Source organism: Amycolatopsis albispora (assembly GCF_003312875.1).
GTDB lineage: Bacteria > Actinomycetota > Actinomycetes > Mycobacteriales > Pseudonocardiaceae > Amycolatopsis > Amycolatopsis albispora.
In genome coordinates this window covers 7,845,917-8,307,289 of record NZ_CP015163.1, presented here as the reverse complement: position 1 = coordinate 8,307,289, position 461,373 = coordinate 7,845,917, and the positions used below count along the sequence as shown (strand labels likewise).

The 461,373-nt window shown below is 70.9% G+C and carries 325 protein-coding genes and 3 pseudogenes (2 of these 328 only partly in view); 136 read left to right on the top strand and 192 right to left on the bottom strand.

Annotated features, from left to right (window positions below; genetic code table 11):
• From A4R43_RS44320 to A4R43_RS38970, 3 genes are all read right to left on the bottom strand, one after another.
• Positions 1-8,151: the beginning of a type I polyketide synthase gene (locus tag A4R43_RS44320; RefSeq protein ID WP_113696677.1), read on the bottom strand. Its footprint begins 13,623 nt before the window's first position; the window shows 8,151 of its 21,774 coding nt (coding positions 1-8,151); it begins with the start codon at positions 8,149-8,151; the stop codon falls past the left edge of the window.
• An 8-nt stretch (positions 8,152-8,159) separates the two neighbouring features.
• The gene (locus tag A4R43_RS38975) at positions 8,160-35,654 is read right to left on the bottom strand and encodes a type I polyketide synthase (protein WP_113696676.1); all 27,495 of its coding nucleotides are present in this window, start codon (positions 35,652-35,654) and stop codon (positions 8,160-8,162) included.
• 164 nt (positions 35,655-35,818) lie between these two features.
• The gene (locus tag A4R43_RS38970) at positions 35,819-36,853 is read right to left on the bottom strand and encodes a GDP-mannose 4,6-dehydratase (protein ID WP_113696675.1); all 1,035 of its coding nucleotides are present in this window, start codon (positions 36,851-36,853) and stop codon (positions 35,819-35,821) included.
• A gap of 277 nt (positions 36,854-37,130) precedes the next feature.
• Between A4R43_RS38970 and A4R43_RS44315 the strand changes: the two genes are divergently transcribed.
• Positions 37,131-38,774, top strand: coding sequence for an ABC transporter ATP-binding protein (locus A4R43_RS44315; RefSeq protein WP_113696674.1), 1,644 nt, complete (start codon positions 37,131-37,133; stop codon positions 38,772-38,774).
• Complete coding sequence (locus A4R43_RS38960) at positions 38,771-40,630, top strand: ABC transporter ATP-binding protein (protein WP_236808526.1); 1,860 nt, start codon at positions 38,771-38,773, stop codon at positions 40,628-40,630. The genes A4R43_RS44315 and A4R43_RS38960 overlap by 4 nt, the downstream gene beginning before the upstream one ends.
• 19 nt (positions 40,631-40,649) lie before the next feature.
• Here A4R43_RS38960 and A4R43_RS43060 read toward each other — a convergent pair whose 3' ends face one another.
• Complete coding sequence (locus A4R43_RS43060; protein WP_162788751.1) at positions 40,650-42,161, bottom strand: hypothetical protein; 1,512 nt, start codon at positions 42,159-42,161, stop codon at positions 40,650-40,652.
• Between the two features lie 892 nt (positions 42,162-43,053).
• Between A4R43_RS43060 and A4R43_RS38950 the strand changes: the two genes are divergently transcribed.
• Together A4R43_RS38950 and A4R43_RS38945 are read left to right on the top strand one after the other, a co-directional pair.
• Positions 43,054-44,268 carry a cytochrome P450 gene (locus tag A4R43_RS38950; protein WP_113696672.1) on the top strand — a complete coding sequence of 405 codons (1,215 nt, stop codon included), beginning with the start codon at positions 43,054-43,056 and terminating at the stop codon, positions 44,266-44,268.
• A 233-nt stretch (positions 44,269-44,501) separates the two neighbouring features.
• Positions 44,502-46,109 carry a DHA2 family efflux MFS transporter permease subunit gene (locus A4R43_RS38945; RefSeq protein ID WP_113696671.1) on the top strand — a complete coding sequence of 536 codons (1,608 nt, stop codon included), beginning with the start codon at positions 44,502-44,504 and terminating at the stop codon, positions 46,107-46,109.
• Between the two features lie 1,293 nt (positions 46,110-47,402).
• On the opposite strand, the gene A4R43_RS38940 is transcribed toward A4R43_RS38945, so the two are convergent.
• Positions 47,403-47,978, bottom strand: a complete 576-nt coding sequence (locus tag A4R43_RS38940; RefSeq protein WP_113696670.1) for a CGNR zinc finger domain-containing protein — start codon at positions 47,976-47,978, stop codon at positions 47,403-47,405.
• 82 nt (positions 47,979-48,060) lie between these two features.
• On the opposite strand from A4R43_RS38940, the gene A4R43_RS38935 reads away from it, so the two are divergent.
• A complete protein-coding gene (locus A4R43_RS38935; RefSeq protein ID WP_113696669.1) occupies positions 48,061-49,206 on the top strand; it encodes an epoxide hydrolase family protein in 1,146 nt (381 codons plus the stop codon).
• 114 nt (positions 49,207-49,320) lie between these two features.
• Complete coding sequence (locus A4R43_RS38930; protein ID WP_113696668.1) at positions 49,321-51,498, top strand: terpene synthase family protein; 2,178 nt, start codon at positions 49,321-49,323, stop codon at positions 51,496-51,498.
• A gap of 19 nt (positions 51,499-51,517) precedes the next feature.
• Here A4R43_RS38930 and ligD read toward each other — a convergent pair whose 3' ends face one another.
• From ligD to A4R43_RS38915, 3 genes are read right to left on the bottom strand one after another with little or no spacing between them, the layout of a single operon-like run.
• Positions 51,518-52,522 carry a non-homologous end-joining DNA ligase gene (gene ligD / locus A4R43_RS38925; protein WP_113696667.1) on the bottom strand — a complete coding sequence of 335 codons (1,005 nt, stop codon included), beginning with the start codon at positions 52,520-52,522 and terminating at the stop codon, positions 51,518-51,520.
• Positions 52,519-53,592, bottom strand: a complete 1,074-nt coding sequence (locus A4R43_RS38920; protein WP_205215158.1) for an ATP-dependent DNA ligase — start codon at positions 53,590-53,592, stop codon at positions 52,519-52,521. The genes ligD and A4R43_RS38920 overlap by 4 nt, the downstream gene beginning before the upstream one ends.
• Before the next feature lie 34 nt (positions 53,593-53,626).
• Entirely contained in the window at positions 53,627-54,076 is a 450-nt protein-coding gene (locus A4R43_RS38915; RefSeq protein ID WP_113696666.1) for a MarR family winged helix-turn-helix transcriptional regulator, read from the bottom strand.
• Between the two features lie 142 nt (positions 54,077-54,218).
• Between A4R43_RS38915 and A4R43_RS38910 the strand changes: the two genes are divergently transcribed.
• Genes A4R43_RS38910 through A4R43_RS38900 form a run of 3 tightly spaced genes read left to right on the top strand, consistent with a single transcriptional unit; the run spans position 54,219 to position 57,049 of the window.
• Positions 54,219-55,388 carry an MFS transporter gene (locus A4R43_RS38910; RefSeq protein ID WP_113696665.1) on the top strand — a complete coding sequence of 390 codons (1,170 nt, stop codon included), beginning with the start codon at positions 54,219-54,221 and terminating at the stop codon, positions 55,386-55,388.
• Positions 55,389-55,416: 28 nt separating this feature from the next.
• Complete coding sequence (locus A4R43_RS38905) at positions 55,417-56,250, top strand: aldo/keto reductase (protein WP_113696664.1); 834 nt, start codon at positions 55,417-55,419, stop codon at positions 56,248-56,250.
• 10 nt (positions 56,251-56,260) lie between these two features.
• Entirely contained in the window at positions 56,261-57,049 is a 789-nt protein-coding gene (locus tag A4R43_RS38900) for an SDR family NAD(P)-dependent oxidoreductase (protein ID WP_113696663.1), read from the top strand.
• A gap of 78 nt (positions 57,050-57,127) precedes the next feature.
• Here A4R43_RS38900 and A4R43_RS38895 read toward each other — a convergent pair whose 3' ends face one another.
• Together A4R43_RS38895 and A4R43_RS38890 are read right to left on the bottom strand one after the other, a co-directional pair.
• Positions 57,128-57,874 (bottom strand): SDR family oxidoreductase, encoded by a 747-nt coding sequence (locus tag A4R43_RS38895; protein WP_236808524.1) that lies wholly within the window; start codon positions 57,872-57,874, stop codon positions 57,128-57,130.
• A gap of 47 nt (positions 57,875-57,921) precedes the next feature.
• Positions 57,922-58,803, bottom strand: coding sequence for an NAD(P)-dependent oxidoreductase (locus A4R43_RS38890; protein ID WP_113696662.1), 882 nt, complete (start codon positions 58,801-58,803; stop codon positions 57,922-57,924).
• Between the two features lie 114 nt (positions 58,804-58,917).
• Between A4R43_RS38890 and A4R43_RS38885 the strand changes: the two genes are divergently transcribed.
• Together A4R43_RS38885 and A4R43_RS38880 are read left to right on the top strand one after the other, a co-directional pair.
• Positions 58,918-62,097, top strand: coding sequence for an AfsR/SARP family transcriptional regulator (locus A4R43_RS38885; protein ID WP_113696661.1), 3,180 nt, complete (start codon positions 58,918-58,920; stop codon positions 62,095-62,097).
• Between the two features lie 78 nt (positions 62,098-62,175).
• A complete protein-coding gene (locus A4R43_RS38880) occupies positions 62,176-62,574 on the top strand; it encodes an STAS domain-containing protein (RefSeq protein WP_162788750.1) in 399 nt (132 codons plus the stop codon).
• A 380-nt stretch (positions 62,575-62,954) separates the two neighbouring features.
• Here A4R43_RS38880 and A4R43_RS38875 read toward each other — a convergent pair whose 3' ends face one another.
• Positions 62,955-63,869: a LysR family transcriptional regulator gene (locus A4R43_RS38875; RefSeq protein ID WP_113696659.1), complete on the bottom strand. Its 915-nt coding sequence runs from the start codon at positions 63,867-63,869 to the stop codon at positions 62,955-62,957.
• Positions 63,870-63,942: 73 nt separating this feature from the next.
• On the opposite strand from A4R43_RS38875, the gene A4R43_RS38870 reads away from it, so the two are divergent.
• Positions 63,943-64,785 (top strand): aldo/keto reductase, encoded by an 843-nt coding sequence (locus A4R43_RS38870; RefSeq protein ID WP_113696658.1) that lies wholly within the window; start codon positions 63,943-63,945, stop codon positions 64,783-64,785.
• Positions 64,786-64,879: 94 nt separating this feature from the next.
• Positions 64,880-65,236, top strand: a complete 357-nt coding sequence (locus tag A4R43_RS38865; RefSeq protein ID WP_113696657.1) for a histone-like nucleoid-structuring protein Lsr2 — start codon at positions 64,880-64,882, stop codon at positions 65,234-65,236.
• A gap of 44 nt (positions 65,237-65,280) precedes the next feature.
• Here A4R43_RS38865 and A4R43_RS38860 read toward each other — a convergent pair whose 3' ends face one another.
• Positions 65,281-68,142 carry an ATP-binding protein gene (locus A4R43_RS38860; protein ID WP_236808522.1) on the bottom strand — a complete coding sequence of 954 codons (2,862 nt, stop codon included), beginning with the start codon at positions 68,140-68,142 and terminating at the stop codon, positions 65,281-65,283.
• A 337-nt stretch (positions 68,143-68,479) separates the two neighbouring features.
• Here A4R43_RS38860 and A4R43_RS38855 point away from each other — a divergent pair, with 337 nt between their 5' ends.
• On the top strand, positions 68,480-70,012 hold the full coding sequence (locus A4R43_RS38855) for a S8 family peptidase (RefSeq protein ID WP_113696656.1): 1,533 nt from the start codon (positions 68,480-68,482) through the stop codon (positions 70,010-70,012).
• The gene (locus A4R43_RS38850) at positions 70,012-71,802 is read left to right on the top strand and encodes a S8 family serine peptidase (protein ID WP_113696655.1); all 1,791 of its coding nucleotides are present in this window, start codon (positions 70,012-70,014) and stop codon (positions 71,800-71,802) included. Before A4R43_RS38855 ends, A4R43_RS38850 begins: the two co-directional genes overlap by 1 nt.
• Before the next feature lie 46 nt (positions 71,803-71,848).
• On the opposite strand, the gene A4R43_RS38845 is transcribed toward A4R43_RS38850, so the two are convergent.
• On the bottom strand, positions 71,849-72,268 hold the full coding sequence (locus tag A4R43_RS38845) for a YciI family protein (RefSeq protein WP_113696654.1): 420 nt from the start codon (positions 72,266-72,268) through the stop codon (positions 71,849-71,851).
• Between the two features lie 110 nt (positions 72,269-72,378).
• Here A4R43_RS38845 and A4R43_RS38840 point away from each other — a divergent pair, with 110 nt between their 5' ends.
• Complete coding sequence (locus tag A4R43_RS38840) at positions 72,379-73,086, top strand: SRPBCC family protein (RefSeq protein WP_113696653.1); 708 nt, start codon at positions 72,379-72,381, stop codon at positions 73,084-73,086.
• 86 nt (positions 73,087-73,172) lie between these two features.
• A complete protein-coding gene (locus tag A4R43_RS38835) occupies positions 73,173-73,544 on the top strand; it encodes a hypothetical protein (protein ID WP_113696652.1) in 372 nt (123 codons plus the stop codon).
• Here A4R43_RS38835 and A4R43_RS38830 read toward each other — a convergent pair.
• The gene (locus A4R43_RS38830) at positions 73,483-74,025 is read right to left on the bottom strand and encodes a GNAT family N-acetyltransferase (RefSeq protein WP_113698170.1); all 543 of its coding nucleotides are present in this window, start codon (positions 74,023-74,025) and stop codon (positions 73,483-73,485) included. The two genes, A4R43_RS38835 and A4R43_RS38830, sit on opposite strands and share 62 nt — an antisense overlap.
• 193 nt (positions 74,026-74,218) lie before the next feature.
• Here A4R43_RS38830 and A4R43_RS38825 point away from each other — a divergent pair, with 193 nt between their 5' ends.
• The 4 genes from A4R43_RS38825 to A4R43_RS38810 are packed head-to-tail and all read left to right on the top strand — an operon-like array spanning position 74,219 to position 78,776.
• Positions 74,219-75,652, top strand: a complete 1,434-nt coding sequence (locus A4R43_RS38825) for an amino acid permease (protein WP_113696651.1) — start codon at positions 74,219-74,221, stop codon at positions 75,650-75,652.
• Positions 75,649-76,422: a carbon-nitrogen hydrolase family protein gene (locus A4R43_RS38820; protein ID WP_113696650.1), complete on the top strand. Its 774-nt coding sequence runs from the start codon at positions 75,649-75,651 to the stop codon at positions 76,420-76,422. Before A4R43_RS38825 ends, A4R43_RS38820 begins: the two co-directional genes overlap by 4 nt.
• 2 nt (positions 76,423-76,424) lie before the next feature.
• Positions 76,425-78,116, top strand: coding sequence for a flavin monoamine oxidase family protein (locus A4R43_RS38815; RefSeq protein WP_113696649.1), 1,692 nt, complete (start codon positions 76,425-76,427; stop codon positions 78,114-78,116).
• Positions 78,117-78,155: 39 nt separating this feature from the next.
• Complete coding sequence (locus A4R43_RS38810; RefSeq protein WP_113698169.1) at positions 78,156-78,776, top strand: TetR/AcrR family transcriptional regulator; 621 nt, start codon at positions 78,156-78,158, stop codon at positions 78,774-78,776.
• 486 nt (positions 78,777-79,262) lie between these two features.
• Here A4R43_RS38810 and A4R43_RS38805 read toward each other — a convergent pair whose 3' ends face one another.
• The gene (locus tag A4R43_RS38805) at positions 79,263-80,591 is read right to left on the bottom strand and encodes a PucR family transcriptional regulator (protein ID WP_113696648.1); all 1,329 of its coding nucleotides are present in this window, start codon (positions 80,589-80,591) and stop codon (positions 79,263-79,265) included.
• A gap of 337 nt (positions 80,592-80,928) precedes the next feature.
• On the opposite strand from A4R43_RS38805, the gene A4R43_RS38800 reads away from it, so the two are divergent.
• A complete protein-coding gene (locus tag A4R43_RS38800; RefSeq protein ID WP_113696647.1) occupies positions 80,929-81,639 on the top strand; it encodes a SagB/ThcOx family dehydrogenase in 711 nt (236 codons plus the stop codon).
• Here the strand turns inward: A4R43_RS38800 and A4R43_RS38795 are convergent.
• The 15 genes from A4R43_RS38795 to A4R43_RS38725 all read right to left on the bottom strand — a co-directional run bounded on the left by A4R43_RS38795 (position 81,617) and on the right by A4R43_RS38725 (position 97,760).
• Positions 81,617-82,435, bottom strand: coding sequence for an arginase family protein (locus A4R43_RS38795; RefSeq protein ID WP_113696646.1), 819 nt, complete (start codon positions 82,433-82,435; stop codon positions 81,617-81,619). The two genes, A4R43_RS38800 and A4R43_RS38795, sit on opposite strands and share 23 nt — an antisense overlap.
• A gap of 24 nt (positions 82,436-82,459) precedes the next feature.
• The gene (locus tag A4R43_RS38790) at positions 82,460-83,998 is read right to left on the bottom strand and encodes an adenylate/guanylate cyclase domain-containing protein (protein ID WP_113696645.1); all 1,539 of its coding nucleotides are present in this window, start codon (positions 83,996-83,998) and stop codon (positions 82,460-82,462) included.
• A 4-nt stretch (positions 83,999-84,002) separates the two neighbouring features.
• Positions 84,003-87,374: a pyruvate carboxylase gene (locus A4R43_RS38785; protein ID WP_113696644.1), complete on the bottom strand. Its 3,372-nt coding sequence runs from the start codon at positions 87,372-87,374 to the stop codon at positions 84,003-84,005.
• A 99-nt stretch (positions 87,375-87,473) separates the two neighbouring features.
• On the bottom strand, positions 87,474-88,421 hold the full coding sequence (locus A4R43_RS38780) for a S8 family peptidase (RefSeq protein WP_113696643.1): 948 nt from the start codon (positions 88,419-88,421) through the stop codon (positions 87,474-87,476).
• A gap of 50 nt (positions 88,422-88,471) precedes the next feature.
• On the bottom strand, positions 88,472-89,236 hold the full coding sequence (locus tag A4R43_RS38775) for an SDR family NAD(P)-dependent oxidoreductase (protein WP_113696642.1): 765 nt from the start codon (positions 89,234-89,236) through the stop codon (positions 88,472-88,474).
• 3 nt (positions 89,237-89,239) lie between these two features.
• A complete protein-coding gene (locus tag A4R43_RS38770; RefSeq protein ID WP_113696641.1) occupies positions 89,240-90,667 on the bottom strand; it encodes a mannitol dehydrogenase family protein in 1,428 nt (475 codons plus the stop codon).
• Between the two features lie 8 nt (positions 90,668-90,675).
• Entirely contained in the window at positions 90,676-91,473 is a 798-nt protein-coding gene (locus A4R43_RS38765) for an Ldh family oxidoreductase (protein ID WP_113696640.1), read from the bottom strand.
• Positions 91,474-91,587: 114 nt separating this feature from the next.
• On the bottom strand, positions 91,588-92,355 hold the full coding sequence (locus A4R43_RS38760; protein WP_113696639.1) for an ESX secretion-associated protein EspG: 768 nt from the start codon (positions 92,353-92,355) through the stop codon (positions 91,588-91,590).
• Between the two features lie 29 nt (positions 92,356-92,384).
• A complete protein-coding gene (locus tag A4R43_RS38755) occupies positions 92,385-93,818 on the bottom strand; it encodes a hypothetical protein (RefSeq protein WP_162788748.1) in 1,434 nt (477 codons plus the stop codon).
• A 3-nt stretch (positions 93,819-93,821) separates the two neighbouring features.
• Complete coding sequence (locus A4R43_RS38750; protein WP_113696637.1) at positions 93,822-94,376, bottom strand: DUF3558 family protein; 555 nt, start codon at positions 94,374-94,376, stop codon at positions 93,822-93,824.
• Positions 94,373-94,903, bottom strand: a complete 531-nt coding sequence (locus tag A4R43_RS38745) for a hypothetical protein (RefSeq protein ID WP_113696636.1) — start codon at positions 94,901-94,903, stop codon at positions 94,373-94,375. The genes A4R43_RS38750 and A4R43_RS38745 overlap by 4 nt, the downstream gene beginning before the upstream one ends.
• Before the next feature lie 447 nt (positions 94,904-95,350).
• On the bottom strand, positions 95,351-95,719 hold the full coding sequence (locus tag A4R43_RS38740) for a hypothetical protein (RefSeq protein ID WP_162788747.1): 369 nt from the start codon (positions 95,717-95,719) through the stop codon (positions 95,351-95,353).
• Positions 95,720-95,921: 202 nt separating this feature from the next.
• The gene (locus A4R43_RS38735) at positions 95,922-96,458 is read right to left on the bottom strand and encodes a DUF3558 family protein (protein WP_113696634.1); all 537 of its coding nucleotides are present in this window, start codon (positions 96,456-96,458) and stop codon (positions 95,922-95,924) included.
• The gene (locus tag A4R43_RS38730; RefSeq protein ID WP_113696633.1) at positions 96,455-96,988 is read right to left on the bottom strand and encodes a DUF3558 family protein; all 534 of its coding nucleotides are present in this window, start codon (positions 96,986-96,988) and stop codon (positions 96,455-96,457) included. Before A4R43_RS38730 ends, A4R43_RS38735 begins: the two co-directional genes overlap by 4 nt.
• A gap of 91 nt (positions 96,989-97,079) precedes the next feature.
• A complete protein-coding gene (locus tag A4R43_RS38725) occupies positions 97,080-97,760 on the bottom strand; it encodes a LuxR C-terminal-related transcriptional regulator (protein WP_236808520.1) in 681 nt (226 codons plus the stop codon).
• A 348-nt stretch (positions 97,761-98,108) separates the two neighbouring features.
• Between A4R43_RS38725 and A4R43_RS38720 the strand changes: the two genes are divergently transcribed.
• Entirely contained in the window at positions 98,109-98,534 is a 426-nt protein-coding gene (locus A4R43_RS38720; RefSeq protein WP_113696632.1) for an ANTAR domain-containing protein, read from the top strand.
• 18 nt (positions 98,535-98,552) lie between these two features.
• Here the strand turns inward: A4R43_RS38720 and A4R43_RS38715 are convergent, their stop codons facing one another.
• Together A4R43_RS38715 and A4R43_RS38710 are read right to left on the bottom strand one after the other, a co-directional pair.
• Positions 98,553-98,846, bottom strand: coding sequence for a WhiB family transcriptional regulator (locus A4R43_RS38715; RefSeq protein WP_113698167.1), 294 nt, complete (start codon positions 98,844-98,846; stop codon positions 98,553-98,555).
• Positions 98,847-98,907: 61 nt separating this feature from the next.
• The gene (locus A4R43_RS38710) at positions 98,908-99,867 is read right to left on the bottom strand and encodes an aldo/keto reductase (RefSeq protein WP_113696631.1); all 960 of its coding nucleotides are present in this window, start codon (positions 99,865-99,867) and stop codon (positions 98,908-98,910) included.
• A 179-nt stretch (positions 99,868-100,046) separates the two neighbouring features.
• On the opposite strand from A4R43_RS38710, the gene A4R43_RS38705 reads away from it, so the two are divergent.
• Entirely contained in the window at positions 100,047-100,739 is a 693-nt protein-coding gene (locus A4R43_RS38705; RefSeq protein WP_113696630.1) for a FadR/GntR family transcriptional regulator, read from the top strand.
• Between the two features lie 7 nt (positions 100,740-100,746).
• On the opposite strand, the gene A4R43_RS38700 is transcribed toward A4R43_RS38705, so the two are convergent.
• Genes A4R43_RS38700 through A4R43_RS38675 form a run of 6 tightly spaced genes read right to left on the bottom strand, consistent with a single transcriptional unit; the run spans position 100,747 to position 107,224 of the window.
• Positions 100,747-101,760 (bottom strand): ABC transporter permease, encoded by a 1,014-nt coding sequence (locus A4R43_RS38700; RefSeq protein WP_113696629.1) that lies wholly within the window; start codon positions 101,758-101,760, stop codon positions 100,747-100,749.
• Positions 101,753-103,255 (bottom strand): sugar ABC transporter ATP-binding protein, encoded by a 1,503-nt coding sequence (locus A4R43_RS38695; RefSeq protein ID WP_113696628.1) that lies wholly within the window; start codon positions 103,253-103,255, stop codon positions 101,753-101,755. Before A4R43_RS38695 ends, A4R43_RS38700 begins: the two co-directional genes overlap by 8 nt.
• Positions 103,252-104,286: a sugar ABC transporter substrate-binding protein gene (locus A4R43_RS38690; RefSeq protein WP_113696627.1), complete on the bottom strand. Its 1,035-nt coding sequence runs from the start codon at positions 104,284-104,286 to the stop codon at positions 103,252-103,254. The genes A4R43_RS38695 and A4R43_RS38690 overlap by 4 nt, the downstream gene beginning before the upstream one ends.
• Before the next feature lie 30 nt (positions 104,287-104,316).
• The gene (locus A4R43_RS38685; protein WP_113696626.1) at positions 104,317-105,057 is read right to left on the bottom strand and encodes an SDR family NAD(P)-dependent oxidoreductase; all 741 of its coding nucleotides are present in this window, start codon (positions 105,055-105,057) and stop codon (positions 104,317-104,319) included.
• The gene (locus tag A4R43_RS38680; protein ID WP_113696625.1) at positions 105,054-106,352 is read right to left on the bottom strand and encodes an enolase C-terminal domain-like protein; all 1,299 of its coding nucleotides are present in this window, start codon (positions 106,350-106,352) and stop codon (positions 105,054-105,056) included. The genes A4R43_RS38685 and A4R43_RS38680 overlap by 4 nt, the downstream gene beginning before the upstream one ends.
• A complete protein-coding gene (locus tag A4R43_RS38675) occupies positions 106,352-107,224 on the bottom strand; it encodes a fumarylacetoacetate hydrolase family protein (protein ID WP_113696624.1) in 873 nt (290 codons plus the stop codon). The genes A4R43_RS38680 and A4R43_RS38675 overlap by 1 nt, the downstream gene beginning before the upstream one ends.
• A 256-nt stretch (positions 107,225-107,480) precedes the next feature.
• Between A4R43_RS38675 and A4R43_RS38670 the strand changes: the two genes are divergently transcribed.
• The gene (locus A4R43_RS38670) at positions 107,481-107,723 is read left to right on the top strand and encodes a hypothetical protein (RefSeq protein ID WP_113696623.1); all 243 of its coding nucleotides are present in this window, start codon (positions 107,481-107,483) and stop codon (positions 107,721-107,723) included.
• A gap of 4 nt (positions 107,724-107,727) precedes the next feature.
• On the opposite strand, the gene A4R43_RS38665 is transcribed toward A4R43_RS38670, so the two are convergent.
• A complete protein-coding gene (locus tag A4R43_RS38665; RefSeq protein WP_113696622.1) occupies positions 107,728-108,543 on the bottom strand; it encodes an SDR family NAD(P)-dependent oxidoreductase in 816 nt (271 codons plus the stop codon).
• Between the two features lie 72 nt (positions 108,544-108,615).
• Here A4R43_RS38665 and A4R43_RS38660 point away from each other — a divergent pair, with 72 nt between their 5' ends.
• The 3 genes from A4R43_RS38660 (at position 108,616) to A4R43_RS38650 (ending at position 111,159) form a co-directional block, all read left to right on the top strand.
• Complete coding sequence (locus A4R43_RS38660) at positions 108,616-109,320, top strand: TetR/AcrR family transcriptional regulator (protein ID WP_113696621.1); 705 nt, start codon at positions 108,616-108,618, stop codon at positions 109,318-109,320.
• A gap of 10 nt (positions 109,321-109,330) precedes the next feature.
• Positions 109,331-110,500 carry a saccharopine dehydrogenase family protein gene (locus tag A4R43_RS38655; protein WP_113696620.1) on the top strand — a complete coding sequence of 390 codons (1,170 nt, stop codon included), beginning with the start codon at positions 109,331-109,333 and terminating at the stop codon, positions 110,498-110,500.
• Positions 110,501-110,568: 68 nt separating this feature from the next.
• A complete protein-coding gene (locus A4R43_RS38650; RefSeq protein WP_113696619.1) occupies positions 110,569-111,159 on the top strand; it encodes a TetR/AcrR family transcriptional regulator in 591 nt (196 codons plus the stop codon).
• Positions 111,160-111,362: 203 nt separating this feature from the next.
• Here the strand turns inward: A4R43_RS38650 and A4R43_RS38645 are convergent, their stop codons facing one another.
• Complete coding sequence (locus A4R43_RS38645) at positions 111,363-112,367, bottom strand: PHP domain-containing protein (RefSeq protein WP_113698166.1); 1,005 nt, start codon at positions 112,365-112,367, stop codon at positions 111,363-111,365.
• Between the two features lie 120 nt (positions 112,368-112,487).
• Here A4R43_RS38645 and A4R43_RS38640 point away from each other — a divergent pair, with 120 nt between their 5' ends.
• Entirely contained in the window at positions 112,488-114,338 is a 1,851-nt protein-coding gene (locus tag A4R43_RS38640; RefSeq protein WP_113696618.1) for a VanW family protein, read from the top strand.
• Between the two features lie 87 nt (positions 114,339-114,425).
• Here A4R43_RS38640 and A4R43_RS38635 read toward each other — a convergent pair whose 3' ends face one another.
• The 5 genes and pseudogenes from A4R43_RS38635 to A4R43_RS38615 form a co-directional block, all read right to left on the bottom strand.
• Complete coding sequence (locus tag A4R43_RS38635; protein ID WP_113696617.1) at positions 114,426-116,045, bottom strand: glycoside hydrolase family 13 protein; 1,620 nt, start codon at positions 116,043-116,045, stop codon at positions 114,426-114,428.
• 65 nt (positions 116,046-116,110) lie between these two features.
• Positions 116,111-116,998, bottom strand: coding sequence for a carbohydrate ABC transporter permease (locus A4R43_RS38630; protein ID WP_113696616.1), 888 nt, complete (start codon positions 116,996-116,998; stop codon positions 116,111-116,113).
• Positions 116,995-117,882, bottom strand: a complete 888-nt coding sequence (locus A4R43_RS38625) for a carbohydrate ABC transporter permease (protein WP_113696615.1) — start codon at positions 117,880-117,882, stop codon at positions 116,995-116,997. The genes A4R43_RS38630 and A4R43_RS38625 overlap by 4 nt, the downstream gene beginning before the upstream one ends.
• Positions 117,879-119,246, bottom strand: coding sequence for an ABC transporter substrate-binding protein (locus A4R43_RS38620; protein WP_113696614.1), 1,368 nt, complete (start codon positions 119,244-119,246; stop codon positions 117,879-117,881). The genes A4R43_RS38625 and A4R43_RS38620 overlap by 4 nt, the downstream gene beginning before the upstream one ends.
• 113 nt (positions 119,247-119,359) lie before the next feature.
• Positions 119,360-120,367 (bottom strand): annotated as a pseudogene (locus A4R43_RS38615) (LacI family DNA-binding transcriptional regulator).
• A gap of 135 nt (positions 120,368-120,502) precedes the next feature.
• Between A4R43_RS38615 and A4R43_RS44310 the strand changes: the two are divergent.
• Positions 120,503-121,174 carry a hypothetical protein gene (locus A4R43_RS44310; RefSeq protein ID WP_236808518.1) on the top strand — a complete coding sequence of 224 codons (672 nt, stop codon included), beginning with the start codon at positions 120,503-120,505 and terminating at the stop codon, positions 121,172-121,174.
• An 18-nt stretch (positions 121,175-121,192) separates the two neighbouring features.
• On the opposite strand, the gene A4R43_RS38605 is transcribed toward A4R43_RS44310, so the two are convergent.
• From A4R43_RS38605 to A4R43_RS38595, 3 genes and pseudogenes are all read right to left on the bottom strand, one after another.
• Entirely contained in the window at positions 121,193-121,924 is a 732-nt protein-coding gene (locus A4R43_RS38605; RefSeq protein WP_113696613.1) for a TetR/AcrR family transcriptional regulator, read from the bottom strand.
• Between the two features lie 354 nt (positions 121,925-122,278).
• Positions 122,279-123,734, bottom strand: a pseudogene (locus tag A4R43_RS38600) (carotenoid oxygenase family protein).
• Between the two features lie 65 nt (positions 123,735-123,799).
• On the bottom strand, positions 123,800-124,846 hold the full coding sequence (locus tag A4R43_RS38595; protein WP_113696612.1) for an AraC family transcriptional regulator: 1,047 nt from the start codon (positions 124,844-124,846) through the stop codon (positions 123,800-123,802).
• Between the two features lie 118 nt (positions 124,847-124,964).
• On the opposite strand from A4R43_RS38595, the gene A4R43_RS38590 reads away from it, so the two are divergent.
• Positions 124,965-126,422 (top strand): flavin-containing monooxygenase, encoded by a 1,458-nt coding sequence (locus tag A4R43_RS38590; protein ID WP_113696611.1) that lies wholly within the window; start codon positions 124,965-124,967, stop codon positions 126,420-126,422.
• Positions 126,419-128,128: an FAD-dependent oxidoreductase gene (locus A4R43_RS38585; RefSeq protein WP_113696610.1), complete on the top strand. Its 1,710-nt coding sequence runs from the start codon at positions 126,419-126,421 to the stop codon at positions 128,126-128,128. Before A4R43_RS38590 ends, A4R43_RS38585 begins: the two co-directional genes overlap by 4 nt.
• Here A4R43_RS38585 and A4R43_RS38580 read toward each other — a convergent pair.
• Entirely contained in the window at positions 128,110-128,595 is a 486-nt protein-coding gene (locus A4R43_RS38580; protein ID WP_113696609.1) for an SgcJ/EcaC family oxidoreductase, read from the bottom strand. The genes A4R43_RS38585 and A4R43_RS38580 overlap by 19 nt on opposite strands.
• Before the next feature lie 152 nt (positions 128,596-128,747).
• On the opposite strand from A4R43_RS38580, the gene A4R43_RS38575 reads away from it, so the two are divergent.
• A complete protein-coding gene (locus A4R43_RS38575; protein ID WP_113696608.1) occupies positions 128,748-128,936 on the top strand; it encodes a DUF5302 domain-containing protein in 189 nt (62 codons plus the stop codon).
• Positions 128,937-129,250: 314 nt separating this feature from the next.
• On the opposite strand, the gene A4R43_RS38570 is transcribed toward A4R43_RS38575, so the two are convergent.
• Positions 129,251-130,204, bottom strand: a complete 954-nt coding sequence (locus A4R43_RS38570) for an MBL fold metallo-hydrolase (RefSeq protein ID WP_113696607.1) — start codon at positions 130,202-130,204, stop codon at positions 129,251-129,253.
• Between the two features lie 84 nt (positions 130,205-130,288).
• Here A4R43_RS38570 and A4R43_RS38565 point away from each other — a divergent pair, with 84 nt between their 5' ends.
• A complete protein-coding gene (locus A4R43_RS38565) occupies positions 130,289-131,161 on the top strand; it encodes a LysR substrate-binding domain-containing protein (protein WP_113696606.1) in 873 nt (290 codons plus the stop codon).
• Between the two features lie 64 nt (positions 131,162-131,225).
• On the opposite strand, the gene A4R43_RS38560 is transcribed toward A4R43_RS38565, so the two are convergent.
• The 3 genes from A4R43_RS38560 to A4R43_RS38550 all read right to left on the bottom strand — a co-directional run bounded on the left by A4R43_RS38560 (position 131,226) and on the right by A4R43_RS38550 (position 133,906).
• Positions 131,226-132,107, bottom strand: coding sequence for a serine hydrolase (locus A4R43_RS38560; protein WP_236808517.1), 882 nt, complete (start codon positions 132,105-132,107; stop codon positions 131,226-131,228).
• Positions 132,104-133,177, bottom strand: coding sequence for a Glu/Leu/Phe/Val dehydrogenase dimerization domain-containing protein (locus tag A4R43_RS38555; protein ID WP_113696605.1), 1,074 nt, complete (start codon positions 133,175-133,177; stop codon positions 132,104-132,106). The genes A4R43_RS38560 and A4R43_RS38555 overlap by 4 nt, the downstream gene beginning before the upstream one ends.
• 168 nt (positions 133,178-133,345) lie before the next feature.
• The gene (locus A4R43_RS38550; protein WP_113696604.1) at positions 133,346-133,906 is read right to left on the bottom strand and encodes a TetR/AcrR family transcriptional regulator; all 561 of its coding nucleotides are present in this window, start codon (positions 133,904-133,906) and stop codon (positions 133,346-133,348) included.
• Positions 133,907-134,010: 104 nt separating this feature from the next.
• Between A4R43_RS38550 and A4R43_RS38545 the strand changes: the two genes are divergently transcribed.
• Positions 134,011-135,162, top strand: coding sequence for an FAD-dependent oxidoreductase (locus tag A4R43_RS38545; protein WP_113696603.1), 1,152 nt, complete (start codon positions 134,011-134,013; stop codon positions 135,160-135,162).
• A 26-nt stretch (positions 135,163-135,188) separates the two neighbouring features.
• Positions 135,189-135,956: an alpha/beta fold hydrolase gene (locus A4R43_RS38540; protein ID WP_113696602.1), complete on the top strand. Its 768-nt coding sequence runs from the start codon at positions 135,189-135,191 to the stop codon at positions 135,954-135,956.
• Between the two features lie 130 nt (positions 135,957-136,086).
• On the opposite strand, the gene A4R43_RS38535 is transcribed toward A4R43_RS38540, so the two are convergent.
• The 4 genes from A4R43_RS38535 to A4R43_RS38520 are packed head-to-tail and all read right to left on the bottom strand — an operon-like array spanning position 136,087 to position 139,418.
• Entirely contained in the window at positions 136,087-137,292 is a 1,206-nt protein-coding gene (locus A4R43_RS38535) for an FAD-dependent oxidoreductase (RefSeq protein WP_113696601.1), read from the bottom strand.
• Positions 137,289-138,419: an MAB_1171c family putative transporter gene (locus A4R43_RS38530; RefSeq protein WP_113696600.1), complete on the bottom strand. Its 1,131-nt coding sequence runs from the start codon at positions 138,417-138,419 to the stop codon at positions 137,289-137,291. Before A4R43_RS38530 ends, A4R43_RS38535 begins: the two co-directional genes overlap by 4 nt.
• Positions 138,416-138,964, bottom strand: coding sequence for a zinc metalloprotease (locus A4R43_RS38525; protein WP_113696599.1), 549 nt, complete (start codon positions 138,962-138,964; stop codon positions 138,416-138,418). Before A4R43_RS38525 ends, A4R43_RS38530 begins: the two co-directional genes overlap by 4 nt.
• 4 nt (positions 138,965-138,968) lie before the next feature.
• Positions 138,969-139,418, bottom strand: coding sequence for a helix-turn-helix domain-containing protein (locus tag A4R43_RS38520; RefSeq protein ID WP_113696598.1), 450 nt, complete (start codon positions 139,416-139,418; stop codon positions 138,969-138,971).
• Between the two features lie 184 nt (positions 139,419-139,602).
• Here A4R43_RS38520 and A4R43_RS38515 point away from each other — a divergent pair, with 184 nt between their 5' ends.
• Positions 139,603-140,193, top strand: coding sequence for a GGDEF domain-containing protein (locus A4R43_RS38515; protein WP_113696597.1), 591 nt, complete (start codon positions 139,603-139,605; stop codon positions 140,191-140,193).
• Between the two features lies 1 nt (position 140,194).
• On the opposite strand, the gene A4R43_RS38510 is transcribed toward A4R43_RS38515, so the two are convergent.
• From A4R43_RS38510 to A4R43_RS38500, 3 genes are read right to left on the bottom strand one after another with little or no spacing between them, the layout of a single operon-like run.
• Positions 140,195-141,346: an aminotransferase class V-fold PLP-dependent enzyme gene (locus tag A4R43_RS38510; RefSeq protein WP_113696596.1), complete on the bottom strand. Its 1,152-nt coding sequence runs from the start codon at positions 141,344-141,346 to the stop codon at positions 140,195-140,197.
• A complete protein-coding gene (locus A4R43_RS38505; protein ID WP_113696595.1) occupies positions 141,343-142,176 on the bottom strand; it encodes a tryptophan 2,3-dioxygenase in 834 nt (277 codons plus the stop codon). Before A4R43_RS38505 ends, A4R43_RS38510 begins: the two co-directional genes overlap by 4 nt.
• Entirely contained in the window at positions 142,173-142,958 is a 786-nt protein-coding gene (locus A4R43_RS38500; protein ID WP_113696594.1) for a PaaX family transcriptional regulator, read from the bottom strand. Before A4R43_RS38500 ends, A4R43_RS38505 begins: the two co-directional genes overlap by 4 nt.
• Positions 142,959-143,048: 90 nt before the next feature.
• Here A4R43_RS38500 and A4R43_RS38495 point away from each other — a divergent pair, with 90 nt between their 5' ends.
• From A4R43_RS38495 to A4R43_RS38460, 8 genes are read left to right on the top strand one after another with little or no spacing between them, the layout of a single operon-like run.
• Positions 143,049-143,849, top strand: a complete 801-nt coding sequence (locus A4R43_RS38495) for an LLM class flavin-dependent oxidoreductase (protein WP_113696593.1) — start codon at positions 143,049-143,051, stop codon at positions 143,847-143,849.
• Positions 143,846-145,873: an FAD-dependent monooxygenase gene (locus tag A4R43_RS38490; RefSeq protein WP_113696592.1), complete on the top strand. Its 2,028-nt coding sequence runs from the start codon at positions 143,846-143,848 to the stop codon at positions 145,871-145,873. The genes A4R43_RS38495 and A4R43_RS38490 overlap by 4 nt, the downstream gene beginning before the upstream one ends.
• A gap of 1 nt (position 145,874) precedes the next feature.
• A complete protein-coding gene (locus A4R43_RS38485; protein WP_113696591.1) occupies positions 145,875-146,615 on the top strand; it encodes a creatininase family protein in 741 nt (246 codons plus the stop codon).
• A 2-nt stretch (positions 146,616-146,617) separates the two neighbouring features.
• A complete protein-coding gene (locus tag A4R43_RS38480; RefSeq protein ID WP_113696590.1) occupies positions 146,618-148,117 on the top strand; it encodes a benzoate-CoA ligase family protein in 1,500 nt (499 codons plus the stop codon).
• Positions 148,114-148,806, top strand: coding sequence for an SDR family NAD(P)-dependent oxidoreductase (locus A4R43_RS38475; protein WP_113696589.1), 693 nt, complete (start codon positions 148,114-148,116; stop codon positions 148,804-148,806). The genes A4R43_RS38480 and A4R43_RS38475 overlap by 4 nt, the downstream gene beginning before the upstream one ends.
• On the top strand, positions 148,803-149,630 hold the full coding sequence (locus A4R43_RS38470) for an enoyl-CoA hydratase family protein (protein ID WP_113696588.1): 828 nt from the start codon (positions 148,803-148,805) through the stop codon (positions 149,628-149,630). The genes A4R43_RS38475 and A4R43_RS38470 overlap by 4 nt, the downstream gene beginning before the upstream one ends.
• Positions 149,615-150,034, top strand: coding sequence for a RidA family protein (locus A4R43_RS38465; protein ID WP_113696587.1), 420 nt, complete (start codon positions 149,615-149,617; stop codon positions 150,032-150,034). The genes A4R43_RS38470 and A4R43_RS38465 overlap by 16 nt, the downstream gene beginning before the upstream one ends.
• Positions 150,027-151,130 carry an acyl-CoA dehydrogenase family protein gene (locus tag A4R43_RS38460; protein ID WP_113696586.1) on the top strand — a complete coding sequence of 368 codons (1,104 nt, stop codon included), beginning with the start codon at positions 150,027-150,029 and terminating at the stop codon, positions 151,128-151,130. The genes A4R43_RS38465 and A4R43_RS38460 overlap by 8 nt, the downstream gene beginning before the upstream one ends.
• Here the strand turns inward: A4R43_RS38460 and A4R43_RS38455 are convergent.
• From A4R43_RS38455 to A4R43_RS38445, 3 genes are all read right to left on the bottom strand, one after another.
• Positions 151,096-151,509 (bottom strand): RidA family protein, encoded by a 414-nt coding sequence (locus A4R43_RS38455; protein ID WP_113696585.1) that lies wholly within the window; start codon positions 151,507-151,509, stop codon positions 151,096-151,098. The genes A4R43_RS38460 and A4R43_RS38455 overlap by 35 nt on opposite strands.
• 10 nt (positions 151,510-151,519) lie before the next feature.
• Entirely contained in the window at positions 151,520-152,593 is a 1,074-nt protein-coding gene (locus A4R43_RS38450; protein WP_205215157.1) for a tartrate dehydrogenase, read from the bottom strand.
• A gap of 61 nt (positions 152,594-152,654) precedes the next feature.
• Positions 152,655-153,563, bottom strand: coding sequence for a LysR family transcriptional regulator (locus A4R43_RS38445; protein ID WP_113696583.1), 909 nt, complete (start codon positions 153,561-153,563; stop codon positions 152,655-152,657).
• Between the two features lie 93 nt (positions 153,564-153,656).
• Between A4R43_RS38445 and A4R43_RS38440 the strand changes: the two genes are divergently transcribed.
• Positions 153,657-155,249: an SLC13 family permease gene (locus tag A4R43_RS38440; protein ID WP_113696582.1), complete on the top strand. Its 1,593-nt coding sequence runs from the start codon at positions 153,657-153,659 to the stop codon at positions 155,247-155,249.
• 14 nt (positions 155,250-155,263) lie between these two features.
• Entirely contained in the window at positions 155,264-156,244 is a 981-nt protein-coding gene (gene mtnA / locus A4R43_RS38435) for an S-methyl-5-thioribose-1-phosphate isomerase (RefSeq protein WP_113696581.1), read from the top strand.
• On the opposite strand, the gene A4R43_RS38430 is transcribed toward mtnA, so the two are convergent.
• On the bottom strand, positions 156,222-157,430 hold the full coding sequence (locus A4R43_RS38430) for a kynureninase (RefSeq protein WP_113696580.1): 1,209 nt from the start codon (positions 157,428-157,430) through the stop codon (positions 156,222-156,224). The genes mtnA and A4R43_RS38430 overlap by 23 nt on opposite strands.
• 53 nt (positions 157,431-157,483) lie before the next feature.
• On the opposite strand from A4R43_RS38430, the gene A4R43_RS38425 reads away from it, so the two are divergent.
• Positions 157,484-158,410, top strand: a complete 927-nt coding sequence (locus A4R43_RS38425; RefSeq protein WP_113696579.1) for an aminoglycoside phosphotransferase family protein — start codon at positions 157,484-157,486, stop codon at positions 158,408-158,410.
• A gap of 96 nt (positions 158,411-158,506) precedes the next feature.
• On the opposite strand, the gene A4R43_RS38420 is transcribed toward A4R43_RS38425, so the two are convergent.
• Entirely contained in the window at positions 158,507-161,287 is a 2,781-nt protein-coding gene (locus tag A4R43_RS38420; protein WP_113696578.1) for an FAD-binding and (Fe-S)-binding domain-containing protein, read from the bottom strand.
• Between the two features lie 816 nt (positions 161,288-162,103).
• Here A4R43_RS38420 and gltB point away from each other — a divergent pair.
• Positions 162,104-166,639, top strand: coding sequence for a glutamate synthase large subunit (gene gltB, locus A4R43_RS38410; protein ID WP_113696577.1), 4,536 nt, complete (start codon positions 162,104-162,106; stop codon positions 166,637-166,639).
• On the top strand, positions 166,632-168,083 hold the full coding sequence (locus A4R43_RS38405; RefSeq protein ID WP_113696576.1) for a glutamate synthase subunit beta: 1,452 nt from the start codon (positions 166,632-166,634) through the stop codon (positions 168,081-168,083). The genes gltB and A4R43_RS38405 overlap by 8 nt, the downstream gene beginning before the upstream one ends.
• A 98-nt stretch (positions 168,084-168,181) precedes the next feature.
• On the opposite strand, the gene A4R43_RS38400 is transcribed toward A4R43_RS38405, so the two are convergent.
• Both A4R43_RS38400 and A4R43_RS38395 read right to left on the bottom strand, forming a co-directional pair.
• On the bottom strand, positions 168,182-168,928 hold the full coding sequence (locus A4R43_RS38400) for an SDR family oxidoreductase (RefSeq protein ID WP_113696575.1): 747 nt from the start codon (positions 168,926-168,928) through the stop codon (positions 168,182-168,184).
• Between the two features lie 44 nt (positions 168,929-168,972).
• Positions 168,973-170,208, bottom strand: coding sequence for an HNH endonuclease signature motif containing protein (locus A4R43_RS38395; RefSeq protein ID WP_162788744.1), 1,236 nt, complete (start codon positions 170,206-170,208; stop codon positions 168,973-168,975).
• 375 nt (positions 170,209-170,583) lie between these two features.
• Between A4R43_RS38395 and A4R43_RS38390 the strand changes: the two genes are divergently transcribed.
• Positions 170,584-171,444, top strand: coding sequence for a DUF11 domain-containing protein (locus tag A4R43_RS38390; RefSeq protein WP_113696573.1), 861 nt, complete (start codon positions 170,584-170,586; stop codon positions 171,442-171,444).
• Positions 171,445-171,452: 8 nt separating this feature from the next.
• Here the strand turns inward: A4R43_RS38390 and A4R43_RS38385 are convergent, their stop codons facing one another.
• Positions 171,453-172,508, bottom strand: coding sequence for a FecCD family ABC transporter permease (locus A4R43_RS38385; RefSeq protein WP_236808516.1), 1,056 nt, complete (start codon positions 172,506-172,508; stop codon positions 171,453-171,455).
• Positions 172,505-173,557, bottom strand: a complete 1,053-nt coding sequence (locus tag A4R43_RS38380; RefSeq protein ID WP_113696572.1) for a FecCD family ABC transporter permease — start codon at positions 173,555-173,557, stop codon at positions 172,505-172,507. The genes A4R43_RS38385 and A4R43_RS38380 overlap by 4 nt, the downstream gene beginning before the upstream one ends.
• Before the next feature lie 89 nt (positions 173,558-173,646).
• Here A4R43_RS38380 and A4R43_RS38375 point away from each other — a divergent pair, with 89 nt between their 5' ends.
• The 3 genes from A4R43_RS38375 (at position 173,647) to A4R43_RS38365 (ending at position 178,223) form a co-directional block, all read left to right on the top strand.
• On the top strand, positions 173,647-175,302 hold the full coding sequence (locus A4R43_RS38375; protein ID WP_205215156.1) for an ABC transporter ATP-binding protein: 1,656 nt from the start codon (positions 173,647-173,649) through the stop codon (positions 175,300-175,302).
• A complete protein-coding gene (locus A4R43_RS38370; RefSeq protein ID WP_113696571.1) occupies positions 175,299-177,056 on the top strand; it encodes an ABC transporter ATP-binding protein in 1,758 nt (585 codons plus the stop codon). The genes A4R43_RS38375 and A4R43_RS38370 overlap by 4 nt, the downstream gene beginning before the upstream one ends.
• Before the next feature lie 99 nt (positions 177,057-177,155).
• Positions 177,156-178,223, top strand: a complete 1,068-nt coding sequence (locus tag A4R43_RS38365) for an iron-siderophore ABC transporter substrate-binding protein (protein ID WP_113696570.1) — start codon at positions 177,156-177,158, stop codon at positions 178,221-178,223.
• Between the two features lie 85 nt (positions 178,224-178,308).
• Here A4R43_RS38365 and A4R43_RS38360 read toward each other — a convergent pair whose 3' ends face one another.
• From A4R43_RS38360 to A4R43_RS38350, 3 genes are read right to left on the bottom strand one after another with little or no spacing between them, the layout of a single operon-like run.
• The gene (locus A4R43_RS38360) at positions 178,309-178,503 is read right to left on the bottom strand and encodes an MbtH family protein (RefSeq protein WP_113696569.1); all 195 of its coding nucleotides are present in this window, start codon (positions 178,501-178,503) and stop codon (positions 178,309-178,311) included.
• A complete protein-coding gene (locus A4R43_RS38355; RefSeq protein ID WP_162788743.1) occupies positions 178,500-193,181 on the bottom strand; it encodes a non-ribosomal peptide synthetase in 14,682 nt (4,893 codons plus the stop codon). Before A4R43_RS38355 ends, A4R43_RS38360 begins: the two co-directional genes overlap by 4 nt.
• A 38-nt stretch (positions 193,182-193,219) precedes the next feature.
• Positions 193,220-194,569, bottom strand: coding sequence for a lysine N(6)-hydroxylase/L-ornithine N(5)-oxygenase family protein (locus tag A4R43_RS38350; protein ID WP_113696567.1), 1,350 nt, complete (start codon positions 194,567-194,569; stop codon positions 193,220-193,222).
• A 199-nt stretch (positions 194,570-194,768) separates the two neighbouring features.
• On the opposite strand from A4R43_RS38350, the gene A4R43_RS38345 reads away from it, so the two are divergent.
• Positions 194,769-195,713, top strand: a complete 945-nt coding sequence (locus A4R43_RS38345; RefSeq protein ID WP_113696566.1) for a methionyl-tRNA formyltransferase — start codon at positions 194,769-194,771, stop codon at positions 195,711-195,713.
• Positions 195,714-196,324: 611 nt separating this feature from the next.
• On the opposite strand, the gene A4R43_RS38340 is transcribed toward A4R43_RS38345, so the two are convergent.
• Positions 196,325-197,221 carry an NADP-dependent oxidoreductase gene (locus tag A4R43_RS38340; protein ID WP_113696565.1) on the bottom strand — a complete coding sequence of 299 codons (897 nt, stop codon included), beginning with the start codon at positions 197,219-197,221 and terminating at the stop codon, positions 196,325-196,327.
• Positions 197,222-197,293: 72 nt separating this feature from the next.
• Between A4R43_RS38340 and A4R43_RS38335 the strand changes: the two genes are divergently transcribed.
• On the top strand, positions 197,294-197,884 hold the full coding sequence (locus tag A4R43_RS38335) for a TetR/AcrR family transcriptional regulator (RefSeq protein ID WP_113696564.1): 591 nt from the start codon (positions 197,294-197,296) through the stop codon (positions 197,882-197,884).
• A 175-nt stretch (positions 197,885-198,059) separates the two neighbouring features.
• A complete protein-coding gene (locus tag A4R43_RS38330) occupies positions 198,060-198,482 on the top strand; it encodes a cold-shock protein (RefSeq protein WP_113698162.1) in 423 nt (140 codons plus the stop codon).
• Positions 198,483-198,498: 16 nt separating this feature from the next.
• Here the strand turns inward: A4R43_RS38330 and A4R43_RS38325 are convergent, their stop codons facing one another.
• Together A4R43_RS38325 and A4R43_RS38320 are read right to left on the bottom strand one after the other, a co-directional pair.
• A complete protein-coding gene (locus tag A4R43_RS38325; protein WP_113696563.1) occupies positions 198,499-200,052 on the bottom strand; it encodes an alkaline phosphatase D family protein in 1,554 nt (517 codons plus the stop codon).
• A gap of 37 nt (positions 200,053-200,089) precedes the next feature.
• Positions 200,090-200,752 (bottom strand): hypothetical protein, encoded by a 663-nt coding sequence (locus tag A4R43_RS38320; protein ID WP_236808515.1) that lies wholly within the window; start codon positions 200,750-200,752, stop codon positions 200,090-200,092.
• A gap of 151 nt (positions 200,753-200,903) precedes the next feature.
• Between A4R43_RS38320 and A4R43_RS38315 the strand changes: the two genes are divergently transcribed.
• Positions 200,904-203,864, top strand: a complete 2,961-nt coding sequence (locus A4R43_RS38315) for an AfsR/SARP family transcriptional regulator (protein ID WP_236808514.1) — start codon at positions 200,904-200,906, stop codon at positions 203,862-203,864.
• 81 nt (positions 203,865-203,945) lie between these two features.
• A complete protein-coding gene (locus A4R43_RS38310; RefSeq protein WP_113696561.1) occupies positions 203,946-205,190 on the top strand; it encodes a hypothetical protein in 1,245 nt (414 codons plus the stop codon).
• 50 nt (positions 205,191-205,240) lie between these two features.
• Here the strand turns inward: A4R43_RS38310 and A4R43_RS38305 are convergent, their stop codons facing one another.
• From A4R43_RS38305 to A4R43_RS38295, 3 genes are all read right to left on the bottom strand, one after another.
• A complete protein-coding gene (locus A4R43_RS38305; protein ID WP_162788742.1) occupies positions 205,241-206,713 on the bottom strand; it encodes an alpha/beta hydrolase in 1,473 nt (490 codons plus the stop codon).
• 67 nt (positions 206,714-206,780) lie between these two features.
• Positions 206,781-208,649 (bottom strand): sialidase family protein, encoded by a 1,869-nt coding sequence (locus tag A4R43_RS38300; protein ID WP_113696559.1) that lies wholly within the window; start codon positions 208,647-208,649, stop codon positions 206,781-206,783.
• Between the two features lie 7 nt (positions 208,650-208,656).
• On the bottom strand, positions 208,657-209,559 hold the full coding sequence (locus A4R43_RS38295) for a M23 family metallopeptidase (RefSeq protein WP_113696558.1): 903 nt from the start codon (positions 209,557-209,559) through the stop codon (positions 208,657-208,659).
• Positions 209,560-209,725: 166 nt separating this feature from the next.
• On the opposite strand from A4R43_RS38295, the gene A4R43_RS38290 reads away from it, so the two are divergent.
• Positions 209,726-210,472, top strand: a complete 747-nt coding sequence (locus A4R43_RS38290) for a FadR/GntR family transcriptional regulator (protein ID WP_205215155.1) — start codon at positions 209,726-209,728, stop codon at positions 210,470-210,472.
• Between the two features lie 10 nt (positions 210,473-210,482).
• Here the strand turns inward: A4R43_RS38290 and A4R43_RS38285 are convergent, their stop codons facing one another.
• Positions 210,483-211,226 carry an SDR family NAD(P)-dependent oxidoreductase gene (locus tag A4R43_RS38285; protein ID WP_113696556.1) on the bottom strand — a complete coding sequence of 248 codons (744 nt, stop codon included), beginning with the start codon at positions 211,224-211,226 and terminating at the stop codon, positions 210,483-210,485.
• A gap of 31 nt (positions 211,227-211,257) precedes the next feature.
• Entirely contained in the window at positions 211,258-212,172 is a 915-nt protein-coding gene (locus A4R43_RS38280) for a proteasome assembly chaperone family protein (protein WP_113696555.1), read from the bottom strand.
• Between the two features lie 268 nt (positions 212,173-212,440).
• Here A4R43_RS38280 and A4R43_RS38275 point away from each other — a divergent pair, with 268 nt between their 5' ends.
• The 6 genes and pseudogenes from A4R43_RS38275 to A4R43_RS38200 form a co-directional block, all read left to right on the top strand.
• Complete coding sequence (locus tag A4R43_RS38275; protein ID WP_113696554.1) at positions 212,441-213,856, top strand: acyl-CoA carboxylase subunit beta; 1,416 nt, start codon at positions 212,441-212,443, stop codon at positions 213,854-213,856.
• A gap of 21 nt (positions 213,857-213,877) precedes the next feature.
• Positions 213,878-214,633, top strand: coding sequence for a thioesterase II family protein (locus A4R43_RS38270; RefSeq protein ID WP_113696553.1), 756 nt, complete (start codon positions 213,878-213,880; stop codon positions 214,631-214,633).
• 126 nt (positions 214,634-214,759) lie between these two features.
• Entirely contained in the window at positions 214,760-215,728 is a 969-nt protein-coding gene (locus A4R43_RS38265) for an alpha/beta fold hydrolase (RefSeq protein WP_113696552.1), read from the top strand.
• Positions 215,729-215,742: 14 nt separating this feature from the next.
• Complete coding sequence (locus A4R43_RS44305) at positions 215,743-234,009, top strand: type I polyketide synthase (protein ID WP_236808513.1); 18,267 nt, start codon at positions 215,743-215,745, stop codon at positions 234,007-234,009.
• The gene (locus A4R43_RS38205) at positions 233,892-239,309 is read left to right on the top strand and encodes an SDR family NAD(P)-dependent oxidoreductase (protein ID WP_418190780.1); all 5,418 of its coding nucleotides are present in this window, start codon (positions 233,892-233,894) and stop codon (positions 239,307-239,309) included. Before A4R43_RS44305 ends, A4R43_RS38205 begins: the two co-directional genes overlap by 118 nt.
• A gap of 11 nt (positions 239,310-239,320) precedes the next feature.
• Positions 239,321-243,163, top strand: a pseudogene (locus A4R43_RS38200) (type I polyketide synthase); the annotation flags it as partial.
• Here the strand turns inward: A4R43_RS38200 and A4R43_RS38195 are convergent.
• Positions 243,128-243,580 (bottom strand): hypothetical protein, encoded by a 453-nt coding sequence (locus A4R43_RS38195; protein WP_162788741.1) that lies wholly within the window; start codon positions 243,578-243,580, stop codon positions 243,128-243,130. The pseudogene A4R43_RS38200 and the gene A4R43_RS38195 sit on opposite strands and share 36 nt — an antisense overlap.
• Positions 243,581-243,685: 105 nt before the next feature.
• On the opposite strand from A4R43_RS38195, the gene A4R43_RS38190 reads away from it, so the two are divergent.
• Entirely contained in the window at positions 243,686-244,837 is a 1,152-nt protein-coding gene (locus A4R43_RS38190; RefSeq protein WP_113696548.1) for a serine hydrolase domain-containing protein, read from the top strand.
• The gene (locus A4R43_RS38185) at positions 244,834-246,024 is read left to right on the top strand and encodes a cysteine desulfurase-like protein (protein WP_113696547.1); all 1,191 of its coding nucleotides are present in this window, start codon (positions 244,834-244,836) and stop codon (positions 246,022-246,024) included. The genes A4R43_RS38190 and A4R43_RS38185 overlap by 4 nt, the downstream gene beginning before the upstream one ends.
• A gap of 3 nt (positions 246,025-246,027) precedes the next feature.
• Here the strand turns inward: A4R43_RS38185 and A4R43_RS38180 are convergent, their stop codons facing one another.
• Positions 246,028-246,795 (bottom strand): AfsR/SARP family transcriptional regulator, encoded by a 768-nt coding sequence (locus tag A4R43_RS38180; protein ID WP_113696546.1) that lies wholly within the window; start codon positions 246,793-246,795, stop codon positions 246,028-246,030.
• Positions 246,796-247,043: 248 nt separating this feature from the next.
• On the opposite strand from A4R43_RS38180, the gene A4R43_RS38175 reads away from it, so the two are divergent.
• On the top strand, positions 247,044-247,262 hold the full coding sequence (locus tag A4R43_RS38175; RefSeq protein ID WP_113696545.1) for a DUF5988 family protein: 219 nt from the start codon (positions 247,044-247,046) through the stop codon (positions 247,260-247,262).
• A 42-nt stretch (positions 247,263-247,304) separates the two neighbouring features.
• On the opposite strand, the gene A4R43_RS38170 is transcribed toward A4R43_RS38175, so the two are convergent.
• The gene (locus A4R43_RS38170; RefSeq protein WP_113696544.1) at positions 247,305-248,906 is read right to left on the bottom strand and encodes an outer membrane protein assembly factor BamB family protein; all 1,602 of its coding nucleotides are present in this window, start codon (positions 248,904-248,906) and stop codon (positions 247,305-247,307) included.
• A 172-nt stretch (positions 248,907-249,078) separates the two neighbouring features.
• Here A4R43_RS38170 and A4R43_RS38165 point away from each other — a divergent pair, with 172 nt between their 5' ends.
• Positions 249,079-250,209: an allene oxide cyclase barrel-like domain-containing protein gene (locus A4R43_RS38165; protein ID WP_113696543.1), complete on the top strand. Its 1,131-nt coding sequence runs from the start codon at positions 249,079-249,081 to the stop codon at positions 250,207-250,209.
• A 31-nt stretch (positions 250,210-250,240) separates the two neighbouring features.
• On the opposite strand, the gene A4R43_RS38160 is transcribed toward A4R43_RS38165, so the two are convergent.
• From A4R43_RS38160 to A4R43_RS38125, 8 genes are all read right to left on the bottom strand, one after another.
• Positions 250,241-251,287, bottom strand: coding sequence for an efflux RND transporter periplasmic adaptor subunit (locus A4R43_RS38160; RefSeq protein WP_113696542.1), 1,047 nt, complete (start codon positions 251,285-251,287; stop codon positions 250,241-250,243).
• Positions 251,288-251,291: 4 nt separating this feature from the next.
• Positions 251,292-251,774: a hypothetical protein gene (locus A4R43_RS38155; RefSeq protein WP_113696541.1), complete on the bottom strand. Its 483-nt coding sequence runs from the start codon at positions 251,772-251,774 to the stop codon at positions 251,292-251,294.
• A 95-nt stretch (positions 251,775-251,869) separates the two neighbouring features.
• Complete coding sequence (locus tag A4R43_RS38150) at positions 251,870-253,090, bottom strand: ABC transporter permease (RefSeq protein ID WP_113696540.1); 1,221 nt, start codon at positions 253,088-253,090, stop codon at positions 251,870-251,872.
• A complete protein-coding gene (locus tag A4R43_RS38145) occupies positions 253,087-253,770 on the bottom strand; it encodes an ABC transporter ATP-binding protein (RefSeq protein WP_113696539.1) in 684 nt (227 codons plus the stop codon). The genes A4R43_RS38150 and A4R43_RS38145 overlap by 4 nt, the downstream gene beginning before the upstream one ends.
• Positions 253,767-254,825, bottom strand: a complete 1,059-nt coding sequence (locus tag A4R43_RS38140) for a peptidoglycan-binding protein (RefSeq protein ID WP_113696538.1) — start codon at positions 254,823-254,825, stop codon at positions 253,767-253,769. The genes A4R43_RS38145 and A4R43_RS38140 overlap by 4 nt, the downstream gene beginning before the upstream one ends.
• A 12-nt stretch (positions 254,826-254,837) precedes the next feature.
• Positions 254,838-255,290 carry a hypothetical protein gene (locus A4R43_RS38135; protein ID WP_113696537.1) on the bottom strand — a complete coding sequence of 151 codons (453 nt, stop codon included), beginning with the start codon at positions 255,288-255,290 and terminating at the stop codon, positions 254,838-254,840.
• 485 nt (positions 255,291-255,775) lie between these two features.
• Positions 255,776-257,125, bottom strand: coding sequence for a sensor histidine kinase (locus A4R43_RS38130; RefSeq protein WP_205215154.1), 1,350 nt, complete (start codon positions 257,123-257,125; stop codon positions 255,776-255,778).
• Positions 257,118-257,783, bottom strand: coding sequence for a response regulator transcription factor (locus tag A4R43_RS38125; protein WP_113698159.1), 666 nt, complete (start codon positions 257,781-257,783; stop codon positions 257,118-257,120). Before A4R43_RS38125 ends, A4R43_RS38130 begins: the two co-directional genes overlap by 8 nt.
• A gap of 156 nt (positions 257,784-257,939) precedes the next feature.
• Between A4R43_RS38125 and A4R43_RS38120 the strand changes: the two genes are divergently transcribed.
• From A4R43_RS38120 to A4R43_RS38100, 5 genes are read left to right on the top strand one after another with little or no spacing between them, the layout of a single operon-like run.
• Complete coding sequence (locus A4R43_RS38120) at positions 257,940-258,971, top strand: 3-oxoacyl-ACP synthase III family protein (protein ID WP_113696535.1); 1,032 nt, start codon at positions 257,940-257,942, stop codon at positions 258,969-258,971.
• Positions 258,971-260,800: an HAD-IIIC family phosphatase gene (locus A4R43_RS38115; RefSeq protein WP_113696534.1), complete on the top strand. Its 1,830-nt coding sequence runs from the start codon at positions 258,971-258,973 to the stop codon at positions 260,798-260,800. The genes A4R43_RS38120 and A4R43_RS38115 overlap by 1 nt, the downstream gene beginning before the upstream one ends.
• Entirely contained in the window at positions 260,797-261,021 is a 225-nt protein-coding gene (locus tag A4R43_RS38110) for an acyl carrier protein (RefSeq protein ID WP_113696533.1), read from the top strand. Before A4R43_RS38115 ends, A4R43_RS38110 begins: the two co-directional genes overlap by 4 nt.
• The gene (locus A4R43_RS38105; RefSeq protein WP_113696532.1) at positions 261,018-261,821 is read left to right on the top strand and encodes a 2-oxo acid dehydrogenase subunit E2; all 804 of its coding nucleotides are present in this window, start codon (positions 261,018-261,020) and stop codon (positions 261,819-261,821) included. The genes A4R43_RS38110 and A4R43_RS38105 overlap by 4 nt, the downstream gene beginning before the upstream one ends.
• Entirely contained in the window at positions 261,818-263,017 is a 1,200-nt protein-coding gene (locus tag A4R43_RS38100; protein ID WP_113696531.1) for a cytochrome P450, read from the top strand. Before A4R43_RS38105 ends, A4R43_RS38100 begins: the two co-directional genes overlap by 4 nt.
• A gap of 215 nt (positions 263,018-263,232) precedes the next feature.
• Here the strand turns inward: A4R43_RS38100 and A4R43_RS38095 are convergent, their stop codons facing one another.
• Positions 263,233-266,004, bottom strand: coding sequence for a helix-turn-helix transcriptional regulator (locus A4R43_RS38095; RefSeq protein WP_113698158.1), 2,772 nt, complete (start codon positions 266,002-266,004; stop codon positions 263,233-263,235).
• 514 nt (positions 266,005-266,518) lie between these two features.
• Here A4R43_RS38095 and A4R43_RS38090 point away from each other — a divergent pair.
• Complete coding sequence (locus A4R43_RS38090) at positions 266,519-268,975, top strand: BTAD domain-containing putative transcriptional regulator (RefSeq protein WP_162788740.1); 2,457 nt, start codon at positions 266,519-266,521, stop codon at positions 268,973-268,975.
• 225 nt (positions 268,976-269,200) lie between these two features.
• On the opposite strand, the gene recD2 is transcribed toward A4R43_RS38090, so the two are convergent.
• The gene (recD2, locus tag A4R43_RS38085; RefSeq protein ID WP_113696529.1) at positions 269,201-271,405 is read right to left on the bottom strand and encodes an SF1B family DNA helicase RecD2; all 2,205 of its coding nucleotides are present in this window, start codon (positions 271,403-271,405) and stop codon (positions 269,201-269,203) included.
• Positions 271,406-271,436: 31 nt separating this feature from the next.
• On the opposite strand from recD2, the gene cobF reads away from it, so the two are divergent.
• Positions 271,437-272,174 carry a precorrin-6A synthase (deacetylating) gene (gene cobF, locus A4R43_RS38080; protein ID WP_113696528.1) on the top strand — a complete coding sequence of 246 codons (738 nt, stop codon included), beginning with the start codon at positions 271,437-271,439 and terminating at the stop codon, positions 272,172-272,174.
• Positions 272,175-272,237: 63 nt separating this feature from the next.
• Positions 272,238-273,545 (top strand): NAD(P)/FAD-dependent oxidoreductase, encoded by a 1,308-nt coding sequence (locus A4R43_RS38075; RefSeq protein WP_113696527.1) that lies wholly within the window; start codon positions 272,238-272,240, stop codon positions 273,543-273,545.
• A gap of 8 nt (positions 273,546-273,553) precedes the next feature.
• Here the strand turns inward: A4R43_RS38075 and A4R43_RS38070 are convergent, their stop codons facing one another.
• The gene (locus A4R43_RS38070; RefSeq protein ID WP_113698157.1) at positions 273,554-274,015 is read right to left on the bottom strand and encodes an Lrp/AsnC family transcriptional regulator; all 462 of its coding nucleotides are present in this window, start codon (positions 274,013-274,015) and stop codon (positions 273,554-273,556) included.
• Between the two features lie 112 nt (positions 274,016-274,127).
• Between A4R43_RS38070 and A4R43_RS38065 the strand changes: the two genes are divergently transcribed.
• Entirely contained in the window at positions 274,128-275,162 is a 1,035-nt protein-coding gene (locus tag A4R43_RS38065) for a Glu/Leu/Phe/Val dehydrogenase dimerization domain-containing protein (RefSeq protein ID WP_236808511.1), read from the top strand.
• A 3-nt stretch (positions 275,163-275,165) separates the two neighbouring features.
• On the opposite strand, the gene A4R43_RS38060 is transcribed toward A4R43_RS38065, so the two are convergent.
• The 8 genes from A4R43_RS38060 to A4R43_RS38025 form a co-directional block, all read right to left on the bottom strand.
• On the bottom strand, positions 275,166-276,011 hold the full coding sequence (locus A4R43_RS38060; protein ID WP_113696525.1) for a DUF4097 family beta strand repeat-containing protein: 846 nt from the start codon (positions 276,009-276,011) through the stop codon (positions 275,166-275,168).
• Between the two features lie 51 nt (positions 276,012-276,062).
• Positions 276,063-276,575: a toxin-antitoxin system HicB family antitoxin gene (locus A4R43_RS38055; protein WP_113696524.1), complete on the bottom strand. Its 513-nt coding sequence runs from the start codon at positions 276,573-276,575 to the stop codon at positions 276,063-276,065.
• Between the two features lie 95 nt (positions 276,576-276,670).
• Positions 276,671-278,920, bottom strand: a complete 2,250-nt coding sequence (locus A4R43_RS38050) for a molybdopterin-dependent oxidoreductase (protein ID WP_113696523.1) — start codon at positions 278,918-278,920, stop codon at positions 276,671-276,673.
• A gap of 701 nt (positions 278,921-279,621) precedes the next feature.
• A complete protein-coding gene (locus tag A4R43_RS38045) occupies positions 279,622-281,529 on the bottom strand; it encodes a hypothetical protein (RefSeq protein ID WP_113696522.1) in 1,908 nt (635 codons plus the stop codon).
• The gene (locus tag A4R43_RS38040) at positions 281,526-282,635 is read right to left on the bottom strand and encodes a VWA domain-containing protein (RefSeq protein WP_236808509.1); all 1,110 of its coding nucleotides are present in this window, start codon (positions 282,633-282,635) and stop codon (positions 281,526-281,528) included. Before A4R43_RS38040 ends, A4R43_RS38045 begins: the two co-directional genes overlap by 4 nt.
• Positions 282,629-284,827 (bottom strand): DUF5682 family protein, encoded by a 2,199-nt coding sequence (locus tag A4R43_RS38035; protein WP_113696521.1) that lies wholly within the window; start codon positions 284,825-284,827, stop codon positions 282,629-282,631. The genes A4R43_RS38040 and A4R43_RS38035 overlap by 7 nt, the downstream gene beginning before the upstream one ends.
• Positions 284,827-285,894 (bottom strand): ATP-binding protein, encoded by a 1,068-nt coding sequence (locus A4R43_RS38030; RefSeq protein ID WP_113696520.1) that lies wholly within the window; start codon positions 285,892-285,894, stop codon positions 284,827-284,829. Before A4R43_RS38030 ends, A4R43_RS38035 begins: the two co-directional genes overlap by 1 nt.
• Positions 285,891-289,199 (bottom strand): DUF4132 domain-containing protein, encoded by a 3,309-nt coding sequence (locus A4R43_RS38025; protein WP_113696519.1) that lies wholly within the window; start codon positions 289,197-289,199, stop codon positions 285,891-285,893. Before A4R43_RS38025 ends, A4R43_RS38030 begins: the two co-directional genes overlap by 4 nt.
• Before the next feature lie 102 nt (positions 289,200-289,301).
• On the opposite strand from A4R43_RS38025, the gene A4R43_RS38020 reads away from it, so the two are divergent.
• On the top strand, positions 289,302-290,030 hold the full coding sequence (locus A4R43_RS38020) for an LmeA family phospholipid-binding protein (protein ID WP_113696518.1): 729 nt from the start codon (positions 289,302-289,304) through the stop codon (positions 290,028-290,030).
• On the opposite strand, the gene A4R43_RS38015 is transcribed toward A4R43_RS38020, so the two are convergent.
• Both A4R43_RS38015 and A4R43_RS38010 read right to left on the bottom strand, forming a co-directional pair.
• The gene (locus A4R43_RS38015; RefSeq protein ID WP_113696517.1) at positions 290,020-290,829 is read right to left on the bottom strand and encodes an ABC transporter permease; all 810 of its coding nucleotides are present in this window, start codon (positions 290,827-290,829) and stop codon (positions 290,020-290,022) included. The genes A4R43_RS38020 and A4R43_RS38015 overlap by 11 nt on opposite strands.
• Entirely contained in the window at positions 290,826-291,788 is a 963-nt protein-coding gene (locus tag A4R43_RS38010) for an ATP-binding cassette domain-containing protein (RefSeq protein WP_113696516.1), read from the bottom strand. Before A4R43_RS38010 ends, A4R43_RS38015 begins: the two co-directional genes overlap by 4 nt.
• Before the next feature lie 294 nt (positions 291,789-292,082).
• Here A4R43_RS38010 and A4R43_RS44525 point away from each other — a divergent pair, with 294 nt between their 5' ends.
• Together A4R43_RS44525 and A4R43_RS38000 are read left to right on the top strand one after the other, a co-directional pair.
• Positions 292,083-292,697: a TetR/AcrR family transcriptional regulator gene (locus tag A4R43_RS44525; protein ID WP_113696515.1), complete on the top strand. Its 615-nt coding sequence runs from the start codon at positions 292,083-292,085 to the stop codon at positions 292,695-292,697.
• Between the two features lie 7 nt (positions 292,698-292,704).
• Positions 292,705-293,928, top strand: coding sequence for a serine/threonine-protein kinase (locus A4R43_RS38000; protein ID WP_113696514.1), 1,224 nt, complete (start codon positions 292,705-292,707; stop codon positions 293,926-293,928).
• Positions 293,929-293,934: 6 nt separating this feature from the next.
• Here A4R43_RS38000 and A4R43_RS37995 read toward each other — a convergent pair whose 3' ends face one another.
• From A4R43_RS37995 to A4R43_RS37970, 6 genes are all read right to left on the bottom strand, one after another.
• Positions 293,935-296,031, bottom strand: coding sequence for a transglutaminase TgpA family protein (locus tag A4R43_RS37995; RefSeq protein WP_113696513.1), 2,097 nt, complete (start codon positions 296,029-296,031; stop codon positions 293,935-293,937).
• Complete coding sequence (locus A4R43_RS37990) at positions 296,028-297,146, bottom strand: DUF58 domain-containing protein (protein ID WP_113696512.1); 1,119 nt, start codon at positions 297,144-297,146, stop codon at positions 296,028-296,030. Before A4R43_RS37990 ends, A4R43_RS37995 begins: the two co-directional genes overlap by 4 nt.
• 4 nt (positions 297,147-297,150) lie before the next feature.
• The gene (locus A4R43_RS37985) at positions 297,151-298,110 is read right to left on the bottom strand and encodes an AAA family ATPase (RefSeq protein ID WP_113696511.1); all 960 of its coding nucleotides are present in this window, start codon (positions 298,108-298,110) and stop codon (positions 297,151-297,153) included.
• Positions 298,107-299,879 carry a fibronectin type III domain-containing protein gene (locus A4R43_RS37980; RefSeq protein WP_113696510.1) on the bottom strand — a complete coding sequence of 591 codons (1,773 nt, stop codon included), beginning with the start codon at positions 299,877-299,879 and terminating at the stop codon, positions 298,107-298,109. The genes A4R43_RS37985 and A4R43_RS37980 overlap by 4 nt, the downstream gene beginning before the upstream one ends.
• 103 nt (positions 299,880-299,982) lie before the next feature.
• Positions 299,983-301,215, bottom strand: a complete 1,233-nt coding sequence (locus A4R43_RS37975; protein WP_335645136.1) for a sensor histidine kinase — start codon at positions 301,213-301,215, stop codon at positions 299,983-299,985.
• 5 nt (positions 301,216-301,220) lie between these two features.
• A complete protein-coding gene (locus tag A4R43_RS37970) occupies positions 301,221-301,895 on the bottom strand; it encodes a response regulator transcription factor (protein WP_236808508.1) in 675 nt (224 codons plus the stop codon).
• Between the two features lie 60 nt (positions 301,896-301,955).
• Between A4R43_RS37970 and A4R43_RS37965 the strand changes: the two genes are divergently transcribed.
• From A4R43_RS37965 to A4R43_RS37935, 7 genes are all read left to right on the top strand, one after another.
• On the top strand, positions 301,956-303,641 hold the full coding sequence (locus A4R43_RS37965; RefSeq protein WP_162788739.1) for an AfsR/SARP family transcriptional regulator: 1,686 nt from the start codon (positions 301,956-301,958) through the stop codon (positions 303,639-303,641).
• Positions 303,641-304,264: a helix-turn-helix transcriptional regulator gene (locus A4R43_RS37960; RefSeq protein ID WP_113696506.1), complete on the top strand. Its 624-nt coding sequence runs from the start codon at positions 303,641-303,643 to the stop codon at positions 304,262-304,264. The genes A4R43_RS37965 and A4R43_RS37960 overlap by 1 nt, the downstream gene beginning before the upstream one ends.
• A complete protein-coding gene (locus A4R43_RS37955) occupies positions 304,236-304,895 on the top strand; it encodes a response regulator transcription factor (protein ID WP_113696505.1) in 660 nt (219 codons plus the stop codon). The genes A4R43_RS37960 and A4R43_RS37955 overlap by 29 nt, the downstream gene beginning before the upstream one ends.
• Positions 304,896-304,929: 34 nt before the next feature.
• Complete coding sequence (locus A4R43_RS37950; RefSeq protein WP_113696504.1) at positions 304,930-305,556, top strand: alpha-ketoglutarate-dependent dioxygenase AlkB; 627 nt, start codon at positions 304,930-304,932, stop codon at positions 305,554-305,556.
• 747 nt (positions 305,557-306,303) lie between these two features.
• Complete coding sequence (gene cysD, locus A4R43_RS37945) at positions 306,304-307,206, top strand: sulfate adenylyltransferase subunit CysD (RefSeq protein WP_113696503.1); 903 nt, start codon at positions 306,304-306,306, stop codon at positions 307,204-307,206.
• Positions 307,206-309,041, top strand: coding sequence for an adenylyl-sulfate kinase (gene cysC / locus A4R43_RS37940; protein ID WP_113696502.1), 1,836 nt, complete (start codon positions 307,206-307,208; stop codon positions 309,039-309,041). Before cysD ends, cysC begins: the two co-directional genes overlap by 1 nt.
• A gap of 40 nt (positions 309,042-309,081) precedes the next feature.
• Positions 309,082-310,263, top strand: a complete 1,182-nt coding sequence (locus A4R43_RS37935; RefSeq protein WP_205215153.1) for an alpha/beta hydrolase — start codon at positions 309,082-309,084, stop codon at positions 310,261-310,263.
• Here the strand turns inward: A4R43_RS37935 and A4R43_RS37930 are convergent.
• Entirely contained in the window at positions 310,255-310,731 is a 477-nt protein-coding gene (locus A4R43_RS37930) for a cupin domain-containing protein (RefSeq protein WP_113696500.1), read from the bottom strand. The genes A4R43_RS37935 and A4R43_RS37930 overlap by 9 nt on opposite strands.
• A gap of 99 nt (positions 310,732-310,830) precedes the next feature.
• On the opposite strand from A4R43_RS37930, the gene A4R43_RS37925 reads away from it, so the two are divergent.
• From A4R43_RS37925 to A4R43_RS37915, 3 genes are all read left to right on the top strand, one after another.
• Positions 310,831-311,697, top strand: a complete 867-nt coding sequence (locus A4R43_RS37925; protein WP_113696499.1) for a LysR family transcriptional regulator — start codon at positions 310,831-310,833, stop codon at positions 311,695-311,697.
• A gap of 296 nt (positions 311,698-311,993) precedes the next feature.
• Positions 311,994-312,812: a S1 family peptidase gene (locus A4R43_RS37920; protein WP_113696498.1), complete on the top strand. Its 819-nt coding sequence runs from the start codon at positions 311,994-311,996 to the stop codon at positions 312,810-312,812.
• 299 nt (positions 312,813-313,111) lie between these two features.
• Positions 313,112-314,134 carry an IS110 family RNA-guided transposase gene (locus tag A4R43_RS37915; RefSeq protein WP_113693096.1) on the top strand — a complete coding sequence of 341 codons (1,023 nt, stop codon included), beginning with the start codon at positions 313,112-313,114 and terminating at the stop codon, positions 314,132-314,134.
• 30 nt (positions 314,135-314,164) lie between these two features.
• Here the strand turns inward: A4R43_RS37915 and A4R43_RS37910 are convergent, their stop codons facing one another.
• From A4R43_RS37910 to A4R43_RS37880, 7 genes are all read right to left on the bottom strand, one after another.
• Positions 314,165-316,651, bottom strand: a complete 2,487-nt coding sequence (locus tag A4R43_RS37910; RefSeq protein ID WP_113696497.1) for a DNA gyrase/topoisomerase IV subunit A — start codon at positions 316,649-316,651, stop codon at positions 314,165-314,167.
• Positions 316,652-316,675: 24 nt separating this feature from the next.
• Positions 316,676-318,733 (bottom strand): DNA gyrase/topoisomerase IV subunit B, encoded by a 2,058-nt coding sequence (locus tag A4R43_RS37905; RefSeq protein WP_113696496.1) that lies wholly within the window; start codon positions 318,731-318,733, stop codon positions 316,676-316,678.
• A gap of 154 nt (positions 318,734-318,887) precedes the next feature.
• Positions 318,888-319,820, bottom strand: coding sequence for a hypothetical protein (locus A4R43_RS37900; protein ID WP_113696495.1), 933 nt, complete (start codon positions 319,818-319,820; stop codon positions 318,888-318,890).
• Complete coding sequence (locus tag A4R43_RS37895) at positions 319,813-321,270, bottom strand: PQQ-dependent sugar dehydrogenase (protein WP_113696494.1); 1,458 nt, start codon at positions 321,268-321,270, stop codon at positions 319,813-319,815. The genes A4R43_RS37900 and A4R43_RS37895 overlap by 8 nt, the downstream gene beginning before the upstream one ends.
• 119 nt (positions 321,271-321,389) lie before the next feature.
• A complete protein-coding gene (locus tag A4R43_RS37890; protein ID WP_113696493.1) occupies positions 321,390-322,580 on the bottom strand; it encodes an NAD(P)/FAD-dependent oxidoreductase in 1,191 nt (396 codons plus the stop codon).
• A complete protein-coding gene (locus A4R43_RS37885; protein WP_113696492.1) occupies positions 322,577-322,771 on the bottom strand; it encodes a ferredoxin in 195 nt (64 codons plus the stop codon). The genes A4R43_RS37890 and A4R43_RS37885 overlap by 4 nt, the downstream gene beginning before the upstream one ends.
• Before the next feature lie 74 nt (positions 322,772-322,845).
• Complete coding sequence (locus tag A4R43_RS37880) at positions 322,846-325,173, bottom strand: class III lanthionine synthetase LanKC N-terminal domain-containing protein (protein ID WP_113696491.1); 2,328 nt, start codon at positions 325,171-325,173, stop codon at positions 322,846-322,848.
• A 174-nt stretch (positions 325,174-325,347) separates the two neighbouring features.
• Between A4R43_RS37880 and A4R43_RS37875 the strand changes: the two genes are divergently transcribed.
• The 8 genes from A4R43_RS37875 to A4R43_RS37840 all read left to right on the top strand — a co-directional run bounded on the left by A4R43_RS37875 (position 325,348) and on the right by A4R43_RS37840 (position 331,154).
• The gene (locus A4R43_RS37875) at positions 325,348-326,631 is read left to right on the top strand and encodes a hypothetical protein (RefSeq protein ID WP_113696490.1); all 1,284 of its coding nucleotides are present in this window, start codon (positions 325,348-325,350) and stop codon (positions 326,629-326,631) included.
• Between the two features lie 25 nt (positions 326,632-326,656).
• The gene (locus tag A4R43_RS37870; protein WP_113696489.1) at positions 326,657-327,049 is read left to right on the top strand and encodes a YchJ family protein; all 393 of its coding nucleotides are present in this window, start codon (positions 326,657-326,659) and stop codon (positions 327,047-327,049) included.
• 115 nt (positions 327,050-327,164) lie between these two features.
• Positions 327,165-327,635, top strand: a complete 471-nt coding sequence (locus A4R43_RS37865) for a hypothetical protein (protein ID WP_335645135.1) — start codon at positions 327,165-327,167, stop codon at positions 327,633-327,635.
• Positions 327,636-327,797: 162 nt separating this feature from the next.
• Positions 327,798-328,112 (top strand): DUF6235 family protein, encoded by a 315-nt coding sequence (locus A4R43_RS37860; RefSeq protein ID WP_162788738.1) that lies wholly within the window; start codon positions 327,798-327,800, stop codon positions 328,110-328,112.
• Positions 328,113-328,375: 263 nt separating this feature from the next.
• Positions 328,376-328,861: a DUF6423 family protein gene (locus tag A4R43_RS37855; protein ID WP_113696487.1), complete on the top strand. Its 486-nt coding sequence runs from the start codon at positions 328,376-328,378 to the stop codon at positions 328,859-328,861.
• A 3-nt stretch (positions 328,862-328,864) separates the two neighbouring features.
• Positions 328,865-330,184 carry an FAD-dependent oxidoreductase gene (locus A4R43_RS37850; protein WP_113696486.1) on the top strand — a complete coding sequence of 440 codons (1,320 nt, stop codon included), beginning with the start codon at positions 328,865-328,867 and terminating at the stop codon, positions 330,182-330,184.
• The gene (locus A4R43_RS37845; protein WP_113696485.1) at positions 330,177-330,599 is read left to right on the top strand and encodes a DUF6187 family protein; all 423 of its coding nucleotides are present in this window, start codon (positions 330,177-330,179) and stop codon (positions 330,597-330,599) included. Before A4R43_RS37850 ends, A4R43_RS37845 begins: the two co-directional genes overlap by 8 nt.
• Before the next feature lie 12 nt (positions 330,600-330,611).
• Positions 330,612-331,154 carry a carboxymuconolactone decarboxylase family protein gene (locus tag A4R43_RS37840; RefSeq protein WP_113696484.1) on the top strand — a complete coding sequence of 181 codons (543 nt, stop codon included), beginning with the start codon at positions 330,612-330,614 and terminating at the stop codon, positions 331,152-331,154.
• Positions 331,155-331,721: 567 nt separating this feature from the next.
• Here the strand turns inward: A4R43_RS37840 and A4R43_RS37835 are convergent.
• Both A4R43_RS37835 and A4R43_RS37830 read right to left on the bottom strand, forming a co-directional pair.
• Positions 331,722-333,116 (bottom strand): alpha/beta hydrolase family protein, encoded by a 1,395-nt coding sequence (locus A4R43_RS37835; protein WP_113696483.1) that lies wholly within the window; start codon positions 333,114-333,116, stop codon positions 331,722-331,724.
• Between the two features lie 60 nt (positions 333,117-333,176).
• Complete coding sequence (locus A4R43_RS37830) at positions 333,177-333,680, bottom strand: SRPBCC domain-containing protein (RefSeq protein WP_113696482.1); 504 nt, start codon at positions 333,678-333,680, stop codon at positions 333,177-333,179.
• 84 nt (positions 333,681-333,764) lie between these two features.
• On the opposite strand from A4R43_RS37830, the gene A4R43_RS37825 reads away from it, so the two are divergent.
• Positions 333,765-334,802, top strand: coding sequence for a DNA polymerase IV (locus A4R43_RS37825; protein WP_113696481.1), 1,038 nt, complete (start codon positions 333,765-333,767; stop codon positions 334,800-334,802).
• Positions 334,803-334,915: 113 nt separating this feature from the next.
• Here the strand turns inward: A4R43_RS37825 and A4R43_RS37820 are convergent, their stop codons facing one another.
• From A4R43_RS37820 to A4R43_RS37775, 10 genes are all read right to left on the bottom strand, one after another.
• Entirely contained in the window at positions 334,916-335,836 is a 921-nt protein-coding gene (locus tag A4R43_RS37820; RefSeq protein ID WP_113696480.1) for an LLM class flavin-dependent oxidoreductase, read from the bottom strand.
• 38 nt (positions 335,837-335,874) lie between these two features.
• The gene (locus tag A4R43_RS37815; RefSeq protein ID WP_205215152.1) at positions 335,875-336,348 is read right to left on the bottom strand and encodes a MarR family winged helix-turn-helix transcriptional regulator; all 474 of its coding nucleotides are present in this window, start codon (positions 336,346-336,348) and stop codon (positions 335,875-335,877) included.
• Positions 336,349-336,369: 21 nt separating this feature from the next.
• Positions 336,370-336,558: a hypothetical protein gene (locus A4R43_RS37810; RefSeq protein ID WP_113696479.1), complete on the bottom strand. Its 189-nt coding sequence runs from the start codon at positions 336,556-336,558 to the stop codon at positions 336,370-336,372.
• Positions 336,559-336,650: 92 nt separating this feature from the next.
• Positions 336,651-336,854, bottom strand: a complete 204-nt coding sequence (locus tag A4R43_RS37805) for an acyl-CoA carboxylase epsilon subunit (RefSeq protein WP_113696478.1) — start codon at positions 336,852-336,854, stop codon at positions 336,651-336,653.
• On the bottom strand, positions 336,851-338,383 hold the full coding sequence (locus tag A4R43_RS37800; RefSeq protein WP_113698153.1) for an acyl-CoA carboxylase subunit beta: 1,533 nt from the start codon (positions 338,381-338,383) through the stop codon (positions 336,851-336,853). Before A4R43_RS37800 ends, A4R43_RS37805 begins: the two co-directional genes overlap by 4 nt.
• A gap of 212 nt (positions 338,384-338,595) precedes the next feature.
• Positions 338,596-338,829, bottom strand: coding sequence for a DUF6222 family protein (locus tag A4R43_RS37795; protein WP_113696477.1), 234 nt, complete (start codon positions 338,827-338,829; stop codon positions 338,596-338,598).
• Positions 338,826-339,914 (bottom strand): NAD-dependent epimerase/dehydratase family protein, encoded by a 1,089-nt coding sequence (locus A4R43_RS37790; RefSeq protein ID WP_335645134.1) that lies wholly within the window; start codon positions 339,912-339,914, stop codon positions 338,826-338,828. The genes A4R43_RS37795 and A4R43_RS37790 overlap by 4 nt, the downstream gene beginning before the upstream one ends.
• A gap of 105 nt (positions 339,915-340,019) precedes the next feature.
• The gene (locus A4R43_RS37785; RefSeq protein ID WP_113698151.1) at positions 340,020-340,493 is read right to left on the bottom strand and encodes a flavin reductase family protein; all 474 of its coding nucleotides are present in this window, start codon (positions 340,491-340,493) and stop codon (positions 340,020-340,022) included.
• Positions 340,494-340,636: 143 nt separating this feature from the next.
• Positions 340,637-341,137 (bottom strand): acyl-CoA thioesterase, encoded by a 501-nt coding sequence (locus A4R43_RS37780; protein ID WP_113696476.1) that lies wholly within the window; start codon positions 341,135-341,137, stop codon positions 340,637-340,639.
• A gap of 2 nt (positions 341,138-341,139) precedes the next feature.
• Entirely contained in the window at positions 341,140-346,989 is a 5,850-nt protein-coding gene (locus A4R43_RS37775; RefSeq protein WP_113696475.1) for a type I polyketide synthase, read from the bottom strand.
• A gap of 409 nt (positions 346,990-347,398) precedes the next feature.
• On the opposite strand from A4R43_RS37775, the gene A4R43_RS37770 reads away from it, so the two are divergent.
• The gene (locus A4R43_RS37770; protein WP_113696474.1) at positions 347,399-348,628 is read left to right on the top strand and encodes a cytochrome P450 family protein; all 1,230 of its coding nucleotides are present in this window, start codon (positions 347,399-347,401) and stop codon (positions 348,626-348,628) included.
• Between the two features lie 247 nt (positions 348,629-348,875).
• Here A4R43_RS37770 and A4R43_RS37765 read toward each other — a convergent pair whose 3' ends face one another.
• The 3 genes from A4R43_RS37765 to A4R43_RS37755 are packed head-to-tail and all read right to left on the bottom strand — an operon-like array spanning position 348,876 to position 351,324.
• Complete coding sequence (locus tag A4R43_RS37765; RefSeq protein ID WP_113696473.1) at positions 348,876-349,712, bottom strand: phytanoyl-CoA dioxygenase family protein; 837 nt, start codon at positions 349,710-349,712, stop codon at positions 348,876-348,878.
• Complete coding sequence (locus tag A4R43_RS37760; RefSeq protein WP_205215151.1) at positions 349,709-349,954, bottom strand: phosphopantetheine-binding protein; 246 nt, start codon at positions 349,952-349,954, stop codon at positions 349,709-349,711. The genes A4R43_RS37765 and A4R43_RS37760 overlap by 4 nt, the downstream gene beginning before the upstream one ends.
• Before the next feature lie 26 nt (positions 349,955-349,980).
• Positions 349,981-351,324 carry a condensation domain-containing protein gene (locus A4R43_RS37755; protein ID WP_113696471.1) on the bottom strand — a complete coding sequence of 448 codons (1,344 nt, stop codon included), beginning with the start codon at positions 351,322-351,324 and terminating at the stop codon, positions 349,981-349,983.
• 193 nt (positions 351,325-351,517) lie between these two features.
• On the opposite strand from A4R43_RS37755, the gene A4R43_RS37750 reads away from it, so the two are divergent.
• Both A4R43_RS37750 and A4R43_RS37745 read left to right on the top strand, forming a co-directional pair.
• On the top strand, positions 351,518-352,699 hold the full coding sequence (locus tag A4R43_RS37750) for an acyl-CoA dehydrogenase family protein (RefSeq protein ID WP_113696470.1): 1,182 nt from the start codon (positions 351,518-351,520) through the stop codon (positions 352,697-352,699).
• Positions 352,700-352,718: 19 nt separating this feature from the next.
• Entirely contained in the window at positions 352,719-353,135 is a 417-nt protein-coding gene (locus A4R43_RS37745; protein ID WP_113696469.1) for an SgcJ/EcaC family oxidoreductase, read from the top strand.
• Positions 353,136-353,540: 405 nt separating this feature from the next.
• Here A4R43_RS37745 and A4R43_RS37740 read toward each other — a convergent pair whose 3' ends face one another.
• The 4 genes from A4R43_RS37740 to A4R43_RS37725 are packed head-to-tail and all read right to left on the bottom strand — an operon-like array spanning position 353,541 to position 361,421.
• Positions 353,541-355,103, bottom strand: a complete 1,563-nt coding sequence (locus tag A4R43_RS37740; RefSeq protein ID WP_113696468.1) for a 4-hydroxyphenylacetate 3-hydroxylase N-terminal domain-containing protein — start codon at positions 355,101-355,103, stop codon at positions 353,541-353,543.
• 21 nt (positions 355,104-355,124) lie between these two features.
• Positions 355,125-356,735 carry a tyrosine 2,3-aminomutase gene (cmdF, locus tag A4R43_RS37735; protein WP_236808507.1) on the bottom strand — a complete coding sequence of 537 codons (1,611 nt, stop codon included), beginning with the start codon at positions 356,733-356,735 and terminating at the stop codon, positions 355,125-355,127.
• 5 nt (positions 356,736-356,740) lie between these two features.
• Positions 356,741-359,929, bottom strand: a complete 3,189-nt coding sequence (locus A4R43_RS37730) for a non-ribosomal peptide synthetase (RefSeq protein ID WP_113696467.1) — start codon at positions 359,927-359,929, stop codon at positions 356,741-356,743.
• Between the two features lie 34 nt (positions 359,930-359,963).
• The gene (locus A4R43_RS37725; RefSeq protein ID WP_205215150.1) at positions 359,964-361,421 is read right to left on the bottom strand and encodes an FAD-dependent oxidoreductase; all 1,458 of its coding nucleotides are present in this window, start codon (positions 361,419-361,421) and stop codon (positions 359,964-359,966) included.
• Positions 361,422-361,668: 247 nt separating this feature from the next.
• On the opposite strand from A4R43_RS37725, the gene asnB (A4R43_RS37720) reads away from it, so the two are divergent.
• The 7 genes from asnB (A4R43_RS37720) to A4R43_RS37690 are packed head-to-tail and all read left to right on the top strand — an operon-like array spanning position 361,669 to position 371,102.
• Positions 361,669-363,519 (top strand): asparagine synthase (glutamine-hydrolyzing), encoded by a 1,851-nt coding sequence (asnB, locus tag A4R43_RS37720; RefSeq protein ID WP_113696466.1) that lies wholly within the window; start codon positions 361,669-361,671, stop codon positions 363,517-363,519.
• 10 nt (positions 363,520-363,529) lie between these two features.
• Positions 363,530-365,374, top strand: coding sequence for a non-ribosomal peptide synthetase (locus tag A4R43_RS37715; RefSeq protein WP_113696465.1), 1,845 nt, complete (start codon positions 363,530-363,532; stop codon positions 365,372-365,374).
• A gap of 19 nt (positions 365,375-365,393) precedes the next feature.
• Positions 365,394-367,667 carry a condensation domain-containing protein gene (locus tag A4R43_RS37710; RefSeq protein WP_113696464.1) on the top strand — a complete coding sequence of 758 codons (2,274 nt, stop codon included), beginning with the start codon at positions 365,394-365,396 and terminating at the stop codon, positions 367,665-367,667.
• Between the two features lies 1 nt (position 367,668).
• On the top strand, positions 367,669-368,382 hold the full coding sequence (locus A4R43_RS37705) for an aspartate/glutamate racemase family protein (RefSeq protein WP_205215149.1): 714 nt from the start codon (positions 367,669-367,671) through the stop codon (positions 368,380-368,382).
• 17 nt (positions 368,383-368,399) lie between these two features.
• Positions 368,400-369,182, top strand: a complete 783-nt coding sequence (locus tag A4R43_RS37700) for a thioesterase II family protein (RefSeq protein WP_113696463.1) — start codon at positions 368,400-368,402, stop codon at positions 369,180-369,182.
• A 1-nt stretch (position 369,183) separates the two neighbouring features.
• Positions 369,184-369,936 (top strand): SDR family NAD(P)-dependent oxidoreductase, encoded by a 753-nt coding sequence (locus tag A4R43_RS37695; protein WP_113696462.1) that lies wholly within the window; start codon positions 369,184-369,186, stop codon positions 369,934-369,936.
• 11 nt (positions 369,937-369,947) lie between these two features.
• Positions 369,948-371,102, top strand: a complete 1,155-nt coding sequence (locus tag A4R43_RS37690) for an acyl-CoA dehydrogenase family protein (protein WP_113696461.1) — start codon at positions 369,948-369,950, stop codon at positions 371,100-371,102.
• Between the two features lie 947 nt (positions 371,103-372,049).
• Here the strand turns inward: A4R43_RS37690 and A4R43_RS37685 are convergent.
• Both A4R43_RS37685 and A4R43_RS37680 read right to left on the bottom strand, forming a co-directional pair.
• Positions 372,050-373,693, bottom strand: coding sequence for an AMP-binding protein (locus A4R43_RS37685; protein WP_113696460.1), 1,644 nt, complete (start codon positions 373,691-373,693; stop codon positions 372,050-372,052).
• The gene (locus A4R43_RS37680; protein ID WP_113696459.1) at positions 373,690-374,901 is read right to left on the bottom strand and encodes an acyl-CoA dehydrogenase family protein; all 1,212 of its coding nucleotides are present in this window, start codon (positions 374,899-374,901) and stop codon (positions 373,690-373,692) included. Before A4R43_RS37680 ends, A4R43_RS37685 begins: the two co-directional genes overlap by 4 nt.
• 309 nt (positions 374,902-375,210) lie before the next feature.
• On the opposite strand from A4R43_RS37680, the gene A4R43_RS37675 reads away from it, so the two are divergent.
• From A4R43_RS37675 to A4R43_RS37665, 3 genes are all read left to right on the top strand, one after another.
• The gene (locus tag A4R43_RS37675) at positions 375,211-375,672 is read left to right on the top strand and encodes an SRPBCC family protein (RefSeq protein ID WP_162788736.1); all 462 of its coding nucleotides are present in this window, start codon (positions 375,211-375,213) and stop codon (positions 375,670-375,672) included.
• 223 nt (positions 375,673-375,895) lie between these two features.
• Positions 375,896-377,338 (top strand): extracellular solute-binding protein, encoded by a 1,443-nt coding sequence (locus tag A4R43_RS37670; RefSeq protein WP_113696457.1) that lies wholly within the window; start codon positions 375,896-375,898, stop codon positions 377,336-377,338.
• Positions 377,339-377,587: 249 nt separating this feature from the next.
• Positions 377,588-378,787, top strand: a complete 1,200-nt coding sequence (locus A4R43_RS37665) for an acyltransferase family protein (RefSeq protein WP_162788735.1) — start codon at positions 377,588-377,590, stop codon at positions 378,785-378,787.
• Between the two features lie 474 nt (positions 378,788-379,261).
• On the opposite strand, the gene A4R43_RS37660 is transcribed toward A4R43_RS37665, so the two are convergent.
• From A4R43_RS37660 to A4R43_RS37615, 10 genes are read right to left on the bottom strand one after another with little or no spacing between them, the layout of a single operon-like run.
• Positions 379,262-379,984, bottom strand: a complete 723-nt coding sequence (locus A4R43_RS37660) for a class I SAM-dependent methyltransferase (RefSeq protein ID WP_113696455.1) — start codon at positions 379,982-379,984, stop codon at positions 379,262-379,264.
• Between the two features lie 15 nt (positions 379,985-379,999).
• Positions 380,000-380,974 carry a PLP-dependent cysteine synthase family protein gene (locus tag A4R43_RS37655; protein ID WP_113696454.1) on the bottom strand — a complete coding sequence of 325 codons (975 nt, stop codon included), beginning with the start codon at positions 380,972-380,974 and terminating at the stop codon, positions 380,000-380,002.
• Positions 380,974-382,104 carry an FAD-dependent oxidoreductase gene (locus tag A4R43_RS37650; RefSeq protein ID WP_113696453.1) on the bottom strand — a complete coding sequence of 377 codons (1,131 nt, stop codon included), beginning with the start codon at positions 382,102-382,104 and terminating at the stop codon, positions 380,974-380,976. Before A4R43_RS37650 ends, A4R43_RS37655 begins: the two co-directional genes overlap by 1 nt.
• Complete coding sequence (locus A4R43_RS37645; RefSeq protein WP_113696452.1) at positions 382,097-383,353, bottom strand: ATP-grasp domain-containing protein; 1,257 nt, start codon at positions 383,351-383,353, stop codon at positions 382,097-382,099. The genes A4R43_RS37650 and A4R43_RS37645 overlap by 8 nt, the downstream gene beginning before the upstream one ends.
• Positions 383,350-384,171 carry an ATP-grasp domain-containing protein gene (locus A4R43_RS37640; RefSeq protein ID WP_113696451.1) on the bottom strand — a complete coding sequence of 274 codons (822 nt, stop codon included), beginning with the start codon at positions 384,169-384,171 and terminating at the stop codon, positions 383,350-383,352. Before A4R43_RS37640 ends, A4R43_RS37645 begins: the two co-directional genes overlap by 4 nt.
• Positions 384,168-385,412, bottom strand: coding sequence for an ATP-grasp domain-containing protein (locus A4R43_RS37635; protein ID WP_113696450.1), 1,245 nt, complete (start codon positions 385,410-385,412; stop codon positions 384,168-384,170). The genes A4R43_RS37640 and A4R43_RS37635 overlap by 4 nt, the downstream gene beginning before the upstream one ends.
• Positions 385,409-386,686 (bottom strand): MFS transporter, encoded by a 1,278-nt coding sequence (locus tag A4R43_RS37630; RefSeq protein WP_205215148.1) that lies wholly within the window; start codon positions 386,684-386,686, stop codon positions 385,409-385,411. Before A4R43_RS37630 ends, A4R43_RS37635 begins: the two co-directional genes overlap by 4 nt.
• 11 nt (positions 386,687-386,697) lie before the next feature.
• Positions 386,698-388,059: a dihydroorotase gene (locus A4R43_RS37625; protein ID WP_113696448.1), complete on the bottom strand. Its 1,362-nt coding sequence runs from the start codon at positions 388,057-388,059 to the stop codon at positions 386,698-386,700.
• Positions 388,047-389,153, bottom strand: a complete 1,107-nt coding sequence (locus tag A4R43_RS37620) for an acyl-CoA dehydrogenase family protein (RefSeq protein ID WP_113696447.1) — start codon at positions 389,151-389,153, stop codon at positions 388,047-388,049. Before A4R43_RS37620 ends, A4R43_RS37625 begins: the two co-directional genes overlap by 13 nt.
• A complete protein-coding gene (locus A4R43_RS37615) occupies positions 389,150-390,199 on the bottom strand; it encodes a PrpF domain-containing protein (RefSeq protein ID WP_113696446.1) in 1,050 nt (349 codons plus the stop codon). Before A4R43_RS37615 ends, A4R43_RS37620 begins: the two co-directional genes overlap by 4 nt.
• A 276-nt stretch (positions 390,200-390,475) precedes the next feature.
• Here A4R43_RS37615 and A4R43_RS37610 point away from each other — a divergent pair, with 276 nt between their 5' ends.
• Positions 390,476-392,083, top strand: coding sequence for an MFS transporter (locus A4R43_RS37610; protein ID WP_113696445.1), 1,608 nt, complete (start codon positions 390,476-390,478; stop codon positions 392,081-392,083).
• A 376-nt stretch (positions 392,084-392,459) separates the two neighbouring features.
• Positions 392,460-392,891, top strand: a complete 432-nt coding sequence (locus A4R43_RS37605) for an enediyne antibiotic chromoprotein (RefSeq protein ID WP_113696444.1) — start codon at positions 392,460-392,462, stop codon at positions 392,889-392,891.
• Between the two features lie 135 nt (positions 392,892-393,026).
• Here A4R43_RS37605 and A4R43_RS37600 read toward each other — a convergent pair whose 3' ends face one another.
• The 16 genes from A4R43_RS37600 to A4R43_RS37525 form a co-directional block, all read right to left on the bottom strand.
• Complete coding sequence (locus A4R43_RS37600; RefSeq protein WP_113696443.1) at positions 393,027-394,385, bottom strand: FAD-binding oxidoreductase; 1,359 nt, start codon at positions 394,383-394,385, stop codon at positions 393,027-393,029.
• Positions 394,385-395,935, bottom strand: coding sequence for a class I SAM-dependent methyltransferase (locus A4R43_RS37595; RefSeq protein WP_113696442.1), 1,551 nt, complete (start codon positions 395,933-395,935; stop codon positions 394,385-394,387). The genes A4R43_RS37600 and A4R43_RS37595 overlap by 1 nt, the downstream gene beginning before the upstream one ends.
• Positions 395,936-395,966: 31 nt before the next feature.
• The gene (locus tag A4R43_RS37590) at positions 395,967-396,782 is read right to left on the bottom strand and encodes a methyltransferase domain-containing protein (protein WP_113696441.1); all 816 of its coding nucleotides are present in this window, start codon (positions 396,780-396,782) and stop codon (positions 395,967-395,969) included.
• The gene (locus A4R43_RS37585; RefSeq protein ID WP_113696440.1) at positions 396,779-397,573 is read right to left on the bottom strand and encodes a TIGR03084 family metal-binding protein; all 795 of its coding nucleotides are present in this window, start codon (positions 397,571-397,573) and stop codon (positions 396,779-396,781) included. Before A4R43_RS37585 ends, A4R43_RS37590 begins: the two co-directional genes overlap by 4 nt.
• Before the next feature lie 188 nt (positions 397,574-397,761).
• Positions 397,762-398,799: a carboxymuconolactone decarboxylase family protein gene (locus A4R43_RS37580; RefSeq protein ID WP_113696439.1), complete on the bottom strand. Its 1,038-nt coding sequence runs from the start codon at positions 398,797-398,799 to the stop codon at positions 397,762-397,764.
• A gap of 37 nt (positions 398,800-398,836) precedes the next feature.
• Positions 398,837-399,424: a DUF6239 family natural product biosynthesis protein gene (locus tag A4R43_RS37575; protein ID WP_162788734.1), complete on the bottom strand. Its 588-nt coding sequence runs from the start codon at positions 399,422-399,424 to the stop codon at positions 398,837-398,839.
• Between the two features lie 11 nt (positions 399,425-399,435).
• A complete protein-coding gene (locus tag A4R43_RS37570) occupies positions 399,436-400,026 on the bottom strand; it encodes a hypothetical protein (RefSeq protein ID WP_113696437.1) in 591 nt (196 codons plus the stop codon).
• A gap of 3 nt (positions 400,027-400,029) precedes the next feature.
• Complete coding sequence (locus A4R43_RS37565; RefSeq protein ID WP_113696436.1) at positions 400,030-401,682, bottom strand: FAD-dependent oxidoreductase; 1,653 nt, start codon at positions 401,680-401,682, stop codon at positions 400,030-400,032.
• Complete coding sequence (locus A4R43_RS37560) at positions 401,679-402,209, bottom strand: DUF5987 family protein (RefSeq protein WP_113698148.1); 531 nt, start codon at positions 402,207-402,209, stop codon at positions 401,679-401,681. Before A4R43_RS37560 ends, A4R43_RS37565 begins: the two co-directional genes overlap by 4 nt.
• Positions 402,210-402,779: 570 nt before the next feature.
• Positions 402,780-404,162 (bottom strand): cytochrome P450, encoded by a 1,383-nt coding sequence (locus A4R43_RS37555; RefSeq protein WP_236808506.1) that lies wholly within the window; start codon positions 404,160-404,162, stop codon positions 402,780-402,782.
• On the bottom strand, positions 404,159-405,211 hold the full coding sequence (locus A4R43_RS37550; RefSeq protein ID WP_236808505.1) for an RnfABCDGE type electron transport complex subunit D: 1,053 nt from the start codon (positions 405,209-405,211) through the stop codon (positions 404,159-404,161). Before A4R43_RS37550 ends, A4R43_RS37555 begins: the two co-directional genes overlap by 4 nt.
• A gap of 3 nt (positions 405,212-405,214) precedes the next feature.
• On the bottom strand, positions 405,215-407,140 hold the full coding sequence (locus A4R43_RS37545; RefSeq protein ID WP_113696435.1) for an ASPIC/UnbV domain-containing protein: 1,926 nt from the start codon (positions 407,138-407,140) through the stop codon (positions 405,215-405,217).
• A complete protein-coding gene (locus tag A4R43_RS37540) occupies positions 407,137-408,078 on the bottom strand; it encodes a DUF1702 family protein (RefSeq protein ID WP_236809320.1) in 942 nt (313 codons plus the stop codon). The genes A4R43_RS37545 and A4R43_RS37540 overlap by 4 nt, the downstream gene beginning before the upstream one ends.
• A 220-nt stretch (positions 408,079-408,298) precedes the next feature.
• Complete coding sequence (locus A4R43_RS37535; RefSeq protein WP_113696433.1) at positions 408,299-409,297, bottom strand: DUF1702 family protein; 999 nt, start codon at positions 409,295-409,297, stop codon at positions 408,299-408,301.
• A gap of 223 nt (positions 409,298-409,520) precedes the next feature.
• Complete coding sequence (locus tag A4R43_RS37530; RefSeq protein ID WP_236808504.1) at positions 409,521-410,342, bottom strand: helix-turn-helix transcriptional regulator; 822 nt, start codon at positions 410,340-410,342, stop codon at positions 409,521-409,523.
• Between the two features lie 47 nt (positions 410,343-410,389).
• Positions 410,390-410,926 (bottom strand): hypothetical protein, encoded by a 537-nt coding sequence (locus A4R43_RS37525; protein WP_113696431.1) that lies wholly within the window; start codon positions 410,924-410,926, stop codon positions 410,390-410,392.
• 273 nt (positions 410,927-411,199) lie between these two features.
• Between A4R43_RS37525 and A4R43_RS37520 the strand changes: the two genes are divergently transcribed.
• On the top strand, positions 411,200-411,853 hold the full coding sequence (locus A4R43_RS37520) for a response regulator transcription factor (protein WP_194239913.1): 654 nt from the start codon (positions 411,200-411,202) through the stop codon (positions 411,851-411,853).
• A 131-nt stretch (positions 411,854-411,984) separates the two neighbouring features.
• On the opposite strand, the gene A4R43_RS37515 is transcribed toward A4R43_RS37520, so the two are convergent.
• The 5 genes from A4R43_RS37515 to A4R43_RS43045 all read right to left on the bottom strand — a co-directional run bounded on the left by A4R43_RS37515 (position 411,985) and on the right by A4R43_RS43045 (position 417,978).
• The gene (locus tag A4R43_RS37515) at positions 411,985-412,743 is read right to left on the bottom strand and encodes a histidine kinase (RefSeq protein WP_113696429.1); all 759 of its coding nucleotides are present in this window, start codon (positions 412,741-412,743) and stop codon (positions 411,985-411,987) included.
• A 15-nt stretch (positions 412,744-412,758) separates the two neighbouring features.
• Positions 412,759-413,991 (bottom strand): sensor histidine kinase, encoded by a 1,233-nt coding sequence (locus tag A4R43_RS37510; protein WP_113696428.1) that lies wholly within the window; start codon positions 413,989-413,991, stop codon positions 412,759-412,761.
• A gap of 103 nt (positions 413,992-414,094) precedes the next feature.
• Positions 414,095-415,534 (bottom strand): SagB/ThcOx family dehydrogenase, encoded by a 1,440-nt coding sequence (locus tag A4R43_RS37505; protein WP_236808503.1) that lies wholly within the window; start codon positions 415,532-415,534, stop codon positions 414,095-414,097.
• 30 nt (positions 415,535-415,564) lie between these two features.
• Positions 415,565-417,820: a TOMM precursor leader peptide-binding protein gene (locus A4R43_RS37500; protein ID WP_113696426.1), complete on the bottom strand. Its 2,256-nt coding sequence runs from the start codon at positions 417,818-417,820 to the stop codon at positions 415,565-415,567.
• The gene (locus tag A4R43_RS43045) at positions 417,820-417,978 is read right to left on the bottom strand and encodes a hypothetical protein (protein ID WP_162788733.1); all 159 of its coding nucleotides are present in this window, start codon (positions 417,976-417,978) and stop codon (positions 417,820-417,822) included. The genes A4R43_RS37500 and A4R43_RS43045 overlap by 1 nt, the downstream gene beginning before the upstream one ends.
• Positions 417,979-418,249: 271 nt before the next feature.
• Here A4R43_RS43045 and A4R43_RS37495 point away from each other — a divergent pair, with 271 nt between their 5' ends.
• Together A4R43_RS37495 and A4R43_RS37490 are read left to right on the top strand one after the other, a co-directional pair.
• A complete protein-coding gene (locus A4R43_RS37495) occupies positions 418,250-419,071 on the top strand; it encodes an AfsR/SARP family transcriptional regulator (protein WP_418190779.1) in 822 nt (273 codons plus the stop codon).
• 213 nt (positions 419,072-419,284) lie between these two features.
• Positions 419,285-419,965: a winged helix-turn-helix transcriptional regulator gene (locus A4R43_RS37490; protein WP_113696425.1), complete on the top strand. Its 681-nt coding sequence runs from the start codon at positions 419,285-419,287 to the stop codon at positions 419,963-419,965.
• Between the two features lie 137 nt (positions 419,966-420,102).
• On the opposite strand, the gene epsC is transcribed toward A4R43_RS37490, so the two are convergent.
• The 3 genes from epsC to A4R43_RS37475 form a co-directional block, all read right to left on the bottom strand.
• A complete protein-coding gene (gene epsC / locus A4R43_RS37485) occupies positions 420,103-420,702 on the bottom strand; it encodes a serine O-acetyltransferase EpsC (RefSeq protein ID WP_113696424.1) in 600 nt (199 codons plus the stop codon).
• Positions 420,702-422,498 carry an asparagine synthase (glutamine-hydrolyzing) gene (gene asnB / locus A4R43_RS37480; protein WP_113696423.1) on the bottom strand — a complete coding sequence of 599 codons (1,797 nt, stop codon included), beginning with the start codon at positions 422,496-422,498 and terminating at the stop codon, positions 420,702-420,704. The genes epsC and asnB (A4R43_RS37480) overlap by 1 nt, the downstream gene beginning before the upstream one ends.
• Before the next feature lie 109 nt (positions 422,499-422,607).
• Positions 422,608-423,621 carry a CobW family GTP-binding protein gene (locus A4R43_RS37475; protein ID WP_418190778.1) on the bottom strand — a complete coding sequence of 338 codons (1,014 nt, stop codon included), beginning with the start codon at positions 423,619-423,621 and terminating at the stop codon, positions 422,608-422,610.
• A 166-nt stretch (positions 423,622-423,787) separates the two neighbouring features.
• On the opposite strand from A4R43_RS37475, the gene ahcY reads away from it, so the two are divergent.
• On the top strand, positions 423,788-425,248 hold the full coding sequence (gene ahcY, locus A4R43_RS37470; protein WP_113696421.1) for an adenosylhomocysteinase: 1,461 nt from the start codon (positions 423,788-423,790) through the stop codon (positions 425,246-425,248).
• Between the two features lie 2 nt (positions 425,249-425,250).
• On the opposite strand, the gene A4R43_RS37465 is transcribed toward ahcY, so the two are convergent.
• Positions 425,251-427,386: a molybdopterin oxidoreductase family protein gene (locus tag A4R43_RS37465; RefSeq protein WP_113696420.1), complete on the bottom strand. Its 2,136-nt coding sequence runs from the start codon at positions 427,384-427,386 to the stop codon at positions 425,251-425,253.
• A gap of 155 nt (positions 427,387-427,541) precedes the next feature.
• On the opposite strand from A4R43_RS37465, the gene A4R43_RS37460 reads away from it, so the two are divergent.
• The 3 genes from A4R43_RS37460 to A4R43_RS37450 are packed head-to-tail and all read left to right on the top strand — an operon-like array spanning position 427,542 to position 429,884.
• Complete coding sequence (locus A4R43_RS37460; RefSeq protein ID WP_113696419.1) at positions 427,542-427,826, top strand: hypothetical protein; 285 nt, start codon at positions 427,542-427,544, stop codon at positions 427,824-427,826.
• On the top strand, positions 427,813-429,228 hold the full coding sequence (locus A4R43_RS37455) for a sensor histidine kinase (RefSeq protein ID WP_113696418.1): 1,416 nt from the start codon (positions 427,813-427,815) through the stop codon (positions 429,226-429,228). Before A4R43_RS37460 ends, A4R43_RS37455 begins: the two co-directional genes overlap by 14 nt.
• The gene (locus A4R43_RS37450; RefSeq protein WP_113696417.1) at positions 429,225-429,884 is read left to right on the top strand and encodes a response regulator transcription factor; all 660 of its coding nucleotides are present in this window, start codon (positions 429,225-429,227) and stop codon (positions 429,882-429,884) included. Before A4R43_RS37455 ends, A4R43_RS37450 begins: the two co-directional genes overlap by 4 nt.
• A 448-nt stretch (positions 429,885-430,332) precedes the next feature.
• On the opposite strand, the gene A4R43_RS37445 is transcribed toward A4R43_RS37450, so the two are convergent.
• The 4 genes from A4R43_RS37445 to A4R43_RS37430 form a co-directional block, all read right to left on the bottom strand.
• On the bottom strand, positions 430,333-431,562 hold the full coding sequence (locus tag A4R43_RS37445) for a GGDEF domain-containing protein (RefSeq protein ID WP_113696416.1): 1,230 nt from the start codon (positions 431,560-431,562) through the stop codon (positions 430,333-430,335).
• A 268-nt stretch (positions 431,563-431,830) separates the two neighbouring features.
• Positions 431,831-433,045, bottom strand: coding sequence for an MFS transporter (locus tag A4R43_RS37440; protein WP_113696415.1), 1,215 nt, complete (start codon positions 433,043-433,045; stop codon positions 431,831-431,833).
• A gap of 7 nt (positions 433,046-433,052) precedes the next feature.
• Positions 433,053-433,916 (bottom strand): spermidine synthase, encoded by an 864-nt coding sequence (locus A4R43_RS37435; protein WP_113696414.1) that lies wholly within the window; start codon positions 433,914-433,916, stop codon positions 433,053-433,055.
• A gap of 37 nt (positions 433,917-433,953) precedes the next feature.
• On the bottom strand, positions 433,954-434,583 hold the full coding sequence (locus A4R43_RS37430) for a MerR family transcriptional regulator (protein WP_113696413.1): 630 nt from the start codon (positions 434,581-434,583) through the stop codon (positions 433,954-433,956).
• Between the two features lie 134 nt (positions 434,584-434,717).
• Here A4R43_RS37430 and A4R43_RS37425 point away from each other — a divergent pair, with 134 nt between their 5' ends.
• Both A4R43_RS37425 and A4R43_RS37420 read left to right on the top strand, forming a co-directional pair.
• Positions 434,718-435,653, top strand: a complete 936-nt coding sequence (locus A4R43_RS37425) for a hypothetical protein (RefSeq protein ID WP_113696412.1) — start codon at positions 434,718-434,720, stop codon at positions 435,651-435,653.
• A complete protein-coding gene (locus A4R43_RS37420) occupies positions 435,650-436,117 on the top strand; it encodes an ABA4-like family protein (protein ID WP_113696411.1) in 468 nt (155 codons plus the stop codon). The genes A4R43_RS37425 and A4R43_RS37420 overlap by 4 nt, the downstream gene beginning before the upstream one ends.
• Here A4R43_RS37420 and A4R43_RS37415 read toward each other — a convergent pair.
• Positions 436,041-436,955, bottom strand: coding sequence for a LysR family transcriptional regulator (locus A4R43_RS37415; RefSeq protein ID WP_113696410.1), 915 nt, complete (start codon positions 436,953-436,955; stop codon positions 436,041-436,043). The two genes, A4R43_RS37420 and A4R43_RS37415, sit on opposite strands and share 77 nt — an antisense overlap.
• A 70-nt stretch (positions 436,956-437,025) precedes the next feature.
• Between A4R43_RS37415 and A4R43_RS37410 the strand changes: the two genes are divergently transcribed.
• On the top strand, positions 437,026-438,078 hold the full coding sequence (locus A4R43_RS37410) for a TDT family transporter (protein WP_236808502.1): 1,053 nt from the start codon (positions 437,026-437,028) through the stop codon (positions 438,076-438,078).
• Here A4R43_RS37410 and A4R43_RS37405 read toward each other — a convergent pair.
• A complete protein-coding gene (locus tag A4R43_RS37405) occupies positions 438,063-438,452 on the bottom strand; it encodes a cupin domain-containing protein (RefSeq protein WP_113696409.1) in 390 nt (129 codons plus the stop codon). The two genes, A4R43_RS37410 and A4R43_RS37405, sit on opposite strands and share 16 nt — an antisense overlap.
• A gap of 52 nt (positions 438,453-438,504) precedes the next feature.
• On the opposite strand from A4R43_RS37405, the gene A4R43_RS37400 reads away from it, so the two are divergent.
• The gene (locus tag A4R43_RS37400; protein ID WP_113696408.1) at positions 438,505-439,473 is read left to right on the top strand and encodes a helix-turn-helix domain-containing protein; all 969 of its coding nucleotides are present in this window, start codon (positions 438,505-438,507) and stop codon (positions 439,471-439,473) included.
• Positions 439,474-439,476: 3 nt separating this feature from the next.
• Here A4R43_RS37400 and A4R43_RS37395 read toward each other — a convergent pair whose 3' ends face one another.
• Complete coding sequence (locus tag A4R43_RS37395) at positions 439,477-439,839, bottom strand: ArsR/SmtB family transcription factor (RefSeq protein ID WP_236808501.1); 363 nt, start codon at positions 439,837-439,839, stop codon at positions 439,477-439,479.
• 92 nt (positions 439,840-439,931) lie between these two features.
• Here A4R43_RS37395 and A4R43_RS37390 point away from each other — a divergent pair, with 92 nt between their 5' ends.
• The gene (locus tag A4R43_RS37390; protein WP_113698143.1) at positions 439,932-440,663 is read left to right on the top strand and encodes an SDR family NAD(P)-dependent oxidoreductase; all 732 of its coding nucleotides are present in this window, start codon (positions 439,932-439,934) and stop codon (positions 440,661-440,663) included.
• A 6-nt stretch (positions 440,664-440,669) separates the two neighbouring features.
• On the opposite strand, the gene A4R43_RS37385 is transcribed toward A4R43_RS37390, so the two are convergent.
• From A4R43_RS37385 to A4R43_RS37360, 6 genes are all read right to left on the bottom strand, one after another.
• Positions 440,670-441,320 (bottom strand): class II aldolase/adducin family protein, encoded by a 651-nt coding sequence (locus tag A4R43_RS37385; protein WP_113696406.1) that lies wholly within the window; start codon positions 441,318-441,320, stop codon positions 440,670-440,672.
• On the bottom strand, positions 441,321-442,778 hold the full coding sequence (locus tag A4R43_RS37380) for an FGGY-family carbohydrate kinase (protein WP_113696405.1): 1,458 nt from the start codon (positions 442,776-442,778) through the stop codon (positions 441,321-441,323).
• A gap of 4 nt (positions 442,779-442,782) precedes the next feature.
• Positions 442,783-443,814, bottom strand: a complete 1,032-nt coding sequence (locus A4R43_RS37375; RefSeq protein WP_113696404.1) for a 2-hydroxyacid dehydrogenase — start codon at positions 443,812-443,814, stop codon at positions 442,783-442,785.
• 42 nt (positions 443,815-443,856) lie between these two features.
• Positions 443,857-444,318, bottom strand: a complete 462-nt coding sequence (locus A4R43_RS37370; protein ID WP_113696403.1) for a ribose-5-phosphate isomerase — start codon at positions 444,316-444,318, stop codon at positions 443,857-443,859.
• Between the two features lie 994 nt (positions 444,319-445,312).
• Positions 445,313-447,004, bottom strand: coding sequence for a dihydroxyacetone kinase family protein (locus A4R43_RS37365; protein ID WP_113696402.1), 1,692 nt, complete (start codon positions 447,002-447,004; stop codon positions 445,313-445,315).
• Positions 447,001-447,684: an HAD family hydrolase gene (locus A4R43_RS37360; RefSeq protein ID WP_113696401.1), complete on the bottom strand. Its 684-nt coding sequence runs from the start codon at positions 447,682-447,684 to the stop codon at positions 447,001-447,003. Before A4R43_RS37360 ends, A4R43_RS37365 begins: the two co-directional genes overlap by 4 nt.
• 77 nt (positions 447,685-447,761) lie before the next feature.
• Between A4R43_RS37360 and A4R43_RS37355 the strand changes: the two genes are divergently transcribed.
• The 4 genes from A4R43_RS37355 to A4R43_RS37340 all read left to right on the top strand — a co-directional run bounded on the left by A4R43_RS37355 (position 447,762) and on the right by A4R43_RS37340 (position 452,021).
• Positions 447,762-448,391 (top strand): histidine phosphatase family protein, encoded by a 630-nt coding sequence (locus A4R43_RS37355; RefSeq protein WP_113696400.1) that lies wholly within the window; start codon positions 447,762-447,764, stop codon positions 448,389-448,391.
• Positions 448,388-449,176, top strand: coding sequence for a DeoR/GlpR family DNA-binding transcription regulator (locus tag A4R43_RS37350; protein WP_113696399.1), 789 nt, complete (start codon positions 448,388-448,390; stop codon positions 449,174-449,176). The genes A4R43_RS37355 and A4R43_RS37350 overlap by 4 nt, the downstream gene beginning before the upstream one ends.
• A gap of 89 nt (positions 449,177-449,265) precedes the next feature.
• Positions 449,266-450,606: an MFS transporter gene (locus A4R43_RS37345; protein WP_113698142.1), complete on the top strand. Its 1,341-nt coding sequence runs from the start codon at positions 449,266-449,268 to the stop codon at positions 450,604-450,606.
• Positions 450,603-452,021 (top strand): FGGY-family carbohydrate kinase, encoded by a 1,419-nt coding sequence (locus tag A4R43_RS37340; RefSeq protein ID WP_418190777.1) that lies wholly within the window; start codon positions 450,603-450,605, stop codon positions 452,019-452,021. The genes A4R43_RS37345 and A4R43_RS37340 overlap by 4 nt, the downstream gene beginning before the upstream one ends.
• A 126-nt stretch (positions 452,022-452,147) precedes the next feature.
• Here the strand turns inward: A4R43_RS37340 and A4R43_RS37335 are convergent, their stop codons facing one another.
• Positions 452,148-452,492 carry a winged helix-turn-helix transcriptional regulator gene (locus A4R43_RS37335; RefSeq protein WP_113696397.1) on the bottom strand — a complete coding sequence of 115 codons (345 nt, stop codon included), beginning with the start codon at positions 452,490-452,492 and terminating at the stop codon, positions 452,148-452,150.
• A 54-nt stretch (positions 452,493-452,546) separates the two neighbouring features.
• Between A4R43_RS37335 and A4R43_RS37330 the strand changes: the two genes are divergently transcribed.
• Complete coding sequence (locus tag A4R43_RS37330) at positions 452,547-453,302, top strand: group II truncated hemoglobin (protein WP_113696396.1); 756 nt, start codon at positions 452,547-452,549, stop codon at positions 453,300-453,302.
• On the opposite strand, the gene A4R43_RS37325 is transcribed toward A4R43_RS37330, so the two are convergent.
• A complete protein-coding gene (locus A4R43_RS37325) occupies positions 453,299-454,285 on the bottom strand; it encodes an MsnO8 family LLM class oxidoreductase (RefSeq protein ID WP_236808500.1) in 987 nt (328 codons plus the stop codon). The genes A4R43_RS37330 and A4R43_RS37325 overlap by 4 nt on opposite strands.
• 100 nt (positions 454,286-454,385) lie before the next feature.
• On the opposite strand from A4R43_RS37325, the gene A4R43_RS37320 reads away from it, so the two are divergent.
• Together A4R43_RS37320 and A4R43_RS37315 are read left to right on the top strand one after the other, a co-directional pair.
• Positions 454,386-455,822 (top strand): glycoside hydrolase family 76 protein, encoded by a 1,437-nt coding sequence (locus A4R43_RS37320; protein ID WP_113696395.1) that lies wholly within the window; start codon positions 454,386-454,388, stop codon positions 455,820-455,822.
• Between the two features lie 115 nt (positions 455,823-455,937).
• A complete protein-coding gene (locus tag A4R43_RS37315; protein WP_113696394.1) occupies positions 455,938-456,336 on the top strand; it encodes an ATP-binding protein in 399 nt (132 codons plus the stop codon).
• 3 nt (positions 456,337-456,339) lie between these two features.
• On the opposite strand, the gene A4R43_RS37310 is transcribed toward A4R43_RS37315, so the two are convergent.
• Both A4R43_RS37310 and A4R43_RS37305 read right to left on the bottom strand, forming a co-directional pair.
• Positions 456,340-457,047, bottom strand: coding sequence for an ANTAR domain-containing protein (locus A4R43_RS37310; RefSeq protein WP_418190776.1), 708 nt, complete (start codon positions 457,045-457,047; stop codon positions 456,340-456,342).
• A gap of 123 nt (positions 457,048-457,170) precedes the next feature.
• Positions 457,171-458,181 carry a YhjD/YihY/BrkB family envelope integrity protein gene (locus A4R43_RS37305; protein ID WP_113696392.1) on the bottom strand — a complete coding sequence of 337 codons (1,011 nt, stop codon included), beginning with the start codon at positions 458,179-458,181 and terminating at the stop codon, positions 457,171-457,173.
• A 113-nt stretch (positions 458,182-458,294) separates the two neighbouring features.
• On the opposite strand from A4R43_RS37305, the gene A4R43_RS37300 reads away from it, so the two are divergent.
• Complete coding sequence (locus A4R43_RS37300) at positions 458,295-460,430, top strand: TerD family protein (RefSeq protein ID WP_113696391.1); 2,136 nt, start codon at positions 458,295-458,297, stop codon at positions 460,428-460,430.
• Between the two features lie 88 nt (positions 460,431-460,518).
• Here A4R43_RS37300 and A4R43_RS37295 read toward each other — a convergent pair whose 3' ends face one another.
• Positions 460,519-461,373, bottom strand: partial view of a carboxylesterase/lipase family protein gene (locus A4R43_RS37295; RefSeq protein ID WP_113696390.1) — the 3' portion only. It continues 684 nt past the right edge of the window; the window shows 855 of its 1,539 coding nt (coding positions 685-1,539); its start codon lies off the right edge, out of view; its stop codon occupies positions 460,519-460,521.

Genomic DNA, 461,373 nt, shown 5'->3' with positions numbered 1-461,373 from the left:
GCGAATCGCCACCATCGCGCCACCGGCCGGGAGCGCCTGCATCAGCCGGGCACGGGCGCCGACCAGCCGGCACGCGTCCTCCAGGCTGAGCACCCCGGCGACGTGCGCGGCCGCGATCTCACCGATCGAATGGCCCGCCAGGAATCGCGGCTTCACACCCCACGACTCGACGAGCCGGTAGAGCGCCACCTCGATGGCGAACAGGGCGGGCTGCGTGGCGCCGGTCTCGTTCAGCGCGTCGGCGTCCTCCCCCCACATCACCTCGCGAAGCCCCTCCACCGATGTCACGAATGTGGCTTTCGAGACATCTGGCGTCTCGAAAGCCACATTCGTGACACTCGCCAAGCCAGCCAGCACCTCATCCAGCGCCGCCGCGAAGACCGGGAACCGGGCGTACAGCTCCCGGCCCATGCCCAGCCGCTGCGAACCCTGGCCGGAGAACAACACGGCGAGCGGACGGTCCACCGCGGTTCCCCGCGCGACCTCCACCACACCATCCTTTGTGGACAGCAGTACCGCGCGGTGCTCGAACTCCGTGCGCGTTGTCACCAGCGAATACGCCGTGTCCAGCGCGGAGTGCGAGCCGAGGAACGAGCGGATGCGCTCCAGCTGGCCATCGACCGCTTCCGGGGTCTTCGCCGACACCGGCACCGGCACGATCTCCGGCTCGTCCCGCTCGGCCGGTTCGGCCTCGGCCACCGGCGTGTGCTCGAAGATCACGTGCGCGTTGGTGCCGCTCAGGCTGAACGAGGACACCCCGGCCCGTCGGGCGCGATCGACCTCCGGCCACGGCGTGGCCTCGGTGACCAGTTCCACCGCACCGGCCGACCAGTCCACATGGGACGTCGGCTCGGCCACGTGCAGTGTCTTGGGCACCACCCCGTGCCGCAGCGCCAGCACCGTCTTGATCACCCCGGCCACACCGGCCGCGGCCTGCGTGTGGCCCAGGTTCGACTTCACCGAACCGAGCAGCAACGGCCGTTCGCGGTCCTGGCCGTAGGTGGCCAGCAGGGCCTGCGCCTCGATCGGGTCACCCAGCTTGGTCCCGGTGCCGTGTGCCTCCACAACGTCCACATCGGACGCGGCGAGCCCGGCACCGGCCAGCGCGGCGCGGATCACCCGGCGCTGCGACGGCCCGTTCGGCGCGGTCAGCCCGTTCGACGCGCCGTCCTGGTTGACCGCGCTGCCGCGCAGCGTGGCGAGCACCTGGTGCCCGTTGCGGCGGGCGTCGGACAGCCGCTCCATCACCAGCACCCCGACGCCCTCGGACCAGCTGGTCCCGCTGGCGTCGTCGGAGAAGGCGCGGCACCGGCCGTCCGGTGCGAGCCCGCCCTGCGCGGTGAACCCGGCGAAGCTCATCGGGGTGCTCATCACCGCGACGCCGCCGACCAGCGCCAGCGAGCTTTCCCCGGTGCGCAGCGACTGCGCGGCCAGGTGCAGCGCGGTCAGCGACGACGAGCACGCGGTGTCGATGGTCAGCGACGGGCCGACAAAGCCGAAGCTGTAGGAGACGCGGCCGGAAATGACGGCCGCGGCCAGGCCGGTGCTGGCGTGGCCTTCGAGATCTTCGTTGGCCCGCAGCACCACGTTGGTGTAGTCCTGCCCGCCGGTGCCCATGAACACGCCGGTCGGCGTGCCGCGCAGGGCCGCGGCGTCGATCCCGGCGCGCTCGATGGCCTCCCACGAGACCTCCAGCACCAGGCGCTGCTGCGGGTCCATCGCCTTGGCCTCGCGGGGCGAGATGCCGAAGAAGCCGGTGTCGAACCCGGCCATGTCGGCCAGGAAGCCGCCCTTCGCGCCTTCGGTGCCGCCGGTCGGGTCGGACTCCCAGCCGCGGTCCGGCGGGAAGTCGGTGATCGCGTCACCGCCGTCGAGCAGGAACTGCCAGAGGTCCTCCGGCGAGTCGATGCCACCGGGGAACCGGCAGCTCATCCCGACGATCACCACCGGGTCGTCGGCGGTGCCCGCGGCCTGCGGCGCGATCTCGGTCAGCTCCTCCGCGGCGCCCAGCAGTTCGTCAAGCAGGTACTCGGCCAGCACCCGCGGGGTCGGGTAGTCGAAGACCAGCGTCGCGGGCAGGGTCATGCCGGTCGCCGAGCCGAGGCGGTTGCGCAGTTCGACGGCGGTCAGCGAGTCGAAGCCCAGCTGCCGGAACTCACGATCGACCCCGATCGCGTCCGGTGAGCTGTGCCCGAGCACGGCGGCCGCCTCGGTGCGCATCATCTCCACGAGGTGCCGGATGCGCTCGTCCTCCGGCATGCCGAGCAGCTGCTGCGCCAGGCCCTCACCACCGCTGGTGCCGCTGGCCGCGGTGCGGCGGCCGGCACGCATCAGGCCACGCAGCAACGCGGGCACGTGCCCCTGCGCCGATCCGGCCTGCCCCGCGCCGCCGTTGAGCGCCACCAGCAACGGCTCGTCGCAGCCGATCGCCGTGTCGAACAACGCCAGGCCCTGCTCGACCGACAGCGGATTGGTCGATTCGCTCATCCGCCGCAGGTCGGTGTCGCTGACCGTGGCGGTCATGCCGATTTCCGGCGTCCACGCGCCCCAGGCCACCGAAGTCGCCGCGAGCCCTTCACTGCGGCGGCGGTGGGCCAGCGCGTCGAGCCACACGTTCGCGGCCGAGTAGTTCGCTTGCCCGGCGCTGCCCATCACGCCGGAAACCGAGGAATAGAGCACAAACCCGGCCAGGTCGCGGTCGCGGGTGAGTTCGTGCAGGTGCCAGGCGGCGTCCACCTTCGGCCGCAGCACGGTGTCGAGCCGCTCGGGGGCCATCGAGCCGACGATGCCGTCATCGAGCACACCGGCGGTGTGCACCACGGCGGTCAGGTTCGGAATGGTGGCGAGCAGTGCTTCCAGTGCGTCACGATCGGCGACGTCGCAGGCGGCGACGGTCACGTTCGCGCCCGCTTCGGTCAGCTCGTCCCGGAGTTCCACCGCGCCCGGCGCGTTCTCGCCGCTGCGGCTGACCAGCACCAGGTTCCGCATGCCGCGCGCGGTGACCAGGTGACGCGCGAGCACCCCGCCGAGGCCACCGGTGCCGCCGGTGATCAGGACCGTGCCGTCGGGGTCCCAGCCGGGCGGCACGGTGAGCACGATCTTGCCGATGTGCTGGGCGCGGCTCATGAACCGGAACGCGTCCCGCGAGCGGCGCACGTCCCAGCTGACGATCGGCAGCGGCCGGATCGCGCCCGCCGCGAACAGCTCCTTCAGCTCGGCCAGCATGGCGCCGATCCGGTCCGGGTCCACCCAGCCGAGGTCGAAGGCCTGGTAGCGGATCTCGGGCAGGCTCTCCGGGGCACGGAGGTCGGTCTTGCCCATTTCGAGGAAGCGCCCGCCGGGCACGAGCAGGCGCAGCGACGCGTCGATGAACTCGCCGGCCAGCGCGTTGAGCACCACGTCGACCTGCGGGAACTTCGCTTCGAAGTCAAGCGAGCGCGAGGACGCGATGTGGTCGTCATCGAGGCCGAGCCCGCGCAGGGTGTCCCACTTGCCCTCGCTCGCGGTGGCAAACACCTCCGCGCCGAAGTGCTGGGCGAGCTGGACCGCGGCCATGCCGACCCCACCGGCACCCGCGTGCACCAGCACCTTCTCCCCCGGCCGCAGCGCGGCCAGGTCCACCAGCGCGTAGTAGGCGGTGAGGAACACCAGCGGGATCGAGGCGCCGGTTTCGAACGAGTAGTCGTCCGGCAGCTTGGTCAGCAGGCGCTCATCCACCACGCCCAGCGGGCCCATGCCGCCAAAGAGCATGCCCATCACGCGATCGCCCGGCGCCAGCCCGGTCACTTCGGGCCCGGTTTCGACCACCACACCGGCGGCCTCGGACCCGAACAGGCCCGCGTCACCGGGGTACATGCCCAGCGCGTTCAGCACGTCGCGGAAGTTCAGCCCGGCCGCGCGGACGGCCACCCGGACCTGACGGCCTTCCACCGGGTCCAGCAGCTGCGGGGCGGGCGCGAGGGTGAGGCCGTCGAGGCTGCCCTTGCGGCCGCTGTCCAGCCGCCACGGCACGCCGACCGGCGGCACCAGCGCGGTACCGGCGGCCAGCCGCGCGAGCCGTCCGACGCGCAGTTCACCCTCACGCGCGGCGATCTGCGTTTCGCCATTGGCACGCAGGGCGGGCAGGCCGCCGAGCACGTCGGTGTCCGCCTGGTCGAGGTCGAGCAGCAGCAGGCGGCCCGGGTTCTCCGACTGGGCGGTGCGCACCAGGCCCCACACCGCGGCGGCGGGCAGGTCGTGCACGTTCTCGTCACCGGCGGCGACCGCGCCACGGGTGACCACCACCAGGCACGAGTCGCCGAACCGCTGGTCCGCCAACCAGTCCTGCACGGTGCCGAGCACCCGCGCGGTCAGCTCGTGCACGTCCGCCGGGCTTTCGCCGTCGCTGCCGACCGGCCAGAGCACCATGTCCGGCACGCCGCCGGCCAGCTCGGCCAATTCGTCGAGTGAGTCCACACGGGACCCACCGGTCGCGGCGACCGCCGCCCCCAGCGCGGCTTCCCCGGTGCCGAGCACCGCCCAACGCGTGTCCTCAGTGGACTTCGCGCCGGGCTGGGTGACCCAGTCGAGCCGGAACAGCGAGTCCTGCTCGCTCTGCGCGCGGGCGGTCGATTCCGCGGTCGCCGAGCGCAGGGCCAGCGACTCCACCGACAGCACCGGTTCGCCCTGGACGTCGACCGCGGTCACCGAGATCGCGTCGTCGGCCGTGGCGGCCAGGCGGACCCGCAGCGTCGAAGCCCCGGAGGCGTGCAGCGAAACCCCGCTCCACGAGAACGGCAGCAGGCCGCTGTCCTCGCGGTCGGGGTGCACAAAAAGGCTGGCGTGCAAGGCCGAATCGAGCAGCGCCGGGTGCACCCCGAACTCACCGGCGTCCTCGACACCGTCCGGCAGCGCGACTTCGGCGAAGATTTCGCCCTCTCCCTGCCAGGCGGCCCGCACGCCCTGGAACACCGGACCGTAGGTGAGCCCGGTTTCCGCGAACCGCTCGTAGAACCCGTCCAGATCAAGCGCTTCCGCCCCGGCGGGCGGCCATTCGGCGGCGGCGAACGGCGCGACGGCGGCACCGTCGCCGAGCGAGCCGCTGGCGTGCTGCACCCACGATTCGGCGTTGCCCTGCTGCGAGTGCACGCTGACCGGGCGGCGCCCGGACGCGTCCGGCGCACCGACCCACACCTGCACGGTCACCGAGGACTTCTCGGCGAGCACCAGCGGCACCACCAGGGTCAGCTCGTGCACCCGGTCGCAGCCGACCTGATCGGCGGCACGCAGGGCGAGTTCGAGGAAACCGGTGCCGGGGAACAGGACCGCGCCCCCGACCGCGTGGTCGGCCAGCCACGGATGGCTTTCCAGCGACAGCCTGCCGGTCATCACCAGCTCACCGGACCCGGCCACCGTGGTGGCCGCGCCGAGCAGCGGGTGGTCCGCGGAATCCAGGCCCAGCCCCGAAATGTCACCCGAGCGCACCGACACCGACGGCCAGTACTTCTCGTGCTGGAAGGCGTAGGTCGGCAGCGGGACCCGGCGGGCGCCGGTGCCGTCGAGCACCGCCGCCCAGTCCACCGCCACCCCGCTGACGTGCAGCTTGCCCAGCGCGCCGAGGATCGCGGCTTCCTCACCGCGGTCCTTGCGCAGCGCCGGGGCAACCGGCAGGTCGGCGCTCTGCTGCGCCAGCCCGGACAACGCGCCGTCCGGGCCCAGTTCGAGCAGCACCCCGGCCCCGGCGCCGGCCAGCGCCCGCACGCCGTCGGCGAACCGGACCGCCTCGCGGACGTGCCGCACCCAGTAGTCCGCGGAGCGCAGTTCGTTCGCGGTGGCCAGTTCGCCGGTCAGGTTGGAGACCACCGGGATCGACGGCTCGGCGTAGGCGATGCCCTCGGCGAACCGGCGGAACTCGTCCAGCATCGGGTCCATCAGCGGCGAGTGGAAGGCGTGCGACACCTTCAGCCGCGTGGTCTTCTCGAAGCCCTCCGCGATGGCCAGCACCGCGGCTTCCTCACCGGCGATCACCACGGAACCGGGTGCGTTGATCGCGGCGATCGACACGCCTTCGGTCAGGGTGATCTCGTCCTCGGTGGCCTTGATCGCCACCATCGCCCCGCCCGGGGGCAGCGCCTGCATCAGGCGCGCCCGCGCGGCGACCAGCCCGGCGGCGTCCTCCAGCGAGAACACCCCGGCGACGTGGGCGGCGGCGATCTCGCCGATGGAGTGCCCGGCCACGAAGTCCGGGGCTAGGCCCCAGGATTCGGCCAGCCGGAACAACGCCACCTCGATGGCGAAGAGCGCGGGCTGCGTCCAGCCGGTCTGGTTCAGCAGTTCAGCGTCGTCGCCCCAGACCACGTCCCGCAGCGAGCCATCCAGGTGCCGGTCGAGTTCGGCCACCACCTCGTCGAAGGCATCCGCGAAAACCGGGAAACGGCCGTACAGCTCGCGGCCCATGCCGATCCGCTGCGCACCCTGACCGGAGAACAACACCCCCAGCTTGGCGCGGCCGTTGACCTCACCGGTCACCACACCCGCCGCGGTCCCGTTCTCCACCCACGCGGACAGCGACTCGCACAGTTCCTCGCGGCTGCCGCCGACCACGGCGAGCCGGTGCTCGAAGCTGGTCCGGGTGGTGGCCAGCGAAAGCGCCAGGTCCACCGGGCGCTCGTTGTCCACAAAGGACAGCATCGAGCGCACCTGGGCACGCAGGGCCGCCGGGGTCCGCCCGGACAGCACCCACGGCACCACCGCGGGTTCAGGCACGTCCGGCACCGCCTCGACCGCCATCGGCGGAGCCTGCTCGATGATGGCGTGCGCGTTGGTGCCGCTGACCCCGAACGACGAAACCGCCGCCCGGTGGGCCCGGCCGGTCTCCGGCCACGGCGTGGCCTCGGTGAGCAGCCGGACCGCACCGGTGGTCCAGTCCACGTGGGTGGACGGTTTGGCCACGTGCAGGGTCTTCGGCACCAGGTCGTGCCGCATGGCCATGACCATCTTGATCACCCCGGCGACCCCCGCCGCCGCCTGCGTGTGCCCGAGGTTCGACTTGATCGAGCCCAGCAGCAGCGGGTGCTCGCGGTCCTGGCCGTAGGTGGCCAGCAGGCTGCGTGCCTCGATCGGGTCGCCCAGCGGGGTCCCCGTGCCGTGTGCCTCCACCACGTCCACATCGGACGGTGCCAGCCCGCAGCGGTCCAGCGCCTGCCGGATCACCCGCTGCTGCGCCCGGCCGTTGGGCGCGGTGAAGCCGTTGGACTCGCCGTCGGAGTTGACCGCCGAACCGCGCACCACGGCGAGCACCTCGTGCCCGTTGCGCTGCGCGTCCGACAGCCGCTCCAGGAGCAGCAGGCCGACGCCCTCGGACCAGCCGGTGCCGTCGGCGTCGTCGGAGAACGCCTTGCACCGGCCGTCGCGCGCGAGCCCGCCCTGGCGGCTGAACTCCACCAGCGAACCGGGCGTTGCCATGATGTTCACGCCACCGGCCAGCGCCAGCGAGCATTCGCCGGTGCGCAGCGCGTGCGCGGCCAGGTGCAGCGCGACCAGCGAAGACGAGCACGCGGTGTCCACCGTGACGGTCGGGCCTTCCAGCCCCAGTTCGTAGGAAACCCGCCCGGAGATGGCGCTGGCGGCGATGCCGGTGCCGATGTCGCCGGTGGCGTCGGCCACCGAGCGGACCATCAGGTGCGAGTAGTCCTGCCCGTTGGTGCCGACAAAAACACCGGTCCGGCTGCCGCGCAGCTTCGACGGGTCGATGCCGGCGCGTTCGATCGCCTCCCAGGTGGTCTCCAGCAGGAGCCGCTGCTGCGGATCCATGGTGACCGCCTCGCGTGGCGAGATGCCGAAGAAGCCGGGGTCGAAGTCGGCCACGCCGGGCAGGAACCCGCCCTGCAGGCTCATGCTGGTACCGCGGTCGTCGGTCTCGGCGGACTGCAGCGACTCGGTGTCCCAGCCACGCCCCGCCGGGAAGCCGGAGATGGCGTCACCCCCCGAGGCGACCAGCTCCCACAACGCCTCCGGTGAATCGACACCACCGGGGAAGCGGCAGCTCATCGCCACGATCGCGATCGGCTCCGAAGCGGCGGCCACCAGCTCGCGGTTCTGCCGGCGCAGCCGCTCGGCGTCCTTCATCGCGACCCGGAGCGCTTCGACAACCTTCTCGTTGGGCGCGTTCATGCTCTGACTCACTTCCAGGAAAGGTCGGACTGGTCGTCATGGCCGCTGTCATGGCTGTCCTGGCCGCTGAGCGCGGCCTGCACCAGGTCGTCCACGGTCATCGTGTCGATGGAGGCGCTTTCGCCGTTTTCCGACGGCTCGTCGCCGGGCCGGGCCAGCCGCAGCAGCTGGTCGAGCACCCCGTGCTCACGCAGCTTCGCCAGCGGCACCGAGGCGAGCAGCTCGCGGACCTCGGCCTCTTCGCTGTCCGCCGCGGCGCCATCGGGCACCAGCTGTTCGAGCAGGTGCTCGGCCAGTGCCTTCGGGTTCGGGTGGTCGAACACCAGCGTGGAGGCCAGGCTCAGCCCGGTCGCGGCGTTGAGCTGATTGCGCAGCTCCACCACCGCGAGCGAGTCGAAGCCGAGGTCGCGGAACGGGCGGTCCTCGCGCACCGCGTCGAGATCGGCCTGCCCGAGCACCTCGGCGGCCCGCGTCCGCACCAGCTCCAGCACCACCTCGTAGCGGCGAGCCGGGGCCAGCTTGAGCACCTGCTCGGCGAGTGCCGGTTCGGCGGGCGCGGCCTCCACCTGCTCCCGCGCGGGCGCCAGCTCACGCATCAGCGGGCTGGGCCGGAAACCGGAACCGAACCGGCTCTGGTCGACCGCGGCCACCACCGCGGTCGGCTCGCTCTCCGCGGCCAGCTGCCGCAGCACCTGGCAGGCCAGCGCGGGATCCATCATCGCCACCCCGGCCCGGCGCGCGGTGTCCATGGCCTGGTCGCTGCCCGCCATGCCGCCGCCACCCCAGGCACCCCAGGCGATCGAGGTCGCCGCGTGCCCGCCGGCCCGGCGGCGCTCGGCGAGCGCGTCGAGCACCGCGTTCGCCGCGGCGTAGTTGGCCTGACCGGGATTGCCGATGGCCGAAGACGCCGAGGAGAACAACACGAACGCGCCGAGATCGATGTCCCTGGTCAGCTCGTCCAGCAGGAGCGCGGAATCCACCTTGGTGCGGAACACCTCCTGGAACCGGTCGGGCGTGAGCCGGTCGAGCACCCCGTCGTCGAGCACACCCGCCGCGTGCACCACACCGGTCAGGTCCGGGATCGTGCCGAGCAGGTTCTCCATCGCCTCCCGGTCGGTGACGTCACACGCGGCCACGGTCACCGCCGCGCCGAGCCCGGCCAGCTCGGTCCGCAGTTCCTCGGCACCAGGTGCGTCCGGACCGCGGCGGCTGACCAGCACGAGGTGCCGCGTCCCGGCCTCGGCGAGGGTGCGGGCCACGTGCCCGCCCAGCGCGCCGGTGCCGCCGGTGATCAGCACCGTGCCCTCCGGCGTCCACTCCCGCGCCGGAACCGGTGCCGGGGCGGGCAGCAGCCGCCGCCCGAAGATGCCGCTGGTCCGCACGGCCACCTGGTCCTCACCGTCCAGTCCGGAAAGGACGGACGTGATGCCCCGGACCACCCGGTCGTCGAGCGGCGCGGGCACGTCGAGCAGCCCGCCCCAGCGCTCCGGGTACTCCATCGCGGCCACCCGGCCGAGACCCCAGACACCCGCCTGCTCCGGGTGCGCCGGCGCCTCCGAGCGACCCACCGAGATGGCCCCGCTGGTCAGGCACCACAGCGGCGCGGTGATGCCCGCGTCACCGAGCGCCTGGACCAGGGTCGCGGTCAGCAGCACCCCGGCCGGTGCCCCGCCGCCGGCCGAATCGGCCAGCGCCAGCAGGGAAACCACCCCGGTGAACCGCGTACCACCGTGTGCCTTGAGCGCTTCGGCGAGCTGCTCGCGGTCGGGTGCACCGACCTCGACCGGGACGAACTCGCCGTCGATCGCGTCGAGCAGTTCCCCGCGCCCGGCCGGGACCACCGCGAGCCAGGTGCCGTCGAGCCGATCGGTCTTCTTCCCGCCCAGCGGCTTCCAGGCGATGCGGTGCCGCCAGCTGTCCACAACGGACTGGTCCTCGCGCTGGCGCCGCCAGTCGAGCAGCGCCGGGAGCACCTTGGACAGCGACTCGGTGTCCACGTCGAGCACCGACTGCAGCGAAGCGAAGTCCTGCTTCGCCACCGCGTCCCAAAGCCCCTGGTCGGACACACCATCGGTCTCCGCCTTGGGTGCGGCGGGCACCGCGTCCGGCCAGTACCGCTGCCGCTGGAAGGCGTAGGTCGGCAGGTCCACCCTGCTCGCGCCGACACCGTCGAAGAACTCGCGCCAGCCGATCCGGACACCGCGGGTGTGCACCCTGGCGAGCGCGGAGACCAGGCTGTTCTCCTCACCGCGGTCCTTGCGCAGCACCGGAACCACCACGGCCTGCGCCGAGATCGACTCGCGGGCCATCGCCGACAGCGCCGCGTCCGGGCCCAGTTCCACGTAGGTGGCCACACCCCGGCTGTCCAGCGACCGCATCGCGTCCCCGAACCGCACGGCGTCCCGCACGTGCCGCACCCAGTACTCGGGTGAGGTCACGTCGCCTTCGGTGGCGATCGGGATGCGCGGCGCTTCGAAGGTCAGGGTGTTCGCGACCGCGCGGAACTCGTCCAGCATCGGGTCCATGTGCGCCGAGTGGAAGGCGTGGGAGACCTTGAGCCACTTGGCCTTCCACGGTTCGGCCACCTTCTCGACCAGTTCCGCGTCCCCGGCGACGACCACCGAGTTCGGCCCGTTCACCGCGGCGATCGACACACCTTCGACCAGGTACGGCCGCACGTCCTCCTCGCTCGCCTGCAGCGCCGCCATCGCACCACCGGCCGGGAGCGCCTGCATCAGGCGAGCGCGGGCGGAGACCAGCGTGCAGGCGTCGTCAAGGGAAAGCACCCCAGCCACGTGGGCGGCGGACAGCTCACCTATCGAATGCCCGGCGAGGAAGTCCGGCTTGATGCCCCACGACTCCAGCAGCCGGTACAGCGCGACCTCGACGGCGAACAACGCGGGCTGGGCATTGCCGGTCTGGTCGAGCGCCGCCCGATCATCCCCCCACATCACGTCGCGCAGCGATGTCACGAATGTGGCTTTCGAGACATCTGGCGTCTCGAAAGCCACATTCGTGACACTCGCCAGCGCCTCGAGCACCTCGTCAAGCGCCGAAGCGAACGCCGGGAAGCGGTTGTACAGCTCACGGCCCATGCCGATCCGCTGCGCGCCCTGCCCGGTGAACAGGCAGGCGAGCTTGCCGGAGCGGGCCGCCTCGTCGCGCACCACGTGCGGGGCCGTGGCGTCCTCCGCCAGCGCGACCAGGCCGTCGACCAGTTCGCTCTGCTGACCGGCGAGCACCACCGCGCGGTGTTCGAAGGCGGCGCGGGTGGTCGCCGCCGACAACGCGATCCCGGCCAGGTCGTCGTTCTCACGGGCCAGTTCGAGCAGCCGGTTCGCCTGCGCCCGCAGCGCCGCCGGGGTGCGGCCGGAGACCAGCACCGGCATCACCTCGGGCTTGCGCTCGGGAGCGACCGCCTCCGTCGGCGGCACGGTCTCCGCCTGCTCCAGGATCAGGTGCGCGTTGGTGCCGCTGGCACCGAACGAGGACACCCCGGCCCGGCGCGGGCGGCCCACTTCCGGCCACGGCGTGGTCTCGGTGAGCAGCCGGACCGCGCCCGCGCTCCAGTCCACCTGAGTGGTCGGGCGGTCCACGTGCAGCGTGCGCGGCAGCTGGCCGTTGCGCATGGCCAGCACCATCTTGATCACGCCGGCCACACCCGCCGCCGACTGCGTGTGCCCGATGTTGGACTTGATCGTGCCCAGCAGCAGCGGTTCTTCGCGGTCCCGGCCGTAGGTCGCCAGCAGTGCCTGCGCCTCGATCGGGTCACCGAGCTTGGTGCCGGTGCCGTGCGCCTCCACCGCGTCCACGTCCGAAGTGGACAGACCGGCGTTCGCCAGCGCCGCCCGGATCACCCGCTGCTGCGACGGGCCGCTCGGCGCGGTCAGCCCGTTGGACGCCCCGTCGGAGTTGATCGCCGAGCCGCGGACCACGGCGAGCACCTCGTGCCCGTTGCGGCGGGCGTCGGACAGCCGCTCCACCACCAGCATGCCCACGCCCTCGGACCAGCCGGTGCCGTCGGCGGTGTCGGCGAACGCCTTGCAGCGGCCGTCCTCCGACAACGCGCCCTGGGCGCTGAACTCGACAAAGCCCACCGGCGTGGCCATCACGGTGACCCCACCGGCCAGCGCGATCGAGCATTCGCCGTTGCGCAGGGCCTGCGCGGCCAGGTGCAGCGAGACCAGCGACGACGAGCACGCCGTGTCGACCGAAACCGTCGGGCCCTGGAAGCCGAAGGTGTAGGCGAGGCGGCCGGAGAGCAGGCTCGCCGACTGCGCGGTCTGCCATTCGTGCCCGGCGGTCTCGGCGGGCAGGCGGTACTCGCCGCTGCCGCCGCCGATGAACACCCCGGCGTCGGTGCCGCGCAGCGTGCCGGGATCGATCCCGGCACGCTCCATCGCCTCCCACGCCGACTCCAGCAGCACACGCTGCTGCGGGTCCATCACCAGCGCCTCACGCGGTGAGATGGCGAAGAAGTCCGGGTCGAAGTCGGCCACGTCGTAGAGGAAGCCGCCCTGGCGGGTGATGCTCTGCTTATCACCGAACAACTTCTCGAAGTCCCAGCCGCGATCGGCCGGCATCTCACCGACGGCGTCCACCCCGCCGGTGACCAGTTCCCACAGGTCCTCCGGCGACCGCACGCCGCCGGGGAACCGGCAGGCCATGCCGACAATGGCGATCGGGTCGTCGGCGCTATGAATGTGGCTTTCATTGCGTGACGCGCTATGAATGTGGCTTTCATTGCGCGCGCCCAGCAGCTCTTCGAGCAGGTAGGCGGTCAGCTCGCTGGGCGTCGGGTAGTCGAAGACCAGCGTGGCGGGCAGGCTCAGCCCGGTTTCGTTGTTGAGCTGGTTGCGCAGGTCGACCGAGGTCAGCGAGTCGAAGCCCAGGTCGCGGAACGGCGACCCGTCCTCGATCGCCTCGGTGGTCGTGTGCCCGAGCACCACGGCGATCTTCTCGCGGACCACCGCCAGCAGTGCGTCGGCGCGGTCCTCCGGCGGCATGGACAGCAGGCGCTGCCGCAGTTCCGAGGCACCGGCGTCCACATCGGACTCAACAGCGGCCGCCTCCGGCAGCTCGGCGAGCAGCGCGCCCGGCAGCGACGGCGCGAAGGTCTCCCACCGCACGTCCGCCACGGTCACCGAGGTGTCCCCGGCGGCGACCGCGCGGCCCAGTGCGGCGAGCGCCAGGTCCGCGTTGATGCCCGGCAGCCCGCTCAGGCGCAGGTGCCGCGCCAGCTGGCTTTCCGGCGTCTCCGCCCACGGACCCCACGCCAGGTGCAGCGCGGTCGCCCCGCGGGCACGCCGGGCGCGGACCACGGCTTCGGCGTAGGCGTCCACCGCGGCCTGCGGGCCACGGCCGCGCACCCCCCACACCCCGGCGATCGAGCCGAGCACCACAAAGGCGTCCAGCGGCCGGTCACCGAGCAGTTCGTCCAGGTGGCGCACGCCCGCGACCGCGCTCTCGAAGTCCTCGGCCGCTTCACCGGCGTGCACCACGGCGGTGAACTCGTGCTCGGCCAGCAACGCGGCCAGCGCGTCCCGGTCGGCGGCGGTGCCGGTGACCACGGTCGCGCCTTCGCGGCCGAGCCAGCTCGCCAGCTCCTCGTTGCCGCCGACCAGCAGGATCGTGCCCTCCGGCGTCCACGAGCCCGACGAGCCGGGCGCCCGGACCAGCCGCCTGCCGAAGATCCCGTGCTCTCGCACCGCGACCTGGTTCTCCGTCCCGGCGAGCACGGCGGCGAGGCCGTTCGCGGTGGTCAGGTCCACCAGGCCGCCCCAGCGGTCCGGCTGTTCCAGCGCGGAAACGCGGCCCTGGCCCCAGACCGCGGCCTGGCCGTAGTTCGCCGCGATCTCGTCACCGACCGCGACCGCGCCCCGGGTGACGCACCACAGCGGCGCGGTGATCCCGGCTTCGCCGAGCACCTGCAGCTGCTCGGCGGGCCACGCGTAGTCGGGCACCTCGGCACCCCGCGTCGCCAGCAGCGACACCACCCCGTCGAAGGTTTCGTCCAGCTCCGTCAGGAGCCCGGCGAGTTCGGCGCGGCTACTCACATCCAGGCAGACCGTGTTGTCCCCCAGCGCCTCCACCACGTCGGAGGTCCACTCGTCCTCCGACGTCTCGGCGGGGAGCAGCACCAGCCAGCGGCCGGCGAGCGTGCCGTCGGCGCTGATCGGCCGCCACACCGTGCGGTACCGCCAGCCGTCCACAACGGACTGCTCACGACGGCGGCGGCGCCAGGACGACAGCGCCGGGACCACCTCGGTCACCGCTTCGCCGTCGAGTTCCAAAGTGGACGCCACCGAGTCGAAGTCCGCCCGGTCCACCGCGGCCCAGAACTCCGCGTCGGCCGGATCGACGGCCGCTTCCGGCGGCCCCATCGCGAGGGTGCCCTCCGGCCAGTACCGCTCACGCTGGAACGCGTAGGTCGGCAGGTCGACACGGGCGGCGCCGGTGCCGGTGAAGTAGCTGGCCCAGTCGATGTCCACCCCGTTCGCGTGCAGCGTGCCCAGCGCGGCGGTGAGGGCCAGTTCCTCGTCGCGGTCCTTGCGCAGCAGCGGGACCACCAGCGCGTCTTCCTCGACCATCGCCGAGAGCACGCCGTCGGGGCCCAGCTCGATCATCGTGGTGACGCCGGATTCGGCCAGCGAGCGCACGTTGTCCGCGAACCGGACGGTGTCGCGCACGTGGTTCACCCAGTAGTCCACTGTGGTCACGTCGCCGGTGGTGACCACCGGGATCCGCGGTTCGTGGAAGGTCAGCCCGTCAATGGCGGCGCGGAAGTCCTCCAGCATCGGGTCCATCAGCGGTGAATGGAAGGCGTGGCTCACCTTGAGGCGCGAGGTCTTCTCGAAACCCTCCGAGATGGCCAGCACCGCGGCCTCGTCACCCGCGATGACCACCGACGACGGCCCGTTCACCGCGGCGATCGAGACACCCTCAGTCAGGGCGATCTCGTCTTCGGTGGCCTTGATCGCCACCATCGCCCCACCGGTGGGCAATGCCTGCATCAGGCGGGCCCGGGCGGCAACCAGCGTGCACGCGTCCTCCAGCGACAACACCCCGGCCACGTGCGCGGCCGCGATCTCACCGATGGAGTGCCCGGCGAGCCGGTCGGCCCGCAGGCCCAGCGATTCGGCCAGCCGGTACAGCGCCACCTCGATGGCGAACAACGCGGGCTGCGCCCAACCGGTCTGCCGCAGCAGTTCCGGGTCCGTGCCCCAGACGACCTCGCGCAGCGGGCGGTCCAGCTCCACGTCGAGGTGCGCGGCCACCGCGTCGAAGGCGTCGGCAAAGACCTGGAACCGGTCGTACAGCTCCCGGCCCATGCCGATCCGCTGCGAACCCTGGCCGGTGAACAGGAACGCGGTCTGCCCGTCGCCCCGGCGCACCGACGCCCGCGCCCCCTCGGTGACTTCACCACCGGAGACCAGCAGCACCGCGCGGTGCGCGAACGCCGTCCGGGTGGTGGCCAGCGAGTACGCGATGTCCACAGTGGACAACTCGGGCCGCTGACCGGCGAAGGCACGCAGCCGCTCGGTCTGCGCGGCCAATGCTTCCTTCGTGCGGCCGGAGACCAGCCACGGCACCACGGACGGCGTCACCACGGCAGTCGTGGCTTCCGCTTCGACCACCGGCGCCTGCTCCAGCACCACGTGCGCGTTCGTGCCGCTGACCCCGAAGGCCGACACCCCCGCACGGCGCGGGTGGTCCGTCTCCGGCCACGGCCGCGCTTCGTCGAGCAGCGACACCGCTCCCGCGCTCCAGTCCACATGGGACGAGGGCGCGTCCACGTGCAGCGTCTTCGGCAGCACGCCGTTGCGCATGGCCAGCACCATCTTGATCACCCCGGCCACGCCGGCGGCGGCCTGCGCGTGCCCGATGTTCGACTTGATCGAGCCGAGCCACAGCGGCTCGGACCGGTCCTTGCCGAAGGTGCCGAGCAGCGCCTGCGCCTCGATCGGGTCGCCCAGCGTGGTGCCGGTGCCGTGGGCCTCCACCGCGTCCACGTCCGCTGTGGACAGTCCGGCGTCGGCCAGCGCCTGCCGGATCACCCGCTGCTGCGACGGGCCGTTGGGCGCGGTCAGCCCGTTGGAGGCACCGTCGGAGTTGACCGCGGAACCCTTGAGCACACCCCAGACCTCGTGGCCGTTGGCGATGGCGTCGGACAGCCGCTCCAGCACCAGCATGCCCGCGCCCTCGGCCCAGGCCGTGCCGTCGGCGGCCTCGGCGAAGGCCTTGCAGCGGCCGTCCGCGGCGAGCCCGCCCTGCGTGGTGAACTCGATGAACGAATCCGGGCTGGCCATCACGCTGACGCCGCCCGCCAGCGCCAGCCCGCATTCCCCGGCACGCAGCGCGCGGGTGGCCCAGTGCATCGCGACCAGCGAGGACGAGCACGCCGTGTCCACGGTGACCGCCGGGCCCTCCAGCCCGAGGTTGTAGGCCAAGCGGCCGGACATCACGCTCGCGGTGTTGCCGGTGGCGACGTAGCCCTGCACGTCGGCCGACGCCCGGCGCAGCACGCTCGGGTAGTCCTGGCCGTTGGTGCCGACAAAAACGCCGGTCTGGCTGCCGCGCAGCTTCGACGGGTCGATCCCGGCGCGCTCCAGCGCCTCCCACGCGGTCTCCAGCACGAGCCGCTGCTGCGGGTCCATCGCCAGCGCCTCACGCGGGCTGATGCCGAAGAAGGTGGCGTCGAAGTCGGCGACCCCGCTGAGGAACCCGGCTTCACGGGTGGCGGAAGCGCCCTGGGCGAGCATGCCCAGGTCCCAGCCGCGGTCGTCGGGGAAGGTCGTGACACCGTCGCGGCCCTCGGCGAGCAGCTCCCACAACTCCTCGGGTGAGGTGACCCCGCCGGGGAAGCGACAGCCGATTCCGACAATGGCGATCGGATCGTCCGCGGCGGCCATGCTCGCCATCGCGGCCACAACCGGCTCGTCAGCGGCACCGAGCAGCTCGCCGAGCAGGTGCTCGGCCAGTGCCCGCGGGGTCGGGTAGTCGTAGATGAGCGACGCGGGCAGGGTCAGCCCGGTCGCGGCGGCCAGCCCGTTGCGCAGCTCCAGCGTGGTCAGCGAATCGAAGCCCAGGTCGCTGAACGCCCGGTCCGGCTCGACCTCGCTCGCGTCGGTGTGCCCGAGCACCGCGGCCACCTGCGTGCGCAGCATCTCCAGTACCTTGCGGGACCGCTCGGCCGGGGCCAGTTCCGCCAGCTCGTGCCCGGCGGGCTGCTCCACCGGCGCGGCACCGACCTCACGCAGCCGCCGCACTTCCGGCAGGTCCGCGGCGAACGGTGCCGGGCGCAACGCGGTCAGCGCCGGGTAGTACCGCGTCCAGTCGATGTCGGCGACCACCAGCGTGGTCTGGTCGTGCTCGATGGCCTGCTTGAGCGCGGAGATCGCCAGGCCGGGCGCCATCGGGCTGAGCCCGCCGCGCCGCAGCCGGTTCGCCACCGCGTCGGCCGAGTCCGCGACCATGCCGCCCTCGGCCCACGGGCCCCAGGCGATCGAAGTCGCCGGAAGGCCCAGGCCGCGGCGGTGCTCGGCGAGCGCGTCGAGATAGGCGTTCGCGGCGGCGTAGTTGCCCTGGCCGGCCGCGCCGATCACGCCCGCGGTCGAGGAGTACAGCACGAACGCCGACAGCTCGCCGGTCAGCTCGTGCAGGTTCTTCGCGGCGACCGCCTTGGACCGCATGACCGCGTCGAACGACTCGGGGGTGAGCGTGTCGACGAGCCCGTCTTCGACCACCCCGGCGGTGTGGATCACCGCGGTCACCGGGTGCTCGGCGAGCACCGCGGCCAGCGCGTCGCGGTCGGCGACATCGCAGGCCTTGATGGTGATGCGCTCGTCCACGAGGTCGGCCGCACCGGGTGCGTCCGGACCGCGACGGCTCAGCAGGAGCAGGTGTTCGGCGCCGTTGTCCAGCAGCCACCGCGCGATGTGCCTGCCGAGACCGCCGGTGCCGCCGGTGACCAGCACCGTGCCGCTCGGCTCGAAGCTGGTGCGCGGCTCGGGACCGGCGGGCCGGTGCACCAGGCGGCGGGCGTAGGTGCCGGACGGCCGCACGGCGACCTGGTCCTCTTCACCGGCGAGCACTCCGGGCAGCCGCCGCAGGGTGGCGCGGTCGAGTTGCGCGGGCAGGTCGAGCAGGCCGCCCCAGCGGCCGGGGTGCTCCAGCGCTACCACCCGGCCGAGACCCCAGATCGCCGCCTGTTCCGGCTCGGTCAGCGCCTCCGACCGGCCCACCGACACCGCACCCGTGGTGACGCACCACAGCGGCGCGTCGATCCCGGTGTCACCCAGTGCCTGTACCGCGGCGGCGGTGCCGTTCAGGTCCAAAGTGGACAGCACGCCGCCGAGGCGTGTTCCGGCGACGCCGAGGTCGGTAAGGCGCTCGGCCAGAGTGGTCCGGTCCTCGCCGGTCACCTCGACCAGCGTGGTCTCCACACCGAGGCTGTCGGCGATCGCCGTCGACCAGTCGTCACCGCGGTGGAGCACGAGCCACGGCCCGGTCAGCGGCTTGGTCCCGGCCTCGACCGGCTTCCAGGTCACCGCGTAGCACCAGCCATCCACAGTGGACAGCTCCTGCCGCTTGCGGCGCCAGGTGGACAACGCGGGCACCATCGCGGTGACCGTCTCGCCGTCGAGGTCCAGCGTCTCGGCGAGCGTGGCCACGTCGGCGCGTTCGACGGCCTGCCAGAACTCGGCGTCGACCGGGTCGCCCTGGTCCGCGGCGGGTGCCGCCTCGCTGGTCTCCGGCCAGAACCGCTGGTGCTGGAACGGGTAGGTGGGCAGCTCGACCGGACGCCAGCCGGTCTTGGCGAAGAACGCGGCCCAGTCGATCCGCACGCCCTGGACGTGCAGGCCGGTCAGGGTGCCGAGCAGCGCGGTCACCTCGGGCCGGTCGCGGCGCAGTGCGGGCAGCAGCACAGCCTCGTCATCGAGGCTGTCGCGCGCCATACCGGAAAGCACGCCGTCGGGACCGAGTTCGAGGAAGTTGCGCACCCCCTCACCCGCCAGCCACGAGACGCTGTCGGCGAACCGCACGGCATCGCGCACGTGGTTGACCCAGTAGTCTACCGAGGTCACATCGCCACGCATCGGAATGCGGGCTTCGTTGAAGGTCAGGCCCTCGATGGCGGCACGGAAGTCATCGAGCATGGCGTCCATGCGCGGCGAGTGGAAGGCGTGGGACACGGTGAGCTGCTTGGTCTTGCGCCCGTCGAACCGCGCGACCACCGACTCGACGGCATCCTCGTCACCGGACACGACCACCGAGCGCGGGCCATTGATCGCGGCGATCGAAACGGCCTCGGTGAGCAGCGGGGTGACCTCGTCCTCGGTGGCTTCGATCGCCACCATCGCGCCACCGGCCGGAAGTGCCTGCATCAACCGGCCGCGCGCGGCGACCAGCTTCGTGGCGTCCTCAAGGGACAGCACCCCGGCGACGTGCGCGGCGGCGATCTCGCCGATCGAGTGCCCGGCCAGGTAGTCGGGCTTCAGGCCCCACGACTCGACCAGTCGGAACAACGCCACTTCCAGCGCGAACAACGCGGGCTGGGTGTACCCGGTCTCGTCGAGGGCTTCGGCGTCCTCCCACATCACCTCGCGCAGCGGCCGGTCCAGCTCGGTGTCGAAGTGCGCGAACACCTCGTCCAGCGCGTCGGCGAACACCTCGAACCGGTCGTACAGCTCGCGGCCCATGCCGGCCCGCTGGCTGCCCTGGCCGGTGAACAGGAAGGCGAGCCTGCCGCGGGCGGCGGTCCCGCGCACCAGCCCGGCACCCGGCTGCCCGTCACGCAGGGCGGTCAGGCCGCGCACCAGTTCCCCGGTGTCGGCGGCGACCACGGCCGCGCGGTGCTCGAAGGTGGAGCGGGTGGTCGCCAGCGAGGCGGCCACATCGGTCAGGTGCTTGTCCTCCACAGTGGACAGCAGCCGGCCGGCCAGCGCGCGCAGGGCGCCCTCGCCGCGGGCCGACACCAGCACCGGCATCGGCCCGGATTCGGTGGCCACGGCCGGTGCCTCGACCGGTTCCGCCTGCTCCAGGATGGTGTGCACGTTCGTGCCGCTGAGCCCGAACGACGACACCCCGGCGCGACGCGGGCGGCCGGTCTCCGGCCACGGCGTGGTGTCGGTGAGCAGCTGGATCGCGCCGGCACTCCAGTCCACATGGGACGACGGCTGGTCCACGTGCAGCGTTTTCGGCAGCACGCCGTGCCGCAGCGCGAGCACCATCTTGATCACGCTGGCCACGCCCGAGGCCATCTGCGTGTGGCCGATGTTCGACTTGACCGAGCCCAGCAGCAGCTGCCGGTCGGTGGCCTGCCCGTAGGTGGCCAGCAGCGCCTGCGCCTCGATCGGGTCCCCGAGCGCGGTGCCGGTGCCGTGCCCGTCCACGGCGTCCACTTCGGACGGATCCAGCTTGGCGTTGGCCAGCGCCTGCAGGATCACCCGCTGCTGCGAGGGACCGTTGGGCGCGGTGAGGCCGTTGGAGGCGCCGTCCTGGTTCATCGCGCTGCCGCGCACCACGGCCAGCACCTCGTGCCCGTTGCGGCGTGCGTCGGACAGCCGTTCCAGCAGCACCAGGCCGACACCCTCGGCCAGGGTCATGCCGTCGGCCGCGTCGGAGTACGCCTTGCAGCGGCCGTCCTGCGCGAGCGCCCGCTGACGGCTGAAGCCGACGAACGCGCCCGGCGTGGACATCACGCTGACCCCACCGGCGAGCGCGAGGGAGCTTTCCCCGCCCCGCAGCGACTGGCACGCCAGGTGCATCGCGACCAGCGAAGATGAGCACGCGGTGTCGATGGTGACCGCGGGACCCTCCAGCCCGAACAGGTAGGACACCCGGCCGGACAGCACGCTGGACAGCGTGCCGGTGATCATGTGCCCCTCGGAGGCACCGGCCGCGTCCGTGCCGCCGGTGGAGTAGTCCTGGTAGCTGGCCCCGATGAACGCGCCGGTCAGGCTGCCGCGCAGGGACGCCGGGGCGATGCCGGCGCGTTCGATGGCCTCCCACGCGGTCTCCAGCAGCAGGCGCTGCTGCGGGTCCATCGCCAGCGCCTCACGCGGGCTGATGCCGAAGAAGCCGGGGTCGAAGTTGGCCACGTCGTGCAGGAACCCGCCCTGCACGGAGTAGGTGCCGCCGGGGCGGTCGGGGTCCGGGTCGAACAACGCGTCGGCGTCCCAGCCGCGGTCGGCCGGGAAACCGGAGATCGCGTCCACCCCGCCGAGCACCAGCTCCCACAGGTCCTCCGGCGAGTTGACGCCACCCGGGTAGCGGCAGGCCATGCCGACGATGGCGATCGGCTCGTCGTCCACCGCCGAGGTCACCACCGGCGCGATGGACCGGCCTTCGCCGCCCTCGATCTCACCGAGCAGGAACTCCACCAGCGCGACCGGGTTCGGGTGGTCGAAGACCATCGTGGTCGGCAGGGTCAGCCCGGTCGCCGCGGCGAGCCGGTTGCGCAGGTCGACCGCGGTGATCGAGTCGAAGCCGATCTCGCGGAAGGCGCGGTGCTCGGACAGCTCGGCGGGTGACGAGTGGCCGAGCACGGTGGCCACCTGCGTGCGCACCAGGTCGAGCAGCACGCGCTCCCGCTCGGCGGCGGGCAGCGAGCGCAGCCGGTCGGCGAACCCGCCGTCGGCGGCGGGTGCCGCGTTCGCCGCCTGCTCGGCCAGCTGCCGGACCTCGGGGATCTCGTCGAACAGCGTGGTCGGCCGGGTCGCGGTGAACACCGGGTGGTAGCGGGTCCAGTCGACGTCGGCGATGGCCACGTCGGTGTCGTTCTCGTCGAGCGCCCGGCCCAGCGCGGACAGCGCCAGCCGCGCCTTCATGAACACCAGGCCGCTGCGGCGGATCTGCTCCGGGTCCACCCGGCCGAGGCCGAGGTCGTCGGCCCAGATGCCCCAGGACACCGCGGTCGCGGGCAGGCCGCGGCCACGCCGGTTCTCCGCCAGCGCGTTCAGGTAGGCGTTGGCCGCGACGTACGCGCCGTGCTGGCCACTGCCCCACATGCCCGAGATGGACGAGAACAGCACGAACGAGTCGAGTTCTTCGCTGATCAGCGCGTCGAGGTGCTCGGCACCACGCACCTTGGCGTTGACCACCTGGCCGAAGGCGTCCGATGTGGACTCCGCCAGGCTGTGCAGGCCGATCACCGCGGCGGTGTGGATGACGTTGCGGATCTCGTGCCCGTCGGCACGCAGGCCGTCGAGCATCGCCGCCACCGCGTCGCGGTCGGTGATGTCGCAGGAGACCGCCGAGGCGTCGGAACCCAGTTCTCCCAGTGCGGCAACGAGTTCCGGGGCGCCGGGGGCGTCGATGCCGCTGCGGCTGATCAGCACGATCCGCTCGGCACCCTGGTGGGCCAGCCAGTGCGCCACGTGCGGGCCGAGCGTGCCGGTGCCGCCGGTGATCAGCGTGGTGCCGCGGGGCTGCCACTCGCGGGCGCGGTGCGGCCGTGCCGGGGCGCGGACGATGCGGCGGGCCAGCGTGCCGGAGGCGCGAATGGCGAACTGGTCCTCACCGGCCGGGTCGGCCAGCACCGCGGCCAGGCGCTGCCCGGCCCGCGAGTCGAGCCGCTCGGGCAGGTCGATCACCCCGCCCCAGCGCTGCGGGTGCTCCAGCGCGACCGTCCAGCCGACGCCCATCACCTGCGCCTGCACCGGATTGGCCAGCCGGTCCGACCGGCCGGTGGACACCGCACCACGAGTCAAGAACCACAGCGGCGCTGTGCTGTTCTCGGTGGTCTGCACCAGTTTCACGCTCAGGTCGAGACCACGCGCCAGCGCGGGTTCGGTCTCGCTCGGCTCCTCGGCCATCGCCAGCACCGACACCACGCCGGTGACGCCCTCGGTGTCCAAAGGGGACCCGTCGAAGACCACGCGGCGTACTTCGGTGTGCGCGGACAGGGCGTCGTAGACGTCCTGGTCGTCGATGCCGTCCGCGGTGACCAGCAGCCAGGTGCCGGAAAGCGAAGCCTGGTGACCGCTCAGCGGCTTCCAGCTGACCCGGTACCGCCAGGAGTCCGCTGTGGACTGCTCGCGGTGCTGCTGGCGCCACGAGTTCAGCGCGGGCAGCACGGCGGCGAGCGATTCCTCGTCCACGTGCAGGCTGGAGGTGAGCGTCGCGAGATCGGCACGCTCGACGGCGGCCCAGAACTCGGCGTCCACCGGGTCCGCGCTCTGCTCGGGCTGCGCCATCCCCGGACCGCCAACCCAGTAGCGCTCGTGCTGGAAGGCGTAGGTCGGCAGGCTCACCCGGCGCGCACCGGTGCCTTCGAAGGCGGCGGCCCAATCGACCGCGACCCCGCGCACGAAAACCTCGGCGAGCGAGGTCCACACCCGGTCGATGCCACCGAGATCGCGACGCAGCGTGCCCGCCACCACGCCCCGCTGCCCCGCGTCGGCGATGGTGTCCTCGACGCCGACCGTGAGCACGGGATGCGAGCTGACCTCGATGAACGCGCGGTGCCCGTCGTCCACCAGATCCCGGATCGCGCCCGCCAGGTGCACGGTCTGCCGCAGGTTCCGGTACCAGTAGTCGGCGGTCAGCTCGGGGCCGTCGACCCAGTCGCCGGTCACCGTGGAGCGGAACGGGATGCGCGGCCGCTGCGGGTCGAGCCCGTGCAGGTCACGCAGGATCTCGTCGCGGATGTCCTCCACGTGCGCGGAGTGCGAGGCGTAGTCCACCACGATCCGGCGCACGCGCACGCCTTCCGCGGCGAGCGTTTCGAGCAGTTCGTCCAGCGCCTCGGGATCCCCGGAGACGGCTACCGTGCGCGGGCCGTTCTCGGCGGCCAGCGAAAGCCTGCCGTCCCAGGCGGCCAGCCGCTCGGTGACCTCCTCGGCGGGCAGCGCGATCGACGCGATGCCCCCGCGTCCGGCCAGTTCCCGGCCGATCGCCTGGCTGCGCAGGGCCACCACCTTCGCGGCGTCCTCCAGCGACAGCGCGCCGGAAACGCAGGCCGCGGCGATCTCACCCTGCGAGTGCCCGACCACCGCGTCCGGGACGACCCCGTACGAACGCCACACCTCGGCGAGCGAAACCATCACCGCGAACGAGGCGGGCTGCACCACGTCGACGCGGTCCAGCGAGGGCGCGCCATCGACGCCGCGGAGCACGTCGAGCAGCGACCAGTCCAGGTACGGCGCGAGCGCGGCGGCGCATTCGGCGATCCGCGCGGCGAACACCGGCGACTCGTCGATCAGCCGCGCGCCCATCCCGGCCCACTGCGCGCCCTGGCCGGGGAAGACAAAGGTGGTGCGACCGTCCAAATCGGCCAGTCCGCGCACCTCGGCGGCCCCGAGCAGGACCGCGCGGTACTCGAACTTCGAGCGGGTGGTGGCCAGCGAGAACCCGACATCAACCGGGCTTTCGCCCTCGACGGCGGGCAGCAGGTTGGCGATCTGCGCCTCCAGCGCGGCTTCGCTGCGGGCCGACAGCACCCACGGCACCACCTCCGGCTGCTCGATCACCACCGGGGCGGGCTCCGCCGGAACCGGCGGGGCCTCCTCGATCACCGCGTGCGCGTTGGTCCCGCTGACGCCGAACGAGGACACCGCACACCGGCGCGGACGCCCGTGCGGCACCCAGTCGACCGGCTCGTTGAGCAGCGACAGCGCCCCGGAACCCCAGTCCACATGCGACGACGGCGTGTCCGCGTGCAGTGTCGGCGGCAGCAGGCCGTTGCGCAGCGCCAGCACCATCTTGATCACGCTGGCCACCCCGGCCGCGGACTGCGAGTGCCCGATGTTCGACTTGACCGAGCCGAGCAGCAGCGGCCGCTGCGGGTCGCGGTCCACGCCGTAGGTGGCCAGCAGGGCCTGCGCCTCGATCGGGTCGCCCAGCGTGGTGCCGGTGCCGTGCGCGTCCACCGCGTCCACATCGGACGGTTGCAGGCCGGCGTTGGCCAGCGCCTGCATGATCACCCGCTGCTGCGAGGGACCGTTCGGCGCGGACAGCCCGTTGGAGGCACCGTCCTGGTTGACCGCGGAACCCCGCACCACGGCGAGGATCGGGTGCCCGTTGCGCTGCGCGTCGGACAGCTTCTCCACCAGCAGCATGCCGATGCCCTCGGACAGGGTCATGCCGTCGGCGGAGTCGGAGAACGCCTTGCACCGGCCGTCCCGCGCGAGCGCGCGCTGGCGGCTGAACGCGATGAGCGGCTTGGGGTTCGGCATCACCGTGGCGCCGGCGGCCAGCGCCAGCGTGCTCTCCCCGCTGCGCAGCGACTGGCACGCCAGGTGCAGCGCGACCAGCGAAGACGAGCAAGCGGTGTCCACGGTGACCGCCGGGCCTTCGAGGCCGAAGACGTAGGACACCCGGCCCGACAGCACGCTCGGGCTGCTGCCGGTCACCGCGTACCCCTCGGAACCGCCGCCGTCGGCGGTGCCGTACTCGGAGTAGCTGGACCCGATGAACGCGCCGGTCCGGGTGCCGCGCAGCGAGGCGGGGTCGATCCCGGCGCGCTCGATGGCCTCCCAGGTGGTCTCCAGCAGCAGGCGCTGCTGCGGGTCCATGCCGACCGCCTCACGCGGTGAGATGCCGAAGAACGCCGGGTCGAAGTCACCCGCGGTGTGCAGGTAACCGCCCGCGGTGGTGTACGTGGTGCCCGGGTGGTCGGGGTCCGGGTCGTACAGCACGGCCATGTCGAACCCGCGGTCGGCGGGGAACTCGGTGATCGCGTCGGTGCCGTCGGCGATCAGCTGCCAGAACTCCTCCGGCGTGTTCGCGCCACCGGGGAACCGGCAGGCCATGCCGATGATGGCGATCGGCTCGTCCGTGGTGCCGCCGTGGTTTGCCTGGTACACGGCGGCTTCCGCGGCCGAGCCGAGCAGTTCGCCGTGCAGGTGGTCGGCCAGCACCTTGGGCGTCGGGTAGTCGAAGATCAGCGTCGCCGGCAGGGTCAGCCCGGTCGCGCCACCGAGCCGCTGGCGCAGCTCGACCGCGGTCATCGAGTCGAAGCCGATCTCCTGGAACGCCCGCTGCTCGCCGACTTCTTCGGCCGAGTTGTGCCCGAGCACGGCGGCCGCCTCGGCACGCACCAGCGCGACCAGGCGGCGGCGCTGCTCGGCTTCGGGCAGCTCACGCAGTTCGTTCGCGAAGGTGGAGGACTCGCCCGCCTGCTTCTCCTCGGCTTCGGCGAGCGCTTTGACCTCGGGCAGTTCGCTGAGCAGCGCGCTCGGGCGGCGCGAGGTGAACAGCGGGTGGTAGCGGTCCCAGCTGACGTCGGCGACGGTGACCGTCACGTCCTGCTGGACCACCGCGCGGTGCAGTTCGGTGATCGCCGGTCCGGCGTCGAGGAAGGCGAGGCCCTGGCGCAGCAGGCTGCCCGACATCTCCTCGTGCGTGGCCATGCCGACCTCGGCCCACGGCCCCCAGGCGATCGAGGTCGCGGTGAGCCCGTTCGCGCGGCGGCGTTCGGCCAGCGCGTCCAGGTAGGCGTTCGCGGCGGCGTAGGCGCTCTGGCCACCGCTGCCCCACACCCCGGCGATGGACCCGAACAACACGAAGAGGTCCAGCTCGCGGTCGCCGAGCAGGTCGTCGAGGTTCCGCGCGCCGAGCACCTTCGCCGACATCACGTCGGCGAACTCCGGCAGCCCGGTCAGCTCCAGCGGCGATGACTGCCCGACACCAGCGGTGTGCACCACACCGGTCAGCGGCAGGGCGGGCGGAATGCTGTCGAGCACGGCGGCGAGGGCGTCGCGGTCGGCGACGTCGCAGGCGACGATCTCCACCCGGGCACCGAGTTCGGTCAGCTCGGCCCGCAGTTCGGCCGCGCCGGGCGCGTCCAGGCCACGGCGGTTGGTCAGGATCAGGTTCTCCGCGCCACGACCGGCCAGCCAGCGCGCGACGGCGGCACCGAGGCCACCGGTACCGCCGGTGACCAGCACCGTTCCGCCCGCGGTGAACTCGTCGGCGCCGGGCAGTGCGTCCACCGGCCGGTGCGCCAGGCGGCGGCCGAGCACACCGGTGGCGCGGATCGCCGTCTGGTCCTCTTCGCCGGTGAGCACACCGAGCAGGTGGCGGAGCGCGTTCGTGTCGAGCTCGCCGGGCAGGTCGACGAGGCCGCCCCAGCGCTGCGGGTACTCCAGCGCGGCCACCCGGCCGAAGCCCCAGACCGCGGCCTGCGCCAGCGACCCGGCCTGGTCACCCTGGCCGGTGCTCACCGCACCGCGGGTCAGCGTCCACAGTGGAGCGTCCACGGTGCGCAGCGCGGAGATGGTCAGCGCCAGGCCGGTGGACAGCACCGGATGCGGTTCGTACGGCCGGTCGTCCAGCGCCAGCAGCGAAACCACACCCGCGACCTCGCCGATCCCGGTCAGCCGTTCGGTGATCGGCCCCTGCTCGGCGCAGCTCGCGTCCAGTTCGACCTGCCGCGCCTCGGCACCGTGCGCGGCCAGCAGCTCGCGGAGCCGACCGGCCAGTTCGGTGTCCTGCTCGCCGGTGAGCACCAGCCACTGACCGCTGAGCACGGGCGTGACGCCGGTGCGCACCGGAGTCCACTTGACCCGGTAGCGCCAGGAGTCCAAAAGGGACTTCTGCTGGTTGCTCCGCCGCCACGAAGACAACGCGGGCAGCAGCGCGTCGAGCGAGGACTGCTGCTGCTCACCGAGGTGGAGCAGGGCGGCCAGTTCGTTCGCGTCACCGCGCTCGATCGCCGCCCACAGGCGTTCGTCGCTCGGGTCGGCGGAGAGGCCGGCGGGCAGTTCCGGCGCCTGCGGCCAGTAGTACGAATGCTGGAAGGCGTAGGTCGGCAGGTCGACCCGGCGCACGCCGCGCCCCTCGAAGAAGCTGCGCCAGCCGACCTTCACGCCGTGCAGGTGCATCCGCGTCAGCGCGGAGACCATCGACGACTCCTCGCCGCGGCCCGCCCGCTGGACCGCGACCACGTTCGCCTCGTCCTCGGCCAGCACCTCCTGGACCATCGGCGACAGCACCCCGTCCGGGCCCAGCTCGATGAACGTCCGCACGCCCGAGTCGTGCAGCGTGCGCACCCCGTCGGCGAACCGGACCGCCTCGCGGACGTGACGCACCCAGTAGTCGGGCGAGGACAGCGCGTCGGTGTCGAAGTGCCCGGTCAGGTTCGACACCACCGGGATCTTGGGCGCGGCGAAGGCCAGTTCCGCGACGACCTGCCCGAACTCGGCGAGCATGGCGTCCATGCGCGGCGAGTGGAAGGCATGCGACACGGTGAGCCGCTTGGTCTTGCGGCCTTCGAACCGCGCGACCACCGCCTTGACGGCGTCCTCGTCACCGGAGACGACCACGGAGCCCGGGCCGTTGATCGCCGCGATCGAAACGCCCTCGGTGAGCAGCGGGGTGACCTCGTCCTCGGCCGCCTGGATCGCGACCATCGCCCCGCCGGTAGGCAGGGCCTGCATGAGCTTGCCGCGCGCGGCGACCAGCTTCGCGGCGTCGTCCAGGGTGAGCACCTCGGACACGTGCGCGGCGGTGATCTCGCCGATGGAGTGCCCGCCCAGGAAGTGGACCTTCACGCCCCACGAGCGGACCAGGCGGAACAACGCCACCTCGACGGCGAAGATCGCGGGCTGGGCCCAGCCGGTCTGGTCGAGCAAACCGGTCTCGTCATCCCACATGACTTCGCGCAGCGGGCGGTCCAGGTGCGCGTCGAGCGCGTCGGCCACCTCGTCCAAGGCCTCGGCGAACACCGGGAACCGCTGGTACAGCTCACGCCCCATCCCGGCGCGCTGGCTGCCCTGCCCGGTGAAGATCATCGCGATCTTGCCCGAACCGGCCTCGCCGGTGAGCACGCCGGCCTCGGGCGTGTCGGCGGCCAGCGCGGCGAGCGAACGCAGCAGGGCGTCGCGGCCTTCGCCGACCACGGCCGCGCGGTGCTCGAACGCGGACCGTGCGGTGGCCAGCGAATACGCCACGTCCGCCGGTTCCAGCTCCGGCCGTTCGTCCACATAGGACAGCAGGCGCGCGGCCTGCGCGCGGACCGCGTCCCGGGTCTTGCCGGAGAGCACCCACGGCACCACCCCGTCCAGCGACGGCCGCTCCTCGACCACCACCGGCGCGGGCTGCTCCAGGATCACGTGCGCGTTGGTGCCGCTGATGCCGAACGAGGAAATGCCAGCGCGCCACGGGCGGCCGACCTCGGGCAGCTCCGTCGGCTCGGTGAGCAGCTCGACGTCACCGGCCGTCCAGTCCACATGGGACGACGGCTCGTCGATGTGCAGCGTCTTCGGGAGGACGCCGTACTTCAGCGCCATCACCATCTTGATCACACCAGCCGCACCGGCCGCGGCCTGCGTGTGCCCCAGGTTCGACTTGACCGAGCCGAGCAGCAGCGGGCGGTGCTTGCGGTGTTGTCCATAGGTGGCCAGCAGCGCCTGCGCCTCGATCGGGTCGCCGAGCGAAGTGCCGGTGCCGTGTGCCTCCACGGCGTCCACATCGGACGTGGTCAGCCCGGCGCTGGCCAGCGCCTGCTGGATGACCCGCTGCTGCGACGGGCCGTTCGGCGCCATCAGCCCGTTCGACGCGCCGTCCTGGTTGACCGCCGAGCCCTTGACCACGGCGAGCACCTCGTGCCCGTTGCGGCGCGCGTCGGACAACCGCTCCAGCACCAGCACGCCGACACCCTCGGACCAGCCGACACCGTCGGCCGAGTCGGAGAACGCCTTGCACCGGCCGTCCGGGGAAAGGCCGCGCTGGCGGGAGAACTCGATCAGCGCGACCGGGGTGGACATCACCGTGACGCCACCGGCGAGCGCGAGCGAGCATTCGCCGTTGCGCAGCGCCTGCGCCGCCAGGTGCAGCGTGACCAGCGACGACGAGCACGCGGTGTCCACGGTGACCGCCGGGCCTTCCAGCCCGAGCGTGTAGGAAACGCGGCCGGAGACGATGCTCGGTGAGGTGCCGCTGCCCTGGTAGCCCTCGGCGGAACCACCGCTCATCGCGCCGCCGTAGTCGCTGTACATCACCCCGGCGAACACGCCGGTCTGGCTGCCGCGCAGGGAAACCGGGTCGATCCCGGCGCGCTCGATGGCCTCCCACGAAACCTCGAGCAGCAGCCGCTGCTGCGAGTCGGTGGCGACCGCCTCACGCGGGCTCATGCCGAAGAACCCGGCGTCGAACTCACCGGCGTCGTGCAGGAAGCCGCCGGAGCGGGTGTAGGAGGTGCCCGGGTGGTCGGGGTCCGGGTGGTACAGCTTCTCCAGGTCCCAGCCGCGGTCGGTGGGGAAGCCGGAGATGGCGTCCTGGCCGTCGAGCACCAGCCGCCACAGGTCCTCCGGCGAGCCGACGCCGCCCGGGTAGCGGCAGCCCATGCCGACGATGACGATCGGGTCGTCGCCGGTCTGGCGCACCGGGCGGGCCTGCTCCGGGATCACCGCGTCGGCCTCGAACAGCTCACCGGCCAGGTACCCGGCCAGCACGTTCGGCGTGGGGTGGTCGAACACCATGGTGGCCGGCAGGCGCAGCCCGGTGACCGCGGTCAGGCGGTTGCGCAGTTCGACCGAGGTCAGCGAGTCGAAGCCGAGGTCCTTGAACTGGCGGTCTGGCTCGATCTCGGCGCCGTCGGCGTGCCCGAGCACCGCGGCCACCTGGTCGCGGATGATCTCCAGCAGCACGTCACGGCGTTCTTCCTCGGCCAGCCCGGACAGGCGGCGCACCAGCGTGTCGGCGGCCTCGGAGCTGGCCACCGCGGACCGGCGCGAGCGCGTGCGGATCAGGCCGCGGAACAGCGGCGGGATCTCCGGCTGCGCGCGCAGCACGGACAGGTCGAGGCGCAGCGCCAGCACGGCGGCGTCGTCGGTGGTCAGTGCGGCGTCGAACAGGGCGACACCCTGGTCGGCGGTCAGCGCGGGCATGCCGGACCGCGCCATGCGCTCGGCGTCGGCACCCGAGAGCATGCCGGTCTGGTCCCACGCGCCCCAGCCGATCGAGGCCCCGGGCAGGCCCTCGGCCCGGCGGCGCGCGGCGAGCGCGTCCAGGAAGGCGTTGGCGGCGGCGTAGTTGCCCTGGCCCGGGTTGCCGAAGGTCCCGGCGGCCGAGGAGAACACCACGAACGCCGATAGGTCCGAGGTCAGTTCGTGCAGGTACCAGGTGGCGTCGGCCTTGGGCCCGAGCACGGTGTCGAGCCGCTCGGGGGTCAGCGAGCCGATGGTGGCGTCGTCGAGCACCCCGGCGGTGTGCACCACGGCCTTGATGTTGTGCTGTGCCACCAGTTCGGCGACCTGGGCGCGGTCGGTCACGTCGCACGCGGCGACCACGGCTTCGGCACCCAGCTCGGCGAGTTCGGCGACCAGTTCGGGCACGCCGTCGGCGGCCGGGCCGCGGCGGCTGACCAGCAGCAGGTCGCGCACGCCGTGCTCGGCGGCCAGGTGCTTGGCGATGACACTGCCCAGGCCACCGGTGCCACCGGTGATCAGGACCTGCCCGCCCCACTCGAGTTCACGCGGCTGCGGCAGGGCACGCGCGAGCCGGGCGGCATAAACCTTGTTGTGGCGAATGGCCAGCTGCGGTTCGTCAACCCCGATCGCCTTCTTCAACGGCGAATCGGCATCCGTGTCAATCAACCCGAACCGGCCAGGATTCTCCGACTGCGCGGAGCGCACGAGGCCCCAGACGGTCGCGGCGGCCACGTCCGGCAGGTCACCCTCGGCCGCGGCCACCGCGTTGCGGGTGACAAAAACCAGGCGCGATTCGGCGAACCGCTCATCGGCCAGCCACTCCTGGACCACGCCGAGCACGTGCGCGCTGACCGCGTGTGCCGCTTCGACGGTGTCCGCGCCGGTCTCGACGTGGTACAGCACCCAGTCCGGCACATCCACAATGGACTCAAGATCGGTGGTCTCGACCACGGTCGGCTCCGTGGTGGCGTGCTGCGCGGCCACCCAGTCCACGCGGAACAGCGAGTCGCGGCCGACCGCCCCGGCCAGCTGCTCGGTGGCGACCGCGCGCAAGACCAGCGTTTCCACCGACGCGACCGGCTCACCGGCGGCGTCGGCCACGGCGATCGACATCGCGTCGTCGCCCACCGGCGAAAGCTTGACGCGGACCGTGGAGGCGCCGGTCGCGTGCAGCGAGACGCCCTCCCACGAGAACGGCAGCCCGCCCTGGCTCTCCGGTCCGAACTCGACGAACCGCGACGCGTGCAGCACCGCGTCCAGCAGCGCCGGGTGCAGCTCGAACGACTCGTTGTCGACGTCCTCGGGCAGCGCGACCTCGGCGTAGACGTCCTCGCCCAGCTGCCACGCGGCCCGCAGGCCCTGGAACGACGGGCCGTAGGCGAACCCGTCGGCCGCCAGGCGGTCGTACAGCCCGGTCAGGTCGATCGGCTGCGCGTACTTTGGCGGGAATTCCGTGGCGTCGAACGGAACCTGCTTGGCGTCCGCGCCCGAGGTGGTGAGCACGCCGGTGGCGTTCGGGGTCCACGGCTGCTCGTCGTCGGTGTCCAGGCGCGAGTAGATGTCGACCGTCCGGCGGCCGGCCTGGTCGGCGCGGCCGACCCAGAGCTGCACCTGCACCCCGCCGGTTTCGGGCAGCACCAGCGGACCGGTCAGGGTCAGCTCCTCGACGCGGTCGCAGCCGACCTCGTCCCCGGCGCGGATGGCCAGTTCCAGGAACGCCGTGCCGGGCAGCAGCACCCGGCCGGAGACCGCGTGGTCGGCCAGCCAGGCGTGGGTGTGCAGGGAAAGGCGCCCGGTCAGCAGCGCGCCGTCGGAGTCCGCGAGCGAGACCGCCGCGGCCAGCAGCGGGTGCCGCGCGGCACCGAGACCGGACGAGCGCGGGTCGCCGCCGAAGCCGAAGCCACCGCCCTTCGGCCAGAACCGCCTGGTCTGGAAGGCGTACGTCGGCAGGTCGATGCGCACCGCGCCGGTGCGGTCGAAGTATTCGGCCCACCGCACGGGAATCCCGTTGACGTGCAGGGTGGCGAGCGCGGTGGTGGCGGTCCGCGCCTCTTCGCGCCCGGTTCGCAGCACCGGCACCGCGACCACGTCGTCCACGATGCCCTGGACCATCGCCGACAGCACGCCGTCCGGGCCCAGCTCCAGGAAGGTGCCGACGCCGTGGCCGCGCAGCCACGACACACCGTCGGCGAACCGCACGGCCTGGCGGACGTGGTCCACCCAGTAGTCCGCGGAGGTCACCTGCTCGACGCGCGCCAGCTCGCCGGTCAGGTTCGAGACGAACGGGATCAGCGGGGCCTGCAGGTCGAGATCTGCAACAACCGCGCGGAAATCATCGAGCATGGCGTCCATGCGCGGCGAGTGGAAGGCGTGGGAAACGGTGAGGCGCTTGGTCTTGCGACCTTCGAACTGGGCGACCACCGCCTCGACGGCATCCTCGTCACCGGAAACCACCACGGAATCGGGTCCGTTGATCGCCGCGATGGAAACGCCCTCGGTGAGCAGGGGCGTGACCTCGTCCTCGGTCGCCTGGATCGCCACCATGGCGCCGCCCGCAGGCAGCGCCTGCATGAGCTTTCCACGCGCGGTCACCAGTTTCGCGGCGTCCTCAAGGGACATCACCCCGGCGACATGGGCGGCCGCGATCTCGCCGATCGAATGCCCGGCCAGGAAGTCGGGCTTGATGCCCCACGACTCCACCAGCCGGTACAACGCCACCTCGATGGCGAACAACGCGGGCTGCGCGTTCCCGGTCTGGTCCAGCGCATCGGCATCCTCGCCCCACATGACCTCGCGGAGCCCCTCCGCCGATGTCACGAATGTGGCTTTCGAGACATCTGGCGTCTCGAAAGCCACATTCGTGACACTCGCCAAGCCAGCCAGCACCTCATCCAGCGCCGCCGCGAAGACCGGGAACCGGGCGTACAGCTCCCGGCCCATGCCCAGCCGTTGCGCGCCCTGCCCGGTGAACAGGAACGCCGTCTTGGACCGGCTGTGCATGGTGCCGGTGAGCGTGCCCGGCGCCACCTCCCCGGCGGCCAGCGCGGTCAGCCCGGCACGCAGGTCGTCCGACGGCACGACCGCGCGGTGCTCGAAGCTCGCCCTGGTGGTCGCCAGCGAGAAAGCCAGGTCCAGCAACGGCGGTTCATCGTCCAAAACGGACAGCAGGCGCTCGGCCTGCGCTCGCAGCGCCTCACGGCTGCGACCGGAGACGAGCACCGGCACCATGCCGGCCTCGACCAGCGCGGGAGCCTCGCCCGTCTCGCCCTCGACCACCAGTTCCGGCGCCTGCTCGATGATGGTGTGCGCGTTGGTCCCGCTGATGCCGAACGAGGACACCGCCGCGCGCTTCGGCTCGCCGGTCTCCGGCCACGGCGTGTTCTCGGTGATCAGCTCGACCGCACCCGCGGTCCAGTCCACGTGCGAGGTCGGCTGGTCGATGCCCAGCGACTTCGGCAGCACGCCGTGCCGCATCGACATGATCATCTTGATCACGCCGGCCACGCCCGCCGCGGCCTGGGTGTGGCTGATGTTCGACTTGATCGACCCGAGCAGCAGCGGCCGGCTGCGGTTCCGGCCGTACGTGGCCAGCAGCGCCTGCGCCTCCACCGGGTCGCCGAGCGTGGTGGCCGTGCCGTGTGCCTCGACCACGTCGATCTGGTCCTCGGACAACCGCGAGTTGATCAGCGCCTGCTGGATCACCCGCTGCTGCGACGGCCCGTTCGGCGCGGTCAGCCCGTTCGACGCGCCGTCCTGGTTGACCGCGGAACCCCTGATCACGGCGAGGATCTCGTGCCCGTTGCGCTGCGCGTCCGACAGCCGCTCCAGCACCAGCACACCGGCACCCTCGGCCCAGCCGGTGCCGTCGGCCGACTCGGCGAACGAGCGGCACAGCCCGTCCGGCGAGAGCCCACCTTGCCTGCTGAACTCCACGATGGTGGTCGGGCTGGACATGATCGTGGCGCCACCGGCCAGCGCCAGCTCGCATTCGCCGTTGCGCAGCGACTGCGTGGCCAGGTGCATGGCGACCAGCGAGGACGAGCACGCGGTGTCGATGGTGACGGCCGGGCCGACAAAGCCGTAGGTGTAGGAGATCCGGCCGGACAGCACGCTGTTGGAGTTGCCGAGCAGCTGGAAGCCCTCGCCGCCCTCACCCGGGCCGACCTGGTAGTCCTGCGCCATCGCGCCGACAAAAACCGCGGTCTGCGTGCCCTTGATCGAAGTCGGGTCGATGCCGGCGCGCTCCAGCGCCTCCCAGGTGACCTCCAGCAGCACGCGCTGCTGCGGGTCCATCGACAGCGCCTCGCGCGGCGAGATCCGGAAGAAGTCCGCGTCGAACTCCGGGGCGTCGTGCAGGAAGCCGCCGGAGCGGGTGTTCGACATGGCCAGCATCTCGGGATTCCAGCCGCGGTCGGCCGGGAACTCGGTGATGCCGTGCTCCCCGGCGATCACCATGTCCCACAGCTGCTCCGGGGTGCGCACCCCGCCCGGGTACCGGCAGCCGATGCCGACGATGGCGATCGGCTCCTGCGAGGCGGCCTCGATCTCGTTCAGCCGCTGCCGCGTGCGGCGGAGATCCGCGCTCGCGCGCCTGAGGTAGTCCCGGAGCTTCTGTTCGTTGTCCATCTCAACTCAACCCATCTCGACAACCGGACGGCCGGGTAAGAACGGCATGACAACCGGCCCGGTCCGCGGACTCCGGGCGACGGCTTCGATCCTGGTCGCGCGCTGAGACCACCATGTACGCAGTCTCGCGGCGGAACGGCTGGGAATTCCCTATAAACCGGGGCTCACCAGTTGGCGGCGTGCAGCAGGTCGGCGTACTGGTGCTCCCGCGAGGCCTGCGCGAGGTCGGCGTCGACCATCATCTGCATCAGCTCGGTGAAGTTCACCGACGGCTCCCAGCCGAGCGCGGCCTTGACCCTGGTGGTGTCGGCGCACAGGATCTCCACCTCGGCCGGGCGCACCAGCGCCGGGTTGATCACCACGTGGTCGCGCCAGTCCAGGCCGACGTGGTCGAAGGCGATCCGCACCGCGTCGCGCACCGAGTGCATCTCGCCGGTGCCGACCACGTAGTCGCCCGGCTCGTCCTGCTGCAGCATCAGGTGCATGGCGCGCACGTAGTCACCGGCGAAGCCCCAGTCGCGCACCGCGTCCAGGTTGCCCAGCTCCAGCTTCTCCTGCAGGCCCAGCTTGATCTTCGCGACGGCGAGGGTGATCTTGCGCGTGACGAACTCCGCGCCGCGGCGGGGTGACTCGTGGTTGAACAGCATGCCCGACACCGCGTACATGCCGAAGGACTCGCGGTAGTTCTTCGTGATGAAGTGCCCGTAGGCCTTCGCCACCCCGTACGGGCTGCGCGGGTGGAAGCTGGTGGTCTCCTTCTGCGGGGTCTCGGCCACCTTGCCGAACATCTCCGAGGACGACGCCTGGTAGAAGCGGATCTGCTTGCCCACGTCCACCCGCTGCGAGCTGTTCAGCCCGCTGACCATCCGGATGGCCTCCAGCACGCGCAGCACGCCCATGCCGTTGACCTCGGTGACCAGTTCCGCCTGCTGCCAGGACATCGGCACGAACGAGATGGCGCCGAGGTTGTACACCTCGTCCGGCTGCACCTTGTCCACCGCGGCCACCAGGCTGCCCTGGTCCATCAGGTCACCGTCGACAAAGGACAGATCGGCCACCAGGCGGCTGACCCGCGACTTGCGCGGGTTGGCCTGGCCCCTGATCAGGCCCCACACCTGGTAACCCTGGCTCAGCAGGTACTCGGCAAGGTAGGAACCGTCCTGCCCGGTGATCCCGGTGATCAAAGCTCGCCTGGACATCGTCTCCCTCTCCACTACGCTCAGCACTTCGGGTCGACTCCGCCCACCGCCGCTTCGACTCCGGCCGCGGTTGCACGGTAGGCGCGCGGGCACTAGGGAATGTTCGAGTCTTGCCTCCCCAGCCGCCGCTACCCTGCCCCGCGGACCGCCGCGCGCGGACCGGCAACCGGCGAACACTAGTGATTTCCCAGCGCGCCCGGACGCCACCGAAGACTAGGGATTTCGCGGGTTTGCGTGGGTTCGACTGTGGTTCCGCCCGGCCGACCCGGAGAGTGCTGTGCTGTCCAGTGTGCTGCCCCGCCTGCGGCCCTACCGCCGCCGGATCGCGGCCTTGCTCGTGCTGCAGTTGTGCCAGACCGTGGCCACCCTGCTGCTGCCCACCTTCAACGCCGAGATCATCGACAACGGCGTGGTCAAGGGCGACGTCGCCTACATCTGGCGCACCGGCGTGGTGATGGTGGCCGTCGCCGTGGTGCAGATCGCCACCGCGATCGCCGCGGCGCTGCTGGGCGCCCGGATCGCCGCCGGCGTCGGCCGTGACCTGCGGTCCGCGGTGTTCCGGCGGGTGCTCGACTTCTCCGCCCGCGAGGTCGGCGGCTTCGGCACGCCCTCGCTGATCACCCGCACGGTCAACGACGTGCAGCAGGTGCAGAACCTGGTGCAGACCACCTTCGACGTGGCGGTGATCGCGCCGATCATGTGCGTCGGCGGGCTGGTGCTGGCGTTCAACCAGGACCTGCCGCTGGGGTTCGTGATGATCGGGCTGATCCTCGCGGTGGCCGTGGCGATCGTGCTGATGCTGGCCAGGATGGGCCCGGTCTACACCGCCATGCAGCGCTGCATCGACCTGATCAACCGGCTGCTGCGCGAGCGCATCACCGGGGTGCGCGTGGTCCGCGCGTTCGTCCGCGACCGCCGCGAGCACGAGCGCTTCGGCAGCGCCAACGAGGAGATGTACCGGCATTCGCTGCGCGTGGGCAGGCTGATGGCGGCGATTCCGGCGGTGGTGATCATCGTGCTGAACGTGTTCACCGTCGGCCTGGTCTGGCTGGCGGGCTGGCGCATCGACGGCGGCACGCTCCAGCTCGGCGAGATGACCGCGCTGCTCGGGTACCTCGGGCTGATCGTGATGTCGGTGGTGATGGTGACGATGGTGTTCACCAGCGCACCACGCGCGATGGTGTCCGCCGGGCGCATCCAGGAGGTCATCGACACCGAGGTGAGCGTGACGCAGCCCGCGCACCCGGTGCCCGCGGCCGGCCGGGGCAGGCTCGAGCTGCGTGACGCCGAATTCGGTTATCCCGGCGCGGAACAGCCGGTGCTGCGCGGGATCAACCTGGTCGCCGAACCCGGCGAGAAGCTGGCCATCGTCGGCGGCACCGGCAGCGGCAAGACCACCCTGCTGAACCTCGCGCTGCGCTTGTTCGACGTCACGCGCGGCGCGGTGCTGGTCAACGGGGTCGATGTGCGTGAGCAGGACGCCGAAGCGCTCACCAGGACCGTCGGTTTTGTGCCGCAGCGGGCGTTCCTGTTCTCCGGCACGGTGGCGAGCAACCTGCGCTACGGGAAACCGGACGCCACCGACGAAGAGCTGTGGCACGCGCTGGATGTGGTGCAGGCGAGGGATTTTGTGGCGAACATGGACGGCGGGCTGGACGCGGTGATCTCCCAGGGCGGCACGAACGTCTCCGGCGGGCAGCGGCAACGGCTCGCCATCGCGCGAACCCTGTTGCGCCGCCCCGAAATCTACCTGCTCGACGACTGCTTCTCCGCGCTCGACCACCGGACGGAAGCGGCGTTGCGGGAGCGCCTGGAACCCGAACTCGACGGCGCGACCGTGTTGCTGGTGACGCAGCGCGCCAGCAGCGTGGCGCGGACCGACCGGGTGGTCGTGCTCGACAAGGGCCTGGTTTCCGCGTGACCGCCCGCCGCCTCGCCGGTCTGCTGCGGCCGCACCGGGTGCTCATCGCCGCCGTGGTGGTGCTCGGCCTGGCCTGGATCGGGCTGAACCTGCTCGGCCCGAAACTGCTCGGGTACGCCACCGACCTCATCTTCGCCGGCCTGGTCAGCAGCGGCTACCCGGCCGGATCGTCCAAAGAGGACGTAATCGGGCAGCTGCGCGCGGACGGCCGGGACACCCTGGCCAACGTGTTCAGCACCACCGACCTGGTGCCCGGCGAGGGCGTCGACTTCGCCGCGCTCGGGGTGGTGCTGCTGGTCCTGCTGGGTGTCTACCTGGTGGCCGCCGGGTTCATGCTGTGGCGCGGGCGGCTGGTGGCGGCCATCGTGCAGCGGGTGGTCCGCGGGCTACGCAAGCAGGTCGACGCGAAGCTGAGCCGGTTGCCGATGAGCCACTTCGACCGCAACTCCGGCGGTGACGTGCTCAGCCGCGCCACCAACGACATCGACAACCTCCAGCAGAGCTTCCAGCTCACCCTCGGCCAGCTGATCAACTCGGTGTTCACCATTCTCGGCGTGCTCGCGGTGATGCTGGTGATCTCGCCGGCGCTGGCGCTGATCCTGCTGCTCAGCGTGCCGGTGGCGGCGGTGATCGCGTGGGTGATCAGCAAGCGCGCGCAGCCGCGGTTCGCCGAGCAGTGGGGCACCACCGGTTCGCTCAACGCGCACATCGAGCAGATCTACACCGGGCACTCGCTGGTCAAGGGCTTCGGCAGGCGTGAGCTGGCCGAGCGGGAGTTCGACGAGCACAACGAGGCGCTCTACCGCGCCGGTTCCCGCGCGCAGTTCATCACCGGCATGATCGAACCGGCCGCGCGGTTCGTCACCGACCTGAACTACGTGCTGGTCGCCGTGGTCGGCGCGCTGCGGGTGGCGAGCGGTTCGCTGTCCATCGGTGACGTGCAGGCGTTCATCCAGTACTCGCAGATGTTCAGCAGGCCGATCGTGGACCTGGCGAACTTCTCCGGTCAGCTGCAGTCGGGGCTCGCCTCGGCCAAGCGGATCTTCGAACTGCTCGACGCCGAGGAGCAGTCCGCCGAGGTCTCGCAGCCGGTGCGCCCCGGCCCCACTCGCGGTCACGTGGTCTTCGACCGGGTCAGTTTCCGTTACCTACCGGGGAAACCGCTGATCGAGGAGCTGTCACTGACCGCGGCGCCGGGCCAGGTGGTGGCGATCGTCGGGCCGACCGGCGCGGGCAAGACCACGCTCGGCAACCTGCTGATGAGGTTCTACGAACTCGACGGCGGCCGCATCCTGCTCGACGGCGAGGACATCGCGCGCATGGACCGCGAGGACCTGCGGTCCCGCATCGGCCTGGTTTCGCAGGACGCCTGGCTTTTTCACGGCACGATCGCGGAGAACATCGCCTACGGCCGCCCGGACGCGACCCGCGCCGAGGTGGTCGCGGCGGCGAAGGCCACCTGCGTGGACCGGTTCGTGCACACCCTGCCCGACGGGTACGACACCGTGCTCGACGACGAGACCTCGACCGTCAGCGCCGGTGAGAAGCAGCTGATCACGCTGGCCAGGGCGTTCCTGATCCGGCCGTCGCTGCTGGTGCTCGACGAGGCGACCAGTTCCATCGACACCAAAACCGAGGCGCTCGTGCAGCACGCGATGCGCTCCCTGCGCGAAGGCCGGACGTGCTTTGTCATCGCGCACCGGCTGTCCACCGTGCGTGACGCGGACCTGATCGTGGTGATGGAAAACGGCCACCTCATCGAGCGCGGCACCCACGCTGAGCTACTGGCCGCCGACGGTACCTACGCCCGCCTGCACGCGGCTTCGTCCGCGACGCCGGTCGACCTGATTTCGTAGCTTCCGGTGTGTGTAGCTCCTACCATGCGTGGGGTTTCCCTTCAGGCCCTGGAGCCATGACCCGTTCGACCGGCTGGGGGAACAGGTCCTCCCAGTTGAAGAGCCGGTGCACTTCGGTCTTTTCGATGTTCACGCCGCCGGACGCTTCCGCGCCCCAGGCCGGGCCGCCGCTGACCGTCCAGTTGTTGTTGCCGTCCAAGCTCACCCCGGCCGAGCCCTCGACGCCGGGGCCCATCGACCCGGAGGCGGTGCCGTTGGCGGAGTAACCGGCCAGGCCCTCGAGGTCGGCTGACGAGGCCTGGACACCGACGCTGGCGTCCGCACCCCCACCGACTGCGGCGCCGCCGCGCATGCTCCGGGTGATGCCGCCGCCTTTGCCGTCGAGCACCGCGCACGTGCCCCCGCCAACGGACGCGCCACCGGACGCACCGACGTTGGCGCACACACCGACCGACCTGGGCCATTTCCCCTGCGAGGGGGGCTCAGCCTGGCGTCGTGCGTCCTCCGCCTTTCGCCGTTCTTCCGAGCCGCGTCCGATCTCGCGAAGCTTGTGGAGGTCGACGGGTGCTCCCGAGCCACCCTTGCCGGCTACGGCCGGACTGCGCCGAGGAGCCGCGGTCGGCTGCTGCTGGGCTTGCTCAGCCTGGCGTCGCGCTTGCTCAGCCTGGCGCTGTGCTTGCTCGGCCTGACGCTGCTCCTGCTCCGCCTCGCGCCGCTGCTCCGAACCACGCCCGATCTCACGAAGCTTGCGCAGGTCGACAGGCGCCCCCGAACCACCCTTCCCGGCCACGGCCGGAGCACGCCCTCGCTCGGCTTTCCGTGCGTCAGCCTCGCGCTCCTCGGCTTTCCGTGCCTCCTCAGCCTTCCGTGTCTCCTCGGCCTTCCGTGTCTCCTCGGCCTTCCGGTCTTCGGCCCTACGCCGCTCCTCGGAACCTTTTCCGAGCTCACGCACCTTCCGAATATCAACGGGTTCCCCAGAACCACCCTTACCACCCACCGCAGGAGCCCGACGCGACTCACCCTGACGCGACCGCTCCCCCGCCTCGCGCTCCTCGGCCTTGCGCGCCTTCTCCTCCTCAGCCTTCCGATCCTCGGCCTTGCGCCGCTCCTCCGACCCCTTCCCCAACTCACGCACCTTGCGAATATCAACGGGTTCCCCAGAACCGCCCTTACTTCCCGCAGCAGGAGCCCGACGCGACTCACCCTGACGCGACCGCTCGCCAGCCTTGCGCTCCTCGGCCTTGCGCTCCTCGGCCTTGCGGGCCTTCTCTTCCTCAGCCTTCCGGTCCTCGGCCTTGCGCCGCTCCTCGGAACCTTTCCCGAGCTCACGCACCTTGCGAATATCAACAGGTTCCCCAGAACCACCCTTACTCCCCGCAGCCGGAGCCCGACGCGATTCACCCTGACGCGACCGCTCGCCAGCCTTGCGCTCCTCGGCCTTGCGCTCCTCGGCCTTGCGGGCCTTCTCTTCCTCAGCCTTCCGGTCCTCGGCCTTGCGCCGCTCCTCGGAACCTTTCCCGAGCTCACGCACCTTGCGAATATCAACAGGTTCCCCAGAACCACCCTTACCCCCCACCGCAGGAGCCCGACGCGACTCACCCTGCCGCGACCGCTCGCCAGCCTTCCGCTCCTCCGCCTTCCTCTCCTCGGCCTTGCGCGCCTTCTCCTCCCCAGCCTTCCGATCCTCAGCCCTACGCCGCTCCTCCGACCCCTTCCCCAACTCACGCACCTTGCGAATATCAACAGGCGCCCCCGAACCACCCTTGCCACCCACAGCAGGAGCCCGACGCGCCCGATCGTCAGACTTGTCCGGGGCCGCCTGCCTCACCTGCCCCTTGTCGTTCTGCTTCGCGGGGGCAGCCTCCGCTTGCTGAGCGGCTGCGAGCACAAAAAACACCGACAAAGCCCCACCCGACAGGCAGTACAACATCGACCTGGCCAGTGGCCGTCCCGCGGTCTCCATCGGACCTCCTTTCCCGACGCCGATGCACCCGGTCGCGCATCCGGCAAACTTCGAGGCTGTTCGAGCCGGGTACAACGGCGATACATTCCGGGTACAGCGCCGGGACCCCGCGCCTTAGCAAATCCCCTAGCGCGATCCGCGCGAAGATGGCGGAGCCTGGGGAACGATCGTGTCGCGACGGCGAGTGGAGGGTTCCAGGGGATGACGGCACTAGGCAGTCCACGTCGTCCCGAACCGCTCCCGCCTTCCCCGGGCCTTCCCCTCTCTCGGACGTCCACTGAGGACAGTGTCGGCCGCCTTCGCAGACCCGCCGTTCCAACGCGCTGACCAGGCAACGGAGCGAACAGGGGAGCCGTAGGGGTTATGCGCAGCGTATCGGTTTCATTACAGTCACTCACGTGGCGAAGTTGGTTAATCACGCCCCACATCCGGTTCGAGTGGAAGAAGTAGGGCCAGCCGCATGAACGAAGCACTCGCAGCGAAGCAGACCTGCCCGTTCCCGATGGCGCGCGACGCCGACCACGTGCTGGACCTGCCGCTGGACTACCGGCGGCTGCGCCGGGAAGAACCGATCGTGCGCGTCACCCTGCCGTCGGGCGAGGTCGCCTGGCTGGTCAGCCGCTACGCCGACGTCAAGCTGGTGCTCTCCGACGAGCGGTTCAGCTCCAAGGTGGCCGCACCGGGCTTCCCCAAGGGCTTCTACTTCCCGGTCGACCCGCAGCCGGGCGCCTTCGTCGCGGTCGACCCGCCGGAGCACACCCGGTACCGCCGGATGATCATGGGGCAGTTCACCAAGAAGCGCGCCGAATCGCTGCGCCCGGAGATCCAGCAGATCGTCGACGAGCACATCGACAAGCTGCTCGCCGGGCCGAAGCCGGTCAACCTGGTCACCACCTTCGCCAGGCCCATTCCCCTGATGGTGGTCTGCGACCTGCTCGGCGTGCCTTACAGTGACCGGCTCGCCTTCGGCCGCTGGATCAACACCCTGGTCGAGGCCAATCCCAGCCCGGCGGCGCGCAACGCGTCGGCCGCGGCGCTGTTCGGTTACATGAACAAGCTGGTCGCGGACAAGGAACGCAAGCCGACCGACGACGTGCTCGGCAGGCTGGCGAGCGAGCAGATCCGCAAAGGCGAGCTGAGCCGCAACGAGGCCGTGGTCATCGGCATGATGCTGCTGTCGGCCGGATACGACACCACGGCGAGTTCGCTGTCACTGAGCGTGCTTTCGCTGCTGCAGAACCCGGACCAGATGAAGCTGCTGCGCGAGGACCCGGACGTCACCGTCAGTGCCGTCGAAGAACTGCTGCGCCACCAGAACGTCATGCAGCACGGGGTGGCGCGCGTGGCGGTCGAGGACGTGGAGCTGGCCGGGCAGACCGTGCGCGCCGGCGAGGGCGTGATCGCGCTGACGTCGTCGGCGGACCGCGACGACGAGATGTACCCCGACGCGGACCGGCTCGACCTGACCCGCGGCGGCAGCAACCCGCTCGCCTTCGGTTACGGCATCCACAGCTGCATCGCGAAATTCCTGGCCAGGGTGGAAATGCAGATCGCGCTGGGCACGCTGGTGCGGCGGATCCCGACCCTCGAGCTGGCGGCGAAGCCGGAGGAACTCGAATTCCGGAACCCGTCGGCAATGGTTTACAGCGTGAACGAGCTGCCCGTCACCTGGTGACCGGCCACGGGCGTTTCGCGCGTTTTCCACGTGTGAAAACGTGACGGCGCGCACAAGCGACTCAAATCCGATCGCATTCTGTCGGTGCCCGCCCATAGCATCGCGACCGTAATCACCGACCGTGAGCTGCCCCGGGGTCCTCCCGGGGCGTCGTGGGGGCCAGCGGGCGGCGATTCCCGGCTTCCGGCCGCGCGCAGGCGCGCGGCCATTCGATCACGCCCGAACGGACCCTGATGACTACCACCCACCCGGGGCACAACGCCGCCCCGGTACCGGAAAACGACAAACTCGACAGCGCGGTGCTCAAGGTCGCCGCGGTCGTGGTGCTCGGCTCGATCATGGCGATCCTCGACACCACGGTGGTCAACGTCGCGCTGCAGGCGCTGACCCTGGAGTTCAAGACCTCGCTGGACACCATCCAGTGGATCGCCACCGGGTACATGCTGGCGCTGGCCACGGTCATCCCGGTCACCGGCTGGGCCTCCGACCGGTTCGGCACCAAGCGGCTCTACCTGCTGGCGATCACCCTGTTCCTGATCGGCTCGATGCTGGCCGGGCTGGCCTGGAACATCGAGTCGCTGATCGCCTTCCGCGTGGTGCAGGGCCTCGGCGGCGGCATGCTGATGCCGGCGGGCATGACGATCCTGACCAAAACCGCCGGCCCGCACCGGGTCGGGCGGGTGATGGCGGTGCTCGGCGTGCCGATGCTGCTCGGCCCGATCGGCGGCCCGATCCTGGGCGGCTGGCTGGTCGATTCGGTGAGCTGGCGGTGGATCTTCTACATCAACGTGCCGATCGGGGTGCTCGCGCTGCTGCTGGCGTGGCGGCTGCTGCCGTCGGACAAGCCGGAGCCCGCCGAGAAGTTCGACTTCCCCGGCATGCTGATGCTTTCGCCGGGGCTGGCCGCGCTGATCTACGGCGTGTCGGACATCCCGGCGGCGGGCGGGGTCACCGCGGTCAGCGTGTGGCTGCCGGGCCTCGGCGGGATCGCGCTGATCGCCGGGTTCGTCGTGCGCGCGCTGCGCGTGCCGAACCCGCTGGTCGACCTGACGTTGTTCCGGAACCGCACGTTCACCGTGGCGATGGTGACGAACACGTTCTTCTGCATCGCCTTCTTCGGCAGCATGCTGCTGCTGCCGACGTACTTCCTGCTGGTGCGCGGGGAATCGGCGCTGGAGGCCGGGCTGCTGCTGGCGCCGCAGGGCATCGGCGCGATGCTGACCATGCCGGTCGCGGGCAGGCTGGCGGACAAGATCGGGCCGGGCAAGGTGGTGCTGCCGGGCATGGTGCTGATCGTGGGCAGCATGGTCATGTTCACCATCGTCGGCGCGACCACGCCTTATTGGCAGCTGCTGTCGGCGTTGTTCGTGATGGGCATGGGCATGGGGTGCACGATGATGCCGATCATGACCGCCGCGCTGCAGACGCTGACGCGGAAGAAGGTCGCGCGAGCCTCGTCGGCGGCGAACATCGTGCAGCAGACCGCCGGCGCCATCGGCTCGGCGGTGATGTCGATCATCCTGGCCGGGCTGCTGGCGGGGAAGTTCGGCGTGCCGACGAACGAGGGTCAGCTGGCCGCCACCGCCGCCCTGATGAACCCGGCTACGCACGACCAGGCCGCCGTACTGGCCGCGGACTCGTTCGGCTCCACGTTCACCTGGGCGCTGGTGCTGATCGCCGTGTGCTTCGTCCCAGCCCTCTTCCTCCCGCGCACACCCCCGGCGCCACCGGCCGCAGACCCCGACTCCCCCGCCGATTCGGACTCGGGTTCGGGCCCAGGCTCAGGCGCAGGTCCGGGTTCGGGGTCGGGTTCGCACCCGCCCGTCATCCTCACCCACTAACCCCCGCGGCCTCACCCAACCAACCCCGCTGCGGCGCCCTTCGGCGCCGAGCCACCTCCTCCGAGACTGGGCGCCATCCCTTTTGGCGCCCAGTCCCGACCACCCAGCTGGCACGCTCATTCGTCGCCAGCCCCCGAATGCGCTGCGCCCGCTGGCACCCAGCCTCCCTCAACCCGCGGACCGCACCCACTTTTTGGCGCCCAGTCCCGGCCATCCCGGCGGGCCCGTTCGCCGCGCCCAGCTCCAGCACCCGCGAACGGACCGCGCCCACTAGTGCCCGGCCGCACCCACCGAAACCGGGCGCCACTCCCTTGGCGCCCAGCCACAGCCACCCCGGCGAGGCCCCTTCACCGCGCCCAGCTCCACCACCCCGAACGAACCGCGCCCACTAGTACCCGGCCGCACCCACCGAAACCGGGCGCCACTCCCTTGGCGCCCAGCCACAGCCACCCCGGCGAGGCCCCTTCACCGCGCCCAGCTCCACCACCCCGAACGAACCGCGCCCACTAGTACCCGGCCGCACCCTCCAAAACCGGGCGCCACTCCCTTGGCGCCCAGCCACAGCCACCCCGGCGAGGCCCGTTCACCGCGCCCAGCTCCAGCACCCCGAACGAACCGCGCCCACTAGTGCCCGGCCGCACCCACCGAAACCGGGCGCCACTCCCTTGGCGCCCAGCCACAGCCACCCCAGCTGCCTGAGCGACACCCTTGGTGCTCCACCTGGACCACCCCGGCCGAGCCGCACGACGTCCCTCGGCATGTAACCAAAGTCCCGCCCGACAAGGCTCGGACGAAGCCCCTTGGCACCCCCACCTCGACCACCCCAGCCGACCCGCACGACATCCCTCAGCATGTAACCAAAGTCCCGCCCGGCAAGGCTCGGACGCGGCCCCCTGGAGCCCCACCTCGGCCACCCACTCGCCGCTGCCGGCGCAGAGGCCTGCGGATGTCCACAATGGATGCTCCGGGCGCAGTGACCCGACACCAAGCTGCCGCGGGTGTCCCTGACCGACCCGTGCAATGAATGTGGCTTTCATAGCGTCTGGCGCAATGAAAGCCACATTCATTGCATCGGGGGTCGGGTGGGCGCCACCGTGCGACGCCCTTCCGCAGGGGAGTCCGAACGTCACGAATGTGGCTTTCGAGACGTTTCGCGTCTCGAATGTGGCTTTCGTGACACGACCCGGGCGAACTCGGGACACGAATGTGGCTTTGGGGGCGGAAAACACCCCGAAAGCCACATTCGTGTCCATCGGTGAGGCGTTCAGGTGCTCGAAGCGCCGCCCGTCACCCTCACTCGGCCGCTGTGCGGGCCTTGCGCTGGTTGGCCTTGAAGCGCGCCTTCTTCTGGCGGTTGCCGCAGGTGTTCATGTCGCACCATCTGCGGGTTCGGCTTTGGCTGGTGTCGAAGAAAGCAGCCTGACAGGTGGGCGAAGCGCACAAGGCCAAGCGTCCGTCTCGCTCCCCGGCGAGGATGCTCACTGCGTCGGCGGCGATTACGCCGAGGGCATCTTCCACGCGCGAGGGCGAGCTCAGTTGCCATCTGAGCGCACCGCCGGGCGTCAGGACGGCGGCGGCCCGGCCGTGCACGCTGCGCTCGTTGATGACCTCGACGGCAGACGCCGGAAGAGCCTCCTGCTGGGCGGCCGCGGTCGCGGCGGCGTGGATCGACTCTCGCAGTTCTCGGGCGAGTTCCCACTGAGTAGCAGTGCACGAGTCCACGGCGAGGCCGTTCACCGCCAGCCAATCGACCAGCCGCTGCGGCGTCGGGATGCGTTCCACGGCGTTGCCACAACGCTCGGTCAACGTCGCCGTGAAGCTGGTGGCCAGCACGCTGCCGAGACGAAACTCCGGGAACTCGGCAGGCATGGAACCACCTTAGCAGGTTGCCCCCAAGCGCAGGCGCTTGATAGAACCGTCTTAGCCGGTTCACCCTACGCCAGGAGGTCCCATGTCCGACGTGCAAGCGTTCCAAGCTCACGCACCCGAAGCCGACCTCGACGACCTCCGCGCTCGACTGGCCGCCGCGCGGCTTCCGGAGGCCGAGACCGAGCCCGGCCGCTGGGACCAGGGCGTCCCGCTCGCCGACCTCACCGAGGTCATCGACTACTGGCGCACCGAATACGACTGGCGGTCCTTCGAAGAGCGCATCAACCGGATCGGCCAGTTCCGCACCACCATCGACGGCCTGTGCATCCACTTCCTGCACCGCCGATCCACCCGCGCGGACGCCACTCCCCTGCTCCTCACGCACGGCTGGCCAGGCAGCATCGCCGAATTCACCGGTCTGGTGGACGAACTGGCCAACCCGGAAGACGCCGACGCGCCGGCGTTCCACGTCGTGGTGCCGTCGCTACCCGGCTTCGGTTACAGCGACAAGCCCGCCACCACCGGATGGGGGACCGAAAAAATCGCCACCGCCTGGGTGGAACTGATGGGCAGGCTCGGTTACCACCGCTTCGCCGCCCACGGCGGTGACTGGGGCGGCAACATCACCACGGTGCTCGGCGGCCGGTTCCCGGCGCACGTCATCGGCATCCACACCCTGTTCGCGGAGGCGCCGCCCGGGTTGCCGACCGACGGGCTGACCACGACCGAGCGCAGGTGGACCGAGGAAACCCGCCACTTCTGGCGCCACCGCGCGGCCTACGCCAAGCAGCAGGCGACCCGGCCGCAGACCATCGGCTACTCGCTCGTCGACTCACCGGTCGGGCTCCTCGCCTGGATCCTCGACAAATTCGCCGAATGGTCGGACACCGAGGACAGCCCGTTCGAGCGGATTTCCCGGGACAGCATTCTTGACGACGTCACCCTGTACTGGCTGACGCGCACCGGCGCGTCGGCCGCCCGCATTTACTACGAAAGCCACAACTCGCTCGACCCCGAACTCCGGGTCGACGTCCCGGCCGCGATCACCATGTATCCCCGCGACATCGAGAAGACCCCGCGGCCGTGGGCCCAGGAACGCTACCGGCAGATCGTCCGGTGGAATTCGCCCGAGGCCGGGGGACATTTCCCGTCGCTGGAGGTGCCCGAGTATTTTGTCGACGACCTGCGGCAAGGACTCGCCGCGGTACTGGCAACCGCGACCCGGTAGCCGGAGGTTCACTCGTTGGGGCACCGCCTATCGCTCACCTGGCCGTTGCCCCGCTCTCCCGCCGGATGCCAGCGTCGGTAGGCGCCCCCGAGCGAGAGAGAGCAGGTGCACCGCATGCAGGCCTTCACCCTGCCCGAGTTCTACATGCCGTACCCGGCCAGGCTGAACCCCCACCTCGAGCGCACCCGCGCGCACAGCATGCAGTGGGCCAAGGACATGGGCATGCTCGACGCCCCCACCCCCGACGGCGGCCTGGTCTGGGACGAGCCCGCGCTCGCGAAGATGGACTACGCGCTCATGTGCGCCTACACCCATCCCGACTGCGACGGCCCCGCCCTCGACCTCATCACCGACTGGTACGTCTGGGTTTTCTTCTTCGACGACCACTTCCTCGAAGAGTTCAAGTACTCGCGCGACCTCACCGGCGCCAAGGCCCACCTCGACCACCTCGAACTGTTCATGACCGACGACCCACCCGAACCGGTGAACCCCGCCGAGACCGGCCTCAAGGACCTCTGGGCCCGCACCATTCCCGCCATGTCCGCGGACTGGCGCCGCCGGTTCACCACCAGCACGCACAACCTGATGGTCGAGTCGATGTGGGAACTCGACAACATCAACCGCGGGCGCATCGCCAACCCGATCGAGTACGTGCAGATGCGCCGGCGGGTCGGCGGGGCGCCGTGGTCGGCGAACCTGGTCGAGTACGTCGCGGCCGAGGTGCCGGGCCCGCTCGCCGCCACCCGGCCGCTGGAGGTGCTGCGCGACACCTTCTCCGACGCCGTCCACCTCCGCAACGACCTGTTCTCCTACCAGCGCGAGGTCCAGGAAGAGGGCGAGAACTCCAACGCCGTCCTGGTCTTCGAAAAGTTCTTCGACTGCTCCACCCAGGACGCGGCGAACCTGGTCAACGAACTGCTCACCTCACGCCTGCAGCAGTTCGAGAACACCGCGCTCACCGAGGTCCCCGACCTCCTCGCCGCCACCGGCGCGCCACCGCACGAAGCGGCCGCCGTCGCCGCGTACGTCAAGGCGTTGCAGGACTGGCAGTCCGGCGGCCACGAGTGGCACGCGCGCTCCAGCCGCTACATGAACGAGGGCGCCGCGCTCAGCAGGCCGACCGGGCTGGGCACCTCGCTCGCCTTCGCCCCCGGCGCCCGGACCTGGACGCGCCAGCACGCCCACCAGCCGGTGCGCCAGGTCGGCCCGCTGCCGGTGCCCGAGCTGCACATGCCCTTCCCCGTGCACACCAGCCCGCACCTGCCCGGCGCCCGCGAGCACACCGTCGAGTGGGCGCGGGAGATGGGCATGCTCGACGGCGAAGGCGTCTGGGACGAGCGCCGCCTGCGCGGCATCGACCTGGCCCACTGCGCCGCGATGATCCACGCCGACGCCACCCCCGAGCAGCTCGACCTCTCCGCCGACTGGCTCACCTGGGGCACCTACGGCGACGACTACTTCCCGCTCGTCTTCGGCACCCGCCGCGACCCGGCCGCCGCGCGTGCCTGCCACGCACGCCTCGCGTTGTTCACGCCCGAGCCCGGAAATCCCATGCCCGCCCCGGAAAACGCCGTCGAACGCGGGCTCGCCGACCTCTGGCGGCGGACCACCGCCACCATGCCCGAAGCACGACGGCGGCAGTTCCGCGAGGCCATCGAGGAGATGACCGCGAGCTGGGTGTGGGAAGTGGACAACCAGGCGCGGAACCGGATCCCGGACCCGATCGACTACGTGGAGATGCGGCGGAAGACCTTCGGCTCGGACATGACCGTGAGCCTGGCGAAACTGGCGCGGCCCGTGGACATCCCCGCCGCGGTCCACCACCACCGCACGCTGCACGAACTGGAAACCGCCGCGCAGGACTACGCCGCCTTCGCGAACGACCTGTTCTCCTACCAGAAGGAGATCGAGTTCGAGGGCGAGGTGCACAACCTCGTGCTGGTGGTGGAGAACTTCCTCGGCGTGGACCGGTTCCAGGCCGCCGAGGTGGTGGCGAAGCTGATGAAGGCACGCATGGAGGAGTTCGAGCACATCGCCGGCAGCGAGCTGGCGGTGATGTTCGACGAGCTGGAGCTGTCCGACGAGGTGCGCCGCGCGTTGCTCTCGCACGCCGAGCACCTCAAGGACTGGATGTCCGGCATTCTCGAATGGCACCGCCGGTGCGTGCGCTACACCGAACCGGAACTGGAGCGCGTGCGGCAGAGCCTGGCACCGCCGGTCGACTTCTCGTTCCCGCCCACCGGTCTTGGCACCTCCGCGGCCAGGATCCGGGACGCGGTGGCGAGCAGGTGAGCCGGGTCGCGCCAGGCGATCAGGGGCGTTTGGCGCGACTCGGGGCAACGCGCGGTGGCTCGTTCGGCTGCTTCGGGTAGACCGGCGGCCACGGCGCGTCCATCAGCCCGTCGGCCAGGTCCTGCCGCGACCGCTCCAGCAACGGCTCCAGCGACTGCGGCCGCTCGTTCATGCCCGCCCACGGATCGCCGCGCTCGGCCACCCGCGCGGGCACGGTGGCGATGGTCAGGTCGTCCGGTTCGACCGTGCCGAGTTCGTCCCAGCGGATCGGCGTGGACACCTGCGCACCGGCCCGCGGGCGCACGCACCACGCCCCGAAAACCGTCTTGTGCGGCGCGTTCTGGTTGAAGTCGACAAAAACGCGGGCGCCGCGTTCCTCCTTCCACCACTTCGCGGTGATCAGCGCGGGGTGCCGCCGCTCCAGTTCCCGCGCGAGCGCGACCGCGCTCGCCCGCACCTGGTAGCCGTCCCATCGCGGCTCGAGCCGGACGTAGACGTGCAGCCCGCGTGAACCCGAGGTCTTCAGGTGCGCCTCGATGCCGAGTTCGGCGAGCAGTTCCCTGGTCAGCGCGGCCGCCTCCCGCAGCTGCTCGAAGCTGACACCGGGCGACGGGTCGAGGTCGATGCGGAGTTCGTCGGTCACTTCGGGCGTTTCGGCGTGGTACGGCCAGACGTGGAAACCGAGGCAGCCGAGATTGACCGCCCACAGGATGTGCGCGAGGTCGGCGGCGACCAGCGCGTCGCTGGTGGTGCCGTTCGGCGTGGACACCACGGTGGTCCGCAGCCACGGCGGCACCGACTTCGGCACGCGTTTCTGGAACCACGACTTGCCGCCCGCCCCGCTCGGGTACCGCTCCAGCAGCAGCGGGCGGCCCTGGATGGTGCCCAGCAGCGGACCGGCCACGGCCTGGTAGTACCGCACCAGGTCGAGCTTGGTTTCCGCGCGCTCGGTGAAGAAAACCTTGTCCGGGGAGGTGATCGGCACCTCGACGCCGTCGGTCTCGACCACCACCGCCTCGCTCATCCGGCGCTCCCGAACAACGCGGTCAGCTCCGCGGGCGCGACCTCTTCGAGCTGGGCGTAGGTGCAGGACTTCGGATCGCGGTCGGGCCGGAAGCGGACCAGCCTGCCGCCGTGCCGGAACCGCCCGGCCAGCACGTGCTCGTACCGGACCTCGGCCACCCATTCGGCACGCAGCGGTTCCCACGACAGGTCCTTCTTGCCGGTCCACCGGCTCACCCCGCCCGGCATCCGGCCGCCCACCTGCGCGTGCTCCTCGGCCCACGCGCGCCACGGGTGCTCGGCCATCGCGTTCTCCCGCAACGGCGCCAGCTCGTCGACCAGTTCCCGGCGCCGCGCGGCGGTGAAGCTGCTGGCCACGCCGACGTGGTGGAGCCTCCCGTTGTCGTCGTAGAGGCCGAGCAGCAGCGAGCCGACGCCCTCACCGTCCTTGTGCCAGCGGAACCCGGCCACCACGCAGTCGGCCGTGCGCTCGTGCTTGACCTTCCACATCACGCGCTTGTCCTGCTCGTACGGCTGGTCGCCCGGCTTGGCCATCACGCCGTCGAACCCGGCGCCCTCGAACCGGGTGAACCAGTCTTCGGCGACCGCGGGATCGTCGGTGACCGGGGTGAGCACGATCTGCGACAACGCGTCGGACAGCAGGCTCGCCAGCAGGCGGCGGCGTTCGGCGAAGGGCTCCTCGGTCAGGTCGCGGTCGCCGAGCGCGAGCAGGTCGAAGGCGACGAAGCTGGCGGGCGTCTCCACGGCCAGCTTCTGCACGCGGGAAGCGGCCGGGTGCAGCCGGTTCTGCAGCGTGTCGAAGTCCAGCCCGGCGCCGGTGACCACCACGATCTCGCCGTCCACCACGCACCGCGGCGGCAGCGCGGCCCGCAGCAGCTCGACCAGCTCGGGGAAGTAGCGGGTGAGCGGGCGGTCGTTGCGGGACCCCAGCTCGACCTCGTCGCCGTCGCGGAAGACGATGCAGCGGAAGCCGTCCCACTTCGGCTCGTACAGCACACCGGGTCCGCGCGGCACGTCACGGACGGACTTGGCCAGCATCGGTTTCACCGGCGGCATCACGGGCAGATCCACGCTCGGATCGTAGGCCGTGATCAGCCGAAACGCCTCAGGAAACTTCGGTGAGCCGGGCCAGCGCGCCGACCAGCGGGGCCAGCTCGGGCAGTTCCTCCGCGTCGGCCAGCGCCCGCGAAAGCGTGCGGTCGTGGGTCGGGCGGGCCTCGGCGAGCAGCGCCTGCCCGGCGGCGGTCACCTCGGTGTAGATGCCGCGGCGGTCGGTCGGGCACAGGTAGCGCTGGAGCAGGCCGCGGTCCTCGAGCCTGCTCACCAGCCGCGTGGTCGCCGACTGGCTGAGCACCACGGCGTTGGCGAGCTGGGTCATCCGCAGGTGGAAGCCGTCCTGGCGGGCCAGTACGTCGAGCACGGTGTACTCGCTGACCGACAGCTCGTGCTCGCGCTGGAGCGCGCGTTCGAGCTGGTCCTCGATCCGGGCGTGCAGTGCCGCCAGGGTGCGCCACCCCTGGGCGCGTGCCTCCACGGCGTCATCGGGCAGTGACACGGTTCACCACTCCTCCAGGGGACAGCCCTGATCGTTGCCTGCTAGCGTATCGCTCGTCAGCAATTACCCGCGTCTGCAACTATTGCTCACGCCGGTATCTGCTCTCCACAGGATACCCACCGTTGTGAAGGATCGAAGCGTCATGCCCGTCGCCTTGTTCGCGCTGGCGATCAGCGCCTTCGGCATCGGCACCACCGAGTTCGTGATCATGGGCCTGCTGCCGGAGGTGGCCGCGGACTTCGGCGTCTCCATCCCGGCCGCCGGCCTGCTCATCTCCGGGTACGCGCTGGGGGTGGTGGTCGGCGCGCCGCTGCTCACCGCGCTCGGCTCACGCATTCCGCGCAAGACCGTGCTGGTCGCGCTGATGGTGCTGTTCATCGCCGGGAACCTGCTCTCGGCCGTGGCCACCGGCTACGGCCTGCTGATGACCGGCCGGATCGTGGCTGCGCTGTCCCACGGTGCCTTCTTCGGCGTCGGCTCGGTGGTGGCGGCCTCGCTGGTCGCGCCGTCGCGGCGGGCCAGCGCGATCGCGATGATGTTCACCGGGCTGACCGTGGCGAACGTGCTCGGCGTGCCCGCCGGGACCGCGCTCGGCCAGCAGCTCGGCTGGCGGTCCACGTTCTGGGCGGTCAGCGCGCTCGGGGTGGTCGGCCTGGTCGGCATTCTCGCGCTGGTGCCCCGGCAGGAGCGCGTCGAAGGCGGTGGCCTGCGCAGCGAACTGGCCGTGTTCCGCAAGCCGCAGGTGTGGCTGGCGCTGGCGATGACCGCGCTCGGGTTTGCCGGGGTGTTCGCCTCGTTCACCTACATCGCGCCGATGATGACCGAGGTGGCCGGCTTCTCCAGCGGCGCGGTCACCTGGCTGCTGGTGTTGTTCGGCGCCGGGCTGGTCGCGGGCAACCTGCTCGGCGGGCGGGCCGCGGACCGGGCGCTGATGCCCAGCCTGTACGCCATTCTCGCGGCGCTTTCGCTGGTGCTGCTGGCGTTCGTGGTCACCGCGCACGCCCAGCTGCCCGCGGCGATCACCATCGCCCTGTTCGGCGCCGCCGGGTTCGCCACCGTGCCCCCGCTGCAGGCCAGGGTGATGGCGCAGGCGAAGGAGGCGCCCGCGCTGGCGTCGGCGGCGAACATCGCCGCGTTCAACCTGGGCAACGCCGGCGGGGCCTGGCTCGGCGGCCTGGCCATCGACGGCGGCCTCGGCTACACCGCGCCCAACTGGATCGGCGCCCTGCTCGCCGCCTCCGGGCTGCTGGTCGCGCTGTTGTCGGGGATGCTGGACCGGAAGCGGTCCCCCGGGCTCGTCACCGTCCACTGAGGAAAACCACGAAAGGAAGGCAAGTTCCATGACCGGCATTCCCACCGTCACCCTGAACAACGGCGTGACCATGCCGCAGCTGGGGTACGGGGTGTTCCAGGTTCCCGACGCGGAGACCGCGACCGCGGTGACCTCAGCGCTCGAAGCCGGGTACCGCAGCATCGACACGGCCACCGTGTACGGCAACGAACGCGGCGTCGGCCAGGCGCTGGCCGACTCGGGCATCAAGCGCGAGGACCTTTTTGTCACCACCAAGCTGTGGAACTCCGACCAGGGCTACGACGCCGCGCTGCGCGCGTTCGACGCCAGCGCGGAGCGGCTCGGGCTCGACTACCTGGACCTGTACCTGATCCACTGGCCGACCCCGGAGCGCGGGCTGTACGCCGAGAGCTGGCGGGCGCTGGAGAAGCTGCACGCCGACGGCCGGATCCGCGCCATCGGCGTGTCGAACTTCCAGCCGTCCCACCTGGACGAGCTGGCGCGCACCGGCTCGGTGGTGCCCGCGGTGAACCAGGTCGAGGTGCACCCGTACCTCCAGCAGGCCGAGGTCCGCGAGTACAACGAGAAGCACGGCATCGTCACCGAGGCGTGGAGCCCGCTGGCCAAGGGCGGCGACCTGCTCGCCGACCCGGTGGTGCGCGAGCTGGCCGCCAAGCACGACCGCACCCCGGCGCAGGTGGTGCTGCGCTGGCACCTGCAGCTGGGCAACGTGGTCATCCCCAAGTCGGTGACGCCGTCGCGCATCCGGGAGAACCTGGCGGTGTTCGACTTCACGCTGGCCGACGAGGATCTCGCCGCACTGGCGTCCCTTGACCGCGGTGAGCGCACCGGGCCGGACCCCGACACCTTCAACGTGGCCTGAGGGGATCGGCATGCGCTTGGACCTGAGCGGGAAGACCGCGCTGGTCACCGGCTCCAGCCAGGGCATCGGGCTGGCCATCGCGACCGGGCTGGCGCAGGCGGGCGCGCGAGTGGCGGTGAACGGCCGCAAGCAGTCCACTGTGGACGAAGCCGTGGCGCGCGTGCGCGAGGCGGGCGGGGACGCGGTGGCCGCCGTCGCGGACGTGGCCTCCGCGGAAGGGGCCGGGGAACTGGTCGCGCGACTGCCCGAAGTGGACGTGCTGGTCAACAACCTCGGCATCTTCGGCGCCGAGCCGCCGCTGGAGATCAGCGACGACGAATGGCGGCGGTACTTCGAGGTGAACGTGCTGTCCGCGGTCCGGCTGACCCGCGTCTACCTGCCCGGCATGACCGCGCGCGGCTGGGGGCGGGTGCTGAACATCGCCAGTGACTCCGCACTGGTCACCCCGGCCGAGATGATCCACTACGGCGTCTCGAAGACCGCGCTGCTCGGCGTGTCGCGCGGGTTCGCGAAAGAGGCGGCGGGCACCGGGGTCACGGTGAACTCGGTGATCGCCGGGCCCACGCACACCGGCGGGGTCGAGGACTTCGTGTACCAGCTGGTGGACCGCTCGCTGCCGTGGGAGGAGGCGCAGCGCGAGTTCATGCGGCTGCACCGGCCGCAGTCACTGCTGCGGCGGCTGATCGAGCCGGAGGAGATCGCGAACATGGTGGTCTACCTGAGCTCACCACTGGCCTCGGCGACCACGGGCGCCGCCGTCCGCGTGGACGGCGGCTACGTCGACTCGATCGTCCCCTGAGCCCCCGAACGCAATGAATGTGGCTTTCATAGCGTCTGGCGCAATGAAAGCCACATTCATTGCACGGCGGCCCCGGGCCTAGCCGGTGAGCCGCCTGCCGAGGCCGCCGTCCACGGGCAGCTTCACGGCCGTGGTGAACGTGGCGTCGAAGGCGAGGAACAACGCGGCCGCCGCCACCTCCTCCGGCGTGCCGTGCCGCTTCATCGGGGTGACGGCGTCGCCCGCCTTCGAGAAGGCCGCGCGTTCCTCCGCGCTCGCCCCGGTCAGCCCCATGCTCGGCGTGTCGATGAACCCGGGCGCCACCGCGTTCACCCGGATTCCCCTCGGCAGCAGTTCCGCCGCCAGCACCTGCGCGAACGACCACACCGCCGCCTTCGAACCGGCGTAGGGCCCCAGGCCGGCCGCCCCGCCCTCGTCGGCCACCGACGTGGTGAACACGATCGCGCCGCCGTCCTTCAGCCGTGGCAGCAGCCGCCGCACGGTGAAGAACGCGCCCTTGGTGTTGACGTCGAAGGTCCGGTCATACAGCTCTTCGGTGGTCTCGGCGACCGGGGTGCCGTAGGCCACCCCGGCGTTGACGAACAACGCGTCCACCCCGCCGAGCCGGTCGTCGACGATGCCGCCGAGCGCGTCGATGTCGGCCATGCTCGCCGCGTCGGAGCGCACCACGAACGCTCGCGGGCCCAGTTCGTCGCGCGCCGACTCGACCCGGCGCTCGTCGAGGCCGGTGACCAGGACCTGCCCCTCCCGCGCGAGCACCGCCTTCGCGATGGCCAGCCCGATGCCGTGCGTCCCGCCGGTGACCACCGCCCTCGGTGCGATCACGCCCACCCGTCGCCCGCCACCACCCTCAATGGAGCGCTCCGCGCCGATCACGATTCTCCCCGCAGAAGCTTGATCACACCGACCGCGTCCTCGTCGCCGTGGCCCTGCGCGACCCGCTCGCGGAACAACCGCAGCACCGGCTCCATCAGGTCCGGCCGCACGCCCTGCTCCACGCTGGCCTCGATCAGGTTCGGGAACGCCTTCGCCTGCATGGCCAGGTTCGACACCACGTCCTTGGTGTAGTCGTCGCGGTCGACCCGGTCGGCCGCCTCCTTGACGAACCCGGACATCGCCTCGATCCACGGCACCAGCAACGCGGAGAACTCGGTCGCCGGCACGCCCGCCGAGCCGATCAGCGCGTAGGCGTGCACCACACCCGCGTGCATGCCGTACATCCCGCTCAGCAGCGCGAGGTCGTACAGCGCCGCCAGCCCGGTGTCCTCGCCGACGTACCGCACCGCGCCGAAGGCTTCGAACAGCTCGCGCTGCGCCTCGACCGCGTGCTCCGGTCCGGAGTAGAGCACAAACGACGCCTCGGTCCCGATGCCCGGCGGCACCGCCATGATGCCGCCGTCGACGTACTCCGCGCCCAGCGCCGTGACGCGTTCGGCCAGCTCACGGGCCTGCCGCGGGGTGCCGTTGGTCAGGTTGACCACGGTCCGGCCGCGCAGCCGGTCGCCCGCCGCGTCGAGCAGTTCGCCGACGGCTTCGTTGTCGACCACGCACAGGATCACCACCGGACTCGCCTCGAAGGCTTCGGCCAGCCCGGCGGCCTCGCGAGCCCCGGCGGCGGTCAGCTCACCGGCTTTGCCCGGCGTGCGGTTCCACACCGTGACCGGGAAGCCGTTCCGCCGCAACGCCGCGGCCAGCGCCCGGCCCATGTCCCCCAGCCCGGCGACGGTGGCGCGGGTGGTGAAGTTCTCGGTCATCGTTCCTCTTCTCGTTCGCTCCCTTGACCGTCTTCACCGTGCGTGCCGGGGCTTTCGGTCCGGTTCGGATCCGCTCACGGGGAACTGTCGGTGGGCCCGGCTAGGCTGGCTCCCGTGCGTTTCGGTGTGCTTGGTCCGCTCGAGGTGTGGACGGCGGATCAGCGGCCGGTGCGGGTGCCGGAGGCGAAGGTCCGCGCCCTGCTCGCCGACCTGCTCGCGCACCGAGGGCGCCCGGTTTCGGTGGACCGCCTGGTCGACGACCTGTGGGGCACGCGCCCGCCGGCGAACCCGACCGGCGCGCTGCAGACCAAGGTGTCCCAGCTGCGGCGGGCGCTGGAGGACGGCGAGGCGGGCGGCCGCGAGCTGGTGGTGTCCGGCCCGTCGGGGTACACGCTGCTGGCCGAGCCCGCCGACGTCGACCACAGCCGGTTCGAGCAGCTGCTGGAGCAGGCCCGCCAGGCCGCGGACCCGCGTGCCAAGGCGGCCCAGCTGGCCGAGGCGCTGGCGTTGTGGCGTGGTGCCGCGTTCGCCGACTTCGCCGACGCGGACTTCCTCGCGCCGGTGATCCAGCGGCTCGACGAGCAGCGGCTGGTGGCGCTGGAGGAACAGGCCGAAGCCCGGCTGGAGCTGGGCGAGCACAGCGAGCTGGCCGGGGAGCTGACCGACCTGGTCGCGCGGCATCCGCTGCGGGAGCGCCTGCGCCGCGCGCACCTGCTCGCGCTGTACCGCGCGGGCCGTCAGAGCGAAGCGCTCGCCGGGTACACCGAGCTGCGCCAGCGCCTCGCCGACGAGCTGGGCCTCGACCCGAGTCCCGAGCTGGCCGAGCTGTACCAGTCGATGCTGCGGCAGGATCCGGCGCTCACGCCGTCGGCCCGCCGCACCACGAACCTGCCCGCGCAGCTGACCGGGCTGATCGGGCGGGACGCCGAGGTCGACGAGGTCGGGCGGCTGCTCGCGGCGCACCGGCTGGTCACGCTGACCGGGCCGGGCGGGGTGGGCAAAACCCGGCTGGCCATCGAGGCGGCGTCCCGGCTGGTCGGTGGTTTTCCCGACGGGGTGTGGCTGGTCGAGCTGGCCGGGCACTGGACACACGGCGCGCCGGAGGCCGCGTGCTCGGTCGCCGAGGTCACCGCGAGCATGCTGAACCTGCGCGAGGACACCAAGTCCGGCACGCTGCCGCCGCCGTCGGACCAGCTCGCCGAAGCCCTGCGTGACCAGCGCCTGCTGCTCGTGCTGGACAACTGCGAGCACCTGGTCGAGCCGGTCGCCGACCTGGTGCGGCTGCTGCTGCGGACCGCGCCGGGCCTGCGCGTGCTGATCACCAGCCAGGAGCCGCTCGGCCTGGCGGGTGAGTTCGTGCACACCGTGCGCCCGCTCGAACTGAGCAGTGCGATCGAGCTGTTCCGCACGCGGGCGACCGCGGCGGCGCCGGATTTCGCGTTGTCCGAGGAGAACAGCGAGGCGGTCGCGGAAATCTGCCGCCGCCTCGACGGCATCCCGCTCGCGCTCGAACTGGCCGCCAGCCGCATCCGCGTGCTCGGCGCGCAGGAACTGCTGTCCCGCTTGGACGACCGCTTCCGCCTGCTCGTCACCGGCGAGCGTGGTGCGCCCGCCCGGCAGCAGACGCTGCGCGCGATGATCGGCTGGAGCTGGGAGCTGCTCACCGAGGCCGAGCGGATCGTGCTGCGACGGCAGGCCGTGCACACCGAGGGCTGCGAGCTGGAGGCCGCCGAAGCGGTGTGCGCGGGCGACGGGGTGAAGCCCGGCGAGGTGCTGGACCTGCTGGCGCGGCTGGTCGACCGGTCGCTGGTGGCGGTGACCAGGCAGGGCGGCCGCACGCGGTACCGCCTGCTGGAGTCGGTGGCCGCGTACTGCGTCGAACGGCTGCACGAAGCGGGCGAGTACGACGAGGTCCGGCGGCGGCACCACCGGTACTACCTCGACCTGGCCGAACGCGCCGAAGAGCGGCTGTGCCGGTCCGATCAGCGGAGCTGGCTCGACCGGCTGGACGCCGAGAGCGCCAACTTCCGGGGCGCGCTCGAGGGCGCGGAGATCGACGGCAACGCCGAGTTGGCGATCCGGCTGGTCAACGCGCTGGGCTGGTACTGGTTCCTGCGCGGCAGGCTGCGGGAGGGCCACCGGTCGGTCACGCTCGCGCTCGGCATCGACGGCCACGCGCCGGAGGTCCCGCGGACCAGGGCGATGGCCTGGCGCGCCGCGCTCACCATTCTCATCGGTGAGGGCTCCGGCCTGCACGAAACCGCCGAGCGGGTGCTGGCGCGGTACGAGGAGGTCGACGATCCGCTGGGCCGTGCGCGGGCCGAGTGGTTCCTGAGCTTCGCGTTGATCGGCGCGGGTGACCTCGACCTCGGGGCCGCCAGGGTCGAGCGCGCGCTGGCCGGGTTCCGCGCGCTCGGCGACCGCTGGGGCGAGGCGGCCGCGCTCAGCCTGCAGGCCATGCAGGCGCGCCCGCGGGGCGGGCTGGCGCGGGCGCGGCGTGACTCCGAACGCGCCCTCGAGCTGTTCCGCGAGGTCGGTGACCGGTGGGGCGAGGTGAAGTCGACCGACACGCTCAGCTCGCTGGCCGAGATCGCCGGTGACTACGAGCGCGCGGAAAGCCTGCACCGCAACGCTTTGCGGCTCGCCGAGGAGCTGGGCCTGTGGAACGAGGTGTCCTACTCGCTGTCCGGCATCGGCCGGATCGCGTTGCTGAAGGGCGAGTTCGCCAAGGCCGACGAGTACCACGAGCGCGCGCGGAAGCTGGCCGCGCAGCATTCGCACAAGCGCGGTGAGCAGTTCGCCGAAATCGGGCTGGGCTTGTCCGCGCGGCGGCAGGGCCGGCCCGAGCGCGCCGAGGCGCACCTGGAGCGGTGGCTCGAGTGGTGCCGCCAGGTCGACGGTGATCTGGGCACCGCGCTGATCCTGGCCGAGCTGGGGTTCGCCGCGGAGCAACGCGGCGAGATCGCGCTCGCGCTGGACCGGCAGCGGGAGGGCCTGGACGCCGCGCTCGCCACCGGTGATCCGCGCTCGGTCGCACTGGGACTGGAGGGTCTGGCGAGCGCGAGCGCGGCGGCCGGGGAGCACGCCGCCGCCGCACGCCTGCTCGGCGCGGCGGCCGCGACCAGGGCGTCGGTGGGCACGCCGCTGCCCGCCGCCGAACGCGGTGACGTGGACCGGACCACCGCCGCGGCCCGCGCCGCACTGGGCGAATCCGGCTTCACCGAACAATTCCGGCATGGTGAGCAGCTGTCCCCCGAGGTGGCCGCGGGGTCCTTTGTGGACATTCAAGGGTGACAACGCTGGTGCCGGGCCGCGGCCGGGTGTCAGGATGGCTGGATGATGCCGTCCGGGGTGTGCACAGCGGAAGAGGGCTTGACCGTCGCCGTCGCCTGGCACGGTGACGCGGTCGAACTCGCGGTGACCGGCGAGCTGGACACCACGACCGCGCCACTACTGTCGGACGCACTCGCGCGGGCCGCCGAGGACCGGCCGTCGGCCGTGGTATTGAACCTGGGCGGCGTGGATTTCCTGGCCAGCGCGGGACTTTCGGCGCTGATCGAAGCGAACTCCGGGCTCGGCCTGCCGTTCGCGCTGGTGGTCACCACCGATCAGGTGCGCAGGCCGCTGGCCATCACCGGACTGGACCAATTCCTCCCGCTCTACCCGAGCGCGACCGCCGCTCTCGCCGCCGCCTCCCCCGGCCAGGGCACACGACGCAGGCACCACACCCCCGAGACGCCACCGCTTCCGCGACGCCACCCGCAGCCCTAGCCGCCGCCTGTCGCCTGCGCACGCAACGCGGGAGGCCGGACGCCGCCGCCTGATCGGCCGAGTGCGCAACACCCGGTGCTACCTGAGCGGCGAAGTACGCAACGCGAACACCACGCCTGCCGCTCCCTGATCGGCCGAGTGCACAACGCCCGCCGCCGCCCGAGTGGCGAAGTACGCAACGCGAGCACCACCCGCCGCTCCCTGATCGGCCGAAGCGCGCAAGGCAGACGGCCACGCCCGCCGCTGCCCGAGCAGCGAAGTGCGCAACGCAGGAGCCACGCCCGCCGCCACCTGAGCGGCCTACACACCCAACTCCGCCACCGCGCCGAGGGACGCCGCCGTCCCCGGGGCGCCCGCCGCCCTCGCCGCCATCGGTTGGGTTAGGTATCCAGCGTGGGCGGCACACTCGCCACCTGGTCGGCCGACTCGCGCAATGCCGTTACCACGGCCCGGATCGCTGGTCGCCGGGCCGCGCTGGTGCGCCACAGCACGTGGACCTGCCGCGCGGGCCCCGGGTGAATCGGCACCACGCGCACCCCCTCCGGCACGTGGCCCCGGCCCAGCCGTGGCAGGACCGCGACCCCCAAACCGGCGGCGACCAGGGCCAGCTGTGTGGAGTGCTCCGACGCGGTGTGCACTATCCGTGGTGCCTCGAGCGTGCGCGTCAGCCAGTCGTGGCAGAGTTGGCCGTCGGTCCAGGTGATCCATTCCTCCGCGCCCAGCTCCGGCAGGGGCACCTCGGCGCGGCCGGCCAGCGGGTGCCCGGCGGGCACCGCCAGGTCGAGGGGGTCGTCGAGCAGGTAGTCCCGGGACAACCCCTCCGGCAGCACCAGCGGCGCCTCCGGCCAGTCCTGCACCACAGCCACATCGACGTCACCCCGGCACAACCCGGCGACGGCCTCCGGCGGCTCCTGCTCGTCCATCCGCGGCTCCAGCGCCGGATACTCAGCCCGCAGCGCACGCAGCGCCCCGGGCAGCAAACCCCGCGCGGCGGTGGCAAAAGCCGCGACGGACAGCGCACCGGCGACCGCGCCGCGGTGCCGTGCCAGCTCCGCCTCCACCTCCTCGACCTGCGCCAGCAGGCGATCACCGTGTGCGGCCAGCAGCGTCGCCGCGTCGGTCAGGCGGATGCCGCGGCCGTTGCGCTCCAGCAGCCGCTGCCCGACCTCGCGTTCCAGCCTGGCCAGCTGCTGCGACACCGCCGACGTGGTCACGTGCAGCTGCGCCGCGGCACCGCTCACCGAGCCGGTGGCCGAGACCGCCCGCAGGACCCGCAGCCGTTCGAGGTTCAACACTTAAGCGATGCTACGCGATCACCAGCACAAAGACTCGCTTGTCTAAACCCATGGCCGACTCCAGGCTGAAGCCATGACCTTGAGCAAGCAAGCGGGCCTGGCCATCGGCGGCGACCTGCCGGTGAACCGGCTCGGTTTCGGCGCCATGCGGCTGCGGGGCCGGACCGCCGGAGAACGGGCCGAATCGATTCGGATCGCCCGGCGGGCGGTCGAACTCGGCGTCGACTTCGTCGACACCGCGGATGCCTACGACCTCGGCGGGAACGAGGAACTGCTGGCCGAAGCACTGCACCCCTATCCACCCGGACTGGTGATCGCCACCAAGGGCGGCCAATGCCATCCCGGCGACGACTGGATTCCACTCGGACGGCCCGAATACCTCCGGCAACAGGCGGAACTGAGCCTGCGCAGGCTGCGAATTCCGCAAATTGAACTTTACCAGTTGCACCGGGTGGATCCGGCGGTTCCGCTGGCTGACCAGATCGGCGCATTGACCCGCCTGCGCGAAGAGGGGAAAATCCGGCACATCGGCCTGTCCGAGGTCACCGTCGAGCAACTCGCCGAAGCCGAGTCGATCACGCCGATCGCCAGCGTGCAGAACCTCTACAACCTCGAGCAGCGAAGGTCTGAACCAGTGCTCGAGTACTGCGAGCGCCGTGGTATCGCGTTCATCCCGTGGCTGCCGATCAAGCCGAGCACCAGCGCGAACGGCACCACCGCACAAGTCGCCGCCCGGCTCGGCGCGACGCCGGCGCAGGTGGCACTGGCCTGGCTGCTCCGGCGCTCCCCGGTTGTCTTGCCCATTCCGGGCACTTCGTCACGCCGCCATCTGGAGGAAAATCTGGCCGCGCTCACCCTTTCACTGTCCGATCAGGACTACGCGGAGCTGGATTCCGGCGCCGGTAAACACGACTGAGGAAGCCGAATACCGCAGTTGTGCGCCGATCGTCTATCGTGCCAAGAGGATGGCGGACCAGGGGGTGCGCCGAATCGTCCTGGGAGCGGAAGACATGGCACAAAAAGTTTCCGTGGTGATGTCCGACGACATCGACGGGTCGCCGGCCGACGAAACCGTTCATTTCGGCCTCGACGGGGTCGATTACGTGATCGACCTGTCCGCCGAGAACGCCGACGAACTGCGGGACGCGCTGTTCCGGTTCGTCGAGGTCGCGCGCCGGGTGAGCGGCCGGAAGAAGCGCGGGTCACCGCCGATGCCGAATGCCGGTCCGGCGGTCGGCACCTCGCAGCGCCGGGCCCGCGCGCAGGCCATCCGCGCCTGGGCCCGGGAGAACGGTTTCGAGGTCTCCGACCGCGGCCGGGTTTCACTCGAGGTCGAATCCGCCTTCGCCAAAGCCACCGGGAAGTAGCCATCCCGCGAATGGCCGCCCGCGCCGGGGCGGCCATTCGTTTTTCAGCCGACGAACTCCGAGTTCCGCAGCTCGGCCCGGGAATGCAGATCCAGTTTCCGCAGCACGTTCGCCACGTGCTGTTCCACCGTCCGCCGGGACAGGAACAGCACTTCGGCGATCTCGCGGTTCGTCGAACCACCCGCCACCAGCCGCGCCACGTCCCGCTCCCGTGGTGACAGCTCGTTCCCGTACCCCCGCCTGCCACGCCGGGACGGCGCCACCACCCCGCTCGCACGCAGCAGGTGACGGCAGCGCGCGGCATCCCTGGTCGCACCGAGCGCGGTGAACTCCTCGGCCAGCGCGGCCAGTTCGCCGTCGGGCGCGGCCGACAGCTCCAGCAGGCGCACCCCGACCAGCGCCGCGTAGTACGGCGCGGGCAGCGCGGCGTAACCGGCCCGTGCTTCGGTGAGGAATTCGGCGGCCTTGGCCGGATTCCCCCGCTGTGCTTCGACCACCCCGCGTGCTTCGGCGAGCGCCGCGTCGGCCATCGGGGTGTCCCGGCCGTCGATGGCCTCGGCGAATTCCGCGAGCAGCGCGGCCGCCGCGTCGGCCCGGCCCACCGCGCAGTAGGCGATCACGGCCGGTGGCACCAGCTCGCCCGCCCAGGACCAGACTCCCTTGCGCCGCAACAACCGCAGCCCGTCGTCGGCGGCGGAGGCGGCGCCCGCCAGGTCCTCTTTGGCCAGCAGCGTGCGGATCAGCCCGCCGTGGGCGGCCAGCGCCACCGGCGTCACCGCGTTCTCCGCGCGCCCGATCCCGGAATCGGCGAAACAGCGGGCCGCGCGGTCCCATTCGCCCTTGGCCACCGCCAGCGAGCCGAGCACCAGCGACAGCTCGTCGGCCACCGGCCGCAGCTCGCGGTACTCCTCGGCCAGCCGCCGGGCCCGGTCGGACACCGAGTCCCAGTCGCCGGTCAGCCAGTTCAGGTGCATCTGGGTGGCGCTGGCGATGCTCACCAGGTACGAGGCACCGCATTCGTGGGCGAGGCGGATCCCGGTGCGCAGGTGGTTTTCCGCGCGGCGGAGGTGCCCGGTCCAGGCGCAGGCGTCCCCGATGTTGCAGTGCGCCCTGGCCAGCTGCTGCTGCTCGGCGCGGTCTTCGGTGCGCACCGGCAGCCTGGCCAGCAGCTCCCAGGCACCGGGGTCACCGATGTGCAGCCGTGACGGGCCGTTGCTGGCGATCAGCGTGAGCAGCACCGCCGGATCGGTCACGTCCGCGATCAGGTTGTCCACTTTGGACATCCAGCGCAGGTGCTCGGCCAGCGGCGTGGTGCCGATGAACGGCTGCGCGAGCGCCGACATGCCGCGCAGCGCCAGCGGATCGCGCTGCCCCAGCTCGTGGATGGCCGTCTCGATCTCGGACCGCCCCGACTCCTGGCCGCCCTCCTGGCGGATCAGCAGCAGCCCCAGGTTGAGCCGGACCTGACCGCGGCTGCCCGGCGCCAGCCGGTGGTCGGTGAGCAGGCCGGCCAGTACCTCGATCACCTCGTGCTGCTGGGCCACGCCGAGCACGGCGACCCGGCTGAGCTTGACCGCCAGCCGGTCCACGTCGGCGTCGGCCAGCACGGCGTCGGTGAGCAGTTCCTTGAGCAGGCCGGTGGCCGTGGACGGGTCGCCGACCTCGGCGGCCCGGTCGGCGGCGGCTTCGCCGTACCGCAGCCAGGCCGCCTGGTCACCCCCGCGGCGGCTGTGCTCGGCGAGCCGGACCAGCGGTGGCGGCTCGGCGGTGGCCAGCGCCGCGGCCGCGCGCTGGTGCAGCAGCTGTCGGTCCGGCCCGGCGAGCGTGCGGTAGACGGCCTGCTGCGCGAGCGTGTGCCGGAAGCCGTACCGGCAGTTCCCGCTTTCCCGCAGCACCTGCGTGTCGAGCAGCCGGAGCAGCGCCTCGTCGGCACGGCCGGGCAGCAGCCCGGCGACCTCGGCGAGCATTTCCCGGGGCGCGGGCATGCCGAGCACCGCGGCCGCGTGCGCCAGCCGCCGCGCGGGGATCGGCAGGCCGGACAGCCGTTCCAGCATCGCCTCGCGCAGCAGCGCGGGCACTTCGGCGTTGTCCAGCAAGCGTTTCGCGGTGGCGCCGTCGGAGTGCACCGCGCCTTCGGCACCTCGCAGCGTGCGCAGTGTTTCCTCGACGACAAACGGGATCCCGGCGGTCCGCTCGTGCAGCAGGGCGGCGAAGTCCGGGGACACCTCGCTCTCGCCGAGGATCGCGGTGGTCAGCCGCCGCACGCCCTCGGCGTCGAACGGGGTCAGCTCGATCACCTCGCTCGCGGTGCCCGGTGCCGGGCGGAAGGCGCGGCCGAGCGTGATGCCGCCGGGCAGTTCCTCACGCCGGTAGGTGAGCAGCAGGCTCAGCCCGGGCGGCAGGTCGGCGGTGAGGAAGCGCAGGAGCTGACGCGAGCCGTCGTCGGACCAGTGCAGGTCCTCGACCACCAGCAGCGCGGGCCCGAGCACCTCCAGCAGCTCACGCACCGCGCGGAACATCCGGTGCCGCTCCGACCGCGAGTCGGCGGCCTCCGGCGGGTCCGGCAGGAACGCGGCCAGCTCGGGCAGGTACGGCCGCAGCACCCCGGTGACCGGGCTCAGTTCCGCGGTGGCCAGCTGGTCGCCCGCCTCACGCAGGGCTTCGAGCACCACGCCGTACGGGAACGGCTCGCGCATCGGCTGGCAGTACCCGACCAGCGGGCGGCGCGCGGCCACCTCCGGCAGCCGGAGCAGCTCGGTGAGCAGGCGCGTTTTGCCGATGCCCGCCTCCCCTTCGAGCAGCACGACCGCGGGCGGCCGCGTCACCGCGGCGGCCAGCGCGCGCAGTTCGGCCGCCCGCCCGACCAGCACGGGCGAGCTGGATTCCGGCACCGCGTTCGGCGACATCACCACTCCCGGAAATCTCCGGACCACTCCGTCCGGATCTCAGGAAGCTTAGGCGCTGTCCGGCGAGTTTGGTCGATGGGCTTCGTGATCCAGGTGGTTCCTGGCGGTGCGGGCGGGTCGGCCTCGTACTGGGCGTACTCGGCCGATCCGCCCGTGCCGCCAGGGGCCGCCTGGGCGCGAAGAGCGCGACCTTGGCTCGCCGGACAGCGCCTGGCTCGCGTCGCATTAGTTACGTACCTGTACGGAACACCGCCTCGCTTGTTCGCACTGTTCAACCGCCTGACGCTGATCAACGCGCCACCGCCACCGGGGTGGCCGAGCGGATTGGAGTGGGTGAATGCGTGCACAACACCGGGCCTGGGCACAGGCCCTGGTCGCCGGGGCGGCCGCGGTGCTGGTCGCGGGCCTGCCGGGCACCACGGCACAGGCCGCGCAGGAGGGCTCGGTCCGGGGTGCCGGGCAGCCTGGGTCGATCGCGGACAGCTACATCGTCGTGCTGAAGGACGGCACCGCCGGCTCGCTGGCGCACCGGTACGGCGCCGAGGTGAAGCAGACCTACCAGCACGTGCTCAACGGGTTCGCCGCCCGGATGGACGAGCGGCAGGCACGGCGGCTCGCGGCCGACCCCGCGGTGGCCTACGTGCAGCAGGACGGCGTCGCCACGGCGATCGGCACGCAGGACAACCCGGCCTGGGACCTGGACCGGATCGATCAAGCCGCGTTGCCGCTGGACAAGAAGTACACCTACCCGGACCACGGCGGCGCGGGCGTGACGGCCTACGTGCTCGACACCGGCGCGCGCCTGAGCCACCAGGAATTCGAAGGCCGCGCGAAGAACGGGTACGACTTCATCGACGGGGACGCGGTCGCCAACGACTGCAACGGGCACGGCACGCACGTCGCGGGCACCCTCGGCGGCCGGACCTACGGCGTGGCCAAGAAGGTGGACCTGGTCGCGGTGCGGGTGCTGGACTGCCAGGGCAACGGCGCGTGGTCGGCGATCATCGGCGGCATCGACTGGGTGGCCAAGAACGCGGTGAAGCCCGCGGTGGCGAACATGAGCCTCGGCGGCGGCGCGAACAGCGCGGTCGACGACGCGGTGAAGAAGGCCATCGGCGCCGGGATCACCTTCGCCGTGGCGTCGGGCAACTCGAACACCAACGCGTGCGGCACCAGCCCCGCGCGCACGCCGGAGGCGATCACGGTCAACGCCACCGACAGCTCCGACAACCGGTCGTCGTTCTCGAACTACGGCACCTGCACCGATCTGTTCGCCCCCGGCACCTCGGTCACTTCCTCCTGGTACACCGGGGACACCGCGACGAACACGATCAGCGGCACCTCGATGGCGACCCCGCACGTGGCCGGCGCGGCGGCGCTGCACCTGGCGGCGAACACCTCGGCGACCCCGGCGCAGGTGCGCGACGCGCTTGTGCGGGGTGCCACGCACAACGTGGTGAAGAACCCGGGTTCCGGCTCGCCGAACGAACTGCTGCGCATCGGCGCCACCAGCCAGCCACCGACCTGCGCGGGCGCGACGAACCCCGACGACGTGGCCATTCCGGACGCGGGCGCGGCGGTGACCAGCTCGGTGGTCGTCGAAGGCTGCGAGGGCAACGCGACGGCCGCCACCAAGGTCGCCGTGGCCTTCCAGCACCCGTACACCGGTGACCTGGTGATCGACCTGGTCGGCCCAAGCGGCACGGCCTACCACCTCAAGCAGGCGGGCGGTGGCAGCACGATCAACCTGAACACCACCTACGCGGTGAACGCCGCGGCCGAGCCGAAGTCGGGCACCTGGACGCTGCGGGTGCGGGACGTCTACGCCTACGACACCGGTCACATCGACTCTTTCGGGGTGAGCTTCTGATGCGCGCACTGCTCGGGATCCTGGGTTCGGCGGCACTCTTGGCCGTGCTGCCGGGAGCGGCGGCTGCTTCGTCTCCACAGGGGACAGTGGTCCAGGCCGGTGATCCGGTCGCCGGTGGTTACGTGGTCTCGCTGAAGGACACCGTGGCAGCGTCCACTGTGGACTCGGCGGCGGCCTCGCTGACCGACCGCTACGGCGGTGACCTCAAGTCCACCCTCAACGTCGCGATGCGGGGCTTCGCGGTGCGTGGCCTGAGCGAGGCTCAGGCCAGGCGGCTGGCGGCGGACCCGGCGGTGAAGGCCGTCTACCAGGACGGCACCGCCCGCGTGGCGGACACCCAGCCGAACGCCACCTACGGCATCGACCGGATCGACCAGCGGAACCTGCCGCTGGACAAGAACTACACCTACAACAACACCGCCGCGGACGTCACGGCATATGTGCTCGACACCGGAATCCGGTACAGCCACACGGAATTCGAAGGCCGCGCGAGTTCCGGTTACGACTTCGTGGACAGCGACCCGGACGCCAACGACTGCCACGGGCACGGCACGCACGTCTCCGGCACGGTCGGCGGCAAAACCTGGGGTGTGGCCAAGAAGGTCAAGCTGGTCGGGGTGAAGGTGCTCGGCTGCGGTGGCTCGGCGCCGGATTCCGACGCGCTGGAAGGCATCGAGTGGGTGGCCGAGAACGCGGCCAAGCCCGCGGTCGCCAACATGAGCATGACCTTCGACACCGCGGGCATCGGTGACGACGCCATGCGCGGGCTGCTCCAGGCCGGGGTGACCACGGTGGTGGCGGCGGGCAACGACAACGGCGGCAACGCGTGCAGCCGTGGCCCGGCGAAGATTCCCGAGGTGCTCACGGTGGCGTCGACCGACGCGAGCGACAACCGCTCGTCGTTCTCCAACATCGGCACCTGCGTGGACCTGTTCGCGCCGGGCAGCAACATCACCTCGGCGAGCCACCTCAACGACACCGCCAGCACCGGCATGTCGGGCACCTCGATGGCCAGCCCGCACGGCGCCGGGGCGGCCGCGATGTACCTGCAGGCCAACCCGTCGGCGACGCCGGACCAGGTCAACTCGGCGCTCACCTCGAACGCGACCGAGGGCGTGGTGAAGAACGCCGGTTCCGGCTCGCCGAACCGGTTGCTCTACACCGGGTTCATCGGCGGTGGCCAGCAGCCCGCGAACGACTTCTCGCTCTCGGTGAGCCCCGGTTCGATCACCGTCGGCGAGCCGGGCGGGTCGGCCTCGACGGGCGTGGGCACGAAGGTGGTCAAGGGCACCGCCGAGACGGTCTCGCTTTCGGCCACCGGACTGCCTTCGGGCGCCGCGGCCGTGTTCGCGCCGACCTCGGTCACCGCCGGGGAAACCGCGAAGCTGACCATCACCACCGGATCGTCCACTCCGGACGGTACGTACCGGATCACCGTCACCGGCAAGGCCGCGTCGGTGAGCCGGACCGCCGAACTCACGCTCGTGGTCGGCGCGCCCGCCGGTGACATCAGCGTCGCGGCGTCGCCGTCCTCGGGCACCGGCGGCTTCGGCACCCAGGTGAGCACCACCGTCACCGCTTCGGGCGGCAGCGGGAACCTGACGCTCTCGGCGGCGGTGCCACAGGGGGTGTTCGCCTTCTTCAACCCGGCCACGATCCCGAACGGGGGCAGTTCCACGCTGACCTTCTTCGTGCTCGACGCCCCCGCCAGGACCCATCCGATCACCATCACCGCCACCGGCGCGGACGGGACGACCGGCACCACGGTCTACACCCTGACCACCCGCTGACGGCTCCACAACGGACGGTGGCTCGCCGCGGCGAGCCACCGTCCATTCAGGACACGGTCAGTTCCCGCAGCCGGTCGTTGGCCTCCCGCAGTTCCGGGGTGAGCGCGTCACCGAAGTCCTCGGCCTCGACCACCTGCCGCAGCTCCAGCACCGTCTCGCCGTCGGCGGGCGCCGGGCACCGCCGCGCCCAGGCGATCGCCTCCTCCCTGGACTTCACCTGGATCAGCCAGAACCCGGCGACCAGCTCACGCGGCCGCGGGAACGGCCCGTGCGCCACCACGGTTTCCTCCGCGGTGAGCGTGACCCGGGTGCCGCGTGCGCTCGCGTGCAGCCCCTCCCCGCCGAGCAGCACGCCCGCCTTCACCAGTTCCTCGTTGTAGCGGTACATCGCGGCCAGGTCGGCTTCGGTGGCTGCCTCACCGGCCTCGGCGCGCTCGTCCGACTTCATCAGGATCATGAACCGCATCGCTTCGACCTCCGTATCGGCGAGTGTTCGCTGACCAGGCGTCGAACCGGGGCGGCCGGGATCGACCGGGCCGTGTTGACAGTTTTTTCTTTCGGTGGGACGGTGGCCCGATGCCGCGCGAGTTCGAGATCAATCGCCAGGTCACGCTCCCGGCCACGCCCGAGCAGGTGTGGGCCGCGATCACCGCGGGCACCGCCGGCTGGATGTTCCCCACCGAGTCCGATCCCGAGGCAGGCGGCTACCGGCTGCTCGACGACCACCAGGTGCTCGACTGGACCCCGCCGGAGCGGTACGCGCTGCGCGCGGAGCAGCCCGACGGTTCGTTCAACGCGCTGGAATGGGTGCTCGAAGGCCGCCAAGGCACCACGGTGCTGCGGTTCGTGCACAGCGGCATGCTCGCCGACGAGGACTGGGACAACGAGTACGACGGCGCCGCCAAGCACACCGACTTCTACCTGCACACGCTCGGGCAGTACGTCGGCCACTTCCCGGGGCGCGCGGCCACCTACGTCGCCGCCGACGCGCCCGAGTCGTCCATGGCACCGGACGGGTTCGCCCGGCTGCTGGCCGCGCTGGGCGTGCGCGAAGCCGGTGACCGCGTTGAAGTCGCGCTGGCCGGGCAGCCGCGGACCGCGGTGGTCGACCACCTGAACCAGTGGTTTCTCGGGCTGCGCACGGAAGACGCGCTGTACCGGGTGTTCGGCCGCAACACCTGGGGCGGTCCGGTCGGTGTGAGCCTGCACCTGTTCGCGCGCGACGCGAACGCCGAGACCAGCGGCAAGGCGCTGCGGGCCTGGCTGGACACCGTCTACCGGTAGGCGTGGCGGGCACCACAGCCCGGCTGCCGTCACACGTTCGTGGTTTCCGCGTCCCACCCCCGACGACCGAGTCGGAAAGGGGACCGATGACCACCGCGCACGCCACCCCTGAGGACTACGCGCGCTCGCGCGCGCTCCCCGAGCCGCCCGAGGGCATTGAGCCCACGCTGAGCAAGGCGTCGGCGCTGGTGGACGGGCTGCTGCTGACCGCGACCTATCCGCCGCCGCGCCCAGGTGGCCCAGTCGTCCGGCACGCGCTGCGGGAAGCCACCTGTGCCACCGTCGCCTGGTGGTCGCACACCGCGGGCCCGGCGCCGCGGCGCTACGACACCATGGCGCAGGTGCGGTCCAGCGGAGCGCAGGTGACCAGGGTCGGCCCGGAAGCCGTGCGCATCCTCACCGCGGCGGGCTTGCTGGGGGATCCGCCGGTTCGGCACTGGGGCGCTGAGTGGCGGTGAAGTCGCAGTACATGATGTGCAGCCCGACGCGGCCCAGTTCGGGGTGCTCGAAGGCCCCGGGCACGGTGCCGACGATCTCGAAGCCGAGCCGCTGGTAGATCTTCACCGCGGAGGTGTTCGACGCGGCCACGGCGTTGAACTGCATCCCGGCGAACCCGCGATCCCTCGCCCAGTCCAGCACGTACCGGCACAGTTCGGTGCCGACGCCCTTGCCGCGCACCCCGGCGTCGACCATCAGGCTCGCCGTGGCGACGTGCGCTCCCGGGCCCGCCCGGTTGGCGCCCATCTTCGCGGTGCCGAGCACGCGGCCGTCTTCGACAGCGACGACCGTCTGGCGCGGCGGGCGCTCGATCCAGGTGCCGCGGGCCTCGTCCTCGGTCATGGCCGGGTCGTAGGCATAGGTGTCGCCCTTCCGCACCACCTCACGCACGATCGGCCACACCTGGGCCCAGTCGGCATCGGTGAACTCACGGATGTGCAAGGTGTTCCCCTCGGTCGGCGGTGTGGCTGTCCAGGTAGTTTCGAGCCCGGTCCCCGGCCCGATCAACTGGGTTTGCGTGGTAACGAAGTGGGGCACCTCGTGTCCAACACCGCAATGAATCGCCGGTTGAGACGGGCAACACACAATGAACACCTGTTTTCGGCGGCAGAAAGCGAACGATAGCGTGTGCGGGATGAGCCAGCGATCCGATCGGTCCAGCGCGGGGTTGCGTGCCGCACTGGTGCGCCGCAAACCCGTGGACGTCCTGCTCGCCGAAGGCGGCCACGGCGAGGGCGGCACCCTCCGGCGCACGCTCGGGCTGAGCCAGCTCACCATGCTCAGCATCGGCGCGACGCTCGGCAGCGGCATCTTCGTTGTCCTCGGCGAGGCCGTGCCGGTGGCGGGCCCGGCCGTGGTGCTCTCGTTCGTGCTGGCCGGGATCACCGCGTTGTTCTCCGCGCTGTCCTACGCCGAGCTGGCGGGCATGATCCCGCTGTCCGGTTCGTCCTACACCTACGCCTACGCCACCCTCGGCGAGCTGGTCGCCTGGGTCTGCGGCTGGTGCCTGGTGCTCGAATACGGGGTTTCGGTGGCCTCGGTGGCCGTCGGCTGGGGCCAGTACATCAACGAGCTGCTCGACCTCACTCTCGGCGTGACCATTCCCGCCGCGCTGAGCAGCCCGCCCGGCGACGGCGGCATCGTCAACCTGCCCGCGATCGTGATCGTGCTGCTGGCCATGGTGCTGCTGCTGGCCGGGGCCAGGGAAAGCGCGCGGGCGAACGCGATCATGGTGGTGGTCAAGGTGGCCACCCTGCTGCTGTTCTGCTTCATCGCCTTCAGCGCGGTCGAGGCCGGGAACTTCAGCCCGTTCCTGCCGCTCGGCCTGGCCGGGATGAGCGCGGGCGCGGCGAAGTTGTTCTTCTCCTACATCGGCTTCGACGCCGCGTCGACCGCCGGTGAGGAGGCGAAGAACCCGCAGCGCGACCTGCCGCGTGCCATCCTGCTCTCGCTCGGCATCGTCACCCTGCTCTACTGCCTGGTCGCGCTGGCCGCGGTCGGCGCGCTGAACTGGACCGGGTTCGAGGGCTCCGAGGCGGCGCTGTCCCACGTGATCACCACCGTGCTGGGCAACAAGCTCTGGGCCGCGCTGCTGGCCGCCGGGGCGCTGGTGGCCATCTCCAGCGTGGTGCTCACCGTCCTGTATGGACAGACGCGCATCCTTTTTGCCATGTCGCGCGACGGGCTGGTCCCGAAAGCACTGTCCAAGGTGGATGCCAGGACCGGCAGCCCGCGGATCAACACGCTGGTGGTGTCCGGTTTTGTCGCCGTGCTGGCCGCGTTCGTGCCGCTGGGCAACCTGGCCGACGCGACCAGCATCGGCACGCTGTTCGCGTTCGGCCTGGTCAACGTGGCGGTGCTGGTGCTGCGCCGCAGCCGCCCGGAGATGCCGCGCACCTTCCGCGTGCCGCTCGCCCCGGTCACGCCGGTGCTGGGCGTGCTCTGCTGCGCGTACATGATGTTCAGCCTGGACGTCGCCACCTGGCTGACCTTCGCCGGCTGGATGCTGTTCGGCCTGGTGCTGTACTTCGCGTACGGCATGCGGCGCTCGAAGCTGGCACGGTCATGAAGGTCGCAGTGTTCCAGGGTCCCGCCGACGGCGCGGACTTCCTGCCCCGGCTGGCCGGCGCGGCCGCCCGCGCGTCGGGCGCCGACCTGCTGGTCTGCCCGGAAATGGCGGCCACCGGGTACAACATCGGTGAGGCCGCCGAGGACCTGGCCGAGCAGGCCGACGGCCCGACCGCACGCCGGGTCGCCGAGATCTGCCGTGCACACGGGCTGGCGATCGCCTACGGCTACCCGGAACGCGCACTCGGCACCGTCCACAACAGCGTCCAGCTGATCGACGCGACCGGGCGGGCGCTGGCCAACTACCGGAAGACGCACCTGTTCGGCGAGCTGGACAAGGCGCACTTCTCCCCCGGCGACCGGGCGGTGGTGCAGGCCAGGCTCGGCGAACTGACCGTCGGCCTGCTCATCTGCTACGACGTCGAATTCCCCGAACTGGTGCGGGCCCACGCGTTGTCGGGCACCGAACTGCTGGTGGTGCCGACGGCGTTGATGCGGCCGTACGAGATCGTCGCCGACATCGTGGTGCCCGCGCGCGCCTACGAAAGCCAGGTGTTCCTGGCCTACGCCAACCGATGCGACGTCGAAGGCGAGCTGGACTACTGCGGCCGCAGCGTGGTGATGGCGCCCGACGGCACCGAACTCGCCCGCGCCGGTGCCGGGGAGGAACTGCTGCTCGCCACGGTCGATCCGGCGCGGCTGGCCGCCTCCCGCCGCGAGAACACGCACTTGGCCGACCGGCGGCCGGAGCTGTACGAGAGAAAGGCCTGAGCATGACCTCCGCCGTGCCCACCGCGATCCACACGCCCGAACCGCCGGGCGGGCCGATCACGATGTTCGGCCCGGACTTTCCGTTCGCCTACGACGACTACCTGGCCCACCCCGCCGGGCTCGGCTCTGTTCCGCCCGAGCACCACGGCCGCGAGGTGGCGGTGATCGGCGGCGGGCTGTCCGGGCTGGTCACCGCCTACGAGCTGATGAAGCTGGGGCTGCGCCCGGTGGTCTACGAAGCCGACCAGCTCGGCGGGCGGCTGCGCACGGTCAGTTTCGACGGCTTTCCGTCCGATGTGGTCGCCGAGATGGGCGCGATGCGCTTCCCGCCGTCGTCGACCTCGCTGTTCCACTACATCGACAAGGTGGGCCTGAGCACCAAGGAGTTCCCGAACCCGCTGGCACCGGCCACGCCGAGCACGGTGGTCGATCTCAAGGGCGAAACGCACTACGCCACCTCGCCCGCCGACCTGCCCGCGGTGTTCGGGGAGGTCTCCGCCGCCTGGCACGCCACGCTCGACCGCCACGCCGCCTTCGGGGAGATGCAGGACGCGATCCGCCGCCGGGACGTCAAGCGCATCAAGGACATCTGGAACGAGCTGGTGGAGAAGCTGGACAACCAGACCTTCTACGGCTTCCTCTGCGACTCGCCCGCCTTCGCCTCCTTCCGCCACCGCGAGATCTTCGGCCAGGTCGGCTTCGGCACCGGCGGCTGGGACACCGACTTCCCCAACTCCATCCTGGAGATCCTCCGGGTGGTCTACACCGGTGCCGACGACGAGCACCGCAGCATCGTCGGCGGCAGCCAGCAGCTGCCGCTCCGGCTGTGGGACCGGGTGCCGTCGCGGATGACGCACTGGCCGGCCGGGACCAGCCTGCGCTCACTGCACGGCGGCGCCCCGCGGCCCGGCGTCGCGCGCCTGCACCGCACCGCGCCGAACAACATCACGGTGACCGACACCCGCGGCGGCATCCGCACCTATCCGGCGGCGGTGTTCACCGCGCAGAGCTGGATGCTGCTGGCGAAGATCTCGTGTGACGAATCGCTGTTCCCGATCGACCACTGGACCGCGATCGAGCGCACGCACTACATGGAGTCCTCGAAGGTCTTCGTGCCGGTGGACCGGCCGTTCTGGCTCGACCCCGATCCGGTCACCGGGCGCGACACGATGAGCATGACGCTCACCGACCGGATGACCCGCGGCACCTACCTGCTCGACTCCGGGCCGGATTCGCCCGCGGTGATCTGCCTTTCCTACACCTGGGCCGACGACTCGCTGAAATGGCTGCCGCTTTCGGCCACCGAACGGGTGGAGGTGATGCTGCAGTCGCTGCGGGAGATCTATCCCGGCGTGGACGTGCGGCGGCACATCACCGGTGATCCGGTCACCGTGTCGTGGGAGGCCGAACCGCATTTCATGGGCGCGTTCAAGGCGAACCTGCCCGGGCACTACCGGTACCAGGAACGGTTGTTCACCCACTTCATGCAGGACCGGCTGCCCGAGCGCTACCGCGGGCTGTTCCTGGCCGGTGACGACGTTTCGTGGACCGCGGGCTGGGCGGAGGGCGCGGTGCAGACCGCGTTGAACGCCGTCTGGGGCGTGCTGCACCACTTCGGCGGGCGGACGCATCCGGACAACCCCGGACCGGGTGATCTCTTCGACGAAATCGCCCCGCTCGTGCTGCCCGACTGAATGACGCGTTACCGGAGGGTTCGTGCGAAAATGCCGGACATGAGCACCGAGCCCGCACCCAAGTGGCGAAGACTGGAACCGGACGCCAGGAAGGAACAGATCTTCGACTGCGCGGCGGAGCTGTTCGGCCAGCGGCCGTACGCCGAAGTGTCCACTTCGGACATCGCAGCCGAGGCGGGCGTGGCGCGGGGGTTGATCAACCACTACTTCGGCACCAAGCGGGAGCTGTACCTGGCGGTGATCCGGCGGGCGCTGACGGTGCCGCACTTCGCCGTGGAGATCCTGCCGGAAGGCACGCTGGAGCAGCGGGTGGACGCGGCGGTGTCGTGGTTCCTCGACATGGTCGGGCGGCAGGAGAACCTGTGGCTGGCGGCGATCGCGCCGGAAGGCATCGGGCGCGACCTCGCGGTGGAGCAGATCCTCGAGGAGGCCGACCGCGAATCGGCCGACCGGGTGCTCGAAGCCGTCGGCATCACCGCGGACGACCCGCACCACGGTGAGCTGAACGCGCTGGTCCGCGCCTACGGCGGCATGGTCAAGGCGGCGGGCCGGGAATGGCTGGTGCGGGGCGCGCTGACCAGGGAACAGGTACACGCCCTGCTCACCGGCACCCTGCTCACCCTGGTGAACGAGATCTTCGACAAAATCCGCGCGACGTAGGGTGCCGGGTTGGTGTCACGAATGTGGCTTTCGAGACGTTGGGCGTCTCGAAAGCCACATTCGTGACATCTGAGGGGTGAGCGGCGCGGCCAGCCGGGGCGGTGGCGCTAGCCAGGCAGGCGGCGCGAGTGGCCGGAGGCGGCACAGCCGAGGCAACCCGCGGCGCCGCCCTGCCTGGCGCGGCCTCGGTGGCGCGCCGCGCCGGACGACACCCTCGGTGGCGCGCCGCGCCGGACGACACGAATGTGGCTTTCGGGGCACCTGGCGGACACGAATGTGGCTTTCGGGGCGGATTCGGCCCCCAAAGCCACATTCGTGTCGCGCGCGCCCGGGGATGCTCCCGAGGGGGCGCGAATCAGGGCGGTCAGGCGAGGCGGCGCCGGTCGTGCAATGAATGTGGCTTTCATTGCGCCTGACGCTATGAAAGCCACATTCATTGCATCAGGCGGGGCGGTCAAGCGGGCCGGGGAGGCCAGGCGCGGCCCGTCAGGCGGGTGAGCGGCGCGGTCTCGGTGAGCCCGGCGGAGGGGTGACCGGCCCCCGCGGTACCGGCATCACCTCCGCCAGCCGGTACCGCGCCCACGACCCGTTCGGCGTCTCGTCGCGCGTGTCCTTCGGCTGCCCCGGTCGTGGCTCGCTCCGCAGGATGAGTTCCATTTCGAACCGCGAATCCGGATCATCCAGGCTCGCCCCGAAAGTGGCCTGCAGCTGCCGCATCCGGTAGCGCACCGTCTGCGGGTGCACCTTCAGCCGCTCGGCTATCTCCAGCACGTTGCCCTGCGCATCCAGCCAGGCCCGCAGCGTTTCGGTGAGCCTGCCGCGCTGCTTGTCCGTCATTCCCCGCAGCGGCGCGAAATGCCGCTCCCGCAGCTGCGCGATCAGGTTCTCGTCAGAATGCAACAACACCGCGGCCAGGTGCTCCTCCGCGCGGATCAACCGCCGAGCCGGGAGCAGGCCCTCGCCGGTCAGGGTGAGCGCGCGCCGGGCCCAGCGCAGCGAGTCCGCGGCCGCCTCCAGCGGGACGGACGGCCCCGCCGACAGGCGATATCCCGGCAGCGCGTTCTGGATCGCCGACAGCCTGGCGTCCACCGGCTCCCCCGGCACCAGCAGCAGCGGCTCCGGCGCGTCCAGCTCGGCGAGCACGTCCTCGTCCAGCGACGGCAGCCGGCGCGACACCCCGCCCGGCGTGCGGACCGCCACCGCGAACAGTTTCGCCGGCATCGCCCAGCCGGTCAGCTGGGCCAGCTCGGCGATGGCTTCCCGCGGCGGCTGCGGGCGCTCCAGGATCAGCTGCAGCAACCGGCGCCGCCAGGTTTCCAGCGCGCCCGCCGAGCACGCCTTCGCCTCCAGATACCCGTCGAGCGCGATCGAGGCCAGCTCGTCCATGAACGCGAACATCGCGTCGGCCAGTTCCGACATCACCGCCGACGACAGGCCCGCGCGCCGCCCCACCTGCATGATCCGCCGCCACGCCACCCTGGCACCGACGCGGTAGGCGGCCTGCAGCGTGTCCAGGCTGCGCCCCTCGCGCATCTCCAGCTGCCCCAGCTTGCGGTGGACGTCGAGCAGATCCTCCTTGATCGAGCCGGGGTCGGCGATCTGGTCGACGAACAACGACATCGCGCAGTCCACCCCGGCGCGGATGGACCGGCCGTACGGACCGTCGAGCGGACGCCCGTACTCGGGAATGACGGTCCGGATCTCCTCGACGATCTGGCCCCCGAGCGTCGGCAGCTCCGGGCGCAGGATCTCGGCCAGGCGCCGGGGCAGTGCCGGGCGGGTTTCCACCGAGTTCAGCCCGCGCTCGACCGTCATCGCAGCTCCTTTGCTCCGCTCTGGCCCCGCCGGACGACCCCTGCCCGGGCAGCTGACGCACTGCGGGGTGACGTCGAGCACATCGGAATAGTCACCCCAAACGTGTCACCTCCCGCAGAAGAAACCGATTTCTTGTCATCGGGGTGACAAAATCACCGCGACCCGCTGTGGCCGACTGACAATTACCGCCAGGTCAGCGGCGCCGCGGGCCGCTTTCACACCGCCACCCGGCCCAACCCGTCGCCGGCGCCCCGGCAGAGCCGTCACCGCCGGTGAAACTTCGGCCAAAGATCGTCTGGCGTACGGCCGAACGGGTGCAATCGACTATGTTGGGCGAATGGCGGACGCGCTCTCTTCGGCGAAGGCCGTGCACGCGATGCTGAACGGGCAGTCCGAGGACACCCGTGACCGGCCCGTACAGCCAAACGGGCCGCGGATCCCGTTGCCGGACCTCGAACCGCCACGCGCGGACCTGGTCGCCACGCTGGTGCAGCGCCGGTCCGCGGCCAAGTTCGCCGACCGGCCGCTCGACATGGCCGCGCTCAGCGCGCTGCTGCGCTTCGCGCTCGGCGTGCAGCGGTTTGTGCAGGCCCAAGGCGTGGACAAGCACCCGCTGGGCATGGCGCCCAGCGCCGGGGGGCTGCTCTGCCTGCGTGCCTACCTGCTGGTCCGCCAGGCCGACGGGGTGCCGCCCGGCATCTACCGGTACGAGTCGGTCTCGCACCAGCTGATCGAGATCGGCCCCGGCGACCCGACGGCCGGGCTGACCGAGGTTTTCCTGCAGCCGGAGTTCGCCACGAACGCCCCGGTGACCATCGCGCTGACCGCGCGCCTGGACGTGGCCTTCACGCAGTACCCGCTGCGGCACTACCGCACGCTGCACGTGGACGCCGGGGTGGCGGTGCAGAACCTCTACACCGTGGGCACCGCGCTGGGCCTGGCCTGCTGCGCGATCGCCGCCTTCGACGACCGCGCCCTCGGCTCGCTGCTGTGCCTGCCGGATTCCGAGATCGCCACCATGCTGTTCAGCGTGGGCCAGAAGCCATGACGCGCCCGACCGCCTCCAGCACCGGGACGAGCTTGCGCAGTTCCTCGCGGTCGGCGGTGACGCATTCGGTGACCGCCGCGCCGACCACCTCGAACTCGGCCAGCGAGTCGATGGCGGAAACCAGCTCGGGCACGCTCAGCCCGTCCGGCTCCGGGTAGTTGATCCCGGTGAACTCGGCCGGGTCGAGCACGTCGAGATCGAGGTGCAGGTAGACGGACTCGGCGCCGCTCTCGCGCAGGCGTTTGGGCAACTCGGCGGCCGGTGCCACGGTGGCCAGGCCCCGGTCGATGGCCTCCTGCTCCGCCGGGTCGATCGAGCGGGTGCCGACCAGCACCGCGCGGCCCGGTTCCAGCGCGGGCGAAGCCGCGAACTCCGGATCGCCCTCGCCGAACAGCGACCGCAGCACCATGCCGTGGTACGCGCCCGACGGGGAACTCGCCGCGGTGTTGAGGTCGGGGTGAGCGTCGAAGTAGGCGACACCCAGCCCGGCGCCGTGGCGGAAGCGGGCCACACCGATCGGCGCGAGTTCGACGGCGCAGTCGCCGCCGATGGTGAGCACCTTCGCCTCGGGCGCCTCCAGCGCGGCCAGCTGGCCCGCCCGGTTGCGCACCAGCGCGGCGCGGTTGGCGATGCCGTCCACTTTGGACGGATCGCCGGCCGGATCGATGGTCACCTCGGTGGCGAGCACCCCGAGCACCTCGGCGGCGAGTGCGCCGAGCGCGCGGGCGCCGTCGGCGAGCTCGGCGGCACGCGGGGTCAGCGCGCCCTGGGTCTGCGGAACAACGTGAATACGCACGCGGTCAAGGTAACCGGCACCGGCTCAGCGAGGCGCGGCAATTCTGGTCGGCTCGGTCCGGCCACGCAGCACGGTCTCGTCGATCTGGTGCCAGCACGCGGTTTCGGCCTCGTCGGCGGCGTCCACCGCGGCCATCGACGCGACCACGCGTCCCGGCACCGACTTCGCCAGTTCGGTCAGCCGCGCCGCCTCGTTCACCGGATCACCGATAACGGTGTACTCGAACCGGCTCTCGTGGCCGATGTTGCCCGCCACCGCCTGCCCCGCGGCGACCCCGATGCCCGCCTGGCACTCGGGCACCTCGGCCACCAGCCGCTCACCCATCTCACGCGCGGCGGCGAGCGCCTGCCCCGGCGCGTCCGGCTGGTCCACCGGCGCGCCGAACACCGCCAGCGCCGCGTCGCCTTCGAACTTGTTCACGAACCCGTCGTGCGCGTGCACCGCCGAGACCACCACCGCGAAGAACCGGTTGAGCAGGTCGACCACCTCACCGGGCGGCCGGGTGGCGGCGAGCGTGGTCGAGCCGATCACGTCGACGAACAACACGGCCACCTCGCGCACCTCACCGCCCAGCCCGGCCTGGCGGTCCAGCGCCTCGGCGGCGACCTCGTGCCCGACGTGCCTGCCGAACAGGTCGCGGATGCGCTCGCGCTCACGCAGTCCGCCCACCATGCGGTTGAACCCCGACTGCAGCTGCCCCAGTTCGGTGCCGTCGAACACGGCGACCTCGGTGTCCAGCTCGCCCTTCTCCACCCTGGCCAGCGCGGCGCGCACGGTCCGCACCGGCGCCGCGGTGGCCCGCGCGGTCAGCGTGACCAGCAGGAAGCCGAACACGCCGATCACCGCGCCCAGCACCAGGATCGCCACCGCGAGCTGCCGGGTGGTGACGTCCTCGCGGATCAGCGCGAACATCGCCACCAGCATCAGCCCGGACACCGGCAGCCCGGTCCCGAGCACCCAGGCCAGCAGCAGGCGCACGGTGATCCCGGCGCTGACCCGCCGGCGCATCGGCGGCCCGGTGGACAGCACCCGCGCGGCCACCGGGCGCAACGCGAACTCGCTGAGCAGGTAGGAGTTCGCGCAGACGACGATGCCGCCGAACGCCACGGTGAAGCCGACCTTGAACGCCGCGCCGGGCAGTTCGAGCGCGGTCACCGTGGTGAACAGCAGCAGCGCGCCGAACCAGAACACCGCCTGCACCCGCGCCAGCCGCATCGGCACGCGCAGCGCGGCGCGCCGCTCCCGCTGGCTGGGCGTCCGCCCGTCGAACACCCAGCTCAGCGTGCGCACGGCGCGCCTGCGGCCCCAGACCACGCCGGCCAGCAGCGAGAAGCCGACGTAGACCGGCAGCACCACGGCCTGCCAGAACACCAGGTCCGGGGCGAACACGCTGGGGCCGGGAATGACCAGCACCACCAGCGCGACCACCACCAGCGCGCCGATCACGTTCGCCAGCACGATCGAGGTGATCAGCAGCAGGTTCAGGCGCACCCGCAGCACCGCGTCGCGCTGGTCGGCCGAACCGAGGAGCCAGGACCCGAGCGGCCGGGCGGTGGTGGTCACCCGGTCATTCCAGCACGACGAGCAGGTCGCCGCCTTCCACCTGCTGCACCGAGGTGATCGCCAGCCTGCCGACCCGGCCCGAACTGGGCGCGGTGATCGCGGCCTCCATCTTCATCGCCTCGATGGTGGCCACGGTGTCGCCCGCGGCGACCTGGTCGCCCTCGCGCACCGACAGCGTGACCACGCCGGCGAACGGCGCGGCGACGTGCTTGCTGTTGCCCTTCTCCGCCTTCTCGGTGGCCGGGATGTCCGAGGCGATCGAGGCGTCGCGGACCTGGATCGGCCGGATCTGCCCGTTCAGGCTGGACATCACCGTGCGCATGCCGCGCTCGTCGGCCTCGCCGATGGCCTCCAGCTCGATCAGCAGCCGCACGCCCGGTTCCAGGTCGACCTGGTACTCCTCGCCCGGCCGCAGCCCGTAGAAGAAGTCCTTGCTGGGCAGCACGCTGGTGTCGCCGTAGGCCGCGCGGTGGTTCTCGAACTCCTTGGTGGGCCCGGGGAACAGCAGCCGGTTGAGCGTGCGGCGCGGGTCCTTGACCAGTTCCTCACGGTCCTCTTCGGACAGTTCGGCCACCGGCTTGGCCGCGGCGCGGCCCTCCAGCGCCTTGGTGCGGAAGGGTTCCGGCCAGCCACCCGGCGGATCGCCCAGCTCACCGCGCAGGAAGCCGATCACCGAGTCCGGGATGTCGAACCGGCTCGGGTCCGCCTCGAAGTCCGCCGGCGAGACCCCGGCGCCGACCAGGTGCAGCGCCAGGTCACCGACCACCTTCGAGGACGGGGTCACCTTGACCAGGTGGCCGAGGATCTTGTCCGCCGCGGCGTACATCACCTCGATCTCCTCGAACCGGTCGCCCAGCCCCAGCGCGACCGCCTGGGTGCGCAGGTTGGACAGCTGACCGCCGGGGATCTCGTGGTGGTACACGCGCCCGGTCGGCGAGGCCAGGCCCGCTTCGAACGGCGCGTAGACCTTGCGCACGGCCTCCCAGTACGGCTCCAGCTCACCGATCGCGCCCAGGTCGAGCCCGGTCGGGCGGGCCGAGTAGTCGGTCGCCGCGACCAGCGCGGACAGCGACGGCTGCGAAGTGGTGCCCGCCATCGACGCGACCGCGCCGTCGACGGCGTCGGCGCCCGCGTTGATCGCCGCCAGGTAGGTGGCCAGCTGACCGCCGGGCGTGTCGTGCGTGTGGATGTGCACCGGCAGGTCGAACTCCTTGCGCAGCGCGGTGACCAGCTTGACCGCGGCCGGTGCCCGCAGCAGGCCCGCCATGTCCTTGATGGCCAGGATGTGCGCCCCCGCGCCGACGATCTGCTCCGCCAGCTTGAGGTAGTAGTCCAGGGTGTAGATCTTCTCCGACGGGTCGGACAGGTCGGAGGTGTAGCAGAGCGCGACCTCCGCCACCGACGGGGTTTCCCGCACCGCCTCGATCGCCGGCCGCATCTGCTCGACGTCGTTGAGCGCGTCGAAGATGCGGAAGATGTCGATGCCGGTGGCCGCGGCCTCGTGCACGAAGGCGCTGGTCACCTCGGTCGGGTAAGGCGTGTAGCCGACGGTGTTCCGGCCGCGCAGCAGCATCTGCAGGCAGATGTTCGGCACCGCGTCACGCAGTGCGGCGAGCCGCTCCCACGGGTCCTCGGCGAGGAACCGCAGCGCCACGTCGTAGGTGGCGCCGCCCCAGCACTCCAGGGAGAGCAGTTCGGGCAGCGTGCGCGCGACCACCGGGGCCACCGCGAGCAGGTCCTTCGTCCGGACGCGGGTGGCCAGCAGCGACTGGTGCGCGTCGCGGAAGGTGGTGTCGGTGACCCCGATGTTCGGCGATTCCCGCAGCCAGCGGGCGAACCCGGCCGGGCCCAGCTCGACCAGCTTCTGCTTCGAGCCGGGTGCCGGGTCGTGCTCGGGGACCGCGGGCAGCTTCTGCACCGGGTTGATCGACCGCGGCCGTTCGCCGTTCGGCTTGTTCACCGTGACGTCGGCCAGGTAGGTGAGCAGGCGCGTGCCGCGGTCGGCCGAGTGGCGCGCGGTCAGCAGGTGCGGGCGCTGGTCGATGAAGCTGGTGGTCACGCGGCCCTGCTGGAAGTCCTCGTCGTCCAGCACGGCCTGGAGGAACGGGATGTTCGTGGCGACGCCGCGGATGCGGAACTCGGCCACCGCGCGGCGGGCGCGGCCGACGGCGGTCTTGAAGTCGCGGCCGCGGCAGCTCAGCTTCACCAGCAGCGAGTCGAAGTGCGCGCTGATCTCGGTGCCGGCGAAGGCGGTGCCGCCGTCGAGCCGGATGCCCGAACCGCCCGGCGAGCGGTAGGCGCTGATCATGCCGGTGTCCGGGCGGAAGCCGTTCGCCGGGTCCTCGGTGGTGATCCGGCACTGCAGCGCGGCCCCGCGCAGGTAGATCTTGTCCTGGGACAGGCCGAGGTCGGCCAGCGTCTCCCCGGCCGCGATGCGCAGCTGCGACTGCACCAGGTCGACGTCGGTGACCTCCTCGGTCACCGTGTGCTCGACCTGGATGCGCGGGTTCATCTCGATGAACACGTGCTTGCCGTCGCGGTCGAGCAGGAATTCGACGGTGCCCGCGTTGCGGTAGCCGATCTTCCTCGCGAAGTTGACCGCGTCCGCGCAGATCCGGTCCCGCAGTTCGGACGGCAGGTTCGGCGCCGGGGCCAGCTCGACCACCTTCTGGTGCCGCCGCTGCACCGAGCAGTCGCGCTCGAACAGGTGCACCACGTTGCCCTCGCCGTCGGCGAGGATCTGCACCTCGATGTGCCGCGGCTCGACGACCGCCTTCTCCAGGAACACGGTCGGGTCGCCGAAGGCCGACTCGGCCTCCCTGGCCGCCGCCTCGATCGACTCGCGCAGCGTGGCCGGGTCCTCGACCCGGCGCATGCCGCGGCCACCACCACCGGCGACGGCCTTCACGAACACCGGGAAGCCCAGTTCCTCGGCCGCCGCGACCAGCGTGTCGATGTCCGAGGACGGCTCGGACGAGCCCAGCACGGGCACGCCGGCCTCGCGCGCCGCGGCGACCGCGCGGGCCTTGTTGCCGGTCAGCTCGAGGATGTCCGCGCTGGGCCCGACGAAGGTGATGCCCGCTTCCTCGCAGGCACGCGCCAGGTCCGGGTTCTCCGACAGGAAGCCGTACCCGGGGTAGACCGCGTCGGCACCGGCCTTCTTCGCGGCGCGGACGATCTCCTCGACCGAGAGATAGGCGCGGACGGGGTGTCCCGGTTCGCCGATCTCGTGGGCCTCGTCGGCCTTGAGCCGGTGCAGCGAGTTGCGGTCCTCGTGCGGGAAGACGGCGACGGTGCCGGCACCGAGTTCGTAGCCGGCCCGGAACGCCCGGATCGCGATCTCACCGCGGTTGGCGACGAGCACCTTGCGGAACATGCCCCGGTCCTTCCTGTTGACGGATCGGTAGGTCGGTCCAGGCACGTTACCGTGTTAGTCCCGTACAGCGGGAGTTGAAGTCCAGGTGATGGACATCATTCACCGTTCGGGTTGCGCGCTTGTCTCCGGCGTGAGCGTGTAGAGGAGCCGATTCGGCGTCCCCGTTGGCACCCCACTCAGCTTGTCCTTCGTGGCCGCGTCCACCACCGCCCGCGCTGCCTGCGGCGCACTCGCGTCCGGGTGCAGCGCCCGGTACAAAGCGGCCGCCCCGGTCACGTGCGCGGCCGCCGTGGACGTGCCCGACAACACCCGCACCCCGCCGTTCGCCGTCGGCGACGGAATCGATACACCGGGTGCGTACAGGTCCACCGAAGGGCCGTGGTTCGACGAGCTGGCGGCCCGGTCCTGCTGGTCCGACGACGCCACGGTGAGCGCCTCCGGCACGCGCGCGGGTGAGAAGTTGCCCGCGTCGCTGGCCGAACCACCGGCGGGCACGGCCACCGGCACCACCGCGGCCAGCGCCCGCACCGCGTTGTCGATGGTGGTGTTCGGCGAGCCGCCGACACCGAGCACGGCCACCGCGGGCTGCGCCGCGTTCTTGGTCACCCAGTCGATGCCCGCCACCACGTTCGCCACCGTGCCGCTGCCGTTGTTGTCCAGCACCCGCACCGGCACGATCTTCACGTCCTTGGCCACGCCGTACTTCTCGCCGCCGATGATCGCGGCGAGGTGCGTGCCGTGGCCGTTGCCGTCGGCGGCGTTGTTGTCGCCGTCCACGAAGTCCTTGCCCGCCAGCACCTGCCCGGCCAGATCGGGCAGCGAGTTCACGCCGGTGTCGATCACGTACGCGGTCACCGTCTCGGCACGCGTTTCGTAGCGGTAGAGCTGGTCGAACCCGGCGCGCTGGTCGATGCGGTCGAGGCCCCAGCTGGGCGGGTTCGGCTGCTCGCCGGGACCGGCGTGTGCCGGTGTGGCGATGGCGAGCACAACGGCGGCGACGGTCGCGGACACGGCGGTGACACGGGCTCGGGCTCTCGGAAGGCTCATGAAATCCTTTTACGCCCAGCTCACACCGAAAGCCACCTACCAACGGCTGGTCAGTACAGCACGTGCTTGCCGCCGTCCACGATGACCACCTCACCGGTCACCAGGTCCATCATCAGCACCCCCAGCACCGCCTGCGCCACGTGCTCCGGCCCGGAGATCTCCCGCAGCGGCACGGTTTCCCGCTCGGCCTTCGCCCGTTCCTTGAAGGCTTCGGCGCCGTGCAGCCCGGTCTGCCAGCGGGTGGCGACCGTGCCGGGCGCGATCGCGTTCACCCGGACGTGGGGCGCCAGGCTCACCGCGAGGTTCCTGGTCAGCTGGAGCAGCGCCGCCTTGCTGACGCCGTAGGCCACCGACGAACCACCCGCCCGGTACCCGGCGATCGAGGCGACGTTGACCACCGCGCCCCGCGCCTCGGTCAGCGCCGGGGCGAACGCGCGCACGCAGTGGAACGGGCCGAGCAGGTTCACGTCGAGCACCTGGTGCCACACCTGGTCGGTGAGCGATTCGAGGTCGGCGTGCGGCACGCGGAAGGTGGTGCCCGCGTTGTTGACCAGCACGTCGACGCGGCCGAACCGGTCGAGCACGCGTCCGGCGAGCGCGCGCACCTGCTCGTCGTCGGCCACGTCCGCCTGCTCGGCCACCGCGTCGCAGCCGAGCGCGGTCAGCTCCGCGACGGTCCGCTCGGCCTCCTCCGCGGACCGCGAGTAGTTGACCACCACCCCGGCCGCCCCGGCCCCGGCCAGCGCCAGCGCGGTCGCGCGACCGATCCCGGTGCCACCGCCGGTCACCACGGCTACCGTTCCGTCCAGGCGCACGCTTCAGCTCCTTTCGCCCACCACGCGGCGCACGGTGGCCCGCACGCCGTCCGACCGCAACCCGTCCAGCGCGTCCGCGATCAGCTCGCGGAAGATCCTCGACTCCGCCAGTTCCTCCGGGCAACCCCGCCACGCCGCGAGCAACCTGCCGAGATCCGGCGCGGTGGCGAGTTCGCGGCTGTCCTCGTCGAGCTCCCCGGACTGCTTGGCACCGCGGAGAAAGCTGATCCAGCCCGCGATGCCGAGGCAGATGAGCCGCGGTTCACGACCGGCCGCGAGCAGGTCACGCGCCGGTTCGAGCAGGCGCTGCGGCAGCTTGCGCGCGCCCTGCCCGGCGATCTGCGCCAGGCGGTGGCCGATGCGCGGGGTGGCCAGCCGCCGGACGATCCGCTCGGCTTCCTCGCCAGCGCCGTTTCCCAGGCTGGGCCCGGTTTCCGCGCGCACGAGCTGCTGCACGTAACCGGCGAACTCCTCCTCGCGCACCAGATCCGCGGTGGTTTCCAGGTCGGCGAGCAGGCCGAGGTAGGCCACCGCGGAATGGGTTCCGTTGACCAGCCTCAGTTTCCGCGCCTGCGCCGCGGAGATGTCGCTGACGAACCGGACACCGACCCGGTCCCAGGCCGGGCGCGGGCCGTCGAAGTCCTCGATCACCCACTGCCGGTAGGCCTCACCGGCCACCGCGGCGTGGTCGGCCAGTCCCAGCCGCGCTTCCACCTCGCGCAGGCAGTCCTCGGTGGGCGCCGGCACGATCTGGTCGACCACTGTGGACGGAAAGCTGACGTGTCCGCGAATCCACTCGGCGAGCGCGGGATCCCCGGCCAGGCCGCAGAAATCCTGGATCAGCCCGGCCAGGAGGCGGCCGTTGAAGAGCAGGTTGTCGCAGGAGAGCACGGTGATCGGCGCGTCGTCACCGCGGGCCCGCCGCGCCCGCAGCCCGTCCACTAGCTGCCCGACCACCGTGCGCGGGGAGCCCCCGGCCAGGTCGGCGGCCAGCTCGGGATCGTCCCGCCGGAGCCGGTTCGTCGCCGGGTCGTGGTGGTAACCGGCCTCGGTCACGGTGATCGTGACGATCCGGCACTCGCTCGACGCCAGCGTGGCGCGCACGTCGTCCGGCCGCTGGTAGAGCACCTCGCGCACGGCGCCGACCATGCGGAAGCGCTCGTTGGCCCCGCGCTCGACCACGGTGTACAGGCCGTCCTGCGGGTTGAGCGCGTCGGCCGCGCCGGGACCGCGGTAGCTGACCCCGCGGATGGCCCAGTCGCCCGGCTCGACCAGCAGCGCCTGCTCGGTCAGCACCGCCTGGTGCGCGCGGTGGAAGGCACCGATGCCCAGGTGCAGGATGCCTGCGCCGATGTCGTCGCCCTGCACGCTGTCGAGCAGTTCCGGCCGGCGTTCGCCCAGTGTCCGCCGGCTCAGCCGCGGCACGGCCATCGCTTCCCCTATCCGTTCGACGAAAGTGCCCGCAGCCTGGCCAGGTCCTGGCCGGTGATCGGCACCCCTTCCGCGGCCCGGCGGCGGCGGATGCTCTCCTCCGGCTCGCCGGGCGCTGCGGAAAGGCTCTCACAGAACGATTCGGCCTGTTCCTGGAAAGTTCCCGGGCTGAGGAACGCGGCGATGTCCACGGCCATCAGCACGGTGCCGGAATCGCTGTCGTAGCCGGGAAAACCCCGCATGCCCTGGCCGGAGAGCAAACCACCCACCAGGGTGGCGAACACCGCGGCGCCGGGCAGCGCGCCACCGTCGAGCACCAGCGGCGGGCGGCCGGAGGCACGCGGCAGCGCCCACGCCAGCGGGGTGCGCTCGTTGTTGGCGAAGGCGAAGGCGACCAGCCCGGTGCCGGCCAGTGCTCCGACGTATTCGCCGAGCCTGCCCACGTCGTTGCCGTCCCGGATGACCGCCACGCCGCTGCCGTGGTCGACGGTGAGCACGCTCAGTTCCCGCACCGCGTGCCCGGCGGAGAGCTGCCCGAAGGCGCGCCGCCCGTGCACCACCACCGCGCCGGGGCGCACCACTTCGGCTTTCGGCCGTGCCTGCGGATCGATCTCGCCCTCGTGCACCTTCGGCACGTAGCTCAGCAGCCGCCGCACGCCCAGCGCGTCGTGACCGAGCAGATTGGACCGGACCAATGACCCCGCGACCACGGCGGCCTGCGCCGGCGGGGTGCCCACCGCGGCCAGGATGTCCACGGCCAGCGCGTGCAGGACGCCGGCCGGGAGCAGGTGCTCCGGGTTGTCCATACCACCCCGTTCTTCGGCGGTGAACAGCGGGGATGGGCATTTTGCCAGGTCGGACGCGGGTTGGGAAGCGGACCATTCCACCCGCTGGTCCGTCCGTTGTGGACGGAGAAGGGGTCAGCGGGCGCCGGCGATCCGGTCGTGGATCCAGCGCCGGAGGTGGCTGCCGTCCGACGGCACGAAGTGGCGGCGCTTCGAACCGTCGGACAGCTTTTCCCCGATGATCACGAACCGGCCGCCCTCGGTGTCGAACAGCTGCACCCCGCCCAGCGCCTCGAGCCTGCCGTCGCGGCCGCGCAGCCACAGGTCGAACACGCCGAACCGGCCGAGCGGCCAGCTGAAGAACTGCCGCACCGCGCGGTGTTCGGCTGGCTCGGCTTCGCCGTAGGCGTCGATGAGGTCGTGGGGGTTGATTTCGTCCTCTTCGACCGGTTTCGGCCGCCTGGCCTGCTCGGTGACCGCGATCGGGCGCAGCGGCACCGGGCCGAGGCGCGGCAGGTAGCGCAGCAGGCCGGAGACCAGGTCGTCGGCGTGGCAGGCCTCGAAGGAGATCTGGTCGCCGACCTGGCCGCTGAGCACGCCGGCCAGCCGCTCGGAGACCGCGCGGTAGCGGATGTCGCGCTGGCCTTCCTCCTGGTTGAGGCGGCCGGTGATGAGCACCTCGGGCCGGTACCAGACGCGGAGCAGGTTCTCCACGTCCGGGTCCAGCTTGTCGCCCTTGGCCAGCCGGGCTTCACGCAGCTGCTGCCAGGCGCGTTCGCGCACGCGCTGCCGCTCGCCGGTGGTCGACCCGGCGTGCGGCACCTCGAACGGCGGCGGCACCAGCGCGGTGCCGAACCGTTCCCCGAGCACGTCGATCACCGTTGTGGGCAGCCAGAATTCCATCGGCACGGCGGTTATTTCGGCCTCTCCGCTCAGGAGCCGATGGTCGGCGGCACCGGCTTGGCGCCGTCGAGGCCTTCGGCGGGCTTGGCGTCGAACAACTCGTCGGGGTCTTCGCCCTGGAGGTAGTCGGGGCGCTTTTTGTCCTTGTCCTCTTCCTTGCCCCGGCCCGCACCGGCGCCCATGCCACCCATGCCGGCGCCCGGCTTGCCGGCGCCCGCGTTGGACGCGGCCGCGGCCCCGCCGCGCATGGTGCCGTCCTTGGGCGGCACGCCACCGGAGCCGGTGGACTTGCCCGCACCGGCTGCCTGCTCACCGCCTGCCTTCGGAACACCACCGGCGGGCGTGCCGCCGAGGCGTCCGGCCGCACCGGCGGGCCCCTTCGGCGGGTTGTAGGTGCCGCCGCCGGAGACCCGCGCGCCCGCGCCGGGGTTGCCGAACTTCATGCCGCCGGTGCCCTTGGCGGGCGTCCGTGATTTTTCCGAGCCGAGGGCCCCGAGGTTCCCCCCGCCCAGCTGCCCCGCGAACGCGGGCGGCGTGCCCTTGACCCCACCGGCCGGCGGCGCGCCACCGCTGGTGACGGGCGCGGGGCCGCCGGGGTTGTACCCGGGCCCGACGCCGCCGGGCCCGGAGCCGACGTAGCCGCCGCCGGGCAGGCCCCCGGTCGGGCCGGGCGTGCCGCCACCCACCACGGAGGGCCCGGCCACCGGCGTGCTCGGCTGGCCACCCCCCAACGTCGGCGGCGCGGCGAACGACGGTTGCGTGGAGCCGGTCTCGTAGAGGGTGTTGTCCATGGTGTGCATGACCTGGGCGGCCTGCTGGTGGGCGGCTTGGGAGGCCTCCTGCTTGGCGCTCATTTCCTCGAGGGCCTTGACCCCCTGCATGCTGGCGTCGAACCCGCCACTTTGGAAGGCGGCCTTGGCCTTGGCCATTTCCTCGGCCTGATTGAAGGGCACCGGCTCGGGCATCGAGTTCTGCGCATTCACCACCGCCGCCGACTGCTGCGAATACCGATTCGAGGCAAGATCGACGCCGTGGGAGGCACCGTCCACCCAGGTCGCGCTCTGCTTCACAAAACTGTGCACCTGAGCGGCGCCCTCGCCCTGCCACACCGCCTGCTCATTGTTGACGGCGGCATGCAGATCGTCACTCAAAGTCTTGAGCGTGTCCCGCGTCTTCGCGAGGATGCGCCCCTTCTGATCGACCTTTTCCCCGTTTCCCGTGTGCGCCATCGTGTAAAGCTGGGCGTGCGAGATGCCGAGGTAGTCCTGATCGGAGGCGTCCAGGCCTTCCCGGAAGGTCTGCCCGTGCATGAGCGCCTGGCCACGGGCTGTCGAGTACGCCTGCGCCGTGGCCGCCGCGTCGGCCATTGCCGTCGGGTCGGCGAAGATGTTCCCCTGCCCGCCACCGGCGTCCGTGTAGGCCTTGCTGTACACATCGGCTTCGTACATCGGCTGGTCAACCATCACTTACCCTTTCGGCAGTTCCGGCTCGACTGCTTGAGCAACCTTGGTCGCTTCCGCGCAGGCTTCGTCCGTAGGCCTGTTCGATCCCAGTGCCACCGTGATAATGAACCGGGCCTTGGCCCCCATGTCCACGGCGACCTCGCAAGTCCCACCATCCCCGACGGAATCCTTGACCTGAAATGCCCGTCGGCCATTCACTTTGCCAGAGAACTTCTTCGCCGGATCGACCTGGAGGTCGTCGATGCTCTGCTCATCGTCAAGGCTCATGTCCAAGGCAATACCAGTCTTTTCCACCCGGCAACCGTTGTCGCTGCCGATGTCGGAGAACTTACCCGGAGGAAATCCTTCCCCGGCAACAGCGCCATCAAGCACCTCGCACGCCTTTACCTCATTGAACAGGGTGCGCGGCGACTGGCCAGTCCCAGTTGATTCCACCCCCGAAGGCTGCGGCGAGACCGTGACAGAATTTCCTGGCTCCTCCACCGTGCAGGCCGCAAGGAAGCCAAGAGTTAAAGCCAGCATCACCGGAACACGCGGAAACAACGAGTACTCACTCATTCCTTATCAATCGCCTTGAAAGTCATGCTTATTTCTTCGTCGCCTTCACGATAAGAGCCGATGGCCAGCTGAATCGCTTCCCGCAGGGTAATCAAGCCCTTTTCGAGCAACTCCAGGTTGGGAATGAGCGACGCATCGTCCCCGTCCATCACCGACCCGTCATGTTCGGCGACGCGTGTGGCGTAAGGACCAGAGCCCAACTCCGGACGTTGCCGCAGCGCTACAACGTCAGCCCTGAGACTGGGCCAGGCCTCGTCGATGTAGCGGCTCACCGCGCCAATGAACTTCTGGCCCGCCTCCGGCTCCAGGGCGAAACCACCGCTCGTCGGACCGGCGCTGGCCAGGTCCTTGATCCGCTGCACGTCGGCGCTGAACTGCTTGACCGACTCGTCGTCCAAGGGGTCGACGGCGAACAGGCTGTCGAGGAAGTTGCTGCCGGCATCACCCGCGGCAGGCGGGGGTGAAGGCGGGGCGCCACCCGGCGCACCCGCCTCTGCCTGCGTATTGAAGCCCGTCTCTCCGGCCATGACCGCGCCTGCCCCTCCCTGGAAGACCCCGCCCCCTGGCGACCGCTTGTGTTCAGCCCAACACGCTAGCAGTCATACCGCGGTGAAGGGAGCGTTCCGCCAAAGTCCCGTGCCCGGCACAGAAAGGAAAAGCCCAGTTCAGTGGGCGTTCACCCGGTCGGGGGTCGGGCACATCACTGTGCCGCCGCTTGCGGAGCCGGGTGGATACACAGTCGTGGCCCCGCCAGGCTCGCTGCCTCTGCACCGCTCCACCACGCAAGCCTTGTTGACCGCTCTCAGAAATGCGCACCCAGAGTAACTGCGGCATGGAGAGCGTCACACAGGGTCTTGACCGCCACAGACCACCGCCGAGGCCCCGCGCATATCCCGTCGCGCTCGGCTTACTCCGTCCTCAACCCGCGGCCACGTAGGCCGTTGCGCTTGTCCGGCCTGAGAGCCGTCTGCCGTTCAGTTGCCCACAGCCGACGGAAGGTGCGGCTCGATCGCTTGCGCCACAGAACCGGCTTCGTCGCAGGCTTGGTCAGTGGTTCCCTTCGTGCCGAGGGTCACGGAGACGATGGCGCGGGACTTCGCGGCGACCTCGAGAAATATCTTGCACATACCCGAACTACCGTCATTTTCGCGAACCTGGAGGATAGGGCGCCCGTTGATGTCCCCCTCGTATGTTTTGGTGGGGTCCGGCCTGGCGTCGGCCAGGCCTTGCCGATCGTCCAGGTCGAGCGCCGCGGCCATACCGTACTTGTTGGTGATGCATCCGTTTTCACTACCGATGTCGGAGTCTTCCCCGGCGGGGAAGTTCTTACCGGCCAGCGCCATGTCCAGGAGTTCACACGCGCTTATGTCCCTCAACCCCGAAGGCGCGGGTGCCACGCCGGATTCCGGCACGACGACACTTTGCTCCGCCAGCGGTCGCCCTTGTTGCGGTGAAGAGCAAGCCGTCGAAGGAACAAGGAGCAACAGGGCGAACACGGCCACCGAACTGCGCTTTCTCATACTTCCCCCAGTGTCTGGTCAGCCATCATTCGCCCATCGGCAGCACGGGTTCGATCGCAGTCGCGATTTCCTTCGCCTTCGAACATGCTTCGTCGGTCGGCCTGTTGGAACCCAGAACCACCATCACGACGGCCCGCGCCTGGGGAGCCACCTCGATACCGATCTCGCAGGCTCCGCCATCACCGACGGAATCCTTGACCTGGACGGCACGCCGCTCACCTACGTGCCCGCTGAAGGACTTGCCCGGGTCGGCAGCAGCCAGGGCGTCGATACCCTGCCGATCATCCAGGGTCAGTCCCAGAGCCGTACCGGTCACCTGGGTGCGGCACCCGTTGTCGCTGCCGATGCCGGAGAACGTGCCCGGCGGGAAGCCCTGGCCGACAACAGCGCGGTCGAGAACCTCGCATGCCTCAACGTCGTCGAACAGTTCACGCGGCGACGGGCTCGCCTGGGTTGCTGCCGCCGACTGCGCCGGGCCTGCCACCGACTTGCCCGGCTCCTCCACCGTGCAAGCCGCCAGAAAGCCGAGGGCCAGCATCATCGATGCGCGCATGACGCTCATGCGGCGGGCAGTTCGGGTTCGACGGCCGTCGCCAGCTTGTTCGCCTCGGCGCAGGCGTCCTCAACGGACGGGTTGGTACCGAAACCGGCCAGCACCAGCGCCCGTGCGCAAGCACCGACTTCGATCGCCACGTAGCAACCGGCGCCGGGACTCGACGGGCGCTTCAATTGCTTGGCAGGCCGGCCGTTCACCTCGCCCGTGTGCATTTGCGCCGGGTCACCGCGAAGCTCGTCGATACCCTGCTGATCATCGAGGTCCAGTCGAACCGTCAACCCCGGCTTCAACGCCTGGCATCCGTTGTGGCTTGCCGTATTCGACACTTCCCCAGGCCCATATCCTTGTCCCTGGATTGCGCGATCGAGCAGATCACAGGCCTTCAAGGTACCGAAAACCGCCCCCGCCTCAGCTGATTCGGTCGGCGGTGCGGCCGAAGAAGGCGGACGCGGAATCCCCACCTGTCCGTCGGAACAGCCTGCCAAGGCCAACAACGCAAGACCGAGCAAAGCGGAAAAAGCACCAGGAGACCTCATCCGGCATGAACCGCCTTCCCCCACGACCGTTGCCTTCGACTACCAATGGTATTCGCGTCGACACGCTAGCAGCCGTGTGTGCGGGGACGGCTCACTGTGGTCCCTTTCGGAGGCCGGAGTGGATGCGGGGTTGCATGCCTGCCGCCCGGGCCAGGGAGGCGGCTTCCAGCCGGCTGTGCACCTTCAGCTTGCTGAAGATGTTGTGCGTGTGCGTCCGGACCGTGTTCACCGAGAGGAACAGCTCAGCCGCGATCTGGCTGCCTCGCTTCCCCTCGACGATGCCCAGCAGGACATCCCGCTCCCGCGCCGAGAGCACGTCGAGCGGCCCGTTCGAATCGCGGACCCGCTGCACGTCGGCGCGTAGCTCGGCCAGGACGAAGCCCAGGAGATCCGGGGAAAAGTACGCCTTCCCGCCGCAGACCCCGTGCAACACCGCGACCAGGTGCTCCGTCGAGCTGTCCTTCCCCACCCAGGCCGTCGCGCCCCAGCGGGCCGCCACCACCGCCTGGACCGGGTCGTGCGAACCGGTCAGCACCACGATCCTGGCGTCGGGGGCCGCGGCGCCGAGGCGGCCCAGCAGATTGGCCGTGGCCGGGCCGACCGGCTGGATGTCGACGGTGATCACGTGCGGGCGCGCCCTGGCCACCGCGTCGACCAGGCCCGGGTCCGTGGTCGAGCTGCGGCCCACCACCAGCAGGCCGCCCACGGCGGACAACTTGGCCGCCAGCGCCTCCGCCAGCAGCTCCTGATCATCGACGAGGAATGCACGCACCGGATTCACCCGAACACCCTGCGACACCGCCGCGTCCTTGTCCTCATCCAGTTGCACGAGAATCACGGACTAGTCCGCCTGGCCGGACCCCCATTCCGGGCCGGACGCGGGGATCTTTAAAGTGGACCGGTAAGCGGTTGAGCAAGCAGCCGCAGCGAGACGCTGCGTGCCGTGCTCCCGCTGGACCCCCAGCCCGCACGGTCACCTTCGTCAGCCCGCACGCCTGCCGACCGAGGGGAGACACTCCATGCCCAGCACACCGCACCGCCGACGTTTCCCCGCGCGCTGAGCCGGCACCACGAGGTGGTGGCTACCGGGGACCCAGGCGCGGAAGAACTCCAGCGCCGGGTGAAGGAACTGCAGGCCGAACTGGACGGGCTTCGCCGCGCGCTGCGCAGCCGCGCCACCATCGAGCAGGCGATGGGGGTGCTCGTCGTCGCGCACCGCTGCACCCCGCAGCAGGCGTTCCGGCTGCTGATCCGGTTGTCGCAACAGCACAACGTGAAACTGCACCGGGTGGCGAGCCTGCTCGTCCAGCTCGCCGCGAAGGCCGAAACCCACCAGCTCGAGAAAATGCTCAAGCGCTCGCCGGACGGAAGCACGGAAGAGGCGGGACCCGAAGCCGGCGAAGTCGACAAGATCGACGCAGCTCTCGTGGACGTGGCACGGAAGCTGGCCGGCGGTGCCCCGGGGGCGGCGGCGGAGCTGCACAAGCTCCTCCTGGACCGGGGCTGGATCCCGCCCTACACCGTGTTGGCGGCGGCGCTGGAGTGACTCCCCCGCGTGGCGGGCTCAGGCCACCGGGAGCTGCCGCCGCCGCGCGATCGCCTCCCGCCGTTCGCTCTCGTCGAGCCCGCCCCACACACCGAACGGCTCCTCCACGGTCAACGCGTGGTGACGGCACTCGACGATCACCGGGCAGCTCTGGCAGATCTGCTTCGCCCGCGCCACCCGGTCGGCGCGGGCGAACCCGCGCTCCCCGTCCGGGTGGAAGAACATCGAACTGTCGAAGTTCCGGCAATTCCCCTTGCGCTGCCACTCCCAAGTCTCCGCGACGGGCTCGGGGAGCCGAGACGTGTCCGCCATGAAGATCACCTCCGCCATCAAGCTGGGTCGCTGACGCGGTGTTACCCACTTCCCCCGATTGCTACACCTCCGCCCGCGAACCCGCGTCCGGACGGAGCAATCCGGCCTCGATCAGCTCAACCCACAGGCCCGGCGGCACCGGCCGCCGTGCCCTGGCCAGATTGGCGCTGACCTGCGCGGAAGACTGCGCGCCCAGCAATACTGTGGCCACCGCGGGGTGGGTGGCGGGCAGCGCGACAGCGGCCTGGGGCAGTTCCACCCCGTGACGGGCGCAGACCTCGGCAACCCGCTCGGCGGTGGCGACGAGCCCCGGTGGCGCCTCCGCGTAGTCGTACATCGTGCCGGGTGCCGGGGTCGCCAGGATGCCGCCGTTGAACACCCCGGCCGCGACCACCGGCACGCCCCGGTCGAGGCACAGCGGCAGCAGCTCGTCCAGCGCCCGCTGGTCGAGCAGGGTGTACCGGCCGGCCACCAGCACCACGTCCAGATCGGCCCGGCGGACGAACTCGGCGGGCATCGCGGCCTGGTTCATGCCGACCCCGACCGCGCCGATCACACCCTGGTCCCGCAGCTCGCACAGGGCGGGCAGCGCCTCGTCCAGCGCCGCGGTGAAATGCGCGTCCGGGTCGTGCACGTAGACCACGTCCACCCGGTCGAGGCCGAGCCGGGACAGGCTGGCCTCGAGCGACCGCCGCACCCCGTCGCGGCTGAAGTCCCAGACCCGGCGGTACGCGGCGGGCACGTCGAAGCCCTGGTCGTCGCGGCGGCCCGCGCCCGCGGGATCGGGCTCGAGCAGGCGGCCGACCTTGGTGGACACCACGAATTCGTGGCGCGGACGGCCGGCCAGCGCGGCGCCGAGCCGCCGTTCCGAGAGTCCGAGCCCGTAGTGCGGTGCGGTGTCGAAGTAGCGGACGCCCTCGGCCCACGCGCGGTCCACGGTCGCGGCGGCCTCGTCGTCGGTGATCGCGGTGTAGAGATTGCCGAGCTGGGCGCAGCCGAGCCCCCACCTGCCGAGCTTCACGGCAGCTCCCACACCAGGCCCAGCCCCGAGTCGCGGCTGGAGTACTCGTCCTCTTCGCCCGCCTTCAGCCTGGTGTGCGGCGCGGCGCGCTGGGGGTGGGGTACCGCCATCGGCGGCCTCCTTCCGTGGTTATCTGGGCAGCGAAACATCCGAGGTTTGCACGGATCGAGGGGCGCGCCATGCCGGTCACCGACGAAGCCATCGACAAGATCAAGGGCATGATCATCTCCGGCGAGCTGGCGCCCGGCGACCGGCTGCCGAAGGAGGCCGAACTCGCCCAGCGCCTCGGCCTGTCGCGGAGTTCGCTGCGCGAGGCGGTCAAGGCGCTGTGCCTGATCCGCGTGCTCGACGTGCGCCAGGGCGACGGCACGTACGTGACCAGCCTCGAGCCGAACCTGCTGCTGGACGCGATGACCTTCGTGGTCGACTTCCACCGCGACGACACCGTGCTCGACTTCCTCGCCGTGCGCCGGATCCTGGAGCCCGCCGCGACCGCGCTGGCCGCGCAGCACATGAGCGACGCCGACCTCGCCGAACTGCGCAGGCTGCTCGACGAGCTGGACGACGCGCCGACGGTGGAAGCGCTGGTGGCCAACGACCTCGCCTTCCACCGCAAGATCGCCGACGGCTCCGGCAACCCGGTGCTGTGCTCCCTGCTGGACAGCCTGTCCGGGCCGACCACGCGCGCCCGCATCTGGCGCGGCCTCACCCAGGAGGGCGCGGTCGCGAAGACCAGGGAGCAGCACACCGCCATCTACGAGGCCATCGCCGCCCGCGAGCCGGAACTGGCGCGCTCGTGGGCCACCGTGCACGTGGCCGGGGTCGAGCAGTGGCTGCGCAACGCGCTGGGCACCGCCGAGCACCCCGCCTGAGGCCCGGTCACGTCTGGGGTTTCCCTCCGGTGAACCGGGCGATCATCAGCGCGACGAGAATGATGCCGCCGTAGAGCGCCTGGATCCAGAACGAGGGCACCTGCGCCAGCGTCAGCAGGTTCTCCACCACCGCGAGCAGCAGCACCCCGGTGAGCGCGCCGAACATGGTGCCGCGCCCGCCGTCGAGCGAGATGCCGCCGATCACCGCGGCGGCGAACACGGTGAAGATCATGCCGTCGCCCTGGTTGGCGTTGATGGCGCCGACGTAACCGGTCATCACCAGGCCGCCGAGCGAGGCGAGCACCCCGGCCACCACGAAGACCAGCCAGGAGATCCGGTCCACCCGGATGCCCGCGGCCCGCGCGGCCTCGCGGTTGCCGCCGATGGCGTACAGCGCGCGCCCGATCCGGTGGTACCGCAGCACAAACCCGGTGATCGCGTAGGCAGCGGCGGCCAGCCACACCGACGCGGGCAGCCCGAGAAAGGTCTCGGTGGCGAGCGCGAAGAACGCGTCCGGCATCTCGAACAGGGTCTTGCCCTCGGTCAGCCCGACCAGCACGCCACGCAGCACGATGAGCATGGCCAGCGTCACGATGAACGCGTTGAGCTGCAGTTTCACGATCAGGAACCCGTTGAAGGTGCCGATCGCCGCCCCCACCAGCACGATCACCAGCAGCCCCGCCGGGGTGGGCAGCTCGGTGCCGAACCCGGCGGCCAGCGCCGGGACGACCAGCATCGCGCCGAGCACCGGCGCGATGCCCACAGTGGACTCCAGCGACAGGTCGAACTTGCCGGAGATCAGCACCAGCGACTCGCCGAGCACCACCAGCGCCAGCGCGGCCGACGCGCCGAGAATGCTGATCAGGTTGTCCGCGGTGAGGAAACGGTCGTTGACCAGCCCGCCGACCACCAGCAGCACGGCGAGCGCGGGCAGCAGCGCCAGTTCGCGCAGCCGGGGCAGGTGCCGCCGCCGCGTGACGGCCGCGGGCGCGGCCTGCTGCCTGGTCGCGGTGTCAGTCATCGCGTTGCACCCCTTCGATGTCGGCGACCAGCTCACCGTCGGACCAGCCCGCCTGGTGCTCGGCGACCAGCCGCCCGGCCCGCAGCACCAGCACCCGGTCGGCGGGCCGCAGGTCGTCCAGTTCGTCGCTGACCACCAGCACGGCCTTGCCGTCGGCCCGGACCCGGTCGACCACCGCGAGCAGCGCTTCCTTCGACTTCACGTCCACCCCGGCGGTCGGGTTGATCAGCACCAGCAACGCCGGGTCGGTGGCCATCGCCCTGGCCAGCACCACCTTCTGCTGGTTGCCGCCGGACAGGTCGGACACCGGCTGGTCCGGCCCGGCGGCCACCACGCCGTAGTCCGAAATGGACTGCTCGGTGGCGGCGCGGCGCGCGGCCGGTGGCGCGGTGCCCGCGCGGCCGAGGCGATCCAGCACGGTCATCGTCGCGTTGTCCGCGATGGACAGTCCGAGCACCAGGCCCTGGTGGTGCCGATCCCTTGGCACGCAGCCGATCCCGGCGGCCAGCGCGGCGCCGACGTCCCCGGCGGGCAGCGGCCGCCCGGCCACGCGCACCGAACCGGCGGCCGGCGCGCGCAGGCCGTAGATGGTCTCCGCGACCTGGTGCTTGCCGCTGGCGTTGCTGCCCGCCAGGCCGAGCACTTCGCCGCGCCGCAGGCCGAACGACACGTCCTGGAACGATTCCCCGGACAGGCCATCGACTTCCAGCGCCAGCTCGGTGTCTTCGGGCAGCGGCTCGCGCGCGGCACCGTCGGCCACCGACAGCCCGCCTTCCTCCCCGGTCATCGCGTCCACCAGCTCGGCGCGGCTCAGCTTCTCGACCGGCGCGGTCAGCACGTGGCGCGCGTCGCGCAGCACGGTCACCGCCTGGCAGACCTCGTGCACCTCCTGCAGGTGGTGCGAGATGAACAGGAAGGTCACCCCGTTCGCTTGCAGCTCGCGCATGCGCCCGAAGAGCCGGTCGATGGCCTGGCTGTCCAGTTGCGCGGTCGGCTCGTCGAGCACGATGAACCGGGCGCCGTAGGACAACGCGCGCGCGATCTCGACCAGCTGGCGGTCCTCCACCGACAGCTCGCCCGCGGTCAGCTCCGGATCGACCGACACCCGCCACGACTCCAGCAGTTCCGCCGCCTGCCGCCGCAGCTTCGACCAGCTGATCACGAACCGGCCCTTCGGCTGGCGGTTCAGGAACAGGTTCTCGGCCACGGTCAGGTGCGGGATGACCGTGGAGTGCTGGTACACGCAGGCGACCCTGGCGCGCCAGGCCTCGCGGTCGGCCATCGGCGGGGCCGGGCGGCCGCCGAACTCCACCACGCCGGTGTCCGGTTTGGACAGTCCGGTGAGGATGGAGACCAGGGTGGACTTGCCCGCGCCGTTGCGCCCGACGAGCGCGTGGGACTCGCCGGGCCGGACGGTCAGGCTGACGTCGTGCAGCGCGGTGGTCGGCCCGTACCGCTTGCCGACCCCGAGCGCGCTCGCCACCGGGGCGTTCACAGCTGGTTGCCCCACAGGCCCTGGTCGTCGACGTTGTCCCTGGTCACCACGGGCGCGGGCAACTGGTCTTCGAGAATGCCGGGCCGGGTTTCCACGATCGTGCTGCCGTGCTCGGTCGGCCCCGGCTTGAACACCTCACCCGCCATCGCGCGCTTGACGTAGTGCAGCCCGTACTTGGCGTAGGCGTCGGCGGGCTGGGAGACGGTGGCGTCCAGCTCGCCCTTGCGGATCGCCTCCAGCTCCTGCGGAATGCCGTCGTTGCTGACCAGCACCACGTGCTTGGGATCGCCGACCGGGAAGAAGAGGTTCTTGCGCTGCAACGCCTGCACGGTCGGCGCCAGGTAGACCCCGCCAGCCTGCATGTACACCGCCTTGACGTCCGGGTTCGACGTCAGCAGGCCCTCCAGGCCGGAGGCGGCCTTGTCCGCCTTCCACTCCGCCGGGACCTCCAGCACCTGCAGCGCCGGGAACTTCGTCTTCACGCAGTCGCGGAAGGCTTCCGAGCGCTCGCGCCCGTTCACCGAGGCCAGATCACCCATGATCTGGACGACCTTGCCCTCCTTGACCTTGCCGCCGATGTGCTCACACGCCTTGACGCCGTAGGCCTTGTTGTCCGCGCGGACCACGATGGCCACCTTGCCGCCCTCTGGCGCCACGTCCACCGCGACCACCGGCACGCCCTTGCGCTCGGCCTGCTCCAGCCCGGCGACCACGGCCGCCGAATCCAGCGGCGTCACCACCAGGCCCTTGACGCCCTGGTTGAGCAGGTTGTTCATATCGGTGATGAGCTTGGTCGGATCGCTGTTCGCGTTGACCGTCGGCAGCGCCTGCACGCCCTCGGCGGCGGCCATCTGCGGCACGTAGTTGTTGTAGGCCTGCCAGAACGGCGAAGTCAGCAGCGGCACCGTGGCACCGACCGGGCCACCGTCCCCGCCACCGCCCTCGGCCGGCGCGTTGTCCTTTGTGGACCCGCAGCCCGCCACGGCGAGCAAGAGCACCGCGGCAGCCGTGGCGATCAGGTTCTTCCGCACCGCATCCTCCTTGATGCCAGCCGAGCTGAGTCAGTTGACCGGGCCCCTCGGCCGCAGTCCGTACATCCCGCCGTCGACGGCCAGTGCCGTGCCCGTGGTCGAGGCCGCCGCCGGGCTCGCCAGGTAGGCGACGGCGTGCGCGACCTCGTCGGCGGTGACCAGCCTGCCCATCGGCTGGCGGGCGGCGAGCGCGGCGCGCTCGGCGGCCGGGTCCGCCGCCGCGTCGAGCAGCCTGCCCACCCACGGGGTGTCGGCGGTGCCGGGGCAGACGCAGTTGACCCGGATGCGGTCGGGCAGGTGATCGGTGGCCATCGCCAGGGTCAGCGCCAGCACCGCGCCCTTGCTCGCCGAGTACAGCGCGCGGCTGGGCAGGCCCTGCCAGGCCGCGATGGAGCAGGTGTTGACGATGGCCGCGGCGGACGACCGGCGCAGGTGCGGCAGCGCGGCCCGGCTCACCCTGGCCATGCCGACCACGTTGACGTCGAGCACCCGGTGCCATTCCTCGTCGTCGTTCGCGGTGACGTCGCCCTGCGCGCCGATGCCGGCGTTGTTGACCACCACGTCGATGCCGCCGTACCGCTCGGCCACCGCGTCGATGGCGGCCCGCACCTGGGCGTCATCGCTGACGTCACAACGGAAACCGTCGTCGCCGGGGTTCAGGTCGAGCACCGCGACCTTCGCCCCGCGTGCGGTCAGCGTGGCCGCGACCGCCGCGCCGATGCCCGAAGCACCACCGGTCACCACCGCGACCAGTCCGTCGAAGTCCGTCATCCGCCCTCCGTCCACTCAGGACCGTCCGGGAAGCGGAACCGCCGGAGCGTGGCGTCGTGCATCCGGGCGGAGAAGCCCGGTTCCAGCGGCGCCAGGTAGCGTCCCGCGCGCACCTTCGCCGGATCGGTGAAGTGCTCGTGCAGGTGGTCCACCCATTCGATGGACCGGTCCGCCTCGGTGCCGGAGACCGCGACGAAGTCGAACATGGCCAGGTGCCGGACCAGCTCGCACAGCCCGACCCCGCCGGCGTGCGGGCAGACCGGCACGCCGAACTTGGCCGCCAGCAACAGGATCGCCACGTTCTCGTTGACCCCGCCGACCCGGCTCGCGTCCAGTTGCAGCACCGAGATCGCCCTGGCCTGCAGCAGTTGCTTGAACACCACGCGGTTCGGCACGTGCTCGCCGGTGGCCACCCGGATCGGCGCGATGCGCTCGGCGATGGCCTGGTGCCCGAGCACGTCGTCCGGCGAGGTGGGTTCCTCGATCCAGTACGGGTCGAACGGGGCCAGCGCGGCCATCCACTGCACCGCGGCGTCGACGTCCCAGCGCTGGTTGGCGTCCACCGCGATGCGGATGTCGTCGCCGACGGCGGCCCTGGCCAGCTTCATCCGGCGGATGTCGTCCTCGAGGTTCCCGCCGACCTTGAGCTTGATCATGTCGAAGCCGTCGGCCACCGCCTGCTTGGCCAGCCGGACCAGCTTCGCGTCGGAGTAGCCGAGCCAGCCCGGCGACGTGGTGTAGGCGCGGTATCCGTTGGCCAGCAACTGTTCCGTGCGCCGCGCCCGCCCGGGTTCGGCGTCGGCCAGCAGGTCCAGCGCCTCCTGCTCGGTGAGCGCGTCGGTGAGGTAGCGGTAGTCGACCAGCCCGGCGATCTCCTCCGGCGACAGCTCCGCCAGCATCCTCCACAGTGGACGCCCGGCGCGCCGGGCCGCCAGGTCCCAGGCGGCGTTGACCACCGCGCCGACGGCCATGTGCGCCACGCCCTTCTCCGGGCCGAGCCAGCGCAGCTGCGAATCCCCGACCAGCGCGGCCGACAGCGCGGCCAGCTCGCTCGCGGTCTCCGGCACCGCCTTGCCGACGACCTGGCCTTCGAGCGACTGGATGGCCGCGGCCTGCACGTCGTTGCCGCGGCCGATGGTGAAGGTCAGGCCGTAGCCGTCGGGGCCGCCGTCGGTGTGCAGCACCACGTAGGCCGCCGAATAGTCCGGATCCGGGTTCATCGCGTCCGAGCCGTCCAGCTCCCGCGAGGTGGGGAACCGCACGTCCAGCACTTCCATCCCGGTGATCCGCGCCATCAGGCGGGCTCCACGGCCTGGCGCTGGGTGCCGAGCCCGTCGATGCCCAGCTCGACCACGTCACCCGTCCGCAGGTACGGCTTCGGCTCCGGCTGCCCGAGCGCGACGCCCTCCGGCGTGCCGGTGTTGATCAGGTCGCCGGGGCGCAGCACCATGAACTGGCTGATGTAGTGCACCACCTCGGCGACGGTGAAGATCATGTCCTTGGTGGTGGACCGCTGCCGCACCACCCCGTTGACCGACAGCGAAAGCGCCAGGTCCTGCGGGTCGGGCACCTCGTCGGCGGGCACCAGCCACGGCCCGAGCGGGTTGAAGTTCTCGCACGACTTGCCCTTGTCCCAGGTGCCGCCGCGCTCGAACTGGTAGGCGCGTTCGGTGACGTCGTGCGAAACCGCGTACCCGGCCACGTGCGCGAGCGCGTCCGCCGGGCTGTCCAGGTAACGCGCGGTGCGGCCGATCACCACGCCGAGTTCGACCTCCCAGTCGGTGGCCGTGGAGCCGCGCGGGATGAGCACCGGGTCGTTCGGGCCGACCACCACGTCCGGCGCCTTCATGAACAGCACCGGTTCCGCCGGGATCGGCGCGCCGGTCTCCTCGGCGTGACGGCGGTAGTTCAGCCCGACGCAGACCACCTTGCCGGGCCGCGCGATCGGCGGGCCGATCCGCTGCCCGGAGACCGCGGCCGTGGGCAGTTCGCCGGCTTCGACCGCGGCGCGGGCCCTGGCCAGGCCATCGGACGCCAGGAAGGCGCCGTCGATGTCGGCGGTGAGCGGGCTCAGGTCGTGCAGAACACCCTCCGCCGAATTCGCGGAATTCGCCGTACGGGCGAAGGGCCGTTCGGCTCCGGGCTCACCGAGGCGCAGCAGCTGCACAGGCATTTCCTTCCTCGAGCAGACATCCGATGTATACCGCACGACGACGGGTCAGATCTAGAGGAAGACCGCACAAACCCGGATATTGATCGGATCAGTCGGCGAGTGACGCTGAGGGCACCTCAACTCCAGCACGCGGCGAGGAGCGCGGACAAGCCCGCATTCCGGCAAACCGGTGGCCCGAACGGGACAAACGGGCTAGTTTCGGCCGTCCAACCGACTGGGGGTAAGCCGGATGAAGAACACCTTGTGGAGATTGAGCGCCACCGCACTGGTGGTGGCCGGACTGTTCGCGACCGCGCCGGCGGCCGGTGCCGGGCAGGCACCACCGGTGCACGCACCGATGAGCCCATCGAACTGGGATTCCACCCATCCCAACGAGTTGTCCTGCCAGCAGGCCGGGCGGCACCTGCAGTTCAGCAAGCCGGGGCTGACCTTCCGCTGTTTCTGGATGGGCAACCCGCCGCGCTGGGAACTGTGGGTCAACCACCCGCGCTGAGGGCTCAGAGCGCGCGCTTGGCCACCGCGCTGACGAGGCGCTGGTAGGCCGAGCCCAGCACGCGGGGCAGGGCGTCGAGCAGGTAGGCGTCCGGGCCGACCAGGATTTTCGCCTGGTCGCGCTGCACCCCGCGGACGATGGTGCGCGCGGCCGACTCCGGGGTGGTGCCCGCGATGCGGTCGAACCGCTTCGCGGCCCCCTCGGGGTCGTCGTCGGGCACCCCACGGGCGTCACGGGCGATGTTGGTCTTGATGCCGCCAGGGTGCACGCAGCTCACGCCGACCGGGTGCCCGGCGAGGCGCATTTCCTGGCGCAGCGCCTCGGTCACCCCGCGCACGGCGAACTTCGTGGCGTTGTACGCCGACTGCGTCGGCACCGCGATCAGGCCGAACACGCTGGAGATGTTGACCAGGTGACCGTCGCCGGATTCGATCAGGTGCGGCAGGAACGCCTTGCTGCCGTGGACCACGCCCCAGAAGTTGACCCCGACGATCCAGTCGAGGTCCTCCCAGCTCATCGTGGCGAAGTCGGACATCAGCGCCACGCCCGCGTTGTTCACCACCAGGTTGACCCGGCCGAAGTCGCCGCGCACCGCGTCGGCGTGCTCGAGCACGGCCTGGCGGTCGGCCACGTCGAGCACGTAGGACCGCGCCTCGGCACCGGCCTTTTCGCACAGCGCCGCCGTTTCCGCCGCGCGTGCCGTGTCCACATCGGACACCGCGAGGCGGGCCCCGCGGGCGGCCAGGTTCAGCGCGAGGGCGCGGCCGATGCCCGAGCCCGCACCGGTGATCACCGCGACCTTGCCCGCGAACTGGCGCATGACGTGCTCCTTCTCGCCGGAGGCGGTTATCGGATACTGCCGGTACCTGTTACCTGAAGTACTATCCAAGGCATGCCGGAGGGTGTCAACCGGGTCGACGGCCGGTCGGAGCGCTGGCGCGCGCACCGCGTGGCCCGGCGCGCGGAGTTCGTCGACGCCGCCTTCGCCGCGCTGGCCGAGCACGGGCCGCGGGTGGGCATGGCCGAGATCGCCGCGGCGGCCGGTGTGTCGAAACCCCGGCTGTACCGGCACTTCGCGGACAAGGCCGAGCTGTTCAACGCGATCGTGGACCGCACCTCGCGCATGCTGTGGGAGCGGCTCGAACCCGCGCTGACCGAGCCCGCGCCGATCCACCGGCGGGTGCGGCAGGCGCTGGAGGCCTATCTGGGGCTGGTCGACGAGCACCCGCAGGTGTTCCGCTTCCTCGGCTCACGGCGGCGGCTCGAACTCGGCGACGGCGCCGACCCGGTGGCCGAGGACAAGAAGGTGCTCGCCGCGGTGATCGCCACCATCTTCACCGACGAACTGCGCGCACGGAAGGCGGACAGCGGTGGCGCCGAGGTGTGGGCGCACGGCATCGTCGGTGCGGTCGAAGCCGCCACCGAGTGGTGGCTGGAACGCCGCACGATGAGCCGCGAGAGCCTGACCGAGTACCTCACCGTGCTGCTGTGGAGCGCGATCGACGGCGCGCTGCGCACCGAGGGCATCGTGCTCGACCCCGACCGGCCGGTCGTGGTCAGCGAGCGGACCCTGCGACTGCTGTCCGAACACGACTGAAAGGGTTCCGATGGACCGCCGGCACGACGTGACCCTGTTCGGCGCCACCGGCTTCACCGGGGCGCTGACCGCCGAGTACCTGGCGCGCCACGCGCCGCCGGGCTTCCGCCTCGCGCTGGCCGGGCGCAACCGCGCGAAGCTGGAGTCGGTGCGCGGCAAGCTCGCCGCGATCGATCCGCGCTGGGCGGACACGCCGTTGCTGCACGCCGACATCGGTGACGCGGAGTCGCTGGCCGCGGTGGCCGCCGCCAGCCGCGTGGTCGCCACCACGGTCGGGCCCTACCTGGAGTACGGCGAGCCGCTGGTCGCCGCGTGTGCCGAGCACGGCACCGCCTACGCCGACCTGACCGGGGAGCCGGAGTTCGTCGACCGCATGTACCTGCGGTACGACCGGCGAGCCAGGGAAACCGGCGCGCGGCTGGTGCACGCGTGCGGGTTCGACTCGATCCCCTACGACCTCGGCGCGCTGTACACCGTGCAGAAGCTGCCGCGTGACTCGAAGATCGAGCTGAGCGGGTACGTCCGGGCCGGGGCGATGTTCTCCGGCGGCACCTTCGCCTCCGCGATCACGGTGTTCTCCCGGTTGTTCGAAATGACGCAGATCGCCAAGCAGCGCGCCAAAACCGAGGGCGGGCCGACCAGCAGGCGCGCTCGCACCGTGCTCGGCGTCCCGCACCGCGACGCGGAAACCGGCCGGTGGGCGGTGCCGATGCCGACCATCGACCCGCGGATCGTCGCCCGGTCGGCGGCCGAGCTGGACGAGTACGGGCCGGACTTCACCTACCGCCAGTTCATGTCGGTGAAGCGGCTGCCGACGGTGGCCGCCGGGGCGGCCGGGCTGGGCGCGGTGTTCGCGCTCGCGCAGGTGCCGCCGACGCGCCGGGCGCTGATCAAGCTGGTCAACCCGGGCAGCGGGCCCGACGAGGAGAAGCGGGCGCGGTCGTGGTTCAAGGTCCGCTTCCACGGCTCCGGCGGTGGCCGCCGGGTGGTCACCGAGGTGGCGGGCGGCGACCCCGGTTACGACGAGACCGCGAAGATGCTCGGCGAATCGGCGATGTGCCTGGCACTGGACGACCTGCCCGCGGTGTCCGGCCAGCTCACGACGGCCGTGGCGATGGGCGACGCGCTGGTGAAGCGGCTGGTCGACGCGGGGATCGTGTTCCGGGTGGTGCGCAACTGATCCGGTAGCCGGCCGGGTCGAATTCCGAAATCCCGGTCCGCGCCACGGCGAACACCTAGGCTGAGGCCATGCCCCGACTCACCCGCGCGGAAAGCCAGGCCCGCACCCGCGAGCAGCTGATCGCCGGCGCGAAAGACCTGTTCCTGCGCGAGGGGTACACGGCGACCTCCTTGGAGAAGGTGGCCGACGAAGCCGGGTACTCCAAGGGCGCGGTCTATTCGAACTTCCGCAACAAGGACGAGCTGTGCCTGGCCGTGCTCGACGCGATCCACGCCGAGCAGGCCGAGCAGCTGGCCGCCTCGCTCGACGGCGTGACCGAGCTGGACGCGTTGTTCGACGCCTTCCAGCGCTGGGCCGAGCGCAGCATCGGCGACCAGGCGTGGACCGCGCTGGAGGTGGAGTTCGCCACCAACGTGCGCCGCGACCCGCGCCTGCGTGACGAGCTGGCGATCCGCGACAAGGCCATCCGCGACACCATCACCGGCGTGCTGACCACGCACACCGAGCAGTACGGCATCAAGCTGCCCATGCCGGCCGAGGACTGCGCGACCGCGCTGCTCAGCCTGGGCATCGGGCTCGGCGTGCAGCGCGCCATCGATCCGAGCATCCCGGTCGGCGTGCTGACCGAGGTGATGCGAATGTTCGCCGGGCGACGGTAGCCCCCTTCGCGCCCACCATCCCAGAGGTCGCGCCGGTCGTTGGAGGGCGGAATTCGAGACCGCCCCAGCGGGCTCGGATTCTGTCCTCCAACGACCGGCTCAAAAGCGACCTCTGCGCCGCGCCGAAGGCGCGGCAATTCAATACCGCCGCTAGGCCCCCTTCGCCCTCACCATCCCAGAGGTCGCGCCGAAGGCGTGGCAGTTCAATACCCCCGCCAGGCCAGCAGGTCGTCGGCGGTGCGCGTGTTGATCACCTGCTCGATGCCGACCCCGCACTCCAGTGCCCGCGCGCAGCCGTACGCCTTCCACGCCAGCTGCCCCGGCGCGTGGGCGTCGCTGTCGATCGCGAACTCGCAGCCGACCTCGACAGCCTGCTTGAGCAGGCGTTTCGGCGGATCCAGCCGGTCCACGCGCGAGTTGATCTCGATCGCGACACCGTTGTCACGGCAGGCCTCGAACACCTTCTCCGCGTCGAACTCCGACTCGGGCCGGTTGCGGCCGGCCACCTTGCGCCCGGTGCAGTGCCCGAGCACGTTGACCCGCGGGTTCGCCACCGCCGCGAGCATGCGGGCGGTCATCTCCTGGCGCGGCATGCGCAGCTCCGAGTGCACGCTGGCGACCACGAAGTCCAGCTCCCACAGCAGGTCCTCGTCCTGGTCGAGCGCGCCGTCGAGCAGGATGTCCACCTCGATGCCGGTGAGCACGCGGAACGGCGCCAGTTCCCGGTTCAGCTCGGCCACCACCACCAGCTGCTGGCTCAGCCGTTCCGCGGACAGCCCGTTCGCCACCCGCAGCCGCGGTGAGTGGTCGGTGAGCACCATCCATTCGTGGCCGAGCGCCCTGGCCGCCTCGGCCATCTCGGCGATCGGGCTGCCGCCGTCCGACCAGTCCGAATGCGTGTGGCAGTCCCCGCGCAGCGCGGGCAGCAGCGCACCACCGTCCGGCAGCTCGGGCGCCTCCTCCGCCTCGACCTTGCGCAGGTACTCGGGCACGTTCCCGGCCAGGACGTCCTCGATCACCGACGCGGTCGCGGTGCCGATGCCCTTGAGCGCGGTCAGCCTGCCGGTGCGCGCCAGCTCGGCGAGCCGTTCCGGGGTGAGCTTGGCCACCACCGAGGCCGCGTTGCGGAAGGCGCGGACCCGGTAGGTGGGCTCCCCGCGCTTCTCCAGTTCGTAGGCGATGTCACGCAGTGCCCTGGCAGGTTCCATGCGCTGATTCTGCCGGATCACCTCCCACACCAGGGTGAGGCGAAGTCACCACGGTGCAGCCACGTATCTTGTGGTGGACGCCCAGTTTCCGACGGCGCCATCGCGAACAGGAGCGAAGTCTTGCCGCAAGACAGTCAGTGGCCCGGTTCCCGGACCGAGGAGACCGACGTGTTCCCCGCGGTCTCCGGCCAGCTCACCGATCCCGAGCAGACCGACGCCTTCGGCACGCAGACCGCGTTCGTGCACCCCATCCCCCCGGAGGAGCCGGACGCCGGTGACGACCGCAAGCGCAAGCTCAAGCGCGGCGGGCTGATCGCCGGGGCCGTGCTCGGCGCGTTCGTGGTGCTCTACGGTGCCGACCTGCTGATCAACTCCGGTGACGTGCCGCGTGGCGTGACCGTGGCCGGGGTCGACGTCGGCGGCATGAGCCGGGAGAACGCCGAGCAGGAGCTGCGCCAGCAGCTCGAACCGCGGCTGAACCAGCCGGTGCGGGTCCGGGCCGGCGACGTCGAGCACACGCTCGACCCGCGCGAGACCGGGCTGATCCTGGACTGGCCCGCCACCCTGGACCGCGCCGGTGAGCAGCCGCTGAACCCGTTCGCGCGGATCGCCTCCTTCTTCACCACCCGTGAGACCGGGCTGGCCACCAACGCCGACCAGGCCACCCTGGCCACCGCGATGGACGGGCTGCGGGCCCAGGTCGACCGCGGGCCCGCCGAGGGCACGATCACCTTCGACGGCGCGACGCCGGTGCCGGTGGACCCGAAGCCGGGCCAGGCGCTCGACGTGCCGGCCGCGTCGCAGCTGCTGCTGTCGCAGTGGGCGTCGGGCCAGGTGCTGGAGCTGCCGGTGGGGCTGACCCCGGTGAAGTCCACGCCGGAGAGCGTGCGCGCGGCGCTGGAGCAGTTCGCCAAGCCCGCGGTGTCCGGGCCGGTGACGGTCAAGGGCGAGGGCAAGGACGCGAAGGTCCCGCCGGAGGACATCGGCAAGGTGATCACCTTCGAGGTGGCCGAGGACGGCGCGCTGGTACCGAAGATCGACAACGGCAAGTTCGCCGAGGCCGCCGGTCCGCAGCTCGCCTCCACCGAGAAGGAGGGGCGCGACGCGGAGATCGTCTTCGAGGGCGGCAAGCCGACCGTGCACCCGTCCGAGGACGGCAAGAAGATCAACTGGGAGCCGACGCTGGTGCCGCTGCCCGAGGTGCTCAAGCAGCCCCAGGTGCGCGAGGTGAAGGCGGTCTACGAGAACAAGCCGGCCAAGGTCACCACCGAAGAGGCGAACAAGCTCGGCATCAAAGAGGTGATCGGCGAGTTCACCACCAAGGGCTTCGCGGCGGATTCCGGCGTGAACATCCGGGTGGTGGCCGACAAGGTCAACGGCGCCATCGTCAAGCCGGGCGACACGTTCAGCCTCAACGGGTTCACCGGCCCGCGCACGAAGGCGCAGGGTTACGTCGAGGCGGGCGTGATCTCCGACGGCGCGCCGGGCCGCGAGGTCGGCGGCGGCATTTCGCAGTTCGCCACCACGCTGTACAACGCGTACTACTTCGCGGGCATGAAGGACGCGGGGCACAAGGAGCACAGCTACTACATCAGCCGCTACCCGCCGGCCCGCGAGGCGACGGTGTTCCAGAACCACAGCGGCGGCAGCGTGATCGACCTGAAGTTCACCAACGACAGCGAGACCGGTGTGGCCATCCAGACCGTGTGGACCCCGTCGTCGATCACGGTGAAGCTGTGGGGCACCAAGCGGTACAACGTGGAGTCGGTGCCGGGTGAGCGGCACAGCTTCACCGAGCCGCAGGAGAAGCAGGGCCCGGCGGAGAACTGCCAGCCGAGCGCGGGTGCGCAGGGCTTCACGGTCAGCGACACGCGGGTCCTGCGTGACGCGGCCACCGGGCGCGAGGTGAAGCGGGAGCCGCGGAACGTCCGGTACAACCCGCAGCCCAAGATCGTCTGCCCCGGCACCTGACCCCGGGTGTCACGAATGTGGCCTTCGGGACGAATAACGTCTCGAAAGCCACATTCGTGACGTTGGCACCCCCTCGACCGGGTGAATTCAGGCGGGCAGGCGCAGCCAGGCGGCGGTGTCCGTGGGCAGCTGCCCGTCCGCGAGCGGCGCGCTGGTCAGCAGCACCTCCCGGTGCTCCGGCAGCGCGACCGGCTCCGCCGAGAAGTTGAGCAGGCAGGCGAACGTGCCACGCCGGAACGCGAGCACGCCCGGCGGCTGGTCCAGCCACCGCAACTCGCCCTGTGCCTGTTTCCGCAGCCGCAGCCCCGACCGGTACAGCGACAACACCGAGCCCGGATCCGCCGCCTGCGCGGACGCCGTGTGCGAAGCCCATTCCGCCGGCTGCGGCAGCCACGGTTCTTTCTCCGCGTTGTCCGGGCTGAACCCGAACGGCGGCGCGGCCCCGGACCACGGCATCGGCACGCGGCAGCCGTCGCGGCCGGGGTCGGCGTGGTCGCTGCGCTCCCACACCGGGTCCTGCCGCAGCTCACCGGGGATGTCCTCGATCTCCCACAACCCCAGTTCCTCGCCCTGGTACAGGTAGACCCCGCCGGGCAGGGCCATCGCCAGCAACGCGGCCGCACGCGCGCGCCGGGTGCCGAGTTCGCGGTCCACCGGGGTGCCGTGCAGGCGGTCGGCGAAGCTGAACCCGGTGTCGCCCGATCGGCCGTACCGGGTCACCGGACGGGTGACGTCGTGATTGGACAGCACCCAGGACGGCGGCGCGCCGACCTCGTCGTGTGACTCCAGCGTCCGGTCGATCACCTCGCGGAAGCGGGCCACGTCCCACGGGCAGACCAGGAAGTCGAAGTTGAACGCGGCGTGCATCTCGTCTTCCCGCAGGTAGCGCGCCGACCGCCGCAGGTCCGGCAGCCACATCTCCCCCACCAGCAGCCGCTCGGCCGGGTAGCTCCGCGCGATCCGCCGCCAGGCGCGGTAGATCTCGTGCACGCCCTCCTGGTCGGAGAACGGGGTCTCGTCGCCGGGTTCGACGTCCGGCAGCGCGGGGTCCTTGACCAGGCCGTCGGCCACGTCGATGCGGAAACCGTCGACCCCGCGGTCGAACCAGAACCGCAGGATGTCCTCGAACTCGGCACGCACCTCCTGGCTCTCCCAGTTCAGGTCCGGCTGCCGCGAGCTGTACAGGTGCAGGTACCACTGACCGGGTGAACCATCAGGTTCGACCACCCGGGTCCACGCCGAACCGCCGAAGCGCGAACGCCAGTTGTTCGGCGGTTCGGCGCCGTCGGGACCGCGGCCGTCGCGAAACCAGAACCGTTCGCGTTCCGGCGAGCCCGGCCCGGCCTCGAGCGCGGCGCTGAACCACCGGTGCGTGTCCGAGCAGTGGTTCGGCACGATGTCGATGATCACCTTGAGCCCGAGCGCGCGGGCTTCGGCGAGCACCTGCTCGGCGTCGGCCAGCGTGCCGAAGGTCGGCTCGATGTCGCGGAAGTCGGCGACGTCGTACCCGCCGTCGTCCATCGGGGACGGGTACCACGGGGTGAACCAGATGGCGTCCACGCCGAGGTCGGCGAGATAGCTCAGCCGGGACCGCACCCCGGCGAGGTCGCCGATGCCGTCACCGTCACCGTCGGCGAAGCTCCGCAGGTAGACCTGGTAGATCGCGGCCTGACGCCACCACTGCGGACTCCGGGGGGATTCGCTCACTGCAGCACCTTTCCGATGTGGTTCGGGGGTCGTCCCCCGTGCAGACAACACGGTGTCGGTGCGGGTCAGCCCTTGAGGCTGCCCGCGGTCAGTCCGGCGAGGATCTGCTTCTGGAACACCAGGAACAGCCCCACCATCGGCAGGCTGGCCAGCACCAGCCCGGCGACCAGCAGGTCCAGCCGGAGGTCCGGCGCGACCCGCTGCAGCAGCACGGACAACGTCTGCGTGCCGGGGTCCTGCAGCACCAGCAGCGGCCAGATGAAGTCCTTCCAGGCGGCGACCACGGCAAAGATCGACACCACCGCGAGCACCGGGCGCGAGATCGGCAGCACGATGCGGAGCAGGATGCGCACCGGGCCGGCGCCGTCGATGGTGGCCGCCTCGATCAGCTCGTCCGGGATCTGGTCGAAGAACCGCTTGAGCAGGTAGATGTTGAACGCGCTGGCCGCCGCGGGCAGCCAGATCGCGGCCGGCGTGCTGAGCAGGTTGACCCCGAGCAGCGGCACGTCGGACACGGTCAGGTAGGTCGGCACCAGCAGCGCCGACGCCGGGAGCATCAGCGTGGCCAGCATCAGCCCGAGCACCGCCCCACCCAGCACGGGACGCAGTTTCGACAACGCGAACGCGGCGGGCACGGCCACCGCGAGCTGCAGGAGCCACGCCCCGCCCGCGACCACGATCGTGTTCAGGAAGTACTTACCCAGGTCCAGTTCGTTCCATGCCTGCGCGAAGGTTTCCGGCTGCCACTGCTCGGGCACCAGCGTCGGCGGGATGCGGGCCAGTTCGTCGGGTGACTTCATCGCCCCGGTCACCGCCCAGTACAGCGGGAACAGGAACGCCAGCGTGAACGCGAGAAGCACCAGCGAGAAGACCACCCAGTAGACGATCCGGCCGCGCGTGCTGCGCAGCTGCGAAGGCGAGACCAGCGTGCGCGGTCCGGGTGCGCCCTTCATTCCGCACTCCTCTTCGTGAGCCGGACGTACGCGGCCGAGAACACCCCGAGCGCGACGAACAGCAGCAGGCTCAGCGCGCTGGCCGAACCGAAGTCGTTGTAGACGAACGCGTACCGGTAGAGCAGCAGGAGCACGGTGACCGTGGAGTCGTCGGGCCCGCCGCCGGTCATCACGAACGGCTCGGTGAACACCTGCATGGTCGCCACCACCTGGAGCAGGAGCAGCACCAGCAGCACGAACCGGGTCTGCGGCACGGTGACGTGCCACAGCCGCCGCCAGATCCCGGCGCCGTCCAGCTCGGCGGCCTCGTACAGGTCACCGGGAATGGTCTGCAGCGCGGCCAGGTAGATCAGCGTGGTGCTGCCCATGTTCGCCCAGGTCGAGACCAGGACCAGCGAGAGCATCGCGGTGTCGCTGGAGTCGAGCCAGGCCAGGTCGGGCAGCCCGGCCGCGCGCAGGCCCTCGTTGAACAGGCCGGGCCCCGGGTCGTAGAACCACTTCCACAGCAGCGCGGTGACCACCGGCGGCAGCATCACCGGCAGGTACACCACCAGCCGGAAGTAGGCCCGCGCGTGCCGCAGCTCGTTGAGCAGGACCGCGGTGACGAACGGGATGGCGAAGCCGAAGACCAGCGCCAGCCCGGTGAACAGCAGGGTGTTGCGCCACGCCACGCCGAACAGCGGATCGGCGAAGAGCAGCTCGAAGTTGTCGAACCCGACCCACTCCGGGTCGGAGACGAAGTTCACCTGCTGGAAGCTGAGCACCACGCCGCGCACGATCGGGTACCACGAGAACAACGCGAAGACGACCAGGGCGGCGCTGAGCAGGCCGTAGGCCGTGACGTTCTCGGCGAGCCTGCGGCGCCGCCTGGCCGAGACGCTCACCTGACCTGGGCAAGGGTGGCGTTGACCTTCGCCTCCGCGGCGCTGAGCAGGGCCCCGGGATCGGCGGCCGGATCGGTCAGCACCGCCTGCATCACCGTGTCGAGCGTGGCGTAGACCTGCTGCGCGCTCGGCGGTTCGAGGTGGCCCTTGATCGTGGTGCTGGCATTGAGGTAGGTGGCGTAGTTCTGGGCGGGCACGTTGGCGTACTTCGCCTTCACCGCTTCCTGCTGATCACGCAGGGCGCCGGTCCAGATGTCCGGGTTCGGCACCGCGGGCAGGCCAACCGGCTGGTTCGCGTCGGCGTAGCGCTTGGTGAACGAGTCGAACCGGTCGGGGTTGAGGTACTTCCACTGGATCCAGGTCAGCCCGGCCTTGATCTTCTCCGGCGACGCCTTCGGATTGACCATGTAGCCCTCGCCGCCGATCAGCGTGCCCTTGCCCTCGGGCACCGGCGCCAGTCCGTAGTCGGAGTACTTGCCGTTGAACTGCTTGACCAGCGTCGGGATGTTGTCCGGCGCGGCCAGGTACATGCCGAGCTGGCCGGAGCCCATCATGCGCTGCACGTCGGCGTCCTGGAGCAGCTGCTTGCTGCCCATCGAGTCGTCGGTCCAGCGCATCTGCTTGAGGTGGTCGAGCGCGGTGCGGCCGAGGTCGTTGTTGAAGTCGGCCTTCCAGCCGTCACCCTCCTTGCGGGCGATCTGGCCGCCGAGCGAGTTGAGCCAGGCGGTCAGGTGCCAGCCGCCCTGGTTGCCCTTGCTGAAGTCGGCGTACCCGACCACGCCGTTGCCGAGCGCGGCGATCTTGTCCGCGGCGGCGCGCACCTCGGCCCAGGTCCGCGGCGGGTTGTCCGGGTCGAGCCCGGCCTTGGCGAACAGCGGGCGGCTGTAGACCAGGCCCATCGAGTAGTTGGCGGTCGGCAGGCCGTAGAGCTTGCCGCTGCCGTCGCGGAACACGTCCAGCAGCTGCGGCTGCAGCTTGTCGACATGCGGCAGTTCCTTGACCGCCTCGGTGATGTCGGCGGCCTGGCGGCGGGCGATGATCTGCGCCGGGTCGGTGAAGTAGACGTAGTAGACGTCCTCGAGCTGCCCGCCCGCCAGCTTCGCGGAGAACGACTCGACCTCCATGAAGCCCTCGTGCGGTTCGAGGTCGATGTCGGGGTGCGCGGCCTCGAACTCGGCGACGTCCTGGTCGAAGATCATCCGCTCGAAGGCCTGCGTCTGCGGTGGCTGGCCGTTGACCGTGACCTTGATCTTGCCGTCGGCCGAGCGCTCCTCCCCCGATCCACCCGAGCAGGCCGGCACGGCGGCCAGCAGCCCGATCGCGGCAAGGGAAACCAGGACTCTGCGGGAGCGCGGACTCTTCATGGACGCCTCTTCTCGGCCAGCTCTTGTGACGGCAGTCACTCTAAAGTGTGAGGCCCCGTTGTGCAAGAAGCTGACAGAGATTTGGAATTATGAGACAGGCTTACGTCGAGTGATCAGCCCGGCACCCTCCCGGTCGAGCTGCGCACGACGAGCTCGGGGGCGAACAGCAGTTCTTCGGCGGGCACCTCGCCCCCGTTGATCTGCTTGACCAGCAGTTCCACCACCGCGCGGCCCATCGCCTCGATCGGCTGGCGGATGGTGGTCAGCGGCGGGTCCACGCACTGCATCAGGGCGGAGTCGTCGTAGCCGACGATCGAGATGTCGCGCGGCACCACCAGCCCGTGCCGCCGCGCGGCCCGGATGGCGCCGAGCGCGAGCGGGTCGCTCGCGCACAGGATCGCGGTGACCCCGCGGTCGAGCAGCCTGACCGCGCCGGCGTGCCCGCCCTCCAGCGAGAACATGCCGTGCGCGACGGCCTCCGGTTCGGTGTCCAGCTCGGCGGCGAGCAGGCAGTTGCGGAACGCCTCGAGCTTGCGGCGTGAAGGTACGTGGTCGGCCGGGCCGAGCAGCAGGCCGATGCGCTCGTGGCCGAGGGAGAGCAGGTGACCCATCGCCTGCTCGACGGCCATCGCGTCGTCGCAGGAGACCTACGGCATGCCGAGCTCACCGATGGCGGCGTTGAGCAGGATGGTGGGCAGGCCGCGCTCGACGAGGCGGTGGTAGTGGGTGTGCACGGCGTCGGCCTGGGCGTACTGCCCGCCCGCGAAGGCGACGCCGGAGACCTGCTGCTGGAGCAGGAGGTCGACGTAGTCCGCTTCGGAGACGCCGCCCGCGGTGCGCGTGCAGAGGACCGGGGTGAAGCCCTGCTGGGCGAGCGCGTTGCCCATCACCTCGGCCAGTGCCGGGAAGATCGGGTTCTGCAGCTCGGGCAGGACCAGGCCGACCAGGCGGGCCCGTTCGCCGCGCAGCTGGGTCGGCCGTTCGTACCCGAGCACGTCGAGCGCGGTGAGCACGGCGGTCCTCGTGCTCTCGGCGACCCCCGGCCTGCCGTTGAGGACCCGGCTCACCGTGGCCTCGCTGACCCCCACCTGCTTCGCGACTTCCGCGATCCGACGTTTCATGACCGCAATTATGGGACAGGCGGATGCAAGTACCCGCACACAGCTGATGAACAGCTTCACATCAGGGCCGCCACAGGAACCGCGTCCATGCTCGACGGCAGCGGGAGGACCCGCTGTCCACCAGGGGAGCCCACGATGACCGAGAAACACAACCAGCCACCGGAGCCGGGCGGGGAGCAGCCCACGGTCGAGCAGCCTGGCGCGCAGGCCGGTGCTGAGCACGCAAGCGGGGCGCGACCGGACGCCGCGGAGCCCGCGCAGCCAGGCACCGCACAGGCGGGTGCCGCCGCGCAGGCAGGTACGACGCGGCCGGGCGCCACGGAGCCAGCTGCCGCCGCGCAGGCAGGCGCAGCTCAGCCGGGCCCGGAGCAGGCAGGCGCCACACACGCGGGCACCTCGCAGCCGGGCGCCGCGCAGGCGGGTGCGGACCAGACCGCCGCGTTCCAGTCCGAGGCGCCGCAAGCCGCCGCCGTACCTGGCGCGGCAGTCCCACCGGCAGCAGCCCACCAGGCACCGCCGCCCGGCCATGGGCCCCCGCCGCAACCGGCGCCCGGGCGCTTCCGGCGCTTCGTCCGACATCGGGCCACCGGGCTGGTCGCGGTCGGCCTGGCCGGGGTGCTGGTCGGCGGCGGCGTGGCCGGGCTGATCGCGGCCTTCGACCACGACGGCCCCCGCGACGGCAGGCCCGGCATGGCCCGCGAGTTCGGCGACGGCCCCCGCCGCCACCACGCGGGCCCGCCCGACGGCTACTTCCCCCGCGAAGACCGCCGCGAGGAGCCCCGCGAACGCCCTGGGCCGAACGGCTGAACCTCTACCACCACACCGTTACGGGTGAATCCGGGTCAGCCGCCGCTCCAAGCCGTCGATGGCGACTTGCACCGAGTACTCGTAGAACTCGGTGAAGTGCGCGGCCAGCCGCTCCGGGTCCTTCACCCGTTCGTAGACGTTCCGCCCCAGCGCCGCCAGCCCCGGCTGGTCCTCGGTGTCGCGTGCCTCGGCGTAGACCTCGGGGCTGTCCGGCTTGATCAGCGGCTGCGCGAAGTGATCGTCCTCCTTGGACACCAGCGCGGCCGCCGTGCCGAGCAGCAGGTTGTACGCGGTGACGCTCTCCTCACCGAAACCGTCGCGCTGCAGCACCCGCACCCCGCGATCGATCAGCGGCTTGATCGACGGGATCAGCGGACCGTACAGCGAGAACCGCCTGGCCACGCCCGGGTACCGGCGCAGCACCACGCGCAGGTCGGCCAGCAACTGCCAGTAGAAGTCACGCCAGTGCAGCCCGGCGTCGGGCAGCGGGATCTCCGCCCCCACCCGCTCGATCACCGCGCGCACCACGGACTCCCGGTCACCGACGTGGTGGTAGATCACCGCCGGGTACGCCTCCACCGCCGAAGCCAGCTGCCGCAGGGTCCAGCTGTCGAGACCGCGCTCCACGGTCAGCCGCAGCGCCGCGTCGACGATCCGCTCCGCGGTCACCGCGGGCAGGCCGGCCGCGAACCGGGACCGTGGCCGCTGCTGCCCCGGCAGCGGCGAGGGACTCTCTGGGGCTCCAGCCATTCCAGGAAGCTTAATGCTCATCGGATGACCATGCTTGGCAGAGTGTCAAATGTTGTTGTTTTGCCTGCTCAGCGAGACATTCGGTGATCATCTTCCGATGCCCGTCCAATCACGATCGCCCGGTAATCGTCGAGTGGATCATGCCGGATTGGGCGAGTATCAACAACCTGTTTCGTTGTGCAGTTGGCCGCTCACGGAACGCTCACCGCCGGCAACGGCGCGACGCCCTCCACTACGCTCTCCCCCCGGGTAAGAGCGTCGCGGATCGCGGACGCCGCGTCGTCGACCGGTCGCACACCGGCTTCCGCGCGATGTGCACCAGTATCGACGCCGCGTCCGCCATCCCGGTTCCCCTCAGTTGAAACCCAGTTGATCAGCGCGCACCCAGGTGGCGTGGAAGCCCAGCGGAACCCGTTGCGGCAGCAGGACTCTGGCCACCGGACCGGCGGCGAGATCACCCGCGTCGAAGATGTCCAATTCGGACAGTCCCTCGCGTTCGTCCTGCAACGAACGTGACCAGGTAGCCGTCGCCCTCCACGGTGGCGCCGTCACGCGGGGCGAACGGCGCCTCGCTGCCCCAGCGGCCGGGGCCGAAGCGGTGCTCGGCCTTGATCCCGGTCGCGTTGTCGTAGCGGACCAGGCCGTCGAACAGCAGCGTGGACTCCGGCGAGATGCTCACGTGGTAGGCGTAGCGGCTGAGCCTGCCGACCTTGCGCGCGTCCACGCTGGGGAACTCGGTGTTCGCGTCGTCCATCGGCGACTCGGCGACCGCGCCGGTGCGCAGGTTAAACCGGTAGCGGTACAGCTGCGCGTCGAGCCGCAGGTAGGACAGCATCTTCGCCAGCGGTGTGCGCGCGTCGGCGCGCGGCTGCGGACGGCTCACCCGGCAGACGTCGAGCACGATCTCCTCGCCCGCCTCCCACGAGTTGACCACGTGGTAGATGTAGCAGGGCGACGCCTCGAACCAGCGCACCTGATCGCCGGTGCCGTAGCGCGGCAGCACCCCGAACCGCGCGGGCAGCGAGCGATCGAAAACCAGCTTGTGACGGCCGTGCCGGGCGGCTTCGGCGTCCTGCAGCAGCGGCAGGTCCATCAGCACCGCGTGGTTGGCGGTGATCGCCATGTCGTGCGGCAGCCGCGGCCCCGGCAGCGTGACCTCGGTGGTGTGCGCCACCCGCCCGTCCGCGCCGACCACGCCGTAGCGCAGGTACGGCGGCGTCGGCCCGTAGTCGAACCAGAACAGCTCGCCGGTGTGCTCGTCCACTTTGGGATGGGCCATCATGTCGCCCACCAGCGTGCCCAGGAAGTCTTCCGCGCCAAGGGTTTCCAGCGAGAGCGGGTCCATCCCGTACGGGCTGCCGCACAGGTACCAGGTGGCCAGCACCTTGCCGCGGTGGAAGATCACGTCGGTGTTGGCCGCGTCCTTGAGGCCGAGCCCGTGGTGGTTGCCGAACGGGTTGCCCTCCGGGCTCTCCATCACCCCGGTCCACAACGCACGCCCCGCCTCGGATTCGGCGGCGAAGGCCTTGGTTCGCACCCAGCGGTTGCGGTAGCGGGCGCGGCCGTTCTCCAGGTGCACCGCGTGCACCATGCCGTCGCCGTCGAACCAGTGGTAGCGGCCTTCCGGGCGGTACCGCGGGTTCGGGCCGTTGCGCAGGTAGACCCCGTTGAGGTCGGGCGGGATGCGGCCGATGACCTGCAGGTCACCGCTGTCGATTTCGGTGGTCACCGGCGCGTAGACGCCGAGCAGGTAGGGATTGGGCTCGTCGGTACCGGCCACGATCACCGGCTGGTCCTGGCTGCTGGTCAAGGCGGCCTCCCAGGCTGGACGGCGAACCCCAACCCTACGTTTTCCGAGGCTGGCCGACCACCCGCTCAACCGGTACGGCCGAGTGAACGCGCGTAGGCCGCGGGGGTGACGCCCTTCCAGCGCTTGAAGGCGTAGATGAAACTGGACGCCTCGGCGTAGCCCAGCCGGACGGCCACCGCTTCGACCGAAAGGGCGCCGGTGGCCAGCAGTTCCTCGGCGAGCGCTTCGCGGACTTCGTCGACCAGCGCGCGATAGCTGGTGCCCGCCTCGGTGAGCCGCCGCCGCAGCGTGCGCGGGCTCATCGCCAGGTCGCGGGCGATGGCGTCCATGCCGGTGTCGGCGCCGCCGAGCCGGACCAGCCGTTCCCTGACCTGGTGCGAGATCCCGGTGCGCGCGCGGCGCCGGGTGACCAGTTCGCGGCACTGCGCCTCGCAGATGGCCACCGTGTGCGCGTTCGCCTGCGGCAGCGGCTGGTCCAAGTAGGCGGCGTCGAGCGCGACCAGGTTGACCGGGCAGCCGAACGCGGGCCGCACCCCGAACACCTCGCGGTACACGTCCACAGTAGACGGTTCAGCAAAGCGGAACTGGAGTCGCCGCAAGGTGATCGGCGGCAGCAGCTCGCCCAGCACGGTGTAGATCGCGGACAGGTCGCGCAGCACCAGGAAGCGCGCGACGTCGGCCGGGATCAGTTCGTCGTGCAGCACCAGGCGGATCTCCCCGCCGTCGACGGCCACGTGCGGGATGGAGAAGGTGAAGCTCAGGTCCAGGTAACGCAGCGCGAAGGCCATCGTGTCGGCCAGGGTCGGGCTGCTGATGCAGGCGAAGCCGAAGATGCCGAAGGTGGTCACGTGGTACCGGCCGCCGAGCGCGATCGCCGCGGCGTCCGGGTCGTGCCCGGGGGCGAGCCCGGCCAGCAGGTTGCGCACCACGGTCAGCTCCTGGCGCGCGTCGATCTGCAGTTCGGGATCGCGGATCTGGGCCGGGGTGAGCGACGTGCCCGCCAGCACGCCGGGGTTCCCGTGCTCGGCGGCGAAGGCGGACATCAGCAGCACGCTCGCGGTGCTCCGCGGAAAGTCCCAGTCGCGCACCGCGGGCGCGGCGAACTCCACCATGGCCGGAATTATCGATCGGGCGCGTGGCCGGGCGCCACCCCGCCGTGGCCGGAAATCTCGATCGACTGGCCGTTCGTGCACTTCACCGTGGCGCCACCGGGCCGTAACTTCGTCAGGCATGAGCACAGCGTCCGTTCTCATCGCCGGCAGCGGGTTCGGCGGCATCGCACTGGCCATCGAGCTGAAACGGGCCGGGCTGCACGAGTTCACCGTGCTGGAGCGCGCGGAAGAGCTCGGCGGCGTGTGGCGCGAGAACACCTACCCCGGCGCGGCCTGCGACATCCCGTCCCCGCTCTACTCGTTCTCCTACGCGCCCAATCCCGACTGGCCACGGCGGTATTCGGGACAGGCCGAGATCCACGCCTACCTCAAGCGGGTCGCCGCGGAGTTCGGCGTCGACCGCCACATCCGCTTCGGCACCGAGGTGACCAGCGCGTCCTTCGACGAAGAACGCGGCATGTGGACCGTGGAGACGAGCACCGGCGAGACCTTCGAGGCGAACGTCTTCGTGCCCGCGACCGGCCAGCTTTCCCAGCCCGCCATGCCGGACATCCCTGGCCAGGACAGCTTCGCCGGGCCCTCCTTCCACTCCGCGCGCTGGGACCACGACGCCGACCTGACCGGCAAGCGCGTCGCGGTGATCGGCACCGGCGCCAGCGCGATCCAGTTCGTGCCGGAGATCCGGAAGGTCGCCGGGAAGGTCACCGTGTTCCAGCGGACGCCGCCGTACATCATGGCCAAGAACGACACCGTCTACCGGCGCTGGCACCGCTTCCTGTTCCGGCACCTGCCGGTCACCCAGCTGCTCGGCAGGCTGCGGATCTGGCTGCTCGCCGAGTACGCCACCTTCGCGATGACCGGGCACGGCGCGCTGACCAAGCCGTTCGAACTGCGGACCGAGCAGCTGCGGCGGCGGCACATCAAGGATCCCGAGCTGCGGGAGCGGATCACGCCGCGTTACCCGATGGGCTGCAAGCGGATCCTGTTCACCAACGACTACCTGCCCGCGCTGGCGTCGCCGAACGTCGAGGTCGAGACCACGCCGATCACCGAGATCACCCCGGGCGGCGTGCTCACCCAGGACAGCGTGGAGCACCGGGCCGACGTGCTGATCTACGGCACCGGGTTCGCCGCGCTGGACTTCCTCGGCCCGCTCAAGGTGCGCGGGCTCGGCGGGCGGGACCTGGCCGAGGTCTGGGCCAAGGGCGCCCGCGCGCACCTGGGCATGACCGTGCCGGGCTTCCCGAACCTGTTCTGGATGTACGGCCCGAACACCAATCTCGGCGCCGGTTCGATCATCTACATGCTGGAGCGGCAGGCGCGGTACATCCGCCAGGCCGTCGAGCACCTGTCGCGGCCTTCGGTGTCCTATCTGGACGTCCTGCCGGAGGTGGAGCGCAAGTACGACGAGGAGATCCAGGCGCGGCTGGCGGACAGCGTGTGGACCGGCTGCACGAGCTGGTACCGGCAGGCCGACGGCCGGGTCTCCACCAACTGGCCCGGCCTGGTCTCGGAGTACCACCTCCGGACGCGGCGGCTGCGGCTTTCCGAGTTCAGGACGGTGGGTGCGCGATGACCGACCACTACGACGTGCTGGTGATCGGCTCCGGCTTCGGCGGGAGCGTGTCCGCGCTGCGGCTGACCGAGAAGGGCTACCGCGTCGGCGTGCTCGAGGCAGGGCGCCGGTTCGCCGACGACGAGTTCGCGAAGACCTCGTGGCGGCTGCGGAAGTACCTGTGGGCACCGCGGCTCGGCTGCTTCGGCATCCAGCGGCTCACCCTGCTGAAGAACACCTTCGTGATGAGCGGCACCGGGGTCGGCGGCGGCTCGCTGGTCTACGCGAACACCCTCTACGAACCGCCGGACAAGTTCTTCGCCGATCCGCAGTGGGCGCACATCACCGACTGGAAGGCCGAGCTGGCGCCGCACTACGACCAGGCCAAGCGCATGCTCGGGGTGACCGAGAACCCGGCGACCACCCCGGCGGATCGTGTGCTGCGCGAGGTCGCCGCGGACCTGGGCATCGAGCACACCTACCGGCGCACCCCGGTCGGCGTGTTCTTCGGCGAACGCGCCGGCGAGGAGGTGCCCGACCCGTTCTTCGGCGGCGCGGGCCCGGCGCGGCGCGGGTGCAGCCACTGCGGCGAATGCATGACCGGTTGCCGTCACGGCGCGAAGAACACCCTGGTCAAGAACTACTTGTACCTCGCGGAAAAGGCTGGCGCGCAGGTGCACGAGCGCAGCACGGTGGTGGACGTGCGCCCGCGGCCCGGTGGCGGGTACGCGGTGAAGACCGTGCGAACCGGCGGTTTCCGGCGGCGCACCTTCTACGCCGATCAGGTGATCTTCGCCGCGGCCGCGCTGGGCACGCAGCGTCTCCTGCACCGGCTGCGGGACCGGGGTTCGCTGCCGGGGATCTCGGCTCGGCTCGGCTACCTGGCGCGCACGAACTCCGAAGCCGTGCTCGCCGCGCGCTCGCTGCGCGACGACACCGACTTCACCCGCGGGGTGGCGATCACCTCGTCGATTCACCCGGACGAGGACACGCACGTCGAACCGGTGCGCTACGGCAAGGGCAGCAACTTCATGGGCCTGCTCACCACCGTGCTGGTCGACGCCGAGCCCGGGAAGCGGCGCTGGGTGCTCGGCCTGCGCGAGCTGGTCCGGCAGCGGCGGCACCTGCACAAGCTGCACAACCCGCGCCGGTGGTCGGAGCGGATGATCGGCCTGCTGGTGATGCAGAACCTGGACAACTCGGTGACCACGTACACGAAGCGTGGCCTGTTCGGGCGGCGGATGACCACCCGGCAGGGTGACGGGCAGCCCAGTCCGGAGTGGATCCCGGTCGGCAACGAGGTCACGCGCCGGGTCGCCGAGAAGATCGGCGGGCTGCCGCAGGGGTCGATCACCGAGCTGGCGAACATCCCGATCACCGGGCACTTCATCGGCGGCTGCGCGATCGGCGATTCGAGCGCGAGCGGGGTGGTCGACCCGTACCAGCGGCTCTACGGCTATCCCGGCCTGCACGTGGTGGACGGCTCGACGATCACGGCGAACCTCGGGGTGAACCCGTCGCTGACCATCACCGCGCAGTCCGAGCGCGCGCTGTCGTTCTGGCCGAACAAGGGCGAGGAGGACCCGCGGCCGCCGCTCGGCTCGGCCTACCGGCGGCTGGCGCCGGTGCCGCCGGCGCACCCGGTCGTGCCGCCGAGTGCGCCCGCGGCGCTGCGCCTGCCCATCCGGCCCGTCTGGTCGTCAGCTGATCAGGGGATCTCGAAGTAGCGGGTGTTCTGGAAGGACTCCTGCAGCCACTGGCCGTGCCGCCGGACGAGCAGGTTGGTGTTGGTAGACCGCGAGTCCGGGCGGCAGTCGGACACGTCGCCCTGGGTCAGGCAGGACGTGCGGATGATCAGCGCGGTGTTCCGGTCGAGGTAGCGGACCTGCTCGGTCAGCCGCTTGAGCCGGCTGCCGTCGATGTAGTTGTCGAAGTAGTGCTGCATGCCGCGCGCGATGCCCTCGCGACCGTGCAGGTGGTCGCCGTTGAAGGTGACGACGTCGCCGTTCTCGGTGTACGTGGCCGCGAAGGCGGCGCCGTCCTCTTCGGCCCAGGCCTTGGCCTGCGCGTCGTGCAGCCGGTCGAAGGCCGCCTGGTCGCCGGGCCGGTGGTCCTCGACCGCGGTGGCGGGCACGGCCGTGATCAGCAGCACGCCCACCGCGGCCGCCACCCAGCCGAATCGTCGCTTCCCCATGATTCCTCCTGCGGATTTGATAAGTAGCGTCGCTACATGTACCAACGCTACCTATGAGCCCGACGGGGTGCAAACCGGCAAAATCCGCTCGCCAACCGGGTGGGCGGCTGACAGGCTGGCCGGTGACACACGACGTTGTTCGGAGGTTTCGGATGTCTGACACGCAACCCGCGCCGGAAGCCGGCGCGGAGGACGACGTCAAGCGCAAGTTCCGCGAGGCGCTCGAGCGCAAGCAGGCCCAGTCGAAGGCCCGCGCCGCACACGAGGACCGCGGTTCGAAGGTGCACAACGCGCACGGCCCAGCGGGCGGCAAGCGCGAGTTCCGCCGCAAGAGCGGCTAAGGGCCAGCGGCGGTTAGCCACTAAGGGCAACCAAGGCGACCAACGCCAGCCAAGGCAGCCGGGGCGACCAGGGCGACACAAGCAGCCAGAAGCAGCTAGAAGCGACCAAAGGCGGCTGCCAAGGCGCCCTGGCAGCCGCGGAAAACCGCAGCGGCTCAGTTCGGCCAGGGCATCCCAGGCAACTTCGGGCAGCCATCGATCGCTAAGGCAGCTCATCGCTCAGAGCACCGCCCACAGCCGAGAGCGCCGCTCTCGGTTCAGAGCAATGCTCTCAAAACGGAGCGACGCTCGCGAATCAGCGCATCGCTCACCCCTCAGGGCGCGAACACCTCGCGGTGGTCGACCACCCGGAACGCACTGCCCGGGCTGGCCCCGGCCACCGCGTCGCGCAGCTTGGCGAGCCCGCCCCAGTCCTTGGCGGGCTCGTCCAGCGGGAAGTCGAAGTCGTCCCAGTGGGTCGGCACCACGTACGGCGGGAACCCCAGCGTGCGCAGCAGCCTCGGCACGTACTCCTCCACCCGGTCACCACCGGCGGGCAGCAGGAGCACGTCCGGCCGCAGCCCGGCCAGCTCGCCCTCCACATAGTTGGACCCGCCGAAATTCAGCACAGCGAACCCCGACTCGCTCTCCACCTGGTAGGCCAGCGTCCCGCCTTCCAGCAGGTCGCTGATCACACGCGGCCGGTCGCGCCGCGAAAGCGGACGCGTGCCGGGAAACGCGATCTTCGCGCGGTCACCGCTGGCCGAATGCAGTGAGCGCAGCACGCGGATCGAATAACCGTCGAAGGTGTGGAACTCGCCGCCGGTCGCGAGCGCGAGTTGGTCCTCGGGGGCGCCGAGGGCGGCCAGCAAGCTCAGGTGCGTCTCGGTGCCGATCACCGTCGCGCCGGTTCTGGCCGCGAGGTGCGGCACGTCGCTGATGTGGTCGTAGTGCCCGTGGGTCACCAGGATGTGATCGGCGCGGAGTTCGCCGGAGTCCACCAGGCCGTCGAGCAGCTTGCGGTTCACTTCGATGCGCGTGTTCGGGTCGGCGCCCTCCTTGGTGTACGTGCCGGTTTTGAACCGGGTCAGCCACGGGTCGATCAGCACCACCTTGCCGCCGGGCAGGCGAAGTTCCCAGCTGTTGTTGCCCCACCAGCGCAGGGCCACGTCGCCGCGGGGCCGCGGGTTACTGGCCGCCGCGGCCGGGATGCCGGGCAGGTTCGCGGCCATCGCCGCCGTGACCCCGAGGAAACCGCGCCTGCCGAAGCTGTTCTTTGCGTCGCTCATGATCGACAGCCGAGCACGCCCGGCGGGGTGCTGTCCAAGATCACGACACGCGGATCGCGATATGCGAACCGATATCGTCGCAGCGTGGACCCCCTGCGCGCGTTGCGCTACTTCATCGCGGTCGCCGAAGAACTCCACTTCGGCCGCGCCGCCGACCGCCTCGGCATCGCGCAGCCACCGCTGAGCCAGCGCATCCAGCGGCTCGAACGCGACCTCGGCGCGAAGCTGTTCGACCGCGACAGCAGGCACGTCGAGCTGACCGAGGCCGGGCAGGTGCTGTTCGCCGAAGCCCGCGACCTGATCGCGCGCTGGGACCGGGCGGTCGCGCTGGTCGGCAAGGCCGGGCGCGGCGAGCGCGACGCGTTGCGGGCCGGGGTGCCGCCGGAGATGCCGGGGCGGGTGCTCGCCGGGATCCTGACCGCGTTCGCGCGTGAGCGTCCCGGCGTGCGCGTCGAACTGCAGGAGCTGACCACCACCGAGCAGCTGAACCTGCTCGCCGATGGCGAGCTGGACACTGGACTGCTGCACCTGCCCGTGGACGTGACCGGGCTGGAGCTGGGCCCCGCGCTCGAGACCCCGCTCGGGGTGGTGCTGCCGCGGGACTCGCCGCTGGCCGCCCGTGCGGAACTCGATCCGTCCGCGCTGGCCGGACAGGGGCTCGTGCTGTTCCCGCGCGCGTCGGCGCCCGGGTACTACGACGCGCTGCTGCGCACGTGCTGGGAACAGGGCTTCCGGCCGTCGGCGGTCCACCACGCGCGGAACCCGGAGTTCGTGCTCGGCATGGTGCTGGCCGGGCACGGGGTCGCGCTGGCCGAGGGCACGGTGGCGCAGAAGGAGCCGCGGGTGGTGTGGCGTCCGCTCTCACCTGCGCCTCGGCGCCGGCTGTGCTTCGCTTGGCCCTCCGGCAATCCTCACCCGGAAGCAAAAGTTTCGCGTCCGTGGCCGCGACGACGCTGACCGACGAGGCCCCGGACCCCGGGTCGCCTGACGAGCCCGCCACCCCGCGCCCGTGGAACGTGGTCTACGGCGCCGACTGATCACTCTCACCGCGCAGCCGCCCGACCGCGGCGGCCGCGGCGGCGCCGATCGCCTGCTCGATCGCGGGCTGCCGCTGCACCAGCGACGCCGACCGGGTGAACACGGCGACCGCGAAGCGCGTGCCGTCCGGGTACTCGACCACGCCGATCTCGTTGCGGATGCACGGCAGCGTGCCCGTTTTGCCCGACACCCGGACCTCCGGGCCGAAGGCGCCGCCGAGTCGCGACCAGAACACCTGCTGACCCATCCACTGCCGCACCCGCGCGGCGGCCTCCCCCGGCTCGGACCACAGGTGTTCCAGCAGCGCGGTCATTTCGCGAGGCGTGCTCGCATTTGTCCAGCCGGGGTCGAGGGCGCGCATCGCCAGCACGCGGTCCGCCGAGAACTTGCGGAACAGCTCGGCGAACCGCTCGGCACCACCGGCGTCCTCGATCATCGACGCGACGATGTCGCGCGGCGCCCCGGCGATCCGCGTGCGCACCAGCCCGAGTTCACGCACCAGCGAGCGCACGTTGTCCAGGCCGACGCGGTCGCACAGCACGTCGGCCGCGGTGTTGTCGCTGACCGTCATCGCGAAGTAGGCCGCGTCCCGCAGGCTCAGCTCGACGTCGTCCGCGCAGCCCGCGGTGCCCGTCCCGCCGAGCCGGTCACGCGCGCCGATGCGCACGCGGTCACGCGGGTCGAGCTGCCCGGCCGCCACCTGGCGGGCGAACTCCAGCACCAGCGGCACCTTCACCACCGAGGCCAGCACCACCGGCTCGTCGGCGTCCCAGCCGCATTCGGCTTCGGCACCAAGGCGGCGGGCGTGCAGCCATCCACGCACGCCCGCCGCCTCGAAGTGGTGCCCGATGAGGTCTTCGCTCACCCCAGATGTATAGCCCGCAGCGCGCCGATCTCGGTCATGCGGCGCTCGGCCAGGCGGTCCGCCGCGGTCGCCGCGGGCACGCCCTCGGCTTCCGCCAGCTGGAAGACCGACTTCGTGGTGTCGAAGATCCGCGCGGTCTTGCGCTTGGCCCTGGCGAAGTCGAACCCGTGCAGCTCGTCGCTGACCTGGATCACGCCGCCGGCGTTGACCAGGTAGTCCGGGGCGAACAGGATGCCGCGGTCGTCGAGCAGCTTGTCGATGCCGGGGTGCGCGAGCTGGTTGTTCGCCGCGCCGCAGACGATCTTGGCCCGCAGCTCGGGCACCGTCTCGTCGTTGAGCGCGCCGCCGAGCGCGCACGGCGCGAACACGTCCAGCTCGGCGCGGATCAGCTCGTCACCGCTGCCGACCACCTCGACCTCGGGGTGCTTGGCCACGGTGCGCTCGATCGCGGCGGCCGAGACGTCGCTGATCACCACGCGCGCGCCCGCCTCGACCAGGTGCCCGACCAGCAGGTGGCCCACCTTGCCGACGCCGGCCACGCCGACCCGGCGCCCGGCCAGGTCGGGGCTGCCCCACAGGTGGTCGGCGGAGGCGCGCATGCCCTGGAAGACACCGAACGCGGTGAGCACCGAGGAATCGCCGGCCCCGCCGTCCTCGGGCGAGCGGCCGGTGACGAACCGGGTCTCGCGGGCGACGACGTCCATGTCCTGCACGTAGGTGCCCACGTCGCAGGCGGTGATGTAGCGGCCGTTGAGCGATTCGACGAACCGCCCGTAGGCCCGCAGCAGCGCCTCGGACTTCAGGGTGGCCGGGTCGCCGATGATCACCGCCTTGCCGCCGCCGAGGTCGAGCCCGGCGAGCGCGTTCTTGTAGGCCATGCCCTTCGACAACGCGAGCACGTCGTCGAGCGCGTCGGCTTCGGAGCGGTAGGGGTAGAACCGGGTTCCGCCGAGGCCGGGGCCCAGTGCGGTGGAGTAGAGCCCGATGATGGCCTTGAGCCCGCTGGCCTTGTCGTGGCAGAAAACGACCTGTTCATGACCGGTATCCCGGCCGAATACACCGTCCGTCACGGTGGTGACTCCTTCGTTGGCACCGGCACGTGGCTTGTGGCACGCGCGTGGGTGGGGTTGCAACCGGGATCGCGTCCACCGGGAAGGTCGTTCCCCGCGGGCGGAGGGTCCCAACGAGAACCGTAGAGGGGTGAAGATCCCCTCGCCAAGAGGGTGTTTCCCCAGAGTTCAGGCGCGCTCGACCAGGTACCGGCGCAGCACCGGCCCGACCCAGGCGATCACCGCCGCGCGGTCCATGTTCACCACGGGCGGCAGCGCGAGCACGTACCGGCACAGCGCGAGGCCGAGCACCTGGCTGGCGACCAGGCCCGCCCGGTCGGCGAACTTGTTGTCCGGCGGGTCCAGCTCGATGACCACGGGCAGCAGCTGGCTGGCGAAGATCTGCTGCATGCGCTCGGCGGCGGCCGGGTTGGTGGCGCCGGTGCGCAGCAGCAGCTGCAGCGTGTCGTCGGTTTCCCAGCGGTCGAGGAAGTGCGCCACCAGCGCCTCGCCGACCTTGGCGCGCGGCACCTCGGTCAGGTCCGGGAGCTGGAGGTCGAACTCGGCGGCCGCGGCGAACAGGCCCTCCTTGTTGCCGTAGTAGCGCATCACCATCGACGGATCGATGTTCGCGTCCGCGGCGATCGCGCGGATGGTGGCGCGGTCGTAGCCGTCCTTGGCGAAGCGCTCCCGCGCCGCCACCAGGATCGCCTGCCGCGTCCGGTCCGAGCGGCGTGCCGTTGGGGTCATGCCAACAACTGTAGGCCAACACCTGTTGACATGCCAGCACGGCTGCGGCTAGCTTTGCCAACAGGCGTTGGCCAACAGGCGTTGACTTCAGAGAGGCGGCCGAAATGATCCCCGAGGAAACGCAGGTACTGGTGGTCGGCGCGGGCCCGGTCGGCCTGGCCGCGGCGGTGAGCCTGGCGCAGCAGGGCGTCGAGGTGACCGTGGTGGACCAGCAGGCGGAGGGCGCGAACACCTCGCGTGCCGCCGTGGTGCACCCCCGCACGATGGAGGCGCTGGACCGGCTCGGCGTCGCGGACCGGCTCGCCGGGCTGTCGCTGCGGGCGGGCCGGTTCACCATCCGCGATCGCGACCGCGTGCTGGTGCCGCTGGTGTTCGACCAGGTCCCGAGCCCGTACCGGACGCTGTTCATGGTTCCGCAGCCGACCACCGAGCGCGTGCTGCTCGACCGGTTCACCGAACTCGGCGGCAAGGTGCTGCGCCCGCACCGGCTGACCGCGCTCGACCAGGACGCCGACGGCGTGGTCGCCACCGTGGACGGGCAGCACCGGATCCGCGCGCGGTACGTGGTCGGCGCCGACGGCATGCGGAGCGCGGTGCGGACGTTCAGCGCTATCGGTTTCGGTGACGACCACGCCGACGGCGAGACCTTCACGCTCGCCGACGTCCGGCTGCGCGATGGTGGTCTGCCCCGCGACGAGGTCGTGCTGTTCTTCTCGGGCGCGGGCATGGTGGTCTCGGCCCCGCTGCCCGACGGTTCGTTCCGCATCGTGGCCGAGGTCGAGAACCCGCCGGAGCAGCCGGACCTCGCCTTTGTGCAGGACCTGCTCGACCGGCGCGGCCCCGCGGCCGGGACCGCGCGGATCGCCGAGGTGGTCTGGGGCTCGCGGTTCCGGGTGCACCACCGGGTCGCCGACCGCTACCGCGCGGGTCGCGTCCTGCTCGCGGGCGACGCCGCGCACGTGCACAGCCCCGCGGGCGGGCAGGGCATGAACCTCGGCCTGCGGGACGCGGTCGCGCTCGGCGAGGCACTGGGTGCCGTGGTCAAGGGCGCGCCGGAGAGCCTGCTCGACGAGTACGCCGCCACCCAGCGGCCGAAGGCGGAGGAAGTGGTGAAGTTCGCCGGGCGGCTGACGCGGCTGGCCACCGCGAGCCCGCTGGCGCGCCCGGTGCGCAACGCGGCGCTGTCGCTGCTGGCGAAGGTGCCCGCTTTCCGGGTGATGCTGACCAAGCGGCTCGCCGGTGTGGCGGACCGGTGAGCCTGCGCGATGGCAGGATCGTCGGCATGACCGGTGAACTGTTCGTGCGCCGTGGTGGTACCGGGGACCGGACGCTCCTGCTGTTGCACGGGCTGGGCGCGACCGGCGAGGTGTGGCAAGGGGTGACCGAGGCGCTGGCCGACCAGCGTCCCGGCGAGTGGAACTGGGTGGTGCCCGACCTGCCGGGGCACGGGCGCTCGGCCGCGATGCCGTCCTACTCCTTCGGCGGGCTGACCGCCGAGATCGCGAAGTCGGTCAGCGGCGACGTGACCGTTCTGGGGCATTCGCTGGGCGGTGTGCTCGCGCTGACGCTGGCGAGCGGCTGGTTCGGCCCGTCGGTGTCGGCGGTGTGCGGGCTCGGCATCAAGGTGCGCTGGAGTCCCGATGACCTGGCGAAGGCAGCCGCGGTGGCGAGCAAGCCGGCGCGTGTGTTCGCCACTCGCGAGGAGGCGGCGGACCGCTGGCTCAAGGTCTCCGGGCTGGTGGGCCTCGTGCCGCTTGAGGCGGTAAGCGCGGGCGTGATCCCGGACGGCGACGGCTGGCGTGTGGCGCTGGACCAGGGCGCGTTCGGCGTCGGCGCGCCGGATATGCGGGGCCTGCTGGCCACGGCGGATGGGCGCGTGGTCCTGGCCGCGGGCGAGCACGACCCGATGTGCCCGGCGGACCACCTGCGCGAACTCGTGCCGGACCCGGTGGTGCTGCCCGGCCTCGGGCACAACGCCCACGTCGAGGACCCGGCCGCGGTACTCGGCCTGCTCGACCACCTGCGCGAGCCGGCTGACACTAACCGTTAGCGCGTCACCACGGACGCTGAGCGTTGGCGCGTCGGCCCGGCGTCTGGCTGGCGCTAACCGTTAGTACGTCGTCGTGTACGGGGTTGACCGCCACCGCTAGTTGACCGCCACCACTAGTTGGTCGCCGCTTCTAGTTCGTCGCTACTGCGTCGTCCAGGGAGACGCGTGCTTCCCAGTCGATGTGGTGTTTGGTGAGCCAGTCGGCGTTGTTGCGCGGGCCCTTCTTCAGCACGCGCGGCAGGATCGCGTCGCGCACCATGCGCTTGAGCGGGCCCGGCACCGCGGTGCCGCCCATGCGGGCGCTGGTCGCCACCACGCGTTCGACGCGCTCGCGCCGCAGTCCCTCGTAGGCGCGGAAAGCGTCGCCGATCTGCGCGACATCCCGCAGGCAGCGCGCCAGCGTGACCCCGTCCTCGGCGGCCAGCGAAGCGCCCTGCCCGGCGTTCGGCGCGGCCACGTGCGCGGCGTCCCCGAGGATCACCATCGAGCCCGCGTGCCAGACCGGGGTCGACGGGATGTGGTACGCGTTGCTCGCGGTCACGTCGCACCCGGTGGCGCGCACGATGTCCGCGGCGGGCGTGTTGTCCTTCGCGAACAGCTCCAGCACCCTGGCCTTCCACTCCTCCGCACTGATCGCCGCCAGGTCCGCCTTGCTCAGCTCGGCACCGGGCGCGTTCGTGAACCACCAGGTCTCGCCGTTCGGCGCGGTGACGTACCCGAAGAAGGCACGCTTGCCGTAGATCATCCGATAGGTGCCGTCCGGGGCGGGCGACGGCGCGTTCTCGGCGTAACCGCAGATGGTCGTGTTGCCGAGGTGCCGTGGCCGGGGCGCGGTCTCGTCGATCAGAGCGCGGGTGGCCGAGTGGATGCCGTCGGCGCCGATGAGCAGGTCGCCCTTGGCCTGGTCGCCGTCGGCGAAGGTGGCGACCACACCGCCGTCGGAGGTGTTGCGTGCGCTGGTCAGCCGCTTGCCGTGCTCGATCCGGATGTCGCGCGCGGCCAGCTCGTCCTGGAGCACGCGGTACAGCGTGGCGCGCTTGAGGGTGCGCGGCCCGAGCACGCCTTCGCGGCGCAGCGGCACCTCACCGAGGAACTTGCCGGTGCCGCTGAGGAACTGCACCGTCGACGCGGCGAACGATTCGTCGGCCACCCGCTCGTGCACGCCGATCGCGCGCAGCGCGTCCTGGCCGTTGCTCATCAGCGTGAGGAAGGCGCCGACGTCGTCGGCTCCGGTCGGGTAGGCCTCGTAGACCACCGAGTCGATGCCCGCCTTGCGCAGGGCCATCGCGGTCACCGGGCCGGCGATGCCCCCGCCGATGATCAGCGCGTGGGTCATCGGCTCGCCTGCAATGCGCGTGACAACGCGACCAGCTCGCGGACGTCGGCGTCGAGCCCCTCGCCCGTGGGCATCGCCACCGGCACCGCCTGCTTCGGCGCCGGATCACCGGAGGAACGCGTGCGCAGGGCCTCCTTCAACTTGTCCGCCAGATTCTCGTGCGTCACCGGCTGCTCCCGCAGGTCAGCGAGGTAGGGACTGATCCGCACCAGCCCGTCTCGGCACTCGATCACCCGCCGGTAGTAGCGCCGGTGCACGCCGGTGACGCTGAGCAGGTCGCGCCAGCGGCTGGCGGGCACCCGGCTGAGCGCGTCCTCCGGGAACTCCTGGTGCAGCACGGTCCACAGCGGGCCGAGCCGCCGGTACATCCGGCGGTGGTGCAGCCACACCGCGGCGGCCGCCAGCTTCCGCGCCGCCGCCGGGTAGATGAAGCCGATCAGGAAGAGCACGATGCCGGGCAGCAGGAAGAACATCGCGCCGATGGAGCCGATGGTGGTCTGCGCGGTGCCGTCGGCGCCCGGCGCGGCGGCCATGCCCAGCCAGCGCAGGATGACCGCCGGGATGAACAGGCAGTCCGCGATCACGATCATCGACATGCCGACGCCCGCCATCCGCAGCCCGCGCCGCACGCTGCGCTCGGCGCCCTTCGCGGACTTGAAGGCCCAGCGCGCGGCGAGGCCGAAACCGAGCCCCATGTAGGCGTCGGCGGTGACGAAGAACAACGCCACCCCGGTCACCGAGTGGTCGTTCGTGGCCACCCCGGCCGGGGTGATCGCCGCGGCCACGATCAGCACCACCTCGGCGACGCCCAGCGGGATCAGGTACCGCGTGGTCTTGCGCAGCGCCTCGCGCTGGTCCAGCGCGGAGAACAGGAAGAACGAGATCAGGCAGTTGACCGCGACCAGCAGGATGCCGTGCTGGATCAGCCGCGACACCATCGGCGGCAGGCCGAGGAACACCTGATTCTCCCCGGCGATCAGGCCGAACGGGTAGGCGATGGCCAGGCAGGCGACCGCGATCGTCACGCACCACAGCGGCGCCGACCGCGGTGAGCGGGCCAGTCGGATAAGCAGCCAGGTCAGCGCCGCGATCGCGACGACGCCGTAGGCGAGCAGTCCGGCGCTCACAGCCACCCCAGCCGGTCGGAGAGCGCCGCCTCCATCCGGCGGGTGGACGGCGCGTTCGCCCCGGGCGCGACCCGGTCGAGCACCGACGCCCATTCGAGAATGATCGTGGCGACCGTCTCGGCTTCGCGCTCGTGCTCGGTGTCGTAGGAGGTGCGGCGGAGCGCGCGGCGCACCGCGTCGGACTCCAGGTCCGGGTACCGCTCGCGCAGCGCGTTCGGTTCCACGTCGGGGTACAGCTCGGCGAGCAGCGCGTCGTCGCCCTCGTCGCTGTGGTGGCCGGCCAGGATGTGGCCGAGCTCGTGCAGGATGATGTGGCCCTGGTGGGCCTTGCTGGTTTCCTGCTGGTAGAGGATGTAGTCGGCGGACTTGGTGGTGATCCAGACGCCGAACGGGCCGGGCACCGGGATGGCGTGGGCGATCAGCCGGATCGGCTTGCCCCGGCGCTCACCCACCTTGCGGCACAGTTCGGTCACGTCCAGCGGCGGGCGGATGTCCAGTTCGTTCAGCAGCTGCCTGCACTGCCGGCGTAACGCTCGCTCGCGCACCGGATCACTCCTCCGTGTCGGCTCGGGCGGCCCGCTCCTCGCGGTAGACGACGTTGAGCAACTCCATCACCAGGCGACGGCGTTCGGGTGAAAGTTCGCCCGCCCGCATGGCCATCAGCTGGGCGTCGCTGCTGCCCGCGATCTCGTTGAGCCTGGCCTGCTCGGACTTCAGTTCCGCCAGTTGCCTGTCGACCCTATCGGTGACCGCGTCGTCGAAGAAGTAGCTCGCGGGCACACCGAAGAAGCCGGCCAGCGCCTGGAGGTGCTTGAAGGTCGGGTTGTCCTTCTTGCCCTTGCGCAGCTGCCAGATGTAGCTCTGCGAGATCTTGACTTCGCCCTGGTCGCAGATGGTCGCCGCGACGTGCTCGTTGCTGTATTCCTGCCCGCTGCGCGGTGTCTGGTTGGCGAACAAGTGGTTGAGCTTGTCCGCCAGGCTCCGGCTACCCCGATCCACCGTGTCCGCCTCTCCACATTTCGACTGAGGAAGAAGTCCATCCGGTCGGCTTTCTTCGCTTCAGTTGAAACCACGGTCCGCGCCCATTAGTCTCCAGAGCGTGACCGGATTGACTGATGCGAAAGAGGGTAGCAGCCGGACACTGTATGTGAGTACAAGCGGACGCGACCGATCCGCTGCCACCGTGCCCGGCGCCGTGCGCACCGCCGACCGCGGCCTGTGCTGCGAACTCTGCGGTGAACCGCTGGGCTACCGCGCGATGGACCGGCTCACCGGCCTGCCGGGCCGCTGGGAGTGGGACCACCAGGCCGGGCACGCCCTGCAGGGCCACGCCCACCGGCCGGGGGTGGTGCTGCTGGTCGACCTGGACCGGTTCCAGGCCATCAACGACGCGCATGGTCATCTCGCCGGGGACACGGTGCTGACTTCGGTGGCCCTCGCGCTGCGGAACACCGTGCGCGACGGCGACGTCCTCGGCCGGTTCGGCGGGCACGACGGGGACGAGTTCCTCGTGTTCCTGCCCGCGACCCGGCTCGAGCAGGGTCTTTCGGTCGCGCGGGACATACGTACCAGGATAAGGACCATCGTGGTCACCGTGCGATCCGCGATCGGCCATACGGTGGTCATCGAGGAGCTGACCGGCTCGATCGGCGTCGGCCTGCACCATCCCGGGCTGGGCACCGGACTTCGCGAGCTGGTCAGCGAGGCGAGCCTCGCACTGCAGACCGCCAAGCGCTCCGGGCGCGACCGGATCTCCCTGCCCCCGGTCGCCTGATCTAGCGGCAGACCTCACCGAGGGCGGCCATGGCGTCGTCGAGCTGGGTGTCGGCCAGGTAGGGCGCCGGTCCGAAGCGGAGGTACTCCCCGCGGCTGTCGGTACGGACGCCGCGCTTCTCCAGTTCCGCGCAGAACTCCCCTGCCCGCGGACTCCGCAGCGCGAGGAACCCGCCGAACGCCTCGCGCGGCAGCTGCTCGCGGCTGATCAGCGACGGCGGCAGGTCCAGCGCGTCGAACCGGTCGGCGAGCCGGGTGGTCTGGCGTAGCGAGATCTCCCGCAGCCGCGTGGCGGTCAGCTTCTGCTGGGAAAAGAAGGCGGCCACCCTGGCGGCGCGGTAGTGGCTGGTCGGGTCGTAGGTGGCGCCCGCGAACCGGTCGGCGCCGGCGGCGTAGGCGACTTCGCCGGGGCGCCGCGCGTCGGCGATCGCGCCGAATTCGGCGAACCACCCGGTCACCACCGGGCGCAGTTCGGCGGCGTGCGGCGGGATGCGCAGGAAGCAGTTGCCCTCGCCGAACTGCAGGTACTTGTACCCGCCGCCGACGATCCAGGCCTCGTCCAGCCCGTCCATCGAGAACGGGACCACGCCGAGTGCGTGGTACGCGTCCACGACCAGCTCGGCACCACGCGCGGCACACCGCTCGGCCAGGGCCTGCACATCGTATACGATACGCGATGTCTCGAACAGCACCTTCGAGACGAACACCGCGCACGTCCTGTCGTCGACCTCAGCGGCGAGGCGCGCGGCCAGCGACTCCACCGGCGAGGCCGCCACCCGGACCACCTCGATCCCCACCTCGGCCAGCCTCGCGAGCTGGCGCCGCAGGGTGTGGAACTCGCCGTCGGTGGTCACCAGGCGCGGTCGCGAGCGCAGGTCGAGCGCGGACAGCAGGCGGATCACCAGCTCGTGCGTGTTCGCCCCGAGCGCCAGTTCGGCCGCCGGGTCGCCCAGCCAGCCGCGGAACGCGGCACGCACTTCGTCCGCCTTCGCGAACGCGCGCTCCCACTTGGCGTCGACCTCGAGCGCGGCGTCCTCGAAGGCTTCGAGCTGGCCCTCGAGTGCCACGTCCGGCCAGGCCTGGTGTGAATGGGCCGAGAGCAGCAGCCGCTCGGCCACGCGGAAGCGCCGGTAGTGCGCGGCGAGCGGGTTCACAGCCTGCTCCGCACGGCCCACAGGTCCGGGAACATCGGCTGGAACAAGGTCTGACGCAGGTAGTGCGCCCCCGACGAGCCGCCGGTGCCGGTTTTGTCGCCGATGGTCCGCTCGACCATCTTCACGTGCCGGTACCGCCATTCCTGCATGCCTTCGTCCAGGTCGACCAGGAGCTCGGCGAGCGTCGATGGCCCGCCGTCGTCCTGGTACACCTTCAGCAGCACGTCCTGCAGTTCCTCCGACGGCTCCAGCGGCTTCGCGCAGTCCCGCCCGGCGGGCACTTCGTAACCGCATTTCGCCAGGTAGGTGAGGTAGGAGTCGAACACGGACGGCCGGGTCATGGCGGCGGTGACGCGGTCCCTGGCCGGGCCGGGCGGGTGGTGCCGGACCGCGCGGTCGTCGCGGCGGCCGAGCACCGACTCCAGTTCGCGGAACTGCACCGACTGGAACCCGCTCGACGCGTCCAGCCGCGCCCGGAAGCCGGTGAACTGGCTCGGCGTCATCGTCTCCAGCACGTCGATCTGCGCGACGATCACCTTGAAGATGGTCAGCACCCGCCGCAGCGAGCGCACCGCGTGCGCGGTCGCGCCCGCCTCGAGCTGCCGCTGCAACTCGGCCAGTTCGTGCAGGATCTGCTTGAACCACAGTTCGTAGACCTGGTGGATGACGATGAACAGCAGCTCGTCGTGCTCTTCGGAGCGCGGGCGCTGCGCGTTGAGAATCTCGTCCAGCGCCAGGTACGAGGTGTAGGTCAGTGCCGCGTTGTCGGCAGCGGGCGGCGACGGCTCGGACGGCTGCGATGGCTCAGACGGCTCGGTCGGCTCGGTCATGGGGTGGTCACCTCGTCGAAGTGTCGTTGCGCGGCGGGGGCCAGTGCCGCCTGCAGGTGGTGGAACAGCTCGACCGCCCGGTCGCGACCGGCGGGGGCCGGCACGATCTCCCCGGGCAGCTCCGGATCCCTGGCCGGGAACTCCCGGAAGAGGTGGAGCAGCCGCGTGCGCAGGGCGAACGCGGCCGCGTCATCAAGCCCGGCGCGGGCCCGCTCATCGGCATAGCCCTCGAACTCGGCGACAAACGCGCGGTAGCGGGCGGCCAGGTCGTCGAGGTCCCAGGCACGCGCGGCGAAGACCCCGATGTCGAGCCCGGCGGACGGCTTGCCGAGCATGAGCCCAGCGTGCGCGGTCACCTCCAGCTCACGCAGCAGGTCCAGCACCTCCCGCTCACGATCGTGCGGCGCCAGCCACGTGCCGTCCTGCACCGAGCCGAAGCCGAGGAACCGCAGCCGCCGCACCAGCCGCTCCCGCGCGACGCGGCGGTCGTCCGGGATCTGGTGCCAGAGCACGGTCCAGTCGCCGGCGCGCGCCACAGTGCGCCCGAGGGAGAAGATCCGCCGGTCGCCGTCCTCCAGCACGGACAGCGTCCGCCGGGTCAGCCGGTAGTAGACGCGCCTGCCGTCCTTGTGCCGTTCGAGCAGGTCGCGGCGGACCACGCGGGTCAGCGCGATGCGGGCCGCACCCTCGGAGAAGCCGAGTTCGGCGAGCAGCGCGACCAGCCCGCCCGACCAGACCCGGCGGGTGCGCCGCGGTTCGGCGTACCCGCCGAGCAGGGTCATCACCAGCTCCTGGGGAGCTGGCTCGAAGGCACCGGGGTCCACCCGTCCAACTCTATACACCCCACCCGGCTGCCGTGTAGGTTGATTTTGATGAAGGTCGGAATCGGACTGCCGAACACCACCCCGGACGCGACCGGCCGGCTGCTGGCCGAGTGGGCGCGGCGGGCCGACGACGGCCCGTTCTCCACCGTCGCCGTGCTGGACCGCCTGGTCTACGACAGCGTCGAGCCGTTCACCGCGCTCGCCGCGGCGGCCGCGGTCACCGAGCGGGTGCGGCTGGCCACCAACATCGCGATCGGCCCGCTGCGCAGCGGGGCGATGCTCGCCAAGCAGGCGGACTCGGTGGCGCGCCTGAGCGGCGGCCGGTTCACCCTCGGCCTGGGCGTCGGCGCCCGGCGCGACGACTACACCGCCGCCGAGGCCGACCACCGCACCCGCGGCGAACGCCTGTCCGCGCAGCTCGCGCACCTGCGCGCGGAGAACACCGATATCGAGCTGCTGGTCGGCGGCAGCAGCGGCGCGGCGTTCGCCAGGATGGCCCGCTACGCCGACGGGTTCGCCCACGGCGGCGGCCCGCCGCGCGCGTTCGCCTCCGCGGCGACCAGGGCCCGAGCCGCCTGGCACGACCTCGGCCGCCCCGGCACGCCGAAGCTCTGGGGCCAGGGCTACTTCGCGCTCGGCGACCCGGACCGCGGGTCCGCCTACCTGCGCGACTACTACGCCTTCACCGGCCCGTTCGCCGAGACCATCGCCGCGGCCAACCTGACCAGCGCCCGCGCGATCAAGGACTTCGTCCGCGGGTACGCGGCCGAGGGCTGCGACGAGCTGATCCTCTTCCCCACCGTTTCCGACCTCGACGAAGTCGACCGGCTGGCCGAGGTGCTGGCATGAAGGTCTGCGTGCTGGGTGCCGGGCCGGCGGGGCTGTACCTGTCGATCCTGCTCAAGAAGGCCGACCCGGCACACGAGATCGAGATCTTCGAGCGCAACGCGCCGGGCGCGACCTTCGGCTGGGGTGTGGTCTTCTCCGAAGAAACCCTCGGCGAACTGCGCGACGCCGACTACGCCACGTTCCTGCGGATCACCGACACCTTCGCGCGCTGGGACGCCATCGACATCCGCTACCGGGGCGAGGTGCTGCGCTCGCGAGGGCACGGCTTCTCCGCGATCGCGCGCAAGAAACTGCTCGCCATCCTGCAGGAACGCTGCCGCGAGCTGGGCGTCGTGCTGCACTTCGAGACCAGCGTCGAGGACCCCGCCGAGTTGCCGGAGGCCGATCTGGTGGTCGCCGCCGACGGGGTCAACAGCGTGCTGCGGCGCTCCCGCGACTTCGGCACGCGCTCGGCACCGCAGGGCGGCAAGTACATCTGGTACGGCACGGACCTGGTGCTCGACGCCTTCCGGTTCAGCTTCGCCGAGACCGAGCACGGCCTGATCCAGACCCACTCCTACCCGTTCGACGAGCACACGAGCACGGTCATCGTCGAGTGCCCCGAGCCGACCTGGCGGGCCGCGGGCCTGGACCGGATGAGCGAAGAGGAGAGCATCAACTTCTGCGAGGAGCTGTTCGCCCGCGACCTCGCCGGGCACCGCCTGCTGTCGAACAAGTCGGCCTGGCTCAGCTTCCCGCGCATCCGGAACCGCCGCTGGAGCGACGGCAACGTGGTGCTGCTCGGCGACTCGGCGCACACCGCGCACTTCTCCATCGGCTCGGGCACCAAGCTCGCCATGGAGGACGCGGTCTCGCTGGCCAACGCGTTCGTGCGGCACGGCCACCACGACCGGGCCGCGATCCGGGCCGCGCTGGTGCACTACGAACTGGAGCGGCGGCCGGTGGTGGACCGCTTCCAGCAGGCCGCGGCCGACAGCGCCGGGTACTTCGAGCGGGTCCGGCACCACACCGGCCTGCCGCCGCGGCAGTTCGCGGTCAACCTGCTCACGCGCAGCGGCCGGATCAGCCACGCCAATCTCGCGATGCGTGATCCGGAGTTCGTCCGGCGGGCTGACCTCGACTTCGCGGGCGAGCCGGACCGGCTGTTCGCGCCGCCCCCGTTCCTCACGCCGCTGCGGCTCGGCAAGGCGGTCATCCCGAACCGGCTCGTGGTCACGGGTGAACCGCGGGGTGCGGGGCTGGTGCGCACCGAGCCGATCGCGGTGTCCGAGGACGGGCGCATCACGCCGGAAACGCCGGTCGGCGTCGGCTCCTGGCCGGTCGGTGAGGTGCACGAGTCGGGTGCGCTGGTGATGGCCTGCCTCACGCACGCCGGCCGGCGCGGCGCGACCCGGCCCGCGCGGTACGGCGTCGACGTGCCGTTGCCGGAGAACGAGGCCTGGCCGTTGGTGTCGGCGTCGGCGGTGCCGTACGGGCCGTTGAGCCAGGTGCCGAAGGCCGCCGGCGAGGCGGAGCTGAACCGGATTCGCGATGAGTTCGCCTCGGCGGCTGCTGAGGCCGCGACCGCCGGGTTCGACCTGCTCGAGCTGGATTTCGCGCAGGGCAGGCTGCTCGCGAGCTTCCTGTCACCGTTAACCAATCCGGCCGAGGACCGGCTCCGCTTCCCACTGGAGGTGCTGGCCGCGTGCCGGGAGGCGTGGCCGGAGGAGCGCCCGCTCGTGGTCCGGCTGACCGTCGACGACTGGGCGCCACGCGGGGCCACGATCGAGGACGGCGTGGCGTACGCGCGGGCGTTCGCGGAGGCGGGCGCGTCGATGATCCACGTCGAGGCCGGGCAGACCGTCGCCGAGAGCAGGCCGGTGTACCGCCGGGGCTTTCTCACCACGCTCAGCGACCGCGTCCGCGCCGAAGCAGCCGTGCCAACGCTTGTTGGTGGACACCTGACCACCACGGACGAGGTCAACACCGTGCTCGCCGCCGGACGGGCCGACCTATGCCTGCTCGACGTTCCGGTGGAGGCGTGAGATGTACTTCGCCGAGCTGACCTCTCCCGAAGTCGAAGCCCTGCGGTCGGGCTCGCGCACGCCGGTGCTGCTGCTGCCGGTGGGCGCCGTCGAACCCCACGGCCCGCACGCGCCGCTCGGCACCGACCCGCTGATCTCGCAGGGCATGTGCGAGCGCGCGGCCCGGCGCCTCGACGGTGATCCGGAGGTGCGCGTGCTGATCCTGCCCGCGCTCCCCTACGGCGTGACCCGGTTCGCGCGGGGCTTCGCCGGCGGGGTCCACGTCGGCGCGGAAACGCTGTTCGCGCTGGTCACCGACGTGTGCCGGGCGCTCGCCGAGCAGGGTCTCGACCGCGTGGTGATCGTGAACAACCACTTCGAACCCGAGCACGTGGCCACGCTGCGCCGCGCGGCCGAGTCGGCCGGGGCCGCCTACCTCGACCTGGTGCGGCGCCGCAACGCGGAACGGCTCACCGAGGAGTTCCGGAGCGGTTCGTGCCACGCCGGGCGGTACGAGACCTCGCTGGTGCTCGCCGACCGGCCGGACCTCGTCGACACCGCGGCCATGCGCGCCCTGCCCGCCGTGCCGGTCGACCTGCCGTCGGCGATGCGGGCCGGGCAGGCCGACTTCCGCGACATGGGCATGACCGCCGCGTATTGCGGCGCACCGGCCGAAGCGACCGCCGAAGAAGGCGCCGAAACCTTCGAAACCTTGACCACCATGCTCGTCGAAACCATTCGCGCGGCCGCGAAGGGGGCGTGACGATGTACTCGAACATCACCTCGTACTTCCTGGACCGCAACGAAGGCTCGCGAACCGCGTTGATCACGCCGGAGCGGACGGTCACCTACGCCGAACTCAGCGCGCTGAGCAACCGGTCCGGGAACGCGCTGCACGCCCTCGGAGTCCGCAGTGGACAGCGGGTGCTGCTGGCGCTGAACGACGGGATCGAATTCGTCGCCGCGTGGTACGGCGCGCAGAAAATAGGCGCGGTCACCGCCGAGGTCTACACCTTCCTGCAGCCCAAGGACTACGCGTACTTCCTGAACTACACCGAGGCTGTTGTGGTGATCGCCGACGCGACCACGCTGGGCCCGTTGCGGGAAGCGGGTGCGCGCGACCTCGTGGTCGCCGGGGTCAACCAGAGCGAGCTGCGGCCAGGTGAGCATTCGCTGGAGACCTTGCTCGCCGAGGCCTCTGACCAGCTCGAACCGGTCGAGACGCCCGACGACGCCACCGCGATCTGGAAGTTCACCACCGGCAGCACCGGCGCGCCCAAGGCGTGCACGCACACGCGCCGCAGCCCGATCCGCAGTTTCGAGCTGTACGCCAAGGAAGTGCTCGGCATCAACGCCGATGACAAGGTGCTCGGTGTGCCGAAGCTGTTCTTCGGTTACGCCCGCGACCTGGTCGCGATGTTCCCGTTCGGCGTCGGCGGCTCCGGCATCGTGTTCCCCGAGCGCACCACGCCGGAGCTGCTCTTCCGGCTGATCGCCGAGCACCGGCCGACGATCCTGGTCAACGTGCCGACGATGATGAGCGCCATGCTGGCCCACCCGTCGGCCGCCGACCAGGACCTCAGCTGCCTGCGGCTGTGCACCTCGGCCGGTGAGGCGCTGCCCGCCGAAGTGCACCGGAAATGGGATGAAACCTTCGGCGTCGAAGTGGTCGACGGAATCGGTTCGTCCGAGGCCTACCACATCTTTTTGTCGAACAGACCGGGTGCGGCCAAGCGCGGCAGCCTCGGCCGCGAAGTACCCGGATATTCGGCACGGGTCATCGACGATTCCGGGACCGAGTTGCCCGACGGCGAAATCGGCACACTGGAAGTCACCGGCCCGACGATCGCCGGGGAATACTGGGGCGACGCCGAAAAGTCCGCCCGCACTTTCCACGGCGACACTCTCCGTTCCGGCGATTTGTTCAGCCGCGACACCGACGGGTTCTTCACCCATCACGGCCGCGCTGACGACCTGCTCAAGATCGGCGGCATCTTCGTCGCCCCGAGCGAAATCGAGAACTGCCTGCTGGGCCATCCCGAGGTCGTCGAATGCGCGGCGCTCGGTTACGAGCAGGACGGGCTGACCCGCGTGCGCGCCTTCGTCGTGCGGAACGGCACGGTCACCGAGGACGAGCTGCGCGAATACGGCCGCGCGCGCCTGGCCGGGCACAAGTACCCGCGCGAGATCGTCTTCGTGGACAGCCTGCCGCGCACAGCCAACGGCAAGCTCGATCGCCGCGCGCTGCGGACGGAGGACCGATGAGCAGGCTCGTGGTGGTCACCGGCGGCACACGCGGCATCGGCGCCGCCATCGCCGCGCGGTTCGCCGACGCCGGGGACCGCGTCGTCGCGCCCGGCCGCAAGGACTGCGACGTGACCGACGAAGCCGCGGTGACCGCCTTCTTCGCCGACGTCGGCCCGGTCGACGTGCTGGTCAACAACGCGGGCGTCTCGACGAGCGCGCCCCTGACCCGGACCTCGCTCGCGGACTGGCGGGCGCAGCACGAGGTCAACGCGACCGGCGCCTTCCTGTGCACCCGGGCCGTGCTGCCGAGCATGCGCGAACGCGACTCGGGCCGGATCGTCACCGTGGCCTCGACCGCCGGGCACGCCGGTTACCGCTACACCGCCGGCTACACCGCGTCCAAGCACGCGGCGGTGGGCCTGACCAGGGCGGTCGCCGCCGAGGTCGCGGGCACCGGGGTCACCTCGAACGCGGTCTGCCCGGCGTTCGTGCGCACCGACATGACCCGCACGTCGATCGAGCGCATCAGCGACTCGACCGGCCGCGACGCGGCGCAGGCCGAAGCGGCGCTGGCTGCCGCGTCGCCGCTCGGGCGGCTGCTCGAGCCCGAGGAGGTGGCCTTCGCGGTCGCCTTTCTCGCCGCACCCGAGGCCGCCGCGGTCAACGGGCAGACGATCGTTCTCGACGGAGGTGGGATCCAGCTATGAGCCCGTTCCGCGCTTCGCCCGGCTTCACCGGGCAGTGGGCGCATTTCGACTTCGAGGTGGCCGATGGCGTCGCGACCGTCACACTGAACCGGCCGGAGAAGCTCAACGCGCTGACCTTCGACGTCTACGCCGACCTGCGTGACCTGCTCGCCGAGCTGCCGCACCGCGGGGACGCGAAGGTGCTGGTGATCGCCGGCCAGGGGCGCGGCTTCTGCTCGGGCGGGGACGTCGAAGAGATCATCGGCGAGCTGCAGAAGTTCGACACCGCGCAGTTGCTGGAGTTCACCAGGATGACCGGCGCCGTGGTCAAGGCGCTGCGCGAGTGCCCGCTGCCGGTGCTCGCGTCGATCAACGGGATCGCCGCGGGAGCCGGTTCGGTGATCGCGCTGGCCAGCGACTTCCGGCTGATGGCGCGCTCGGCCGCGTTCGCCTTCCTGTTCACGAAGGTCGGCCTGGCCGGGGCGGACATGGGCTCGGCGTACCTGCTGCCGCGAGTGGTCGGGCTCGGCCGCGCGACCGAGCTGCTGATGCTGGGCGACAAGATCCGCGCCGAGAAGGCCGAGCAGATCGGCCTCGCCTCGCAGGTGGTCGACGACGAGCAGCTGCCAGCCGCGACCACCGAGCTGGCCCGCCGCCTCGCCGACGGCCCGGCGCTGGCGTATTCGACCACCAAGGTGCTGCTCACCAGGGAACTCGACATGGACCTCGGCAGCTCGATCGAGCTGGAGGCGATGACGCAGGCGCTGTTGATGACCAGCAAGGACCACGGCGAGTTCTACCGCGCGTGGACGGCGGGGAGGAGTCCGCAATGGACGGGCCGGTGAGCGCGCACCGGATCGTGGTCGCGCCGGAGCTGGCGGAGCCGGTCGGCTTCGCGCACGCGGTGGTGGCCGCGCCGGGGCGCACGGTCTACCTCGGCGGGCAGACCGCGCAGGGCCGCGACGGCGAGATCGTCGGCGAAACGATCGCCGAGCAGTTCGACGTGGCCGCCGGGAACGTGACCGCCGCGCTGCGAGCCGCCGGTGGACAGCCCGGCGACCTGGTGTCGCTGCTGTTCTACGTGACCGACGTGCCCGCCTACCGGGCGGCGCTGAAGGAGCTGGCGCCGCTGTACCGCAAGCACTTCGGACGGCACTACCCGGCGATCGCGCTGCTGGGCGTGGCCGAGTTGTTCGATCCCGCGGCGAAGCTCGAACTGGTCGGCACGGCGGTGATCGCCGATGGGTGACCTCCTGTCCCGCGCCGAGCAGGTCGGCGAGGAACTGCGTGCGCTGGCCCGCGAGGACGGCCGGGTCAACCGGCCGCTGGTGCGCGCGCTGGCCGAACACGGCCTGCTGGACCTGGTGTTCGTGCGCGACGCCGTGGGCTACCGGCCGGTGACCGCGATGGTGCTGTGCCTGCTGCGCGAGGGTCTGGCCCGGCACTGCACCGAGGCCGAGACCGCGTTCGCGGTGCAGGGGCTGGGTTCCTACCCGATCCTGTCGGCGGGCGGGCCGGACCTGGTCGACGAGTGGATTCCCCGCGTCGCCGCCGGTGAGGCCGTCGCCGCGTTCGCGCTGACCGAGCCGGGCGCCGGGTCCGACGTGGCCTCGCTGGCGTTGCGCGCGACCCCGGACGGCAGCGGCTACCGGCTCAACGGTGAGAAGGTCTACATCTCGAACGCACCGGAGGCCGACGTCTATTCGGTGTTCGCGCGCACCGGGGACGCCGGGTCGCGCGGCATCACCGCGTTCTGCGTGCCCGGCTCCACTCCCGGGCTGAGCGGCGAGCCGATCCCGCTGCTGTCACCGCACCCGATCGGGCGGCTGGTGTTCAACAACGTCTTCGTGCCACGAACGCACGTGCTCGGCCAGGTCGGCGGCGGGATGCGCGTGGCGATGGGCACGCTGAACCTGTTCCGGCCCAGCGTCGGCGCCTTCGCGGTGGGCATGGGCCAGGCCGCCCTCGACGCGGCCGTCGCCTACGCCGGTGCACGCGAGGCCTTCGGGCAGCGGCTGCACGAGTTCCAGGCGGTCTCGCACTCGCTGGCCGAGGTCGCGACCCGGCTCAAGGCGGCCCGCCTGCTGGTCCACGACGCGGCCGCCGCCTACGACGAAGGCCGCTCCGAGGTCGCGTCGGCGGCCGCGATGGCCAAGCTGTTCGCCACCGAGACCGCGCAGTACGCGGTGGACACCGCGATCCAGGTCCACGGTGCCCGCGCCCTCGAACGCGGGCACCTGCTGGAACACCTCTACCGCGAAGTGCGCGCGCCCCGCATCTACGAGGGCGCCTCCGAGGTCCAGCGCGAGATCATCGCGCGGGGGCTGTTCCCAAAGCCGCGGTGACGTCCAGCTCGACGAGCTGCCCGGGGTAGCCGAGCACGGTGACCCCGGTCAGGGTGCTCGCGGTGGTGAAGGCCTCGGCGAGCGCGGAAGCGTTGAGCCGGTCCCAGACCGCAGACAGCTCGTCGGCCGAGGTGGTGGCCACGTAGATCACGGTGCGGACCACGTCGGCGGGGCTCGCGCCCGCGGCCTCGAGTGCGGTGAGCGTGTTGGCCACCACCTGGTCGACCTGGGCGAGCAGGCCGCCTTCGACGGTGACGCCGTCGGCGTCGAGCGGGCACTGCCCGGCGAGGAAGGCGAACCGGGCGGGTTCGGTGATGGTCAGGTGGTGGTAACCGGGCGTGCTGTGCAGGGCAGGGGGATTTGTCCGGAGGATGCTCACCCGCGCGTTCCTACCCGAGGGAGTCGATCACCGCCAAAGCAATTTCCTTGGTGCTCGCCGTGCCGCCGAGGTCCCGCGGCAGCACCCCGGCCGCGGTGGTCGCCTCGATCGCGCGCTCCAGCCTCGCCGCTTCATCAGGCAGGCCGAGGTGGTCGAGCATCAGGGCCGCGCTGCCGATCGCGCCGATCGGGTTGGCGATCCCCTGCCCGGCGATGTCCGGTGCCGAGCCGTGCACCGGCTCGAACATGCTCGGGAAGCGGCGTTCCGGGTTGAGGTTCGCGCTGGCCGCCAGGCCGAGACTGCCGGCGAGCGCGCTGCCGAGGTCGGACAGGATGTCCGCGTGCAGGTTGGAGGCGACCACCACGGACAACTCCTCCGGCCGCAGCACGAACCGCGCGGCCATGGCGTCGACCAGGCAGCTGTCGCTGTCCACGTGCGGGTACTCGGCGGCGACGCGGCGGAACACGTCGTCCCACAGCACCATGCCGAACTGCTGCGCGTTGCTCTTGGTCACGCTGGTCACGTGCTTGCGTTCACGGGTGGCGGCCAGCTCGAAGGCGTAGCGAATGATCCGCTCGCAGCCGGCTTCGGTGAACAGCGAGGACTGGACGGCGACCTCGCTGCCGGGTCCGCGCGCGGCCAGGTTGCGGCCGCCGAGCCCGGCGTACTCGCCTTCGCTGTTCTCCCGGACCACGACCCAGTCGAGCGGCACGTGGTCCGCCTTGCGCAGCGGGCTGGTCACCCCGGGCAGGAAGCGCACCGGCCGCACGTTCGCCCACTGGTCGAAGCCCTGGCAGACGGCCAGGCGCAGGCCCCAGAGGCTGACGTGGTCGGGCACCGAGGGCCAGCCGACCGCGCCGAAGTACACCGCGTCGAAGGCCTTGAGCTGGTCGAGCCCGTCCTCGGCCATCATCCGGCCGGTGCGCTGGTAGTAGTCACAACCCCAGTCGAATTCCGCCCAGTCGAAGGCGAAGTCACCGGCCGAGGCGAGCGCGTCGAGCACCTCACGACCGGCGGCGACCACTTCGCGGCCGACCCCGTCGGCGGGCACTGCGGCGATGCGGAAGGTCTTCATGGCGCCCATCAAACAAGCGCCGGCCGACCGGCGTCCAAGACCGATCGATGATCCACTTGGTAGGACTTGCCTATCTATTCGGCCCGGTCTCTTCGGCGCGGGCCTCCTCGCCGAGGGCCGTGGCCACGAAGTCGTGCGCCCCGGGGCTCAGCCTGCCTCGCCGGTGGATCAGCGAGATGCGCAGGCTCGACGGCGGGTCCAGCTCGAGCACCCGCGCCCCGGCCCGCTGCGCGATCGAGGCCCACGCCTGCGTCATCACCGCCACGCCGACGCCGTTGAGCACCAGCGGCAGGATGGCCTCGCGGTGCGCCGTCTCCACCACGATCCGCAGCTCGACGCCCGCGGCCTGGATCTCGTCGACCACGTGCCGCATCCGGTTGCCCAGCGGCGCGGCGATCACCTTCGCCCCGGCCAGTTCCTCCCGGCGCACGCGCCCGCCGCTGCCCAGCGCCGACCCCGGCGGCGTGACCAGCACAAACGGCTGCTGCTCGACCCGGTGCACGCGCACGCCCGGCAGCGCGACGTCGTCCGCGGCCCCGAGCAGCCCGACCTCGGCCTTGCCCCCGCGCACCGCGTCGACCACCTTCTGCGGGGTAAAGCAGGCCTGGATCACCACGAGCACACCGGGATGCCGCTCGTGGAACCGCGTGACCATGGCGCTCAGCGGCTCCACCGACTGCGACGGCATCGACGCGACCTCCACCCGCCCGGTCCGCAGGCCGGCCACCGAGCGCACGGTCGAGCGCGTCGCGTCCAGGTCGCGGAGCACCTGGCGGGCGGGCTCGATCAGCGCGTGCCCGGCCTCGGTGAGCACCGCCCGCCTGCCGATCCGGTGGAACAGCTCGACCCCGAGGTCGCGCTCGAGACCGCGGATCGCCTGCGAAAGGGACGGCTGGGCCAGGTGCAGCCGTTCGGCGGCACGGTTGAACCCCTGTTCGTCGACGATGGCGAGGAAATAGCGCAACTGCCGTGCGTCCATCCGGCCTCCTGCTCCAGGTGATAGGTACTGCCTACCACCCTGGTAGCGAAGTGGTCTTGGACACACCCGGGCCGCCGCCCTTCAATATCGGACATGGCAACGAAGCCGTCGGTCACCGACGTCGAAGACGTCCTGCTCAGGGCCAACCGCGAAAGCCTCGGCTCGGAACGCCTCTCCGCCGGTGAGGAACGGTTCGAACGACGGCGCAAGACCACGGGCCTGTGGCTCGCGCCGCTGGTCACCGTGGTCTTCCTCGCCCTGCCCCTCGATCTGCCCGGCAACCAGCAGACGCTGGCCGGGATCCTGCTCGGCGTGGTGGTGCTCTGGGTGTGCGAGCCGCTCCCGCTGCCGGTCTCGGGCTTCATCGGGATCGCGGCCACCGTGCTGCTCGGCGTGGCGCCGGTGGACGACGTGCTGGAGCCCTTCGGCTCGTCCACCATCTTCACCTTCATCGGCGCGTTCGTGATCGCGCAGGCGATGCTGAAGCACGGCGTGGCGAGGCGGTTCGCCTTCCGGGTGCTGTCGCTGCCCGGCGTCGGCGGCTCGACCACGCGGATCATTCTCGCCTTCGGCGCGATCACCGCGCTGCTCTCGGCGTTCGTGTCAAACACCGCGACGGTGGCCATGCTGCTGCCGACGGCGCTCGGAATCCTAACCGTTATCGCGAAGCTCATGCAGGACCGCGGTGTGGTCGCGGCCGACTTCGACCCGCGGCGCCTTCGGGTCGGCACCGCGCTGATGCTCATGCTCGCCTACGGCGCCAGCGTCGGCGGCCTGCTCACCCCGGTCGGCTCGCCGCCGAACCTGATCGGGCGCGCGCAGATCGAGGAGGCCACCGGCACCCGCATCTCCTTCCTCGACTGGATCATCTCCGCGCTGCCGCTCTGCCTGCTGATGTTCGTGGTGCTCGGCGTGGTGCTGCTGTTGCTGAACCGGCCGGAGATCCGCCGCATCGAGGGCGTGCGCGAGTACGTCGCGGCGGAGCGGTCGAAGATGGGCGCGCTGTCGCGCTCGGAGAAGAACACGCTGATCGCGTTCACCTTCACCGTGACCATGTGGATCGCGCCGGCGGTCGTCGGCCTGATCGCGGGCAACGACTCCCAGCTGTACAAGACGGTCAGCGACCGCCTCGACGAGGGCGTCGTCGCGGTGCTGGGCGCGTCGCTGCTGTTCCTGCTGCCCGTCGAGTGGAAGCGGCGCGCGTTCACGCTGTCCTGGTCGGACGCGGCGCGCATCGACTGGGGCACGATCATGCTGTTCGGCGCGGGCATCATCTTCGGCTCGCTGCTCGCCGCGACCGGGCTGGCGAAGACGATCGGCGAGTCCACCTCGGGTGCGCTCGGCCTGGCGGGTTCGCTGCCGATCACGTTGTTCGCGGTGCTGCTGGCGATCCTGATCTCGGAGGCCACCAGCAACACCGCGGCCGCGTCGGTGGTGGTGCCGATCGTCATCCCGATCGCGGTGGCCGCCGGGGTGGATCCGCTGCTGCCGGCGCTGGCCGCCACCTTCGGCGCCTCGTTCGGCTTCATGCTGCCGGTCGCCACGCCGCAGAACGCGATCGTCTACGGCTCGGGCACGGTGCCGATCACGCGGATGATCCGCTCCGGCATCAGCTTCGACGTCTGCGGTGCCATCCTGATCGTCGTGGTCCTGCCGCTGACCGCGGCCCTCGCCGGGCTGACCTGAGCTAGCCTCGGACCATGGGGTCCGCTGATCAACGCACCATCGACTGGATCGACGGCGCGGTGGTGATCGTCGACCAGTGCGCGCTCCCCGGCGAGCACCGGCTGCTGCGCCTGACGACGGTCACCGAGCTGATCGAGGCGATCCAGCGGCTGGCGGTCCGCGGTGCCCCGGCGCTCGGCGCGGCCGGTGCGCTCGGGGTCGCGCTCGCCGCCCGGCACGGCACGTCAGCCGCGGACGTCGAGCGTGAGGCCGAGCGGCTGGCCCAGGCCCGGCCGACGGCGGTGAACCTGGCGTGGGGTGTGCGGCGGGCGTTGGCGAAGCTGCCCTCCGGGGCGGATGCCGTGCTCGAGGAGGCACTCGTCCTGCTCGCCGAGGACGAGGAACTGTGCCGGACAGCCTCCGGGCACGCCGCCGAACTGGTCCTGCGCGAGACCGCGCGGCGGCCACTGCGGCTGCTCACCCACTGCAACGCGGGCCGCCTGGCGACCGTCAGTTGGGGGACCGCGCTCGGTGTCGTGTGGCACCTGCACGCGGCGGGGCAGGTCGAATACGTGCTGGTCGACGAGACACGCCCGCTGATGCAGGGCGCGCGGCTGACCGCGTGGGAGCTGGCACAGGAAGGCGTGCCGTACCGGGTGCTGCCCGACGTCGCGGCGGCGTCGGCGATCGCCCGCGGCCTGGTCGACTGCGTGGTCGTCGGCGCGGACCGCATCGCGGCGAACGGCGACGTGGCCAACAAGGTCGGCACCTACGGCCTCGCGCTGGCGGCGGCCCGGCACCGCGTCCCGTTCGTGGTGGTGGCGCCGTCGTCGACGGTGGACCCGGCGACCCCGAGCGGCGACCTGATCGAGATCGAGGAACGCGCGGCCGGCGAGGTGACCACCTGGGGTGGCGTGCCGACCGCGCCGGCGGGCGCCGCGGCGTTCAACCCGGCCTTCGACGTGACACCGGCCGAGCTGATCACCGCGGTGGTCACCGAGCGCGGTCCCGGATGACCTCCATCGCCCGATAGAGCTCTTCGAACCCGGTCGTCAGCGGCGAGAGCCCGAGCCGGATGCCGTCGGGAGCGCGGAAGTCGATCAGCACCCCGGCCTCGATCAACACGGCCGAGAGTTCACGCGCGTCGGCGCGCCGGATCGTCACGTGCCCACCGCGCACCGCCGGGTCGCGAGGCGAGCCGAGCGCGAAGCCGAGCGGCGCCAGCCACTCGTCGAACAGCTCGACGGCGAACTCCGTGAGCGCCACCGCCTTCTCCCGGATGCGCGGCATGCCCGCTTCGGCGATCAGCTCGACACCGGCCTCCACCCCGGCGAGCCCGACCACCGGCGGCGTGCCGGACAGCAGGCGGCGCACCCCGTCCGCCGGTTCGTAGCCCGGCCCCATCTCGAACAGGTCCTTCCGGCCGAACCAGCCCCAGATCGGCTGGCGGACCTCGTCGGCCAGCTCGCGGCGCACGTACGCGAACGCGGGTGAGCCGGGTCCGCCGCAGAGGAACTTGTAAGTACAGCCGACCGCGAAGTCCACCTCGTCGGCATCGAGCGAAAGCGGGATCGAGCCCGCACTGTGGCAAAGGTCCCAGACGACCAGCGCCCCGGCCTCGTGCGCGAGGCGCGTGATCGCGGGCAGGTCCGCGATCTGGGCCGACCAGTAGTCGACCTGGCTCAATGTCACCACGGCGGTGTCCGGCCCGACGACCTCGGCCACCTGCGCCACGGACGGCCCGGCGTCCAGCTCGGTTTCCACCCAGCGGATGCGGCAGCCGAGTTCCTCGGCGATGCCCTCGACCAGGTAGCGATCGGTCGGGAAGTTGTGCCGGTCGGTGACGATCTCGCGCCGGCCGGGCCGCAGGGCCAGCGCCGCCCGCAGCAGCTTGTACAGCCACACCGAGGTCGACTCGCCGAGCACCACCTGCCCGGGAGCGGCACCCAGCACCACCTCGCCCAGGCGGTCGCCGAGCCGGGTGGGCAGCTCGGTCCAGCCGTCGGACCAGCCGCGGATCAACCGGCCGCCCCAGTCCTCGCGGACCAGCGCCTCGAGCCGGTCGAGCGCCGCACGCGGCGGCCTGCCCAGCGAGTTGCCGTCCAGGTAGGCGACCAGTTTCTCGTCGGCGGGCAGGAACCGGTCCCGGAAGGGGTAGAGCGGATCGGTCTCGTCGAGGTCGCGCGCACGCTGCAGGGTCACGGGCCCACCATAATTCCGTCGCCCCGGCGGCCGCGTTGTCCTACGGTCCGCGCATGCCGTTCTTCCCCGAGGCCGCGACCGAGGACCAGTTCGAAGCGCTCACCAACGAGCAACTCCGCCCCGGGGTCGCCGCCCTGCTGGCCGAACTCGGCCTCACGGACCGGACGGCCGTGCGCTTCGACGACGGCTCGCTGCCCGTCTACGCCGTGGGCGACGACCTGGTGTTGAAGCTCTTCCCGCCGGTCCACCTGTCCGAGTTGGGCACCGAAGCCGGGGTGCTGCGCGCGCTGGACGGCCGGCTCCCGATCCCGACTCCGCGTCTGGACCGCACCGGCGAGTTCGACGGCTGGGGTTACGTGCTGATGAGCCGCCTCGCAGGTGAGGCGCTCAGCGGCGTCTGGCCGAACCTGACCGATGAGGACAAGGAGGCCGTGGCCCAGCAGCTCGGCGAGGCGCTGGCCACGCTGCACCGCACGCCCGCGCCGGATATCGGCCCCGCCGACTGGCCGGAGTTCCTCGCGGCCCGGCGGGCGAAGGCCGTCGAGCAGCAGCGGCGCGCGGGCCTGGCCGAGGAGTGGCTGGCGCAGATCCCCGGCTTCCTGGCCGAGGTCGACCTCGGCACCCCGTCGCCCGTGCTGCTGCACACCGAGGTCATGCGCGACCACCTCCTGGTCCAGCGCGGTGCCGACGGCTGGGCGCTGACCGGGCTGTTCGACTTCGAGCCCGCGATGCGCGGTGCGCCGGAGTACGAACTGGTCGGTGTCGGCATTTTTGTCGCGGGCGGGGACCGGGCTTTCTTCCGCCGCGTGCTGCTGGCCTACGGCTACACCCCTGAGCAGCTGGACGCCGATTTCGCGCGCCGCTGCCTGGCGTACACGCTGCTGCACGTGTACAGCAATCTGCCCTGGTACCTGAAGGTGATGCCGGAACCGGAGCAGCCGACGCTGAACGCCTTGGCCCAGCGCTGGTTCGCCTGCTGACCACGCCGCTCGCTCACGCGCGGCGGACCAGCCCCGGCTGACCAGCCCGCCTGACCAGCTCGGCTGACCAACCCCCGGCTGCTCAGGCCCGGCTGCTCAGGCGCGGCCCTCCGGCAGCGCCCGGCGCAGCACCTCCGCGAGGTGCACCGCCTCCCGCCCGGCCTCCTGCGCGATCTGCGTCCGGCAGCTGAACCCGTCCGAAATCACCAGCGTGCCCGGATCCGTCTCACGCAGCGCGGGCAGCAACCTGTCCTCGGCGCAGGCCACCGAAACCTCGTAGTGCCCGCGCTCGAACCCGAAGTTCCCGGCCAGCCCGCAGCAGCCCGAGTCCAGTGTGGAGTTCCGCACCCCGGCACCGTCGAGCACGCGCTCGTCGGCCTCGAACCCGAGCACGGCGTGCTGGTGGCAGTGCACCTGGCTGACCGCGGGCACGTCCAGCGGCCGGAACTCCAGTGGCGAGTCGGCGACCAGCTCGGCGAGGGTCCGCGTCCGGCCCGCCAGCACCGCGGCGAGCGCGTCGTCCGGCAGCAGGGCCTTGAGGTCGCCGCGGAACAACGCGGTGCAGCTCGGTTCGACGCCCGCCACCAGGTAACCGGCGTCGAGATAGGGCTTGAGCACCGAGAGCGTGCGCCGCAGCACCTTCCGCGCCACGCCGAGCTGCCCGGTCGACACCCAGGTCAGTCCACAGCAGACACCCTTGTCCGGCAGCACGACGCGGTACCCGGCCGCGGTGAGCACCTCGGCCGCGGCCTCGAGCACGTGCGGGGTGAAGTAGTTGTTGAAGGAATCCGGCCAGAGCACCACTTTCCGGCCTTCACCGGCGTCCAGCCGCTTCCTGGTGAACGGCCGCGTGAACGCCGGAAGGTCCCGCTCCCGTGCGATGCCGCCGAGTCGCTTCGCCAGTGCCGCGAGGCGCGGTCGCTTCAGCAGCCAGTTGACCGGCCGGGGCGCGAGCGCGGCGACGCGCAGCCACATCGGCAGCCACCCCATCGAATAGTGCGACGCCGGGCGCAGACGTCCTCGGTAGTGCTGGTGGTAGAACTCGGCCTTGTATGTCGCCATGTCAACATCCACCGGGCAGTCCGACAGGCAGCCCTTGCACGACAGGCACAGGTCCAGCGCCTCACGGACCTCCTCCGACCGCCAGCCGTCGCGGATCACCTCGCCGTTGATCATCTCAGTGAGCAGCCGAGCCCGGCCGCGGGTCGAATGCTTCTCGTCGAGGGTCGCCCGGTAGCTCGGGCACATCACCCCGCCGCCTTCGGTGTTGCGGCACTTCGCGACCCCGACGCATCGCCGCACCGCCTGCCCGAAACTGCCGCGGTCCTCGGGATAGCCCAGGAAGGTCACCGAATCGATCGACGGCGGTGCCGTCCGCACCCGGATGTTCGCGTCGAGCGCACGGGGTTCGACGAGCACACCGGGGTTCATCATGCCGTCCGGATCGAAGATCCCCTTGAACCGGCCGAACAACTTGATCATCTCCGCGCTGTACATGCGCGGCAGCAGTTCCGAGCGCGCCTGCCCGTCACCGTGCTCGCCGGACAGCGAACCACCGTGCGCGGCGACCAGGTCCGCCGCCTCTTCGAGGAACTTCCGGAAACCCGCGAGCCCCGGCCGCGACAGCATGTCGAAGTCCAGTCGCATGTGCAGGCAGCCTTCACCGTAGTGGCCGTACACCACGCTTTTCCTGCCGTGCTGGGCCATCAACTCCTTGAACTCGCGCAGGTAGGCGCCGAGTCGTTCGGGCGGGACGGCCGCGTCCTCCCAACCGGGCCAGGCCTCCGAGCCGTCCGCAAGCCGGGTCGCCAGGCCGGCGCCCTCCTCGCGGATCCGCCACAACTGCCGCTGCGCCTTGGGATCGGTGAGCACCACGTGCCCGGTCAGCCGCGCGGCGAGTTCCTTGGTCAGCGCCCGTGCCCGGTCCAGCGCCTGGTCCCGGGTGTCCGCGCCCAGCTCGACGTACAACCACGCTTCGCCACGCGGCAGATCCGCACCACGCGAGGAATCCAGCAGCGACACCAGTTCCGCGTCCACGCCTTCGACCGTGAGCGGCGACCACGGCAGGATCGACGGCACCGCGTCCGCCGCCGCGATGTCCGATTCGAAGCCGAGCACGGCGAGCACGCGCTCCCTGGGCAGCTCGGCCAGTTCCAGTTCCGCGCCGAGCACCGTCACGCAGGTGCCTTCACTGCCCACCAAGGCTTTTGCCAGGTTTGTCCCGTTTTCCGGCAGGAGGTGCTCCAGCCCGTACCCGGAAACGCGGCGCGACCACGGCGTGAGTTCGGTGCGCAGCAAAGAGAGATTGTCGTGCACCAGCTTCCGCAGTTCCGGCGGCACTCCGGCGTCCGGGCCCACGGTGAGGCGGGTGCCGTTGTAGAGCAGCACATCCATGCTCCGCACCGCGTCGGCCGTCCGGCCCCAGGCCACCGAATGCGAGCCGCAGGCGTTGTTGCCGATCATGCCGCCGAGCGTGCAGCGGCTGTGCGTGGACGGATCCGGTCCGAACCGCAGCCGGTGCGGCGCGGCGGCGGCCTGCAGCCGGTCGAGCACCACGCCCGGTTCCACCCACACCGTCCGGTTCACCGCGTCGATTTCACCGAAACGGTTGCAGTAACGGGAAAAGTCCACCACCACGCCGGGCCCGCACGAGTTGCCCGCGATGCTCGTCCCGCCACCACGCGCGACGATCGGCGCCCCGGCCCGCCGGCACGCCGCGACCACCTCCTCGGCCTCCTCCACCGAGCGCGGCCACACCACGCCGACCGGTTCGTGCCGGTAGTTCGAAGCATCCGTGCTGTACAGCGCGAGGGTGGCCGCGTCGACGGCCACCCTCGCACCCAGTTCCGCCCGCAACGCCGCTCGCAGCTCCCGCATCACCCCATTGAAGACAAGATCAGCTCGCGCCGCACGACTGCGCGGTGAATCCGTCCGCGCCGGCGGCCGTGTCCGAAATTGTCGGTGCCGCGAGGTTCACTTGCGGTGCGGGGAAGGAGTCTCGAGATGTCAGCAGCGAGCCCGACCTGTTCGTCGACGGCCTCGCCTGCTGCCACCAGAACACCGTTCGGGAGCTGGCCCACCGCGGCCTGTTCACCGCCGCCGCGGCCGGCGCCCACGGGCACGCGAGTGCCCGCCAAGCTGACTGCGGCGGGTTACCGGGCGATTGGCTTCCGGGTGATTTCCGGGTGCGCCGTACCCGGACCCGGCTCGGCCGCCGCCTGAAGCCGGAACGATCAAGTCGCCGACCGGCCCGGCATCCGCGCAGGTCAGCGGCCTGTTCACGGTCCGGAATCGGGTTAACGCCGACGTTACCCGCCCGTCAACCTTCGCGTGGCATTTCCCACGCCGTGACCGCGACGTGTCCCGATAATGGAAATTTCACACTACTGTCATAAGACCCGGCGAACCCGGGAGTAGGTAGCGCACGCCGAGCAGACCACCACCACGCGGATCTCGGCAGCCGCGCTTACCCACGTGTGCCCAGCGCACACCGACGTCGTGCACAGTGCGGTGCACGGGCCACCCAGTGCCGTGTGGCCTCTGTCGATCAGCGTGCCCAGGTTTTCCGGGCTTACGCGTCTTCGCTCTCGACTGACCATCGCAGTCCGGGATCCGCCCGTTAGCCGAGTCCGCCAGACCGGCCCCGATCGGGTGACTGCCCGGTGCTGCCTACGCCCGAGGAGGCGGCCAGCCGTGACCCGCCATGATCAGCACCACCGCAGGCCAGCAGGCCTGTACGACCCGCAGTTCGAGCACGACGCCTGCGGGGTCGCCTTTGTCGCGGATCTCACCGGGAGACGAGACCACCAGATCGTTCGCAAGGCACTGGTCGCACTGCGGAACCTCGAACACCGCGGCGCCCGCGGCGCCGAGCCGGAAACCGGTGACGGCGCGGGCCTGCTGATCCAGGTTCCGGACGAGTTCTTCCGCGCGGTGACCGAGTTCGAGCTGCCCGAACCGGGCGAATACGCCGTCGGCACCGCGTTCCTGCCCGTCGACGAGACCGCCAGGGGCCGCGCGATGAGCGCGATCGAGCGGATCGCCGGCGAAGAGGACCTGCAGGTGCTGGGCTGGCGCGAGCTTCCCGTGCGCACCGAGCACACAGGACCGACAGCGGCCGCGACGATGCCGCACTTCAGCCAGCTCTTCCTCGGCCCGCGCTCGCCGGGCGTGACCGGCCTCGCCCTGGAGCGGGCGGCTTTCTGCGTGCGCAAGCGCGCCGAGCACGAGCTGGCCGAGGACGAGGTCTACTTCCCCAGCCTGTCCGCGCGGACCATCGTCTACAAGGGAATGCTCACCGAGGCCCAGGTGGAGAGCTTCTTCCCCGACCTCACCGACGAGCGCGTCACCAGCGCCATCGGGCTGGTGCACTCCCGCTTCTCCACCAACACGTTCCCGTCGTGGCCGCTGGCGCACCCCTACCGGTACGTCGCGCACAACGGCGAGATCAACACGCTGCGCGGCAACCGCAACTGGATGGACGCCAGGGAGTCGATGCTCGCCAGCGACCTGATCCCGGGCGACCTGGAGCGGCTCTACCCGGTGATCACCCGCGGCGCCAGCGACTCGGCCTCGTTCGACGAGGTGCTGGAGCTCCTCCACCTCGGCGGGCGTCCGCTGCCGCACGCGGTGCTGATGATGATCCCGGAGGCGTGGGAGAACCACGAGGAGATGGACCCGGCCCGCCGGGCGTTCTACGAGTTCCACTCCACGCTGATGGAGCCGTGGGACGGTCCCGCGCTGGTGGCCTTCACCGACGGCACCCAGATCGGCGCCGTGCTCGACCGCAACGGCCTGCGCCCGGCGCGCTACTGGGTCACCGAGGACGGGCTGGTCGTGCTGGCCAGTGAGGTCGGCGTGCTGGACATCGACCAGGCCTCGATCGTCCGGAAGGGACGGCTGGAGCCGGGCCGGATGTTCCTGGTGGACACCGCCGAAGGCCGGATCATCGACGACGACGAGATCAAGGGCGGGCTCGCCGCCGAGCACCCGTACCAGGAGTGGGTCGAGCAGGGCCTGCTCCAGCTGGAGGACTTGCCGGAGCGGGAGCGCGAGGTGCCGCCGCACGCCGCGCTGGTCCGCCGCCAGCAGGCGTTCGGTTACTCCGAAGAGGAGCTCGACGTCCTGCTCGAGCCGATGGCCCGCACCGGCGCGGAGCCGATCGGCTCGATGGGCAACGACTCGCCGCTCGCCCCGCTGTCCAGCGGTTCGCGGCAGCTGTTCGACTACTTCACCCAGCTGTTCGCCCAGGTGACCAACCCGCCGCTGGACGCGATCCGCGAGGAGCTGGTCACCGCGCTGGGTGCGCAGCTCGGCGCCGAGCCGAACCTGCTCACCGCCGACGCCTCCTCCTGCCGCCGCATCGTGCTGCCGTTCCCGGTGCTCGACAACGACGAGCTGGCCAAGCTGGTGCACATCAACGACGATGGCGACCTGCCGGAGTTCAGCGCGGTCACGGTGTACGGCAGGTACGAAGTGGACGGTGGCGCCGAGGCGCTCACCCGGCGGCTGGACGAGATCAGGGCCGAGGTGTCGCAGGCCATCGCCGACGGCGCGCGGCTGATCGTGCTGTCCGACCGCGGCGTGGACGAGAAGCACGCGCCGATCCCGTCGCTGCTGCTCACCGGCGCGGTGCACCACCACCTGGTCCGCGAGAAGACCAGGACGCAAGTCGGCCTGCTCGTCGAGGCCGGGGACGCGCGCGAGGTGCACCACATCGCGCTGCTGATCGGCTACGGCGCGGCCGCGGTCAACCCGTACCTCGCGATGGCGACCGTGGAGGAGCTGGCCTCGGACGGGCGGATCGAGGGCGTCGACGCGAAGCAGGCCACCCGGAACCTGATCAAGGCGCTGGGCAAGGGCGTGCGCAAGACGATGTCCAAGATGGGCGTGTCCACGGTGGCCTCCTACACCGGCGCGCAGATCTTCGAGGCGATCGGGCTGGGCGAGGAGGTCATCAACACCTGCTTCACCGGCACCACCTCGCGGCTCGGCGGCATCGGGTTCGAGACCATCGCGCGGGAGGTCGCGCTGCGGCACCGGCGGGCCTTCCCGCCGGACGGCGTGCGGCCCAGCCACCGCGAACTCGAGACCGGCGCCGACTACCAGTGGCGCCGCGAGGGCGAGCCGCACCTGTTCAACCCGCAGACGGTGTTCAAGCTGCAGCACTCCACCAGGTCCGGCAAGTACGAGATCTTCAAGGAGTACACCAAGCAGGTCGACGACCAGGCCGAGCGCCTGCTCACGCTGCGCGGGCTGTTCGGGTTCAAGGAGGGCGCGCGCCCGCCGGTGCCGATCGAAGAGGTCGAGCCGGTGTCCGAGATCGTCAAGCGGTTCGCCACCGGCGCCATCTCCTACGGCTCGATCTCGAAGGAGATGCACCAGACCCTGGCGATCGCGATGAACCGGCTGGGCGGCAAGTCCAACACCGGTGAGGGCGGCGAGGACGCGGACCGGCTCTACGACCCGGAGCGCCGCTCGGCGGTCAAGCAGGTCGCGAGCGGGCGGTTCGGCGTGACCAGCGAGTACCTGGTCAACGCCGACGACATCCAGATCAAGATGGCGCAGGGCGCGAAGCCCGGCGAAGGCGGTCAGCTGCCCGGCGCGAAGGTCTACCCGTGGATCGCGAAGACGCGGTTCTCCACGCCGGGTGTCGGCCTGATCTCACCGCCGCCGCACCACGACATCTACTCCATCGAGGACCTGGCGCAGCTGATCCACGACCTGAAGAACGCCAACCCGGCCGCCCGCATCCACGTGAAGCTGGTGTCCGAAGTGGGCGTCGGCACGGTCGCGGCCGGGGTGTCGAAGGCACACGCCGACGTGGTGCTCATCTCCGGGCACGACGGCGGCACCGGCGCGTCGCCGCTGTCGTCGATCAAGCACGCGGGCGGGCCGTGGGAGCTCGGCCTCGCCGAAACGCAGCAGACGCTGCTGGCGAACCGCCTGCGGGACCGGATCGTGGTGCAGACCGACGGCCAGCTCAAGACCGGCCGCGACGTGATCATCGCCGCGCTGCTGGGCGCGGAGGAGTTCGGCTTCGCGACCGCGCCGCTGGTGGTCTCCGGCTGCATCATGATGCGGGTGTGCCACCTGGACACCTGCCCGGTCGGGGTGGCCACGCAGAACCCGGTGCTGCGCGAGAAGTTCAGCGGCAAGGCCGAGTACGTGGTGAACTTCTTCGAGTTCATCGCGCAGGAGGTGCGGGAGTACCTGGCGCAGCTGGGCTTCCGGTCGATCGCCGAGGCGGTCGGGCACGCCGAGCTGCTCGACACCCGCAAGGCCGTGGAGCACTGGAAGGCCTCCGGGCTGGACCTGTCGCCGATCTTCCACGTACCCGAGCTGGAGCCGCGCGCGTCGCGGCACCAGGTCGTCGCCCAGGACCACGGGCTGGACAAGGCACTCGACAACACGCTGATCCAGCTGGCCGAAGGCGCCCTGAACTCGGGCGACAAGGTGCGGCTGGAACTGCCGGTGCGCAACGTCAACCGGACCGTCGGCACCATGCTGGGTTCGGAGCTGACCAAGCGCTGGGGCGGCGAGGGCCTGCCGGACGGCACCATCGACGTGACCTTCACCGGGACCGCGGGCCAGTCATTCGGCGCGTTCGTACCGAAGGGCATCACGCTGCGGCTGGTCGGTGACGGCAACGACTACGTGGCGAAGGGCCTGTCCGGTGGCCGGATCGTGGTGCGCCCGCCGCGTGATGCGCAGTACGCCGCCGAGGAGCACATCATCGCCGGTAACGTGATCGGCTACGGCGCGACCAGCGGGGAGATCTTCATCCGCGGGCGCGTCGGGGAACGCTTCTGCGTGCGGAACTCCGGTGCGCTGGCCGTCGTGGAAGGCGTCGGCGACCACGGGTGCGAGTACATGACCGGCGGCCGCGTGGTCGTGCTCGGCACCGTCGGGCGGAACTTCGCGGCCGGCATGTCCGGCGGCATCGCGTACCTGCTCGACGTGAACACGAAGCGGCTCAACACCGAGATGGTGGAGCTGGAGCCGCTCGACGACGAGGACACCGAACTGCTCCGCGACGCGGTCGAGCGGCACTACGACGAAACCGAGTCGGCCGTCGCCCGCGAGCTGCTGGCCGACTGGGACACCGCGGTGATCAGGTTCGGCAAGGTCATGCCGAAGGACTACAAGCGGGTGCTGCTCGCGCAGGCGGCCGCCGAACGCGAAGGCCGCGACGTGAACGAGGCGATCATGGAGGCCGCACATGGCTGACCCCAAGGGCTTTCTGACCACCGAACGCGAACTGCCGAAGCGGCGGCCGGTCGACCTGCGCCTGCTCGACTGGCGGGAGGTCTACGAGGACTTCGCGACCGGCAAGCAGCAGAAGCAGGCGGGCCGCTGCATGGACTGCGGCATCCCGTTCTGCCACCAGGGCTGCCCGCTCGGGAACCTCATCCCGGAGTGGAACACCCTGGTGTGGAAGGAGGACTGGCGCGCGGCGAGCGAACGGCTGCACGCGACCAACAACTTCCCCGAGTTCACCGGCACCCTGTGCCCGGCACCGTGCGAAACCGCCTGCGTGCTCGGGATCAACGACGATCCGGTGACCATCAAGCAGGTCGAGATCTCCATCATCGACCGCGCCTTCGAGGAAGGCTGGGTCACGCCGCAGATCCCGGAGAAGCGCACCGGGAAAAAGGTCGCCGTGGTCGGCTCGGGCCCGTCCGGCCTCGCCGCCGCGCAGCAGCTCACCCGCGCCGGCCACACCGTCGTGGTCTATGAGCGAGCCGACGCCATCGGCGGCCTGCTCCGCTACGGCATTCCCGAGTTCAAAATGGAGAAGCACCGCCTCGACCGGCGCCTGGACCAGATGCGCGCCGAGGGCACCGAGTTCCGCACCGGCGTCAACGTCGGCAAGGACCTCTCCGTCGAGGACCTGCGCGCCAACCACGACGCCGTGGTCCTCGCCGGCGGCGCCACAGCCTGGCGCGACCTCCCCATCCCCGGCCGCGAACTCGACGGCGTGTACCAGGCGATGGAGTACCTGCCCCCGGCCAACCGCGTCGCCGCCGGAACGCTCGCCGAGCCGACCATCACCGCCGACGGCAAGCACGTCGTAGTCATCGGCGGCGGCGACACCGGCGCCGACTGCGTCGGCACCGCCCACCGCCAGGGCGCCCTTTCAGTGACCCAACTGGAGATCATGCCCCGCCCCCCGGAGACCCGCTCCGAGGCGCACCCGTGGCCGACCTACCCGATGATCTACCGCGTCTCCTCCGCCCACGAAGAAGGCGGCGAGCGACTGTACTCGGTGAACACCCAGCAGTTCCTCGACGACGGCTCCGGCCGAGTCCGCGCACTGAGCCTCGTCGAGGTCCGCTCCGAGAACGGCAAGTTCGTTCCGGTCGAAGGCACCGAGCGCGAACTCCCCGCCGATCTGGTCCTGCTCGCCATGGGCTTCGTCGGCCCCGAACGAGCAGGCCTCCTGGAAAACCTCGGCGTCGAACTGGACCAGCGCGGCAACGTCGCCCGCAACGCCCAGTTCCGGACCAGCCTCGACGACGTCTTCGTCGCCGGCGACATGGGCCGCGGCCAGTCGCTCATCGTCTGGGCGATCGCCGAAGGCCGCTCCGCCGCCGCCGCGGTGGACGCCCAGCTCACCGGCCGGGAGATCCTCCCGGCACCGATCGCGCCGACCGACCGGCCGATCTCCTGAGCCGGCGGGGGAGGCCCGGTGCCAGCGTCGTCGTCGGCCCTCCCCCGCTTCCCCACCTGCTTCAACGGCTCCGCCTTCTCGCTTTCCCCCGCTCCCGCTCAACCCCGCCCGATGAACGGCATGTTCGTGGCAGCGATGGTCATGAACTGAACATTCGTGTTGAGCGGCAGGTTCGCCATGTAGAGCACCGCGCTCGCCACGTGAGCCGGATCGAATGTCGGTTCCGGCATGATCGTCCCATTCGCCTGCGGCACGCCGTCCGCGAACGCCGAGGCGAGGTCGGTGGCGGCGTTGCCGATGTCGATCTGTCCACACGCGATGTCGTAGGCACGCCCATCCAGCGAGATCTGCTTCGTCAAGCCCGTGATCGCGTGCTTCGTCGCGGTGTAGGCAGCCCGCTGCGGGCGCGGCGAGTGCGCGGAGATCGACCCGTTGTTGATGATCCGGCCACCGCGCGGCCGCTGCTCCTTCATCAGCCGTACGGCGTGGTGCGCGCACAGGAACGAACCGGTCAGGTTCACTCCGACCGTGCTCGCCCAGTCCTCCGGCGAGATTTCGTCGACATCACCAGCGGGTCCCGACGTCCCGGCGTTGTTGAACAGCAGGTCCACCCGGCCCCACTTGCTCTGCACGGCGTCGAACAAGGCTGCCACCGAATCCGCCGACGCCACATCGGTCGGGATCACCTCGGCCCCGTCGAACCCGGCCGCCGTCTCGGCCAGCGGCTCCGGCCGCCGTCCGGCGAGCGCGACCCGGTACCCGTCCTCCAGCAGCGCGAGCGCCACCACCTTGCCGAGGCCGGAACCCGCACCGGTCACCACCGCGACCTTCTCCGTCGAAACCATTCCGCCGTCTCCTTCCCTGGCCGGTCAACGAGCCAACCGAGAATCTACGCGGTGGCCCGATCAGGAGCGCGATGGGCGAGGTTGTACCGCGGCGTTTGCGTCGAATCGAGCCAGCGTGGCGCGTAGAACGCGGGACGACCGCCGATCATCTGGATGTGCCACTCGGTGTGGTGGACAACCCGGTGGTGATGGCTACACAGCAACACCAGGTTGTCCAGGTCGGTCCGACCGCTGTGTGTCCAGTACACGACGTGATGCGGCTCAGTCCACTTAGGAGGCCGCGTGCAACCCGGGAACGTGCACCCACCATCCCGAGCTGCCAGCGCTCTTCGCTGGGCCTTGTTCGCCGTGCGGCTCGTTCTGCCGAGCACCAGTTCCTCACCGTTCCCGCGGAAGATCACCGGCGTCACAGCGGCACCACTGCAACAGATCCGGCGAGCGGTGTTCATGGAGACGTAGGCGGAATCGTTGACCAGCACCGGCTGATTCGACTGCATCTCGTCCAGGTTGATGTTGAGCGTCAGAACCGCCGACTCACCGCCTTGCACTGGAAGGTCGTCACAGCGTGCAGCCAGTTCCAGGATCTCGACCAAGGCATCTCCTTGTCGTTCGGCTGCGGACCGCGGATCGGAAGCGCCACTCACCGGATCCCTGGGCGCCGGCTTGGCCAGCACGCCAAGAAGCCCGTGCAGGATCTGCGCGTTGGCGTGATCGAGCGCGCCGCGCAGCTCCCAGTGACCACTCTTGCCTTGCCACAGCCGCAATGTGCACTGCGGACTAACCTGTTCGCGGTCGTCGTCGCCGGGCGGCTTGTTGCTTTGCTCGACGTAGTCCACGATCCGCCTGCCGACTCGGCGCACCTCATGCGGCCGGGCCTGCAGCGCCAGGTCCAGCAAAGTGCGCTCGTGAACTGCCAAGTCCTCGCCGGGCGCCTTGTCCGACAAGGTATTCGCCACCTTGCAGATCTCGGTCACATGCTCGCGGTTGATCGAACCGTTGCCCAGGGCTTCACCGACGGCAGCCAGAACAGGCGGGTCAGAACCTCGTTGTCGGTAAAGCAGATCGGCCGCGCGTTCGCGAGCCAGCGCCTCTCCTTTCGATACGTGGTCGGTTTCGGTCTGGAAGTGGGTGAAACTGCTGAAGCCGTGCTTCAGCCCGCGACTTCGCATCTCAGCGATGCCGCGAAGCAGCTCCGCGTAGGCCATGTCGAGCTTGCGGACAGCGTCGAGATGGCTCGCGGTGAGTTCTTCGTCGGAAAGTTTCCGAGACGGATCGGACACGCGACAACGGTAAGCAGCAAACTGGGTGGATGTCGACCAGCGACCTGAAAATGGCTGCCGAACGGCGCAAATCCACGGGAAAAGCGCGAAAAATACACCACTCGCGTGGTTGCAAATGGACACCATCGAACCGTTCAGGTATCAAGGGGTCGGTCGCCGCCGTGGCGCACAGGACGGCAACCTGTCGTGAGTTGGGTGGCCATGCGCGGCCACCGTCGCCGACTTATTGATCTTGACCGGCTCACCGAATCGGTTCGGCGAAGGGAGGACGTCTGGATGTCGACGCTGGCAGATGGTGTAACGGGCTCGGTCGGTAGGACGAATCATGGATAGCGGCTGGCCTGCCCCGGGCCGCCCTGGCGAGAGGGTGTCACGATGCGCCGAACCCGACGACTGCTCGCTGCCACGCTCCTGGGTGGGGCCGTGGCGCTGGCGGGCACTACGCCGGCAGGAGCGGATACCGCCGAAGTCCAGCTCTCGATCTCGGCCCCCACCGTGCACCCGGGCGATACGGTGATCGTCACCGAGACGATCACGAACATCAACGGTTTCACCGTGCTCCACCCGGCAGCACGGTTGTTCAGTACGCCGCGGAACCTGACGTCTTACGCAGAGCTGATCGGCTGCTCCGGCGTGACTTGCTCCACTGTGGACGGACTCGATGGCCCGACCGGCTACCAGGGCACGCTGCCCGAAGCACTATCGGCTGGCGAGTCCGGTCAGGTGAGCTTCACTCTCAAGATCACCGCGGACGCACCTGACTTCACACATACGTTGCAGGGGCAGTTCTTCGGCAGCAACTACGCCACCGAGCGCGTTGACGGGAAGATCCTCACCGTGGACGCGAGGGCGGACCGTGCGGTGAAGCTCACCGGCACACCGAAGCCCGGGTTACTGGGTGGGCGGATTGACTTCACGGTGACAGTCACGAACAACGGTCCAGACCCCGCCACGAGCACCACGGTGACGACCAGCCTTCCAGGCGGGTTGAGGGCCACCGCGGGCTCGGGTTGTACTTCCTCCACAGGCAAAGTGACCTGCACCGTCGGCGAATTGGCGAACAGTGCGCAGGGGACGGCTTCCTTCTCCGTGCCCTACGGTTTGCTGACCATCGGCCTTCCGTTCACGTTCGCGGCCAGCAGTTCGGGTGGCGTGCCCGAGGATCTGAATGCGGCGAACGACAAGTCGTCGGTTACCTGCACGGTGCTCACGCCGTTGCTGGCGAACTGCGGCTAGCCGGGCGGCTAGCTGCGCGCGCGCCAGCGCACGGGGAGCAGCCACGCGAGGTAGCCGCCGCCGAGGATGCCGGTGGCAATGCCGACCGGTAGTTGCTGGGACGGGAACAGGCGTTGGATCCCGAGGTCACTGGCGACCAGGAGGAGGGCGCCCATCAGAGCCGAGGACAACAGCCCCGGGCCCGCGGCACGGGTGAGCTTGCGCGCGAGTTGGGGTCCGGCGAGTGCGAGGAAGGTGATCGGGCCGGCGGCCGCGGTCGCCACGGCGCAGAGGGTCACGCTGACGCCGAACAGGACCAGTCTGCTGCGCTCCACCGGGACGCCGAGGCCCTTGGCTGCGTCGTCGCCCATTTCCAGCATGGACAGGCGACGGCCGTAGTAGGCGGCGATGGGCAGCAGGATGGCGACCGCGATGGCGACCGGCTGCACGTGTTCCCAGCCGCGCCCGTTCAGGCCGCCGACTTGCCAGGCCTGCGCGGAAACGGCGTCCTGCAGGCTGGCCCTGGTGATGAGGTAGGAGTTGACGGACAACAGCATCGAACTGACACCGACGCCGATGAGCACCATGCGCAGGCCGTGCATTCCCCGTTTGAATGCCAGCAGGTAGACCACGAGCGCGGTGATCATGCCGCCGATCAAGGCACCCAGCGCGGTCTCCAGCATGCTGCCCGCGGTGGTGATGATGACGATCAGTGCACCGGTCGCGGAGCCGTGGGTGAAACCGATGATGTCGGGGCTGCCGAGCGCGTTGCCGGAAAGGCTTTGCAGGATCGCGCCGCTCACGGCGAGGGCGACGCCGACCAGCAAGGCTGCGAGAAGGCGCGGCAGCCGCAGGGTGGTGACGATGAAGTCGGCGCCAGGCGGGCCTTGGCCGAAGAGCGTGGCTACCACTTCCGGCACGGAGAGCTTGTAGTCGCCGGTGGTCAGGCTGACCACGGAAACCGCCGCGACGGCGATGGCCAGCACCGTGCAGACGATGGCCGCTCGGGCTGGGACGCGCAGGGAGATCCGGCCGCCGGGGGCGCGCAACACCCGGTCGGTGCCGGCGGTCTTGAGCGCGTTCACAGCCGCGCCGGCTTCCGGCGGCGGCACAGTGCGATGAACACCGGCGCTCCCACGATGGCGGTCATGATTCCGACCTGCACCTCTTCCGTGTCGTCGAAGGTCCGGCCGAGCACGTCGGCACCTAGCAGGAGGATCGCCGCGAGCACCATCGAATAGGGCAAGCCCCAGCGGTGATCCGGTCCGACGATCAGGCGGGCGGCGTGCGGCACGGCCAGGCCGACAAAGCCGATCGGGCCGATCGCCGCGGTGGCGCCGCCGCACAGCAGGGTCACCGCGATGGCGCCCGCCACCCGGGTGGCGGTGACGTTGGCGCCGAGCGCGCTAGCTGCCTGGTCGCCGAGCGCGAGCGCGTTCAGGGGGCGCGCCAGTACGAGCGCGATCACCACGCCGAGAACGATGAACGGCAGGACCTGCCACAGGGTGTCGGTACCGCGGCCGACCAGCGAGCCGACGTTCCAGAACCGGAACTTGTTGAACACCTCGACGTTGAGCAGGACCACCGCGCTGATGAAGGCAAACAGTATCGCGGTCACGGCGGCACCGGCGAGGACAAGGCGGTCCGGCGAGGAGCCGCTGCGGCCCGCCGAGCCGAGGACGTAGACGACCACCGAGGCCGCGGCGGCACCGGCGAAGGCGAACCACACATAACCGAAGATCGAGGTGACGCCAAGGAAGGCGATACCGATCACGATCGCGGCGGCGGCGCCGAGGTTGACGCCGAATAGGCCGGGGTCGGCGAGCGGATTCCGGGTCAGCGCCTGCATCAGCGAACCGGACAGGCCGATCGCCGCGCCCATGACGATCCCCAGCAGCGTGCGCGGGATGCGCAGCTCGTGGATGATCACAGCCTCGCTGGAGCCGTCGTTGTTCCACAGCACGTGCCAGGCGGTGGCGAGCGGGATGTCCTTCGTGCCGATCGCGATGCTGAGCACAAAGACGAAGCCGAGCACACCGAGGGCGAGCAAGATCCCGGCCAGGCGGAGCAGGTTCGTGCGGGCGCCGGCCGGTTTGAGCTGCGCGGCCTCCTCGGCAGGTGGGGCGACTACCAACCCGGCCTCCAGCCTCTGATGAGCATGTCCAGGCAGCTTATAGGGTAGCCTTACCTAGCTAGTCCCCCAGGTGAGTCAGGGAGGCGACGTTGACCGGCCGGGACGTGCTCCGACGCGCGATCGGCGGGCACAAGGGACGCCTCACCGCGGCTTCTGTGCTCGCGGCCGCGCACCAGGGCTGCGAAGCATTGGTGCCGGTGCTGATCGGCGTGGTGGTCGACCGGGCGATCGCGCCCGCTTCGGCTGCGGAACTGGTGACGTGGCTGGCCGTGTTGCTGGTGTTGTTCGCCGCGTTGTCGAACACCTACCGGCACGCGCTGCGCCTGGCCGAGCGTGCTGCCGAGTACACCGGGCACCGCATCCGCCTGGTGCTGAGCGAGCGGATTCTGCACCCGCGCGGCGGTGCCGAGGCGAGCCACCTGCCCGGGGCGCTGGTGAACATCGCGACCGAGGACGCGCGGCGCGTCGGCTCGGTGAACGGGGTGTTGCCGTTCGGCATCGCGGCGATCGCCGGGATCGTGGTCAGCGCCGTGTTCCTGCTGCTGATCAGCGTGCCGCTCGGGCTGCTGGTGCTGCTGGGCGTGCCACCGCTGCTGTGGCTCGGGCACCTGATCGGCAAGCCGCTCGAGCGTCGCAGCGGGGTCGAGCAGGAGCGGGCGGCGCACGCGTCGGGGATCGCCGCGGATTTGGTCGCCGGGCTGCGCGTGCTCAAGGGCATCGGCGCCGAGCCTGCCGCGATCGACCGGTACCGCCGGACGAGCCAGGACTCGCTGGGCGCCACCTTGCGCGCGGCCCGAGCGCAGGCGTGGCACGGCGGCGCGGTGCTCACGCTCACCGGCATCTTCATCGCGTTGGTCGCGCTGGTCGGCGGCAATCTCGCGATCAGCGGGGCGATCAGCGTGGGCGATCTGGTGGCCGCGGTCGGGCTCGCGCAGTTCCTGCTCGGACCGCTGAGCGTGCTCGGCTGGGCGAATGCGGAGCTGGCGCAGGGGCGGGCGTCGGCGGCTCGGGTGGCCGAGGTGCTGTCCGCGCCGCAGGCCGTCGAAGGCGGGACCGGGGCGGTCCCGGCCGAGGTCGCCGGCGAGGTCCGGCTGACCGGGGTGCGGCATGGCGCGCTCAAGGGGGTGGACCTGGAGGTCGCGCCCGGGGAACTGGTGGGCGTGGTGACCGGCGATCCGGCTGCGGCCACGAGCTTGCTGGACTGCCTCGGCCGTGACGCCGACCCGGTCGAAGGCGCCGTTCTTCTCGACGGGACACCTTTGGCGTCGATGGACCCGCACGAGATCCGCGCCGCGATTCTGGTCGCCGCGCATGACGCCGACCTCTTCGAGGGCACGCTGCTGGAGAACGTTGGCACCGAGGACGTGCTGGTCGCGGCCGCCGCGGACGAGGTCGCCAGCGCGCTGCCCGACGGCGTGCACACCAAGATCACCGAACGCGGGCATTCGCTTTCCGGTGGGCAGCGGCAGCGGGTCGCGCTGGCTCGCGCGCTCGCCGTGGAGGCGCCGGTGCTGGTGGTGCACGACCCCACGACGGCGGTCGACACGGTCACCGAGGCGAGGATCGCGGCGGGGCTGGCGCGGTTCCGGCGTGCGCGCACCACGGTGCTGGTCACCACCAGCCCGGCCCTGCTCGCCGAGACGGACCGCGTGGTGCTGATCGAAGACGGCGTGGTGAGCGCCGTGGGGCGGCACGGTGATCTGGTCCGTGACCTGCCCGCCTATCGTGCGACGGTGCTCTCGTGAGCGCGGAACGTCCCCTGCTGCCGATCGCGTCCGGCAAGCGGACCTGGGCCGTGGTCGCCGGGCTGCTGCGCGAGCAGCGCGGGCGGGCGCTGGCCACGTTCGCGATGCTCTTCTCGGCGACGGCGATCGGGCTGGCGATCGCGCCGCTGCTCGGCTCGATCGTCGACCTGGTCACGAACAAGGAGTCCGCCGACGCGCTGGTGGTGCCGGTGGTCGCGCTGGTCGGGGTGGCACTCGCCCAGGGGCTGGCGATGGCACTCGGGATCTCCATGGTTGCCGGGCTGGGCGAGACCATGCTCGCGACGCTGCGGGAACGCTTCGTCGAGCGGGCGCTGAACCTGCCGTTGTCCGAGGTGGAGCGCGCGGGCTCCGGCGACCTGACCTCGCGGGTGACCAGCGACGTCTCGGTGATCGCGCGGGCCGTTCGTGAGGCGCTGCCGGAGCTGTCGCGGTCGACGCTGACCATCGTGCTCACCTTCGGCGCGCTGGCGTTGCTGGACTGGCGATTCCTGCTCGCGGCGCTGCTCGCGGCGCCGATCCAGGTGTTCGCCGTACGCCGGTACACGCGCCAGGCCATTCCCCTCTATGCGGCTCAGCGGGTGGCCGCGGGCGCGCAGCACCAGCAGTTGCTCGACACGGTCGGCGGTGCGCGCACGGTCCGGGCGTTCCGGCTGGCGGACAGCCACGTCGAGCGGGTGCGCCGGCGGTCCGATGCGGCGGTCACGCTGTCCCTGCGCGGGATCCGGCTGGTGACGACCTTCTTCGCGCGATTGAACTACGCCGAGTTCATCGGCCTGGCGGCGGTGCTGATCGCCGGGTTCCTGCTGGTGCGCGGCGGTGGCATGACGATCGGCACGGCCACCGCGGCGGCGCTGTACTTCCACAACCTGTTCGGGCCGATCATGACCGCGCTGGCGCTGGTCGACGACGCGCAGGCGGCCACCGCGAGTCTCGCGCGCCTGATCGGTGTCGCCGACCTGCCCTCGACCCCGGAGCCGGAGCGGTCGGCCGCCCCGGTCGACGCCTCGGTGAAGACCGCCGAGGTGGGGCACGCCTACGTGCCGGGGCACGACGTGCTGCACGAGGTCAGCGTGCACATCGGCACCGGGGAGCGGGTCGCGCTCGTGGGGGCGAGCGGTGCCGGGAAGACGACCTTGGCGAAGCTGATCGCCGGCATCCACCCGCCGTCGAGCGGGTCGATCTCGCTGGGCGGCGTGCCGCTGGGCGAGCTGGGGCCGTCCGCGACGCGGCGCACGGTCGCCCTGATCAGCCAGGAGGTGCATGTGTTCGCCGGTGCGCTGGCCGACGACCTGCGCCTGGCGAAACCGTCGGCGACCGACGAGGAGCTGCACGCGGCACTGGCCGAGGTCGGCGCGCTGGAGTGGGCGACCTCGCTGCCGGACGGCCTCGCCACCGTGGTCGGCGACGGTGGTCACCGGCTCACTGTCACGCAGGCGCAGCAGCTGGCGCTGGCGCGGCTGGTTCTGACCGATCCGCCGATCGTCATCCTCGACGAGGCGACGGCCGAGGCGGGCAGCGCGGGGGCGCGGGTGCTGGAGGCGTCCGCGGGTGCCGCGCTGCGTGGCCGCACCGGGCTGGTGGTGGCGCACCGGCTCAGCCAGGCGGCCGCCGCCGACCGGATCGTGGTGCTGGACGGCGGCCGGGTGGCCGAGTCCGGAACGCATGACGAGTTGGTCGCCGCCGGTGGGCGTTATGCGCGGCTATGGGAGGCGTGGTCCGGTCAGCGACAGTGACCAAGCTGTGCTGCGAGGGGAGCCACTCGGGACTTGACGTTGATGTTTGGTTAGGCAAACCTGAGTTGCCTTGCCCGTTCGACCCCTAAGGACCTGACGATGGATCGATCCCCGACCCGCCGCTTCCGGCGTTTCGCCGGGCTGCTGACCTCGGCGCTGCTGGCCGGTGCCGCGCTCGCCGGGTGCGGTAGTGAGGAAGCGCCCGCGGCGCCCACCGCTCCGGGCGCTGTCCCGGTCGAGCCCGCCGCCTTCCCGGTGACGATCGACCACAAGTACGGGTCCACCGAGATCAAGGCGGAGCCGAAGCGGATCGTCACGGTCGGGTACACCGATCAGGACGCGCTGCTTTCCGTGGGCGTGGTGCCGGTGGCCACCAGCGAGTTCGTCGGCGAGTTCCCCGGCGCGATCGGGCCGTGGGCGACCTCGAAGCTGAACGGCGCGCCGCTGCCCGAGGTGATGAAGGGCAGCGCGGACCCGCAGTTCGAGAAGATCGCCTCGCTGCGCCCCGACCTCATCCTCGGCCTGTACTCGGGGCTGACCCAGGAGCACTACGACAAGCTCGCGCAGATCGCGCCGACCATCGCGCAGCCGAAGGAGTTCAAGGACTACGGCGTGCCGTGGCAGGAGAGCACCCGCAAGATCACCAAGGCGGTGGGCCGCGGTGGTGCCGGTGAGATGATCATCTCCGAGGTCGAGGCGAAGCTCGCGCAGGTCAAGCAGGCGCACCCGGAGTTCGCGGGCAAGAGCGCGCTGATGGCGACCACCTACCAGGGCTACTTCATCTACGGCAGCGAAGACCCGCGGTCGCGGGTGCTGACGTCGCTCGGCTTTGTGCTGCCGCCGAACCTCGACCAGGTCATCGGGGACAAGTTCGGCGCGAACATCAGTCCGGAACGCACCGACCTGCTCAACGTGGACGCGCTCGCGTGGATCGTCGCCGGGGTCGACGAGGGGCGCGCGACCTTGGACAAGGACACGCTCTACACGGGCATGCGGGTGGCCAAGGAGAAGCGCGAGGTGCTGATCGACGAGGCCAGCCAGTACGGCGCGGGCATCTCGTTCGTGTCGCCGCTGTCGGTGCCGTGGGTGGTCGACAGGCTGGTGCCGCAGCTGACCGCGGCCGTGGACGGCAACCCGGCCACCGAGGTCAAGCCCGTGACCTCCTGAGCCGATCCGGCGTAGTCGAGCGGGGCACCACTGACGCGAAGTGGTGCCCCGCTCGGCGTTTCAGGCTTGTTGGGGAGGGCCGGGGTCAGCGCAGGGAGGCGGGGCGCAGGTCGGTCCAGTTGGTCTCGACGTAGTCCAGGCACTCCTGGCGCGAGGCCGGTCCGAAGGCGACCGTCCAGCCGGCGGGCACGTCGGCGAACTCCGGCCACAGGCTGTGCTGCTGCTCCTCGTTGACCAGCACCGAGAACGTGCCGTCGGGGTTGTCGAAGGGGTTGGTCATCGGTTGTTCTCCTTAACAGGGGTCTCCGGGGCGGCCGCGGCCTCGGTGAGTACTTCGAGCAGGGAGGTGGCGAGCCCGGTGGCGGTGCCGGCGTCGAAGAGGTCGGTGGCGTAGGTCAGGTAGCAGGGCACGGCGCCGGGGGCCTCGAAGAAGCTGAGGGTCAGGTCGGCGTTCGTGGTGCCGAGGCGGACCGACTCATAGTGCGCGTTCTGCCCGCTCAGTTCCAGCGCGGCGACGGCCTCGTGGTGCACGAGCATGACCTGCGGGCCACGCCAGCCGGGCACTTCGGCGAGCACGTCGGCGAAGGCGGCGTCCTGGTGCTCGAAGGCGCTGAGATCTGTCTCGCGCACGCGCGCGAGAAGCTCGCTGAAGCTGGGCTCGCCGCCGGTGTCGGTGCGGAGCAGCACGGTGTTGAAGAAGCAGCCGACGAGGTCCGCGAGCCGGTCGTCCTCGCGCCCGGCGACCAGCGCACCGATGGGCAGGTCGGTACCGGCGCCGAGCCGGGTGAGCAGCGTGGCGAGCGCCGCCTGCAGCACCATGAACAGGCTGGTGCCGGTTTGCTGTGCGAGCGCGTCGATCGCGGTGTGCAGCTCGGGTTCGATGGTGAATTCGACGAAGTCCCCGCCGCGGGTCGGCTGGGCGGGACGTGGTCGGTCCGCGGGCAACGCGAGTTCGGTGGGCAGGCCGCGCAGCACCTGGCGCCAGTAGCCGAGGTGCTTGCCGTCCTGCTCGCGAGCCCAGCGGCCGTAGTCCGCGTAGCCGACAGGCAACGGGGAGAACTCCGGCGCGCGCCCGGCCAGGCGGGCGGCGTAGGCGGTGTCGAGGTCGCGCAGCAGCGGCACGACGGACCATTCATCGACGCCGACGTAGTAGGCGGTGAACAGCAGCGCCTGCTCGCCGGTGTCCAGTGGGACGAGGCGGAACCGGGCGGGTGGCTCGGTGGTCAGGTCGCCGCCTTCGAGCACGAGGGCTTCGAGGTCACCGTGCGCGGTCTCGAGCACGCGGCCGGGGTCGCGCAGCCGCTGCCAGACCTGGCCGTCGACCTCCTCGAACACGGTCGACAGCGGCTCGTGCCGGGCGAAGACGTCGCGCAGCGCGGCCTGGAGGGCGGCTTCGTTGAAGCCCGGGGAGCGCATGGCCATGGCGATGTCGTAGCCCGGTCGCGGCCCGGCGGCGCGGTACTCGGCCCAGCGGTGCCGCTGGGCGGGTGCCAGTGGGACGCGCTCGGGCCGGGCTTCGGCGCGCAGGTCGGGACGCCGGGTCGTGCGGGCGCCGTCGAGCAGGTCGGCGAGGCCGGCCACGGTGGGAGCGTCGAAGACGTCGCGGATGCGGAGTTGGGAGCCGAGTTCGGCGCGGATGCGCGCGATCAGCCGCATGGACGCCATGGAGTGGCCGCCCAACGTGAAAAAGTTGTCATGCAGTCCGACGCGTGGCAGGCCGAGCACCTCCGCGACCAGGGCGGCGACCGCCTTCTGCTCGGCGGTGACGGGCTGGTCGTCGCCGGTCAGCGCGGAGAAGTCCGGGGCCGGGAGCGCGCGGCGGTCGAGCTTGCCGTTCGGGGTGAGCGGCAGCGGGCCGTCCAGCTCGATGAGCAGCGACGGGATCATGTACTCGGGCAGCAGGTCCGCCAGATACGCACGCAGGTCGCGCCAGTCATGCTGGCCACGCCGGTCGCGCGAGTCGCGCTGGTCTTCCTGGTCGCGCTGGTCGGCGGGTGCGGTCGGCACCACGTAGCCGACCAGCCTGGCGACGCCGCCGGCCCGGTCGACGGTGACCGCGGCCTGGCCGACCGACGGGTGCCGGGTGAGCGCGGCGGCGACCTCGCCGGGTTCGATGCGGAAGCCGCGGATCTTGACCTGGTCGTCGACGCGGCCGAGGAAGTCGAGGTTCCCGTCCGGCCGCCAGCGCGCGCGGTCGCCGGTGCGGTACATGGCCGACCCCGGCGGTCCGAACGGGCAGGCCACGAACCGTTCCGCCGTGAGCCCGGGGCGGCCGAGGTAACCGCGCGCGAGCCCGCGTCCGGCGATGTACAGCTCCCCCGCCACGCCCGGCGGCACCGGCCGCAGGCGCTCGTCGAGCACGTAGGCCGCGGTGTTCGGGTCGGGCACGCCGATGGGGACCGCGCCGGTGTGGCCGTGCTCGGCGCGCCACAGGGTCGAGTTGACCGTGGCCTCGGTGAGTCCGTAGGCGACCAGCAGGTTGAGGCGGTGTGCCCAGCGTTCGATCACGTCGGGTGGCACGACCTCGGTGCCGACGAGAATGGTCGAGCCGTCCGGCAGTTCGCAGTCCGGCGGCAACGCGGCGACCAGCGACGGCGGCAGGATCATGTGCGTGAGCCGGCGTTCGCGCAGGAAGTCGGTGAGCGCGGGGCCCGCGACCCGCACCTCGTCGGGCGCGATGACCAGGCGGCCACCCACGCACAGGGCCATGGTCAGCTCGAAGACGGCGACGTCGAACCCGACCGACGCGAACTGGAGGACGCGGCTGTCCGCGGTCACCCCCATCCGGTCGACGGCGGTCGCGGCCAAGCTGGCGATGCCCTCGTGCGGGACGACCACGCCCTTGGGCTGCCCGGTCGAGCCCGAGGTGTAGATGACGTAGCAGGCGGAGTCGAGCTTCGCCGGGCCCGCGCCAAGCTCGGGAGCCGCGGTCGGTAGCTCGGCCGTGTCGAGGTTGAGCCGTCGCACGCTGGCGACCTCGGGGAGGTGGTCGGCCGTGGTGGCGACCACGAGTCGCGCGCCGGAGTCGGTGAGGAGGTAGGCGATCCGGTCGCTCGGGTGCGCCAGGTCCAGTGGCAGGTACGCGGCGCCGAGCTTGAGCGTGGCGAGCACGGTCGCCACCATCTCGATCGACTTCGGCACCGCGATGCCGACCACGCTCTCCGGTCCGGTCCCGTGCGCGGCGAGCAGGTGCGCGATGCGGTCCGCCTGCCGGTCGAGCTGCCCGTATGTGATCGACCGCGCGCGGTCCACCACGGCGACCGCGTCCGGCGGGACCCGCACTCGTTCGGTGAACAACTCGGTCAGCGGCGCGGCGGGCACGTCCCGGGCTGTCGCGTTGAACTCGTGCAGCACCTGGTCGCGCTCGGCGGGCGTCAGCACCTCTAGCGAGCCGACCGGCCGGCGTGGTTCCCTGCCGACCTGGTCCAAGAGCCGGACCAGGCGGTCGGCGAGCGCCTCGGCGGTGCTCGCGTCGAACCGCTCCGCCGAGTAGTTCAGCTGCAGGGTCAGCTCCCCCGCGTCCGGCCGGTCGATCACCACAAAACCGAGGTCGAACTGCGAGGCACCGGTGTCGGCGTCGAGCCACTCCGTGGGCAGGCCGAGCACGTCGGGGTCCCCATCGGGCCGGTGGTGGTAGGCCACCATCACCTGGAACAGCGGGTTCCGCCCGGTCACGCGCTCCGGGTTGACCACTTCGACCACCCGCTCGAACGGCAGGTCCTGGTGCTCGAAGGCGGCGAACGCGGTCTCGCGCACCCTGGTCAGCACCTGGTCGAAGCCGGGATCGCCGCTGAGGTCGGTGCGCAGCACGAGCGTGTTCACGAAGAAGCCGACCAGGTCCTCCAGCGCGGAGTCGGTGCGCCCGGCGATCGGCGCGCCGAGGGGCAGGTCGGTGCCCGCGCCCAATCGGTGCAGCAGGGTGGCGACCGCGGCGTGGGCCACCATGAACATGCTCGCGCCCGACTCGGCGGCCAGCTCACGCAGCGGCCTCGCGATCCGGTCCGGCACCTCGACGCGAACCTTGCCACCGCGGCCGGTGGGCCGGGCGGGTCGCGGGCGGTCCGCGGGCAGCGGGATTTCCTCGGGCAGGCCACGCAGGGCCTGAGCCCAGAACTCCGCCTGCCGCTCACCGGAAGGCCCGCTCAGGAGCGCGCGCTGCCAGAGCGTGTAGTCCGCGTACTGCACCGGCAGCGGCGCCCAGTCCGGGGCCGCGCCGCCGAGCCGCGCCCGGTAGGCGGTCGCGAGATCGGTGAGGAAGGGGCGGTCGGACCACTCGTCGGTGGCGATGTGGTGCAGCAGGATCGCCACCACGTGGTCGTCCGGTCCGAGGCGCAGCACGTCGGCCCGGATCGGCACCTGGGTGCCGAGGTCGAATGGGCGCCGGACCAGCTCGGCCAGGTCCGGCACGTCGGCCACCTCGCGCACCACGAACTCCGGCTCGGGATCTTCGAGCACCAGCTGGTGCGGCTCGCCGTCGCGTTCGGGGAACACCGTGCGCAGCACCTCGTGCCGCCTCATCACGTCGCGGAGCGCGGCCCGGAGTGCGTCGACATCCAGCGCACCGGTCAGCCGGACGACCAGTGGGAAGTGGTAACCGGCCCCGCCGCCCATCCAGTCGAGCAGCCAGAGCCGCTGCTGCGCCGAGGACAACGGCACCGGCGACGGCCGTTCGGCGCGCTCGGTGCGCTCAAGGGCAGGCCGTTCCGAGGTCGCCCCCGTGCGCAACGCCAGGTCAGCCGGGGTCGGTGCCTCGAACAGGTCGCGAATGGCCAGTTCCGCGCCGAGGTCGGTGCGGGCCCGGCTGATCAGCCGGGTAGCGAGCAGCGAATGCCCGCCGAGGTCGAAGAAGTTGTGCTCGACACCGACCTCGGGCAGCCCGAGGACCTCGGCGAAGAGCGCGCACAGCACCTGCTCGGCGTGGGTTTCCGGCGCCCGCGACTCGGTGAGCCGCACCGCGGGGTCCGCGTCCGGCAGGGCCTTGACGTCGAGCTTGCCGTTGTCGGTCAGCGGCAGTTCGTCGAGGACCACCAGCGCCGACGGCACCATGTAGTCCGGCAGGCTCTGCTTCAGCTCGGCACGCAACTTCGCGACGAGCGTCCCGGTGCCGCGCGCGGCCGACGGGTCGTTGGCGAGCTCGGCGGCACCGATCGGCCGGTACAGCCCCTCGGTCGGACCGGCCTGCGAGGTGAACACCGCCTCGAAACCGCCGTCCGACCAGGTGGTGTGCACCTGGTAGCCGAGCGCGGCCCCCAGCTCGTGGACGTCCTCCTGCTCGACACCGCCCGCTTCGAGGCGCGCGTCCGGGATCGGGCCGACGCGGACGGCACCGGTGTGCTCGCGCAGTCGCGACCGCAGCTGCCCGGCACCGCGCCACGGCTCCAGCGGCACTTCGGTCACGTCCACGGCGGCGACCGGCTCCCGCCTGAGGACCACGTCGTACCGGTACCGGCTCAGTTCGTTGTGGTGCCGCGCGCGCTTGGTCCGGATCTCGGCCCGGACGCCGGGGATCGTGGCGAAGTAGTCCGGGTCGAGCAGCAGTTCCTTCTCCATCGCGACCCCGCGTTCGACCGCCGCCGCGTCCTCGCCACCGCGGATCGCGGTGTGGAAGTGCGTGCTCAGGCGCAGGTTCCGCACGTCACCGACAAAGAGCGCACCGCCGGGCGCGAGCAGGTCGAGCGCGCCGGTGAGCACGCGGGTCAGGTAGTCCGCGCTCGGGAAGTACTGGATCACCGAGTTGAGCACGATGGTGTCGAACCGCCCGGCGGGCAGGCCGTCGAACTGGTGCGCGGGGCGGCAGTGCAGGTGCACCTTGGCCGCCAGGTCCGGGTCCGCGGCCAGCTCGGCACGCAGCTTGTCGATCACCGGTGCCGCGAAGTCGGTGCCCCAGTACTCGTCGGCCAGTGGCGCGAGCTGCCCGAGCAGCAGGCCGGTGCCGACCCCGATCTCCAGCACGCGGCGGGGCCGCAGCTCGGTGATCCTGGCGACGGTGGCCTCCCGCCACTCACGCATGTGCTCGACCGGGATCGGCTGCCCGTCGTAGCTGGAATCCCAGCCGGCGAAGTCCTCTTCGAACACCGCGACCGGGATCTCGGTGTACTCGTCGGTGTAGACCTGTTGCCATTCACCTATTTGCGCCGCTTCGGCTTCGGCGCGGGCGTCCCCGGTCAGGCGCGCCGGAACGACGTAACCGATCAGCCGCTTGAGCCCCGGAGTCGACGGGTCGGGCCGCGCGATCACCGCCGCGCGCACAACCTCGTCGTAACTCGCCAGCACGGACTCGATCTCGCCCAGCTCAACGCGGTAACCGCGGACCTTGACCTGGTCGTCGGTGCGGCCGAGGAAGTCGATGATCCCGTCCGGGCGACGCCGGACCAGATCACCCGTCCGGTACATCCGCCCACCCGGATGGCCGAACGGGTCCGCGCCAAACCGCTCGGCGGTCAGCGCGGGCCGCCGGAGGTAACCACGCGCCAGCCCGGCGCCGCTGATGTACAGCTCACCCGCGACACCGTCGGGCACCGGCCGCAGCCAGGGGTCCAGGATGTAGGCGTCGGTGTTCCAGATCGGCCCGCCGACCGTCGGCGTGCGGCTGTCGTTGGTGCCGCCGCCGAGCGTGTTGATCGTGTATTCGGTGGGGCCGTACAGGTTGTACCCGTAGGTGTCCTCGGTCTCGAGCAGCCGCGACCACACCTGCTCCGACACGGCCTCACCGCCGAGCAGCACCAGGACCGGGCGGTGCCGTCCCTCGCCGCGTTCCAGCAGCCCTTCTTCGAACAGCAGGTGCGCGTAGGTGGGCGTGACGTTGACAACGTCGATGCGGTGGGCGTCGCAATAGGACACCAGCGCTTCGGCGTCGCGCCGCAGTTCCTCGTCGCAGATGTGCACTTCGTGGCCCTCGACGAGCCACAGCAGTTCCTCCCACGACATGTCGAAGCCGAACGAGACGGTGTGCGCGATCCGCAGGCGGCGCCCGCCCGCGCTCGCCACCGCCGGGCCGAAGATGGCTTCCTGGTGGTTCAGCTGCATGTTGGTCAGCCCGCGATACGGCGTGACCACGCCTTTCGGCCTGCCGGTGGAGCCCGAGGTGTAGATGACGTAGGCGGGGTGCTCCATGCGGTCCGCGCGGCTGCGCTCGAAGCCTGGACGCTCCACATCGGACAGCGCGTGTCCCGGAAACGACGTGAGGTCGAGTTCGTCCAGCAGCAGCCAATCGCGGGCTTCGCCGGTGGCGAGCCGCGCGGCCCGGACGCCGGAAGTGGTGACCACACACCACGGCGAGGCGTCGTCGAGCATCAGCGCGAGCCGGTCGGCCGGGTAGTCCAGCTCCAGCGGCAGATACGCGGCACCGGTGCGCAGCACCGCGAACAGCGCTACCACCATGTCGATCGACCGTGGCAGCCCGAGCGCCACCACCCGTTCTGGACCGGCGCCGTGCGCGAGCAGCAGCCGAGCCATCCGGTTGATCCGCGTGTCCAGCTCCACATAGGACAGGACTTCGCCGCCGAACACCAGCGCCGTCGCGTCTGGCGTGCGTGAAGCCTGCGCCTCCAAGAAATCGGCGACCGTGTCCGGCGGCAGTTCCGCGCGCTTGCCGGACCAGGTCGCTTCGAGTTCCCGTCGTTGTTCCGGAGTCGGCGCGCCGAGTGTGCCGACCCGCGCGGACAGGTCGCCGATCATTTCCCTGACCAGCGCGGTGAACCGGTCGAGCAACGCGGTCGCGGTGGCCGCTTCGAGCACATCGTCCCGATAGGACAGTGTAACGCGCATCCGCTCACCAGGCGTGAGCACCAGGGTGAGCGGGTAGTGGGTGGCATCGAAGTTGGCCAGCGCGGTGACGCCGTGCCGAGACCGCAGCTCGGCGAACCGTTCCTCACCATCGGCGTTGCGCAGCACGAACAGGCTGTCGAAGAGCTGCCGGTGGCCGGACTCCGACTGCACCACGCCGAGGCTCATGAACTCGTACGGGTTGAGCGCCATCCGCTCGTCCTGCAGCCGCCGCAACAGGTCGGCCACCCGCTCGCCGGGGTCGAGCGTGACGCGCACCGGCACGGTGTTCAGGAACAGGCCGACGATCGACTCGATGTCGGGCACGCCGGTCGGGCGCCCCGCGACGGCCGCGCCGAACACCACGTCGTCACGGCCCAGCACCCCGGAGAGCACCAGCGCCCACGCGGCGTTCAGCACGCTGTTCATCGTCACGCCGTGCAGCCGCGCCTGTGCACGCAGGCGATCCGTCTCGCCGGCGGTGAACAGCGCGTCCAGGTTCGTCGGCGTCGCGGGATCGCGCGGCCGCTCGGCCGGGCCGACCAGCGTTGGTTCGTCGAGCCCCGACATGGCCTTGCGCCAGGCATCGGTCGCGGCCTCAATGTCCTGGCTTTCCAGCCACGCCAAGTAGTCGCGATAGGACCCGGCGGCGGGCAGGTCGGCATCCGGCGCGTCGTACAACGCCAGCAGTTGCTCGATGAACAACCACGCCGACCAGCCGTCCCACAGCAGCAGGTGGCGGTGCAGCACCACGCGGTCACGGCCGTTGCCCAGCCGCACCAGGAGCACCCGGAACAACGGCGGCGCGCTGAGGTCGAACCGCTTCGCGCGGTCGTCGGCCATCAGCTCGGCCAGTCGCTCGGCCTCCTCCACTTCGGACAGACCGGTCAAATCCACTTCGGACACCGGCGGCTCGGCTTCAGCCAGCACAAACTGGACCGGACCGGGCAAGCCTTCACTGGTGAATCCGGCACGCAGGCTGGCGTGCCGTGCCAGCAGCGCCGCACAGGCACCGCGCAGACGGCCGTGGTCGAGGCGGCGGTCGAAGTCGATCGCCTCCTGGACGGTGTAGACGTCGATCCCGGAGCTGTCGTACGCCGAATGGAAGAACAGGCCTTCCTGCAACGGCGACAGCGGCCAGACCTCGGCGACCGGACCGGGACTGGTGCGCCTGATCCGCGCCATCTCGAGATCGTTCAGCGTGATGAGTTCGACCGCACTGTCCACAGCGGATTCGTCGGCCACCGTCGCGTGCTCGGCCAGCGCGGCGGGAGTGCGGCGCGTGAACACGTCGCTGGGGCTGAGCACGAGACCGGCCGCACGTGCGCGACTGGACACGCTGATCGACGAGATGCTGTCGCCGCCGAGCAGGAAGAAGTCGTCGTCGGCGCCGACTTCGGCCAGACCGAGCACGTCGGCGAACACCTCGGTGAGCAGGCGTTCACGAGCCGTTTCCGGCGCCCGCTTCCCCGCAACGGGCTGCTCGGGTGCGGGAAGTGCGGCCGTGTCGAGCTTTCCGCTGGGGGTCAACGGCAGCTCGTCGAGCACCACGAACGCACTCGGGATCATCGGCGCGGGCAGCACTTCGGCGAGTTCACCCGGCAATGCGGCCGGATCGGCCTTGCCCACCAGGTACGCGACCAGCCTGTCGTCCTTGGCGACCACGGCCGCCCTCGCGACCCCCGGCCGGGTGGCCAGCGCGGCTTCGATTTCGCCGAGTTCGATCCGGTTGCCGCGGATCTTCACCTGGCGGTCGGTGCGGCCCAGGTAGTCGAGCACCCCGTTGTCCCGCCGCGACACCAGGTCGCCGGTGCGGTACATCCGGGAACCCGGATCCCCGAACGGATCCGCGACGAACCGGCTCGCCGTCAGCCCCGGACGTGCGTGATATCCGCGAGCGAGCTGGACCCCGGCGAGGTACAACTCCCCCGGCACGCCATCGGGCACCGGGCGCAACGCCGAGTCGAGCACGTACAACCGCGTGTTCCACACCGGACGTCCAATGGGGACGGTGATGTCCGGTGCGCCGTTGAACGGCTGGTAGGTGACGTCAACCGCGGCTTCCGTAGGCCCGTAAAGGTTGTGCAGCGGAACGCCGGTCAGCGCGTCCCATCGGAACGCGGCGGCGCCGGGCAATGCTTCCCCGCTGGCGAACACCCGGCGCAGGCTCGCCGCCCAGGCCGGATCCGCGGTCACCTCTTCGGCGGCAAGGAAAGCCGCCAGCATCGACGGCACGAAGTGCATTGTGGTCACACCGCGCGCACGCACCAGGTCCGCGAGGTACGCCGGGTCACGGTGGCCGTCTGGCCGGGCGAACACCACGGCGGCGCCCTCGCACAGCGGCCAGAAGAACTCCCACACCGATACGTCGAAGCTGGACGGGGTTTTCTGCAGCACCCGGTCTTCGCTGGTCAGTCGGTATTCGTCCTGCATCCAGGCGAGCCGGTTGACGATCGCGCGATGGGTGACCAGCACGCCCTTGGGGCGGCCGGTGGAGCCGGAGGTGTAAATCAGGTACGCGGGGTGGTCCGGCCCGGCCGCGGCGCCCGCGACCGGCGCGATCTCCGGACCGTCGACCGGCACCTGCTCACCGGCGCCGACCGGCTCACCCGCCGTGACAACCAGGCGTGCCCCGGAATCTTCGAGCATGAAGGCGATCCGGTCGGCCGGGTAGTCCGGATCGACCGGCAGGTAGGCCGCGCCGGACTTGAGCACGCCGAGCAACGCGACCATCAGCTCGGCCGAGCGCGGCACGGCGACGGCCACAACCTGCTCCGGCCCGGCTCCACGAGCCCGCAATCGGTTCGCCAGCGACTCGGCGCGCTGGTCGAGTTCCGCATAGGACAGTTCGGCATCGTCGGCGAGCACAGCGATGGCGTCCGGCGTCCGCGCGACCTGGTCCGCAAACGCTTGCACCAGGGTCTTTTCGGCGACCTCCCAGGTGGTCGCGTTTCGTGCCTCGATACGTGCACGCTCCACATCGGACAACAGCGAGACACGGGCGACGAGCTGGTCCGGATCAGCGGCAACGGCCTCCAGTACTCGGACAAACCGGTCCGCAAGCGCTTGCGCTCGCTCGGGATTGAGCCGCGCCGCGTCGTACTTCAGGCTGAATTCGAGCCGTTGCCCGGGCGCGACGATGAGTGCGACCGGGTAGTGCACGGCATCGACGATTTCCACATCGGACACCCGCAGCGTGCCGCCGGCATCCCCAGCCTGTGGATAGTTCTCGACCACCACGAGCGTGTCGAACAGCTCGCCCTGCGCCCCGGTCATCCGCTGCAGTTCGGCCAGGCCGAGGTGCTGGTGGTCGAGCAACGCCGCCTGGTCCCGCTGCAGCCTGGTCAGCGCCTCGGCGAGCGTTTCGCCCGGCGTGTAGCGGAATCGCAGCGGCACGGTGTTGATGAACAGGCCCACCGCGGACTCGATGCCTTCGACCTCGGCGCCGCGGCCCGAGACCGTGCTGCCGAACACCAGGTCGTCGCGACCGGTGAGGTGCCCGAGCAGCAGGCCCCACGCGCCGTGCAGCACGGTGCCCATGGTGAGGCCGCGTTCCCGCGTCCTGCCCAGCAACCGGTTCGTGGTGCGCTCGCTCAGCTGGAGTCGAACCTTTTCCGGCTGCCTGCGGACACCTTCACGCGCCGGGCCGACCAGCAGGGTCGGCTCGTCCACTTCGGACAGTTCGGAACGCCAGGCTTCGCGCGCGGCTTCATGATCACGTGATGCGAGCGCGGCGAGATACGCGCGCCGGGAGCTGGGCGGCGGCAGCTCGGCCGGGGTCGCGTAGCGGGCGAGCAGTTCGCGCACCATCACCACCACGGACCAGCCGTCCGCGACGATGTGGTGGAAGGTGAGGGCGAGCCGCGTGCGCTCACCACGAACCAGGGTCGCGCGCAGCAGTGGCGGCCGTTCGAGGTCGAACGGCGTGGTCCGGTCGGCGGCCAGCTCCGCGTCGGAATCGACCACGCGCCAAGGAAGTTCGGCGTGGGCGGCGACGATCTGCACCACCTGTCCGTCCTCGCGCTGCCGGAAACCGGAGCGCAACGAACCGTGCCGGTCGAGCAGATCCTGTGTCGCGCGCCGCAAGGCGTCGGCGTCGACCGGGCCGTCGAGGTCGAAGATCTCCTGAATGGTATAGACGTCACCGGCGTCCGGATCGAAGCGCGCGTGGAAGAAGAAGCCTTCCTGCAACGGTGTCACCGGCAGGACTTCCTCGACCTCGGCAAAACCGGCCAGCTCGTCCTGGCTCAGCTCGATCCGCGCGATCTCCGGTTCCGGCAAGGCTTCGCCGGTTTTCGCGACCGCGATGCCCGCGAGCTTTTCGACCGTGCGGTGACTGAACACCTGGCGGGGCGTGATCTCCAAGCCGAGCCGCGCGGCGCCCAGCACCAGCCGGATCGAGGTGATGCTGTCGCCGCCGAGTATGAAGAAGTCGTCCTCGATGCCGACGCTGTCCAGGCCGAGCACGTCGGCATACAGCTCACACAGCAGGTGCTCGCGTGGGGTGCGGGGCGCACGGCCGGTGCTCAACGCGCCGAAGTCCGGCATCGGGAGCGCGGCGCGGTCGAGCTTGCCGTTGGTCATGATCGGCAGGCTTTCCAGCACCACGAACGCCGACGGCACCATGTATGCGGGCAGTCTGTCCTCTGTGTAGCTTCGCAGGGCCTTCATCAGCACGCCCGCGTCGCGGAAGGTCGCGGGAGTGTTGGCGTAGGCGGCCAGCTCGCGAAACTCACTGCTGGCGGGGCGATAGACCTCGCCAGGTGAGACACCTGGGACGGTGAACACGGCGTCGAACTCGCCGTTGAGGGCGTCGCCGGTCCAGGTAAGCGCGACGTCGTAACCGGATTCGGCGGCCAGCGCGGCGACGACTTCGGGATCAACACCGGCGGGAAGTTCCTCACCGCCATCGACTGTCCTCAGTGAAGTGAGGTCAGGAAGAAGCCGGGCGTTCGGCACTCCGGTGACGCGGAGGGCCTCCGGCCTCTCGGCGGCCAGCCGTTCGCGCAGCGCATCGACTCCCGGCCAGCTGAGTTCCACTATGGACTCAGGCGTGTCGAGCTTCGCTTGATGCAGGACAACGTCGTAGCGGTGCCTGCTCAGCTCGTTGTCGTAGTCCGCACGCTTGATACGCACATCCGCGGCGCCACCCAACTCGGCAGCCAGCGCCGGGAAGAAGTCGGGATCGAGGAGCAGTTCACCTTCCCAGGCAACGGCCGCGTCGACAGCGATGCGGGACGCCTGATCGCCGTGCCGTTCCACCTCTACGGCCGCACGCAACGCACGCAACGTCCGCAGATTCCGTATGTCGCCGAGGAAAACCGATCCGCCGGGAACAAGCAGTTCCATTGCCTGGCGAACCACGTCGGCGAGATATGAAGCGCTCGGGAAGTACTGCGCCACCGAGTTGATCACTACGGTGTCGAAGAACCCGGCTGGCAGACCCGAGAAGTCGTGTGCGGGTTGTGCCCGCAGTTCGACCTTCTCGGCAAGGTCCGCGCTGATGCGTTGCCGGAGCACCGCGACGACCTCTTCGGACAGATCCAGGCCCCAGTACGCCTCACAGTCAGGCGCGACCTGGGACAGGATCAGTCCACTTCCGACACCGATCTCCAGCACCCGCTTCGGCTGGAGTTCTCGGATTCTGTCCACTGTGGCCGCACGCCAGGACCGCATGTCTTCCAGCGGCAGGGCTTCTCCGTCATAGGTGCTGTTCCAGCCGCTGAACCCTTCGTCGTCCGCGACCGAGTACAGCAGTTCGTGCAGGCCCTTCCACTGGCTCACCTGCGCCAGCTCGGTTTCCTCGTTCTGCTCGGCCGTTTCCGGGACGACGTAGGCGACGAGCCGCCGGTCACCGGGCTTCACCTCGCGCGGCACGACGGCCACCCGGCTCACGGATTCGTGGGCGGACAGCACGGATTCGATCTCACCGGGCTCGATGCGGTGCCCGCGGATCTTCACCTGGTGGTCGGCTCGGCCGAGGAAGTCGATGTTGCCGTCGGCACGCCAGCGGGCGCGGTCGCCCGTGCGGTACATCCGGTCGCCGGGAGCACCGAAGAGGTCGGCGACAAAGCGTTCGGCGGTCAGCCCGGGCCGCCCGACGTATCCACGCGCGAGCCCGCGCCCGGCAACGTAAAGCTCACCCTCGGCGCCGATCGGCACCGGCCGCAGATTGTCGTCGAGGATGTAGCAGCGGGTGTTCGGGTCCGGCTTGCCGATCGGCACCGGCCCGGTCCAGTCCGGCTCGGCGCGCCAGAGGGTGGAGTTCACCGTGGCTTCGGTGAGGCCGTACGCGGCGACCACGCGGAGTTGCCGCGACCAGCGCGCGATCAGTTCCGGTGGCACGGTTTCGGTGCCGACGACCAGCACCGCGCCCTCGGGCAGCTCGCACTCCGGCGGCAGCGCGGCCACCAGCGACGGCGGCAGGATCATGTGCGTGGCACCGTTTTTGGCGATGTAGCCGGTCAGTTCCGGTCCCGCGACACGGCGGTGGGACGGGACCAGGATCACCCGGCCGCCCACGCACAGCGACATCACCAGGTCCCAGACGGTCACGTCGAACCCGGCGGACGCGAACTGCACCACGCGGCTTTCCGGGCCGATGCCGAGGCGCTCGGTCGCCGTGGCGATCAGGCTGCCGATGCCGTCGTGGGACAGCACCACGCCCTTGGGCAGTCCCGTGGACCCGGAGGTGTAGATGACGTACGCCGCGCGCTCCAGCTCATGTGGACTGTCCACATTGGTATCCGGATACGTTTCCAAGCCCAAGGCCGGATCGTCGAGCAGGATCGGCTCGGTTCCGGCAGGCAGTTCACCGGCGAGATCCACTGTGGACAGCACGTGCCCGGCGCCGGAATCCTCGAGCAGGTAAGCAATGCGGTCTTCGGGGTGGTCCAGGTCGAGCGGCAGGTACGCGCCCCCCGCCTTCATCACGCCCAGCAAAGCGATGACCAGCAACGGAGTGCGCGGCAGCGCCACGCCGACGACGTCCTCCGCACGCACACCGCGCTGCCGCAGCAGGCGTGCCACGCGGTTCGCCGCGGCGTTCAGTTCGCGATAGGTGAGGCGCTCGTCCTCGCACACCACCGCGACCGCGTCCGGCGTGCGGCGAACCTGCGTTTCGAAGGCGACCGGCCAGGTCAGCTCGGGCACTTCGCGGTCGTCACGGCCGAACTCAGCAATCAGCCTGGCCAACTCCGCATCGGATCGGCCCGGCTCGGTGAACTGCCCGGTCACCTGGTTCCGGCCCCGGTGCCCGCGTATTCCGGCTCGGGTGCGGCCGTGCGGCGCGCCAGCAGCGAGTCCAGGATCTCGCCGACGCGCACGGCGGTGTTGGACAGCAGGGACGAGGTGATGCCGTGCGAGTGCTCGGTGCCGCCCTGCAGGTAGATGCCGCCGCTCACCTCGTCGCCGGTGCGCAGCCGGTAGTCGCGCTCGATCAGCAGCCTGCCGTCGGGGTCGCGGCGGCAGAACCGGGCCAGGTCGCCGAGCAGCGGTGTCGGGTCGGCCGGCTGGTAGCCGGTGGAGTAGACCACCACGTCGGCGTCGAGCACGGTCTGCTCACCGGTGGTGAGCGTGGCGATCGTGGCGCGTACCCCGGTCGGGGTTTCGACCACCTCGACCGGACGCGACACGTTGAACATGCGCAGCCGCTCGACGCCGAGCACCTTCTCCTGGTAGACGCGCCGGTACAGCTCGTCGATCAGGTCGAGGTCGACCGCGGAGTAGTTCGTGTTGGCGTGGTAGCCGACCAGGCGCTGCTTGAAGGCTTCCGGCGAGTCGTAGAAGTGGTCGACCGCCTCGGGGTCGAAGATCCGGTTCGCGAAGGAGCTGTCGTCGGCCGGGCTGTAGCCGTAGCGCGCGAACACCGAGCACACCTCGGCACGCGGGAAGCGCTCGTGCAGGAAGGCGGTGACCTCGGCGGCGCTCTGCCCGGCACCGACCACGACGAACCGCGACGGGTCGGCGGCTTCGAGCTTCTCCACCCGGTAGAGCAGTTCGTGGTTGTGCCAGATGCGTTCGCTGGGCACCACGCCCTCGGGCAGGTTGGGGCGCAGGCCGGTGCCGATGGCGAGGTTGCGGGCGCGGAAGACGGACTCGTCGCCCGCCTTCGCGCGCACGTGCAAGTCGAAGTAGGCAACCGCGTCACCCTCGGTCACCGGTTCGATGGCGACCACGTCGCTGTCGTACGCGACCAGGTCGTCCACCTTCGCCGCGCACCACTCGAAGTAGTCGTGGAACTCGATCCGCAGCGGGAACAGGTTCTTGTGATTGATGAAGTCGACCAGCCTGCCCTTGGCGTGCAGGTAGTTCAGGAAGCTGAACTCGCTGGTCGGGTTGCGCATGGTGGCCAGGTCCTTGAGGAAGGACACCTGCATGGTCGCGTCGTCGATCAGCATGCCGCGATGCCAGCCGAAGCGGGGCTGGCGCTCCAGGAACTGCGCGGTCACCGGCTCGCCGGGGCCCGCATTGTACTCGGTCAGGGCGATCGCGAGGGCGAGGTTCGACGGGCCGAAGCCGACCCCGACGAGGTCGTATACCGGGATCTGCGGTGCGGCTTGCGTCGTTCCCGTCTCTGGCATACCTGTCCCATTTCCAGCGGCTGGTGCCGCGAACCTCGGCGAAATGCAGCGCTTACCTAGGGGACCCTAACCTAACTTAGGCGAGCCTCTGCTAGTACGTTCGTGGGTGATGTACCTCTCCGCTCGACACGGTTGCGAACCTTAGGCAAGGCTTGCTTAACTGCCCCGGTTTTGCGCGGCCGCCGACCTGAGGAGTTCCATGCGTGTAGCGATGTTCGGGTACCAGACCTGGGGGCATCGCACCCTCGAAGCCCTGCTCTCCGGCGGGCACGAGGTCGTGCTGGTGGTGACGCACCCGAAGAGCGAGCACGCCTACGAGAAGATCTGGTCGGACTCGGTGGCCGACCTCGCCGAGGCCAACGGCATCCCGACGATCCTGCGGAACCGGCCGGACGAGGAGGTCGTCCGGCGGCTGACCGAGGCGGCGCCGGACCTGATCGTGGCCAACAACTGGCGCACCTGGCTGCCGCCGGAGATCTTCGACCTGCCGCGGCACGGCACGCTCAACGTGCACGATTCGCTGCTGCCCGCCTACGCCGGTTTCTCGCCGCTGATCTGGGCGCTCATCAATGGCGAGCCGGAGGTCGGCGTCACCGCGCACATGATGGACGCGGACCTGGACGCCGGGGAGATCGTGCTGCAGCGGGCGATCCCGGTCGGGCCGAAGGACACCACGACGGACCTGTTCCACCGGACGGTGGACCTGATCGCGCCGATCGTGACCGAGTCGCTGGCGATGATCGAGAACGGCACGGTGCAGCCGGTCAAGCAGGACCGGTCGAAGGCGAGCTTCTTCCACAAGCGCGCCATCGAGGACAGCCGGATCGACTGGACGTGGCCCGCCGCCGACATCGAGCGGCTGGTGCGCGCGCAGTCGGACCCGTACCCGAACGCGTTCACCTACCACCGGGGCGCGAAGCTGCGGATCATCCAGGCTTCGGTGTCGGCGGGCCGGTACGGCGGGACGCCGGGGCGCATCTTCATTCCGGAGGGCGATGGCGTGGTGATCGTCGCCGGCGCCGACGCACGGACGGGGCGGAACCACGGGCTGCTGATCGAACGCGTGCGCACCGAGGACGACCGGGAACTGGCAGCGAAGGACTACTTCCGGACGATGGGCGGATACCTGACGGCGCAGCCGTGACCCTGGGTTGTCCACAGGGGACGGGTTGCCCACAGGGCGCAGCTGACCAGGCCTTTTGGGTGGGGTTGGTGGGTAGGATGGTGACAGGGGCCGCCCCCAGGGAGGGTGGGGGGCTGCATTGGGGTGGGTTGTTGGCGGGCTTGCCCGGATGATCGCGGTGTCCGCTTCAGCGGACACGCTTAGGAGCGCGGCGCCTGCTCGGGCGGGACGACTCACCTGAGTGATGCGGCCTCCGGTCCAGCGGGCTGCCACCTGCGATCGCGGCTTCCGCTCTGGGTCTTGCGGAGCGGCTTAGCTGAATGACGGCGGCCTTCGCTTCAGTGGGGTGGCTCGCCCCGGTGGTCGCGGCGGCTGCTTCGGCGGGGCGGCTCACCTGGGATGAGTGCGGGATCCGCGCAGATGGTGCGGCTCGGGTGGGCATATTCGCGATGGCCGCGCAGGTGGTGCGGCTCGGGTGGGCATATTCACGGCGGCCGCGCAGGTGGTGCGGCTCGGGTGGGCATATTCGCGGTGGCCGCGCGGGCGGGGCGGTTCGGTGGGCATATTCGCGGCGGCGCGCAGGTGGGGCGCGTCGGAATGGTGTGTGCGGCGCCTCGCCGGGGCGGGACTGGTCAGATGGTGATGACGCGGCGGCCTCGGGTGTGGCCGGAGCGGCTGTCGGTGTGGGCGGTGGCGGCGTCGGCGAGGGGGTATGACTTGGCGACTGGGATGTGCAGTTTGTCCCGCGTGATGAGGTCGACGGCCGCGGTCAGGGCATCCGGCATGCTCCCGGCCGCGCCAGAGAAACGGACGCCCAGGGCCGGCGCGCCCAGGTCGGCGATGGACACCACCTTCCCCGGGTCCCCGGTCAGGTCGACTAGTTCACGGATAACACCCGAGCCCGCCAGATCGAGGGCGGCGTCGATGTGGGGCGCGAGCTGCCGCACCCGCTCCCCCCAGCCATCGCCGTACGTCGTGGCGGTGGCGCCCAGGGAACGCAGGTAGTCCTGGTTCGCGGCCCCCGCCGTGCCGATCACCCTGATGCCGCGATCCCGCGCGATCTGCAGTACCGCCGAACCAACACCCCCGGCTGCGCCGCTGACCAGCAGCGTTTGCCCGCGCTGCACACCGACCTCGCGCAGCACCCGCAACGCGGTTTCCACCACGGACGGATACCCGGCCGCCTCCTCGAACGGCAGGCCGTCGGGCATGCGCGCCCACGCCCACAGCACCGCGTACTCGGCATAGGTGCTCGAACCTTCACCGAACACCTGGTCACCGACCTCGACGCCCTCCACCCCCTCGCCGACCTCGTCCACCACGCCGGCGGCGTCCAGGCCGACCCCCGAGGGCAGCTCGATCGGATGCGCTCCCAGCACCTGACCTTCCCGAATTCGCCAGTCGACCGGGTTCACCCCCGCCGCCCGCACGGCGATGCGCACCTGACCGGGACCGGCGTGCGGCTCCTCGGCATCCACGAGTTCCAGCACTTCCGGGCCGCCGAACTCGGCGAAGCTCACCTTCTTCATGACAGCGACCGTAGCACTAACGGTTAGCTTTTTGAAACCGTCACACTTTTGTAGCTGCTAGCATCAGCGACCATGACCGCCCCGACCGGGCGCCGTGAGCGCAAGAAGGCCGCGACGCGCCAGAAGATCGCCGACACCGCCCGGCGGCTCTTCCTCGAGCGCGGGTACGACGCGGTGGGCATTCGCGACGTGGCCGCCGAGGCCGACGTCGCCGTCACCACGGTCTTCTCCCACTTCGCTTCAAAAGAGGCCCTGGTCTTCGCGCAGGACGAGAACTTCGAACAGGGCCTCACGCGGGCGGTCACCGACCGGGCGCCGGAAGAGTCGCTGATCATCGCGCTGCGTCGCGAGGTCCACGCGATGGTGCGGCACTGCGCCGCGGCCGACGCCGCGCCGATCTGGCGCATGATCAACGAGACGCCTGCCCTGAGGCAGTACGAGGAGTCGATGCGGCTTCGTCACTCGGAGTCGGTGGCGGCGGCCATCGCCGCCGACCTCGGCCTGCCGGAGACCACCACGCCCTGCCGCGCGATCGCGCGGTTTGTGGTCGACGCACATTTCCTGGCCCGCGACGCGGCCGAGCCGGAGATCGCGGTGAACGAGATCTTCCTGATGATCGAAGCGGCCTGGCGGGCGGGCCGCCCCGACGCCGGCGGCTACTGAAACCCACGCCGCGGGCGAATGTTTCAGAATGCATGTTGCATATTTGCCTGCGCATTGTTGCCATTACTCGACCGGGGTCGTTGCGATGGCCGGGCCGATCTCGCGGCGGTATGCTCCCCCGCGTTCTCGGGCACGGGAACAGGGCATATCGGTGTATGGGGTTGAGGTGGTCTGGGTGACTTCAGGGAAGATCCTGCGGTTCGACGAAGTGCGGGGATACGGCTTCATCGCGCCGGACGAGGGCGGCGAAGACGTATTCATGCACGCGAATGACCTGCGTGACGAAAAGCATCTGTTCCAGCCGGGAATGACGGTCACCTTCGACGTCGAGGACGGCGGCCGCGGGCTCAAGGCCTCGAACGTGCACCTCGCCGACCGTGAAGCCGCCGCCGCGGCCGTGCGCCACGGTGACCAGTCCGCCCGCGCCTCGCGCGTGGTCGAGGACGGACTGGCCGACCTGCTCTCGCAGACCGAGTTCCGCCAGGAACTCACCGAAGCCATGCTGGAGACCGCGCCCACCCTCACCGGCTCCCAGATCGTGCTGCTCCGCCGGAAGCTGGTGCAGCTCGCCCAGTCGCACAACTGGGTGGAACGCTAGGTCACACCCGGCTGGGTCAGACCCGCTGCAGGCCCTTCGTCCCGGCCTGCACCACGTAGCTGCGGTCGGTGGTGATCAGCGCCTTCGCCGGGTCCAGCTCCAGCGCGCTGGACACCCGCATGAAGTCGGCCCTCAGCTGCGCGGGCGTTGTGGTCACGCGTACGTATCCCCGCTCGCCGAGGCAGTACTTGACGTGCGGGTTGTGCGAGAGCCAGGTCGAGCTCGGCGGTGACGAGCCCACGCTGTTGCTGGTCACCGAGGTGGTCACCAGCTCGGAGCCGACGATCGGGTCGCTGTGGTCGAAGTAGTCCTGCCGCAGGTCCGCCGCCCAGTGCCGGTGCACGTCCCCGGTCAGCACGATCGGGTTGGGCACCTTGCGGTCCACCCAGCCCTTGGTGATGCGGTCCCGCGATGCCGCGTAGCCGTTCCACGAATCGGGTGATTCGCAGGTGTCCTTCTTGCCGTCACCGTCACGCTGCGCGAAGAACACCTGCTGCCCCAGGAAGTCCCAGGTCGCCGGGTGCGTCTCGAACGACTTCAGCAGCCACTGCTCCTGCGCGGTCCCGGGCAGCGTGCGGCTCGGGTCGCGCATTGTGGTGCAGCCCTGCGCGCTGGTGGCCTGCACACTGCGGTACTGCCGGGTGTCCATCAGATGGAAGCGCGCCAGCTTGCCCCACAGGTACTGCCGGTACAGCTGGATCGACGCCCCGTTCGGCTTGGCCGTGGACCGGATCGGCATGTTCTCGTAGAACGCCTGGAACGCCGCGGCCTTGCGGGCCGTGGTCGCGGGCGCGGTGCTCGAATTCCAGTTGTTCACCACTTCGTGGTCGTCGAACACCACCATCCACGGCGCTGCCGCGTGGGCGGCCTGCAGGTACTGGTCGGTTTTGTGCTGCGCGTGCCGTGCCCGGTAGTGCGCGAGCGTGGTGGTTTCCGCGGTCAGCGCCATCGCCCGCACGCGCGGCACCGCGGCGTTGGTCGACGGCTTCTCGTACATGTAGTCGCCGAGGAAGAGCACCAGGTCGGGGTTGTCGGCGGCGATGCCGCGGTGCGCGTGGTACCAGCCTTCCTCCCAGTGCTGGCACGACGCCATGCAGTACTTGAGCTGGTTGACCGTGGCGCCGGCGGCGGGCGCGGTCCTGGTCCGGCCCACCGGCGAGACGAAGCCCTCCGACTTGAAGCGGTAGAAGTAGGCCCGCGCCGGGTCGAGGCCCTTCGGCTCGATGTGCACGCTGTGCCCCATCGCGCGCGTGGTGGCCACCGTGCCCTTCTGCACGACCGAGCCGAACGCCTCGTCGGTGGCGATCTCCCAGTCCACGTTGTACGTGGCGTCCGGCATGCCGCCGAAGCCGTCGGCGTTCAGCGGCGCCGGCGCGAGTCTCGTCCACAGCACCACGCTGTCGGGCAGCGGATCACCCGAGGCCACGCCCAGCTGGAACGGGTCGTGGATGGCCGGGGCGGCGATCCGGGTCCTGGTGCTCGCCCACGACGGCACCGAGGCGGCGGTGGCGAGCCCGCCCGCGGCCGCCAGCCCGCCGAGCAGCACGAGCCGCCGATTCACCTGAGCCATGACAAGGTCCTCCCGCGGTAGTCGGAATCGAAGGGGTTCACGAGGCGAAGTCCGTGATGCCGTTGCTGCAGGCTTCGAGCACGGGGCTGGTGGCCGAGTAGTTCGCGACGCAGACCTTGTAGTGGACCCAGCCGCCGGACGGCACGTTCACCACCTTGTCCACCTGCGTGCCGTTGCCGTTGGAGTTCCACACGTAGAGCGGGCCGACGCCGCCCTTGAGCCAGTACGCGACCACCGCCGACTTGCCGTCGGCGTCGCGGTCCCAGACCGAGAAGCGCGCGTCCGAGGAACGGAAGAGACCCTCGGCGGCGCAAGCTCCGGTCGAGCATTCGGCGCTGCCGGTTCCCACCCCGCAGTCCGGCGCCACCCGGCCGTCCGAGCCGGTTTTCACATAGGTGTCGGAGATGTAGCCGCCCAGTCCGGGGACGTAGTCCCACAGGGTGGAGGTGCCGAGCGGGCCGGTGACCGACTGACCGGTCGTCTGGCAGTCGATGCTGACCGTGGCGCCGTTGTTCACGGTGCGGACCACGGTGGCGGCGGTGGTGGGGGCCCGGCGGACGTTGAGCGGGTCGCCCGCGGTCTGCACCGTCCCGGTCGCGGCCGCCTGCGCCGGAACCATGCTGACCAGCGACAACGCCGCGGTGGCGAGGAGCACGGCCGCCGTTCTCGCGGCCGATCTGCGGAAGGAGGATGGCATCATCGGCCCAGCGTGCGAGCCCGTGGTACACAATTCGTACAAACCACGTGCGCGCTACTCCGCACGCCGGTGCAAATACCCACAAATGGCACTAGTCAACAGATCACGGACCGCCATACGATCCGGTTTGTTCTACTCCAGGCGGGCGGTGCTGTTGACTGCGATCTCGTTTCGCGTACTGGGGCCGCTCGAGGTCACCGTGTGCGGCCGGGTGCTGCCGTTGGGCGGGCCCAAGCCGCGGTTGCTGCTGGCCACGCTGCTGCTGCAGCCGAACGTGGCCGTCTCCGCCGACGCCCTGATCGACGTGCTGTGGCCGGAGAAGGCACCGCGGTCCGCGGCCGCGAACATCCGCACCTATGTGCACGCGCTGCGCCGTCGCCTGGCCGAAGCCTCACCCGACGTCGCCGAACGCATTCAAAGCCGGTCCGCCGGCTACATCCTCACCGCCGACGCGGACGAACTCGACGCCACGCGCTTCCAGGAGCTGGCCGCGCGTGCCCAGAAACTGCCGCCCGAGCAGGCGCTGGCCCTGCTGACCGAGGCCGACGAGCTGTGGCGCGGCGAAGTGCTCGAGGACCTGCCGCACAGCCACACCTGGGGTTCGACCGTGGCGCGGCTCGACGAACTGCGGCTGTCCACTCAGGAGCAGCGGCTGAAAACGCGCGTCGAGCTGGGCCAGCACACCGACGCCGTGGTCGAGCTGCGTGGCCTGCTCGCCGACCACCCGCTGCGCGAGGAACTGTGGGAGCAGCTGATCATCGCGCTCGACGCGGACGGCCGCACCGCGGAGGCGTTCCAGGCCTACGCCCAGGTCGAGCAGATCCTGATGGACGAGCTCGACACCGAACCCGGCCCCCGGCTGCAGGCCCTGCACACCCGGCTGCTCGCGGCCAAGCGCCACGGCGCCAGATCCGGCGCGAGACCCGTGGCGCCCAGCCCGTTCCCGATCTGCCAGCTGCCGCTCGACCTGCCCGACTTCACCGGCCGCACCGAGGTGGTCGACGAGCTGGTCGGGCTGCTCCGGCAGCAGCGGGCCAGCAGCGCCCCCACCGTCGTGGTGCTCTCGGGCGCACCCGGCGTCGGCAAGTCGAGCATCGCCGTGCGGGTGGCGCACGAGCTCCGCGCGGAGTTCCCCGACGGGCAGCTGCACCTCGACCTCGGCGGCACCTCGCCGTCACCGCGTGCCCCGATGGACGTGCTGCCGGAGATCCTGCGCTCACTCGGCGTGCCGGATCCGGCGATGCCGCGCACGCTGGCCGAACGCTCGGCGCTGCTGCGCTCGCGGTTGTCGCGGCGGCGGATGTGCCTGGTGCTCGACGACGCGGGCAGCGCCGCGCAGCTCCGGCCGTTGCTGCCGGGTGCGGGCGCGTGCGCGGTGCTCGTCACCAGCCGCCTCCGGCTGCCCGACCTGGCCGGCGCGCGGCCGATCGACGTCGACGTGCTGCCCGACGAGGACGCGGTCCGGCTGCTCGCCGGCATCATCGGCGGTGACCGCGTGCAGGCCGAGCCGGACAGCGCGGCCGCGATCATCAAGGCGTGCGGTTACCTGCCGCTGGCCATCCGGATCGTCGGCGCGAAGCTGACCCACCGGCCGTCGTGGACCCTGCGCATGCTCGCCGACCGCCTGCGCAACGAGCGCCGCAGGCTGGACGAGCTGCGCGTGGGCGACCTGGCCGTGCACGCGAGCGTGACCCTGAGCTACGACATGCTGCCGCGTGGCGCGGCGCAGGCCTTCCGCGGGCTCGGCCTGCTCGGCCCGGTGGTGTTCCCCAGCTGGGCGGTGGCCGCGGTGCTCGACCGCGAGGACGCCGACGAGGTGCTCGACGTGCTGGTCGACGCGCACCTGGTGGAGCTGGTCAGCTCCGACGGCAACGGCCAGCCGCACTACCGGCTGCACGACCTGCTGCGGGTGTACGCGGCCAGGCAGGGCGAGATCGACGACTCCGAGGCGGACCGGCGGGCCGTGGTCCGGCGCGTGCTGGAGGGCTATCTCGCGCTGGCGACCAGCGCGGTCGCGATGATGCCGCTGCACGTGTTCGGGCTGTACGCGGTCGACGGCCCGGGTGGCTGGCGCGTGCCGGACACCGACGCGGTGCTCGGCGACCCGCTCGCCTGGTTCGACGCCGAGCGCCGCACCGGGGTGGCCGCGGTGGCGCTGGCCGCGGAATGGGGCCTCGACGACCTGGCGTGGCGGCTGACCGCGGCCTTCACCCCGTACTTCGACATCCGCGGGCACCAGGCCGACTGGCAGCACACGCACGCCATCGCGTTCGCCGCCGCCCGCCGCACCGGCGACCTGCTCGGGCAGGCGATCGTGCAGCGCAACCTCGGCCAGATCCACCTGTACCAGGACGCCTACGAGGAGGCGGTCGCCGGGTTCGAGGAGTCCTACCGGCTGTTCCGCCAGATTCCCGACGACCGCGGCGCGGCCATCGCGCTGGCCGGGCTGGGCAGCGCGCTGCGCATCAGCGGGAACCGCGAGCAGGCACTCGACCGCAGCGTGGACGCGCTGCGGTTGTTCCAGCGCGCCGGTGATCCCCACGGCGAGGCGGTGGCGAAGATCGCGATCGGCGCGTGCTGGCTGGCGGTGGACGCCTTCGACGAGGCCGAACGCTGGTTCGGCGAGGCGTACGACCTGTCCGCGCTGATCGGCGACCGGCACCGCGAGGCACACGCGCTCAAGCGGATCGCCATGCTGCACCAGCGGCGCGGCAATCTCACCGAGGCCCGCGAGCAGGTGAACCGGTCGATCGCCATCTTCGAGGAACTCGGTGACGACCACTGCGTCGGTTACGCGAACCAGAACCTCGGCGAGCTGTGCCTGCAAAGCGGCGACCTGGCCTACGCGCAACTGCTGCTGGTGAACTCGTTCAGCGTGCACCGCCGCAACGGGGACCGGCGGTCCGAGGCCGAGGTGACCGATCTGCTCGGCCGCCTGCACCAGGCGCTGGGCCAGCCGGAGCGCTCCCGCGGTTACTACGAGCGTTCGCTGGCCATCTGGCGGGAGCTGTCCGCCGAATCCGAAGCCGCCGCGGTGAGCGCGCGGATGGACGAGCTGCCCGCCGGCACGTCGCTGCCGCCCCGGCGCAAGCGCAGGCACATCGCTTCCGCCTGACTTTCCTTTGTATCGATCGTGTACACCACTTCCCCAGACTTCGGCTGACCGAATTCCCCACCTGGTGGAAGGGAGGCCGGCATGGTCCGGACCTCGAAGTTCGCGGGACGCAGACGCGGGACGCGCATCGCGGTGGCGTTGTCCGCCCCGATCGCGCTGCTGCTCTCGGCGACCCCGCTGAACGCGGCCCCGCTGCCCGCGGACCAATGGACCGTCCCACTGTCCTCTGTGGACGACAACGACCTGAACGTGGCCTACGCCGGCGACGCGCTCGCGCTGGCCGACCCGGCCTGGAAGCGCAAGCCGGACCAGCCGATCAGCGAGGGCTACCTGGTCGTCGGCGAGCGGGCGCTGAGCAAGCCGGCCAACCGGGTCACCGCCGAGCTGACGGCGAACGTGCCCGCCGGTGCCGCGGTCGACGTGGACGTGCGCGGCCACCTCGGCGGCGAGGACTGGACCGAGTGGACCCCCGCCGCGGCCGAACCGGCCGTGCTGAGCGCGCCGGTGACCACCGTCCAGGTCCGGATCGGCCTGTACACCAAGGATTCCGCCGCGGCGCCGTCGGTCTCGAACGTCCGGCTGACCGCGGACGAGGGCCCGCAGCCGCGCGCCGACGTCGCCGCGGCGCCGCTCACCTACAAGGTTTTCGCCACCCGTGAGGGCCTGGTCGGCGGCACCACCGCCAACGGCCACGTGATCAAGTCGCGCGACCACTTCGTCGCGCTGCCGTCCGGCCGCTCGCTGGCCCCGAAGAACACCGGCAACTACAGCGTGCGCGTGTGCAAGACCGACGGCACCCGCTGCGAATACGCGCCGGTCTGGGACGTCGGCCCGTGGAACACCAAGGACGACTACTGGAACCCGTCGGCCACGCGCCAGATGTGGAAGAACCTGCCGCAGGGCAAGCCCGAGGCGCAGGCGGCCTACCAGGACGGCTACAACGGCGGCCGCGACGAGTTCGGCCGCAAGGTGGGCAACCCGGCAGGCATCGACCTGGCCGACGGCACCTTCTGGGACGGGCTCAAGCTCAGCGACAACTCGTGGGTCAACGTTTCCTACCTGTGGACCGGTTCCGGCCCGAGCGGCACGGTGAACACCGCGGGTGACCCGATGAACGTGCGCGCGAGCGCCAGCACCACGGCCGCCATCAAGGGGCTCGCCGCGAACAAGGCCAAGGTGCTCATCGAATGCTACGTCGAGGGTGAGACGGTCACCGGGACCTACGGCACCAGCAACATCTGGAACCGGATCGGCCCGGGTCACTACATCTCCGACACCTACGTCTACACCGGCTCCGACAACCCCATCGCGCCCAAGTGCGCCTGAGCTGAAACCGTGAGCGCGCGGGCACCACTTGCCCGCGCGCTCACGGTGTTCTAGTGGGTGGGCCGGACGACGTCGGCCTCCGCGGTGGCCGACGGCGCCGTCGGCCAGACCGCCGCGCACCGCGCCCCCGGAGCGGGGGTTTTCAGCGACACCAGGTAGTTCTCCACGTGTTCGCGGACGCAGGTGCTCCGCCGGAACTGGCCGTGCCCGATGCCGTCGTACTCCAGCAGCGCGGAGTTCCGCAGCTGCCGCGCCACCTCGTAGTTCCAGGCACGCGGGGTGGCCACGTCGTACTTCGCCTTGGTGAGCAGGATCTTCGGCGCGTCACGCACGTCGAGGCGGTGCTGCGGGTTGCGCACCTCCGCCGGCCAGCCGAGGCAGCTGGTCACGTCGCTCCAGAACGGTGAAATGCGGGTGTAGGGCGCAACGCGGTTGGCGCGTTCGGCGTAGCGGCGCAGTTCACCGATGCCGCTGACCTGCCATTTCCAGTCCTGGCACCAGATCGCCTGGTACGAGTTCTGCCCGGTCTCGCCCTTCGGCTCACCCGCCGGCGCCAGCGGGCCGGTGCCGTCCGCGAGTTCGGCCAGCCTCGCCGCGAGCGGGAACCACTGCTTTTCCGGCGAATACATGCCGCTCATCAGTTCACCGCGTAGTTCCTCCGCGGTCACCGGCAGCTGCCCGGCCTCGGCTTTCGCGTGGACCTCGGTCCACACCCGGCGCACGCTCTTGCCGTTCAGCGCGCAGTCCGGCGTCCTGGCACACCAGTCGGCGAAGGCGTGGAACGAGCCTTCGAGGTCGGCGCTCGCCGTCTCGATGTACTTCGCGCCCGACGTGATGCTGTGGTCCATATTGGAATCAATGGTCATCGCACGCACACGGCCGCCGAACAGCTCGGCGTACTGCTGGCCGACCTGCGTGCCGTAGGAAGCGCCGTAGAAGCTGAGCTTCTCCTCGCCGAGCGCGGCGCGGATGGCGTCGATGTCGCGGACCACGCTGGCGGTGTCCACGTGGTCGAAGACGGCGCCGGTCAGCTCGCGGCAGTCCTCGCCGAGACGGCGGTTGTAGTCGAGCAGCTGCTGGTATTCCGCTTCGGTTTCCGGGAATTCGGCCGGTCGCTGGTCGAGCAGTTCCTGCGTGCAGCGGACTTCGTTGCTGCGCTTGACCCCGCGCTGGTCGAAGCTGACGATGTCGAACCGTTCGCGCAGCGGGCTGTCTTCGGGAATTCCGGGGTTGAGCACGTACTGGTCGATGCCGGACCCACCGGGTCCGCCGGGCGCGACGAACAACACGCCGATGCGCTTGCTTTGGTCACGAGCGGGCAAACGGCCGATGGCCAGCTGGAAACTGCCTTCCGCCGGATCGGCCCAGTCGATGGGAACCTCGATGGTGGCGCACTCGCCGGTCGCCGAACCGGCGCAGGTCTCCCATTCCACGGGAGGTGCCGCGGTGGCCACCCCCGGTACCAAGGCGAGGACCAAGGGCGCCAGCACCGCGGCCGCGCCGAACCTGACTGAACTACGCAAAGTTCCTCCCAGACGGCGCTTTTTCCGGGGAAGCACCGTGAACGTCTGGGAGGAGCCTAGCGGTGCGCTACCCGGTCACCTCAAGCGGCAAATGCAGCCGAAGTCCCGAGCCGGTGCCGGAACCCGTTGCCAGCGCGGCGATTTCCGCGGTGGTCAGCGCACGCCCGTACAGCCGGATCTCGTCGAGCGAGCCGTGCAGCCGGTACTGGCCGTCCAGCCGCTGCCCGAGGTGGATGAAGAACGGGCGGCCGGGGCTCACCGAACCGGTCAGCCCGGAAGCCGACGCGGCGAGCTTGCCGTCCAGGTACAGCGAAGCCGTGCCACCGGACCGGCTCAGCGCGAAGTGGTGCCACTGCTTGTCGTTCCGCGCCCCGGGTGCCTCCACGGTGACGGAACCGGTCGGCCCGTTCTCCAGGTGCGCGCGGATGCGGTTGCTGCCGGGCTCGGCCCGCAACCAGACCTGTGAAAAACCCTCGCCCTGGTTGTAGGCCCACAGCAGGGACTGACCGGCGGTCGAGGTGCCGTAGTTGAACCAGCCGGACCAGGTGAAGTCACCACCGCCGGTGGCCAGCGCCTCGGCGAACGGGAGTTGCAGGTAGTCGTCCTTGCCGTCCAGGGCCACCGCCTTGCCGAAGCGGCCGGTGCCCAAGGCCGCGCCGCCGCGCAGATAGGCGTGGTTACCGCCGGTGAGGTCGGGTGTCACCGGCAACCCGGCGGTGTTGCCGTCGGGCAGGCCCAGTGACGCTTCGGACAGCACGGCCCAGCGGATCGACGCGTTGGCGTTCATCTCGGGTCCCGCTTCGAACAGCAGGCCGGTGTTGCGGCCGTCGAGCTGCACCATGTCGGAGTAGGCCGCGTCCTGGCCCCACACCAGCACACCCGGTGACTGCCAGTTCGCGCCCTCGTCGTAGGAGGACCGCACCCGCAGCTCCTTGCGCCTGTCGCATGTGGACGGTCCGCTGAACAGGATGCGGTTGTACCGCGAGCCGTCGTCGACCGCGCGCAGCCGGGCCGTGGCGCCCTGCACCGGCGGCGTGATCAGGTCCGGCTCGAAGGTGAACTTCTTCGAGAAGGTGCCGCCGCCGTCGGAGCTGATCGCGTACGCGCGGTTGTCCCTGCCCTGGTTGGCGCACCGGTCACCGGAACTGTTCCAGTCATTGCGCGCGGCCGCGTAGACCCGGCCGTCGGCCAGCTCCACCGGGCTGATCTCCTGCGGTTTCAGCCCGGCCGCCGGGGTGTCGGTGGCACCGCGGCGCCAGGTGGCGCCCTGGTCGTCGCTGTAGATCAGCGCACCGGAGTGCGCGCTCCCGATCGAGTAGTTCAGCCCGGCGACCAGCCTGCCCTCGTGCTCCCCCCGGGTGAGCACGATGCCGTGCGACGGTCCCGTCGCCAGCCACGGCGGCGGGGTGCCGAACCCCAGTTCCTGGGTGATCTCCCGCGGCGCCGACCAGGTGACCCCGTGGTCGTTGCTGATCGACACCCGCGGCTTGCGGCCGCAGTCGGGTGCCTTCACGCATTCGTAGGTCGACAGCAGCACGATCCGGCTGGTGCCGGGGACCACGATCGGCACCGGGTTGCCCTTGGTGTCGCCGTGGCCCTCGATGACCACCTTCAGCGGTCCCCACGACTTCCCGCCGTCGGTGGACCGCTTGTAGACCAGGTCGATGTCGCCCGCGTCGGCGCAGAACTTCGCGCCACCGTTGCGCCCTTCGGCGAACGCGAGCAGGTCACCGTTGCCCGCCCGCACCACCGCCGGGATCCGGAAGCAGTCGTAACCCTCCGACCGCTCCTGGTAGACGGGCGTGCTGGCCACCTCGGCGACCGCCGAAGCGGTGCTCGCCGGGGTGGCCACCAGCGACCCCATGACCAACGCCGGCAACAGGGTCAGCTCGGTGAGCAGACCCGGCCGGTTCTTCTTCGCCCCCAGTGACTTCATTTGGAACTCATGCCCCGCAGTGTTCGAACGGACTTTCGTAGGAGTTGCTGCCCGCGGACCCGCCCCACTTGACGCACTTCGCCGGCGCGGACGCGCTCACCGGCCCGGCGTAGTACTCGAAGCTGCCGCTGTCGGTCTTGCGTGCCTCGCCTTGGACCTCGAGAAAGGCCGAGGTGGCGCTGGCCGTGCCGACGCTGGTCTTCTTGATCGTGGTGACGCAGTTGGCGGAACCGTTGTAGAGCAGGTACGCCGTCGCGGCAGTGCCCAGTTCCTGCTGGTCGATCACCTTGTATCCGGTACCGCAGACCTCCACCGGTTCGTACGGGTTCGGGTTCCCGCCGCCACTGCAGGTGTTCTTCGAGGTCAGCGTCTGGTTCGGGTAACCGAAGACCACGCCGTTGAAGTAGGCCTTCTGGATGTTCGACGGGTACGAGCTGTCCGTGGTGCGGACCTCGTAGTGCAGGTGCGGGCTGATGTTGTTGCCCGGCTTGCTGGTGTTGCCAAGGGTGCCGATCTTCTGGCCCTGGGCGACCTGCGCGCCGACCGCCACCGACCGGGTCTGCAGGTGGGCGTAGTAGGTGGACCAGCCGCCACCGTGGTCGATCTTGACCAGGTTGCCGTAGCCGTTGGCCGAGCCCTGGTGCGCGGAGATGACCACCTTGCCAGCGGCCGCGGCCACGATGGTGTCACCGAGGTCGGCACCCGGGGTGCTGCCGCGGTTGAAGTCGATCTCGTAAGCGCGGTGGGCGCTGGAGTTGTCGTTGTCCCCGTTCCACGACTGGTTGCACGGGAAGGGGAGCTGGAAGTTGGGCCGCGGTCCCGCGGCCGAAGCGGGTGCGGCGGTGGCGACCACGCCGGCCAGTCCCATCAGCAGTCCGAAACCGGCGGCGAGCACACGTCTGGCTCTCATCGGGGTCCCTTCTCCTCGCACCGGGTGCACCCCGGCGCCGGTGGACAGCATCGACAAACCGCGCATAAATCGCGTACAAGCGCGTGACCAGGCACGATGGCGCGCCCAAGGTTTCTCTAAGCCCCGCTGGCTACCTTCGCCCCGGCCGGGAAGGAGGAACGGGCGGGTGAGTGCGCAGGGCTTGACCGGACCGCCGCGGCAGGTGATCTTCGGCCCGTTGCACGACGGCGGCCGGGTGGAGGTGGTGGCCAGGCGGATCGGCAGGGCGATCGGGCTCGGCCTGATCACCGACGGTGAGCAGCTGCCCAGCGAGTCGGTGCTGGCGGAGTCGCTGCGGGTGTCCACGGTGACGCTTCGCGAGGCGCTGTCCGCCTTGCGTGATCAGGGTTTGCTGGAGACCCGGCGAGGCCGCGGCGGCGGCAGTTTTGTGCGCACGCCGGGCGAACCGTCGGCGACGCGCATGCGCGCGCTGCTCGGTGAGCTGTGCCCGCACGAGCTGCGGGAGATCGGCGACCACCAGGCGGCGGTGTCCGGCGCGGCGGCGAAGCTGGCGGCCGAGCGCGCCGGGCCGGAGCAGTGCACGGTGCTCGGCAAGCTGGTCTCACACCTGGCGATGGCCAGCACGATCGGCGAGCGGCGGCGGGCCGACGCGCGGTTCCACGTCGGCATCGCGGCGGCGGCGCAATCCCATCGGCTGACGCGTGACGAGATCACACTGCAGGGTGAGATCGGGGAGCTGCTGTGGCTACCGGTGTGCGGGGACAACCCGGACCTCGGCTCGGCGGTCGAGCAGCACAGCGGCATCCTGACCGCGATCGAGAACGGCGACGGCGAACTGGCCAGGGCCCGCGCCGAAGCCCACGTCGGCCAGGGCATCCGCAGGCTGATCGAACTGCGCCGGCGGCTCACCTGACCGAGCTGCCCTAGCGGGGCAGGCGCCGCCAGATCGCGCGCGGCAGGTGACGCATCACGAAGAACACCGGCCGCAGCACGCCCGGCACCCACACCTCACCGCGGCCCCTGCGCAACGCCTTCACCGTGGCGTCGGCGACCTGGTCCGGGGTGCTGGAGAACGGCGCCGGGTCCATGCCCTCGGTCATCCTGCCGACCACGAACCCCGGCCGGACCAGCAGCAGCCGCACGCCGCTGCCCGCCAGCGCGTCGGCGAGACCGCTGGCGAAACCGTCGAGCCCGGCCTTCGCCGAGCCGTAGACGTAGTTCGCCCGCCGCACGCGCACCCCGGCGACCGACGAGAACACCACCAGGCTGCCGCCGCGTTGCGCCCGCAGCAGGTTCGCCAGCTCGGTCAGCACCGAGACGTGCGCGACGTAGTCGGTGTGCACGATCTCCAGCGCGTGGTCCGCGTGGGCTTCGGCGCGCCGCTGGTCACCGAGGATGCCGAACGCGGTGACCACCACGCCCAGTTCGCCGTGCCGTTCGACGATGCCGTCGAGCACCTCGCGGTGCCGGGCCACGTCGTCGGCGTCGAACTCGACGCGGTCCACCGTGGTGGCACCGGCCTCACGCAACCGGGCTTCCTGCTCGCCGAGGTCGCCACTGCGCCGCGCGGCCAGCACCACCGTCCGGGCACCGCCCGCGACCAGCCGTTCGGCCACCGCGAGCCCGATCTCACTGCGGCCGCCGAGGACCACCACCGTTCCGCTCACGGCGTGCAGTCTGCCGGATCGGCGGGACCCGTCAGGACTCCGGGCGCTGCTGGTCGGCGAGGAACTGCTCGAAGGCCGAGCCCAATTCCTCGGCGGTCGGCATGTGCTCGACGGTCTCGGCCAGGAGGCTGTCCTTCTCGGCTTCCGCGTCGGCGAAGGTGTCGTACTGCCGCTCCAGTGCGCGCACCACGTCGGCGACTTCTTCGGACTCCTCGACCTGGCGGTCGATCTCGGCGTCGGTGGTGCGTGCCGACTCGCGCATGGAGTCGGCGGGCAGCGCGAGCCCGGTGGCGTCGGCGACGGCTTCGAGCAGGATCAGCCCGGCCGCGGCGTACGACGCCTGCGCGAGGTAGTGCGGCACGTGCGCGGCGAAGCCCATCGCGTCGTGGCCGTGCTCGCCGAGGCGCAGCTCCAGCAGCCCGGCGATGCTGCCGGGCACCTTGAGCCTGTCCGACAGCGGCTGGTACCCGCCGACCAGCTCCGGGCGGGTCGCGTGCGCGGTCAGCCCGAGCGGCCGGGTGTGCGGCACGCCCATCGGGATGCCGTGGAAGCCGACGGTGAGCCGGACGCCCCACCGCTGCACCAGCTGCCGCACCGCGGCGGTGAACAGCTCCCACTCGCGGTCCGGCTCCGGGCCGGTGAGCAGCAGGAACGGCGTGCCGTCGTGGTCGTGCAGCAGATTCACCACCAGCTCGGGCGCGCGGTACTCCGCCCAGTGGTCGGTGACGTAGATCATCGGCGGGCGGCGGGCGCGGTAGTCGATCAGGCGGTCCACGTCGAACCGCGCCACCACCCGGTGCGTGAACTCGGCCAGCAGCTGCTCGGCCACCAGCCCACCGGCGGAACCGGCGTCGACGAACCCGTCGAAGTGGTGCAGGAGCACGGCCCCGGCCAGGTCCGGGACATCGGAGTCCACCTCGTACAGCTCGTCCGGATCCAGCGCCACTACGCCTCCTGCCACTCGTCTGCCGCCCGTTCCCGGTGCAACGCGGAACGGCGGCGAGTTCATCCCACCCGGGCTCCAACCGCACCCGGTACCGCCAAGCCTGCCAGGTCGCCCGCACCCCCCGAACCGGCCCCTACGCACCTCAGGGCCGCCGGGTAGGGGGTTGTCCGCCTCGATCGCGGCTGCCACTTTGAAGCCGAGGCCGGCGACCGGCCCCTCCGGTCCCAGTATCCCCCGGCCGACCACTTCTCGGGCGGAGAAACCACCGATGTCCCTGACTGCGACCACCAGCGAGTCCGCCGCCGCCGACCACCGGCTCCCGGCCGTGCGCCTGGCGAAACTGCTGGACGAGGACTCGATCACCCCGCTGCAGGAAGCCGACGACAGCGGCGTGTACTCGGTGCGCGGCCGCATCGACGGCGCCACCGTGATCGTCTACTGCACCGACGCGACCCGGATGGGCGGTTCGCTCGGCGCCGCGGGGTCCGACCACATCATCGCCGCGATCGAGACCGCGGTCCGCGAACGGCGGCCCGTGCTCGGGCTGTGGCACTCCGGCGGCGCGAAGCTGGCCGACGGGGTCGAGTCGATGGACGGGGTCGGGCGCATGTTCGCGGCGATGACCCGGGCTTCCGGCAAGATCCCGCAGTTGTCGGTGGTGCTCGGGCCCGCCGCCGGTGCCGCGGCCTACGGTCCCGCGCTGACCGACGTGATCGTGATGGCCGAGACCGGGCGGGTTTTTGTCACCGGCCCGGACGTGGTCCGCAGCGTGACCGGCGAGCAGATCGACATGGCCGGGCTCGGCGGCCCGGAGGCACACGGCAAGCGGTCCGGCGTGGTGCACGTGACGGTGTCCAGCGAGGAGGACGCCTACGCCAGCGCCCGCAAGCTGACCGGGTTCTTCACCAAGCCGGGATTGTTCGACCTGGCCAAGGTTCAGGAGGAACGCGACCTGCGTGCGTTCCTGCCGGAGTCGCCGAAGCGCGCCTACCCGGTGCACCCGCTGGTCCGCGGCCTGCTCGACGACCACGACTTCGTCGAGTTGCAGGCGAAGTGGGCGCCGAACGTGGTGATCGGTTTCGGGCGGCTCGGCGGGCGTTCGGTGGGGGTCATCGCGAACAACCCGTTGCGCAAGGGCGGCTGCCTCGATTCGCTGTCCGCGGAGAAGGCTTCGCGGTTCGTCCGGCTCTGCGACGCCCTAGGGATTCCCCTAATCGTGCTCGTCGACGTTCCGGGCTATCTGCCGGGTGTCGGGCAGGAGTGGGACGGCGTGGTGCGCCGCGGCGCGAAGCTGCTGCACGCCTTCGCCGAGGCGGTCGTCCCGCGCGTCACGCTCATCACGCGCAAGTCCTACGGCGGCGCGTACATCGCGATGAACTCGCGCTCTCTCGGGGCCACGGCGGTGTTCGCCTGGCCGGATGCGGAGGTCGCGGTGATGGGCGCGGAGGCCGCGGTGGGCATCCTGCACCGCAAGAAGCTGGCCGCCGCGGCCGAGGACGAGCGGGAGCCGCTGCGCGCGGAACTGGTCGCCGAACAGCAGCGGATCGCCGGTGGAGTGGCCCGCGCGATGGCGATCGGGGTGGTGGACGAAGTCATCGATCCGTCGAATACTCGTGCCAGGCTCGTCCGGGCACTGGCCGCCGCGCCCGCCGGACGGGGACACCACGGGAACATCCCGCTCTAGCAGCGACTGAAGGGACGGAGCATGACCGCGAGTACCGCCGAGGACTGGGTACGCCGGTTCCACCCCGCGCCCGCCGCCCCGCACCGGCTGCTCTGCCTGCCGCACGCGGGCGGCTCGGCCAGCTACTTCTTCCCGGTCTCGCGCTCGCTGTCGCCGGGCATCGAGGTGCTCGCCGTGCAGTACCCGGGCAGGCAGGACCGGCGCGCGGAACCGCTGATCGACTCGATCGAGGTGCTCGCCGACCAGGTGACCGACGCGATCGACGGCTTCACCGACAAGCCGCTGGCGATCTTCGGGCACAGCATGGGCGCCACGCTCGGCTTCGAAGTGGCCAGGCGGCTGGAAAAGCGCGGCGTGGTGTCGGCGGCGTTGTTCGCCTCCGGCCGCCGCGCGCCCTCGCGGCACCGGGACGAACGGTTCCACGAGGGCTCGGACGACGAACTGCTCGCCAACGTGCGCAGCCTCGCGGGCACCGACCAGGCACTGCTCGGCGACGACGAGATCGTGCGGATGGTGCTGCCCGCGATCCGCGCCGACTACCGGGCCGCGGAAACCTACCGCTACCCGGAAGGCCCGGACCTGAGCTGCCCGATCTTCGCCATGGTCGGCGACAACGACCCGAAGGCGACGGTCGACGAAGCAAGCTCGTGGGAGCGGCACACCAGCGGGCCGTTCGAGCTGAAGGTGTTCCCGGGCGGGCACTTCTACCTGAACGAGCACAGCCCGGCGATCCTGGACACCATCGCCACCCACCTGAACTCGCCCAGCCGGATCTGACCCCGAGTGTCACGAATGTGGCTTTCGAGACGTTTGGCGTCTCGAAAGCCACATTCGTGACACTTCCTTTTGTGCCCCCTAGCTCGGTTTTAGGGCAGCTTTGGGTGAGCGTTCAACCATGGGGGCATGAATGACGTCGACGAGCTGAAGCAGTTCGCCCTGGTGCACGCCAGGACGCAGGGCGTTCCGCCGGAACTGACCGACGCGGTGCTCGCCAGGATCACCACCGACGACGCCGGCGCCCCCGGTTCCTGGACGGGCGAATGGTCCGCCCAAGCTGAAGCGCTCGAAGCACGTCAGCAGTTCGCCGAAGCGAGCCGCCTCTACACGATGGCCCGCTTCCCCTTCGTCGACGGACCCGCCCGGCAACACGCGCTCGACAAGGCGGTCGGCACCTTCACCCGGTCCGGTACCGGCCTCGAACCGTTCCAAGTGGACACACCGGCGGGGGTGATCCGCTGCTGGCGCGGCGGTTCCGGCCCGCTCGTGCTGGTTTCCGGCGGCATCGTCAGCATCAAGGAGCAGTGGGCCGGCCTGCTGCGCCAGCTGATCGGCGCCGGGTATTCCGGCGTGGTCACCGAACTCCCCCGCACCGGCGGCAATTCGCTGCCCTACGACGCCCACGCCTGGCGGATGATCCCCGCAATTCTCGACGCGCTCGGCGCCGATTCGGCCTACGCGATGATGATGAGCTTCAGCGGTCACCTCGCGTTGCGCTGCGCCGCCCGCGACCCGCGAATCGAAGGCATTCTGACCGTCGGCGCGCCGGTCAGCGGGTTCTTCACCGACGCCGCCTGGCAGCAGGGCCTGCCGCGCGTCACGGTCGACACGATCGTGCACCTCACCGGCGAGAAGCCCGGCGGCCTCGCCGACTGGGCGCTCGGCGCCGACGAGCTGCGCGCGATCGACGTGCCCGTCGCCTACGTGGCCAGCAAGCGCGACGAAATCATTCCCCCGCAGGACATCGAGCTGCTCACCGCGAACGTGCGGCGGTTCAGCCTGCTCGAGCACGACGACGTGCACGGCTCCCCCGCCCACACCGCGTTGACCGGGGCGTGGCTCACCCAGTCCCTCCAGGCGATGACCGCCAAATGACCGAAAGGGCGTCCGTGAACGAGATCGCGATCGTCGGACTTTCCTGCCGCCTGCCGCAGGCCCCCGATCCCCGGCGCTTCTGGGCGCTGCTGCGGGACGGGGTGAACGCGATCACCACCCTGCCCGCCGACCGATGGGACAGCGACACCCCCGTCCCGCCGGGCGCCGGCCGCGGCGGTTTCCTCGACCGCGTAGGCGATTTCGACGCCGCGTTCTTCGGCATCTCCCCGCGCGAAGCGGCGATCATGGACCCGCAGCAGCGGCTGGTGCTGGAACTGGCGTGGGAAGCACTGGAGGACGCGGGCATCGTGCCGGACACGCTGCGCGGCGCGGACGCGAGCGTGTTCGTCGGCTCCATCGGCAGCGACTACGCCACGCTCATGCAGCGCGCGGGCCTGATCAACCAGCACACCATCACCGGCACCAACCGCGGCATCATCGCGAACCGCGTGTCGTACACGCTGGGCCTGCGCGGGCCGTCGGTGGCGGTCGACGCGGCCCAGTCGTCCTCGCTGGTGGCCGTGCACCTGGCGTGTGAAAGCCTGCGCAACGGCGAGTCCTCGCTCGCGCTCGCCGGCGGGGTGAACCTTAACCTGGCACCGGAAAGCACGCTGACCGCAGCGCGGTTCGGCGGGCTGTCACCGACCGGCCGCGCCCGCACGTTCGACGCCGAAGCGGACGGTTACGTGCGCGGTGAGGGTGGGGGGCTCGTGGTGCTGAAGCCGCTGGCCGGCGCGCTCGCGGACGGTGATCCGATCTACGCGGTCATCCGCGGTGGCGCGGTCAACAACGACGGTGCCACCGACGGGCTGACCGTGCCGAATGCCGCCGCGCAGGAGTCGTTGCTGCGCAAGGCATACGCTGATACCGGTTTGCTTCCGTCCTATGTGGAGCTTCACGGCACGGGGACGCGGGTCGGTGACCCGATCGAGGCGCGGGCGCTGACCGCCGCGTTCGGTTCACACCGGGTGCGTGTCGGTTCAGCCAAAACGAACGTCGGGCACCTGGAGGGCGCGGCGGGCATCGTCGGACTGCTGAAGGTCGCGCTGAGCATCCACCACCGAGCGCTGCCGCCCAGCCTGAACTTCACCACACCGAACCCGGCGATCGACTTCGAACACCTTGAGGTGCAACAGGAACTCGAGGAGTGGACGGCGCCGCGCGTCGCCGGGGTGAGTTCGTTCGGCATGGGCGGCACGAACTGCCACCTGGTGCTCACCGAAGGACCGGAACGTGTGGTCACCGCGTCACCTGAGCCCGGTGTGGTCCCGATGTTGCTGTCGGCGAAAACCGCTGCGGCCTTGCGCGCGCAGGCGGATCGGCTCGCCGAATTCGTCACCGATCAGCATCTTGGTGATCTCGGTTTCTCTTTGGCGAATACCCGCGCTCAGCTTGAGCACCGGGCCGTGGTGCTTGCGTCGTCGATCGAGGAATTGCGCGAGAATTTGACGGTGCTGCGACCGGGCGTGACGGAACAGGCGAAGGTCGCCTTCCTTTTCCCCGGCCAGGGTAGCCAGCGTGCGGGCGCCGGGCGTGAACTGTATGAGCGTTATCCCGTTTTCGCGACGGCTTTTGACGAGATCTGCGCGCATTTCGACCATCACCTGGACCGGCCGCTGCGCGAGATCATGTTCTCCGATCCCGAGGCGCTCGGGCAGACGCGGTACACACAGCCCGCGCTGTTCACGCTCGGTGTCGCCTTGTTCCGGCTCGCCGAATCGTGGGGCCTGCGGCCGGACCTGCTGCTGGGCCATTCGATCGGTGAACTCGCCGCGGCGCACGTCGCCGGGGTGCTCACGCTGCCAGGTGCGTGCTCGCTGGTTGCCGCGCGCGGCAGGCTGATGCAGTCGGTGACCACCCGGGGCGCCATGGTTTCGTTCAAGGGCACCGAAGCCGAGGTCCGCGCGCTGCTCACCGACGGCGTGGACATCGCGGCGGTCAACGGTCCCGATTCCGTGGTCGTTTCCGGCGACCACGACGTCGTTCTCGAATTGGCACGCGCCTGGAAGGCCGAAGGCCGCAAGGCGAAGCAGTTGCGGGTGAGCCACGCTTTCCACTCGCCGCACATGGAACCGATCCTGTCCGAATTCCGCGAAATCACCGGAGGCCTGAACTTCGCGCCGCCCGCAGTTCCGATCGTCTCGAACCTCACCGGCTCGCTCGCCACCGCCGAGCAATTGTGCTCACCCGGCTACTGGGCCGACCACATCCGGCATGCCGTGCGGTTCGCCGACGGCGTGCGCTTCCTCGCCGACGCCGGAGTGACCAATTTTGTCGAACTGGGGCCGGATCCCGTACTCTCCGGAATGGCACGCGACACCGATTCCCGCATCACGATGGCGTCCATGCTGCGAGAGGGCCGCGACGAGGAACGCACCTTTCTCGGCGCGCTCGCGTCGGCACACATTTCGGGTGCTTCGGTCGACTGGTCACAGGCTTTCGGCGACGCCCGTCGGATCGCCCTGCCCACCTACGCTTTCCAGCGGGAACGCCACTGGTTCGGCGAAACCACCCGGCTCAAGGCGGAAACCTCGCCGTGGGCGGACCGCCTGCGCGGCTTGGGCGAAACCGAGCAGGAAGCCGTGCTGCTCGACCTCGTCCGCACTTCGGTCGCCGCGGTGCTCGGGCACCGCAGCGCGGACGCGGTGGAGATCGGGCACACCTTCAAGGAACTCGGCTTCGACTCGCTGACCGCCGTCGAGCTGCGTGACCAGCTCAGCGCCGCCACCGGGCTGAACCTGCCCGGCGCGCTGATCTACCACCACCCCACCGCGGCCGCGCTCGCGCGGCACCTGCGTGGCCAACTGCTCGATGCCCCCGAAACCGTTGCTGCTTCGGCGGTTTCGGCGGTTTCCGACGAGCCGATCGCCATCGTTGCGATGGGCTGCCGCTACCCGGGTGGCATCACCACACCCGACGAACTGTGGCGGCTGGTGGCCGACGGCGTGGACGCGATCACCGAGTTCCCCGGCAACCGCGGCTGGGACCTCGACGGCCTCTACGATCCCGACCCCGACCAGCCGGGCCGCACCTACACGCGGCACGGCGGCTTCCTGCACGACGCCGACGCCTTCGACCCGGCGTTCTTCGGCATCAACGCCCGCGAGGCGGCGGCGATGGATCCGCAGCAACGGCTGCTGCTGGAAACGTCGTGGGAGGCGATGGAGCGCGCGGGCATCGATCCGGCGTCCCTGCACGGCAGCGGCACCGGCGTGTTTGTCGGCGCGATGTCGCAGGACTACGGCCCGCGGCTGCACGAAGGCACCGAGGGCGGCGGTTATCTGCTCACCGGCAACACCACCAGCGTGGCGTCCGGCCGCATCGCCTACACGTTCGGCTTCGGCGGCCCGGCGGTCACCGTGGACACGGCGTGCTCGTCGTCGCTGGTGGCGTTGCACCTGGCCGCGCAGGCGCTGCGGCACGGGGAATGCTCGCTGGCGCTGGCGGGCGGGGCGACGGTGATGGCGTCGCCGGGCATGTTCGTCGAGTTCAGCCGCCAGCGCGGGCTGTCGGCCGATGGCCGGTGCAAGGCTTTCGCCGCGGCCGCGGACGGCACCGGCTGGGCCGAGGGCGTCGGCATGGTGCTGCTCGAGCGGCTCTCCGACGCGCGGCGCAACGGACACCCGGTGCTGGCGGTCATCCGTGGCTCGGCGATCAACCAGGACGGCGCGTCGAACGGTCTCACCGCGCCGAACGGCCCTTCGCAGGAACGCGTCATCCGGGCGGCACTGGCCATGGCGGGTTTGGAACCGTCCGAAGTGGACGCCGTGGAGGCCCACGGCACGGGCACCGCACTAGGCGACCCGATCGAAGCCGACGCACTGCTGGCGACTTATGGCCAGGACCGCGAGCGGCCGCTGCTGCTCGGCTCTTTCAAGTCGAACGTCGGCCACACCCAGGCGGCGGCGGGCGTCGGCGGCGTGATCAAGATGGTGCAGGCCATGCGGTACGGCGTGCTGCCGAAGACCCTGCACGTGGACGCGCCTTCACCGCACGTGAACTGGTCGGCGGGCGCGGTCGCACTGGTGACCGAGCCAGTCAGGTGGCGGCGGGATGACCGGCCGCTACGCGCTGGGGTGTCGTCATTCGGCATCAGCGGGACGAACGCGCACCTGGTACTGGAGGAGGCCCCCGAGCCGACACCCGCCCCGCCTGCCGCACCCCCTCCAGCCGACTCTGCTGCTCCGCCCGCATCGACTGCTCCGCCCGCCTCGGCTGAGTTGACCACTCCGCCCGCCTCGCCGGACGCCACTGCCACGCCCACTCCGCCTGCCCCGGCTGCCGCTCCTGTCGCAGCCCCGTCCGCCTCGCCCGACCTGCCCGGCTCGACTGCCCTGCCCACCTCGACTGCTCTGCCTGCTCCGGCCGCCGCAGCCGCCTCGCCTGCCTCGGGTGGCTCGGCTGCCTCGGCTGGTGCCGGTGCTGCGGTCGGTTCGGGAGCCACGCCCGGCTCGGGTGGCTCGGGTGGTGTCGCCGTCGCGGGTGGCTCGGCTGCCACACCTGGTGCCGATACCGCGGTCGGTTCGGGTGGCTCGACTGAGGGCGCGGCCACGTGCGCCTCGGGTGCGGGATCCGGCCCGGTTGGGGTCGTGGCCTCGGGTGGCTTGGGTGCTGGATCCGGCCCGGTTGGGGTCGTGGCCTCGGGTGGCTTGGGGGGCACGTCTGGCGGGACTGTGCCGCCGGGCTTGGGGGTTCCGATGCGCGGGCCTATTCCATGGTTGCTGTCGGCTAAGAGTGGGGAGGCGTTGCGGGGGCAGGCCGCGCGGCTGCTCGAACACCCCGGCACGCCTGCGGAGATCGGCTTCTCCCTGGCGACCACGCGGCCATCCTTCGAGCACCGGGCCGTCGTGTTCGGTGGTTCTGAGGAAGAGCTGCGGGGGGAGCTAGCGGTGCTAGCTAGTGGGAGTGATGGTGGGCTAGCGGTGCTAGGGGTTGCGCGGGCGGCCGGTCGTACCGTGTTCGTGTTCCCCGGCCAGGGCTCCCAGTGGGCGGGCATGGGGCTCGACCTGCTCGACGCCGCGCCGGTGTTTCGCGAGCAGCTCCTCGCCTGCGCCGACGCCCTCGCGCCCCACACCGACTGGTCGCTCCTCGACGCACTCCGCGGCGAAGGACTCGACCGCGTCGACGTGGTGCAGCCCGCGCTCTGGGCGGTGATGGTCTCCCTGGCCGCCCTGTGGCGCTCCCTCGGCGTCCACCCCGACGCGGTGATCGGCCACTCACAAGGCGAGATCGCCGCCGCCTACGTCGCCGGGGCGCTCTCCCTCGAAGACTCCGCGCGCATCGTCGCGCTCCGCAGCAAGGCGATCGTCGTGCTCGCGGGCACCGGCGGCATGGTCTCCGTGCCCCTGCCCGCGGCCAACACCCAAAACCTGCTCACCCGCTGGCCCGGCCGCATCCACATCGCCGCGATCAACGGACCCTCTTCGACCGTCGTCGCCGGCGAGCCCGCCGCCCTCGGTGAACTGCTCGCCGACGAGCGCGTGCGCCGCATCCCAGTGGACTACGCGTCGCACACCCCGCACGTCGAGGCCATCCGCGAACAACTGCTCGACGCGCTCGCCGGCATCACCCCGCGCGCCGCCGACGTCGACTTCTACTCGACGGTCACCGGCGACCGCCTCGACACCACCGAGCTGGACACCGCCTACTGGTACCGCAACCTGCGCCAGCCCGTGCTGTTCGAGCAGGCCACCCGCGCGCTCGCGGCCGCCGGGCACACCGTGTTCGTCGAGGCCAGCGCGCACCCGGTGCTCACCAACGGCGTCGGCGAAACGCTGGACGACGCGGCCACAATCACCGGCACCCTGCGCCGCGACGACGGTGGCTGGGACCGCTTCCTCACCTCGGCCGCGCGCCTGCACACCGAGGGCACGCGGATCGACTGGGCCTCGCTGTTCCCGCCCGGCACCCGCGCGGTCGAGCTGCCGACCTACGCCTTCCAGCGGCAGCGGTACTGGCTGGACGTCCCCGCGCCGACCGGCGACCCGGCCGCCTCCGGGCTGGACGCCGCCGGGCACCCGTTGCTCGGCGCCGCGGTCGCCGTCGCCGGGGAGAACCGGCTCGTACTGACCGGCAGGCTGTCGCTGCGCACGCACCCGTGGCTGGCCGACCACGCCGTGCGCGGAGTGGTCATGCTGCCGGGCACCGCCTTCGTCGAACTCGCCATGCAGGCCGCTGACCAGGCCGGATACCCCTCCCTGCGCGAACTCACCCTGCACGCGCCCCTGCTTTTGCCCGCAGAAGACGGCATCCGGATCCAGGTGGTGGCCGACGGCGAAGAGGTCCGGATCCACTCGCGCACCGGCGACGCGTGGACCCTGCACGCGACCGGCGTGCTCGGCAGCGAACCCGCCGAGAGCGCGCCGCTGGACGGGCCGTGGCCGCCCGCCGGTGCCGAGCCGGTCGATCTCGGCGACATCTACGACCGGCTCGCCGAGCGCGGTTACGACTACGGCCCGGCCTTCCGCGGCCTGCGGTCGGCGTGGCGGCTCGGCACCGAGATCTACGCCGAGGTGCGGCTGCCCGAGCCCGAGGGCGCCGCGGACTTCGGCCTCCACCCGGCCCTGCTCGACGCCGCGTTGCACGCGGTGGTCGGCTTGGTCCCGCTGTCCGGGGGTGACGGCGACATCCCGCTGCCGTTCTCCTGGGACGGCGTCCGGCTCAGCGCGGCGGGTGCCGCCGCGCTGCGCGTCCGCGTCGCCCCCCACGGCGCGGACCGGGTGGCGCTCGCGCTGGCGGACTCCTCGGGATTGCCAGTGGCGTCGGTCGGCTCCCTGCTGCTGCGGCCGATGCCAGCCGAGCTGCTCGCCAGCGCGAGTGCCACCCCTCTCGATTCGCTCTATCAGGTGAACTGGACCGCCGCGTCCGGCGAGACCAGCGCACCCGCCCAGGTGGTCACCTTCGGCGGAGACGATGTGCACGCGGTGACCGCCGCAGCCCTCGACGCGGTCCAGGCGCACCTGTCGCAGGACATCGGCGAGCCGCTCGTGGTCGTGACCAAGCACGCGGTCTCGACCGCGCCCGGCGAGGGTGTCGACGACCTCGGGGCCGCCGCGGTCTGGGGTCTGGTCCGGTCCGCGCAGACCGAGCACCCCGGCCGGTTCCTGCTGGTGGACACCGACGGCTCGGCGCCCGTGGTGCTCGATGGCGAGCCCCAGGTGGCCGTGCGCGAGGGTCGGGTGCTCGTCCCGCGGCTCGCGCGGGTCACGGCCGAGGCCACCGGACCCCTCGACCCGGCGGGCACGGTGTTGATCACCGGCGGCACCGGCGTGCTGGGGGCATTGGTCGCCCGTCATCTCGTGCACCGGCACGGGGTGCGGAGCCTGGTGCTGACCAGCCGCCGCGGGCACGCGCCCGAGCTGCACGACGAACTCCGCGCGGCCGGAGCCGACGTGCGCATCGTCGCGTGCGACGCGGCGGACCGAGACGCGCTGAAATCGGTGCTGGACGACATCCCGGACCTGACCTCGGTCATCCACGCGGCCGGAGTCCTGACAGACTCCGTGATCACTGCTCTCGATTCGGAGCAGTTGTCACAGGTGCTCCGGCCCAAGGTCGACGCCGCCCGTCACCTGCATGAACTCACCCGCGACCGCGACCTCGCCGCCTTTGTGCTGTTCTCCTCGGTCACCGCCACCATCGGCAGCCCCGGCCAGGCGAACTACGCCGCCGCGAACGCCTTCCTCGACGGCCTCGCCCACCACCGCCACGCCCATGGCCTGCCCGCGACCAGCCTCGCGTGGGGGCTGTGGGCCCAGACCAGCGGCCTGACCAGCGCGATGAGCGCGGGCGACCGCGCCAGGATGGCCCGCACCGGCATCGCGCCCCTGCCCACCGACCAGGGCCTGGCGCTGCTGGACGCCGCGCTGGCCGACGACCGTCCCGCGCTTCTCCCCGCAAAACTCGACCTCAGCTCCGGCGCCCTCCCGCCCCTGTTCCACGGCCTGCGCCGACCAGCCCGCCGTCGCGTCGAGGCACAGCCGGAAACCGCCGCCTCCTGGGCGCGGCGCATGCTCGCGCTCTCGCCCGCCGAGCGCGGCCGCACCATCGCCGAGTTGGTCCGCGCGCAGGTCGCCGTGGTGCTCGGGCTCGACGCGAACGCCACCATCGAGCACACGCGTGCGTTCAAGGAGCTCGGGTTCGACTCGCTCACCGCGGTCGAGCTGCGCAACCGGCTCAACACCGCGACCGGGCTCCGGCTGCCGACCACGCTGGTGTTCGACCACCCGAGCCCGGCGGCGCTGGCCGGCTTCCTGCAGGCCGAACTCGGCGGCAACGCACCCGCGGCCACGGTCGAAGCAGCCCGCGCGGACGCCGGTGAGCCGATCGCCATCGTCGCGATGGCCTGCCGCTACCCCGGCGGCGTGCGCACTCCGGAGGACCTGTGGCGCCTGGTCGAGACCGGCGCCGACGCCATCGCCGAGTTCCCCGGCGACCGCGGCTGGGACCTCGACCGCCTCTACCACCCCGACCCCGAGCACGGCGGCACGTCATACGCCAAGCACGGCGGGTTCCTCTACGAAGCCGCCGACTTCGACGCCGAGTTCTTCGGCATCAGTCCCCGCGAGGCGACCGCCACCGACCCGCAGCAGCGGCTCCTGCTCGAGACCGCGTGGGAGGCGTTCGAACGCGCCGGGGTCACCCCCGACGCCCTGCGCGGCAGTGACACCGGCGTGTTCGCCGGCGTCATGTACGACGACTACGGCACCCGCCTGGGCAGCGCGCCCGACGGCTACGAGGGTCACCTGCTCACCGGCAACACCACCAGCGTGGCGTCCGGCCGGATCGCCTACACGTTCGGGTTGGAGGGTCCGGCCGTCACCCTCGACACCGCCTGCTCCTCGTCACTCGTCGCGATGCACCTGGCGAGCCAGGCCCTCCGCCAGGGTGAATGCTCGCTGGCGCTGGCGGGCGGCGTGACCGTGATGGCGACGCCGAACGTGTTCGTCGAGTTCAGCCGTCAGCGCGGACTGTCCCCCGACGGCCGCTGCAAGCCGTTCGCCGCGGCCGCCGACGGCACCGGCTGGTCCGAGGGCGTCGGCCTGGTCCTGCTCGAACGGCTCTCCGACGCCCGGCGCAACGGCCGCCGGATCCTCGGTGTGCTGCGGGGCTCGGCGATCAACTCCGACGGTGCGTCGAACGGCCTGACCTCGCCGAACGGCCCGTCCCAGCAGCGCGTGATCCGGCAGGCGCTGGCGAACGCGGGCCTGGAACCGTCCGAAGTGGACGCGGTCGAGGCGCACGGCACCGGCACCACGCTCGGCGACCCGATCGAGGCGCAGGCGCTGCTCGCCACCTACGGACAACACCGTCAGGACCGCCCGCTCTACCTCGGCTCGGTCAAGTCGAACCTCGGGCACACGCAGGCCGCGGCCGGGGTCGCCGGGGTGATCAAGATGGTGCAGGCCATGCGGCACGGGGTGCTGCCGAAATCGCTGCACGTCGACCAGCCCTCGCCGCATGTGGACTGGTCGGCGGGCGCCGTCGAGCTGCTGACCGAGCCGGTCGAATGGGACCGCGACCGGCCGCGCCGCGCCGGGGTGTCCGCATTCGGCATCAGCGGCACGAACGCGCACGTGATCCTGGAGCAGGCCCCGCCCGGCGACGAACCCGCGCCGGAGCCCGCGGGCGTCGTGCCGTGGGCGGTGTCGGCGGTCAGCGAGCAGTCGCTGCGCGAGCAGGCCCGGCAGTTGCGCGCGCACGTGGCAGGCCTGCCCGAACCGGACCTCGGCGGCATCGGCGCGGCGCTGGCCCGGCGTGCCGTGCTGCCGCATCGCGCGGTCGTGCTCGCCGCGGATCGCGAAGACTTCCTGCTCGGCCTGGACTCGATCGTGGCGGGCGAACCCGCCTCGAACGCGGCCGTGGGCTCGGCGGCGGCTCCCGGCAAAACCGTGTTCGTGTTCCCCGGCCAGGGTTCGCAGTGGGCGGGCATGGCGCTCGACCTGCTCGACACCTCGACCGTCTTCAGCGGGCAAATGCGGCTTTGCGCCGACGCGCTCGCACCCCATATCGACTGGTCGCTCACCGACGCGTTGCGTGGCGCGGGCCTGGACCGCGTGGACGTGGTGCAGCCCGCGCTCTGGGCGGTGATGATCTCGCTGGCCGCGTTGTGGCGGTCGATGGGCGTCGAACCGGATGCCGTCGCCGGGCATTCGCAGGGCGAGATCGCCGCCGCGTATGTGGCCGGGGCGCTCTCGCTGGAGGACTCGGCCCGCGTGGTCGCGCTCCGGAGCCGGGCGATCCGGGAGATCGCCGGGCTCGGCGGCATGGTCTCGGTGCCGCTGGCGGCCGACGCCACCGAAGCGCTGCTGACGGGCCGCGACGGACTCGGCATCGCCGCGGTCAACGGCCCGTCGTCCACCGTGGTCTCCGGGGACGTGACCGCGCTCGACCAGCTGCTCGCCGACTGCGAGAGCAGTGATCTCCGCATTCGCCGCATCCCGGTGGACTACGCGTCGCATTCGGCGCACGTCGAGGCGATCCGCGAGCAGGTCCTCGCCGGCCTCGCGCCGATCACGCCCCGCACCTCGGACCTCGCCTTCTATTCGACGGTCACCGGCGAGCCGATCGACACCGCCGGGCTGGACGCCGCCTACTGGTACCGCAACCTGCGGCAGACCGTGCTGTTCGAACCGGTCACCCGCGCGCTGGCCGCCGACGGGCACCGCGTGTTCGTCGAAACGAGCGCGCACCCGGTGCTGACCGTCGGCCTGCAGGACACGCTGGAAGCGACCGACGCCGTGGTGACCGGGTCGCTCCGCCGCGACGAAGGCTGGGCGCGGTTCCTCGACTCGGCGGCGCGGGTCCACGTCCGCGGCACCGCCGTGCGCTGGGGGTTCGACGGCATCCGGCCCGCCGAGCTGCCGACCTACGCCTTCCAGCGGCAGCGGTTCTGGCTGGACGCCCCAGAGCGCACCGGCGACGTGACCGCGGCCGGGCTCGACGCGACCGGGCACCCGCTGCTCGGCGCGACCATGGAACTCGCCGGCGGCGACCGCCTGGTGCTCACCGGGCGGCCGAACCTGCGGGTGCTGCCGTGGCTCGCGGACCACCGTGTGTTCGACACCGTGCTCCTGCCGGGTGCCGCGTTCGCCGAACTCGCGCTGGAGGCGGGCAGGCTCGCCGGGTGCGAGCGGCTCGCGGAGCTGACGTTGCACGCGCCGCTGGTGCTCACGGACGAGGGCACGCGCCAGCTCCAGGTCACCGTCGGTGAACCCGACCAGGGCGACCGGCCAGTGGAAATCCACTCCCGGGCCGACGGTGAACCGTGGGTCCAGCACGCCACGGGCCTGCTCACCAGCGCGGAACCAGCGGCCGCAGAGGCAGCAGGGTCTGCAGGATCTACCGGGGCCACAGAGCTGCCGGGCTGGCCGCCGGAGCACGTTGAGCCGATCGAGCCCGCCGAGTTGTACGAGAAGCTCGCGTTGCGTGGTTACGACTACGGCCCCGCCTTCCAGGGCGTGGTCGCCGCCTGGCGGGGTGAGAACGAGCTGTTCGCCGAGGTACGCCTGCCCGAAGGAGTCCAGGCGCAAACGTTTGGCCTCCATCCGGCCCTGCTCGACGCCGCCCTGCACACCGTCGCGCTGGCCGCCGCCGAGACAGCGGGCGCGGGGCAGGTCATGCTCCCGTTCTCGTGGTCGGGCGTGTCCCGGTTCACCACCGGCGCGACGACGCTGCGCGTGCACGTGACCCGCGAGCAGGACACCTTCACCCTGCGCGCCTCGACCCCCGAGGGCGCCCCGGTCGTCACCATCGACGCGCTCACCACCAGGCCGATCGACGCGAGCCGCCTCCGGGCCGGTGCCGAGCGCGAGCTGTACGCGCTGGAGTGGACGCGGCTCGAACCCGGCACCGAACCGGCACCCGAGTACGAGGTCTTCGACTGCCTGCCGGGTGAGCAGGGCGTGCCGTCGAACACGCACGACCTCATCGCCCGCGTGCTCGCGAAGCTGCAGGAATGGCTGGCCGGGGACCACACGGCCAAGCTGCTCGTGCTCACCCACGGCGCGGTCGCGCTGCCCGGCGAGCCCATCGAGGACCTGGCGGGCGCGGCGGCCTGGGGCCTGGTCCGCTCGGCACAGACCGAGCACCCCGGCCGCTTTGCGCTCGCCGACGTGCGGGACGCCACGCGGGACGCGCTCGAAACCGCGCTCGCGTCCGGCGAGCCCCAGTTGGTCGTGCGCGGGGACACCGCCTACGCGCCGCGCCTGGCCAAGGCGGAGCCGGAACGCCCCGAACTCGGCGACTCCGTGTTGATCACCGGCGGCACCGGCGTGCTCGGCAGCAGGCTCGCGCGCCACCTGGCCACCGCGCACGGCGTCCGTCACCTGGTGCTGACCAGCCGCCGCGGCATGGACGCGCCGGGAGCCGCCGACCTCAGGTCCGCACTGACCGCACTCGGTGCAGATGTTGACATCGTGCGCTGCGACGCCGCCGACCGCGAAGCACTCGCCGCCCTGCTCGACCGCCTGCCCGGCCTGACCGCCGTGATCCACGCGGCGGGCGCGCTCGACGACTCCGTGATCACCGCTCTCTCTTCGGAGCACCTGCTCACGGTGTTGCCGCCCAAGGTGGACGCGGCCTGGCACCTGCACGAACTGACCCAGGACCGCGAGCTGTCGGCGTTCATCCTGTTCTCCTCGGTGGCCGGTACCGCGGGCACCGCCGGGCAGGCCGGATACGCCGCCGCCAACGCCTTTCTCGACGCGCTCGCCACCCACCGCCAGGACCTCGGCCTGCCCGGCACCAGCCTGGCCTGGGGTTACTGGGCCGAGGAGACCGGCATGACCGGGCACCTCACCGAGGCCGATCGCCACCGCCTCGCGCAAAGCGGCTTCGCGCCGATGGACACCACCGAGGGCCTGGCCCTGTTCGACGCGGTCCGGCACGGCGTGCGGGTGCCCGCGCACCTCGATCTCGCCGCCCTGCGCGGCCGGGCCGCCGACGGCACGCTGCCGCCGCTGTTCGCCGGGCTGGTCCGCGCCCCGGCTCGCCGGGTCACCACCGGACTCGCCCAGCGCCTGGCCGCCGCCGATCCCGCCGAGCAGCTCCAGCTGCTCACCGAGCTGGTCCGCACGCACGCGGCCGCCGTGCTCGGGCACACCGGCGCCCAGCAGGTCCCGGCCGAACGCGCGTTCAAGGACCTCGGCTTCGACTCGCTCACCTCGGTCGAACTGCGCAACCGGCTCAGCGAAGCGGCGAGCGCCCGCCTGCCCGCGACCCTGGTGTTCGACCATCCGACCCCGCGAGCCGTCGCCGCCTTCCTCCGCGACCGCCTCGGCGGCACGCGCACCACGGCGACAACGAAAGCCAAGGCAACCACCGCCGGCAACGAGCCGATCGCCATCGTCGCGATGAGCTGCCGGTTCCCCGGCGGTGTGCGGTCGCCGGAGGACCTGTGGCGGCTGGTCGAGTCCGGCACCGACGCCATCTCCGAGTTCCCGGTCAACCGCGGCTGGGAGCTGGATCGGCTGTACCACCCCGATCCCGAAGCGCAGGGCACCTCGTACGTGCGCCACGGCGGGTTCCTGCACGACGCCGACGAGTTCGACCCCGAGTTCTTCGGCATCAGCCCCCGCGAGGCCTCGGCCACCGACCCGCAGCAGCGGCTCCTGCTCGAAACCGCGTGGGAGGCCTTCGAGCGCGCCGGGATCGACCCGGCCACCCTGCGCGGCAGCGACACCGGCGTGTTCGCCGGGATCATGTACGACGACTACGCCTCGCGGCTGCTGAAGAACCCGCCGAAGGACGTCGAGGGTTATCTGGTCAGCGGCAGCGCGGGCAGCGTGGCGTCCGGTCGGGTCGCCTACACCTTCGGCCTCGAAGGACCGGCGGTCACCGTCGACACCGCGTGCTCGTCGTCGCTGGTCGCCGTGCACCTGGCCGCGCAGGCGCTGCGCAACGGCGAATGCTCGCTGGCGCTGGCCGGCGGCGTGACCGTGATGGCCACCCCGGCGGTGTTCATCGAGTTCAGCCGTCAGCGCGGGCTTTCTCCCGACGGCCGCTGCAAGTCGTTCGCCGCGGGTGCGAACGGCGCCGCCTGGAGCGAGGGCGCCGGGCTGATCCTGCTGGAACGCCTCTCCGACGCCGAACGCAACGGCCACCAGGTGCTCGGTGTGCTCCGCGGCAGTGCGGTCAACCAGGACGGCACGAGCAACGGCCTCACCGCGCCCAACGGCCCGTCGCAGGAACGCGTGATCCGGCAGGCACTGGCGAACGCGGGCCTGGAACCGTCCGAAGTGGACGCGGTCGAAGCACACGGCACCGGCACCACGCTCGGCGACCCGATCGAGGCGCAGGCGCTGCTCGCCACCTACGGCGAGGAGCGGGAGAGCCCGCTGCACCTCGGCTCGATCAAGTCCAACATCGGCCACACCCAGGCCGCCGCCGGGATCGCCGGGATCATCAAGATGGTCCAGGCCATGCGGCACGGGGTGCTGCCGAAGTCACTGCACGTCGACGCGCCTTCACCGCATGTGGACTGGTCGGCGGGCGCCGTCGAGCTGCTGACCGAGCCAGTCGAGTGGGACCGCGATCGGCCGCGCCGCGCCGGGGTGTCCTCGTTCGGCATCAGCGGCACGAACGCACACGTCATTCTCGAACAGGCACCGCGAACCCCGGAACAGCCGCCCACCGAGCACCAGGGGCCGCTGCCGTTCATCCTGTCCGCCAAGTCCGACGCGGCGGTACGGGACCAGGCCGCGCGACTGGCCGAGCACGTGCGCGCCAACCCGGGCCTGACCACCGCCGACCTCGCGCACTCCCTGCTCACCCGCCCCCTGCTCGACCGGGGAACCGTGGTGGTGGCCGCCGATCGTGACGAACTACTGTCCGGTTTGGACAATCCCGGCCAACCCGTCGGCAAGGACGAAGGCGGCCTCGCGTTCCTGTTCACCGGCCAGGGCGCCCAGCGTCCCGACATGGGCCGCGAGCTGTACGAGCACTTCCCGCGGTTCGCCGAAGCGCTGGACGAGTGCTGTGCGCACCTCGATGCCGAACTGGACCGTCCACTCAAGACGGTCATGTTCACCGGCGACGAGCTGGACCGCACCATCTACACCCAGCCCGCGTTGTTCGCCTTCGAGGTGGCGCTCTACCGGCTCGCCGAGTCACTGGGCGTCATTCCGTCCTATGTGGTCGGTCACTCGATCGGCGAGATCGCGGCGGCCCACGTGGCGGGCGTGTTCTCGCTCGAAGACGCCTGCCGCCTGGTCGCCGCACGCGGCAGGCTCATGCAGGGCCTGCGTGACGACGGTGGCATGGCCGCCATCGAAGCGAGCGAGGAAGAGGTGCTCGCCTCGCTGCGGGGGAACGTGTCGATCGCCGCGCTGAACGGGCCGTCCGCGACCGTGATCAGCGGCGACCGCGACGCCGTGCTCGACGTGGCCGCCGCTTGGAAGGCCCAGGGCCGCCGCAGCACCCGGCTGCGCGTGAGCCACGCCTTCCACTCCCCGCACATGGACGGCATGCTCGGCGAATTCCGCCGGGTCGCGGAGACGTTGACCTTCCACGCGCCCAGCATTCCGGTGATCTCCAACCTCACCGGCGACCTGGCCGCCGAAGAACTCCGCGAACCCGAGTACTGGGTGCGCCACGTGCGTCACGCCGTGCGCTTTGCCGACGGCATGCGGAAACTGCATGAACTCGGCGTGCGCACGTTTGCCGAAATCGGCCCGCAGCACACGCTCACCGCGATGGGCGCGGACTGCGTGCCCGACGGTGAACTCTTCGCCACCTCGCGGTCCGAGCACGAGGAACGCGCTTTCCTCAGCGCGCTGGGGAAAATTCACCTGCGCGGCAAGCCGGTCGAATGGTGCGCGTTGTTCACCGGACGGCGGGTGGACCTGCCGACCTACGCCTTCCAGCGCCGCCGCTACTGGCTCGATCTGCCGGAGGGCACCGGTGACGTGACCGCCGCCGGGCTCGGCGCCAGCGAGCACCCGCTGCTCGGCGCCGCCGTCACCCTCGCCGGTGGCCGGGGCCTGCTGTTCACCGGCCGCCTCACGCGGAAGTCCTGGCTGGCCGAGCACATCATCGACGGCACCGTGCTGCTGCCCGGCACGGCACTGGTCGAACTCGCCCTGCACGCCGGTGCGCAGGCCGGTCTGCCCGAGCTGGCAGAGCTGACCATCCAGGCACCGCTCGTGCTCCCGGAATCCGGTGCCGTGCAGCTCCAGGTCGCGGTGGACGGCAACGCGCTCACCATCCACTCCCGGCCGGACGACGAAGAAGTCTGGACCCAGCACGCCGAAGGCACACTCCGGGAATCGACCACCAGCCCGGAGGCCTGGACCATCCCGGCAGATGCATCCGAAGTGGACCTGGGTGACGTCTACGGCAGGCTCGCCGCGAACGGGTACGAATACGGCCCAGCGTTCCAATGCCTCGGCACCGTCTGGGAACACAACAACGAGCGGTTCGCCGAATTGCAGCTCGACGCGGACACCGACGGGTACGGCATTCATCCCGCACTGCTCGACTCCGCCTTCCACCTCCTCGCGCTGGACACCGCCGAGACGCGGGTGCCGTTCGCCTGGCGGGACATCGCCCTGCACGCCACCGGTGCGCGCTCACTCCGCATCCGGCTGACCCCGGCGGGCGACGGCGCCTTCCGGCTGACCGCCACCGACCCCGCCGGACAGCCGGTGATCACCGTCGGCGCGCTGGAAACCCGGCCCGCGGACCTCGGCGCGGCGAAGCGGCTCGACCTGTTCCACGTCGACTGGGTTCCGGCGCCCCAGGCCACCACCGTCGAAACCGAGGTCCTGCACGCCAGCGGCGCCGACGTACACGAGGTCACCTGGCGGGTCGCCACCGCGCTCCAGCACCACCTCACCAAGGACAGCGGGCGGCTGACCGTGGTCACCCCGGCGGGCGACCTCACCACGGCGGCAGTCCACGGCCTGGTCCGCGCCGCTCAGCGCGAGCACGGCGACCGGTTCTCACTGGTCGACACCGACCAGCCCGACACGATCCCGCTGACCGGCGCACCCGAACTCCGCGTGCGCGACGGCGAAGTACTGGCACCACGGCTGGTCAGGGCGACCGCCACCGGACGCAAGCTCGATCCGGAAGGGACGGTGCTGGTCACCGGCGGAACCGGCGCGCTCGGCCGCCGCGTCGCCCGGCACCTGGTGCGGCACCACGGGATCCGGCACCTGCTGCTGGTCAGCCGGACCGGCGGCGAAGTCCCGGCGGACCTCGGCCCGGACGCCCGCGTGGTTGCCTGCGACACCGCCGACCGCGATGCGCTCGCCAGGGTGATCGCCGGAGCCGAACACCCGCTCACCGCGGTGGTCCACGCCGCCGGTGTGCTGGAGGACGCCGTGCTGACCTCGCTCACCGAGGAACAGTGGCGCAAGGTCGCCCGGCCCAAGGTGACCGCCGCGCGGCACCTGCACGAGCTGACCCGGCACCTCGACCTGGACGCGTTTGTGTTGTTCTCCTCGGTCGCGGGCACGCTCGGCAGCGCCGGGCAGGCCGCCTACGCCGCGGCGAACGCCTACCTCGACGAGCTGGCTCGCCACCGGCAGTCGATCGGCCTGCCCGCGGTGTCGCTGGCCTGGGGATTGTGGGCCGAAAGCGGCGGCATGGCCGATGAGCTGTCCACAGTGGATCACCATCGCCTGGCCAAGCTCGGCGTCGCGCCGCTGCTGCCCGGTGACGCGCTCGCGTTGTTCGACGCCGCACTCGGCGGCGAGCACCCGGCGCTGGTGGCCGCGAAACTGGACTTCACCGCCGACCATCCGCTCTACCGAGGTGTGGCACGCACGCCGGTTCGCCGCGCGGCGACGGAACCGCCGTCACTGCACGGGTTGAGCGAAGCCGAGCAGCGCAGGCGCCTGCTGGACCTGGTGACGACCACGGTCGCCGAAGTGCTCGGGCACGCGGACACGGATGGTATCGACGCCGACCGCGGCCTGCTCGCGATGGGTTTCGACTCGCTGACCGCGGTGGAGTTCCGCAACCGCCTCGCCGCCGAGACCGGCCTGAGCCTGCCGTCCACCCTGGTGTTCAACCACCCCACCCCGGGTGCGATCGCCGAATTCCTGCGAGCCGAACTGGCACCGGCCGACGAACTGGACCGGCTCGCCGCCGATCTGTCCACTATGGACCCGGAACGGCAGGCAGGCCTGCTCGCCCGCATGGCGGAACTGCTGCACAAGTGGAACACGAACGGTACGGGCAACGGCGCCTCGGCCGATCTCGATTCGCTGAGCGACGAAGAGCTCTTCGACGCTCTCGACGAAGAACTGGGACAGAGGGGCAACGGGAGAAGATGACGACCGAAGACAAGCTGCGGGACTACCTCAAGCGCGCGACGGCCGAACTCCGCCAGGCCCGCGAACGCGTGGCCGAGCTCTCCGGCCGCGCCACCGAACCGATCGCCATCGTGGCGATGGGTTGCCGCTACCCCGGCGACGTGCGCTCCCCGGCCGAGCTGTGGGAACTGGTCGCCTCCGGTACGGACGCCATCTCCGGCTTCCCCGCCGACCGCGGCTGGGACGTCGAGCACCTGTACGACCCCGATCCCGAGCGCGTCGGCACCAGCTACACCCGCCAGGGCGGTTTCCTGGAGGACGCCGACCACTTCGACGCCGACTTCTTCGGCATCAGCCCGCGTGAGGCGCTCGCCATCGATCCGCAGCAGCGGCTCCTGCTGGAAACCGCGTGGGAAACCCTGGAGCACGCCGGGATCGACCCGCTTTCCCTGCGCGGCAGCCAGACCGGCGTGTTCGCGGGCGTGATGTACGACGACTACGCGTCACGACTGCACCGCGCGCCCGCCGGATTCGAGGGTTATCTCGGCAACGGCAGCGCACCGAGCATCGCCTCCGGCCGCGTGTCCTACACCTTCGGCTTCGAGGGCCCGGCGGTCACCATCGACACCGCGTGCTCGTCCTCCCTGGTCGCGATTCACCTGGCCGCGCAGGCGCTGCGGCAGTCGGAATGCACGCTCGCGCTGGCCGGTGGGGTCACGGTGATGGCCACGCCGAGCACGTTCGTCGAGTTCAGCCGCCAGCGCGGGCTGTCACCGGACGGCCGCTGCAAGTCGTTCTCCGCCGCGGCCGACGGCACCGGGTTCGCCGAGGGCGCCGGGCTGGTCCTGCTGGAACGGCTGTCGGACGCCCAGCGCCACGGGCATCCGGTGCTGGCGGTGCTCCGGGGCAGCGCGGTCAACCAGGACGGCGCCAGCAGCCAGCTGTCCGCGCCCAACGGGCCGTCGCAGGAGCGGGTCATCCGGCGGGCACTCGCGAACGCGGGACTGGAACCATCCGAAGTGGACGCCGTGGAAGCGCACAGCACCGGCACCACGCTCGGCGACCCGATCGAGGCGCAGGCACTGCTGGCCACCTACGGCGAGAGACGGGAAAGCCCGCTGTGGCTGGGCTCGATCAAGTCCAACATCGGGCACACCCAGGCCGCCGCCGGGGTAGCCGGGGTGATCAAGATGGTGCTCGCCCTGCAACACGGCACCCTGCCGAAGACACTGCACGCCGAGCAGCCGAGCCCGCACATCGACTGGGCAGCCGGCTCAGTCTCGCTGCTGAACGAGCCGGTCCCGTGGCCGGAGGGCGACACGCCGCGCCGGGCCGGGATCTCGTCGTTCGGCATCAGCGGCACCAACGCCCACGTGATCCTGGAGCAGGCCCCGAAGTCCGAGCCAGAGCCGGAACCACCCGCCGACCCGCGTCCCGTGCCGTGGTTGCTGTCGGCACGCAGTGAACGCGCGTTGCACGCGCAGGCCCAACAGCTGCGCCGCCACGTGGTGTCGTCCACTTCGGACCCGGCGACCATCGGCTACTCGCTCGCCACCACCCGGTCCACCTTCGCGCACCGCGCGGTGGTGGTCGCCGACCACCGCGAGGACTTCCTGCACGGGCTCGACCGGTTGTCCCGCGGTGAGTCGGCGACCGGAGTGATCACCACCCCGCACGGCGCGCAGAACCCGGCCGCGGGTGCACGCGAGCCGGTTTTTGTGTTCCCCGGCCAGAGTTCGCAGTGGGCACGCATGGCGGTTCCGCTGCTCGGCACGTCGGAGGTGTTCCGCGAGCAGATCCAGCTCTGCACCGACGCGCTCGCGCCGCATGTGGACTGGTCGCTGCGCGACGTGCTGGAGGGGGCGCCGGGTTCGCCGCCGCTGGAACGGGTCGACGTGGTGCAGCCCGCGTTGTTCGCGGTGATGGTGTCGCTGGCCCGCCTGTGGCAGTCGATCGGCGCGAAGGCGAGCGCGGTGATCGGGCACTCACAAGGGGAAATCGCCGCCGCGCACATCGCCGGGGCCCTCACCCTGGAGGACGCCGCGCTCATCGTGGCCAGGCGCAGCCAGGCCGTCTCGGCGCTGAGCGGCCGGGGTGGCATGGCCTCGGTGCCGTTGCCCGCGTCCCAGATCCGCGAGCACCCGGCACTGCTCGACGGACGCCTCGGCATCGCCGCGATCAACGGGCCGGAGTCCACTGTGGTCTCCGGCGCGAAGCAGGCCATCGACGAACTGCTGGCCGGGTACGAGGCCGACGGCGTCCGCGCGCGCCGGATCGCGGTCGACTACGCCTCCCACTCGCCGCATGTCGACACGCTCCGCGAAGCGCTGCTGGAGATGCTCGCCGACGTCAAACCGCGGCCCGCGGACATCCCGTTCTACTCGACCATCACCGGCGAGCCGATCGACACCACCGAACTGGACGCCGCCTACTGGTACCGGAACCTGCGGGAGACCGTGCAGCTGGACAGCGCCGTGCGGGCCCTGCGCCGCGACGGGCACCGGTCCTTTGTGGAGACCAGCCCGCACCCGGTGCTCACCATCGGCATCCAGCAGACGCTCGACGAAACCCGGGAGGACGGCGTCAGCACGGTCTCCGGCACCCTGCGCCGGGACAATGGTGACTGGAAGCAGTTCCTCACTGCCGCCGCTCAAGCCCACGTCAACGGCGTGGACCTCGACTGGGCCACGGTTTTTGCGCCCGGCACGGCCAAGCGCGTGGACCTGCCGACGTACCCGTTCCAGCGCAAGCGGTACTGGCTCGACGCCCCGGCGGGCGCCACCGATCCGGGCTCAGCGGTCGACGCCGCCGACCACCCCCTGCTCAGCGGTGCCCTCGAACTCGCCGACGGCGACAGCACGGTGTTCACCGGCAGGCTCTCGCCGCACGCGCAACCCTGGCTCGCCGACCACACCGTGCTCGGCACCGCCCTGCTGCCGGGAAGTGCCTTTGTCGACATGGCGTTGTTCGCCGCCGAGCGGACCGGCTGCGGCCAGGTCGAGGAACTGCTGATCCAGGCACCGCTCGTGCTGCCGGAGCGGGGCACGCTGCGGGTGCAGGTCTCGGCCGGTCCGCTGGAGCACGACCGCCGGTCGCTGACCGTCCACTCGCGACCGGAGGACGCCGAGCCCGACGATCCGTGGACCCTGCACGTCACCGGTTCCCTGAGCGCCGAGGCCGCCGAGGTGACCGGTGACCTGACGGGTTCGTGGCCACCGGCGGGCGCGGTGCCGGTCGAGATGAGCGGGTTCTACGACCGGTTGCAGGACGAGGGCTACGGCTACGGCCCCACCTTCCGCGGCCTGCGGGGCGTGTGGAAGCTCGGCGAGGAGATCTACGCGCACGTGGTCCTGCCCGAGGAACAGCACGCGGACGGCGAACGCTGCGCCCTGCATCCCGCGCTGCTCGACGCCGCGCTGCATCCGCTCGCCCGCGAGTCGCTCGGTGGTGACGGCATCAGCCTGCCGTTCTCGTGGAACGGACTGAGCCTGCGCACCACGGGCACCACCGCGCTCCGCGTGCGCCTGAGCCCGCTGGGCGCGGACAGCTACCGCGTGACGCTGGCCGACAGCGTCGGCACCCCGGTCGCCTCGATCGACACGCTCACCGCCCGCCGGATCAACCCGGCGCGGCTCGGGTCCGGCAACCACCGCTCGATGCTGTTCCACGTCGAATGGTCGCCCCTGCGGGAAACCGTGGCCGACACCTCGGCCGAGGTGGTGCACGCCAACGGCCTCGACATCACCACCGCGTTGCGCGTGGTCCAGGACGCGATCACCGAGGACCGGCGGCTGGCTTTTGTGACCAGCGGTGCCGTGTCCACCGAGCCCGGCGAGGACGTCACCGACCTGGCCGGAGCCGCGGTCTGGGGCCTGGTGCGGTCCGCGCAGACCGAGCACCCGGACCGGTTCACCCTGGTGGACACCGATGCCCCGGACGCCGTTCCGGCCGTGGGCGAGCCGCAGGTCGCCATCCGCAACGGCAAGGCGCTGGTACCCCGGCTCGCGCGCACGGCCGCCGACCTGGCACACACTGAGTTCGATCCGGCGGGCACCGTGCTGATCACCGGCGGCACCGGTGTGCTCGGCGGGCACCTCGCCCGGCACCTGGTGCGCAACCACGGCGTGCGCCACCTGCTGCTCACCTCCCGTCGTGGCCTCGACGCCACCGGCGCCACCGGGCTGGCCGCCGACCTGGCCGATCTCGGCGCCGACGTGACCATCGCGGCCTGTGACGCGGCCGACCGCGGCGCACTGGAATCGTTGCTGGCCACCGTGACCCGGCCGCTGGCCGCGGTGGTGCACGCGGCGGGCGTGCTCGATGACGCCACGATCACCGCGCTCACGCCGGAGCAGCTGGCGAACGTCTGGCGCCCCAAGGTCGACGCCGCGTGGAACCTGCACGAGCTGGCCGGTGACGTCGGCGTGTTCGTGCTGTTCTCCTCGATCGCCTCGACCATCGGCACGCCGGGCCAAGCCAACTACGCCGCGGCGAACGCCTCTCTCGACGCGCTCGCCGAACACCGCCGGGCGCGGGGCAAGCCCGCGATCAGCCTCGCCTGGGGGTACTGGGCCGAGACCACCGGCATGACCGGGCACCTCGACCACGCCGACCACACCCGGATGGCCCGAGCGGGCATCGTCCCGCTCGCCACCGACCTCGCCTTCACCCTGTTCGACGCGGCGCTCACCACCGGCCGCGCGGTGGTGGTCCCAGCCAAAATGGACACCGCCGCGCTGCGGAACCAGGCCACCGCCGGTACCTTGCCGCGGTTGTTCCAGAACCTGGTGAAGGCACCGGCCAAACGGGCGGGCGGTGGACTGGCCGACCTGGCGCAGCGCCTGGCCGACCTGCCCGAGGCCGAGCAGCAGGCCCTGCTCATCGACGTGGTGCGCGGGCACGTGGCCACCGTGCTCGGGCACACCGATCCGGACACCATCCCGACCGAGAAGGCGTTCAAGGAACTCGGTTTCGACTCGCTGACCGCGGTCGAACTCCGCAACCGGCTCACCGCCGCGACCGGCCTGCGCCTGCCCGCGACCCTCGTGTTCGACCACCCCACGCTCGCCGGGCTGGCCGGATACATGCGGGCCGAACTCGCGCCGCCCACCGAGGAACCCGATCCCGCCTCCGCCGTGCTCGACCGGCTTTCCGGCCTGGAGGAAGCGCTGATCGGCCTGTCCGACGAGCGGGTCACCGATCGGCTGCGCGAACTGCTGGCGGTCGCCGGCGGCACCGACCCCGGTCTCGGCTCGGCCAGCGCGGACGAACTGTTCGACTTCATCGACGGCAAGCTCGGCAGGAAGGTGGAAACCGCATGAGCACCGGCCCGACCGAGCAGAAGCTGCTCGACTACCTGAAATGGGTGACCACCGATCTCGACCGGACCCGCGACCAGCTGCTCGCACTGGAGGAACGGGCCAGCGAACCGATCGCCGTGGTGGCGATGAGCTGCCGCTACCCGCACGGCGTCGCGTCACCGGAGGACCTGTGGGAACTGGTCGCCTCCGGCCGGGACGCCATCACGGGCTTTCCCGACGACCGCGGCTGGCCCGCCGACGTCTACGACCCCGATCCGGACCGGCGCGACCGCCCGCACACCGGGGGTTTTCTCTACGACGCCGCCGAATTCGACCCCGGCTTCTTCGGCATCTCACCCCGCGAGGCACCCGCGATCGACCCGCAGCAACGGTTGCTGCTGGAAATCGCATGGGAAGCCTTCGAGCGCGCCGGAATCGACGCGGAAGCCTTGCGCGGCAGCAGCACCGGCGTGTTCACCGGGGTGATGTACAGCGACTACGGCAGCCGGTTGCAGGATCGCGCACCGCGGGGTTACGAGAGCTACCTCGGCAACGGCAGCGCGGGCAGCATCGCCTCGGGCCGCGTCGCCTACACCTTCGGCCTCGAAGGACCGGCCGTCACCATCGACACCGCGTGCTCGTCTTCGCTGGTGGCGCTGCACCTGGCGGTGCAGGCCCTGCGTGGCGGCGACTGCTCGCTGGCGCTGGCGGGCGGCGTGACGGTGATGGCCACGCCGATGGTGTTCACCGAATTCGACCGCCAGCGCGGGTTGTCGGCCGACGGCCGCTGCAAGTCGTTCTCCGCCGCGGCCGACGGCACCGGATTCGCCGAAGGCGCGGGACTGCTGTTGCTGGAACGGCTGTCCGACGCCCGGCGGAACGGGCACCAGGTGCTCGGCCTGGTGCGTGGCACGGCGGTCAACCAGGACGGCGCGTCGAACGGGCTCACCGCGCCGAACGGGCCGTCACAGGAACGCGTGATCAAGCAGGCACTGGAGAACGCGCGGGTCCCGGCGTCCGAAGTGGACGCCGTCGAGGCACACGGCACCGGTACCACGCTCGGCGACCCGATCGAGGCGCGGGCACTGCTGGCCACGTACGGGAAGTCGCGCGGTGACAAACCGCTGCACCTGGGCTCGATCAAGTCGAACATCGGGCACACGCAGGCCGCCGCCGGGGTGGCCGGCGTGATCAAGATGCTGATGGCCATGCGGCACGGGGAGTTGCCGCGCACCCTGCACGCCGACGAGCCGAATCCGCTGGTGGACTGGGCTTCCGGCGGTGTTTCCCTGCTCACCGAGCCGGCCAAGTGGCAGCCGAACGGGCATCCACGCCGCGCCGGGGTGTCGTCGTTCGGCATCAGCGGCACCAACGCGCACGTGATCCTGGAGCAGGCGCCGCCGGTCGAACCGGCGGGTGAACCGTGTGCCGCGCCGGGGCCCGTGCCGTGGGTGCTCTCAGCGAAGTCAGCCGTCGCGTTGCCGGGGCAGGCCGAGCGCCTCCTGCGGCACCTCACGCTGAACCCCGGCCTGACCGTCGCCGACGTCGGCCATTCGCTGGCGACCACACGCACGGCGTTCTCCCATCGCGCCGTGGTCTTTGGTGACCGGCAGGAGGAACTGGTCAAGGGCCTGTCCGCGCTGGCACAGGGCACCCCGGCCACGAACCTGGTGCACGGGCAGGCCACCGGCGGAAAGACCGCGTTCCTCTTCACCGGGCAGGGCAGTCAGCGACCGGGCATGGGACGTCAGCTGTACGCGACCTATCCGGTGTTCACCGCGGAACTGGACCGCGTCTGCGCCTTGTTCGACGGGCTGCTGGACCGGCCACTGCTGCCGATCCTGTTCGCCGAACCACGCACCCCGGAAGCCGCGCTGCTGAACCGGACCGCGTACACGCAGGTCGCGTTGTTCGCCCTGGAGACGGCTTTGTACCGGCTGATCGAGTCCTACGGCGTTCGACCGTCCTTTGTGGCTGGTCATTCGATCGGCGAGCTGACCGCCGCGCACGTCGCCGGGGTACTGTCCGTTGAGGACGCTTGTGTGCTGGTCGCGGCCCGCGGCCGGTTGATGGAGTCGGCCCGCGACGACGGCGCGATGGTGGCGATCGAGGCGCCGGAGTCGGCGGTCGCGGAGTTCCTGGACCCGTCGGTGAGCCTGGCCGCGGTGAACGGGCCGAATGCCGTGGTGCTCGCGGGCGATCTGGAGCGGGTGCTGGCCATCGGCGCGGAGTTCAAGGCGCGGGGTGTCCGGACCAAGCGCCTCACCGTCAGCCACGCCTTCCACTCACCACACCTGGACCCGATGCTCGACGAATACCGGCGGGTCGCCCGCGGCCTGACCTACTCGGCGCCCCGCATTCCCGTGGTGTCCACTGTGACCGGTGCCGTCGCGGACGAGCTGACCTCGCCGGAGTACTGGGTGCGGCAGGTTCGCCGGCCGGTGCGGTTCCTCGACGCCATGCGCACCCTGCATTCGTCCGGCGTACGCACGTTCCTCGAAATCGGGCCGGATGCCGTGCTGACTCCCGCGATGCAGGCGTGCGTACCGGAGGCCGCGCCCGGCGCGATCATTCCCGCGCTCACGTCACGCCGCGCCGAGCCTCGCACGCTGGTCACCGCGCTGGCGAAGGCACACGTGCGGGGGGTGCCGGTGAACTGGGCGGCCGGGTTCAGCGGGGCGCGTCGGGTCGACCTGCCGACGTACGCCTTCCAGCGGTCGCGGTACTGGCTGGATCCGGTGACACCGCGGCCCGGCCTGGATTCCGCGGTGGAGGTGCTGGGCCTGAGCGAGGTGCAGCAGGCGACGCTGGCCGCGTGGCAGCGACGGCACACCTGGGCGCACCGACGCGTCTGGCGTCCATTGAGGACGGTCGGGCCGACGGCGCCCCTGGGCACCTGGCTGGTGCTGGACGTCCCCACGCGACTGGCCGAGGTCCTGCGGGAGCATGGCGCGCAGGTGGTCACGTCGGATGCGGCCGAGGTGACCGGCGTGCTGTCCTTCCGCGAGGTGGAGCATCCGGCCCCGGTGTGGTTGCTGACTTCCGACGACGATGCCGACAGCGATCACGTGGTCCAGCTGATCGATCCCACAGATGAGACGTGGAAACGGCTGGTGGAGGTGCTCGGCTCCGGCGAGCAGCGCGTGGCCATCCGGGGTTCGGAGGTGTTCGCGGAACGACTGGAGCGCGCGGAACTCAACGGCAACTGGCGGCCCGGTGGTCCCGTCTTGATCACCGGTGACGACGAGCTGAGCACCTGGGCCGCCCGCTGGTTCCGCGAGCAGGGCGTCGAGGTGGTGGCGGAGGCGGTGCCGACGCTCGGCGCGGTGGTGCACGTTGTCGCGCCGGACGCCGACGTGCGGAAGTCGTTGGCACGCCTGGACGAGCTGGCGGCCACGGCCTTCGTCTTCACCACGCCCGCGCACGCGCGTTACGCGGCCGCGTGGGCACGCGCGCGCGAAGTGCCGTCGGTGGCGGTCGCCTGGGACGGGGTCGATCCCGGTGCGGTCGGCGTGGTGCTGCGGCAGGGTACCGCGGCACCGGAGGTGGTCGCGGAGCTGGAAACACCGGCGCCTCCGGTCGAACCGGACAACCAGCTGCTGGCCGCGACCGGACCCGAGCGCGAACGGCTGCTGACCGAACTGGTGCGGTTCCACGCCTCGGACGTGCTCGGCCACGCGAGCCCGGAGGCCATCGGCGTGGAGGACAGCCTGCTGGACCACGGGTTCTCGTCGTTCACCGCGCTGGAGCTGAGCACCCGGCTGCAGACGGCCGCCGGGGTCGAGATCCCGCCGGTCGCCATCTACGACCAGCCGACGCTGGGGGCCGTCATCGCCCACCTACGGGAGACGCTGGCCGCTGCTGATCTCGCGTAGCTGCCGCATGTACTCGGTGGTGTCGCGCTGCCACATCGAGACCGTGGCGACCAGCGCCACGATCGGGAAGATCAACGCGATCGGCACGAACTGCGGGTAGACGAGCTTGTTGCTGGACATCAGGTCGAGGGCCACCCAAACGACTCCGACCAGCTGAAACACCGCCAGGACGCCGAAGGCGGTCAGCCACACGCGCGCCCCGCGATACCCCGCGCGGAGGTTGACCGCCGCGGCCACGATGACGATGCCGACGAGCCCGATGACCAGGGGAACACCGATCACCATCCACAGCACAAACGCCAGCCTCAGGCTCTTCGGCCGCTCGGGCCCCAGCACCACCTGGCCACGCAGGTCCGCCAGTTCGGCCTCGCCCTGCCGTCGGCGGGCTTCCCGCCTCTCCGCCCACTTGTCACCCACGCGCAGCACATTAACGGCACCGGGCCAGTCCCCGCGCTCCGTTGACCGCAAGCTGCCGCGCGAACGTTCTGGCGGGGCCGTCCGCCGCCGCCTAAGCTCGCCGCCATGAGCAGGTTCGTGCCGCACCGCCTCGACCGGGTCCACCAGGCGCTCGCCCGCCACGTGGAAAGCGGGCTGCTCCCCGGCGCGGTGACCGCGCTGAGCAGCGGCGACGAGGTGCACATCGACGCCGTCGGCGACGTGCGCCGCGATTCGATCTTCCGGATCAGCTCGATGACCAAGCCGATCGCCGCCGTCGGCGCGATGGTGCTGGTCGAGGAGTGCGTGCTCCGCCTTGACGACCCCCTCACCGACTGGCTCCCCGAGCTCGCGGGCCCGCGGGTGCTGCGTGATCCGGCTGGCCCGCTCGACGACACGGTTCCCGCCCAGCGGGAGATCACACTCCGCGACCTGCTCACCTTCCGCAACGGCTTCGGCATGCTGCCGTGGTCACCGGAGCCGTATCCCATCCAGGAAGCCGCCGCCGAGCTGAACCCGTTCGGCCCGCCGAAGCCGTTCAGCCCGTTCACCGCCGACGAATGGCTCAAGAAGCTCGGTGAATTCCCGCTGATGCACCAGCCCGGCACGCGCTGGCTCTACCACACCGGCGCCGAGATCCTCGGCGCGCTGCTCGCGCGCGCCTCCGGCCAGGACCTCGAAACCTTTCTCACCGAACGCGTTTTCACCCCGCTCGGCATGACCGACACCGCGTTCAGCGTGCCCGCCGGCAAGCTCGACCGCTTCACCACGAGCTACTGGCCCAACGAGCAGACCGGCGAACTCGAGGTGTACGACGAGGTCGGCGGCTCGTGGAGCAAGCCGCCGGTGTTCCCGTCCGCCGGAGGCGGGCTCGTCTCCACCGTCGACGACCTGCTCGCCTTCAGCCGCCTGTTCCGCACCACGGAGGTGCTTTCGCGCGCGAGCATCACCACGATGACCGCCGACCACCTCACGCCCCAGCAGAAAGCCGAGTCCGGCTTCTTCCCCGGTTACTTCGACAACCGCGGCTGGGGCTTCGGCGTGGCCGTCAGCACGCGCCGCGACAGCATCTACGAGACGCCCGGCCGCTTCGGCTGGGACGGCGGCCTCGGCACGTCGTGGGCCGTCGATCCCACCGAGGACCTGGTCGGCGTCCTGCTCACCCAGCGCGCCGACTTCCCGCTGATGAGCAAGGCCTACCAGGACTTCTGGACCTCGGCTTACCAGGCGCTCGCATGAGTTTCGACGTTGACGCGGTCCGCGCCGCCTTCCCCGCGCTCGAAGACGGCTACGCCTATTTCGACGGCGCCGCCGGAACGCAGGTCCCGGCGCCGGTGATCGAAGCGATCGCCGGGACCTACCGCCGCGGCATCGGCAACGTCGGCGGTGCCTTCCCCGCCAGCCACCGCGCCGACCAGATCGTCGCCGACGCGAGGCAGGCGGTGGCCGACCTGGTCGGCGGGGATCCGCGTGGGGTCGTCCTCGGCCCCAACATGACCACGCTCACCTACCGCCTGGCCGGCACGCTCGCGGCGGGCTGGTCACCCGGCGACGAGGTGGTGGTGACCCGCCTCGACCACGACGCCAACGTCCGCCCCTGGGTGCAGGCCGCCGCCAGGGCCGGGGCGACCGTGCGCTGGGCGGAGATCGACGACAACGGCGAGTTGCCCGCCGACCAGTTCGAGAGCCTGCTCTCCGAGCGCACCCGGCTGGTCGCCGGCACCGCGGCGAGCAACGTGCTCGGCACCCGGCCGGACGTCGCCTCGATCACCGCCGCCGCCCACGCGGCCGGTGCGCTCACCTACGTCGACGGGGTGCACGCCACCCCGCACGGCCCCACCGACCGGACCGCGCTCGGCGCCGACTTCTACGCCACCAGCGCCTACAAGTGGTGCGGACCGCACATCGGCGCGGTGGTCGCCGATCCCGCCCTGCTCGACACGCTGCGCCCCGACAAGCTGGCCTCGTCCAGCGACGACGTGCCCAACCGGTTCGAGACCGGGACGCTGCCGTTCGCCGATCTCGCCGGGGTGACCGCGGCCGTCGACCACCTCGCCGGGCTCACCAGCCACGAGGGCACCCGCCGCGAACGCATCCTCGCCTCGATGACGGCGGCCGAAGCCCACGAGCAACAACTGTCCAGCCGGCTGCTCGACGGCCTGCGCGGAATTCCCGGCATCCAGCTGCACGGCGCACCGGCGCGCCGGACCGCGGTCGCCTACTTCACCGTCGAAGGCCAAACCCCGCGCGAGACCGCGGAACGGCTGGCGGCGGCCCGCGTCAACGTGTGGAACGGCCACAACTACGCGTGGGAACTCACCGGCGCACTGGGCATCCGCGACACCGGCAGCGCGGTCCGCGCCAGCATCATCCACTACAACACCGCCGGGGAAGTGGACCGGCTGCTCACCGCGTTGTCTACTTAGGACTTACGCGACGGTGTGCTTGAGCAGTTCGTCACCGCGCAGGATCGCGCCCTGCAGTTCACGCAGCGGACGGCACGGTTCCAGGCCCAGCTCGGCGTTGAGCCGTTCGCGGGCGTGCTGGTAGACCTTCAGCGCGTCGGCCTGGCGCTCCGAGCGGAACAACGCCAGCATCAGCTGCCGGTAGAACGACTCGCGCAACGGGTGCTCCCCGGTGAGCACGTACAGCCTGCCGACCACCTCGCGGTGCCTGCTCAGCATCAGGTAGGCGTCGTTGAGCATCTCCACGCACTCCAGCCGCGCCTCTTCCAGCCAGGTCACGTACCAGTAGAGGATCGGGCCGTCCTGCACGTCGTTGAGCGCGCGCCCCCGCCACAGCGCCAGCGCCGCCTCGAACTGGGCCACCGCCTCCTCGTGCCGCCCCCGCTGCGCCGCCTCCCGGCCGCGGTTCACCTTCCGCTGGAAGTCGTTGACGTCCAGCGTGTCCTCGCCGAGGTGCAGCAGATACCCCTGCGGGCGCGTGACGATCGGGCTGGCCCGGCGCCCCGGGCGGTCCAGGAACTTCCGCAGCTGGGAAATGTAGACGTGCAGTGCCGCGTTCACCCGCTGCGGCGGGCGGTCCCCCCAGATCTCGGTGATCAGCTGATCGGTGGTCACCACCTGGTCCGCCCGGCCCAGCAGGACGGCCAGCAGCGTTTCCATCTTGCGCGCGGTCAGCGAGGTGGCTCCCTCGTCGTCGACCACTCTGAGTCTGCCCAGGATCTCGTATCGCAACTTGCCCTCCGGTGACTCGTCTTCCCCCGACCGGGTCCCTTTCTCAGTTCCGGTAACGGCGACTTTGCCACTGTTCGGAGGTTCACCCAAGCCCCTAACCGCCTCGTGAAACCGCCCCTACGCACCGACCGGCCCTCCCCTGCGCACACCCGCGCACGAGGGCAAGACACCCGAAAGCACCGCTTTAGCCGGCGTGCCGACGATGGCTTCCGTCACCCAGCGAAACCATCCGGGGAAAGGACGGTGCCATGAGTGATATCGGGCCCAATGTGGTGCTGCGCGGCGGCCCGCTCGCGTTACCTGGCGGAAACCCGCGCTTCCACCGAGTGCACGACGAGGAAAGCCCGCTGAAGCTGGCGAACGGGAATCGTTACGAACACTTCCGCCCGACGGCCGAAACCGAAACGCACGCGGGCCGCCGGTTGCGCGTCTTCGAATGGACCGGGCGGACCTACGTCGCCGAATGACGCCGGGGGTGAGGCGGTGAGCAACGGCGCTCACCGCCTTTTTCACACACCGAAGGCCAGCAGCACAAATCCCTTGTCGCTCGGGTAGAGCGGCCGGAACCCGGACATCACGTAGAGCATGCCGTCGGCCACCACCGCACCGCCGCCACCGGCCAGCCCGCCGCCGCGGCCGACGAGTCCGTTGACGCCCGGGAAGTCCTGGATGGTGTCGAACTGCCAGAGCACCTTGCCGTCCCTGGCGCGGTAGGCCCGGATCTTGCCGTCGGAACTGCCCTCGTAGACCACACCGGGGCTGCTGCTCACCGCGGGCGCGTGTGCCAGCAGGCAGCTGGCCGGCGCGAGCGCGGCACCACCCCACGCGCAACCGTCCGCCGGATTCGGCGTTCGCCACAGCAGCGCCCCGGTTTCCGGGTCGAGCGCGTGCACCGCACCCGGGTTGCCCTGGTTCGTGGCCACGTAGAGCCGTTCACCGTCGTAGCTGGCGCCCCACTGGATGCCGGACTCGGAATAGGTGGTGTCACCGGAGGAAAGCTGGCGCTGCCAGACGATCGCGCCGGTGGCCGTGTCGAGCACGTGGTAGACCCCGCTCTTCTGCCCCACGCCGACGTACGTGCGGCCCTTGACGGTGAACACGTTGGGCGCGGTGCCGATGTCGTAGTCCAGCGCGGAACCGTCTTCGAGACCGGGGCAGTAACCGGGCGGCGCCTTCGGATCGGCGCACAGCACGCGCCAGGTGTCCGGATGCGTCAGCTGTTTGGTCCACCGCACGGCACCGGTGCCCACGTCCAGCGCGAGCACGGAATCCGAGTCGCCTTCGGTGCCGGTGTAGTTCTGGCCGGTGCCCACGTAGAGCGTGCGGGTGGCCGGATCGATCACCGGTGAGCTCCACACCCCGGCGCCGGACGGCGACCAGTGGATCGCGCCGCTGGGCCAGGTGCCGACCGCCTTGGGCTCGGGAACCGTGTAGTAGCGCCAAACCAGCTCACCGGTCTCGGCGTCGAGCGCGTCCACGTGCCCGCGGAAGGTGCAACACGCCGAGTCCACACCGCCGGCGTTGTCCGCGCTCGCCACGCCGACGTAGACGCGGCCGTCGAAGTGGATCGGGGAGCTGGTCAGCCGTGCGGCCGGATTGGTGTCCAGCCGTTCGGCCCACTCGAGTGCGCCGGTCCACTGGTTCAGCGCGTACAGGTAACCACGGCCGTCTCCGAAGTAGACGCGTCCATTCGCGACGGACGGGCTGTCGCGCACCACCTTGGCCGCACCCACCGCCGGATCGACGGTGCCCAGGTCGAAGGTCCACAGCGTCGCGCCGGTTTTGGCGTCCAGCGCGTAGAACAGCCCGTCCGGGCCGCCGAAGTACATCCGGCCGCCGGTCACCGCCGGCTGGCTGCGCAGGGTCGGGCCGCCACGCGGGAAGGCGTGGGCCCACCTGACCGAAAGATCGTCCACAGTGAACTGGTTGATCCGCCGTTCGGCGGCGTTGTGCCTGCTCCCCCTGGCGTCCTTGGTCCAGGTGGGCCAGTCCCCGCCGGTGAAACCGGGCGTGCTCACCGCCGGGGTCGGCGCGAGCACCGCGACCAGTGCGCACACCACCGGAATCGCCCAGCGGACCGGGCGCCATCGAGCCGTTCTGGATCGGGTCATGGTCTCCCTCTTCTCTCACGCGGATCGCGTGCGGGCTCGCTAGACCATGCCAGCCGCCGAGGGCGTCCCCAAGCCCCCTGTTACTCCCCTATGGACGGACGAAGGCGGAATATTCCGGCCTAAGGCACGGTTTAGCGGCCGCTCCTAGCCTCGACCCGCCGAAAGGAGAACCATGCACATTTTCCGCCATCAGGCGCGTCGGCGCAGAAGCCGGATCGCCCTGTTCGCGAGCGCCTTCGTGGCGCTCTCGCTGGTCGTTCCGGCCACCGCGGGCGCCGCGGATTCCGCCGGGGTGCCGCACGACTGCGTCAACCACAACAACCTGAGCGAACTGATCGTGGAGAAGTACCCGATTTTCCCCGATCCAAGCAATCCGCCGGTGGGCAGCAGGCTGCAGGTGGGGCACCAGGTCTACTTCAAGGCCGAACTGCGTGACCCGGCTGGCAACTGGGTGGCCACCTCGAAGGGCTATTCCTATGTCCCCTACCGCGACGACAAGGACGACGTGATCCTGCAGTACGCGCAGGAAACCATCACGCTCGCCGACGGGGTCATCCGGACGTCCGGCGTGTACAGCGTCACCCCGAACAACTACCACGAATGGAACTACATCTCCGCGGAAGGCGTCAGCGGCCGGTACGCGGGCATGATCGGCGCGCGCACCTTCCAGATCACGCAACTGGGGCTGAGCCTGAACGCCGGGCTGTACCTGTGCGGCGGGCTCGAAGAGAACTGGGACTGGAACCCGAAGCAGCCCAAGACCGGGGAAACACTGGCGGAGAAGCAGTCCAACGCGCTGGCCGCGCTCGAGGCGGCCGAGCCACCCAAGGATCCCGCCGACAGCCCGGTCCCGCCGAACGACTGCGCGGTGCACGTCGGCCTCCGCGAGGAACTGACCGAGGAATACGGGCCCGCCCCCGGTGACGGCGGGGAATGGCCGCCCGGTGCCGGATCATCCATGCACTACAAGTCCGAGTTCCGCAAGGACGGCAGGCTCGTCGCCATTTCGAAGGGTTATTCGTACACGCCCTTCAAGGACCCGGCCAACGACATCGGGCTGAAGTTCGTGCAGCAGACCATCACCTTCCGCGACGGCACCATCCGCACCTCCGGGGTGTACAACCTGACGCTGAGCAACGTCTACGAATGGCACGCGATGTGGGCCGACGGCGTGAGCGGCCGCTACGCCGGCATGATCGGCAGCCGCCGGTTCAAGGTCACCGGACAGTCTGATTTGGACGGTCAGGTGTTCCTGTGCGACGGCCTGGTCGAGCACTGGGAATGGGACCCGCCCACCACCTAGGCGCCTCCGCTCTGGCCCCGCGGGTGCGGGGTCAGAGCGGAACCTCGACCTTGGTCCCGGCCGGCAGCTCCCCGGTGACCTGCACGAAGCCGTCACCCCATTCGCCGAGCTGCACCGGAACCTGCTTGCTGGTGCCGTCCGGGGCGACCACCACCACCGCGTTCCCGCCGCCCGGCAGGCCGATCACCGAGGACACCGGGACCGAAAGCGCCTGCTGCGCCACGGTCGCCACGTAGTGCACGGTCACCGGCGCCAGCGCCAGCCCGCTCACCTGGCCCGGGTCGTCGAGCGCGATGGTGACCTTGAAAACGCCCTTGCCGTCGGCGTTCGTCTCCAGCGTGGTGCTGACCGACTCGATCTTGCCCGGCGCCTGGCCCCCGCTGGGCAGCTCCACCTCCACCGCCTTGCCGACCTCGACCAGGTCGCGGTCGAGCGGTTCGAGGTCGACGGTGACCACCCGGTCCGTGCTCTGCACGGTGAGCACCGGCGCCGACGGTGAGGTCATCCCGCCCTCGTGCGCGTTGAGCTTGGCGATGTGCACGTTTCCTTCGGTGAACACCACTTCCCCGAGCGAGAGCACACCGTCGTCCTCGGCACCGATCTTCTTCTGGAGCTGCTTGACCGCGTCGGTGGTCTTCTGGCTCCAGTCGTCGTCGGGGTAGCTGGCGCTCGGCTTGCCGAAGCCCAGCGCCAGCAACGCGGACTCCAGCTGGTGCACGTCCGGGCCGTCGGTGACGCCCGCCTTCAGGTCCCGCCACGCGGGTACCGCGCCGTTCAACAGCACCACCGGCTTGTCGTTGATCCGCATCAGCACGTCACCACTGGCCAGGTCGGTCCCCGGCGACGGCAGTTCGGTGATGACCCCGCTCTGCGCCGTGGACAGCTCACGCATGTCCTGGTAGGCGACCACTCCGCTCAGCTTCTCCGTACGGGTCAGGTCGCGCACCGCGACGTCGGCGGTCGGGACCGAGCCGGCGGGGGTGGCCGGCTCGGTCCCGCTGTCCGCGGCGAACCAGACCGCGGCACCGGCGATGGCCACCACGCCCAGCGCGGCGGGCACCGCGACCTTCGCCTTCACGACCTCACCCCTGCGACGGCGCGGGCGCCTGCTGGCACTCCTTGAGCGCCTTCGCCGTGGCCGGATCGGTGCGGTCCAGCTTGTCGCCGAACGGGGTGTCCGAGCCCGGGGTCGGGTCCGGCACGTCGATGCCCTTCTCCCGAAGGCACTTCGCCAGCGCGAGCATCTCCTCGTCCTGCTGGGCCTGGTCGCCGGAATCCTGGTTCTGCCGGTCCTGCACCACCCCGTCGAGGAAGTGCCCGCAGGTCTTGTTCGCCGCGACGAACGCCGCGGACTCCTTGTCCACGCCCTCGTACATCGCGCCGGGGCTGTCCGGCTGCGGGTCCGCGAGCTGCACCCCGTTGTCCCGCATGCACTGGGCGTACTGCAGCAGGCTGTGCTGGGTCTGGTTCTCCTGCGGCTGGGCCGGTTCGGTCCCGCCACAGGCGGTCAACGCGAACAGCAGGGCCAGCACCGGCAGCCCGCCGTTGAGCAACCGCTTCGACATGGCCGTCCACCTCCATGGAACTTCGCTTTGGTCAAGCACTGTGCCGATCCAGCCTTGGACCGGCCTTAACACGCCTTGGAACGCGCTGAACCGGCTCAGGCCGGCCGCACCGCTTCGGCTGGTTCGAGCCGGGCGGCGCGGCTGGCCGGGTAGAGCCCGGCCAGACCGCCGACCAGCAGCGCGGCCAGCACGCCACCGGCCAGCCCGGCCACCGGCAGCACGATCGGCCACCCCATCACCAGCGCGTAGACCACGGTCACGCCCGCGCCGAGCAGCACCCCGGCGAAACCGCCGAGCCCGGCCTGGACCAGCGCCTCGACCAGGAACTGCGAGCGGACGTGCCGCCGGGTGGCGCCCAGCGCGCGCCGCACGCCGATCTCGTTGCGCCGCTCCAGCACGGAGATCACCATGACGTTCGCGATGCCGACGCCGCCGACGAGCAGCGCGACCCCGCCGAGGCCGAGCAGCAGGGTGGTGAACGCGGTGTCCGCCGCGGCCCGTGCTTCCAGCGCGTCCGACGGCCGGGTCACCTCCACCTCCTGCGGGCTCTCCGGGTTCGCCGTCGCGCCGGCCACGTCACGCACCGCGTTGATGTCGTCCGGGTTCGCGCGCACGTAGACCGTGGTCGGCGAACCCTGGTAACCGAACTGCTGCGTGGCGATGCCGGTGCCGATGAGCGCCGCGCTGTCCAGCTCGGGCGCCAGCGGCATCGGCTGCAGGATGCCGACCACGGCGAACCACTGCTCGCCGAGCCAGACCAGCTGCCCGCCCTCGCTGATGTCCACGCCGTGGCGCTGCGCGGCGGTGGTGCCGAGCACCACGGTCGGATAACCGGACAGACCCGCGTCGAGCCAGCGGCCCGACGCCAGCTTCCCGTTCAAAGTGGACAGCAGGTCGGCTTCGGCGGCCAGCACCACCACGCCCCGGGTGTCGGTGGCGGGCATCTGGTCGGTGCGCCGGACGGTGACGTCCAATTGCGCCACTGTGGACACCGCCTGCACCTGGTCCAGAATGGACAGACGACCACCGGCTTCGGCGGGCAGCTGCGCCTCTTCGTCGCTGCTGAACGACTGGCCCGGCTTCACGGTCAGGTAGTTGGTGCCGAGATCGTCCAGCACCTGCAGCAGGTTCGCCTGCGAGGAGGCGGAAATGCCGACCACCGCGACGATCGCGGCGATGCCGATCGAGATGCCCACCGCGGTCAGCATCGCGCGGCCCCGCCTGCCGAGCACACCCAGCTTGCCCAGCGCGATCGCGTCGCGGAAGCGCAGCACGGACTTCTCCAGCCGCGGCGGCCTTTCCTCGGTGGTGGTCATACCAGTGCCCCCTGGACTATCCGGCCGTCGCGGATGTGCACCCGGCGCGGGGCGGCGCGGGCGATCTCGTCGTCGTGGGTGATCAGCACCAGCGTCGCGCCGTCGGCGTGCAGTTCGCCGAACAACCGCATGATCTCCTCGCCGTTGCGGGAATCCAGGTTGCCGGTGGGCTCGTCGGCCAGCACCAGCGCCGGATCACCGACCAGCGCCCGCGCGATCGCCACCCGCTGGCTCTCGCCACCGGAGAGCTGTGACGGCCGGTGGCCGAGCCGGTGCCCGAGCCCGACCCTGGTCAGCGCCGACTCCGCGCGGCGACGGCGTTCGGCCGCCGGAATCCCGCGGTACATCAGCGCGGTGCCCACGTTGTCCAGCGCGCTCAGGCTCTGCAGCAGGTGGAACGACTGGAAGACAAAGCCGAGCGAGCGGCCGCGCAACGCGGAAAGCTTTTCGTCGTTGAGCTTGCCCACCTCGTGCCCGTCGATCCGGACCGAGCCCGAGGTCGGCTTGTCCAGTGCGCCCATCAGGTTCAGCAGGGTCGACTTGCCGGAACCAGACGGGCCGACGATCGCCAGCCACTCGCCGGGCATGACGGTCAGGTCGACGCCGTCGAGCGCGCGGACCGGTGGCACACCGGGGTATTCGCGGACCGCTTCGGTGATTTCCAGTACGGGCCTGGTCATTTCGGCACCTCCACCTTGTCACCGGCCTGCACGCCACCGGACACCACGACGAACCCGTCACCCCAGGCCCCCAGCTCGACCGGGGTGCGGACGGCGGCGCCGCCCTGCGCGGGCAGCACATCGACCGCGTAACCGCCACCGGGCACGCCGACCACCGCGGCCACCGGCACGGTCAGCGCCTGCTCCGCGACAACCGTCGTGTACCGCACGGTCACCGGGGCGAGCGCGACGTTGTCCCCCGCGGCGGCGGCGTCGGCCAGCTTCACCTTGAGCTTGTAGACCTGCTTGCCGTCGGCGTCGGCTTCGAGCGCGGTGCCGACCTCCTCGATGGTGCCGTCGAGCTTGTCGCCGCTCGGTGGTTCCACCTTGACCGCGGCACCGACCGTCACCAGATCGCGGTTCACCGGATCGAGGTCCACCGTGACCAGGCGCTCGGTGCTCGACACGGTGAGCACCGCCTGCCCCGGCACCACCGGCGCGCCGACCGTGGTGTTCCGCTTGGCGATGCGCACGTCTCCCGGGGTGAACACGATGTCGCCGAGCGAGGCGATGCCGTCGATGACCGCACCGACGTCCTCCTGGTACTTCTTCAGCGCGGTGGTGGTCACCGAGTTCCAGTGCGCGTCGGGATAGGTGCTCGACTTCTTGCCGTAGCCGAGGTTCACCAGCGTTTCCTCGAGCTGCGCCACGTCGGGGCCGTCGGTGATGCCGGGGCCGAGGTCGCGGTAGGCGGGAATGGTGCCGTTGAACAACACCACCGGCCGCTCGTCCACGCGCATCAGCACGCCGCCGGACTTCACCGTTTCGCCGACACCGGGGAGCATGGTCACGATGCCGCCCTTCGCCGTGGGCAGGTCGCGCTCGTCGCGGTAGGCGATGACACCGTTCATCGTCTCGGTCCGGCTGAGGTCGCGGACCGAGACCTGCGCGGTGTTCGTGGCGGGCTGCCCGGCGCCGGCGGGCGGCGCGGGACGGCCGGTGGTCAGCAGCACCGCGGTGACCGCTCCGGCGACCACCACCGGGACCGCGATGAAGGCGATCGTGCGCTTTTTCATGGCTGTTGTCCTCTACTTCCCGGCGGTGGCGCAGGTTTTGAGCGCCTCGGCCGTGGCGGGGTCGTTGCGGTCGAGACCGGGGCCGAAGGCACCACCGGCCTGTCCCGGTACCGGGTCCGGGACCTCGATGCCCTGCTCGCGCAGGCACTTGGCGAGCGCGAGCAGTTCCTCCTGCTGGTGCTTGAGCTGCTCGGGGTCCTGCTTCTGCCGCTCCTGCACCACGTTGGCGAGAATCGCGCCGCAGGTGCGGTCGGCACTCTCGAAAGCGGGGGACGCCGTGTCGACGCCCTCGTACATCGCACTCGGATCGCCGGGGCGGGGGTCGGGCACCTGGACGCCTCGGTCGCGCATGCACTGGGCGTACTGGAGATACACGTTCGGTGGGGGCGCCTGCTCCTCGGTGGTGCAGGCGGTGAGGAACCCGGCCAGGCATGCGGCCGTCACCAGCATCGACAGGCGGAACATCGCCGTCCCCTTCTCTCTCGGATGCCCCCACTGTGCCGAGCGCGGCTTGGACCGGACTTAGCCGCGCTGAGGAAACGCTGAATGGCGGGATTGACGGGAACAGCCGCGATCGCTAGGGGCGGACACGAATGTGACTTTGGGGGCAGATTTCGCCCCGAAAGCCACATTCGTGTCCGGTGGGGAGAGGAGGCGAGGCTGCTGGGAGGGGCGGATGCCGACGAGCGGTGGGTGCGCTGGATGTGTGGCTTTCATAGCGCGACAGGACAGCGCGCAACTCCGTTGAGCGGGCAGCGGGCGGCGGGCGCAATGAAAGCCACATTCATTGCGCGGCGGGCGCGGCAGCCCGAGGCGGCCCGCCGAGCGTCTCGGGTTCGAGTGCGGCCCGGCGCGCGCGGCCGGACGTCACGAATGTGGCTTTCGAGACGCCAGATGTCTCGAAAGCCACATTCGTGACGTCGGGCCAGGGGCGAATCGGGGTGTGTGCCTCAGTTCAGGGGGAGGCGGACCTCGAACCGGGCACCGCCCAAAGTGGGGGAAGCGGTGGCGGTGACCTCCCCGCCGTGGCTGCGGGTGATTCGGCGGACCAGCGCCAAACCGAGTCCGACGCCGCCGCTGGCGCGGTCTCGGCTGCCGTCCACGCGGTGGAACCGGTCGAAGACGCGTTCCCGCTGATCCGGTGGCACGCCCGGGCCGTCATCCTCCACGGCAAAAACCGCGGAACCGCCGTCCACCCGCAGCGAAACGGCGACCACCCCCGCCGCGTGCTTGTCGGCGTTGTCCAGCAGGTTCCGCACCAGCCGCACCAGTTCGGGCACCACGCCGGTCACGCGCACCGGGACCAGCGAAGCCCGCACCTCCGCGTGCCGCACCGCGCTGGTTTCCCCCGCCACGAGCTCATCCAGCCGCACGGGTTCCGCCCGCCGGGACACCGCCGCCTCGTCGAGCCGCGCCAGGGTGAGCAGGTCGCCGGTGAGCCGCTCCAGGCGGCGGTGGTCGTCCAGCAACCGGGTCGCCACGTTCCGCCAGTCGGCGCTGTCCCGGTGCGCCAGCGAAACCTCCAGCTCCGCCCGCATCGCCGCCAGCGGCGTGCGCAGTTCGTGGGAAGCGTCCGAAACGAATTCGCGTTGCCGCCGCGCGCCCGAAGCGATGCGGTCCAGCATGCGGTTCAGCGTCCGCGTCAGCCTGCCGACCTCGTCGCCGGTGTCCTGCTCCGGCAGTCGTTCGTCCAAAGTGGAGTGACTGATTGCCTCCGCGCGCCGTCGCACGGCCTCGATCGGGCGCAGGGCGCGGTCCACCGCGAACCAGGTCAGCCAGCCGACAAAGATCGTCAGCACCGGCGCGGCCACCAGCAGCGAGTTCACCACCAGGTCGATGCTCTGCGTGATCTGCCCCGACCGCGAGATCGCCCGGATCGTGCGCACCTCGCCCTGCGGGGTGGTCACCGTGCGCGCGGGCACTATCTCGAAGTCCTCGGCCGGCGGCTTCGGCTCGGCGCCCGCCGAACCGGCCGCGCGGGTGCGTTCGGCGGGCACCGGCCGGTCGGCCGCCGCCTTCGCGCCGGTCTGCGGCACCGAGGTGACCAGCTTCCCGTCCTGGTCCTCGACGCGGATCATCGTCGCCGCCGACGGGTCCTCCGGCGGCAGCGGCTGCCCGTGCTCGACCGCGTCGGCCACCTTGTCCACCTGGCGCGCCGCCGCGTCGGCCATGTCCCCGAACAACGTGTTCGACATGCTGTTGACCAGCACGAACGAGGCGACGGTCAGCGCCAGGCCGACCGCCAGCGTGACCACCAGGGTCAGCCGCAACCGCAGCGAGCGCGGCCGCACCCTAGGCATCCGGGTCCACCAGGCGGTACCCGAGGCTGCGGATCGTCTCGATGCGGGCCGCGCCGATCTTGCGGCGCAGGTAGGACACGTACACCTCGACCAGGTTCGTGTCCCCCGCCGAGTCCAGCCCCCACACCGCGTTGAGCAGCCGGTCCTTCGACATCACCCGGTTGCGGTTGCGCAGCAGCGCCTCCAGCAATGCGCGCTCGCGCGGCTGCAGGGTCAGCTGCTTGCCGTTGACCATGCACTCGCCGGACTCCGGGTCGAGCGAAAGCCCGCCGTGGCTGAGCAGCCGCGGGCGCGGGGTCGCGCCGCGCCTGGCCAGCGCACGCAGCCGCGCCACCAGCACCACGAACGAGAACGGCTTGCGGAGGTAATCGTCGGCGCCCACGTCCAGGCCGTCGGCCTCGTCGTATTCACCGTCCTTCGCGGTGAGCATCAGCACCGGCGTCCACACCTCTTCGGCCCGCAGCCGCTTCGCCACCGCGTAACCGCTGATCGACGGCAGCAGCACGTCGAGCACCACCACGTCGTGCGCGCCTTCGCGGGCCTGCCAGTAGCCGTCGAACCCGTCGTGGACCACGTCCACGTCGAAGCCCTCGGCCGTGAGACCCGACGACAGCACTTCGGCGAGGCGGACGTCGTCCTCGACCACCAGAACCCGCATCGTCCCGCCCTTTCGCACCACCGGAAACGCCATCTCGAAAACACCATCGCACAGCCTGATTAGACGTTCCTGAGTTCGGCGGCGTAAGTACCGCGAAAGAAAGGATTTAGCCCACCGCCCGAGCATGAGGCGAATTCTCGGCAGGGAGGAAACTCGATGGGCGCCCGTCAAACGTACGTACTGGCCGCGGGCACGGCCTTTCCCGGGCCGCTGGTGGACAACGCGGCGCTGGCCGCGCGCTTCGGCACCACCGGCGCGTGGCGGCAGTGGGTGGACACCTTCATCGGCACCCGCACCCGCCACCTCGCGATCGACCCCGAAACCGGAAAACCGCACGCGACGCTGGCCGACCTCGGCGAAGAGGCCGGTCGCCAGGCGCTCACCGGGGCCGGGCTGGCCCCCGGTGACATCGACCTGGTGGTGATGGGCAGTGCCACTCCCGATCAGCTGATGCCGGCCACGGTGAACCTGATCGCCGACCGGCTCGGCATCGACCAGGTGCCCACCTACCAGCTCCAGTCCGGCTGCACCGGCGCGGTGCAGGCGCTCGACCTGGCCAGGCAGCTGCTGTCCACCGGCCGCCACCGCAACGCGCTCGTGCTCGGCGGTGACGTGTGCGTCAAGCACCTCGACTTCGACACCGACTTCGCCGCACTGCCGCCCGCGCAGCAGGTGAATTTCATCCTTTTCGGTGATGGCGCCGGGGCGGCCGTGCTCAGCAGCGAACCGGGACCGGAGGCGGTGGAACTGCGGCACGTGTTCGTCCGGCTGGTCGGGCTCGGCCGTCCGCCCGGCCAGGTGGTGGAGTGGTTCGGCGTGGCCGACCGCGACGACGACCGGGCGCCGGTGCTCGAGGACTACAAGGCGATCGAGGAGTCCGTGCCCGCGCTGGCGGCCGAGGCGCTGGACGAGGTGCTCGGCGAGCTGGACTGGTCCGCCGCCGATCTCGACTACCTCCTGCCGCCCCAGCTGTCGGGCAAGATGACCGCGCGGATCGTCGAGCACCTCGGTGTGCCGGACGCGCACGAGGTCACCTGTGTGGCGGACACCGGCAACATCGGCAACGCGATGCCGTTCGTGCAGCTGGCGAAGGTGCTGCCGTGGCTTTCGCCGGGCGACCGGGTGGCGGGCATCGCGGTCGAATCCAGCAAGTGGATCAAGTCCGGCTTCGCGGTGGAGAAGAGCTGATGGACTTCTTCACCGCCTACCGCGAAGGGCAACTCGCCGGTGCCTACCACCGCGTGCCCGCCCTGCTCGCCGACCTGGCGCCCGCGGAGCTGGCCCGCGCCGGGCGGCTGCTCGCGCAGCTCGACGTCAACGACGACGAGGCGACCGTGATACGAGTCGCGATCACCGGGCACGGCACGCTTTCCCCGCTGGTCCCGTCGCTGACCGCCGAGGTCGCCCGGCACGGCCTGCGGCTGCGCCCGACCGTCGGCGACTTCGGTGGCTACCTCACCGAACTGTCCGATCCGGACAGTGCCATCTACCGGGCCGGAGCCGAGCTCACCCTCTGCGTGCTCGACGCCGAGGCCATCTTCGCCGAGGTACCGGTGCCGTGGCGACCAGCCGACGTGCGCGCGGCCCTCGACGAGAAACTGTCCATTCTGGACAAACTGGCGTCGATCTTCGAGGCGAACAGCAAGGGCACCCTGGTGTTGAACACCCTGCCGCTGCCCCACCGCTTCACCGCGCAGCTGGTCGACCACCGCTCGCGCGCCGAACTCGGTGCGCTGTGGCGGGAAGCCAACGCGCGGCTGCTGCGCTTCGGTGAACAGCACCCGGGTGTGCTGGTGATAGACCTGGAACCGTTGCTGGCCGAAGGAATCCCGGTCGAAGACCCGCGACTGGCCGTCTACGCGAAGATGCACCTTTCGGCCGAACTGCTCGCCCGCTACGCCCGCGAGATCGGGCACCTGGCCAGGGGCGCGGCGGGCCGCACGAAGAAGTGCCTGGTGCTCGACCTCGACGGCACGGTGTGGGGTGGCATTCTCGGGGAGGACGGGCACGACGGCATCGAGGTCGCGGAGGGTCACCACGGTGAGGCCTTCCGCGCGTTCCAACGGGTGGTCAAGCAGATCGGATCACAGGGCGTGCTGCTCGCCGTGGTCAGCAAGAACGACCTCGAACCGGTGCGCCGCGCGCTCACCGAGAACCCGGCAATGACGCTGGGCGAGAACGACTTCGTCCGGATCATCGCGAACTGGCAGCCCAAGCACGACAACCTCCGGCAGCTGGCGGCCGACCTCAATCTCGGCGTGGATGCGTTCGCCTTCGTCGACGACAGCACGCTGGAATGCGGCCTGGTGCGCGACCAGCTGCCCGGTGTGGCGGTGCTGCCGGTGACCGGGGACCCGGCGCTGCACGTGGGGACCCTGCTCGCCGACGGCTGGTTCGACGTGCGCGAACTGACCGTCGAAGACCGGGCACGCGTGGACAAGTACCGCGAGGAGCTGTCCAGAAAGGACTTCCTGGACAGCTTCGACTCGATCGAGCAGTACCTGGCCGAGCTGGGCGTGCGAGTCCGCTTCGCCCCGGCCACCGAGGCGGAACTCCCGCGGGTTTCCCAGCTGACCCTGCGCACCAACCAGTTCAACCTGACCACCCGGCGGTTGCAGCTGCCCGAGGTCCGCGAACTGGCGGGCGATCCCGCGTGGCACGTGCTCGCCATCCGGTCGGGTGACCGCTTCGGGGAAAACGGGCTGGTGGGCGTCGTTTTTGCCCGGCGTGGGGGCAATTCACTCCACCTGGACAATTTTGTGCTCAGCTGCCGGGTGTTCTCGCGCGGAATCGAGCGGGCCTGCCTTTCCGCCCTGCTGCACCACGCCCGGGAAAACGGCATCACCGAGGTGTTCGGCAGTTACCGGCCCACCGCGAAGAACGGCAAGGTCGCCGACTTCTATCCCCGCTACGGGTTCACCGCCTTGCCCGAACCGGGTGAATTCCGGCACGACCTCGGCGAGATCGTCGCCGTCCCACCACACGTAGAACTCGACTTCGGAGGAGCACTCCAGTGAACACAGTGGACGATCTGGTCACGCTGGTCCGCGACGAACTGGGCCTGGCGGTCACCACCTCCGACGCCGCACGCAGCCTGGACGAGCTGCCGGGGTGGGATTCGGTGTACCTGCTGTGGCTGCTGACCGTGGTCGAGAAGAAGACCGGCAGGCCCGTCTCGCTGCCGGACCTGCTCGAAGCGGGCAGCCTCGAAGACGTGTACTCGCTGGTCGCGGCATGAGCTTCCCGGCGATCGCCCGCGAGCGGCGGCACACGCTCTACTTCCTGCGTGAGATCCGGCGCTTCTCCCCGGTTTTCCTGGACACCGAAATCGACATGAGCCGGGTGGTCGAGCACCGCGAACGGGCGAAGGCGGCCGGTGAGCGGATCTCCGTGCTCACCTACGTGGTGCACTCCGCCGCCCGTGTGCTCACCAGGCATCCCGAAGCGAACGCGGCGGTCCGCGGTGGCCTGTTCGCGAAGGTGGCGCGGTTCGGCGGGGTGGCCGCCAAGGTCACCCTGGACAAGCGGATCAACGGGCAGCGGATCGTACTGTCCACTGTGCTCACCGGTGTGCACGAGGCCGGGCTCGCCGAGATCCAGTCCGGAGTGGACCACTTCCGCGATGGCGATGCCGAGACCATGCCGGAGTTCGAAGGCGCCCGCAAGCTGCACCGCCTGCCACCGTGGCTGGGGCGGGTGCTGTTCGCACTGGCGGTGCGCCCGCTCGAAGTGCGCGCGGCCCGGTTCGGCACCTTCGCGGTCACCTCGCTGGGCCACCGGCCGGTGGACGGGTTCCACTCGGTCGGCGGCACCACCGTCACCCTCGGCCTCGGCCGGATCACCGACCGGCCCGTGGTGCGCGGTGGGGTGGTGACCGCGGCCCCGGTCATGCGGTTGAGCCTGGCCTTCGACCACCGCGTGATCGACGGCGCCGAAGCCGCCGACGTGCTCGCCGAGCTCAAGGAGAGCTTGGAGGGATTCACCGACGCCCACCCCCTCACCCCCACCGCGAGGGCGACCACCCAGGAGTCGAGATGACGCAGGACCCCGAGTTCCCGATGGCGCGCAGGTGCCCGTTCGACCCGCCGTCCGAATACGCCAAGCTGCGGGAAACCGAGCCGGTCAGCCGCGCGCAGCTGCCCGACGGCACCCCGGCCTGGCTGCTCACCAGGTACGCCGACGCCCGCGCGGTACTGGCCCACCCCACGGTCAGCGCGGACATCACCAAGCCGGGGTTCCCGCCGCTGATCCCGATCCAGAAGGACATCGTCAAGCAGGGGCACAAACCGCCGTTCATGCGGCAGGACCCGCCGGAGCACACGCTGTACCGCCGGATGCTCATCCCGGAGTTCACCGTGCGGCGGATGAAGGTGCTGCGCCCGGCGATCGAGCGGATCGTCGACGAGCAGCTCGACCACCTGCTGGCCCAGGACCAGCCCGCCGACTTGGTCACGCACCTGGCGCTTCCGGTGCCGTCGCTGGTGATCTGCCGCACGCTCGGCGTGCCGTACGCCGACCACGAGTTCTTCCAGGACAAAACCGGCGTCCTGCTCTCCTTCGACAGCACGCCGGAGGAGGTGGCCACGGCGATGACCGAGATCAGGGCGTTCCTCGGCGACCTCATCACGCAGAAGCAGCACACGCCGGACGACGATCTGGTCAGCAGCCTGGTGCACAACCACCTGGAAACCGGCGATGTCACCAGGGAGAACCTGCTGGCCACCATCCTGCTGCTGCTCAACGCCGGGCACGAAACCACGGCGAACATGATTTCCCTCGGCACGCTGGCACTGCTGGAAAACCCCGACCAGCTGGCCGCGTTGCGCGCCGATCCCGCACTGGTCGGCTCCGCGGTGGAGGAAATGCTGCGTTACCTGAGCATCGGCGACATCGTGCCCGCGCGCATCGCCACCGAGGACATCGAGGTGGGTGGAACAACGATCAAGGCGGGCGAAGGCATCATCGCGCTGCTCGGTGCCGCCGACTGGGATCCTGGGGTTTTCCCCAGTCCTGAGGTGTTCGACATCCGGCGGGGTGCCCGCCATCACATCGCCTTCGGTTACGGGGTGCACCAGTGCGTCGGGCAGAACCTGGCCCGGCTGGAGCTGGAAATCCTGTTCCGCGAACTGGTCTCGCGAATTCCCACGTTGCGGCTGGCCGCGCCGGTGGAGGACCTGCCCTACAAGCGGCAGGGCGCGGTGTACGGACTGCACGCACTGCCGGTGGCCTGGTAGCCGGGAAGGGCGAACCGGAGCCGGGCGTATCGGGTGAACTTGGCCGGGAGAATCGAGAATTCCGGCCTTCGCCCCCCACGGAGCCAGACCACGCGGTACGCTGGACCAGTCGGCCACCCCCCTCGGCCGACCCTTGAGCCCCCGGCGCCACCTCCCCCTCGAGCGCCGGGGGCTTTCTTAACTCTTCTTCGCCACGCGGCGGGCCATAACCCTTGTTATGCCAGGCGAATCCGCGGTGCCGGCTCGGCCCGCAGGTCCAGCGGCAGGTCGTTGCGGCGTTTCACGTTGAGCTTGCGGTACACGCGGGTCAGGTGCTGTTCCACCGTGCTCGCGGTGATGTGCAGCTTCCCGGCGATCTCCCGGTTGGTGTAACCGATTACCGCCAGCGCGGCGACCCGGCGTTCCGAACTGGTCAGTGAGGTGATGCCGGCGGTGTCCTCCCCGGCACTGGCCCCTGTGGACAGATCGCTGCTCGCGGACAGCAGCTCCGCGCACAACGGCTGCGCGTCGCACACCTTCGCCAGGTGCCAAGCCCGGCGGAACACCTTCCGTGCGCGCCGCTTGTCGTCGGCCTCGTAGTGCACTCGGCTCAGATCGACCAGCACGCGCGCCTGTTCGTAGCAGTCACCGGCCGATTCGAACAGTTCCAGTGCTTCGGTGAGCAGTGGCAGGCGACGCGGCGACGGGCTCAACGCCGCGAGCAACCGCAGGGACGCACCGCGCGTACGGAAGCCGTCGGTGCCCGGTTGCGCCAGCTGGTCGTGCACGAGCAACCGCGCCTGCTCCAAATTGCCCAGTCGCAACCACGCTTCCGCGGCCGAAGTCCGCCACGGCACCAGCCCGGCGAGTTCCAGGCGCCACCTCTGCGTCAGCTCCCCGCAGGACAGGAAATCCGCCAGCGCGGCGTGGTGGTGGTTCGTCGCGAGGTAGTAGTTGCCGCGCGCGTACAGGTACGGCAGCCCGTACCGGCTCTGGAACATCGCCTCCGGCACGGTGTAGGTGACCAGCTGTGCGGCCTCCTCGAACCGCCCCATCCGGGTTTTCGCCAGGATCAGGCTGCCCAGCGGCAAGCCGATCGCCACACCCCACGACTTGCGGGCCATCTGGGTCAGCGCGAGCTCGGCGTGCTCGGCGGCCGCGGCCAGTTCGCCCTGGCGGACCGCGATGGTGGCGCGGGCGCTGGCGAACATCGCCCGCCAGACCGGGGCCCGCCGGTGCTCGGCCGCGCCGAGCAGCCGGTCGCACCAGTCGGCCGCGCTCTTCGCCTGCCCGGCGGTGATCAGCACCAGCAACGCCAGCATCGCCGATTCCTCGGCCCACGACGTGCTGCGGTTCAGGTCGATGTCCCGCAGCACGCCCTCGGCGCGTTCGACCGCTTCGTGGCTGCGCCCGCGCGCGAGCACGTCGGCCAGCATCGCGGTGGACTGCAGTCCGGGATCGGCTCTGGGCGTGACCAGCGCGGGTGGCGAGCCGCCCTGCGCGGGCGGGCGGCGGCTGGCCAGCGGCGGGTGCACGCTGGTCAGCCACAGCTCGGTGTGCCGCAGTTCGGCGGCGGCCTCGGTGTGCTGTTCGCGCACCGAAGCCCGCAGCCGGTCGAGCAGGTCCATCGCCTCGTCGGCACGGCCGTGCCAGAGCAGCTGCCGGATCAGCACGATGCAGTCGCGCCGGTCGAGCTGGTCGGCACGCATGGCCGCGGCCAGCGGGGCCAGGTGCTCGGCCGCGGCGGCCGGGTTCACCTGCCATTCGGCGTAGGCCAGCCGCGCCCGGATGGCCGCGCGGTCCTCGTCGCCGAGGCTGGCGCGGTGGGCCAGCCGCAGCGAGTCGGCGGCGAGCTCCATCCGGTCGGACAGCAGCGCCTGTTCGGCCGCCTCCAGCAACACGGTGACCGCCCACGGCGGTTGCACGTCACCCGCCTCGATCAGGTGATGCGCCACCGTCATCGCCGAGGCACCCACCTCCTGCAGCAGGCGCGCGGCCCGCCGGTGCAGCTCGATCCGCTCGTCCGGCGGCAGGTCGTCGAGCACCGCCTGCCTGGCGACCGGGTGCCGGAACACGCCGGTGTCGAGCAGTCCGGCCGCGGTCAGCGCGGCGCAGCTCTGCCGCACCACGTCCGGGTCGGCCCCGGCCAGCTCGGCCAGCGTCGCCGGTGACCCGTCCCCGCCGAGCACGGCGACCGCGCGGGCCACCCGCGTCCGGACGGGGTCGCCGCGGTGCAGGCAGCTCAGCACGGCCAGCCCGTACCCCTCCGGCCGCGCGGTGCCCAGCTCGCGGTGGTCCTCGGCCAGCGACGCCAGCAGCAGCGGGTTGCCGCCGGTGGCGGCGTGGAACTCCGGCGCCAGTTCGGCGGGCAAGTCGGCGCGTTGCTCGAGCAGCCGCACCACGCCCCGCTCGGACAACGGCGCCACCCTGATCCGCCGGAAGTGGGGCTGGCGCAGCAGTTCGGCGCCGTACGGCCGCTGTGACGGCACCGGGTCGGTGTCGTCGGTCAACACGGCCAGGATCCGCGCCGAGCGCAGCCGCCGCACCAGGTACAGCAGGCACTGCAGGGACAACGCGTCCACGTGCCGCAAGTCGTCCACGCCGATCAGCAGCGGGTCGAGCGCGGCGAGTTCCAGCAGGGCGAGGGAAAGGCCGTGGAACACCTGGCCCAGCTCGGGCGGTTCGGACCGCGACCGGGCGGCGAGCGCCTCGGCCACCCCTTCGTCGACCAGGCGCACCAGCCGCGCCTGCAGGTCGGCAGGCAGCACCGCGCTGTGCACCAGCTGGCTGAGCACCCCGAACGGCAGCTCGCGCTCGGACCGCGAGCACAGCGCGCTCAGGAATAGCACCCCCGATTTCTGCGCCTGTTCGGCGAACACCCGCAGCAGTTCCGTTTTCCCGCTCGCCGCCGGGCCGTCGAGCAACACGACCTGACCTTTCCTGACCAGTGTTTCGTTGAGCAGCAGGCCGAGTACCCGCACCTGCTCTTCCCGTTCCACCAGTTCCATCGCCATCCCCCCGGATCGCTCGGCACCGCACAACGGTGCTGCTTTTGTCCTGCTGACAGCAGCGCGTCGTTGCACCGTTGAACAAACTAGCAACTTTCGTAGGAAAGTCCGCGAAACCGACCCATTGGCCGGAAATTCGGCGCACATCGACCCAGCACAGGACGCTTGCCTGATGAATCTGCACTAGGCCGGACTAAGCCGAACAGCGGAGTCATTCTCGGTGCACGTTCGATTATTTTCCGTACCGGAACCGCCGCCGATCAGCACCGGGACCGCCGCCCATTAGCGCGCGACACGGCCAGCGAGCGGCGCTATCCCAACCCGCGGACCGTAACCGGTTGGTTATCAGGTTTTTCTAAGTAAATAATTGACCAAGCGGATTAATCGCCCGCTCAGCCCCTTCACATCAACTTGGCCGTTCGGTAAGCTTTCTGAGAAAGTCCGCCCCGATCGGGCGCTGCTGGCAGGCCGGAATACGAAAATTATCGACCGAGGGCGAACGGTCATGCGATTCATGCTGCTTGGCCCACTGGAGATATTCTCCGGGCACGATCCGATCGGCATCAGCGGGCACAATCGGCGCGCGACGCTCGGTTTTCTGCTGCTGCACGCGAACAACGTGGTGGCGACCAGCAGGCTGCTCCACGCGGTGTGGGCTGGCGACGCCCCGCAGACCGCGCGCAAGATCCTGCACAACGCGATCGCGGACCTGCGCGGGGTGTTCGCCGCGGCGGGTCCCGGCGCACCCGACCTGCTCACCAGGGCACCCGGCTACCTGCTGCGGCTCGACCCCCGTCAGGTCGACCTGTTCCGCTTCCACGAGCTGGTCGAGCGCGGCCGCGCCGAGCTGACCGCGCGGTCGTTCGACACCGCCGCCGCCACCCTGCGCGAGGCGCTGGCGCTGTGGCGCGGCCCGGCGCTGGCCGACCTGGTCGAATCCGGGGTCCGCTGGCCCGAACTGCTCACCGTGCAGAACGCCAAGCTCGCCGCGATCGAGGACTGCATGGAGGCGGAGCTGGCCGGTGGACGGCACCACGAGGTGATCGGGGAACTCGAAGCCGTCGCCGAGGCCGAGCCGCTGCGGGAACGGCTCGCCGGGCAGCTGATGCTCGCGCTCTACCGGTGCGGCAGGCAGGCCGACGCGCTGACCGCGTACCGGCGCACGCGCACCGCGCTGGTGGACAGCCTCGGCCTCGACCCCAGCCGTGACCTCCAGGCACTGGAACGCGCCATTCTCAACCACGATCCGTCGCTGGCACTGTCCACATCGGCCGGAACCGCACCCGCACCGAGCAACGTCGCGCGGCTGGAGTTCGCCGGGCGCCCGAGCGTGACGCTGGAACGGAAGCGGATCAGCGCGGTGCTCGTGCGGGCCGAACCGGACCCCGCCACCGAGGATCCCGAGGACCTCGGTGAGTTGCACGACGAGCAGAGCGAAGCTGTGCACGCCGAAGCGCGGCGGTTCGGCGGCAGCGTCCGCGCTTCGATCGGCTCGACCTGGCTGGTGCTGTTCGGCGTGCCGCGCACCGGTGAGCAGGACGCGGTCAACGCGGTCCGGACCGCGCTCGCGCTGCGCGACCGGCTCCAGCGGGCGCACGCCACGGTCACCACCGGCGACGCGCTGGTGTCGCTGTCCGGGCAGCGCGCGCCCGAGGTTTCCGGCGGCCTGCTGGAAACCGGGCTGCGCCTGCTCGCGCACACGGCCGCCGGTGAGGTGCGGGTCTGCGCGGCCACCAGGGAAGCCACCGGGCACGCCTTCGAGTTCACCACCACCGGTGCGGCCGCCCGCGTGGACGGGCCGGTGACGGCGTCGGGCGAGCCGGGCACGGGCCAGCTGATCGGCCGCGACCGCGAACTCGGCAGGCTGCACGGGCTGCTCGACGAGGTACGCCGGTGGCGGCGCGCGCACCTGGTCGCGCTCCTCGGCGAGCCGGGGATCGGCAAGAGCAGGCTGCTGGCGGAGTTCGGCCGTTCGGTGCGGGAACTGCGGGAGCCGGTGCGCGTGGTCCGGGCCCGCGGCGGGGAACCGCTGGAGGTGCTCGCGGAACTGGTGCGGTCGTGTGCGGGCATCGAAGCGGGCAGCTCGTTCGGCACCGTGGCCGCGCGGCTCGCCGAGACGGTCCAGTTGCTGCTCGGCACCGGGAACCAGGCGTCGTGGGTGGCCGCGCACCTGCGCCCGCTGGTGTGGGAGCCGGGCAACGCGGCGCTCGCGGAGTCGATGCCCGCCTGCCGCGCGCTGCTCGAAGCCGCCGCCACCACCGCGCCGCTGGTGGTCCTGCTGGACGACCTGCACCTCGCGGGCGAGCCGGTGCACCGGTTCGTCGAGGACCTCGCGCAGCGGCTGCCGCTGCTGGTGGTCACCGCGGGGCAGCGGGCGCCCGCCCACCGCGACACCACCACGATGACGCTGGAGCCGCTGTCCGACGGGGCCACCGCGCGGCTGCTCGGCGCGCTGACCGGGCAGCCGGGCAGGCAGTACGAGCGGCTGGCGCCCCGGCTCGGCGGCAATCCGCGGTTCGCCACCGAGTACGCCAGGGTGCTGCGGCGGGCCGCGCCGGCACCCGCTTGGCCGGCCGCGGCGACGCGCTGGGCGGTGTGCGCGGCCCCGGCCGTGCCGCCGGCCGTGCACGCGATGCTGGCCGCGCAGCTCGACGCGCTGCCGCCGCCCGAGAAGGCGGTGCTGCGGGACGCGGCGGTGCTCGACGATCCGTTCGCCCCAGAGGCGGTCGCCGTGCTGGCCGATGCCGACGTGGGTGACGTGGTGGAGCCGCTGGAAGCCCTGGCACGACGGGATTTGCTGCGGGTGCACCGTCGGCTGGCCGCCGCCGTCCAGGTCGAGTACTCGTTCCGGAGCCCGCTGCTGCGTGAGGTGGCCCGCTCGCAACTGCCGCGGCGGGTGCTCGCCGAAAAACAGGCCAAGGCCGGCGCCTGGGCGGCACCCGCCACCGAAGAGGCTTCGTCCTGCTCGTAGTGGCGCGCGCTCAGGAACCAGTGGCCTCCGTGCCGCCGCCCCCGGACACGAATGTGGCTTATGTGTCGCCGGGGCGAACACGAATGTGGCTTTCGGGGCGACATCCGCCCGCCCGTCGCCCACCGCCGCCCTCAACGGGGCTGCGCGCGGTGTCTATTCGAAAGCCACATTCGTGTCCAGCACCCCGGAGCGAGGCTCCCGCGCGGGGCGACCCGGCTTCCGCGCTCAGGCCGTGCGGAGGCGGTGGGCCAGCGCGGTGTGGCGGCGCCCGGCGCCGACCGTGCGCACCGCCTGCGCGATCGCCTTCTTCGAGCCGACCAGCACCACCAGCTTCTTCGCCCGGGTGACCGCCGTGTAGAGCAGGTTGCGCTGCAACATCATCCACGCGCTGGTGGTCACCGGGATGACCACGCACGGGTACTCGCTGCCCTGCGAGCGGTGGATGCTCACCGCGTAGGCGTGGATCAGCTCGTCCAGTTCGGCGAACTCGTACTCGACGTCCTCGTCCTCGTCGGTGCGCACCAGCAGCGTCTGCTCGTCGAGGTCCATCGCGACCACCACGCCCTGCGTGCCGTTGAAAACCCCGTTCGCGCCCTTGTCGTAGTTGTTCCTGGTCTGCGTGACCTTGTCGCCGACGCGGAAGATCCGGCCACCGAACCGCCGCTCCGGCACGCCCTCCTTCGGCGGGGTGACCGCCTCCTGCAGCAGCGAGTTCAGCGCACCCGCGCCCGCCGGGCCGCGGTGCATCGGCGCCAGCACCTGGACGTCGCGCCGCGGGTTCAGGCCGAACTTCTTCGGAATGCGGCGGGCCACCACGTCCACGGTCAGCTTCGCCGCCTCCTCCGGGTCGTCCACGTCGAAGTGGAAGAAGTCGGCCAGGCCCTTGGTGATCGGGAAATCACCGCCGTTGATCCGGTGCGCGTTGGTGACCACACCCGATTCACCCGCCTGCCGGAAGATCTGCGTCAGCCGGACGTGCGGCACGGGCGTGCCGGGCGCCAGCAGGTCGCGCAGCACCTCACCGGCCCCGACCGACGGCAGCTGGTCGACGTCCCCGACGAGCAGCACGTGCGCACCCGGCGGAATGGCCTTGAGCAGCTTGTTCGCCAGCAGCACGTCGAGCATGGACGCCTCGTCGACCACCACCAGGTCCGCGTCGAGCGGCCGATCCTTGTCGTAGGCGGCGTCCCCGCCCGGCTTGAGTTCGAGCAGCCGGTGCACGGTCGCGGCCTCGTGCCCGGTCAGCTCGGTGAGGCGCTTCGCGGCACGGCCGGTGGGCGCGGCCAGCAGCACCTTCGCGCGCTTGGCCGCGGCGAGCGTGACGATCGAGCGCACGGTGAAGCTCTTGCCGCAGCCCGGCCCGCCGGTCAGCACGGCGACCTTCTCGGTCAGCGCGAGCTTGACCGCCTCCTCCTGCGCCGGCGCGAGTTCGGCCTGGGTCTGCCGGTGCAGCCAGGCCAGCGCCTTGCCCCAGTCCACCCCGGCGAACGCGGGCAGCCGGTCGGCGCTGGTGCGCAGCAGGCGCATCAGCTGCCCGGCCAGCGACAGCTCGGCCCGGTGGAACGGCACCAGGTAGATCGCGGAAACCCGGTCGTCCCCATCGGGCAGTTCCTCGCGGACCACGCCCTCTTCCTCGACCAGCTCCGCCAGGCAGTCGATGACCAGCCCGGTGTCCACCTGGAGGATCTTGATCGCCTCGGCGATCAGCTCGGTGTCCGGCAGGAAGCAGTGCCCGCTGCCGGTGGCCTCGGACAGGGTGAACTGCAGGCCCGCCTTGATCCGCTGTGGACTGTCGTGCGGGATGCCGACCGCCTTCGCGATGGTGTCGGCGGTCTTGAAGCCGATCCCCCACACGTCGGTGGCCAGCCGGTACGGCTCGGTGCGCACCACGTCGATCGCGCGGTCGTGGTACTGCTTGTAGATCCGCACGGCCAGCGAGGTGGACACGCCGACGCCCTGCAGGAAGACCATCACCTCCTTGATCGCCTTCTGCTCCTCCCAGGCGTCGGCGATCAGCTTGGTGCGCTTCGGCCCGAGCTTCGGCACCTCGATCAGGCGCTCCGGGCTGTGCTCGATCACCTCGAGCGAGTCCACCCCGAAGTGCTCGACGATCTTGTCCGCCAGCTTCGGCCCGATGCCCTTGATCAGCCCGGACCCGAGGTAGCGGCGGATGCCCTGGACGGTCGCGGGCAGCACGGTCCGGTAGTCCTCGACGTGGAACTGGCGCCCGTACTGCGGGTGCGAGCCCCAGCGCCCGCGCATCCGCAGCGCCTCACCGGGCTGCGCGCCGAGCAGCGCGCCGACCACGGTGACCAGGTCGCCGCCGCGCCCGGTGTCCACCTTCGCCACGGTGTAGCCGGTCTCCTCGTTGGCGAAGGTGATCCGCTCCAGCGTCGCCTCGAGCGTGGCGTGGCGGAACGGCTCGGTCATGCCCGGACCCTACTAAGGCAGACTTCCGGCGGTGAGGAAGATATCGGTGATCGGGATCGGGGCCGGCGACCCCGATCAGCTGACCGTGCAGGCGATCCGCGAGATCGAGCGCGCGCGGGTGTTCTTCGTGCTGGACAAGGGCGAGGCCAAACGGGACCTGGTGGCCTTGCGTGAGGGCATCCTGGCGAAGTACGGCCGCGACCACCGGGTGGTGCACGCCCAGGACCCGCCACGCGACCGGCAGCCGGAGGACTACCGCGCCGCCGTCGCCGAATGGCACCGGCTGCGGGTGACGCTGTACGCCCGGCTGATCCGCGACGAACTCCCCGACGACGGCCACGGCGCCTTCCTGGTGTGGGGCGACCCGGCGCTCTACGACAGCACGATCACCCTGGTCGAAGCCGTTTCGCGGGAGCTGGACCTCGACTACTCGGTGATCCCCGGCGTCAGCAGTGTGTCCACGCTCGCCGCGCGGCACCGGATCCCGCTGAACCGGATCGGCGAGCCCGTGCAGTTCACCACCGGACGCCGGCTCGCCGAGGACCGGCCGGGCGACGCGGTCGTCCTGCTCGACGCGAACTGCACCTTCCAGCGGTACTACGGCGAGGACCTGGAGATCTTCTGGGGCGCCTACCTCGGCACCCCCGACGAGATCCTGCTTTCCGGCCCGCTGGCCGAGATCGGCCCGGAGATCGAGCGCCGCCGGGCCGAGGCGAGGGCCGAAAAGGGCTGGATCATGGACACCTACCTGCTGCGGTCGCGTCCCTAGTTTCCGCAGCACTCCTGCCGGGTACGCGAATCGGACGGACCCAATCTCCAGGAGGCAGGCGGAATGGCACGGAAACGGGTGGTCGTCGTCGGCGGCGGGTTCGCCGGGTACCACGCCGCGAAGGCACTGGCCAAGGAGCTGACCCCGGCGGAGCACGAGATCGTCCTGGTCAACCCCACCGACTACTTCCTGTACCTGCCGCTGCTGCCCGAGGTCGCGGCCGGTGTGATCGACCCGCGGCGTGTGTCGGTGTCGCTGCCGGGCACGCTGCGTGGTGTCCGGCTGGTGCTGGGCGAGGTGACGGACGCGAACCTCGAAGCACACGAACTGACCTACCTCGATCCCGAGGACGAAGAGCACAAGCTCGGCTTCGACAAGCTGATCCTGGCCGCGGGCAGCGTGAACAAGCTGCTGCCGATCCCCGGCGTCACCGAGCACGCGCACGGTTTCCGCGGCGTGCCGGAGGCGCTGTACCTGCGTGACCACGTCACCCGGCAGATCGAGCTGGCGGCGGCCAGCGACGACCCGGTGGAACGCGCGCAGCGCTGCACCTTCGTGGTGGTCGGCGCCGGGTACACCGGCACCGAGGTGGCCGCGCAGGGGCCCGCGTTCACCAAGGCGCTCGCCTCGCGGCACCCGGAGCTGGCGGACCAGCCGATCCGGTGGCTGCTGCTCGACCTGGCCCCGAAGGTGCTGCCTGAGCTGGACAAACGGCTCTCTCGCGCGGCCGACCGGGTGCTGCGCGAGCGCGGGGTCGAGGTGCTCATGGAGACCTCGATCGAAGAGGCCCAGCGCGACGGGGTCAAGCTCACCAACGGCGAATTCGTGCCGTCGCGCACGCTGGTGTGGTGCGTCGGCGTCCGGCCGGACCCGCTGGTTTCCGGACTGGGGCTGGACACCGAGAAGGGCAGGCTGGTCACCGACGCCTGCCTGAACGTGCCCGGCCATCCGGACGTGTTCGCCTGCGGTGACGCGGCGGCCGTGCCGGACCTCACCCGCCCCGGCGAGATCACCACGATGACCGCGCAGCACGCGCAGCGGCAGGGCAAGCTCGCCGGGCGCAACGTGGCGGCGGCGCTGAAGGGCCAGCCGCTGAAGAAGTACCGCCACCGCGACCTCGGCTTCGTGGTCGACCTCGGCGAGTGGCAGGCGGCGGCGAATCCGTTGCACATCCCGCTTTCCGGCTTCCCGGCCAAGGTGGTCACCCGCGGGTACCACCTGATGGCGATGCCGGGCAACCGCGTGCGCACCGCGGTCGACTGGGCGCTGGAGGCGATGGGGAAGCGGCAGACCGTGCAGCTGGGCCTGGTCCGCTCGGGCACCGTGCCGCTGGACACCGATTCGCCGGAGCTGCCGCGGCTCAGGCGGTAGTTCCGGGGTCAGCCTTCGGGCAGCGGCGCCAGCACGTTCTTCACGTGGTGCTGGAAGACGATGGACGTGCGGAAGCTGACGATCTCGCGTCGCTTCGCGAGCCGGTCCACCAGGAACGAGTGCAGGTGCTCGATGTCCTGGGCGGACACGTGCAGCAGGAAGTCGTCGCTGCCCGCGGTGACAAAAACCGACAGCACCTCGGGCAGTTTCGCCACGGACTGCCAGAAGGCGTCGATCACCGTCCGGCTCAGCGGCCGCACCTGCGCGGTGACCAGCGCTTGCACACCGCGGTTGAGCGCGGGCAGGTCGATGTCCGCGTGATACCCGCGGATCACCCCGCGTTCACGCAGCAGTCGCGTGCGCTCCAGGCAGGTCGACGGCGCGATGCCGATCTTGCGCGCGATGTCGCGGTTCGACTGCCGTGCATCCTCCTGCAGATGCCGGACGATCGCCGAATCAAGTTCGTCCAGCATGGCTGGTTTCCTCCCGTGCCGAATATCGTTCGGTGATCATGCCCCGGGACTGGGCTACTGGCTAGCTTCGGCGCTGCCTGGTTGTTCAGTTTGGAAGCAGGAGGGCGTTTTGTCGAACACAGGAGTTTGGGAGCACGAGGAGGTCGTGCTCCGGCGCGGGCCGCGCTCGGGCCTGCCGATCACGGTGGCCGCGCATTCGCGGGCACTCGGCCCCGCCATCGGCGGCTGCCGCCTGCGGCACTACCCGGACTGGCGCGACGGCCTGACCGACGCGCTGCGGCTGGCGAAGGCGATGACGCTGAAGTGCGCGGTCGCCGGGGTGCCGTTCGGCGGCGGCAAGAGCGTGGTCGGACTGCCCGCCACGACCTCACCGGAGCTGCGGCTCGCGGCGCTGGAGGACCTAGGCGAACTGATCGGTTCGCTGGGCGGGTCGTACATCCCGGGTCCGGACGTCGGCACCGGACCGGACGACATGCTCATCCTCCGGCGGCACGCACCGCAGGTCTTCTGCCTGCCCGCCACGCACGGCGGGGCCGGCTCGTCGAGCGGGCCGACCGCGGTCGGTGTGCTGGCGGCGCTGCGGGCGGGCGCGCGGCACGTGTTCGGCAGCGCCTCGGTGGCCGGGCGAAAGGTGGTGATCAGCGGGTTCGGCGCGGTGGGCAGCGCGCTCGCGGAGGCACTGGCCGCCGACGGCGCGGCGGTCACGGTGTCCGATGTGGACGATGCAAAACGCGCGCGGGCACTGGACCTCGGCTACGGCTGGGTCCACCCGGACGACGCGCCCGCCGAGCAGGCCGACATCTTCGTGCCCGCCGCGGTCGGCGGCGTGCTGGCGCCTTCGGTGATCAGCCTGCTCACCGCGCCGCTGGTGGTCGGGCCCGCGAACAACCAGCTGACCGAGGACTCGGTGGCACACCGCCTCGACAGCCAGGGCTTCACCTGGATCCCGGACTTCGTGGCGAGCGCCGGGGGCATCATCTACACGCTGGCCAGGGAAATCCGCGGCCTGTCGCACGAGCGCGCCACGGCCGAGGTGCACGGCATCGAGGCCACCACCGACCTGCTCCTGACCCGTGCCCGCGCCAACGGCACCACCCCGCTGGCCGAGGCCATCGCACTGGCGGACACGCGCACCAAGGCCTGACGGTCAGCGGGCGCGGGTGATCCGGATGTTCCCGAAGCCGCTGCGCGCGCGGACCTCCACGGTTTCGGCCGGGTCTCCCGGCGGCTCGGCGGCGTCGTCGAGTTCGCTGCTCACCTGGCCGAACCCGGTGCTCACCTCCAGCCAGGCCGCGACGCCCGCGCGGATGCCGACCTCGATCTCGCCCGCCGAGGTTTCCAGCTGGACCCGGCCACGGGAGACCTCACCGATCCGGATCTCGCCGAACGCCGTCCTGGCTTCGACACCGGCCTCCGCCCGGTCGACGGTGATGTGCCCGCTGGCCGTGTTCAGCCGCACGTCACCGCCGGCCCGGCCGATCCAGCAGCTGCCGGAGGAGTTCCGGATCACCCCGCCACCGGTGGCCTCCTGGATGCGCACCTCGCCCGAGCCCGCGGTGACGTCGACGTCGCCGTCCACGTGCTCGACCAGCACGTCGCCGATGCTCGAGTTCAGCCACAGCGTGCCGGTCCGGTCGAGCCGCACCTCGCCGCCGGTGGTGAAGCGGCAGGCGCCGAGCGTGCCCTCGGTGCTGAACGTGGTCCACTGCGCGTCGGCCTGGACCGTCGAGCCGGCCGGCAGTTCCACGGTGACCCGCACCGAACTGGTCCGGCCGAACAGCGAGGACTTGGGCGACGGGGCCCGGATCACCAGCCGGTTGCCGCTGAAGTCGACGGTGGTCCGCTCGGCGGCCTCGACGTCGTGCTTCTTCGCCGGATTGCCAGGGTGCACCTCCACCACCGTGTCGGTGCGGTCGCTCGCGATGATCTTGGCGTCGCCGACCGGGAGGTCGAGGCGCACGGTGATCGGAGCGGGTGTGGTGAAAACAGGCATGGTCGTCCCCTGACAGGTGTCCGATGTGGAGTGTGCGGGCTTGGGCGTGCCCTAGCGGACCCAGCCGGTGAGGCGCTGGCCGCCGAGGCCGTCCCACTGTCCCGGCGCCTGCCGCCCGCGGCCGCGGCGGTCACCGGGCGCGAGCGCGGCGGCGGCCGCCCGGACCAGCCAGGCGTTGATCGACAGCCCCTCCGCGCCCGCCGCCTCTTCGATCCGCTGCTTGAGGTTCTCCGGCAGCCGGAGATTGATGCGGGCCGACGGCCCGTCGTCGTCGGCGACCGGGTGCGTTTCGGGCTCCGGCGCGTCGGCCGAGGGTGTGACGGGTGCGGTGACCACGAAGTTGGGCGTGTTGCGCCCGCGCAGCCGCAGATCCACCGAACCGGGCGCGAGATCGCGCGTGATCTCCTCGGCGGCCGCGGTCAGCGCCTCCAGCAGGGTGAGCCGGACCGCCGACTCGAGCGGCCCGGTCAGGCGCTCGGCGAGCGCGCGAGCGTCCTCCCCCGCGGCCTCGGCGGCGACCGCCAGCTCGGCACGCAGGTTGTCGACATACGGCGTCAAGTCCATGGCACTATGATGGCATCATCATGGCACCATTGCAACCTGGGCACTCGATCGGGGTGACGGTTGCGACCGGTGACGGATCGGCGTCGCTGAGCCAACTAGGCATCACTCTGGCTCGGCGGTGGCGCCAGTACGCTGAGCGGCGGTAACTCACCATCGTAGGCGGTGACCTCCACGCGCGTGTGCGCACCGGCGCAGCCCTGGGCGAGGTTCGAGGTCGGCAGGTCGGCGAAGAGCACGTTCGGATTGCCGTGGCGGCAGAAGGCCGGGTCAGCCGGATCCGGGTCGTACCAGGCGCCGGTGGACAGCTGCACCACGCCCGGCCGGAGCGCGTCGGAAATCCGCACGGCGGCCAGGCACGCACCGCGCTCGCCCCGCACCAGCACGATGTCGCCGTCGCCAAGACCTCGTGCGGCGGCGTCTCCGGGGTGCATGCGCAGGGGTTCGCGGTCGCGGTGCTTGGTGGCGCGGCTGTGCGCGCCGACGTCGTGCTGGCTGTGCAGCCGTGACTTGGGCTGGTTCGCGAGCAGGTACAGCGGGCGGTCCTCGGGTTCGGGGCCGGGATCGAGCCAGACCGGATGCCCTGGGCAGTCCTGGTAACCGAAGCCTTCGATGGTCGCGGAGTGGATCTCGATGCGGCCGCTCGGCGTGGGCAGCGGCGAGGCTTCCGGGTCGGCGCGGAAGTCCGCGAGCAGCACCTGGTCCGCCGGGCGCACCGGCAACTCGGCAACACCGTTGGCGAAGAAGGTCTCGAAGTCGGGCAGGTCCTTCCGCCAGGTCGAGTAGAGGTGCTCCAGCCAGGCACGGGCGTCGCGGCCTTCGGTGAACTCCCGCTCGACGCCGAACCGGGCGGCCAGCGCGCTGAAGATCGTGTAGTCGTCGCGGGCTTGCGCGTGCGGGGCGGTGAGCGCGGGCATGGCCCACAGCTCGGCGTCGGCGTTGCCCATGCCGAAGTCGTCGCGCTCCACGGTCATCGTCGAGGGCAGCACGAAGTCCGCGTGGCGTGCCGTGGCCGTCCAAAATGGATCATGCACGACGATCGTCTCCGGCCTGGTGAACGCCTCGCGCAGCCGGGCCAGGTCCTGGTGGTGGTGGAACGGGTTGCCACCGCACCAGTACACCAGCCGGATGTCCGGATAGGACAGTCGCTGGCCGTTGAACTCGTACGGCGCACCGGGGTTGAGCAGCATGTCGGAGATGCGGGCGACCGGGATGAACTCCCGCACCGGGTTGTGGCCCTGCGGCAACGCGGGCAGGGAGATCGCCGAGCCGCCCTCGCCGGGATAGGCGGAGGAGCCGTAGCCGTGGCCGAAGCCGCCGCCGGGCAGCCCGATCTGGCCCAGCATGGCGGCCAGCACCACGCCCAGCCAGAGCGGCTGCTCGCCGAAGCGGGCGCGCTGCAGCGACCAGCTGACCGAGATCATCGTGCGACCGGCGGCCATTTCCCTGGCCAGTTCCCGGATCCGGGCCGCGGGCAGGCCGGTTCGCGCCGCGGCCCATTCCGGTGTGCGTCCCTGTCCGATGACGTCGGCGGCGAACTTGTGGTAGCCGACGGTGTAGCGGTCGAGGAAGGTGTGGTCGGCCAGTTCCTCGGTGATCAGGACGTGGGCGAGGGCCAGCATCAGCGCCGCATCGGTCCCGGGCCGCGGCGCGAGCCACTCGGCCTCGGCTTCGGGCGGGGTGTCGTCGGCGATCGGGCTGATCGACACGAAGCGCGTGCCGGCTGCCCTGGCCCGCGCCAGCCTCCCCCGAATCCGATGCCGGGCGACGCCGCCGGACGACATCATCGCGTTCTTGGCCGAAATCCCCCCGAAGGCGACGACCAGATCGGTGTGGCGCTCGATTTGCTCCCAGGAGGTGGAGCCGCGGATCACGGCCCAGGCGTCGCCGAGGATGTGCGGGAGGAGGGCCTCGCTGGTGCCGTAGCTGTAGGTGCCGAAGGAGCGGACGTAGCCGCCGAGGGTGTTGAGGAAGCGGTGCACCTGGCTCTGGGCGTGGTGGAAGCGGCCCGCGCTGCCCCACCCGTAGGACCCGCCGAAGACTTTGCGCGCCCCATGGTCGTGGTACACGCGGCGCAACTCGGCACCGAGGAGTTCTTCGGCCTCGGCCCAGTCGAGCGGCACAAACGGCTCGCTGCCCCGGCCGGGCGCGGGGCCCGGGCCGCGCTCAAGCCAGCCCGCGCGGACGTAGGGCCGGTCCACACGGGTGGGATGGTGCTGAGCTGAGGCCACGTTGTGAATGAGCTGGTTCGGCTCAGGATCCCCGGGAAAGGGCTGGACGTCAGTCAGCCGGGTGCCGTCGGAACGCGCCTGGAACGCGCCCCAGTGAGTAAGGTGCGGCCTGCTCATACCCGCCACGCTACCCAGCGGTGCCGGGGGTGGTTTGGAGGCGCGGGGTGACCTGCGCCTCGATGCTTAGCGGTCGCGATACCTGGCGGTGCTGGGGCTTGGGGTGTGGCCGGAGGGCTACGACCAGGCCTCGGCGGGACTGGAGGCTCGGGCTAGGCCCGGCTTGAGGCCAGGCTCGGGCTGGAGGGCTCAGGTGGTCTGGAGTGTTTGGGGATGTGGCTGGATGCGTCGGCCTCGGCTTGGGCGGCGGGCCTCCGCTTGGGCGGCGGGCCTCCGCTTGGGCGGCGGGCCTCCGCTTGGGCGGCGGGCCTCCGCTTGGGCGGCGGGCCTCCGCTTGGGCGGCGGGCCTCCGCTTGGGCGGCGGGCCTCCGCTTGGGCGGCGGGCCTCCGCTTGGGCGGCGGGCCTCCGCTTGGGCGGCGGGCCTCGGCTTGGGCGGCGGGCGTCGGCTCGCCGAGAGGCGATTGGCTCTTTGGCCAGGACAACGGCGGCTGCTCCGGGGGCGGCGGCGCGGCCATGGGAGCGGCGGCGGCTGCCGGAGTTCGGCCGCGCCGCCGGTGAGAGCGGCGACGCTGCCGTGGGGATCGGCGGGTCGGCATGGGCGGCGGCTGCTGGGAAGGGTTCAGCGACGCTGCCGTGGGGGTCGACGCTGTCGTGGGGGCGTTGGCATCGCGGGCAGCCCGGTGTGTGGAGGCGCGCAGTGTCACGAAGGGGGTGAGGTGAGGAGTAGGCGTAGCTGGGCGGTCAGCCAGGTTTGCGTGAGGTCCGTGCGGGTGGTGAGGGCGTCGGCGAAAGGGGTTAGGGCGGTGGCGGCTGCGGGGTAGCCGGCGGCGTTGAGGGCGGCGGCGGCTTGGGTGAAAGCGTCGGCGTCGTGGGTGTGGAGTAGGCCCTGGTGGGCGGCTTGGGCTAGGAGGTCGAGGGCCGAGGTGAGGGCGTCCGGGGTGGGAGCGGGGGCCAGGGGTAGTGACACAGGGTGGTCGTCGGGGGCTAGGTCGGGGTGGGTTAGGCCCTCGGCGGTCAGGACGGCGATCGGGTCGATGAGCAGGGAGTTGTGGGCGTGCTGGACGGCGCCCGAGAGGTAGCGCGGGCCAGCGGAAAGGGCGGCGGCGAGGGCGTCCAGGGCGCCCGGGCGGTATTCCGAGTAGTGCGCGGAGACCCTCGCCGGGGTGCCGAGGTCGTCGGTGACTTCGGCGTCCAGGCGTTGGTCGCCTGGGTGGTAGGTGACGCGCCGCACTTCGGCGACCCGCAGCACGCGCACCAGTTCCGCGGCCACCCGCGGCCGGATCAGGCGTGGCGGCAGCGCGGCGATCTCCGCGGCGAACGCCCGGTAGTCGCGCACCACCAGCGGCGAAGGCAGCCTCGCCCACGAATCGCCGACCGGGGTCGTGGTGGTCTGCGCGACGCGCGCGGAAGCCAGCCGCAGCACGCGGCTCGCGCTGCGGTACGCCGATTCCGAGACCACGTTCGAACCCGCCAGCCCCAGCAGCGAAGTGCCGTTGACCCGCTGGCTCGCGAGGTCGTGCCCGGTGCGCTTCTCGCCGTCACCCACCGGCCAGGTCCGGCGCAGCACCAGCACCGACGCCGTGCGCGCGTCGGCGAAGTACACTTCGGCCACCCGCTCCCCCGGCACCCCGGAGATCCGGCAGCCGAGACTGGTCAGCCGCACCCGGCGCAGCGGCGTTTCGCCCGGCTCGTCGGTGCCCAGCACCCGCGAACGCGGACTCGCGCCAGACAGCGCCGCCCGGTGGCGGGCATGCAGCTCGGCCAGCAGTTCGGCGAATCGCCGGGCGCGGTAGTGCGCACTGCGTGACCGGTGGAAGCCGAGTTGCGCGGCCAGCTCGGCGACCGCCTCGGACGGCCAGCGCAGCTGGGCGGCCTCCAGGTCCGCGCGCACCCGATCGAGGCTCGCGAGCAGCACCGGACCGGCGTCGGCGGCGCCTTCGAGCAGCAACCGGTCGGCAACCTCCAAAGTGGACTCGAGCCCGCTCGTGGACCGCGTTCCCGTGCCGCCGACGTCCAGCTGTACCTCCGGCATCTCCGGCGCGCTCTCGTCGGCGGCCCGGAACGCCCAGACGGCGAGCACGATCGTCTGTTCGCGTTTCGCCTCGCTGGCTTCCGTGTGCACGTACCCCAACTCCCCCGGCACGAGGAAACGGACCGTGCACGCGGACAGCTCGACCTCCGCCACCGGATCGGCCGGGGTCGGGCGGCGGATGCGGGCCGAATACCCGGCACTGTGCACGCGCCGGGCGGCGGTGAGCGCGCGGTTGCCGAAGGCGGCTGCCAGTTCGTCGTCGGTGATCGCCCCGGGTGAGGTGACCACCAGCTCGGCCGCGGGGTGGCGGCGCTGGTACGCCACCACCAGGCCCACCCGGTGACGGCAGGTGCCGACGGCACCACACGAGCACCGCGCCCCGTCGAATCCCGCGCCGGCGGGCAGTACGGCCTCCGAGCCGTCGGCGAACCGGCCGGTCAACGTGCCGTCCTCAGCCAGGTCCAGGGTCGGGACGATGCCCGCGTCCAGCTCCTTGACCGCCCGCTTGACCAGCCCGCGGTTGGCCAGCGTGACGAGTGCGGCGGGCGTGAGGGCACGCAGGTCCGGGCGGGTCATCGGGCGATCCGTTCCGCGACGAAACCGGCCAGCTCACCCGGCGTCATAGCGCCGACGCGCGCCCCGGCGTTCGCCAGCCGCTGGGCCAGTTCGCGGTGGTAGACCGGGTTGGCCTCCTCGTCGAGCGCGGCCAGGCCGAGCACCCGCGTGCCCTGCCCGGTCAGCTTGGCGACCGAGCGGACCAGCTCCTGTTCGTTGCCCCCTTCGAAGAAGTCGCTGATCACCGCCACGATCGCGCGACGCGGGTTTTCGATCAGCGTGGCGGCGTAGGCGACGGCACGGGCGATGTCCGTGCCGCCGCCGAGTTGCACCTTCATCAGCAGTTCCACTGGATCGGTCACCTCCGTGGTGAGATCGGCGAGTTCGGTGTCGAAGGCCACGAGATGCGTGGCGAGGCCGGGGACGCGCCACAGGCAGGCGGCCGTGACGGCGGCGTGGATGACCGATCCGGCCATCGAGGCGGACTGGTCCACCAGCAGCACCAGCTGCCAGCGCTCGGCGTGGCGGCGGGTGCGGGCGACGAACCGCGGGCTTTCGATCGCGATGCGCCCGGTGGCGGGCCGGTAGTGCGCGAGATTGGCACGGATCGTGCCGTGGAAGTCGAAGTCGCGGGCCTGGCGGAACCGGGACGGCCGCCTGGTCCTGGTGCCGGACAACGCCTGGCCGATCTCGACGGCCAGCTTCGCGATCAGCTCGGCGACCACCGTCTCGACGATGCGCCGCGCCTGCGTGAGCACGCCCTGGTGCATCAGGTGCTTGGTGCGCAGGATCGCCCGCAGCAGCGTGGGATTCGGCTCGATCCTGGCCAGGACCCGCGGATCGGTGACCACGTCGTGGATCTCGTAGCGTTCGACGGCGTCGCGTTCCAGCCGTTCGACGGTGGCGCGCGGGAACAGGCGGTGGATGCCATCGAGCCAGTCCACTGTGGTCAGTTCCGATGGCCCGGAGCCGCCCCGTCGTTCACCGCGTTCGGCGCGCTCAGGATCGCGGCCGTACAGCCAGTCCAGCGCGGCGTCGCGCTCGGCGTGCTCGTCGGCGAGCGGGCCGGCGTGCGGGGTGGCCTGCTCGCCGAGCACGAGCCGCCAGCGTGTGGAATCGGTCAGCACAACCCCTCCGCGTGCAGAATGGAGTCCACTGTGGACTCGATGGCCGCCGGATCGGCGGGGGTGCCTTCGGTGCCGGGTGGCGCGGGCCGGGCCAGCAGGGCACCGGCGAGCTGCTGGCGTTCGCCCGGCGGGAAGTAGGCGAATGCCTGGCGCAGCGCGGGCAACGCGATCAGGAACTCCTCGTCGCCCATGCCGGTGACCAGTTCGTCGAGCACGGTGAGCACCCCGCGTGTGCCGGTGAGCACCTGTGCCCTGGCCAGCGCGAACAAACCGGCCAGCCAGTCGCCGGCGGTGCGCGGCTCACCGGGGATCGCGCGTGCCGGGTTGACGGCCGACGCTGACAACGCCCACACCAGGCCGAACGCCGCGCCCCGCAGCTCCGGCGGGGCACCCGGATCGGCGGAGATCCGGCGGCAGGTGGCGAGCACCGGCGCCGGATCCAGCGCCGCGTACCGCGTGGTGTCGCGCAGGGCGACCATCGCCTCGATCCGGGCGGGATCGGCGGGTGCCGGACCACCACGGACGCCCTCGGCCAGCCACAACATCCTGGGCACCGCCGCGGCGAGCACCCCGGCCAGCGCGGCGCTGCCGTCGGTGCGCCAGAGGTCGCCGTGCCGCCACAGGCCGAGCACCACGGCCAGCACCCGGCCCAGCGCACCCAGGTCGGACGCGGTGGCCACGCCGGTCCGGAGTTCCGCCGTCAGCTGGTCCGCCAGTTCGACGACACCGCACAGCACCGCGTCGAACAGCACTTCGGCCAGCTCGCCGACCTCCGCGCCCGCCGCTCGTTCGGCGAGCACCGCGGCGGCCGCGTCCGCCGGGGTGCCGCCGTGCGCACCCGCCTCGATCAGCAGCGGCAGGCGCAGTTCGGTGACGGTGAGCCGCCAGTGCTCGGTGCTCACCGGATCGGCACCCGAGCACGGGCCGTTCTGCCGCTCGAAACCCGGGATGTCCAGCACGCGCAACCGATGCAGGACGCGGCTCCGGTGCCCGTCGCGGCCGAGGTCGAGGCGGACCAGGCCGTCGCCGTCGAGCCCGAGCGAGGCCAGTTCGGTGGTCACCACGTGGACCAACGGCGGCGCGGGGGTGTCCGGGTGCAGACGGCCGGTGCGGTCCCCGCTGAGCGCGGCGACCATCTCGACCACCGCCGGGTGCGTGCCCGCCCGCAACGCCCCGCGGGTGCCCCAGGGGAGGCGCTGTTCGAGGTCGTCCGTGATCAACGCGCCCGCGAGCGCGTCCAGGATGTCCGCGCGGGCGGGACGCGGGTGCCCGCGCAGGTTCGCCAGCCCGGCCGCGAGGGCGTGCGCGGCGACGAGGTCGGCGGTGGACACCGGCACCCCGCGGCGGCGCAGCCTGGTCACCACCGCCTCGATCAGCCCGGCCGCCGCCGCGTCCGGGCCGCTTTCCCACAGGCGCTGGTAGTACTCCGGCGATGGCATGCCGGACTGGTAGCCGGTGAACGCGTCCAGCCGCTTGAACGAGTACGGCACCAGGAAGCTCTCCGCGCTCGTGCCGTCCGGCGGGGAGGGCACGGCGGGCCAGCCGTCGGATTCGCCGACGGCCAGCCGCTGCAACGCGGGCCGGTGGAAGCCGCCGGTGACCACCACGACCGGCTTCCGACCGGCGTCGGCAACCGCGGCACGCACCCAGGAGGCCATGTACTGCTCGCGCGCGGCGTCGTCCTCGCCGACCTCGGACTCACCACGCAGGAGGTCGAAGTAGGCGGTCAGCCGCTCCGGCAGACCCTCCGGGGACGCGACCTCAAACAGCCTGTCCCACAACGAATCCACGTTGTCCACGGCGAACTTCGCGCAGAGCCGGGCCACCGCGCCGAGGTACCTGTCTTCGGCGTCGGAGTAGCGGTTGCGGCGCCCGGCCAGCGCGGGATGCCAGGCGGGCAGGTCGATGAACCGCAGCCGTGCCCCCACCGCCCGGCCGGCGGTCAGCGCGACCCATTCCGGCGAGTACTCGCAGAACGGGCTCCAGGACGCCACCGTGCGCTGCTCGTCGCGGTAGTGGCTGAAGACGGCGATCGGCAGTTCGTGCCCGAGCAGCAGTTCGCCGAGCCGGTCGTTGAGCTCGGACGGGCCCTCGACCAGCACGTACGCCGGCCGGAGCCGCTCGATCACCGAGGCGGCCAGCCGTGCGCACGCCGGGCTGTGGTGGCGGACGCCGAGAAAGGTGGCGGGCATCAGCCTGGCAGCCGATCACGAGCCTCGTGCAGCGCGCGCCAGTACGCGCCCTGCTTGCGAGGGACCTGCTGCTCGAGGTAGCGGCGGAGCCGCGCGAGATCCGGCTCGCTGTCCTTCACCGCCGTGCCGGCGAGGCAGTCGACCAGATCCGCCGGGGTGCCGGGCTCGCCACGCAGGTACCAGGCCCGGACGCCGACCGCGTGCGCCACCGAAACCGCCTCCGCGGTGCTCAGCACGGCTGACGAGCGTTCGGCACCGGTGCCCTCACGCAGTTCACGGAAGGTGGTGACCAGCACGGACAGCAGGTCGGGATCCGGCGGCCGTCCGACCCCGGACCGGTTGAGCAGCTCGGTCGCCTCGGCACGTACCAGCTCCAGCTCGGTGGTGAAATCCGCGATCGGGAACACCGTCTCGAAGGTGAAGCGGCGCTTGAGCGCGGTGCTCATCTCGTTGACGCCGCGATCCTCGGTGTTGGCCGTGGCGATGACGTTGAACCCGGGCGCGGCGAACACCATGGCGTCCGCACCGGACAGCTCGGGAATGGCCAGCACCCGTTCCGACAGCAGGGAAAGCAGGCAGTCCTGCACCTCGAGCGGGCAGCGGGTCAGCTCCTCGAACCGCACGATGCGGCCCTCACGCATGCCACGCAGCATCGGCGCCGGGACCAGCGCCCGCGGCGACGGCCCGTCCGCGACCAGCATCGCGTAGTTCCACGAGTACCGGATCTGATCCTCGGTGGTGGCCGCGCCGCCCTGCACGGTGAGCGTGGAATCGCCGCTGATCGCGGCCGCGATCAGCTCCGACAGCAGGGATTTCGCGGTGCCGGGGCGGCCGATCAGCAGCAGGCCGCGATCGGTGGCCAGCGCCACCAGTGCCCTGTCCACCAGGGACGGATCACCGACGAACTTGCCGCGGATGCCAGCCCGTTCGTCACCGAGGATGAACCGGCGGGCGGCACGCAGGCTCAGCGCCCAGCCCGGCGGCCGGGGATCCTGATCGGTCTCACGCAGGCGCGCCAGTTCCGCCGCGTAACGCACTTCGGCCGGTGGCCGCTGCACCTCGGTCATCGGCCCGCTCCGGTGAGTTCGGTGAGTTCGGCGAGCACTTCGGAGGCCGTCACCGGATCGAGGGCGCCGAAGCACGGGCCGGTTCCCGGCTCGCACGGATCGCCCGGCGACTGGTCGTCCAGCCAGACCGCGGTGATCCGCTGCGCCGGGAACTCGTCGAGCACTCCGACCGCGATCCCCGGATCGAGGCCGATGACCACCGAGTGCCGGGTGCCCGCTCGGCGGAACAACCACGGCTGCATGCCGTTCTCCTGCGCGGCGGACCTTTCCCAGCCGGACCGGCCGAGGCCGAACAGCCGCCCGGAGGGCACGGTGTGCCCGGCGAACCTTTCGAGCCGGTTGTTCGCGCGCTCGTCCGCGGTCAGCTTGTGCACCTCGCGGCCCAGCTGGCGGAACGGTTGCAGGATCTCGTAGTCGGCGAAGACCTCGGCCCAGGCGGCCACGGTTTCCCCGAGGTGCAGCGGGTGGGCGATGCGGATGGTGTCGCGTTCGTCCAGGCGGAGCGGGTTGTCGCCGACGTCGGCGAAGGTGCGGTCCTCGGCTATCCGGAACGCCCGCGTGCCCCCGGCATCGGATTCGGCGAGCCAGACCAGGCGGCGGGCGATGTGCCAGAGCAGCGGGTGCTCGACGAACAGCAGGCGGAACTCCTCGACCGTCCATTCGCGACTGTGCACCATCGCGCGTTCGAGGCGGCGGACCTGGTCGGCGGCGACGGTGCGCACGTCCTTCTTCAGCGTCGTGAAGCGCTTGCGCGCGGCGGGCGCGAGTTCGGCGTCGTCGCGGGCACCCGGCTTGGGCAGCTCACGGCGGCGTTTGCCGTCGGCGTCGGTGACGAACGGCTTGAGCTGCTCGTCGAAGCCGACGATGAACTGACGCGGCCCGTAGTCCAGCCGGAGCTTGCCGTCGGCGGACAGGCCGAAGTCGGGCACCAGCCGGTCGGCCAGTTGCTCGGCGGTCAGCCCCAGCCCGGCGGCCACTTCGGCGACCTTCGCCGTGGCGCGTGCCTTGAGCGCCTTGAACTTCACCTTCTGCGCGATGGCGTGCAGCTGCATCAACGCGGTGTCCGTGCTCAGCTCGGCCAGCACGTCCAGGCCGAGCACGGCCCGGCTGTGCCCGCCCTCGCCCGGCCAGGCGCGAATGACCTGCCCGAGCTCGCGGGCCACCTGGTCGTCACCGAGCCACGCGAGCGCGCTGAGCGGCCAGCCCTGCGCGCTCGGCGCGCCCGCGGCCTGCCAGGCCTCGAACAGTTCCCAGCCGAACCGGGCCAGTGAAGCGGGATCGATCTGCTCGGTGACCACGCCGACGCCGGCATACGGCTCGCCGGGCCGGGAAATCGCCAGCATGACGAGGAAGTTCCGGACCGCGGACCTGGGCAGCGCCAGGCCGCCGGAGCAGAGCAGCTGCGGCAGCGCGGCCGGTTCGGCCCAGTCCGGCAGGTCCGGGAGACGCGCGGGCAGCACGTCGAGCGGATCGGTGGCCAGCAGCCGGGCGATGGCGGCGGCCACCTGGCGGCCGTACGCCTTCGCCGCCTCGGCCACCACCGAAGGTTCGAGGTGGAGCAGGGCGGACTCGGCGGCGGAACGGGCGCGCCCCGGCTCCCCCAGCGCGGCCGGGATCAGCAGGTGGGCGGCGGTGCGGTGGTGACGGCGCAGCCAGGTCAGCGCGACCTCGCGCGCCGGGCCTCTGAGCCGGGCCAGCCAGTCCGCCATCAACGCGGCGACCTCCGCACCGGCGAACGGCGCCAGGAACTCACCCGCGGCCTGCGGCGCGGCCCTGGCCACGTGCACGGCGAGCGGCAGCGCCGCCAGTTCGTAGCGGGCCAGCATGGGCGGCAGCCACGATTCGGCGAACCACAGATCGGAGGGCCGCCATCGCTCGAGCAGCGGTCTGCCGACCTCCTCCGGGCCGTGCGCGGCGAGCTGGCCGGTGAGGTGCGCGTCGAGCACGCCCTCCCGCAGCTGCGCGATGGCACGCTCCATCGCGTTCGGCTGCTGGAAGGCCCAGGTCTGCTCGGCACGCCAGGCCTGGCGTTCTCCCGGCGCCCACGCGACCAGCGGCGGGCCGGGATCGAGGTCGAGCACCACCTGTTCGGTGATCGCGCGCGGCTTCGCCCACGGTGGCACGGCGAGCAGGCGCGGCACGTCGTCCGGCGGGGCTTCCGGGACCGGGCGGTGTTCCTCGCGCACCCGCTCGATCACGGCCCTGGCCCGCTCGTCGAGCACCGGCAGTGCCTCCTCGACGGCGGCGGGATCGGCCAGCACGCGCGCGGTGAGCAGGCGGGCGGCGAACCTGGCCGGTTTCGACCGGCCGTCGCAGCGACGGCTCAGCACCCGCAGCGAACGCACCGGAAACCGTTTCATGGCAACGGGTATCGACTCGCGGGCGGGACGCTGGTCGGCCAGGTCCAGCAGGCGCTCGAAGGCTTCGTCGACCGGGAGCGCGGCGAGCGCCTCGGCGATCCGCTTGGTCGTTTCGGCGCCGTAGTAGCCAGCCCATTCGGCCAGCACGGGCACCGCGCCGGTACCGACACCGTCCACCAGGGTCGGGATCACGCGAGGATTTCGCAGTGCCCAGGCCATGGTGCCGACGGCGCACACCGACGCGAGCTGGGCACCGGTGCCCAAGGTGCACAACACCGCTTCGGCCGGGGCATGACGGCCCAGTTCCAAGGCCTCGGCGACAAAATCCGCCGCCCAGGCCCGTTCGCCTGGCGCGAGGAACGCGGCGACCGCGCGCTGCCCGGCGGTTTCCCGGTACCCGGCCAGCACACCGACCGCGGCTTGATAGTCCACTTCGGACGCTGACGCCAGGTGCGCGCGCAGCCGGTGCACCACCGGATCGGTGGGCGGGCCGCTGTCACGTGGCGGCGGAACCTGTTCTCGCACATGCAAACCGCTCGTGTCGCAGGCCGCGGACAGCAACGGCAGGTGGGCGGCCGCTTCGGCGGCGAAGGCGTAGCCGTGGTCGAGCAACCACAGGTCGGCGAGCGACGCGATGCGTTCGTACTGACCCTTTTTCGGGGCGGTACCGAGGTGGGCGGCGGCCAGCGCGGCCAGCGCGGCGGCGCCGAGCGGGCTCGGTTCACCGTCGTAGTAGGCCACTGCGGCCTTGGCCGGAGCGGGTTCGCCGAGGTGGTGATCCACCGCGTCACGCAGCGCGGGCAGCAAAGGCGCGAGCTGGCTGCGCGCCTGCGCACCAGGGCGCACCGGCGGGCCGGGCAGCCCGCCGCGGCGAGGGTGGACCAGGCGGCGCCAGTGATCCGGGCGGATGAAGGCGTGCTCGGCGGGGTGGTCGGGGCGGTGCATGGTTTCCCCCTTGGTTGTTGGTGGGGGGAGATTAGGGTGGGGGTCTGACAGAACTGGGGGGTTGACGGGATTCGGGGTTTTTCGGTCGTTCACACTGGGGGGATGGACGGCGGGAACTTGTTCGGCGAGCTGGCCGGACTGGCCGCGGCGCTGGTGCCGGGAACGGCGCTCAGCCCGGCGGCGATCCTGCGCACGGCTGCCGAGCGGACGACCGGGCGGCGGCTCGCCGTGCGTGTCGGCGGCCGGGTGGTGGAATTCACCGTGACCGCGCTGGACTACGAGGCGGACACGCTGCGGCTGGCCGCGGGCAGGCTCGGCGACGTGCGGCTGGTGGCCGAAGAGGTGGCGTGGCCGGACGTGCCGCTGCGGCGGGTCACCGTGCTCGGGCGGGACGTCCGCATCCGGTCCCTGCCGTCGATCACCGCGACCCCGGCCTCGGTGGAGCTGGAGGTCAGGGTCGCGGCGGAGGTGGTCACCGGCCGGATCGCCGAACTGCGCCCGGACCTGGTCACCGAGCTGGCGGACGGGTTCACGCGCGTCCGCTGGGTGAAGGCACCCCGCCTCGGGCACCTCGATCTGGAGCCGGAGCTGACCGGCGACGCGGTGCGGCTCGTCCCACGTGGACTCCGCGTCGCCGGTCTGCGCCTGCCCCCGCGGGTCAGCCCGGTGTCGATCGACCTGCCGGAGTTCCCGGAAGGCTTGCGGCTGACCGGAATCGAGCTGCGGCCGGACGAGCTGGTGCTCTCGCTCAACGCCGACCAGTGGCCGGAACGGCTGTCCAGGGTGCCGCTGCTCGACCTGCTGAACTGGGTGCTGCGGCCTACCGGCTGAGCCGCCGGTAGGCGCGGACGGACAGCGGCAGGAAGATCGCCAGCAGCACCAGCGGCCAGGCCAGCGCCATTTCGGCGGCGTGCCGGACCACCCACGAATCCCCGGTCACCCCGGGATTTCCGAACAGTTCGCGGATCGCCGCCGAGGTGGCGGACAACGGGTTCCACTCGGCGATCGCGCCCAGCCAGCCCGGCATGGTGTCCGGCGAGACGAACGCACTGGACAGGAAGCCGACCGGGAACTCCAGCGTCTGCACCCCGGTCATCGCCTCCGGCCCGCTCAGCGTCAGTCCGATGTAGACACCCACCCAGATCAACGCGAAGCGCAGCAACAGGAGCAGCGCGAAGGCGGTCACCGTCTCGGCCGGTGAACCGTGCACCGACCAGCCGATGGCCAGCCCCGCCAGCACCATCACCACCAGGGTGACCGCGGCCAGCACCAGATCCGCCACGGCCCGCCCGACGAGCACCGAAGCCGACGCCATCGGCATCGCGCGGAACCGGTCGGTCACCCCGCGCTCGACGTCGGCGAGCACCGCGGAGGCGGTCATGCCGATGCCGAACAGCATGGTCATCACGAACATGCCCGGCATCAGGAACTCGCGGTAGTCCCCGCCACCGGGAACGCGCATCGCGCCGCCGAACAGGTAGGCGAACATCAGCACGATCAGCACGTTGAACAGCAGGCCGAAGATGATCGGCCCGGGATTGCGCGCCCAGTGCGCGAACCCGCGCTTGGTCAGGGTCCAGCTGTCGGCGAGCAGCCAGCGCGCGCCGTGGTCGGCAACGGGAGCGGTCATACCGCCACCTCCTTGCGGTCGTTCCCGGTCAGCTGCAGGAACACTTCGTCGAGCGTGGGCAGGCGCAGGGCGAGGTCGTCGAGGCGGACACCGGCCTCGTCCAGCGCCCGCACCACGGCGGGCAGCGCGGTGGCGTGCCCGGCGACCCGGACGCTGATCCGGCGGGTGTCGTCATCCACGTCCGGCTCACCGCCGACCACGGCCGCCAGCGCACGGGCGGCCTTGCCCAGCTCGGCAGCGTGGTGCGGGACGACGTCGATCCGGTCGCCGCCGATCCGCGACTTCAGCTCGGCCGGGCTGCCCTCGGCGATGACGCGCCCGTGGTCGATCACCGCGATACGGTCGGCGAGCTGGTCGGCCTCGTCGAGGTACTGGGTGGTGAGCAGGACCGTGGTGCCGTCGGCGACCAGCTCGCGGACCGCCTCCCACACCTCGTTGCGCCCACGCGGATCCAGGCCGACGGTCGGTTCGTCGAGGAACAACACGGCCGGGGCCAGGATCATGCTCGCCGCGAGGTCCAGGCGGCGCCGCATGCCGCCGGAGTAGGACTTGACCGGCTTGGTGCCGGTGTCGGCGAGGCCGAACCTGGTGAGCAGCTCGGTGGCCCTCGCCTTGGCGGTGTGCCGGTCGAGGTGGTGCAGGCGAGCGAACATGACCAGGTTCTGGTAGCCGCTGAGCACCTCGTCGACCGCGGCGTGCTGGCCGACCAGCCCGATGGTGCGGCGGACGCGGTGCGCCTCGGTCGCCACGTCGAACCCGCCGACGCGCGCGCTGCCCCCGTCGAGGCGGACGAGGGTGGCGAGGATGCGCACCGAGGTGGTCTTGCCGGCGCCGTTGGGGCCGAGCAGCCCGCACACCGATCCACGCGGTACGCGCAGGTCGAAGCCGTCGAGGGCGAGCTTGTCCCCGTACCGCTTGCGCAGGCCGTCGGCTTGAACGGCGAACTCGTCAGAACTCATCGAACTCCCTTCCGTGCGCTGTACCGTACAGCATACGGTTCGGAAGGGGCAAGGGGGCAGAGGCGGGATGGATTGGGGGCCAAGGCCGCGCCGGGAGGCAGGTGGGGCGCGACGCGGACGCCCGGCACCGAGGGGCGAGATGAGCGAGGGGCGAGCGACACGAATGTGGCTTTGGGGGCGGATTTCGCCCCGAAAGCCACATTCGTGTCCAACGTGAGCGCCGGGGCGGGAACGCGGACCAACGCCCCCCGACGCCGCCGGGGTCTACCACTTCAGGTGTAGTAGTCTGGGGTCATGCGGCGCAATCAGGCTCGGCGAGAGGCGCTCGTCGACGCGACCATCGAGGTGCTGGCCCGCGAGGGCGCGCGCGGGCTGACCTTCCGCGCGGTCGACGCGGAGGCGGGCGTCCCGGTCGGCACCGCGTCCAACTACTTCGCCAATCGCGACGATCTGCTCACCCAGGCCGGGCAGCGCATCCACCTGCGCCTCGGCCCCGAGCCGAGCGAAATCGACGAGATCATGCGCGCGCCCCGCGATCGCGCGCTGGTGCACCGGCTGATGCGCGACATCGTCCGGCGCCTGTCCGACGGCCGCAGCAACTATCTCGCGCTCCTCGAACTCCGCCTGGAAGCGACCCGCCGACCGGAACTGCAGGCCACGCTCACCGAAACCCTCAAGGCCAACCTCGCCCAGAACATCGACTTCCACCTCGCCGCGGGCCTGCCCGGCGACCGCGACACCGTGCTGCTGCTCTACCTGGCGATGACCGGCCTGGTGGTGGAGCACCTGACCCTGCCGGAGGTGCTCGCCCCCTTTCCGCTGGACGACGTGATCGGCACGCTGGTGGACCGCGTCACCCCGGCAGCATCCGGACGCACGGTGGCCAAGGCCGCCACCGACCCGGAATAGTGGGCCCATGGAGACGATCGGCCAGGGACCGGTCGCGGTGGTGTACGCCGTCGGCGACAGCGCGCTGAAGACCTTCCCGGCGCAGCTGGACCGGCAGACCCGCGCGGACCTCGAGAGCGAGCTGGCCACCCTGCGCACCCTCCGCGACGCCCGGCCGATCCTGGTGCCCGAGCGCGTCGAGATCCTGGCCGACGGCAGGCCCGCGCTGCGGATGGAGCGCTGCGCGCAGTCGCTCGCCCAGCTCGTCGAGCGCAACGGCCCGCTGTCGGCCGAGGACACCGTCACCATCGGGCTGACGCTGTCGGCCGCGCTCGCCACGGCGCACGAAGCGGGCATCGTGCACGGCGGCGTCCACCCCGGCAACGTGCTGTTCCGCGAGACCGGCGAGCCGCTGATCTCCGACTTCGGCGTGGTGCTGCGGGCCGCCTTCCCCCGCGATGTGCTGCCGGGGCTGGAGTTCACCGCGCCGGAGACCGTGCGCGACGGCACCGTGGACGAAGCCGCCGACCTGTACGGCCTCGGCGCGGTGCTGCGGTTCGCGCTGACCGGTGAGCCGCCGTTCCGCTTCCTCCCCGGTGAGCAGTCCGGCGAGCGCGTGCTCAAGGTGCTGCACGCGGAACCGGAGCCGGTGGCCGACGAACGGCTCGGCGCGCTGATCGGCAGGCTGCTGGCGAAGGACCCGGCGGACCGCCCGGAGGACGCGGCGACGGTCACCGAGGAACTGTCGTGGCTGCGTGAACCGGAACTGCCGCGCACGCCGATCAAGGTGATCGGGCCGGCGCCGTCGAAGCGGCGGGCCGCGGTGGACCGCGCCGAGCGACAGGGCAAGCTCGGCCTGGTCCTCGGCATCGCGGCCGCGCTCGCGTTGCTCGCGGTGGCGCCGATCCTGCTGCTGTCCCAGCGTTCGACCGAGCCGCCGCCCGCCGCGGCCGGTGCGGCGGTGCCGCTGGTACCCACCCCGACCAAGCCGCTGGAGCTGGTCCTCAACGAGCCGGTCGACCTCGGCGACAAGGTGAAGCTGACCTGGTCGAGCCCGGACGTGCTGGACTTCGTGGTGGTCGTCGCGCCGGCGGGCCAGCGCAACAACCCGATCTACGCCAAGCGTGAGCACACGCTCGAAGTGCCGGTCTCCCGCGACCTCCAGTACTGCTTCGCCGTGCAGGGCACCAACGGCGCGCAGACGGTGGAAACGCCACCGCGGCCGATCCGCGGCGCGGCCTGCAAACCCTAGAAAGCTCTAGGAACGCAGGCCGCGCGGATCGAGGGCGGCACGCAACCGTTCCCGCAGCGGGCGCCGCGAAAGTCCTTTTCGGACAACGGCTTCCGCACGCCACGCCCAGTCCGCCATTTCGGGACTGGGTGGCGCCCCCGACCACAGCGCGGCGTCCACCGTGCGGGCCAGCACCCGTACACCCTCCACAGTGGACGGATCGGCCACGCGCGCGGTGGCCTCGGCAAGTTCGTGCACGGTCATCCCGCTGGTCACCGGCACGCGGTGCGCGCGAAGCCGGTCACGCACCTCGGCCCACGCCCCGGCCACCGAGCCGGTGCCGGGCGCGCGACGCCGTCGGTGCCGCCGGATCCGTTTGAGCAGCGGCACTCCCCCGAGCCAGCCGACCGGCACCAGCGCCACCGGCAGCAGCAACAGCAGGCTGACCGGCGGGGCGCTGTCCTCGGCTTCCGCCTGCTCACCCGGCGCCGCCGCGTCGTCGCCGCTGTCCGGCTCGTCGAGCGCTTCGGGATCGGGCAGTCGCTCGCGGGCCTGCGCCGCCGCCTCGGCGAGCCCGCCGGTGGTGCGGGTCTTCGCCGCCGTGCCGGTGGGGTCCAGCTGCACCCAGCCGACACCGGCCACCGCGACCTCCGGCCACGCCAGCACGTCCGCGTTGCGCACCTGGAACGTGCCGTCCGGACCGGGCAGCGCGGGCGACTGGAAGCCGACCACCAGCCGCGCCGGAATGCCCTCCATCCGCGCCAGTGCGACGTAGGCCGCGGCGAACTGCTCGCTGGTGCCCTGCTTGCTCTGCAGCAGGAAGTGCCGCAGCTGCGGCCAGGAGTGCCCGGTCGGCCGTTCCGGCCCGGTGGCCACCCGGTAGTTCCGGCTGAGGAACTGCTCCAGCAGCAGCGCCGACCGGAACGACGGGCGCTGGCCGCCGGTGGCCTGGTCGGCCAGTTCGCTGATCCCCGGCGGGATCGTGCCGACCCCGTTGAGGCCACCGGGCGCGCCCGGATCGATCGGCGCGTCCTCGATGTTCCGGTCGGCCTGCGGTTCCCACCAGCTCAGCTGGTAGCCGGTCGGGGTGCCGGGCCCGAGCAGCGTGCCGCGACTTTCGTCGACGAAGGGTTCCGCGCCGGTCACCGACGCGGGCCACTGCTGGCTGGGCAGCCACGGCCCGGTCAGCCCGCCGGTGGCGACGGTGGCTTCCCGCCTGGTCACCGGCACGTTCAGCCCCGGGCCGGGCTGGATCTCCTGGCCGAGCCGCCGGAACTCCCCGCCGGGCTTCCAGTTCACGCCGTCGAAGGAGTCCAGCACCACCAGCGACCACCGGTCGACCGGGGCGGGCGCGGTGTACCGGAACAGCGGCGCCTCCGGATCCTCCAGCCTGGCCCCGATCTCGGCGAGCGGACTGGCCACCCTGGCCGGTGGGATCGGCGCGGATTCGTTCTCCTTCAACGAATACGCGGGCCTGCCGACGGGATCGAACGCCGTGGCGGCCGCCGCCCCGCCGACCGCGACCACCACCAGCGCCGCCACGGCCGCCACCGCCGCCTTCGACCAGCGCGCCCCGGCGGCCAGCGCGATGGCGGCCGCCGCGGCGTAGGCGAGCGCGCCCAGTGCCGCCGACGTGCCCGGCATCGCCGAGTAGAGCTGGCTCAGGCTCAGCACCACCAGGCTCGGCAGCAGCGCGAGCAACGGCTTCCGGGTGCGGTGCAGCAGTTCGATGCCGAGCACGGCCCCGGCCAAAACCGCCAGCGGCACGAAGAGGAACAGCTGCGCCTCCGGCCGCGCGGGCCAGGTCGACTGCAGGGCGAGCCGCCAGGATTCGGTGAGCCCGGCGGACAACGCGCCGAAGGTCTCCCCGGTCGGCAGCCCGGCGGCGGTGGTCGCGAACAACGCCGACTCGATCACGCCGAGCAGGCCCGCCAGCGCGACCAGCAGCGGCCGCCACGGCACCGCCGACGGCGACCGGGAGGCCAGTTCCGCGACCACGAAGGCGACCACGGTGAGCACCAGGATCGGCACCAGCAGCACCCCGAAGCCGAACACCGGGGCGAAGAGCAGTCCGGCGACCGCACCGGCGAGCAGCACGCCCGCGGTCTCCACGCGTGCCTTCACGCGACCACCGCGTTCCACCGCTGGAGGAGGCCGGCCGCCGACGGGCCTTCGAGCATCCGCGCGCCGGGCACGGGCTCCACCTTGCCACCGAGCGAGAACACGGTGAGCACCGGGTAGAACGGCCGCAGCCGCGCCAGTGCCGCCGGATCGGAGTCACCGGTGGTCACCACCACCAGCGCGCCACCGCGCGACCGCGCGAGCGAGAAAGCGGGCGGCACCAAGGGAATCTGCGCCGGTTCCGCCTCGGCGACACACAGCTCGTCGAGCAGCCGCCGCGCCCCCTGCGGACCGTCCGAAGCGGACACATCGAGCCCGGCCGGGGTGACCAGGCGGCAGCGGTGCCCCGACAACGCGGCCGCGTTCAGCATCGATGCCGCCACCTCGATGGCATCCTCGAACCGGCGTTCGGCACGGGTGTCCAGCAACACGGTCAGCCGCGGCTGGTCCGGGTCGGCGAACTCGCGGACCATCAGCCTGCCGGTGCGCGCGGTGGCCTTCCAGTGCAGGTGCCGCACCTCGTCGCCGGGCACGTACTCGCGCACTTCGCGGAGGTCGAGCGAACCGTGCAACGCGTCGTCGGCAGCCCGGCCCTCGTGGTGGTGGCGGGGCTGCCCACCGGACACCGCGCGCACCGGATGGCGGCGCGGGTGCACCCACAGCGTCACCGGATCGCCGCTGGCGAGCCGGTTCCTGGCCAGCCCGAGCGGATCGGACCGCTCCAGCACCAGCGGCCCCACTTCGAACCGGCCGCGCTGCTCGGTGGGCAGTTCGTAGTGGTACACCGCCTCCGCACCCGGCGCGAGCGCGCGCACGCCGACCGCGCGCACGCCGGAACCGACGCGGTCGCCCGCGGTGAACCCGGCCTGCCGCCGCGTACCTTCGTTGCGCACCAGCAACCGCGCGAGCGCCGGGCGGCCGCGTTCGACCCGATCCGGGTACACCGCCCGCGAAACCGCCACCTTCGGACTACGCCCCACCAGCAGCACGGCCACCAGCACCACGCAGACGCAGATGCCGCCGAGCGCACGCAGCATCGGGTGCCCCAGCCAGCTCCCGGCGCCGAACAGCACCACGGCGAGCACGAGCACGGCCACCCCGCGCCGGGTCAGGCGCATCAGGTCACCGGCCCGCGGCGTTGACCGACGGCACCGGGACGGCCGCCAGGATCTCGTCGATGACCTCCCCGGCACCGCGCTGGTTCAGCTCGGCGTCGGCGGTCAGCACCAGCCGATGCGCGAGCACGGGCTTGGCCACGTCCTTGATGTCGTCCGGCGTGACAAAAAGACGGCCGGCCGTCGCCGCGTACGCCTGCGCGGCGCGGACGAGCGCGATGCTGCCGCGCGGGCTGGCGCCGTACCGGACCGCCGCGTGCGTCCGAGTCGCCGCGGTCAGGCGAGCCGCGTACACACACACCTCGCGGTCGATGTGCGACGCGCGCACCTCCGCGATGGCCTGCTGCAACCGCCCGAGGTCCACCACGGCCGGCAGGTCCTCCGGGCTGATGCCCGCGCAGTCGCTCATAATCACCAGCACCTCGGCGTCGAGATCCGGGTAACCGACGGACAACCGCATCAGGAACCGGTCGAGCTGGGCCTCCGGCAGCCGGTAGGTGCCCTCCATCTCGATCGGGTTCTGCGTGGCCACCACCAGGAACGGGTGGGGCACCTCGTGCCGCACCGAATCCACCGTCGCCGTCCGCTCGGCCATCACCTCGAGCAGCGCGGACTGCGTTTTCGGGGTGCCTCGGTTGATCTCGTCGGCGAGCACCACGTTGGCGAAGATGCCGCCGCCGTGGAAGGCGAACCGCTCCTCCTTCTGGTGGTACACCATCACGCCGGTGATGTCGCCCGGCAGCAGGTCCGGGGTGAACTGGATGCGGTTGAACGTGCCGCCGACGCTGCGCGCGAGGCAGCGCGCCAGCGTGGTCTTGCCCAGCCCCGGCACGTCCTCGACGAGCAGGTGCCCCTCGGCGAGCAACGCGGTGATCGCCAGGCGGACCACCTCGGGCTTGCCCCGGATCACCTGCTGCACGTTGGCCGCGAGCAGTTCGTAGACCTCGGCCGACTTCGGCTGGGTCACCCTTCCTCCCACACGATGCGATTGGATTCGATGCCGTCCGCGGTGACCCACACCGTGCGGCCGACCTGTCCGAAGTGGAACGCCTGGAAGTCGACCGTGCCGTCGGCGTCGGTTTTCACCGTTCTGCCTTCGTTCTCGTACGACGAGTTGGCGTGCGGGTCGAAGTGGTACCTGGTGTTCGGTTTGAAACCCTGGGCCTGGACGCGGATGAGCGCGCAGTCCGGAGCCTCGCAGGTTTCGTTGTAGGTCTCGGTTTTACCGCGCGAAATCGTGATCGACTTCGGCGACTTCGGGGTCACCCCGGCGGATTTGGCGCCCTGGCCGCGTCCGGCGGAGTTCTGCGCGGTCACCGTGACCACGTAGGTGACGTCGTTGCTCAGCCCGCTCAGCGTGGTCGACCGGACGCCACCACCGACGGTCTTCTCGCCGCTGCCCGCGCTGGAACTCCAGGCGACGTGGTAGTTCGAAATGGCACCGCCGTTCGGGGACGCGGCACCCCAGTTGACCGTGATCGCGGCGTTCCCGGCGGTCGCCTTGACCCCGGGCGGCGCGCCCGGCGGGCTGGCCGGTTTCGCCGGTTGCGTGACCGGCTTTGGCGGCTGCGGTTTGGGTTGTGGCTGGGATTTCGGCCTTGCCGGCGGCGGATTGTCGCGCTGCTGCACCGGCGGCGGTGTCTGCTGCTGTGGTGGCGCCTGCTGCTGCACGGGCGGCGGCTCGACCGGGGGCACCGGCGGCGGCTTGGGCCCGACCTCGACCGGGCCGACCGTGCCGTCGTTGTCCACCACCAGCACGTGCCCGCCGTCGGCGCTGTCCACGTAGACCCGCGAATCCTCCCCTTTGGACAGTCGCGGCTTGCTCGGCGGGACCGGCGTGCTCTTGCGCGGCTTGCCGTCGCGGTCGTAGGTGAGCACGTTGTTCTTGGCGCGGTCGAGCAGGACCACCGATTGCCCGGAGGACGCGACGTCGGCGTAGTCCCCGTCGGGCAGGTCTACGGTGACCGGCGCGGCCTTCGCCGGCGTGGTGTCGACGAGGTGCATGCGCTTGCCCGCGCTGTCGAGCACGGCGATCCGGCCGCCGACGTCGGTTGACGCGAAACGCGCGTTCGGCGGCACGTCCACGCCGAGCGCGACCCCCGCGCCGAGGTCCTTGCCTTCGATCTGGTGCGCGGTGTCGGTGGAGGTGTCGACAAAAACCGGCCGATCGGCGACCACGGTCAGCCCGCCGGTGTGGCCGCTCGGCGCGTTCGTCGGGCAGGTGAGCCGGTCGGCGTCACGGCCCAGCTGGCAGATCGAGTTGCTTTCGGTGTGGTGCAGCCAGAGATCACCGGCCGTGGTGGCCACCGGCTCGCCCAGCTTGCCCCCGGCGGACACGGTCAGCATGGCGTCGCCGAGGCGGACCACCTGGCCGGCGTCGCGGTACACCAGGTACGGCCCGCCCGCGACCTCCAGCGCCACCGGCCGCTCGTCTGCGGGCGGGGTGTGGGTTTTCTCCACCGCCAGATCGGACTTGCCGAACTCGATGATCCGGTTGCCGCCGACCACGTACCCGCCGGTCTCGCCCTGGACCACCTGGCTGCCCGGATCGGCGCCGGGCAGGCTCAGCTGCGCGTCCACGTTGTGGCTGGCCCCGTCGATGTGGAAGACCGTGCCGAGCAGGTTGCTGAACACCCAGTGCCCGGACTGGAAGAAGTCGATGCCGCCGTCGGGCTTCGCCGCGCCCGAAACGGCGACGCCCACCGCGGTCGCGACCGCGACCACGGTGACCACCATCGGTGTGCGACCACGCCACCGGCCCCGTCCCCGCGCCATCACACCGCGAGAATAGGCCAGCCGGTCCAGTGACGGTCCATTAGCGGTACATTTGACGCTCCGCTCAGTCCCGCAGCACCGGCAGTGCCAGCTCGAAGATCGCGCCGCCCTCCTCGGCGTTGTAGACGCTGAGGGTGCCGCCGTGCGACTGCGCCACCCAGCTCACGATCGCCAGCCCCAGCCCGGACGAACCGCCCGCGCCGGTGAAGCGGTCGAAGGCGTCCTCGGCCAGCGAAGCGTCGATGCCGGGGCCGTGGTCGGCCACGGTGACCCGGCCGCCCGCCACCGTGATGTGCACGATCGCCGGCTGGTCGGGCTGCTTCCCGTACCGCAGCGCGTTGTCCAGCAGGTTGCCGATGGCGCGCTGCAACAACGCCGGATCCGCGGAGACCTTGGTGGCCGCCGCGGTGACCGTGACCCGCGCGCCGTCGTGCGGCGTCTCCTCGACCAGGCTGGTGACCAGCTGGTCCAGCCACACCGGCTGGATCGCCAGCTGCTCCACCCCGGCCGCGAGCCGAGCGCGGACCAGCAGACCGTCGATGATGCCGCCCATCCGGCCGGCCAGCCGGACCGTGCGTGGCAGCAGTTCGGCGCGCTGGTCGGGGTGCCGCAACGCGGTTTCGGCCAGCGCACGCAGCGCGGCGACCGGGGTGCGCAGGTCGTGCGCGGTCTCGGCGAGCAGCAACTCCTGCTGTTCCAGCGCCGCCGCGGCGGGCCGGAGCGCGCGACCGGCCAGCGCGTGCCCGGCCAGCGCGACCGCGGCGACCAGCACCAGGCAGCCGCCCGCCACGCTCAGCACCAGCCGCTGGTGCTCGGCGGCGACCCCGCGCGCGTCGCTCCAGGCCACCACCGCGCCGATGTTCTGCGCGAACTCGTTGCGCAGCGGCTCGGTGCGCACGCGCACGTCACCGTCGTTGATGTAGGTCTCCAGCACGAGGTTCGAGGAAACCGTCTGCGTGGCCAGCACATCCAGGTCGGCGCGGTTCACCTCGACACAGTTCCGCGCGCTGTAGTAAGGCGCGAACGGCGTCGCGCCACCGGGGAGCACGGCGAACTGCGGGCACTGGTCGCCCAGCACGTCCCGGCCGATGTAGTCGGTGACGATGGCGTCGCCGTACTGGACCAGCCGCGCCGCGGTCGAGGTGACGCGGTGCAGGTCGCCGTCCAGCAGCTGCTCGCCGTGCAGGCTGTCCGACCGCACGACCAGCCACGCGAGCAGGATCAGCCCGGCCGCGTTCAGCGTGGTGAACAACAGCGTCAGCACCAGGCGCAGGCGGCGGAGGCGCTGCGCGGACACGCTCCTCACGAGGCCGCCAGCCGGTAGCCGACACCGCGCACGGTGTGGATCAGCTCGGGTTCGCGCAGTTTGCGCCGCAGCCGCCGGACCACCACGTCGACCACGTTGGCCATCGGATCGGCCTCGGCGTCCCAGCAGTGCTCCAGCAGGTCGGCGCGCGGCACCGCCTGCTCCGGGCGGGCGGCCAGGTACTCGAGCACGGCGAACTCCTTGCCGCTGAGCGTGAGCAGCACACCGCCGCGGCGGACCTCGCGGCGCGCGCAGTCCACTTCGAGGTCCGCGTGCCGCAGGATCGACGGCCTGCCCGCGCCCGCGCGGCGGCACAACGCCAGCACGCGCGCGGTCAGCTCACCCGGCGCGAACGGCTTGACCAGGTAGTCGTCACCGCCGTGCGCGAAGCCGTCGACGCGGTCGGCGAGCGTGTCGCGCGCGGTCAGGAACAACACCGGCACCGCCCAGCCCTCCTGCCGACGCTGGTGCACATGGGTGATCGCGTCACCGTCGGGCAGCATCCGGTCGAACACGGCGCACGCCAGCGGCGGCGGCACCCGCGCGGCACCGGCCAGGTCGGCGACCGCGACCACGTCGAGCCCGGCGGCGCGCAGCTCGGCGGAGACCGCGACCAGCAGATCCTCGTCGTCCTCGACGACCATCACCCGCGCCTGGCCTGAAGCTGTCATCGAATCCTCATGTGTGCTGGTGGAAGGTGGGCCGCAGATCGACGAACGAGGAGGTGCGGCGTGCTGTTCCGGGTGCTGGGGCCGCTCGAGGCACAAACGCCGGACGGGACTGTGCTCGAGCTGGGGGCCAGGAAACCGACCACGGTGCTGGCCACCCTGCTGCTGAACCCTAACGGCTGGACCAGTGTGGCTCAGCTGATCGGTGCGACCTGGCATGAACAGGCCGCGCCCGCCTCGGCCGAGGCGAACCTCAAGACCTACATCTGGCAGCTGCGGCGGGCGCTGCCCGGCGACCGGATCGAGAGCAGGCCCGGTGCCTACCGGCTGCGCGTCGAGCACGGTGAGCTCGACACCGACCTGGTCGCCGCGGCGGTCCCGGCGGCAAGGCAGGCGCTGGCCGACGGCGACGCCGACGAGGCCGCGCGCCGGTACACCGAGGCGCTGGCCCGCTGGCGAGGCCGCCCGTTCGACGGGCTGGACCCCGAGTTCGCCGAGCCGGTGCTGACCCGGCTGGAGGAACTCCGGCACGAGCTGCGGCTCGGCCTCGCCGACGCCTGGCTCGCCGGGCACCGCTACCCCGACGCCATCGCGCTGCTGCACGAACTCACCGATGAGGACCCGTTGCGCGAAGCCGCGTGGTCCCGGCTGGTGCGCGCGCTGCACCGGGCAGGCAGGCGCGACGAGGCCATCGCTGCCTTCGGCCGCGCGCGGACCCTGCTGTCCCAGGAACTGGGCATCGAGCCGGGGCCCGAGCTGAGCGCCGCGTTCACCGAGGCGCTGGAACCCGGCGGCCGCCGCCGCTGCTGCGACCTGCCGCGTGACCTGCCGACGCTGACCGGGCGGGAGTCCGAACTGGACGCGCTGCGGTCGCAGCGGGCACACGGCGGTCCGGTGCCGGTGCTGGTGGTCGACGGCATGCCCGGTGTCGGCAAGACGGCGCTGGCGGTGCATTTCGCGCACGAGGTCGCCGAGGACTACCCCGACGCTCGGCTGTTCGTCGACCTGCGGGCGAACGACCCGCTGTCCGCCGAGGACGCGCTGGCCAGGCTGCTCCGCGCGGCGGGTGTGCCGGATTCGGCGATCCCGGCCGATCTGGACGAGCGGGCCGCGCTGTGGCGAGGTGAGCTGGACGGCCGCCGGGTGCTGCTGGTGCTCGACAACGCGGCGGACGCGGCGCAGGTCACGCCGCTGCTGCCGGGCACGGCCGGCTGCCTGGTGCTGGTGACCACCCGGAACCGCGCGCTGGCGGTCGAAGGCACCCGCGGCCTGACGCTCGCGCCGCTGGACGCCTGGTCCGCGGCGGAGATGTTCCGCACCGGGGTCGGTGACTGGCGCACCGACGCGGAACCCGCGGCGGTGGCGGATATCGTCGGGTTGTGCGGGGGCCTGCCCGCCGTGCTCCGCGCCGCCGCGGCCCGGCTGCGTTCCCGTCCACTGTGGACCGTCGGAAGGCTGGCCACCCGGCTGGCCGCGGAACCGCTGCCCGGCATGGCCGAACTGCTCGAGCCGAGCTACCGGCGGCTGGCCGAGCCCGAACGGCGGCTGTTCGCCGGTCTCGGTCGGTACGCGGAGGTGGACGTCCAGCTGGCCGCGAAACTGGCAGGGCTGAGCCGCGCCGAGGCGATGCGCGCGCTGGAGACGCTGGCCGACCGGCACCTGCTCGACCCGCGGGCGGGCGAGGTCTACGCCTGTCATCCGGCGGTCCGGTCAGTGGCCGCCGCCGGTCTCCCGGCCAGGGTGGCGTGATGGGGGTCGCCGTCCTGACCCGGGGGAACCGGGAACTGACCGGCCTGCTGGCTTCGGCCACCACCGAGGTGCTGGTGATGAGCACGGGTTCGCTGGCGCTGGCCAGGCCGCGTGAGATCGACAGGTACAACCTGCGGCGTGGCGTCGCCTACCGCGTGCTCTGCCCCGGCGAGTTCCCGCTGCCGGGTGGCGCGGAGATCCGCACCGCGCCGGAGGTGCCGTCGGACGCGCTGGTGGTGGACCGCCAGTTCGCCGTGCTGCCCGCCGACCGCAACGGGTTCGCCGTGTTCGAGCTGCCCGGCGTGGTCGGCACCACGGTCGAGCTGTTCGAGCGGATCTGGGCGGTGTCCCCGCCACGCGGTGAGGAACTGCCCAACGAGCGCGAACGCGAACTGCTGGCGCTGCTGTCCAGCGGGATCACCGACGAGTCGGCGGCGCTGCGGCTGGGCGTCTCGGTGCGGACCGTGCGGCGGACCGCGGCCGACCTGATGCTGCGGCTCGGCGCCCGCAGCCGCTTCCAGGCGGGCGCGCGGGCGGCGGACCGCGGCTGGCTGCCCGCCGGTTCGCCGGACCCGGCTCCCGTACTCTCGGTGGGTGCGTGTGCTGGTGGTCGAGGACGATGAAGATCTCCGGACGGCGGTGGCCGCCGCCCTGCGCGGCACCGGTTTCGCGGTGGACACGGCGGTGGACCTGGCGACCGCGGACGAAAACCTGTACGTGAACTCCTACGACTGCGTGGTCTTCGACCGGAAGCTGCCCGGCGGGGACTCGCTCGACTACGTGCGGGCGCGGCGGCGGGACGGCTGGGCGGTGCCGGTGCTGTTCCTGACCGCGATGGACGCGGTGTCCGAGCGGATCGCGGGCCTGCGCGACGGCGGGGACGACTACGTGGTCAAGCCGTTCGCCATCCCGGAACTGGTGGCGCGGGTGGGCAGCCTGTGCCGCCGGGCAGGCGGCGGGCCGCCGCCCGTGCTGCGCCACGGTGATCTGGAGATGGACACCGGGCGGCACGAGGTGCGCCGCGGTGGGGTGCTGCTCATGCTGACCGGCAAGGAGTTCACCGTGCTGCGGCTGCTGCTGGCGGCCAACGGGCAGCCGGTGCCGCGACGTGAGCTGATCCGCGCTGCGTGGGACGAAATGGCCGATCCGGCGTCGAACGTGCTCGACGTGGTGATCGCCCAGCTGCGGCGGAAGCTGCGGAACCCGCCGCTGATCCATACCGAGCGGAATGTGGGATATCGCCTCGGCGAGTAGAACAGGTGTTCGATCTTCGTGTATGGTCGGAGGCATGTCCACTGAGCTCCAGGGGTCTCTCTTCGACACCGCGGCCGAGATCGGGCTGCGCCCGCTCGACGGCATCGAGCGCACCACGCTCGGCGACGGCGCGTGGATCGACGTGCTGCCCGGGTGGCTCACCGGCGCGAGCGAACTGTTCGACCGGCTGGTGCACGAGGTGCCGTGGTACGGGGAGCAGCGCTGGATGTACGAGCGGATCGTCGACGTGCCGCGGCTGCTGTGTTTTTACGAGGAATCGCAGCCGCTCCCGCATCCCGTGCTCACCGAAGCCCGGCGGCGGCTGACGGCGTACTACCGGGATGAACTCGGCGAACCCTTCCGCACGGCGGGGCTGTGCTACTACCGCGATGGCCGGGACAGCGTCGCCTGGCACGGCGACACCATCGGCCGGGGCAGCACGGAGGACACCATGGTGGCGATCGTGTCCGTCGGCGCCCCGCGAACGCTGGCCCTACGCCCCCGCGGTGGCGGCGAGTCCGTGAAGCGCCCCCTCGGCCACGGCGACCTGATCGTGATGGGCGGTTCTTGCCAGCGCACGTGGGAACACGCCATTCCGAAAACCGGCAAGGCGGTCGGACCGCGCATCAGCATCCAATTCCGCCCGAGAGGAGTGCGTTAGGCCACGGAAACGGCCACCCACAACTGAATCCAGCAGGTCCCGGACACCCACGACGCGCTCCCGGCTCTGGACTTGGCGAACCAGCCCGCGAGCGATGCCAGGCACCGAGCGGCGCCGGAGTCAAGCGGCACCGGGCTAACACGGGCCCGCACCCGCACCCGCCGAGCGACACCGAACCGCACCCGAGCACCTCGAACGACGCCGAGCCACGCCCGAGCACCTCGAACGACGCCGAGCCACGCCCGCCCACCCCGAGCGACGCACCCCCGGGCACCCCGAGCGAGGCGGAACCACACCCGCCCACCTCGAACGGCGCCGAACCAGCACGAGCCAGCCACTCCTCGGCACCGCGATCGCGATCCGGCCGTGGCCACCTCAATCACGGCCGGGCCGTGCGCCTCGCCGAGCCATCCGCTGGACGACATCCCGATTTCCCAGCCCCGCGACCGCGACGCCGCACCCTGTCACGAAAGCCACATTCGGGACGCCACACGTCTCGAAAGCCACATTCGTGACACGCGCCAGCAGCACGAGCCCCTTCGCAGGCGCGTCCGAGTAATCCGTGCCCGACGTCCCAAACCGCCTCGTCGAGCCGTCCGCGCCCGGTGCCACCTAACCGCGAGCCGTCCGCGTCCGTTGCCCACCTAGCCCAGCAGTCGGGGGGTGGTTCTGCCGCGCCCATTGACCAACCACCCACCCCGGTGGCAAATTAGAACACGTTCTACCAACGGTGGAGGAGCGTGGTCGATGGCGGCGGGCACCTACCAGCTGACCCACCTGCGCACCCTCGAAGCCGAATCAGTGCACATCCTGCGTGAGGTGGCGGCCACTTTCGAGCGGCCCGTGCTGCTCTTCTCCGGCGGCAAGGACTCCGTGGTGCTGCTGCACCTGGCGACCAGGGCGTTCTGGCCCGCCCCCGTGCCGTTCGGGGTGTTGCATGTGGACACCGGCCACAACTTTCCCGAGGTCCTCGACTTCCGCGACCGCACCACCGCGGAACTCGGCGTCCGGCTGACCGTCGCCCGTGTTCAGGACGACATCGACGCGGGACGCGTCGCCGACGAGCCCAGTCGCAACCGGCTGCAGACCACGACCCTCCTCCGCGCGATCAACGAAAACGGCTACGACGCGGTGTTCGGCGGCGCCCGCCGCGACGAGGAAAAGGCCCGCGCCAAGGAACGCGTGTTCAGCTTCCGCGACGAATTCGGCCAGTGGGATCCCCGCAACCAGCGCCCCGAGCTGTGGAACCTGTACAACGGCAGGCACCGGCGCGGCGAGCACATCCGCGTGTTCCCGCTGTCCAACTGGACCGAACTCGACATCTGGCAATACATCGCGGACGAGCGGATCGAACTCCCGCCGCTGTACTACGCGCATCGCCGGGAGGTGGTCCAGCGCGACGGCATGCTGCTCGCCGTCGGCCCGCACCTGCGCCCGCGCGAAGGCGAACAACCGCACGAGGCGCTGGTCCGCTTCCGCACGGTCGGCGACGCGACCTGCACCGGCTGCGTGACCTCGACCGCCGCCACCCCCGAAGCCGTGGTCGCCGAGGTGGCCGCCAGCCGCGTCACCGAGCGCGGCGCCACCCGCGCCGACGACCGGATTTCCGAGGCGGGCATGGAAGACCGCAAACGCGAGGGGTACTTCTGATGAGCGAACTGCTGCGGATCGCCACCGCGGGCAGCGTGGACGACGGCAAGTCGACGCTCATCGGCAGGCTGCTGTTCGACTCCAAGGCCCTGTTCACCGACCAGCTCGCCGCCGTGGAACGCACCAGCCGCGAACGCGGCGAAGAGCAACCGAACCTCGCCCTGCTCACCGACGGCCTGCGCGCCGAACGCGAACAGGGCATCACCATCGACGTCGCGCACCGCTACTTCGCCACGCCCAGGCGCAAGTTCATCATCGCCGACACCCCCGGCCACACCCAGTACACGCGCAACATGGTCACCGGCGCCTCCACCGCCGACCTCGCGCTCATCCTCGTCGACGCGCGCAAGGGCATTCTCGAGCAGTCGCGGCGGCACGCGTTCCTGGCTTCCCTGCTGGAAATTCCGCACCTGGTGCTGTGCGTGAACAAAATGGACCTGGTGGACTGGTCGCGGGAGCGGTTCGACGAACTGCGTGCCGAGTTCGGCCGGTTCGCCGCCAAGCTGGACGTGCACGACCTGACCTTCGTCCCGATGTCCGCGCTCACCGGCGACAACGTGGTGCACCGCGGTGCCCCGATGCCTTGGTACGAAGGCACTTCGCTGCTGCACCACCTCGAGGAGGTGCACGTCGCCTCGGACCGGAACCTGATCGACGCGCGGTTCCCCGTGCAGTACGTGATCCGGCGGCAGGAGGAAACCGGCTACTTCCGCGGTTACGCGGGCACCATCGCGGGCGGTGTGTTCAAGCCCGGCGACGAAGTGCTCGTGTTGCCGTCGCGCACCAGAACCACCATCTCGGCGATCTCCGGCCCCGGCGGTGAACCGCTGGCCGAGGCGTTCCCGCCGCAGGCGGTCACCGTGCAGCTCGACGGCGAACTCGACGTCGGCCGCGGCGACCTGATCTGCCGTCCGCGCAACCAGCCGCACGTGAGCCAGGAAATCGACGCGATGGTCTGCTGGCTGACCGATCGCACCGAACTGACTCCGGGCACGAAATACGTCATCCGCCACACCACGCGCAGCACCAGGGCGCTGGTCCGCGCGGTCGACTACCGGCTGGACATCACCACCCTGCATCGCGACGAGCAGGCGGAAGCGCTGGCGCTCAACGAAATCGGCCGCATCAGCCTGCGCACGCAGGAACCGCTGTTCTTCGACGAGTACCGCCGCAACCGCGCCACCGGCGGTTTCATCCTGATCGACGAGCAGAGCGGCGCCACCGTCGCCGCGGGCACCATTCTCGCGCCCGGCGGCACCGCCGACGTGGTCTGGCAGGCGACCGCGGTGACCAGGGAGGACCGCGGCACGCGGGGCGCGACGATCTGGCTGACCGGGCTGTCCGGCTCCGGCAAGTCGACGGTGGCGATGGAGATCGAACGCCTGCTCGTGGGCGCGGGACAGCCCGCGTACCTGCTCGACGGCGACAACCTGCGGCTCGGCATCAACGCCGGGCTCGGGTTCAGCGCCGCCGACCGCGCGGAGAACGTGCGGCGCGCCGGCGAGGTGGCGAAGCTGTTCGCCGACGCCGGGGTGGTCGCGGTGGTGTCGCTGATCAGCCCGTACACCGCCGACCGGGCGAAGGTGCGGGCCGCGCACGAACTGGCGGGCCTGCCGTTTGTCGAGGTTTTTGTCGACACCCCGCTGCCGATCTGCGAGAGCCGCGACCCGAAGGGCATGTACGCCAAGGCGCGCGCCGGGCTGATCACCGGTTTCACCGGCGTCGACGACCCGTACGAAGCCCCGGACGCACCGGAGCTGGTGCTCCACCCGGAGGACGGCGACCCGGTGACGATGGCCGCGATGGTCCTTTCCCACCTGCGACAACCACACTGACCGGCCGCGCCCTTGTATGTTCGACCGCGGGAGGTCGACGATGATCAAGGGCGAAGCCCTGCGCGCGAGGGTGGCCGCCATGCCGGGCGTGCGGCGGTTGCGCCGTCCGGTCGGTGACGGGCGCGACTTCGACCTGCACTACGTCCGCGCCGGGCCGCCGGGTGACTGCCCGCTGCTGGTGCTGCCGGGCGGGCCGGGGCTGGCGTCGGTCCTGCCGTACCACCGCCTGCGCCGGGATGCCGCCGCACGCGGTCTCGACGTGGTGATGGTCGAGCACCGGGGCGTCGGCCTGTCGCGCACCGACGACAACGGCGACGACCTGCCGTTCTCCGCGCTGACCGTCGAGCAGGTGATCGACGACCTCGCCGCCGTGCTGGACGACTGCGGGGTGCGGCGCGCGGTGGTGTACGGCTCTTCGTACGGCACGTATCTCGCGCAGGGGCTCGGCGTGCGGCACCCGGCGCGTGTCCAGTCGATGGTGCTCGATTCGCCGATGCTGTCCGCGCACGACGACCACGCGCAGCGTGCCGCGTTGCGTGAGCTGTACCTGAACAGCTCGCTGACCGACCTGGTCGACGCCGGGATCGTGGCGGCCGAGGAGACCGGGCAGGTGCTCCAGGTGGTGCACGAGTTCGGGGGCAGGCCGCAGGTCGAGCGACTGCTGCGGCTGCTGGCCGACGGCCGCGGCCAGGGGGTCTGGCGGTGGCTGAGCGGGCTCGGTGAGCTGGAAACCACCAAGGTCAACCGGTTCGTGATGGAGTTCGACCTGGTCGGCGCGATCGCCTTCGGTGAGCTGGGGTTCGCGCCGGAGCCCGACGGCAGGCCGCTCGACGTCAACCTCTACTTCGGTGCGCTGGCGGCGAAGTACCCGCCGTTCCGCGGCGAGCCGTTCGACCTGACCACCGCGCTGCGCCGGTTCCACTGGCCGGTGTCGGTGCTCTCCGGGGACAACGACATCCGCACGCCGCGGTCGATCGCCGCGCGGGTCGCTTCGCTGGCTCCGGACGGGGTGCTGGTGCCGCTGGCGGACACCGGGCACAGCGCGCTGGACACGCACCGGCTGGCGGCGCTGACCGCCGCGCGCATCGTCGCCGGCGGCGGGCACCGGCGACTGCCCGAGCTGGCCCCGCGGCTCGCCGCGCTGCCGCGCCGGGGCCCGGCCAGATTGCTCGGCAACCTGCTCACCGCGCGGCTCGCCCTCGGCAGGCTCATTTCAGTGTGACCGCGCCTTGCGCCATTCCGGGCTGTCGACGTAGTGGTTGTCGAAGCGCTCCTGCGACGCGCCGATCTCCTTCGGCTCGGTCTCGCCGCGGTGCACGCGGTCGAGCAGGCGGTAGTAGTCGAACCGGCCCATCGCGGGCGCGAACACGAAGAGCACGTCGGCTTCCTTGCCCTCGACGGCGCCGAAAGCGTGCGGGGTGCGCGGCGGGACCACCAGCAGGTCGCCCTTCTTGAGCACCACGACGTCCTCGCCGAGCAGGACCTCCAGCTCACCGTCGAGCACGAAGAACAGCTCGGACGCCTTGGTGTGGAAGTGCGGTGGCGCGCCGTCGGCGCCGGTGCGGAAGACCGTGCGGTTCGCGGTGAGCGCGCCGCCGGTGGTGCCGGTGTCGGCGAGCAGCTCGATCAGCGCGCCGGGGTCGCCGGTCAGGGTTTCGGCTTCGGTGGCGCGGACCAGGTGGTGGTTCATCGTGGCTCCTTCTGCGGTGATGACTCCACCTTCGCCGCGCCGACCAGGCGGAACAACGCCGATCCACGACATGCTCGATAACCTCAGTATTATCGATCCGTGGAGCTGCGTGAGATCGAGATCTTCCTGGTGCTGGCCGAGGAACTGCACTTCGGCCGGACCGCCGAGCGGCTGCGGGTGTCGCAGGCGCGGGTCAGCCAGTCGATCCGGAAGACGGAGCGGCAGCTCGGTGCCCCGCTGTTCGAGCGCACCAGCCGACGGGTGGCGCTGACCCCGATCGGCGCTCGCCTGCGCGGTGACCTCGGCCCGGCGTACCGCCGCATCGAAGAAGGCCTCGCCCGCGCGAAGGCGGCGGGCCGCGGTGTCACCGGCGTGCTGCGCCTCGCCTTCGAAGCACCGGGCGTCGCCGACCTGGTGGAGTCCACTTTGGAGCGATTCCGCCGCGAAAACCCGGGCTGCGAGGTGCAGATCCGCGAGGCCGACTTCGCGGACGTGTTCACCATCCTCCGCGACGGCGACGCGGACGCACTGGTCACCCTGCTCCCGGCGGACGAACCGGGCATCACCACCGGTCCGACTGTCTACAGTGAACAGATGGTGCTGGCGGTCTCCGCGAAGCACCCGTTCGCCCGCAAGGATTTCGTCACCCTGGAGGACCTGGCACGCGACACCGTGCTGCGTGCCGCCCACCCACCGGCGCCGTACTGGCAGGACGAGCCGTGGCACACCCCGGACGGCCACCCGATCCGCCGCGGTGCGCCGGTGCGCACCTTCCAGGAACTGCTCTCCGCCGTCTCGACGGGCGCGGGCGTCTGCCCACTGGCCGCCCACGCGGCGGACTACTTCGCCCGCCCGTCACTACGCTTCATCCCGTTCCGGCACACGCCACCCGTGCACTGGGGCCTGGTCTGGCCCACCTCCGGCGAAACCACCCGCATCCGCGCCCTCGCCGCAGCCTGCGCATAACCGATCTGTTCGCCGGAGAATGAATCTTCGCGGGGTGTCAACTGCCGGTATTTCACAGTTTTAACGTGGTCGAAACGCGCTGCTCGCGCGAGTGTAGTGGCGCCGCTGAAGCGGGCCTTAAGCGCGGCTGACCTGGGCTGTTGGCCGATGGCGGTCACCCACAGAGAGCAGCGCGCACGTTACCGTGGAAAAACCACCGGAAAGTCGGTACTTCCCGCGAATCAATTCTGCTGTAGTCAACCGGTCACACTTCTCCTCCCCCTCCCGCATCCAGCGGACACCGGAAGGAATGCCCGATGAAGACCAGCAGGTGGGCCAGTCTGCTCAAAAAATCCGCGATCGTCGTGGCCGGGGCCGCGACGGTGCTCGGGCTCGCCACCGCGCCCGCGGTGGCCGCGCCACCGGCACCGGACGGCGGCGTGCAGCCGACCGTGGTCGGCGGCACCAGGGCGGCGCAGGGCGAGTTCCCGTGGATGGTGCGCCTTTCCATGGGCTGCGGCGGGGCGCTGTACAAGCCGAACGTCGTGCTGACCGCGGCGCACTGCGTCAGCCGGACCGGCGCGAACACCAGCATCACCGCCACGCTCGGGGTGGTAGACCTGCAGAGTTCCAGCGCCATCAAGGTGAAGTCGACCTACGTGTACCGCTCGCCGACGTACCCGACCTCCACCGGCGGTGACTGGGCGCTGATCAAGCTGGCCTCGCCGGTGAACAACATCCCGACCCTGCCGATCGCCACCAACGCCACCTACAACACCGGCACCTTCGACATCGCCGGCTGGGGCGCCGCCACCCAGGGCGGGGCGCAGCAGCGGTACCTGCTCAAGGCCAAGGTGCCGTTCATCAGCGACACCCAGTGCAAGTCGGCCGGCGGCAGCTACTCCGGCCTGATCGACGCCGCCGAGATCTGCGCCGGCGTGTGGGCCACCGGTGGCACCGACACCTGCCAGGGCGACTCGGGCGGTCCGATGTTCCGCCGGGACAACAACAACCAGTGGATCCAGGTGGGCATCACCAGCTGGGGCGAGGGCTGCGCCCAGGCGAAGAAGCCGGGCGTCTACACCGAGGTGAGCACGTTCGCCTCGGCCATCGCGTCGGCCGCGAACAACATCTAGCGAACACGAATGTGGCTTTCGGGGCGGATTTCGCCCCGAAAGCCACTCAGTGTCAGGGTTGGTGTGGCCGCTCGTGGTGGGCGGTTAGGGTCCGGTCTTGATCGCGTGGTGACTCTGAAAGCCACTGCCGTTGCTGGCTTGCGAACGAATTGTCCAGCGTGATCAAGGTCCGGGCCTGGCTGGCCTGACTTGATAGAAGCGTGGGCATACGCCATCAACCTCGACTGAGGTGTGTCCGACCAGCCCGGCCCGGAAAAGACGCATGTTCTCCGGCTAGGGAAGGAACACACGCGGTGTCCATGGTGGTCATTGGCATCGATCCGCACAAGTCCAGCCACACCGCGGTCGCGGTCGATCAGACCGGCCGCCGCCTGGGGCAGAAAACCGTGACCGCCGACCCCGACGGGCTGCTGCGGCTGCGGTCCTGGGCCACCCAGTTCGGCACCGGGCCGCGCTGGGCGGTCGAAGACGGCCGCGGCGTGGCCGGGCGACTGGTCCGCACCCTGATCGGCACCGGCGCCACCGTGGTCTGGGTCCCACCCAAACTGATGGCCGCCTGCCGCGCCAGCGCCCGCACCCGCGGCAAATCCGACCCGATCGACGCCCTGGCCATCGCCCGCGCCGCCCTGCGCGAACCCGACCTGCCCACCGCACACCTGGACCAGACCGCCCTGGACCTGCGCCTGCTCTCCGACCGGCGCGAACACCTGGTCAACCGCCGCACCGCCAGCATCAACCAACTGCGCTGGCACCTGCACGACCTCGACCCCGCCCTGGACCAGACCCACCCCCGCCTGACCGGGCCCCGCGCCCAGCACACCCTCACCACCGCCCTGTCCACCCTGCCCGCCAGCGTCCGCCGCGACCTCGCCCTGGACCTGCTCACCGAGATCACCACCCTGACCCAGCAGATCACCCAGCTCGAACACCAACTCCGCACCCGAGTCCAGCCCCTGGCCCCCACCCTGCTGGCCATCACCGGCGTCAGCACCGTCCTCGCCGCGAAAATCATCGGCGAAACCGCCGGCATCACCCGCTTCCGCTCACCCGCCGCCTACGCCATGCACACCGGCACCGCACCCATCCCCACCTGGACAGCCAACAAACCCCACTACCGCCTCAACCGCGGCGGCAACCGCCAACTCAACACCTGCCTCCACCGCATCGCCATCACCCAACTCACCCACCACCCACCCGCCCGCACCTACCGCGACAACTGGACCAAACACCACCCCCACGCCACCACCAAAGCCGCCCTCCGCGCCCTCAAACGCCACCTCGCCAACACCATCTACCGAGCACTCACCACCGACCTCACTTGACATAGAAGCTTCATTCGTGTTCCTGGAAGGTCAGCCTCGTTCGATCAGGTGGCCGACGACGTCCGGGCCCGGGTGCGCGGCACCCGAGCCGTCTCGGCGGAGGTCCACTTCCGGCAGCTCGACCGGGGAACCGCTCGAGGACGAACCCGCCGGGCGCGGGCCGATCCACCCGACCGCCAGCCCGGTTTCGCCCTTCAGGAAACGGTGCGTGCGCACGCCCCCGGTGCCGCGGCCCTTCGCCGGGTACTCCTCGAACGGCGTCACCTTCACGCTCTGCCCGGTCGCGGTGACCACCATCGGCTCGCCGTGCTCGCCGTCGTCCGTGCGCACGGCACCGAAGAACACCACGTGCGCGTCCGCGCCCACGTTGATCCCGGCCATGCCACCGCCCTTGAGCCCCTGCGGCCGCACCAGCGAAGCCGAGTACCGCAGCAGCGAAGCCTGCGACGTCAGGAACGCCAGCGACTCCGAACCGTCGGTGAGCCAGGTCGCGCCGACCACTTCGTCGCCGTCCTTGAGCGAGATCACCTCGAACTCGTCCGACCGCACCGGCCACTCCGGCGCGCAGACCTTCACCACGCCGTTGCGCGTGCCCAGCGCCAGCCCGGGCGAGCCCTCGGCCTGTTCGCCCAGCGGCGCCACGCCGATCACCCGCTCCCCCTTCTCCAGCGGCACCAGCTCGCTCGCCGCCATGCCACCGCGCAGCGACACGGTGCCGACCTGCTCGGGCAGCACCGGCAACGGCAGCACGTCGGTCTTGAACGCCCGCCCGCGGCTGGTGACCAGCAGGATCTGCCCGCGTGCGGTCGAGTGCACCACGGCCGCGACCGCGTCGTGCCGGGCGCGGCCGTTGCGGCGGCGGCCTTCCGAGACCTCCTCCGACTCGGCCGCGGTGCGCGCCACCAGCCCGGTGGCGGACAGGATGACCTGGCACGGGTCGTCGGCGACCTCCAGCGGCCCGGCCGGCTTCGACGCGGCCAGCACCTCCTTGAGGTCACCGTCGATCAGCGCGGTGCGGCGCTCGCTGGAGAACTCCTTGGCGATCTTGCCCAGCTCGCTGGAGACCACCTTCTTCAGCACGGACTCGTCGTCGAGGATCTTGGTCAGCTCCGCGATCTCCTCGCGCAGCTTGTCCTGCTCAGCCTCCAGCTCCAGCCGGTCGTACTTGGTCAGCCGCCGCAGCGGCGTGTCCAGGATGTAGGTGGCCTGGATCTCGGACAGCTTGAACTGCTTCATCAGGCCGTCCTTGGCGTCCTGCGCGTTCTCGCTGCCGCGGATCAGCTTGATCACCTTGTCGATGTTCAGCAGCGCCTTGAGCAGGCCCTCGACCAGGTGCAGCCGCTCCTCCCGCTTGCGCCGCCGGTACCTGGTCCGTCGGGTGACCACGTCGTACCGGTGCGCCAGGAACACCTCCAGCAGCGCCTTCAGCCCGAGCGTGCGCGGCTGGCCGTCGACCAGCACCAGGTTGTTGATGCCGAAGGACTGCTCGAGCGGGGTCAGCCGGTACAGGTCCGCGAGCAGCGCCTGCGGGTTCACGCCGACCTTGCACTCGATCACCAGCCGCGTGCCGTTCTCGCGGTCGGTCAGGTCCTTGACGTCGGCGATGCCGGTGAGCCGCTTGGACTTGTTGACCTCGTCGGTGATCTTCTCGATGATCCGCTCGGTGCCCACGCCGTAGGGCAGCTCGGTGACGGTGATCGCCTGGCGGCCGCGGCTGCCCTCCAGCGGGCCGGTCTCGGCCTTGGCACGCATGCGGACCACCCCGCGCCCGGTCTCGTACGCCTTGCGCACCTCGTCCAGGCCGAGCAGCATGCCGCCGGTGGGCAGGTCGGGCCCCGGCACGAACTCCATCAGCTTGTCCAGCGAGGCGTTCGGGTGGTTGATCAGCCAGCGCGCGGCGGTGATCACCTCGAACATGTTGTGCGGGATCATGTTCGTCGCCATGCCGACGGCGATCCCGGAGGTCCCGTTCACCAGCAGGTTCGGGTACGCCGCGGGCAGCACCGACGGCTCGGCCAGCGAACCGTCGTAGTTCGGCCGGAAGTCGACGGTGTCCTCGCCCAGCTCGCCGACCAGCAGCATGGCCTCGCGCGACATCCGCGCCTCGGTGTACCGGCTGGCCGCCGGGCCGTCGTCGGGGCTGCCGAAGTTGCCGTGCCCGTCGATCAGCGGCACGTTCATCGAGAAGTCCTGCGCCATGCGGACCATCGCGTCGTAGATCGCGGTGTCGCCGTGCGGGTGGTACTTGCCCATCACGTCACCGACCACCCGCGACGACTTCACGTACGCGTGCGTCGGCCGGTAGCCGTTCTCGTTCATGGAGAACAGGATCCGGCGGTGCACCGGCTTCAACCCGTCACGCGCGTCGGGCAGCGCGCGCGAGTGGATCACCGAGTAGGCGTACTCGAGGTACGAGTCCTCGATCTCGGTCTTGACCGGGTTGTCGTAGACGTTCGCGCCGGCCTGGTCGAAGGCGGCCGGATCGATCTTGGTGGTGGTTCCCTTGCGGCGAGCCATTTCTCTCCTAGTAGATCGGCGCGCTTACGCGTCGATGGCTTCGGCGTCGACCCGGTGCGAGGACTCGACGAGCCAGTTGCGGCGTGGCTCGACCTTCTCGCCCATCAGCAGTTCGAGCGCGGCTTCGGCGGCTTCGGCGTCGTCCAGCGTGATCCGGCGGACCGAGCGGGTGGCCGGGTTCATCGTGGTCTCCCACAGCTCGTCGGCGTCCATCTCGCCGAGGCCCTTGAACCGCGGCACCGGGGTGACGATCTGCTTGCCGGCGGCCTCCAACCTGGCCACCGTGCTCTCCATCTCGCGCTGGGTGAAGGTGAAGACGGTCTCCGGGTTGCGCCCCTTGGTGACCACCTTGTGCAGCGGCGGCATCGCGGCGTACAGCCTGCCGTCCTCGATCACCGGCCGCATGTACTTGGCGAAGAGCGTGATCAGCAGGGTCCGGATGTGCGAACCGTCCACATCGGCGTCGGCCATCAGGATGACCCGGCCGTACCGCATCGAGGCCAGGTCGAAGGTGCGCCCGGTGCCCGCGCCGAGCACCTGCACGATCGAGGCGATCTCGGCGTTCTTGAGCGTGTCGCCGAGGCTGGCCTTCTGCACGTTGAGGATCTTGCCGCGCAGCGGCAGCAGCGCCTGGTACTCCGAAACCCGCGCCATGCGTGCCGAGCCGAGCGCGCTGTCACCCTCCACCAGGAACAGCTCCGCGCGCGAGACACCGGTGGACCGGCAGTCGACCAGCTTCGGCGGCATCGCGGCGCCTTCGAGCGCGGTCTTGCGGCGCGCGGCGTCCTTCTGCTGCTTCTGGGTCAGCCGCACGCGCGAGGCGTCGACCACCTTCTGCAGCACGGTCTTGGCTTCGGTTTTGGTCTTGCGGTCCTCGGTCCAGGCCTTGATGTGGCGCTCCACCACGCCCTGGATCACCTTGGTGATGCCCGCGGTGGACAGCTCGTCCTTGGTCTGCGAGGTGAACTGCGGTTCCGGGATTCGCACGTGGATCACCGCGGTCATGCCCTCGAGCACGTCCTCGACGGTCGGCGGGTCCTCCTTGGGCTTGAGCAGCCCGCGGGTCTTCGCCACCGCCTCGTTGATCGCCTTCACCATGGCGCGGTCGAACCCGCGCCGGTGCGTGCCGCCGTGCACGTTGCGAATGGTGTTGCTGAAGCACTCGATCGTGCGCTCGTAGCCGGTGCCCCAGCGCAGCGCCACCTCCACCTCGGCGCGGCGCTCCACTTTGGACTGCATCACGCCGTTCGCGTCGGCGGCGTTCTCGCGGTAGGTGCCCTCGCCGGTGATCAGCAGCGTGCCGGAGACCGGCTTTTCGTTGTCCGGCGCGAGGAACTCGACCATGTCCTGGAGGCCGTTGGGGAAGTGGAAGGTCTCCTCGCTGATCGAGTCGTCCACCGCGGTGCGCAGCACGTAGGTGACGCCCGGCACCAGGAACGCGGTGTTGCGCAGCTTCGTCCGGACGGCCTCGGTGTCCAGCGCGGCGCCGTTCTCGAAGTAACGCGCGTCGTACCAGTACCGGATGGACGTGCCGGTGCGCTCGCCGCGCTTCATCTTCCGGACCACCTGCAGCCCAGAGCGCGGGGTGAACTTCGCCTTCGGGCCGGGGCCGTCGAAACTCCCGGGTTTCCCGTGCGCGAAGGACATCTGGTGGACCTTGCCGTCCTGCTTCACGGTCACGTCGAACCGGTGCGACAGCGCGTTCACCGCCGAGGCGCCGACACCGTGCAGGCCGCCCGAGGTCTTGTAGCCGGAACCGCCGAACTTGCCGCCCGCGTGCAGCCGGGTGAGCACCAGCTCGACCCCGGACAGGCCGGACTTGGTGTGCACACCGGTGGGGATGCCGCGGCCGTCGTCGTCGACCTGGACGCTGCCGTCGGCGTGCAGGGTGACCACCACCTTCGTGGCGTACCCGGCCACGCCCTCGTCGGTGGAGTTGTCCACCACCTCGGAGAACAGGTGGTTGATGCCGCGGCTGTCGGTGGACCCGATGTACATGCCGGGCCGCTTCCGGACCGCTTCCAGACCTTCCAGGTGGGTGAGGTCGTTTGCCCCGTACAGGGACTCGGCAGAAGCAGTCACAGGGTCGTTCTCCCAGCTCACGGCGTGCGAGGCACGCCTGATCTCGACATGGGCGGCGGCGCGCGGCGGCGTCCTACCCTACTCGAGACTAGCGGGCACCACCGACCATATGTTCGGTCGAGGGTGCCCGCGTGTCAGCCGGGAGAGCCACGGATCACTCGCGCACGGCGCGATGGTACTGCGCGAGCACCTCCCAGCGGGTGACCGCGCGGTCGAGGAACATCAGGCTGTCGAACCCGCAGTCGCACGGGTTCGCCTCGCGGGTGTCCTGCGGGAAGCTGCCGCCGATCTTGATGCCGCGTGGATCGGTCGGCGAGCTGACGTGCGGGCCGGGGCCGCCGAGTTCCCAGGGGTCACCGGGGGTGACGTAGAAGCCGGGCAGCGGCCTGCCGTTGCGGTACAGCGCCATTTCCCCGGTGCCGAAGTCGAAGGTGGCGGCCAGGAACACCCACTCGTCCGGCGGCAGGATGCTCCGCCAGTCCTGCTGGGCGGCGAAGGTCTGTGACGCTCCGCTGTCGAGGCGGCGGCCGAGCGCGACCACCCGCAGTTCCCCGTCGACCTGGATCAGCTCCAGCAGCGCCCGCACGCCGTGGCCGTCGGATGTGCCGGAAAGCACACCCGCGAGCCCGACGGCGTTGTAGAAGTCACCGGGCGCGGGCGTGCCGGAGTTGGGCGCCGGGTTGTGCGCCGACATCCGGAACCAGCCCATCACCGTGGTCTGGCGCACCGCGTTGAACGCGCGCATGCTCGGCACGCCGGTCGGCGAGTAGACCCCGGCCTTCCAGTCGTCGTTGCCCGCGGTGTCCGGCGCGACCTGCCTGGTGGTGAGGTGATTCGCGCTGGCCGGATGGGCCCCGCCCGCGGCCCGCATCTCCGCGCCGCCGTTGACCAGGTCCAGCGTGGTGCCGGAAAAGCCCTGGTCCTGCTCCTTCGCCGGGTTGCCCGGCAGCGGGTGCTCGAAGTCGTAGTACACGACGAGATCGGGTTTCAGCGACGGCAGCACGTACTCGGGCGCCGCCGACGCGGGTGTGGTCAGGGAGAGGCAGCCGAGCACGGCGAGCGCGCCCGCCAGGACGCGCCTAGACATGCTTGACCCCCGTGACCCGCCAGATCTTGCCGTTGGCCTTGGCCAGTACGAACAGCTCGTCCGAGCCGTCCACGCCGAACCGCAGGTCGATCCGGTCGTCTCCGGCGAAGTCGGCCATCGTCTTCTCGTTGCCCGCGGTGTCGAACAGGCGCAGCTGGTGCATGGTGGCCATCTTCTTGCTGCCGTGCCGCATCTCGCCGGACTCGGTGTACCAGATACGGCCGTCCACCAGGTCGCCGAACAGGTACTTCCCTTGCAGGAACGGGATGTTGCCGCCGCGGTAGACGAACCCGCCGGCCACCGCGTGCCCGCTGTCCGCGCCGCACGGCAGGTCCGGCGGCGGGTCGTGGTCGTAGGCGGCGACGGGATAGGTGTAGCGGTACTTCGCGTCGTCGGCGGGCAGCGGGTAGAGGTTGCACTTGTCGGATCGCTTGTAGACGAACGGTCCTTCGCGCTCGCCCCAGCCGAGGTTGTCCCCGGCCCGCACCTCGTAGATGGACTCGATCTCGTGCTCGCCGATGCTGCCGACGTAGAGCCGGTTGCGGCCGCCGGTGTCGAAGCTGAACCGGTGCGGGTCGCGGAAGCCGTAGGCGTAGATCTCGCCGAGCGCGCCTTCCTTGCCCACGAACGGGTTCGCCGCCGGAATGCCGTACTTGCCGTTCGCGCTGTTCGTCCCGCGTGGATCGATGCGCAGGATCTTTCCCTGCGGCACGGCGAGGTTCTGCGGGTCGTCGCTGCTCACGCCGCGCCCGCCGTCACCGACGGCGAGGTAGAGCAGGCCGTAGTCCTCGTCACCCGGCTTCGCCACCGGGTTGAAGCCGATCTGCTGGATCGCGTGGATGTAGCTCATGAAGCCGATCCGCAGCATTTCCCGTTTCGTGCCGGTGAAAACCGGAGCCGACGGGTCGTCGGCGGTCCACTCGGTGATCACGCTGTGGATCACCGTCTTCGGCTGCGGCCACAGGTCCGGCGGCTTGGTGGTCAGCGCGGCGTCCGCTTCGGTGTGCGTGGTGTAGAACCGGCCGTTCTCGGCGAACTCCGGGTCGAAGGCGACAAAACCGAAGCCGCTGCCCAGTCCCTTGTGCGACCAGAAGTCCGGTTCGAAGGTGTTCCCCACGTCCAGGTACACCCGCGGCACGCCGTTCTCCAGCAGGTACATCGGGCCGTTGAGGTCCGGCACGTACAGCCTGCCGGAGCCGTCGGGCACCTCACCGACGTAGTTGATCCGCGCGTGGCGCTTGATCCGGTCGTCCGTGGTCGGCGGCACCGGCTCGGTTTTCGGCAGCTGCGTCATTTCCTCGAGCACCAGCCCGAAGTCCGCGAGCGCGGGGTCCTCCGGGAACGGATCGGTGATCGGCTCGTCGTCCCGCGCGAGCGCGGGCGGGGCGGCCAGCGCGAGCACCGTGCACACGGTGAGCAACCAGCGCGCCGCCTTGGCGTGTCCGCTCATCCCAGCTACCTCCCACGACGTCGTGAAAGCGCTTTCAAAGGCCAGCGGAAGCAGACATTACCGAGCCGGGGCCGGTCAGGGCAAGCGAGGACGCCGGAGCTGTCCGATAGCGGACATGTCTATTTAGGACTATCGGCGAGCGCTTCGGCCCAGCCGGAGCCGGCCGCGAGCAGGGCGCGCCACCGCCGCACGGACTTGGCGCGGCGCACGCCGAGCACGCCGGTCAGCCGGTCTGCCTTGCGGTACAGGACAACGAATTCGCCGTCGGCGATCGAGCCTTCGACCACGCGGCGCTCGTCGGCACCGCGGAGCAGGCCGAAGGCGGTGAGCTTGGTGTCGTACTGGTCGGACCAGAAGTACGGCACCGGGGTGAAGGATTCGCCCGCTTGGCCCAGCAGCGCCTTCGCCACGTACAGGCCCTGCTCGGTGGCGTTGGTGCGGTGCTCGAGCCGGACGCGGGCGCCTACGCGCTCGTGGAACCAGGACGCGACGTCACCGGCGGCGTACACCCCCGGCGCGGCCGAGCACCGGGCGTCGCATTCGATCCCGTCACCCAGGGTGAGTCCCGAACCAGCCAGCCAGCCGGTCGAGGGCACCGAGCCGATCGCGACCACCACCAGATCGCACGGCAGTTCCGTGCCGTCGCCGAGCACGACCGCCTCGACGGCACCGGCGTTCGCTTTGAAGTCGCGGACCGCGATCCCGGTCCGCAGCTGCACACCGCGCTCCCGGTGCAGCCCGGCGACGAACTCGCCGACCTCCGGGCCGACGACGACCCCCAGCGGCACGGGCTCCGGTTCGACCAGCCACACCTCGGCGCCCAGCGTGCGCGCGGCGGCGGCGATCTCGGTGCCGAGGAACCCGGCACCGATCACCACCAGCCGCGTTCCCGGGCGCAGTTCGGCACGCAGCGCGAGCGTGTCCTCCAGGCTGCGCAGCATGCGCACACCACGCAGGCCCTCGGTGCCGGGCAGCGGACGCGGCGCGACACCGGTGGCGATCACCAGCTGCTCGTAGGGCAGCTCGGTGCCGTCGGCGAGGCTCAGCCGCCGCGCGCCGGTGTCCAGCGCCGCGGCCGGGGTGCCCAGGCGCAGGTCCAGCCCCAGTTCGGCGGCCTTGTCCTGACCGCACAGGCGGATGCGCTCGGCGTCCCACTGCCCGGTGAGCACCTGCTTCGACAGCGGCGGCCGGTCGTACGGCAGCTCCGGTTCGGCGCCGACCAACGTCAGCGCGCCGTCGTAGCCGTTGCGGCGGAGTCCTTCGGCCGTGGCGAAACCGGCGGCCGAAGCGCCGACAACGACAACGCTCACTCGGTGACTTCGATCGTGGCGGTCGGGCAGACCGACGCCGCCTCGCGCACCGCCTCGTGGTGCTCGGGGGCCGGCGACTCGTCGAGCACCACGACCAGGCCCTCTTCGTCGTCCTGGTCGAACACGTCCGGTGCGGCGAGCACGCACTGGCCCGCACCACAGCAGCGGTCGCGGTCGATCGTGATCTTCATCGGCGCCTCCAGTCCTTGGCTACCGGACATTGTGCCCACAGTGCGGTCGAAACATTCCTAGGGCCCGGCTCGACTCACACGCTAGCGCGATTCGGCGTGACCCGGAGTGATCGCGGGGGCGGCGACCACTCCGGGCTCCACGGCCGGGCCCCCGCCCGGCCGTGAAGTCTGCGCAGGAAGCTGAGCACTCCGGCGGCCCCGTGCGCCCAGCCGCCACCCCCGGGGAACACCGGCTTGGCGTAGTCGCCGCCGGACCGCAGCAGGATCAGCTCGGCGATCCGCGTGGCCCCGTCCCAGAACTCCTCGTCACCGGTGGCCAGCGCGACGTCGGCGAGGGTTTCGCCGATCCCGGCCAGCCCGTGGGTCTGCGAGACCGACGGGACCCGCGGCGCCACGGACAGGCAGGCCCGCGCGCCTTCACCGGCCAGGTCGAGGTAGCGGTCCTCGCCGTAGGCCCGCGCGGCCGCGAGCAGCGGGGGGATGAGCCCGGCCAGGCCCTGCCACCAGTCCGCCGCGTGCGCCGGGGCGGTCCGGCGGCGCAGCACCCGCGTCCGCTCGGCCACCTCGGTGCGCAGCCGGTCGAACAGCCGGAGCGCGGTGGTGCCGGTGGCCGGGTCGCCGGTGGCGCGGTGGTGCGCGAGCAGGAAGGCGGCGACGCCGGCCTGTCCCCCGGCGAAACCACGCTCGGTGCCGGTATCGGTCAAGACGCGGTGGGCGCACTCGTCGGCGACGGTGAAGTTGTCCGAATGCTCGGCCACGGACTGCAGCAGCAGGTGCCCCATGCCGATCCCGGCCAGCCCGTGCACGTAGCCGGGGCCCTCGCGCCCGGTGAGTTCGAGCCGCGGGGTTTCCGGCAACCCGGCGGTGGCCAGGAACAGGGCGGTGCCGGTGCGGCCGGAGAACAGGCCGTTCGGCGGCGGCACGGGTGGCTGGTGCCCGGCGATCCGGCGGGCGAGTTCCCGCGCGACGGCCTCACCGCCGGGGTGGTGCAGCAGCTCCATGCCCAGCCCGGTGGCCCCGCGGTGGACGTTCGTGACCGGTGGTTCGTCGTCCATCAGGCGCTCGGCGTGGTGCACGCATTCGGCCACCGTCCACTCGATCGCCGATTCGAGCAGGTCGCCGGTGATCTCCGGGCCGGTGGCGGCGGGCTTCGGCGCGCGGCGGCGCCTGCCCGCGCGGATGTCCGCGACCGCCGCCACGCGCTCGGCCGGGTCGAGGCTGAGCAGCCGCGGCACCAGGCCACCGGATTCGACCCGCCGATAGGCCAGCAGCGTGCGCTCGAGGTTCCGCAGCGGATCCGGGTCCGTGGTCACCGGATCCATCCCGGTGGCGGCGAAGAACAGGGTGGCGCCGAGGGAGAAGTAGTCGTCCTCGGGCACCGCCGGGCGATCGGCGCTCTGGTCCGGCACGCCGTAACCGGGGGTCCAGCCGGGCAGCTGGTAACCGTCGTACCGGCTGGTGCCGAAGTCGATCAGCGTGCAGCCGCGGTCGGAGAGCACGATGTTCTTCGGCGACAGGTCGCGGACCACCACCCCGCGTTCGTGCACCGCGTCGAGCACGGCGACCAGCTGCGCGGCGAGCGGCCCGATCCGGCGGACCCGCCCGGATTCGGCGAGGGTCACCGCGCCCGCGTCGGCGGTGACCAGGTACTCGTTCTCGTCGATGCGGAAGTGGTCGATCAGGTCCGGCACCCCGGCCACGCCCGCCAGCGCCTGGAGCACGCGGCGTTCGTTGCGCAGCTGCCAGCGCAGGTCGATGCCGTCCTCGGTCTCGCCGACGAAGGCCTTCGCGCGCTTGAGCACCACGGCCCGGCCCGACGGGTCCAACGCCCGGTAGACGTTGCCGTCCGGGCCGGAAAGCAGGCGGTAGCGGCCGATCCACTCGGGCGCGGCCACCGGATCGTTGTGATGGAAGGGATCCGGCACGCCGGCTGGTTCGCAGACGGCCGGGGTGAACTCGCCGAATTCGTCCACATCGAACTGTGGTGTGAAGGCACCGAACCGGTAGTACACCGGGGCGTCCGGGCGGAGTCGGCGCGCTCCGGTGACTTCGGGCGCGGCCAGCCCGGTCAGCGCGGTGGCCAGTTCGGTGGCCAGCCGGACGGCGACCTCGTCGGCGGCGTGCACGATCAGCGCGTGCCCGGTGGTCGCCGGATCTCCGGCGTTCAGCTCACGCAGCACGCGCGCCGAGCGCACCACGCGGAACTCGCACTCGGCGGCGAGCAGGATCGGCAACGCCAGTTCGACGGTCTGCGCGAGCGTGACCGGCCGGGCCGAGACGTGGATCTTCCAGCCCCGCGCCGGAATGGTGCCCTGGCCGCGGATTCCGGCCCAGTTCCCGCGCACGGTGATCCGCCTCCCGGCGGCGATCTCCCCGAGCCGGTCGAGCAGTTCCTCTGTCATTGGCGTGCACTGACCCCCTCTCCCCGGAATTCCCGCACATCGGGGGAGACCAGTCCAGGCGCCGAACGGTCCAACGGCGAACTGACGATTAACACGGCCGATGAACGGCGTTCATCGCGCTCGAATCGGGGAAAGGCCCGGCGACGCCCCGATTTTCACCGTAGCGTTCGGCACATGGAGCGCGACGAAGTCCGGCAGCTGGTCGTTTCGGGCTCGTTCGCGGAGTTGCGCGAGCGCGCCTACGCCGGGCACACCACCGCCGCGATCTTCCTCGACCACCTGGCCGGTCTGCTCGGCTGGGAGGACGAGCTACCGGCACTCGCGGACGCGGGCAACGCCTACGCGGTGCGGCGGATGGCCGAGCGGCGCTCCTTCTCCGACGACCTGACCGGCCTCCGCGCCCTGGCCGACCAGGGCCACCGGCCGTCGGAGGAAATGCTCGTGCGGCGGCTGGTCGCACAGGAAGCCGTCGAGGAACTGCGTGCCCGCGCGGAAGCCGGTTCCCGCTACGCCAAGTACGAACTGCCGTCGCTGCTCGTCCGGATGGGCAGGCTGGACGAAGTACGTGAAAGCGCCGAAGCCGGGGACGAGCCGAGCATGGACGCCTACGTCCGGCATCTGTGGAGCACCAACGAGGTCGCCGAAATCGAGCGGCTGGCCCAGGCGGGAGACCGCACGGCGGCCACCTTCCTGGTCTACCGGTACGCCCGGACCGAACCGGACAGGGCGATCGAAGTCCTGTACTGGGCCGACCACGCGGCCACCTGGGGCGGGTGGAAGCTGGAAAGCCTGCTGGCCGCCCAGGGCCGGGTCGAAGAGTTGCGTGCCAGGGTGCCCGGCAGCTGGCATGCCCGGTCGGAACTGGTCGAACTGCTGGCCAAGCGGGAGGACCTGGCCGGATTGCGCGAGTTCGCCGGCGCCGGTGACGCCAAGGCCAAGAAGTACCTGGTCAGCGCCTACTTCGCCCGCGGTGACGAACAGGCGTTGCAGAAGCTGGCGGCCGAGGGGTACCCACGAGCCGAGGCGATGCTGGCCCGGCTGCGCCGCCCCGCCGAACCGGCGCCCGTCCGGGCCCGCAGACCACCGAAACCGGATCTCGGCACGCTCCGCGCCCGGGTGGCGGACGGCGACGAAGAAGCGGCCGGCGTCCTGATCAACGAGCTGCGGGTGGCCGGACGGGCCGGGGAACTGCTCGAACACGCCAAGGCCGGGCGCGCGAAGGCGTGGCGTTATTACCTGTGGGTGCTGGCCGAACAGGACCGCGACACCGAACTCCGCCCGCTGGCCGACGCCGGGGACGCCGAGGCCGCCCGGCACCTGGCCGCCGTGCTGGGGCGCAAGCGCCTGGTCCACGAACTGGCCGAGCGCGCCGCGGCCGGGAACACCGACGCCGGGCGGGCGTTGCTCGTCGTGATCGACCCACCCGACACGAGCGACGAGGACCGTCCGGACTACTGATCCTCCACTGTGGTGCAATCACGGCATGTCGCGAAAGCACCGCCTCTGCCCGTGTGGATCGGGTGAGCCGTACGCCGGTTGCTGCGGTCGCCTCCACCGCGGTGAGGCCACCGCGGCCACGGCCGAGCAGCTGATGCGCTCGCGGTTCAGCGCGTTCGCCGTCGGCGACGCGGACTACCTGCTGCGGACCTGGCACCCGGACACCCGACCGGCCTCGCTCGAACTGGACCCGGCGCAGCGGTGGACCTCGCTGGAGATACTCGGGCACACCGGCGGCGGGTTGCTGCACACCGAAGGCACGGTGGAATTCGTGGCGCGGTACCGGCAGCACGGACATGACGGCGAGTTACGGGAGAACAGCCGATTCCGCCGTGAGAGTGGACAGTGGTTGTACCTGAACGCACTAGCCATCGGGTAACGCGAAAAGAATTCGTCCTACCTCTTCGAGTGAAAACCGCTGACGCGCATTGCGCTTCCGGTCAGTGGCAATACCGTAAAAATCGGACAACCACGGTATTGGACGGGAGGCGGACATGTCGTCGAGCACGGCACCGGAAAACGCGACGGGCAGCCAGGCGGACAGCGCCGGCGGTGCCGATGACGACGGCATCAAGAACTTCCTCCTGCGCTGGACGCTGACCGGGCCGAAGAGCGGCAGCGTGGAATTCGAGATCTCGGGGCTGCTCAGCCTCTACAACGACAACCACAGCTACCTCATCGACGGCAGGCTGCGCATCGTCAGCGGGCACGCCTACTACCGCGAAATCGGGAATCCGCGCATGTTCGTCCGCCGCAACGGCGGTGAGGCCAGCGGCCGCCAGTGGGGCTGGGACCTGATCAGCGGAAAACGCACCTGCGAAAAGCTGTGCACGATGGAAACGTATTTCCAGCGCATCGGTTACTGGGCACCGTCGGATCGCACCCTCATTCTTTCCATCGGCGCCGAGCAGGGCTGGTCGAAGCGGACCCGGTTCAGCCCGCCGGTCGAAGTCCGCATGTGCTGACGGTTCGCTGAGGGCGCGCAAGATCGGAGAAGACGCGGCGGCCCCGCCGGAGCACCATGGATGGGTGCACGCGGGTGGGGTCGGGAGCGGGTGGCTTCGGGGCGTGCGTCGTTGTGCTCCTTTGTCAGGATCGGCTGGAGCCCGTTGGAGGAGGCCGGCCAGATGACCATGAGCGCGAGACTGCGGTCCGGGATGCGGGTGATCGAGCACTGGGCGGCCGAGGCCTACCAGGCGGAGAAGAACGCGCTGTACACGGCGCTGTTCACGGTGCTGGACGGGTCGGTGTTCCGCACCTACGAGATCATCGACGACGAGGAACGGGCCGAGGAGTTCTACGTCCGGGTCCGGCCGAAGCTGCTGATGAAGATCAGGCTGCACCACTTCGACTCGTTCGGCGTGGTGTTCATCGGCACGCCAGAGGACGCCGGGCTGCCCGAGGCCGGCTCACCCCCCGAGGCACCGCCGGCGGCGGCTTAGCCCGAACCGCCGCGCCGGCAATAGGCCGAACGGCCCAGCCGCGGCCGTCGCCGGATGAGGATTTCACATTCCCGCATGACGGCTTATCGCACCCATAACCGACTCCTTGACAGTCCCCTGACCGTGTGAAACTCTTTGTTTCGGTTGACAAATGGGGCGTTCTTCGCCGGGAATTGCGAGGAGTAAATAAAATGGAGTCACCGGAAAACCCGGAATTTCCCGGCCTTGATGTTTCAGGCCGTGTGCGCGCTCGCGACATTCAAATGGCGGGCGTCGCCGACGTCGCCCGCCGGGTGCTGATGATCACCGGTGCGATCGACACCACCGACCACGACGTGTCGGTCACGGTCAACCTGCCGGCGCCGGGCCGCTGGCAGATCATCAAGTCGGAGACCAACCTGACCGACAAGACCTGGGTGGCCATGCAGGTCACCACCGACGAGGACTCCACCATCGTCAACGACGCCGACACCATGCTGATGTCGCGGCAGTTCTCGAAGACCTTCATGACCCCGGACCAGCGGCGCGTCACCTTCTACGACGGTGAGGTCCGCCCCGGCGAGGCGGTGCTGAAGGTGTACACGCTGGAGACCAGCGGTACCAACCCCGCCTACGCGTACTCGCGCTACAGCCCGATCGCCACCGACAGCGCCGAGAAGTCGGCCGAGACGCTCGACGGCCTGATCACCAACGGCATGCCGCAGCGCCAGGTGGTCGAACTGATCGTGCCCGTGACCATCGTCGGGTGATCGGTGTCGACCGTCTTCGTCCCGGAGCCCCACCTCCTGGACTCCCCTCGCGGCCGTGACTGGCCGCTGCCGACCGCTCTCGGCGGTGCGGCGAGGCTGGACGAGCCTCCCCGCACCGCCGACGCGGTGATCGTCGGCACCGGCCCGGCCGGCCTGGCGGTCGCCGCCGCGCTCTGGCACCACGGAGTGCGCGACGTCGTCCTGTTCGATCGCGGGACTCGCCCGTGCGGGCGGTTCTTCGACCGGGTGGACACCCTCGGTCAGCGCGTGCTGCGCTCCCCGTACGAACACCACCCCGGCGCGGAGGGCTACCGCGACTGCGAACTGCTGGACTTCGCGCGGTTGAACTGGGCGCGGCTGACGCCGGTGGAACGCCGCGAGGTCCGGATGTCGCAGGCTGGGCACCGGTCGGTGGTCCCGGTCGACGTGTTCGAGGCCTACTGCCGCCAGGTCGCCTCGACGCACCGGGTGACCGAGCGGACCTGGCAGGCCACCGTGCACGCGGTGCTGCCGGGGAAGAACTCGGTCACCGTGTGCGCGGGCGAGCACGAGGTGTCGGCGCGGTTCGTGGTGCTCTGCACGGGTGAAGAGCGCCGGAAGGCACCGGATGGCTGGTGGCCGGGGCCGGAGACTCCGGAGGGTGTTCGCTACTGGGACGAACGGGCGCCCGGCGGTGTTGATGAGCTGATCGTGGTCGGCGCGGGTTTGTCGGCCGCGCACCTGGTCGCGAACGGGCTCGCCGGGGGCGCCAAGGTGCACTGGGTGTTCCGGGAGACCGGCGAGCGGTACCAGTGCGCGGACGTGAACTCGTCGTTCTTCCGCCCGGAGGGGCGCACCCGGTTCGACAGCGTGAGCTGGGAGGACCGGCTCGGGCTGATGCGCGCGTTCCGGCGGGCGTCGGTGATGTTCGAGTTCCGGCCGGGGCTGGAGCGGGCCGAGGCCAACGGCAGGCTGGTCGTGCACCGCGGGCAGGCGGTCACCGGGGTCGGCACCGGCGAGGTCCGGCTGGCCGACGGCTCGGCGGTGCACGGTGACCACGTCGCGCTCGCGCTCGGCACGGTGCCGTGGATCGGTGACCAGCTGCTGCCTGAGGAGGTCGTCGGCGCACGCGACGGCTGGCCGGATCTGGACGAGCGGTCGCTGGCCTACTGCCGGGCGCCGCGGGTGTTCGCGGTCGGCGCGGCGGCGGGCATGGCGCTGGGCCCGGCGGCGCGCAACATCGATGGTCACCGCGTGGCCACCGCGCGCGTCGCGGCGGCGGTGGCGCACGGGGTGCAGCGCGGCGCGCCGCTGGCGGCTTCGAAGGCGGTCGCCGGTGTCTAGCACGCACGACACGCGGTTCACGCTGCCGGCGGTGGACGGTCCGGCGTCGACGGAGACCGGCGTCATCCTGATGGGGCTGGACGCCCGGCGACTGCTCGCCGGGCTCGGGCTCGCTTCGCTGTTCGACGATCCGGGCCAGGTCACCCTGGCGGTGGACCACGCCCGGCACGACGCCCCGCTGCAGTTCTCGCTCGACGCCCTGGTCGCCGCGGGCGCCACCCGCTGGCTCGCCGCCCGCGACGCCCTCGCCGCGGCCGGCGGTCCGCCAGCGGACTTCGCCTCACTGCGGCTGGCCTGGGAGCAGACCCTGCGCCTGCTGGCGGGCTGCGACCTCGGCGACGCGGGCCCGGCCACGGTGGCGTATCTCGCCGCGTGCTGGCTGCGCCGCGAGGAAATCGACCGTCACTCTGATTAGGGGTTCCTTCCGATGTCTTTCCTGAAGTCATTGGGCACGGATTCGGCGCTGCTCTCGGTGTTCCGGAAATTCCCGGAAACGGCGCGTCCGCTGCTCGATTACCATGAATTGGTGATGCGCGCGCCTTCGCCTTTTTCGGCGGGCGAGCGGGAACTGATCGCCGCTTATGTTTCGGGCATCAACGGCTGCGATTACTGTCATGGGGTGCACACGGTGACGGCCGAGCAGTTCGGCGTCCCGGAAGGCCTGCTGGTGGCGGCGCTGACCGATCTCGACGGTTCGCCGGTGGACTCGAAGATGAAGCCGGTGCTGCGGTACGTCGGCAAGCTGACGCGAACGCCGTCCCGAATGACGGAGGCGGACGCGGAGGCCGTGTACGCGGCGGGCTGGGAGGAAAAGGCCCTGCACGACGCGGTGCTGGTGTGCGCGCTGTTCAACTTCATGAACCGGATGGTCGAAGGCCTGGGGGTGGAGGCCTCGCCGGACTACTTCGGCGTCTCCGGCAAACGGCTGCACGATGGCGGCTACACCGGCCTGGCCAAGCTACTGACCTAGCCCACCCGCGCCCGCTTCGGACACGAATGTGGCTTTGGGGGCCGATCACGCCCCGAAAGCCACATTCGTGTCCCCCGCCCATGTCACGAAAGCCACATTCGGGACGCCAAACGTCTCGAAAGCCACATTCGTGACATCGGCGCCACCCCGGCGCGCCACCAGACGCGGCCGCTCTCCAGCATCCCGGCGCAGGCAGCCCGCCACCATCCAAGCCAGACGTCCCCCGCGAAACCGGAGGCTTGGCCCACCCTCATCCCAACCGAAGTGGGGCCCACCTCCATCCCTCCAAACCGGACGCCGGGCCCGCCACCATCCAACCCGGAAGCCGGGCCGCCACCATCCAAACCGGAAGCCGGGCCCGCCACCCTCCAAACCAGAAAGCTGGACCCGCCACTATCCAAACCGGAAGCCGGGCACCAACCCCCACCGACCACCCAGACTCCTCCTTCCCCGCCCCGGTCCACAGCCAAAAACACGGCGAAGGGCCCCTTGTCAAGGTACTCTCCCCAGCCTTGACAAGGGGCCCTTCGCCGTCGTCACAATGAAACACCGGGGTGGCCCCACCCCCTACCGAGAAGCCCTCTGCAACCCCGCCGGCCGATGCTCCACAAAGGACGGCCCCAGCACCGCGTCCGCGAAGTCCCCGAAGTTCGTCACCACCTGGTACTCCGGCCCGAACTCCGCCACCTCAGCATTCAGCGCCCCAGGCGAGGTATCCGGCCACCGCCCCGTTTCCACGCGCGTGAACATGGTCCGCAGGCTGACGATCTCCTCCGCCCCGCTGAACGCGCAGTGGTTCCCCCGATCGGAAAACAGCTGCCGCAGCCGGTCCTGGTCGCCGCGTGCCGCGACCTGTGCGGCGTACCAGTTCTCCTGGTCCGTCGAGGCACCACCGTCGGCGGTGTTGTGCAGGGTCAGCACCGGCGCGGGCGTGATCCCGCGCGGGATCGCGTACCGGTACATGTACCCCGTCGCCCACGCGTCCGGGAAGATGCGCGGTTCCGCGGCGAGCCGCGCCAGGTCGGCGCCGAGGTCCAATCCGGCGGCCCGGTAGGCCTCCTCGACCAGCCCCCGCTGGCTCGACCGCGCCAGCTGACGGCCGTAGTCCACGCCGACGTTCCACGCCGGGTTGCCGCCCGCGCGTCGTTCCAGATCGGCGCGGCCCGCCGGGCCCAGCGCCGACGCGGAACCCTCGGCCCACGCCGCCTGCTGCTTGATCCGCTCGACCAGCTCGACCGGTGGCGCGTGGTGCGCGTGCCGCCACGGCGGCAGGTTGGCGAAAGCGCCGGCCAGCGCCAGCCGCGCCCGGCCCTCGGGGGTGGCCAGCGCCCGCTCGATCGCCGTCAGCAGCGCCTGCGTGCTGGCCGCCGGATCGTCCGCGAGCACCAGGTCGATGTCCTCCCCGGGCGCGAGCAGCGTGCGGATGGCGAAGGTGACGTCCAGCGACATGTTGTACGGCGCCAGGTGGTCGAGGTCGGCGCAGGTCGCCACCACGCCCGAGATCCGGCGCGGGTTCCGCTCGGCGAGCAGCACCGCGATGCCGCCGCCCATCGACATTCCACTCGCGACGGTCCGCCGCGGCTTGCCGACGTTGCGCTCGAACCAGTCCAGCACGGCGATCTGGTCACGCAGCGCCGGTTCCACCGCGAAGCCGAAGCGGCCCTGGTAGTCCGACGCGGCCAGCGCGTACCCGTTGGCCAGCAGCCAGTGCTCGGTCTCCTTGCGGTTGGCCAGCCACACCTCGGGCGGGATCGGCAGCCCGTCGCTGAAGTAGGCGTGGCTGTACAGCACGAGCGTGCCGTTCCAGCGCTCCGGGGTTTCCACCCGGAAGGCCGCGCCGTCGATCACCCCGGTGTGGGTCTGCCGCCCGGTCGCGGTGGCGGGGGTGGCGGTGAGCAGTCCGGCGAGCAGGACGACCACCAGCACCACGGCCCTGCCCCACCTCCTCGAGCGCAGCTCCATGGTCTCCGTCCTCGCGGGCTCGTGGTGGCCGGGAAGCAGTGCCGCCCGGCCACCGTCACGTCAGCCAGCCAGCGGCGCCCCGGTCTCCACCAGCGACTTGAGGTCGCTGAGAACGAAGGCCCAGCCCCCGCCGGCGCCGGTGTGCTCCAGCCCGCCGTTGACCATCTCCGCCAGCTTCGGCGCGCCGCTGAGCTCGTGGGTCACGGTCAGCTTGCACACGCCGTCGAAACTGGGATCAATCTGCCACGTGAGACGGGTGAACCCTTCTTCCTTCATGCCCTCGTCCATGCACATCCGCCAGGTCTGCACCAGCTTGCGCGGCGGGTCGACCTCGATCACCTCGCCGTCCACGCAGAGATCACCGAGGTTCGGGTCGTAGGCCTTCATCTCCTCGGTGGCGTAGGCCTCGTACTTGCCACCGGCGCGCAGCTCGTACTTCGCGGGCGCGCCGTAGCCGTACTTGCCGTTCCACTCCGGCGACGTGATCGCCTCCCAGACGCGCTCCGGGGTGGCCTTGATGTAGACGCGGTGGATCTGCACGGTGTCGGTCGCGGTGCTGGTCATGACTCTTCCTCCAGGTCGGTTGCGGAGAGATTATGTGACTAAATGGTCACATGTCAACCCCGGTTCGCCGTGCACACTGGGCACATGCCGACAAGCTGGGTCCTGCACGTGGACCTCGACCAGTTCATCGCCGCGGTGGAGGTCGCGCGGCACCCCGAGCTGCGCGGGCGGCCGGTGGTGGTCGGCGGCAACGGCGACCCGGCCGAGCGCGCGGTGGTGGCCACCGCCTCCTACGAGGCGCGGGCCTTCGGCATCGACTCGGGCATGCCGCTGCGGCTGGCCGCGAAGCGCTGCCCGGACGCGGTGTTCCTGCCCACCGACGCCCCCGCCTACGAGGAGGTCTCCGAACGCGTTTTCGCCGCGGTGCGGGAGTTCCCGGTGGTGGTCGAGGTGATGGGCTGGGACGAGGGCTTCATCGGCGCGGAGACCGACGACCCGGAGGACCTGGCGAACCGGATCCGCGCGGCGATCGCCGAGAAGACCGGGATGGCCTCGTCGGTCGGCATCGGGGACAACAAGCTGCGCGCCAAGCTCGCCACCGGGTTCGCCAAGCCCGCCGGGGTGTTCCGGTTGACCGAGGCGAACTGGGCCGAGGTGATGCACGAGCGCCCGACCGAGGCGCTCTGGGGCATCGGCCGCAAGACGGCGAAGAAGCTGGCCGAGCTGGGACTGTCCACAGTGGCCGAACTGGCCGCGGCGGACCCGAAGGCGCTCGCCGCGCGCTTCGGGCCGACCATGGGGCCGTGGTACCGGATCCTGGCGCTCGGCGTCGGCGACACCGAGGTGACCGGCACGCCGTGGGTGGCGCGCTCACGCAGCCGCGAGACCACCTTCCAGCAGAACCTCACCGATCCGGGTGAAATGGCCGCGGAAATCCGGAAGCTCGCCGAACGTGTCACGCAGGACGTGCTCGCGGAGCAGCGGCCTGCCGTGCGGGTCGCGGTGAAGGTGCGCTTCGCTCCGTTCCTCACACAGACCCGCAGCTTGACGCTGCCCGCGCCGACCACCGATGGCGCCGAACTGGAACGGGCGGCGCTGGAGGTGTTCGGCCGCTTCGAGGTGGGGCGGCCGGTGCGACTGCTGGGCGTACGCGCCGAATTCACCCCACCGGAGGACAGCTAACCGGGACGGACCGCGCGCCGCCGATGTCACGAATGTGGCTTTCGAGACGCGAAACGTCTCGAAAGCCACATTCGTGACATCGGCGCCCGTTGCGCACCACCTTCAACGACTCGCTAGGCCGGTTGGCGAGCCGCGCTGACCGCCTCTCGGACGGCGGGGGCGATTTCCGCGGCCCACCGGCCCAGTGTGAGCGAGTCCTGTTCGCTGCCGCCCGGGCCGAACAGGGTGAAGCCCGAAGCGCCGTGGTCCAGCACCGCACCGGTCAATTCCTCGACCCACTGCTCGGGCGAGCCGCCGATCCAGCGGCCCTCGCGGTCGCGGGTCTCGGCCAGCGGCCGCTCGGTGATCCGCCCTGGCAAGTTGTAGATGGTGCGGATCTCACGCGGGTCCCGGCCGGCGGACACCGCGGCCTCGTCGATCACCGGACGTGACTCGCGGTAGCGGCGGCTGAGCCAGTCCGCGGCGTGCCCGGGAATCCAGCCGTCGGCCACGCGGCCGGTGGCGGCGAGCGACTTCCGGCCGACCGAGCCGGTCCACACCGGCGGGGCGGCGACCGGCGCGGGCTCGATACCGCTCACCCGATAGTGCTTACCCTCGTGGGTGACGGCCGGTCCGCCGCCGGACAGCTTCCTGATCAGCGTGATGCCCTCTTCGAAGGCGTCCACCGCGTCACCGGGCGAAAGCGGCTCCACCCCCATGTCCGCGATCCGCTGCCACAGCCCGCCCGCGCCCATGCCGAGCACGAGCCGCCCCTCCGACAGCGCGGCCAGCGACGTGACCGTGCGCGCGAGCATCGGCGCGGGTCGCGTCGGCAGGTTCGTGACGTTGACCAGACCCGCGATCCGTTCCGTCCGGCCGAGCGCGAAGCCGACCGTGGCGTAGGCGTCCAGCCGGGCGCCGAGGTACGGGTGGTCGCTCATCGAGAACAGGTCGAGGCCGTCGCGGTCGGCCTGCTCGATGGTGCGCAGCAGCGTCGCCCGGTCGGCGATGTCGTGCAGCGTTCCGAAGCCGAAGAGCACGTCCTGTGCGGTCATGTCGGGCACCCCCAGTTGAGTTCGTGCTACGAACTATATTAGTTCGTGTCACGAACTGCAACCGTGGTGGCCTCCAGGAAGACCTCCGGCACCTCGTTGTCCAGCACGACCCGGCCCAGCAGCTTCCCGAGCACCTCGCGCTCGGCGGTGTCGAGGCCGTCGGTCAGCCGCTCCACCCGGCGGCAGGTTTCGGCGTAGAACTCCGCGGCCAGCACCCGGCCGTGCTCGGTGAGCGCGACGCGGACCGCACGCGTGTCCGCCGGATCCGGCTCGCGCCGGACCAGTCCGTTGCGCACGCTGCGGTCCACCAGCCCGGTCAGGCTGGACTTGGCGAGCCCGAGCATGCCGCCCAGCTCGCTCATCCCCCGCGGTCCGGCCATCAGCACGCACAGCAACTGGCCCTGCTGCGGGGTGACCCCGTGCTCCCGGCCCGACTCGGCGTACACCGCGTTCACCAGGAACGCCGAGCGCACCAGCCCGGCCACCACCCCGATCGCACCGTCCTCGCCCATGGGGGCGAGCCTAACGAGGAATCAGTTGTACCCCAGCACGATGGGACCTTCGACGTATTCGCGGTGTGCCCGCGGCGGCGGCACGGCCATTGCCCCGGCAGCGTTGTCGGCGTGATCGGCGTTGTCGGCGGGCTCCACGCCGAAGGCCTCCTCGATGAGGTCCGGCGCCAGCGTGGTGGCGACCTGCTCCCCCGGGTTCGAGTACTCCATCAGCGGACCTCCGTTACGACTGCACCTACCGGGGCGAGTGTGCCCCAGCTCACTAAATTCTTACTGTCCCGCGACCGGAACGGAGGGAATCCCTAGGAATTCCACGCTCCCGGGGCATGCTGAACACCCAGCGTGCGCGCCTGGTCGGCCCAGCCTCCGCGGGGTGCGGGCACCACCGGCGCGGCCGTCGTGTCCGCCGCGGCCAGCAGTGCCGCGACCACCACGGTGACCGCGGCCAGCTCGAACTCGTCCGGCTCGCCGCGGAGCACCCGCACCAGCGGTTCCCCGGCCGTCACAACGGCACGTTCCCGTGCTTGCGGCGTGGCCGCTCGGTCCGCTTGTCCCGCAGCATGGCCAGCCCGCGCGCGATCGCGGCCCGGGTGTCCGCCGGGTCGATCACGTCGTCGACCAGCCCGCGCTCGGCGGCGTAGGCCGGGTCGAGGAACTCCTCGCTGTAGGCGGCCATCAGCTCCGCGCGCAGCGGTTCCGGGTCTTCCTCGGCCGCCAGCTCCTTGCGGAACAGCACGTTGACCGCGCCCTCCGCGCCGAGCACCGCGATCTCGTTGGTCGGCCAGGCCAGCGACAGGTCGCAGCCGATCGACCGCGAGTCCATCACGATGTACGCGCCGCCGTAGGCCTTGCGCAGCACCACCTGGATCCGCGGCACGGTCGCCTCGCAGTAGGCGTAGAGCAGCTTCGCCCCGTGCCGGATGACGCCGTTGTGCTCCTGCTCGGTGCCCGGCAGGAACCCCGGCACGTCGACCAGGGTGATCAACGGGATGTTGAACGCGTCGCAGAACCGGACGAACCGCGCGGCCTTCTGCGAGGCCTCCCGGTCCAGCACGCCCGCCAGCACCATCGGCTGGTTGCCGACCACGCCGACCACCTCGCCGTCGATCCGCCCGAACGCGCACACCACGTTGCGTGCCCACAGTTCGTGGATCTCGAAGAAGTCCTCGTCGTCGACGACCTCGGCGATCACCTCGCGGATGTCGTAGGGCTGGTTCGGCTCCACCGGCACGATCTCGGCCAGCCGCGGGCGCACCTCCTGCCCGGCCCCGCTGCCGACCGTGCGAGGCGCCGGTTCGAGGTTGTTGCGCGGCAGCATGGCCACCAGGTAGCGCACGTCGGCGAGGCAGCTCTCCTCGTCGTCGTGCACCACGGCGGCCGAGCCCGACAGCTCGCCGTGCACGTCGGCGCCACCCAGTTCGTCGTGGCTGACCCGCTCCCCGCTGACCACCTCGACCACGTCCGGCCCGGTCAGGTACATCCGCGCGGTGTCGCGGACCATGAAGGTGAAGTCGGCCAGCGCCGGCGAGTAGGCCGCGCCACCGGCACACGGCCCGAGGATCACGCTGATCTGCGGGATCACCCCGGACGCGGCCGCGTGCCTGCGGAAGATGCCGCCGTAGCCGTGCAGGGCTTCGACGCCTTCCTGGATCCGCGCGCCCCCGCTGTCGTTCAGCCCGATCAGCGGGGACCCGGTGGCCAGCGCCAGGTCCATCACCTTGTGGATCTTCGCCGCGTGCGCCTGCCCGAGCGAGCCGCCGAACAGGGTGAAGTCCTGGGAGTAGACAAACACCCGGCGGCCCTCGATGGTGCCGGAACCGGCCACCACACCGTCGGTGTACGGCCGGTTGTCCCCCAGCTTCGGCCCGCTCAGCTGGTGCCTGCGGTACAGCTCGACCTCGGTGAACGAGTCCTCGTCCAGCAGCAGGTCGATGCGCTCGCGGGCGGTCAGCTTCCCGAGCTTGTGCTGGCGCTCCGGGGTGCCTTCGACGATCTTCGCGCGCCGCTGCCCGAGTTGCTCGCGCAGGCCGTCCATGGTGCGCGAAGCCGAAAAGTCCCGGCCGCGCTCGCGGACGGACTGCTGCCGCCCGCCCGCCGCGGTGCGCGCCTTGCGGCCTTCTTCGGTGCGGTGGCGAGGAAAGGGCACAACGACGTCGTCACCACCCACGGCGCGCTCGCCCGCCGCGGGCCCGGCGGGAGCCACCGGGCCGCGGTCGAACGCATAGGCGTTGGCGTCCGTCCGTTCGCTCACGCCGCCCTCCTGGCCTCTCGCTCGGCGTGGTCGGCCTCCATCTGCGCGACCAGGTCGCTCCAGCGCAGCCCGCGGCCCAGCCGCGGCACCGAGGGGTACGGCGGGCCGCTGAGCCAGCGGGGGTCCGGCACGTCGTGCGTGTCGGCGGCGGGCGGCTCGGCGCGGCCGAACAGCGGGATCGGCTCGTTGTTCGGCTCGTCGGCCTGCTGGGGAACGGATTCGGCGCTCATCGGACAGCCCTTCCTGCTAACAACGGAATCGGCACCGGCGTGCCGAGCACACCGGCCTGCCGATCGGACAGCTGACCGGTGCGGTGCAGCCACCGCACCGTGTCGGTCAAGGTCGCGGCCAGCGGCCGCGGGCTCAGGCCGGCGGACGGCGCCGCCGGATCGACCCGCGCGTCGCACGCGCAGGCGTAGATCGCGCCGTACTCCGCCGGGATCCGCCACGGCCAGGCCCGCTGGGCGAGGTCGGCCAGCCTGCCGACCGGCACCAGCGCGGCGGGCGGCAGGAACAACGCGGGCAGCGCGCGGCCGGTGACCGCGCGCACCGCCGCCACGTAGTCGCGTGTGGACACTGCGTGCCCCGGGCCGAAAACCCGGTTGGGGCCGGGGGAATCCAGCGCGATCGCGTGCAGTTCCGCGGTGTCGCGGACGTCGCCCATCGGCAGTCCGCCCCGCGGCCAGAACGGCATCAGCCCGCGCAACACGTTGCGCAGCCTGGCGTTCTGGTCGCCGAGCTGAGTGGTTGCCGGTGGTGACCACTTAGGGTCGTGCGGGCCGAGCATGGCCGGTGGATAGCTGATCACCACCGGCACGCCGTCGGCCTGGTGCCGCCGCGCAACCACTTCCGCGGCGGCCTTGGTTGCCATGTACGTCTCCCGTGGCCGCCCGACCGGCGAGTCCGGGCCGAGGTCCACAGTGGACGGGAACAACGCGGCCACACTGGACACGTGCACGACGCGGCCGACCCCGGCCCGCCTCGACGCCCCCAGCACCACTTCGGTGCCGCGCTCGTTGACCGCGCGCATCACCGCGCGCTGCCTGCTGTCGAACGAGTACACCGCGGCCGCGTGCAGCACCGCGTCGGCACCGCGGACCGCGGCGGCCACCGCGGCTTCGTCGGTGACGTCACCGGCCACCACCTCGACCGCACCCGGGTCCACGCCCAGCGGCTCCAGCGCGGGACCGGCCGAAGCCGGGTCCCGCGCCAGCAGCCGGACGCGGTGCCCGCGGGCGACGATGGCCGCCACCGAGTGGGCACCGGCGAACCCGGTGCCCCCGGTGACGGTGATCAGCAACTTGGTGGTTGCCATCGGAAGTCCTTTGCGGGTATCGGCGGATCCAGGCGGGCCTTGGCGCGGTGCGGCCAGCGGGAAGCTGGGCCGCCGAGACCCCGAAGGCCTTCCGATGGTGACCACTTATGCCGTGGCGCGGACATCCGGACCGACCTGGTGGTAGTCGCCGCCGAAGAAGGTCAGCGCCTGCGGTCCGGTGCCCCGCTTCGAGCTGACCACGTTGCCGAGGAAGATCGAGTGGTCCCCGCCTTCGTAGACCTCGGCGAGGTTGCACTCGACCCACGCCAGCGAGCCCGACAGCAGGGGCGATCCGGTGTGCGGGCCGGGAAACCAGTCCACCGAGTCGAACTGGGCCAGCCCGCGCGGCCGCCGCCAGTCGGCGAAGTACCGCGCCAGCTCACGCTGTTCCGCACCGAGGATGGACACCGCGAACGCCTTCGCCGAAAGGATCGCGTCGTGCATGCGCGCCGCGCGGGACACGCAGCACAGCACCATCGGCGGATCCAGCGACACCGAGCTGAACGCGTTGGCGGTCATCCCGTGCCCCCGCTCGCCACCGGCGGTGATCACCGTGATCCCGGTGGCGAACTGGGACATGACCTCGCGCAGCGTGGTCGGCGTGGACAACCGCTTGCGGCGCTGCGAAGGCAGCACCGACAGCGATTTCAACGGCGCCACCGGAGCCGGCCGCGCGGCCTGCTCCACCGGCTCGACCGCTGCCTGCACGGTTTCCGACACGGTCAGACCCCCTTGCTCCTGGCCGCCGCCGTCTCTTTCACGGCGGCCGCGGCCTTCGGACCTTCGGCGTAGGGTGCGAGCGCCTCGCGCAACTGCTCGGGCACCCGCGACGGCACGGTGTTCGTGTTCGGGCCGCGCATGCAGGCGATCCGCTGGCGGCCGCGGGCGACGAGGTTCTCCTGCCCGCCGGTGATCTGGACGTAGTCGAAGCTGAACTGGATCTGGGTCTGGGTCAGTTCCTCCAGCCGCATCCGGATGGAGAGCTCGTCGAAGGCGGTGATCTCGGAGAAGAACTCGCACTCGACCTTCAGCGTGAACAGCTTCAGGTCGTCGCGGACGTCCTCCAGCACCGCGGGCGCCTTCTCCTTGAGGAACATCTCCCGGCAGCGGCCCTGCCAGCGCAGGTAGTTGACGTAGTAGACGTTCCCGACGAGGTTGGTCTCCTCGAACCCGACCGTGTGGCGGATCTCGTAGTAGCCCGGCGTGCTTGGCGTGCCTGACATGGTCAGCTTTCCTCTCCCTCGAGTACCGCGAAGACCACGGGGTCCGGCCGGTCTTCGATCGTGGTCGCCCAGGTGGCGATGCGGGCCTGTCCGCTGGACAGCAGCGCCCACCCGTCGGGGTGCACCTGCTGCACGGTCAGCGCCTGGGTCATCTCGCCGGTCTTGCGGATGCACTCCAGCGCGCTCCACACCCGGGTGCTCGCCGCCGCCACGGACTCGCCGGTTTCGGCGGCCAGCAGGTCGCGGACCGCCAGCAGCTCGCTGCCGAGCAGGCCGGCCCAGTCGTCGTCGGTGCGTTCCACCACGGTTTCCACGTCGCAGGTGAGCTGCCCGAAGCCGGCCACCGCGAGGGTCAGCCGCGAGCTGTGCGAAGCGGAGATCTCGAAGCCGTCGGTCTCGGGCTTGCCGTCCGGCCGGTACTGGATCTCGGCGGGGCGGCCGATCGCCCTGGACAGCGCCAGCTTGGTCTGCGCCCGCCGCTCGGGGGTGGCGCCGACGTCGATGCCCAGCGGGTCCGGTTCCACCACGACCGCGCGGGTGCCGCCGAGCACGCGCTCACACGCCCGCTCGAGGTAGGAACCCAGCATCGACGGCGTCCACGGCCCGGCCCCGTCGCGCTTGCGGACCGCCCGCAGCGACAGCCCTTCCCAGCGCTCCACCAGATCGCCACCCGGCTCGCGGATGTCGAGGTCGTAGACGTAGGTGTCCCCGTCCTGCGACCGCTCGCGGGCGTCGAGCACCACGTACTCCACGTCCTGGTCGGCCTGGTCGGCCAGGTACAGCCGCTCGATGCCCTGCGGCAGCAGCGTCGCGTCCGGCACGCAGCACTGGATCGCGTGCATCATCGTGTCGCGGGTGCCCGGGTCGGCCAGCAGCTTCTGCTGCGGCAGGAAGGGCGCGAACCACGAGTGGCCGGTGTCGGTGGACACCTCGGCCACCGCGTGCCGGGCAGCCGCCCGCCGGTAGCCGGTCAGCTTCTGGAACCGCTTGCCCTGGAACAGCACCGTGCCGTACAGCTCGGTCACCGGGTCCACCGGGACCGGCGGCAGCGGGTTGGTCAGGTCGGCGAAGGCACCCGGCTGGGCGGCGAGGTCCGGCCGCGGGAAGCGCAGGCGGGCCCGGAAGTGGTCGGCGCTGAACCCGGTGTCCTCACTGCGGATCACCACGTCCACCGCCTCGCCGCTGCGGGCCAGCGCGGCCAGCCGGATGGTGGTCGAACCACCGGGCGAGACCACGATCGGCCGCAGGAACTCGACGTTCTCCAGCAGCGGCGGGCCGCTCTGCCCGGTGACCGCGGCGGCCACCTGGGTCATCGCCTCCATGCCGATCACCGCGGGGAAGAGCAGGTCGCCGTCGAGCAGGTGGTCGGCCAGGTACGGGTCGCTGCCCGCGGACAGGTCGGCCTCGGTGATCAGCTCGACGCCCGGGTAGTGCACCACCGCGCGGTCGACGAACCGGGTCAGCGGCAGTTCCTGGCGCTCCACCGGCAGGGTGGCCAGGCCACCGGTCCGCCCGCAGACCACCAGCACCGGCGGCGAGTCCGGGTCGGCCAGCACCTGGCGCAGCATCTCGATGCCGTTCTCGGTGGGGATCGGCGTGATGCCGTCGCGCATCAGGGCGCCGACCACGCCGAGCTTCTCGCCCATGCCCGCCCCGGACCAGACCGACCACTCCAGCGCGAGCACCTTGGCGTTCGGGTGCTCCTGGCCGAAGCGCAGGGTCAGCTCGGTCATCCAGTCGTTCGCGGTGGCGTAGTGCGCCTCACCGCGGAGACCGGCGCGGCCGATGATGCTGCCGAAGGTGACCAGCAGCTTGATCTTGTCCTCGTCGACCGCGGCGAGCACCGCCTTGAGGCCGTCGATCTTGGGCGAGAGGGTCTTGCGGAAGGTGTCCTCGGTGAGGCTGAACAACGCGCTCGGCTCGTTGCGGCCCGCGCCGTGCAGGATCGCCGTCACCGCACCGAGTTCGCCCTGCATCCGGTCCACCGCGTCCTTGATCTGCTCGGCGGAGGTGACGTCGGCGGACTCGTAGCGGAAGTCGATGCCCGCCGCGGTCATCCGCTCCAGGTTCTCGGCCAGTTCGGTGTCGGACTCGGGCAGGCTGCGGCCCAGCAGCGCCAGCTTCGCGCCGGACTCCTTGGCGATGGCCAGCGCGCTCTCCGCGGTGATGCCCTTGCCACCACCGGTGACCAGCAGCACGTCGCCGGCGGTCAGCGGCGACGGGCCGGGGTCCTCCGGTGGCGCGGGCAGCGGCTTGAGCACCGGCACCCAGCGGTTGCCCGCCGCGTCGTAGCGGGCCTCGGCGAAGTCGATGGTCGAGGCGACCTCGCTGACCACGAAGCCCATCGCCTCCTCGACGGCCAGCGGGTTGGTGGCCGCGGCGTCGGGCAGGTCGACGATCGTGGTGCGGATCGAGGGGTCCTCCAGCCGCAGCGTCTTGGCCAGGCCCGAAGCGCCGAGTCCCTGCTGCACCAGCACGAACCGGGTGCCGGTGGGGGCGCCCATCACCGCGCGGCCGGCGTCGAGGAACAGCCCGACGTGGCTTTCGTCGGCGTCCGGCGGCAAGCAGAGCAGCACGCCGTCACCGATGCCCGCCGAGGCCAGCGCGGACCGCAGCGGCTCGGCCAGCGGGTGGTCCTCCGGCGAGAACACGGTCCAGTCGGCGGTGGTGCCGCCGGAACCGATGTCGGCGAAGGGCCGCGGGGCCCGCACGTACTGCACCGCGAACGGCCGCACCCAGGGAGCGACACCGGGGACCTCGCCCTTCGGGGCGGTGTCGTCCGAGCGCTGCGCGGTCTCGGCGAGTTCGTCGATCATCTCGGCCAGCTCGCCGAGGCAGACGGTGGCGAAGTTCGGCATGCCCTCCAGCGGCGGGCGGCCGAGCGCGCGGGTCACGTCGTTGACGATCTGGCCGACGGTGATCGAGGACAGGTGCAGGTCGTCCAGCGGGTGCGTGTCCGCGGTGACCGTCTCCAGCGGCAGCTCCACCCGCTCGGCCGCGAGCTTGCGCAGCAGGTCGAGGGTGCTGCTGGCCGGGTCGGCCTCGGTGGCGGAACCGGCCTGCGCGGCCGCGGTCGCCTTGGCCTCGGCGCTCTGCTGGCTGCGGAGCAGTTCGAGGTCGATCGAGGGCGCCGCCTCGCAGGGGCTTTCCAGGAACGACATCTCGCCGTCCAGCGGCAGCGGGCGGACCGCGCGACCGGCGAACAGCGCCTCGGCGTCCAGCGCGGCACCCAGCGCGAACGCGGCACCGGCGACGCCGAGCACCGCGGACAGCGAGCCGCTGTCGGTGTCCACCGAAAGCACCGGGGTGTCGGGCGCGATCTCGCTGAACAACCCGGCGAGCACGCGGCCGGGGCCGACCTCGATCACCAGGTCGCTGCGCTCGGCGGCCTTCGCGGCGGCCTCGCGGAACCGGACCGGCTGCACGATCTGGTCGCGCAGCAGCTCGGCCAGGTTCTCCGCGGCGTGCAGCACGTCACCGGTCACCGTGGAGATCACCGGGCGGGTGAGCCGGTCGAAGCCGAAGCCGTCGAGCTGCTCGGTCATCGCCACCGCGGCCGGTTCGACCAGCGGCGAGTGGAAGGCGTGGGAAACGTTGATCCGGGTGGCGGTCACGCCCTGGGCGCGGGCCTTCTCGCAAACCCGCTCGATCGCGTCGGCCGGTCCGGAAAGGACGGTCTGGCGCGGGGCGTTGTACCCGGCGATGACCACGTCCTCGCCCTCGGCGAAGCGCTCGGCCTGGTTGGGCTCGGCCTGCAGCCCGGCCATCGCGCCACCGCCGTCGCTGGCCGAGGCCATCACCTTGCCGCGGATCCCGGCCAGCCGCAGCACCTGCTGCTCGTCCATCGCGCCGCCCCAGTGCAGGGCGGTCAGCTCGCCGAGGCTGTGCCCGACCGCGGTGTCGGCCTCGATGCCCAGCCCGCGCAGCACCCGCAGCGCGGCGAGCGAGCCGGTGACGATCCGGGGCTGCGCCACCTCGGTGGCCACCTGGTCGCCGTCGGTGGGCAGCCCGGCCTGGGTGAAGATCTCCTCGGCGGCGGTGAACCGGCGGCGGATGGCGCCGACCGCACCACGGCCGGAACCCTGACCGGGGAACAGGTAAGCGATCTTCGGGGTGGCGTTGCGGTTGCCCGCGTAGATGCCCTCGGAAGCGCTGAAGACGCTGGTCTCCCCGCCTTCGAGGCGGCCGCGCAGCCGGTCGAGCTTGCGTGCGGCGTCTTCCGGGCTGGTGGCCACGACCGCGGCGCGGGCGGCGCCGCCGGAGAGTTCACCGGCCAGCGTGCCCGCCAGGTCGGTCAGCTCGGCCATGGACAGCTTCGCGGCGACGACGGCCAGTTCACCGGCGCGGTCGCGCAGCTGGGTCAGGTCGTCGGCGTCGAGCAGCAGCAGCTCGGCGTCCTGGCGGCCGGTGACCAGCGCGCGGGTGCGCTCGTCGAGGTCCTCGCGGCGCTGGATGTCCGGGCCCTGCTCGACGGTGACGTGGGAGTTGATGCCACCGAAGCCCATCGCCGAGACACCGGCGCGGATTTCCTTGCCCGCCGGGAAGAGCGCGGCTTCGCGCGGGACGTACATGGTGGCGTCGTCGGCGGTGAGCAGCGGGTGCGGCTCGTTCTGCCCGGTGCCCGGCGGGATGACCTGGTGGTAGACCGCCAGCGTGGCCTTGATCAGCCCGGCGATGCCCGCGGCGGCCTTGGTGTGGCCGAAGTTGCCCTTGATGGTGCCGAGCGCGGCCTTTTCGGCGCCGGGGGCGGCGTCGCGGCGGGCGCCGGACAGCGCGATGATCTCGGTTTCGTCGCCGAGCGCGGTGCCGGTGCCGTGGCCCTCGAAGTAGGAGACGCTTTCGACGCCGTACCCGGCGCGGTTGTAGGCGCGCTGCAGGGCGAGGCGGTGACCGGCGGCCTCGGGCCGGGTGATGCCGCCCTTGCCGTCGGAGGAAACGCCCCAGCCGGCCAGCGTCGCGTAGATGCGGGCGCCGCGGGCGATCGCGTCCTCCTCGCGCATCAGCACGACCATGCCGGAGCCCTCACCGGGCCAGAAGCCGTTGGAGTCGGCGTCGTAGACCTTCATCTCGCCGGTGGCCAGCGCGCCGGTCTTGGCGAAGCCGATCACCTCGAAGGGGTCGATCGAAAGGTCCACCCCACCGGCGAGGGCCACGTCCACGTCGTGCTCGACGAGCGCGTTGGCCGCGGTGACGATGGACAGCAGCGAGGACGAGCAGGCACCGTCCACAGTGAACCCGCCGCCGCCGAGGTCGAAGTAGTTGCAGATGCGGCCGGCGATGGTGTTGGCCAGGCCACCGGCGAGGGTGTCCTCGTTGATCTCCGGGAACGGCGCCTTGTACTGGACCTCCAGCTCACCGAGGAAGGTGGCGACGTCCTCTTCGCCCCAGCCCTTCTCGGCCAGCGCGGCGGCGACCGTGCGGCGGACGTACGGCCACCGCAGGCGCATCACGTTCGCGCGGGAGAACTCGCCGGTGAGGCTGTTGCCGAGCACCACGCCGGTGCTGAGCTTGGGCAGGCCCTCGCCGTCGGGGAACCCGGCGTCGGCCAGCGCCCTGGCGGCCACGTCCAGCGCCAGCCAGTGCGTCATGTCGGTGGTGCGGAAGGTGCTGCCCGCGACCTTGTACTTGACCCGGTCGAACTCGAAGTCCCGCAGCACCGCGGCCTTCTCGGCGTAGAACCGGTCCGGCGCCTCGGGGTCCGGCGAGTAGTAGTCCTCGCGGTTCATCCGCTCGTCGGGTAGCCGGCGGAACGCCCGCCGCCCCGCCAGCACGTTCTCCCAGAGCTCGTCCGGAGAACTGGCGTCGGGGTAGCTGAGACCGATGCCGACAATCGAAATCCGCTCAACACTCACGCCGCACTCCCCATCAGTCCTTTTTGGTCTCACCGCGAGGTTCACACGATCGGGTTCCAGCATGCAGGGCGGTTCCGGCGCCGTCTTCTCCCATTGTGCCCAGCGCCACGCCGCCTTCGCGCAGGTCAGCGGTACTCGAGCGAACTTCTTCCGGTGCCGGGTATGGGATCTTCACGCACCGGCGGGGAATCGTTCACGCGAATCGCGAGTGAATCACCGGACGGCCTCGAAGGTCAATCTCCGGAGCATTCCGCGGCAATACCGGAGAATTGTCCCTCTTCTCGATTGCCGCCTTGCTCCGAATGGCGCCAATGGGCCTTCACCTGCGCGTTTTCCGTCCGTAGCATCCGCAGCGAGTAGCCCCGCCGGCTTTCCGGGGGCCTTTGGCACAGAATCCGGGAGAGAACAGATGGAGAAACGCTGCCCCTACGCCCTCGACACCACCGGCCGCGACATCCACGGCGAAGCCGACGGCCTGCGCAAGCAGGGCGCGGCGGTCCAGGTGGAGCTGCCCGGCGGCGTGGTCGTGTGGTCGCTGAACAGCTACGCCGAGATCAAGAAGGTGCTCACCGACTCGCGCGTGACCAAGAGCGCCCGCAACCACTGGCCCGCGTTCATCAACGGCGAGATCCCGCGCGACTGGGAAATGATCAGCTGGATCGCCATGGACAACATGGTGACCGCGTACGGCAAGGACCACGTGCGGTTGCGCCGGCTGGTCGGCAAGGCGTTCACCCGCCGCCGCACCGAGGCGATCAAGCCGCGCATCCGCGAGCTGACCGAGATGCTGATCGGCGCGCTGGAGCAGGTGCCCGCGGGTGAGGTGGTCGACCTGCGCGAGCGGTTCGCCTACCCGCTGCCCGCGATGCTGGTCGCCGACCTGATCGGGATGGGCGAGGCGGCGCGGCAGAGCACCGCCAAGGTGATCGACATGATGGTGGACACCACGGTCACCCCGGAGCAGGCACAGGCCATCCTCGGCGGCTGGCGCGGCGCGATGGCCGAGCTGATCGCGGAGAAGCGCGCGAACCCGGGTGAGGACATCACCAGCGACCTGATCGCCTCCCGCGACGAGGACGGCACGCGGCTGTCCGAGGACGAGCTGACCGACACGATCTTCGCGATCCTCGGGGCGGGCTCGGAGACCACGATCAACTTCTTCGACAACGCGATCACCGCGCTGCTGACCCACCGCGACCAGCTGGACCTGGTCACCAGCGGCCGGCTGGACTGGGACGCGGTGATCGACGAGACCCTGCGCGTGGAGTCCCCGCTGGCGCACCTGCCGCTGCGGTACGCCGTGGAGGACATCGAACTGGACGGCGTCACCATCCCCAAGGGCGACGCGCTGCTGGTGAACTACAGCGCCATCGGCCGGGACCCCGCGGTGCACGGTGACAGCGCGGACGTCTTCGACATCACCCGCGAGGACAAGGAACACCTGTCCTTCGGCCTGGGCCCCCACTTCTGCCTCGGCGCCGGCATCGCCCGCGCGGTGGCGACGATCGGCCTGTCCACCCTGTTCGAGCGCTTCCCGGAGCTGGACCTGGCTGTGGCGCCCTCGGAGCTGCAGCCGCTGCCCACGTTCATCATGAACGGCCACCGCAGCCTGCCCGTCGTCCTGAAGCCCGCCGCCTGACCCCCTGCACTGTCACGAATGTGGCTTTCGAGACGCCAAACGTCCCGAAAGCCACATTCGTGACGTCTGGGCGCGGCCGCTCGGCTACCAACCGGCGCCCGGCAACGGCAGCCGACCACCCGACCACCCACCCCTCCCCCATCCCCGGTCCAAAGCCAAAAACACGGCTGGGAACCCCTTGTCAAGGTACTTTTCCCGCCTTGACAAGGGGTTCCCAGCCGTCGTCACAATGATCAACCGGGGTGGCCTACTCCGAATCCTCCAGCAACAAGTACGGATCCTCCATCTCGTACCACCCCAGCCCCGGCGGACACCGGTCATACCCCAGCAACCGCCGCACTTCCTCCGGGTAGGCCAGCACCATTTCCCGCGGCACGGCCAGGTACTGGTTCTCCTCCTGCCGCAGGTTCCCCAGGTCCAGCGCGATCGTCATCCCGGTCCGCGGCGTATCGGCCACGTTCTTCCCGCCACCGTGGTAAACCCCGCCGAGCCAGATCAACGCGCCACCGGGCGGCATCTCCGTCGGAATGGCCTCGCTCGCCAGCGGCGGCCGTTCGTCGTCCCAGTGGTGGCTGCCCGGGATGACCAGCGTCCCCCCGTTTTCCGCGGTGAACTCGCTCAGCGCCACCATGATCTGCACCCGGCTCGTCGGGCCGGGGTGCCGCCGCAGGTGCAGCGCGTCGTCGCGGTGCAGCGGCTGCTTGCCCTGCCCCGGGTGGATCTCGATCAGCTGGGTACCGCTGATCTGGATGGTCGGCGTCATCTCGACCCGCGACTTCCCCAGCCAGATCGGCACCGGCTTCTGCATGATCCGCCGCGCCGCCCCCAGGTACAGCGGGTGCGTCACGATCGGCGTCAGTTCCTTCGTCCGCCCGAACAGCGACGACACCCGGCGCGTCTTCGTGCCGTTGTACCAGTCGTCACCGTAGCCCTGCGCGTCCAGCGCCGGCCGGAAGTCGGCCAGCAGCGCCTCGCGGGTGATGTCGTCGGTGAAGTCCTCGACGACGATGGCACCGTCGCGCTCGAGGATCTCTTCGACGTCGTCGAGGCTGTGGCCGGACCGGACGCGGACCAGACCGCTCACCGGGCCGCCGCCTTCGCGGTCACGTCCTTGACCAGCACCGCCAGCGAGGGGTCCTCCTCGAAGATGTCACCGACCTCGATCTCCACGCCCAGCTCGTCCTCGATCCGGGAAACCAGCCGCACCGCGGTGATCGAGTCGCCGTTGAGGTCGAAGAAGGTGGCCTCGCCCTTGCCGTCGGGCACGCTCAGCACCTCCTTCCAGATCTTCCCGACCGCCTGCTCGAGGTCCAGGTTGCTCGTCATCTCGCCCATCCTCCGGTGTTTGTCGGCTAGATCTGGTCCAGCGGGGTGTCCGGCGCGCCGACGGTGTTCTTCAGCGTGCCGAGGAAGTTCGCGGCCAGTTCCCGCATGCCGTCCGCGTCGTACAGGTTGGTGTTGAAGCCGAGGGTGCCTGCCATCTCGCCCTCGAACTCCATGTCGATGTGCCACATCGAGCCGTCCGGGATGTCCCCGCCGGCGGCCTGCGGCAGCAGGCGCCGCCGGATTTCGGTGTAGGTGAACCCGCCCGCGTCCCCGGCCGCGGCGAACGGCGAGCGGAACACCTGGAAGGCACACGGCGCGCCGTCGTCGGCCATGCCGGGCCCCATCAGCTGCGGGGCCTGCGCGGCGATCTCGCCGAACGGGATGTCCTGCGCGTAGGCACGCAGGCAGGTGCGCCGGGTGCGGCTCACCACGTCGGCGAAGGTCTCGCAGCCGCTCAGGTCGGTGCGCAGCGGGAGGTAGTTGAAGAAGGCGCCGACGGTGTCGTGGAAGGCGGCCTCGCCACGCCCCGAGGTGAAGGTCATCACCACGATGTCGGTTTCGCCGGTCAGCTTGTGCAGGAAGGCGTTGTACGCGGCGAGCAGCACCATGAACGGCGAGCTGCGCGTGGCCTTCGCGGTGCTCAGCAGCGCCGCGCCGAGGTCCTCGGCGATGGAGAACCGGTGCCAGGAGGTGGTCTTGTCGCGCCCGGCCGACCGCGGGAAGTGCGTCTTCAGCGGGACGATCTGCGCGCCTTCGAGCTCCTTCGCCCAGAACTCGCGGGACTTCGCCGCCGACTCGGAGGTCAGCTTTTCCTTCTCCCACACCGAATACTCGGGGTACTGCCGGGCTTCGGGCAGGCCGTGCGGGCGGTTCTCCAGCCGTCCGGCGTAAAGCGCGGCGAGGTCGCGCATGATCAGCGGCATCGACCACTCGTCGGCCGCGGTGTGGTGCACGATCAGCACCAGCACGGCGTCGCCGGCGTCGAACCGGCCGAGGAAGGCCCGGATCAGCGGCAGCTCCACCGCACTGTACGAACCGGACTCGATCTCGCCGATGAACTGCTCGGCGCGCAGCTGGCGGTCGCTTGAGGGGACCTCGCCCAGCTCGCTCACGGTCAGCGGGACCGCGCTCGGCGGCAGCACCTTCTGGTACTTCTCATCGCGGATCACCAGCGTGCGCAACGCCTCGTGCCGGACCACCACATCGTCCAAAGCGGACCGCAGCACGGCTTCGTCGACCGGGCCGGTGAGCCGGACCCCGAAGATGATGTTGTACTTCGGCCCGAACGGACCGGCTTCGTCACCCTGGTCCCACATGCACAGGAACTCCTGGTTGAGCGAGAGCGGGATCCGGTCCTGTGCAGCACTCATGTTCTTCCGAACCCTTCTGGGTGTGGTCAACCGTCGTCAAAGCGGATCGTAGCCAGCGCCCGAGGCCACGCGCTTCTCCCGAATTGCCTGGCCAGCGCGGCAATCGAGAAGACTCCGCGTGGTCGGCCGAATGCGACCATCGGGAGGATTGTCGGGTGATTCTCGGCTGATTTTTTTCTAGGAGGAAATACTGATGACGACGATCGATCTTCCGACGCGGGAGCAACTTGTTCGTCGCGCGTCCGAGCTTTCGCCGCTGATCAAGAAGCACGCGGCCTGGGCCGAGGAGAACCGGCGCATCCACGACGAGTCGATCGAGGCGCTGGCCGACGCCGGCGTGTTCAAGCTCCGCGTGCCGAAGCGCTACGGCGGCTACGAAGCCGACACGCGCACCCTCGTCGACGTGGCGACCGAACTCGGCCGCGCCGACGCGTCCACCTCGTGGACCGCGTCCGTCTACTGGATCCCCACCTGGATGGCCTGCACGTTCCCGGACGAGGTCCAGGACGAGGTCTTCGCCACCCCGGACGTGCGCATCTGCGGCACGCTCAGCCCGTCGGCGATGGCCGCGCCGGTCGACGGCGGCATCGTGGTCAACGGCAAGTGGAGCTTCATCAGCGGTGCGCACCACGCGCACTGGCAGGAGATCATCGCCGTGCTGGTGGCGCCCGACCAGCAGCCGGTGCCGGTGATGGCGCTGGTGCCGATGTCCGAGCTGACCATCGTGGACGACTGGCACACCTCCGGCCTCAAGGGCACCGGCAGCGTCAGCACCGTCGCGCAGGACCTTTTTGTGCCGTCGGCCCGGGTCATCCCGCTGCCGCTGGTGCTGCAGGGCCAGTACGCGTCGCAGCTGAACGCGAACTCGCCGATCTACCGCAACGCGCTGCTGCCGGTGGCATCGGCGTCGTCGATCGGCACCGTGGTCGGCGTGGCGCAGGCCGCGAAGGAGGCCTTCTTCGAGCGCGTCGGCAAGCGGAAGATCACCTACACCGCCTACGAAAACCAGGCCGAGGCGCCGATCACCCACTTCCAGGCGGCCGAGGGCACGCTGAAGGTGGACCAGATCGGTTTCCACGCGCAGCGGCTGACGTCCCTTGTGGACGGCAAGGGCGAGCAGGGCACCGAGTGGAAGCTCGAGGAGCGCGCCCAGGCCCGCGCCGACATGGGCGCGGTGGTCAAGCTGGCCAAGGAGGCCGTGGACATCTTCGCCACCGCCAGCGGCGGGTCGTCGATCTACAGTGACGTGCCGATCCAGCGGATCTCGCGGGACATCCAGGCGGTCAACCTGCACGCGCTGATGCACCCGAACACCAACAACGAGCTGTACGGGCGGGTCCTGTGCGGGCTCGAGCCGAACACCCTGTACATCTGAGCGTAGGGAGCCAACGGAGATGACCACTGCCGCAGTCCGGACCACCCCGACCGCCGGGGACCAGGCCGCCGTCGCGCACATCCCGCAGCGCATCATCGCGGCGTGGGCCGCGCACGACGCCGACGCCTTCGCCGAGGTGTTCACCGAGAACGGCACGATGATCCTGCCCGGGCTGTTCCGCAAGGGCAAGGACGAGATCCGCGCGTTCATGGCCGGCGCCTTCGCCGGGCCGTACCACGGGACCCGGGTCACCGGGCAGCCGATCAGCATCGAGTTCTTCAGCGCGGAGGCCGGTGTGCTGATCACGCAGGGGGGCGTTTTGCACGGCTCGGAGACGGAAGTCGCTGACGAGCGGGCGATTCGTGCTTCGTGGGTGGTGGTGAAGGAGGACGGCCAGTGGAAGCTGGCCGCCTACCAGAACAGCCCGCGGGGGTGAGCATACGGCCGGGGTGGGGAGCCCCGCCCCGGCCGTTGATTGTGACTACGGCGAAGACCCCTTTGTCAAGGCTGGGGAGAGCACCTTGACAAAGGGGTCTTCGCCGTGTTTTTGGCTGTGGACCGGGGTGGGGAAGGGGGAGTTCGGGCGGGGCCTGGGGGCTGGGTGCCCGGCTTCCGGTTTGGATGGTGGTGGGCTCGCCTTGCGTCGGGATGGCGGCGGGGCGGCTTGCGTCGGAATGGTGGTGGGGGCGGCCCGGGTGTCACGAATGTGGCTTTCGGGACGTTTGGCGTCTCGAATGTGGCTTTCGTGACATCACCTGGGCCGCGGCGCGGACACGAATGTGGCTTTCGGGGCGTATTCGGCCCCGAAAGCCACATTCGTGTCGCAGCCAACCGGTGGGCGTCAGCCGTTCAGGATGTTGCCTCGGAAGGAGCGCAGGTCTTCGAACGAAGACAGGTCCGGCACCGTCCAGCCGTTCAGGTCGTACTCCGACATGCACTGGTCCACGAAGGCCTTGTACCCGTCCACCTCACCGCTCGCCAGCTGCGCGTTGAGCAGCTCCACCCGGGTGTTCTCGTGGTTCCCCGCGTAGTTGCGCTCGTACAGCTCGTGCCGCCCGCCGAACTCCGTGCCGACGGCGTCCCAGAGCAGCTTCATCACCTTCATCCGCTCCACCGAGTCGACCCCGTCCGAACCGCGGACGTACTTGTCCAGGTACGGCCGGATCTCCGGGTTCGCGAAGTCCTCGGCGCTCGAGTTCGCGTAGATCAGCCCGCTGGCCACGTCCTGCATCACGATCTCGCGCACCCGCGGGTACCCGATCTGCATGAACCACCGGTACGCCTGGCCGTACGCCGGGTTCGGCAGCACGGCCCCGTTCTTCCACGCCACCGGGTTGCGCGCCGAGGCGTCCGACAGGCCCCAGAACAGGTTCCGCCAGGCGAGCACCTCACCCAGCCTGCTCTGCACCCCGCGGAAGTCCTTGGTGCCGGTGATCTCCAGCGCCTTCGCCAGCAGACCGGCGATGAACTCCAGTTTCACCGCCAACCTCGTGCAGCCGTGGAAGGTGAACCGCTCCGGGAAGCCGGACCGGCCGGTGAACAGCTGCACCTTGCCGATGTGCCCGTAGATGAACACGTTCTCCCACGGGATGAGCACCTTGTCCAGCACCAGGATGGTGTCGTTCTCGTCCAGTCTGGACGACAGCGGGTGGTCGAACGGGCTGCCCATCACCGCGCTGGTCGCGGTGTACGACGGGCGGCAGATCAGCTTCATGCCCGGCGCGCCCATCGGCACCGTGGCGACCAGCGCGAACTCCTTCTTCTTGATCGGGAGCCCGTAGTGCGCGATGAAGTTGTAGTGCGTCAGCGCCGATCCGGTGGCCACCACCTTCGCGCCGCTGACCACCAGGCCGGCGTCGGTCTCCTTCTCCACGTGGATGAAAACGTCCTCGACCTCGTCCGGCGGGCGGTTGCGGTCCACCGGCGGGTGCACGATCGCGTGGTTCCAGTACAGCACCTTCTCCTGCGACTCCCGGTACCACCGCCGCGCGTTGTCCTCGAACGGCGCGTAGAAGTCCGCGTTCGCGCCGAGCGTGCCGAGGAACGACGCCTTGTAGTCGGGGCTGCGGCCCATCCAGCCGTAGCTCAGCCGCGACCACGCGGCGATCGCCTGCTGGTCGGCGACCAGGTCCTCGGCGCTGTGCGGGGTGGTGAAGAACCGGTGGGTGTACCCGTCGGACCCGGTGTCGGTCGGCGCGGTCAGCACGTCCCGCTGGGCGGGGTCGTGCAGCGCGTCGTAGAGCCGGGCGGTCATCCGGATCGGGTTGCGGAACGCCGGGTGCGTGGTCACATCCTTGACCCGGTCGCCGTAGATGTAGATCTCCCGGTCGTCCCGCAGGCTTTCGATGTACTCGTCACCGGTGAACGGGCGCGTCTTCCGCACCCCGTTCTGCTCGTCCGTCATCGGACTCTCCCTTGTGGATTCTCAGCGGAGCTCGACGCCGCACTGGCGGGCGGCCTCGATGAACTCGCCGCGGGAGATCGCCGCGGCCACGGTCTCGATGTCGTCGCTCATGAAGCGGTCGCGCTCCACCGTGGGCACCAGCGAGCGCACCATGTCGTAGGTCGCCTTGGAGACCGGGCTCAGCCCGGCGTAGCGCTGGGACAGGTCCACCGCCTGCGCCGCGGCCAGGTACTCCACGGCCAGGATGTAGTTGACGTTGCCGAGCACCTTGCGCGCGTTGCGCGCGGCGATCAGGCCCATGCTGACCACGTCCTGGTTGTCGCCGTTGGACGGCACGCTCTGGATGCTGGCCGGGCCGATCGTCCGGTTCTCCGCGACCAGCGCGGTGGCCGGGTACTGCGCCCCGGCGAACCCGCTGTTCAGGCCGGGGTCGCCGGCCACCAGGAACTCGGGCAGGCCCTCGCTGAGGTACCGGTTGAGCAGCCGGTTGGTGCGCCGCTCGGAGAACACGCCGAGCTGGGTCAGGCCCAGGTTCACGAAGTCGAGCGCGAAGGCGATCGGCTGGCCGTGGAAGTTGGCGCCGTGGAAGATCTCCTGGCCCTCGAAGAACAACGGGTTGTCGTTGCTCGAGTTCAGCTCGGTGGTCAGCTTCTCGATGGCGTGGTAGACGGTGTCGCGCACCGCGCCGACCACCTGCGGGATGGCCCGCAGCGTGTACGCCTTCTGCAGGTACACCTCGGTTTTGGTGACGCCGGTGTCGTCGCGGGCGGCCTCGGCCTGGCGGCGCAGTTCGGCGTGCTCCAGCGCGAGCGCGGTGCCCTCCATCAGCGCGCGCATGTTGAACGCGGTGTCGATCTGACCCCGGTGCGGGCGCGCGAGGTCGTGGCCCTCGGCCAGGAACGGGCTGGTCGAGGCCTGCAGGGTCTCCAGCACCAGCGCGGTGACGATCTCCGCCTGCCGCACCTGGTCCAGCGCGCGGCCGACCACCAGCGAGCCGAGCCCGGTCATCGCCGAGGTGCCGTTGATCATCGCCAGGCCCTCTTTGAACCGCAGTTCGAGCGGCTTGATGCCGTGGGCCTTGAGCACCGGCCCGGTCTCCACCCGCTTGCCGTCCTTGAGCAGGTAGCCCTCGCCGATCAGGGTGATCGCGATGTGCGAGAGCGGGGCGAGGTCGCCGCTGGCGCCCAGCGAGCCGATCTCCGGGATGGCCGGGGTGATGCCGAGGTTCAGGTACAGCGCCAGCCGGTCGAGCAGTTCGGGGCGCACCGCGGAGTAGCCCTTGGCCAGCGCGTTGAGCCGCGCCGCGAGCATCGCGCGGGACTCCTCTTCGGAGAACAGCGGACCCACCCCGGCGCTGTGGCTGCGCACCAGGTTGGTCTGCAGTTCCACCTCCTTCGAGACGTCCACCTGCATGTAGATCATCTCGCCGTAGCCGGTGGTGACCCCGTACACCGGCGCGCCCTGGTTGACCGTCTCCTCGAAGATCTTGCGACTGGTCGCGGCCTTGGCCATGGACTCCGGGGCCACCGTGCACTTCACCTCGCGCGCGGCGACCCGGCGGACGCCGGCGATGTCGAGGCTTTCGCCGTCGAAGGTAACCGGCATCTCGGCATCGACCACAGAATCAGTCACGTTCCTCACTCCTCATCTACTCCAACAGCGGAAGAACTCTTCGAAACCGCCACCGCCAGCCCGGCCGGCGTGGGATCGGCGAAGTAGTCCCCAAGGGACAGTTCGGCGCCCAGCCGCACGCGGATCAGGTGCAGCAGCCGGGGCAGCTGGACCGAATGCCCGCCCACGGCGAAGAACGTGTCGTCCGCGGTGATCTCCGAAGGCGCGGAGCCGCTCAGCTCCGCGAAGATCTCCGCGATGGTGCGCTGCACCGGGCCGTCCGGCTCGGTGTGCACCGCCGTCACGGCCGGCTCCGGCGCCGGCAGGCGGCGCCGGTCGATCTTGCCGCCGACGTTGCGGGGCAAGGCGGCCACGGTCTGGTAGGTCACCGGCAGCAGGGTCTTGCCGAACCGGCGCACCAGGTGCCTGCGCCACTCGGCCACCGGCGCCTCCCCCGGCTCGGCGAGCACCACGTACGCGAGCAGCTGCGAGATCAGCCCGTCCGCGCCGGGCACGCCGGCCACCGCGCAGTCGGCGATGGACGGGTGCGCGGCCAGCGCGGCCTCCACCTCGCCCAGCTCCATCCGCATGCCCAGCACCTTGACCTGGGAGTCCGCGCGACCGCGGAACTCGAGCACGCCGTCGTGCCGGAGGCGCCCGAGGTCCCCGGTGCGGTAGCAGGCACCGCCCGCCACGCCCAGTTCCGGCCGGGGCCGCAGCGGCTCGAAGGCGGTCGTGGTGACGTCACCGAGGTAACCGGGCGTCAGGTACGGGCTGCGCAGCACCAGGTTCCCGGTGACCCCGGCCGGGCACGGGCGGTCCTCGGCGTCGACCACCAGCACCTGGCGGCCCGGGATCGGGCGTCCGATCGGCGCGACACCGTGCAGCGTCACCGAAATCTCGTACCAGGTGGCCAGGATCGCTTCGGTGGGGCCGTACAGGTTGATCAGCCGCGCCGACGGCACCGCCGCCCGCAGGCCGTTGGCCAGTTCCGCGGGCAGCGCTTCCCCGGCCAGCAGCAGGTGCGTCAGCTCGGGCAGCCGTTCGCCGGTGCGGCTCAGCACGCCGAGCACCTCACGCGCGAAGCTGGGCACCGTCTGGAAGTGCGTGATGCCTTCGGCGGCCAGCCACGCGGCCAACTTCTCCGGGTTCGCGCGGATGCGCTCGGGCACCGGGTGCAGGGTCGCGCCGCTGCTCAACGCGGCGAACGTCTCGCACAACGCGGCGTCGTACCCGGGCGCCGCCCACTGGGCCACCCGCGAGCCCGGTCCGATGCGGAACTCCGTGGCGAACCAGGCAGTGAACTGCGCCAGCGCGGCGTGGTTCTGCGTGATGCCCTTCGGCTGGCCGGTGGAGCCGGAAGTGTAAGCCACGTAAGCGAGATCGGTAGTCGCGACGGCGGTCGGGCGCGGCTTCGCGGGCTCGACGGCGGCGGTGTCCAGCACGGTGCCGTCGAGTTCGTCCCGGTACCACCGCACGATCTGGTCGTCGTCGGCTGCGTTTTCCACCAGCAGCACGGCGGGCTTGAGGTCCGCGAGCACCGACCGCGCCCGCTCCCCCGAATCGCTGGCCGCCAGGCAGACCACGTGTGCCCCCGCGGTGAACGCGCCGAGCACGGCGGCCGCCTGCCCGGCCCCGCTCGCCATCCGGACCGCGACCGGTCCCGGCGGCAGCTCCGCGGCGATGGAATCGGCGCGCGCCAGCAGTTCGGCATAGGAAACCCCAGGCAGCGCCTCGCCGCTGTGTGCGCGAACCAGCTCGGCCACGGTGGCGGTGACCGGTGCGGTCGCCTCGATCCGGTCACCGGCGACCACCGCGGTCTTGATCCGGAGCGGGGTGTCCAGCGGCAGGTGCGCCACCGGCAGGTCGGGGTGCGCCAGCGCGGCCTCGACCAGCGTGCGCAGCTGCACCGCGACAAACCGCGCGATGCGCGCATCGATCATGCTGGTGCGCGACCGGAAGCCGCCGCTGATCTCGGGCTTGACCTCGTCCACCAGCAGTGTGAAGTCCACTTCGGACCACTGCGGGTCCACGCGCTCGCGGCGCACCGTGCAACCGCGCAGCCGCAACGCGGGGTCCTTCACGTCCACGCCACGGAGCAGGCCATCCGACTCCACAATGGACTCGTGCTCGCGGTAGACGAACCCGGCGTCGTAAAACGGGCTGTGCCGCGGATCGCGAGCCGGGTTGACCGCCCTGGCCAGCTGCCCTTCGGTCGGCCCGCCGTGCGCGGCCGCTTCACGCAGCTGGATCCGCACACGGTTGAGCACCTCGCGGAAGCTCGGCCGCCCGGCGAATCCGGGGGTGACCACCAGCGTCGAGTCGAACGGGCCGACCGCGCGGTCGAAGGCCGACCAGGGCCGCGACCGCACCGGCAGCCCGACCGGGATCCGGTCCGCGCCACCGAAGCGGTGCAGCAGGCAGGTGAACGCGGTGAGCAGCACGGCCGCCGGGTCCACGCCCTGCTCACGGGCGAACTGCCCGAGCGTGCCAGCCAGCTCCGCACCCCAGTTGAAGCGCACCACACCACCGGCGGTGGACGGCCCGGCCGGTCGGTCGCGGTGCAACGGCAGCGTCAGGGGCGGCGCCGGCGGGGTCAGTTCCGACCGCCACCAGTCAAGCACTCGAGCGTGCTCGTCGGAGCTCTCGCGTTCCCGCTGCCAGCGCGCGAATTCGTCGTACTGGAGCAGCGGCGCGCGCAGGGCCTCCGACGGCGAGCGCCCGGCCACCGCGGCGGTGTAGCACCGGGACAGCTCGTCGAGCAGGATCACCATCGACGACTCGTCGGCGACCGCGCGGTGCGCGACCAGCACGACCACGTACTCGCCGGGCGCGGTGCCCGCCACGGTGAGCCGCGCGAGCGGGCCTTCGGCGAGCCACAGCGGCTCGGCGATGATGTCCGCGCACAGCTCGTCCTCGGCGTCCTCCGCGTCGGGCACCAATCCCATGTCCACAAAGGACTTGGCCACCTGGTCGGCGGCGGCGGTGCGCCGCACCGGTCTGCCGCCGACCTCGGTGATGGTGGTGCGCAGCACGTCGTGCCTGCGCACCACCTCCTGCCACGCCTGGCCCAGCAGCTCGACGTCCAGTGCCCCGCTCACCCGGTAGGCCCGGTTGCGGGTGGCCGTGGGCGAACCGGGGTCGAGCCGGTCGGCGAACCAGGCCTCGTCCTGCCGGACGGAGGTGACGGCGGGGCCGCCCTTGTGCTCCGACACTGCTTTCCTCCGTTCCGGTGCGGGACGATGGCGGTTACGCCGCCTTCTTCTCCTCGGTGGTGGTGCCGGCCGACGGCAGCGCGGTCACCTTCGGCGCGGCGGCGCTGCGCGGCACCGCCTGGTTCTTCTTGCCGAACAGCACCGCCTTGATGATCTTGAACAGGATCTTCGGCTGCATCAGCGTTTCCGGCTTCGCCACCATGCCGGCGGTCTTCATGTACGCCGCCGCCACGTCACCGTCGCGCGAGGCGGCGGTCTGGGTCAGCGAAAGGAAGAACTGCTGCACCTTCAGCGCGAAGGTGCGGTTGCCCTCGACGCCGGGGAAGCTCAGGTCCACCGTGTTGGTCATCTCCCACGGCGGGTCGATCACGTCGCGGGCCAGGTCGGCGAAGTACATCTTCGGGTCGGGGGTGGCGCCGCTGTGCAGGTGACCGCGGATGGTCAGCGCGGACAGCGCGGACACCGTCATGCCCTGCGCGTACACCGGGTTGAAGCAGGTCACCGCGTCACCGACGACGAGCAGCCCGTCCGGGAAGCGGTCCATCTTCTCGTACCGGCGGCGCAGCGTGGTCGGGAAGCGGAAGGCGACCGGCTCGTCCAGGATCTCCGCGGTCTTCACCGCGTGGTAGATGTCCTGGGTGGACAGCGTCTTCAGCCACTCGAACAGGCCCTCCTGGTCGGTGGGCGGGTGGTCGCCGAGCAGGCCGTAGGTGGTCAGCTCCACGCGGCCGCCGTCGGTCTTGGTGAAGATCGCGCCACGCGGCAGGGCGGCCGAGGCGACCGGGTTGATCGACAGGTCACCGTGGTAGACGTCCTCGGTGAGCCGGTAGTGCTGGGTGACGTAACCGAGGCCGATCTTCTTGCGCTCCTCCTCGACCCGGCCGTAACCCAGTTCCTCCAGCCAGATCGGGGTCCGCGAGCCGCGGCCGGTGGCGTCGACGACCAGGTCGGCGTTGAGCACCTTCTCCGTGTTCTTTAGGCCCGCCCGCCCACCCTCTGTCGTCTTGCTGCCGAGGCGCTGCACCTTGACACCGGTGACGCGCCGCTTGTCCTCGCTGGTGACCAGGCCGAGGATGTCGTGCTTCTCCACGAAGGTGACGTTCGCCAGCGCCTGCGTCCGGCGGCGGATGTGCTTCTCCAGCATCGGGCGGCTGGCCGCGACGCAGGTCAGCCCGGCGTCCTGCTGCTTGATCGGCTTGCCCTTGAAGTACCAGCGCACGTCGCCGGCCAGGTCACCGGTGGGCACGCCGTCGGCGAAGATCTCCTCGGTGATGCCGGGGAACATCTCCTCCATCGCCAGCTGACCACGGGCGAGCAGGCCGTTGATGTGCTTGCCCTGCGGGCAGGACCGGCGCGGCCCGTCGACGCCGATGAGCGCGTCGCGGTCCACGATGAGCACCTCGTCGTAGGCATCGGCGAGCACCCGGGCGGCGAACAGCCCCGCGATGCTCCCGCCGAGCACCACCGCGCGTGTTTTGGTCACGTCGGCCATAACGGTTGTCTCCTCGAAATCCGCAGATAGTGATCAGGTGCCGACGAATTCCGGCGAACCATCGATCTTCACCACGACATCGTCAGGCCCGGCGGTGCTCCGAAGCATCTCCTGGACTGCTGGCCTGCGCGGTTCTTCTCCGTCATTGCGGGACCGCGTTCGGCGCGCGCACAAACGAGTTCCGCTGTCGTACGCTGATTTTCGGCGGTGAGAATTCCCTTTCGAGACGAGCGAGGAGCGCGGGCGCATGTGCGGAATCGCGGGATCGGTCGCCCTGCCCCACGCCCGGCCGATCGCGGCCGCCGAGCTGGGCCGGATGACCGCCGAGCTGGTGCACCGCGGGCCGGACGAGGACGGCTTCTTCCTCGACGGCCCCGCCGCGCTGGGCTTCCGCCGGCTGAGCATCATCGACCTCGGCGGCGGCAGCCAGCCGATGTTCAGCGAGGACGGCGAAGTCGCGCTGGTGTGCAACGGGGAAATCTTCAACCACCGGGAACTGCGCGCGGAACTGGAAGCGAAGGGGCACCGCTTCCGCACCGACTGCGACGTCGAAGTGGTTGTCCACCTGTACGAGGAAGAAGGGCCGGAACTGCTGAACCGGCTCAACGGCCAGTTCGCTTTCGCCCTCTACGACCGCCGCGAACGCCAGCTGTTCCTGGCCCGCGATCACGCCGGCATCGCGCCGTTGTTCTACACCAGGACAAATGACCACTTCGTGTTCGGCTCGGAGATCAAGGCGATCCTGCGGCACCCCGGTGTGCCGCGTGCGGTGGACCTGACCGGGCTGGACCAGGTGCTCACCTTTCCCGGCCTGGTCAGCCCGCGCACCATGTTCCGCGGCGTGTCCAGCCTGCCCGGCGGGCACTACCTGCTCGTCCGCGACGGCGAGGTGCGGGAAAAGCGGTACTGGGACCTGGATTTCCCGGTCGAAGAGAGCCAGTCGCAGCCGGACGAGTACTACGTCGAAACGCTGCGGGAACTGCTGACCACTTCGGTGCGCCGCCGGTTGCAGGCCGATGTCGGCGTCGGTTTCTACCTCAGCGGCGGGCTCGATTCCTCGTTGATCGGCGCGCTGGTCGGCGAGCAGGTGCGTGACCCGCATTCGTTCTCCATCACCTTCCCGGAAGCGGATATCGACGAATCCGGGCACCAGCGGCTGATGGCGGGCAAGATCGGCTCGATCCACCACGAGGCGCCGTTCTCCGACGACGACATCGCCACCGAACTCCGGCGAATGGTGGTGCACGCGGAAACCCCGGTGAAGGAGACTTACAACACCTGCTCGATGGTGCTTTCCGCGCTCGCGCGCGAGCACGGGGTCAAGGTCATCCTGACCGGTGAAGGCGCGGACGAGCTGTTCGGCGGTTACGTCGGCTACCGGTTCGACGGCCGCCGCGGCACCGGCCGCACCGGCGACCCGCTCGAGGACGCGCTCGAAGACAACCTGCGCCAGAAGCTCTGGGGTGACGCGGAACTGTTCTACGAGCGGCAGTACCACGCCTGGCGGCAGACCAAAATGGACATCTTCAGCGAAGAGTTGCAAGCCTCCTTCGCCGAGTTCGACTGCCTCGCCGGGCCGGTGGTCGACCCGGCCATGCTGGCCGGGCGGCCCCGGCTCAGCCAACGGTCCTATTTGGACTTCAAGCTGCGGATGTCGGACCACCTGCTCTCCGACCACGGCGACCGGATGGCCCTGGCCAACTCGATCGAGGCGCGGTACCCGTTCCTGGACCGCGATGTGGTCGAGTTCGCGCGCACCGTGCCCGCGCACCTCAAGGTGCACCGGCTCGGCGAGAAGTTCGTGGTCAAGCAGGCCGCGCAGGGGCTGGTCCCGCCGGAGATCATCGGGCGGGAGAAGTACGGGTTCCGCGCGCCGGGCAGCCCCGGCCTGCTGCGCCGGAACCTCGAGTGGGTGCAGGACCTGCTCTCCCACGACCGGATCAGGCGGCAGGGCTTCTTCGACCCGCACGTGGTCGACCACCTCAAGGCGCGTTACCTGCGCGACGGCTTCGACGTCCACCCGCATTTCGACGACGACCTGCTGCTCGTCGTGCTGACGTTCGGCATCTTGCTCGACGAGTTCGAGCTGTCCGGCTAAAGGAGAGACGATGGCTTTCGAAGCGATCCAGGCGCTGGTGGCGAAGGCGATCCGGCGCTTCCCCGACCACGTCGCGGTCGAGTGCCCCGGCGGCACGCTCACCTACGCGGAACTCGACCGGCGTGCCGACGACATCGCCGCCGCCCTGCAGGAAGCGGGCGCGGCGCCCGGCGCGCTGGTGCCGGTGCTCGCCGAGGACCGCCGGGAGCTGGTCGCCGCGCTGCTCGGGGTGCTGCGGATCGGCGGTGTGGTGGTGCCGCTGGACGCCACCGCGCAGCAGCGGCGGCTGGAGCAGGCCCTCATCGACACCGACGCCTCCTGGGTGGTCACCGGGTCCGGGCTCGGCGGGCTGCCCGCGAAGGTGCTGGCCGCGGCGGGCGCCGCCGAGACCACGCGCATCGACATCGCGGACACGCTGGGCGCCAGCAACCGCCGGACCGTCGTCGCGCACGAGCCGTCGGCCGACGACCCCTGCTACGTCTTCTTCACCTCGGGTTCCACCGGCCGTCCCAAGGGCATCGTCGGCAGGCTCGGCTCGATCGACCACTACATCCGCTGGGAGACCGAGCTGCTCGGCGTGCACGCCGGCTGGCGGGTCAGCCAGCTGATCAGCCCGGCCTTCGACGCCGTGCTGCGTGACCTCTTCGTCCCGCTGACCACCGGCGCCACCGTCTGCGTGCCGCCGCCGGACACCCTGCTCGACGCCGCCGCGCTGAGCCGCTGGCTGGACGAGTCGAAGATCTCGCTGGTCCACTGTGTACCGTCGTTGTTCCGGCGGCTGGCCACCGCGCCGGGGTCACCGGTGTTCGCCTCGCTGGAGTGCGTCGCGCTGTCCGGCGAGAAGCTGGCGCCGCGTGATGCCGCGGGCTGGTTCGACCGCTTCGGCGAGCGCACCAAGCTGCTGAACCTGTACGGCCCGTCGGAAACCACGATGACCAAGACGTTCCACTTCGTCACGCGTGCCGACACCGAGCGCGACTCGATCCCGATCGGCCGTGCCATGCCGGAGACCGAGGTGCTGGTGCTCAACGACCGCGGTGAGCCCGCCGCGCCCGGTGAGGTCGGCGAGATCCACCTGCGCACCCCGCACCGCTCGCTCGGTTACCACCGCCAGCCCGACGCCACCAGCAAGGCGTTCGTGCCCGACCCGCGCTCGCCCGGTGAGGTCGTCTACCGCACCGGCGACTTCGGCCGCTTCTCCGACGAGGGCCTGCTGGAGTACCTGGGGCGCAAGGACCACCAGGTGAAGATCGGCGGGGTCCGCGTCGAACTCGGCGGGGTGGAAAGCGTGCTGCGCGAACACCCCGCGATCACCGAGGTCGCGGTTGTCGCCGGGGAATCCGCCGACGGCACGCCGTTCCTGTGCGCGCACTACGAGCAGCACACCGACGTCGATGCCGCGCTGCTGCGGGCCTTCCTGCGTGAGCGCCTGCCGGAGAGCGCGGTGCCCGCGGTTTTCGCGCCGACGCCCGAGCTGCCGCGCACGATCAGCGGCAAGATCGACCGCCGCGCGCTGCCCGCGACTGCCCCGTCCACTTCGGACCAGCGAGCCGACGTGCTCGCCCCGCGGTCGCCCGCCGAGCAGGCCATCGCCCGGATCTGGGCGAGCGTGCTGCCCGGCCACTCGGGCACGGTGGACATCCGGCAGGACTTCTTCGACGCGGGCGGCAGCTCCCTGCTGGTCATCGAGCTGCTTTCGCGGCTCGGCGCCGAGTTCGGCGTTTCCGTGCCGCTGCACGACTTCCTGTCCGCGCCGACCGTGGCGGCCGTCGCCGGGCTGATCGAGGGCTCCCTGGTTTCCGACGACACCGACGACCTCGACGACCTCGGGCTGGACGTCTCCGCGTCGAGCTGAGCCCCATGGAGGCTGAACGATGACCGAACCGAAGCTGCTCTCGACCGAACCCGCGCAGGCGGAGGTGATCGAGCAGGAGGTCGAGGCCGCGCTGCGGCGCCACGGCGGCGTCGCCGACTGCGCGGTGGTTTTTGCCGGGGCCGGCGAGTCGGCCAGGCGGAACTGCGTTCGCTGCGGCATCACCGGCAAGTACCCCGGCCTGACCTTCGACGACGCGGGCGTCTGCTCGCTTTGTGTGCTGTACGAGGAGAACCGCGAGCAGATCGACGCCTACTGGGGTGATCTCTCCGAGCTGGCCCCGAAACTGCGCGCGAAGGCCGAGGCGGCCGGTTCGGAGTACGACTGCCTGCTGCTGTTCAGCGGCGGCAAGGACAGCACCTACGTGCTCTACCGGCTGGTCGACCTCGGGCTGCGGGTGATGACCTTCACCTTCGACAACGGCTTCATCTCCACCACCGCGCTGCGCAACGTCGAAGAGGTGACCGGGGAACTCGGCATCGAGCACGTCACCAAGACCCGCGCCGACCAGAACAAGATCTTCCTGCTCAGCCTGCAGGAGCACAAGAGCGTGTGCAACGGCTGCTTCCGCTCGCTGCTGGACCTGAGCACGGAGCTGGCGCACCACCGCGGCATTCCCAGCATCGTCACCGGGCTTTCGCGCGGGCAGATCATGGACGAGCGGCTGTCGTGGTTCCACCAGCAGGGCATCTTCGACCGCGACGAGATCGAGGAGAAGCTGGCGCTCGGCCGTCGCGTCTACCACCAGGCCGGTGGGGACGGCGCGGAGGCGGCCGCGGTGGACGCGGTCGAGGTGGTCGACTTCTACCGCTACTCCGAGGTGACCAAGGACGAGATCCGCGCCCTGCTCAAGTCGCGGTCGAAGATCTGGGCGCACCCGGACGACACCGGCTTCTGCAGCTCGAACTGCCTGATCAACGACGTCGGTGTGTACGTGCACAACGCCGAGCGCGGCTTCCACAACTACGAGGCGCCGACCCGGTGGGAGGTGCGGCTCGGGCACCTCGCGGTCGCCGAGGCCGACGAGGAACTCCAGGGGCCGGTCAACAGCACGCGGGTCAAGCGGATGCTGGCCAAGATCGGCTACCCGGACCCGGCCGAGCACCCGCACCTCGGGGCGCGTATGACAGCGTATTACGTTCAGGGCAGTAGTACGGAAGAAGCCGTCCGGGCGGCCGTCGCGTCGGTGCTGCCGGAAGGACTGGTGCCCGAGCGCTGGGTGGCGGTCAGCGAGATCCCGCGCAAGGCGGGCGTGGTGGACCGGTCGGCGCTCAAGGCCCCGGTCGCGACCCGCTTCGGCCGGGGCAACGAGGACTCGTCGCATCCGCTCACGCCGTCGCAGCTGCGGGTGACCGAGCGGACGCCGCTGGCCGAGCAGGCCCGCGCGCTGCTGGTCACGCTGCCGGGCGCGGTGGACACCGCGAAGGTCAAGAAGATCGTGCTGCAGCTGCTGATGCAGCACGACACGATGCGCATGAAGTTCACCAAGGACGAGCACGGGTGGCGGCAGCAGCCCATCGGGGCCGGCGGCTCGCTGCCGGTGGTCCGGCTCGACCTGTCGGCGGTCAGCCCGGAGCAGGAGCCCGCGTTGCTCAAGCGCGCGGTGGCGAAGCTGCGGGCGCGGCTGGACCCGGCGGAGGGCCGGGTGCTGCAGGTGACCGCGCTGGAGCGGGGGTCGCGGCCGGCCGGCTTGCTGCTGGTGCTGCACGAACTCGCCGCCGACACCGCGTCGTGGCGGCTGATCCTGGAGGACGTGGTGACGGCCTGCCGTCAGCTCGGCGCGGGGGAACCGGTCGAGCTGGCGCGCTCAGAGGCCTTCCCGGGCACCACGCCGATCGAGCCGCCGCCCGCCGCCACCGACCCCGGCCCGGCTGGGGCGGCGCTGGGCGTGCTGGCCGACGTGCTGCCCGCCTGGCTCGGCCAGGACTCGGTGGTCGTCGAGGTGGCCGACCACACCGCCCCGCACCACCGGGCGGGCCGCGTGGTCGGCCGGGTGTCCGATGTGGACTTCTGGCGGATCCGGCCGGACCGGATCGAGCCAGCCGACGGTCCGGCCGACATCCGGTACGACCACTTCGGTGACGTGACCACGCTGCTGCCGCCCGGGTCGCCGGTGCGGGTGTCCGACCTGCCCGAGGTCGACTTCACCGAGCTGCCCGGCGAGGGCCCGCACCGGATCTCGATCACCGGCGCGGTCCGCGGCGGGAAGCTGCGCCTGAGCTGGCGGGGCGCGCCGGAGGAGGTCGTGCAGCGGGCCACCGATCGGCTGGCCTGACGTGCCCGCGACGCTGGGCGTGCTCGGCGGCATGGGACCCGCGGCCACCGCCGAGTTCCTGCGGTTGCTGGCGCTGCGCGTCCCGGCGCGTTCCGACCAGGAGCACCCGCGGATCGTGCTGCTGTCCGAGCCGTCGATCCCGGACCGCACCGAAGCCCTGCTCGCCGGGGACGACACGCCGCTGCGCCCGATCCGCGACGGGCTGCGGACCCTGGTGAGCTGGGGCGCGGACCTGCTGGCCGTGCCGTGCAACACCGCGCACGCCTACGTCGACCGGGTCAGCGCGCAGCTGCCGGTGCCGCTGGTGCACATCGTGGACGCGACACTGCGGATGGCGCGGCTGGCCAGTCCGCCGGGCGCCTGGCTGACCGCGACCACCGGCACCGTGGCCAGCGGCCTGTACCAGGAGCGGGCGGCCGGGCTCGGTTACCCGCTGCTGGTGCCGGACGAGGCCGAGCAGCACCGGATCCACCACGCCGCTTCGCTGGTGAAGGCGAACCGGACGGACGAGGGCGGCGAGGTGTTCGCCTCGGCGGTCGCCGCGTTGTGGCAGCGGGACCCGCGGCCGGTGGTCACCGCGTGCACGGAACTGCCGATCGCGTACGCCGCGGCCGGGCTGCCACCGGAGGCCGCGGTGTCCAGTTTGGACGCGCTGGCCACGGCGTGCGCGGATGAGCTCTACCGGGCGGCCACGCCGCTCCGGATCGCTGTGTGAGTTTCGAAGGAGTACTGATGGCCGGATCGTGGACGGCGGTGCTGCGTGCCGCCCAGGGAACGCCCCAGGCGCGGGTGGTGCTCATCCCGCACGCCGGTGCCGGGCCGAACGTGCTGATGCCGCTGGCCGAACGGCTGCCAGCCGGGTTCGAGGTGCTCGGGGTCACGCTGCCCGGGCGCGAGCGGCGGTTCTCCGAGAGTTTCAAGGAAACCCCGTCGGATCCGCACGCGGTGGTCGAAGGGGTGCTGGACGAACTCCTCGCGCTGCCGCAGTTGCGCACCGTCCTCTTCGGACACAGCATGGGCGCGGCGGTGGCCGCCGCGATCGCGCTGGCGAAGCCGGAACCGTTCACCGGGCTGGTGCTCAGCGCCTACCCGTCGGGCGGCTCGGCGGCGGAGCGCGCGGGCCGGTGGAGCGACGACGACCTGGTCAAGATCATGCGCGCCGGGGGCGGCACGCCGGAGGAGATCCTGGCCAGCCCGTTCTGGCGCGAGCACGTGATGGCGTTGCTGCGCTCGGACCTGACGCTGGGCCTGCGGCTGGCCCAGGTGAGCTTTCTCGGCCCGGTCGCGGTCCCGCTGACCGTGCTCGGCGGGCACGACGACCAGCTGGTGCCGTCGGCCGAGCTGCCCGCCTGGCGCGAGCGGGCCGGGGCGGGCCTGCGGGCCCGCATGTTCGACGGCGGGCACTTCTACCTGCTGGACGAACCGCACGTGGGCGAGGTGGCTGCCGAGATCGCTCGAGCCTGCCTCGGCAATCGGGAAGACGCGCAGGTCGAGACCGAGGAAGGACCCTGGTGACATGACTGAGTTCGAAGGCAAGTCCGTACTGATTTCCGGTGGTGGCAGCGGTATCGGCCTGGCCACCGCGCAGCGGCTGGTCGCCGCCGGCGGGCGCGTGGTGCTCGCCGGTCGCAGCCGCGAACGGTTGAACACCGCGGTCAAGGAACTCGACGCCGGTGACCGTGTGGTGGCCGTGCAGGCCGACGTGTCCAGCACCGCCGACCTCGACGCGCTGTTCACCAAGGTGGGCGAGACCGTCGGCAAGCTCGACGGCGTGTTCGCCAACGCGGGCACCGCCTCGGCGGGCCTGCTCGGCGACGTCTCCGAGGAGGAGTTCGACCGGGTCGTCGGCACCAACTTCAAGGGCACCTACTTCACCGTGGCCAAGGCCGTGCCGTTCCTGAACGAGGGCGCTTCGGTGGTGCTGAACGGTTCGTGGCTGGTGCACCGCGGCATGGCGCCGGGCGCGCTGTACGCGGCGAGCAAGGCCGCCGTGCTGAACCTGGCCCGCTCGCTGGCCGCCAACCTGGCGCCGCAGGGCATCCGGGTCAACGCGGTGACCCCCGGGCACACCGAGACCGAGATGTTCGACCAGGTCGCGCCGAACGAGCAGGTCCGCGAGTTCTTCCGCAGCCAGGTGGTGCTCGGCAAGCTCGGGCAGCCGGGCGACGTCGCGGAGACGGTGGCCTTCCTGCTCTCGGCGAAGTCGGCCTACGTCACCGGGCAGGAGTTCGTCGTCGACGGCGGCCTGGTGACCGCCGTGGCCGCCTGAGGGGCCCGGACGTGATCGACTTCCGCCTGCCGGAGGAACTCGAGACGCTGCGCAAGACCGTCGAGGAGTTCGCCGCCGCCGAGGTCGCCCCGGTGATCGGGGAGATCTACCAGCGCGAGGAGTTCCCGTACCAGCTGGTCGCGAAAATGGGCCGGATGGGGTTGTTCGGGCTGCCGTTCCCGGAGGAGCACGGCGGCATGGGCGGCGACTTCTTCGCGCTGGCGCTGGTGCTGGAGGAACTGGCGCGGGTGGACTCGTCGGTGGCGATCGCGGTGTCCGCCGGGGTTTCGCTCGGCGCGCTGCCGATCCACAAGTTCGGCACGCCGGAGCAGAAGCGGCGGTGGCTGCCCGCGTTGTGCGCGGGCGAGGCGCTGGCCGGGTTCGGGCTGACCGAACCCGGCGGCGGCACCGACGCCGGCGCCACCCGCACCACCGCGGTGCGCGACGGTGACGAGTGGGTGATCAACGGCAGCAAGTGCTTCATCACCAACTCGGGCACCGACATCACCGCGCTGGTCACGGTCACCGCGGTGACCGGGGTGGGGCCGGACGGCCGCAAGGAGATCTCCGCGATCATCGTGCCGTCGGGCACGCCGGGCTTCTCGGTGGCACCTTCGTACTCGAAGGTCGGCTGGTGTGCTTCGGACACCCATGAGCTGTCCTTTTCGGACTGCCGGGTGCCGGTGTCGCACCTGCTGGGTGCCGAGGGCCGCGGCTTCGCCCAGTTCCTCTCGGTGCTGGACGAAAGCCGGATCGCGCTGGCCGCGGTCGGCACCGGTCTCGCGCAGGGCTGCGTGGACGAATGCGTGCGGTACGCGCGGGAGCGGGAGGCCTTCGGCCGCCCGCTCGCGGACCACCAGGCGATCGCGTTCAAGATCGCCGACATGGAGGCACGGGCGCACACCGCGCGCCTGGCGTGGTACCACGCCGCCTCGAGATTGGTGGCAGGCGAACCGTTCAAGCGGGAGGCCGCGATCGCCAAGCTCGTCTCGTCGAACGCCGCCATGGACAACGCGCGGGAGGCCACCCAGATCTTCGGGGGTTACGGTTTCATGAACGACTACCCCGTCGCCCGCTTCTACCGCGACGCGAAGATCCTGGAAATCGGCGAAGGCACCAGCGAGGTCCAGCGAATGCTCATCTCCCGAGACCTCCTCACGCCCTGATTCCTCGGCCCCTCCCGGACACGAATGTGGCTTATGTGGCAAATCCCGCCCCGAAAGCCACATTCGTGTCCGCCGCGCCCCTTTCGCTCCGAGTACCCTCTCCACTCCGAGCGCCCGCCGGCCCCGCCCCGGTGCCCCACGCCGATGTCACGAAAGCCACATTCGAGACACCAAACGTCCCGAAAGCCACATTCGTGACACCACGCCAGCCGCCTCAGCCAAGCCCCGGCCCCCGGGGGCCCGCAGCCGCCGCCACGCTATGAATGTGGCTTTCTTAGCGTCTGGCGCAATGAATGCCACATTCATAGCATCGCCCGCCCCGCCACCAGCATCCCAACGCAAGGCGAGCCCGCCACATCCCAACGCAAGCCGCCCCGCCGTCATCCCAACGCAAAGCGAGCCCGCCACATCCCAACGCAAGGTGAGCACACCCTCATCCAAACGGGAAGCCGGGCACCCGCCCCCGGCGCCCCAGGCCGACGTCACGAAAGCCACATTCGAGACACCAAACGTCCCGAAAGCCACATTCGAGACACCACGCCAGCCCCCTCAGCCAAGCCCCGGCCCCCGGGGGCCCGCAGCCGCCGCCACGCTATGAAGGTGGCTTTCTTAGCGTCTGGCGCAATGAAAGCCACATTCATAGCATCGCCAGCCCCACCACCAGCATCCCAACACAAAGCGAGCCCGCGACATCCCAACACAAAACGAGCCCCCCACATCCCAACGCAAGCCGCCCCGCCGTCATCCCGGCACACAGCGAGCCCCCCAGCAGCCCAAACGGGAAGCCGGGCAACCAAACCCAACTCCCCACCCAAACTCCCCCTTCCCCACCCCGGGCCAAAGCCAACAACACGGCGAAGACCCCTTTGTCAAGGTACGCTCCCCAGCCTTGACAAAGGGGTCTTCGCCGTAGTCACAATGAAACCCAGGGGTGGGCACCCGCCCCCTCAAGCGTGCCGCACCTCCAGCAACTCCCCCAGCCCCAGCAATTCCACGGCCATCTCCCGCATCTCGACCTTCCGCACCTTCCCCGAAACCGTCATCGGGAACTCGTCCACCAGGTGCACATACCGCGGAATCTTGTGCCGCGCCAATTCGCCGAGGCAGAATTCCCGCAATGAGGCGGCATCCAAAGAAGCAGCTCCCGGCCGCAACCGGATCCACGCCATCAGCTCTTCCCCATACCGCGCATCCGGCACGCCGATCACCTGAACGTCCACGATGTCCGGGTGCGTGTGCAGGAATTCTTCCACCTCTCGCGGATAGATGTTCTCCCCGCCCCGGATCACCATGTCCTTGATCCGCCCGGTGATGTTCAGGTACCCGTGCTCGTCCATCACCCCGAGATCACCGCTGTGCATCCAGCCGGCGGCATCGATCGCGTCCGCGGTCTTGTCCGGCTGGTCCCAGTACCCGATCATCACCGAATACCCGCGCATGCACACCTCACCGGCCTCGCCGCGCGGCACGGTGAGCCCGGTGCGCGGATCGACCACCTTGATCTCCACGTGCGGCCCGGCCCGGCCGACCGTGGACACGCGACGCTCCAGCGAATCGTCGTACCTCGTCTGGGTGGCCACCGGCGAAGTCTCGGTCATTCCGTAACAGATGGTCACCTCCGCCATGCCCATCAGCTCGACCACCTGACGCATCACGTCGATCGGGCAGGGCGTGCCGGACATGATCCCGGTCCGCAGCGAAGACAGCTCGAACCCGGCGAAATCCGGATCGGCCAGCTCCGCGATGAACATCGTCGGCACGCCGTAAAGGGACGTGCACCGCTCGGCCTCGACAGCCTCCAGCGTCGCGCGCGCGTTGAACACCGGCGCCGGGATCACCACGCACGCGCCGTGCGTCATCGCCGCCAGGTTGCCCATCACCATGCCGAAGCAGTGGAAGAACGGCACCGGCACGCACACCCGGTCCTCCGGCCCGTACCGGCACAGCTGCCCCACGGAGAAGCCGTTGTTCAGGATGTTGTGGTGCGAAAGCGTTGCCCCCTTGGGAAAACCGGTGGTGCCGGAGGTGAACTGGATGTTGATCGGCTCGTCCGCGTGCAGTGACGCGCCGACCTTCGCCAGCAGCGCCGGGTCGCCGCGGCGCCCGCGGTCGGCCAGCTCGGCCCACGCGTCCCCGCCGAGCAGCACCACCTGCTCCAGCGCCGGGCAGTCCACCTCGGTGATCATCCTGGCGTAGTCGGAGGTCTTGAACGATTCCGCGGAGATCAGCATCCGCACGCCGGCCAGGTTCAGCACGTACTCGATCTCGTGCCTGCCGTAGCCCGGATTCAGGTTCACCAGCACCGCGCCGATCTTCGCGCACGCGTACTGCACGATCACCCACTCGGCGCAGTTCGGCGCCCAGATGCCCACCCGGTCCCCCGGCTGGATGCCGTGGTCGAGCAGGCCGAGCGCGAGCACGTCGGCCTCCGCGCCGAGTTCGGCATACGTCCACCGGCGGCCGGTCGGCCGGTCCACCAGCGCGTCACGGTCGCCGAAATCCTCGACCGCGCGGTCGAAATACGCGCCGATCGTCTCCCCCAGCAGGGAGGTCTCCGAAGCACCGGACGAATAGCTCGGCCGCACCCTCATGCCGCACCCAGCCTCGCCTGGCTGTATTCGCGCTGCGCGATCGCCGACAGGAACACCGAAATGCCCGCGTGGCTGTGCTGCATCGACAGGTCACGCCACACCCGCTCGACCCTGGCGCCGTTGCGCACCGCGCTGGACCCGGCGGTCGGCACCAGGTGCGCCTGCACCGCGTCGAAGCTCAACCGCACCACTTCACGGCAGATCAACGCGATCCGCAGTTCGCGCTCGGGCGTGAACGCCGCGGACCCCTCCGCGGCGGCCCGCTCCCACTGCTGGATCGCGTTGTGGAAGGCCGCTTCCGCGGTGGCGATCATGCCGGTGGCCTGGCCGAAGCGGAACTGGTAGTCGGGGTCCTGCGCGCGGCCCTGGATCGGCGGGAAGATCGTCGACCGGGTCTTCATCAGCTCCTCGCACGCGTCCAGCGCGCTCTGCGCCATGCCGACCGCGAGCACCGCGTCCTCCAGCACCATGAAGCTGAGCAGGCCGCCGCCGTAGAACGGGTTCTGGTGCAGCGCCGCGCCCGGCGTGCCACCGGAGACGTCGACCTGGCTCAGGTGCATCTCGAACATGTGGTGCGCCGGAATGTGCGCGTTCTCCATCAAAATGCTGTGCGAGCCGCTGCCACGAAGGCCGAGCGTGGTGTTCCAGTCGTCGAGCCGCGTCCACTGCTCACGCGGGACCACGAACATCATCGGCGACGGCGTGCCGTCCTCCCCGAACACCAGCGTGTGCCCGATGAAATGGGTGGCATACGGCGAACCGGAGCAGTAGTTCCACGTGCCGCTGAGCCGCCAGTCGCCGTTCTCCAGCTGCTCGGCCTCGCCGCCCGGCGCGACCGTCGCGGGGCAGATGAAGTCGCCGACGGCGAAGATCTCGTCCTGCACCCGCTCGTCGAAGATCGACGCGGCGGCGTGCGCGTGCGCGGCGCCGAGGCAGTACATCCACCCGGTGGACGGGCACCCCCTGGTCAGCGCCTGCACCACCCGCATGAAGGTGTCCAGGCCGAACTCGTAACCGCCGTAGCGGCGCGGCACGAGGATCCGGTAGAAGCCCGCGGCACGGAACGCCTCGTGGGTGTCCTCGGCGTAGTAACCACGCTTCTCGGTCTCCGCCTGGCGTTCGACGAGCGTGGGCGCGATCGCCTCGGCCCGCGCGACGACCTGGTCCGGAGTGAGCTCCGGTTCGGGAATTTCCACCGTGGCTGTCATCGCTGCACGAATCCTTTTCTCCGGCGGCCTGGCTGGCTCCGCCCTAGCCTCACATCCCGCGCGCGCGACCACGTCTCCCGGATTGCGCACAACCGCGCGCCGGCGCCGGGAACAGCAGGAATGAGGAAGGCCCGCGCCGGATGTGAGGAATACATAGAGCAGTGGTGCACGCGGCACTGGCCGTGCCGTCCGCGCCGCTGACAGAATCCGGTAACGGACCGATGACGTAACGACGCTCACTGAGTCTGCAGCAACCGGCGTGCCATGACCGCGTATTTCCGCCCGGACCGCATCCAGAGAGGAACCCCCATGACCGAAGAGCGCACGATCCGCGAGATCAAGATCACCCGCACCATCGACGCCAAGCCCGAGCAGGTGTTCAAGGCCTGGACCGAGCCGGAGCACTTCACCCACTGGTTCGGGGCGCCGCTGCCGACGATCTCGATGGACGTCCGTCCCGGCGGCAGCTGGAAGGCGACCCTCGACTACGAGGGCACCGAGATCCCCTTCTACGGCGTCTACAGCGAGGTCGAGGAGAACTCCCGCCTGGTGTTCTCGCTGATCGACCCGAACGACCCGGATTTCGAGGCGAAGCAGGCGGCCGGCGAGAACGAGGAAGCCGTCACGCTGACCTTCACCGAGACCAACGGCAAGACCAAGCTGGCGTTCCGCCAGACCGGCTACCTCCCCGAGGAGGAGCTGCCCCAGGCCAAGGAAGGCTGGGTTTCCTGGTTCGACGCCCTGGAAGAGTACCTGACCAAGAAGTCCTGACGTAGTACCCACGGTTCGCTGGGTACGCGGTGAACTGCGCCACCCGCGGGGGTGGCGGAAAGCGGAGTGATCCGTTTTCCGCCACCCCCGTTTTGGTATTTTCGCACGTCTTTTCCGGCGCGCAATCGGGAAGACGCGAGCCGGGCCTGGCGTGCGAAATCGTGGGACGGAGACTGACTGATCGGGCAGCCGTGTGCGCAGGAAAGCCAGGAGGAGAGATCGAATGAGTAAAGTGGTCATCGACGTCTGGGTCCCCGATCTGACTTTTCCGGGCTGGATGGACCGCTGGTTCCAGCTGGGCAGGGACTTCGAGCAGGTCTACCCCCAGTACGAGGTCCGGGTGCAGGGCAAGGACTTCTGGACCTTCCCGCAGGAGGTCGCCCGCGCCGCCGCGGCCGGTACCCCGCCCACCCTGGCCGAGCTGTACTTCTACATGGGCCAGGTGGCCCGCGACCTGCGGCACGCCGACGGCAGCCCGCTGTTCACCTCGGTCGAACAGGCGGTGGCGGGCCGGTCGGAGATCAACGGCGAGCCGGTGGTGCTCGGCGACCTGATCAAGCCGTTCCGCGACTACTACACCATCGGCGGCGACCTGATGTCGATGCCGTCGGTGTGCACCACGAGCCTGCTCTACGCCAACACCGACCTGCTGGAGAAGGCCGGCGTCACCGAGCTGCCGCAGACCTGGGCCGAGGTGACCGCGGTCTGCGAGCAGGTCGCGCGTGCCAAGGGCGGGCCGAAGAACGCGATCACCTGGTCCAACCACGGGACCTTCTACCAGCAGGCCGTGGCCACCCAGGGCGGTTTGCTGGTGAACAACCACAACGGCCGCGACGGCCGGGCCACCGAGGTCGAGCTGGCGTCCAAGGAAATGCTGGCCTGGGCCGAGATCTGGCGCGAGCTGCACCGCGACGGCCACTACCTGCACACCGGCGGCATTCCCGACTGGGCCCAGACCCTGCGTGCCTTCGCCGAGCAGGACGTGGCGATCCGCATCTCGTCGTCGAACGACGTCAACTACATGGTGCAGGCGGCCAAGGACAACGGCTTCGGCATCGAGGTCGGCCTGTTCCCGTTCAGCGACACGCAGCCCTACGTCGGCAACGCGATCGCGGGCACCTCCATGTGGCTGACCAGCGGCCTGGACGAGGCCACCCAGGACGGCGCGCTGACCTTCCTGCAGTACATGCACAACGCCCGCAACGCGGCCGACCGGCACAAAGCGAACAGCTTCGCGCCGGTCACCCACGCCTCGTTCGAACTGCTGGAGCGCGAGGGCTGGTTCGAGCAGCACCCGTACCACCGGGTCGCCAGCGACCACGTCACGCGGTTCCCGGAGAAGGCGGTCCGTCCCGACGGCGTGCCCGCCGACGCGGTGCCCGTGCAGGAGGGCGCGGTCTTCGGTGACTTCGCGGGCAACCAGGACGTGATGACCCGCGCGATGCGTGACGTGCTCGGCGGCGCCGACCCGATCACGCGGTTCACGCAGGCCACCGAGGAGGCGCAGGCGCTGCTGGACACCTACAACGCCTACGCGCTCGGTGACTGGCCGCGCGACCCGGACGGTCCCAACAGCAGCCACAAGGTGGAGTACTTCACCACGGTGATGGCTGGGCGTGACTACTCCGCGGCCGACCTGGAAAACGTGGTGAAGCTCAACCGCTGACGGGCTTCCCCGCACACGGCCCGGTATCGGCGAATCCCCGCCGGTACCGGGCCGTTCCCGTGCGGTGGATCTTCCCGGCTGCGCAGTTCCCGTGCCGCAATCGGAGAGATGCCCCGGATGGCCGTATTGACCGAAGCTGTCCGAGTCTGATTAATCCGTGAGGGAGCCGTTATGGTGACTAAGAGCGCGGTGGACCCACGTCCTCGGGTCCGCTCAACAAAGCGCAGATTCTTCCCGCAGCTCGAGGGGATGCGCGGGCTCGCCGCGCTGGGGGTCCTCCTCACCCACGTCGGGCTCTACTCCGCACAGGTGGCCCTGACCGAGTTCCCCGGTTTTGAGCAGCCGGGCAACGGATTCGCCGGGGTGCTGCTGCAGCAGTTGCACGTGAGCCTGCCGATCTTCTTCGTGCTGTCCGGGGTGCTGCTGTACCGCCCGTGGGTGCTCGCGGCGCTGGGCGGCACGAAGAAGCCGGGGGTGAAGCCCTACCTGTGGCGTCGCGCGCTGCGCACGCTGCCGGCGTTCTGGGTGACGCTGGCGGTGGTGCTGATCGCGTTCAACAGCGAGGGCATCCAGAACCTGTGGCACGTGGTGCGGCCGTTCCTGCTGTTGCACGTGTACGAGGACCAGGCGTTTGTGTTCGGGCTGGAGCAGAGCTGGAGCCTCTCCACCGAGATCGCCTTCTACGCGCTGCTGCCGGTGCTGGCGTGGGCGCTGCACCGGGTGGCCCGCGGTGGTGCCGACGTGGCCGCCAAGGCCCGCCGGATCCTGCTCGTGCTGGGTGTGGTCGTGGTGGCCGGGTTCGGCTTCGCCGCCTACACCTTCACCGAGTCGATGGGCAGCTGGCCGATCGAGGACAAGTGGCCGCTGAAGTGGATGGGCTTCATCGCGGTCGGCATGGCGCTGGCGACGCTTTCGGCCGCGGCGGAGCTGCAGCCGGAGAAGTCCCCGTCGCTGTACCGCTTCCTGTCCCGCAAGCCGGCCTCGGCCTGGGCGGCGGCGCTGGTGGTGTACCTCATCGCCTGCTTCCAGCCGTTCGGTGACAGCGGGAGCGCGAACTACCCGGACATGGCGCAGGGCATGGTGGAGCAGGTGCTGTACCTGTCGTTCGGCCTGCTGGCGGTGGCCCCGCTGACCCTGCCGAACGCGCGCTCGCGGCTGATCGACGCGGTGCTGACGAACCCGGTGATGCTGTACCTGGGCAGGATCTCGTACGGCTTGTACCTGTGGCACATCGCGATCATCTACTTCTGGAACGAGGGCACTTTCGGGGCCGACGGGTTCTGGAAGCTGCTGGCCATCTGCCTGGCAGGCAGCATCGTGGCGGCGACGCTGAGCTACTACCTGATCGAGAGCCCGGCGATGCGGTTGCGCGAGAAGCTGGGGAAGGCGCCTAAGGAAGTGGGCGTGGCTACCTTGGAACGGCCGGAGCACCTGACTTCGGTGCGGTAGGGGGTTCCCACCCCGGCAGTTCAGTGTGACGACGGCGAAGACCCCTTTGTCAAGGCTGGGAAGCGTACCTTGACAAAGGGGTCTTCGCCGTGTTTTGGGCTGTGGACCGGGGAGGGGAAGGGGGAGTCTGGGTGGGAGGCTGGGTTTTGGTGCCCGGCTTCCCGCTTGGGCTGCTGGCGGGCTCACCTTGCGTTGGGATGTGGCGGGCTCGCTTTGTGTCGGGATGGCTGCGGGGGGCGGCTTGCGTTGGGATGGCGGTGGCTCGCGGTGTGTCCGGATGGTGGAGCTGGCCCGCGCCCGGCCTCCTGTTTGGACGGTGGCGGGGGCGGCTGCAGTGTCACGAATGTGGCTTTCGGGACGTTTGGCGTCTCGAAAGCCACATTCGTGACACCCGGCGGTGGGGCGCCGGGCACGTGGAAGGGCCCTGCCTCCCCGGGGTGAGGGGGGTGGCAGGGCCCGAGAAAAAGAGCGCCGTCAGGAGGGCTTGACCGCCCAGATGACGCGGTTGTACAGCTCAGCCGGCGGCGTCTCCACGATGTGCGCCGAGGCGAAGCCCGCGCTCAGCAGCTTTTCCGTCCAGAACTCCGGCGTGGTCAGGATCTCGCCGTCCTCGCGCATGAAGCGGGGCAGCAGGTCGATCTGCAGCAGCATCCGCTCGAAGCTGGCGTGCTCCAAGTAGTGCTTCGCCTTGGCGGTGAGCAGGTCGAGCACGTCCTTCGCCCGTTCCGGGCTGCCGGCCGGGCCCATCACCCGGCAGAACTGGTCCGCGTTCACGAACCGCCCGCCCGGGCGCAGCACGCGGAACAGCTCCGCGGCCGCCTGCTTGTACGTGTCCAGCTCCAGGTGGTGCAGCGCGAAGCTGGAGATCACCGCGTCGAAGCTGTTGTCCGGGATGAACGAAAGGTCCTCCACCAGCCCACCGGCGAACGAGACCTTCGGGTCGTCGGCGAACTTGATCTCCGCCGCCTCGACCATCGTCGGGGCCGGGTCGACGCCGAGAATGGTGGCGTCCGGCAGGGCCTTGCGGACCAGCGAGGTCAACCGCCCGGTGCCCGCGCCGATGTCGAGCAGGTCCTTCGTGTCCGGCGGCAGGAGGCCGACCGCGGCAGCGAGCAGCTTCACGTTCGACTCGTCGGTGTTGAGCACCTTGTCGTAGTCGATGCCGACGTCGTTCCAGTGCGTGGTCGATTCACTCATCCGTTGTCTCCCAACTCAGGCGGCGCGCGTTTCCCGCTCCTGCGTACCCAGCGATTCCCAAATGGACAGATACCGCTCACCGCTGTCCGGCAGCACGGTGACGATGGTGGCCCCGGCCCAGCGGTCACTGGCGGCGAGCACTCGCGCCGCGTGCACCGCGGCCCCCGACGAAACCCCGACGAACAGGCCCAGCGACCGGGTCAGCTCCTTCGCCGAGTCCGCGGCGTCCTCGTCGGCCACGGTGATCACCTGGTCGATGCACTCGACGTCGGTGACCGGGTTGATGAAGCCCCCGCCCATGCCGGGGATCTTGTGCGGGCCGCGCTCACCGCCGGAGAGCACCGGCGAACCGGTCGGCTCCACCGCCACGGTGTGGATGCTGCGCCGCTCCTTGAGGAACTTGGTCACCCCGGTCAGCGTGCCGCCGGTGCCGACACCGCACACCACCACGTCGACCTCACCGCCGGTCGCGGCCCAGATCTCCGGGCCGGTGGTGCGGTAGTGGGCTTCGACGTTGACCGGGTTGGCTTCCTGACCGCACAACCACGAGCCGGGGATCGACTTCGCGATGCCCTGCGCCTTCGCGATCGCCGCGGGCAGGCCCTGGGTGTGGTCGGCGAGCACCAGCTCCGCGCCGTACGCGCGCAGGATCGCCTTGCGCTCCTCGGTCGCGTTGTCCGGCAGCACGATGACACACCGGTGCCCCCGCATCGCGGCCAGCGCGGCCAGCGAGATCGCGGTGTTGCCCGACGACGCCTCGACCACGGTGCCGCCGCCCTCCAGCGGCAGCTTGCCGGTGCGCTCGGCGTCCTTGAGCATCCACAGCGCGGCGCGGTCCTTCACGCTCGCCAGCGGGTTGAGCATCTCGACCTTCGCCAGCAACCGCACGTGGTCGGGCACGTCGGGCAGCCGCAGCCGCACCATCGGCGTGCCACCGACCAGCTCCTCCAGCCCGGAGACGATGCCAGGCCCGAGCGGGAATTCGGTCATCACTGCACTCCTTCGATCTGCCAGCCGAACAGGCGGGAGAACTGGTTGTCCAAAGTGGAAAACTCGACGGCGCGCTCGTGGTCCACACCACCGGTCCGGCGGGACAGCAACACGATCTCGCGGGTCCGCGGCGCGCGGATGCGGTCGTAGTCCGCCAGCTTGTCGTTCGCCAGGCACGCGGTCAGCACGGCCGCGTCCTCCAGCGCCATGCCCGCGCCCTGCCCCAGCGTCGGGGCCATCGGGTGCACGGCGTCACCGAGCAGCGTCACCCGGCCGGAGGTCCACTGTGGAATGGGGTCGCGGTCCACGATGTCGGTCATCACCACACCGGCCGCGGTGTCGGTGGTCTCGATCAGTTCGAGCAGCGCCGGATCCCAGTCGGCCATCACGGCCAGCAGCTCGGACAACGCGACCTCGGGCGTCTTCGCGGGCCACACGCCCTGCGGGGAAACGATCTTCGCGGTCCAGTACAGCAGGCCACCGCCGACGGCACCGACGAACAGGTCGATGCCCGGCCCGGCCGCGGTCACCCCGACCGGGAAGTTGTGCGACGCGGCGGTCCGCCCGCGCACCGACGAATAGCCCCGGTAGTTGATCGGCGCCGGGCCGAGCAGCCGCGAACGCACCCCGGACCGCAGCCCGTCGGCACCGACCAGCAGCTCACCGGCCACCTCGGTACCGTCCGAAAGGGACACCCGCACTTCGTCACTGGTGTCCACGTGATCGACCACCTCGCGCCCGATGCGCAGGTCCACGTCCACCGCCAGCGCCTCGTCCAGCAACGCGTTCTGCAACGCCGAGCGCAGCAGCATCACGTGCGGGGTGCCCCAGCGCTCCTCCAGCGCCCCGATCGGGTCCGAGGCCAGCAGCGCCCCGTCCGACCGGAGGTGCGGGCGGACGTCCCCGGGCTCGGCGACGTGCCCGGCCGCGCGCACCGCCTTGCCGAGCGGCGCGCTGATCGTGTCCAGCGCCCGGATCCCGTTGGGGTACAGCACCAGCCCGGCGCCCACGTCGGCGATCCGGGCGGCCCGCTCGACCACGGTCACGCCGAACCCGGCACGTGACAGGCCGATGCTCAGCGCGAGGCCGCCGATACCCCCACCGGCGACCACCACTCTCCGCTCAGGCATCACCCAGCACCAGCCCGTCGAAGAACCAGGTCTCCAGCTCGTTCAGCCGGTGCTGCACGGTGGCCCGGTCCGGCCCGGAGACCAGGTAGGCGGCCATGAAGTCGGCCGAATACCGCGGTACCGGCATGACCTCGCCGACCTCGACAAACACCTTCTGCCGCTCGACCCAGTCGAACGGCGGCTCACCGCGCACCGCGAGCACCTTGCCCGGCCGCTTGCCGAGCACCAGCTGCCCGGTCATCTTGGCCGGCTGCAACCGGCCCTGCCCGGTCGGCACCGGCAGCGGCAGGCCGACATCGGCGCGCAGCCAGCATTCGTTCAGCTCCACGCCGAACAGGGTCTGGATCACCGCGCGGGTCTGCGCGCCACCGGTCCGCCCGGCGATCTCACACAGCACCAGCCGGTCGTCCGGGGTGCGGAAGACCTCGCAGTGGAACACGAAGTTCGGCGGCGCGGGCAGCGCGTCGATCACCCGGTCCACGAAGTCGATCATGCGCTGGGCGAGCGGGTCGTCGCGGTCCATGGTGACGTCGTGCCTGCCGCCGCGCTCCTCCTTGAACGAGGCCAGCTGGAACAGGTACTGCGACGGCCAGGAGAACACCACCTCGCCGTTGACCACCAGCCCGTCCACATGTGCCATCGACCCGGGGACGAAGGCCTCCACCATCAGGTTCGACTGCAGCGGGCCGTAGATGTCCAGGTCCTCGTCGAGGAAGGCGTCCAGCTCGGCGGCGTCGTTGAGCACGCGGACACCGATGGACCCGGCACCGTCACGGGGCTTGACCACCACCGGGAACCCGTGCTGCTCAGCGAAAACGAGCAGGTCCGCCGCGCATTCGACGGGCGCGTGCGGGGCGACCTCGATGCCAGCCGCCGAGGCGATCTGCTTCATCACCAGCTTGTTGCGGAACGGGATCGCGCTCTCCAGCGTCTGGCCCGGCAGCCCGAGCAGCTCACGCAGCTGCGCCGCCCGCTCCAGGTCGTGCTCCTGGAAGGTGAAGATGTGCTTGACGTCGTACTTGCGCGCGAGTTCGAGCACGCGCTCCTCCAGCACACCACCGACCTCGTAGTTGTCGATGGCCTCCATGTGCCGGTAACCGTGGTCGTCCCCGGTCGGCAGGTCCTCCCCGACCCAGCCGAGGTGCTCGCGCGAGGCGATCAGCACCACGTCGCCGTCATACCCGGCCAGCCACCGCGGGTACGGGCAGGCCGCCAGCGAACTGCGGTGGTGCAGCACAAGGACGGTCATCGCTTCACTCCTGTCTCGAGCCCGGCCTGCACGCGGACGGCCGTCCGGTGCTCGTCCTCGTCCGACGTCTCCGCGCCGATCCCGTCCACCAGCCAGCGGCCGTCGGTGGTGTGCACCACCTCCACCGCGTACGGCTGGCCGGGCACCACCGGCAGGGCCGCCAGCGTCGCCTCCACAATGGACACCAGCTCGGGGCGCTCGCCGGAAGCCGCGGGCACCGGCCCGACCACCCGGTGCCGCTCGCCGACCACCCACGGTTCGGCGAACAGGCTGGGCACCGAGATCAGGTCCGGGGTGAGCCCGCCCTGGGTGTAGATGCGGACCTCCGCCTCGTCGTTGAGCACCGCGGCGGCCGGGTGCCCGGGGATCTTGCGCTCGCGGATCCGCACCGGGTAACCGAATTTCGCCGCCGCCGCGTAGACGTCGGTGATCCGCAGCACGGGTGCCACGTCGATCACCGGCACCCCGGCCACGGCCAGCCGCTCGCGCACGGCGACCGGATCGGCGAGCACCGCGGCGTCCTCCCGGCTCTGCCCGGCGATGCCGAAGTAGTCGCGCAGCGCGCCGCTGCGGACCAGGTCCGGCGTCTCGGTCGCGACGATCGCCGACAGCTCGGTGCGCAGCCCGAGGTTCAGCAGGAACCGGTCCACCGCCGGGGAGTTCGCGTAGCCCTCGACCACCTCGACGCGGTCGTACCCGCCACCGACCTCCTCGCGGGCGCGGCCGGTGACCAGCAGCAACTCCTTGCCGCTGTCCCGCAGCCACTCCGCGTAGGGAGGCAGCGGGCCGGGGAACCCGTCCATGATCACGATCGTCATTCCGCCACCACCTGGATCCGCAGGGTGTTCTCGATCAGTTCCTCGCACAGCTTCACCGCGGCGTCGCCGGTCGGGCCGGTCGCCGCGACCAGCGCGAGCCGGTCGTGGTTGTCGCGCACCGGGCCCACCCGGTCGCCCACCGAGACCAGCGCGTCGGCGGCGATCACCTCGGGACGGGCTCGCAGCTCGTCCAGCCCGTCGATCGAGGCGACGGTTCCCGCCGTCCCCTCGACAAACCGGACCGCCGCGCCGCCGTCCGGCTTCGGCCGCTCACGCAGCTCGCTGACCAGCCCGAACGGCCAGCCGACCGCGTAGTGGGTGAGGTCGATGCCGTAGACCGCCTCGACCAGGTCGTGGATGCGGTCGCCGCCGATCCGGTTGTGCGACTCGATCACCACCGGGCCGCGGGCGCCGAACTTGATCTCGGTGTGGCCCGGCCCGTCGGTCAGCCCGACCGCGTCCAGGAACTCCCGGGTGGCACCGACGATCCGGTTCTCGCGGAAGCGGTCGATGCGTGCGGGCACGGTGTGGCCCAGCTCGGCGAAGTGTCCGTCCGCAGTGGACTTCTCGGTCACCGACACCACCACGTGCCGCCCGCCGAAGCTGAACGACTCGACGCTGAACTCCGGCCCGTCGACGTACTCCTCCATGATCACGTCGGTGACGGTGAACAGCCCGCCGCACCCGCGTGCGGGCCCGTTGCCGCGCAGGACCTCCAGCTCACGCCACACCTCGTCCACATCGGACGGACCCGTCACCCGGAACACCCCGAGACTGGCCGCCGCGTCGGTCGGCTTGGCCACGAACGGGTAGCCGAACTCCGCGCCGAAGTCGAGCAGGCTCTGCCGGTCGGTCATCAACCGCGCGCCGATGGCCGAGGACACGCCAGCCTCGGCGAGCCGCTGCCGCATCTGGAACTTGTCCTGCAGCAGCCGGGAAACCGCGTAGCTGGTGCCGGGCAGGCCGAACAGGTCGTTGATCCGCGCCGCCGAGTCCAGCGCCGGGTCGGTCAGGCCGAGCGCGGTGGTGAAGCCCCAGCGCTCGTAGGCGGCCTCGGCGTGCGGGCGGACCGCGGACCAGTCGGTGAAGTCGGCGATCAGCGTGACGTCGGCCAGCTCCGCCTGCTCCGGGGTGAACTTGTTCTGGTGCTGGACCAGGATGACCGACAGCCCGTGGTCCTTGGCCGCCCGCACCACCTTCACCGTGGCGCCGACCAGCAGCACCGTGTTCTCCGGGGTCACCGTTGCGCTCCTTGTCCGGCGGTGGCGAGCGGGGCCTGGACACCGGCCGCCCGGCCCGCGTCACGATCACGAATCGTCAGCTGCACGAGGACCAGCGAGGCCAGGCCGAACACCCCGTAGAGCAGGCTGATCACCACGGACGAGACCTGCGTGCCCAGCGTCACGAACAGCGGGCCGACCACCAGCGCGATGCGGAACTGCAGCTGGTAGACCGCCATGTACTTGCTGCGCGCGCCGGGGTGCACCACGTCGGCGAGCAGCGCCTGCCGCGAGGGCGAGCAGACGATCTCCCCGAGCGCGAACACCGCGGCCGCCGCGATCAGCACCCACGGGTCGTTGGACACCGCGACGGTCATGTACCCGGCGGTGAACATCAGCGTGCCCATGGTCTGCTGCTTGCCGTCGCTGGTCCGCGCGAGCATCTTGCGGGCGTACAGCGCCAGGCACACCACCAGGAAGCAGCTGATCGAGCGCAGGATGCCGAACATGTTCACGCCGTCCACGTCGAGTTCCCAGAACCCGAGGTCGAACAGGCGCTGCGGGGTGAACTCCTCGGCCAGCCGGACCGCGATGTACGACGAGAGCTGCACCTGCACGCAGGTGAACAGCAGGATGCCCCAGAACAGCTTGGCGAACACCCGGTCCTTGAGCACGTCCACGTACCCGAGCAGCATCGAAACCAGCCAGTTCCGCTGCTGCGGCGCGGCGCCGGCCGCGTCCTCCGGCTTGGTTTCCGACACCCACAGCCAGGTGACCACCGCGACCACCCCGGTGGCCGCGGCCGAGGCCCAGAGCAGTTCGTTGAGGCTGGTGTACAGGAAGGCGCCGACCAGCGCGCCGACCACGAAGGCCACGTTGGTGGACCAGTAGATGACCGCGTAGACCGCCTTGCGGATGTCCGGTTCGGACGCGTCGATGACCATCGCGTCGCTGGCCGGTCGCACGATCGCGATCAGGCCGGTGTTGGCCAGGTAGAACAGGTAGACCCCGAGCCCGGACTCCCAGACCGAGTTGGCCAGCGCCATGCCGATGAACGCGACCAGGCTGCCGACCTCACCGACCAGCAGCGTGCTGCGGCGCCCGCGGACGTCCGACAGGTGCCCGCCGAGAAAGGTGCAGCCGATCGCCACCGCGGCGGCGATCATGGTGAGCACGCCGGCCGTGGCCGCGCCGTAGAGCTGCGAGAAGTAGATCACCATCAGCGGGATCAGCATCACGTCCAGGAACCGCTGGACGAAACCGACCCCGATGCGGATCTTGATGTTGCGGTTCATGCCCTCGAACATCAGTGCGCCCTCCCGGTCAGCCAGCGCCCGTCGGGCTCACCGAAGGTGCCGGTGGCGGCGTCCCAGACCACCCGCCCGGCCCGGATCGTCTGGCGCACGCGACCGGACATGGTCCAGCCCTCGTAGGCGGACCAGCCGCACTTGGCGAAGACGTGGTGGGCCGAGAGCATCCAGGTCTCGGCGGGGTCGAAGATGGCCAGGTCCGCGTCGGCACCCGGCTCGATCCGGCCCTTGCCCGCCAGCCGGAACAACTCGGCGGGCTTGGCCGACAGCACCGAAGCCAGTCGTGCGGCCGAAACGTCCTCCGGCTCGTCGAACCGGCGGCGCATCCCGGTCCACACCGCGGTCCCCAGTTCCTGGACGCCGGGCAGGCCGGGCGGCGAGTCGGCGACCGAGCGGGTCTTCTCCTCGACGGTGTGCGGTGCGTGGTCGCTGCCGATGCTGCCGACCTCCCCGGCGCGCACCGCCGCCCACAGCCGGTCCTGGTCGGCCTGCGCGCGGATCGACGGCGAAAGCCGGGTGCGCGCACCACCGCGGCAGGTGTCCGCGTCGGTGAAGGACAGGTGGTGCCCGGTGACCTCGAAGCTGACCGGCAGCCCGGCGGCCTTCGCCGCGCACACCAGATCGGCCTCTTCACGGCTGGACAGGTGCAGGATGTGCGCCTTGGTGCCGTACCGGCGCACCAGCTCCAGCACCCTGGCCACGGCGGCGATCCCGCCGCTGCGCGGGCGCCGCTGCTCGTACTCGGCGTAGGAGACCGGCGGGCCCTGCCACTGGTCGAGCAGTTCGAACAGCGAGTCGTCCTCCGCGTGCAGCACCAGCTGCAGGTCGCTGCCCGCGGCCGTGGCGAAGATCTTCTCCAGCACGGCCGGGTCGCGGACCACGGTCGGCGCGGTGTGGTGCCCGGCCATGAAAACCTTGGCGCTGACCGCGATCTCGGGGTCGAGCCCGGCCAGCAGCTCCGGGCGTTCCGGGTCGGCGCCGATGTGGAAGCGGAAGTCCACCAGCGAGTTGCCCGACACCAGCTCGGCCTTGGCCACCACGGCCTCGGGGTCCAGCGTGGGCGGGATGGTGTTCGGCATGTCCATCACCGTGGTCACGCCACCGGCCACCGCGGCGCGGCTGCCGTGTGCCCAGTCCTCCTTGTGCAGCAGGCCGGGCGTGCGGAAGTGCACGTGGGTGTCGATCAGGCCGGGCAGCACGTACGCGCCCTTGGCGTCCACAGTGGACTCGGCAGCCGGTGCATCCTCGGTGATGGCGGTGATCCGCCCGCCGTCGACCACCACGTTGGCCGCGCGCACGCCGCCGGGCGTGACCACCCGGCCGCCGGTGACCACCAGCTCGGACTTCAGTTCACCCATGACGCGGACACCAGCTCTCGGCAGAGTTCGTTCGTCGGACCCATCAGCGCCACCGCCCTGGCGTCGGAGATCAGCCGGTTCAGCTGGTGGTTGACCAGGTACGCGGCGGAGCCGAGCATGCGCGCCACCTCGAAGCACACGTGCTCGGCGGTGACCGAGGCAAAAAGCTTGCTGCGCAAGGTGACCGCGCCCGGGTCCTCGCCCCGGCGGCTCCCGGCGAAGGCGACGATCGCGCGGGCCGCCTCGACCTGCACGCTCAGCTCGGTCACCCGGTGCCGGACGGTCGGCGCCTCCAGCGCCCCGGTTTTGGTGAAGTGCGCGAGCGCCACGTCCAGCGCGGCCTTCGCCACGCCGACCGACACCGCGCCGAGCGTGGCACCGGACTCCCGGACGCCCGCGATGATCGCCGGCGCGTGGCCGACCGGGCCGAGCCGGTGGTCGTCGGCGACCACGCAGTCCTTGAGCGAGACGAACCCGGTGGCCGAACCACGCATCCCGGCCAGCTCCAGGCCGAGGTTCGCGATCAGGCCCTCGTTCTCCTTGCGCACCAGGAAGAAGGTCTGCCCGGCGGAGCCGTAGACGTTCTTGGTGTCCTGTTCCTGCTCGCGGCCGGCCGAGGTGCCGACCAGCACCAGGTAGATGTCGGCCACCCCGGCGCCGGTGGTGAACGACTTGGCGCCGTTGAGCAGCCAGCGGCCGTCCTCGATCCGCTCGGCCGAGGTGGCCAGGTTCTTCTTCGCCGCGCCCGCACCGGTTTCACTCCACGCCGAGGCGCCGAGCGTGTCGCCGGTGGCCATGCCGGGCAGCCACAGCTCCTTCTGCTCCGCGGTGCCCCACTCGTTGATCCGGGCGCAGACCGCGAAGTGCTGGAACATGATGATCGCCATCGAGGGGTTCACCTCGGCGATCTTCGAGACCAGTTCGTTCAGTTCGACGGTGTCCGCGCCGTTGCCGCCGTACTCCACCGGCACCGCGGTGGCGAGCAGGCCCGACTTGCGCAGCTCGATCAGCGCCTGGTCGTCGGGCACGTTGGTGTCGTCGGACCGCGCCGCGGCCTCGCGGAAGATCTCCAGCGTCGAAGCGAGGTCAGTCATGCTGCTGACTCCGACAGGCATTCGGACGTCTCCTTGAATTGGAAGTGGGCGAGCGGTTCGATGAAGAACGAGCCGTGGAAGTCGACCCGCTTGTCGCCGACGGTGATCCAGGCGACGTGCCGCTGGTCGTCCTGGATGCTCATCGCGGCGAAGACCTCGACCACCCCGCCGGGGGTGACCACGCTGATCACGTTGTCCCCGCACCCGGCTTCCTGGGCGGCCTGCCACGGGATGGAGCCCTCGATCCCGGCGGCCACGCCGAGGCAGGCGGTGCCGGTCATGGCCAGCGTCGGATGCCACGACGGCACCGAAATCGCCCGCACCACCAGCTTGCCGTCCTCACCGGGAATGGTCACCGCGACCTTGGGGAACACGCTGTCGGCCGGCATGCCGAGGTGTGCCGCGGCGGCCACCCGGATCCGGCTGAGGCGGTCGAACAACGCGGAATCGTCGGCGAACAACTCGTCCGCGGTTTCCACGCCGGCGCCCTTCGAGCCGACAAAAACGTAGGGGTTCCCGGCCGACACCAGCGAAACGTCGACGTGCGTGCCGTCCACTTCGAGCGTGGTCACCGGGGAGCCGTCGAGCAGCATGGCCGACACCGGCCGGGGCGGCGTCTGCAGGAAGTGCATGGTGAACCGGGTGCTCTCCTTGGTCACCTCGTCCACTTCGCAGGCCAGGTAGTCACCGTTGTTGAGCACGTTGACGCGCACCCGCTGACCGGGCACCAGCCGCGGCACCATGCCGTTCTCCGCCGCCGAGGTGATCGCCGACAGCACCGAGTGCCCGCACGAGCCGAGCAGGTCGAACTTGCCGTGGTCCTCGGGCAGCGCTTGGATGAACCGGTAGTCCAGGTCGCACAGCGGGTGCTTGGACGGTTCGATCAGCGCCACCTTGAGCACGTGGTCACCACCGGCGTCGGACATCCAGCGCCGCGCGTCCCCCAGCGCCGCCAGCAGCGCGTCGCGGTCCCGCGGCAGGTACCGCGCGTCCAGCACCAGCGTCGGACAGGGACTGCCAACGGCATACGCGAGATGTCCGATCATGCCGCACCTCCATCGGGCTTGTGGACCTTGCCCATTCTGTTGGCGTGATCACCCGCGGGGCTTCTCCGTCAATGCGCTCCTCCGCTCGTTTCGAGCGAATTTCGAGCGGTCCGCGAAAAGCTCTCGAGCGGTACCCGGTCGTCATCCCGCGAGCGTGAAAAACGCATGTCCAGCCGGGTAACGGGACACTGGCGAAGCGTTACGGCCTACACCGATCCTGTTAGGTGACCGATTTGTCCCGACGACCCGGACAAAACCATTACGGAGGGAATTTCTATGGACACGACCGCCGACGCCGGGTCCGGTGCGCGGGCCGGGCGGCGAGAATGGCTGGGGCTGGCGGTGCTCGCACTGCCGACCCTGCTGCTGTCGCTGGACCTCAGCGTGCTGTACCTCGCGCTCCCCCACCTCAGCGCGGACCTGGGCGCCACCGGCACCGAGCAGCTGTGGATCACCGACATCTACGGTTTCCTGATCGCCGGTTTCCTGGTGACCATGGGAACACTGGGTGACCGGGTCGGTCGCAAGCGGCTGCTGATGATCGGCGGGGTCGCCTTCGCCATCGCCTCGGTGCTGGCCGCCTATTCGGGCAGCCCGGAAATGCTGATCGCCAGCCGGGCGCTGATGGGCATCGCCGGCGCCACGCTGATGCCGTCGACCCTGGCCCTGATCAGCAACATGTTCACCGACCCGAAGCAGCAGGGCACCGCCATCGGTGTCTGGATGGCCTGCTTCATGGGCGGCATGGCACTCGGCCCGATCGTCGGCGGCGCGCTGCTCGAGGCGTTCTGGTGGGGCTCGGTGTTCCTGCTGGCCGTTCCGGTGATGCTGGCGCTGGTCGTCTTCGGCCCGGCCCTGCTGCCGGAGTACAAGGACGAGAACGCCGGCAAGCTCGACCTGGTCAGCGTGGTGCTCTCGCTGGCGACCATTCTCCCGGTCATCTACGGGCTGAAGGAGCTGGCCAAGCTCGAGTTCGGCGTGGTCAGCTTCGGTGCGATCGTGGTCGGGCTGATCTTCGGCGTGGTTTTTGTCAAGCGGCAGAACGCGCTGGAGCACCCGCTGCTGGACATGGCGCTGTTCAAGAACCGCACCTTCACCGCCGCCATCTCGATCACCACGGCCGGCGGCATCATGAGCGGCAGCTACCTGCTGATCAACCTGTACCTCCAGGTGGTCGAGGGGCTGTCGCCGCTGCAGGCCGCGCTGTGGCTGCTGCCCTCGGCGGCGACGACCATCGTCAGCGTGATGATGGCGCCGGTCATCGCCCGCAAGGTGCGGCCCGGTTACGCCATCGCCGCGGGTCTGGTGGCCGTCGCCATCGGTTACGTGCTGCTGACCTTTGTGGACGGTCCCGGCGGGCTGGCGATCGTGGTGGCCGGTCTGGTCGTTTCGGCGGCCGGTGCGGGCCCGATGGGCTCGCTCGGCACCGGGCTGGTGTTCTCCTCGGTTCCGATGGAGAAGATGGGCTCGGCGTCCTCGCTGTCGGAGACCGGCGGTGAGTTCGGCATCGCGATGGGCGTGGCGACGATGGGTGTCATCGGCACCGCGGTCTACCGCGGTCAGATGGACGACGTCACCGTCCCGGCCGGCGTGCCGGTCGAAGCGGCCGACGCGGCTCGCGAAAGCATCGCCGGTGCCGCCGCGGCGGCCCAGTCGGTGCCCGGCGAGGCCGGTGCGGCCCTGCTTTCCGTGGCCCGCGACGCGTTCAGCACCAGCCTGAACGTCACCGTGACGGTCAGCGCCTCGCTGGCCGTGCTGCTGGCCATCGTCGCCGCTACCGTGCTGCGGCACGCCCCCGCCACGGGCGCCGCCGACGGTGGGGACGGCGGCGACGCCCCGGCCGAAGCCGAGGCGAAGGAAGAAGCCGCCGTCCCGGCGGGCTGAGTATCTCCGCATATCTCCGCGTATCTCCGCGGAAGCGACCCCCGACCAGGCAGTCCGGGCCTGGCCGGGGGTCGCTTTTTTGCGCGCGCACCAACCGCCGGGCGCAGCCGACCTGGCGCTCCCCGTGCCACGAATGTGGCTTTCGAGACGTTTGGCGTCCCGAAAGCCACATTCGTGACACAAACCCGGCCGCCGCCGAGGAACCCAGGCCGCCAAGAGCCGCCCCTTCTTCTGCATTGCTTCATCAACTTCGGCCGTTGACCGTTTTGCGCGGCTTTCGGTAACTTTGTTGGTGGATGACGGACGGCAATCGAACGAAAGCCGACGGTAATCCACTTCCGGGATTCTCCACCACTTTGTTTGTTCACTTGGCTGAATGGAGTCGACTGTGCAGAAGAAGCTGATCGCCAAGACCGCCGCCGCTTTCGCGCTGGCGGGCGGGCTCACCCTGGCTTCGCAGGCGGGCGCTTCGGCCGCGGGCACCGTTTCGGTGACCCCGGCGACGGGCCTGACCACCGGCGCCACGGTGACCGTCTCGGCGACCGGGCTGACCGCGAACCTCGAGCACTTCGTCGGGCTTTGCGGGATCATCGGTGGCGAGTACGCCTGCGACGCGGCGGGGGTCGTGTCCGTCACCACCAACGGCAGCGGGGCGGCGTCCACCCCGCTGACCGTGAAGAAGTCGTTCACCGGCACCGTCGGCGGCGGTGGCACGGCGGCCGTGGACTGCGGCACCGTGCAGTGCGTGATCGGCGTCTACAACGCGGACGGCTCCGCCGGCGCCAGCACCAACGTCAGCTTCGCCTGACCCACGCAATGAATGTGGCTTTCATAGCGTCTGACGCTATGAAAGCCACATTCATTGCATCTTTCCAGCTTGGCACGCGAAATGAAGCGGCCCCCGAGCTGGTGTGCTCGGGGGCCGGGCAAAAGAGGGCGCGGGCTAGCGGGCGGTGGCTCCCGGTGAAATGTCACCCGCGAAAACACCAGTCGGATCGACAGCGGAGCGGACAGCATCCACCCTGGCGATCGCCGAATCCGACAAATGCCGCTGCGGTTGCTGCCAGTTCTCCACAAAGCTCGGCACCGTCCACCCCGAATCCCACGGGGCCAAAGCCGACCGCACCAACGCGCAGTGCGATTCAACCGCCTCCCGCGAAGCCTCATCGACCACGAGACCCGCCCCCGAGTACGCAAAACGTCCCGCGAACGAGGACAAAGCCCCACCCGCCGGGTCCGCCACCGAGTACGCGCCACCCAGCTGCCGCATCCCCGCACTGATGAACGGCGAACCCGACTCCGGCCCGACCACGCGCAGGAACTCGGCCGCCCCGGCCGCGTCCAGGTCGCGCAGCAGCAGGTGATCCCCCGCGATCGGCACCGGGTCCTCCGGGTCCATGTGCGCCTCGAGCACGGCCGACGGCTTCGTCAGCGCCCAGCTGTCCATCACCGGCTCGGCCACCGCACGCAGCCGCCCGAGCAGCTCGTCCGCCTGCTCCTGGGCCCTGCCCACGCCGTCCTCGGTGACCGCCAGCACGGCACCGTCCACACTCAACACCGGCCCCGACCGCAGCACCTCCGGAATCTCCGGCAGCTCCGGCAGGTTCATGAGCTGCAGCGAAGTCGTCGCCTCCCACGGGGCATCCGCCGACCACCGCAACCATTCGGCCAGCAAACGATCAGCATGCGAACCAGCCCAGAAAGCCGACCCCGTGATCACCTTCGCCGCGGGAAAAAGCTCGACCTCCAGCGCCGTAACCACACCGAAGCCGCCGCCACCCCCACGCACCGCCCAGAACAGTTCCGGGTTCTCCGCCGCCGAAGCCCGCACCAGCGAACCGTCCGCCGTGACCAGCTCCACCGCGCGCACCAGGTTCGTCGCCACGCCGAGCTGACGCCCGTAGTAGCTCATCCCGCCACGCAGCAGATACCCGACCACACCAACGGTTCCCGACGAACCGTGTGGCGCGGCGAGGCCGAAGGGCGCCGCCGCCTCGGCGACCGCGCCCCACAACGTACCCGCGGGCACCCGAGCCACCCGTCGCGCAACGTCGACCTCGACCGGACCGGACGGCCGCACCTTCACCAGCAACGCGTCGTCCATCGGGCGCTGCGTCGGCGACGCGTGCCCGGTGGTGTGCATGCGGACCCCGAGCCGGAAGGCGCGGGCGTAGTCCAGCGCCGCCCGAATCTCGTCCACAGTGGACACCTCGGCCGCCGCGGCCGGTGTCGCGGGCGCGGTCAGGTTGAACACCGCCGTCGCCGCTTCGTAACCGGGCTGCCCCGGCAACCGCACGTCCATCAGATCCGCTCGGCGGTGAAGAAGACGAACGTCTCCGGCCCCGACAGCTCGACGATCCGCAGCCCGGCGCGGTCCAGCCACGCCTTGATGTCCTCCAGCTCGAACAGCAGGTGCCCGGCGGGACGGCTGGGGAAGAAGTGCGACTTCTGGAAGTGCCGGTAGATCGGGTCCTGGCCGAACAGGAAGGTCATGCAGGTGAACGTGCCACCCGGCCGCAGCACCCGGCCGACCTCGAGGATCGCGGTCTCCGCGTCGTCGGGGAAGGCCTGCAGCGCGTTCCACATGTTCACCGCGCCGAAGCTGGCGTCGGCGAACGGCAGGTCGAGCGCGCTGCCCTGCACCGCGGGCACCTCGGGCAGCCTGCTGCGCAGCACGCTCAGCATCGGCAGGCCCATGTCGAGCGCGAGCAGACGGTCCGGGCCGACGGTGTCGGACACCACGGTGGTCCAGCGGCCCGCGCCGGCGGCCAGGTCGAGGACCGGGCCGTCGACCGGCTCGATGTGCGTGGCGATGTAGGCGTCCTCGTCGGACGGGGTGACCGCGCCGCCCCAGTTCGAACCGGCGATCTGGAGGTAGGCCGGGCGCAGCACGGACTCGTAGTACAGGCCCATGGTCGGCATCTCGGCCAGCTTCTGCAGCAGGTCCGCGGTGTCCTCGTCGTTGCCGGTGCTGATCGTCTCGGCGATGCCGGCGGTCAGGTCGAGCACCCCGTTGGCCACCGGGTACGCGGTGGCGCACTCGGGGCAGCGGACGACCTCGTTGCGGATCTCCAGCGCACCGGAGCAGTTCGCGCAGCGGAAGGCCTCGACGTGCGCGCCGAACAGGCCGGAGGTGCTGGAGTCGATGTCCTCATCGGACTCGGCACGCGTCGGCGGGTTCTGCGCCACCTGCACCACGTCACCGTTCAGCACCGCCCAGTACGCCTTCGCGCCGGAGAAGCCGAACACGGTCTTGGTGTCGTTCTCCCAGTTCGTGACGATCTGCTCGGTGGACAGGTCGTTGATCCAGCTCTGGTCGAAGTCCTGTTCGGACGCGTTGAGCGCCCAGATCGACGGCGCGGGCCACACCCGGCCGAGGTCCGGCTTCGCCAGGTCGAGCGAGGCCAGCGCGCGCTCCAGCCGCGTCTGCTCCTCCGGCCCGAGGCCGATGCCCGCCACCGCATCGAGGATGCGCTCGCGGTCGGCGGGGAAGTGCGACAGCAGGTACAGCAAAGCCAGCGTGAACGCCTGCGAGTTCGACTCGCGGCCGACCAGCGCCAGGTAGTGGTCCAGACCGGCGCGCACCGCCTGGTTGACCGGCCCCTGCTCGGGGTATTCGGCCTCGGCGAGCAGGCCGAGCAGGATCACCAGCCGGCCCTGGTGGTCCTCGGAAACCTGGTCCAGCACGTCGACGAGCACCGGCGCCGCGGGCAGCGCCAGCTCGGTCAGGACGCCCTCCTGCCACACGGCACCGGCCAGCTTGTCGAACTCCTCCTGCAGCCGCTCCGGCTGGGCGCTGGCGAACGCCTTCACCAGTTCGGCGATGGTCGAGTCGGTAACGGCGTCAGTCATTTCTGCGCGTCCTTTCCACGGTTTGGTCAGCTCAGCCGGGCTTGCGGGCGGAGACGATCACGTACCCGATCTGGTCCTTGCGCGGCGCGAAGAACCCGAGGTGGTTGCGGGAGAACTCGCCCACCGCCGCCTCGCCGAACTTGGCGGTGATCTCGTCCCGGCTCCGCATCGCGGTCTCCAGGTACTTGGTCTTCATGCCGAACGCGCGCGGCCCGCACTGGGTGTACTCCTCCACCGCGAACCCGGCGGCGCGGGTCAGGTCCAGCCATTCGGGCAGGGTCGGCAGCGCGCCCAGCTTGAGCGTCTCGACGAACTTGGCCACCCGCGCCGGGTCCCGGTCGGACTCCAGGCTGAAGTCGGAGAAGGTCAGCCGCCCGCCCGGCCGCAGCACCCGGAAGAACTCGCCGAGCACGGTCGCCAGGTCGGGCGCGTTCTGCAGGGATTCCAGCGCCAGCACCGCGTCGAACGAGTTGTCCGCATAGGACAGTGCGGTGAAGTCGCCGTACTCGAACCGGGTGCGGCCGGCCACGCCAGCCGCCTCGGCCCGCTTGCCGCCCTGCGCGATCTCGTACGCGCTGAGCGTGATGCCGGTGACCTCGACGCCGAACTCGCCGGCCAGGTAGACCGCCGTCTCGCCGGGACCGCAGCCCGCGTCGAGCAGCTTCTCGCCGGGCCGCAGCCCGAGGGTGTCGGTGACCTTGCGGCTCATCCGGTGCACGGCCTCGGGCAGCGTGGCGTCGTCGTCGCGGTCGAACCAGTACCACATGTGGATCTGGCCGTCGCGGAGCTCGTCGCCGATCGGCGAGCGCTCGTCGTAGTGCTTGCCGATCTCCTCGGAGATGCTCATGAGAACTGGCCCGGCTGCCGTCCCTCACCCGCCGGGCCGCGGTAGGCCTGCGCGAGGCCGAGCCAGCGGTCGGCCTCGGCACCGGTGGCGGTCAGTGCCAGGTCGTCGCGGTGACGGCGGCGGGTGACCAGCAGGCAGAAGTCCCACGCGTCACCGGTGATGCGCTCGCCGGACTCGGCCGGGCCGAACGCCCACCGCGCACCCGACGGCGCGGTCAGCTCGAAGCGGAACTGGACGTCGGGCTCGGGCAGGTTCCGCGCCTGGTAACCGAAGTTCCAGGTGCGCACCGCGAAGCCGACGAGGTTGCCGATGCGGTCGGTCTTCTCACGCGTGACGCCGAGCGCGTCGGCGATGTCCTGGCCGTGGCCGAACAGCTCCATCATGCCCGCGCAGGCCAGCACGGCCGGCGGCAGCGGGTTGACCAGCCACGGCACCACCTGGTCCGCGGGGACCGCGGCGAGCGCCTTGATGCCGGTGTCGCGCTCGGCCCGCCAGCGGGTGAGCACCGAGTCGGCGGGGTCGTGGATGTACTCCTCGAGCGCGCCGTTCACCGCGGCTTCGAAGCCGCCGGGACCGATCTTCGAGGTGATGGCGTTGAACACGGCGGGCTCGGCGGCAGCCAGCCCGGCGATCTTGAAGATGAACGCCAGGTGCCCGACCTGGTGCTTGACGCTCCATCCGGGGGCCGGGGTGGCGCGGGCCCAGTCCGCATCCGGGAGGTCGGCCACCAGCCGGTCGAACTCCTCGGCTTCGGCGGTCAGATCGGCGATCACCTGCTGGAAGTCCTTCACCCGTCCGTCCTCTCTCCACGCGTGAACATGACGTTCGCCGTGCACCCCGGCAGCGGGGTGCACGGCGTTCGCCGCGGCGCAGATCGGCCCGTGACACCTTCGCAAAAGCCGAACCGTCGTTTCTGGGTTGTGGCGGTCTCGCTTTGACCCGGTGAGGCGATCTGACGCATTCGAGTATGGGGGCCGGTTCAGCGGGCGGTCTTCTCCTTTCCCGCCTTCACCCCGCGCAGTTCCACCGCCCGGCGGGCCGCGGAAAAAGCAGCCCAGGAGGCGATTTCCACCACCACGACGTCACCACCGGCAATTAGTTCCACAATGGACTCGTCAACCTGGAACGCGGAGAACGCGACGAGCAGCGCAAAGCGCGCGGCGGGCCGATCTTGGTCTGGCAGCGTGGCCACCAGTGGTTCCACCCAGGCGCGGCTGAGCCCCTTCGGCTCGCCGGTCCAGTCACGAAGCTGGTTTTCGACCAGTTCTCGAACCTCGGCCGAGAGCGCGCGGGCGGCCGCGGCCTCGAATGCCGCAGAAGCACGGGCGAAAGCGTCACCGAGCACACCGTTCGCCCATTCCGGCGCCGTTCCACCGGGCGGAAGCAATTCCAGTGCGGCACCCGGCACCGGCCGACGACTCGGCCGCAGGAACTTGCCGAGCATGCCGCGCACGAGCTTTTTCGCGTTCTCCGGAACCTCGGGTGGCAGCGGTGACGGCCCGAGGAAGACGTGCACCATCCGGTTCAGGTATTCGAAGGTGAACGCCACCGCGATCAGTTCGGCGGCCTGCGCGGCGGGCAGCTCGACCGAACCGTCCCCACGCGCCCAGGCGGCGGCCGCCCGGAGTTCCGGATCGGTGACGGCCTCGATGCGGTCACCGACGATGGCGGCCGAGTCCGATGTGGACACAAGGCCGTCCATTGTGGCGCCGTGCACCTCGACGCAGTAGGGGCAGGCGTTGCGCACCGAGACCGCGGAGGCCACGGCTTCCTTCACGGCCCGGCTCGCGGTCGGCCCGGCGATCAGCGACTCCCGCAGGATCGTCCAGGCGGCGGCGAGCACCTCCGGTGCCGGCGAGTGCAGCGCGGTGGGTGGTGCGAGCATGCCGAAGTCGCGTTCGACCTGCCGGTACACCGCCTTCACCAGCCCGGTCGCCGCCCGCGGGCGGACCGGCCGCACGTGGCGGACCTGCTGGAGGGTGCGGCGCAGCGCGAGCCGGATCGGCGTCGGTGTCATGGTGAGCCTTTCGTCTCAGGCAGCCACCGACGCCTGGTCACCCGGCGGCCACGGTCAGGGTGGCGACGTGTGCGGTGCCCGCGACCACCGCGCTGGCCAGCGCCCACCCCACGGCGTTGACCACGGCCCTCGACCGGCCCGGCGACGGCCGCCAGACGGCGAACCAGGACAGGCCGACCATCGCGATCACCAGTCCGGTGTTGAGCAGGATTCCGGCCCGGTCCGAGCCCGCCCCGAGCCAGGCTCGAGCGAACTCGACGCTGGCCCCGGTCGCCGCGGCCAGCAGCACCCACGGGGTCAGGTGGTGGACCAGGCGCAGCGGCAGCGTGGTGCCGGGCTCGGCGTGCCGCGCCAGGAACAACGGCACGCCGAGCCCGGCCAGGAACACCACGGCGAACTGCCGCGGCAGGTCCAGCCCGTCGGTGAGCAGCAGGGTGAGCACCCCGGCCACCGCCGCCGCCCAGGCCACCGCCACGCGCGCGGCCCGCTCCTGCTCGGCGAAGAACGGGCGGACCAGCGCGCAGGCGGCCACGGTGAGCGCGGCGGCCACCACCAGCACCTGCAACCACAGCGTGCCGGTGGTGACGCCGAAGGTGATCACGTGGTCGTGCGGACCCTGCGTCACCCGTGACACGGTCAGGCCACCCCGGCCTTGGCCTTCGCCGCCGGTTCCACCTGCCGCAACGCGCAGGCGCAGCGCATCATCGCGCGTTCCTCGGCGCTCGGCCGCAGGTGGTAGACCATCGCGATGATCATCGGGATGGTGACCAGGGTGTTGTAGAACAGGTGCAGCTCGACCCGCGGGATCAGCAGCTGCGCGACGCTGGTCGGCTTCGCCCCGCCCATCAGGTTCGCGCCGGTGAGCGCCTGCAGCAGCAGGAGCAGGTGCTCGAAGTGGTGCCACACCTGGATCCACATGGCGACCTTCCACCAGGTCTTCGACCGGCCGACAAAACCGTGGCGAAGAATGATGAAGCTCACCATCATCAGAATGGCGTAACCGTAGTGCATCCATTCGGAGGTAACGAGCCAGGGAAATGGCATACCGAGCACGCCCCTGGCTTCCGGAACCGACCAGCCGAGCGCGTAGATCTGGAACGCCTGCGCCAGGTGCTCGGCCCAGTGCGCCACCACGACCACGCTGTACAGCATCAACGCGGCCTTGTGCCAATCGGTGTTCAGCCGCTCGCTGAACGCCTTCCAGCCGCTGCGCTGTGTTTCCACCATTCGTCAGTCTCCTGCCAGGCTCAGTGCCAACTTGGTGACCCCCCGCCGCCCGCTCGTCGCGCCGTCCGGCGAGGGTGCGCCGTACTTTACGTCGATTCCGCGGTTTTGTGCGGCCTTGACAATTCCCGGAACAGCGCGCTCGGCGAGCGCGGCGATGGTCATCGCCGGGTTGACGGTGAGCGCGCCCGGCACCGCGGACCCGTCCGTGACGAAGATGCCGGGGTGGTCGCGCAGCTCGTGGTTCGGGTGCAGGGCCGAGGTGCCCGCGTCGTCCCCGATGCGGCAGGACGCCAGCGGGTGCACCGTGTAGGCGCCGACCACGTCGTTGGTCCACGGCGCGATCTTCGCCAGGCCGTCCTTCTCCATGATCTCCTTGACCTCGGCGTCGGCCTTGGCCCAGCCGCTGAGCGTGTTCGGCGTCGGGTCGTACTTCAGCGCGCCACGGCCGAGCATCTGCTGCGAGACGCGGAAGGCGTTGCCGGTGGGCGGCGGCGAGCCGAACACGCCCTCGTTGTCGTCCTCGGTCATCAGGAAGATCGTCAGCCACGACCGCCAGCGCTTGAGGATCTCCTTCTTCTCCTTGCCGAACCAGGTCGGGGCGTCACCGCCGGGGACCTGGGCGAGGATGGTGCCGAGGCCGGGCGGGAAGTACAGCTGCTCCATCGAGTAGCGGGAGTACTCGGGCAGGTTCTCGTCGAGCCGGTCCCAGCAGGCCACGGTCGGGCCCTTGCCGATCTGGTTCGCCTCGTACGCCAGACCGTCCTCACGGGACAGTCCCAGTACTTCGCGCACCTTGTCCTCGTTGAGGATCGCGGTGTTCAGGCGCTCGCCGTTGCCGGAGAAGTAGCGGCCGACACCGTGTGGCATCTTGCCCAGCGATTCCTCCGACCGCTGCAGGATCACCGGGGTGGCCCCAGCACCGGCGGCCAGGATGACGATCTTCGCTTCGATCGAGCCGCTTTCGGTGTGCACGCGGTAGTCGACGTCGTCGATGACGTTGTAGTGCACGCGGTAGCCGCCGTCGTCGGTGCGCTCGATCTTCTGCACCTCGTGCAGCGGCCGGATGGTGGCGCCGTGCGCCAGCGCGGCGGGCAGGTAGTTGGTCAGCAGCGAGCGCTTCGCGTCGAACTGGCACCCGCCCATCATCCAGTTGCAGTTGGTGCACTTGGCGTTGTCGATGGCGACCGGGGTCGGGTTCGCGGTGCGGCCGGAGTGGTGGCAGGCGGCGGCCCACAATCCGCCGGAGTAGGTGACGTCGTTCCAGTCCTGCTGGGACACCGGGATCGACTCGGAAACCCGGTCGTACCACGGGTCGAGCGTGTCGCGGGTGATCTCGGCGGGCCACATGCGACGGCCGATGCTGCCGTGGCGCTCGAACACGAACCGCGGTGCGCGCGGCATCGCGGCGAAGTAGACCACGCTGCCGCCGCCGACGCAGTTGCCGCCGAGCACGCTCATGCCGTCCCCGACGACGAAGTCGAACGCCCTGGTGTAGGAGGAACCGAGCAGGAAGTCGTGGTCGAAGTCCTTGCTCTCCAGCCACGGGCCGCGTTCGAGCACGGTGACCTTGGCCCCGCCCGCCGCGAGGTGGTAGGCCGCGATGGCACCGCCGAAACCGCTGCCGACGATGAGGACCTCGGTCTTGTCGCTGGTCATGCGGGGCTCCCTGAAGGCGTGGTGTCCGGGTGGAGTTCGGCGAGCTGGCGGCCGTAGGAGTAGTTCGGGAAGCGCCAGAGGCCGTCCGCGTCGGGCTTGGTGATGCCCATGGCGAGCAGCCCGGGGTGCCCGTCGGCGATGGCCTGCGCGGTGCTCAGGTGCGGGGCGCTGTCGAAGGCCATGTTGCAGAACAGGGCGAGGCTGACCCAGCCGTCCTTCTCCGGGTGGCCGTTCTTGGTGAGCTTCACGATCAGCTGGACGCGGTCCTCATAGGACAGTGCGACGAACTCGGGCAGGCTGGGGTCGAGTGCCAGTTCGTGCTCCTCGGCGTAGGCCTTCGCGTGCGCGTTGAGCATCGGCACGAGGAAGTCCAGCCCGGCGGTGACCCCGGTGGCCTCGGTCTCGAGCAGCTCGATGGCACCCGCCTCGACCGAGCCGGGACCCTCCGAGACGCCGGCGATGGCGTGGTCGTCGGGATGGCGCTTCTCACCGGGAACGATCGTGTCGGCGTACGCCTCGAGCGTCATCACCTTGACCGCACGCGCGTCGGGATTGGCCGCTTCCACGGGCGTCTCCTCTCTACGGACCTTGCTGTCCATGAGATCAGGAGGGGACGGGTGGGATCGTCTTCTGCTTTGTGCTTTGGGGGGTGGGGTTCTTGGGGCCACCCCGGTGATTGATTGTGACGACGGCGAAGAACCCCTTGTCAAGGCGGGAAAGAGTACCTTGACAAGGGGTTCTTCGCCGTGTTTTGGGCTGTGGACCGGGGATGGGGTGGGGCTGGGTGGCGTGGTGGGCGCCGTTGCGCTGCCGGGCGGCGGTTTGGTGGATGGGGGTGGGCACCTTTGTGCTGCCGGGTGGGGCGCCTTTGTGCTGCCGGGCGGCGGTTGGGTGACCGGGTGGTGCGGGGGGTGTCACGAATGTGGCTTTCGAGACGTTTGGCGTCTCGAATGTGGCTTTCGTGACAAGTCCGGTGGAGGCGGTGGACACGAATGTGGCTTTCGGGGCGGAATTCGCCCCGAAAGCCACATTCGTGTTCGGGAGGGGAAGGGCCGGCGGATCCCCGGGGGTGGGAGGGGCGGGGATCCGCCGGGGTCTCAAGCGGCCTTGTGCACGGTCATCGGCAGGCCGCCTTTGGCGCGCAGGGAGAGCATGGGCTCCGCCTCCACGCGGTGGCCCGGCACCCCGGTGAGCGTCAGTTCCCTGGCGATCATCGCGAGCACAAAAACCGCCTCCATCAGGCCGAGGCTGTTGCCCACGCAGAACCGCGGGCCCGCGCCGAACGGGATGTAGGCGTACCGGGGCCGCCCGGCGGTGGCGTCCGGGGCGAAGCGGTCCGGGTCGAACTCGGCCGGGCGGTCCCAGAAAGCCGGGTGCCGGTGCATGGTGTACGGGCACACCACCACATCCGAGCCCGCCGGCACGTGGTAACCGGCGATCTCGTCGTCCTCCAGTGCCAGCCTCGGCAGGATCCACACCGGTGGGTACAGGCGCATCGCCTCCGAGATCACCTGGTTGGTGTAGACCAGTTTCCGGATGTCCTCGTGTTGCGGCAGCCGGTCCCCGAGCACCTCCAAAGCCTCGGCTCGCAGGCGTTCCGCGACCTCCGGGTGCCGGTCCAGCAGGTGCAGCGACCAGCTCAGCGTGCTCGCCGTGGTCTCGTGCCCGGCCAGCAACAGGGTGACCAGCTCGTCCCGCATGCGTTGCTCGCCGACCGCCGGGTCCGCTTCCTCCCTTGTGGACACGATCAGTCGCGAAAGGACGTCGTCGCCGATCGCGCCGCCGGCGGCGTCCCGGTGGGCGACCAGGGCGTCGACCACCCGCTGCAGTTCGCGCCGGGCCGCGCGGAAGCGCAGCTGCTTGGGCAGCGGTACCCACATCGGCACCATCGACAGCGTGACCATCTCGAACATCGCCTGGTCCTGCACGGCTTCGAACGAGTGGCCCACCGCGTCGAACGCCCCGAGATCGGCGTCCAGCAGGGTCCGGCCGAGCACCCCGAGGGTCAGCCCGGTCATCTCCTGCGTGATGTCGATCGGCTCACCACCGGCCCGCGCCCGCAGCCGGTCGACCAGTTTCGCGCCCTCTTCGGCCACGATGCCTGCCTGCGACACGATCCGCTTGTGCTGGAACGCCGGCTGGATGATCTTGCGCTGCTTGCGCCAGAGCTGGCCCTCGCTGGTGAGCAGGCCGTCACCGAGCGCCCGCTTCGCCTGGACCAGGCCAATTCCCTTGTGGTAGTTGGCCGCGTTGTCGGCGAGCACGTGCTTCGCGGGGTCCGGGTGGTTGAAGAAGTACAGCGTCTTCGGCCCGATGGCCATCCGCACCGCGTCGCCGTAGGTGTCCGCCGCCTCCGACATCAGCCGGAGCCGATCGCCGGCCAGGTGCTTGAGCAGCCGGAAGGTAGCGGTCCGCGGCGGGCCCGGCGGCACCCGTCGAGGGGTGCCGCCGGGGTTCCGCGTCCGCTTGAACAGGCTCACGCCGCCTTCTCGGCCGGTGGCGGATCGGCCGCCTTGGCCGCGATGGAGACCGGAGCGGGAACCGCTTCGACCGCCGGTGGCGCGGATTCCAGTTTCGCCTTCTCCGCCGCGGCTTTCTGCTCGGCCTCGAACTGCAGCCGCGCCTTGTTGACGAAGTGCAGCGCCCAGAGGAAGCCACCGCGGATCAGGCACACCGCGGCCGTGGCGAAGAACAACCCGTAGGCGATCCCAGCGCCGGTGAGCACGCCGTACAGGGTCGCCACCCCGGCGCCGAAGGCGAACTGCGACGCGGGCTTCGACGGGGTCGTGCCCGGGTCGGTGATCATGTAGTTGGTGAACAACACGAACGCCACCCCGGTCATCGTGCCCAGCGCACCGAGGATCGCGGTGTCCAGCAGCACCCCGCGGACCACCGACTGCAGCGCGAAGAAGCTCAGCCAGCCGAAGATCAACCACATGCGGCCGGTCAGCTTCGCGTTCAGCATGGTGCCCGCGACGATGATCAGCACCGGGATCAGCCAGTCGATCACGCCGGTGACGTTCTCGGTGAAGTGGTAGGGCGGCGCGATGCTCGCCCACGGGAACACCAGCAGGATCACCGCGATGCCGAAGTTCGACGGGTTCATGTAGTGGCGCAGCCTGCCGCGGACCGGGGCCCGCAGCACCCACTTCGCCCCGACCGCCACCACGATGCCGAACAGCATCACCAGGATCTGGTCGTTGGGATAGGTCAGCATGTTCACCGCGAGGCTGGTGATGTGCGCGGGGAACAGGAACTCCACCAGCCCGCGGAGCCCGATGCCGAGGAAGCGCGGTGCGCGCCCCTCAACCCTGGCGTTGATCATCTCCAGGCCGAGTTCCACGGTGTAACCGGTGGCCAGCGCGATGAACGGCCACAGCCACGGCTGCTCGAAGCCGAGCACGGTGTAACCGAGGATGTTGAACACGGTCATCGAGATCGCGAACCGGCGCAGGGCCGTGATCACCTTCGGGTCGCGGGGCGGACCACCGGAATTCTGCGGCGGGCCACTGGGTTTCTGCTCGGCCATGACTCACCTCTCCTTGGCCTGCGTGCCGAGCTGGAGCGAGTGCCAGCCCGGGTTCAGCTTCAGTTCCTGCTCGTGTGCCTGACCGTTGCGGTCACGCCACCACAGCTTCACGTCCTGGGCACCCCGCACGTCACCGAGTCCGATGTGGACATCGTTGCTGCGCTTGCCGGAGTGCCCGCTGCCGCCGTCCACGCGGCCGAGAATGGTCCTGCCGTCCGCGGTCTTCACGCTGACCTGCGCCCCGACCACCGGCGCACCGTCCGGGTGGGTCAGCTTCAGGCCGAGGAACTCACCGGCCGACGGCGCGGTGTTCTGGTAGAAGACCGGCTGGTCCCACTGCCGGGCCACAGCCATGTCGATCCGGCCGTCGCCGTCGGCGTCACCGGTGGCGATGCCGCGGGTGGGCACCGGCACGCCGAGGCCGAGCTGCTCGGACAGGTTGACGAAGGTGCCGTCGGCCTTGGGCACGAAGAACGCCAGGCGCTGGTTGCCTGCCACGTCGTCACCCTTGACCATGTTCGGCCACCAGGCCGGGTCGCGCACGGTCAGGTCATTCGCGGTGGCCAGCTCCTGCAGCTGCGGCCAGCGGTTGACCTCACCCTTGACGAAGCCGGTGGTCTGGGCGATGGCGGGCTTGCCGCTGTTGTTGAAGTCCTCGGACTTGATGTCCCAGGCCCAGCCGGACCACGCGGTGCCGAGGTCGGTGCTCTTGTCCTCCCACGGCGCGTTGCCGGCCTGGAGCTGCGCCCGCAGCTCGGACTGGCTGCCCGCGGTGTTCATGAACTGGAAGTTGCTCTCCTCGATGCCGAACGAGGTGGTGATGTTGCTGACGAAAAGGTCGTACAGCCCGTTGCGGTCGAGGTCGGCCCACTCCGCGGACATGCCCTTGAACGAGTCGCCACCCATCCGCTTGGACTTCGGCACCAGCGGGGTGCGGCTGTCCACAATGGGCTCGAACTTGATGTTGCCGGGGGTGGACCGGTTGTGCAGCATGGCGTCCTTGCCGTGGTCCTGCGCCAGGTACAGCTCGGGCAGCAGGTCGCCGTCGACGTCGTTCGCCGCGGCACCGAGCACCCAACCCTTGGACAGGTCGGTCGGGATCACGTTGTCCAGCTGCTGGTACTGCACACCGGTGGCGCTCGCGCCGGTCCAGCGGAAGAAGTAGTCCTCACCGCCGTTGGAGGCGTTCGACAGCGAGTCGTTCATCTCCACGCCGCCCTTGACCGACGGGTCGAGCACCGGACTGTGCGGGAAGTAGTTCCCGAGGTAGATGTCGATGTGCCCGTCACCGTCGAAGTCGTCGATGGCGACGGCGTTGCTGTTCCACTGCGGACCGTTGTACTTCGCCGCGGTGGACCCGGGAACCAGCTCGACCGGCACGAAGCAGTTGGCGTCGAGCGCCTTGCCCTTCGCCTCCGGCTTGCCGAGGAACACGATCGGCGTGCGGCCCCAGTAGTAGACCAGCAGGTCGGTGGTGCCGTCCTCGTTGAAGTCCGCCGGCGCGCAGCCCATCGGCGCCATCACGTCGTTCATCGGGAGCACACCGGTCTTCAGCGCGAACGGCGCGTAGCGCTGCTCGCCCTTGCCCGGGGTCGGGGTGATCACCACCTGGTCGATCCGCGGATCGGTGACGCACAGGTCGTTCGCGAGACCGTCGCCGTCGACGTCGTTCATCGCGATGCCCGCACCCACCGAGGAGATCCAGGCGTCGATGTTCTTGTAGTCCTGGTTGACCTTCCGGATCTCCTGTTGCGGGAAGCCGCTCGGCATGGCGATCGACTTCGGCGCGAAGCCGTAGCCTGCGGCCAGCTCGTCCTGCTCGGCCGCCGACGTCTCCGGCAGGCTGCTGACCAGGAACATGCCGGCCACGAGGGCGAGGGCAACGATCCCGGCCAGCTGCTTGCGCAGCCAGTGGACTGTCGCGGTCATAGGTGAACACCTCCAATGGAAACGAACTCGTTTGCGATCTGCTGACGCCAGGTTTCGAAGGCGGGCACCTCACCGTCGACGGGATCGGCGGGCCGGACGTCCTGGGTGACCTTCGCGGCCGTGACCGCGTCGGTGCCGCAGAGGATCTCCGCGGCGGCTTCGGAATGCGGCACGAGCAGGCCGGCGCGCACGCGGGCTTCGGCGGCGAAGGCCGAGCCCTGCGCGAGCATCCAGCGGTGGTCGCCGGCGTGGTCGCGGAGGTACCGCAGCTCCTCGGGGTCGGCGCCACCCGCGTAGGTGGCGGCGAGCCCGATCCCGCCGTAGAGGTCGGAGTGCCGCGACTCGGGGAAGTCGCGCACCAGGTCGGTGACCAGCTTCGCGTCGGTGCCGCCGATGAACCACAGCGCGCGGCCGATGCCCTGGTCGATGGCCCGGTTGGCGTAGGGCGACTCGACCGGCCAGGCGAACCGCTCGTCCTGGTACTGCTCGTTGATGTACTTGTGCGTCCGGAAGTAGGCCTGGTGGAAGCCGTACCCGTCGAGCACCAGCCAGCGCAGCAGCGGGTCGAAGGCCTCGGGGTCGGGCCACCGGAACTTCGGCAGCCTGGCCATCGCCCAGCCGACGCCGACGTAGATCAGGTAGTTGTGCGGATCGCCGCCGCTGACCAGGCTCTGCTGCGTCCGCCCCTGGCCGGGCAGCGGCAGGCCGTCGAGCATCGCCCAGCCCATGCCGGCGCCTTCGTAGGCGAACCCGCGCCAGCGCTCCGGCATCGCGTCCAAGCGCTCCATCGCGTCGGCGGTCGTCCGCTCCTCGACCGCGTACGCGTACCCTTCGAGGAAAACCCTGCCGACCTTCTCCAGCAGTTCCTGCGCGGCCGGGCTCTTCTTGTGGAAACCCCGTTTGTCCAAAGTGGTTTCCACCACGTTCGGAGTCAGAATGCGGCGCCGTAGCGCGCGCCAGCCATTACCCAACTCGCTCTCCCCCTATCGGGTAGAATCGAATTCCGGAGCACTCGTGCCTTAACCATCCCAAGAAGCAGCCAGCGCGCTCTACTCCATCCTTGCCGAAGGCGCGCAGGTCAGGGCCCTGAAACGGGAGCGGCCGCCGCTCCACGGGAGAGAGCGGCGGCCGCTGGACCAAAGGGGCTTCAGGCCGTGTTCAAGCGACGGAGCGCAGTTTCGAAGTGGCGAATTCCCGGCGAATGCGCTCACGCCAGATTTCGTAGGCCGGCGTACTCGCCGTTCCTTCCTCGTGCGCCACCTCGGTTCCGTCGGCAATGCGCACGGCGTCCTCAATGGACACTCCACCGAGCGCGCGGATCGCGGTTTCGGTGTGCGGCGGCACAAAACCGGAATAGGTGCGGGCCTTGGTCGCGAAAACGGCGCCCAGTGCCAGCTCCGGCGCGTGCTGCCCGGCGGGCCCGCGCAGCGACGCCAGCCCGTCGGCGTCGGCGCCCCCGGCGAAGGTCGCCGCCAGGCCGACCCCGCTCCACAGATCCGCCTGCCGCTCGGGGGCGAACTTCGCCACCGCGGCCGCCACGTTCGCCGGGTGCCCGCCGTGGATGAACCACAGCGCGCGCCCGATGCCCTGGTCCACCGCGCGGCCGAAGTAGCCGGGGTGACCGTCCCACGGGTACGGCTTGAGCACGTGCTGCCGGTCCACGATCTTCTTCGTGTCGAAGTAGGCGCGGTCGAAGCCGTACCCGTCGACGGCCAGCCAGCTCATCGTCGGGTGGTACGGCGTGCCGCTGAGGTCGGGCACGATCTTCTTCCACAGCGGCCGCGGCAGCCGGGCCATGGCGAACCCGATCCCGATGTAGGTCAGGAAGATGTGCGGCTGACCCGGGCCGAGCAGCAGGTCGCGGGTGCGGCTGGTCGGGCGGAAGCTCATCGCGTCCAGCACCGCCGAGGCCATCGTCGCGCCCTCGTAGGCGAAGCCGCGGTACTCGGCCTCGACCAGGTTCAGCCGCCGTTCGAGGTCCCACTGGCCGGGGCTGTCGATACCCCACTCGAACCCGGCGACCACGGACTGCGGAATGGCCTCCAGCCGCGCGGTGGCCTCGGTGGGCTCCACGGCGAAGCCGCGGCCCGCGAAGCTGACCGCCTGGAACGAGGGGGCGAGCACACGTCGCCGCAGGGAGCCGAGCAGGGTCGACATCGGGGACTTCCTCACTTTCGGCGCCGCTTGGGCGGTGTCTCATCAGCGGCGGAGCCGCTGGCGGTGGGCCGTCAACTGGCACCGCGGCGGGTTCTCAGGCGTCTTCTCGCGAGGACAGCTTCACCGTGGTGAATCGGCATTCATGAGGTGAAGCTCCCGGAGCGAGAAGACGCCTGAGGTTCCGCTACCCGCACCGCCACGCAAACCACTGTCAGAACACTCGCTAGGCGACCGCGGGCAGTTCCTGGACTCGGGGGAGGGCGACGGCGTTGACGTCCGCGGTGACCCGCGAAGCCAGCGTGATCGCGATCGGCGGGTCGGTCGGCCGCACCGGGCGCAGCCGCAGGTTCACCGCGGCGGTCTCGTCACCGGCGATGGCGATCGGCGCGGCGGTGGCGATCGAGTACGACCGGCCCTCGCCGAGGCCGCCCTGGTGCTCGGCGACCGCGATCACGTGCCAGCGGCCGGGCGGCACGTTGTTGATGATCAGCTCGGTGGAGCCGCTGTCGGCCATGCCCTTGAAGGCGACCGGGCCACACTGCGGGATGGCCTCGGCGAACACGCCGATCAGCACGTTGCCGGTGGTCTTGCCGGGCGGCATGTCCAGCCTGCCGACCACCGAGCCGCCGTTGTGCTGCGGCACCGCGCAGCTCTGACCGGCGTCGCGCAGGGTCTTCAGCGACGGCAGCCGCTGGAAGTGCGGGGCCATCGCGACCAGCAGCTCGCTCACCATCGGGTCGCGGTACTGGGTGGGGCTCATGCCGACCGCCCTGGTGAACCGGCTGGTGAAGGTGCCGACGCTGCTGTAGCCGACGCTGCAGACGATGTCGGACACGGTCAGCGAGGTGGTCAGCAGCAGGCGCTTGGCCTCGAACAACCGGACCGCGGTCAGGTACCGGCCGGGGGTGACGCCGGTGGCCCTGGAGAAGATCCGGGAGAAGTGGAAGGGGCTGACGAAGACCTCGGAGGCGAGGTCGTTCAGCGTGATGGGCTCGAAGTAGCGCTCGTGCATCGCGGCGATGGCTTGGCGGACGGCCGGTTGCATGATGGGCACTCCCTGGTTGGAATCGTTGGCGAGCTCACCGCGTCGGTTCATGCGGCACGCTCCGGCCGGTACCGTTCGGCGGCCCGCGGTGCGGGCAGCCACGGGTGTCCCGCGTCGCAGCTGAGCCGCGGCGGCGGAAGTTCGGAGTTCACGCGGACCGCGACCCGGACCACCCGGTCGCACCCGGGGTGGCGGCACGGTCCCAGCTCGGTGTGCAGCAACGGGTTGGGGTGGGCGACCTGGCGGGCCGCGGCGATCAGCGCGTCCAGCCCGGCCAGCAGCTCACCGGCTTCGGGGTGGCGGACCAGCTCGTCGAGCCGTCCGGCGAGGAAGGCGGCCATCGGCAGGGAGCCGTCGACCGGCGCGTTCGTCACCGTGCGTTCGCACCAGGAGCGCAGGAAGGTGTTCAGCGCGGTGCAGAGCTCGGCCGCGGCGGCGGTGGCGCGTCGGCCGGACGGAGTGCCGGGTCGCGGCCGACCGGCGGAACCGGTGCCGCCGTTCGCCAGCACCCTGGCGCACCGGGCGTACCAGCCGGGCAGTTCGCGGAAGGCGTGTTCCAGGCGGGCCCGGCACTGGGCGCACAAACGCGGACCTGGGATGATCGAGGCAGTGGTGCCGGTTCCGCGACCGGTCCGGCAGGACGCCGAAGCACAGAGGTTCGTAACCATTGTCCCTCCCCAGCGTCCCGACCCGACTCAACTGCTGGGAGTAAGCATGCATTCGGTGACTCGAGCCGAGGACGAAACGAAGCCGAGACCCAATGGGGTTGCAGATAGTCAGATCGGCGGAGAAAAGGGGCACCCTCGGTATAACGCCTGCGCGAATTTTTTCTCGTTCGAAGGACACGGAGAACACTGATGAGCGATTATTCTGAGGAGGCGATTACGTCGAGCGAAAGGCGCGAAGTGATCAATGTTCTACTGGCCGAGGACATGCACATGCTGCGCGGCGCGCTCGTCGCACTGCTGAACCTCGAGGCCGACATCACCGTGGTCGCCGAAGTGGCATCCGGCGACGAGATCCTGCCCGCCGCGCAGAAGCACCAGCCCGACGTGGCCATCATCGACATCGACCTCCCCGGCAAGGACGGGCTGACCGCGGCCACCGAGCTGCACGCCAGCGTGCCCGACTGCCGGACCCTGATCCTGACCAGTCTGGGCAGGCCGGGCACGGTGCGGCGGGCGCTGGACGCCAGGGTCAACGGCTTCATGCTCAAGGACGCGCCGTCGAAGAAGCTGGCGAACGCGGTCCGGCAGGTGGCCGTGGGCAGGCGGGTGATCGACAGCGAGCTGGCGCTGGCGGCCTGGGACACCGAGGACTGCCCGCTGGCCACCAGGGAGATCGAAATCCTGCGACTGGCGGCGGCCGGTCAAAATGTGGCGGACATTGCCGCGCAGCTGTTTCTTTCTCCCGGAACCGTGCGTAACTACCTGACTACGGTGGTCACCAAGCTCAATGCGCGCAATCGTGTGGACGCCATCCGCATCGCCAAGGAAAACGACTGGCTGTGACCGGTTGCCGGACGTTGTTCGACCCGCCGCTATTCCCTCTAATGGCGGAGTCACAAATACCGGCAATCGGTTGCGGCCGGTCATGACAATCATCATCGGAAACGTGGCCGAACACCCGAATGCCGCCGGATTCAGCCAGCTGAACCCGGCCTCGGCGGGTGGTCTGGACCGGCGGACCGGCCGACCGCGACCGAGCGGACTTCGGCCAGTGCCCGGCGGGCGATCTCCTGCACGTCCTCGAGTTCCGTCCGCGCCCGCGCCGGGCAGTCGGTGACCAGCCGGGCGCTCAGCTCCGTTTTCAGCGTGATCGCCGAAAGGCTCAGCCCCAGCAGGTCGTGCACGTCACGGGCACAGCGCAGCCGCTCCCGCGCCACCGCCAGCCGGCTCAGGTCGTGCCGCGCCGCGTGCAGGCCGGCCACCAGCCGGACCAGCCACGACAGGCCGTAGACCACCAGCGCGGTGACCACCACGTTGCTCACCGCCCACCACACCGCGAGCGGGCCCGCGCCGGCCGACTGCTCCACCGAACCCACCACCACGACCACCACCAGCAGCACCGGCCAGCCCACCGCGGTGGGCAGCAGTAGCAGCGCGCTCCCGGCGAACACCCCGGTCAGCCCGTGCCGGTGCGGGCCGAACACCAGCATCGGCGCCCAGGTCAGCAGCGCCTGCGCGAGCAGCACCAACGCGATGCGCGCCCACGTGCCGACCACGGCGGGCCGGACGAGGTAGCCGAGTTGGAGCGCGACAAGCGCGACCGCGCAGAACACCGCGAAGCACACCGCCGAGGTGGTCCGCGCGCAGAACACGACGCCGAGCGTGGCGTCCACCGAAAGCCCGGTCAGCACCGCGACGAGAATGCCGAAGCCCGGGCGGCGAACGTGGCGCATTCGCCGTGCCCGGGATCAGCGTCCCGCGGCGGCGAGCGGTACGTCGGCCCGCAGCAGGTACCGCCCGTCCGGCTCGGTTTCCACGGTCAGCTCCCCGCCCAGCCGGGAAACCCGGTGCGACAGGTTGCGGATGCCGTTGCCCGCGTTCGGCGCCGGGGACGAGCCGTTCACCGTCACGCCGTCGTTCGCGATCACCAGGCGCACCTTGCCGTCGAGGTCGCGCACCGAGATCTCACACCATTCGGCTTCGCTGTGCCGCAGCACGTTCGTCACGCCCTCGCGCAACACCGTCGCCAGCACCGTGCCGACCGGACCGTCCAGCTCGCGGTCGTCCCGTTCGATGCGAACGTCCACTTCGGCCGCCGACAACGCCGACTGCGCCTGCCTGCACTCCTCGTCCAGTGAAAGCTCGCGCTTGCCGCTGGCCACCATGCGCACGTCGGCCAGCGCGCGACGGGACATCACCAGCATGTCCTCGAGTTCCTTGCGCGCCCGTTCCGGGTGGTCGTCGAGCAGCCGGTTCGTCAGCTCCGTTTTCAGCGTGATCGCCGACAGGCTCAGGCCCAGCAGGTCGTGCACGTCACGGGAGAACCGCAGCCGCTCCTCGGCCACCGCCATCCGGCTCAGCTCGTGCCGCGCCGCGTGCAGGTCGCTGACCAGCTGCACCAGCCGCGACAGGCCGTAGATCACCAGCGCGGTGATCATCGTGCCGACGATGATGTAGGTGACCGCGTAGAGCGGGGCGACCAGGTTCGCGCCCTTGGTCAGCTCGAAGAACACGATCGTGGTCAGCACCACGCCCACCAGCGGCCAGGCCAGCACCGCCGGGAGCAGCACCAGCACGCTGCCGGCGAGCAGGCCGGTGAACCCGTGCCAGCGCGGGCCGAACACGAAGATCGGCGCCCACACCAGCACCGCCTGCGCCAGCAGCACCAGCGTCGTGCGCTGCCAGGTCTTGCGCGCGGTCGGCCGGGACACGTACGCCAGTTGCAGTGCCACCAGGCACAGCACGCAGGCGACGGTGCCGACCGCCCGCCAGAACGTGCCGGAGTGGAAGATGATGCCGATGACCGCGTTCAGGCTGATCCCGGTGAGCACCGAAATGAGGATGGAGTTGGCCACCCTGGGCGCGATCTCCGGCAGCCAGAGCGCCTGAGCCGCCTTCTCGGTGCCGTTGGTGCCATCGGTTTCCGGCCGCTCGCCCGCATTCTCGCCAGCGGCTCTGGCGGATCCACTTGCGATGCTCACCGGAAACTCCCCTCGTGACCAGCGACGTCGATCGCGTCGAAAGCCTTGCCGAGGCTACCCAGCGGCCTTCTCGGCGAGCAACCACGTAGGGGTCGCGGGGCCCTCAGCCCTGTGCGTCCAGCACGCATTCCCCTACCCCGATCTCCGCCGGCCAGTCGAGCCCCAGCACCCGGTCCACGGTGTCGCTGGCGTCCACCGGAACCGCGTGCGCGGACAGGCCCATTGCCTTGGCGCACAGGTAAAGCGTCTGCTGCAACGCGCCGACGTGCATCAGCGTCACCGCGTAGGCGGCCCCGCCGAGCACCCAGGCCGTGCGTGCCATGCGCGCGGTCACCGAGATCATCGCGGCCGGGCGCCGGACGCTGCCCGCGGCGACCTTCGCCAGGTCGAGCATGGCGGCGAGGTGGCCGGGGTCGTCGTCGATCAGGGTGAGCGCGTGCCCGGCCGGGTCGTAGTGGTAGATCGCGCGCGGCAGGCCGGCGCAGCGGTCGATGCTCAAGTACAGCTCGAGTTCGTACAGGCAGGCGATGGCGAAGTACGGGCGCTGCGTCGCGTCGTGCCCCGGCGGGATCGGCGGGTGGGCCGGGCCGGTGGACCGGACGCGCGCGCTGCGGAACAGCAGTTCGCCCAGCTGCTCGCGGGTGAGTTCGGCGGGCGAGAACTTCGGGCAGACGTGGTCGGTCTCCAGCAGCTCGGTCAGCGACGGTGAGCTGCCGTCCAGCTCGGGGGAAACCAGCGGGAAGCGCTCGCCGTCGGGCACCGGCCTGGTCAGCGGGGCCGGGTGCTCGGTGGCCTGCCGGTAGGCCGATTCGGAGACGAGTTCGCCGCGGCGGCTGCGGCTGTGCGTGTGGAACAGCAGTTCGTGGTGCGACCAGTGTCTCAGCGCGTCGTCGTCTTCGGTGAAGTCGTCCGCCGCGTCCCCGCACAGCACCACGCCCGCCGCGGTGAGGAAGGCGACCACGTCGGCCACCACGTGCTCGGGCACCGCGGTCGCGTCGGCCAGCTCACCGGTCGTCGCCGGGGTGGCCAGCGCGGACGCGATGCGGACCGCCTGCGGCTGGCTGAGCACCACGCGGAAGTCCGCCCGCGGTGACTCGAGCACCAGGTCGCCGTCCTCCGGCCGGAGCACGGCGAAGCGGGACAGCCTGCTCAGCGCCTTCGGGCCGACCTCGGTCAGCCGGAACGCGGGCGAGGGCACCACCGGCACCACCGAGAGCAGCGGGCGCTGCCCGTCGGCCAGGCCGAGCGAGTGCACCACCGAGCCGCTGACCTGGTCCAGCACCCGCTCCAGGCCCGCCAGGTCGTGCAGCTTGCGCGCCGGTCCCGCCTTGCGCGCGGTCACCACGTTCTGCAGGGACACCGGGCCGAGGCCCATCCGGCGCAGCGACTCGATCGCGAAGGCACCGGCGCTTTCCAGGTTCAGCTCGCCCCACCTGGTGACCACGTTGAGCGATCCGGCCTCCTCACCCTCTTCGACCAGGGCGTCCTCGCTCAGCGACCACAGCCGGACGGTGGTCATGACGTCGTCTGATGTCGAGGTCAACTCCGGCTCCCGCCTCGCTCGAGGAATGGTTCACAGAAAGAGTGGCATGGGATTGAGCTCGTGGTAAGGCGTCGGTTCCGGCAACCGGCCCAGCCGCACCGGCACGTCGAACAGGCGGCCGGGGGCGAACCGGGCCCAGAAGTGCCGGATGCCGGGAATGACCACCTTGACCACCGGGAGGCCGACGTCCGGCCGCGTCTGGTCGAGCACCAGCATTTCCAGGCCGTGCTCCGCCAGCAGGCCCGCCAGCGCGTCGACGTCCTCCCGCACGTCCTCCCGCGGCACGTAACCGAACTCGGCGGGAACTCGGGCGGGCACGGCCGGGTCGGGCAGCAGGTAGGGCTGGTTGGCCACGGTGGCCTCGCTCAGCCAGGCCGCCGCGTCCGGGTCGGACGGCAGCACGCTCTCGTCCAGGCAGCCGGGCAGCAGCTGGTTCAGCTCGGTGAGCGCACGGCGCAGGGCGATGCGCGGGTCGAGGTGCGCGCCGAAGCCGAGCATGATGCGCTCGCCGGGACGGTCGACACGGCGTGACACCGCCACCATCACCGGGATGCCGAGATCGGCGGTCGCGTCGAGCACCCAGACCTCACGGCCCAGCCGGGCGTACTGCTCCCGCAGCTCGGTCACCCACGGCTCGGCGAAGGCGTCGAGATCGACCGCGGGCAGCCGCAGGCGGTTGTACCACCAGATCGCCACCGCGTCGCGTTCCACCAGCTCGAGCGTGCCCTGCAGGATCGCGTCCTCCATGCTGCTGCCCGCGGCGTTGCCGTTGGAGTCGGCCGCCACCGCCGGATGCGGCGGCGCGCCGTAGTAGAGCATCGCGGTGGGCAGCATCCGGTGCCTGCTCCCGGTGATGGACCACAGCGGGGTCCAGTCGGTCACCTCGTCCTCGTCGAACGGCTCGCCGATGTGGTTGAACGCCGAGCGCCGCGGGTTCCAGTCCTCGCGGGTGGCGTACTGCCGCTCGTCGAAGAGCAGGCAGTCGTTCGGGTGGACGGCCAGCTCACCCAGCGCGCGGAGGCTGGCGCGGATCCGGAACTCGTCACCCTGGAAGGTGCCGGAGAACCGTTCGATGGCCTCGCAGAGCGCCCCCACCTGTGCGTCCAGCGGGGTCAGGCCCTTGCCGCCGTTCTCCGCACGCAGGTTCGCCCGGAAGGCGTTCAGCCCGGTGATGTTGCGGGAGAGGTTCACGCCGGACCGGTAGGAGTTGACGAACGCGGGTGCGTTGGGGTCCTGCTTGATCTCCTTGATGATCCCGGTGACCGGGCTGACCAGGTGCTGGTAGCGGTCGAGCACCTGGGCGGGCAGCAGCGTGCGGTGCCCGCCGCCGGCCGAGGAGGCCTTGCGGGCCGGGTTCAGCCGCACCGGCTTGCACGCCCGTGAAGTGAAGAGGGTGGCGTCACCGCAGTTCGCGCACTGCGGCCGGGCACGCAGCTCGTGCCTGCTGCCCTCGAAGTCCTGGGTGTCGAAGGTCCACACCGAACGCTGCCCGGGGTAGCGGTGCCCGGCCAGCCACTTGGTGACCTCCAGCGCGATCAGGTTGCCCGCCGCGGCGGCCAGCGACGGCAGCGACGGCACCGGCCGGGCCGCCGGGCCCTGCCTGCCGAGCGTGGCCTGCACGCAGGCCTCCGCGTGCCGGTGCCCCCAGAGCCGGTTGGCCAGGCAGTGCCAGCACCCCGGCCGGTCCGGTTCGAAGAACGGCCCGAGCCAGACCCGGGTGCCGGCCGGCTTGGCGAGCAGCCACGGCTTGCCCAGCGCGCGCTGGGCGGCGTCCGCCTCGGCCAGCGCCGGGTCGAGGTAGTCGTCGCAGACCACCACGGTCAGGTCGGCGGCCGGATGCGGTCCGGAGTGGACGTCCACTCCGGACTCGGTCAGCGCCCGGCTGACCGCGGCGACGCCGGTGGTGGTGTTGACGCCGACCAGCGCGACCGTGGCGACCGCCGCGCGGGCGGCGTCGGCGGCGGCCACCCCGCAGGCGTCCCAGTACGCCTGCGCTTGTTCGTCCACTTCGGTTTCCTCCGGCGCGCGGAGGCTGACCAGCCCGGCTTCGACCAATTGGCCGATCAGGCTGCTCACCTGGTCCGCGTCCATGCCTCCCGGCTGGGCGCGCAGCAGGCTTTCGAAATCGTGGTTGCCGTCCAGCAGTGCCGCGAGCGAGGCAACGCGCGCCCCGCGCAGTGCGGTGACCCCGTGCTCGGAGAACAGGTAGGCACCTTCGCCCTCGTTGACCTCGGCACGCAGGTGACGCTTGAAAACCGGAACTCTCGCCGCGACACCGCCGTCCATCAGGCGGCTTCCGGGAAGGTGGTGGTCGGGGTGGAGGTCCAGCAGGTGTTGGTGGGCAGCACCGCCAGCCCGCGGGGGTCGTGCCACTGGTCGAAGCTGTCGATCACCAGCACCACGTTGTCCTCGCGGGGCAGTTCGACCACGTTCTGCTTGTTCATCGTCGATCCTCCGATTTGCGGGTGTTTCGTTGGTGATGGGAGAATCCTGCGCTGGCGACCGGTCGTGGTTCCAGTGCCGCCCACACGGGTCCCGTATGCGTTTTTCACATCGCCCCCGGCCATATTCACGTCGGGACTGGTGCCCCTCTCACTGCCGCTGACCAGGGCGTTTCTGTCAATCTTCGAGAAACGCACGACTGTGCCGACAGGAGCAGCCAGCACTTGGGGAGCAGTCGGTTCACGCGTCGGATGTGACTGGGAGGGAACGAACGTGTTGGTTTCCGAGGTTCCGGCCGGGAGTGACAGCCCCGGCGGCACGGCCGAAAGCGCGGTGACGTTCACCCTTCTCGGCCCGCTCGAGGTGCTCAAGGACGGTGTCGACTACGCGCCGACGGCGCCGAAGATCCTGCAGCTGATGGCGATGCTGCTGATGCGGCCGGGCAAGGTCGTGCAGATCGACTCGATCATCCAGGAGCTGTGGGCGAACAAGCCACCCCGCAGCGTGCGCACCACCATGCAGACCTACGTCTACCAGGTCCGCCGGTGCATCGAGCAGAACAAGCTGGCCGCCGACCCCGAAGCGATGCTGGCCACCAAGCCCCCCGGCTACGTCTTCCGCATCGATCCGGCGCAGGTCGACGTGTTCGAGTTCCAGCAGCTGTGCCGGCGCGGCCGCGACGAGCTGGAGGCGCGGCGCTTCGCCGACGCGGCCCGCTCGTTCCGCGGTGCGCTGGGCCTGTGGTCCGGCCCGGCGCTGGCCAACGTCAACTGCGGTTCGGTGCTCGCCGCCTACGCGGTGGACCTGGCCGAGCAGCGCCGGGCCGCGCAGCACCTGCGGATCGAGGCCGAGATCGAGGCTGGCATGCACCGCGAGCTGGTCGGCGAGCTGCGTTCGCTGGTCACCGCGAACCCGCTCGACGAAGGCCTGCACGGGCAGCTGATGCGCGTGCTGGGCCGCAGCGGCAGGCGGTCCGACGCGATGGCCACCTACCGGCAGCTGCGCACGCGGCTGACCACCGAACTGGGCGTCGAACCGTGTGACGAGCTGCAGCTGCTGCACCACGAGCTGCTCTCGGCCGGAGACCCCTCCTGATGTTCCGCGGTTACCCGCTCACCGAGAAGGTTTCCTTGCAGGTGAAGCTTTTCCGCAGTGTGTCAACTCGGCCACGAGCGCCGTGTGCAGGCGCTCGTTCGGGTGTCGAGCGGTTCCCGAGTCCACCCAAAGACGCTGGACCGCAGCTATGGCGACAGCCCGATCATCTCCGTCCAACCGATGTCTCAACCTGACGAAGAGTGGGGATTTACGATGAGTCGAACGTACGGACAGTTCTGCGGCCTGGCACGTGCCATGGAGATGGTGGGCGAGCGCTGGGGCATGCTGGTGGTCCGCGACCTGCTGCTCGGCCCGAAGCGCTTCACCGACCTGCGCGCCGGGTTGCCGCGCATCCCGTCCAGCATTCTCTCCGCCCGGCTGAACGAGCTGGAGGAGGCCGGCGTGGTCCGGCGCCGCGTGCTGCCGCAACTGGACGCCTCGGTGGTCTACGAGCTCACCGAGTACGGCAGCGAGCTGGAAGCCGTCGTGCTGCAGCTGGGCCTGTGGGGCGCCCGGTCGCTCGGGTCGCCGGGTGAGGAGGACGTGTTCACCATGGACTCGGCCATCCTGTCGCTGTACACCACGTTCCGGCCGGAGGTGGCCACGAACGTGCGCGCCAGCTTCGAGCTGCACTACGGCCCGACGATGACGCTGCACGCGCTGATCGACGGCGAGGACCTGAAGGTGGGCGAGGGCCCCTACCCCGACGCCGACCTGACGGTCACCTGCTACGGCTCGATCAAGCCGGTGTTCGCCAAGGAGATCTCGCCGCAGGAGGCGCTGGACCAGGGCATCCTGAGCATCTCCGGGGACCCGGCGCTGCTCGAGGTGTTCGCCGACCTGTTCCACATCCCGGCCGCGCCGCGCAAGGTCGAGGGCCTGGCCGTCCGCTGAAGCTGAGCCGGGGCCCGGCGCGACTCCCTCCACCGGGCCCCGACTCGTTCCAGCCTCTCGAAGTACCCCCGAACGCAATGAATGTGGCTTTCATAGCGTCTGACGCTATGAAAGCCACATTCATTGCATGGGGTCGGTCAGCTGGCCCGCGGCAGGCGTACCACCGTGTTCGAAGAGGACCGGTGCACCACGTCCCCCGCCGGTGCCCGGACGTGCGCGTCCGCCGGCACGTCGTGCAACACCAGCGACTGCGCCCCGATCAACGCGTTGTCCCCCACCGTGATCGGCCCCAGCAGGCTCGCGTTCGCGCCCACCGTCACCCCGTTGCCGAGCTTCGGGTGCCGCCTGCCGTCGGCGCGTTCGCGGTCCTGCCACCAGCCGTAGGAACCCAGCGTCACCTGGTGGAACAACGACACGTCGTCGCCGATGACCGCGGTTTCCCCGATCACCACGCCGCAGCCGTGGTCGATGAAGAACCGGCGCCCGATCCGCGCGCCGGGATGGATCTCGATGCCGCCGGTCAGCACGCGCGTGAGCATGCACACCGCGCGCGCCGACTTGAACCTTTCCTTGCGGTACAACCGGTTCCCGACGCGGTACCCGGCGAGCGCGAGCACCGTCGGGTGCAGCAGCGCCTCGCTGCGGGACCGGATGGACGGGTCCCGGTCGATGATGACGTCCAGCAGTTCCGTGCTCGCGGCCACCGCCCGGCGCAGCCGCCCGATCAGCCCCGCCATCAGCGACCCCGCTTCGTGCCGAAGAACTGCTCCCGCCAGATTTCGTGCACCGCCAGCGCCCAGATGGTCAGCGCGGTGGTGTCCCCCGGCTCGGTCGCCTGACGCGTGAACAGCCGGTCCACCGCGCTCACGTCGACCTGACCGGCCGCCTTCAACCGCGGTGCCGCCAGCAGGTCCCTCGCGTAGTCCCACAACGGCCAGCCCGGCGTGAGCATCGCGGTGATGGGCAGGGTGAACGGCTGCTTGGGCCGGTTCAGCACGGCGTCCGGCAGCAGCCCGGCAGCCGCGGCGTAGAGCGTCCGCTTGACGCCGGTGTCGTCGATGCGCCGCCGGTCGGACAGCGCGCGCCCGAGTGAAACCACGGAACGCTGGCAGAACGGCAGCCGGACCTCCACCGAGCCGGACATGCTGAGGTGGTCCACCCGCCGCAGGTGGTAGGCGGGCAGCCGGTGCCCCAGCTCGAACTCGGTGATCCTGGCCAGCACCGAACCCTCGCCGGTGGCCAGCGGACCGGTCGCGTCGGCCGGGATGGCCGGGCCGGATTCGGCCAGCGCGGCCCGGTAGTCGTCGGTGTAGAGCGCGTACCGCTCGGTCGCGGGCAGCACGCCCAGCGCGTCGAGGTAGTTGTCGTACCAGGGTTTCCCGGCCGCGTCCGCCCGCGTCGCCGCGGTCATCCTGGAGTACCCGCCGAACACCTCGTCCGCCGCGTCACCGGTCAGCGCGACCTTGAACCCGCTGTCCCGCACCGCGTTGAACAACGCGTAGGTGCTCAGCGTGATCGGGTCGGCGTTCGGCTGCCCGAGGTGCCAGACCACATCGGACAGCAGGTCCGGGAAGGTCGCCGGATCGATCTCCACCTGGTGGTAGTTCGTGCCCGCGCGGTCGGAGACCTGGCGCGCGAAGCGGCGCTCGTCGGCGGGCCAGTTGCCGGTGTAGGCGATGTTGAAGGTGTGCAGCTCGGTTTCCGACTCCGCGGCGAGCGCGGTGACCAGGCTCGAGTCGAGCCCGCCGGAGGTGATGGTGGCCACCGGCACGTCCGCGACCAGCAGCTGGCCGACCTCGTGCCGCAGCCGCTCCCGCAGGTCGCCGGCCACCGCGGCGTCGTCCTCCGGCAGCACCTCGGCGACCGGCGGCTCGCGGCGGTATGTGCGCAGCCCGGCGTATTCGGTGCAGATCATCGTGGTGGACGGCGGCAGGACGCGCACGCCGTCGAACATGGTCTGCTCGCCGAACGGGGTCTTCGTGGCCAGGTACGCGTCCAGCCCGGCTTCCCATTCGGCCGGGGCGACCTCGCCGAAGCCCAGCAGCGCGGGCAGTTCCGAAGAGAAGTGCAGCGACCGCGCGCCCGGCTCCCACCGGTAGTACAGCGGCTTCATGCCGATGTGGTCGGTGGCCAGCAGCAGCCGCGGTTCCGCGCCACGCAGGTCGATCACGGCGATCGCGTACATGCCGTCGAGGTGGTCGACGAACGCGTCCCCGTAGGCGTGGTAGAGCGCGGGCAGCACGTTGCCGTCGCAGTGGTCGTCGAACCGGTAGCCCTTCGCGGTGAGCTCCGCGCGCAGGCGCACGTGGTTGTAGATCTCACCGTTGAACACCACCTTGATGCGGTCGTCGAGTTCGTAGGGCTGGGCGCCCCCGTCGAGATCGACGATCGCCAGCCGGTTGTTCCCGATCCCCCAGCCGCCGGCCCGCGCGGTCCCGCGCCCGTCCGGCCCACCGTGGTGTTGCAGTGCGGCGACCGCCCGCAGCTCGTGCGGTGTCGCCTTCGCGTTGAAAAAACCGTAAATTCGGCACATGGGCTTTCGCTCTCCAGCCTCACAGGCAGGCAGACAGTCCTGCGGCACGTCAATCACAAAGATCGCGTAAACCGCTCGATGTCGTGTCGAGCCCGGCTGAAGCCGAAAGCTATTCCTCCGGCAGGAAGCGCAGCACCGGCAACATGGCCTGTGAGTCCACTTGGGACGGATCGGGTTCTTCACAACTGCGCAGTTGCTTGCCGATCGTCTCACCGTCGATCCCGGCGCCGATCAGCACCAGCCGGGTGCCCCGGCGTTCGCCGGCCGCCCAGCCGGATCTGCGCAGCCGCAGGAAAGCACCGACGGTGTGCACGGTGTACTTCTTGTCGTGGCCGGGCAAACCGAGATCGACGTCACCCTTGATCCGGTAGATCCCGGCCGGCCGGTTTTCCATGAATTCCATGAACCGGCGCGGGTGCAACGGGGTTTCGCTCTCGAATTCGACGCTGTCGTAACGCGCGTGCGCGTGCCGCGAATGGTCTTCGTCCGCTGTGTCCTCTTCGGACAGGTCGAGGAAGGACAGCTGCCGCGCGTGTTCCTCGCGGCGCTCCGGCAGTTCGAACAGCAGCGCCGGGTCGATCCGGCCGTGCTCCACCCCGAGCACCGGCACGCCCTGCGCCAGTTCCTCGACCGTCTCGCGCACGCCGTCGGCGATGCGGTCGATCTTGTTCAGCACCACCAGATCCGCCAGCCGCACGTGGTCGGCCAGCTCCGGGTGCTCCGCCCGGACCGCGGTGAACTCGGCGCCGTCGACCACCTCGACCAGCCCGCCGTACTCGATGTGCTCGTGCTCACTGGCCAGCAGCAGCCGGATCAGCCCGCGGGGTTCGGCGAGCCCGCTCGCCTCGATCACGATCACGTCCAGGTCGGCACCGGACAGCCGGGCCAGCATGCCGTCCAGCCCGCTGGCGTCGACCGCACAGCACAGGCAGCCGTTGTTCAGCGACACCATCGAATCGACCTGGCCGGCCACCGCCATCGCGTCCACGCCGATGCTGCCGAAGTCGTTGACCACCACGCCGATGCGCGCGCCGGAACTGTTGTGCAGCAAGTGGTTGAGCAGGGTGGTTTTGCCTGCCCCGAGAAAGCCGGCGACCAGCACTACCGGGATCTGCTTCCGCATCACCCCACCCTACCGGCGGCGTTGACAGCGCCCGGCCGGGACTGGAACCCTGGGTGGCGGAGGCCGAGAGGCGCTGCGACGGACTGGGAAAGCCCAGCTCCGCCACGCTCGGCCTTCGCGCGACGAACGAACAAGGGCGCCTCCGACTTCTGGAGGTGCCTTTTTTGTGAACGCGAAACTGCGGCAGGTCAACGGGCTCGAGTTCGCGGTGGCCGATCTGTCACTGGCCGAAGCCGGCCGCCACCAACTGCGCCTCGCCGAGCACGAAATGCCCGGCTTGATGGCCATTCGCGCCGAATACGCCGCGGCCAAACCGCTGAAGGGCGCGCGGATCGCGGGCTCGCTGCACATGACCGTGCAGACCGCGGTGCTGATCGAGACGCTGGTCGATCTCGGCGCCGAGGTGCGCTGGGTGTCCTGCAACATCTTCTCCACCCAGGACGAGGCCGCCGCCGCGGTGGTCGTCGGCCGCGACGGCACCGTGGACCGCCCCACCGGCACGTCGGTGTTCGCCTGGAAGGGCGAGACGCTGGACGAGTACTGGTGGTGCACCGAGCAGCTGTTCACCTTCCCCGGCGGGCACGCGCCGAACATGCTGCTCGACGACGGTGGTGACGCCACGCTGCTGGTGCACCAGGGCGCCGAGTTCGAGGCCGCCGGTGTGGTGCCCGAGCCCACCGAGGACGACCCGGAGGAGTACCGGATCGTCCTGCGCACGCTGCGCGAGAGCCTGGCCGCCGACCCGAAGCGGTTCACCAGGGTGGCGAGCGAGATCAAGGGCGTCACCGAAGAGACCACCAACGGCGTGAAGCGCCTCTACAAGCTGGCCGAAGAGGGCAAGCTGCTGTTCCCGGCGATCAACGTCAACGACTCGGTGACCAAGTCGAAGTTCGACAACAAGTACGGCATCCGCCACTCGCTGGCCGACGGCATCAACCGCGCCACCGACGTGATGCTCGGCGGCAAGCTCGCGGTGATCTGCGGGTACGGCGACGTCGGCAAGGGCGCCGCCGAGTCCCTGCGCGGGCAGGGCGCGCGCGTGGTGGTCACCGAGATCGACCCGATCTGCGCGCTGCAGGCCTCGATGGAGGGGCTGGAGGTGGTGCGCCTGGAGGACGTGATCGAAAAGGGCGACCTGTTCATCACCACCACCGGCAACCTCGACATCATCATGGCCGCCGACATGGCGCGGATGAAGCACAACGCCATCGTCGGCAACGTCGGCCACTTCGACAACGAGATCGACATGGCCGGGCTGGCCAAGGTGCCGGGCATCCGCAAGGTGGAGATCAAGCCCCAGGTGCACGAGTGGGTCTTCCCCGACGGCCACGCGATCATCGTGCTGTCCGAAGGCCGCCTGATGAACCTGGGCAACGCCACCGGGCACCCGAGCTTCGTGATGTCGAACTCGTTCAGCAACCAGGCCATCGCGCAGATCGAGCTGTTCACCAAGCCGGGTGAGTACGACAGGGACGTCTACCGGCTGCCGAAGCACCTCGACGAGAAGGTCGCGCGCCTGCACCTGGACGCGCTCGGTGTGCGGCTGACCGAGCTGACCAAGAAGCAGGCCGAGTACATCGGCGTGGACGTGGCCGGCCCGTACAAGGCCGACCACTACCGCTACTGACGCTACTGAGGCAACGGCGCGAGGCTCACCGGGACGCCGTTGAACACGGCGTTCCCGGAGAGCACGTCCACCACCCGCTCGTCGGTCAGCGTGTTCGCGTTCACCCCCGGTTCGGTGGTCGCGACGCGCTGGCCGCGGCCGGAGTGGCCCCAGCCGTGCGGGAGGCTGACCACGCCGGGCATGATCGCGTCGGTCGGCTCGACCGGCACCACCAGCTCACCGGCGGACGACCGGATCACCGCCTGCTCGCCGAGGCCGAGCCGCTCGGCGTCGGCCGGGTTGACGTGCAGCGTGCACTGGTTGCTGCCGCCACGCAGGCCGGGGACGTTGTGCAGCCAGCTGTTGTTCGAGCGCAGCTGCCGCCGTCCGATCAGCAGGAACTCGGGTGCCTGCTCGGCGAGTCGCGCGCGCAGGCGGGTGAGGTCGCCGGTGATCTCCGGCGGGCTCAGCTCGACCCGGCCGGACGGGGTGCAGACCAGCTCCTTGAGCCGCGGTTCCAGCGGTCCGAGGTCGATGCCGTGCGGGTTCTCCCGCAGCTTTCGCAGGGAAAGGCCGTACGGGCCGAGCTGCAGCATCGCGTCCAGCATCAGCTCCGGGCCGCTGTCGCCGGTGAGCCCGGCGCGCATTTCCTCCGACCCGCCGGTCAGCTGGCCGACGATCATCTCGTCGAGCACCGAAGCCGGGGTGCTCGCGGGTTGCCCGGACACGATCAGCGTCAGCTTCGCCATGATCTCGGCTTCGGAGAGCTGGTCGTCGTCGAGCGGGAGGATCGCCGGGGAGAACCGGGTGTAGTTCCGCACGGTCACCGTGAGCAGCAGGAAGTCGTAGTGCGGCATCTGCAGCATGCGCGGCGGCGGCAGGATCACGTTGGCGTGCTTGGTGGTCTCGTTCAGGTACGGGTCCACGCAGACCATGAAGTCCAGTTCCGGCAGCACCCGGTCCAGGCGCGGGCCGTTCGGCGCGGAGAGCACCAGGTTGCCCGCGATCGAGATGAGCGCCTTGACCTGGCCTTTGCCCGGGGTCTCGATCTCGTCGGCGAGCGTGGCCACCGGCAGCTCACCGAGCGCCTCCGGCAGGCCGCGCACCCGGCTGTGGAAGTTGCCGGTGGTGAACGCCTGGCCGGTGCGGAAGACCTCGAGCGCGGCGGTGCGGGTGAACATCACGCCACCCGGGGAGTCGAAGTTGCCGGTCAGGATGTTGACCACGTCGACGAGCCACTGGGTCAGCGTGCCGAACTCCGAGGTGCAGGTGCCGATCCGGGTGTACACGGCGGCGGTCGGCGCGGCGGCCAGCTCGCGGGCGGTCCGCGCGATGTCGTCGGCCGCGATGCCGCAGATCGGCGAAACGGCGGCCGGGGTGAACTCGGCGGTCAGCGCACGCAACTCGTCGAGGCCGTTGACGTCCAGGGTGACCGTGTCGAGCTGCTCGGCCAGCAGCGTGTTGACCACGCCGAGCAGGAAGAACGCGTCGGTGCTCGGCCGGATGAACAGGTGCTCGTCGGCGAACTTCGCGGTGCGCGTGCGACGCGGGTCGACCACGGTGATCTTGCCGCCGCGGCGGCGCAGGTCCTTGAGCCGGCGCGGGAAGTCGGGCGCCGCGCACAGCGAACCGTGTGACTCCAGCGGGTTCGCGCCGATCACCAGCAGGTGGTCGGTGCGGTCCACGTCGGGCACCGCGATCGCCATCGGGTCGCCGAACAGGTACCCGCTGGACACGTGCTTGGGCATCTGGTCGATGGTCCCGGCCGAGTAGACGTTCCGGCTGCCCAGCGACTGGGTCAGCGGCACCCGGTACATGAACCCGGCCATGGTGTGGAAGGTCGGGTTTCCGAAGTAGACGGACAGCGCCTCGCGGCCGTGCTGTGCCACCACCGCGTTGAGCCCGCGCTCCACCTCGGCGAACGCCTCGTCCCAGCTGACCTCGTGCCAGGTGTCACCACGCCGGACCATCGGGTGGCGCAGGCGGTCCGGGTCCTCGTCGAGCTGGCCGAAGCTGGCGCCCTTGGGGCAGATGTAGCCCTGCGAGAACGGGTCGTCCGGATCGCCCTTGACCGAGGTCACCCGGTTGTCGTCGGCCAGCGTGAGCCGGAGGCCGCAGACGGCGTCACAGATGGAACAGGTCCGGTGCGCGGTTCTCATCGCCTACTCCCAGCGGTGGTGGTCCTTGCATCATTGCCCGGGGGTGCGGTGCCGGAATTCCTCTCGACTGCGGTTTTGGCCCGGCTGGCGCGATCATGAAGATTTCCTCATCATCGCTTCATCCGGGTTTTCGCGAGCGGGCGGAGGGTGGTGGCATGACCAAGGCGTCGCGCCTGATCGCGCTGCTCGCCGTGCTCGCCCTGCCGGTGGGCGCGGCGATCGTGCTGCTCCTGCTCGCCGATCCGGAGCCGCCGCGTGAACCGGCGACCGTGCGGATCGGCGAGTCGGCGACGTTCGTGCCGCCCCCGCCGTCCGCGAGCACCCCGCCCCCGTCCAGCACGAGCGCGGCGCCTTCCGACACCTGGCTGCCGCCGCCCCCGCCCGTGGACGACGACGATCTGGACGACAACGAGCTGAACAACGACGATGACGACGACTGACCCGCGCCGCATTCCCGCGCGGGTCCGCATCATGGGCTGGTTCGTGCTGGTGATGGCCGCCGGGCTGACCGCCGTGGTGCTGCTGGTCGCCGAGTTCGAGTACGACGCCATCGACGACCGGGTCAACCGCAGCCTCGACCAGGACGCCGAGGAGTTCCGCACCTTCGCCGCCAGCGCGATCAGCCCGGACGGGCAGCCGCTGCGGGACCCCGAACAGATCCTGCGCCTGCACCTGACCACCCAGTACACCGATCCGGCCGAGGTGCTGATCGGCGCGGTCGGCACACCGGAGCTGCCGCAGCTGGTCAAGCAGGGGCGCACGGCGAACGAGGTGATCGACGCGGACGTGGTGCGCCAGGTGATCACGGCCGACGGCTCGACCGGCACCGTGCCGACCGCGGGCGGCGAACTGCGCTGGTCGCGAGTGGACATGCTGCCGCCGACCGGCGGCGACCAGCCGGCCGGCTGGTTCATCAGCGGCTTCTTCACCGACGCCGAACGGCCGGAGGCGGCGTCCACCGTGCGGTCGCTGATCGGGATCAGCGCGATCGCGCTGGTGCTCGGAGCCGGGATCTCGTGGTTCGCGGCCGGGCAGATCCTGGCGCCGATCCGGACCGTGCGGCAGACCGCGGCGCGGCTGACCGAGCACGACCTGACCCACCGCATCCCGGTCGACGGCCGCGACGACATCGCCGCGCTCGCCGAGCAGTTCAACGCCATGCTCGACCGCCTGGAGCAGGCGTTCCGCACGCGCCGCGAGTTCCTCGACGACGCCGGGCACGAGCTGCGCACCCCGATCACCATCGTGCGCGGGCACCTCGAACTGCTCGGCGACGACCCGGCCGAGCGCGCCGAGGTGGTCCGCCTGTGCATCGACGAGCTGGACCGGATGGCCCGCATCGTCGACGACCTGCTTCTGCTGGCAAAAGCCGGTCAGCCGGACTTCCTGCGGCCGGAGTGGACCTCGGTGCCCGAGCTGACCAGTGATCTGGACGCGAAGGTCCGCGCGATCGCGCCGCGGGCGTGGTCGCTGGAGGGGATCGGCGAGGGCGAGGCCTGGCTGGACGGTCAGCGCGTCACGCAGGCGGTGCTGCAGCTCGCGCAGAACGCGGTCCAGCACACTTCGGACGGTGACCCGATCCGCCTCGGCTCCTCCCTGATCGGGGACACCGTTTCGTTCTGGGTGACCGACAGTGGTGCCGGGGTGCCGCCGGAGGAGGCGTCGAAGATCTTCGAGCGGTTCTCCCGCGGGGCTTCGGGCACGCGGGACCCCAACGGCGCCGGGCTCGGGCTGGCCATCGTGAAGGCCATCGCCGACGCGCACCACGGCCGGGTGCTGGTCCACTCACCGCCGGGTGAGGGCGCCACGTTCGGCATCGAACTACCGGGAGGTACGCGGTGAGCCGCATCCTGATCGCCGAAGACGAGCAGCGCATCGCGTCGTTCGTGGAGAAGGGCTTGCGTGCCAACGGTTTCAGCACAACGGTGGTGACCGACGGCGACGCCGCGCTGGCCAGTGCGGTGTCGGAGGACTTCGATCTGGTGGTGCTCGACCTCGGCCTGCCCAAGCGCGACGGCTTCGAGGTCCTGACCGCCATGCGCGCCGCCGGGACGCTGACGCCGGTGATCATCCTGACCGCGCGTGATTCGGTCGGTGACACGGTGGCCGGTTTGGAGGGTGGCGCGGACGACTACATGACGAAGCCGTTTCGATTCGAGGAACTGCTGGCTCGGGTTCGGCTGAGGTTGAAGCCGGTGGCGGGTACGCCGGAGCTGACCGTGTTGCGGCACAACGGTTTGTCACTGGACCTGCGGACGCGACGGGCCCAGACGCCGGAGTCGACCACGGATTTGACGGCGCGGGAGTTCGCTTTGCTGGAGTTGTTCCTGCGACATCCGGGACAGGTGCTTTCGCGGGAGCAGATCCTTTCGCATGTGTGGGGGTACGACTTCGATCCGGGGTCGAATGTGGTGGACGTTTACGTGCGAACGGTGCGGCGGAAGGTGGGGCAGGATCGGATCGCGACGGTTCGGGGGATGGGGTATCGGTTGGTGTAGGGGGTTTTGGGGGGTTTCGGGGCCTTTTGGGCCACCCCGGTGATTGATTGTGACGACGGCGAAGACCCGCTTGTCAAGGCTGGGGAGAGTACCTTGACAAGCGGGTCTTCGCCGTGTTTTGGGCTGTGGACCGGGGATGGGGTGGGACTGGGTGGCGTGGTGGGCGCTTTTCTGCTGCCGGGCGGCGGTTGGGTGGACGGGGGTGGTGGGCGCCTTTCTGCTACCGGGCGGCGGTTGGGTGGATGGGGGTGGGCACCTTTGTGTTGTCGGCTGAGGCGGCTTTGTGTTGTCGGGTGGCGGTTGGGTGACCGGGTCGCGGGGGGTGTCACGAATGTGGCTTTCGAGACGTTTGGCGTCTCGAATGTGGCTTTCGTGACAAGTCCGGGGGCCGATGGACACGAATGTGGCTTTCGGGGCGAAAATCCGCCCCATAAGCCACATTCGTGTTCTAGGGGAGCAGGCCGGCGGCGGCTTCCACTCGGTTCCGGCCCTCGTGTTTGGCGGTGTACATGGCGGCATCGGCGGTGGCCAGCAGGTCCTGCACCGAGAGGCCGTTGTCCGGGGCCAACGCCGCCCCCACCGAGATGGAGACGTGGCCCGCGGGTACCTCCAGCGCGGCCACCCACCGGCGCAGGCGTTCGCCGACCGCCAACAATTCCACCGCGCTGATGTCCGGCAGGGCCACCACGAACTCCTCCCCGCCGAACCTGCCGACCAGGTCCCCCGAGCGCACCCCCGCGGTGATCGCCTTCGCCACCACCTTCAGCACCACGTCCCCGGCGCCGTGCCCGTGTTCGTCGTTGATGCGCTTGAAGTGGTCCAGGTCGATCATCAGCACCCCGAACGTGCCACCCCGGCGGCTCGTGCGGTCCAGCGCGTGCGTGGCGAACTCCGTCCACGCCGTCGCGTTCAGCAGCTGGGTCTTGCCGTCGGTCTCGGCTGCCTTCCGGAACTGCGCCACCTGCGCCGAGCGCCCCAGCACCGCCAGCACCGCGGGCACCGCCACCAGCAGCACCGCCGGTGTGTCCACCACACACGCCGCGAGCAGGCCGAGGCCCATCGCGCCGAGTTCCAGCAGTTGCTCACCGAAGCCGCTGACCACGTTCCGCACCCGCGCGCTCGGCTCGGACAGCAGCTTGACCACGCAGATCAGCGCGTAGTTCACGAACCAGCGCACCCCACCGGCCAGCACCACCACGGCCACCGCGCCCGCCGTCGCCGGCACGCCCGGGTCGAGGGTCAGCACCACCACCGCCGCCTGGTTTGCCAGCAGGACCGTGCCCGCCGAGTAAAGCCAGCGGTGCGGGCGCATGGTGCCGCGCCGGTGCCACACCCGGAACCACATGTAGCCGTAACCGAGCACCACCATCGCGCTCGCCAGCACCGGCGGCAGCACGATCACCCCGGCGAAGTTCCACACGCTCGTCGTGCTCAGATAGGGACCCGAGCCGGCGGCGACCTCCCGCTTGCGCTCGATCGTCCTGGACAGCTCGACGTGCGCGACCAGGCAGGCGCCGAGCAGTCCGAAGCGGGCCAGCCCGGCGGCGTCCACCGGCGCCAGCGACGCGGTGGCCGCGGTGGCCACCAGCGCCACCACCTCGACGGCCAGCACCCACACCACGACCTGGCGTGGTGCTGACCAGAGGGCCCAGCCGGTCGGGCGGCCCAACGAACCCATATCTTCACCGTAACCAACCGATCACGGTTTGTGTACAGGCCCGCTCATACCGGATGCTGAAACCACCCGGACAGCCGAGTCCGGGGTTCCGCCTTGCTGGGGGGGGAGGTGAGCCGCCATGCGCGAGAACAACTGGTGAGCCGTCCGGGTCCGCGAGTCGATTCCGTCGAATCCTCAGTACGAGAAGAGGTGACATTCCCCATGCGCAAGCAGGAGAACAACTGGTGACCGAGCAGCGGCCGCCCCCCGCCCGCGTCCGCCGGGATCGTCAACCGGCCGCCGCGGGCGGGGATGCCGACGCCCGCCGCCAGGCCCCGGCCGCGACCACGGCCGCCACCGTGCCGACCGCGGCGGTGAGCCCGATGGCCACCGCGGGACCGGTCAGCCCGGCCAGCGCGCCGGTCGCCACGATGCCCAGCCCCTGCGCCACGCGCAGCGCCGCGCCCGCGAGACCGAACGCCTGCCCGAGCTGCTCTTCCGGGGTCTCACGCACAAAAGCCGCCTGCGTGACCATGTCGTGTGCCGACGCCACCCCGCACAAAGTCCACAGCAGCAACGAAATCCACAGTTCCGGCGCGGCGAACGAGGGCAGCAGCACCACGCAGCTGGCGATCGCGAGCGGCCCCAGCAACCGCAACCGCCACCGCTGGGGAACCCATCGCGCGAGCACCAGGTTCCCGAGCACGGTCCCCGCCGGGTTCGCCACCAGCAGCCAGCCGGCCCCGGCCGGTCCGGCGCCGATCTGCTCGGCGTACGGGATCGCCAGCCCTTCCGGCGCGGTGTAGAACCCCGCCACACAAGCCAGCAACAACAACGTCCGCAGCTTCGGCCGCCGCGAGATCAGCCGCGCGCCCGCCCGCGCGCGTTCCCACGGTGTCATCCCGGCGACCGGTCCCATCCGGACATCCGCCCGCACGCCGATCGCGATCACCAAGGCGGACAACAGGAACGTCGCCACGTCGATCAGCAGCACGGCGGGCACCCCGAGCAGTGCGACCAGTCCCCCGCCCAGCGGCAGCCCGATCAGCAGCGCCACCTGGAACGTGGTGCTCACCACGCTCACCCCGAGATCGTGCAAACCCAACGGCCGCAACCACTTCACCAGCAGCGAGGCACGGGCCGCGGAGAACGGCGCGGACAGCAGCTGCACGGCGAACACCGCCGCACACAGGGCCACAATGGACAGTCCGGGCACCAGCATCACCGCGACCAGCCCGGCCCGCACCAGGTCCGCGGCGATCAGCACCACGCGTGCCGGGTACCGGTCGGCCAGCCCGGCCAGGAACAGCCCGCCGAGCAGGTCCGCTAGAAACGTCAGCGCCCAGGCGAGCGCGGTCCATCCAGCCGAGCCGGTGCGTTCGAAGACCAGCACCGCGAGCGCCACCCTGGCGAGCTGGTCACCGGCCACCGACACCACCTGCGACAACCACATCGCGGTGAACGACGGCACCCGGAACACCGCGGCGTAGGACGCGCGGGCCATGGCGGGCTCAACGCCGTCCGGCCAGGCCGAAGGCGTCGTCCGGGGGCACCGGCGCGCTCACCGGCTCCCCATCGGTGAGCGGTTTTGCCTTGCCGCGCAAGGACTTCAGCTCGTCGTCGGCCAGGCAGCGCGCGGGGAACGCCGCCGACGCCGAGCGCCGGGCGACCTCGGCGAAGGGCAGCTCGACCGCCGACGCGGCCAGCACCAGGTTCCCGAACCGCCTGCCCCGCAGGATCGCCGGTTCCGCCAGCAGGAGCGCGTGCTCGAACACCGAGGTCACCGTCGCGACCACCCGCCGGGCGAACCGCAGCCCCGGACCGTCGGAGATGTTCACCAGGTAGGTACCGGACGATCGCAGCACCCGCGCGATGTCCCTGGTGGACTCCAGCGTCGCCAGCTTGCTCGGCATGGCCGCGCGCTCGAAGGCGTCCAGCACCACCAGATCCGCGGAATCGCCGCGGCGGCTGGCGATGCCTTCGCGGCCGTCTGACTCGCGCACCCGCAACCCCGGCACCGAGCGCAAGTCCAGGTGTTCCCGCACCAGTTCGATCAACGGGCCGTCGGCCTCGAACACCAGCTGGCGCGAACCCGGCCGCGTGGCCGCGACGTACCGGGGCAGCGTGCACGCGCCGCCGCCGACGTGCAGCACGTCCAGCGCGAGCCCCGGCAGGCAGTCGATCACGTCGCCGATCCGGCGCACGTACTCGAACTCCAGGTGCGACGGCCGGTCAAGATCCACATAGGACTGCGGGATGCCGTCGACGTTGAGCTGCCAGCCGTTGGCGCGATCGAGGTCCCGCAACAGCTCCGCGGTGCCGAACCGCACCGGGTACTGCCCCGGCCCCGGCGTGCCCGCCCTGTTCCGCCCCATCACCGCTCACCCCTTCCACCCGCGCGACCACTCAACGTTAACCCCCGGTGAGACGGCGAGCGGCCTCGTTTTCGTGGGCCAGCCGGCGTAGTGCGCTCAGGATCGCGTCACCCACCACGGTCCCGATCACCATGCGCTCCACCGCGTCGGCCCGGTCGGCACCGCGGCGGGTGTACTCGATGTCGAATTCGGCGACGCGCTCGGAGGCGTCGGCGTAGGCGTCGAGCAGTTCCAGCAGGTCCTCGCCGTGCAGTTCGATCAGCGTCGCGAGCGCCGTGATCAGCGACGCCAGCGGCGGGGAGCCCGGCTTGATCTGCCAGCCGTGCCGCTCGATCAGCTCGTGCGCGATCCGGCTCGCCGTCTCCTGCCGCTCCCCCTCGGTCGCGGCGAGCTGCCCGGCCAGGTTGTGCTGCACCTTGCCGAGCACGTTGAACATCGACTTGTCGTCGTTCGCCATGGTGTCCAGCACTTCGCGCACCGCCGCCACGGACAGCCCGCCGACGTCGAGCAGCGCCCGCACCAGCTTGAGCCGCCGGACGTGCTCCTCGGAGTACCGCGCCTGGTTGGGACTGGTCAGCTCGCCGGGCGGCAGCAGGCCTTCGCGGAGGTAGTACTTGATCGTCGGCACCGCCACCCCGGTCCGCCTGCTCAGTTCCGCTACGCGCATCGCGCCTCCCGTCCTTCGGCCACTCAGCCTACGGACACCATCGCTATCCATTTTCGCTTGCCTTCTGGTCGAGCAGAGTGGATAGTGACGGTATCCGATAGTAGACAGCGCCACTATCCATACTGGGAGGAACCATGGACCCGCGCTCGATGCGTGAGTGGCATCGGCCGCTCATGCTGTTCGCCGCCGCGATGGCCGGAACGGCCGTGTTCGCGGCGGCCGGGCTGGTGCTCGACGACCGGGTGCTACTCGGGGCGCCGATCTGGCTCAAGCCGTTCAAGTTCGCGGTGTCGTTCCTGGCCTACGCGCTGACCTGGGCGTGGATGCTGTCCTTCCAGAGCCGCTGGCCGCGGCTGGGCTGGTGGACCGGCACGGTGATCGCCGCGGCGGGCACCATCGAGATGATCGCCATCGTCGGCCAGGTGGTCCGCGGCACGCGCAGCCACTTCAACGTGGGCACCGAGTTCGACTCGCTGGTGTTCGACCTGATGGGCGCCACCATCTCGGTCCTGCTGGTGGCGCACTTCCTGCTCGGCGCGGTGCTGCTGGCCGGGAAGTACGCCGACCGCGCGTCGGCCACCGCGATCCGGCTCGGCATGCTGCTCTCCGGCGTCGGCCTGGCGCTGGGCGTGCTGATGGTGCTGCCGACGGCAAACCAGCTGGCCACCGGCATCACCGACACCGTCGGCGCGCATTCGGTCGGCGTGCCCGACGGCGGGCCGGGCCTGCCGGTCACCGGCTGGAGCACCACCGGCGGCGACCTGCGCATCCCGCACTTCGTCGGCATGCACGCGCTGCAGGTGCTGCCGCTGCTGCTGATCGCGCTGACCGCCGCCGCGCGCCGGGTCCCGGTGCTGGGTGACGGCGAAGTCCGCCGTCGCCTGATCTGGGTGGCCGCCGGCGCGTACACCGGCCTGCTCGGCCTGGTCACCTGGCAGGCCCTGCGTGGCCAGCCGCTCACGGACCCGGACGCCCTCACCCTCGGCGCGTTCGCGCTGCTGGTGCTCGGCACCGCGCTCGCCACCGGTAAAGCCCTTGTCCCGCAACGAGTTCTGGAGCACCAGCGATGATGTCCAACCTGTTCGACCTGACCTTCGTGCTGGCGGCGCCGTTCTGGGCGCTGATGATCCTGGCGCCGGGCTGGTCGTGGACCCGGCGGATCGTGTCGTCCCCGCTGGTGTTCGCGCCGCCCGCCCTGCTCTACCTGGTGATCGCGGTACCGCGGCTGGCCGAGGTGCTGCCCGCGGTGGCGCAGCCGTCGCTGACCGGGCTGCAGGAGCTGATGGCCGAGCCGGGCGCGGCGACGCTGGTCTGGGCGCACATCATCGCCTTCGACCTCTTTGTCGGCCGGTGGATGTACCTGGAGAGCCGCGAGCTGGGCGTGCACCCGCTGGTGATGGCGCCGCTGCTGGTGCTGACCATCCTGCTCGCCCCGATCGGCGCGTTGGTCTGGCTGGTCATCCGGTCGGTTGCAGGGCGATCGCGAGCAGATCGCGAGTGGGACCTCGCGGCGTCCGGCCGGCCTGCCAAATAGCGCGCAGCCGCCGGCTCAGGTCGAGGTCGGGCACCGGCAGGCGGACCAGCGTGCCCGCGGCCAGCTCCGGCGCGACGGCGTACGCGCTGAGCACCGCGGGCCCGATGCCGCCGACCGCGGCCGCCTTGATCGCCGTGGTCGAGGACACCTCCAGCGCGGGCTCGGCGAGCGCACCACCGACGTGCGCCCGCAGAGCCCGTTCCAGCGCCTGGCGGGTGCCGGATCCCGGTTCGCGGCTGACCAGCGGCGTGGCCGCCAGCTCGGCGGCGCGTGGGCGACGGCGGCGCGTCGCCCACGGGTGCGTCGGCGCGACCACCAGCACCAGCTCGTCACGCGCGACTTCCTTGGCCTGCAAGCCATCCGGGATGTCGGGGCCCTCGACGAAGCCCAGCTCCACCGCGCCCGCGAGCACCTGAGCCGCGACGTCGGCGGAGTTGCCGGAGGTCAGTGCGACCACGGTGCCCGGATCGACCGCCTTGAGCGCGATCAGCCAGCGCGGCAGCAGGTATTCGGCGACGGTCAGGCTGGCGGCGATCCGCACGTGACTCTCGCGATCGGCCCGCAGCGCGGCGATCCCCGCCTCCAGATCCGAGGCCGCGTCGAGCACCGGCTGCGCCCAGCTCGCGACGAGCTGCCCCTCGGTGGTGAGCCGCGCGCCACGCGTGCCGCGTTCCAGCAGCGGCACACCGGCGCGGGCTTCGAGCTGCCGCAGCCGCACGCTGGCCGCGGGCTGCGACATGCCGTGCACCCGCGCGGCCCGGCCGATGCTGCCCAGCTCGGCCACGCTGAGCAGCAGGTCATAGCTGGTCAGCTCGCTCACCCTGGCGGACAGAGGCATAACGACAGTTTATGCATCCATAGCGCTTTGGGGACTACCGCCCGCCCGTGTTCACCCGGAGGGTGAGGTGGTGACCAGCACCTTGACCCGCCCGGCCCCCGTTGTCTGCGCGCCCGCGTTCGGCCCGAACTGGTTTGCCTCGATCATGGGCACCGGCATCGTCGCCACCGCCGCGGCGACGCTTCCGCTGCAGTTCCCCGGCCTGCGCACGGCCGCCACCCTGGTCTGGGCCGTGGCCGCGGTACTGCTGGTGGTGGTGTGCGGGGTGGCGCTGGCCCGGCTGCGGCGGTCGTACGCCGACGACCCGGTGATGGCGCAGTTCTGGGGCGCGCCGCCGATGGCGCTGTGCACGGTCGGCTCCGGCGCACTGCTGCTCGGCAAGGACTGGATCGGCCTGGACGCCGCACTGGCCATCGACTGGACACTGTGGACGATCGGCACGGCGTTCGGGCTGGGCACGGCGATCTGGGTGCCGGTGAAGATGATGACCACGCAGCAGGTGCGCGCGGCGCACACCTTCGCCGGCTGGCTGATGCCGGTGGTGCCGCCGATGGTCTCGGCCTCCGGTGGCGCGCTGCTGGCGCCACACCTGCCGCCGGACCTCCGGCCCGCCATGGTGGTGGGCTGCTACGCGATGTTCGGGGTGAGCCTGTTCGCGACGTTGTGCCTGCTGCCGCAGATCTGGCAGCAACTGGTGCTGGGACGGGCGGACAACGTGCCCACGAGCTGGATCGTGCTGGGTCCGCTGGGCCAGTCGATCACCGCCGCGAACCTGCTGGCGGGCCCGGCCGCCGAGGCGCTGCCCGCCCCGTACGGCCAGGCCGCCGTCGCTTTTGGACTGTTGTACGGGGTACCCACGCTGGGGTTCGCGCTCGTCTGGTCGGCGATCGCCGCCTCGCTCACCCTGCGCGCCGCCCGCCGGGGCCTGCCGTTCACCCTGTCCTGGTGGAGCTTCACCTTCCCGGTCGGCACCGTGGTCACCGGGGCGAGCGCCCTGTTCACCCGAGTCCACACCGGACTTTTTGCGGTGGTTGCGGTGGCCGGGTACGCGGCCTTGGTGACGGCGTGGCTCACGGTCGCCCCCAAGACCCTGCGCTTCGCCCGCCGTCAGGCCACGACGTGACCGGTGGTGGTGTCGACGTGCTCGGGGACCGGGTCGTGCTCGTCGCCGACGGAGAGGGTGCCGGTCGGTTCGAACAGCAGGACCGAAGCACCGTCCACTGAGGACGGTTTGTGGTACACCCCGCGCGGCACGACGAACGCGGATCCCTTTGGCAGCACGACTTCGCGTTCCTCGCCGTCGCGCAGGGCGATGCGGATTTCTCCGTCCAGCACCAGGAAGAACTCGTCGGTGTGCTCGTGGACGTGCCACACGTGCTCACCGGCGAACTTGGCCACGCGCACGTCGTAGTCGTTGACAAAGGCGACGATCCGCGGGCTCCACACCTGGTCGAAACCCGCCAGCGCCTCGTCGAGGGAGATCGGCTGCTTGCTCATGGCCCCAGCATGGGTGCTGGCGCCACGCGGGTGTGAGTGCTAGGAATCGCATATGTCGCGTGAATCCTCGCATCGAGTGGTCGCCATCGTCGACGACGGGTCGAACCCGTTCGAACTGGGCGTGGCCACCGAGCTGTTCGGGCTGCGACGGCCGGAACTGGACCGGCCGTGGTACGAGTTCGGGCTGTGCGCGGCCGAGCCGTCGATCCGCATGCACGAGGGATTCTTCACGCTGTCCGGGGTGCGCGGCCTCGACGCCGTGGACGAGGCGGGCACGGTGATCGCGCCGAACCGACCCGATCCCGAATCCGCGCCCGACCCGCGGGTGCTCGACGCGATCCGCCGCGCGCACCGGCGCGGCGCCCGGCTGATGAGCTTCTGCACCGGCACGTTCACGCTCGCCGCGGCGGGTGTGCTCGACGGGCGGCGTGCCGTCACGCACTGGCGCTGGGCCTCGGTTTTCACCGAGCGCTTCCCCGACGTGGAACTCGCGCCGGACGTGCTCTTCGTGCACGACGGCAACGTGCTCACCGCCGCCGGGAGCGCCGCCGCGCTCGACCTCGGCCTGTACGTGATCCGCCAGGACCACGGTGCCGAGATCGCGAACGCGGTCAGCCGGCGCCTGGTGTTCGCCGCGCACCGGGACGGTGGGCAGCAGCAGTTCATCGAACGCCCGGTGCCCGAGGTCCCCGACGCCTCGCTGGCGCCGGTGCTCGCCTGGGCACAGGAACACCTCGACCAGCCGCTGACCATCGGTGACCTGGCCGCCTTCGCCGCGGTCAGCCCAGCGACGCTGCACCGCTGGTTCCGGGCGGAACTCGGCACGACGCCGCTGGCCTGGCTGACCGGCGAGCGGGTTTCGCTGGCCTGCCGCCTGATCGAACGCGGGGAGCAGCGGCTGGAACTGGTCGCGCGGGCGAGCGGGCTGGGCACGGCGTCGAACCTGCGGGCCCAGATCCGCCGCCGGACCGGGCTCACGCCGACGGCCTACCGCCGCCGGTTCAGCACGCTCACCGCCTGAGGTTCAGGCGCAGCCGTCCGGCGTCGGCGTGCTGTTCAGCCCGACGTGCTCGCCGACGCCCTCGTCCGCCGCCGCGGCCAGCACTGCGTCGAGCAGTTGCGGGAAGCGGGTTTCGAGGTCGTCGCGGCGCAGCCGGACGTAGCAGCGGGTGCCTTCGCCGCGGCTGCAGGTGATGCCCGCCGCGCGGAGCACCTTGAGGTGGTGGCTCAATGTCGACTTGGCGACCGGCGCGCGCAGCTCGCCGAAGTTGCGCTCCACCCCGTCGGACAGCAACCGCACCAGGCCGACGCGCAGCGGGTCGCCGAGCGCGGCCATCACCTCGGTCAGCTTCAGCTCGTCGACCTCGGGATGTGCTGGCTGCCGCATGTCATCCACGATACTTGTTCGAAGACTGGCGAACATCGAACGCGCGATGCTAGCTTGTTCGATAGTTGACGAATATCGAACAAAGGATGGGCATGGAACTCCAGGACCAGCGCGCGCTTGTCACCGGTGCCACCAGCGGAATCGGCCGCGCGACGGTGAAGACCCTCGCCCGTGAGGGCGCCACCGTGATCGTCACCGGCCGCAACGCCGAGGGCGGCGCGAAGGTCGTCGCCGAGATCGAAGCCGACGGCGGCCGGGCGAGCTTCATCGCCGCCGACATGGCCGACCTCGACTCGGTGCGACGACTGGCCGCCGAGGTCGGCGACGTGGACGTCCTGGTCAACAACGCGGGCATCTTCCCGTTCGCGCCGACGCTCGAGCAGGATGTGCCCGACTTCGACGCGATGTTCGACGTGAACGTGCGGGCGCCGTACTTCCTCACCGCGGCGCTGGTGCCGAAAATGCTCGCGAAGGGCGCCGGCAGCATCATCAACGTCACCTCGATCGCCGCCTCCGTCGGCATGCCGGACTCGTCGGTCTACGGCGCCAGCAAGGCGGCCTTGGAATCGTTGACCCGCACCTGGGCGGCCGAGTTCAGGGGCTCGGGAGTACGCGTGAACAACCTCTCGCCGGGCCCGGTGCACACCGAAAAGGTGCTCGCGCAGAACGGCGACCTGGTGGCGGAACTCGGCCGCACCACCCTGCTCGGCCGCACCGCCGCGCCCGAGGAGATCGCCGAGGTGGTCCTGTTCCTCGCCTCGCCGCGGTCGAGCTATCTCACCGGCACCACCATCACCGCCGACGGCGGCGCCGTCGCGGTGTAGCGGACCTCAGGGCTGGCCGTAGGTCCGGAGCTTGTCGGCGACGCGTTCCACTTCGTATTTCGGGAGGACCGCGGGGGCACCGGCCGAGCGGGCGAGCAGCCAGACCTGGCAGCACCATTCCAGTTGCTGCGCCCGGTGGTAGGCGGCGGACAGGCCGTCGCCGTAGGTGACGGTGCCGTGGTTCGCCAGCAGGCAGCCACGGCGACCGTCCAGCGCGGTGAGCATGGCCTCCGCGAGGGCCTCGGTGCCGTAGGTGGCGTACTCGGCCACCCGCGCGGTCGGGCCGATCGACGCCAGCATGTAGTGGATCGGCGGCACCTCGTCCACCAGCGTGGACACCGCGGTCGCGTGGGCGGAATGGGTGTGCACGACCGCGGTGACCGGCGCGCCGTCGGGATCTTCGGCGCGCCGGTAGATGGTCAGGTGCATCGGCAGCTCGCTGGTCGGCCGCAGTTCACCGTCGACGGGTGAGCCGTCCAGCGCGACCACCGGCACGTCGGCCGGGCGCAGGTCCTCGTAGGCCACGCCGGTCGGCGTCACCGCGACGTGCTCACCCACCCGCACCGAGATGTTCCCCGACGTCCCGACCACGAGCCCGTCCGCGGTCAGCCGCCGCGCGTACTCGCACACCTGGGCGCGCTCGTCGGCGAGCAGCATCTACAGCCTCCACAAAGCTCGGGCCGACTCCAGCGATTCGGTGTACTCGCGGTACCCCTGCTGGTAGACGTCGGCGTTTTCCGGGCGCACCCGCACGGTGCGCGAGTTCGCTGCCCAGAGTTCCACATCGAAGGGCTGCCCGAGCGATTCCGCCGCGGTCAGCACCGCGCCCCGCGCGCCGACGCCCGGGTCACCGGGAATGACGATCGGGCGGCCCAGCACGTCCGCGAAGATCTGCGTCCATTCGGCCGAGCGCACGCCGCCACCACACGCGTACAGCGTGCCGGACAGCCCGGCGGCCTCGAAGCAATGCCTTGCCGCGTAAGCGATCGACTCGCACAGCGCGCGCACGAGATCGGCACGGGTGCTCTCCAGGCTCAGCCCGGCGAACTGCGCGCGAGCCGAGGCGTCGACAAACGGAGCGCGCTCCCCGGACGCGGACAGGAACGGCAGGGCCCGCACCCGCCCGGCGCCCGGGGTGCTCTCCGCGAGCAGCCCGCCGATCTGCTCGACGCCGATGCCCAGCAACCCGCAGATCCAGTCGATGCCCGCGGTGCCGACCATCGCGGGCATCGCGCGGAGGTAGTCGGCCTCGGCCGGGGTGGCCAGGAACATGCCAGCCGGTTCGCCCTCGCGATCCCAGGTGACGTCCCTGGTGAGCACCTGGCAGGCGAGCGTGGTGCCCGCGGTCAGGATGCCGTCACCCGGTTCGCGCACCCCGGCGCCGATGGCGCTGGCCGGCAGGTCGAACGGCCCGGCGGTGACCGGCAGCCCGACCGGCAGGCCGAGCAGTTCGGCACCGGTCCGGTTCAGCCGGAACACCGAGCGGCCGGGGGCGGGCTCGACCAGCAGGCCACGCCGGTGCCCGAGCCCGCAGGCTTCGATGGCGCCTTCGTCGTACTGCCTGGTCACCGGGTCGAGGAAGGGCAGGGAGGCATCGGAGACGTCGACGGTGATCTCGCCGGTCAGCCGCTGCACCACGGCGTCCACGCAGTACCCGGCCACCGCGGCGCGGTCCAGCGACTCCGGCTCATGTTTGTCCAAATAGGACAGCAGTGGCGCGTGGCAGCCGGGGAACACGCCGGAGCCGGTGCGCCGGTAGATCTCCCTGGCCACCCCTTCGGCCTGCCACTTGGCCACCAGCGAGTTCGCTCGCCCGTCCAGCCAGGACAACGCGGGCCGCACCGGGCGCCCCTCGGCGTCACGCAGCCACAGCCCGTCGCCCTGGCCGGTGAGCGCCAGCGCCGCGACCGGCTCGTCCAGCCGCGCCGTGACCTCGCGGACCACCGTGGCCACGGTGCCGATCACCTGCTCCAGGTCCTGTTCCACCCGCCCGCCGGGCAGGTGGTGCACCTCCGACGGGGCGCACGCGTCCACAATGGACACCCCGGCGTCGTCGAACACCACCGCCTTGGTCAGCGAGGTGCCGATGTCCACTCCGATGATGCGACCGGCCATGGCTTCAGCCGAGCACTTCGGGATTGGCCACGTGCGCGAGGCGCTCCCCGCGGGCGTACCGGCCGACCTCGGCCGCCACGATGCGGGCCGCGCGCTCCGCGGTCTGCCTGCTCGCTCCGGCCAGGTGCGGGGTGGCGATCACATTCGGCGCGTCCCGCAGCGCCCAGTCGGCTGGCGGCGGCTCCACGTCGTACACGTCCAGCCCGAGCGCGCCCAGCTTCCCGGAACGCAGCAGCTCGGGCAGCGGCGCGTAGTCCAGCAGCCCGCCGCGCGCGGTGTTGACCAGCACCGCGCCGTGCGGCAGCAGGGCCAGCTTCTCCGCGTTGATCAGGTGGTGGGTCTCCTCGGTGAGCCGGGCGTGCAGGCTGACCACCTGGCTCGACCGCAGCAGTTCGTCCAGCTCGACCGGCGCCGCGCCGTCGGCCTTGATCGCGGCCGGGTCGGCGTACGGGTCGGACACCAGCACCCTGGCGCCGAAGGCGGCCAGCACCTTCGTCACCCGCGAACCGATCGCGCCGTAGCCGACCAGTCCGACCGTGCTGCCTTCCAGCTCGATCCCGGCCTTGTCGTAGGCGTAGTAGTCCCCGCGCCAGGTCCCGCCGAGCAGCTCGGCCGAGGAGGTGGCCAGCCGCCGCATGGCGGCCAAGATCATGCCGACGGCGAACTCCGCCGCCGCCGCGGCGTTGCGGCCGGGCGCGTAGGTCACCGCGACCCCGGCCTCGGTGGCCGCGCGCAGGTCCACGTTCACCGGACCGCCCCGGCTCACCGACACCATTTTCAGCTGCGGCGCGGCGGCGAACACGGCTTTGGTGAACGGCGCCATCTGGGTGACCGCGACCTCGGCTCCCGCCAGCGCCTCGATCACCTGCTCCTCGGTGCCGCTGGCCTCGTTCACCCCGCCGACCGGGCCGAACGGCACCACCGGCCAGGGCAGCGACAGCTCGCTGAACACCGGCTCGGTGCCCAGCTCGGCGCGCACCGCGTGCTTGAGCAGCTCGGTGCCGACGAACTCGTCTCCTGCGGCGAGAATGCGCACTTGTGGTTCCTCCTTGAACCCGGAACTCGACGGAATTGTCCGTCAGGACGAATGGGCCTGCTCGTAGGCGGTGATGCGGGCGACCTTGCCGGCACTGGCCGACTCCGGGTCGAAGCGGTGGTCCAGCCATTCGCTGACGATCTTCTTGGCCAGCTCGGGCCCGATCACGCGGGCGCCGAAGGTGATGATCTGGCAGTCGTTCGACTTCACCGAGCGCTCGGCGGAGTAGGAGTCGTGCACCACGGTGGCGCGCACCCCCGGCACCTTGTTCGCCGAAATGGCCACGCCGATCCCGGTGCCGCAGACCAGCACCCCGCGATCGGCCTCACCACGGGCCACCACCTCGGCGGCGGCCAGCCCCAGCTCCGGATACGGCCGCTCGTCGGCGGCGTCCGGCACGCCGAGATCGGTCACCTCGGCCACGCGCTCGTCGGCACGCAGCAGGTCACGCAGCTGGTTCTTCAGCTCCGCCCCCGCATTATCGGCGGCGACGACGATCTTCATGCTTTCACCACTTTCCTGACGGACGGAGCTTCAGTGCGGCGGCCGCACGGGATGAGCCGGGCTGTGGTGGCGGGTGTCATGCCCTTGCCACCGAGTTGGCGGACAAGGCCTCGCCCGACGGACAGAGATTCAGTGACGCGGGCCCGTGCACGGCTGGAAGCCGCGGCTCGGCCTTGGCGCTTGCTGGTCGCCTCCTGACCGGCGGCTGGGCCCCGTTCGACGAGCCTGACTCCGGTGGCGGCGGGGGTCAGGCCCTTACCGCCGAGTTCGCGGACAAGGCCTGAAGCCGCGGCTCGGGCTCGGCCTGTGCTGGTCGCCTCCTGACCGGCGACGCGGCCACGCTTGGTGAGCCGGGCGGCGGTGGCGGAGGTCATGCTCCTGCCACCGTGTTTGCTGACAAGGCCTCGGCGCTTGCTGGTCGCTTCCTGACCGGCGGCTGGGCCACGCTCGGTGAGCCAGGTGGCGGCGCGGGTCATGCTCCTGCCACTGAGTTCGCGGACAAGGCCTCGCCGGGCGGATGGAGCGTCGGTGACGCGGCCCGGTGCGTGGTTGCGACTGGGAGTTACGGCTCGGCCCCGGCCTGCGCTGGTCGCCTTCTGGCCGGGGACGCGGCCACGCTCGGCGAGCCGGGTTGCGGTGGAGGGGGTCATGCTCCTGCCACCGTGTTCGAAGGCAAGGCCTCGCCGGGTGGATAGGGCGTCGGTGACGCGACCCGGTGCGTGGCTGCGACTGGGAGTTACGGCTCGGCCCCGGCTTGCGGCGGTCGCTTCCTGGCCGGGGACGCGGCCTCGCTTGGGGAGCCGAGCGGCGGCGGCGCGGGTCATGCTCCTGCCACCGAGTTCGCAGACAGCGCCTCGCCGGGCGGACAGGGCGTCGGTGACGCGGCCCGGTGCGTGGCTGCGACTGGGAGTTACGGCTCGGCCCCGGCCTGCGCTGGTGGCCTTCTGGCCGGGGACGCGGCCTCGCTTGGGGAGCCGGGCGGCGGTGGAGGGGGTCATGCGCCGACCGCCGTTTTGGCTGACAGGGCCTCGCCGACGGCTGTGACGAGCAGTGCGAACGAAGTCGCGCCCGGGTCTGCGTGGCCTTTGCTGCGTTCGGCGAGGCGGGCCGCCCTGCCCTTGGCGGGCACCAGGTCCGCGGTCGCCCGCGCGGCTTCGGTGGCTCGCTGCGCGGCGGCGACCCAGGCGGCCACCGGGCCATCATCGGCGCGTGCTCGGAGTGTCTCGGCGAAGGGCAGGATCGCGTCGAGCATGGTCTTGTCGCCTGGCTCGGCCTTGCCCAGTTCAACAAAGGCGCGCACCGCGTTGTCCACCGCGTTCGCGAGGGTTTCGCCGGTGACCTCGCCCCGGAGACCGGCGCCGGTTTCGGCCAGAAGTACCCCGTAGAGCGCGCCCGAGGCGCCACCGGCGGCATCCGCGAAGGCGGTGCCCGCGACGAGCAAGCCGCCCGACAGGGTGTCCCCGGCTTCCGGTGAGCGCGCGGCGGCCACGGCGGCTCGCATGCCACGGGTCATGCCCAGGCCGTGATCGCCGTCCGCGGCGACCGCGTCGAGCCTGCCCAGTTCGTCCTCCGCCGCCTCGATGGCGTCGAGCGCTGCGGTGAGCACCCGGTCCACCAGCCGCTCGCCCGCCGCGCCGTCCGGCCGCGCCAGCGTCTCGTCCACTGTGGACTCCAGCGGCACGGTGGCCAGTTCCGCCCCGGTACTGCGGTATCCCGGCGTGTCACACGGTGCGGCGTACAGCTCGGCCAGTTCGTCGTCGAGCACCATCAGCGACAGCGACACCCCGGCCATGTCCAGCGAGGTGACAAACTCGCCGACCTGGGTGTCGACCACCTCGAGCCCGGCTTCGGCGAGCCGCTCGTGCACCCGCGTGTAGGCGACGAACATCTCCTCGTACTTGGTCCGGCCCAGCCCGTTGACCAGCGCCACCACCCGCCTGCCCGGCGGCAGTTCCGGCAGCAGGCCCGACACCAGCTCGTCGGCCAGGTCCCGCGCGCTCAGCCTGCCCACCGTGCGCACCCCCGGCTCACCGTGGATGCCGAGGCCCAGCTCCATTTTCCGCTCGTCCACGGTGAACAGCGGCTCGGCGGCGCCGGGCAGCGTGCAGCCCCCGAAAGCCACCCCGAAGGTGCGGGTGGCGGCGTTCGCCTTCACCGCCGCCGCGTGCACCCCGGCCAGGTCGTCACCGCGTTCGGCGGCCGCGCCGGCGATCTTGAACACCAGGAAGTCGCCCGCCACGCCCCGCCGGCGGTCCACGTTGTCGGCGGGGCCGCTGGCGATGTCGTCGGTGACCAGGATGGTGCGGCTCTCGATGCCCTCGGCCGCCAGCCGCCGCGCGGCCAGCCCGAAGTGCAGTACGTCGCCCTGGTAGTTGCCGTAACCGAAAAGCACGCCGGCACCGCCATCGGCCGCGCGTGCGGTGCGGTACACCTGCTCGGCGCTGGGGCTGGTGAACACGTCACCGACCACGGCCCCGTCGGCCAGGCCAGGGCCGACCAGCCCGGCGAAGGCCGGGTAGTGCCCGCAGCCGCCGCCGATCACCACGGCCACCTTGCCCGGCCGCGGCACCTGCCTGCCGACCACCCCGTAGGCACCGGGGACCTTGCGCACGGTCCGGCCGTACGCGGTGACGAACCCGTCCACCCAGTCGCGCTTGAAGGTGCTCGCCGTGCCCAGCGTGGTCATGCCCGCTCCCCCACCAGCTCACCGGACAGGTAGGCGAGCAGCTTGCGCCGCACGTCGTGGTTGTCCTCGGCCACCGCGCTGGCCAGCTCCAGCGCGTCGGGCTTCGGCGGATAGGTCGGGTTCGGCAGCGCGATCACGGTCAGCCCGGCCGCGGCGGCCGCGCGGATGCCGTTGCTCGAGTCCTCCACGCCCAGGCATTCCGCACCGGACCGGCCGAGCCGGGCGGCCGCCTCGAGATAGACGTCCGGGCTCGGCTTGCCCTTCGGCACCTCGGCGCTGCTGACCGTGGCGGTGAACTCCCCGGTGAGGCCGTGCGTGTCCAGCACCGCGTCGATCACCCGGCGGGCGGCCGAGGAGGCCAGCGCGACCGGCACCCTGGCGCTCACCTCGCGGACCATCTCGCCCGCGCCGGGCAGCAGCGGCGCCTCACCGCCCTCGATCGCGGCGATCATGCCGTCCACCACGGCGCGCTCGACCCGCTCGACCGATTCGGTGGTGCCGCTGCGCTCGGCCAGGTAGGCGGCCCACTCGGGCGCGCTCATGCCCTGGACCGTCGAGGTGTCCTCGGCGGTCCAGCCGACCCCGTGCCGGGCGGCGTAGGCCACCCAGTTCTCCTCCCAGAGGTGTTCACTCTCGACCAGGACTCCGTCCAGGTCGAACACGACCGCGGCGAGCGCCATGCGGGATCCCCTTTCACATCGTCGGTGTTAACTTAACATCGTCGCTGAGATATGTCACCAACGAATTCGGAGGAACCATGGGCACGCGGCTCCTGCTGACCCGGCACGGCCAGACCGTCTGGCACGCGGAGAACCGGTACGCCGGCTCCAGCGAGGTCGGCCTCACCGAAGAGGGGGTCGCGCAGGCGGAACGGCTGGCCACGCTGGTCGCCGCGCGCCAGGACCCGCCGGTCGCCCTGTACTGCTCACCGCAGGACCGCGCGCGGCGCACCGCCGAACCCGCCGCCCGCGCGCTCGGCCTGCGGCCGCACATCGTCGACGACCTGCGCGAAACCCACTTCGGCGTCGGTGAGGGCCGGACCAGGGCGGAACTGGCCGAAACCGATCCCGAGCTGGTCGAACGGTTCCTGGCGAACCCGGTGACCGGCGCCTTCCCCGGTGCGGAACCCCCGGCCGAGGCCGCCGCGAGAGGGGCACGCGCCCTGCGGGAGATCGCCGCGGCGGAGACCGGCCCGGTGCTGGTCGTCGCACACAACACGCTGCTGCGCCTGAGCCTGTGCGAGCTGCTGGGCATCCCGCTGCACACCTACCGCACGGTGCTGCCGCTGCTGGCCAACGCCTCGCCGTCGGAAATCGACATCGACGGCACACGAACCGGCCTGCTGAGCCTCAACTCGATCCCACCACGCGTGATAATCGAACAATGAGCAACGAGCACCCGCGTTCCCGCAGCGCGCGGCAGGCCATGATCGCGGACTACGTGCTGAAGCACGGCACGGCCACCCAGGCCGACCTGGTGGAGCTGACCGGGGTCAGCCACATGACCGTGCACCGCGACGTGGACGAGCTGGCCAGGCGCGGCCTGCTGCGCAAGTTCCGCGGCGGCGTTTCGGCGCTGCCGACGTCGGTTTTCGAGAGCAACGCCGAATACCGGCTCAACGCGAACACCGAGGAGAAGTCCTCGATGGCGGCGCACCTGGCCAAGCACCTCGAACCCGGGATGTCCCTGCTGCTGGACGACTCGACCTCGGCGCTCGCGCTGGTGAACCTGCTGGCCGAGGTCACCCCGCTGACCGTGGCGACGAACTACCTGCGTGCGATCGACGCGCTGAAGAAGCTCGACGACGTGCGCCTGATCGGCATCGGCGGGGACTACTCCCCCACGCACGACTCGTTCCTCGGCATGGCCTGCCTGGAAGCGATCGAGCGGCTCACCGTGGACATGGCCGTCGTGTCCACCTCGGCGATGACCACGGAGCTGACCTACCACCAGGAGCCCGAGATCGTCATGGTCAAGCGCGCGATGCTGGCCAGCGCTCGGCAGAAGGTGCTGCTGATGGACAGCAGCAAGGCCCCGAAGACGGCACTGCACCGGCTGGCCCCGGTACGCGACTTCGACCTGGTCGTCTTCGGGCCGAACTCGCCGATGGAGGTGGTCGCGGAGGTCCGCGGGCACACCAAGGCGGAGCGGGCCGCCTGGAGCAACGCCTGAACGCAACTGGCGAAAAAGTTCGTCATCACATCTTGCGTGTTAACTTAACAGCCTCCATGATAGGCCGGTAACACATCATGGAGGCGTTCATGACATCGACGGCAACAACGCGGTTGTCCCCGGCCGAACCGGGCTCGTTCCACCGGCTGCTCACCAAGTGGGGGCTGCCGGCTCCGCTGTTCCTCGGCTACGTCGGCCTGCTGCTGTTCATGATCGGTGACGGGGTCGAGGCCGGGTTCATCGCGCCGTACATGGCCGAGAACGGGGCGGGCACGGAGATCCGGGCGTCCTACGTGATCACCGTGTACGGGGTCGCGGTGATGCTGGCGTCCTGGCTGTCGGGCGCGTTGTCCGAACTGTGGGGCCCGCGCCGGGTGATGCTCGCCGGGCTGGCCATCTGGCTGGTGTTCGACGCGTTGTTCCTGGCCGTCGCGGTGGCCGGCGAGAACTACCCGCTGATGCTGATCTTCTACGGGCTGCGCGGGTTCGGCTATCCGATGTTCGCCTTCGGTTTCCTGGTGTGGATCACCGCGGTGGCGCCGGTGGCCAGGCTCGGCGCGGCGGTCGGCTGGTTCTACTTCGCCTTCACCGGCGGCCTGCCCACGCTGGGCTCGCTGGTGGCCAGCTTCACCAACCCGATCATGGGGCAGACCGGCACGCTGTGGCTGTCGGTGGCGATCCTCGGCCTCGGCGGGCTGGTCTGCCTGCTCGGCGTGCGGGAGCGCACCGGTTACCAGCGGCTGGCGCCGCCCGAGGTGAAGCCGGTGCAGAGCATGGTCTCCAGCCTGTCCATCGCCTGGCGCAAGCCGCGGATCGGCATCGGCATGGTCGTCCGCGTGATCAACACCGCGCCCGAGTTCGGCATGCTGGTGTTCTTCCCGACCATCTTCATCACCCAGATCGGCTTCGGCGAGAGCCGGTGGCTGCTGCTGGTCTCGGTCATCTACGGCACGAACATCTTCTTCAACCTGATCTTCGGCGTGCTCAGCGACAAGATCGGCTGGCGGACCACGATCTTCTGGTTCGGCGCGATCGGCTGCGCGATCTCCATCCTGCTGCTCTACTTCGTGCCGCTGGCACTAGGCGCGGACTACTACTGGGTGGCGCTGCTCGTGGGCGCGCTCTACGGCGCCACGCTGGCCGGGTTCGTGCCGATCTCGGCGCTGCTGCCCTCGCTGTCGCCGGAGAACAAGGGCGGCGCGATGGCGCTGCTGAACTTCGGTGCCGGTGCGGCGGCCTTTGTCGGCCCGGCGATCGTCAGCCTGTTCCTCGGCCCGGTGGGCGCGGCCGGCGTGGTGATCATCTTCGCCGCGCTGTACGTGGTGGCCGCGGTGCTGGTGCGCTTCCTCAAGCTGCCGGAGGAAACGGAACGCGCGATCGAGCAGGACGTGAGCCTGCAGGACGTGGGAGGGAAGGTCAGCACCGCGTGAACGCAGTGACGATCGGCCTGGACGTGGCGACGGCGGGGGTGCGGGCCCTCGCGGTCGCCGCGGACGGGCGGGTGCTCGGCTCGGCCTCGGTCCGGCTGCCCGAGCCCCGGCGGAGCCGGCCGGGGTTCAGCGAGCAGGACGCGGCGAGCTGGTGGCCAGCCGCCCGGGAGGTGTTGCGGGCGGTGACCGGGCAGGTGCGCGCACCGGTCGGCGCGGTGGCCATCGCGGCGACCTCGGGCACGATCGTCGCGGTGGACGAAGCGGGGGCACCGGCCGGTCCCGCGCTGATGTACGACGACCGGCGGGGCGCCGAGTACAACGCCAAGGCCGGGGAACTGGGCGAAGCGCGCTGGCGGGCGCTGGGGCTGACCGTGTCCCCCACCGCCGCGCTCGGCCGGATCGCCTGGCTGCACGAGCATTTCCCGCGGGCGCACGGCATCCGGCACACGCCCGACCTCCTGGCCGGACGATTGACCGGCACCCCGGTGGCCACGGACTGGTCGCACGCCCTGAAAAGCGGGTACGACCCGCTGACCGGGCAGTGGCCGCACGAGGTGTTCGACGGGCTGGGCGTGCCGGAGAGCTGGCTGCCGGAGGTGGTGGCGCCGTCGACCGTGCTGGGTGAGGTCAGCGCGGAAGCCGCCGCGGCCACCGGGTTGCCGCGTGGCTGCCCGGTGGTGAGCGGCATGACCGACGGCTGCGCCGGTCAGCTGGCCGCCGGGGCGGTGCGGCCGGGGCAGTTCGTCGGCATTCTCGGCACCACGTATGTGCTCAAGGGGGTCACCGAGGAGCTGGTCGCCGATCCGTCCGGTGCGATGTACAGCCACCGGCACCCCGATGGCTGGTGGTTGCCGGGTGGGGCGTCGAACACCGGCGGGGAGTCGGTTTCCGGCACCCCGGGGTTGGCCGACCTGGACGAGGCCGCGGCGCGACGCGGACCGTCCACTGTGGTCGCTTATCCGCTGCGCCGGGAAGGCGAGCGGTTTCCTTTCGCCACGTCGGATGCACGCGGGTTTGTGGCGGGAGAACCGGAAGACGAGGTCGATCTGCACCGCGCTCGCCTTGAGGGCGTGGCGTTTGTCGAACGACTGGCGCTGGAGCACCTGGCCGAACTCGGCGTCGCGGTGAGCGGCCCGCTGTTCGCCGCGGGCGGCGGCAGCCGGAGTGCACTGTGGACAAAGATCAGGGCGACGGTCACCGGGATGGACATCACCGTCTCGCCCAACGCGGAGACTGGGTACGGGGCCGCGCTGCTCGCGGCGGGCGGGCTGCTGGCGGGCGGCATCACCGAAGCCTGCGAACGCATCCCGGCACCGGCGGCGGTGGTCACGCCCGATCCGGCGGAACAGGACGCGCTCGACGAGTCGTACCACCGGTTCCTGGCCGAGCTGCGGGAGCGTGGCTACCTCCCTTGACCCATCGATAAGCGATGGGTTGGGGGTATGCCCGGCGAACGGCCCCGACGGCACCGAACGGCTGAGCTGGAAGGCACCAGCTGATGCCACTGGCCGAGCGTGTCGGGCTGACGCCGGTGAACGAGTTCAACCGGCGCTGACCGGCTCGATCCGGATGCCCGCACGGCGGGCACGACCCTCGCCCCAGTCGTAGAGCGCCTGCAATGCGGGCGCGAGGCCGGCGCCCTCCTCGCTCAGGCGGTACCCGACGCGGCCGTGCTCGGGTTCGCGCACGACGAGGCCGTCGCGTTCCAGTTGACGCAGCCGTTGGGTGAGCATCTTCTCGGTGATGCCCGGCATCAGGCGCCGCAGTTCGCCGTAGTACCGCTTGCCCTGCTTCAGGTGGGCGAGCAGCACCACGGTCCATTTGCCGCCGATCAGCTCGACGGTGACTTCGACCGGGCAGTGGTACCGCGTACGCCGAACGTTCACGCACCACAAAGTACGTACTTGCCGGGACTTCGGCCAGCCTGCTCGAATCGACGCGTGATCGTCGAATACATCCGCTATCGCGTGCCCGCCGAGCGAAGAACCGCCTTCGAAGCCGCCTACCGCCGCGCGGCGGGGCCGTTGAGCCGGGCGCCCCAGTGCGTCGACTACGAACTGACCCGCTGCACGGAGGACGCCGAAAACTACGTGCTGCGCATTCGCTGGACCTCCACCCGCGACCACCTCGAAGGGTTCCGCGGCAGCGAGCTGTTCGGTGAATTCCTCGCCGAGATCAGGGATTACGTACCGGACATCCAGGAAATGCGGCACTACGAACAGATCGGTGTCGAAGGCGACGGCGCCGCGACACCGACGCTCTACGAGTGGGCGGGCGGCGCGGAAGCGCTGGACCGGCTGTTCACCGCCTTCTACCGGCGGGTGCCGCAGGACGACGTGCTCGCCCCGGTGTTCGCGGACATGCACCCCGACCACGCGAAGCACGTGGCGACGTGGCTCAGTGAGGTGTTCGGCGGACCGCCGGCGTATGCGGGCGGGCACGCGCGCATGGTCGGCAGGCACCTCGGGCGGGCGCTCACCGAACCGCAGCGACGGCGCTGGGTGGCGCTGCTGATGGACACCGCCGACGAGGTCGGCCTGCCCGCGGACCCCGAATTCCGCTCGGCCTTCGCCGCGTACCTGGAATGGGGCAGCCGGATGGCCTTGCTGCTCTCACAGCCGGGAGCCGACCCGAAGCTCGACGAGCCGATGCCGCGCTGGGGCTGGGGTGCGGTCCGGCCATGGCAGCCCGCCTAGAGTGCGGCCAGCCTGCGGTACGAATCCAGCAGCTCGGCGCGGTCGAAACCACTCGTGGTGATCAGGAATTCGTCGGCGTCGGTGAGGTGGGCCAGCTTTTCCAGCTCCTGCCTCACCTCGTCGGCGGTGCCGTAGATCTGGCCGCGCAGGGAGTCCTCGAAGTACTCGCGCTGGCGGTCCGTCATCTCCAGCGCGTGCACTTCCGCGGGCGGAAGCAGCGGCGGGAACTCGCCGCGGGTGCGGGAGTACGCGCTGGACCAGGCCTCCGAGACGAGCAGGTCCCGCGCCCGCGAGGTCGTCTCGGCCACCGCGACCGCCCGGCTCACCACCACGTACGGCGCCGAGCCCCACGGGCCGGGGCGGAACCGCGAGCGGTAGCGCGCGATGGTCTGCGTCATCCGGTCGTCACCGCCGATCGCAGCGATCACCAGTGGCAGGCCGAAGTCGGCGGCGTGGTCCGCGCCCGCACCGGTGGCGAGCACAAAGGGTGAGACCGGCAGCCCTTCGGCCGGGCGGGCGTGCACGGACGGATGCACGTCCTGGTCGCCGGTGAAGTAGCCGAGCAGCTCGCCGAGCTGCGCCGGGAACGCCTCGGCGTCGGCCTTGTCGTGGCCGAGGGCACGCCGGATACCGCCGGTGAAGCCCACCGAACGGCCCAGTCCCATGTCGATGCGGCCGGGATACAGCGACTCCAGCACCCCGAACTGCTCGGCGACCACCAGCGGCTGGTGGTTCGGCAGCATCACGCCACCGGTGCCGACGCGGATGCGGGTGGTGGCGGCCGCGACCGCGGCGGCCAGCACGGTCGGCGCCGAGCCCGCGATCCCCGGCACGGAGTGGTGCTCGGACACCCAGAACCGGTGGTAGCCGAGCTTCTCCAGCTCGACCGCGAAACGCACGGTGTCCCGCAGTGCCGCCGCGTGGGTCGAGCCCCGCGGCAGGGGCGAGCGGTCGAGTACCGACAACCGGTCCGGAATGGTCACACCGGTTCCAACGCCAGTCAGTACCGGACATTCCCGTTGACCGGGGGTGGTCGCCTGCTTACCGTCCGAAGTGCTCCCCCATTCCCTTCCGGAGGTCTCAATGGCGAGATCACTGCTCGGTGCCGTCGTGTCCGCGGCCGTCCTGCTCACCCTGGCCACCCCGGCCGAAACAGCGCAGGCTGAAGCGGCCATCTGCAACAAGTACTGCGAACCACGGGATCCGGCGCTCGCGCCCCAGCCGCGGCAGTCGGTGACCACCGAGCTGGCCGGCCGCCGGTACACCCTGCACTTCGACGACTCCGCCGCGATGGGCTGGGCCGCGGTGTCCGGCGGCACCGGCGGTGACGAGGTGTGGCTCGACCGCTCCTTCGACGGCGGGCACACCTGGGCCTCGGGCAGCAAGCTCGGCGCCACGACGGTCCCGGCCGGGGCCACCGGCTGGCGCACGCTGATGTACAACGTGGACGACTGGGCCAACCGGGGCGTCGGCGCGCTGCGGGCCTGCGGCAGGCCCACCGGCCAGACCGCGATCGCCTGCACCGCGTGGGCGCGGACCACCTGGAACGCCTGGGACCGGCGCACCGCCGCGGTCACCGCGCTGATGCAGTTCTACGACACCGGCACCGGCCTGTTCCGCACCACCGGCTGGTGGAACGCGGCGAACGCGCTCACCGGCGTCATCGACGGCATCCGGGTGTCCGGGGTGGACAGCTACCGGTACGCGATCGCGACCACCTACGACCGCAACCGGTCCGCGCACCAGGGCGAATTCCGCAACGAGTACCTCGACGACACCGCCTGGTGGGGCCTGGCCTGGGTGGCCGCCTACGACCTGACCGGCGACAGCCGGTACCTGGCCACCGCCCGGATCGACGCGGAGCACATGGCCGCGTACTGGGACGGCGTGTGCGGTGGCGGGGTGTGGTGGCGGACCGACCGGCCGGTGAAGAACGCCATCACCAACTCGCTGTACATCCAGCTCAACGCGGCCCTGCACAACCGGATCCCGGGCGACACGGTGTTCCGGCAGCGGGCCAGCGCGGGCTGGGCCTGGTTCAGCGCCAGCGGCATGATCAACTCCGCGAACCTGGTCAACGACGGGCTGACCTCGTCGTGCGTCAACGACGGCAAGCCGGTGTGGTCCTACAACCAGGGCGTGCTGGTCGCCGGGCTGACCGAACTGCACCGCGCGACCGGCGACGGCGGGCTGCTGGCCAAGGCGCGGCAGCTGGCCGACGCCTCCACCACCGACCCCACGCTCAATCCCGGCGGCATCCTGCGCGACCCGTGCGAACCGGTGAACTGCGCCGCCGACGGGCCGAGCTTCAAGGGCGCCTACGCACGCGGACTCGGCAAGCTCAACAACGCGCTGCCCGACCGGCCCTACACCAGCTATCTGAAGCGGCAGGCGGATTCGGCGTACACCCACAACCGGACCGCGCTGGACACCTACGGACTGCGCTGGGCGGGCCCGTTCGACTCCGCCGACGCCGCCCGCCAGCACAGCGCGCTCGACCTGCTCAACGCGGCACCGTGACCGCCCGGATTGCGCGGCCCCGACCCGGCGCGTAGCCTCGCAGAAAACCGGCCGTTCGGGTGATTTCCTTACCAGACAGGGAAACCTGGCGGTTTCTCCCTGCCGAGGTGGTGTTGTGCGGGACAACCAGCGTGCCTTCTCCGACACCCTGCCCGCCGATCCGGCGGCGCTGGCCCCGGCCAGGCACGCGCTGCGTGCCTGGCTCACCACGGCCGGTCTGCCCGAAGAGGACGTGCAGGACGTGCTGGTCGCCACCGGCGAGGCCTGCGCCAACGCCATCGAGCACGGTTACCGCGGTGCCGGAGCGGAGAAGGTGCTGGTGCATGCGACCTTCGAGACCGACCGGCTGGAAGTGGTGGTCAGCGACCGGGGTGCCTGGCGCCCGCCGCCGCTGGACTCCGGCACGCGCGGGCACGGCCGCCGGATCATGGAGCAGCTGATGGACAAGGTCACCATCGAGGGCGGGCCGGGCGGCACCACGGTCCGGCTGGTCAAGGACCTGCCACCCGCCTGAGGTTCAGGCCGGGTCGGCCGACATCTGCGCGACGAACCGCTCCGCGACGGTGTGCAGCTTCACGTTCTCGTGCTGTGAGCGGTCCACCAGCTCCTGGAACGCCTGGTCCGCGGTGATCCCGCGGGCCGCCATCAGGATGCCCTTGGCCTGCTCGATCACCGCGCGTGACTCCATCGCCCGGCGCAGCTGCGTGATGTGCTCCTTCGCCTGGAGGTACCGGTGCGTGCCGCGCACGGTGGTCTCGACCATGACGGTGTACATCTCGAGGTACTTCTCGTCCAGCTCGCGGAACCCGTGCCCGCCGAAGCCGAAGAGGTTGATCGCGCCGACGAAGTCCGAAGCCACCGTCAGCGGTGAGGCCAGGTAACTGCCGACGCCGAGGTCGCGGGCCACCGCGGTGAACTCCGGCCACATCTCCACGGCCGTCTCCACCTCGACCCGGATCACCTTGCCGGTCTCCATCGCGCGCAGGCAGGGGCCGTCGCCCTGCTCGTACTGCTTGCCGTCGATCGCGGAAGCGCGCTCGTCGGTCGACGCGGCTGTCTCGTAGCCGCTGCCCGCCCGCAGGGTGATGCTGGCGATGTCCGCGCCGGGCACCACCCGGATCACCTGCTCGCACACCGCCTGCAGGACCGGGCCCATCTCGTCGGCGTTGCCGAGCGCGGCGGCCAGGTCCTCCAGTGCCCCGGTGACCTCGTCCAGGTGTCTCAAGGACTGCTCCACAGTTTCCATCTCATCCCGCTCCCAGCCGTCGCCGGGAGCCCGCGAAACGCGTGCGAACCCGGACTTCGATCCGAAATCGGCCGCTGCGTCTCAACGGAACCGGAAGCGATACTAGCCGAGTCCACGACGGCGACGACGGTGTCGCAGGACGCCGAGGGTGGCCACCACGCCGGTGAGCACCCCGGCGGCCGCGGGCAGCGCCGAAGCCGGGCGGCGCGGGGGCAGCACGGGCCGGATCACCACCGGCTCCGGCGGCCGGACGGTGACCGGGGCGTCGCGGGCGGTGGCCGTCCACGCGGTGAGGAACACCAGCATCCTGGACACCAGCGAGATGAACACCAGCACGCCGATCACCGAGCCGAACGCGGCGCCGGTCGGTGAGCTGCTGACCAGCCGCAGGTAGATGCCACCGGCCTGCTTGAGCACCTCGAACCCGATCGCCGCGGCGATCGCGCCGCGGATGCCGCTGCGCGTGCCGACCGGCTGCCGCGGCAGCTTCACCAGCACCCAGAGGAACACCAGCGCGTCGGCGACCAGCGCCAGCACCACCGAGCCGACGCCGAGCAGCACCGATGCCCAGCCGGTGTGGTCCAGACCGCTCAACCGCAGCAGCCAGTCGCCGAACGCCCCGCCGGACACGGTCAGCGCGAACGACACGATCAACGCGGCGACCAGGCTCAGCAGCGCCAGGAAGTCCTTGACGATCATCTGGAAGAACGGCGGATCGGTGCGGTCCTGGTCCCACATCGCGGTCAGCGCGTCCCGCAGCGAGTTGATCCAGTTCCAGCCGGAGTACAGGCCGATCAGCAGCCCGAACACGCCGACCGAGGTGCGCTGCTCGATCAGCTTGCCGAGCAGCTCGCCGACGCCCTCGCCGAGCGGGCCGGGCACCACGCGCAGGATGCCGTCGGACAGCTCCTTCAGCAGTTCCGGCTGCCCGGCGAGCACGTACCCGGCCACCGAGAAGGCGACCATCAGCATGGGCACCACGGACAGCAGGCTGAAGTAGGTGATCGAGGCGACGTAGTGGTAGCCGTGGTAACCGATGTACCGGTCGACCGCGCGGAAGAGGTGGTCGACCGAGCGGTACCGGGCACGGAGGCGCGCGGGGAGATTGTGCACGGACCATTACTAACCGCCATGGGCGCTCCAGGTCTGCACGACCCGCCCGGACGGGGGAGGTCCGCGGCCAAATTCGGTACTGCGGCCGGGGTGCGCGCTGTCATGCTGACCGGGTGCGGGAAACCACGATCATCCAGAAGACGCTGCGTGTCCCGGCGCTGCCCGCCGGGAGCGGGAACGACGGCACGCTCGCGCGCCAGCTCGACGCCGTGCTGCTGACCGCCGGGTTCAAGGCGGGCGGCGACCTGCTGGCGCACCTGTCCGAATTGGACGCCGGGGTGGCGCTGGACCGCGCGGTGCTGGTGCTCGGCGCGGTCCGGGAGCTGGTGGGTGACCACGTCGAGCACAACGTCTACTTCCGCGACTTCCCCGCCGGGGTGCCGGACACCGTGGAGTTCTGGCTGCGCTGCCTGACCGGCGCGGTGGGCCGGGAGAGGCTCCCGAAGCGCCGCATCAACCTGCTCGACCTGCCGCGGTACGGCCGGTACCTGCACAGTTACGCGGAAATGGTGGCCGCACACCAGGAACTCATCCCGTCCATCAAGGACCGCGTGACCGTGCTGCACCTCGGCGCTTCGCTCGAAGAGGAAACGCGGGCGCTGTACCTGTCGCTGGCGGGTGACCCCGCTCCGCTGAACGACGCGGATCTCGCGCTGCTGACCGCACTCGCGGTGGACTGCGTGGACGGCCCGCAGCCGGAGTCGGTGCCCGCGCGCGAGCAGCGCGCGGTGCTCAACCACGCCCGGTTGCTGGCCGGGAAGCCGCTGCTCGCCGACACGGTGACCGACGTGCTGCGGGTCGCCTGCGCACTGTCCGAAGGGGACGTCCGGCTGGTGAAGCCGACTCGGTTCCGTTCCCTGCCAAGGGCTCGCCGCCGGACGCTGCTGAGCGCGCTCGACGAGATCGTGCGTGAGAACCCGGGCCGCGTGGCCGACGTGAACCGGTACCGCGAGCCGTGGAAGCGGCTCGGGGAACGGCTGCACCCGTACGAGTTCGGCCACCTGCCCCACGCACAGGACGTCTTCGCGGTCGCTTACGGCACCAAGGTGGCGCGCTCACTGCCCGCCCGCGCGGAGATCGCCTTCGCGGCCGGTGACGTCACGGCCGCCGTCGACCTGCTGGCGGGCGCACCCGGCCTGTTCTTCCGCGCGCTGGACCGGATCCTGCGGTCCGAATTGTCCGAAGTGGACATGGAACAGGTGCTGACGGTCGCCGGGAAGGTGGTGCACCAGGTGTCCGGACGGGTGCTGCTGAGCCTGCGCGAGCACCTGATGAACCGCGAAACCCCGGACGCGGCAAGGATCTTCGTCAATCGCGCCGGCCGGGCGTGGGCCGGGCCGGACGACCGGGCAACGCTCTCACCGGCGGTGGTGGAGCGGGTGAACACGCTGCTGGACGCCGAACTTTCCCGCCGCCTGCCCGCCTTCGAGCGGCTGGTCATCGACCCCGAGCTGGCCGGTATCGCCATGCCGTTCTCCGGACAGGCCAAGGAGGACGGCTTCGGCGTGCTGCCACGCGGCTCGGTGGTGCCGGTGGACGGCGAGACGCTGCGGTTGTTCGTCTACTGGCGCGAGCGCGCGCGGCGGACCGACTACGACCTGTCGCTGCTGCTGCTCGACGACGAGTTCCGCATGACGGACCAGGTCTCCTACACCAACCTGTCCGTGTACGGGGCGACGCACTCCGGTGACCTCACCACCGCCGCGGACGGCGCGTCCGAGTTCATCGACATCGACCTCGGCCGGGTCGGCGCACGGTACGCGGTGCCGCAGGTGAACGTGTTCGACGGCGAGAACTTCGACGAGGTGGCGGAGGTGTTCTTCGGCTTCATGGTGCGCTCGCCCGAGCAGAAGGGCCTCCCGTTCGAGCCGCGCACGGTCCGGATGAAGTCGGGCCTGCGCGGGAGCGGGCGGGTCCTGCTGCCGCTGGTGTTCAGGCGCGGCGACGACGGCCGCTGGGCCGCGAAGTGGCTGCACCTGTACCTGCGCGGGCACCGCTGGGCAAACCGGGTCGAAGGCAACCGGGTCAGCGCGAGCATGCTCGCGCGCGCCGTGACCGAGCGGGCCTACCTGCCGGTTTCCCACCTGACCGACCTGCTCGCGGCCAAGGCGGGCTCGGTGGTGACCCACCGTCCGTGGCAGCGGCTGCCCGAGCCGGTCACCTATCTCGGGCTGGCGCGGCCCGAGGGACTGCACCCGGACTCGGCGGTCTACCCGATCGACCGGATAACGGAGTTGATCCCGGCGTAGCGCGGCGGTTATCGTCGGGGCAGCGAGGCCATGAGAGAACTTCCTCCCACCCTTTCCTGGTATGAAATCCAGTTCTCTCGCTTTCCTCCTACCCCAGCGCCGCCCAGAAGCCGAGGCGGTGCTCGGCGGCGAAGTCGACCGGCCGGATGCCGTCGGGCGCCAGCGACAGCACTTCGCGTGGTGGCCACGCCGGGAGGCCGTCGGCGGCGGGCACACCGGTCCTCGCGAACCCGGTCCAGTACCGGATCATCGCCTCGGACAGCTCCTTCTGCGGTGGTTTCGCGTCCCGTTCGAAACCGGCGTCGCGGAACAGGTACGGCACTTCGGCGGCGTGGTACGCGCCGGTCGGGAAGGTGTCCGGGAACGGCAGGTACGACGGCGCTTCCCGGTCGGCGAATTCGTAGGTGTACAAGGGATTCCGGGCAGCGATCAGGTTCGCCAGCCGGTCGGTGCCACGGGCCCACAGGTGGTCGGTGAGCACGTCGGCCCAGGCGATGCCCGGTGACGGGAACGCGCTCAGCGGGTACTCGGCGGCGATCCGGTCCGCTTTGTCCCCGAAGGCGTTCCGCAGCAACCCCGGGTACGACTCGGCGGTCACCGGCTGCCCGGCCAGCTCGTAGAACAAGCCGACGAACGTGCGGTGCTCGTCCCGCGTGGTGCCGAGCAACACCGGAACCTGGTGGAACTTCCCCTGTTCATACGCGGCGTCCGGCGCGTCGGGCAGCACGTCGTTGCCGTATGCGACGGCCTGGAACACCCTCATCAGCGGGAACAACTGCTCGGCGGGCAACGCGCGCAGGCAGTCGAGCGCGGTGGCCGGATCGGCGCACCCGGCCTGCGCGGCCATCGCGGCCCCCACCCCGGTCACCTCCTCCGTGCTGCGCCAGGCCAGCCACGGACCGGCTTCGAGTCCGGGCATCAGCGCACCGGCGGGCATGTCCAG

Excerpts from the sequence above, each read along its gene's own strand:
- A4R43_RS38975 (WP_113696676.1), bottom strand. The coding sequence starts at position 35,654 with ATGGACAACGAACAGAAGCTCCGGGACTACCTCAGGCGCGCGAGCGCG.
- A4R43_RS38970 (WP_113696675.1), bottom strand. The coding sequence starts at position 36,853 with ATGTCCAGGCGAGCTTTGATCACCGGGATCACCGGGCAGGACGGTTCC.
- A4R43_RS38950 (WP_113696672.1), top strand. The coding sequence starts at position 43,054 with ATGAACGAAGCACTCGCAGCGAAGCAGACCTGCCCGTTCCCGATGGCG.
- A4R43_RS38945 (WP_113696671.1), top strand. The coding sequence starts at position 44,502 with ATGACTACCACCCACCCGGGGCACAACGCCGCCCCGGTACCGGAAAAC.
- A4R43_RS38940 (WP_113696670.1), bottom strand. The coding sequence starts at position 47,978 with ATGCCTGCCGAGTTCCCGGAGTTTCGTCTCGGCAGCGTGCTGGCCACC.
- A4R43_RS38935 (WP_113696669.1), top strand. The coding sequence starts at position 48,061 with ATGTCCGACGTGCAAGCGTTCCAAGCTCACGCACCCGAAGCCGACCTC.
- A4R43_RS38930 (WP_113696668.1), top strand. The coding sequence starts at position 49,321 with ATGCAGGCCTTCACCCTGCCCGAGTTCTACATGCCGTACCCGGCCAGG.
- ligD (WP_113696667.1), bottom strand. The coding sequence starts at position 52,522 with ATGAGCGAGGCGGTGGTGGTCGAGACCGACGGCGTCGAGGTGCCGATC.
- A4R43_RS38910 (WP_113696665.1), top strand. The coding sequence starts at position 54,219 with ATGCCCGTCGCCTTGTTCGCGCTGGCGATCAGCGCCTTCGGCATCGGC.
- A4R43_RS38905 (WP_113696664.1), top strand. The coding sequence starts at position 55,417 with ATGACCGGCATTCCCACCGTCACCCTGAACAACGGCGTGACCATGCCG.
- A4R43_RS38900 (WP_113696663.1), top strand. The coding sequence starts at position 56,261 with ATGCGCTTGGACCTGAGCGGGAAGACCGCGCTGGTCACCGGCTCCAGC.
- A4R43_RS38890 (WP_113696662.1), bottom strand. The coding sequence starts at position 58,803 with ATGACCGAGAACTTCACCACCCGCGCCACCGTCGCCGGGCTGGGGGAC.
- A4R43_RS38870 (WP_113696658.1), top strand. The coding sequence starts at position 63,943 with ATGACCTTGAGCAAGCAAGCGGGCCTGGCCATCGGCGGCGACCTGCCG.
- A4R43_RS38865 (WP_113696657.1), top strand. The coding sequence starts at position 64,880 with ATGGCACAAAAAGTTTCCGTGGTGATGTCCGACGACATCGACGGGTCG.
- A4R43_RS38860 (WP_236808522.1), bottom strand. The coding sequence starts at position 68,142 with ATGTCGCCGAACGCGGTGCCGGAATCCAGCTCGCCCGTGCTGGTCGGG.
- A4R43_RS38855 (WP_113696656.1), top strand. The coding sequence starts at position 68,480 with ATGCGTGCACAACACCGGGCCTGGGCACAGGCCCTGGTCGCCGGGGCG.
- A4R43_RS38850 (WP_113696655.1), top strand. The coding sequence starts at position 70,012 with ATGCGCGCACTGCTCGGGATCCTGGGTTCGGCGGCACTCTTGGCCGTG.
- A4R43_RS38845 (WP_113696654.1), bottom strand. The coding sequence starts at position 72,268 with ATGCGGTTCATGATCCTGATGAAGTCGGACGAGCGCGCCGAGGCCGGT.
- A4R43_RS38840 (WP_113696653.1), top strand. The coding sequence starts at position 72,379 with ATGCCGCGCGAGTTCGAGATCAATCGCCAGGTCACGCTCCCGGCCACG.
- A4R43_RS38835 (WP_113696652.1), top strand. The coding sequence starts at position 73,173 with ATGACCACCGCGCACGCCACCCCTGAGGACTACGCGCGCTCGCGCGCG.
- A4R43_RS38825 (WP_113696651.1), top strand. The coding sequence starts at position 74,219 with ATGAGCCAGCGATCCGATCGGTCCAGCGCGGGGTTGCGTGCCGCACTG.
- A4R43_RS38820 (WP_113696650.1), top strand. The coding sequence starts at position 75,649 with ATGAAGGTCGCAGTGTTCCAGGGTCCCGCCGACGGCGCGGACTTCCTG.
- A4R43_RS38815 (WP_113696649.1), top strand. The coding sequence starts at position 76,425 with ATGACCTCCGCCGTGCCCACCGCGATCCACACGCCCGAACCGCCGGGC.
- A4R43_RS38810 (WP_113698169.1), top strand. The coding sequence starts at position 78,156 with ATGAGCACCGAGCCCGCACCCAAGTGGCGAAGACTGGAACCGGACGCC.
- A4R43_RS38805 (WP_113696648.1), bottom strand. The coding sequence starts at position 80,591 with ATGACGGTCGAGCGCGGGCTGAACTCGGTGGAAACCCGCCCGGCACTG.
- A4R43_RS38800 (WP_113696647.1), top strand. The coding sequence starts at position 80,929 with ATGGCGGACGCGCTCTCTTCGGCGAAGGCCGTGCACGCGATGCTGAAC.
- A4R43_RS38785 (WP_113696644.1), bottom strand. The coding sequence starts at position 87,374 with ATGTTCCGCAAGGTGCTCGTCGCCAACCGCGGTGAGATCGCGATCCGG.
- A4R43_RS38780 (WP_113696643.1), bottom strand. The coding sequence starts at position 88,421 with ATGAGCCTTCCGAGAGCCCGAGCCCGTGTCACCGCCGTGTCCGCGACC.
- A4R43_RS38770 (WP_113696641.1), bottom strand. The coding sequence starts at position 90,667 with ATGGCCGTGCCGCGGCTGAGCCGGCGGACACTGGGCGAACGCCGGCCG.
- A4R43_RS38765 (WP_113696640.1), bottom strand. The coding sequence starts at position 91,473 with ATGGACAACCCGGAGCACCTGCTCCCGGCCGGCGTCCTGCACGCGCTG.
- A4R43_RS38760 (WP_113696639.1), bottom strand. The coding sequence starts at position 92,355 with ATGGAATTCTGGCTGCCCACAACGGTGATCGACGTGCTCGGGGAACGG.
- A4R43_RS38755 (WP_162788748.1), bottom strand. The coding sequence starts at position 93,818 with ATGGTTGACCAGCCGATGTACGAAGCCGATGTGTACAGCAAGGCCTAC.
- A4R43_RS38750 (WP_113696637.1), bottom strand. The coding sequence starts at position 94,376 with ATGAGTGAGTACTCGTTGTTTCCGCGTGTTCCGGTGATGCTGGCTTTA.
- A4R43_RS38745 (WP_113696636.1), bottom strand. The coding sequence starts at position 94,903 with ATGGCCGGAGAGACGGGCTTCAATACGCAGGCAGAGGCGGGTGCGCCG.
- A4R43_RS38740 (WP_162788747.1), bottom strand. The coding sequence starts at position 95,719 with ATGGCGCTGGCCGGTAAGAACTTCCCCGCCGGGGAAGACTCCGACATC.
- A4R43_RS38735 (WP_113696634.1), bottom strand. The coding sequence starts at position 96,458 with ATGAGCGTCATGCGCGCATCGATGATGCTGGCCCTCGGCTTTCTGGCG.
- A4R43_RS38730 (WP_113696633.1), bottom strand. The coding sequence starts at position 96,988 with ATGAGGTCTCCTGGTGCTTTTTCCGCTTTGCTCGGTCTTGCGTTGTTG.
- A4R43_RS38715 (WP_113698167.1), bottom strand. The coding sequence starts at position 98,846 with ATGGCGGACACGTCTCGGCTCCCCGAGCCCGTCGCGGAGACTTGGGAG.
- A4R43_RS38705 (WP_113696630.1), top strand. The coding sequence starts at position 100,047 with ATGCCGGTCACCGACGAAGCCATCGACAAGATCAAGGGCATGATCATC.
- A4R43_RS38700 (WP_113696629.1), bottom strand. The coding sequence starts at position 101,760 with ATGACTGACACCGCGACCAGGCAGCAGGCCGCGCCCGCGGCCGTCACG.
- A4R43_RS38685 (WP_113696626.1), bottom strand. The coding sequence starts at position 105,057 with ATGACGGACTTCGACGGACTGGTCGCGGTGGTGACCGGTGGTGCTTCG.
- A4R43_RS38680 (WP_113696625.1), bottom strand. The coding sequence starts at position 106,352 with ATGGCGCGGATCACCGGGATGGAAGTGCTGGACGTGCGGTTCCCCACC.
- A4R43_RS38665 (WP_113696622.1), bottom strand. The coding sequence starts at position 108,543 with ATGCGCCAGTTCGCGGGCAAGGTCGCGGTGATCACCGGTGCGGGCTCG.
- A4R43_RS38660 (WP_113696621.1), top strand. The coding sequence starts at position 108,616 with ATGCCGGAGGGTGTCAACCGGGTCGACGGCCGGTCGGAGCGCTGGCGC.
- A4R43_RS38655 (WP_113696620.1), top strand. The coding sequence starts at position 109,331 with ATGGACCGCCGGCACGACGTGACCCTGTTCGGCGCCACCGGCTTCACC.
- A4R43_RS38650 (WP_113696619.1), top strand. The coding sequence starts at position 110,569 with ATGCCCCGACTCACCCGCGCGGAAAGCCAGGCCCGCACCCGCGAGCAG.
- A4R43_RS38645 (WP_113698166.1), bottom strand. The coding sequence starts at position 112,367 with ATGGAACCTGCCAGGGCACTGCGTGACATCGCCTACGAACTGGAGAAG.
- A4R43_RS38630 (WP_113696616.1), bottom strand. The coding sequence starts at position 116,998 with ATGAAGGGCGCACCCGGACCGCGCACGCTGGTCTCGCCTTCGCAGCTG.
- A4R43_RS38620 (WP_113696614.1), bottom strand. The coding sequence starts at position 119,246 with ATGAAGAGTCCGCGCTCCCGCAGAGTCCTGGTTTCCCTTGCCGCGATC.
- A4R43_RS44310 (WP_236808518.1), top strand. The coding sequence starts at position 120,503 with ATGACCGAGAAACACAACCAGCCACCGGAGCCGGGCGGGGAGCAGCCC.
- A4R43_RS38605 (WP_113696613.1), bottom strand. The coding sequence starts at position 121,924 with ATGGCTGGAGCCCCAGAGAGTCCCTCGCCGCTGCCGGGGCAGCAGCGG.
- A4R43_RS38595 (WP_113696612.1), bottom strand. The coding sequence starts at position 124,846 with ATGGTGGAGTTCGCCGCGCCCGCGGTGCGCGACTGGGACTTTCCGCGG.
- A4R43_RS38590 (WP_113696611.1), top strand. The coding sequence starts at position 124,965 with ATGAGCACAGCGTCCGTTCTCATCGCCGGCAGCGGGTTCGGCGGCATC.
- A4R43_RS38585 (WP_113696610.1), top strand. The coding sequence starts at position 126,419 with ATGACCGACCACTACGACGTGCTGGTGATCGGCTCCGGCTTCGGCGGG.
- A4R43_RS38580 (WP_113696609.1), bottom strand. The coding sequence starts at position 128,595 with ATGGGGAAGCGACGATTCGGCTGGGTGGCGGCCGCGGTGGGCGTGCTG.
- A4R43_RS38575 (WP_113696608.1), top strand. The coding sequence starts at position 128,748 with ATGTCTGACACGCAACCCGCGCCGGAAGCCGGCGCGGAGGACGACGTC.
- A4R43_RS38570 (WP_113696607.1), bottom strand. The coding sequence starts at position 130,204 with ATGAGCGACGCAAAGAACAGCTTCGGCAGGCGCGGTTTCCTCGGGGTC.
- A4R43_RS38550 (WP_113696604.1), bottom strand. The coding sequence starts at position 133,906 with ATGACCCCAACGGCACGCCGCTCGGACCGGACGCGGCAGGCGATCCTG.
- A4R43_RS38545 (WP_113696603.1), top strand. The coding sequence starts at position 134,011 with ATGATCCCCGAGGAAACGCAGGTACTGGTGGTCGGCGCGGGCCCGGTC.
- A4R43_RS38540 (WP_113696602.1), top strand. The coding sequence starts at position 135,189 with ATGACCGGTGAACTGTTCGTGCGCCGTGGTGGTACCGGGGACCGGACG.
- A4R43_RS38535 (WP_113696601.1), bottom strand. The coding sequence starts at position 137,292 with ATGACCCACGCGCTGATCATCGGCGGGGGCATCGCCGGCCCGGTGACC.
- A4R43_RS38505 (WP_113696595.1), bottom strand. The coding sequence starts at position 142,176 with ATGACCGAGCCGACCGAGCCGTCTGAGCCATCGCAGCCGTCCGAGCCG.
- A4R43_RS38500 (WP_113696594.1), bottom strand. The coding sequence starts at position 142,958 with ATGACCCTGCTCGGCGGGTACGCCGAACCGCGGCGCACCCGCCGGGTC.
- A4R43_RS38495 (WP_113696593.1), top strand. The coding sequence starts at position 143,049 with ATGAAGGTCGGAATCGGACTGCCGAACACCACCCCGGACGCGACCGGC.
- A4R43_RS38490 (WP_113696592.1), top strand. The coding sequence starts at position 143,846 with ATGAAGGTCTGCGTGCTGGGTGCCGGGCCGGCGGGGCTGTACCTGTCG.
- A4R43_RS38485 (WP_113696591.1), top strand. The coding sequence starts at position 145,875 with ATGTACTTCGCCGAGCTGACCTCTCCCGAAGTCGAAGCCCTGCGGTCG.
- A4R43_RS38480 (WP_113696590.1), top strand. The coding sequence starts at position 146,618 with ATGTACTCGAACATCACCTCGTACTTCCTGGACCGCAACGAAGGCTCG.
- A4R43_RS38475 (WP_113696589.1), top strand. The coding sequence starts at position 148,114 with ATGAGCAGGCTCGTGGTGGTCACCGGCGGCACACGCGGCATCGGCGCC.
- A4R43_RS38470 (WP_113696588.1), top strand. The coding sequence starts at position 148,803 with ATGAGCCCGTTCCGCGCTTCGCCCGGCTTCACCGGGCAGTGGGCGCAT.
- A4R43_RS38465 (WP_113696587.1), top strand. The coding sequence starts at position 149,615 with ATGGACGGGCCGGTGAGCGCGCACCGGATCGTGGTCGCGCCGGAGCTG.
- A4R43_RS38460 (WP_113696586.1), top strand. The coding sequence starts at position 150,027 with ATGGGTGACCTCCTGTCCCGCGCCGAGCAGGTCGGCGAGGAACTGCGT.
- A4R43_RS38450 (WP_205215157.1), bottom strand. The coding sequence starts at position 152,593 with ATGGGCGCCATGAAGACCTTCCGCATCGCCGCAGTGCCCGCCGACGGG.
- A4R43_RS38445 (WP_113696583.1), bottom strand. The coding sequence starts at position 153,563 with ATGGACGCACGGCAGTTGCGCTATTTCCTCGCCATCGTCGACGAACAG.
- A4R43_RS38440 (WP_113696582.1), top strand. The coding sequence starts at position 153,657 with ATGGCAACGAAGCCGTCGGTCACCGACGTCGAAGACGTCCTGCTCAGG.
- mtnA (WP_113696581.1), top strand. The coding sequence starts at position 155,264 with ATGGGGTCCGCTGATCAACGCACCATCGACTGGATCGACGGCGCGGTG.
- A4R43_RS38425 (WP_113696579.1), top strand. The coding sequence starts at position 157,484 with ATGCCGTTCTTCCCCGAGGCCGCGACCGAGGACCAGTTCGAAGCGCTC.
- A4R43_RS38420 (WP_113696578.1), bottom strand. The coding sequence starts at position 161,287 with ATGCGGGAGCTGCGAGCGGCGTTGCGGGCGGAACTGGGTGCGAGGGTG.
- A4R43_RS38405 (WP_113696576.1), top strand. The coding sequence starts at position 166,632 with ATGGCTGACCCCAAGGGCTTTCTGACCACCGAACGCGAACTGCCGAAG.
- A4R43_RS38400 (WP_113696575.1), bottom strand. The coding sequence starts at position 168,928 with ATGGTTTCGACGGAGAAGGTCGCGGTGGTGACCGGTGCGGGTTCCGGC.
- A4R43_RS38390 (WP_113696573.1), top strand. The coding sequence starts at position 170,584 with ATGCGCCGAACCCGACGACTGCTCGCTGCCACGCTCCTGGGTGGGGCC.
- A4R43_RS38365 (WP_113696570.1), top strand. The coding sequence starts at position 177,156 with ATGGATCGATCCCCGACCCGCCGCTTCCGGCGTTTCGCCGGGCTGCTG.
- A4R43_RS38360 (WP_113696569.1), bottom strand. The coding sequence starts at position 178,503 with ATGACCAACCCCTTCGACAACCCCGACGGCACGTTCTCGGTGCTGGTC.
- A4R43_RS38350 (WP_113696567.1), bottom strand. The coding sequence starts at position 194,569 with ATGCCAGAGACGGGAACGACGCAAGCCGCACCGCAGATCCCGGTATAC.
- A4R43_RS38345 (WP_113696566.1), top strand. The coding sequence starts at position 194,769 with ATGCGTGTAGCGATGTTCGGGTACCAGACCTGGGGGCATCGCACCCTC.
- A4R43_RS38340 (WP_113696565.1), bottom strand. The coding sequence starts at position 197,221 with ATGAAGAAGGTGAGCTTCGCCGAGTTCGGCGGCCCGGAAGTGCTGGAA.
- A4R43_RS38335 (WP_113696564.1), top strand. The coding sequence starts at position 197,294 with ATGACCGCCCCGACCGGGCGCCGTGAGCGCAAGAAGGCCGCGACGCGC.
- A4R43_RS38325 (WP_113696563.1), bottom strand. The coding sequence starts at position 200,052 with ATGGCTCAGGTGAATCGGCGGCTCGTGCTGCTCGGCGGGCTGGCGGCC.
- A4R43_RS38320 (WP_236808515.1), bottom strand. The coding sequence starts at position 200,752 with ATGATGCCATCCTCCTTCCGCAGATCGGCCGCGAGAACGGCGGCCGTG.
- A4R43_RS38310 (WP_113696561.1), top strand. The coding sequence starts at position 203,946 with ATGGTCCGGACCTCGAAGTTCGCGGGACGCAGACGCGGGACGCGCATC.
- A4R43_RS38300 (WP_113696559.1), bottom strand. The coding sequence starts at position 208,649 with ATGAAGTCACTGGGGGCGAAGAAGAACCGGCCGGGTCTGCTCACCGAG.
- A4R43_RS38295 (WP_113696558.1), bottom strand. The coding sequence starts at position 209,559 with ATGAGAGCCAGACGTGTGCTCGCCGCCGGTTTCGGACTGCTGATGGGA.
- A4R43_RS38275 (WP_113696554.1), top strand. The coding sequence starts at position 212,441 with ATGTCCCTGACTGCGACCACCAGCGAGTCCGCCGCCGCCGACCACCGG.
- A4R43_RS38270 (WP_113696553.1), top strand. The coding sequence starts at position 213,878 with ATGACCGCGAGTACCGCCGAGGACTGGGTACGCCGGTTCCACCCCGCG.
- A4R43_RS38265 (WP_113696552.1), top strand. The coding sequence starts at position 214,760 with ATGAATGACGTCGACGAGCTGAAGCAGTTCGCCCTGGTGCACGCCAGG.
- A4R43_RS38190 (WP_113696548.1), top strand. The coding sequence starts at position 243,686 with ATGAGCAGGTTCGTGCCGCACCGCCTCGACCGGGTCCACCAGGCGCTC.
- A4R43_RS38185 (WP_113696547.1), top strand. The coding sequence starts at position 244,834 with ATGAGTTTCGACGTTGACGCGGTCCGCGCCGCCTTCCCCGCGCTCGAA.
- A4R43_RS38175 (WP_113696545.1), top strand. The coding sequence starts at position 247,044 with ATGAGTGATATCGGGCCCAATGTGGTGCTGCGCGGCGGCCCGCTCGCG.
- A4R43_RS38170 (WP_113696544.1), bottom strand. The coding sequence starts at position 248,906 with ATGACCCGATCCAGAACGGCTCGATGGCGCCCGGTCCGCTGGGCGATT.
- A4R43_RS38165 (WP_113696543.1), top strand. The coding sequence starts at position 249,079 with ATGCACATTTTCCGCCATCAGGCGCGTCGGCGCAGAAGCCGGATCGCC.
- A4R43_RS38155 (WP_113696541.1), bottom strand. The coding sequence starts at position 251,774 with ATGTCGAAGCGGTTGCTCAACGGCGGGCTGCCGGTGCTGGCCCTGCTG.
- A4R43_RS38150 (WP_113696540.1), bottom strand. The coding sequence starts at position 253,090 with ATGACCACCACCGAGGAAAGGCCGCCGCGGCTGGAGAAGTCCGTGCTG.
- A4R43_RS38145 (WP_113696539.1), bottom strand. The coding sequence starts at position 253,770 with ATGACCAGGCCCGTACTGGAAATCACCGAAGCGGTCCGCGAATACCCC.
- A4R43_RS38140 (WP_113696538.1), bottom strand. The coding sequence starts at position 254,825 with ATGAAAAAGCGCACGATCGCCTTCATCGCGGTCCCGGTGGTGGTCGCC.
- A4R43_RS38135 (WP_113696537.1), bottom strand. The coding sequence starts at position 255,290 with ATGTTCCGCCTGTCGATGCTGGTGACGGCCGCATGCCTGGCCGGGTTC.
- A4R43_RS38130 (WP_205215154.1), bottom strand. The coding sequence starts at position 257,125 with ATGCCTAGGGTGCGGCCGCGCTCGCTGCGGTTGCGGCTGACCCTGGTG.
- A4R43_RS38125 (WP_113698159.1), bottom strand. The coding sequence starts at position 257,783 with ATGCGGGTTCTGGTGGTCGAGGACGACGTCCGCCTCGCCGAAGTGCTG.
- A4R43_RS38120 (WP_113696535.1), top strand. The coding sequence starts at position 257,940 with ATGGGCGCCCGTCAAACGTACGTACTGGCCGCGGGCACGGCCTTTCCC.
- A4R43_RS38115 (WP_113696534.1), top strand. The coding sequence starts at position 258,971 with ATGGACTTCTTCACCGCCTACCGCGAAGGGCAACTCGCCGGTGCCTAC.
- A4R43_RS38105 (WP_113696532.1), top strand. The coding sequence starts at position 261,018 with ATGAGCTTCCCGGCGATCGCCCGCGAGCGGCGGCACACGCTCTACTTC.
- A4R43_RS38100 (WP_113696531.1), top strand. The coding sequence starts at position 261,818 with ATGACGCAGGACCCCGAGTTCCCGATGGCGCGCAGGTGCCCGTTCGAC.
- A4R43_RS38095 (WP_113698158.1), bottom strand. The coding sequence starts at position 266,004 with ATGGAACTGGTGGAACGGGAAGAGCAGGTGCGGGTACTCGGCCTGCTG.
- A4R43_RS38090 (WP_162788740.1), top strand. The coding sequence starts at position 266,519 with ATGCTGCTTGGCCCACTGGAGATATTCTCCGGGCACGATCCGATCGGC.
- recD2 (WP_113696529.1), bottom strand. The coding sequence starts at position 271,405 with ATGACCGAGCCGTTCCGCCACGCCACGCTCGAGGCGACGCTGGAGCGG.
- A4R43_RS38075 (WP_113696527.1), top strand. The coding sequence starts at position 272,238 with ATGGCACGGAAACGGGTGGTCGTCGTCGGCGGCGGGTTCGCCGGGTAC.
- A4R43_RS38060 (WP_113696525.1), bottom strand. The coding sequence starts at position 276,011 with ATGCCTGTTTTCACCACACCCGCTCCGATCACCGTGCGCCTCGACCTC.
- A4R43_RS38055 (WP_113696524.1), bottom strand. The coding sequence starts at position 276,575 with ATGGACTTGACGCCGTATGTCGACAACCTGCGTGCCGAGCTGGCGGTC.
- A4R43_RS38050 (WP_113696523.1), bottom strand. The coding sequence starts at position 278,920 with ATGAGCAGGCCGCACCTTACTCACTGGGGCGCGTTCCAGGCGCGTTCC.
- A4R43_RS38045 (WP_113696522.1), bottom strand. The coding sequence starts at position 281,529 with ATGACCCGCCCGGACCTGCGTGCCCTCACGCCCGCCGCACTCGTCACG.
- A4R43_RS38035 (WP_113696521.1), bottom strand. The coding sequence starts at position 284,827 with ATGCCCGCCACCTTTCTCGGCGTCCGCCACCACAGCCCGGCGTGCGCA.
- A4R43_RS38030 (WP_113696520.1), bottom strand. The coding sequence starts at position 285,894 with ATGACCGAGGTGCAGCGGCCACCGGCCGAAGTGCGTTACGCGGCGGAA.
- A4R43_RS38025 (WP_113696519.1), bottom strand. The coding sequence starts at position 289,199 with ATGCACCGCCCCGACCACCCCGCCGAGCACGCCTTCATCCGCCCGGAT.
- A4R43_RS38020 (WP_113696518.1), top strand. The coding sequence starts at position 289,302 with ATGGACGGCGGGAACTTGTTCGGCGAGCTGGCCGGACTGGCCGCGGCG.
- A4R43_RS38015 (WP_113696517.1), bottom strand. The coding sequence starts at position 290,829 with ATGACCGCTCCCGTTGCCGACCACGGCGCGCGCTGGCTGCTCGCCGAC.
- A4R43_RS38010 (WP_113696516.1), bottom strand. The coding sequence starts at position 291,788 with ATGAGTTCTGACGAGTTCGCCGTTCAAGCCGACGGCCTGCGCAAGCGG.
- A4R43_RS44525 (WP_113696515.1), top strand. The coding sequence starts at position 292,083 with ATGCGGCGCAATCAGGCTCGGCGAGAGGCGCTCGTCGACGCGACCATC.
- A4R43_RS38000 (WP_113696514.1), top strand. The coding sequence starts at position 292,705 with ATGGAGACGATCGGCCAGGGACCGGTCGCGGTGGTGTACGCCGTCGGC.
- A4R43_RS37990 (WP_113696512.1), bottom strand. The coding sequence starts at position 297,146 with ATGCGCCTGACCCGGCGCGGGGTGGCCGTGCTCGTGCTCGCCGTGGTG.
- A4R43_RS37980 (WP_113696510.1), bottom strand. The coding sequence starts at position 299,879 with ATGGTGGTCACCGTGGTCGCGGTCGCGACCGCGGTGGGCGTCGCCGTT.
- A4R43_RS37970 (WP_236808508.1), bottom strand. The coding sequence starts at position 301,895 with ATGACAGCTTCAGGCCAGGCGCGGGTGATGGTCGTCGAGGACGACGAG.
- A4R43_RS37960 (WP_113696506.1), top strand. The coding sequence starts at position 303,641 with ATGGGGGTCGCCGTCCTGACCCGGGGGAACCGGGAACTGACCGGCCTG.
- A4R43_RS37950 (WP_113696504.1), top strand. The coding sequence starts at position 304,930 with ATGTCCACTGAGCTCCAGGGGTCTCTCTTCGACACCGCGGCCGAGATC.
- cysD (WP_113696503.1), top strand. The coding sequence starts at position 306,304 with ATGGCGGCGGGCACCTACCAGCTGACCCACCTGCGCACCCTCGAAGCC.
- cysC (WP_113696502.1), top strand. The coding sequence starts at position 307,206 with ATGAGCGAACTGCTGCGGATCGCCACCGCGGGCAGCGTGGACGACGGC.
- A4R43_RS37935 (WP_205215153.1), top strand. The coding sequence starts at position 309,082 with ATGATCAAGGGCGAAGCCCTGCGCGCGAGGGTGGCCGCCATGCCGGGC.
- A4R43_RS37930 (WP_113696500.1), bottom strand. The coding sequence starts at position 310,731 with ATGAACCACCACCTGGTCCGCGCCACCGAAGCCGAAACCCTGACCGGC.
- A4R43_RS37920 (WP_113696498.1), top strand. The coding sequence starts at position 311,994 with ATGAAGACCAGCAGGTGGGCCAGTCTGCTCAAAAAATCCGCGATCGTC.
- A4R43_RS37915 (WP_113693096.1), top strand. The coding sequence starts at position 313,112 with ATGGTGGTCATTGGCATCGATCCGCACAAGTCCAGCCACACCGCGGTC.
- A4R43_RS37910 (WP_113696497.1), bottom strand. The coding sequence starts at position 316,651 with ATGGCTCGCCGCAAGGGAACCACCACCAAGATCGATCCGGCCGCCTTC.
- A4R43_RS37900 (WP_113696495.1), bottom strand. The coding sequence starts at position 319,820 with ATGTCTAGGCGCGTCCTGGCGGGCGCGCTCGCCGTGCTCGGCTGCCTC.
- A4R43_RS37895 (WP_113696494.1), bottom strand. The coding sequence starts at position 321,270 with ATGAGCGGACACGCCAAGGCGGCGCGCTGGTTGCTCACCGTGTGCACG.
- A4R43_RS37885 (WP_113696492.1), bottom strand. The coding sequence starts at position 322,771 with ATGAAGATCACGATCGACCGCGACCGCTGCTGTGGTGCGGGCCAGTGC.
- A4R43_RS37880 (WP_113696491.1), bottom strand. The coding sequence starts at position 325,173 with ATGACAGAGGAACTGCTCGACCGGCTCGGGGAGATCGCCGCCGGGAGG.
- A4R43_RS37875 (WP_113696490.1), top strand. The coding sequence starts at position 325,348 with ATGGAGCGCGACGAAGTCCGGCAGCTGGTCGTTTCGGGCTCGTTCGCG.
- A4R43_RS37870 (WP_113696489.1), top strand. The coding sequence starts at position 326,657 with ATGTCGCGAAAGCACCGCCTCTGCCCGTGTGGATCGGGTGAGCCGTAC.
- A4R43_RS37865 (WP_335645135.1), top strand. The coding sequence starts at position 327,165 with ATGTCGTCGAGCACGGCACCGGAAAACGCGACGGGCAGCCAGGCGGAC.
- A4R43_RS37860 (WP_162788738.1), top strand. The coding sequence starts at position 327,798 with ATGACCATGAGCGCGAGACTGCGGTCCGGGATGCGGGTGATCGAGCAC.
- A4R43_RS37855 (WP_113696487.1), top strand. The coding sequence starts at position 328,376 with ATGGCGGGCGTCGCCGACGTCGCCCGCCGGGTGCTGATGATCACCGGT.
- A4R43_RS37840 (WP_113696484.1), top strand. The coding sequence starts at position 330,612 with ATGTCTTTCCTGAAGTCATTGGGCACGGATTCGGCGCTGCTCTCGGTG.
- A4R43_RS37835 (WP_113696483.1), bottom strand. The coding sequence starts at position 333,116 with ATGGAGCTGCGCTCGAGGAGGTGGGGCAGGGCCGTGGTGCTGGTGGTC.
- A4R43_RS37830 (WP_113696482.1), bottom strand. The coding sequence starts at position 333,680 with ATGACCAGCACCGCGACCGACACCGTGCAGATCCACCGCGTCTACATC.
- A4R43_RS37825 (WP_113696481.1), top strand. The coding sequence starts at position 333,765 with ATGCCGACAAGCTGGGTCCTGCACGTGGACCTCGACCAGTTCATCGCC.
- A4R43_RS37820 (WP_113696480.1), bottom strand. The coding sequence starts at position 335,836 with ATGACCGCACAGGACGTGCTCTTCGGCTTCGGAACGCTGCACGACATC.
- A4R43_RS37815 (WP_205215152.1), bottom strand. The coding sequence starts at position 336,348 with ATGGGCGAGGACGGTGCGATCGGGGTGGTGGCCGGGCTGGTGCGCTCG.
- A4R43_RS37810 (WP_113696479.1), bottom strand. The coding sequence starts at position 336,558 with ATGGAGTACTCGAACCCGGGGGAGCAGGTCGCCACCACGCTGGCGCCG.
- A4R43_RS37800 (WP_113698153.1), bottom strand. The coding sequence starts at position 338,383 with ATGGACGGCCTGCGCGAGCAACTCGGGCAGCGGCGCGCGAAGATCGTC.
- A4R43_RS37795 (WP_113696477.1), bottom strand. The coding sequence starts at position 338,829 with ATGAGCGCCGAATCCGTTCCCCAGCAGGCCGACGAGCCGAACAACGAG.
- A4R43_RS37790 (WP_335645134.1), bottom strand. The coding sequence starts at position 339,914 with ATGGCAACCACCAAGTTGCTGATCACCGTCACCGGGGGCACCGGGTTC.
- A4R43_RS37785 (WP_113698151.1), bottom strand. The coding sequence starts at position 340,493 with ATGTCCCAGTTCGCCACCGGGATCACGGTGATCACCGCCGGTGGCGAG.
- A4R43_RS37780 (WP_113696476.1), bottom strand. The coding sequence starts at position 341,137 with ATGTCAGGCACGCCAAGCACGCCGGGCTACTACGAGATCCGCCACACG.
- A4R43_RS37770 (WP_113696474.1), top strand. The coding sequence starts at position 347,399 with ATGGAGAAACGCTGCCCCTACGCCCTCGACACCACCGGCCGCGACATC.
- A4R43_RS37760 (WP_205215151.1), bottom strand. The coding sequence starts at position 349,954 with ATGACGAGCAACCTGGACCTCGAGCAGGCGGTCGGGAAGATCTGGAAG.
- A4R43_RS37755 (WP_113696471.1), bottom strand. The coding sequence starts at position 351,324 with ATGAGTGCTGCACAGGACCGGATCCCGCTCTCGCTCAACCAGGAGTTC.
- A4R43_RS37750 (WP_113696470.1), top strand. The coding sequence starts at position 351,518 with ATGACGACGATCGATCTTCCGACGCGGGAGCAACTTGTTCGTCGCGCG.
- A4R43_RS37745 (WP_113696469.1), top strand. The coding sequence starts at position 352,719 with ATGACCACTGCCGCAGTCCGGACCACCCCGACCGCCGGGGACCAGGCC.
- A4R43_RS37740 (WP_113696468.1), bottom strand. The coding sequence starts at position 355,103 with ATGACGGACGAGCAGAACGGGGTGCGGAAGACGCGCCCGTTCACCGGT.
- A4R43_RS37725 (WP_205215150.1), bottom strand. The coding sequence starts at position 361,421 with ATGGCCGACGTGACCAAAACACGCGCGGTGGTGCTCGGCGGGAGCATC.
- asnB (WP_113696466.1), top strand. The coding sequence starts at position 361,669 with ATGTGCGGAATCGCGGGATCGGTCGCCCTGCCCCACGCCCGGCCGATC.
- A4R43_RS37715 (WP_113696465.1), top strand. The coding sequence starts at position 363,530 with ATGGCTTTCGAAGCGATCCAGGCGCTGGTGGCGAAGGCGATCCGGCGC.
- A4R43_RS37710 (WP_113696464.1), top strand. The coding sequence starts at position 365,394 with ATGACCGAACCGAAGCTGCTCTCGACCGAACCCGCGCAGGCGGAGGTG.
- A4R43_RS37700 (WP_113696463.1), top strand. The coding sequence starts at position 368,400 with ATGGCCGGATCGTGGACGGCGGTGCTGCGTGCCGCCCAGGGAACGCCC.
- A4R43_RS37695 (WP_113696462.1), top strand. The coding sequence starts at position 369,184 with ATGACTGAGTTCGAAGGCAAGTCCGTACTGATTTCCGGTGGTGGCAGC.
- A4R43_RS37685 (WP_113696460.1), bottom strand. The coding sequence starts at position 373,693 with ATGAGGGTGCGGCCGAGCTATTCGTCCGGTGCTTCGGAGACCTCCCTG.
- A4R43_RS37680 (WP_113696459.1), bottom strand. The coding sequence starts at position 374,901 with ATGACAGCCACGGTGGAAATTCCCGAACCGGAGCTCACTCCGGACCAG.
- A4R43_RS37675 (WP_162788736.1), top strand. The coding sequence starts at position 375,211 with ATGACCGAAGAGCGCACGATCCGCGAGATCAAGATCACCCGCACCATC.
- A4R43_RS37670 (WP_113696457.1), top strand. The coding sequence starts at position 375,896 with ATGAGTAAAGTGGTCATCGACGTCTGGGTCCCCGATCTGACTTTTCCG.
- A4R43_RS37665 (WP_162788735.1), top strand. The coding sequence starts at position 377,588 with ATGCGCGGGCTCGCCGCGCTGGGGGTCCTCCTCACCCACGTCGGGCTC.
- A4R43_RS37660 (WP_113696455.1), bottom strand. The coding sequence starts at position 379,984 with ATGAGTGAATCGACCACGCACTGGAACGACGTCGGCATCGACTACGAC.
- A4R43_RS37655 (WP_113696454.1), bottom strand. The coding sequence starts at position 380,974 with ATGACCGAATTCCCGCTCGGGCCTGGCATCGTCTCCGGGCTGGAGGAG.
- A4R43_RS37650 (WP_113696453.1), bottom strand. The coding sequence starts at position 382,104 with ATGCCTGAGCGGAGAGTGGTGGTCGCCGGTGGGGGTATCGGCGGCCTC.
- A4R43_RS37645 (WP_113696452.1), bottom strand. The coding sequence starts at position 383,353 with ATGACCGTCCTTGTGCTGCACCACCGCAGTTCGCTGGCGGCCTGCCCG.
- A4R43_RS37640 (WP_113696451.1), bottom strand. The coding sequence starts at position 384,171 with ATGACGATCGTGATCATGGACGGGTTCCCCGGCCCGCTGCCTCCCTAC.
- A4R43_RS37630 (WP_205215148.1), bottom strand. The coding sequence starts at position 386,686 with ATGAACCGCAACATCAAGATCCGCATCGGGGTCGGTTTCGTCCAGCGG.
- A4R43_RS37625 (WP_113696448.1), bottom strand. The coding sequence starts at position 388,059 with ATGGGTGAACTGAAGTCCGAGCTGGTGGTCACCGGCGGCCGGGTGGTC.
- A4R43_RS37620 (WP_113696447.1), bottom strand. The coding sequence starts at position 389,153 with ATGACTGACCTCGCTTCGACGCTGGAGATCTTCCGCGAGGCCGCGGCG.
- A4R43_RS37615 (WP_113696446.1), bottom strand. The coding sequence starts at position 390,199 with ATGATCGGACATCTCGCGTATGCCGTTGGCAGTCCCTGTCCGACGCTG.
- A4R43_RS37610 (WP_113696445.1), top strand. The coding sequence starts at position 390,476 with ATGGACACGACCGCCGACGCCGGGTCCGGTGCGCGGGCCGGGCGGCGA.
- A4R43_RS37605 (WP_113696444.1), top strand. The coding sequence starts at position 392,460 with ATGGAGTCGACTGTGCAGAAGAAGCTGATCGCCAAGACCGCCGCCGCT.
- A4R43_RS37600 (WP_113696443.1), bottom strand. The coding sequence starts at position 394,385 with ATGGACGTGCGGTTGCCGGGGCAGCCCGGTTACGAAGCGGCGACGGCG.
- A4R43_RS37595 (WP_113696442.1), bottom strand. The coding sequence starts at position 395,935 with ATGACTGACGCCGTTACCGACTCGACCATCGCCGAACTGGTGAAGGCG.
- A4R43_RS37590 (WP_113696441.1), bottom strand. The coding sequence starts at position 396,782 with ATGAGCATCTCCGAGGAGATCGGCAAGCACTACGACGAGCGCTCGCCG.
- A4R43_RS37580 (WP_113696439.1), bottom strand. The coding sequence starts at position 398,799 with ATGACACCGACGCCGATCCGGCTCGCGCTGCGCCGCACCCTCCAGCAG.
- A4R43_RS37570 (WP_113696437.1), bottom strand. The coding sequence starts at position 400,026 with ATGGTGGAAACACAGCGCAGCGGCTGGAAGGCGTTCAGCGAGCGGCTG.
- A4R43_RS37565 (WP_113696436.1), bottom strand. The coding sequence starts at position 401,682 with ATGACCAGCGACAAGACCGAGGTCCTCATCGTCGGCAGCGGTTTCGGC.
- A4R43_RS37560 (WP_113698148.1), bottom strand. The coding sequence starts at position 402,209 with ATGACGCTCGAGGCGTACGCCGACACGATCGTTCCCGGTGAGAAGCGC.
- A4R43_RS37550 (WP_236808505.1), bottom strand. The coding sequence starts at position 405,211 with ATGGCCGAGCAGAAACCCAGTGGCCCGCCGCAGAATTCCGGTGGTCCG.
- A4R43_RS37545 (WP_113696435.1), bottom strand. The coding sequence starts at position 407,140 with ATGACCGCGACAGTCCACTGGCTGCGCAAGCAGCTGGCCGGGATCGTT.
- A4R43_RS37535 (WP_113696433.1), bottom strand. The coding sequence starts at position 409,297 with ATGTCGACCCTGCTCGGCTCCCTGCGGCGACGTGTGCTCGCCCCCTCG.
- A4R43_RS37530 (WP_236808504.1), bottom strand. The coding sequence starts at position 410,342 with ATGCAACCGGCCGTCCGCCAAGCCATCGCCGCGATGCACGAGCGCTAC.
- A4R43_RS37520 (WP_194239913.1), top strand. The coding sequence starts at position 411,200 with ATGAGCGATTATTCTGAGGAGGCGATTACGTCGAGCGAAAGGCGCGAA.
- A4R43_RS37515 (WP_113696429.1), bottom strand. The coding sequence starts at position 412,743 with ATGCGCCACGTTCGCCGCCCGGGCTTCGGCATTCTCGTCGCGGTGCTG.
- A4R43_RS37500 (WP_113696426.1), bottom strand. The coding sequence starts at position 417,820 with ATGGACGGCGGTGTCGCGGCGAGAGTTCCGGTTTTCAAGCGTCACCTG.
- A4R43_RS43045 (WP_162788733.1), bottom strand. The coding sequence starts at position 417,978 with ATGAACAAGCAGAACGTGGTCGAACTGCCCCGCGAGGACAACGTGGTG.
- A4R43_RS37490 (WP_113696425.1), top strand. The coding sequence starts at position 419,285 with ATGAGTCGAACGTACGGACAGTTCTGCGGCCTGGCACGTGCCATGGAG.
- epsC (WP_113696424.1), bottom strand. The coding sequence starts at position 420,702 with ATGGCGGGGCTGATCGGGCGGCTGCGCCGGGCGGTGGCCGCGAGCACG.
- asnB (WP_113696423.1), bottom strand. The coding sequence starts at position 422,498 with ATGTGCCGAATTTACGGTTTTTTCAACGCGAAGGCGACACCGCACGAG.
- A4R43_RS37475 (WP_418190778.1), bottom strand. The coding sequence starts at position 423,621 with ATGCGGAAGCAGATCCCGGTAGTGCTGGTCGCCGGCTTTCTCGGGGCA.
- A4R43_RS37465 (WP_113696420.1), bottom strand. The coding sequence starts at position 427,386 with ATGAGAACCGCGCACCGGACCTGTTCCATCTGTGACGCCGTCTGCGGC.
- A4R43_RS37460 (WP_113696419.1), top strand. The coding sequence starts at position 427,542 with ATGACCAAGGCGTCGCGCCTGATCGCGCTGCTCGCCGTGCTCGCCCTG.
- A4R43_RS37455 (WP_113696418.1), top strand. The coding sequence starts at position 427,813 with ATGACGACGACTGACCCGCGCCGCATTCCCGCGCGGGTCCGCATCATG.
- A4R43_RS37445 (WP_113696416.1), bottom strand. The coding sequence starts at position 431,562 with ATGGGTTCGTTGGGCCGCCCGACCGGCTGGGCCCTCTGGTCAGCACCA.
- A4R43_RS37440 (WP_113696415.1), bottom strand. The coding sequence starts at position 433,045 with ATGGCCCGCGCGTCCTACGCCGCGGTGTTCCGGGTGCCGTCGTTCACC.
- A4R43_RS37435 (WP_113696414.1), bottom strand. The coding sequence starts at position 433,916 with ATGGGGCGGAACAGGGCGGGCACGCCGGGGCCGGGGCAGTACCCGGTG.
- A4R43_RS37430 (WP_113696413.1), bottom strand. The coding sequence starts at position 434,583 with ATGCGCGTAGCGGAACTGAGCAGGCGGACCGGGGTGGCGGTGCCGACG.
- A4R43_RS37425 (WP_113696412.1), top strand. The coding sequence starts at position 434,718 with ATGGACCCGCGCTCGATGCGTGAGTGGCATCGGCCGCTCATGCTGTTC.
- A4R43_RS37420 (WP_113696411.1), top strand. The coding sequence starts at position 435,650 with ATGATGTCCAACCTGTTCGACCTGACCTTCGTGCTGGCGGCGCCGTTC.
- A4R43_RS37415 (WP_113696410.1), bottom strand. The coding sequence starts at position 436,955 with ATGCCTCTGTCCGCCAGGGTGAGCGAGCTGACCAGCTATGACCTGCTG.
- A4R43_RS37405 (WP_113696409.1), bottom strand. The coding sequence starts at position 438,452 with ATGAGCAAGCAGCCGATCTCCCTCGACGAGGCGCTGGCGGGTTTCGAC.
- A4R43_RS37400 (WP_113696408.1), top strand. The coding sequence starts at position 438,505 with ATGTCGCGTGAATCCTCGCATCGAGTGGTCGCCATCGTCGACGACGGG.
- A4R43_RS37395 (WP_236808501.1), bottom strand. The coding sequence starts at position 439,839 with ATGCGGCAGCCAGCACATCCCGAGGTCGACGAGCTGAAGCTGACCGAG.
- A4R43_RS37390 (WP_113698143.1), top strand. The coding sequence starts at position 439,932 with ATGGAACTCCAGGACCAGCGCGCGCTTGTCACCGGTGCCACCAGCGGA.
- A4R43_RS37385 (WP_113696406.1), bottom strand. The coding sequence starts at position 441,320 with ATGCTGCTCGCCGACGAGCGCGCCCAGGTGTGCGAGTACGCGCGGCGG.
- A4R43_RS37380 (WP_113696405.1), bottom strand. The coding sequence starts at position 442,778 with ATGGCCGGTCGCATCATCGGAGTGGACATCGGCACCTCGCTGACCAAG.
- A4R43_RS37370 (WP_113696403.1), bottom strand. The coding sequence starts at position 444,318 with ATGAAGATCGTCGTCGCCGCCGATAATGCGGGGGCGGAGCTGAAGAAC.
- A4R43_RS37365 (WP_113696402.1), bottom strand. The coding sequence starts at position 447,004 with ATGACCACGCTGGGCACGGCGAGCACCTTCAAGCGCGACTGGGTGGAC.
- A4R43_RS37360 (WP_113696401.1), bottom strand. The coding sequence starts at position 447,684 with ATGGCGCTCGCCGCGGTCGTGTTCGACCTGGACGGAGTCCTGGTCGAG.
- A4R43_RS37355 (WP_113696400.1), top strand. The coding sequence starts at position 447,762 with ATGGGCACGCGGCTCCTGCTGACCCGGCACGGCCAGACCGTCTGGCAC.
- A4R43_RS37350 (WP_113696399.1), top strand. The coding sequence starts at position 448,388 with ATGAGCAACGAGCACCCGCGTTCCCGCAGCGCGCGGCAGGCCATGATC.
- A4R43_RS37345 (WP_113698142.1), top strand. The coding sequence starts at position 449,266 with ATGACATCGACGGCAACAACGCGGTTGTCCCCGGCCGAACCGGGCTCG.
- A4R43_RS37320 (WP_113696395.1), top strand. The coding sequence starts at position 454,386 with ATGGCGAGATCACTGCTCGGTGCCGTCGTGTCCGCGGCCGTCCTGCTC.